The sequence below is a fragment of the Streptomyces sp. CCM_MD2014 genome, from assembly GCF_000772045.1.
Classification (GTDB): Bacteria; Actinomycetota; Actinomycetes; order Streptomycetales; family Streptomycetaceae; genus Streptomyces; species Streptomyces salinarius.
Window position 1 is genome coordinate 5,864,334 of sequence record NZ_CP009754.1, and the last position, 461,373, is coordinate 6,325,706.

At 72.8% G+C, this 461,373-nt stretch carries 376 protein-coding genes, 6 tRNA genes, 1 other RNA gene, 10 pseudogenes and 1 riboswitch (1 of these 394 cut by a window edge); of the genes and pseudogenes, 211 read left to right on the plus strand and 182 right to left on the minus strand.

The window, feature by feature from the left end; all coding sequences use genetic code 11:
• Positions 1–44: 44 nt before the first annotated feature.
• Positions 45–2,234, minus strand: coding sequence for a hypothetical protein (locus NI25_RS26195; RefSeq protein WP_107071851.1), 2,190 nt, complete (start codon positions 2,232–2,234; stop codon positions 45–47).
• Positions 2,235–3,313: 1,079 nt separating this feature from the next.
• Here NI25_RS26195 and proB point away from each other — a divergent pair.
• From proB to NI25_RS26220, 5 genes are all read left to right on the plus strand, one after another.
• Positions 3,314–4,417 carry a glutamate 5-kinase gene (gene proB, locus NI25_RS26200; RefSeq protein ID WP_061444792.1) on the plus strand — a complete coding sequence of 368 codons (1,104 nt, stop codon included), beginning with the start codon at positions 3,314–3,316 and terminating at the stop codon, positions 4,415–4,417.
• A 135-nt stretch (positions 4,418–4,552) separates the two neighbouring features.
• Positions 4,553–5,119 (plus strand): hypothetical protein, encoded by a 567-nt coding sequence (locus NI25_RS26205; protein ID WP_107072108.1) that lies wholly within the window; start codon positions 4,553–4,555, stop codon positions 5,117–5,119.
• A gap of 73 nt (positions 5,120–5,192) precedes the next feature.
• The gene (locus NI25_RS26210) at positions 5,193–6,479 is read left to right on the plus strand and encodes a glutamate-5-semialdehyde dehydrogenase (RefSeq protein ID WP_061447103.1); all 1,287 of its coding nucleotides are present in this window, start codon (positions 5,193–5,195) and stop codon (positions 6,477–6,479) included.
• A 97-nt stretch (positions 6,480–6,576) separates the two neighbouring features.
• Positions 6,577–7,146, plus strand: a complete 570-nt coding sequence (locus NI25_RS26215; RefSeq protein WP_061444794.1) for a hypothetical protein — start codon at positions 6,577–6,579, stop codon at positions 7,144–7,146.
• 86 nt (positions 7,147–7,232) lie between these two features.
• The gene (locus tag NI25_RS26220) at positions 7,233–8,303 is read left to right on the plus strand and encodes a hypothetical protein (RefSeq protein ID WP_061444795.1); all 1,071 of its coding nucleotides are present in this window, start codon (positions 7,233–7,235) and stop codon (positions 8,301–8,303) included.
• A gap of 13 nt (positions 8,304–8,316) precedes the next feature.
• Here the strand turns inward: NI25_RS26220 and NI25_RS26225 are convergent, their stop codons facing one another.
• Positions 8,317–9,474, minus strand: a complete 1,158-nt coding sequence (locus NI25_RS26225; protein ID WP_061444796.1) for a M48 family metallopeptidase — start codon at positions 9,472–9,474, stop codon at positions 8,317–8,319.
• A 139-nt stretch (positions 9,475–9,613) separates the two neighbouring features.
• Between NI25_RS26225 and NI25_RS26230 the strand changes: the two genes are divergently transcribed.
• From NI25_RS26230 to NI25_RS26270, 9 genes are all read left to right on the plus strand, one after another.
• Positions 9,614–9,775, plus strand: a complete 162-nt coding sequence (locus tag NI25_RS26230; protein WP_061447104.1) for a hypothetical protein — start codon at positions 9,614–9,616, stop codon at positions 9,773–9,775.
• A 143-nt stretch (positions 9,776–9,918) separates the two neighbouring features.
• Positions 9,919–10,086 (plus strand): hypothetical protein, encoded by a 168-nt coding sequence (locus NI25_RS38820; protein WP_061444797.1) that lies wholly within the window; start codon positions 9,919–9,921, stop codon positions 10,084–10,086.
• A gap of 59 nt (positions 10,087–10,145) precedes the next feature.
• On the plus strand, positions 10,146–10,850 hold the full coding sequence (nadD, locus tag NI25_RS26240; RefSeq protein WP_061444798.1) for a nicotinate-nucleotide adenylyltransferase: 705 nt from the start codon (positions 10,146–10,148) through the stop codon (positions 10,848–10,850).
• A 16-nt stretch (positions 10,851–10,866) separates the two neighbouring features.
• Complete coding sequence (locus tag NI25_RS26245) at positions 10,867–12,669, plus strand: LCP family protein (RefSeq protein ID WP_061444799.1); 1,803 nt, start codon at positions 10,867–10,869, stop codon at positions 12,667–12,669.
• Positions 12,670–12,761: 92 nt separating this feature from the next.
• Positions 12,762–13,208 (plus strand): ribosome silencing factor, encoded by a 447-nt coding sequence (rsfS, locus tag NI25_RS26250; RefSeq protein ID WP_061444800.1) that lies wholly within the window; start codon positions 12,762–12,764, stop codon positions 13,206–13,208.
• The gene (locus NI25_RS26255) at positions 13,205–13,876 is read left to right on the plus strand and encodes a histidine phosphatase family protein (protein ID WP_061444801.1); all 672 of its coding nucleotides are present in this window, start codon (positions 13,205–13,207) and stop codon (positions 13,874–13,876) included. Before rsfS ends, NI25_RS26255 begins: the two co-directional genes overlap by 4 nt.
• Before the next feature lie 141 nt (positions 13,877–14,017).
• A tRNA-Ala gene (locus NI25_RS26260) sits at positions 14,018–14,090 on the plus strand.
• 378 nt (positions 14,091–14,468) lie between these two features.
• Positions 14,469–14,702, plus strand: a complete 234-nt coding sequence (locus NI25_RS26265; protein WP_003976229.1) for a hypothetical protein — start codon at positions 14,469–14,471, stop codon at positions 14,700–14,702.
• A gap of 134 nt (positions 14,703–14,836) precedes the next feature.
• Positions 14,837–14,909 (plus strand) — tRNA-Ala (locus NI25_RS26270).
• 55 nt (positions 14,910–14,964) lie between these two features.
• On the opposite strand, the gene NI25_RS26275 is transcribed toward NI25_RS26270, so the two are convergent.
• Both NI25_RS26275 and NI25_RS26280 read right to left on the minus strand, forming a co-directional pair.
• Positions 14,965–16,575, minus strand: a complete 1,611-nt coding sequence (locus NI25_RS26275; protein WP_061444802.1) for an NADH-quinone oxidoreductase subunit NuoF family protein — start codon at positions 16,573–16,575, stop codon at positions 14,965–14,967.
• Entirely contained in the window at positions 16,572–17,861 is a 1,290-nt protein-coding gene (locus NI25_RS26280; protein WP_061444803.1) for a ferric reductase-like transmembrane domain-containing protein, read from the minus strand. The genes NI25_RS26275 and NI25_RS26280 overlap by 4 nt, the downstream gene beginning before the upstream one ends.
• A gap of 537 nt (positions 17,862–18,398) precedes the next feature.
• Here NI25_RS26280 and leuS point away from each other — a divergent pair.
• The 5 genes from leuS to NI25_RS26305 all read left to right on the plus strand — a co-directional run bounded on the left by leuS (position 18,399) and on the right by NI25_RS26305 (position 26,961).
• Positions 18,399–21,293 carry a leucine--tRNA ligase gene (gene leuS / locus NI25_RS26285; RefSeq protein ID WP_061444804.1) on the plus strand — a complete coding sequence of 965 codons (2,895 nt, stop codon included), beginning with the start codon at positions 18,399–18,401 and terminating at the stop codon, positions 21,291–21,293.
• Between the two features lie 163 nt (positions 21,294–21,456).
• The gene (locus NI25_RS26290; protein ID WP_061444805.1) at positions 21,457–22,236 is read left to right on the plus strand and encodes a hypothetical protein; all 780 of its coding nucleotides are present in this window, start codon (positions 21,457–21,459) and stop codon (positions 22,234–22,236) included.
• Between the two features lie 79 nt (positions 22,237–22,315).
• Positions 22,316–23,161 (plus strand): DegV family protein, encoded by an 846-nt coding sequence (locus NI25_RS26295; protein WP_061444806.1) that lies wholly within the window; start codon positions 22,316–22,318, stop codon positions 23,159–23,161.
• A gap of 150 nt (positions 23,162–23,311) precedes the next feature.
• Positions 23,312–24,352 carry a ComEA family DNA-binding protein gene (locus NI25_RS26300; protein WP_107071853.1) on the plus strand — a complete coding sequence of 347 codons (1,041 nt, stop codon included), beginning with the start codon at positions 23,312–23,314 and terminating at the stop codon, positions 24,350–24,352.
• A gap of 68 nt (positions 24,353–24,420) precedes the next feature.
• Positions 24,421–26,961: a ComEC/Rec2 family competence protein gene (locus NI25_RS26305; protein ID WP_233520778.1), complete on the plus strand. Its 2,541-nt coding sequence runs from the start codon at positions 24,421–24,423 to the stop codon at positions 26,959–26,961.
• A 10-nt stretch (positions 26,962–26,971) separates the two neighbouring features.
• Here the strand turns inward: NI25_RS26305 and NI25_RS26310 are convergent, their stop codons facing one another.
• The 3 genes from NI25_RS26310 to NI25_RS39800 all read right to left on the minus strand — a co-directional run bounded on the left by NI25_RS26310 (position 26,972) and on the right by NI25_RS39800 (position 28,724).
• Positions 26,972–27,802 (minus strand): hypothetical protein, encoded by an 831-nt coding sequence (locus tag NI25_RS26310; RefSeq protein WP_061444808.1) that lies wholly within the window; start codon positions 27,800–27,802, stop codon positions 26,972–26,974.
• Complete coding sequence (locus NI25_RS26315) at positions 27,799–28,338, minus strand: SigE family RNA polymerase sigma factor (protein ID WP_061444809.1); 540 nt, start codon at positions 28,336–28,338, stop codon at positions 27,799–27,801. Before NI25_RS26315 ends, NI25_RS26310 begins: the two co-directional genes overlap by 4 nt.
• A 248-nt stretch (positions 28,339–28,586) precedes the next feature.
• A complete protein-coding gene (locus tag NI25_RS39800) occupies positions 28,587–28,724 on the minus strand; it encodes a hypothetical protein (RefSeq protein WP_199561145.1) in 138 nt (45 codons plus the stop codon).
• A gap of 442 nt (positions 28,725–29,166) precedes the next feature.
• On the opposite strand from NI25_RS39800, the pseudogene NI25_RS40650 reads away from it, so the two are divergent.
• The 4 genes and pseudogenes from NI25_RS40650 to holA form a co-directional block, all read left to right on the plus strand.
• A pseudogene (locus NI25_RS40650) lies at positions 29,167–29,739 on the plus strand (N-acetylmuramoyl-L-alanine amidase); the annotation flags it as partial.
• Positions 29,740–30,391: 652 nt separating this feature from the next.
• Complete coding sequence (locus tag NI25_RS26325; protein WP_078884742.1) at positions 30,392–31,273, plus strand: YceI family protein; 882 nt, start codon at positions 30,392–30,394, stop codon at positions 31,271–31,273.
• A gap of 49 nt (positions 31,274–31,322) precedes the next feature.
• A complete protein-coding gene (locus tag NI25_RS26330; RefSeq protein ID WP_061447107.1) occupies positions 31,323–31,568 on the plus strand; it encodes a hypothetical protein in 246 nt (81 codons plus the stop codon).
• Positions 31,569–31,637: 69 nt separating this feature from the next.
• Positions 31,638–32,627: a DNA polymerase III subunit delta gene (gene holA, locus NI25_RS26335; RefSeq protein WP_186777361.1), complete on the plus strand. Its 990-nt coding sequence runs from the start codon at positions 31,638–31,640 to the stop codon at positions 32,625–32,627.
• 234 nt (positions 32,628–32,861) lie between these two features.
• Here the strand turns inward: holA and rpsT are convergent, their stop codons facing one another.
• Positions 32,862–33,128: a 30S ribosomal protein S20 gene (rpsT, locus tag NI25_RS26340; RefSeq protein WP_031038253.1), complete on the minus strand. Its 267-nt coding sequence runs from the start codon at positions 33,126–33,128 to the stop codon at positions 32,862–32,864.
• A 237-nt stretch (positions 33,129–33,365) separates the two neighbouring features.
• On the opposite strand from rpsT, the gene lepA reads away from it, so the two are divergent.
• The 4 genes from lepA (at position 33,366) to hemW (ending at position 41,059) form a co-directional block, all read left to right on the plus strand.
• The gene (gene lepA / locus NI25_RS26345; RefSeq protein WP_061444812.1) at positions 33,366–35,234 is read left to right on the plus strand and encodes a translation elongation factor 4; all 1,869 of its coding nucleotides are present in this window, start codon (positions 33,366–33,368) and stop codon (positions 35,232–35,234) included.
• A gap of 310 nt (positions 35,235–35,544) precedes the next feature.
• The gene (locus tag NI25_RS26350; RefSeq protein ID WP_061444813.1) at positions 35,545–37,422 is read left to right on the plus strand and encodes an AMP-dependent synthetase/ligase; all 1,878 of its coding nucleotides are present in this window, start codon (positions 35,545–35,547) and stop codon (positions 37,420–37,422) included.
• Between the two features lie 190 nt (positions 37,423–37,612).
• Positions 37,613–39,781 (plus strand): ATP-binding SpoIIE family protein phosphatase, encoded by a 2,169-nt coding sequence (locus tag NI25_RS26355; RefSeq protein ID WP_061444814.1) that lies wholly within the window; start codon positions 37,613–37,615, stop codon positions 39,779–39,781.
• A gap of 45 nt (positions 39,782–39,826) precedes the next feature.
• Positions 39,827–41,059, plus strand: a complete 1,233-nt coding sequence (gene hemW, locus NI25_RS26360; protein WP_061444815.1) for a radical SAM family heme chaperone HemW — start codon at positions 39,827–39,829, stop codon at positions 41,057–41,059.
• 201 nt (positions 41,060–41,260) lie between these two features.
• Here the strand turns inward: hemW and NI25_RS26365 are convergent, their stop codons facing one another.
• Positions 41,261–42,067 carry a DUF3097 domain-containing protein gene (locus NI25_RS26365; RefSeq protein ID WP_061444816.1) on the minus strand — a complete coding sequence of 269 codons (807 nt, stop codon included), beginning with the start codon at positions 42,065–42,067 and terminating at the stop codon, positions 41,261–41,263.
• Between the two features lie 34 nt (positions 42,068–42,101).
• Positions 42,102–42,845, minus strand: coding sequence for an MBL fold metallo-hydrolase (locus NI25_RS26370; protein WP_061444817.1), 744 nt, complete (start codon positions 42,843–42,845; stop codon positions 42,102–42,104).
• Positions 42,846–43,011: 166 nt separating this feature from the next.
• On the opposite strand from NI25_RS26370, the gene hrcA reads away from it, so the two are divergent.
• From hrcA to NI25_RS26415, 9 genes and pseudogenes are all read left to right on the plus strand, one after another.
• A complete protein-coding gene (gene hrcA, locus NI25_RS26375) occupies positions 43,012–44,028 on the plus strand; it encodes a heat-inducible transcriptional repressor HrcA (protein ID WP_030399874.1) in 1,017 nt (338 codons plus the stop codon).
• Positions 44,029–45,168, plus strand: coding sequence for a molecular chaperone DnaJ (gene dnaJ / locus NI25_RS26380; protein ID WP_061444818.1), 1,140 nt, complete (start codon positions 44,029–44,031; stop codon positions 45,166–45,168).
• Positions 45,169–45,256: 88 nt separating this feature from the next.
• On the plus strand, positions 45,257–46,342 hold the full coding sequence (locus tag NI25_RS26385) for a nitronate monooxygenase (protein ID WP_061444819.1): 1,086 nt from the start codon (positions 45,257–45,259) through the stop codon (positions 46,340–46,342).
• Entirely contained in the window at positions 46,339–47,088 is a 750-nt protein-coding gene (locus NI25_RS26390) for a 16S rRNA (uracil(1498)-N(3))-methyltransferase (RefSeq protein WP_061444820.1), read from the plus strand. Before NI25_RS26385 ends, NI25_RS26390 begins: the two co-directional genes overlap by 4 nt.
• Positions 47,089–47,308: 220 nt before the next feature.
• On the plus strand, positions 47,309–47,797 hold the full coding sequence (locus NI25_RS26395) for a hypothetical protein (RefSeq protein ID WP_061444821.1): 489 nt from the start codon (positions 47,309–47,311) through the stop codon (positions 47,795–47,797).
• A 67-nt stretch (positions 47,798–47,864) separates the two neighbouring features.
• Positions 47,865–51,068 (plus strand): S41 family peptidase, encoded by a 3,204-nt coding sequence (locus NI25_RS26400; protein ID WP_061444822.1) that lies wholly within the window; start codon positions 47,865–47,867, stop codon positions 51,066–51,068.
• Positions 51,069–51,363: 295 nt separating this feature from the next.
• The gene (locus NI25_RS26405) at positions 51,364–51,717 is read left to right on the plus strand and encodes a histidine triad nucleotide-binding protein (RefSeq protein ID WP_061444823.1); all 354 of its coding nucleotides are present in this window, start codon (positions 51,364–51,366) and stop codon (positions 51,715–51,717) included.
• Between the two features lie 18 nt (positions 51,718–51,735).
• Positions 51,736–52,641, plus strand: a complete 906-nt coding sequence (locus tag NI25_RS26410) for a ribonuclease Z (protein WP_061444824.1) — start codon at positions 51,736–51,738, stop codon at positions 52,639–52,641.
• A 20-nt stretch (positions 52,642–52,661) separates the two neighbouring features.
• Positions 52,662–53,662, plus strand: a pseudogene (locus NI25_RS26415) (adenosine deaminase).
• Positions 53,663–53,683: 21 nt separating this feature from the next.
• On the opposite strand, the gene NI25_RS26420 reads toward NI25_RS26415, so the two are convergent.
• Complete coding sequence (locus NI25_RS26420; protein WP_061444825.1) at positions 53,684–55,054, minus strand: MFS transporter; 1,371 nt, start codon at positions 55,052–55,054, stop codon at positions 53,684–53,686.
• 475 nt (positions 55,055–55,529) lie between these two features.
• Between NI25_RS26420 and NI25_RS40535 the strand changes: the two genes are divergently transcribed.
• The 3 genes from NI25_RS40535 to NI25_RS26430 all read left to right on the plus strand — a co-directional run bounded on the left by NI25_RS40535 (position 55,530) and on the right by NI25_RS26430 (position 58,340).
• Positions 55,530–55,655: a hypothetical protein gene (locus tag NI25_RS40535; RefSeq protein WP_267886346.1), complete on the plus strand. Its 126-nt coding sequence runs from the start codon at positions 55,530–55,532 to the stop codon at positions 55,653–55,655.
• Positions 55,652–56,947, plus strand: a complete 1,296-nt coding sequence (locus NI25_RS26425) for a glucarate dehydratase family protein (RefSeq protein ID WP_061444826.1) — start codon at positions 55,652–55,654, stop codon at positions 56,945–56,947. The genes NI25_RS40535 and NI25_RS26425 overlap by 4 nt, the downstream gene beginning before the upstream one ends.
• Positions 56,948–57,203: 256 nt before the next feature.
• Entirely contained in the window at positions 57,204–58,340 is a 1,137-nt protein-coding gene (locus tag NI25_RS26430) for a carbohydrate kinase family protein (protein ID WP_061447108.1), read from the plus strand.
• Between the two features lie 22 nt (positions 58,341–58,362).
• Here the strand turns inward: NI25_RS26430 and era are convergent, their stop codons facing one another.
• From era to NI25_RS26445, 3 genes are all read right to left on the minus strand, one after another.
• A complete protein-coding gene (gene era, locus NI25_RS26435) occupies positions 58,363–59,316 on the minus strand; it encodes a GTPase Era (protein ID WP_061447109.1) in 954 nt (317 codons plus the stop codon).
• 65 nt (positions 59,317–59,381) lie between these two features.
• Positions 59,382–59,738 (minus strand): cytidine deaminase, encoded by a 357-nt coding sequence (locus NI25_RS26440; protein ID WP_061444827.1) that lies wholly within the window; start codon positions 59,736–59,738, stop codon positions 59,382–59,384.
• Positions 59,739–59,820: 82 nt separating this feature from the next.
• Positions 59,821–60,717 carry a helix-turn-helix transcriptional regulator gene (locus NI25_RS26445; protein ID WP_061444828.1) on the minus strand — a complete coding sequence of 299 codons (897 nt, stop codon included), beginning with the start codon at positions 60,715–60,717 and terminating at the stop codon, positions 59,821–59,823.
• A 109-nt stretch (positions 60,718–60,826) separates the two neighbouring features.
• On the opposite strand from NI25_RS26445, the gene NI25_RS26450 reads away from it, so the two are divergent.
• The gene (locus NI25_RS26450) at positions 60,827–62,287 is read left to right on the plus strand and encodes an MFS transporter (protein WP_061447110.1); all 1,461 of its coding nucleotides are present in this window, start codon (positions 60,827–60,829) and stop codon (positions 62,285–62,287) included.
• On the opposite strand, the gene NI25_RS26455 is transcribed toward NI25_RS26450, so the two are convergent.
• From NI25_RS26455 to NI25_RS26485, 7 genes are all read right to left on the minus strand, one after another.
• Positions 62,249–62,620, minus strand: a complete 372-nt coding sequence (locus NI25_RS26455; protein ID WP_061444829.1) for an MmcQ/YjbR family DNA-binding protein — start codon at positions 62,618–62,620, stop codon at positions 62,249–62,251. The genes NI25_RS26450 and NI25_RS26455 overlap by 39 nt on opposite strands.
• Positions 62,617–63,921, minus strand: a complete 1,305-nt coding sequence (locus NI25_RS26460; protein ID WP_061444830.1) for a hemolysin family protein — start codon at positions 63,919–63,921, stop codon at positions 62,617–62,619. The genes NI25_RS26455 and NI25_RS26460 overlap by 4 nt, the downstream gene beginning before the upstream one ends.
• Positions 63,918–64,415, minus strand: coding sequence for an rRNA maturation RNase YbeY (gene ybeY, locus NI25_RS26465; protein ID WP_061444831.1), 498 nt, complete (start codon positions 64,413–64,415; stop codon positions 63,918–63,920). The genes NI25_RS26460 and ybeY overlap by 4 nt, the downstream gene beginning before the upstream one ends.
• A 12-nt stretch (positions 64,416–64,427) precedes the next feature.
• Positions 64,428–65,507 (minus strand): PhoH family protein, encoded by a 1,080-nt coding sequence (locus NI25_RS26470; RefSeq protein ID WP_061444832.1) that lies wholly within the window; start codon positions 65,505–65,507, stop codon positions 64,428–64,430.
• Positions 65,508–65,612: 105 nt separating this feature from the next.
• A complete protein-coding gene (locus NI25_RS26475; protein ID WP_061444833.1) occupies positions 65,613–66,950 on the minus strand; it encodes a GH1 family beta-glucosidase in 1,338 nt (445 codons plus the stop codon).
• A 57-nt stretch (positions 66,951–67,007) separates the two neighbouring features.
• Positions 67,008–67,274 carry a protealysin inhibitor emfourin gene (locus NI25_RS26480; RefSeq protein ID WP_061444834.1) on the minus strand — a complete coding sequence of 89 codons (267 nt, stop codon included), beginning with the start codon at positions 67,272–67,274 and terminating at the stop codon, positions 67,008–67,010.
• Between the two features lie 21 nt (positions 67,275–67,295).
• Positions 67,296–68,366 carry a M4 family metallopeptidase gene (locus NI25_RS26485; RefSeq protein WP_061444835.1) on the minus strand — a complete coding sequence of 357 codons (1,071 nt, stop codon included), beginning with the start codon at positions 68,364–68,366 and terminating at the stop codon, positions 67,296–67,298.
• Positions 68,367–68,718: 352 nt separating this feature from the next.
• Here NI25_RS26485 and leuA point away from each other — a divergent pair, with 352 nt between their 5' ends.
• Both leuA and NI25_RS26495 read left to right on the plus strand, forming a co-directional pair.
• Positions 68,719–70,440, plus strand: a complete 1,722-nt coding sequence (leuA, locus tag NI25_RS26490; RefSeq protein ID WP_061444836.1) for a 2-isopropylmalate synthase — start codon at positions 68,719–68,721, stop codon at positions 70,438–70,440.
• Between the two features lie 184 nt (positions 70,441–70,624).
• Entirely contained in the window at positions 70,625–71,320 is a 696-nt protein-coding gene (locus NI25_RS26495; RefSeq protein WP_061444837.1) for a TerB family tellurite resistance protein, read from the plus strand.
• On the opposite strand, the gene NI25_RS26500 is transcribed toward NI25_RS26495, so the two are convergent.
• Entirely contained in the window at positions 71,317–71,874 is a 558-nt protein-coding gene (locus NI25_RS26500; RefSeq protein WP_061444838.1) for a GNAT family N-acetyltransferase, read from the minus strand. The genes NI25_RS26495 and NI25_RS26500 overlap by 4 nt on opposite strands.
• Positions 71,875–72,122: 248 nt before the next feature.
• Here NI25_RS26500 and NI25_RS26505 point away from each other — a divergent pair, with 248 nt between their 5' ends.
• The 9 genes from NI25_RS26505 (at position 72,123) to NI25_RS26545 (ending at position 83,144) form a co-directional block, all read left to right on the plus strand.
• A complete protein-coding gene (locus NI25_RS26505; protein WP_061444839.1) occupies positions 72,123–72,896 on the plus strand; it encodes an SCO2525 family SAM-dependent methyltransferase in 774 nt (257 codons plus the stop codon).
• 84 nt (positions 72,897–72,980) lie between these two features.
• Positions 72,981–74,825 (plus strand): SCO2524 family protein, encoded by a 1,845-nt coding sequence (locus tag NI25_RS26510; protein WP_061444840.1) that lies wholly within the window; start codon positions 72,981–72,983, stop codon positions 74,823–74,825.
• Positions 74,826–74,827: 2 nt separating this feature from the next.
• The gene (locus NI25_RS26515; RefSeq protein ID WP_061444841.1) at positions 74,828–75,745 is read left to right on the plus strand and encodes an SCO2523 family variant P-loop protein; all 918 of its coding nucleotides are present in this window, start codon (positions 74,828–74,830) and stop codon (positions 75,743–75,745) included.
• Positions 75,742–76,707 carry an SCO2522 family protein gene (locus tag NI25_RS26520; protein WP_061444842.1) on the plus strand — a complete coding sequence of 322 codons (966 nt, stop codon included), beginning with the start codon at positions 75,742–75,744 and terminating at the stop codon, positions 76,705–76,707. Before NI25_RS26515 ends, NI25_RS26520 begins: the two co-directional genes overlap by 4 nt.
• Position 76,708: 1 nt before the next feature.
• A complete protein-coding gene (locus NI25_RS26525) occupies positions 76,709–77,689 on the plus strand; it encodes an SCO2521 family protein (protein ID WP_061444843.1) in 981 nt (326 codons plus the stop codon).
• An 83-nt stretch (positions 77,690–77,772) separates the two neighbouring features.
• The gene (locus NI25_RS26530; protein WP_061444844.1) at positions 77,773–78,906 is read left to right on the plus strand and encodes a hypothetical protein; all 1,134 of its coding nucleotides are present in this window, start codon (positions 77,773–77,775) and stop codon (positions 78,904–78,906) included.
• Positions 78,907–79,061: 155 nt separating this feature from the next.
• Positions 79,062–81,140: an MMPL family transporter gene (locus NI25_RS26535; protein WP_061444845.1), complete on the plus strand. Its 2,079-nt coding sequence runs from the start codon at positions 79,062–79,064 to the stop codon at positions 81,138–81,140.
• Between the two features lie 67 nt (positions 81,141–81,207).
• Positions 81,208–82,470 carry a sensor histidine kinase gene (locus tag NI25_RS26540; protein ID WP_078884905.1) on the plus strand — a complete coding sequence of 421 codons (1,263 nt, stop codon included), beginning with the start codon at positions 81,208–81,210 and terminating at the stop codon, positions 82,468–82,470.
• On the plus strand, positions 82,467–83,144 hold the full coding sequence (locus NI25_RS26545; RefSeq protein ID WP_061444847.1) for a response regulator transcription factor: 678 nt from the start codon (positions 82,467–82,469) through the stop codon (positions 83,142–83,144). Before NI25_RS26540 ends, NI25_RS26545 begins: the two co-directional genes overlap by 4 nt.
• Here the strand turns inward: NI25_RS26545 and NI25_RS26550 are convergent.
• The 5 genes from NI25_RS26550 to NI25_RS26570 all read right to left on the minus strand — a co-directional run bounded on the left by NI25_RS26550 (position 83,132) and on the right by NI25_RS26570 (position 86,926).
• Positions 83,132–84,631 carry an alpha/beta hydrolase gene (locus tag NI25_RS26550; protein ID WP_061444848.1) on the minus strand — a complete coding sequence of 500 codons (1,500 nt, stop codon included), beginning with the start codon at positions 84,629–84,631 and terminating at the stop codon, positions 83,132–83,134. The genes NI25_RS26545 and NI25_RS26550 overlap by 13 nt on opposite strands.
• 92 nt (positions 84,632–84,723) lie before the next feature.
• Complete coding sequence (locus tag NI25_RS26555) at positions 84,724–85,266, minus strand: hypothetical protein (protein WP_061444849.1); 543 nt, start codon at positions 85,264–85,266, stop codon at positions 84,724–84,726.
• A gap of 73 nt (positions 85,267–85,339) precedes the next feature.
• Entirely contained in the window at positions 85,340–85,825 is a 486-nt protein-coding gene (locus tag NI25_RS26560) for a cupin domain-containing protein (RefSeq protein WP_061444850.1), read from the minus strand.
• A 97-nt stretch (positions 85,826–85,922) separates the two neighbouring features.
• Positions 85,923–86,114 carry a DUF397 domain-containing protein gene (locus tag NI25_RS26565; protein WP_061444851.1) on the minus strand — a complete coding sequence of 64 codons (192 nt, stop codon included), beginning with the start codon at positions 86,112–86,114 and terminating at the stop codon, positions 85,923–85,925.
• Positions 86,096–86,926 carry a helix-turn-helix domain-containing protein gene (locus NI25_RS26570; protein ID WP_061447111.1) on the minus strand — a complete coding sequence of 277 codons (831 nt, stop codon included), beginning with the start codon at positions 86,924–86,926 and terminating at the stop codon, positions 86,096–86,098. The genes NI25_RS26565 and NI25_RS26570 overlap by 19 nt, the downstream gene beginning before the upstream one ends.
• A gap of 114 nt (positions 86,927–87,040) precedes the next feature.
• Here NI25_RS26570 and NI25_RS40360 point away from each other — a divergent pair, with 114 nt between their 5' ends.
• The 4 genes from NI25_RS40360 to NI25_RS26590 are packed head-to-tail and all read left to right on the plus strand — an operon-like array spanning position 87,041 to position 89,080.
• Entirely contained in the window at positions 87,041–87,247 is a 207-nt protein-coding gene (locus NI25_RS40360; RefSeq protein WP_061444852.1) for a hypothetical protein, read from the plus strand.
• Positions 87,244–87,465, plus strand: a complete 222-nt coding sequence (locus NI25_RS26580) for a hypothetical protein (RefSeq protein ID WP_061444853.1) — start codon at positions 87,244–87,246, stop codon at positions 87,463–87,465. Before NI25_RS40360 ends, NI25_RS26580 begins: the two co-directional genes overlap by 4 nt.
• Positions 87,466–87,487: 22 nt before the next feature.
• Entirely contained in the window at positions 87,488–88,234 is a 747-nt protein-coding gene (gene recO, locus NI25_RS26585; RefSeq protein WP_061447112.1) for a DNA repair protein RecO, read from the plus strand.
• Between the two features lie 12 nt (positions 88,235–88,246).
• Complete coding sequence (locus NI25_RS26590; protein WP_061444854.1) at positions 88,247–89,080, plus strand: isoprenyl transferase; 834 nt, start codon at positions 88,247–88,249, stop codon at positions 89,078–89,080.
• Between the two features lie 94 nt (positions 89,081–89,174).
• On the opposite strand, the gene NI25_RS26595 is transcribed toward NI25_RS26590, so the two are convergent.
• From NI25_RS26595 to NI25_RS26610, 4 genes are all read right to left on the minus strand, one after another.
• A complete protein-coding gene (locus NI25_RS26595) occupies positions 89,175–89,594 on the minus strand; it encodes a Fur family transcriptional regulator (RefSeq protein WP_007449657.1) in 420 nt (139 codons plus the stop codon).
• 62 nt (positions 89,595–89,656) lie between these two features.
• A complete protein-coding gene (locus NI25_RS26600; RefSeq protein ID WP_061444855.1) occupies positions 89,657–90,559 on the minus strand; it encodes a metal ABC transporter permease in 903 nt (300 codons plus the stop codon).
• Between the two features lie 13 nt (positions 90,560–90,572).
• Positions 90,573–91,343 (minus strand): metal ABC transporter ATP-binding protein, encoded by a 771-nt coding sequence (locus NI25_RS26605; protein WP_061444856.1) that lies wholly within the window; start codon positions 91,341–91,343, stop codon positions 90,573–90,575.
• 38 nt (positions 91,344–91,381) lie between these two features.
• Complete coding sequence (locus NI25_RS26610) at positions 91,382–92,368, minus strand: zinc ABC transporter substrate-binding protein (RefSeq protein WP_061444857.1); 987 nt, start codon at positions 92,366–92,368, stop codon at positions 91,382–91,384.
• A 160-nt stretch (positions 92,369–92,528) separates the two neighbouring features.
• On the opposite strand from NI25_RS26610, the gene NI25_RS26615 reads away from it, so the two are divergent.
• Positions 92,529–93,911 carry a glycine--tRNA ligase gene (locus NI25_RS26615; protein WP_061444858.1) on the plus strand — a complete coding sequence of 461 codons (1,383 nt, stop codon included), beginning with the start codon at positions 92,529–92,531 and terminating at the stop codon, positions 93,909–93,911.
• A 159-nt stretch (positions 93,912–94,070) separates the two neighbouring features.
• Here NI25_RS26615 and NI25_RS37935 read toward each other — a convergent pair.
• The 3 genes and pseudogenes from NI25_RS37935 to NI25_RS26625 all read right to left on the minus strand — a co-directional run.
• Positions 94,071–94,244: pseudogene (locus NI25_RS37935) on the minus strand (chitinase); the annotation flags it as partial.
• A 75-nt stretch (positions 94,245–94,319) separates the two neighbouring features.
• Positions 94,320–95,543 carry an RNA-guided endonuclease InsQ/TnpB family protein gene (locus tag NI25_RS26620; RefSeq protein ID WP_061444859.1) on the minus strand — a complete coding sequence of 408 codons (1,224 nt, stop codon included), beginning with the start codon at positions 95,541–95,543 and terminating at the stop codon, positions 94,320–94,322.
• 122 nt (positions 95,544–95,665) lie between these two features.
• On the minus strand, positions 95,666–97,099 hold the full coding sequence (locus NI25_RS26625) for an MFS transporter (RefSeq protein ID WP_061444860.1): 1,434 nt from the start codon (positions 97,097–97,099) through the stop codon (positions 95,666–95,668).
• 111 nt (positions 97,100–97,210) lie between these two features.
• Between NI25_RS26625 and NI25_RS26630 the strand changes: the two genes are divergently transcribed.
• The 3 genes from NI25_RS26630 to NI25_RS26640 all read left to right on the plus strand — a co-directional run bounded on the left by NI25_RS26630 (position 97,211) and on the right by NI25_RS26640 (position 103,418).
• Positions 97,211–98,107 carry a helix-turn-helix domain-containing protein gene (locus NI25_RS26630; RefSeq protein WP_061447113.1) on the plus strand — a complete coding sequence of 299 codons (897 nt, stop codon included), beginning with the start codon at positions 97,211–97,213 and terminating at the stop codon, positions 98,105–98,107.
• Between the two features lie 112 nt (positions 98,108–98,219).
• Positions 98,220–98,909: a hypothetical protein gene (locus NI25_RS40655; RefSeq protein WP_324610075.1), complete on the plus strand. Its 690-nt coding sequence runs from the start codon at positions 98,220–98,222 to the stop codon at positions 98,907–98,909.
• 9 nt (positions 98,910–98,918) lie between these two features.
• The gene (locus NI25_RS26640; RefSeq protein WP_061444862.1) at positions 98,919–103,418 is read left to right on the plus strand and encodes a cation-translocating P-type ATPase; all 4,500 of its coding nucleotides are present in this window, start codon (positions 98,919–98,921) and stop codon (positions 103,416–103,418) included.
• Between the two features lie 252 nt (positions 103,419–103,670).
• Here NI25_RS26640 and NI25_RS26645 read toward each other — a convergent pair whose 3' ends face one another.
• Positions 103,671–105,116 carry an MFS transporter gene (locus tag NI25_RS26645; RefSeq protein ID WP_061444863.1) on the minus strand — a complete coding sequence of 482 codons (1,446 nt, stop codon included), beginning with the start codon at positions 105,114–105,116 and terminating at the stop codon, positions 103,671–103,673.
• 108 nt (positions 105,117–105,224) lie between these two features.
• On the opposite strand from NI25_RS26645, the gene dusB reads away from it, so the two are divergent.
• Positions 105,225–106,391: a tRNA dihydrouridine synthase DusB gene (gene dusB / locus NI25_RS26650; RefSeq protein ID WP_061444864.1), complete on the plus strand. Its 1,167-nt coding sequence runs from the start codon at positions 105,225–105,227 to the stop codon at positions 106,389–106,391.
• Here the strand turns inward: dusB and NI25_RS26655 are convergent, their stop codons facing one another.
• Positions 106,392–108,179 carry a hypothetical protein gene (locus NI25_RS26655; RefSeq protein ID WP_061444865.1) on the minus strand — a complete coding sequence of 596 codons (1,788 nt, stop codon included), beginning with the start codon at positions 108,177–108,179 and terminating at the stop codon, positions 106,392–106,394.
• A 483-nt stretch (positions 108,180–108,662) separates the two neighbouring features.
• On the opposite strand from NI25_RS26655, the gene ppdK reads away from it, so the two are divergent.
• Positions 108,663–111,392 carry a pyruvate, phosphate dikinase gene (gene ppdK, locus NI25_RS26660; protein WP_061444866.1) on the plus strand — a complete coding sequence of 910 codons (2,730 nt, stop codon included), beginning with the start codon at positions 108,663–108,665 and terminating at the stop codon, positions 111,390–111,392.
• A 249-nt stretch (positions 111,393–111,641) separates the two neighbouring features.
• Positions 111,642–112,871: an acyltransferase family protein gene (locus NI25_RS26665; protein WP_061444867.1), complete on the plus strand. Its 1,230-nt coding sequence runs from the start codon at positions 111,642–111,644 to the stop codon at positions 112,869–112,871.
• A gap of 45 nt (positions 112,872–112,916) precedes the next feature.
• Here NI25_RS26665 and NI25_RS26670 read toward each other — a convergent pair whose 3' ends face one another.
• On the minus strand, positions 112,917–113,369 hold the full coding sequence (locus NI25_RS26670) for an excalibur calcium-binding domain-containing protein (RefSeq protein WP_061444868.1): 453 nt from the start codon (positions 113,367–113,369) through the stop codon (positions 112,917–112,919).
• A gap of 191 nt (positions 113,370–113,560) precedes the next feature.
• On the opposite strand from NI25_RS26670, the gene NI25_RS26675 reads away from it, so the two are divergent.
• Positions 113,561–114,493 carry an oxidoreductase gene (locus tag NI25_RS26675; protein ID WP_061444869.1) on the plus strand — a complete coding sequence of 311 codons (933 nt, stop codon included), beginning with the start codon at positions 113,561–113,563 and terminating at the stop codon, positions 114,491–114,493.
• A 22-nt stretch (positions 114,494–114,515) separates the two neighbouring features.
• Here the strand turns inward: NI25_RS26675 and nirD are convergent, their stop codons facing one another.
• Genes nirD through NI25_RS26690 form a run of 3 tightly spaced genes read right to left on the minus strand, consistent with a single transcriptional unit; the run spans position 114,516 to position 118,758 of the window.
• On the minus strand, positions 114,516–114,920 hold the full coding sequence (gene nirD, locus NI25_RS26680) for a nitrite reductase small subunit NirD (RefSeq protein WP_061444870.1): 405 nt from the start codon (positions 114,918–114,920) through the stop codon (positions 114,516–114,518).
• On the minus strand, positions 114,917–117,532 hold the full coding sequence (nirB, locus tag NI25_RS26685; protein WP_061444871.1) for a nitrite reductase large subunit NirB: 2,616 nt from the start codon (positions 117,530–117,532) through the stop codon (positions 114,917–114,919). Before nirB ends, nirD begins: the two co-directional genes overlap by 4 nt.
• Entirely contained in the window at positions 117,532–118,758 is a 1,227-nt protein-coding gene (locus NI25_RS26690) for an NAD(P)/FAD-dependent oxidoreductase (RefSeq protein ID WP_061444872.1), read from the minus strand. The genes nirB and NI25_RS26690 overlap by 1 nt, the downstream gene beginning before the upstream one ends.
• Positions 118,759–118,923: 165 nt before the next feature.
• Here NI25_RS26690 and NI25_RS26695 point away from each other — a divergent pair, with 165 nt between their 5' ends.
• Both NI25_RS26695 and NI25_RS26700 read left to right on the plus strand, forming a co-directional pair.
• Positions 118,924–119,706, plus strand: coding sequence for a sulfite exporter TauE/SafE family protein (locus NI25_RS26695; RefSeq protein ID WP_061444873.1), 783 nt, complete (start codon positions 118,924–118,926; stop codon positions 119,704–119,706).
• 51 nt (positions 119,707–119,757) lie between these two features.
• Entirely contained in the window at positions 119,758–120,387 is a 630-nt protein-coding gene (locus tag NI25_RS26700) for a hypothetical protein (RefSeq protein WP_061444874.1), read from the plus strand.
• 5 nt (positions 120,388–120,392) lie between these two features.
• On the opposite strand, the gene NI25_RS26705 is transcribed toward NI25_RS26700, so the two are convergent.
• Positions 120,393–121,019 carry a class F sortase gene (locus tag NI25_RS26705; protein ID WP_061444875.1) on the minus strand — a complete coding sequence of 209 codons (627 nt, stop codon included), beginning with the start codon at positions 121,017–121,019 and terminating at the stop codon, positions 120,393–120,395.
• A 118-nt stretch (positions 121,020–121,137) separates the two neighbouring features.
• Entirely contained in the window at positions 121,138–121,671 is a 534-nt protein-coding gene (locus NI25_RS26710) for a hypothetical protein (protein ID WP_061444876.1), read from the minus strand.
• Between the two features lie 358 nt (positions 121,672–122,029).
• Between NI25_RS26710 and NI25_RS26715 the strand changes: the two genes are divergently transcribed.
• The gene (locus tag NI25_RS26715) at positions 122,030–123,265 is read left to right on the plus strand and encodes an RNA-guided endonuclease InsQ/TnpB family protein (RefSeq protein ID WP_199561032.1); all 1,236 of its coding nucleotides are present in this window, start codon (positions 122,030–122,032) and stop codon (positions 123,263–123,265) included.
• A gap of 34 nt (positions 123,266–123,299) precedes the next feature.
• Here the strand turns inward: NI25_RS26715 and NI25_RS26720 are convergent.
• Together NI25_RS26720 and NI25_RS26725 are read right to left on the minus strand one after the other, a co-directional pair.
• Positions 123,300–123,518 (minus strand): annotated as a pseudogene (locus NI25_RS26720) (LysR family transcriptional regulator); the annotation flags it as partial.
• An 87-nt stretch (positions 123,519–123,605) separates the two neighbouring features.
• Entirely contained in the window at positions 123,606–125,249 is a 1,644-nt protein-coding gene (locus tag NI25_RS26725) for a M4 family metallopeptidase (protein ID WP_061444879.1), read from the minus strand.
• Between the two features lie 156 nt (positions 125,250–125,405).
• On the opposite strand from NI25_RS26725, the gene NI25_RS26730 reads away from it, so the two are divergent.
• The gene (locus tag NI25_RS26730) at positions 125,406–125,825 is read left to right on the plus strand and encodes a gamma-glutamylcyclotransferase family protein (protein WP_061444880.1); all 420 of its coding nucleotides are present in this window, start codon (positions 125,406–125,408) and stop codon (positions 125,823–125,825) included.
• Between the two features lie 3 nt (positions 125,826–125,828).
• Here the strand turns inward: NI25_RS26730 and NI25_RS26735 are convergent, their stop codons facing one another.
• Complete coding sequence (locus tag NI25_RS26735; protein ID WP_107071859.1) at positions 125,829–128,012, minus strand: molybdopterin oxidoreductase family protein; 2,184 nt, start codon at positions 128,010–128,012, stop codon at positions 125,829–125,831.
• A gap of 103 nt (positions 128,013–128,115) precedes the next feature.
• Positions 128,116–128,802 (minus strand): SanA/YdcF family protein, encoded by a 687-nt coding sequence (locus NI25_RS26740; RefSeq protein ID WP_061444881.1) that lies wholly within the window; start codon positions 128,800–128,802, stop codon positions 128,116–128,118.
• A 164-nt stretch (positions 128,803–128,966) separates the two neighbouring features.
• Here NI25_RS26740 and NI25_RS26745 point away from each other — a divergent pair, with 164 nt between their 5' ends.
• From NI25_RS26745 to NI25_RS26765, 5 genes and pseudogenes are all read left to right on the plus strand, one after another.
• Positions 128,967–129,806: a sirohydrochlorin chelatase gene (locus NI25_RS26745; RefSeq protein WP_199561033.1), complete on the plus strand. Its 840-nt coding sequence runs from the start codon at positions 128,967–128,969 to the stop codon at positions 129,804–129,806.
• Between the two features lie 59 nt (positions 129,807–129,865).
• Positions 129,866–131,140 (plus strand): deoxyguanosinetriphosphate triphosphohydrolase, encoded by a 1,275-nt coding sequence (locus NI25_RS26750; protein WP_061444882.1) that lies wholly within the window; start codon positions 129,866–129,868, stop codon positions 131,138–131,140.
• 180 nt (positions 131,141–131,320) lie between these two features.
• On the plus strand, positions 131,321–132,586 hold the full coding sequence (locus tag NI25_RS26755; protein ID WP_061444883.1) for an NAD(P)/FAD-dependent oxidoreductase: 1,266 nt from the start codon (positions 131,321–131,323) through the stop codon (positions 132,584–132,586).
• A 111-nt stretch (positions 132,587–132,697) separates the two neighbouring features.
• Positions 132,698–134,623, plus strand: coding sequence for a DNA primase (dnaG, locus tag NI25_RS26760; protein WP_061444884.1), 1,926 nt, complete (start codon positions 132,698–132,700; stop codon positions 134,621–134,623).
• A gap of 124 nt (positions 134,624–134,747) precedes the next feature.
• Positions 134,748–135,949, plus strand: a pseudogene (locus NI25_RS26765) (RNA polymerase sigma factor).
• Between the two features lie 317 nt (positions 135,950–136,266).
• On the opposite strand, the gene NI25_RS26770 reads toward NI25_RS26765, so the two are convergent.
• The 4 genes from NI25_RS26770 to NI25_RS26785 form a co-directional block, all read right to left on the minus strand.
• A complete protein-coding gene (locus tag NI25_RS26770) occupies positions 136,267–138,195 on the minus strand; it encodes an ABC transporter ATP-binding protein (protein WP_061444886.1) in 1,929 nt (642 codons plus the stop codon).
• The gene (locus NI25_RS26775) at positions 138,195–139,928 is read right to left on the minus strand and encodes an ABC transporter ATP-binding protein (RefSeq protein ID WP_061444887.1); all 1,734 of its coding nucleotides are present in this window, start codon (positions 139,926–139,928) and stop codon (positions 138,195–138,197) included. Before NI25_RS26775 ends, NI25_RS26770 begins: the two co-directional genes overlap by 1 nt.
• Before the next feature lie 148 nt (positions 139,929–140,076).
• On the minus strand, positions 140,077–141,525 hold the full coding sequence (locus NI25_RS26780; RefSeq protein WP_061444888.1) for a xylulokinase: 1,449 nt from the start codon (positions 141,523–141,525) through the stop codon (positions 140,077–140,079).
• Positions 141,526–141,573: 48 nt separating this feature from the next.
• Positions 141,574–141,879 (minus strand): YtxH domain-containing protein, encoded by a 306-nt coding sequence (locus tag NI25_RS26785; protein WP_061447115.1) that lies wholly within the window; start codon positions 141,877–141,879, stop codon positions 141,574–141,576.
• Positions 141,880–142,029: 150 nt separating this feature from the next.
• Here NI25_RS26785 and NI25_RS26790 point away from each other — a divergent pair.
• The 3 genes from NI25_RS26790 (at position 142,030) to NI25_RS26800 (ending at position 142,452) form a co-directional block, all read left to right on the plus strand.
• Positions 142,030–142,102: transfer RNA gene (locus NI25_RS26790), tRNA-Asn, on the plus strand.
• A 5-nt stretch (positions 142,103–142,107) separates the two neighbouring features.
• A tRNA-Asn gene (locus NI25_RS26795) sits at positions 142,108–142,180 on the plus strand.
• A 198-nt stretch (positions 142,181–142,378) separates the two neighbouring features.
• Positions 142,379–142,452: transfer RNA gene (locus NI25_RS26800), tRNA-Ile, on the plus strand.
• Between the two features lie 97 nt (positions 142,453–142,549).
• Here the strand turns inward: NI25_RS26800 and NI25_RS26805 are convergent.
• Complete coding sequence (locus NI25_RS26805) at positions 142,550–143,596, minus strand: mannose-binding protein (protein ID WP_061444889.1); 1,047 nt, start codon at positions 143,594–143,596, stop codon at positions 142,550–142,552.
• A 291-nt stretch (positions 143,597–143,887) separates the two neighbouring features.
• Here NI25_RS26805 and NI25_RS26810 point away from each other — a divergent pair, with 291 nt between their 5' ends.
• The 4 genes from NI25_RS26810 to NI25_RS26825 all read left to right on the plus strand — a co-directional run bounded on the left by NI25_RS26810 (position 143,888) and on the right by NI25_RS26825 (position 150,506).
• On the plus strand, positions 143,888–144,556 hold the full coding sequence (locus tag NI25_RS26810; protein WP_078884906.1) for a type VII secretion system-associated protein: 669 nt from the start codon (positions 143,888–143,890) through the stop codon (positions 144,554–144,556).
• A gap of 188 nt (positions 144,557–144,744) precedes the next feature.
• Positions 144,745–145,884, plus strand: coding sequence for an RICIN domain-containing protein (locus NI25_RS26815; RefSeq protein ID WP_233520779.1), 1,140 nt, complete (start codon positions 144,745–144,747; stop codon positions 145,882–145,884).
• A 75-nt stretch (positions 145,885–145,959) separates the two neighbouring features.
• Complete coding sequence (locus tag NI25_RS26820; RefSeq protein WP_061444890.1) at positions 145,960–149,274, plus strand: right-handed parallel beta-helix repeat-containing protein; 3,315 nt, start codon at positions 145,960–145,962, stop codon at positions 149,272–149,274.
• Positions 149,271–150,506: a S8 family serine peptidase gene (locus NI25_RS26825; RefSeq protein ID WP_061444891.1), complete on the plus strand. Its 1,236-nt coding sequence runs from the start codon at positions 149,271–149,273 to the stop codon at positions 150,504–150,506. Before NI25_RS26820 ends, NI25_RS26825 begins: the two co-directional genes overlap by 4 nt.
• A gap of 856 nt (positions 150,507–151,362) precedes the next feature.
• On the opposite strand, the gene eccCa is transcribed toward NI25_RS26825, so the two are convergent.
• On the minus strand, positions 151,363–155,406 hold the full coding sequence (gene eccCa / locus NI25_RS26830; RefSeq protein ID WP_061444892.1) for a type VII secretion protein EccCa: 4,044 nt from the start codon (positions 155,404–155,406) through the stop codon (positions 151,363–151,365).
• 460 nt (positions 155,407–155,866) lie between these two features.
• Between eccCa and eccD the strand changes: the two genes are divergently transcribed.
• The 10 genes from eccD (at position 155,867) to NI25_RS26880 (ending at position 195,928) form a co-directional block, all read left to right on the plus strand.
• A complete protein-coding gene (eccD, locus tag NI25_RS26835) occupies positions 155,867–157,273 on the plus strand; it encodes a type VII secretion integral membrane protein EccD (RefSeq protein WP_061447118.1) in 1,407 nt (468 codons plus the stop codon).
• 66 nt (positions 157,274–157,339) lie between these two features.
• On the plus strand, positions 157,340–158,977 hold the full coding sequence (gene eccB / locus NI25_RS26840) for a type VII secretion protein EccB (RefSeq protein WP_061444893.1): 1,638 nt from the start codon (positions 157,340–157,342) through the stop codon (positions 158,975–158,977).
• 459 nt (positions 158,978–159,436) lie between these two features.
• Positions 159,437–159,772 (plus strand): hypothetical protein, encoded by a 336-nt coding sequence (locus NI25_RS26845; protein WP_007449379.1) that lies wholly within the window; start codon positions 159,437–159,439, stop codon positions 159,770–159,772.
• Between the two features lie 88 nt (positions 159,773–159,860).
• Entirely contained in the window at positions 159,861–160,169 is a 309-nt protein-coding gene (locus tag NI25_RS26850) for a WXG100 family type VII secretion target (protein ID WP_061444894.1), read from the plus strand.
• Between the two features lie 131 nt (positions 160,170–160,300).
• Positions 160,301–160,771, plus strand: a complete 471-nt coding sequence (locus NI25_RS26855; protein WP_007449376.1) for a type VII secretion system-associated protein — start codon at positions 160,301–160,303, stop codon at positions 160,769–160,771.
• Between the two features lie 65 nt (positions 160,772–160,836).
• On the plus strand, positions 160,837–164,655 hold the full coding sequence (locus NI25_RS26860) for an AAWKG family protein (RefSeq protein WP_061444895.1): 3,819 nt from the start codon (positions 160,837–160,839) through the stop codon (positions 164,653–164,655).
• Positions 164,656–164,779: 124 nt separating this feature from the next.
• The gene (locus tag NI25_RS26865) at positions 164,780–165,235 is read left to right on the plus strand and encodes a YbaB/EbfC family nucleoid-associated protein (RefSeq protein WP_061444896.1); all 456 of its coding nucleotides are present in this window, start codon (positions 164,780–164,782) and stop codon (positions 165,233–165,235) included.
• A 1-nt stretch (position 165,236) separates the two neighbouring features.
• On the plus strand, positions 165,237–165,626 hold the full coding sequence (locus NI25_RS26870) for a hypothetical protein (protein ID WP_061444897.1): 390 nt from the start codon (positions 165,237–165,239) through the stop codon (positions 165,624–165,626).
• Between the two features lie 84 nt (positions 165,627–165,710).
• Positions 165,711–195,332 carry a lonely Cys domain-containing protein gene (locus NI25_RS26875; protein WP_061444898.1) on the plus strand — a complete coding sequence of 9,874 codons (29,622 nt, stop codon included), beginning with the start codon at positions 165,711–165,713 and terminating at the stop codon, positions 195,330–195,332.
• Complete coding sequence (locus NI25_RS26880; RefSeq protein ID WP_061444899.1) at positions 195,329–195,928, plus strand: type VII secretion system-associated protein; 600 nt, start codon at positions 195,329–195,331, stop codon at positions 195,926–195,928. The genes NI25_RS26875 and NI25_RS26880 overlap by 4 nt, the downstream gene beginning before the upstream one ends.
• Before the next feature lie 70 nt (positions 195,929–195,998).
• On the opposite strand, the gene NI25_RS39805 is transcribed toward NI25_RS26880, so the two are convergent.
• From NI25_RS39805 to NI25_RS26890, 3 genes are all read right to left on the minus strand, one after another.
• Positions 195,999–196,157 carry a hypothetical protein gene (locus NI25_RS39805; protein ID WP_199561034.1) on the minus strand — a complete coding sequence of 53 codons (159 nt, stop codon included), beginning with the start codon at positions 196,155–196,157 and terminating at the stop codon, positions 195,999–196,001.
• 111 nt (positions 196,158–196,268) lie between these two features.
• Complete coding sequence (locus NI25_RS26885; protein WP_061444900.1) at positions 196,269–197,777, minus strand: GAF domain-containing protein; 1,509 nt, start codon at positions 197,775–197,777, stop codon at positions 196,269–196,271.
• 67 nt (positions 197,778–197,844) lie between these two features.
• Positions 197,845–198,990 carry a rod shape-determining protein gene (locus NI25_RS26890; RefSeq protein WP_061444901.1) on the minus strand — a complete coding sequence of 382 codons (1,146 nt, stop codon included), beginning with the start codon at positions 198,988–198,990 and terminating at the stop codon, positions 197,845–197,847.
• A 306-nt stretch (positions 198,991–199,296) separates the two neighbouring features.
• Between NI25_RS26890 and NI25_RS26895 the strand changes: the two genes are divergently transcribed.
• Positions 199,297–202,941, plus strand: a complete 3,645-nt coding sequence (locus NI25_RS26895) for a S8 family serine peptidase (RefSeq protein WP_061444902.1) — start codon at positions 199,297–199,299, stop codon at positions 202,939–202,941.
• A gap of 266 nt (positions 202,942–203,207) precedes the next feature.
• On the opposite strand, the gene NI25_RS26900 is transcribed toward NI25_RS26895, so the two are convergent.
• The 9 genes from NI25_RS26900 to NI25_RS26940 form a co-directional block, all read right to left on the minus strand.
• Positions 203,208–204,584, minus strand: coding sequence for a carboxyl transferase domain-containing protein (locus NI25_RS26900; RefSeq protein ID WP_061444903.1), 1,377 nt, complete (start codon positions 204,582–204,584; stop codon positions 203,208–203,210).
• The gene (locus NI25_RS26905) at positions 204,577–206,052 is read right to left on the minus strand and encodes an acyl-CoA synthetase (protein ID WP_233520780.1); all 1,476 of its coding nucleotides are present in this window, start codon (positions 206,050–206,052) and stop codon (positions 204,577–204,579) included. The genes NI25_RS26900 and NI25_RS26905 overlap by 8 nt, the downstream gene beginning before the upstream one ends.
• Positions 206,053–206,126: 74 nt before the next feature.
• Positions 206,127–207,212, minus strand: a complete 1,086-nt coding sequence (locus NI25_RS26910; protein WP_061444905.1) for an LLM class flavin-dependent oxidoreductase — start codon at positions 207,210–207,212, stop codon at positions 206,127–206,129.
• A gap of 50 nt (positions 207,213–207,262) precedes the next feature.
• Positions 207,263–208,108, minus strand: a complete 846-nt coding sequence (locus tag NI25_RS26915) for a PhzF family phenazine biosynthesis protein (RefSeq protein WP_061444906.1) — start codon at positions 208,106–208,108, stop codon at positions 207,263–207,265.
• A gap of 7 nt (positions 208,109–208,115) precedes the next feature.
• Positions 208,116–208,991 (minus strand): phytanoyl-CoA dioxygenase family protein, encoded by an 876-nt coding sequence (locus tag NI25_RS26920; protein ID WP_061444907.1) that lies wholly within the window; start codon positions 208,989–208,991, stop codon positions 208,116–208,118.
• 207 nt (positions 208,992–209,198) lie between these two features.
• Positions 209,199–209,951 (minus strand): iron-containing redox enzyme family protein, encoded by a 753-nt coding sequence (locus NI25_RS26925; protein ID WP_061444908.1) that lies wholly within the window; start codon positions 209,949–209,951, stop codon positions 209,199–209,201.
• A gap of 81 nt (positions 209,952–210,032) precedes the next feature.
• Positions 210,033–211,349 (minus strand): ATP-grasp domain-containing protein, encoded by a 1,317-nt coding sequence (locus tag NI25_RS26930; RefSeq protein ID WP_061444909.1) that lies wholly within the window; start codon positions 211,347–211,349, stop codon positions 210,033–210,035.
• A 31-nt stretch (positions 211,350–211,380) separates the two neighbouring features.
• A complete protein-coding gene (locus NI25_RS26935; protein ID WP_199561035.1) occupies positions 211,381–212,487 on the minus strand; it encodes a DUF1611 domain-containing protein in 1,107 nt (368 codons plus the stop codon).
• A 46-nt stretch (positions 212,488–212,533) separates the two neighbouring features.
• On the minus strand, positions 212,534–213,775 hold the full coding sequence (locus NI25_RS26940; RefSeq protein ID WP_061444911.1) for an ATP-grasp domain-containing protein: 1,242 nt from the start codon (positions 213,773–213,775) through the stop codon (positions 212,534–212,536).
• A gap of 521 nt (positions 213,776–214,296) precedes the next feature.
• Between NI25_RS26940 and NI25_RS26945 the strand changes: the two genes are divergently transcribed.
• The 5 genes from NI25_RS26945 to NI25_RS26960 all read left to right on the plus strand — a co-directional run bounded on the left by NI25_RS26945 (position 214,297) and on the right by NI25_RS26960 (position 218,955).
• A complete protein-coding gene (locus tag NI25_RS26945) occupies positions 214,297–214,794 on the plus strand; it encodes a flavin reductase family protein (RefSeq protein ID WP_061444912.1) in 498 nt (165 codons plus the stop codon).
• 229 nt (positions 214,795–215,023) lie between these two features.
• On the plus strand, positions 215,024–216,373 hold the full coding sequence (aroA, locus tag NI25_RS26950) for a 3-phosphoshikimate 1-carboxyvinyltransferase (RefSeq protein ID WP_061444913.1): 1,350 nt from the start codon (positions 215,024–215,026) through the stop codon (positions 216,371–216,373).
• 223 nt (positions 216,374–216,596) lie between these two features.
• Positions 216,597–217,664, plus strand: coding sequence for a histidinol-phosphate transaminase (gene hisC, locus NI25_RS26955; protein ID WP_061444914.1), 1,068 nt, complete (start codon positions 216,597–216,599; stop codon positions 217,662–217,664).
• 55 nt (positions 217,665–217,719) lie between these two features.
• The gene (locus tag NI25_RS39515) at positions 217,720–217,872 is read left to right on the plus strand and encodes a hypothetical protein (RefSeq protein WP_158508468.1); all 153 of its coding nucleotides are present in this window, start codon (positions 217,720–217,722) and stop codon (positions 217,870–217,872) included.
• A gap of 660 nt (positions 217,873–218,532) precedes the next feature.
• Positions 218,533–218,955: a helix-turn-helix domain-containing protein gene (locus NI25_RS26960; RefSeq protein ID WP_061444915.1), complete on the plus strand. Its 423-nt coding sequence runs from the start codon at positions 218,533–218,535 to the stop codon at positions 218,953–218,955.
• 48 nt (positions 218,956–219,003) lie between these two features.
• Here the strand turns inward: NI25_RS26960 and NI25_RS26965 are convergent, their stop codons facing one another.
• Together NI25_RS26965 and NI25_RS26970 are read right to left on the minus strand one after the other, a co-directional pair.
• Positions 219,004–219,810, minus strand: a complete 807-nt coding sequence (locus NI25_RS26965; protein ID WP_061444916.1) for an alpha/beta fold hydrolase — start codon at positions 219,808–219,810, stop codon at positions 219,004–219,006.
• A 14-nt stretch (positions 219,811–219,824) separates the two neighbouring features.
• Positions 219,825–220,184, minus strand: a complete 360-nt coding sequence (locus tag NI25_RS26970) for a winged helix-turn-helix transcriptional regulator (protein WP_061444917.1) — start codon at positions 220,182–220,184, stop codon at positions 219,825–219,827.
• Positions 220,185–220,265: 81 nt separating this feature from the next.
• Here NI25_RS26970 and NI25_RS26975 point away from each other — a divergent pair, with 81 nt between their 5' ends.
• The 3 genes from NI25_RS26975 to NI25_RS26985 all read left to right on the plus strand — a co-directional run bounded on the left by NI25_RS26975 (position 220,266) and on the right by NI25_RS26985 (position 223,593).
• Positions 220,266–220,970, plus strand: a complete 705-nt coding sequence (locus tag NI25_RS26975) for an SDR family oxidoreductase (protein ID WP_061444918.1) — start codon at positions 220,266–220,268, stop codon at positions 220,968–220,970.
• 50 nt (positions 220,971–221,020) lie between these two features.
• Positions 221,021–222,280 carry an ATP-grasp domain-containing protein gene (locus tag NI25_RS26980; RefSeq protein WP_061444919.1) on the plus strand — a complete coding sequence of 420 codons (1,260 nt, stop codon included), beginning with the start codon at positions 221,021–221,023 and terminating at the stop codon, positions 222,278–222,280.
• A 62-nt stretch (positions 222,281–222,342) separates the two neighbouring features.
• On the plus strand, positions 222,343–223,593 hold the full coding sequence (locus NI25_RS26985) for an MFS transporter (protein ID WP_061444920.1): 1,251 nt from the start codon (positions 222,343–222,345) through the stop codon (positions 223,591–223,593).
• A gap of 30 nt (positions 223,594–223,623) precedes the next feature.
• Here NI25_RS26985 and NI25_RS26990 read toward each other — a convergent pair whose 3' ends face one another.
• Positions 223,624–224,226: a hypothetical protein gene (locus NI25_RS26990; protein WP_061444921.1), complete on the minus strand. Its 603-nt coding sequence runs from the start codon at positions 224,224–224,226 to the stop codon at positions 223,624–223,626.
• Between the two features lie 99 nt (positions 224,227–224,325).
• Between NI25_RS26990 and NI25_RS26995 the strand changes: the two genes are divergently transcribed.
• Both NI25_RS26995 and NI25_RS27000 read left to right on the plus strand, forming a co-directional pair.
• Positions 224,326–225,099 carry an IclR family transcriptional regulator gene (locus tag NI25_RS26995; protein ID WP_061444922.1) on the plus strand — a complete coding sequence of 258 codons (774 nt, stop codon included), beginning with the start codon at positions 224,326–224,328 and terminating at the stop codon, positions 225,097–225,099.
• Positions 225,096–225,956 (plus strand): SMP-30/gluconolactonase/LRE family protein, encoded by an 861-nt coding sequence (locus NI25_RS27000; protein ID WP_061444923.1) that lies wholly within the window; start codon positions 225,096–225,098, stop codon positions 225,954–225,956. The genes NI25_RS26995 and NI25_RS27000 overlap by 4 nt, the downstream gene beginning before the upstream one ends.
• A 209-nt stretch (positions 225,957–226,165) precedes the next feature.
• Here the strand turns inward: NI25_RS27000 and NI25_RS27005 are convergent, their stop codons facing one another.
• From NI25_RS27005 to NI25_RS27020, 4 genes are all read right to left on the minus strand, one after another.
• Complete coding sequence (locus NI25_RS27005) at positions 226,166–227,575, minus strand: NAD(P)/FAD-dependent oxidoreductase (protein ID WP_107071860.1); 1,410 nt, start codon at positions 227,573–227,575, stop codon at positions 226,166–226,168.
• Positions 227,565–228,776 carry an MAB_1171c family putative transporter gene (locus NI25_RS27010; RefSeq protein WP_061444925.1) on the minus strand — a complete coding sequence of 404 codons (1,212 nt, stop codon included), beginning with the start codon at positions 228,774–228,776 and terminating at the stop codon, positions 227,565–227,567. The genes NI25_RS27005 and NI25_RS27010 overlap by 11 nt, the downstream gene beginning before the upstream one ends.
• A 163-nt stretch (positions 228,777–228,939) precedes the next feature.
• Positions 228,940–230,124, minus strand: coding sequence for an MAB_1171c family putative transporter (locus NI25_RS27015; protein ID WP_061444926.1), 1,185 nt, complete (start codon positions 230,122–230,124; stop codon positions 228,940–228,942).
• A complete protein-coding gene (locus NI25_RS27020; RefSeq protein WP_061444927.1) occupies positions 230,121–230,684 on the minus strand; it encodes a hypothetical protein in 564 nt (187 codons plus the stop codon). Before NI25_RS27020 ends, NI25_RS27015 begins: the two co-directional genes overlap by 4 nt.
• Before the next feature lie 226 nt (positions 230,685–230,910).
• On the opposite strand from NI25_RS27020, the gene NI25_RS27025 reads away from it, so the two are divergent.
• Genes NI25_RS27025 through NI25_RS27040 form a run of 4 tightly spaced genes read left to right on the plus strand, consistent with a single transcriptional unit; the run spans position 230,911 to position 235,632 of the window.
• Positions 230,911–232,269 carry an extracellular solute-binding protein gene (locus NI25_RS27025; RefSeq protein WP_061444928.1) on the plus strand — a complete coding sequence of 453 codons (1,359 nt, stop codon included), beginning with the start codon at positions 230,911–230,913 and terminating at the stop codon, positions 232,267–232,269.
• A 14-nt stretch (positions 232,270–232,283) separates the two neighbouring features.
• Positions 232,284–233,225, plus strand: a complete 942-nt coding sequence (locus NI25_RS27030) for a carbohydrate ABC transporter permease (RefSeq protein WP_061447119.1) — start codon at positions 232,284–232,286, stop codon at positions 233,223–233,225.
• Positions 233,222–234,085 carry a carbohydrate ABC transporter permease gene (locus tag NI25_RS27035; RefSeq protein WP_061444929.1) on the plus strand — a complete coding sequence of 288 codons (864 nt, stop codon included), beginning with the start codon at positions 233,222–233,224 and terminating at the stop codon, positions 234,083–234,085. Before NI25_RS27030 ends, NI25_RS27035 begins: the two co-directional genes overlap by 4 nt.
• Positions 234,086–234,126: 41 nt before the next feature.
• Entirely contained in the window at positions 234,127–235,632 is a 1,506-nt protein-coding gene (locus NI25_RS27040; protein ID WP_061444930.1) for an alpha-N-arabinofuranosidase, read from the plus strand.
• A gap of 12 nt (positions 235,633–235,644) precedes the next feature.
• On the opposite strand, the gene NI25_RS27045 is transcribed toward NI25_RS27040, so the two are convergent.
• Positions 235,645–238,401: a beta-galactosidase gene (locus NI25_RS27045; RefSeq protein WP_061444931.1), complete on the minus strand. Its 2,757-nt coding sequence runs from the start codon at positions 238,399–238,401 to the stop codon at positions 235,645–235,647.
• A gap of 334 nt (positions 238,402–238,735) precedes the next feature.
• Here NI25_RS27045 and NI25_RS27050 point away from each other — a divergent pair, with 334 nt between their 5' ends.
• Positions 238,736–239,389: a DUF4360 domain-containing protein gene (locus tag NI25_RS27050; protein WP_061444932.1), complete on the plus strand. Its 654-nt coding sequence runs from the start codon at positions 238,736–238,738 to the stop codon at positions 239,387–239,389.
• 19 nt (positions 239,390–239,408) lie between these two features.
• On the opposite strand, the gene NI25_RS27055 is transcribed toward NI25_RS27050, so the two are convergent.
• Positions 239,409–240,977: a substrate-binding domain-containing protein gene (locus NI25_RS27055; protein ID WP_061444933.1), complete on the minus strand. Its 1,569-nt coding sequence runs from the start codon at positions 240,975–240,977 to the stop codon at positions 239,409–239,411.
• Between the two features lie 263 nt (positions 240,978–241,240).
• Here NI25_RS27055 and NI25_RS27060 point away from each other — a divergent pair, with 263 nt between their 5' ends.
• A complete protein-coding gene (locus tag NI25_RS27060; protein ID WP_061444934.1) occupies positions 241,241–242,209 on the plus strand; it encodes an arabinan endo-1,5-alpha-L-arabinosidase in 969 nt (322 codons plus the stop codon).
• A gap of 39 nt (positions 242,210–242,248) precedes the next feature.
• Here NI25_RS27060 and NI25_RS27065 read toward each other — a convergent pair whose 3' ends face one another.
• The 4 genes from NI25_RS27065 to NI25_RS27080 all read right to left on the minus strand — a co-directional run bounded on the left by NI25_RS27065 (position 242,249) and on the right by NI25_RS27080 (position 247,015).
• A complete protein-coding gene (locus NI25_RS27065) occupies positions 242,249–243,460 on the minus strand; it encodes a PucR family transcriptional regulator (RefSeq protein WP_061444935.1) in 1,212 nt (403 codons plus the stop codon).
• A 184-nt stretch (positions 243,461–243,644) separates the two neighbouring features.
• Positions 243,645–244,586, minus strand: a complete 942-nt coding sequence (locus NI25_RS27070; RefSeq protein ID WP_061444936.1) for a hypothetical protein — start codon at positions 244,584–244,586, stop codon at positions 243,645–243,647.
• Between the two features lie 36 nt (positions 244,587–244,622).
• On the minus strand, positions 244,623–246,272 hold the full coding sequence (locus tag NI25_RS27075; protein ID WP_061444937.1) for a DUF6801 domain-containing protein: 1,650 nt from the start codon (positions 246,270–246,272) through the stop codon (positions 244,623–244,625).
• Positions 246,273–246,382: 110 nt separating this feature from the next.
• Positions 246,383–247,015, minus strand: coding sequence for a hypothetical protein (locus NI25_RS27080; protein ID WP_061444938.1), 633 nt, complete (start codon positions 247,013–247,015; stop codon positions 246,383–246,385).
• 653 nt (positions 247,016–247,668) lie between these two features.
• Between NI25_RS27080 and NI25_RS27085 the strand changes: the two genes are divergently transcribed.
• Genes NI25_RS27085 through NI25_RS27130 form a run of 10 tightly spaced genes read left to right on the plus strand, consistent with a single transcriptional unit; the run spans position 247,669 to position 257,607 of the window.
• A complete protein-coding gene (locus NI25_RS27085) occupies positions 247,669–248,679 on the plus strand; it encodes an ABC transporter ATP-binding protein (protein ID WP_061444939.1) in 1,011 nt (336 codons plus the stop codon).
• A complete protein-coding gene (locus NI25_RS27090; protein ID WP_061444940.1) occupies positions 248,676–249,440 on the plus strand; it encodes an MlaE family ABC transporter permease in 765 nt (254 codons plus the stop codon). The genes NI25_RS27085 and NI25_RS27090 overlap by 4 nt, the downstream gene beginning before the upstream one ends.
• A 6-nt stretch (positions 249,441–249,446) precedes the next feature.
• Positions 249,447–250,253 (plus strand): MlaE family ABC transporter permease, encoded by an 807-nt coding sequence (locus NI25_RS27095; protein ID WP_052842390.1) that lies wholly within the window; start codon positions 249,447–249,449, stop codon positions 250,251–250,253.
• A 1-nt stretch (position 250,254) separates the two neighbouring features.
• Positions 250,255–251,511, plus strand: coding sequence for an MCE family protein (locus NI25_RS27100; RefSeq protein WP_061444941.1), 1,257 nt, complete (start codon positions 250,255–250,257; stop codon positions 251,509–251,511).
• On the plus strand, positions 251,508–252,572 hold the full coding sequence (locus NI25_RS27105) for an MCE family protein (RefSeq protein WP_061444942.1): 1,065 nt from the start codon (positions 251,508–251,510) through the stop codon (positions 252,570–252,572). Before NI25_RS27100 ends, NI25_RS27105 begins: the two co-directional genes overlap by 4 nt.
• Positions 252,569–253,618 carry an MCE family protein gene (locus NI25_RS27110; RefSeq protein ID WP_061444943.1) on the plus strand — a complete coding sequence of 350 codons (1,050 nt, stop codon included), beginning with the start codon at positions 252,569–252,571 and terminating at the stop codon, positions 253,616–253,618. The genes NI25_RS27105 and NI25_RS27110 overlap by 4 nt, the downstream gene beginning before the upstream one ends.
• Positions 253,615–254,649: an MCE family protein gene (locus NI25_RS27115; RefSeq protein WP_061444944.1), complete on the plus strand. Its 1,035-nt coding sequence runs from the start codon at positions 253,615–253,617 to the stop codon at positions 254,647–254,649. The genes NI25_RS27110 and NI25_RS27115 overlap by 4 nt, the downstream gene beginning before the upstream one ends.
• Positions 254,646–255,803 (plus strand): MCE family protein, encoded by a 1,158-nt coding sequence (locus NI25_RS27120; protein ID WP_061444945.1) that lies wholly within the window; start codon positions 254,646–254,648, stop codon positions 255,801–255,803. The genes NI25_RS27115 and NI25_RS27120 overlap by 4 nt, the downstream gene beginning before the upstream one ends.
• Positions 255,800–257,086: an MlaD family protein gene (locus tag NI25_RS27125; RefSeq protein ID WP_061444946.1), complete on the plus strand. Its 1,287-nt coding sequence runs from the start codon at positions 255,800–255,802 to the stop codon at positions 257,084–257,086. Before NI25_RS27120 ends, NI25_RS27125 begins: the two co-directional genes overlap by 4 nt.
• On the plus strand, positions 257,083–257,607 hold the full coding sequence (locus tag NI25_RS27130; RefSeq protein ID WP_061444947.1) for a hypothetical protein: 525 nt from the start codon (positions 257,083–257,085) through the stop codon (positions 257,605–257,607). The genes NI25_RS27125 and NI25_RS27130 overlap by 4 nt, the downstream gene beginning before the upstream one ends.
• Before the next feature lie 32 nt (positions 257,608–257,639).
• Here NI25_RS27130 and NI25_RS40810 read toward each other — a convergent pair.
• A pseudogene (locus NI25_RS40810) lies at positions 257,640–257,717 on the minus strand (hypothetical protein); the annotation flags it as partial.
• On the opposite strand from NI25_RS40810, the gene NI25_RS40365 reads away from it, so the two are divergent.
• The 4 genes from NI25_RS40365 to NI25_RS27150 all read left to right on the plus strand — a co-directional run bounded on the left by NI25_RS40365 (position 257,688) and on the right by NI25_RS27150 (position 261,120).
• Complete coding sequence (locus tag NI25_RS40365) at positions 257,688–258,356, plus strand: hypothetical protein (RefSeq protein WP_420710814.1); 669 nt, start codon at positions 257,688–257,690, stop codon at positions 258,354–258,356. The pseudogene NI25_RS40810 and the gene NI25_RS40365 overlap by 30 nt on opposite strands.
• A 26-nt stretch (positions 258,357–258,382) precedes the next feature.
• The gene (locus tag NI25_RS27140; RefSeq protein WP_061444949.1) at positions 258,383–258,931 is read left to right on the plus strand and encodes a nuclear transport factor 2 family protein; all 549 of its coding nucleotides are present in this window, start codon (positions 258,383–258,385) and stop codon (positions 258,929–258,931) included.
• A 47-nt stretch (positions 258,932–258,978) separates the two neighbouring features.
• The gene (locus NI25_RS27145; RefSeq protein WP_061444950.1) at positions 258,979–259,743 is read left to right on the plus strand and encodes a hypothetical protein; all 765 of its coding nucleotides are present in this window, start codon (positions 258,979–258,981) and stop codon (positions 259,741–259,743) included.
• Positions 259,744–259,812: 69 nt separating this feature from the next.
• Positions 259,813–261,120 (plus strand): lytic transglycosylase domain-containing protein, encoded by a 1,308-nt coding sequence (locus tag NI25_RS27150; protein WP_061444951.1) that lies wholly within the window; start codon positions 259,813–259,815, stop codon positions 261,118–261,120.
• Positions 261,121–261,134: 14 nt separating this feature from the next.
• Here the strand turns inward: NI25_RS27150 and NI25_RS27155 are convergent, their stop codons facing one another.
• The 8 genes from NI25_RS27155 to NI25_RS27190 all read right to left on the minus strand — a co-directional run bounded on the left by NI25_RS27155 (position 261,135) and on the right by NI25_RS27190 (position 271,482).
• Positions 261,135–262,790 carry a pyridoxal phosphate-dependent aminotransferase gene (locus NI25_RS27155; protein WP_061444952.1) on the minus strand — a complete coding sequence of 552 codons (1,656 nt, stop codon included), beginning with the start codon at positions 262,788–262,790 and terminating at the stop codon, positions 261,135–261,137.
• A 121-nt stretch (positions 262,791–262,911) separates the two neighbouring features.
• On the minus strand, positions 262,912–264,060 hold the full coding sequence (locus NI25_RS27160; RefSeq protein ID WP_061444953.1) for an aldose epimerase family protein: 1,149 nt from the start codon (positions 264,058–264,060) through the stop codon (positions 262,912–262,914).
• 67 nt (positions 264,061–264,127) lie between these two features.
• Entirely contained in the window at positions 264,128–265,372 is a 1,245-nt protein-coding gene (mmsB, locus tag NI25_RS27165; RefSeq protein ID WP_061444954.1) for a multiple monosaccharide ABC transporter permease, read from the minus strand.
• The gene (mmsA, locus tag NI25_RS27170; RefSeq protein ID WP_061444955.1) at positions 265,369–266,946 is read right to left on the minus strand and encodes a multiple monosaccharide ABC transporter ATP-binding protein; all 1,578 of its coding nucleotides are present in this window, start codon (positions 266,944–266,946) and stop codon (positions 265,369–265,371) included. Before mmsA ends, mmsB begins: the two co-directional genes overlap by 4 nt.
• A 32-nt stretch (positions 266,947–266,978) precedes the next feature.
• On the minus strand, positions 266,979–268,088 hold the full coding sequence (gene chvE / locus NI25_RS27175) for a multiple monosaccharide ABC transporter substrate-binding protein (protein ID WP_061444956.1): 1,110 nt from the start codon (positions 268,086–268,088) through the stop codon (positions 266,979–266,981).
• A gap of 95 nt (positions 268,089–268,183) precedes the next feature.
• Positions 268,184–269,155, minus strand: coding sequence for a hypothetical protein (locus NI25_RS27180; protein ID WP_061444957.1), 972 nt, complete (start codon positions 269,153–269,155; stop codon positions 268,184–268,186).
• 147 nt (positions 269,156–269,302) lie between these two features.
• Positions 269,303–270,319 (minus strand): zinc-dependent alcohol dehydrogenase, encoded by a 1,017-nt coding sequence (locus NI25_RS27185; protein WP_061444958.1) that lies wholly within the window; start codon positions 270,317–270,319, stop codon positions 269,303–269,305.
• Entirely contained in the window at positions 270,316–271,482 is a 1,167-nt protein-coding gene (locus NI25_RS27190) for a mandelate racemase/muconate lactonizing enzyme family protein (protein WP_061444959.1), read from the minus strand. Before NI25_RS27190 ends, NI25_RS27185 begins: the two co-directional genes overlap by 4 nt.
• A 215-nt stretch (positions 271,483–271,697) precedes the next feature.
• Here NI25_RS27190 and NI25_RS39535 point away from each other — a divergent pair, with 215 nt between their 5' ends.
• Entirely contained in the window at positions 271,698–272,453 is a 756-nt protein-coding gene (locus NI25_RS39535; RefSeq protein ID WP_061444960.1) for an SCO2400 family protein, read from the plus strand.
• 45 nt (positions 272,454–272,498) lie between these two features.
• On the opposite strand, the gene NI25_RS27200 is transcribed toward NI25_RS39535, so the two are convergent.
• On the minus strand, positions 272,499–272,942 hold the full coding sequence (locus NI25_RS27200) for a MarR family winged helix-turn-helix transcriptional regulator (protein WP_061444961.1): 444 nt from the start codon (positions 272,940–272,942) through the stop codon (positions 272,499–272,501).
• A gap of 127 nt (positions 272,943–273,069) precedes the next feature.
• Between NI25_RS27200 and NI25_RS27205 the strand changes: the two genes are divergently transcribed.
• The 3 genes from NI25_RS27205 to NI25_RS27215 all read left to right on the plus strand — a co-directional run bounded on the left by NI25_RS27205 (position 273,070) and on the right by NI25_RS27215 (position 275,493).
• Entirely contained in the window at positions 273,070–274,092 is a 1,023-nt protein-coding gene (locus tag NI25_RS27205; protein ID WP_061444962.1) for an NADP-dependent oxidoreductase, read from the plus strand.
• Positions 274,093–274,208: 116 nt separating this feature from the next.
• Positions 274,209–274,628: an organic hydroperoxide resistance protein gene (locus NI25_RS27210; RefSeq protein WP_061444963.1), complete on the plus strand. Its 420-nt coding sequence runs from the start codon at positions 274,209–274,211 to the stop codon at positions 274,626–274,628.
• Between the two features lie 40 nt (positions 274,629–274,668).
• Entirely contained in the window at positions 274,669–275,493 is an 825-nt protein-coding gene (locus tag NI25_RS27215; RefSeq protein ID WP_061444964.1) for an EI24 domain-containing protein, read from the plus strand.
• Here NI25_RS27215 and NI25_RS27220 read toward each other — a convergent pair.
• The 3 genes from NI25_RS27220 to NI25_RS27230 all read right to left on the minus strand — a co-directional run bounded on the left by NI25_RS27220 (position 275,465) and on the right by NI25_RS27230 (position 278,958).
• Entirely contained in the window at positions 275,465–276,769 is a 1,305-nt protein-coding gene (locus NI25_RS27220) for a pyroglutamyl peptidase (RefSeq protein ID WP_199561036.1), read from the minus strand. The two genes, NI25_RS27215 and NI25_RS27220, sit on opposite strands and share 29 nt — an antisense overlap.
• A gap of 268 nt (positions 276,770–277,037) precedes the next feature.
• Positions 277,038–278,009 (minus strand): aldose epimerase family protein, encoded by a 972-nt coding sequence (locus NI25_RS27225; RefSeq protein ID WP_061444965.1) that lies wholly within the window; start codon positions 278,007–278,009, stop codon positions 277,038–277,040.
• 37 nt (positions 278,010–278,046) lie between these two features.
• Positions 278,047–278,958, minus strand: coding sequence for an SGNH/GDSL hydrolase family protein (locus NI25_RS27230; protein ID WP_061444966.1), 912 nt, complete (start codon positions 278,956–278,958; stop codon positions 278,047–278,049).
• Positions 278,959–279,214: 256 nt separating this feature from the next.
• On the opposite strand from NI25_RS27230, the gene NI25_RS27235 reads away from it, so the two are divergent.
• Positions 279,215–279,709, plus strand: coding sequence for a DUF3145 domain-containing protein (locus NI25_RS27235; RefSeq protein WP_061444967.1), 495 nt, complete (start codon positions 279,215–279,217; stop codon positions 279,707–279,709).
• Positions 279,710–279,785: 76 nt separating this feature from the next.
• Here NI25_RS27235 and NI25_RS27240 read toward each other — a convergent pair whose 3' ends face one another.
• The 5 genes from NI25_RS27240 to fasR all read right to left on the minus strand — a co-directional run bounded on the left by NI25_RS27240 (position 279,786) and on the right by fasR (position 284,806).
• Entirely contained in the window at positions 279,786–281,075 is a 1,290-nt protein-coding gene (locus NI25_RS27240; RefSeq protein WP_061444968.1) for a beta-ketoacyl-[acyl-carrier-protein] synthase family protein, read from the minus strand.
• 109 nt (positions 281,076–281,184) lie between these two features.
• Complete coding sequence (locus NI25_RS27245) at positions 281,185–281,433, minus strand: acyl carrier protein (RefSeq protein WP_007449219.1); 249 nt, start codon at positions 281,431–281,433, stop codon at positions 281,185–281,187.
• A 103-nt stretch (positions 281,434–281,536) separates the two neighbouring features.
• A complete protein-coding gene (locus NI25_RS27250) occupies positions 281,537–282,568 on the minus strand; it encodes a ketoacyl-ACP synthase III (RefSeq protein WP_061444969.1) in 1,032 nt (343 codons plus the stop codon).
• Between the two features lie 16 nt (positions 282,569–282,584).
• Entirely contained in the window at positions 282,585–283,511 is a 927-nt protein-coding gene (locus tag NI25_RS27255) for an ACP S-malonyltransferase (protein ID WP_061444970.1), read from the minus strand.
• 89 nt (positions 283,512–283,600) lie between these two features.
• A complete protein-coding gene (gene fasR / locus NI25_RS27260; protein ID WP_052842855.1) occupies positions 283,601–284,806 on the minus strand; it encodes a fatty acid biosynthesis transcriptional regulator FasR in 1,206 nt (401 codons plus the stop codon).
• A 108-nt stretch (positions 284,807–284,914) separates the two neighbouring features.
• On the opposite strand from fasR, the gene NI25_RS27265 reads away from it, so the two are divergent.
• Positions 284,915–285,577: a pirin family protein gene (locus NI25_RS27265; RefSeq protein WP_061444971.1), complete on the plus strand. Its 663-nt coding sequence runs from the start codon at positions 284,915–284,917 to the stop codon at positions 285,575–285,577.
• A gap of 411 nt (positions 285,578–285,988) precedes the next feature.
• Here the strand turns inward: NI25_RS27265 and NI25_RS27270 are convergent, their stop codons facing one another.
• Together NI25_RS27270 and NI25_RS27275 are read right to left on the minus strand one after the other, a co-directional pair.
• Positions 285,989–286,810, minus strand: coding sequence for a serine hydrolase domain-containing protein (locus NI25_RS27270; protein WP_061444972.1), 822 nt, complete (start codon positions 286,808–286,810; stop codon positions 285,989–285,991).
• 19 nt (positions 286,811–286,829) lie between these two features.
• Positions 286,830–287,297 (minus strand): GNAT family N-acetyltransferase, encoded by a 468-nt coding sequence (locus NI25_RS27275; protein WP_061444973.1) that lies wholly within the window; start codon positions 287,295–287,297, stop codon positions 286,830–286,832.
• Positions 287,298–287,406: 109 nt separating this feature from the next.
• On the opposite strand from NI25_RS27275, the gene NI25_RS27280 reads away from it, so the two are divergent.
• Together NI25_RS27280 and NI25_RS27285 are read left to right on the plus strand one after the other, a co-directional pair.
• Positions 287,407–287,904 (plus strand): MerR family transcriptional regulator, encoded by a 498-nt coding sequence (locus NI25_RS27280; protein ID WP_061444974.1) that lies wholly within the window; start codon positions 287,407–287,409, stop codon positions 287,902–287,904.
• Positions 287,901–288,914 (plus strand): aldo/keto reductase, encoded by a 1,014-nt coding sequence (locus NI25_RS27285; protein WP_061444975.1) that lies wholly within the window; start codon positions 287,901–287,903, stop codon positions 288,912–288,914. Before NI25_RS27280 ends, NI25_RS27285 begins: the two co-directional genes overlap by 4 nt.
• 21 nt (positions 288,915–288,935) lie before the next feature.
• Here NI25_RS27285 and NI25_RS27290 read toward each other — a convergent pair whose 3' ends face one another.
• The 3 genes from NI25_RS27290 to NI25_RS27300 all read right to left on the minus strand — a co-directional run bounded on the left by NI25_RS27290 (position 288,936) and on the right by NI25_RS27300 (position 291,827).
• Positions 288,936–289,802 carry a DUF4429 domain-containing protein gene (locus NI25_RS27290; protein WP_061444976.1) on the minus strand — a complete coding sequence of 289 codons (867 nt, stop codon included), beginning with the start codon at positions 289,800–289,802 and terminating at the stop codon, positions 288,936–288,938.
• Positions 289,803–289,868: 66 nt separating this feature from the next.
• Positions 289,869–291,089 carry an alpha/beta hydrolase family protein gene (locus NI25_RS27295; protein WP_061444977.1) on the minus strand — a complete coding sequence of 407 codons (1,221 nt, stop codon included), beginning with the start codon at positions 291,087–291,089 and terminating at the stop codon, positions 289,869–289,871.
• Positions 291,090–291,143: 54 nt separating this feature from the next.
• On the minus strand, positions 291,144–291,827 hold the full coding sequence (locus NI25_RS27300) for a TetR family transcriptional regulator (RefSeq protein ID WP_061444978.1): 684 nt from the start codon (positions 291,825–291,827) through the stop codon (positions 291,144–291,146).
• A 115-nt stretch (positions 291,828–291,942) separates the two neighbouring features.
• Between NI25_RS27300 and NI25_RS27305 the strand changes: the two genes are divergently transcribed.
• Positions 291,943–293,553: an MFS transporter gene (locus NI25_RS27305; protein ID WP_061444979.1), complete on the plus strand. Its 1,611-nt coding sequence runs from the start codon at positions 291,943–291,945 to the stop codon at positions 293,551–293,553.
• A 214-nt stretch (positions 293,554–293,767) separates the two neighbouring features.
• Positions 293,768–293,908 (plus strand): annotated as a pseudogene (locus NI25_RS40370) (small hydrophobic protein); the annotation flags it as partial.
• A gap of 113 nt (positions 293,909–294,021) precedes the next feature.
• Here the strand turns inward: NI25_RS40370 and aceE are convergent.
• Positions 294,022–296,778: a pyruvate dehydrogenase (acetyl-transferring), homodimeric type gene (aceE, locus tag NI25_RS27310; RefSeq protein WP_061444980.1), complete on the minus strand. Its 2,757-nt coding sequence runs from the start codon at positions 296,776–296,778 to the stop codon at positions 294,022–294,024.
• 436 nt (positions 296,779–297,214) lie between these two features.
• On the opposite strand from aceE, the gene NI25_RS27315 reads away from it, so the two are divergent.
• From NI25_RS27315 to NI25_RS27340, 6 genes are all read left to right on the plus strand, one after another.
• Complete coding sequence (locus NI25_RS27315; RefSeq protein ID WP_061444981.1) at positions 297,215–297,652, plus strand: DUF3052 domain-containing protein; 438 nt, start codon at positions 297,215–297,217, stop codon at positions 297,650–297,652.
• A gap of 163 nt (positions 297,653–297,815) precedes the next feature.
• Positions 297,816–298,274 carry a peroxiredoxin gene (locus NI25_RS27320; protein ID WP_061444982.1) on the plus strand — a complete coding sequence of 153 codons (459 nt, stop codon included), beginning with the start codon at positions 297,816–297,818 and terminating at the stop codon, positions 298,272–298,274.
• Between the two features lie 165 nt (positions 298,275–298,439).
• Positions 298,440–299,015: a calcium homeostasis/redox stress adaptation protein gene (locus NI25_RS27325; RefSeq protein ID WP_061444983.1), complete on the plus strand. Its 576-nt coding sequence runs from the start codon at positions 298,440–298,442 to the stop codon at positions 299,013–299,015.
• 153 nt (positions 299,016–299,168) lie between these two features.
• Entirely contained in the window at positions 299,169–299,744 is a 576-nt protein-coding gene (locus tag NI25_RS27330) for a TerD family protein (protein ID WP_003976437.1), read from the plus strand.
• A gap of 49 nt (positions 299,745–299,793) precedes the next feature.
• Entirely contained in the window at positions 299,794–300,936 is a 1,143-nt protein-coding gene (locus tag NI25_RS27335; RefSeq protein WP_061444984.1) for a DUF475 domain-containing protein, read from the plus strand.
• Between the two features lie 151 nt (positions 300,937–301,087).
• Entirely contained in the window at positions 301,088–301,825 is a 738-nt protein-coding gene (locus NI25_RS27340; RefSeq protein WP_061444985.1) for a TerD family protein, read from the plus strand.
• A 53-nt stretch (positions 301,826–301,878) separates the two neighbouring features.
• On the opposite strand, the gene NI25_RS27345 is transcribed toward NI25_RS27340, so the two are convergent.
• Positions 301,879–302,865 carry a TerD family protein gene (locus tag NI25_RS27345; protein WP_061444986.1) on the minus strand — a complete coding sequence of 329 codons (987 nt, stop codon included), beginning with the start codon at positions 302,863–302,865 and terminating at the stop codon, positions 301,879–301,881.
• Between the two features lie 208 nt (positions 302,866–303,073).
• Here NI25_RS27345 and NI25_RS27350 point away from each other — a divergent pair, with 208 nt between their 5' ends.
• The 3 genes from NI25_RS27350 to NI25_RS27360 all read left to right on the plus strand — a co-directional run bounded on the left by NI25_RS27350 (position 303,074) and on the right by NI25_RS27360 (position 307,757).
• The gene (locus tag NI25_RS27350) at positions 303,074–304,240 is read left to right on the plus strand and encodes an HpcH/HpaI aldolase/citrate lyase family protein (RefSeq protein WP_061444987.1); all 1,167 of its coding nucleotides are present in this window, start codon (positions 303,074–303,076) and stop codon (positions 304,238–304,240) included.
• 131 nt (positions 304,241–304,371) lie between these two features.
• Complete coding sequence (locus tag NI25_RS27355; protein WP_061447122.1) at positions 304,372–306,945, plus strand: phosphoribosyltransferase; 2,574 nt, start codon at positions 304,372–304,374, stop codon at positions 306,943–306,945.
• Positions 306,945–307,757, plus strand: a complete 813-nt coding sequence (locus NI25_RS27360) for a hypothetical protein (protein ID WP_061444988.1) — start codon at positions 306,945–306,947, stop codon at positions 307,755–307,757. The genes NI25_RS27355 and NI25_RS27360 overlap by 1 nt, the downstream gene beginning before the upstream one ends.
• Here the strand turns inward: NI25_RS27360 and NI25_RS27365 are convergent.
• The gene (locus NI25_RS27365) at positions 307,675–308,514 is read right to left on the minus strand and encodes a DedA family protein (RefSeq protein WP_199561037.1); all 840 of its coding nucleotides are present in this window, start codon (positions 308,512–308,514) and stop codon (positions 307,675–307,677) included. The genes NI25_RS27360 and NI25_RS27365 overlap by 83 nt on opposite strands.
• Before the next feature lie 132 nt (positions 308,515–308,646).
• On the opposite strand from NI25_RS27365, the gene NI25_RS27370 reads away from it, so the two are divergent.
• Together NI25_RS27370 and NI25_RS27375 are read left to right on the plus strand one after the other, a co-directional pair.
• Positions 308,647–309,789 carry a sensor histidine kinase gene (locus NI25_RS27370; RefSeq protein ID WP_199561038.1) on the plus strand — a complete coding sequence of 381 codons (1,143 nt, stop codon included), beginning with the start codon at positions 308,647–308,649 and terminating at the stop codon, positions 309,787–309,789.
• A complete protein-coding gene (locus NI25_RS27375) occupies positions 309,780–310,424 on the plus strand; it encodes a response regulator transcription factor (RefSeq protein ID WP_061444990.1) in 645 nt (214 codons plus the stop codon). The genes NI25_RS27370 and NI25_RS27375 overlap by 10 nt, the downstream gene beginning before the upstream one ends.
• 134 nt (positions 310,425–310,558) lie before the next feature.
• Here the strand turns inward: NI25_RS27375 and NI25_RS27380 are convergent, their stop codons facing one another.
• From NI25_RS27380 to NI25_RS27390, 3 genes are all read right to left on the minus strand, one after another.
• The gene (locus tag NI25_RS27380) at positions 310,559–310,780 is read right to left on the minus strand and encodes an FmdB family zinc ribbon protein (protein ID WP_061444991.1); all 222 of its coding nucleotides are present in this window, start codon (positions 310,778–310,780) and stop codon (positions 310,559–310,561) included.
• A gap of 53 nt (positions 310,781–310,833) precedes the next feature.
• Complete coding sequence (locus NI25_RS27385; protein WP_061444992.1) at positions 310,834–312,237, minus strand: hypothetical protein; 1,404 nt, start codon at positions 312,235–312,237, stop codon at positions 310,834–310,836.
• Between the two features lie 71 nt (positions 312,238–312,308).
• Positions 312,309–313,079 (minus strand): DUF4097 family beta strand repeat-containing protein, encoded by a 771-nt coding sequence (locus NI25_RS27390; protein ID WP_061444993.1) that lies wholly within the window; start codon positions 313,077–313,079, stop codon positions 312,309–312,311.
• A gap of 227 nt (positions 313,080–313,306) precedes the next feature.
• Here NI25_RS27390 and NI25_RS27395 point away from each other — a divergent pair.
• Positions 313,307–313,381 (plus strand) — tRNA-Val (locus NI25_RS27395).
• 129 nt (positions 313,382–313,510) lie between these two features.
• Here the strand turns inward: NI25_RS27395 and NI25_RS27400 are convergent.
• Complete coding sequence (locus NI25_RS27400) at positions 313,511–313,867, minus strand: hypothetical protein (RefSeq protein ID WP_061444994.1); 357 nt, start codon at positions 313,865–313,867, stop codon at positions 313,511–313,513.
• A gap of 114 nt (positions 313,868–313,981) precedes the next feature.
• Here NI25_RS27400 and NI25_RS27405 point away from each other — a divergent pair, with 114 nt between their 5' ends.
• Both NI25_RS27405 and NI25_RS27410 read left to right on the plus strand, forming a co-directional pair.
• On the plus strand, positions 313,982–314,515 hold the full coding sequence (locus tag NI25_RS27405) for a GNAT family N-acetyltransferase (protein WP_228954824.1): 534 nt from the start codon (positions 313,982–313,984) through the stop codon (positions 314,513–314,515).
• 4 nt (positions 314,516–314,519) lie between these two features.
• Positions 314,520–314,753 carry a DUF2277 domain-containing protein gene (locus NI25_RS27410; protein WP_061444996.1) on the plus strand — a complete coding sequence of 78 codons (234 nt, stop codon included), beginning with the start codon at positions 314,520–314,522 and terminating at the stop codon, positions 314,751–314,753.
• 82 nt (positions 314,754–314,835) lie between these two features.
• On the opposite strand, the gene NI25_RS27415 is transcribed toward NI25_RS27410, so the two are convergent.
• The 4 genes from NI25_RS27415 to NI25_RS27430 form a co-directional block, all read right to left on the minus strand.
• Positions 314,836–315,510: a DedA family protein gene (locus NI25_RS27415; RefSeq protein ID WP_061444997.1), complete on the minus strand. Its 675-nt coding sequence runs from the start codon at positions 315,508–315,510 to the stop codon at positions 314,836–314,838.
• A 247-nt stretch (positions 315,511–315,757) separates the two neighbouring features.
• On the minus strand, positions 315,758–316,219 hold the full coding sequence (locus NI25_RS27420) for a DoxX family protein (RefSeq protein ID WP_061444998.1): 462 nt from the start codon (positions 316,217–316,219) through the stop codon (positions 315,758–315,760).
• 251 nt (positions 316,220–316,470) lie between these two features.
• The gene (locus NI25_RS27425) at positions 316,471–318,216 is read right to left on the minus strand and encodes an alkaline phosphatase D family protein (RefSeq protein WP_061444999.1); all 1,746 of its coding nucleotides are present in this window, start codon (positions 318,214–318,216) and stop codon (positions 316,471–316,473) included.
• A gap of 153 nt (positions 318,217–318,369) precedes the next feature.
• Positions 318,370–319,014 (minus strand): HNH endonuclease family protein, encoded by a 645-nt coding sequence (locus tag NI25_RS27430; protein WP_003976456.1) that lies wholly within the window; start codon positions 319,012–319,014, stop codon positions 318,370–318,372.
• 539 nt (positions 319,015–319,553) lie between these two features.
• Here NI25_RS27430 and NI25_RS27435 point away from each other — a divergent pair.
• Together NI25_RS27435 and NI25_RS27440 are read left to right on the plus strand one after the other, a co-directional pair.
• Positions 319,554–320,135 (plus strand): TMEM165/GDT1 family protein, encoded by a 582-nt coding sequence (locus NI25_RS27435; RefSeq protein WP_061445000.1) that lies wholly within the window; start codon positions 319,554–319,556, stop codon positions 320,133–320,135.
• A gap of 148 nt (positions 320,136–320,283) precedes the next feature.
• Complete coding sequence (locus NI25_RS27440) at positions 320,284–320,949, plus strand: HAD-IA family hydrolase (RefSeq protein ID WP_061445001.1); 666 nt, start codon at positions 320,284–320,286, stop codon at positions 320,947–320,949.
• A 27-nt stretch (positions 320,950–320,976) separates the two neighbouring features.
• On the opposite strand, the gene NI25_RS27445 is transcribed toward NI25_RS27440, so the two are convergent.
• A complete protein-coding gene (locus tag NI25_RS27445) occupies positions 320,977–322,224 on the minus strand; it encodes a peptidoglycan-binding domain-containing protein (RefSeq protein ID WP_061445002.1) in 1,248 nt (415 codons plus the stop codon).
• Positions 322,225–322,437: 213 nt separating this feature from the next.
• On the opposite strand from NI25_RS27445, the gene NI25_RS27450 reads away from it, so the two are divergent.
• Positions 322,438–324,558, plus strand: a complete 2,121-nt coding sequence (locus NI25_RS27450; protein ID WP_061445003.1) for an MDR family MFS transporter — start codon at positions 322,438–322,440, stop codon at positions 324,556–324,558.
• 69 nt (positions 324,559–324,627) lie between these two features.
• On the opposite strand, the gene NI25_RS27455 is transcribed toward NI25_RS27450, so the two are convergent.
• The gene (locus NI25_RS27455) at positions 324,628–325,182 is read right to left on the minus strand and encodes a GNAT family N-acetyltransferase (protein WP_061447123.1); all 555 of its coding nucleotides are present in this window, start codon (positions 325,180–325,182) and stop codon (positions 324,628–324,630) included.
• A 163-nt stretch (positions 325,183–325,345) separates the two neighbouring features.
• Here NI25_RS27455 and NI25_RS27460 point away from each other — a divergent pair, with 163 nt between their 5' ends.
• Together NI25_RS27460 and NI25_RS27465 are read left to right on the plus strand one after the other, a co-directional pair.
• Positions 325,346–326,026 carry a hypothetical protein gene (locus NI25_RS27460; protein ID WP_061445004.1) on the plus strand — a complete coding sequence of 227 codons (681 nt, stop codon included), beginning with the start codon at positions 325,346–325,348 and terminating at the stop codon, positions 326,024–326,026.
• A 4-nt stretch (positions 326,027–326,030) separates the two neighbouring features.
• On the plus strand, positions 326,031–326,582 hold the full coding sequence (locus NI25_RS27465) for a hypothetical protein (protein ID WP_061445005.1): 552 nt from the start codon (positions 326,031–326,033) through the stop codon (positions 326,580–326,582).
• Between the two features lie 15 nt (positions 326,583–326,597).
• On the opposite strand, the gene NI25_RS27470 is transcribed toward NI25_RS27465, so the two are convergent.
• Complete coding sequence (locus tag NI25_RS27470; RefSeq protein WP_061445006.1) at positions 326,598–327,014, minus strand: DUF1992 domain-containing protein; 417 nt, start codon at positions 327,012–327,014, stop codon at positions 326,598–326,600.
• Between the two features lie 81 nt (positions 327,015–327,095).
• On the opposite strand from NI25_RS27470, the gene NI25_RS27475 reads away from it, so the two are divergent.
• Complete coding sequence (locus NI25_RS27475) at positions 327,096–327,488, plus strand: FHA domain-containing protein (RefSeq protein ID WP_061445007.1); 393 nt, start codon at positions 327,096–327,098, stop codon at positions 327,486–327,488.
• Positions 327,489–327,503: 15 nt separating this feature from the next.
• On the opposite strand, the gene NI25_RS27480 is transcribed toward NI25_RS27475, so the two are convergent.
• The 3 genes from NI25_RS27480 to proP form a co-directional block, all read right to left on the minus strand.
• A complete protein-coding gene (locus NI25_RS27480) occupies positions 327,504–328,175 on the minus strand; it encodes an O-methyltransferase (protein ID WP_061445008.1) in 672 nt (223 codons plus the stop codon).
• Positions 328,176–328,270: 95 nt separating this feature from the next.
• Positions 328,271–328,843: a GNAT family N-acetyltransferase gene (locus tag NI25_RS27485; protein ID WP_061445009.1), complete on the minus strand. Its 573-nt coding sequence runs from the start codon at positions 328,841–328,843 to the stop codon at positions 328,271–328,273.
• 20 nt (positions 328,844–328,863) lie between these two features.
• Entirely contained in the window at positions 328,864–330,258 is a 1,395-nt protein-coding gene (proP, locus tag NI25_RS27490) for a glycine betaine/L-proline transporter ProP (protein ID WP_061445010.1), read from the minus strand.
• Between the two features lie 434 nt (positions 330,259–330,692).
• On the opposite strand from proP, the gene NI25_RS27495 reads away from it, so the two are divergent.
• Complete coding sequence (locus NI25_RS27495) at positions 330,693–332,846, plus strand: bifunctional glycosyltransferase 87/phosphatase PAP2 family protein (RefSeq protein ID WP_061445011.1); 2,154 nt, start codon at positions 330,693–330,695, stop codon at positions 332,844–332,846.
• On the opposite strand, the gene NI25_RS27500 is transcribed toward NI25_RS27495, so the two are convergent.
• The 6 genes from NI25_RS27500 to NI25_RS27525 all read right to left on the minus strand — a co-directional run bounded on the left by NI25_RS27500 (position 332,800) and on the right by NI25_RS27525 (position 339,171).
• Entirely contained in the window at positions 332,800–334,455 is a 1,656-nt protein-coding gene (locus NI25_RS27500; protein ID WP_061445012.1) for a hypothetical protein, read from the minus strand. The genes NI25_RS27495 and NI25_RS27500 overlap by 47 nt on opposite strands.
• A 111-nt stretch (positions 334,456–334,566) precedes the next feature.
• Positions 334,567–335,256 carry a hypothetical protein gene (locus NI25_RS27505; protein WP_061445013.1) on the minus strand — a complete coding sequence of 230 codons (690 nt, stop codon included), beginning with the start codon at positions 335,254–335,256 and terminating at the stop codon, positions 334,567–334,569.
• On the minus strand, positions 335,253–335,699 hold the full coding sequence (locus tag NI25_RS27510; protein WP_061445014.1) for a hypothetical protein: 447 nt from the start codon (positions 335,697–335,699) through the stop codon (positions 335,253–335,255). The genes NI25_RS27505 and NI25_RS27510 overlap by 4 nt, the downstream gene beginning before the upstream one ends.
• A 14-nt stretch (positions 335,700–335,713) precedes the next feature.
• Positions 335,714–337,942 (minus strand): glycoside hydrolase domain-containing protein, encoded by a 2,229-nt coding sequence (locus NI25_RS27515; protein ID WP_061445015.1) that lies wholly within the window; start codon positions 337,940–337,942, stop codon positions 335,714–335,716.
• Positions 337,943–338,159: 217 nt separating this feature from the next.
• Positions 338,160–338,363, minus strand: coding sequence for a DUF397 domain-containing protein (locus NI25_RS27520; protein ID WP_061445016.1), 204 nt, complete (start codon positions 338,361–338,363; stop codon positions 338,160–338,162).
• Positions 338,323–339,171 carry a helix-turn-helix domain-containing protein gene (locus tag NI25_RS27525; protein WP_061445017.1) on the minus strand — a complete coding sequence of 283 codons (849 nt, stop codon included), beginning with the start codon at positions 339,169–339,171 and terminating at the stop codon, positions 338,323–338,325. The genes NI25_RS27520 and NI25_RS27525 overlap by 41 nt, the downstream gene beginning before the upstream one ends.
• Before the next feature lie 93 nt (positions 339,172–339,264).
• Between NI25_RS27525 and NI25_RS27530 the strand changes: the two genes are divergently transcribed.
• Positions 339,265–339,699, plus strand: coding sequence for an ATP-binding protein (locus NI25_RS27530; protein ID WP_078884751.1), 435 nt, complete (start codon positions 339,265–339,267; stop codon positions 339,697–339,699).
• On the opposite strand, the gene NI25_RS27535 is transcribed toward NI25_RS27530, so the two are convergent.
• Positions 339,696–340,286 (minus strand): cysteine hydrolase family protein, encoded by a 591-nt coding sequence (locus NI25_RS27535; protein ID WP_061445018.1) that lies wholly within the window; start codon positions 340,284–340,286, stop codon positions 339,696–339,698. The two genes, NI25_RS27530 and NI25_RS27535, sit on opposite strands and share 4 nt — an antisense overlap.
• Positions 340,287–340,411: 125 nt before the next feature.
• Between NI25_RS27535 and NI25_RS27540 the strand changes: the two genes are divergently transcribed.
• Complete coding sequence (locus NI25_RS27540; protein WP_061445019.1) at positions 340,412–341,413, plus strand: GlxA family transcriptional regulator; 1,002 nt, start codon at positions 340,412–340,414, stop codon at positions 341,411–341,413.
• Here NI25_RS27540 and NI25_RS40540 read toward each other — a convergent pair.
• The 10 genes and pseudogenes from NI25_RS40540 to NI25_RS27585 form a co-directional block, all read right to left on the minus strand.
• Positions 341,331–342,182 (minus strand): MFS transporter, encoded by an 852-nt coding sequence (locus NI25_RS40540; protein WP_267886347.1) that lies wholly within the window; start codon positions 342,180–342,182, stop codon positions 341,331–341,333. The two genes, NI25_RS27540 and NI25_RS40540, sit on opposite strands and share 83 nt — an antisense overlap.
• A 109-nt stretch (positions 342,183–342,291) precedes the next feature.
• Positions 342,292–342,642: pseudogene (locus NI25_RS40545) on the minus strand (MFS transporter); the annotation flags it as partial.
• Between the two features lie 2 nt (positions 342,643–342,644).
• Entirely contained in the window at positions 342,645–343,424 is a 780-nt protein-coding gene (locus tag NI25_RS27550; RefSeq protein WP_061445020.1) for a GntR family transcriptional regulator, read from the minus strand.
• Positions 343,425–343,601: 177 nt separating this feature from the next.
• Entirely contained in the window at positions 343,602–344,066 is a 465-nt protein-coding gene (locus tag NI25_RS27555; RefSeq protein ID WP_107071863.1) for a lytic transglycosylase domain-containing protein, read from the minus strand.
• A 193-nt stretch (positions 344,067–344,259) separates the two neighbouring features.
• The gene (locus tag NI25_RS27560; RefSeq protein WP_061445022.1) at positions 344,260–345,111 is read right to left on the minus strand and encodes an ECF transporter S component; all 852 of its coding nucleotides are present in this window, start codon (positions 345,109–345,111) and stop codon (positions 344,260–344,262) included.
• Positions 345,108–346,805 (minus strand): ABC transporter ATP-binding protein, encoded by a 1,698-nt coding sequence (locus NI25_RS27565; protein WP_061445023.1) that lies wholly within the window; start codon positions 346,803–346,805, stop codon positions 345,108–345,110. The genes NI25_RS27560 and NI25_RS27565 overlap by 4 nt, the downstream gene beginning before the upstream one ends.
• On the minus strand, positions 346,802–347,959 hold the full coding sequence (locus tag NI25_RS27570) for an energy-coupling factor transporter transmembrane component T (RefSeq protein WP_061445024.1): 1,158 nt from the start codon (positions 347,957–347,959) through the stop codon (positions 346,802–346,804). Before NI25_RS27570 ends, NI25_RS27565 begins: the two co-directional genes overlap by 4 nt.
• A gap of 67 nt (positions 347,960–348,026) precedes the next feature.
• A complete protein-coding gene (locus NI25_RS27575) occupies positions 348,027–348,689 on the minus strand; it encodes an SCO2322 family protein (RefSeq protein ID WP_061445025.1) in 663 nt (220 codons plus the stop codon).
• Entirely contained in the window at positions 348,686–349,942 is a 1,257-nt protein-coding gene (locus tag NI25_RS27580) for a prenyltransferase/squalene oxidase repeat-containing protein (RefSeq protein WP_061445026.1), read from the minus strand. Before NI25_RS27580 ends, NI25_RS27575 begins: the two co-directional genes overlap by 4 nt.
• Before the next feature lie 127 nt (positions 349,943–350,069).
• A riboswitch (cobalamin riboswitch) is annotated at positions 350,070–350,156 on the minus strand.
• A 70-nt stretch (positions 350,157–350,226) separates the two neighbouring features.
• Positions 350,227–350,922, minus strand: coding sequence for a TetR family transcriptional regulator (locus tag NI25_RS27585; RefSeq protein WP_383514929.1), 696 nt, complete (start codon positions 350,920–350,922; stop codon positions 350,227–350,229).
• Between the two features lie 250 nt (positions 350,923–351,172).
• On the opposite strand from NI25_RS27585, the gene NI25_RS27590 reads away from it, so the two are divergent.
• From NI25_RS27590 to NI25_RS27600, 3 genes are read left to right on the plus strand one after another with little or no spacing between them, the layout of a single operon-like run.
• Positions 351,173–352,570, plus strand: coding sequence for a glycosyltransferase family 4 protein (locus NI25_RS27590; protein ID WP_061445027.1), 1,398 nt, complete (start codon positions 351,173–351,175; stop codon positions 352,568–352,570).
• Complete coding sequence (locus tag NI25_RS27595; protein WP_061445028.1) at positions 352,564–353,298, plus strand: class I SAM-dependent methyltransferase; 735 nt, start codon at positions 352,564–352,566, stop codon at positions 353,296–353,298. Before NI25_RS27590 ends, NI25_RS27595 begins: the two co-directional genes overlap by 7 nt.
• Complete coding sequence (locus NI25_RS27600) at positions 353,295–354,383, plus strand: prenyltransferase/squalene oxidase repeat-containing protein (protein ID WP_061445029.1); 1,089 nt, start codon at positions 353,295–353,297, stop codon at positions 354,381–354,383. The genes NI25_RS27595 and NI25_RS27600 overlap by 4 nt, the downstream gene beginning before the upstream one ends.
• 15 nt (positions 354,384–354,398) lie before the next feature.
• Here the strand turns inward: NI25_RS27600 and NI25_RS27605 are convergent, their stop codons facing one another.
• From NI25_RS27605 to NI25_RS27625, 5 genes are all read right to left on the minus strand, one after another.
• Positions 354,399–354,686, minus strand: coding sequence for a hypothetical protein (locus NI25_RS27605; protein WP_061445030.1), 288 nt, complete (start codon positions 354,684–354,686; stop codon positions 354,399–354,401).
• Between the two features lie 109 nt (positions 354,687–354,795).
• Entirely contained in the window at positions 354,796–355,635 is an 840-nt protein-coding gene (locus tag NI25_RS27610) for a DUF5336 domain-containing protein (RefSeq protein WP_061445031.1), read from the minus strand.
• 158 nt (positions 355,636–355,793) lie between these two features.
• Positions 355,794–356,771: an N-acetylmuramoyl-L-alanine amidase gene (locus tag NI25_RS27615; protein WP_061445032.1), complete on the minus strand. Its 978-nt coding sequence runs from the start codon at positions 356,769–356,771 to the stop codon at positions 355,794–355,796.
• A 22-nt stretch (positions 356,772–356,793) separates the two neighbouring features.
• A complete protein-coding gene (locus NI25_RS27620) occupies positions 356,794–357,474 on the minus strand; it encodes a class I SAM-dependent methyltransferase (RefSeq protein ID WP_061445033.1) in 681 nt (226 codons plus the stop codon).
• Between the two features lie 235 nt (positions 357,475–357,709).
• A complete protein-coding gene (locus NI25_RS27625; RefSeq protein ID WP_061445034.1) occupies positions 357,710–359,470 on the minus strand; it encodes an MFS transporter in 1,761 nt (586 codons plus the stop codon).
• A gap of 290 nt (positions 359,471–359,760) precedes the next feature.
• Between NI25_RS27625 and NI25_RS27630 the strand changes: the two genes are divergently transcribed.
• Positions 359,761–361,197 carry an MFS transporter gene (locus tag NI25_RS27630; RefSeq protein ID WP_061445035.1) on the plus strand — a complete coding sequence of 479 codons (1,437 nt, stop codon included), beginning with the start codon at positions 359,761–359,763 and terminating at the stop codon, positions 361,195–361,197.
• A 179-nt stretch (positions 361,198–361,376) separates the two neighbouring features.
• On the opposite strand, the gene NI25_RS27635 is transcribed toward NI25_RS27630, so the two are convergent.
• The 4 genes from NI25_RS27635 to NI25_RS27650 all read right to left on the minus strand — a co-directional run bounded on the left by NI25_RS27635 (position 361,377) and on the right by NI25_RS27650 (position 365,085).
• On the minus strand, positions 361,377–362,009 hold the full coding sequence (locus NI25_RS27635; RefSeq protein ID WP_078884752.1) for a response regulator transcription factor: 633 nt from the start codon (positions 362,007–362,009) through the stop codon (positions 361,377–361,379).
• Between the two features lie 131 nt (positions 362,010–362,140).
• A complete protein-coding gene (locus NI25_RS27640) occupies positions 362,141–363,358 on the minus strand; it encodes a sensor histidine kinase (RefSeq protein WP_061445036.1) in 1,218 nt (405 codons plus the stop codon).
• Between the two features lie 36 nt (positions 363,359–363,394).
• On the minus strand, positions 363,395–364,111 hold the full coding sequence (locus tag NI25_RS27645; protein WP_061445037.1) for an ABC transporter permease: 717 nt from the start codon (positions 364,109–364,111) through the stop codon (positions 363,395–363,397).
• Positions 364,108–365,085, minus strand: coding sequence for an ABC transporter ATP-binding protein (locus NI25_RS27650; protein ID WP_078884753.1), 978 nt, complete (start codon positions 365,083–365,085; stop codon positions 364,108–364,110). Before NI25_RS27650 ends, NI25_RS27645 begins: the two co-directional genes overlap by 4 nt.
• 140 nt (positions 365,086–365,225) lie before the next feature.
• On the opposite strand from NI25_RS27650, the gene NI25_RS27655 reads away from it, so the two are divergent.
• Entirely contained in the window at positions 365,226–366,140 is a 915-nt protein-coding gene (locus NI25_RS27655) for a MaoC/PaaZ C-terminal domain-containing protein (protein WP_061445038.1), read from the plus strand.
• Between the two features lie 101 nt (positions 366,141–366,241).
• Here the strand turns inward: NI25_RS27655 and NI25_RS38835 are convergent, their stop codons facing one another.
• Positions 366,242–366,409: a hypothetical protein gene (locus NI25_RS38835; RefSeq protein WP_061445039.1), complete on the minus strand. Its 168-nt coding sequence runs from the start codon at positions 366,407–366,409 to the stop codon at positions 366,242–366,244.
• A 97-nt stretch (positions 366,410–366,506) separates the two neighbouring features.
• Positions 366,507–367,811 carry a hypothetical protein gene (locus NI25_RS27665; RefSeq protein ID WP_061445040.1) on the minus strand — a complete coding sequence of 435 codons (1,305 nt, stop codon included), beginning with the start codon at positions 367,809–367,811 and terminating at the stop codon, positions 366,507–366,509.
• A 209-nt stretch (positions 367,812–368,020) separates the two neighbouring features.
• Between NI25_RS27665 and NI25_RS27670 the strand changes: the two genes are divergently transcribed.
• Genes NI25_RS27670 through NI25_RS27680 form a run of 3 tightly spaced genes read left to right on the plus strand, consistent with a single transcriptional unit; the run spans position 368,021 to position 370,850 of the window.
• Entirely contained in the window at positions 368,021–368,890 is an 870-nt protein-coding gene (locus NI25_RS27670) for a Nif3-like dinuclear metal center hexameric protein (RefSeq protein WP_061445041.1), read from the plus strand.
• Positions 368,887–369,630: a zinc ribbon domain-containing protein gene (locus NI25_RS27675; protein ID WP_061445042.1), complete on the plus strand. Its 744-nt coding sequence runs from the start codon at positions 368,887–368,889 to the stop codon at positions 369,628–369,630. The genes NI25_RS27670 and NI25_RS27675 overlap by 4 nt, the downstream gene beginning before the upstream one ends.
• 11 nt (positions 369,631–369,641) lie before the next feature.
• Positions 369,642–370,850: a bifunctional RNase H/acid phosphatase gene (locus NI25_RS27680; protein ID WP_061445043.1), complete on the plus strand. Its 1,209-nt coding sequence runs from the start codon at positions 369,642–369,644 to the stop codon at positions 370,848–370,850.
• On the opposite strand, the gene eda is transcribed toward NI25_RS27680, so the two are convergent.
• From eda to NI25_RS27700, 4 genes are all read right to left on the minus strand, one after another.
• Entirely contained in the window at positions 370,825–371,487 is a 663-nt protein-coding gene (eda, locus tag NI25_RS27685) for a bifunctional 4-hydroxy-2-oxoglutarate aldolase/2-dehydro-3-deoxy-phosphogluconate aldolase (protein ID WP_061445044.1), read from the minus strand. The two genes, NI25_RS27680 and eda, sit on opposite strands and share 26 nt — an antisense overlap.
• Before the next feature lie 78 nt (positions 371,488–371,565).
• On the minus strand, positions 371,566–372,348 hold the full coding sequence (gene yaaA / locus NI25_RS27690) for a peroxide stress protein YaaA (RefSeq protein ID WP_061445045.1): 783 nt from the start codon (positions 372,346–372,348) through the stop codon (positions 371,566–371,568).
• Between the two features lie 34 nt (positions 372,349–372,382).
• Positions 372,383–372,997: a hypothetical protein gene (locus tag NI25_RS27695; RefSeq protein WP_061445046.1), complete on the minus strand. Its 615-nt coding sequence runs from the start codon at positions 372,995–372,997 to the stop codon at positions 372,383–372,385.
• Positions 372,994–373,755 (minus strand): MerR family transcriptional regulator, encoded by a 762-nt coding sequence (locus NI25_RS27700; protein WP_061445047.1) that lies wholly within the window; start codon positions 373,753–373,755, stop codon positions 372,994–372,996. Before NI25_RS27700 ends, NI25_RS27695 begins: the two co-directional genes overlap by 4 nt.
• Before the next feature lie 174 nt (positions 373,756–373,929).
• Between NI25_RS27700 and NI25_RS27705 the strand changes: the two genes are divergently transcribed.
• From NI25_RS27705 to rnpB, 4 genes and pseudogenes are all read left to right on the plus strand, one after another.
• Positions 373,930–374,496, plus strand: a complete 567-nt coding sequence (locus NI25_RS27705; RefSeq protein ID WP_061445048.1) for a Uma2 family endonuclease — start codon at positions 373,930–373,932, stop codon at positions 374,494–374,496.
• Between the two features lie 27 nt (positions 374,497–374,523).
• A complete protein-coding gene (locus tag NI25_RS27710; RefSeq protein WP_061445049.1) occupies positions 374,524–375,357 on the plus strand; it encodes an AraC family transcriptional regulator in 834 nt (277 codons plus the stop codon).
• Positions 375,358–375,439: 82 nt separating this feature from the next.
• Positions 375,440–376,204 (plus strand): annotated as a pseudogene (locus NI25_RS40815) (DMT family transporter); the annotation flags it as partial.
• Positions 376,205–376,274: 70 nt separating this feature from the next.
• Positions 376,275–376,678: RNase P RNA component class A (rnpB, locus tag NI25_RS27720), an RNA gene on the plus strand.
• A gap of 8 nt (positions 376,679–376,686) precedes the next feature.
• Here rnpB and NI25_RS27725 read toward each other — a convergent pair.
• The 5 genes from NI25_RS27725 to NI25_RS27745 all read right to left on the minus strand — a co-directional run bounded on the left by NI25_RS27725 (position 376,687) and on the right by NI25_RS27745 (position 383,469).
• Positions 376,687–377,331 (minus strand): LysE family translocator, encoded by a 645-nt coding sequence (locus tag NI25_RS27725; protein WP_061445051.1) that lies wholly within the window; start codon positions 377,329–377,331, stop codon positions 376,687–376,689.
• 105 nt (positions 377,332–377,436) lie between these two features.
• Positions 377,437–379,440 (minus strand): helix-turn-helix domain-containing protein, encoded by a 2,004-nt coding sequence (locus NI25_RS27730; RefSeq protein WP_061445052.1) that lies wholly within the window; start codon positions 379,438–379,440, stop codon positions 377,437–377,439.
• Between the two features lie 159 nt (positions 379,441–379,599).
• Positions 379,600–381,003, minus strand: coding sequence for an MFS transporter (locus NI25_RS27735; RefSeq protein WP_061445053.1), 1,404 nt, complete (start codon positions 381,001–381,003; stop codon positions 379,600–379,602).
• A 157-nt stretch (positions 381,004–381,160) separates the two neighbouring features.
• Positions 381,161–381,988: a 3-hydroxybutyrate dehydrogenase gene (locus NI25_RS27740; protein ID WP_061445054.1), complete on the minus strand. Its 828-nt coding sequence runs from the start codon at positions 381,986–381,988 to the stop codon at positions 381,161–381,163.
• Positions 381,989–382,131: 143 nt separating this feature from the next.
• Positions 382,132–383,469 (minus strand): hypothetical protein, encoded by a 1,338-nt coding sequence (locus NI25_RS27745; RefSeq protein WP_061445055.1) that lies wholly within the window; start codon positions 383,467–383,469, stop codon positions 382,132–382,134.
• Between the two features lie 315 nt (positions 383,470–383,784).
• Here NI25_RS27745 and NI25_RS27750 point away from each other — a divergent pair, with 315 nt between their 5' ends.
• The 3 genes from NI25_RS27750 to NI25_RS27765 all read left to right on the plus strand — a co-directional run bounded on the left by NI25_RS27750 (position 383,785) and on the right by NI25_RS27765 (position 387,279).
• Positions 383,785–384,705, plus strand: coding sequence for a hypothetical protein (locus NI25_RS27750; protein WP_148315165.1), 921 nt, complete (start codon positions 383,785–383,787; stop codon positions 384,703–384,705).
• 502 nt (positions 384,706–385,207) lie between these two features.
• Positions 385,208–386,221 carry a glycoside hydrolase family 11 protein gene (locus NI25_RS27760; RefSeq protein ID WP_061445058.1) on the plus strand — a complete coding sequence of 338 codons (1,014 nt, stop codon included), beginning with the start codon at positions 385,208–385,210 and terminating at the stop codon, positions 386,219–386,221.
• 38 nt (positions 386,222–386,259) lie between these two features.
• Positions 386,260–387,279 (plus strand): polysaccharide deacetylase family protein, encoded by a 1,020-nt coding sequence (locus tag NI25_RS27765; protein WP_061445059.1) that lies wholly within the window; start codon positions 386,260–386,262, stop codon positions 387,277–387,279.
• Positions 387,280–387,383: 104 nt separating this feature from the next.
• On the opposite strand, the gene NI25_RS27770 is transcribed toward NI25_RS27765, so the two are convergent.
• On the minus strand, positions 387,384–387,722 hold the full coding sequence (locus tag NI25_RS27770; protein ID WP_061445060.1) for a MazG-like family protein: 339 nt from the start codon (positions 387,720–387,722) through the stop codon (positions 387,384–387,386).
• Between the two features lie 34 nt (positions 387,723–387,756).
• Positions 387,757–388,299: a DoxX family protein gene (locus NI25_RS27775; RefSeq protein WP_061445061.1), complete on the minus strand. Its 543-nt coding sequence runs from the start codon at positions 388,297–388,299 to the stop codon at positions 387,757–387,759.
• A gap of 121 nt (positions 388,300–388,420) precedes the next feature.
• On the opposite strand from NI25_RS27775, the gene NI25_RS27780 reads away from it, so the two are divergent.
• Positions 388,421–388,747, plus strand: a complete 327-nt coding sequence (locus NI25_RS27780; RefSeq protein ID WP_061445062.1) for a hypothetical protein — start codon at positions 388,421–388,423, stop codon at positions 388,745–388,747.
• Between the two features lie 271 nt (positions 388,748–389,018).
• On the opposite strand, the gene NI25_RS27785 is transcribed toward NI25_RS27780, so the two are convergent.
• On the minus strand, positions 389,019–389,840 hold the full coding sequence (locus tag NI25_RS27785; RefSeq protein ID WP_061445063.1) for an SDR family oxidoreductase: 822 nt from the start codon (positions 389,838–389,840) through the stop codon (positions 389,019–389,021).
• Between the two features lie 132 nt (positions 389,841–389,972).
• Here NI25_RS27785 and NI25_RS27790 point away from each other — a divergent pair, with 132 nt between their 5' ends.
• Entirely contained in the window at positions 389,973–391,655 is a 1,683-nt protein-coding gene (locus tag NI25_RS27790; protein ID WP_061445064.1) for an alkaline phosphatase D family protein, read from the plus strand.
• Here NI25_RS27790 and NI25_RS27795 read toward each other — a convergent pair.
• On the minus strand, positions 391,642–392,664 hold the full coding sequence (locus NI25_RS27795; protein ID WP_061445065.1) for a Gfo/Idh/MocA family protein: 1,023 nt from the start codon (positions 392,662–392,664) through the stop codon (positions 391,642–391,644). The genes NI25_RS27790 and NI25_RS27795 overlap by 14 nt on opposite strands.
• A 92-nt stretch (positions 392,665–392,756) precedes the next feature.
• Here NI25_RS27795 and NI25_RS27800 point away from each other — a divergent pair, with 92 nt between their 5' ends.
• From NI25_RS27800 to NI25_RS27815, 4 genes are all read left to right on the plus strand, one after another.
• Positions 392,757–394,172: a multidrug effflux MFS transporter gene (locus NI25_RS27800; protein ID WP_061445066.1), complete on the plus strand. Its 1,416-nt coding sequence runs from the start codon at positions 392,757–392,759 to the stop codon at positions 394,170–394,172.
• 77 nt (positions 394,173–394,249) lie between these two features.
• On the plus strand, positions 394,250–395,296 hold the full coding sequence (locus tag NI25_RS27805) for a serine hydrolase domain-containing protein (protein WP_061445067.1): 1,047 nt from the start codon (positions 394,250–394,252) through the stop codon (positions 395,294–395,296).
• Between the two features lie 720 nt (positions 395,297–396,016).
• Complete coding sequence (locus tag NI25_RS27810; RefSeq protein WP_061445068.1) at positions 396,017–396,997, plus strand: small ribosomal subunit Rsm22 family protein; 981 nt, start codon at positions 396,017–396,019, stop codon at positions 396,995–396,997.
• A 91-nt stretch (positions 396,998–397,088) separates the two neighbouring features.
• Entirely contained in the window at positions 397,089–397,751 is a 663-nt protein-coding gene (locus NI25_RS27815) for a response regulator transcription factor (RefSeq protein WP_061447127.1), read from the plus strand.
• An 18-nt stretch (positions 397,752–397,769) separates the two neighbouring features.
• Here NI25_RS27815 and NI25_RS39295 read toward each other — a convergent pair whose 3' ends face one another.
• Complete coding sequence (locus NI25_RS39295; RefSeq protein WP_148315166.1) at positions 397,770–397,949, minus strand: DUF6243 family protein; 180 nt, start codon at positions 397,947–397,949, stop codon at positions 397,770–397,772.
• A gap of 118 nt (positions 397,950–398,067) precedes the next feature.
• Between NI25_RS39295 and NI25_RS27820 the strand changes: the two genes are divergently transcribed.
• A complete protein-coding gene (locus NI25_RS27820; RefSeq protein WP_061445069.1) occupies positions 398,068–398,718 on the plus strand; it encodes a TetR/AcrR family transcriptional regulator in 651 nt (216 codons plus the stop codon).
• Positions 398,719–398,824: 106 nt separating this feature from the next.
• Positions 398,825–399,556, plus strand: a complete 732-nt coding sequence (locus NI25_RS27825; RefSeq protein ID WP_061445070.1) for a bifunctional DNA primase/polymerase — start codon at positions 398,825–398,827, stop codon at positions 399,554–399,556.
• A 12-nt stretch (positions 399,557–399,568) separates the two neighbouring features.
• Here the strand turns inward: NI25_RS27825 and NI25_RS27830 are convergent, their stop codons facing one another.
• From NI25_RS27830 to NI25_RS27860, 7 genes are all read right to left on the minus strand, one after another.
• Entirely contained in the window at positions 399,569–400,558 is a 990-nt protein-coding gene (locus tag NI25_RS27830) for a hypothetical protein (protein ID WP_061445071.1), read from the minus strand.
• The gene (efeU, locus tag NI25_RS27835) at positions 400,518–401,390 is read right to left on the minus strand and encodes an iron uptake transporter permease EfeU (RefSeq protein ID WP_061445072.1); all 873 of its coding nucleotides are present in this window, start codon (positions 401,388–401,390) and stop codon (positions 400,518–400,520) included. Before efeU ends, NI25_RS27830 begins: the two co-directional genes overlap by 41 nt.
• 2 nt (positions 401,391–401,392) lie before the next feature.
• The gene (gene efeB / locus NI25_RS27840) at positions 401,393–402,655 is read right to left on the minus strand and encodes an iron uptake transporter deferrochelatase/peroxidase subunit (RefSeq protein WP_061447128.1); all 1,263 of its coding nucleotides are present in this window, start codon (positions 402,653–402,655) and stop codon (positions 401,393–401,395) included.
• 14 nt (positions 402,656–402,669) lie between these two features.
• Positions 402,670–403,824 (minus strand): iron uptake system protein EfeO, encoded by a 1,155-nt coding sequence (efeO, locus tag NI25_RS27845; RefSeq protein WP_061445073.1) that lies wholly within the window; start codon positions 403,822–403,824, stop codon positions 402,670–402,672.
• Between the two features lie 223 nt (positions 403,825–404,047).
• Positions 404,048–404,893: a heme ABC transporter ATP-binding protein gene (locus NI25_RS27850; protein WP_061445074.1), complete on the minus strand. Its 846-nt coding sequence runs from the start codon at positions 404,891–404,893 to the stop codon at positions 404,048–404,050.
• Positions 404,890–405,987, minus strand: a complete 1,098-nt coding sequence (locus NI25_RS27855; RefSeq protein WP_061445075.1) for a FecCD family ABC transporter permease — start codon at positions 405,985–405,987, stop codon at positions 404,890–404,892. Before NI25_RS27855 ends, NI25_RS27850 begins: the two co-directional genes overlap by 4 nt.
• Positions 405,984–407,024 carry a heme/hemin ABC transporter substrate-binding protein gene (locus NI25_RS27860; protein WP_061445076.1) on the minus strand — a complete coding sequence of 347 codons (1,041 nt, stop codon included), beginning with the start codon at positions 407,022–407,024 and terminating at the stop codon, positions 405,984–405,986. Before NI25_RS27860 ends, NI25_RS27855 begins: the two co-directional genes overlap by 4 nt.
• Before the next feature lie 101 nt (positions 407,025–407,125).
• Here NI25_RS27860 and NI25_RS27865 point away from each other — a divergent pair, with 101 nt between their 5' ends.
• Genes NI25_RS27865 through NI25_RS27880 form a run of 4 tightly spaced genes read left to right on the plus strand, consistent with a single transcriptional unit; the run spans position 407,126 to position 411,742 of the window.
• Positions 407,126–408,559 carry an HtaA domain-containing protein gene (locus NI25_RS27865; protein ID WP_061445077.1) on the plus strand — a complete coding sequence of 478 codons (1,434 nt, stop codon included), beginning with the start codon at positions 407,126–407,128 and terminating at the stop codon, positions 408,557–408,559.
• A 38-nt stretch (positions 408,560–408,597) separates the two neighbouring features.
• Positions 408,598–410,208, plus strand: a complete 1,611-nt coding sequence (locus NI25_RS27870) for an HtaA domain-containing protein (RefSeq protein ID WP_061445078.1) — start codon at positions 408,598–408,600, stop codon at positions 410,206–410,208.
• 41 nt (positions 410,209–410,249) lie between these two features.
• Positions 410,250–411,089 carry a hypothetical protein gene (locus NI25_RS27875; protein WP_061445079.1) on the plus strand — a complete coding sequence of 280 codons (840 nt, stop codon included), beginning with the start codon at positions 410,250–410,252 and terminating at the stop codon, positions 411,087–411,089.
• A gap of 8 nt (positions 411,090–411,097) precedes the next feature.
• Positions 411,098–411,742 carry a PhzF family phenazine biosynthesis protein gene (locus tag NI25_RS27880; RefSeq protein ID WP_061445080.1) on the plus strand — a complete coding sequence of 215 codons (645 nt, stop codon included), beginning with the start codon at positions 411,098–411,100 and terminating at the stop codon, positions 411,740–411,742.
• Position 411,743: 1 nt separating this feature from the next.
• Here NI25_RS27880 and NI25_RS27885 read toward each other — a convergent pair whose 3' ends face one another.
• Positions 411,744–412,391 (minus strand): heme oxygenase (biliverdin-producing), encoded by a 648-nt coding sequence (locus NI25_RS27885; RefSeq protein WP_061445081.1) that lies wholly within the window; start codon positions 412,389–412,391, stop codon positions 411,744–411,746.
• A gap of 146 nt (positions 412,392–412,537) precedes the next feature.
• Entirely contained in the window at positions 412,538–413,395 is an 858-nt protein-coding gene (gene map / locus NI25_RS27890; RefSeq protein WP_030403983.1) for a type I methionyl aminopeptidase, read from the minus strand.
• A 57-nt stretch (positions 413,396–413,452) separates the two neighbouring features.
• Here map and NI25_RS27895 point away from each other — a divergent pair, with 57 nt between their 5' ends.
• A complete protein-coding gene (locus tag NI25_RS27895; RefSeq protein WP_061445082.1) occupies positions 413,453–413,695 on the plus strand; it encodes a hypothetical protein in 243 nt (80 codons plus the stop codon).
• A gap of 33 nt (positions 413,696–413,728) precedes the next feature.
• Here the strand turns inward: NI25_RS27895 and NI25_RS27900 are convergent, their stop codons facing one another.
• A complete protein-coding gene (locus tag NI25_RS27900; protein ID WP_061447129.1) occupies positions 413,729–415,000 on the minus strand; it encodes an MFS transporter in 1,272 nt (423 codons plus the stop codon).
• 427 nt (positions 415,001–415,427) lie between these two features.
• Positions 415,428–416,042 carry a hypothetical protein gene (locus NI25_RS27905; RefSeq protein ID WP_061445083.1) on the minus strand — a complete coding sequence of 205 codons (615 nt, stop codon included), beginning with the start codon at positions 416,040–416,042 and terminating at the stop codon, positions 415,428–415,430.
• Positions 416,043–416,173: 131 nt separating this feature from the next.
• Between NI25_RS27905 and npdG the strand changes: the two genes are divergently transcribed.
• On the plus strand, positions 416,174–416,902 hold the full coding sequence (npdG, locus tag NI25_RS27910; RefSeq protein WP_061445084.1) for an NADPH-dependent F420 reductase: 729 nt from the start codon (positions 416,174–416,176) through the stop codon (positions 416,900–416,902).
• A gap of 53 nt (positions 416,903–416,955) precedes the next feature.
• Positions 416,956–417,144, plus strand: coding sequence for a hypothetical protein (locus tag NI25_RS27915; protein ID WP_061445085.1), 189 nt, complete (start codon positions 416,956–416,958; stop codon positions 417,142–417,144).
• A gap of 6 nt (positions 417,145–417,150) precedes the next feature.
• Here NI25_RS27915 and NI25_RS27920 read toward each other — a convergent pair whose 3' ends face one another.
• Positions 417,151–417,948, minus strand: coding sequence for a site-2 protease family protein (locus NI25_RS27920; protein ID WP_061445086.1), 798 nt, complete (start codon positions 417,946–417,948; stop codon positions 417,151–417,153).
• A 194-nt stretch (positions 417,949–418,142) separates the two neighbouring features.
• Here NI25_RS27920 and NI25_RS27925 point away from each other — a divergent pair, with 194 nt between their 5' ends.
• Complete coding sequence (locus NI25_RS27925; protein ID WP_233520781.1) at positions 418,143–421,760, plus strand: AfsR/SARP family transcriptional regulator; 3,618 nt, start codon at positions 418,143–418,145, stop codon at positions 421,758–421,760.
• A gap of 32 nt (positions 421,761–421,792) precedes the next feature.
• On the opposite strand, the gene NI25_RS27930 is transcribed toward NI25_RS27925, so the two are convergent.
• The 3 genes from NI25_RS27930 to panB form a co-directional block, all read right to left on the minus strand.
• Positions 421,793–422,620: an ABC transporter permease gene (locus tag NI25_RS27930; RefSeq protein ID WP_061445088.1), complete on the minus strand. Its 828-nt coding sequence runs from the start codon at positions 422,618–422,620 to the stop codon at positions 421,793–421,795.
• The gene (locus NI25_RS27935; protein WP_061447130.1) at positions 422,617–423,648 is read right to left on the minus strand and encodes an ATP-binding cassette domain-containing protein; all 1,032 of its coding nucleotides are present in this window, start codon (positions 423,646–423,648) and stop codon (positions 422,617–422,619) included. The genes NI25_RS27930 and NI25_RS27935 overlap by 4 nt, the downstream gene beginning before the upstream one ends.
• A gap of 155 nt (positions 423,649–423,803) precedes the next feature.
• Positions 423,804–424,679, minus strand: coding sequence for a 3-methyl-2-oxobutanoate hydroxymethyltransferase (panB, locus tag NI25_RS27940; RefSeq protein ID WP_061445089.1), 876 nt, complete (start codon positions 424,677–424,679; stop codon positions 423,804–423,806).
• A 330-nt stretch (positions 424,680–425,009) separates the two neighbouring features.
• On the opposite strand from panB, the gene NI25_RS27945 reads away from it, so the two are divergent.
• The 5 genes from NI25_RS27945 (at position 425,010) to NI25_RS27965 (ending at position 429,410) form a co-directional block, all read left to right on the plus strand.
• Positions 425,010–426,062: an endonuclease/exonuclease/phosphatase family protein gene (locus NI25_RS27945; RefSeq protein ID WP_061445090.1), complete on the plus strand. Its 1,053-nt coding sequence runs from the start codon at positions 425,010–425,012 to the stop codon at positions 426,060–426,062.
• Positions 426,063–426,177: 115 nt separating this feature from the next.
• Positions 426,178–427,401, plus strand: coding sequence for an MFS transporter (locus NI25_RS27950; protein ID WP_061445091.1), 1,224 nt, complete (start codon positions 426,178–426,180; stop codon positions 427,399–427,401).
• A 233-nt stretch (positions 427,402–427,634) separates the two neighbouring features.
• The gene (locus tag NI25_RS38845) at positions 427,635–428,297 is read left to right on the plus strand and encodes a hypothetical protein (protein WP_061445092.1); all 663 of its coding nucleotides are present in this window, start codon (positions 427,635–427,637) and stop codon (positions 428,295–428,297) included.
• A gap of 1 nt (position 428,298) precedes the next feature.
• Positions 428,299–428,730 carry a phage holin family protein gene (locus NI25_RS27960; RefSeq protein WP_061445093.1) on the plus strand — a complete coding sequence of 144 codons (432 nt, stop codon included), beginning with the start codon at positions 428,299–428,301 and terminating at the stop codon, positions 428,728–428,730.
• Positions 428,727–429,410 (plus strand): DUF3618 domain-containing protein, encoded by a 684-nt coding sequence (locus tag NI25_RS27965; protein WP_233520782.1) that lies wholly within the window; start codon positions 428,727–428,729, stop codon positions 429,408–429,410. The genes NI25_RS27960 and NI25_RS27965 overlap by 4 nt, the downstream gene beginning before the upstream one ends.
• 241 nt (positions 429,411–429,651) lie before the next feature.
• On the opposite strand, the gene NI25_RS27970 is transcribed toward NI25_RS27965, so the two are convergent.
• Positions 429,652–429,882, minus strand: a complete 231-nt coding sequence (locus tag NI25_RS27970) for a hypothetical protein (protein WP_061445095.1) — start codon at positions 429,880–429,882, stop codon at positions 429,652–429,654.
• A gap of 532 nt (positions 429,883–430,414) precedes the next feature.
• Between NI25_RS27970 and NI25_RS40550 the strand changes: the two genes are divergently transcribed.
• Complete coding sequence (locus NI25_RS40550; RefSeq protein ID WP_267886348.1) at positions 430,415–430,549, plus strand: hypothetical protein; 135 nt, start codon at positions 430,415–430,417, stop codon at positions 430,547–430,549.
• A complete protein-coding gene (locus NI25_RS27975) occupies positions 430,549–432,648 on the plus strand; it encodes a serine/threonine-protein kinase (protein WP_061445096.1) in 2,100 nt (699 codons plus the stop codon). The genes NI25_RS40550 and NI25_RS27975 overlap by 1 nt, the downstream gene beginning before the upstream one ends.
• Here the strand turns inward: NI25_RS27975 and NI25_RS40820 are convergent.
• Both NI25_RS40820 and NI25_RS27980 read right to left on the minus strand, forming a co-directional pair.
• Positions 432,623–432,709: pseudogene (locus NI25_RS40820) on the minus strand (glutamine synthetase); the annotation flags it as partial. The gene NI25_RS27975 and the pseudogene NI25_RS40820 overlap by 26 nt on opposite strands.
• Before the next feature lie 150 nt (positions 432,710–432,859).
• Positions 432,860–434,077, minus strand: coding sequence for an MrcB family domain-containing protein (locus NI25_RS27980; protein ID WP_233520783.1), 1,218 nt, complete (start codon positions 434,075–434,077; stop codon positions 432,860–432,862).
• 175 nt (positions 434,078–434,252) lie between these two features.
• Here NI25_RS27980 and NI25_RS27985 point away from each other — a divergent pair, with 175 nt between their 5' ends.
• The 4 genes from NI25_RS27985 to NI25_RS27995 all read left to right on the plus strand — a co-directional run bounded on the left by NI25_RS27985 (position 434,253) and on the right by NI25_RS27995 (position 440,511).
• The gene (locus NI25_RS27985; RefSeq protein WP_061445097.1) at positions 434,253–437,216 is read left to right on the plus strand and encodes an ATP-dependent helicase; all 2,964 of its coding nucleotides are present in this window, start codon (positions 434,253–434,255) and stop codon (positions 437,214–437,216) included.
• 633 nt (positions 437,217–437,849) lie between these two features.
• Positions 437,850–438,311, plus strand: coding sequence for a hypothetical protein (locus NI25_RS39300; protein WP_148315167.1), 462 nt, complete (start codon positions 437,850–437,852; stop codon positions 438,309–438,311).
• Positions 438,312–438,404: 93 nt separating this feature from the next.
• Entirely contained in the window at positions 438,405–439,565 is a 1,161-nt protein-coding gene (locus NI25_RS39305; RefSeq protein ID WP_148315168.1) for a hypothetical protein, read from the plus strand.
• Between the two features lie 157 nt (positions 439,566–439,722).
• Positions 439,723–440,511, plus strand: a complete 789-nt coding sequence (locus NI25_RS27995) for an NUDIX domain-containing protein (protein WP_078884757.1) — start codon at positions 439,723–439,725, stop codon at positions 440,509–440,511.
• On the opposite strand, the gene NI25_RS28000 is transcribed toward NI25_RS27995, so the two are convergent.
• On the minus strand, positions 440,495–441,502 hold the full coding sequence (locus NI25_RS28000; RefSeq protein WP_061445099.1) for a hypothetical protein: 1,008 nt from the start codon (positions 441,500–441,502) through the stop codon (positions 440,495–440,497). The two genes, NI25_RS27995 and NI25_RS28000, sit on opposite strands and share 17 nt — an antisense overlap.
• Before the next feature lie 803 nt (positions 441,503–442,305).
• On the opposite strand from NI25_RS28000, the gene NI25_RS28005 reads away from it, so the two are divergent.
• The 13 genes from NI25_RS28005 to NI25_RS28065 all read left to right on the plus strand — a co-directional run bounded on the left by NI25_RS28005 (position 442,306) and on the right by NI25_RS28065 (position 454,220).
• On the plus strand, positions 442,306–442,572 hold the full coding sequence (locus NI25_RS28005; protein WP_061445100.1) for a DUF6284 family protein: 267 nt from the start codon (positions 442,306–442,308) through the stop codon (positions 442,570–442,572).
• On the plus strand, positions 442,569–443,102 hold the full coding sequence (locus NI25_RS28010; RefSeq protein WP_061445101.1) for a hypothetical protein: 534 nt from the start codon (positions 442,569–442,571) through the stop codon (positions 443,100–443,102). Before NI25_RS28005 ends, NI25_RS28010 begins: the two co-directional genes overlap by 4 nt.
• On the plus strand, positions 443,099–444,106 hold the full coding sequence (locus tag NI25_RS28015; protein ID WP_061445102.1) for a hypothetical protein: 1,008 nt from the start codon (positions 443,099–443,101) through the stop codon (positions 444,104–444,106). Before NI25_RS28010 ends, NI25_RS28015 begins: the two co-directional genes overlap by 4 nt.
• On the plus strand, positions 444,106–444,444 hold the full coding sequence (locus tag NI25_RS28020; RefSeq protein WP_061445103.1) for an RRQRL motif-containing zinc-binding protein: 339 nt from the start codon (positions 444,106–444,108) through the stop codon (positions 444,442–444,444). The genes NI25_RS28015 and NI25_RS28020 overlap by 1 nt, the downstream gene beginning before the upstream one ends.
• A 62-nt stretch (positions 444,445–444,506) precedes the next feature.
• Positions 444,507–444,686, plus strand: a complete 180-nt coding sequence (locus NI25_RS28025; RefSeq protein ID WP_061445104.1) for a hypothetical protein — start codon at positions 444,507–444,509, stop codon at positions 444,684–444,686.
• 86 nt (positions 444,687–444,772) lie between these two features.
• Positions 444,773–446,389, plus strand: coding sequence for a hypothetical protein (locus NI25_RS28030; RefSeq protein WP_061445105.1), 1,617 nt, complete (start codon positions 444,773–444,775; stop codon positions 446,387–446,389).
• 1 nt (position 446,390) lies between these two features.
• Positions 446,391–448,508, plus strand: coding sequence for a hypothetical protein (locus NI25_RS28035; protein WP_061445106.1), 2,118 nt, complete (start codon positions 446,391–446,393; stop codon positions 448,506–448,508).
• Between the two features lie 234 nt (positions 448,509–448,742).
• Positions 448,743–449,054, plus strand: a complete 312-nt coding sequence (locus NI25_RS28040) for a hypothetical protein (RefSeq protein ID WP_061445107.1) — start codon at positions 448,743–448,745, stop codon at positions 449,052–449,054.
• A 90-nt stretch (positions 449,055–449,144) separates the two neighbouring features.
• On the plus strand, positions 449,145–449,873 hold the full coding sequence (locus NI25_RS28045; protein WP_061445108.1) for a DNA cytosine methyltransferase: 729 nt from the start codon (positions 449,145–449,147) through the stop codon (positions 449,871–449,873).
• Positions 449,870–450,712 carry a bifunctional DNA primase/polymerase gene (locus NI25_RS28050; RefSeq protein ID WP_061445109.1) on the plus strand — a complete coding sequence of 281 codons (843 nt, stop codon included), beginning with the start codon at positions 449,870–449,872 and terminating at the stop codon, positions 450,710–450,712. Before NI25_RS28045 ends, NI25_RS28050 begins: the two co-directional genes overlap by 4 nt.
• A 2-nt stretch (positions 450,713–450,714) precedes the next feature.
• Complete coding sequence (locus NI25_RS28055; RefSeq protein ID WP_061445110.1) at positions 450,715–452,193, plus strand: hypothetical protein; 1,479 nt, start codon at positions 450,715–450,717, stop codon at positions 452,191–452,193.
• Between the two features lie 438 nt (positions 452,194–452,631).
• Positions 452,632–452,871 carry a helix-turn-helix domain-containing protein gene (locus tag NI25_RS28060; RefSeq protein WP_061445111.1) on the plus strand — a complete coding sequence of 80 codons (240 nt, stop codon included), beginning with the start codon at positions 452,632–452,634 and terminating at the stop codon, positions 452,869–452,871.
• Between the two features lie 80 nt (positions 452,872–452,951).
• Positions 452,952–454,220 (plus strand): tyrosine-type recombinase/integrase, encoded by a 1,269-nt coding sequence (locus tag NI25_RS28065; RefSeq protein WP_061445112.1) that lies wholly within the window; start codon positions 452,952–452,954, stop codon positions 454,218–454,220.
• A 75-nt stretch (positions 454,221–454,295) separates the two neighbouring features.
• Here the strand turns inward: NI25_RS28065 and glnA are convergent, their stop codons facing one another.
• Positions 454,296–455,657 carry a type I glutamate--ammonia ligase gene (gene glnA, locus NI25_RS28070; RefSeq protein WP_061445113.1) on the minus strand — a complete coding sequence of 454 codons (1,362 nt, stop codon included), beginning with the start codon at positions 455,655–455,657 and terminating at the stop codon, positions 454,296–454,298.
• 290 nt (positions 455,658–455,947) lie between these two features.
• Between glnA and NI25_RS28075 the strand changes: the two genes are divergently transcribed.
• Both NI25_RS28075 and NI25_RS28080 read left to right on the plus strand, forming a co-directional pair.
• A complete protein-coding gene (locus tag NI25_RS28075; RefSeq protein WP_061445114.1) occupies positions 455,948–456,622 on the plus strand; it encodes a DUF3105 domain-containing protein in 675 nt (224 codons plus the stop codon).
• Positions 456,619–457,245, plus strand: coding sequence for a DUF305 domain-containing protein (locus NI25_RS28080; RefSeq protein ID WP_061445115.1), 627 nt, complete (start codon positions 456,619–456,621; stop codon positions 457,243–457,245). Before NI25_RS28075 ends, NI25_RS28080 begins: the two co-directional genes overlap by 4 nt.
• A gap of 28 nt (positions 457,246–457,273) precedes the next feature.
• On the opposite strand, the gene NI25_RS28085 is transcribed toward NI25_RS28080, so the two are convergent.
• From NI25_RS28085 to NI25_RS28095, 3 genes are read right to left on the minus strand one after another with little or no spacing between them, the layout of a single operon-like run.
• The gene (locus NI25_RS28085) at positions 457,274–457,720 is read right to left on the minus strand and encodes a VOC family protein (protein ID WP_061445116.1); all 447 of its coding nucleotides are present in this window, start codon (positions 457,718–457,720) and stop codon (positions 457,274–457,276) included.
• A 33-nt stretch (positions 457,721–457,753) separates the two neighbouring features.
• Positions 457,754–458,008: a Txe/YoeB family addiction module toxin gene (locus NI25_RS28090; RefSeq protein WP_061445117.1), complete on the minus strand. Its 255-nt coding sequence runs from the start codon at positions 458,006–458,008 to the stop codon at positions 457,754–457,756.
• Positions 458,005–458,268, minus strand: coding sequence for a type II toxin-antitoxin system Phd/YefM family antitoxin (locus NI25_RS28095; protein WP_061445118.1), 264 nt, complete (start codon positions 458,266–458,268; stop codon positions 458,005–458,007). The genes NI25_RS28090 and NI25_RS28095 overlap by 4 nt, the downstream gene beginning before the upstream one ends.
• Positions 458,269–458,442: 174 nt before the next feature.
• Here NI25_RS28095 and NI25_RS28100 point away from each other — a divergent pair, with 174 nt between their 5' ends.
• Positions 458,443–461,373: the 5' portion of a bifunctional [glutamine synthetase] adenylyltransferase/[glutamine synthetase]-adenylyl-L-tyrosine phosphorylase gene (locus tag NI25_RS28100; RefSeq protein WP_061445119.1), read on the plus strand. Its footprint extends 81 nt past the window's final position; only the first 2,931 of its 3,012 coding nucleotides appear in the window; its start codon is at positions 458,443–458,445; its stop codon lies beyond the right edge, outside the window.

Here is a 461,373-nt window from a genome sequence, read left to right on the forward strand (position 1 = left end):
GCGGTGCCCGCCGGAGCCCGGAAGCGGCGGTCAGCGAGGCACCACTACACGCGGCCGCGCGGTTCCGGAGCCGGGCGGGGGGCGGACGGCCCGGCCGGTTCCTGGCGCGGGCCGGGCACGGGGAGGTCCGCGGCGAGCCGCTCCGCCCTCCTGGCCCGGTGCCGCACCGCCGCGGCGGACAGCTCCCGCACCGCGCCCGCGAAACGCTCCCGGGACGGCGGCTCGGCCGGGCCCAGCAGACGCAGCGCCAACGCGGCGCGCTCCCCGGCGAGTTCGTCGAGCTCCGGATGCCGCACCGACGCCAGCAGCGCCGGCACCCCGGACGCGTCCGGCGCCAGCACGGTCGCCGCCGCCACCGTCGGGTACGACTTGCGGAACACGTCCTCGGCCAGCCCGCTGGTGTTGGCGACCGCGTACGGCTTGCCGCTCGCCAGGAAGTCGCTGATCACGCTCGACACGTCGCTGATCAGCAGGTCGGCCCGGTTGAAGCAGGAGTACAGCGGCGGGCGGACGTCCGCGACGACCTGGTGCTCCCACTCGGGCAGCGACGCCCAGTGCGCCTCCTCCCAGGCGGCCGTCGCCCGCCGTACCGCGTCCGCCCGTCCGGGCCGCGGCGCCGGCTGCCGCAGCATCCGCTCCGCCTGGTCCGCCGCCGACCGGAAACCGGCCGCGGTGAGCCGGTCCAGCTCCGCCGCCCGCCGGGCCAGGACGCCGGCCGCGCAGGCGTCCGGACGGGGCCCGCCCCGCTCCCGGTTCGCCGTCCGCACCAGTTCCCGGATGCGCAGATCGGCGGCGCGGGCCCGCGGATCCACGGAGCCCGTCAGCGGATGCGGCTTGTACAGCAGCCGTACGCCCGGGTCCGCGAGCAGCGCCCGCACCAGGTTCTCCCCGGCCTCCATCACCGACGTGTTGCCGGGGTTGCCGTCCCAGCCCTCCCAGGTCGGTGCGTACAGGACGGTCGTGAACGCCCCGGGCGCGGGCGGCCCCGCGTACGGCTGTACGGCGTCCAGTTGCGGGCGGCCGATCTCCACCACGTCCTTGTCCTCGACGCCGACTTCCGCCAGCGCGTACCGCTCGCGCGCCGCGGGGCCCGCCACCCACACCTCGTCGTACGCCTTCGCGTACGGGTTGCACGAGGACAGCTTGTCGCTCTCCCCGTGGTTGACGAAGGCGTGCTTGATGGTCGGGATGCGCAGGACCTGCGAGGTCTTCCCGGAGTTGGACGGGTGGAGCAGGACCCGGAGCGTCGAGTGCTCCAGGCGCATCAGCGTGGACACCTTCGGCAGGCACACCACCGGGATGTCGGTCGCCGCGATCCGCTGCACCATGTGCCGCTCCCGCAGCACGATCACCGGGCGCCCGTCCAGGCCGGCCAGCGGCTCCAGCCACATGTTCGCCTGGTACGCCGAGGACGCACCGCCCGAGAAGTAGAGGCCGACGGTGGGCCGGTACCGTGCCAGCCACGCGTCGAACCACTCGAGCACCTCCTGCTCCCCGGCGGGCCGGCGGCCCGGCAGCAGCCGCAGCAGCAGCGTGCACAGGCCGGTCAGCGCCAGCGCCAGGGACAGCGCGAGCCCGGCCGCCCCGTACACCGGCGCGTCGGTCGCCGCCGTGGCCAGCAGCCCGGCCGTCGCGGGCAGCCCGAAGGCGGCCAGCCGGTGCCCGGGACGGCGCAGCAGCGCCGGGGGCGCCGGAGTCAGCCGCAGCGCCGAGGCGTCGATGTTCCGGGTCACCACGGGCAGCGTGCGGGTGCGCCGGACCAGGACGGACACCGCCTGGATCGCCCAGTGCAGCGCGTAGAAGACGAGCAGCCCGGCGACGAGCGGGGCGTAGGCCCCCTCGCGGTGCTGCTCGCCCAGGCGCAGCAGGCCCACCACGAGCAGCAGGTCCCGCAGGACGTGGCGGACGGTGACGTCGGCGTGCGACTTGGCGAACAGCGACACCATGCCCCGCTGCCACCGGTACAGCGCCCCCTCGGCGGCCAGCGAGGCGGCGCTCGCGGCCAGCAGCAGCGGCACGTGCGGCAGCAGCGCGCCCAGCGCCTGCGCGGCGAAGGCGGCGGCCAGCACACCCAGGACCAGCAGCTTCACGGCGGCCCGCCGCCGCCCGGGCAGGCGGAGGCGGGGACGGGGGCCACGGGGCCGCACGGAGGGCCGGGGCGGGCGGGGGAGACGGCGGCGGGACAGGCGGGGCAGGGATAGGGGCACTGCGGTCGCTCCAGACTCGTCGCGCATCGGACAACCGGGTTAACGCCCGGTGACCGCCCGACGACACGCGCGTGTTGACGCCGGGCCTTGACGGGCGGGGAGGGGGCGGGGTCCGCATGCGTGGGCGAAAGGGGGTGTGGGCGCTGGCGGGGTCGTGGGCGTGGCGCGGCACTTGCGCGGGTGCGGTGGCATGCGGGGCGGGGTCGGGCGGGGTGCGGTGCGGGGTCTGCACGGTGGGCGAGTGGGGTGCGGGCGTGGACGCTGCCGGAAGCGCGGTCGTGGACGTGGCACGGCACCCGCGCTGGCGCGGCGTGATGCGGGGCCGGGGCGAGGGTGTGGCGGGGATGCGGACCGGTGCGGGGCCCGCATGCGCGGGCGAGAGGGGGCGTGTGGGCGTGGACGCTGAGCGAAGCGCGGTCGTGAACGTGGCGCGGCGCGGCGCGCACGCGCTCGGACGCGGGGCGGGGCCGGGGCGAGGGTGTGGTGGGGATGCGGACCGGTGCGGGGCCCGCATGCGCGGGCGAGAGGGGACGTGTGGGCGTGGACGCTAAGCGAAGCGCGGTCGTGAACGTGGCACGGCACCCGCGCTGACGCGGCGTGATGCGGGGCCGGGGCGAGGGTGTGGCGGGGATGCGGACCGGTGCGGGGCCCGCATGCGCGGGCGAGAGGGGGCGTGTGGGCGTGGACGCTGAGCGAAGCGCGGTCGTGAACGTGGCGCGGCGCGGCGCGCGCTCGGACGCGGGGCGGGGCCGGGGTGAGGGTGTGGCGGGGAAGCGGACCGGTGCGGGTGCGGCGGGCCCGGGCAGGGGCGTGACGGGCCGGGAGGTGGCGGGGAGGGGTGGGGTCGGCGTGGACGGGCCGGGAGGCGGCGGGGAGGAGAGGGGTCGGCGTGGACGGGCCGGGAGGTCGCGGGGAGGGGTGGGGGCGGCGTGGACGGGCGAGGCGGCTTCGTCGCCCCCCGTCCGCAGCGTGAACTCCGGTGCGGTGCGTGTTCGCCTTCGCGTAGATTGCCTGGCGAGCGCAGGGATCGGCGCGTGTCGACGGGAGAGGCGGACGGGGCCGTGGCAGGGGCAAGGCCGGGGACAGGGCCGGATGCGAGGCAGGCCGTGGGCGAGGCCCGCAGGATCGTCGTCAAGGTCGGGTCCTCCTCGCTGACCACCGCCGAGGGAGGCCTGGACGCGGACCGGGTCGACGCGCTCGTCGACGTGCTGGCCAAGGTGCGCGGGACGGACAAGGAGATCGTCCTCGTCTCCTCCGGCGCCATCGCCGCCGGCCTCGCCCCGCTGGGCCTGCGCCGCCGCCCGAGGGACCTGGCCCGTCAGCAGGCCGCCGCCAGCGTCGGCCAGGGGCTGCTGGTCGCCCGCTACACCGCCTCCTTCGCCCGCTACGGCGTACGCGTCGGCCAGGTGCTGCTGACCAGCGACGACATGAGCCGCCGCGCCCATCACCGCAACGCCTCCCGCACCCTGGACAAGCTGCTGGCGATGGGCGCCTTCCCGATCGTCAACGAGAACGACACCGTCGCCACCGACGAGATCCGCTTCGGCGACAACGACCGCCTCGCCGCACTCGTCGCCCACCTGGTCCGCGCCGACCTGCTGGTGCTGCTGTCCGACGTGGACGGCGTGTACGACGGCGACCCGAGCCGGCCGGGCACCTCGCGGCTGGCCGAGGTGCGGGACATGGCCGACCTCGCGGGCGTCGACATCGGCAGCGCGGGCAAGGCCGGCGTCGGCACCGGCGGCATGGTCACCAAGGTCGAGGCGGCCCGCATCGCCGCAGCCGCCGGCATCCCCGTGGTGCTGACCAGCGCAGTCCACGCCGCCGACGCCCTGGCCGGCGGCGACACCGGCACGTACTTCCACGCCACCGGCCGCCGCTCCGCCGACCGGCTGCTGTGGCTGCAGCACGCCTCCGCCCCGCAGGGGGCGCTCGTCCTCGACGACGGCGCCGTACGGGCGGTCGTGGAGGGCCGCAAGTCGCTGCTGCCGGCCGGCATCGCGGGCGTCGAGGGGGACTTCGCCGCGGGCGACCCCGTCGAGCTGCGGGACGGCGCCGGCCGGGCGGTGGCCCGGGGACTGGTCAACTTCGACGCCAAGGAGATGCCCCGGCTGGTCGGCCGCTCCACCCGGGAACTGGCGCGCGAACTCGGACCCGCGTACGAACGCGAGGTCGTACACAGGGACGATCTGGTGATCCTGCACCCGTAATGGGTCGAAACGTCCCCGAATCGGCGGTGGACGTTCCGCAAAATCGCCCCGCGATCTCGCGCGGCCTGCTCAACTTTCCTCAGGGACAAGCCCGGCCGACCACCGGGCCGAGCCGTGTGCGTGAAGGAGGCCGTCGTGAGCGGAGTACGCCCTGGGCCGCCGACGCCCCGCGGTGGTACCGCCTCCCGGGGCGGCACGGGCGCACGCGGCGGCACCGGCGCGCGCCCCGGCGGCGCCCGGAGCGCGAACCGTGCGCCTGGCGAGGAGCGGGCGCCGGGCGAGAAGCGTGCGTCCGGGGAGAAGCGTGCGCTCACCAGCGTCGCCGCCGGCGACCGGTTCCACGGCGAGGAGCCCGAGCACACCCCGCGCCTGTGGCACGTCACCCTCAGCGTCTCCGGCGCCCGCGCCCCGCTCACCGAGGTGCGCCGGGCGCTCGAACAGCTCGCGCACGACCACCCCTTCCTGCTGACCAGCCGCTACGCCGACGACCACGCCGAGATCCGGTACTGGGAGGAGGCCCGCGACCTGCACGACGCCGCCGCCGTCGCCCTGCGCCTGTGGGGCGAGCACCGGCAGAGCGCGGGGCTGCCGCCCTGGGAGATCGTCGGCCTGGAGGTCATCGACCGGGCCACCTACCACCAGCGCATCGCCGCCGGGTACGGGCCCGCACCGGCGACCCCCATCGGCGTGCACCCGTTTTGACCCCTCTGGCGGCCTATCTCGCGGGATGGAACGGCAGGCGACCGCCCCCGGCGCGCGCATTACCCTTCCCTCCATGACCACGCTCTCGCCGTACGACTCGATGTCACCCGTCACCCGGGCCGCCTACCGGGCCAAGTCCGCCGCGGCCGACCTCGCGCCGCTGCCGCGGGCCGCCAAGGACGACGCGCTGCTCGCCGTCGCGGACGCGCTCGAGGTCCGCACGAGCGAGATCGTCGAGGCCAACGCCCAGGACGTGGCCAAGGCCCGCGCCGCCGGGACCAGCGAGGCCATCATCGACCGGCTCACCCTCACCCCGGAGCGGATCCGCGCCATCGCCTCCGACGTCCGCGACGTCGTCGCGCTGCCCGACCCGGTCGGCGAGGTCGTGCGCGGCAACACCCTCCCCAACGGCATCGACCTGCGCCAGGTCCGGGTGCCGCTCGGCGTGGTCGGCATCATCTACGAGGGCCGGCCCAACGTCACCGTCGACGCCGCCGCCCTCTGCCTGAAGTCGGGCAACGCGGTGCTGCTGCGCGGCTCCTCCTCCGCCTACCAGTCCAACACCGCCCTGGTCCGGGTGGTCCGCGACGCCGTCGGCGGGGCCGGGCTGCCCGCCGACGCCGTGCAGCTGGTGCCCGGCGAGAGCCGCGACAGCGTGCGCGAGCTGATGCGGGCCCGCGGCCTGGTCGACGTGCTCATCCCGCGCGGCGGCGCCTCGCTGATCAACACGGTCGTCCAGGAGTCCACCGTCCCCGTCATCGAGACCGGCACCGGAAACTGCCACGTCTACGTCGACGCGCAGGCCGACCTCGACATGGCCGTCGACATCCTGATCAACTCCAAGGCCCAGCGGGTCAGCGTCTGCAACGCCGCCGAGACCCTCCTGGTCCACCAGGACATCGCCGCCGACTTCCTGCCCCGCGCCCTGGACGCCCTCGCCGACGCCGGGGTCACCGTGCACGCGGACGAGCGCGTGATGGCGTACGCCAAGGACTCCCGGGCCACCGTCGTCGAGGCGACGCCCGAGGACTGGGAGACCGAGTACCTGTCGTACGACATCGCCGCGGCCGTCGTCGACTCCCTGGACCGGGCCGTCGAGCACATCCGGCTGTGGACCTCCGGGCACACCGAGGCCATCGTCACCACCTCGCAGCAGGCCGCCCGGCGCTTCACCCAGCTGGTCGACTCGACCACCGTCGCGGTGAACGCCTCCACCCGCTTCACCGACGGCGGCCAGTTCGGCTTCGGCGCCGAGATCGGCATCTCCACGCAGAAGCTGCACGCCAGGGGCCCGATGGGGCTGCCCGAGCTGACCAGCACCAAGTACATCGTCACCGGCGACGGGCACGTACGCCGCTGACCGCCGGACGGCGGGCGTACCGATCGGGGCATCTCACCCACCGGGAGAATTTCCCCGCCGTCTGCCCAAAACGACCCCCCAGGTCTAGTCTGGACGCGTGCCGGAGGACGTGGGGGGCACGCCGTTCCCGGACGGCAGGGAGCCCGACGACGACCACGACCGCGGGGTGTCGGACGAAGAGTTCGCCTCCGTGGTCTTCGACGAGGCCTTCGTACGGGCGGCCGCGGTGCACGAGCCGACCGCCGTCGAACGCCTCCTGGCCGCCGCGGAGGCCAGAGCCGAGGCCACCGAGGCCGAGGCGGCTCGCCGCGGCCGCAGCAGAGCCGAGCGCTACGACGACGGGTACGGCGATTTCGGCCATGATCCGGACCTCGACGACCCGGACGACGACCGCGACCCGCTCGACCGCCCCTACGGCGCCCCCGCGGCCTACGGCAAGCAGGTCCGCTGGCACCGTCCCGTCGCCTGGCTGCTCGCCCTCGCGATGGGCATCGGCATGGTCGCGCTGGCCTTCGTGGCCGTCTACCGGGGCGCCTCCTCGGGCGGCGGCCCGCAACCGGTGCCGCCGCCCGCCTCGACCGGCCCCGAACAGGGCGGCACCGTGACGCCCTCGGCCTCCGCCGACTACTCCCGGCCGGCCGTCTCCGTGCTGCCCCGCAGCCCCTGACCCGTCCGTCGGACGGGCGCCGAACCGGCCCAACTTGACCTGCACCGGCGCGTTTACGCGACCTTCCCGAGACCCACTCTGAAGGTATGGCAGGGCTTGGCGGTCCGCCCGGAGGAACGCCCGAGGGCGGCCCCGGAGGCGGAGAGGACGAGTACCGATCCGTCGTCTTCGACGAATCGTTCGTGCGCGCTGCCCGGCTCCAGGAGTTCTCCGCCCAGGAACGCATCACCGACCACGCGCCCGCCGTGCGCCGCCGCCCGCCGCTGCGCCGGGCCGGATTGTCCCGGCAGGCGCTGATCCTCGTCGTCCTGATCGCCGTCGCCTTCGGCACCGCCATCTACATGGGCGTACGGCACCCGTACCAGAGCTCCGGAGGGGAGCGGGCCGCCGAGCCGGTCCGGACCACCGTCGTCCCGCTCGCCCCGCGGGACCGGGTGCCCGGCGCCGACGACGCCGCGGTGCTGTTCGCGCACAGCCCCGCCGCGCACTTCAGGACCGCCGCCGAGGGCGTCCCGCTCCCGGGGGCCCGGCGCACGGCGCACTTCTCCGAGGACCAGGTGATGAACGCGCTCACCACCGCCAAGAACTACATCGTCCGCTCGGCGCTCGACCCGGACGTGCTCGGCGGCGGCCAGGTCCGCTCGGTGCGGGTGCTGCTGGATCCGGACCAGCTCCAGCAGTTCGACGAGAGCTTCGAGCATCCCGCCGCGGACGGCCGGCACGCGCCCACCGGATGGCTGATCCGCTTCGACCCCGCCCGCGCCGAGCTGGCCGACCCCGAGATCCGCGTGGACGGCAGCCTGCGGGTCGTGGAGAGCGACGCGTCCACCCTGGACGTCACCGCCGACCACACCATGGTGTACGCGCTGCGGCCCGCCGGCGACGCCCGGGCCGAGGAGTCGCTGTTCACCGTCCGGCGCGAGCTGCACTTCCGCTTCGACCGCGACGACCTGCGCCTGCACCAGACCCGGCTCGTCGCCTCCTACGTCCAGGCCGGGCCGCTGTCCTGCGCCGAGGACTCGGCCAACCACCTCCGCCCGCTGCTGGCCGGCCAGCAGGCCGGGGCCGGCGTCCCGCGCGGCACCGACCCGTTCACCTCGGACAACGCCCCCGCCCTGTGCGGCACCCTCGCCGAGGGCGCCCAGCCCCAGGTGTGAGCGGGGCGGGGCGTCAGGCGCCGTCCCGCGGCGACCGGGGGCCCTCGCCGTCGGACCCGGCACCGCCCCCGGTCCCCTCGGACCCCTCGGGTCCCTCCGCCGGGCCGCCGCCGTCCTTGGGCGGCCGCGGCTGGGAGCCCCCGAAGCCGCCGAAGCCCCGCCGCATCCGGTCGCCGAGGTCGCCGGCGCCGCCCGCGATGTCGTTGACCAGCTTCATCAGCGGGTCCTTGGAGTTGCGCACGTGCGTGGCGTAGTGGGACGCCGACTCCCGGAAGGAGTCCCGCACCGAGGCGTCCTTGTCCTCGTCGCGCCGCGCGTAGTGGCCGTCCATGGTCCGCTGGTACTCCCGGGAGGCCGCCCACTTCTTCAGCTCGGCGGCCCGGACCGTGGTGAACGGGTGCGACCGCGGCAGCACGTTGAGGATCTTCAGCACGGAGTCGCGCAGGTCGCCGCTGGCCTCGTACTCGTCGGCCTGCTCCAGGAACGCGTCCACGTTCATCTCGTGCAGGTGGTTGCCGCCCGCGATCTTCATCAGACCCCGCATGGAGGCCTGCAGGTCCTGGCCCACCAGCAGCCCCGCGCGGTCGGCGGACAGCTCCGACTTGCGGAACCACTCGCGCAGCGCCGTCACGATCGCCATGATCGCCACGTTGCCCAGCGGGATCCAGGCGACCCGGACGGCCAGCGAGGTCAGGAAGAGCAGTATCGTCCGGTAGACCGCGTGCCCGGACAGGGCGTGCCCGACCTCGTGACCGACGACCGCCCGCATCTCCTCCTCGTCGAGCAGCTCCACCAGGCCCGTGGTGACGACGATGATCGGCTCGTCCAGGCCGATGCACATCGCGTTCGGAGCCGGGTCCTGCTTGACGTACATCGCCGGGACCTTCTCCAGGTCCAGGATGTAGCAGGCGTCGCGCAGCATGACGTTCAGATGGGCGAACTGCCGGTCCGAGACGCGCACCGAGTCGGACAGGAACAGCAGCCTCAGGCTCCGCTCGGGCAGCAGGCCGCTGAGCGCCTTGAAGACCGTGTCGAAACCGCTCAGCTTGCGCAGCGCCACCAGCGCGCTGCGGTCGGCCGGATGCTCGTAGGCGCGCGAGGAGATCCCGGGGAAGCGCCTGCGCTGCCTGCTCGGCACGTTCTCGTGCCCGTTGTCGTGGCCGTCGGACATCTCTTCCCCCATGCACGTATGAGACCTGTACGCAGGTCTGGCCTTTACGAACCCTTGTGCGGGCCTTTGCGCCCCCGGAGCCGGGCCCAGCCTAGGCGGAGATACCGTGGACGGGCAGTACGTCGAAGGAGTCCACACCATGCAGCACATCCCCCACGCCGACTGGCTCGCCGGGGCCGCGACCGCCGCCGAGCAGCAGGGGCCGGGGAATCTGCTCCGGATCGTCCTGATCGTGATGGTGGTGGGCTGTGTGCTGACCGCGTGGTTCCTGCTGCGGGGGTACAGGCAGAAGGACGACTGAGAAGATCCGAAGGTTCCCCCGGACCCGTCACGGCCGGTCGTCGCCCCCTCCCCAACGGCGGAGTCGGCGTGATCGCCCGCGGGGCGCCCGCATACGATGAGCGGACGTCCAGTCCCGCCCACACCGGATAGGTCCTGCCGACAATGAGCCTTCCCCTCAGTGCCGCCCAGTTCGTCACCCTCGCCGCCGAGGGCGGCGAGGAGCACGGCGGCAACCACCAGAGCCTCAGCCCCTACGTCACCGGCTTCGGTGCGCTCATCATCCTGCTGCTCCTGCTGTGGATCACCACCCGGTTCAACCGCGACCGCTGAGCGCGCGGCCGCGTGGGCGCGACCGGGTCGTTCCGGGCGGGCCGGTAGGGTCTGCTCGCATGGGAGAGCACGACACGCCTACCGGCCCGGCGCACGCGCCGGCGCGCGGCACGCAGAACGCGGTGCCCGCCCGCGCCACCGGCCCGGTCAACGGTCCGGGCGACGGACCGCCGCCGGGCAAGCGACGCCTGGGCGTCATGGGCGGCACCTTCGACCCGATCCACCACGGTCACCTGGTGGCCGCCAGTGAGGTCGCGGCGCAGTTCGAGCTCGACGAGGTGGTGTTCGTGCCGACCGGACAGCCGTGGCAGAAGAGCCACCGCGCGGTCTCGGCGGCCGAGGACCGCTATCTGATGACGGTCGTCGCCACCGTCGAGAACCCGCAGTTCTCCGTGAGCCGCATCGACATCGACCGCGGCGGCCCCACCTACACCGTCGACACCCTCCGCGACCTGCGTGCCCTCAACCCGGACGCGGACCTCTTCTTCATCACCGGCGCCGACGCCCTCGCCCAGATCCTCACCTGGCGCGACAGCGAGGAGCTGTTCTCCCTCGCCCACTTCATCGGCGTCACCAGGCCGGGACACACCCTCACGGACGCCGGGCTCCCCAAGGGCGGTGTCTCGCTCGTCGAGGTCCCCGCCCTCGCCATCTCCTCCACGGACTGCCGCGCGCGAGTCGCCCAGGGCGATCCCGTCTGGTACCTGGTGCCGGACGGAGTCGTGCGCTATATCGACAAACGCCACCTGTACCGCGGCGAGTGAGCCGAGAGGGGCCCCGGTGAACGACGGATACGACGCGGGACACGGCGACGACCAGTACGAACTCGTCGGCTACGACGAGTACGGCCGCCCCGTGTACCGCCAGGCCCAGCGCCACCCCCAGGGCCAGGTGCCGGCCCAGCCCGGCGGGCAGCAGCCGTACGACCCGTACGCGCAGCAGCAGGGCCAGTACGGACAGGAGCAGTACGGGCAGCAGCAGGGCTACGGCTACGACCCGTACGCCACGGGCACCCAGCAGCCCGTCCAGCAGCCCTACGACCCCTACGGCTCCCAGGGCGGCTACGACACCGGTCAGCAGCCCCCGCAGCAGCCCGCTCCCGGCTACGACGCCTACGGCGGCCACCCCGGCGCCCCGCACGGCGGCGGCCCGGCCCCGCAGCAGCCGTACGACCCCTACGGCCGGGCCGCGAGCAGCGGCCCGCAGCCGCGGGTCGCCGAGCAGACCGCCCACATCCCGCAGCAGGCGGCCCCGCCCGAGCAGCGGGAGCGGACGGACCCCGACGAGCCCTCCTCCGCCGCCGGCGGTGACTACCGCACCGAGCAGTTCGCCTTCGTCGAGGAGCCGACCGGCGACTCCGAGGACGTCATCGACTGGATGAAGTTCACGGAGAACCGCACCGAACGCCGCGAGGAGGCCCGCCGGCGCGCACGCACGCGTGTCGTCGCCCTGGTCGTCGTCCTGGCACTGGTCGCGGTCGGCGGCGTCGGTTACCTCTGGTACGCCGGGAAGCTGCCCGGGACGTCCTCCTCCGACGACAGGACCGGCGGCACGACGGCGGCCGGCGCCCAGAAGCGCGACGTGATCGCCGTCCACCTGCACGACACCAAGGGCGGCGGCACCTCCACCGCGCTGCTCGTGAACAACACCACCACCAAGCAGGGCACCGCCGTGCTGGTGCCCAACGCGCTCGCCCTGACCGGCGACGACGGCAGCACCACCACGCTCGCCGAGTCCGTCGACGACGAGGGCCCCGACGCGACGAGGACCTCCCTCGACTCGGCCCTCGGCACCGACATCGAGGGCACCTGGCGCCTGGACACGCCCTACCTCCAGATCCTCGTCGACCTGGTCGGCAACATCGAGGTCGACACCGACGCCGACGTCCCCGACCCCGAGTCCAAGGACAAGGGCGCCGCACCCCTCGTGCACAAGGGCGAGGGTCAGACCCTCAGCGGCAAGATGGCCGTCGCCTACGCCACCTACCGGGGCAAGGGCGAGGAGGCCGACGCCCAGCTGCAGCGGTTCGGGCAGGTCATGCAGGGCGTCCTGCGCAAGATGTCCTCCGACCCGCAGGCCGCGACGACCACGGTCCAGACCCTCGGGCTGATCCTCGACCCGCCGCTGACCGAGAAGGACCTCGGCACCTTCCTCGCCGGGCTCTCCGACCGCGCCAAGGGCGGCGACTTCAAGACCGCGCTGCTGCCGGTCCAGGACGACGGCCGGCTCAGCGCCGAGGCCGGTGACAGCGTCGTCAAGGACGTCCTCGGCGGCACCGCCAAGAGCCCGGACAAGGACGCGGCGGTCAGCGTCTCCGTCCGCAACGCCACCGGCGACGACGACCGTACCGGCAAGGCGCGCGTCGTCCTCCTCAACGGCGGCTTCACCTTCGTGTCCGGCGGCACCGCCTCCGGCACCGAGGCCACCTCGAAGGTCGTCTACGCGGACGCCGCCGACAAGGAGAACGCCGTCCAGGTCGCCAAGACCCTGGGCCTGCCCACCGGCTCCGTCTCGAAGGGGAAGGTCTCCGCGAACGCGCGGGTGTCGGTCGTCCTCGGCCAGGACTACGAGCCGGCGTCGTAAGGACGGGAGGGGCGGACGGTTTTTCACGTGGGCCCGTGTCGGCGGTCGTGAGACCCTTGAGGTCAACCGACCGCCGACCCGAAAGCCAGGCAGTGACCGCGACCGACCGCTCCATCGAACTCATCAACGCCGCCGCACAGGCGGCGGCCGACAAGCTCGCGCACGACATCATCGCCTACGACGTCAGCGACGTGCTGTCGATCACGGACGCCTTCCTGCTGGCCTCCGCGCCCAACGACCGCCAGGTCAAGTCGATCGTCGACGAGATCGAGGAGCGGCTGAACAAGGAACTGGGCGCCAAGCCGGTGCGCCGCGAGGGCGACCGCGAGGCCCGCTGGGTCCTGCTCGACTACGTCGACATCGTCGTCCACGTCCAGCACAGCGAGGAGCGCGTCTTCTACGCCCTGGAGCGGCTGTGGAAGGACTGCCCCGAGCTGGACCTGCCCGCCGACGCCAAGGAGACCCGCGGCAAGGCGGAGGAGCACGCCAAGCTCCAGGCCGCCGAGGAGGCGACGCACTCCGACGAGGACTGGCGATGAGCGCCACCGGCGAGGTGACGGCCGGGAAGCCGGGGCGTGGCCGGCGCGTCATCCTCTGGCGCCACGGCCAGACCGCGTGGAACGTGGAACGCCGCTTCCAGGGCAGCACGGACGTCGAGCTGACCGAGACCGGCGTCGCCCAGGCCCGTCGCGCGGCCGGGCTCCTCGTCCACCTGAGGCCCGACGCGATCGTCGCTTCCGACCTCTCGCGCGCGGCCGCCACGGCGGCCGAGCTGTCCGTGCTCACCGGCCTCGAGGTGACCCTGGAGGAGGGCCTGCGGGAGACCTACGCGGGCGTCTGGCAGGGCCTGACCCACGAGGAGATCATCGCCCGGTACGGCGACGAGTACGCGGCCTGGAAGCGCGGCGAGCCCGTGCGCCGCGGCGGCGGCGAGCTGGAGACCGAGGTCGCCGACCGCGCCGCCCCGGTGGTGCTCCGGCACGCCGAGAAGCTGCCCGAGGACGGCACCCTCGTCGTGGTCAGCCACGGCGGCACCATCCGCACCACCATCGGCCGCCTGCTCGGTCTCGAACCGCACAGCTGGGAGAGCCTGGGCGGGCTGACCAACTGCTGCTGGTCGGTCCTCGGCGAGGGCGCCCGCGGCTGGCGGCTGCTGGAGCACAACGCCGGCACGCTGCCGGAACCGGTCCTCGGCGACGACGTCTGAGCCGGTGCCCGAGCCCTGGCCGGTGGGACAGGGACCCGGATTTCACTTTCCGGCAGGTCGCAGGCTAAAGTTCTTCTTGTTCGCCCCGCCGAGCGGAGCGAATGAAGAGAAGGACCATGCGACTCCGGTCGCGTGGAGCCAGGGGCTATAGCTCAGTTGGTAGAGCGCCTGCATGGCATGCAGGAGGTCAGGAGTTCAATTCTCCTTAGCTCCACAGCCCACGGACGAATCCCGTCCCCTTCGGGGGGCGGGATTTTTCGTCTCCGCCCGCTTGAGCAACACGCGTCCCACAGGCGTATACGTCGGTGGGACTCCGTGTCCGGACCGGTACTGAGGCGTCGCTGACCGGGTCGGCCAGGCCGTGGCAGAATCAAACGGCCGGAAGGGGACCGCGGCCCGACGGGAGGGAGTGGCGATGCCTGGGAGCATCCTCGAGGAGGTCGGTCACCTCCTCGGCGGAGCGGTGGCGAGGAACACACTCACCCGTCTCAGCTGCCCTTCCTGCGGTTCCGGACACGTGGCCCAAGTCCTCGGCGACAACGGCGGAGTCTCTTACGTGTGCACGGCCTGCGGCCACAGCTGGAGCTGAGCGATGGGTGCACACAGGCGGAAGTGCGACTGGTGCGGCAGCGGCACGCCCATCGTGCGCGACATGGAGCCGGTCAACCCCGACTACCAGTACTGGTGCGAGGAATGCGCGCGGGCGCTGATCATAAAGGGCGACCCCATCGAGACGTACCGCGAACTCGAGGGCGAGCCGATCTACGGCCGGCTCCTCGAGGAACACTGCACCCTCAAGCGCTTCTACTCGTTCGTGACGGCCTGACGGCCCGGCCGCCCGCCGGGTTCGCCGGGCTTGCAAGAGGGCAAAACGGGCGAACCGGAAACGATTTGGTGTTGTGCCCGGTCGACCGTGTAATGTTGGCGTCGCCGCCGGGGAAACCGGGCGGCAGACCGCAAGGGGCTATAGCTCAGTTGGTAGAGCGCCTGCATGGCATGCAGGAGGTCAGGAGTTCAATTCTCCTTAGCTCCACCCTTCACAGGGAAACCCCCGGATCCTCGATCCGGGGGTTTCCCCGTTCCTTGCCTCAGCGCCCGAGCGCCCGGCGGCCGCGGCCCTGGGTCAGCACCGGCAGGTTGGTGCGGGAGGACGGCGGCTGGGCGCGCGTGTCCTCCTCGATGCGCAGCGCCAGCGCAGGGCAGCGGCGCACCGCGCGCACCGCCTTGGCCTCCGCGAAACGCGGCACCTCGGCCTGCGCCACGGTCGGGAAGCCGTCTGCGCCGAGCTGGAAGACCTCCGGGAGGATGTCCGCGCACAGCCCGTGGCCCCGGCACAGCGTCCAGTCCACGAAGATCTTCTGGCGGCTGGGGCCGTTCTCCTCGCCGCCGCCCGGGATTCCGGTCGGGGCTCTGCCTCCCTCGAAGAGCGGCAGGACACCCTCCACGGGCCGTCCGCAGCCGTTGCCGAGGACATGGGCGGCCAGGTCGTCCGTGAACGCCTTGACGGTCGACTCCAGGAACATCGCCGAGCCGTCCGGGTGCGAGCAGGCGCCGCGCCGCTTCACGTTCTTCGCAACCTGCTTGACCGCCTCGAGGGCGGCCGGGCCGCCGCCGTTCAGGATGTCCTCCAGGCCCCGCGCGGCGGCCGGCAGTCCCAGGTAGCAGGGGCCGCACTGGCCGGCGCTCTCCTCGGCCAGCCACTGCGCCACCCGCAGCGACTCGCCCAGGGGGCAGGTGTCCTGACTGATCGGCAGGATCGCGCCCGCGCCGAGCGAGCCGCCCACCTGCTGCAGCGAGTTGCGCGAGACGATCGCCTCGTCGACGGTCGCCGCGTCGATCCACTTGCCGTGGTAGCCGCCGGTCAGCACGCCCTGCGGGACCGGTGGCGCCCCGGCCAGCTGGAGGACGTAGCGCAGCGGCACACCCGTCGGGACCTCGATCACCATCGGGCGGGCCACCGCGCCGGAGACCGTGAGCATCACGGTGCCCGGCTCGTCGTACAGGCCGGTGTTGCCGTAGCGCTCCGGGCCGATGCGGGCGGCGATCGCGAGCTGGGCGAAGGTCTCGGCGTTGGAGAGCAGGGTCGGCGCACCGCCGACGCCGCTGCGGGACGCGCTCACCTTGCGGCCGGGCGGGATCGCCGGGCCGCCGTCGATGGAGCGGATCAGCGAGGCCGCGGCGCCGGTGACCATGCGCACCGGATTGCGCTGCACGCGCGCGCGGAGGGCGGACCGGCGGCCGTTGCTCAGCCCGCGCTCGGCGAGGGCGGCCTCCATGGAGCGCTGCGTGGACTCCCGGGTGACCCCGATGACCAGCGTGCGGGCGCCCATGGCCTCGGCGCACAGCAGCGCGCCGTCCAGGATCAGGTGCGGGGCACGGTTGATCAGCACCGTGTCCTTGCGGCAGGCCGGCTCGTCCTCGCTGCCGTTGACGACCACGACCGGGCGCACACCGCGCTTGATCGCCGCCTCGGCGACCGAGCGCAGCTTCTTGTGGAAGGGGAAGCCCGCGCCGCCGCGGCCCTTCAGGCTGATGCGTTCGGAGAGCTGTGCGAGCTGCTCCCCGCCCATCGGTTCGAGCGGACCGTGCACCTTGAGGTGCATCGGCAGATCAAGCCGCTCGACAAGGTCGAAGCCCGACGTGAGCTGGGGAAGCCCGACCACGCGGACCTCGGGGACGTCGGGCAGGGCCTCGTTCACTTCGAGCCTCCGGAAGGCGTGTTCCAAGGTTCACCGGAACCCGGTGCGTCGAAGTCGCGGGACGACGACGGCACACCGGGGGTTGGTTCAGGGGTGGGACCGCTGTTGTACGTGTCGTCCGGGTAATACGTGTCGTACACCGCGTTCGTCTCACGGGTGTCGTACACGTCACTCGATCCGTAGCCCGATGCGTACGGCGACGAGTACGCCGCGGAGTAGTCCGCGGAGGAGCCTGCCGCGTCCGTGCCGCCGTAGACCGGGATGGTGTGTCCCGTGTCGTTGAGCGGGTCGTAGTGCGACGCAGGCGCCTCGCCGACCGGGGGCGGCGACGGTATGGGCCAGCTGCCCGAGGTGCTGCCGCCGCCGTCCACGGAGGGCATCGCCTCGGTGGGCCGCAGGTCGGGCGGCAGCGGGGCCGTGTTCGCCGCCGGGTCGGCCGTCAGCGGCGGCCGGCGTCCGCGCGAGGGGGCGGACACGGCGCGGTAGGCCGCCGCGAAGCCGCCCGCGGGCTCCGGGGGAGTGAGGCGCTCCGAGGGTTCGTACAGCGGGGCGGACGGCGCCGCGCCGCGTGACCGGGACGCCCCGGCGCGCCCGTGGCCGGGCAGGGCGGCGTCCCTCGGCCGGCTCTCCGCCGCCTCCTCGCGCTCCTCGCGGGCGGGCCGCCCTCCGGTCCCGAGGAGGCCGGCGATCCGGTCGGCGACCTTGCGCCTGACCGGGCGGGGCGCCGCGCGCAGCGCCAGGGCCGCCATGACGCCGACCACGGACAGGGCGTACAGGACCGTGAAGACCGGTTTCGCCGCTCGACCCGCGTAGAGCCCGTGCAGCAGGGCCAGGCACCAGGCCGGGTAGGCCAGCATGTGCATCGCGCGCCAGCGTGCCGCCACGGGGGCCGGGGACGCGAAGCGGTTGCGCAGGGCCCCGGTGATCCCCACGAAGATCATGAGCATGCTGGCCAGGGTGCCGAAGCCGATGAGGACGGCCCGGCCGCCGAACGCCTCGTCGTCCGTGGCCAGGAGCCCGAAGGGGAGGACCGCGGCGACCCAGGTGGTGTGGTCGAGGACGAGTTTGACCACGATGTGCACCAGGAGGAACACGACCGAGGCGACCGCGGTGGTCCGGTGCACCGCCTGGGCCAGGATCCGCTGCCGGGTGTCGAGGACGATCCGGTCCTGGGCGAGCAGGCCCCAGATCACCGAGCAGCTGAGGAAGACGAGGGAGAGGACGCCGGCGCCGAAGTTGAGGAACTGGGCGAACGTGTCGTCCACCGTGCTGTCGTTCGTCACCACGGCAGGCCTCCCCGCGTCAGGGACGTGAGGGAAGGCCGCGAGCGGGTGTCGCGCGGGTGGATCGGGGGAGGGTTCATGGGGGCGACTCCGGAGCGGTTCGGGAAAGCGGTCCCGCTGCCGCACTCTAAGTGGCGCCATACCCGTGGGTAGGGGGTTTGAGTTATTGCGTTGTTATCAAATGACAGCGCGCTCGTGCCGGTGTCCCGTTAGCGGTCGTTACGCGAAGTAACCTTTGACCTTGGTTCAGATCCGGCTCCGGCTTCCGGATTCCGGGCTCCGGATTCCGGTCGACGGCACGGGGGCCGGAAGCGCGTCGCGGCCCGCTCCGCGACTGCGGTACCCTGACGCCATGCGTGCCGTACGCCTTCTGCTTAGCGAGCCGCGCTGATCAGTCCCGACCCCGGTCGAAGTCCGGTGGCCGGAATCGGCGCGGCGTCCCCTCCTGTGCGAGGGGATTTTTCATTTCCCGGCCTTCGCAGCCGCTGGTCATGAAGGTCGCAGCCGCTGGCAGAGACGATCGATGGAGCTTTGAGGATCATGAGCGAGACGAACCCCGCGGCGACCGCCCCTGTGTCGGCGGACGCCGCGCCGCACCGCTACACGGCCGCCATGGCCGCCGAGATCGAGGCACGCTGGCAGGACTTCTGGGACGCCGAGGGCACGTACGCCGCACCGAACCCCAAGGGCGACCTGGCGGGCGACCCCGAGCTGGTCGCCAAGCCCAAGAAGTTCATCATGGACATGTTCCCGTACCCGTCCGGTGCTGGCCTGCACGTCGGCCACCCCCTGGGCTACATCGCCACCGACGTCTTCGCCCGCTTCCAGCGGATGACCGGCCACAACGTCCTGCACACCCTGGGCTTCGACGCCTTCGGCCTGCCCGCCGAGCAGTACGCGGTGCAGACCGGCACGCACCCGCGCGTGTCGACCGAGGCCAACATGGAGAACATGAAGTCCCAGCTGCGCCGGCTGGGCCTGGGCCACGACAAGCGCAGGTCGTTCGCCACGATCGACCCCGAGTACTACAAGTGGACCCAGTGGATCTTCCTGCAGATCTTCAACTCCTGGTACGACGACGAGGCGAAGAAGGCCCGCCCGATCGCCGACCTGGTCGCCCAGTTCGCCTCCGGTGAGCGGGCGGTGCCCGGCGGGCGCGCCTGGGACGAGCTGACCGAGGCCGAGCGCGCCGACGTCCTGGGCGAGTACCGCCTGGCCTACGCCTCCGACGCACCGGTCAACTGGTGCCCCGGACTGGGCACCGTGCTGGCCAACGAGGAGGTCACCGCCGACGGCCGCTCCGAGCGCGGCAACTTCCCCGTCTTCAAGTCCAAGCTGCGCCAGTGGAACATGCGCATCACCGCCTACGCCGACCGGCTGCTGGACGACCTGGACCAGCTGGACTGGCCCGAGGCGATCAAGCTGCAGCAGCGCAACTGGATCGGCCGCTCCGAGGGCGCCCGCGTCTCGTTCCCGATCGACGGCGAGCGCATCACCGTCTTCACCACCCGCCCCGACACCCTGTTCGGCGCGACCTACATGGTGCTGGCGCCCGAGCACCCGCTGGTCGAGAAGTTCACCCCGGACGCCTGGCCGGAGGGCACCCGCGACGCCTGGACCGGCGGCCACGCCACCCCGACCGAGGCCGTCGCCGCGTACCGCGCGCAGGCCGCCTCGAAGTCGGACGTGGAGCGGCAGGCCGAGGCCAAGGACAAGACCGGCGTCTTCATCGGCGCGTACGCCACCAACCCGGTCAACGGCGAGCAGGTCCCGGTCTTCATCGCCGACTACGTCCTGATGGGCTACGGCACCGGCGCCATCATGGCCGTCCCCGCGGGCGACCAGCGCGACTTCGAGTTCGCGCGCGCCTTCGAGCTGCCGATCCGCTGCATCGTCGAGCCGACCGACGGCCGCGGCACCGACACGTCGACGTGGGAGGACGCCTTCGCCTCCTACGACGCGAAGATCATGAACTCGTCCAACGACGCGATCAGCCTGGACGGCCTGCCCGTCGTCGAGGCCAAGGAGCGCATCACCGAGTGGCTGGAGCGCACCGGCGCCGGTGAGGGCACCGTCAACTTCCGCCTGCGCGACTGGCTGTTCAGCCGCCAGCGCTACTGGGGCGAGCCCTTCCCCATCGTCTACGACGAGGACGGCATCGCCCACCCCCTGCCCGCGTCGATGCTGCCGCTGGAGCTGCCCGAGGTCGAGGACTACTCCCCGCGCACCTTCGACCCGGACGACGCCGACACGCGGCCCGAGACCCCGCTGTCCCGCAACGAGGACTGGGTCAACGTCACCCTGGACCTGGGCGACGGACGCGGCCCGCGCAAGTACCGCCGCGAGACCAACACCATGCCCAACTGGGCCGGCTCCTGCTGGTACGAGCTGCGCTACCTGGACCCGCACAACGACGAGCGGCTGGTCGACCCCGAGATCGAGCAGTACTGGATGGGCCCGCGCGAGGGCCTGCCGCACGGCGGCGTCGACCTGTACGTCGGCGGCGCCGAGCACGCCGTGCTGCACCTGCTGTACGCGCGCTTCTGGTCCAAGGTCCTGTTCGACCTGGGCCACGTCTCCTCCGCGGAGCCCTTCCACAAGCTGTTCAACCAGGGCATGATCCAGGCCTACGTCTACCGGGACAGCCGCGGCATCGCCGTACCGGCCGCCGAGGTGGAGGAGCGCGACGGCGCCTATTACCACCAGGGCGAGAAGGTCTCCCGGCTGCTGGGCAAGATGGGCAAGTCCCTGAAGAACGCGGTCACCCCCGACGAGATCTGCGCCGAGTACGGCGCCGACACGCTGCGCCTGTACGAGATGGCGATGGGCCCCCTGGACGTCTCCCGGCCGTGGGACACGCGCGCGGTGGTGGGCCAGTTCCGGCTGCTGCAGCGGCTGTGGCGCAACGTCGTCGACGAGAACACCGGTGAGCTGTCGGTGGTCGACGTCGCGGAGGCCGACATCGACGCCGACACCCTGCGCGCCCTGCACAAGGCCGTCGACGGCGTGCGGCAGGACCTGGAGGGCATGCGGTTCAACACCGCCATCGCCAAGGTCACCGAGCTGAACAACCACCTGACCAAGGCCGGAGGCCCGGTCCCGCGGTCGGTCGCCGAGCGCCTGGTGCTGATGGTCGCGCCGCTGGCCCCGCACGTCGCCGAGGAGCTGTGGCGCAAGCTGGGGCACGAGTCCTCCGTCGTCCACGAGGACTTCCCGGTCGCCGACCCTGCCTACGTCGTCGACGAGACCGTGACCTGCGTCGTCCAGATCAAGGGCAAGGTCAAGGCGCGGCTGGAGGTCGCCCCCTCCATCTCCGACGAGGACCTGGAGAAGGCCGCGCTGGCCGACGAGAAGGTCGTCGCCGCGCTGGGCGGGGCCGGTATCCGGAAGGTGATCGTGCGGGCGCCGAAGCTGGTGAACATCGTCCCGGCGTAGCCGGTGACCGGGGCGCCCCGGGCGTCCCCTACGGGTCCGGTACGGGCAGGTTCGGGGTTCTTGCGGAACCCTGGGCCTGCCCGCTGCGTTTACCGTGGAAGAGCGGCGCGACCAGCGTCGTGGACCGCCGGTGTGCGGACCGGACGTCCCAAGGAGGAGCCTCGTGGAAGCAGCGCTCACCGTGTTCGCCCTGCTCTTCCTGCTCGCCGTGGTGCTCGGCGTCTACGCCACGGTGAAGGCCGTCGGCGCCGCCAAGCGCAGCGTGGACCGCGGCATCACCCAGGCCCGCCGCACCGTCGAGGACCACACCCTGCGGGCCAAGTCCCTCGTCCAGGTGGGCCCTGCGGCCGAGCTGGCACAGCTGCGGCTGACGCTGCGCACCTCCATGCGGGCCACCCAGGACGCGCTGCACGCGCGCGTGGCCGAGGACGCGTCCCTCAAGGAGTCCCTCGCCCTCTTCGAGCGGCTCAGCGCGCACGGTTTCGAGCTGGACGACGAGCTGCGGCGGCTGGAGTCCGAGCCGGACCGCGCCACCCTGGCCGAGCGCCTCCCCGAGCTGCGGGAGCGCACCGAGCGCGTCACCCGGTCGGCGGACGCGCTGCGCTGGGCGGCCCGTGACCGGGCCCGCCGCTTCGCGGACGACGACCTGGACTCGCTGAGCGCCCAGATCGATGTGGAGGCCGGCGCGCTGCGGCACTGGACGGAGACCAGGACGCAGGCGGAGACGGCGGCCGGAGCCGGCCCGGGGGAGGGCCCGCCCGCCACGCCGCCGTCCTGGCCCGAGGCCCCCTCCGCCGACGCCCCGTCCACCCGGCAGACCTGGCCGGACGCCTCGGCACAGGAGCCGGCGGAGGGTGACCCGGCCCGTCCCGCCATCACCCCGCCCGCCGCGAGCCCCATGTACCCGTGGCAGAAGAAGGCCCGTCCGGAGAGCACGACCTGAACTCGGTCAAGGGCCTGTGAACGCCCGGCGGTCGGGGCCGGACTGCCGTACGGGCACTACGCCAGGTAACCTCCAGCTCATGTCCCGCCATGTCGCTATCGTCACGGATTCAACGGCCTACCTCCCGGCCCGGACGATGGAGCGGCACGGCATCACCGCGGTACCCCTGACCGTGGTCCTGGGCGACCGGGCCCTGGAGGAGGGGACGGAGATCTCCACCCGCTCCCTGGCCCAGGCCCTGCAGAAACGCCGGCCGGTCACCACGTCCCGCCCCGGCCCCGAACTCTTCGCCGAGACCTACCGCCGGATCGCCGAGTCCGGCGCCGACGGCATCGTCTCCCTGCACCTGTCCGCCGAACTCTCCGGCACCCACGACGCGGCCGTCGTCGCGGCGCGTGACGCACCCGTTCCGGTCCGGGTCGTGGACACCGGGATGATCGCGATGGCCCTCGGATTCTGCGCCCTCGCCGCCGCGGAGACGGCGGAGGCGGGCGGCACGGTGGACGAGGCCGTCACGGCCGCCGAGAAGCGCGCCGCGGGCACCTCCGCCTACTTCTACGTCGACACCCTCGATTATCTGCGCCGCGGCGGCCGGATCGGAGCGGCCCAGGCGTTGTTCGGCTCCGCACTCGCCGTGAAACCGCTGCTGCAGCTGGAGGGCGGCCGCATCGAACCCCTGGAGAAGGTCCGGACGGCGTCCAAGGCGATCGCCCGGCTCGAGGAGATCGCCGCCGACCGGGCGGGCAGCGCGCCCGTCGACGTCGCCGTCCACCATCTCGCCGCCCCGGACCGGGCGTCGGCCCTGGCGGACCGCCTGCGGGAGCGGGTGCCCGGACTGGCGGACCTGCATGTGAGCGAGGTCGGTGCGGTGATCGGCGCGCATACGGGGCCGGGACTGCTCGGGGTCGTGGTCTCGTCGCGGTGAGGGCGCGGGCGGCCTGCAGTGGACGGCGGGCGCTGCGGTGAGCCGTTCCTGTCACTCGTGAGGGGGGCGGCGTTTTCCACAACCCGTGGGTAGCCCCCGGGAATCGACCATGATCATCGCGAGGGTGCCGAGGTGCCCCATCCTCCTCGCATGGCTCTTCGATCACGCTCACGTACCGCGTCCGCGACCAGTGGCCCGGGCCGCCCCCCGGCCTCCGACGGCCGCCTCGCCCACCGCCGCGCACCCGGCTCGCGCGCCCACGCCCGCCCCCGTTCCCACACCCGGCACGGCCGCCGGCAGGCGCCGCCGGAGGAGCTGCGGCGGAGGGCGGAGGCCCTGTTCGGGGAGCGCGTCGAGCATGCCGGGCCCGAGAAGGTGCAGGGCGAGTCGGGTAAGGGGCCGCCGTTGCCCGGCCCCGAAGCCCCCGGCGACACGGGCACCGGTGACTTCGGCGGTGCCACGACGACCTGGCGGGAGCGGACCGGGCAGGCGCTGCGGGAGCGGATGCCGCTGTGGCTGCAGACACGGTGCGGGCTGGAGCGGCGCGGTGTGGCGGCACTCTCGGTACTGCTGGCCGTCGCGGCGGTCTTCGCGGTGCAGCACTTCTGGTCCGGCCGCACCCAGCCGGTGGCGGCCCCCGAGGTGGTGCGGGAGGCGGCGGCGTACGGCGAGGCGACAGCGGGGCCGGCGACCGAGGACCGCGCCACAGCCGGCGAGCCCGGGCCGGGTGCCGCCCCCAAGACCGGCCCCGGGGCCGAGATCGTCGTGGACGTCGGCGGCAAGGTCCGCAACCCCGGCGTTCACAGCCTCCCGGCGGGTTCCCGCGTCGAGGACGCGCTGCGAGCGGCCGGAGGCGTGAAGCCCGGCACGAAGACCGACGGACTGAACCGGGCCCGCTTTCTGGTGGACGGCGAGCAGGTGATGGTCGGAGCGTCCGCGCCCGCGCCTCCGCCCGGCCCGGGGACTGCTTCCGGCGGACAGGCGGGAGCGGGGCCCGCCGCACCGGTCTCCCTCAACACGGCGACCACCGACCAACTCGACACCCTCCCGGGCGTCGGCCCGGTCCTCGCCCAGCACATCGTCGACTACCGCACCCGGCACGGCGGCTTCCGCTCGGTGGACGAACTGCGCGAGGTCAACGGCATCGGTGAACGCCGCTTCGCCGACCTGCGGGACCTGGTACGTCCATGAACACGGACGTGGCGCGAGGGGACCGGCCGGAAGCGGCACCCGGGCCGCAGGGGCCACCCACCAGGTCCATGCGCGCCGCCGTGCACGCCGCCTCCGGCCACCGGCTGGGCGCGGCCCATCCCCGGCAGGAGGGCCCGGCGGACCTTCGCCTGGTTCCACCTGCCCTGGCGGCGTGGGCGACGGCGGCACTGGTGCTGGACGTGCCGACCGGCTGGGCGATGGGCGTGGTGACGGGCGCTCTGCTCCTGGCCGGGGCGCTGCTTCTGCGGCCGGCGCGCGGACGGCCGCGCCCCCCGGCAGTCGCCGCCGTGTTCCTCTGCGTCGCCGCGTCCGCCGCCTCGGCCGCGCTGCACGGCGCGGACCTGCGGAGGGGCCCCGTGCCGGAGTCGGCCCGGCGGTACGCCACCGTCACCGCGGAGGTGGAGGTCACGGCCGATCCCCGCCTCACCCGGCCGCGCGTCCGGGGCGACCGCGCCATGCCGCCCACCGTGCTGATCGAGGCAGACGTGCGACGGGTGCGCGAGAGGGGCGGAGCGACGGTGACGACCCGGACGCCGGTCCTCGTCCTGGTGGACGTGGGCGGGGAAGGAAGGGAAGGAAGGGAAGGCGGCGGCCAAGACGGGCAAGGCGAGCGGTCCCGTACACAGCCCGCCGCACCCGCCCGCTGGCTGAGCCTGTTGCCGACCACCCGGCTCCGCGTCACCGCCCGCCTGTCACCCCCGAGGACGCGCGGCGACCGGATCGCCGCGGTGCTGCGCGTGCGGGCCGGCGGACAGGCACCCGAGGTGGCGTCGAAGCCTTCGACGGCGCAACGGCTCGCGGGCCGGCTGCGGTCCGGCCTGCGCGAGGCGACCGAGGACCTGCCGACGGACGCGAGGGCGTTGCTGCCCGGCCTGGTCGTCGGCGACACCTCACGCATCACACCGGAGTTGGAGGAGGCGTTCAAGGAGACCGACCTGACGCACACGCTGGCCGTGTCCGGCGCCAACTTCACGATCGTGCTCGCGCTGCTCCTCGGCCCGCCCGGCCTGGCCCAACGCAGCGAGCGCCGGGGCCTGGCCCCCCGCCTCGGCCTGCACCTGCGCACGACCGCGCTGCTCGGCGGACTGCTCGCGCTCGCCTTCGTCGTCGTGTGCCGGCCCGACCCGAGCGTGCTGCGCGCGGCGGCCTGCGGCTCCGTCGCCCTGCTCGCCCTGGCCACCGGACGCCGCAGATCACTCCTCCCGGCCCTGGCGACGGCGGTACTGCTCCTGGTTCTCTACGACCCCTGGCTGGCCCGCAGTTACGGCTTCCTGCTCTCCGTGCTGGCCACGGGCGCACTGCTCACGATCGCTCCCCGGTGGAGTGCGGCGCTGCGCGGGCGCGGGGTGCCGCCCCGGCTCGCGGAGGCGCTGGCCGCCGCGGGAGCCGCGCAGGCCCTGTGCGCTCCGGTCGTCGCGGTGCTGTCGGCGCGGGTGAGCCTGGTCGGGGTGCCGTGCAACCTGCTGGTGGAGTTCGCGGTCGCCCCGGCCACGGTGCTCGGCTTCGCGGCGTTGGCGACGGCACCGGTGGCGATGCCGCTGGCCAGGAGTCTGGCCTGGTGCGGAGGCTGGCCGGCCGAGTGGATCGCGGGGATCGCGCGCACCGGGGCCGCGCTGCCCGGCGCGGGAGTGGACTGGCCGGGCAGCTGGGCCGGGGCAGCGCTGCTCGCCCTCGTCACGGTGGCCGCGCTGTCGGCGGGCCGACGCCTGCTGCGGCACCCCTGGTGGTGCGGCGTCTGCGCGCTGCTCCTGATCCTCGTGGTGGTGCAACCGCCCCCGCTGGCCCGGGTGATCAAGGGCTGGCCCCCACCCGGCTGGCGGATGGTGATGTGCGACGTGGGCCAGGGCGACGCGTTGGTCCTCGCGGCGGGAGAGGGGACGGCCGTGGTCGTGGACGCGGGACCCGACCCCGCCCTGGTCGACCACTGCCTGCGCTCCCTCGGCGTCACCCGCGTCCCCCTCGTCCTGCTCACCCACTTCCACGCCGACCACGTGGCCGGGCTCCCCGGGGTGCTGCGGGGCCGCTCGGTGGGCGCCATCGAAACCACCGCCCTCGAAGAGCCCGCCGACCAGGCCGGGTTCGTCCGCAGACAGGCAGCGGCAAGGCACATCCCCCTGCGGCACGCGGCAGCCGGAGAACAGCGCCGTTCCGGCCCGCTGTCCTGGCAGGTGATCTGGCCACCGCCGAGCCCACCGACCACCACGGCACCGGACACGGAAAGCGGCCCCAACGACGCCAGCGTCACCCTCCTGGTCCGGACGGCGGGCCTGCGCCTGCTCCTCCTCGGCGACCTGGAGCCCCCGGCCCAGCGGGAGCTGGCCCGCTCGCCGGCGGCAGCGGCGCTGAAGGACATCGACGTGCTGAAGGTGGCCCACCACGGCTCGGCGCACCAGGACTTCGCCTTCCTCCGTCGGATCGCCCCACGCCTGGCCCTCATCAGCTGCGGCGAGGACAACACCTACGGTCACCCGGCCCCCGGCACGGTCGCGGCCCTGCGCGCCCGGGGAGCGACGGTGCTGCGCACGGACCGGGACGGGGCGTTGGCAGTCGCCGGTGAGGGGAGGACGCTGCGGGTGGCGGGGGACTGAGCCCGAGTCGCTACTTGGTCACCTCTGCGGACTGGTAGGCGGCGGAACCCGGGGACGCGCAGACGAACCAGTTCGCCGTGGGGAAGCCGCGGACGGGCCGGATCACGGCGTCCGTGCTGAGCAGGGGGCTGTTTTCAGGGGCCCGGTCGGCCAGGGTGGTACTGCCGTCCTTCCAGTGGCAGGCGACCTGCTTCGCCGTCGTGGGCACCGTCCCGATGACCAGACGGTGCGCGCCGTCCTCCCCTGTGAGGGGCTGGGTCAGGGCCTCGACTTCGGTCTCCTTCGGCCAGGGCAGTCTGCTCGTCGAGACGGAGTCCACCAGGCGATGGGTGAGTTCGTCGTTGCCGGCGCCTTCGGGGCCGTAGAAGCGGATGACGAAGTAGCTGGTGCGGCCGACGAGTTCGGAAGGGTTGCCCGAGGTCGCCGGGGTGAGCCCCCAGTCCGCCATGGCCTCGGTCTGTTTGACGGCCTCGGCCTTGTCGCGCGGTGCCGACCACACCTGCACGTTGACGCCCCACCTCACGTCCCCAGAAGTGCCGAAGGCCACCTGCGAGATCTGCGGCAGGAACACGCGTCGTCCGTCCGCCGGGGCGGGCTGGGCGGGGGCGCTCGAGTCGTTTCCTCCGGGCAGGCTCGTCAGGGCCAGCGTCCCCGTGGTGCCCGCCAGCACCACTGCCGCGACCGCTGCGGCCGTCCGCCGCCGTGCCCGGTGCCGGCGGCCCGCGCGCACGACGGCGTCCACGGGAGCCGCACCGGTCTCCAGCCCGTTCGCCGTGTCCGCGAGGAGAGCGGAGATCCGCTCCTGTGCCGCGTCCTGGCCCTTGCCGTCCACACCGGTCATTTCCGTCCTCCCTGCAGTACGGCGTCGGCCAGCGCCGGTACGGCGCGCAGCTTCGCTATCCCCTTCGCCGTGTTGCTCTTGACCGTGCCGACCGAGCAGCCCATGGCCCGCGCCGTCTGCGTTTCCGTGAGGTCCTCCCAGTAGCGCAGGACCACCGCCTCGCGCTGCCGCGCGGGTAGCTGGGCGAGCGCTTCGAGCAGTGCGCCGCGGTCGTCGGCCCGCGCCATCGGATCGGCTGTGTCGGCTGGTTCACGCACCAGACCGGAGTCGTCCTTGGGCGCCAGGAACTCCTTGAGTCTTCTCCTGTGCTTGCGGGCGTGCGCGTTGATCATGATGCGCCGGACGTAAGCGTCCGGTTCGTCGGCCGCGCTCACCCGGCGCCAGGCCGTGTAGGTCCGCTCCAGCGTCGACTGGGCCAGGTCCTCGGCGGCGTACCTGTCGCCGGTGAGGAGAAAGGCCGTGCGCATCAGCCCCGGCCACCGGCCGATCACGAATCTGCGGAACTCCTCGTCCCGTGTCTGCTTGGCATCCCCCATGGGCACCTCCTGAATACCTGAAGGAGTCCATGAGCCGACGGGACCGTTGCCTCAGTACACGGACTTCACAGGGATCCTCCCGCACTCCCGGCAGGGCCTGCCGGACCCGGCGCCGGTCACAGGTCCACTCGGCCAACGGCCCCGTGTCGGCGGGTGCCGGGGGAGGGAGGCCGACATCCGAACGGCCATGAGGTTCGAGACGGCTCGTCAGGCGGGGGGGGGGGGGGGGGGGATCCTCAGCGATCTCGTCAGCGTGAGCACCACAGCGGCTCCTGTGCGCGCAGGGCGTCGATCAGGCCGCGCGTGGAGTCCAGCTCCCGGCCGAGCTGCTCCAGCTCGGTGCGGTCGCGCAGCGTGGCGACGGCCCCGCCGTCGTCGGTGGGCATCCGGTTGGCGTTTCTTTCCGAACCGGCTTCTTTCCGGACCGGCTTCGAGGAGGCAACCCAGCGGCTCCCGGGACTCCGGCAGCGGTCCCGTGTGCCGTCGGAGGCGTAGGCCGGGTGGGCGCCGGGAATTCCAAGTCCAGGACGGAAGTGGCAGTTTCCGGTCCCGCACGGGAGAAGGAACGGAAGAAGGCACCGTGCCGTACAGCCGACCCGCCCGGTCACGATCGCCCCCACCCCCGCCCCCACCCACGACCACGAAAGCCGTGTGACCGGCGCCCACTTCACCACGAGACGGGCTCGTCGACGGAGGCCCGACCGACCTGCAGAAGGAGAAACCCATGCCCCAAACCCCCACACCGGGGCACCCCGTTGTGCACCGGCCCGGCGAGGACGACCGGCAGGTCGCCCGGCCGTCGTCGGAGCGTGGCTGATGGCGAATCCCATGACCGCGGGCAGCTTCCTCAAGGCACTGAAGGCGGAAGGCCTCACCGTCGTCGAAGTGGGCGACTGGCGGAGCCACAACCGCAACCACAAGGGCCCGTGGGGTCCCGTCAACGGTGTGATGATCCACCACACCGTGACCCGGGGCAGCGCCGCCACCGTGGAGATCTGCCGCAAGGGTTACGCGAGCCTGCCCGGTCCGCTGTGCCACGGCGTCATCACCAAGGACGGCCGCGTGCACCTGGTCGGCTACGGTCGCGCCAACCACGCGGGCCTGGGCGACGACGACGTCCTGCGCGCCGTCGTCGCGGAGCAGCCGCTGCCCCGGGACAACGAGGCCAACACCGACGGCAACCGCCACTTCTACGGCTTCGAGTGCGAGAACCTCGGCGACGGCAAGGACCCGTGGCCCGCCGCGCAACTGGACGCGATCGAGCGCGCCGCCGCGGCCGTGTGCCGCCACCACGGCTGGAACGAACGGTCCGTCATCGGCCACCTGGAGTGGCAGCCCGGGAAGATCGACCCGCGCGGATTCACCATGGCGTCGATGCGCGCCCGGGTCGAGGAACGTCTCAACCACCCCGCCGGCTGGACGCCCGGCGACTCCGAGGAGGACGACATGCCGCGAGCGATCAGCCGGTCCGAGAGCGACGACCAGGAGATCACGCCCCGGAAGTGGACGACGCTCACCGTGGACGGGGCGGACCTGCTGACCGGCGTGACGCACTACCAGGCCACGGCCTACCTCCGGGCGGTCGTGCCCGCCGGCTCCACCCTCCAGGGACGCTTCTACCATCTGCGCCCGGACGGAACCCGGTGGACCGGTCCGATCGTCGAGCGCGTGGGCACCGACGGCGGCAGCTTCCCGGACTTCGGCAACAGCGGCTCGATCGTCCCCAGCGAGCGACTGCGCTTCGAGTTCGTCTACTATCCGCCCGACTCCGGCGACGAGGCCCCGATCACCGTCACGAGCGTGAAGGTCCGCGGCCTGTACTGGGAGAGGTGACACGGACCCGGCTCGGCCGGCCGTCGGCACGACCCGTGTCCCCGCGGTGAGAAATCCCCACCGGTGCGGGGAAACCGGCGCACACGGGGCCACTCCCGTCCACTCCCAGCACATGTGACGGTTTCCCGTGATGTGGTCCCGTGTTGCCTCGAAAGCCACATCGGTGATCGAATGTTTCTCCGTCAACTAGTTATTCGATGTCGTGCAGAGGGTGTCGCCAATGATCGGCCGCTTGCTGGGAAGCCGAACGAAGCGGATGCAACGGACGGGTCCCCTGGCGGCGGTGCGCACCCCGCCGGACGCGGGAGTGCTGAGCTGCCGCGTCCTCGACCCCGTCAACGCCCCGGTGCCGCACGCGGAGTTCACGGTCAGCGACACCATGGGGCGCAAGGTGGTCGGCGGGGGTACGGACCCCTTCGGGTCGTTCGTGGCGACGGTGCCCGCGGGGGAGTACCGGCTGGCCGTGTCCGCCGAGGGCTACACCCCGTACCGCGCCTCCGCGACGGTCGTCGAGGACACGCTGGCCTCGCTGGGCGACGTGACGCTCCAGGTGGCCCAGCCGCCCGAGCTGCCCGCGGCGGGCGACTGGGAGATCGAGCCGGCGCACTCCTCGATCGCGTTCACCGCGCGGCACATCGGGCTGGCCCGGATCCACGGCCGGTTCAACTCCTTCGCGGGCGCGGTGCGGATCGCCGACGACATGGAGCAGTCGGCGATGCACGTCGTGATCGACGCGGCGTCCATCGACACCAACGTGAAGATGCGCGACGACCACCTGCGGTCGGCCGACTTCCTGGACGTCGAGCGGTTTCCGACCCTGGAGTTCTACAGCGACCGGTTCACCCACCGCGGCGGCAACCGCTGGGCCGTCACCGGTGCGCTGTCCCTGCACGGTGTGACGCGCACCGTCACGCTGGACACGGAGTACCTGGGTCTCGGCAACGGCATGGAGGGCGAGACGCGCGCCGCCTGCCGCGCCACCACCGAGCTGCACCGCGACGACTTCACGGTGAGCTGGCAGACGATGCTGGCCCGCGGCATCGCCGTGGTCGGCCCCAGCATCCGCATCGACCTCGACGTGCAGATCGTGCCCAAGGCCTGAGGGCCCCCGAGGGCCGACCGTCCCCGAGGGCTGACCGACAATGGCTCCCGTGAGCGACGTGAGACATGTACTGGTACTGCCCGACCGCGACGCCGCGGAGGAAGCGGCCCAGGCGCTCGGGGAGCGGTTCGGCATCGACGAGGAGCCCCGGATCCTCCGGGACGCCCTGGCCGGTGAGGACGACGCCGAGGACGCCCAGTGGCTCGTCGTCCTGCGGGACGAGCGGGAGGCGCTGGACCCCGGCGAGCTGGACGCGTTCGCGGGGGAGTGGGAGGGCTGGCGCGAGGAGCCGTAGGACCCCTCCGGAGCGCGCGCCGGGCAGCGTCGTACGGCGCTGTCAGTGGTGCGTGCGATGCTTGTCGCGATGGCCAGGAAGACTGCGAACGACGACCCTCTCGCCCCGGTGACCCTTGCCGTGGGCCAGGAGGACCTCCTGCTCGACCGTGCCGTGCAGGAAGTGGTGGCCGCCGCCAAGGCCGCCGACGCCGACACGGACGTACGCGACCTCACCCCCGACCAGCTGCAGCCCGGCACCCTCGCCGAGCTCACCAGCCCCTCGCTCTTCGCCGAGCGCAAAGTCGTGGTCGTACGCAATGCGCAGGACCTGTCCGCCGACACCGTCAAGGACGTCAAGGCGTACCTCGCCGCCCCCGTCGAGGAGATCACCCTCGTCCTGCTGCACGCGGGCGGCGCCAAGGGCAAGGGGGTGCTCGACGCCGGCCGCAAGGCGGGCGCCCGCGAGGTGGCGTGCGCGAAGATGACCAAGCCCGCCGACCGGCTGGCCTTCGTGCGCTCGGAGTTCCGTACGGCCGGGCGGTCGGCCACGCCCGAGGCGTGCCAGGCCCTGGTCGACGCGATCGGCAGCGACCTCAGGGAGCTGGCCTCGGCGGTGTCCCAGCTGACCGCCGACATCGAGGGGACCATCGACGAGGCGGTCGTCGGGCGGTACTACACCGGACGGGCGGAGGCCTCCAGCTTCACGGTCGCCGACCGGGCGGTCGAGGGACGGGCCGCGGAGGCGCTGGAGGCACTGCGCTGGTCGCTGGCGACCGGAGTGGCGCCGGTGCTGATCACCAGTGCCCTGGCCCAGGGCGTGCGGGCGATCGGAAAGCTGTCCTCCGCACGCGGCGGACGCCCCGCCGACCTCGCCCGCGAGCTGGGGATGCCGCCCTGGAAGGTCGACCGCGTCCGGCAGCAGATGCGCGGCTGGACCCCGGACGCCGTCTCCGTGGCCCTGCGCGCGGTGGCCGAGGCGGACGCGGGCGTGAAGGGCGGCAGCGACGATCCCGAGTACGCCCTGGAGAAGGCCGTGGTGACCATCGCGCGGGCGGCGCGTTCACGGGGACGGTCGTAGGCCCCACCGCGCCCGGCGCCGCGCCCGCGACGCCGCACCCGGAACACGCCGAAGGCCCCGGCGTCCGTCCTGGGGAAGGACGGCCACCGGGGCCTTCGGATCAAGCTCGCGGATCCATGCCCGCGTGGCGAACGCAGGCCGCGCATGGATCCTTGGTGCCGGACGGGAGCGGATGAGAGAGGGCCCGCTCTGGGTCCCTCCGGCGATCAGACCAGATGAATCCAGCTAAGGGGTTCAGCCCTTGAGCGCGCCGACCTTCTGCGCCAGCGCCGACTTCTTGTTGGCGGCCTGGTTCTTGTGGATGACGCCCTTGGAGACGGCCTTGTCGAGCTCGCGCGAAGCGACGCGCTGGTACTCGGTGGCCTTCTCCACGTCACCCGCGGCGGCGGCCTCGCGGGCCTTGCGGATCGCGGTCTTCAGAGAGGACTTGACCGACTTGTTGCGCAGCCGGGCCTTCTCGTTGGTCTTGTTCCGCTTGATCTGGGACTTGATGTTCGCCACGAATGAGCCTTTGCAGGTTCAGGCACGAGGCCGCGAGGGTCCCGTGCCGGTGATTTCTTGAAGGAGTGCCTCACGCTGAGAGGGCAAGAGACACAGCCCCCCACACTACCAGCGGGTCGTCGAGGGTCCCAAACCCATCCCGGGTCCCCACCCGTGGGACCATGGAGGCTACGTATCGATCCGACCCGAGACCCGAGACCGCAGACACTGCGGACGCCTCAAGAATCAGGACCCTGCGTGCCCGCGATCCCCAGCCATGTGCCCGAGCCGAGCCGTACCGACCCGGCGCTGATCCGCAACTTCTGCATCATCGCGCACATCGACCACGGCAAGTCCACGCTCGCCGACCGGATGCTCCAGCTCACCGGTGTGGTCGAGCAGCGGCAGATGCGCGCCCAGTACCTCGACCGCATGGACATCGAGCGCGAGCGCGGCATCACGATCAAGTCCCAGGCGGTGCGGTTGCCGTGGGCCCCGTCCCACGACGAGGGCACCACGCACATCCTCAACATGATCGACACCCCGGGGCACGTCGACTTCACCTACGAGGTGTCGCGCTCGCTGGCCGCGTGCGAGGGCACCATCCTCCTCGTCGACGCCGCCCAGGGCATCGAGGCCCAGACCCTCGCCAACCTCTACCTGGCGATGGAGAACGACCTCACGATCATCCCCGTGCTGAACAAGATCGACCTGCCGGCCGCGCAGCCCGAGAAGTTCGCCGAGGAACTGGCCAACCTGGTCGGCTGCGACCCCGACGACGTGCTCAAGGTCTCCGCCAAGACCGGCCTCGGCGTCGACGCGCTGCTGGACAAGGTCGTCGCCGACATCCCGGCGCCGGTCGGCGTCAAGGACGCCCCCGCCCGCGCGATGATCTTCGACTCCGTCTACGACTCCTACCGCGGTGTCGTGACCTACGTCCGTGTCATCGACGGCCAGCTCAACAAGCGTGAGCGCATCCGGATGATGTCCACCGGCGCCACCCACGAGCTGCTGGAGATCGGCACCAACTCGCCCGAGATGCTCTCCGCCGACGGCCTCGGCGTCGGCGAGGTGGGTTACCTGATCACCGGCGTGAAGGACGTCCGCCAGTCCAAGGTCGGCGACACCGTCACCAGCCAGCACAAGGGTGCCGAGGAGGCACTCGGCGGCTACAAGGACCCCAGGCCCATGGTCTTCTCCGGCCTGTACCCCCTGGACGGCTCGGACTACCCGCTGCTGCGCGAGGCCCTGGACAAGCTCCAGCTCAACGACGCCGCCCTGGTCTACGAGCCGGAGACCTCCGCCGCCCTCGGCTTCGGCTTCCGCGTCGGTTTCCTCGGCCTGCTCCACCTCGACGTGATCCGCGAGCGGCTGGAGCGCGAGTTCAACCTCGACCTCATCGCCACCGCGCCCAACGTGATCTACCGCGTGATCATGGAGGACGGCACCGAGCACACCGTCACCAACCCGAGCGAGTTCCCCGAGGGCAAGATCAACGAGGTCTACGAGCCGGTCGTGCGCGCCACGATCCTGGCGCCGACCGAGTTCATCGGCGCGATCATGGAGCTGTGCCAGACCCGGCGCGGCACCCTGCTCGGCATGGACTACCTCTCCGAGGACCGGGTGGAGATCCGCTACACCCTCCCCCTCGCGGAGATCGTCTTCGACTTCTTCGACCAGCTGAAGTCCAAGACCCGCGGGTACGCGTCGCTGGACTACGAGCCCACCGGCGAGCAGACCTCCAGCCTGGTCAAGGTCGACATCCTGCTGCACGGCGACAAGGTGGACGCCTTCTCCGCGATCACCCACAAGGACCAGGCGTACGCGTACGGCGTGCGGCTCGTCGCCAAGCTCAAGGAGCTGATCCCGCGGCAGGCCTTCGAGGTGCCGGTCCAGGCCGCCATCGGCTCCCGGGTGATCGCCCGCGAGACCATCCGCGCCATCCGCAAGGACGTCCTCGCCAAGTGCTACGGCGGTGACATCTCCCGCAAGCGGAAGCTGCTGGAGAAGCAGAAGGAAGGCAAGAAGCGGATGAAGATGGTGGGTTCCGTGGAGGTTCCGCAGGAGGCCTTCATCGCGGTCCTGTCCAGCGACGACAGCGCGGGGTCGGGCAAGGGCAAGAAGTAACCGCCGCACCGCGCGTCGGGTCCGGACAGAACGGACACCGAGGGGCCCGTCGTACGAAAGTGCGGCGGGTCCCTTCGCATGTCACGGGCGCGCATCTGTAGGAAGTGACAGGGCGCGGACTCTTACGCGGGGGCCGGTCGCCCTCTACTCTGATGCCTGCCCCTTAGTTACTCGTGAGTTAAACAAGTGATCGGGCAACAGTCCGACGCGCCGCTTGAACCACGGCCCGAACAACCGCCCGAGAGTGAACCAGCCACACCTGAGCCAGCCGCAACGAGCCAGCCGCACCGTCGCGGGCCCGGAGGATGTCGTGAGCGATACACAGACACTGATCGAGAACCGTCCGCCCTCCGTGGCGGGACTCTTCCTGGAGCGGGTGGCCGCCACGCCGGACGCCGAGGCGTACCGCTACCCGGTGGCGCCGGCCTCGGGCGAGGGCCCCGACGACTGGAAGTCGCTGACCTGGGGGCAGGCCGCCGAGCGGGTGTACGCGATCGCGGCCGGCCTGATCGAACTGGGCGTGCGGCCCGAGCAGCGCGTGGCGCTGGCCTCCTCCACCCGCCTGGAGTGGATCCTCGCCGACCTCGGCATCATGTGCGCGGGCGCGGCGACGACCACCGTCTACCCGCAGACCAACGCCGACGAATCGGCGTACATCCTCTCCGACTCCGAGAGCCGGGTGCTGATCGCGGAGGACGCCGCGCAGCTCGCCAAGGCGCAGGAGAAGAAGGCGGAGCTGCCCGACCTCACCCACGTCGTCGTGGTCGACGCGGCCGGTGCCGACACCTCCGAGGACTGGATCCTCACCCTCGACGAGCTGGAGCGCCGGGGCGCGGCCCGCCTGGAGACGGAGCCGCAGCTGATCAAGGAGCGGGTCGGCGCACTCACCAAGGACCAGCTCGCCACCCTCATCTACACCTCCGGCACCACGGGCCGGCCCAAGGGCGTCCGCCTCCCGCACGACAACTGGTCGTACATGGCGAAGGCGATCGCGGCGACCGGCCTGGTCACCAAGGACGACATCCAGTACCTGTGGCTGCCGCTCGCGCACGTCTTCGGCAAGGTGCTGACCTCCGGCCAGATCGAGGCCGGTCACGTCACCGCCGTCGACGGCCGGGTCGACAAGATCATCGAGAACCTGCCCGTCGTCCAGCCGACCTACATGGCGGCCGTGCCCCGCATCTTCGAGAAGGTCTACAACGGCGTCGCGGCCAAGGCCCGCGCGGGCGGCGGGGCCAAGTACAAGATCTTCCAGTGGGCCGCCGGGGTCGCCCGCGAGTACGCCAAGGTCACCCAGGACAACTTCAAGCGCACCGGCACCGCGAGCGCCCCCGCCGGTCTGCGCGCCAAGCACGCCGTCGCCGACAAACTCGTCTACGCCAAGATCCGCGAGGCCTTCGGCGGTCGCCTGCGCGCCTGCGTCTCGGGCTCGGCCGCCCTCGCGCCCGAGATCGGCTACTTCTTCGCCGGCGCCGGCATCCACATCCTGGAGGGCTACGGCCTCACCGAGTCCTCCGCGGCCTCCTTCGTCAACCCCGGCGAGGCCTACCGCACCGGCACGGTCGGCAAGCCGCTGCCCGGCACCGAGGTGCGCATCGCGGACGACGGCGAGATCCTGCTGCGCGGCCCCGGCATCATGGAGGGCTACCACAAGCTTCCGGAGAAGACCGCCGAGGTCCTGGAGGCGGACGGCTGGTTCCACACCGGCGACATCGGCGAGCTCTCGCCCGACGGCTACCTGCGCATCACCGACCGCAAGAAGGACCTCATCAAGACCTCCGGCGGCAAGTACATCGCGCCCGCCGAGGTCGAGGGCCAGTTCAAGGCGGTCTGCCCCTACGTCTCCAACATCCTGGTGCACGGCGCCGACCGGAACTTCTGCACGGCGCTCATCGCCCTCGACGAGATCGCGATCACGGAGTGGGCCAAGGAGAACGGCCTGGAGGGCAAGCCGTACGCGGAGATCGTCGCGGCGCCCGCGACCGTCGAGATGGTCGACGGCTACGTCAAGCAGCTCAACGAGGGCCTGCAGCGCTGGCAGACCATCAAGAAGTTCCGCCTGCTGCCCCGCGACCTCGACGTCGAGCACGGCGAGATCACACCGAGCCTCAAGCTGAAGCGTCCGGTGGTGGAGCGGGAGTACAAGAACCTGATCGAGGAGATGTACGAGGGCTCGCGCGAGGCGTAGGACCGAAGCCGCGGGTGTTCGAGGACGGCCGGTTTCCGTTCGGATTCCGGCCGGTCTCGAACGTTCGCCTAGCACGGTTCTCACTCATCGAGGCGCACTTCGGTAACTCCGTGCTTATGGGCGGGGCCGGTCTGTCACTCTGTCGGCATCGAGTGTGAGGAATTCGCACGAACTGCCCGGGGAGACGTCCATGTCGGCCATTCCGAGGCAGCGGGAGACCGCCCCCCGCGCCCGCGCGGCGGCCGTGCGCGCCGCTGAGGCATCCGCCGAGGGGGCCGGCGAGGCCTCCTCGGGCGAGGGCGTCGGCGAGCGCTTCGAGGAGTGCGCGCGGGCGCGCGTGACCCTGCTGGGCAGCTCCCTGGCGCCGGGCGCCGCCCGCGCGATGGCGCGCGCCGCGCTCGCCGACTGGTCCGCGCTCGGGCTGCCCGGCACGGAGCACCTGACCGAGCACCTCACCGCCGACGCCCTGGTCGTCGTCAGCGAGCTGGTCACCAACGCCGTCGTGCACGCCGGTACCGACGTCGAGGTGGGCCTCCGGGTGGAGGAGACGGGCACGCTCGTCGTCGAGGTCGCGGACCGGCACCCCTCCCGGGCCCCGGGGGGAGGCGGCGACCACGAGGCACCGCACGACCCCGCCGAGTACGGACGGGGCCTGCGGCTCGTCGCCGCGCTCGCGGAGGCCTGGGGCATCACCTACCGCCCGGACTCCAAGACGGTGTGGGCGCGGCTGCCGGCCGGCGGCGCCCAGCCCGCGGAGGGTGCCGGGACGATGGCCGGCGCCGACCTCGCCGAGGCCGCGGCCGGTGGGTCGGGTGGCGAGGGCGTCGGGCCGTCCGGGGGCGCGGTGCGGGCCGGGGCGTACGCCGGGGGCGCTCACGCAACGCCGTCCACGGTCGCGACGGACCCGAAGGGCCCCGACGGCCCGCACGGCGCGTCCGGTGGGCCCGCGAGGCCCGGCCGGCGCCGCACCCGCGACCGGGAGTGGCTGGGCCGCGGCGCGCTGTCCTTCCTCGCCGAGGCCTCCGACCTCCTGGCCGGACAGCTCGACGAGGACCTCGTCGCCTCCCTCACCGGCCAGCTCATCGTGCCCCGGCTCGCCGACTGGTGCGGGGTGTGGCTGGAGGACGAGACCCTGGGCCGGGGCGCCTGGAGCGACGATTCCGGGACGGCCGTCGGCGCCCGGCTGGCCCGCGTGTGGCACGCGGGCGAGGGCCACCTCGACGAGCTGCGCGCGGCCCTGGAGAAGGAGCCGCCCCGCCCGCGCGACCCGTGGCGCTCCGGTCCCGTCGGCCACCCCTGGCCCGCCGAGGCGCTCGGCACGAACGGCACCGCGCTCGCCTACCGACTGGTCGCAGGCGGCCGCCCCCTGGGCACCCTGGTCATCGGCCGGGCCGACCCTCCGGACCAGGCCCCGGGCGCCCCGGGAGCCCCGGATGCTCAGGACGCCCCCGACACCGGCGGCCACCTGGCCTCTCCCGGCTTCCCCGACGAGATCACCGGCCTGGTCGAGGACCTCAGCCGCCGGGTGGCACTCGCCATCGGTGCCGCCCGCCAGTACGCCCGGCAGGCCACCATCAGCGCCGTGCTCCAGCGCGGCCTGCTGCCCGGCGCCGTCGCCGAGATCCCCGGCGTGCGCAGCGCCCTCGTCTACGAACCGCGCGACAAGGGCGGCCCCAGCGGCGACTTCTACGACCTCTTCCCGGCCGGCGACGGCCGCTGGTGCTTCGCCGTGGGCGACGTCCAGGGCAAGGGCCCCGAGGCCGCCGTCGTCATCGGGCTCGCCCGCCCCTGGCTGCGGCTGCTGGCCCGCGAGCAGTACGGGGTCCCCGACGTCCTCGACCGCCTCAACCAGCTCCTCCTCGACGACGCCACCGAGGCCGCCGACGCCGCCGCCCGCGCACTGGTCGCCGCCGGAGGCCCACCGGTTGCCCCGGGCGACGGACCGCAGACCCGCTTCCTCTCCCTCCTCTACGGCGAGCTGGTCCCCTTCGAGGGCGGCGTCCGCTGCACCCTCGCCTCCGCCGGACACCCGCTGCCGCTGCTCCTCGGACCCGACGGCACGGTGAGGGCGGTCGCGTGCCCGCAGACCCTGCTCGGCGTCGTCGAAGACGCCACGTACGTCAGCGAGAGCTTCGAGCTGCGCTCCGGCGACACCCTGCTGTGCGTCACGGACGGGGTCACGGAGCGGCGCAGCGGCTCCCGCCAGTTCGACGACGGCGACGGGCTGGCCCAGGCGCTGGCCGGCTGCACGGGCCTGGACGCCGAGCTGGTCGCCGAGCGCATCAGGCGGCTGGTGCACGAGTTCGGGCCCCGGCCCCCGGAGGACGACCTGGCCCTGCTGGTGCTCCAGGCCGAGTGAGCGGCCGGGCGGGGGTGTCCGGCCGGGTGCGGGACAATGGAACGCATGCCCTCCGCACTCCCCGACGGCGAACCCGTCCCCGCCGACGGCGCCCTGCCCGCGTCCGCGCTCGCCGGGGCCGCCGACCGCCCCCTCGGCTTCTACCTGCACGTGCCGTACTGCGCCACCCGCTGCGGCTACTGCGACTTCAACACCTACACCGCGACCGAGCTGCGCGGCACCGGCGGCGTCCTGGCCTCCCGCGACAACTACGCCGACACGCTCGTCGACGAGGTCCGCCTGGCCCGCAAGGTGCTCGGCGACGACCCCCGCGAGGTCCGTACGGTCTTCGTCGGCGGCGGTACGCCCACCCTGCTGGCCGCCGGGGACCTGGTGCGGATGCTGGGCGCGATCCGCGACGAGTTCGGCCTGGCGCCGGACGCGGAGATCACCACGGAGGCCAACCCGGAGTCGGTCGGCCCGGCGTACCTCGCCACCCTCCGCGAGGGCGGCTTCAACCGCATCTCCTTCGGCATGCAGAGCGCCAGGCAGCACGTCCTGAAGATCCTGGACCGCACCCACACCCCGGGCCGCCCCGAGGCCTGCGTCGCCGAGGCCCGCGCGGCCGGCTTCGACCACGTCAACCTCGACCTGATCTACGGCACCCCGGGGGAGTCCGACGACGACTGGCGCGCCTCCCTGGACGCCGCGCTCGGCGCCGGACCCGACCACGTCTCGGCGTACGCCCTGATCGTCGAGGAGGGCACCCAGCTGGCCCGGCGCATCCGGCGCGGCGAGGTCCCCATGACCGACGACGACGTGCACGCCGACCGGTACCTGATCGCCGAGGAGACTCTGGCGGCGGCGGGCTTCGACTGGTACGAGGTGTCGAACTGGGCCACCTCCGAGGCCGGGCGCTGCCTGCACAACGAGCTGTACTGGCGGGGCGCCGACTGGTGGGGCGCGGGACCGGGCGCGCACTCCCACGTGGGGGGCGTGCGGTGGTGGAACGTGAAGCATCCGGGGGCGTACGCGGGCGCTCTGGCGGCGGGGAAGTCGCCGGGCGCGGGGCGCGAGGTCCTCTCGGACGAGGACCGGCGCGTGGAGCGCATCCTGCTGGAGCTGCGGCTGCGGGAGGGCGTCCCGCTGGCGCTGCTGCGGGAGGCGGGACTGGCGGCGGCGGGACGGGCGCTGTCGGAGGGGTTGCTGGAGAAGGGGCCGTACGAGGCGGGGAGCGCGGTGCTGACGCTGCGCGGGCGGCTGCTGGCGGACGCGGTGGTGCGGGACCTGGTGGACTGACGGGGGGTCTCCTCGCCCCCACCGCCCCTTCCCGTTCCCGACCTCTGGGGGCTGCGCCCCAGACCCCGCTTCGGCCTGAACGGCCTCGTCCTCAAACGCCGGACGGGCTGGTGATTCAGCCCCTCCGGCGTTTGAGGAGCGGGGGGCCCGGGGGCAGCGCCCCCGGGGTCGGGACGGGAAGGGGCGGCGGGGGCGGAAACGTCACGCCGTCACGAAGTCGATCAGTTCTTCCACTCGTCCCAGCAGCTCCGGCTCCAGGTCCTTGTACGAGTTCACCCGCGCCAGGATCGCCTGCCACACCGCGCCGGTGTTGTCGGACGGCCAGCCCAGTGCCCGGCACACCCCCGTCTTCCAGTCCTGGCCGTGCGGCACCCGGGGCCAGGCGTCGATCCCCACCGACGACGGCTTCACCGCCTCCCAGATGTCGATGTACGGGTGGCCCACGACCAGCGCGTGCTCGCTCGTCACCGCCTCCGCGATGCGCCACTCCTTCGAGCCCGGCACCAGGTGGTCCACCAGGACGCCCAGCCGCGCGTCGGGGCCGGGGGCGAAGTCGGCGACGATCGACGGGAGGTCGTCCACGCCGCCCAGGTACTCCACGACGACGCCCTCGATGCGCAGGTCGTCGCCCCAGACCTTCTCGACCAACTCGGCGTCGTGCCGCCCCTCGACGTAGATGCGCCCGGCGCGCGCCACCCGCGCCCGTGCGCCGGGGACGGCGACCGAACCGGACGCCGTGCGGGAGGGCCGTACCGGGCCGGAGGACGACGACGGCCGCACCAGCGTCACCACCCGGCCCTCCAGGAGGAAGCCGCGCGGCTCCAGCGGGAACACCCGGTGCTTGCCGAAGCGGTCCTCCAGGGTCACCGTGCCCGCCTCGCAGCGGATCACCGCGCCGCAGAACCCTGTGCCGGGCTCCTCGACCACCAGGCCGGGATCGGCCGGTACCTCGGGGACGGGCTGCGGTTTCTTCCACGGAGGGGTCAGGTCGGCGGAGTACTGGCGCATTCTGACGACGATACGAGGAGACAGCGCGCCGTGATCACCGCGACACGCCGAACCGGGCGGCCAGCGCGTCCCGTTGGGCCCGGACGAACGCCGCGTCCACCACCGCTCCGTGACCGGGGACGTACAGCGCGTCGTCGCCGCCCAGGTCCAGCAGCCGGTCCAGGGCGTCCGGCCAGTGCTCCGGCACGGCGTCGGGGCCGGCCTGCGGCTCGCCGGACTCCTCGACCAGGTCGCCGCAGAAGACGACCGCCGGGCTGCCCGGCACCAGTACCGCGAGGTCGTGCCCGGTGTGGCCCGGGCCGACGTCGGCCAGCAGCACCTGGCGGCCGCCGCCCAGGTCGAGCCGCCGCTCGCCGCGGACCTCGTGCCGGACCGGGGCGAGCGCGTCGGCCGCCTCCCGCGCCGCCCGCGCGTCCAGCCCCTCCGCCACCGCGTCCGCGCGCAGCGCCTCCCGCCCCTGTCCGCCCGGCGCGAACAGCGCACCCGAACCCGTCGCGCCGTACGCGCCGTACACCTCCGCGCCCCCGAACGCCGCCGCGCCGAAGACGTGGTCGAAGTGCGGGTGGGTCAGCGCGAGATGTGTCACACGGTGGCCGGCGAGCCGCCGCGCCGCCTCGTGCAGCCGGCCGCCCTCCGCCAGGCTCGACCCCGCGTCCACCATCAGCGCCCCGCCCGCGCCGAGCACCAGCCCCGCCGTGCAGTCCCAGCCCGGCAGCCGGCACCGCCCCACTCCGTGCGCCAGCCGCTCCCAGTCCAGCTCTTCCCAAGTCACCGTCACGGCGACGACGCTAACGGCATCGTCACGGCCTTGCCGGGGGACTACCCCACGGCCGTACACTGGGCCGGGGAAGTCTGGCACTCGCGAGCCGTGAGTGCCAGGACAGACAGGTCAACGCAGGCCGGACAGGCCGAAACGGGCGGACGACAGCTGGAGGTGCGCGCCGATGCTCAGTGAACGCAGGCTTCAGGTGCTGCGCGCCATCGTCCAGGACTACGTCGGCACCGAGGAACCGGTCGGTTCCAAGGCCCTCACCGAGCGGCACAACCTCGGCGTCTCCCCGGCCACCGTGCGCAACGACATGGCGGCCCTGGAGGACGAGGGGTTCATCGCCCAGCCGCACACCAGCGCCGGGCGCATCCCGACCGACAAGGGCTACCGGCTCTTCGTCGACAAGCTGGCCGGCGTCAAACCGATGACCGCGCCCGAGCGGCGTGCCATCCAGAACTTCCTGGAGGGCGCCGTCGACCTCGACGACGTCGTGGCCCGCACGGTGCGGCTGCTCGCGCAGCTCACCCGGCAGGTCGCCGTCGTGCAGTACCCGTCGCTGACCCGTTCGACGGTGCGGCACGTGGAGCTGCTCTCGCTCGCGCCCGCGCGTCTGATGCTCGTGCTGATCACGGACACCGGCCGGGTCGAGCAGCGGATGATCGACTGCCCGGCGCCGTTCGGCGAGGCCTCGCTGGCCGACCTGCGGGCGCGGCTCAACAGCCGGGTCGCGGGACGCCGTTTCACGGATGTGCCGTCTCTGGTGGAAGATCTTGCGGAGCCCTTCGAGGCCGAGGATCGCGGTACGGTCTCCACCGTGCTCTCCACTCTCCTGGAGACGCTGGTCGAGGAGAACGAGGAGCGGCTGATGATCGGCGGCACCGCCAATCTGACCCGCTTCGGGCACGACTTCCCCTTGGTGATCCGGCCGGTGCTGGAGGCGCTGGAGGAGCAGGTCGTGCTCCTCAAGCTGCTCGGCGAGGCGAAGGATCCGGGCGTGACCGTACGGATCGGTCATGAGAACGCCCACGAAGGACTCAACTCAACGTCCGTCGTGTCGGTCGGCTACGGTTCGGGCGGCGAGGCGGTTGCCAAGCTCGGCGTGGTCGGACCGACCCGCATGGACTACCCGGGAACGATGGGAGCGGTACGCGCAGTGGCACGGTACGTCGGACAGATCCTGGCGGAGTCGTAGGTGGCCACGGACTACTACGCCGTACTCGGCGTGCGCCGCGACGCTTCCCAGGACGAGATCAAGAAGGCGTTCCGGAGGCTCGCCCGCGAGCTGCACCCGGACGTCAACCCCGATCCGAAGACCCAGGAGCGGTTCAAGGAGATCAACGCCGCCTACGAGGTGCTGTCGGACCCGCAGAAGAAGCAGGTCTACGACCTCGGCGGCGACCCGCTCTCCCAGGCCGGGGGCGGCGGTGGCGCCGGCGGCTTCGGCGCGGGCGGCTTCGGGAACTTCTCGGACATCATGGACGCGTTCTTCGGTACGGCGTCGCAGCGCGGGCCGCGCTCGCGCACCCGCCGGGGCCAGGACGCGATGATCCGCATCGAGGTCGAGCTGGACGAGGCCGCCTTCGGCACGACCAAGGACATCCAGGTCGACACGGCGGTCGTCTGCAACACCTGCAACGGCGAGGGCGCGGCTCCCGGCACGTCGGCCCAGACGTGCGACATGTGCCGCGGCCGCGGTGAGGTCTCGCAGGTCACCCGGTCCTTCCTGGGCCAGGTCATGACCTCCCGCCCCTGCCCGCAGTGCCAGGGCTTCGGCACCGTGGTCCCCACCCCGTGCCCCGAGTGCGCGGGCGACGGCCGGGTCCGCTCCCGGCGCACCCTGACCGTGAAGATCCCGGCCGGTGTCGACAACGGCACCCGGATCCAGCTCGCGGGCGAGGGCGAGGTCGGCCCCGGCGGCGGCCCGGCCGGCGACCTGTACGTCGAGATCCACGAGCTGTCCCACTCGACGTTCCAGCGGCGCGGCGACGACCTGCACTGCACGGTCACCATTCCGATGACGGCGGCGGCCCTCGGCACCAAGGTGCCGCTGGAGACCCTCGACGGCATGGAGGAGATCGACATCCGACCGGGCACCCAGTCCGGCCAGTCGATCCCGAAGCACGGCCGGGGCGTCACGCATCTGCGCGGCGGCGGCCGCGGCGACCTCATCGTCCACGTCGAGGTCACCACCCCGGGCAAGCTCGACCCCGAACAGGAACGCCTCCTGCGCGAGCTGGCCAAGCTGCGCGGAGAGGAACGCCCGCAGGGGCAGTTCCAGCCCGGGCAGCAGGGGCTGTTCTCGCGGCTGAAGGACGCGTTCAACGGGCGGTGACGCGCCGCGTTCCGATACGGATGCTCCTGGCGTATGCCAACGGAAGCCCGGATTCGGACCTGTGCGGAGGACGTGACACCATGCCGTCATGTCCTCCGCACTGACCGATCTCTTCCCCTACCCGATCGTGCAGGCGCCCATGGCGGGCGGCGTCTCCGTGCCCGCGCTCGCGGCGGCGGTGTCCGAGGCGGGCGGGCTGGGCTTCCTGGCCGCCGGGTACAAGACCGCGGACGGGATGTACCAGGAGATCAAGCACCTGCGGGGACTGACGAGCCGGCCCTTCGGCGTCAATCTCTTCCTCCCGCAGACGGAGGCGGCCGACCCCGCCGCCGTCGACGTCTACGCCCACCAGCTGGCCGGCGAGGCCGCCTGGTACGAGACGGAGCTGGGCGACCCCGACAGCGGCCGGGACGACGGCTACGAGACCAAACTCGCCGTGCTCCTCGACAACCCCGTGCCGGTGGTGTCCTTCCACTTCGGCGTCCCGAGCCGCGAGGTCGTCGACTCCCTGCACCGCGTGGGCACCTTCGCCCTGGTCAGCGCGACCACCGCGGACGAGGCCCGGGCCGTCGAGCAGTCCGGCGCCGACGCGGTGATCGCGCAGGGCGCAGAGGCGGGCGGCCACCAGGGCACCCACCGCGACCACCCGGAGACCGGCGGTGCCGGCACCGGGCTGCTGTCGCTGGTCGCCCAGGTCCGGGAGGCGGTGAGCCTGCCGATCGTCGCCGCCGGCGGCATCATGCGCGGTGCCCAGATCGCCGCGGTCCTCGCGGCCGGCGCGAGCGCGGCCCAGCTCGGCACCGCCTTCCTCGCCACCCCCGAGTCCGGCGCCCCCGACCTGCACAAGCAGGCGCTGACCAACCCGCTGTTCGTGCGCACCGAACTCACCCGCGCCTTCTCCGGCCGCCCGGCCCGCGCGCTGGTCAACCGCTTCCTGCGCGAGCACGGCCCCTACGCCCCCGCCGCCTACCCCGAGGTGCACCACCTCACCTCGCCGGTGCGCAAGGCGGCGGCCAAGGCGGGCGACGCGCAGGGCATGGCGCTGTGGGCGGGACAGGGGCACCGGATGGCCCGGGAGCTGCCCGCCGGACGGCTCGTGGAGGTACTGGCGGCCGAACTCGCCGCCGCCGGGACAGCGTTGTCGGGCTATGCGACGGGAGGCGGCGGCCGATGACCGCACCGGTGTTCGTGGTCGACTCCCTGCGGCCGGAGGACCTGCCCGCCGGCGAGTACGTCCTCGGCGGCCCCGAGGGGCGGCACGCCGTCTCCGTGAAGCGGCTGCGCGCGGGCGAGGACGTGGTCCTCACCGACGGACGCGGCCGCTGGGCCGAGGGCGTGGTCAAGGCCGCCGAGGGCAAGGACCGCCTCGTCGTCGCCGTCCCGGAGGGGGTGCGCGAGGAGCCCGCCGAGCAGCCCCGCGTCACCGTCGTCCAGGCCCTGCCCAAGGGCGACCGCGGTGAGCTGGCCGTCGAGACGATGACCGAGGTCGGGGTCGACGCGATCGTGCCCTGGGCGGCGTCCCGGTGCATCACGCAGTGGAAGGGCGAGCGCGGCCTGAAGGCGCTCGGCAAGTGGCGGGCCACGGCCCGGGAGGCCGGCAAGCAGTCCCGCCGGGTCCGCTTCCCCGACGTCGCGGACGCGGCGACGAGCAAGCAGGTTGCCTCACTTCTGGCCGAGGCCGACTTCGCCGCCGTACTCCACGAGAGCGGCGACGCGCCCCTGTCCGTCGCCGAACTCCCCGCCACCGGCGACATCGTGCTGGTCGTCGGCCCCGAAGGGGGCGTGTCCCCGGAGGAGCTGGCGCTCTTCGCCGAGGCCGGTGCGCGGCCCTACCGCCTGGGCCGCAGCGTCCTGCGCACCTCCACCGCGGGCACCGCCGCGACCGCCGTACTCCTGGCCCGCACCGGCCGCTGGTCCTGACGGCGCCTGACGCCGGACACCGTGCCGGCCTCCGGTCAGCCGCCGGTGCCGGCCACCACGGCGGAGCACAGCTCCCAGCCGTCCAGCTCCACCCGTCGGCCCGGGTCCCGGGCAGCAGCCCGGCTCCACCGGCCGGGAGGAGTGGCCGTAAGCGCCCTACCGTCGGCCCCCGGACGGTGGCAGGCTGCCCTCCATGGGGGCATTGAGGCGGATTTGGCGCATGGCTCCGGTGGTCGTCGGCTCGGCCGTCGCCGTCGGCGGGGTCGTCGCGTGCGAACCGGGCGGACTCGGCACCGCGACGGTCGCCTACACGACCGACCAGACGGTGACCCGCGAACTGGAGCGGCAGAAGGCGGAGGTGCGCTGGCTGACCTGCACCGCCTCCTACGGCGACAAGGGCACCACGGCCTCGGCGGCCGAGGACGCGGTCGCCTCCGTCCACTGCGAGGGCAGGACGGACGCCGGCCAGGACATCACCGTCGACGGCAAGGTCACCAAGGTCGTCAACGGCGCCTGTGTGCGCGGGAACCTGACCGCGAAGGTGGACGGCAAGCAGTGGTTCCGGGTCAAGGGCCTGGGCAACTGCGACGCCACCAGCGCGCCGCCCGCCGACCGGCCCTCCCAGGACCGGCCCGGGCCCACCGTGACCGTCACCCGGACCATCTGGTGCCCCGACGACCCGCACTGCGGCCCGGTCGAGGGCAAGTGACCGGACCGGGGCCGTGGCCGGGAAGTGATCCAAACCTCTGTCGGCGGGGCGCGCCCCTGCATAGGGTATGGGGGTGACTCAGCCCGCAGCGCCTGCCTACCTCCGCTTTCCGCACCCGCACGGCGAGTTGGTCGCCTTCACCGCCGAGGACGACGTGTGGCTCGCCCCGCTCGACGGCGGCCGCGCCTGGCGGGTCAGCGCCGACAACGTACCGGTGAACCACCCGCGCATCTCGCCCGACGGCACCACGGTCGCCTGGACCTCCACCCGCGACGGTGCCCCCGAGGTGCACGTCGCCCCCGTCGAGGGCGGCCCCGCCAAGCGCCTCACCCACTGGGGCAGCATCAGGACCCAGGTACGCGGCTGGACCGCCGACGGCCGCGTCCTCGCCCTGAGCACCTACGGCGAGGCCAGCCTGCGCCGCAGCTGGGCCCGCGCCGTCCCGCTCGACGGCGGACCGGCCACCACCCTGCCGTACGGCCCCGTCGGCGACGTCGCACAGGGCCGGCACACCGTGCTGCTGTCCGCGCCGATGGGCCGCGAGGCCGCCTGGTGGAAGCGCTACCGGGGCGGCACCGCCGGCAAGCTGTGGATCGACCCCGGGGACGACGGCGAGTTCGTGCGCCTGCACGCCGACCTCGACGGCAACATCGAGTACCCCTTCTGGGTCGGCGACCGGATCGCCTTCCTCTCCGACCACGAGGGCACCGGCGCCCTCTACTCCTCCCTCGCCGACGGCTCCGACCTGCGCCGCCACACCCCTCTCGACGGTTTCTACGCCCGCCACGCGGCCACCGACGGCACCCGCGTCGTGTACGCGTCCGCCGGTGAGCTGTGGACCCTCGACGACCTCGACGGCGCCGAACCGCGCCGCCTGGACATCCGGCTCGGCGGCGCCCGCGTCGACCTCCAGCCGTACCCGGTCAACGCCGCCCGCTGGTTCGGCTCCGCGTCCCCCGACCACACCGCGCGCGGCAGCGCCGTCGCCGTACGCGGCGGCGTGCACTGGGTCACCCACCGCTCCGGCCCCGCCCGCGCGCTCGCGGTCACGCCCGGCGTGCGCAACCGGCTGCCACGCACCTTCCGCGCCGAGGGCGAGGAGTGGGTGGTGTGGGTGACGGACGCCGAGGGCGACGACGCGCTGGAGTTCGCCCCCGCGACCGGACTCGCTCCCGGCGCCACCCCACGGCGTCTGGCCGCCGGGCAGCTCGGCCGGGTGCTGCACCTCGCCGTCGCCCCCGACGGCAGCCGCGTCGCCGTCGGCTCGCACGACGGGCGGGTCCTGCTCGTCGAGCGCGAGACCGGCGAGGTCCGCGAGGTCGACCGCAGCGAGGACGGCGACGCCTCCGGTCTCGTCTTCTCGCCCGACTCCGCCTGGCTCGCCTGGTCCCACCCGGGCCCGGAGCCGCTGCGCCAGCTCAAGCTCGCCAACACCACCGACCTGTCGGTCAGCGAGGCGACGCCGCTGCGCTTCAACGACTACTCGCCCGCGTTCACGCTGGACGGCAAGCACCTCGCCTTCCTCTCCACCCGCTCCTTCGACCCGGTCTACGACGAGCACGTCTTCGACCTGGCCTTCGTCGAGGGTGCCCGGCCCTACCTGATCACCCTCGCCGCGACCACCCCCTCGCCCTTCGGTCCGCAGCGCCACGGCCGCGCCTTCGAGACGCCGGACCGCGAGGAGACCCCCGACAGCGAGGGCACCCCGACCACCCGCATCGACATCGAGGGCCTCGCCGACCGCATCGTGCCCTTCCCGGTGGAGGCCGCCCGCTACTCCCGGCTGCGGGCCGCCAAGGACGGCGTCCTGTGGCTGCGGCACCCGCTCACCGGCGTCCTCGGCGCCTCCCGCGCCAACCCGGAGGACCCCGACCCCAACACCGAGCTGGAGCGGTACGACCTCGCCCAGCAGCGCGTCGAGCACCTCGCCGGCGACGCCGACCACTTTGAGGTCAGCGGCGACGGCAAGCGGGTGCTGCTGTGGACCGACGGCCGGCTCAAGGTCGTACCCAGCGACCGGCGGGCCTCCGGCGACGAGGACAGCGACACCAACATCACCGTCGACCTGGCCCGGGTCCGCCAGACCGTCGAGCCGGCCGCCGAATGGCGGCAGATGTTCGACGAGACCGGCCGCATCATGCGCGACCACTTCTGGCGGGCCGACATGAACGGCGTCGACTGGGACGGCGTCCTGGACCGCTACCGCCCCGTCCTCGACCGCGTCGCCACCCACGACGACCTGGTCGACCTGCTGTGGGAGGTGCACGGCGAACTCGGCACCTCGCACGCCTACGTCACCCCGCGCGGCGGCCACGGCTCCGGCGCCCGTCAGGGCCTGCTCGGCGCCGATCTCTCCCGCCACGAGGACGGCACCTGGCGCATCGACCGCGTACTGCCCTCCGAGACCTCCGACCCCAACGCCCGCTCCCCGCTCGCCGCGCCCGGTGTCGCCGTCCGCGCCGGGGACGCGATCGTCGCGGTCGCGGGACAGGCCGTGGACCCGGTCACCGGGCCCGGACCCCTGCTCGTCGGCACGGCCGGCAAGCCGGTCGAGCTGACCGTCTCCCCGTCCGGCGGCGGAGAGGCGCGGCACGCCGTCGTCGTCCCGCTCGCCGACGAGGAGCCGCTGCGCTACCACGCCTGGGTCGCCGACCGCCGCGCCTACGTCCACGAGAAGTCCGGCGGCCGGCTCGGCTACCTGCACGTGCCCGACATGCAGGCGCCCGGCTGGGCCCAGATCCACCGGGACCTGCGCGTCGAGGTCGCCAGGGAGGGCCTGGTCGTCGACGTCCGCGAGAACCGCGGCGGGCACACGTCCCAGCTGGTCGTGGAGAAGCTGGCCCGGCGCATCGTCGGCTGGGACCTGCCGCGCGGGATGCGGCCGTCCAGCTACCCGTTGGACGCGCCCCGGGGGCCGGTGGTCGCGGTCGCCAACGAGTTCTCCGGCTCGGACGGAGACATCGTCAACGCGGCGATCAAGGCGCTCGGCATCGGCCCGGTCGTCGGCGTCCGCACCTGGGGCGGCGTCATCGGCATCGACAGCCGCTACCGGCTGGTGGACGGGACGCTGATCACCCAGCCGAAGTACGCGTTCTGGCTGGAGGGGTACGGCTGGGGCGTGGAGAACCACGGCGTCGACCCGGACGTGGAGGTCCCGCAGCGCCCCCAGGACCACGCGGCGGGCCGCGACCGGCAGTTGGACGAGGCGATCACGCTCGCGCTGGCGGCCCTGGAGGAAACCCCGGCGAAGACACCGCCCGCGCTGCCGTAACCGCGGGCAGTCGTGCCTCCCCCGGTGCCTGAACGGCCTGGGAGATACCCCCAGGGCGGCACGGGTGGGCGCGGGCGGCACCCCGTTCCGCCGGGCTGCGCACCCCGCGCCCGCGCCCGTGCCGGCCTCGCCGCCGCGCCGTGGTGGACGCCGGGTGGGGGCGCGTGCCGGGTGCCGCTGCGCCCACCCGTGCCGCCCCGGCGGCACGACTGCCCGCAGCTATGGCGGCGCGGCCGCGCCGCGGATGCGGCGGATACGATGCCCGTCAGAAGATCACCGGCGTGAGGAGAGCCAAGTGGCTGGCGAAGCACAGGACGACTGTCTGTTCTGCAAGATCGTCGCAGGGCAGATTCCCGCGACGATCGTCCGCGAGACGGACACCACCGTCGCGTTCCGGGACATCAACCCCCAGGCCCCCACCCACGTCCTGGTGATCCCCAAGGCCCATCACAAGGACGCCGCCGCCCTCGCCGCCGAGGCTCCGCAGCTCGCCGCCGACGTCCTGCGCGAGACCCGGGCCGTCGCCGACGAGGAGAAGCTGGACAGCTACCGCACCGTCTTCAACACCGGCAGCGGCGCCGGCCAGACCGTCTGGCACGCGCACGCCCACGTGCTCGGCGGCCGGGGCCTCGAATGGCCCCCCGGATAGTCCGAGGCGGCAGACACCGTGTCCGTACGTGAACTCGTCGTCCTCGGCACCGCCAGCCAGGTCCCGACCCGGCACCGCAACCACAACGGCTACCTGCTCCGCTGGGACGGCGAGGGCATCCTGTTCGACCCCGGCGAGGGCACGCAGCGCCAGATGCTGCGCGCCGGGGTCGCCGCCCACGACCTGAACCGGATCTGCGTCACGCACTTCCACGGCGATCACAGCCTCGGCCTCGCCGGCGTGATCCAGCGCATCAACCTCGACCAGGTCCCGCACGAGGTCACCGCCCACTACCCGCGCTCCGGGCAGCGTTTCTTCGAGCGGCTGCGCTACGCCACCGCCTACCGCGAGACCGTCGCCCTCACCGAGGCCCCGGTCGCCGCCGACGGCCCCCTCGCGGTCACCCCCGCCTACACCCTGGACGCCCGCAGGCTCTCCCACCCCGTCGAGTCGTACGGCTACCGGCTCACCGAGCCCGACGGCCGCCGCATGCTGCCGGACCGCCTCGCCGCGCACGGCATCAAGGGCCCCGACGTCGGCCGCATCCAGCGCGAGGGCTCGCTGAACGGCGTACCCCTCGACGCGGTCAGCGAGGTCCGCCGCGGCCAGCGGTTCGCGTTCGTCATGGACACCCGGCTCTGCGAGGGCGTGCACGCGCTCGCCGAGGGCTGCGACCTGCTCGTCATCGAGTCGACCTTCCTCGACGAGGACGAGACCCTCGCCACCGACCACGGCCACCTCACCGCCGGGCAGGCCGCGCGGGTGGCCCGGAACGCGGGCGTACGGCACCTGGTGCTCACCCACTTCAGCCAGCGCTATTCGGACCCCGAGGAGTTCGAGCGGCAGGCGCGCGCGGCCGGCTACGAGGGGGAGCTGACGGTGGCCCGCGACCTCACCCGCGTCCCGGTTCCGAAACGCCGGTAGAACGGTCGTACGATGCTCTGATGCCCCTGCCCAAAGCTGAACTGCACCTGCACATCGAAGGCACCCTGGAACCGGAGCTGGCCTTCGCGCTGGCCGCCCGCAACGGGGTCGTGCTGCCGTACGCCGACGAGGACGCCCTGCGCGAGGCCTACCGCTTCGAGGACCTCCAGTCCTTCCTGAACCTGTACTACGAGCTGATGGCCGTCCTGCGCACGGAGCGGGACTTCGAGGACCTGGCCAACGCCTACCTCGCCCGCGCCGCCGCGCAGGGCGTCCGGCACGCCGAGATCTTCTTCGACCCGCAGGCCCACCTCGCCCGGGGCGTGGAGATGGGCACGGTCGTGGAGGGGCTGTGGCGGGCGCTGGGCGCCGGCCGGGAGAACCACGGGGTCTCCACCCGGCTGATCATGTGCTTCCTGCGCGACGAGTCCGCCGAGTCGGCGATGGCGACGCTGGACGCCGCCAAGCCGTACCTCGACCGCATCACCGGCATCGGCCTCGACTCCGCCGAGGTCGGCCACCCGCCGGTCAAGTTCCGCGAGGTGTTCGAGGCCGCGCCGCCGCCCTCGGGCTGCGCCGGGTCGCGCACGCGGGCGAGGAGGGGCCGCCCGCGTACGTCGCCGAGGCCCTCGACGTCCTCGGCGTGGAGCGGATCGACCACGGGCTGCGCTCGGTGGAGGACCCGGCGCTGGTCGAGCGGCTGGTGCGCGAGCGCGTCCCGCTCACCCTGTGCCCGCTGTCCAACGTCCGGCTGCGGACGGTCGACACCCTCGCCGACCACCCGCTGCCCGCGATGCTCGACGCGGGCCTCATGTGCACCGTCAACTCCGACGACCCGGCCTACTTCGGCGGTTACGCGGGCGACAACTTCGACGCCGTGCGCGAGGCCCTCGGCCTCACGGAGGAGCGGCTGCGGGAGCTGGCCCGCAACTCGTTCCTCGCCTCCTTCCTGGAGGACGACGAGGAGCTGCGGGCACGCTGCCTCGCGGAGGTCGAGGCGTTCGAGTTCCCCGCCGCGTAGCGGTTCCCGCGCGCGCCGGGCTCAGCCCGTCCCGGACCCCGGTGTGGCCGCGGCCTGCCGGGGTCCCGCCGTGTCGTAGGCGCCCCGCACGGCCACGGCCGGGGCCTCCACGTCGATCTCCACCACCGGCTGCTCCACGGCGCCGACCTCCGGCACGGCACCGCTCGGCGTGCCCGTGGCGGCGGCGACCAGCGCGGCCGGGGTGCCGCCGCGGCGGCGGATCGCGCCGGGCAGCAGCGGGCGCCCGCCGGTGTGCAGGGCTACGGCGGTCATCGGCGCGGCGACCAGCAGCAGCCCGACGCCGAGCACCAGGCCCATGACGGGGTAGCCGGCCTGCGCCGACAGCACACTGCCGGTCAGCGGCCCGGCCGCCGTGCCCAGCGAGGACGCCGAGCCGACGAGCACCGCCCACCGGCCGCGCGGGTCGAGCGAGGCGGCGAGGCCGATCAGGTACGACAGGACGACCGGGTAGACCGTGTTCCAGGCGATCTCGCCGGTCGCGAAGGCCGCGGGGGTGGTCGCGGACGCGCTCACCGCGATGCAGCCCGCGATGAGCACCGTGCCGGCGCCGACGGGCATCGCCCGCCCCAGCCGCGGCCCGAGGGCACCGGCCGCGAGTACGCCCACCAGGCCCGCGCCCAGCGCGACGGCGAAGACGGCCCCGAGGGCGGCGTCGCCCAGACCGGCCTGCGTCAGCCCGATCCGGCCGCTGACGCCCCACAGGGAATTCTGCGCCAGCGACCAGCACAGCACCGTGACGGCGAGGACCAGTCCCGAACGGCGGTGGGGGAGCGGGGCGCCCGCGTCGTCGGCGCCCTCGTGGCCGGCGGCACCGTGCGCGGCCGGGCTGCCGGCCGTACCGCCCGGCAGCCGGCCGGTCAGCGGCCACACCGCCAGCGCGGTCAGGGCGATCGCGGCCAGCGGCAGCCCGTGCGCCCGGCCGAGGTGGGGCACCGTCAGGTACACCGCGCCGGCCAGCGCGGACACGCTCAGCAGGCCTGCCGTGGAGGCCCGGTGAGGATCCCGTTCCGCGGCGATCCGGGCGGCGGCGACCGTCATCACGGTTCCCGAGCCGAAACCGCCCACGACCGCGCCGGCGACGACGGCCGGGACGGCGGTGGTGAGCGCGGCGGCGCCGTAGCCGAAGAAGGCCAGCGCGAGACCGAAGCGGGCCAGCGCCCGCGCACCGAAGCGCTGGACCCGGGAGGCCAGCAGGAAGCCCGCGGTCGCCGAACTCAGCAGCAGCGCGCTGCCGACGGCGCCCGCCTGCGTGGTGGACAGCGGAAGGCTGGTGTCGAGTCTGCCGACGGTGGTGGGCAGCAGATACGGAGGCAGGTACCCGGCCGTGAAAAGGGCGACGAGGGGCCAGGGAGTGGTGCGGGGGGCGAACACGGGCGTTCCCAGGGCATGCGAAAGGGGCGGTGGGAGGGGAGGGGGCGACGACCGTCGACTGACCGGTTCGCGCGGGCAATTTGTATCAAGCGCGAGGAGGCGTGAAACAGGCGGGCTGGTGTGATCTAGGTCACATCTACGTTTGGGGGTATGGAAGCCGGGTAGTAGCAGTGGCCAACGCCGGTGAATTGAGGCGCTCTCGGCCGGAATTGCCGCCTCCGGATCGGCCCCCGTCTCCCCTGTTCCCGCCGCGATCCGCGCGTCGTGATCCGGCGTCATCCGCGTCGTCGGCATCGAGTGGCCGACCGCGTCCGGCGCCGCCGGGGCCCGCCCGGTTCATCTCACGGCCGTACGTCCGACGCCGCCCCGGCGTCGGGCGGCCGCGGGCGGGCGCCGGGGTGCCGCAGGCACCGCCCCGTTGACGTCGTCCATTTCGCTTATCTAATCTCCGTTCTCATACATGAAAGGCGTCCATGTGGGGAGACGAGTCAGGGGAACCCAGGGCGGACCCGGATACGGGCACGACCGTACGGCCGCCGGGCCGGCCGACCTCAAGACGCTGCTCACCGCCGGACTCGACCTCGTAGGAGCCGCCCTGTGACCGCCGACCTCACCGTCACGGCCGTCCACCTCACGCCGATCCTCGTCGCGGACCCGCCGCTGCTCAACACCCAGGGCGTGCACCAGCCGTACACGCCCCGGCTGATCGTCGAGGTCGAGACCGCGGGCGGGATCACCGGCGTCGGCGAGACCTACGGCGACGCCAAGTACCTGGAGCTGGCCCGCCCGTTCGCGGAGCGACTGGTGGGCCGTCGGGTGAGCGACCTCAACGGGCTGTTCACCGTCGCCGACGAGGTGGCCGTGGACGACTCCCGGGTCTCCGGACGGGTCGACGTCGGCGGACTGCGCGGCGTCCAGACCGCCGACAAGCTGCGCCTGTCCGTCGTCTCCGGCTTCGAGGTCGCCTGCCTCGACGCCCTCGGCAAGGCGCTCGGCCTGCCCGTGCACGCCCTGCTCGGCGGCAAGGTCCGCGACGCCGTCGAGTACAGCGCCTACCTCTTCTACAAGTGGGCCGGGCACCCCGAGGGCGTCGCCTGCGAGAAGGACGACTGGGGCGCCGCCGTCGACCCGGCGGGTGTGGTCGAGCAGGCCCGCGCCTTCACCGAGCGGTACGGCTTCACCTCCTTCAAGCTCAAGGGCGGCGTCTTCCCGCCCGACGAGGAGATCGCCGCCGTCAAGGCCCTCGCCGCGGCCTTCCCCGGTCACCCGCTGCGCCTGGACCCCAACGGCGCCTGGTCCGTGGAGACCTCCCTCAGGGTCGCGGCGGAACTCGGGGACGTCCTGGAGTACCTGGAGGACCCCGCGCTCGGCACCCCCGCCATGGCCGAGGTCGCCGCGCGGACCGGCGTGCCGCTCGCGACCAACATGTGCGTGACGACGTTCGCCGAGATCCGGGAGGCGTTCACCAAGGACGCCGTCCAGGTCGTGCTCTGCGACCACCACTACTGGGGCGGGCTGCGCAACACCCAGCACCTCGCCGCCGTCTGCCGCACCTTCGGCGTCGGAGTGTCCATGCACTCCAACACCCACCTCGGCATCAGCCTCGCCGCCATGACCCACGTGGCGGCCACCGTGCCGGACCTCCACCACGCCTGCGACTCCCACTACCCCTGGCAGTCCGAGGACGTGCTCACCGAACGGCTCACCTTCGACGGCGGCAGGGTCGCCGTCTCCGACGCCCCCGGGCTCGGGGTGGAACTCGACCGCGACAGGCTGGCGTTCCTCCACCGCCGCTGGCTCGACGACGACGGCACCCTCCGCGACCGCGACGACGCGGCGGCGATGCGGGTCGCCGACCCGGAGTGGGTCACCCCGTCCGTCCCCCGCTGGTGAGCGGCCCGCCCTCCCCTGCCACGACCGGGTGCGCCCCCGCCCGGCGGAGGCACCCGCCGCACGGCGCCGGAGATCACTCCGGGGGCGGCCCGGCGCGCGGACCCGGAGCCCGCCCGGCCTGACACCACGGCGGCCGGCACCACCGCACCGTCGGTGGCGTGGTGCACACTGGCGGGGTCCGCACCATGCCAGGGAGCGCACCGTGACAGCGTCCACCGTGTCCACCGACGTGCCCGACGCGACCGACGTGCCCGTCATGCCGGCCGACGAGAGAACGCACCGCCACGTCCCGCCCGAGGGATCGCACCGCCACCCCCAGGTCGATCCCCTCGCAGGCCTGCGCACACCGCAGGACCCGCCCTGGGACGTGTATCTGACCGGCACGGTCTTCCTCGACGTGATCTTCACCGGGCTCGACTCCGCCCCGGTGCGCGGGACCGAGTCCTGGGCCCGGGGGATGGGGTCGAGCCCGGGCGGCATCGCCAACATGGCGACCGCGCTGGCCCGCCTCGGCCTGCGCACCTCGCTGGCCGCCGCGTTCGGCGACGACCACTACGGCGACTACTGCTGGGACGCGCTCGCCCGGGGCGAGGGCATCGACCTGTCCCCGTCCCGCACCGTGCCCGGCTGGCACTCGCCGGTGACGGTCTCGATGGCGTACGAGGGGGAGCGCACGATGGTCTCCCACGGCCACGAGCCGCCGCCGGAGGAGCCGTCGCCCGACTGCCCGCCCCGGGCCCGTGCCGCCGTCGCCTCCCTCACGCCCGGCGTCCGCGCCCCCTGGATCGCCCAGGCCGCCGCCCGCGGCACCCGGGTCTTCGCCGACGTCGGCTGGGACGACACCGGTGCCTGGGACCTGGCCGCGCTGCCCGACCTCGCGCACTGCGAGGCCTTCCTGCCCAACGCGGAGGAGGCCATGCGCTACACCGGCGCCGGCTGCCCCCGCGCCGCCGCGCACGCCCTGACCGAGCACGTGCCGCTCGCCGTGGTCACCCTCGGCGCGGACGGCGCCTACGCGGTGGACCGGCGCACGGGGGAGAGCGCCGAGGTCCCGGCCATCGAGGTGGAGGCCCTGGACCCGACCGGCGCCGGGGACGTCTTCGTGGCCGGTTTCGTCACCGGCACCCTGGCCGGCTGGCCGCTGGCCGACCGCCTGGCCTTCGCGGGCCTGACCGCCGCGCTCTCCGTCCAGGAGTTCGGCGGCTCGCTGTCGGCACCCGGCTGGTGCGAGATCGCCACCTGGTGGCGCAAGGTCCAGTCGCTGGAGGACCAGGACCCGGCGGCCCTCAGCCGCTACGCGTTCCTGGCCGGCCTGGTCCCGGACGACCTGGTGGCACCCTGGCCCCTGCGCCGCGCGGTCCCCACCATCGGCTACCGCCCCCCGACGCCCTGACCGCGGGCGAGGCCGGGGTGCCTCAGAACCCGAGCCGTCGCAGCTGCTTCGGGTCGCGCTGCCAGTCCTTGGCGACCTTCACGTGCAGGTCCAGGAAGACCGGCGTACCGAGGAGCGCCTCGATCTGCTTGCGGGACTTGATCCCGACGTCCTTCAGGCGCTTGCCCTTGGGGCCGATGATGATGCCCTTCTGGCTGGGGCGCTCGATGTAGACGTTGGCGTGGATGTCGAGGAGCGGCTTGTCCGCGGGACGGTCCTCGCGCGGGAGCATCTCCTCGACGACCACCGCGATGGAGTGCGGCAGCTCGTCCCGCACGCCCTCCAGCGCGGCCTCCCGGATCAGCTCCGCGACCATGACCTGCTCGGGCTCGTCGGTCAGGTCACCCTCGGGATAGAGCGCGGGGCCCTCGGGCAGCAGCGGGGTGAGCAGGTCGGCCAGGAGGTCCACCTGCTGGTCGGTCGTGGCGGACACCGGCACGATCTCCGCCCAGGTGATGCCCAGCTCCTTGCCCAGCCGGTCGACGGCGATCAGCTGCTCGGCCAGGGCCTTGGAGTCCACCAGGTCGGTCTTGGTGACGATCGCGATCTTCGGGGTCTTCTTGATCCCCGCCAGCTCCTTGGCGATGAAGCGGTCACCGGGGCCCAGCTTCTCGTTGGCCGGCAGGCAGAAGCCGATCACGTCCACCTCGGCCCACGTGGTGCGCACCACGTCGTTGAGGCGCTCGCCCAGCAGCGTGCGCGGCTTGTGCAGCCCCGGCGTGTCCACCAGGATCAGCTGGGCGTCCTCGCGGTGCACGATGCCCCGCACCGTGTGCCGGGTGGTCTGCGGCCGGTTGGACGTGATCGCCACCTTCTGCCCGACCAGAGCGTTCGTGAGGGTGGACTTGCCCGCGTTGGGACGGCCCACGAAGCAGGCGAAGCCGGCCCGGTGAACAGCCTCGGCCGGTTCTTCGGATGACTGGGTACGAACGCTCATGGCGCCCATTGTCCCTGATCCCCGAAGCCCCGCCGTACCACGGTCGCCCGCCGGGCCGGCGAGCGTCAGCCCGCGCTGACCGTCTCCCGCACCGTCCCGTCGGGCGAAGCCACCAGCACCGGCGTCTTCGGGCCGCCCAGGTCCCGTACCGCCGCCCGGTCCTCCGCCGACGCCGACTCCGACTCGGTCACCACGGCCGCCGCCTCCAGGGACTTCGCGCCGGAGGCCACCGCCATCGCCACCGCCGTGCGCAGGGCGCTGAGGTGGAGGGAGTCCAGCGCGACGGTCCCGGCGACGTAGGTGCGGCCGGTCTCGTCGCGTACGGCGGCGCCCTCGGGCACGCCGTTGCGGGCGCGGGCCGAGCGGGCCAGGGTGACGATCTTGCGGTCCTCGGGGTCGAGGCCGGGGGTCTCGGTGGTCATGGGGTGAGCATACGTAGCCCCGCCGGGCACCGGTCCGCTCACCCCGGCACCGGCCGGCTCCCGCCCGGGAACCGGTCCGCTCTCACCCCGCCACCGGGTACATCGCCCCGCGACGCCCCTCCGGCGAGGCCAGCCACTCCAGCTTCGCCGCCGTGTTCGCCTCGTCCAGCGGCGTGTGCAGCACGATGGTCAGATCGGGGCGGGCGGGCACCTGGAGCGCCGTCGACTCCAGGCTCAGCAGGCCGACCAGCGGGTGGTCCAGCTCCTTGCGGATCTGTCCCGCGTCCTCGATGTCCCGCTCCTCCCACAGCGCGGCGAACTCGGCACTGGCCTCCTTCAGATCGGCCAGCACCTGCTGGAAGCCCTCGTCGTCCGGATTGGCCGCGCAGGTCGCGCGGAACTGGGCGACGACCGTGCGCGCGTTGCGCTCCCAGCTGCGGGCGCGGGAGCGGTACAGCGGGTCGGTGAAGTAGTCCACGATGCAGTTCCACGTCGTCTCGGGCCGCATGCCCAGCACCATCGCCGCCGCGTCGTTGTACATCACGCAGTTGTAGTACCGGTCCATGATGTGCGCCGGATACGGCATCCACGTGTCGATCAGCCGCCGCAGCCCCTCGCACATGTCCCGCTTGGCCGGCTCCACCTCGGCGGCGGGCGGGTTCAGCCCGGCCAGCACGTACAGGTGGCGGCGCTCGGCGTTGCTGAGCCGCAGCACCCGGCCGACCGCGTCCAGGACCTGCGGGGAGACGGAGATGTCGCGGCCCTGCTCCAGCCACTGGTACCAGGACGCGCCCACCCCGGCGAGCACGGCCACCTCCTCGCGGCGCAGCCCCGGCGTCCGCCGCCGCGCCCCGCCGTCCGGCAGACCGACCTCGGCCGGGGACACCCGGGCCCGCCGGCTCATCAGGAACTCCCGCAGCTCACTGCGGCGCCGGTCCCGGCCCGACGACGCCTCCGCCCTCGTGATCACGTCCGGCACGTACGTACTCCCCCCGTGGTCATCCCGATCATGCCGGTGCCTGGTGGTGGCACCACCAGGACAATCGGCGTCTCCCCACAACTATTCCGGGGGCCGGAGGCTCATGTCCATGGCGATCGACACCACCCCGACTCCCACCCCGGCCCCCGCGGCCGGACAGCAGGCCGCTCCCCGGCTCTCGGCCCGCGAGCGGCTCGTCCTGTTCGTGCTCTGCGCGGCCCAGTTCATGGTCGCGCTCGACTTCTCCGTCCTGAACGTCGCCCTGCCCGTGCTCGGCGCGGACCTCGGCATGAGCACCTCCGCCCTCCAGTGGGCGGTCACCGCGTTCGCGCTGCCCTCCGGCGGGTTCCTGCTGCTCTTCGGCCGCATGGGCGACCTCTACGGCCGCCGCCGGCTCTTCCTCGCCGGCCTCGCGCTCTTCGGCGCCGCCTCCCTGCTGGCCACCCTCGCCTGGGACCCGGCCTCCTTCCTCGCCGGACGCGCCCTCCAGGGCCTCGGCGCGGCGGCCATCGTCCCGACCGGCATGTCCCTGCTGACCACGACCTTCCCCGAGGGCCCCGCCCGCGACCGGGCCCTCGGCATCTCCGGCACCCTGCTCTCGCTCGGCTTCACCGTCGGCATGGTGGCCGGCGGCGTCCTGACCGACCTGCTGAGCTGGCGCTCCACCATGGGCCTGCTCGCCCTGTTCGCCCTGATCGTGCTGCCCCTCGCGCCCCGTCTGCTGCCCGAGTCGCGGACCCCGGAGCGGCCCCGGCTCGACGTCCCCGGCGCGATCACCGTCACCGGCGGCCTGCTCTCCCTCATCTACGCCCTGACCACGGCCGCCGAACACGGCTTCGGCCGCACCGACGTCCTCGCCACCCTCGCGGCGGGCCTGCTGCTCCTGGCCGCGTTCGCGGCCGTCGAGTCCCGCACCCCGGCGCCGCTCGTCTCGCTGCCGATGCTGCGCCGCCGCACGGTGGCCTGGGGCAACCTGGGCGGACTGGTCACCTTCTCGATGATGTCGACGGTCATCTTCGTGCTCACCCTGTACCTGCAGGAGATCCTGCGCCTGAGCGCCTTCCAGACAGGTCTGGTCTTCGGCGTGCAGGGCGTGCTGTCGGTGGTGGCCGGTTCCCTCGCCCCCCGCGTCATCGGCCGCTTCGGGGCCCGCCGCACCCTCGTCGGCGCGCTCGCCGGGCAGGGAGCCCTCGGACTGTCCCTGCTGGCGCTGGGGGAGGGCGGCTGGTCCGTGCTCCTGGCCACCGCCGCCGTCTCCCTGGCCAGCATGTGCCATCTGGGCGCGATCATCTCCTACGGCCTGACCGTCACCTCCGGCGTCCCCGACGAGGAGCAGGGCCTGGCGACCGGCCTGGTCACCTCCACCCAGCAGGTCGGCATCACCGTCGGCATCCCGCTGCTCGGCGTGCTGGCCACCACCGCGACCGACCTGCGGTCCGGCGTCCACACGGTGCTGGTCCTGGACGCGGCGATCGTGCTGGCGGCGGCCGTACTGGTCGCGGCGGGGCTGCGCACCGACCGGGCGGCCGGCTCAGGGACGGTCGAGGCGGAGCCGCTCGGCACGCGGTAGACCGGCGACGACCAGGTCGTACGAGTCCTCCACCAGCTCCCGGACCACGCGGTCCGGGAGCTCGCCGTGCGGTCCGCCGGCCACCGTCACCGTGTTCCAGTGCCGCTTGTTCATGTGCCACCCCGGGACGATCAGCCCCGGGTGCTCGCGCCGCAGCCGGACGGCGTCGTCCGGGTCGCACTTGAGGTTGACGGTGAGCGGGCGCCCGTCCAGCGAGGTGAGCGCGAACATCTTCCCCGCCACCTTGAAGACCGAGATCTCCGGACTGAAGGGGAAGTCCTCCACCGCGGCGTTGAAGGAGAGACAGAAGCCGCGCAGTTGGGCCGGGGTCATTCCGGCACGGCCTCCTCGGCCGGCTTCGCCGCGGCCACCGGCTCCACCAGCACCGTCACGATCTTGTTCCGGCGGCCCGCGGCGGCCTCCGCCGTCAGCCGCAGCTCGCGGCCGTCGGGCAGCTCCACGATCGACGAGGCCCCGGCGATCGGGACGCGGCCCAGTGCCTTCGCGAGCAGACCGCCGACGGTCTCCACGTCCTCGTCGTCGTACTCGTCCAGGCCGTACAGCTCGCCCAGGTCGCCGATGTCCAGACGCGCGGTGACCCGGAAACGGTCCCCGCCCAGCTCCTCCACCGGCGGCAGCTCCCGGTCGTACTCGTCGGTGATCTCGCCGACGATCTCCTCGAGGATGTCCTCGATGGTGACGATGCCGGCCGTGCCGCCGTACTCGTCGATGACGACGGCGACGTGATTGCGCTCCTTCTGCATCTCGCGCAGCAGGTCACCGGCGTTCTTGGTGTCCGGCACGAAGGACGCCGGGCGCATCGCGGTGGAGACCAGGTCGCCCTCCGCGTCCCGGCTGATGTGCGTCCTGCGGACCAGGTCCTTCAGGTACACGATGCCCACGATGTCGTCCTCGCTGTCGCCGGTCACCGGTATCCGGGAGAAACCGGAGCGCAGGGCGAGGGTGAGGGCCTGCCGGATGGTCTTGTAGCGCTCGATGACGACGAGGTCGGTGCGCGGCACCATGACCTCCCGCACCAGCGTGTCGCCGAGCTCGAACACCGAGTGCACCATGCGGCGCTCCTCGGCCTCGATCAGCGACTCCGCCTCGGCGTAGTCCACCAGCGCCCGCAGCTCGGCCTCCGAGGCGAAGGGGCCCCGGCGGAAGCCCTTGCCGGGGGTGAGCGCGTTGCCGATGAGGATCAGCAGCGAGGGGATCGGGCCCATGATCCGGGCGAGCGGCAGCAGTACGTACGCCGCGACGGTCGCCGTGTTCAGCGGGTGCTGGCGCCCGATGGTGCGCGGGGAGACCCCGACGGCGACGTAGGAGAGCAGCACCATCACCGCGATGGCGATGATCAGCGCCTCGCCGGTGCCGTCGAACTGTCTCAGACAGGCGTACGTGACCAGCGCGGCGGCCGCCATCTCGCAGGCGACGCGGACCAGCAGCGCCACGTTGAGGTAGCGCGTGGGGTCGGCGGCGACCTGGGCGAGCTTCTCGCCGCCCCGGCGCCCGGAGCGCACCGCCTCCTCGGCGCGGAAGCTGGAGACCCTCGCGAGCCCCGCCTCCGCGCACGCGGCCAGCCAGGCGACCACCACCAGGGCGACGGCACCGGCGACGAGCGGGAGACTCATGAGACCGTCGGGGCCGGGGACGGGCCGGTCAGGCCCCGCTCCGCACGCCAGCCGTCCACGATCGCGGCCTGCAGACCGAACATCTCGGCCTTCTCGTCCGGCTCCTCGTGGTCGTACCCGAGCAGGTGCAGCACCCCGTGGACGGTCAGGAGCTGGAGCTCCTCGTCCATGGAGTGCTGCGTCGGCGCCTCCGCGCCCTGCTTGGCGGCTACCTCCGGGCAGAGCACGATGTCGCCGAGCAGCCCCTGCGGCGGCTCCTCCTCGTCCTTGGACGGCGGACGCAGCTCGTCCATCGGGAAGGACATCACGTCGGTGGGACCGGGCAGGTCCATCCACTGGATGTGCAGCTGCTCCATGGCACCGGCGTCCACGACGATCACCGAGAGCTCGGAGAGCGGGTGGATGCGCATCCGCGCGAGCGCGTAGCGGGCGATGTCGAGGATCGCCTGCTCGTCGACCTCGGTTCCGGACTCGTTGTTGACGTCGATCGACATGGTCGTGCTGGTCTACTTCCCCTTGGCCTTGGCACCGTGTCTCGGTGTCCGGCCGCCGTTGTGGCCGCCGTTCTCGGTGCCGTTCCTGCTGTCGTACTGCTCGTAGGCGTCGACGATACGGCCCACCAGCTTGTGCCGGACGACGTCGTGCGACGTCAGCCGGGAGAAGTGGACGTCCTCGACGCCCTCCAGGATGTCCTGCACCTGCCGCAGACCCGACTTCGTGCCGCCGGGCAGGTCCACCTGGGTCACGTCACCCGTGATCACGATCTTCGAGTCGAAGCCGAGCCGGGTCAGGAACATCTTCATCTGCTCGGGGCTGGTGTTCTGCGCCTCGTCCAGGATGATGAAGGCGTCGTTCAGCGTGCGGCCGCGCATGTACGCCAGCGGCGCGACCTCGATCGTCCCGGCCGCCATCAGCCGCGGGATCGAGTCCGGGTCCAGCATGTCGTGCAGCGCGTCGTACAGCGGGCGCAGATACGGGTCGATCTTCTCGTACAGCGTGCCCGGCAGGAAGCCGAGCCGCTCGCCGGCCTCGACCGCCGGACGGGTCAGGATGATGCGGTTGACCTGCTTGGACTGCAGGGCCTGCACCGCCTTGGCCATCGCCAGGTAGGTCTTGCCGGTGCCCGCGGGGCCGATGCCGAAGACGATGGTGTGCTTGTCGATCGCGTCGACGTACCGCTTCTGGTTCAGCGTCTTCGGGCGGATCGTGCGGCCGCGCGAGGACAGGATGTTCTGCGTGAGCACCTCGGCCGGGGTCTCCTGGCCGTCGCTCTCCCCGTTCTCGCTCGCCTTGAGCATGGCGATCGAGCGTTCCACTGCGTCCTCCGTCATCGGCTGCCCGGTGCGCAGCACCAGCATCATCTCGTCGAACACGCGCTGTACGAGGGCGACCTCATGCGTGTCACCGACGGCGCTGATCTCATTGCCCCGGACGTGGATGTCGGCCGCCGGGAAGGCCTTCTCGATCACACGCAGGAGGGAGTCTCCGGAGCCCAGAACGGTCACCATCGGGTGCTGGGCGGGGACGGTGATCTGTGCTCTCGCCTGCCCCTGCGCGGGGGTGTGGGCTGAGGGTGTCTGAGTCATGGGCCGGCGCTCTAGGCCTGCTCGTCCTCCTCTGCGGCGTGCGCCGCGTGACGGGTGTGTCTGCTGACTCCAGCGTACGACTCCCCGCCCACAGCACCGAGTCGTTTATCCGACCGGTACCCGCCGCTGCTCGGCGAGCAGATCCCGGAACCAGCCGTACGACGCCTTGGGCGTGCGCTCCAGCGTCGCGAAGTCCACGTGGACCAGTCCGAAGCGGCGGGCGTACCCCTCGGCCCACTCGAAGTTGTCCAGGAGCGACCACACGAAGTAACCGCGCACGTCCACGCCCGCCTCCACCGCCCGGTGCAGGGCGCGCACGTGCCCGTCGAGGTAGGCGATCCGGTCCCGGTCGTCGAGGCCCTCGTAGGAGCAGCCGTTCTCCGTGATCACGACCGGCGGGAGGCGGTCGCCGTAGCGCTCGCGGAAGCCGGTGAGCAGTTCCGTCAGTCCCTCGGGGACGACCGGCCAGCCGAAGTCCGTCAGCGGCCGCCCCTCGATCTCGCGCACCGAGAAGGGAAGTTCGGCAGGGAGCGTCACCCCGCCGAACTCGATCTCGGCACCCTGCGGGGCGCCCACCCGCGTCGGCGCGTAGTAGTTCACGCCGTACCAGTCCAGGGGCTCGGCGATGATCTCCAGGTCGGCCGCCACGTCACCCGGCATGAGGTCGCCGATGCCCTCCGGGTACCGCCCCGTGAGGAGCGGGTCGGCGAACATCCGGTTCAGCAGGAGGTCGTAGAACTCCGCCGCCTCCCGGTCCGCCGGGTCGTCGGAGGCCGGCCAGGTCGGGCCGTGCGAGTTGGCGATGCCGACGTCCGCCATCCCGGCCGCGCGCAGGGCCCGGACCGCGAGACCGTGCGCGAGGAGCTGGTGGTGGGCGGCCGGGAGCGCGTCGAACAGCAGTTTCCGGCCGGGGGCGTGGGTGCCCAGGGCGTGGCCGAGCAGGGTGTGCTCGGCGGGCTCGTTGAGGGTGATCCACTTGCCGACCCGGTCGCCGAGGCGCCCCGCGACGGCCGACACGTACTCGGCGAACCGGGCCGCCGTGTCCCGCTCCAGCCAGTCGAGGCCGGCCGGCAGGTCCCAGTGGAAGAGGGTCGCGACCGGCCGCACGCCCGCCGCGCACAGCTCGTCCACCAGGCGGTCGTAGAAGTCGAGGCCGCCGGGGGAGTCCGCCCGGGTCCAGGAGACCGAGAAGCGGTACGCGTCCACGCCGAGGTCCGCGAGCAGGGCCACGTCCTCGCGGTAGCGGTGGTAGTGGTCGCAGGCCACGGCCGCCGTCGAGCCGTCCTTCACCCGCCCGGGCTCGGCCGTGAAGGCGTCCCACACGGAGGGCCCCCGCAGAGCGGCCGCACCCTCGATCTGGTGCGCGGACGTGGACACGCCCCACAGGAAGCCGTCCGGGAACCGCGGCATCGGCTTCGCCGGCATCGCGTCGTCAGTCGCCATGCGCGGATCATCCGTACCCGCGGTAAGCGAAGTCAACGCCCGTGCACGCGGGCGGCGTTACGCGCCCTCCTTCAGCACCCGCGAGATCAGCGCGCGCTGTTCTTCGGTGAGCCGTGGATCGGCGGCGTACACCGTCCGCCCGTCCACGGTGAGCTGGTAGCTGAACCCGTCCGGCACCCCGACCGGCGGGGTGGTCCGGCCGCCGGCGACCGCCCGCTCGGCCAGGGCGTGCCACTCGGCCGCGTCGGGGCGTCCCGCCGTGTCGACCTCCGCGTGGCGTTCGATGCCCGCGAAGCCTCCTGTGCGCCTCACCTGAATCCGCATGGACCCGTGTCTAGTACGGAACTACAGCGTCCGCACCCCGACCTGCTCCCAGGCCTTGCCGACCGCCTCCAGCACGTCCCCGTCGCCGTAGCGCTCCCGGGCTGCCTTCAGGGTCAGCGTCGCGAAGTCCGCGAACGGCGCGTCCTGGGCCAGCTCGCCGCCGGTCAGCACGTCGTACCAGACCTGCCCGGCCCGCTCCCAGGCGTGTCCGCCCAGCTCGGTGGCGAAGAGGTAGAAGGCGCGGTTGGGGATGCCGGAGTTGATGTGGACGCCGCCGTTGTCGCGGCCGGTGCGCACGTAGTCGTCCATCGTCGCGGGCTGCGGGTCCTTGCCGAGCACGTCGTCGTCGTAGGCCGTGCCCGGTGCCTTCATCGAGCGCAGCGCCTCGCCCGTCACGCGCGGGGCGAGCAGTCCGGCGCCGATCAGCCAGTCGGCCTCGGCGGCGGTCTGGCCCTGCGCGTACTGCTTGATGAGGGAGCCGAAGACGTCCGACACCGACTCGTTGAGCGCGCCGGGCTGCCCGTAGTAGGTCAGGTTGGCGGTGTGCTGGGTGACGCCGTGGGTCAGCTCGTGGCCGATCACGTCCAGGGCGACGGTGAAGTCGAGGAAGATCTCCCCGTCCCCGTCGCCGAAGACCATCTGCTCGCCGTTCCAGAACGCGTTGTTGTACTCGCGGTCGTAGTGCACGGTCGCGTCCAGCGGCAGCCCGGCGCCGTCGATGGAGTCGCGCCGGTACACCGTGAGGTAGTGCTCGAAGGTGGCGCCCAGGCCCGCGTAGGCCCGGTTCACCGTGGCGTCCTGGCCGGGCTCGTCGCCCTCTCCGCGCACCTTGCGGCCCGGCAGGTCGGTGCCGTGCCGGGCGTCGTAGATCGTGCGCTGCGGCTTCCCGGGCTCGGCGCCGGCGAGCGGGGCCACGGCGGGGGCGCCGATGACCGTGGTCAGACCGCGGCGGGTGCGCTCCAGGGCGTCGCGCTGGAGGGTGCGCCGGGCGGGCCCGGCGAGCACCGGATCGGCGTGCTGGGCGAGCCGGTCGAGCACGTGGGGCGGCACGATGGTGCAGAAGACGGGCTGGAAGCCCCCGTATGTCGTCATGTCCGGCACTTTCGCACTGCGTGACCGGACTGTCACCACCCGCAACCACGATTGGTGCACGACGGCGCCAAGGTGGCTCCGCGATCCGGCCGTGAGTGGTATACGGCACTTTTTGTCCCGGTTCCGGCCTCGGTCCCGCATACTGATACGGACCCGCGTGACCCGCGTGACTCGGCTAAGGTGCTGGGCATCATGCGATTCGGGCTGCTTCTCCTTAGCTGCCGCGGCGAGGGCCTGTAGAGGCCGACTCCCTCCCCGCGGAGCTTGGTGGTGCCGTCGGCCGTCCTTCCGGACACGCGGACGACGCGGACACCGCCGAGATCCGCGGACATCACGAGGAGCCCACGCCATCATGGCCAACCGCCAGCAGCCCAGCCCCATGCCGACCGCCAAGTACCGCGGCTACGACCAGGTCGACATCGCCGACCGCACCTGGCCGAACCAGCGGATCACCACCGCTCCCCGCTGGCTCTCCACCGACCTGCGCGACGGCAACCAGGCCCTGATCGACCCCATGTCGCCGGTCCGCAAGCGCGCCATGTTCGACCTGCTGGTCAAGATGGGCTACAAGGAGATCGAGGTCGGTTTCCCGGCCTCCGGCCAGACCGACTTCGACTTCGTACGGTCCATCATCGAGGACCCGGACGCGATCCCCGACGACGTCACCATCTCCGTACTGACCCAGGCCCGCGAGGACCTGATCGAGCGCACGGTGGAGTCCCTGAAGGGCGCCAGGCGGGCCACCGTCCACCTGTACAACGCGACCGCCCCCGTCTTCCGCCGGGTCGTCTTCCGCGGCTCGCGCGACGACATCAAGCAGATCGCGGTCGACGGCACCCGCCTGGTCATGGAGTACGCCGAGAAGCTGCTGGGCCCCGAGACGGAGTTCGGCTACCAGTACAGCCCCGAGATCTTCACCGACACCGAGCTGGACTTCGCCCTGGAGGTCTGCGAGGCGGTGATGGACACCTACCAGCCCGGCCCCGGCCGCGAGATCATCCTCAACCTGCCGGCCACGGTGGAGCGTTCGACGCCGTCCACGCACGCCGACCGCTTCGAGTGGATGGGCCGCAACCTGTCCCGCCGCGAGTACGTCTGCCTGTCCGTCCACCCGCACAACGACCGCGGCACGGCCGTGGCGGCGGCCGAGCTGGCGCTGATGGCCGGCGCCGACCGCATCGAGGGCTGCCTGTTCGGGCAGGGCGAGCGCACCGGCAACGTCGACCTGGTCACCCTGGGCATGAACCTGTTCTCCCAGGGCGTCGACCCGCAGATCGACTTCTCCGACATCGACGAGATCCGTCGCACGTGGGAGTACTGCAACCAGATGGAGGTCCACCCGCGCCACCCGTACGTGGGCGACCTGGTCTACACGTCCTTCTCCGGCTCCCACCAGGACGCCATCAAGAAGGGCTTCGACGCCATGGAGGCCGAGGCGAAGGCCAAGGGCGTCACCGTCGACGACATCGAGTGGGCGGTCCCCTACCTGCCGATCGACCCCAAGGACGTCGGCCGCTCCTACGAGGCGGTCATCCGCGTCAACTCGCAGTCCGGCAAGGGCGGCATCGCCTACGTCCTGAAGAACGACCACAGCCTGGACCTGCCGCGCCGGATGCAGATCGAGTTCTCGAAGATCATCCAGGCCAAGACGGACGCCGAGGGCGGCGAGATCACCCCGACCGCGATCTGGGACGTCTTCCAGGACGAGTACCTGCCCAACCCCGAGAACCCCTGGGGCCGCATCCAGGTCGCCAACGGGCAGACCACGACCGACCGCGACGGCGTCGACACCCTCACCGTCGACGCCACGGTCGACGGCGAGGAGACCACCCTGGTCGGCACCGGCAACGGCCCGATCTCGGCGTTCTTCCACGCGCTGCAGGGCGTCGGCATCGACGTGCGGCTGCTGGACTACCAGGAGCACACGATGAGCGAGGGCGCCTCCGCGCAGGCCGCCTCCTACATCGAGTGCGCCATCGGCGACAAGGTGCTGTGGGGCATCGGAATCGACGCGAACACCACGCGCGCCTCGCTGAAGGCCATCGTCTCCGCCGTCAACCGCGCGGCGCGCTGACCAGCCGAAACGGTGGTTTGAGGTCCCGCTCGCCGGAAACCGGCGGGCGGGACCCCGTCATATACCGGCCATATATCTGTGATGGTCACGAAAAGGTCTCGTCCGGGGTACTGACTCCACGTCGGTGATGTGGCTAACATCACGCCAGCGCGACGATGCTGTCGCGCCGTTACGGAGGTGCGACGTGCTGCCTGGACGGGGACGAACCAGCCGAGCTGCCCGGCTGCCACGCATTCTGGGCACCCGCACCGCGTGGACACCCGTGGGCGACGGCGAGTTCTTCTGCCCCGGCTGCGGCGGCGACCGCAACTACACCCGGCTCACCGGCCACCGCCGCTTCACCGTGCTCGGCGTGCCCGTGCTGCCCCGCGGCGAGTCCGCGCCGGCCGTCGAGTGCGCGGCCTGCCGCCGCCACTACGGCACCGACGTCCTCGACCACCCGACCACCACCCGCTTCTCCGCGATGCTCCGCGACGCCGTCCACACCGTCGCCCTGGCGGTCCTGACCGCGGGCGGCACCTGCTCCCGCACCTCGCTGGAGACCGCCGCCGTGGCGGTGCGCGCGGCCGGCTTCGAGGACTGCACCGAGGACCGGCTGAACGCGCTCGTCGAGGCGCTGGAGGCGGACACCGGCCGGGTCCGCGGCGAACCCTGCGTGCCGGGCCTGGCGATAGAACTGCACGAGGCCCTGGACCCGCTGGCCCCGCACCTCGCCGCCGTCGGCCGCGAGTCGATCCTCCTCCAGGGCGCCCGCATCGCCCTGGCCGACGGTCCCTACACCCCCGCCGAACGCGACGCCCTGGCCACCGTCGGCGCGGCCCTGACCCTCTGCTCCGACGACGTCACCCGCCTCCTGGAGTCGGCGGGGACGCCGTCCTAGGGCAGGTCCTGCTCCGGCGCGAGGTCCAGCCGCATGATCTGGCGGTGCACGCCCGGTCCGAAGTAGTCCGGACGCAGTCCGCCGTCGGGTTCCTCGGGACGGAAGCCCAGGGACCGGTAGAGGAAGATGGCGGCGAGGTTGGCGGGCTCCACGGTGAGGCGGACCACCTGTATGCCGTCCCGGCGCAGACGGCTCAGGACCTCCCGCATCAACTCCCGGCCCAGCCCGTGGCGGCGCCGGTCCATGGTGACGCACAGCCCGAGTATCCAGCTGTCCGTACCGAGCGTCCGGGTGGCGGCCAGCACGTAGCCGCGCAGCCGGCCCGTACCGTCGTCGAGGACCAGGAAGTGCTCCTCGTACATGTCGAAGAGCTGGCGCAGCAGGAACCCGGGATAGGCGAAGTCCTGGAAGACCTCCTCGTCCAGCCGCCGCAGCTCCGGCAGATCGGACTCCCGTGCCGTGCGCAGGTCCAGTGGCAGGTCGTCCGGTGGCAGGCCGGTTCCGGTGAGCGGGTCGTGGTGGTCGAGGGAACGTTCCAGCGGTTCGGCGGTCATGCAACCCCCTGGTCTGCGTCAACTCTCGGGCATCCGTGCCGCACTCGGTCGAGTGAAGGACTCCTGTGGCGGCCAGTGTCTGCTTCTGGCTAGAGTGAGCGCCCAACTTCCCTCATGCAAGGGCGAGTTCGGGTGTGCGACCATGCGCCCGACGTGCGCCGGGCGGATGAGGATGGCGTATTCACGTACTGGTTCGTAGTGACGGTGTCACTTACCGTGAACAGTGCTGGGGATATGTCCAAAATCGAATGGAACGTGGCAGGGTGACTATGGATCGCAACGCCGACGCGCCTTGGTCGAAGTTCGATCCAGAGGTGTACGTCGACAACAACTACCGGACACCACTCGAAGTGGACCTGCTGATCGTCCGGTTGATGCGCGACTACTTCACCCGCTGCTTCGACGGCGCCCTCCCGCGCACCGCGCGCGGCATCGACGTCGGCGCCGGAGCCAACCTGTACCCCGCCCTGTCCATGCTGCCGTGGTGCGAGAAGCTGCTCCTGCTGGAGTACGCGCACCCGAACGTCGAGTACCTGGAGAAGCAGGTCTCCCCGGCCGGGTACGACATCGCCTGGGACCCCTTCTGGGACGTGCTGCGCGAGGTGCCCGCCTACGCCGCCGTCGAACCGAGACCGCTGGTCGCCGACATCGTCCGGGTCGAGCGCGGCAACCTGTTCGACCTGGAGGGCGGGGACCGGCGCTGGTCCCTGGGGACCATGTTCTTCGTCGCGGACTCCATGTCCGAGGCCCCCGAGGAGTTCCACCGGGGCGTGCGGTGCTTCATGAACGCGCTGGACCGGGGGGCGCCGTTCGCCGCCGCCTTCATGAAGGAGTCCCTCGGCTACCGAGTCGGCGAACACGACTACCCGGCCTACCGGGTGAACGAGGAGACGGTCAGACAGAGCCTGGAGCCGTTCACGGGGGAGCTGGAGATCCACGACCTGCACCACTCGGTGCGGCCGGGACACGAGGGAATGCTCCTCGCCCTGGGACGGCGCGATTCCGAGATTGCCGCCCCGTAGGAACGGGGACATGCTCAACGGGGACCATCACAACGGGGACGCTGCCGAACACAGGGCAACGAGATCTGTACGAGGGGTGCGGGGATGCAGATCAAGCCACGCCAGCACCTGCTGGACATCTGGCAGGCCATGGCCCGTCATTCGTTCGACGACGGCAAGCTCGTCCGGGGGGACACCGACGGACTGAGCAGCGTCGCGGACGCCGAACGCCTGCTCTGCCTGCTGTATCCGGCCACCGAGGTCCCCGCCTTCCGCCTCGACCAGCCGGACACCACCGAACGCGACGTCCTGCGCGCCCTCGACCGGGTCGGCAGCCGGCTGGAGATCCCGCCCAACCTGATCGCCGCGCTGACCCAGTTCATGCGCACCCACACCGGCACGGACGACAGCCCCACCTTCTCCGGCGGACACTACTTCCGCCCCTCCGAGCCCGGCGGCACCGTCAGCCACGAGCAGCGCCAGCTCGGCGTGGTCGACTCCTACTCCATGTCCGTCACGCTCTGCCTCGCCACCCTCGGTTTCCTCAAGGTCTACGAGGGCACCACGACCCGGCCCGAGGTCCTCAAGGCGATCGCCGAGCTGAGGGAGGCGACCAACGACCGGCTGACCGCCGCGATGGTCAGCCTGCTGCGCTCCTTCGCCGTGAACGTCTTCGACTCCGAGTCGGAGCAGGGCAAGCGGCTCATCCAGGTCATCGGCCAGGGCGGACAGTCCGACCGGATCGTCCTCCAGCAGTTCTCCCGCCGGTTACGCCCGCTGCGCGCCACCATCATCGAGAGCCTGTCGCGAGGCATTCAGGTCGACGAGGGCATCCGCGACGAGAGCCAGCTCTTCGAGTGCGGCTGGGCCTGGGGCATCGTCGAGGGCGCCCCGAAGATCACCGACCTGAACGCCGACGTCCCCGGCCAGCCCGACGGCATCGCCGACCGGCTGCCCTACGTGTACTTCACCGTCGTCGCCCTCGACGGCATCCAGGACCTGTTCTCCGACCGCACCCTCACCCTCGGCCTGCTCGACGAGGACCAGCAGAAACTCGCCGAGATGCTGCGCCTGCGCTGGGAGCTGAGCCAGCAGTACTGGTCCGCGATCGCCCGCTTCGGCGGCGAGCGCTGGCCCCTGGAGGACCTGCCCTGGCAGACCACCGGCCTGCGCCTGGAGTCCGAGTACTTCTCCCTGACCGTCGCGGCCATCCTCGTCCACGACCTGGTCCGCCGGAAGGCGACGGACGACGACCTCACCCGCACCGTCGCCATCATGGAGCGCCTCGCCGACCGCGGCCGGGTCACCAGCCGCATGACCAAGAACGACCCGACGATCCTGCTGCACACCCCCGGCGTCACCATGCCGCTCGCCGGGTCCGAGCGTACGGGCGGCCAACTCATGTGGCGGATGACCGACTTCTCCGCCCAGCTCCTCAAACGGATCATCCAGCTCGCCGAACTCTCCCGGAACATCGGCGCCCAGGACCGGCTGCTCCGCCTCGCCGAGCAGTCCTTCGAGCACCTGTGGAAGCGGCGCATCGACGAGGGGGAGGGCTCCGGCCTCTGGGACAACATCCGGGCGGTCTACCCCGACGCCCACGACGCCGGACTGCGCATGTCCTGGAGCATCACCGAGCGCGTCACCGAGTGCCTCGTCGCCGCCCGCATCCTCTACGAGCAGCAACCCATCCGCAGCCCCGAACTCGCCGAATTGGCGCGCGAGTTGCTGAGTGAGGCCACCCACCTGTTCGGCAAGGAGCAACTGGAGGCGTCCGCCGCCCCCGACGGAAGCAGAGCCCGGGCCATGCGGAGCATCGAGAGCCGCCTCGACCACGCCCGCAGCCTGGTCGACGACCGGCCCGCGACCGCCTTCGCCCTGGCCCTGCCCGTGCTCCAGGAACTCGACACCCTGGCCCAGGCCAGGGGCGCCGCCGCCCAGGAGGTGTGAGGGTGCTGGTCTTCGCCGCCTCCGACAAGGGAGGCACGGGACGCTCGGTCACCAGCGCCAACCTGGCCTACCAGCGGGCCCTCACCGGTGACCACGTGGCCTACGTCGACTTCGACTTCGGCTCGCCCACCGCCGCCGCCGTCTTCGACGTGCCCGGCGCCATGCGCGGCACCGAGGAACTGGGCCTGCACTCCTACCTGGAGGGCGAGACCGCCGAACCGGTCCGCATCGACGTCTGGCGGCAGACCGAGCACCCCCTGCTGCGCGCCCGCCCCAACCAGTCCGGCCGCCTGGTCCTGTTCCCCGGCGACGCGGGCGGCGGCGAGTTCGCCACCGGCGAGGAGGCCCTGGAACGCTGCGTCGACCTGCTGCTCAAGCTCAACAACGAGTTCGACGTCACCTTCGTCGACCTCAGCGCCGGCCGCAGCTACGCCGTCGACATGGTCCTCGACGCCACCGCCCACCCCCGGATGCGCAACGTCCCCTTCCGCTGGCTGGTCTTCCACCGCTGGACCCGCCAGCACGTGATCGCCGCCTCCGGACTCGTCCACGCCGAGCACGGGATCATCGGCGGCGGTGTCGAGCGCGGCCACGACGAGGACGACCTGCGCTCCGCGATCCGCTTCGTGCGGGCAGCCGTGCCCGACCCCGAGTCGCCCCTGTGGTCGCAGGGCTCCACCGCCCAGGCCACCTGGATGCAGGCGTGCGACGAGGCGCTGCGCCGGCTCGCCGCCGAGCACCGCATCGGCGACAGCGTCGTCCTCGGCATCGTTCCGCTGGAACCCATCCTCCAGTGGCAGGAGCAGCTGATCACCGAGGAGGACGTCCTCTCCACCCAGATAGCGAACAAGGAGACCCTGGAGGCGCTGGAGGAGATCGCCCGGCGCCTGACGGACGACACCCACTGGGGGCGGCTGTGACGGAGCCCGTGTTCCGCGAGACCGCCGCCGAGCCGCGCACCCAGTCCGTTCCGCTGGCCCACCTCTCCGTGGAGCTCGGCCACCTCTACATGGAGGACTTCGAGGCCGGACCGGAGCGGCTGCGCGCGCACTTCGCCGAAGTACGGCCCTGGGTGGAGGCGGCCCGTACCGCCGCCACCGCCCGGGCCGGCGGCAAGCGGGCCCGGATCAGCACCTGCTTCCTCATCGACGACTACTTCACCCGTTTCTCCACCCCCGCCGACGTCGTCCCCATGCTCCTGGAGGAGGCCGAGCGGGCCGGACTGACCGTCGACTACCTGGCCCGCGAGTCCGGCTGCGCCGTCACCGGCAAGGTGCCCGTCGCCGAGGCGGTGGCCGCCCGTATCGTCGAGTCCCCGCCGCCGGGCAGCTACGGCCTGCGCCCGCCCGCCGCGCAGACCGGCTGGCTCGCCAACGGCGAACGCAGTCCCGTCGCCCGCGCCCCGCAGGCCATGAAGCGGGCCGTGCCCTGGCAGCCCCCGCACGAGACCGCCGCCCGCCGCCACTCCGTCTTCCTCGACGTCGAGCTGTGGAGCGACGACGCCGACGGGCAGCGCCTGTGGTCCTGCCCCTTCCTCGCCGCCGTCTGGCAACTCGCCCGCCTCGGACTCCTGCGCAACGAGGGCGAGGCCGTCCTCGCGCCACGGCCGCACACCGCCGGCGGGTTCCCCGACAAGTGGGACGAGCTGCCCACCCTGCTCCGGCTCAACGAGCGGGCGGACCCCTTCGCCGCCTACCGCACCTGCTCCGTCCTGCCCACCCGCTTCCTCCCCGTGGAGCACGCGGTCCGCGTGATCCTCGACCAGGTCCAGGTCGATCCCGGGGCACTGGCGCAGGTCGCCGACCGCTCCGGGAAGGAACGCATGCCCGTCCCCGACTCGGTCGCCGACCGCATCTCCTACGTGTACTACTCGGGGCCCTGACATGGCGCCGCGGCAGAGCACCCCGCCCGTCGTTCTCGCCTGCGGCGAGATCCGCACCTGCCTGCTGCCCGCCCGGCAGGCCCTCGACATCCGATCCGCCGCCCAGCTCCTCGGTCTGCGCGCCGACGAACGCGTTCTGCTCTCCGAACGCCCCGGCCTCTACGCGCGTTCCCCCGACACCCTCACCGGCGTCGACTGCCCCCTGCCCAGCGCCAACGGCGCCCGCGTCCGCGCCGTCGGCACCGTCACCGCGCACGCCGCACTCACCGAGGGCCGGGTGCTGCAGACCTCCGCGTACTGCCGGATGCCCGGCACCGGACCCGACCAGCGGCGCCCCTGGGGCGAGTACCTGGTGCGGCCCGGAGTCGTCGAACCGCTCGGCAAGCTCCCCCGCGAGGCGGTCGCGCAGGGTGTCCTCGGCGGCCCCCGCCACGGCGACCTCGACGTCGGGCTCATCGCCGACGGCCTGCTCACCCGGGTACTGCGCCACCCCCTGCTCGACCAGCGCCCGCCCTTCCGCTCCCGCCCCACCCGGCTGCGCTGGGCGGCGCTGCCCGCGGCCCCCGGCGAGGGGCCCTCGCTGGAGCGGTTCACCCTCGCCGAGGACGAACTGCGCACCGTGCGCCTGCGTGTGCCCGAGGGCACCCCCGGCACCGAACTGGCCGCGCTCTGCGACGACCTCGCGCTGCACGACTGGCTGCTCACCACCGTCGTCCGCATGCTCGACGGCCTCCGTCTCGGCGCCGGAGCCGCCCAGGACGCCGGCGCCGTCGTACGGACCCTGCGCCCGGCCGTCGACCACCTGCTCCACCTGTGGATGCCCGGCGCCCGGGTCGGCCGCGAACTCGCCGCGCTGTGGGACCCGCTGGAGGAACGGCCCGGCTTCACCCGGCAATGGCAGGCCCTGGTGCAGCGCATCCGCGACCAGCTCACCCTGCACGCCATTCCCGCAGCCCACCGGGAGGTGGAGCCGGCTCCCTGACCGCGCCCCGCCGCCCGGCACGCACATCCCCGCACACCCGTCACCGCACGATCCGACGCGCATCCCAACGGGGGGAGAGCGAGATGAGCACGGCACAGTCATCCCGACCCGACGACACGCCCCGCACCACCCACCCGATCGACCTAAGGGGGGATTCCCCCTGGACCCGCATGCTGCTGGTCGCCCTGGTCGTCGGCGGCCTCTTCTGGAGCGTCGCGGCGCTGCTGGACCCGGACGACGGCACGCTGCGGCAGTTCCTCGCCGCCGTGCTCTGCGCCGGCGCCGCCCTGGCCGTCCAGTACGTCCTCGGCCTGGCCCCGCGCCCGGGGCCGCGCCGGCTGGAGGACGACACCCGGCTGGAAGAGCACACCCGGCGGGTCGAGGACGCCCTGGCCGAGAACACCGCCGCCGTCCGCGACGGTCTGAGCCGGTACGACACCGAGCTGAAGTCGGGCCTGACCCGGCACACCGAGGACGTCAAGCAACTCGTCGAGACCCACGTCACCCAGGTCGACCACCGCCCCGCCGAGGCCGCCCGCACCCTGGACCCGGTCCGCATCGACAGCGTGCCCGACCTGGCCAAGGGCTTCGCCGACGTCCTGCTGCCCAGCCCGTCCATCCTGCACACCTTCGTCCACCTGGAGATGTCCCGGGTGGTCGGCCACATGGCGGACCTCACCAACCTGAGCGCCGAGTGCCCCGGCGAGAACCACGACTGGATGCTGACCCTCACCCGGGCCGCCGAGCACTCCATCCTCGCCACCAGCACCTCCGTCGACCGGCAGTTCTGGAACAGCGAGCCCGCCGGCCGCTACCTCGACGCCCAGCAGGCCGCCATCGAGGAACAGGGCGTGGCCGTACGCCGCCTGTTCCTGCTGGAGGGCGCCCGCGAACTCGACGACCGGCTGCTGCGGCTGTGCGAAGAACAGGAACTGCGCCGCATCGACGTACGCGTGGCGGTCCTGCCCGAGCTGCCCCCGCACCTCCAGCGCGGCACCACCAACGACTTCATCCTCTACGACGAGGAGGTGTCCTTCGAGATCGAGCAGGACCTGCGCGACGTCAACGTCCGCACCCGGCTCACCGCGCGCCAGGAGTACGTACGGGACCGGCTCAAGCGCTTCAGGGAACTCTGGGACGCGGGCATGGGCCTGCGCGAACTCGAGATGCGCGTCGACGACGAGGAAGACGGAAACTGGATGGTGGACCGGGCCTGACCGCCGCCGCCTCCGTTACTCCCCGGGGAGTAACGGACGGCCCCGTGTCTCCCCCGGCAGTATCCCGAGGCTCGCCCTCACGCCCGACGCGTCGGCATCCCGCCGCCGGAAGTCTGGAGACCCACCCAGACATTCACCGGAGGGAGGCCCGCCAGATGGGGGCCACGACGACAGGCGCGGGGCGGCGGCGGGCCGTGCCCTGGCTGGTGCTCGGACTGTGGATCGCCGTGCTGGCGATCGCCTCGCCGTTCGCGGCGAAACTCGGCGACGTGCAGCGCGACCGGGCCGTCGACTACCTGCCCGCGAGCGCCGACTCGACGCAGGTCGCCAAGATCCAGGAGCGGCTGCCGGGCGGCGAGGTCACCGAGATGGTCCTCGTCTACCACCGGGACGGCGGACTGACCGCCGCCGACAAGAAGACCGCCGCCGGGCAGGTCGCCGAGATCGCCGGCGCGCACGAACTCACCGGGCGTCCCGTGGGCATCCCGTCCAAGGACGGCACCACCCTCATGTACCCGGTGGTCTCCACCGAGCCCGGCACGGACGAGAAGGCCCGCGACGCACTCGTCAACGACGTGCGGGACGTCGCGACGGGCGGAGACGGGCTCAGCGTCGAGGTGGGCGGGGCGGGCGCGCTCGCCACCGACGCCACCGAGGTCTACAACTCCCTGGACGGCCCGCTGCTCTACACCACCGCCGCCGTGGTAGCTCTCCTTCTGATCCTCATCTACCGCAGCCCCTTCCTGTGGCTCGTCCCGCTCGCCGTCGCCGGAATGGCCGACTACCTCTCCATGGGCGTCGCCTACGGCCTGAACCAGGTCTTCGGCACCGCCGTCTCCGGCCAGAGCAGCGGCATCATGACCATCCTCGTCTTCGGCGTCGGCACCGACTACGCGCTGCTGCTGGTCTCCCGCTACCGCGAGGAACTGCGCCGCGTCGAGCGGCCGTACGACGCCATGCTCGCCGCCCTGCGCGGCTGCGGCCCCGCCGTGCTCGCCTCCTCCGGCACCGTCGCCGCCGGCCTGCTGTGCCTGCTCGCCGCCGATCTCAACTCCAGCCGGGGCATGGGCCCCCTCGGCACCGTCGGGGTGCTGTGCGCGCTGGCCGCCATGCTGACGCTGCTGCCCGCGCTACTGGTGCTGCTCGGCCGCCGTGTCTTCTGGCCGCTGGTGCCGCGCTACGGCAGCACCCCCAAGGCCCGCCGCTCGCTGTTCGCCGCGATGGGCAGCTCCGCCGAACGCCGGCCCCGCACCGTCCTGGTGGGCGGCGCCGTCCTGCTCGGCGCCCTCGCACTCGGCGCGTTCGCCCTGCCCGGCAGCATCAAGCAGGAGGACTCCTACACCACCCGCCCCGAAGCGATCGCCGCCATGGAGACCCTCGCCGACGCCTTCCCGGAGTCCGGCACCCAGCCGATCACCGTCATCAGCCCCACCGACCGCGCCGGCGCCGCGCTCGCCGAGATCCGCGCCACCGAGGGAGTCGAGAGCGCCGAGGCCGGGCGCAGCGGCGACGGGTGGACCGAGCTGACCGTCCTGGCCTCCACGCCGCCCCAGTCGGCCGCCGAGACCGCCACCATCGAGGAACTGCGCGACAAGCTCGACGGCTCCTACGTCGGCGGTCCCAGCGCCCAGCAGATCGACCTGGAGGACACCAACGCGCGGGACACCGTCATCGTCGTACCGATCGTGCTGCTGTCGGTCCTGCTGATCCTCACGGTGCTGCTGCGCTCCCTGGTCGCGCCGCTGATCCTGGTCGCCGCCGTCGTCGCCGTGTGGGGCGCCGCTCTCGGCATCGGCGGCCTCGTCTTCGACCCCCTCTTCGGCTTCGAGGGCACCGACCCCGGGCTCGGCCTGCTCTCCTTCGTCTTCCTGGTCGCCCTCGGCGTCGACTACGGCATCTTCCTGATGCACCGGATGCGCGAGGAGGCCCTGCACGGCGCCGAACCCACCGAGGCGGCCCTGTCCGCGCTGCGCACCACCGGCGGCGTCATCGCCTCGGCCGGGCTGGTCCTCGCGGCCACCTTCGCCGTGCTCACCAGCATGCCGATGGTGCAGCTCGTCGAGCTGGGCTTCGTCATCGCGGTCGGCGTCCTCCTCGACACCTTCCTGGTCCGCACCTACCTGGTCACCAGCGCCAGCGTCGCCCTGCGGCGCCGGGTGTGGTGGCCGGGGCGGCTGTCCCGGCAGCCCGGACCGTCCTCGCCGGACGGCGTGCGGGAATCCGTCGGTGTCTGAGGTGCCGGACGACCGGATCGCGCCCCTCCCCTCCCGGAGGGGCGCGCGGGTCACGGAGTATGGACGCGTGCACCACACCACCGAGGCCGCGTCCCGCCCCCGCGTCGGCGAGCGGATCATCGCCGCCATCAACCGCGACCCGCGCACCGCCCCGCACGGCACCCGCAACGACGCCGTGCTCGCCGCTGTCCTCCTCACCGGCGCCGTCTGCCTGGCGCTCCTCACCCACGAGGCCCAGCGCCCGGACGCCCTCGGCTGGACGCTGCTGGTCGCCGCCCACGTCCCGATCGTGTGGCGGCGGCGCCGCCCGCTGCTGGTGCTCGCGGTGTTGATGGCCCTGGTCGTGCCCTACCACGCGATGGACAACAACCACACCGCGGTCGGCCCCGCCTCCTACGTGGCCCTCTACACGCTGGCCGTCACCGGCCGCCCCCTGCGCACCGTCGTGACCGGCGTCGCGGTCCTCACCGTGTCGGTCAGCATCATGCTGACCGTCAACACCCACCAGGCCCTCGAACTGCTCCGCATCTCCGGCTGGGTCATCGCCGTCCTCTTCTGCGGCATCGACATCCGCTACTACCGCCAGTACGTCGCCGCCATAGTGGAGCGCGCCGAACGCGCCGAACGCACCCGCGAGGAGGAGGCCCGGCGGCGCGTCGCCGAGGAACGCCTGCGGGTCGCCCGGGACCTGCACGACCTCCTCGCGCACAGCATCACCCTCATCGGGGTGCAGACCTCGGTCGCCGCCCACGTCCTGACCGCCGACCCCGAACGCCTGGACCGCGCGGCCGTCGCCAAGGCCCTCGACGACATCGCCGAGACCTGCCGCTCGGCGCGCGGCGAACTGCGCACCACCCTCGAAGTACTCAGGACGCAGGACGCCGCCGCCGTCCCCGACGCCCGCGGCCCGCTGCCCGGCCTGAGCGGCCTGTCCGACCTGGCGCGGAGCGCCCGGCAGGCCGGAGCACACGTGGACCTGTCGGTGGACGCCGACGACCTCCCGCCGGCGGTCGGTGCCGCCGTCTACCGCATCACGCAGGAGGCGCTGACCAACGCCGTACGGCACGCGGGACCGAAACCGTCCGTCCGCGTCGAGGTGCACGCCGGGCCGGGCGCCCTGCGCCTGTCCGTCACCGACGACGGCACCGGACCCGACCCGTCCGGCACCCCCGGCTTCGGCCTCGTCGGCATGCGGGAGCGGGCCCGCAGCGTGGGCGGCACACTCGACGCCGGACCGCGCCAGGGCACCGACGGCTTCGAGGTGACGGCCGTACTGCCGATGCCCGCCACGCCCCGTACGACCCCCCTGACCCCGGAGAGAACCGCATGACGATACGCGTACTGCTGGCGGACGACCAGAACCTCGTCCGTGCGGCGTTCGCCCTGCTCGTGGCGTCGGCCCCCGACATGGAGGTGGTCGGCGAGGCGGGCACCGGCCGCGAGGCCGTGGAGCTGGCCCGCACCGAACGCGCCGACCTCGTCGTCATGGACGTACGCATGCCCGACCTGGACGGCATCGAGGCGACCCGGCTGATCGCCGCCGACGAGGACCTGGCGGGCGTGAAGGTACTGGTCCTCACCACTTACGACACCGACGAGAACGTCGTCGAGGCGCTCCACGCGGGCGCCTCCGGATTCCTGGTCAAGGACACGAAGCCCGCCGAACTCCTGGACGCCATCCGCACGGTGACGGCGGGCGACGCCCTCCTGTCACCCGGCCCGACGGCCCGCCTGATCGAGCGCTTCCTGCGCGGCCCCTCTTCCCTCCACCCGTCCGGGCCGGGCCCCGACTGCCTTTCGGACCGGGAACGCCAGGTCCTCACCCTGGTGGCCCGGGGCCTCACCAACACGGAGATCGCCGACACCCTGGGCCTGAGCCCGCTCACCGCGAAGACCCACGTCAGCCGCATCATGGGCAAACTGGAGGCGCGCGACCGGGCCCAACTGGTCATCGTGGCGTACGAGTCGGGCCTGGTGACGCCGGGCGCGGGTCAGCCGCAGTAGACGTCCGAGGCGGGCCGCTGCCCGGTCGCCAGGAAGCGGGAGACCGTGGCGTCGCCGCAGGCGTTGCCGTTGGCCAGGTAGGCGTCGTGGCCGGTGGAGTCCACGGTCACCATGACGGCGCGCTGACCGAGGGCCTCGCGCAGCTTTCGCGCCCCGCCGAGCGGGGTGGCGACGTCGCGCTCGTTCTGGACGAGCAGCACGTTGGACGGCCCGCGGTCGGTGATCCGCACGGGGGCCTCACGGGGCGGGTACGGCCACGCGGCGCACAGCATCGCGTTGCGCGGCATGCCCGCCGTGAGCGGGTACTCGGCGCGGCTCACGGCGACGTCCTGCTGGTACGAGGCCGCCGAGCGGGGCCAGGCGACGTCGTTGCACAGCACACCGGCTCCGACGGCGGCGACGTTCTGCAGGACCGCCTCGGGCGGCGCCTGGGGAGCGGGCGGCACGGTGCCCCGCTGGGCCGCCCGCATCAGCTTGGCGAGCGTCGGGAACTTGCCGGGGGAGTAGAGGCTGTCCAGCATCGTCTGCCGCAGTACGTTGCCGTTCAGCTCCGCCGGATTGGCGCCGGGCCAGGGGATCGGCTCCCGGTCCAGGCGGGCGGCGAGCCGCAGGAACAGCGGCCGTACGTCGGCGGCCCGTCCCGCCACCCGGTCGGGATTTCCGGGCCGGGCGGCCCAGGCGGCGAACTCGGGGAAGGTGTCCTCGACCCCCTGCTCGTGCCCCGCGAGCCAGGCACGCGCCACTCGGGAGGGATCGGGATCGTCGTTGCTGTCCAGCACGATCCGGTCGGTGCGGTGCGGGAACAACTGCGCGTACACGGCCCCTACATACGTTCCGTACGACACTCCCCACGCGGAGATCCGCCGCTCGCCCAGCGCGGCCCGGAGGCGGTCGATGTCACGGGCCTCGTTGGCGGTGCTCAGGTGCTTGATCAGCTCACCGCCGTTGTGTGCGCAGGCGTCGGCCATGCGCCGGGCGGTGGTCATGTTCCCGTCCACGGAGCCGTCGGGGGCTGGCCAGGGGCGGAGTTTCGAGGTGGCGAGGTCGCCGTGCTCCAGCCCACAGCTGACCGAGGTGGACGGTGCGAGCCCGCGCGGCGCGAATCCGATGAGGTCGTGGCTGTCGCGGACGTTCTGGGGGAGCTTCTGCCCCTTCCCCGAGGGGTCGTTCAGGCTTGATCCGCCCGGCCCGCCGGGGATCAGGAGCAGGGCCCCGCGCCGGGCGTCCGGCTTCTCGGCGGGGATGCGGGAGACGGCCATCTCGATGCGGGGGCCGTCGGGGTCGGCGTAGTCCATCGGCACGTCGAGGGTGGCGCACTCCTGCCGGGGGTCGAGCCCGGCGCCCTCGCAGGCGGACCAGGTGAGGGCTTCGGGTGTGCTCCCGCCCGTCGCGGAGGCGGTCACCGGCGCGGTGACGCCGAGGAGGGCGGTGGACACGCCGACGATGGCGGCGTTGCGGATGCTTCTGCTTCGCTTGCGCTGCGTCATGCGAGGAGCCTCGCGCAAGCCCGGGGACCGTCACATCCGGGCAACAACCCGATGTTTACGGGGGGTTACCCCCTAGGAGAGCGTCGCGCGGACTAGGGGAGGGTCACGTTGCTCTCGAAGTTGAGCCACGCGAGGGAGGCGATGGTGCTCATGGAGGGGCACAGCTCCCGCAGTTTGGCCGAGTCGGTCTTGGGCGGGGTCGAACCCATGTCGTAGCAGCCGAGCTTGCGGACGGTGTTCACCGCCTTCACCAGGTGGTGTGCGGACTTCTCGACCTCGGTGTACTCGCCGTCGGGGAAGTCGCGCTCGATGCTCTTGGCCATCGCGCCGGCGAGTTCCCCGGCGGCGGTGAGGTCCTTTCCGCACCCGGGGTCGTCCCAGGCGACGTGGCTGCACATCGGAGAGCCGGTCACGCCGTAGGCGATCCGGTAGGCCGGTAGCAGCTCCGCCGGGGTCCCGGGCTTCTCCGAGGAGGCGGACTCCGACGGCTGCTTCGACTCCGACGGGGCGGAGGAAGCGGCCCGGGGCGATTGCCTCTCGTCGGCCGCCTTCCCGTTGTCGCCGCCGCAGGCGGACAGCGTCAGGGCCGTCGTCACGGCTGCGGACAGGGCGAGGGCGAATCGGCGCGTGGTCATGCGGCCACTCAAGCGCCGGACGAGTTGTTCAGACACCCGGTCCGCGGGGCTGAACAACAGCCGTCGCCGACCCTCAGTCCTCGACGAAGAAGCTGTCGTGCCGGACCTGGAAGTCCCGCAGCTCCTCGCCGCCGCGCTGGGCGAAGTCGGCGATGCGCTCGAAGTACTCCTCGCGCGGGGCGCCCGGTGAGAAGAGCATCAGCATGGACAGGGGGTCGTCACTGTCGTTCTTGAAGGCGTGCAGCCCGCCGACGGGGACGTACAGGAAGTCGCCCTGGCGGCCGGTGACCCAGCGTTCGCCGTTGTAGAGCTGCACTTCTCCCGACAGGACGTAGAAGGACTCGGAGATGCTCCGGTGGAAGTGCGTCTTGGCGCCGGGCGCCTTGGGCCCCATGTCCACCTTGTACAGCCCGAACTCGCCTCCGGTGGAGGCGTGGCTCGCGAGGTAGTGGGTGGTCGTGCCGCCGGGCGAGACGATGTCGGGCGCGGTGTCGGCCGGCCTGAACACGGCGTTGATCTCGCCCTTCTCGCCGAGGTACCGCGGCTCCGGGTACGACATGGTGTGCCTCCTCCGTCAGGACTTGATGAGGCAACTCTTGCCGATCGGAGGCGCCTCGGTCATCGTCCGGAGGGCCGACGGAGGAGGGACGCGAGTCCTAGGCCACGGAGCGTACGAACTCCGCCCAGGCCGCCGACCCGACGACGATCACGGGGCCGTCGGCCACCTTGCTGTCCCGGACGGGTATGACGCCGGGGACTCCGTCGGTGACTTCGAGGCAGTTGCCCCCGTCGCCGTTGCTGTACGTGCTCTTGCGCCAGCGGGCGTCGCTCAGGTCGTACTCGCGCATCGTCTGAATTCCTCAGCCGCCGATCGGATCAGGGCGAGGGACGCCTCCGGCGACAGTGCGGCGCCCCTGATCAGATCGTAGGCTCGGCGGGCACGGTGCACCACCGCCGGATCGTCCAGCAGGCTTCCTGAAAACGACGTCTCTGTATAGGCGGTCGGCGGGGCGTCCTCGAACTCCATGAGCCTGAGGGACCCACTGTTGGCAGGGGCGCCTGCCGAGAAGGGCAGGACTTGGAGCAGCACCTTGCGCTCGGCGGCCAGCACGCTCATGTGCTCCAGCGCCACCGCCGTCACCTCGGGGCCACCGACGGGGACGCGCAGCACGGTCTCGTGCACCACCGCCCAATACACGGGACGTGTAGCGTCGTCGAGGACCCGTGACCGTTCCATGCGGGCGGCAACTCTGTCTTCGATGAACTCGTCGGCCGCGAACGGATGAGTTGCCAGGGTGAGCGCTCTGGCATAGCCGGATGTCTGGAGGAGCCCGGGGATCACGGTCGGTTCGAAGTCGCCGACCGTCGATGCCAGCCGCTCCAGCTCGACCACCCCGGCGAAGTAATCCGCATACCGGGGATCATCAATCAGCTTCCGGCACAGGCGCTCGAAAATACCGTCGGTTTGTAGCGCCTCGTCGATGCGCTGGGCCACATCCAACTGTGGTTTACGAATTGCCTGTTCGAACTGGCCGATGTAGCCGCCGGACACGAAAACCCGTGCTCCCAGCTCCACTTGGGTGATTCCGGCGTCCTCTCGCCGCCGTTTAAGCTCCGTTCCGAAGAACTCCCACGCAGCCTGCCGTGAACCGTTGGCCATAACCAACCCCCATGCGCTGACCCGCACTTGTAGTGCGCGTACTCCTGCCGAGTGTAGACACGTCGCGGCATTCTGGGGACACGAAGAGTGAAACCGTAAAGGGAAGGGAAAGCGGTGGAAGCACGGCACTCGGCGCTCTGCGTCGAAGGAGCGGAGGACACGGTGAAAGAATTGCGCGCGGCGCTCGCGGAGGCAGGAATTACTCTCCCCTCACTCGGGCTCGACCCGGTGAGTCTTGCGCGGGAGGCGCCCTGTCCGCTGGTCGAATTGGGCCGGTGTTCCGTGGAGACCGCGCGGCGCCTCGCGGCGGTGCTGCGATGACGACGACGCCGCCCGTGGGGGTCTACGCCGTGGACACCCGCAGTGGCCGGGTCGGGATCGTCATGGGGCACGAGGGGCCGTACGTGCAGATGCGGCCGTTCGGCGGGGGACGGGAGTGGGACGCCGAGCCGGGTGACGTACGCCACGCCACCCCGTCCGAGCGGCTCAGCGCGGCGACGGCGTACACCAACGCCCGGAGCCGTGGCGAGGTGCCTTGAGGGATGCGCGAGAATGGGCGGCATGAGTCTGTTCCGCGACGACGGCATCGTGCTGCGCACCCAGAAGCTGGGTGAGGCGGACCGGATCATCACCATGCTCACGCGCGGTCACGGCCGCGTACGCGCCGTGGCGCGCGGGGTGCGGCGCACGAAGTCGAAGTTCGGCGCGCGGCTGGAGCCGTTCTCGCACGTGGACGTGCAGTTCTTCTCGAAGGGCAGCGAGCTGGTCGGGCGCGGGCTGCCCCTGTGCACGCAGAGCGAGACGATCGCGCCCTACGGCGGCGGGATCGTCACCGACTACGCGCGCTACACCGCGGGGACCGCCATGCTGGAGACGGCCGAGCGGTTCACCGACCACGAGGGCGAGCCGGCGGTGCAGCAGTATCTGCTGCTGGTCGGCGGACTCAGGACCCTCGCCCGGGGCGAGCACACGCCGAACCTGGTGCTGGACGCGTTCCTGCTGCGCTCGCTGGCCGTGAACGGGTACGCCCCGACCTTCGGGGACTGCGCGAAGTGCGGCCTGCCCGGTCCGAACCGGTTCTTCTCGGTCGGCTCGGGCGGCTCCGTCTGCGTCGACTGCCGGGTGCCCGGCAGCGTCGTACCCTCGCCGCAGGCCCTGGAACTGCTCGGGGCGCTGCTCGCGGGGGACTGGGACACTGCGGACGCGGCCGAGCCGCGGTACGTGCGGGAGGGGAGCGGACTGGTCTCCGCCTACCTGCACTGGCACCTTGAGCGGGGACTGCGCTCCCTGCGGTACGTCGAGAAGTAGGAGAGATCTGAGATGGCCGTACGCGGGATTCTGGGGCGGCAGCGCCGGGAGTACAGGACGCCGGAGCCGCACCCGTCCGGCGCGCGTCCGCCGAAGCTCGGTGAGCTGGTGCCGGAGCACGTGGCGATCGTCATGGACGGCAACGGCCGCTGGGCCAAGGAGCGCGGGCTGCCGCGCACCGAGGGGCACAAGGTCGGCGCCGAGCAGGTCATGGACGTGCTCCAGGGCGCGATCGAGATCGGCGTCGGGAACATCTCCCTGTACGCCTTCTCCACCGAGAACTGGAAGCGCTCGCCTGAGGAGGTGCGCTTCCTGATGAACTTCAACCGCGACTTCATCCGCAAGTCCCGCGACACCCTCGACGAGCTGGGGGTGCGGGTGCGCTGGGCGGGACGGATGCCCAAGCTGTGGAAGTCGGTGGCCAAGGAGCTCCAGGTCGCGCAGGAGCAGACCAAGGACAACGACCGGCTCACGCTGTACTTCTGCATGAACTACGGCGGGCGGGCCGAGATCGCCGACGCGGCGCAGGCCCTCGCCGAGGACGTGCGGGCCGGGAAGCTCGATCCGGCCAAGGTCAACGAGAAGACGCTCGCGAAGTACCTGTACTACCCGGACATGCCGGACGTGGACGTGTTCCTGCGGCCGAGCGGGGAGCAGCGGACGTCGAACTACCTGATCTGGCAGAGCGCCTACGCGGAGATGGTCTTCCAGGACGTCCTGTGGCCGGACTTCGACCGGCGCGACCTGTGGCGGGCCTGCCTGGAGTTCGCCTCCCGGGACCGGCGCTTCGGCGGCGCCATCCCCAACGAGGAACTTCTGGCCATGGAAGGCCGCAGTACCCAGTAAGCCCCGGGCGGTGGATCAGCCCGTCCGGCGCTTGAGGACGAGGCCGTTCAGGCCGGAAAAAGGGGCCCGGGGCGCAGCCCCGGCCCCACCTCGCTCAACCGCCGGAGGCACCCGCGCAGTCCGCGCAGGTGCCGAAGATCTCCACGGTGTGCGCCACGTTGACGTAGCCGTGCTCCGCCGCGATGGCCTCGGCCCACTTCTCCACGGCGGGGCCCTCCACCTCGACGGCCTTGCCGCAGGCGCGGCAGACCAGGTGGTGGTGATGGTCGCCGGTGGAGCAGCGCCGGTAGACGGACTCGCCCTCGGCGGTGCGCAGGACGTCGACCTCGCCGGCGTCGGCGAGGGACTGCAGGGTGCGGTAGACCGTGGTGAGCCCGACCGCGTCGCCCTTGTGCTTGAGCATGTCGTGGAGCTCCTGCGCGCTGCGGAACTCCTCGACCTCCTGAAGGGCGGCCGACACGGCAGCCCGCTGCCGGGTGGCGCGGCCCTTCACGGGCGGTCCAGCGGTGGTCACTGGATTCCTCCTCACGTCTTCGCGGCTTGCCGGGCCATTGTGCCAGCCCGGCAGTCCCGCGGTCAGACGCCGACCTCGTCGGCGGCCCCCCTGGTGGCCGGAATCTTGCACTCCGCCGGATCCGCGGCGGGTTGTGCGGCGGCGAGTGCCCGCGCGCGTCGCCTGGCCAGCGGGGCGGCCAGCACGCTCAGCAGGATGAAGGCGCCGATGGTGAGCAGCACGATCGTCGCGCCGGGCGGCACGTCCTGGTAGTACGACGTGACGGTGCCGCCGATCGTCACGCTCACCCCGAGGGCGACGGCGATGGCGAAGGTGGCGGCGAAGCTGCGGGTGAGCTGCTGCGCGGCGGCCACCGGGACCACCATCAGCGCGGAGACCAGGAGCAGGCCGACGACGCGCATCGCGACGGTCACCGTGACCGCCGCCGTGACGGCCGTCAGCAGGTTCAGCGCCCGCACCGGCAGCCCGGTGACCCGGGCGAACTCCTCGTCCTGGCTGACGGCGAACAGCTGGCGGCGCAGACCGACGGTGACGAGGACCACGAAGGCGGCCAGCAGGCAGATCGCGGTGACGTCGGACTCGGAGACCGTCGACAGGGAGCCGAAGAGGTACGAGGTGAGGTTGGCGTTGGAGCCGCCCGGCGCGAGGTTGATGAACATCACGCCGCCCGCCATGCCGCCGTAGAAGAGCATGGCGAGGGCGATGTCGCCGCGGGTCTTGCCGTACCAGCGGATCAGCTCCATGAGGACCGCGCCGAGGACGGAGACCAGGGTCGCCATCCACACCGGGGACCAGGTCAGCAGGAAGCCGAGGCCGACGCCGGTCATCGCCACGTGGCCGATGCCGTCGCCCATGAGGGCCTGACGGCGCTGGACCAGGTAGATGCCGATGGCGGGGGCGGTGATGCCGACCAGGACGGCGGCGAGCAGCGCCCGCTGCATGAAGGCGTAGTTCAGGATTTCCATGGTCGTCGCCTTCTCAGCTCAGCAGTCCGGTGCGGATCGGTTCGGCGCCCGCGGGGGCGTGCGGGTGGACGTGGTCGTGGCCGGGCAGCGCGTGCTGGCCGACGGCCTCCGGCGGCGGACCGTCGTGCAGGACGCAGCCGTCGCGGAGCACCACGGCCCGGTCGATCAGCGGCTCCAGCGGGCCCAGCTCGTGCAGGACGAGGAGGACGGTCGCCCCGGCCGCGACCTGTGCCCGCAGGGTCTCGGCCAGGACCTCCTGGCTGGCCAGGTCGACGCCGGCCATCGGCTCGTCCATGATCAGCAGTTCGGGCTCGGCGGCGAGCGCGCGGGCGATCAGCACGCGCTGGTGCTGGCCGCCGGAGAGGGCGTTCACCGAGTCCTTGGCGCGGTCGGCCATGCCGACCAGGTCGAGGGCGCGGCGTACGGCCTCGTGGTCGGCCTTGCGCAGGATGCCGAAGCGGGCCCGGGAGAGCCGGCCCGAGGAGACCACCTCGTTCACCGTGGCGGGGACGCCGCCCGCGGCCGTGGTGCGCTGCGGGACGTAACCCACGCGCCCCCAGTCGCGGAAGCGGCGCCTGGGGGTGCCGAACAGCTCGATCTCCCCGTCCGTCACCGGCACCTGGCCGATGATCGTGCGCACGGCCGTGGACTTGCCCGAGCCGTTGGCGCCGAGCAGCGCGACCACCTGGCCGCGCCGCACGGTGAGGTCGATGCCGCGCAGGACGGGGCGTGAGCCCAGCTCGGCGCGGACGCCGCGCAGGGATATGACGGACTCGTCGCTCACGATGTCCTCCGTAACGATCGAACTGCGGGTGGTACTGCTTACTTGGCGCCTAGGGCGGTCTCCAGCGCCTTGAGGTTGGACTGCATGACCCCGACGTAGTCCTCGCCCTTGGACTTGTCGGTGATGCCCTCCAGCGGATCGAGCACGTCCGTCTTCAGGCCCGCGTCCTTGGCCAGGGTCTTCGCGGTCTTGTCGGACACCAGTGTCTCGTAGAAGACGGTGGTCACGCCGTCGGCCTCGGCCTCCTGCTGGAGCTCCTTGATCCGGGCGGGGCTGGGCTCGCTCTCCGGGTCGAGGCCGTTGATGGCCTCCTGGGTGAGTCCGTAGCGCTCGGCGAGGTAGCCGAAGGCGGCGTGGTTGGTGAAGAAGACCTTGGTCGAGGTGTTCTTCAGGCCGTCCTTGTAGGCCGTGTCCAGGTCCCCCAGCTTCTTCGCCAGCGCCTCGGCGTTCTTGCGGTAGTCGGCGGCGTGGTCCGGGTCGGCCTTCTCGAAGGCCTTCGCGACGCCCTGGGCGATCTCCGCGTACTTCACCGGGTCCAGCCAGACGTGCGGGTCGAGCGCGTGCTCCCCGCCCTCGGAATGCTCCTCCTCGGCGTGCTCGTCCGCGTGCTCCTCGCCGCCGTGGCCGTGGTCGTGCTCCACGTCGCCGTGGTCCTCGAGCTTCGTCAGCGTGGCCGCGTCGATCTTGGTCTTCACGTCGGACTGGGCGATCGCCTCGTCCACGGCGGGCTGGAGGGACTTGAGGTAGAGGACCGCGTCAGCCTCGCCCATCTGCGCGGTCTGCTTGGCGCTCAGCTCCAGGTCGTGCGGCTCCTGGCCGGGTTCGGTGAGCGTGGTGACGTTCACGTGGTCCCCGCCGATCTGCTCGGCCAGATACTCCATGGGGTAGAAGGACGCGACGACGTCGAACTTGTCCGTGTTGCCCGCCGCCGAGCTGTCGCTGGAGCAGGCGGAGAGGGTGCCGAGACCGAGTGCGGTGGCCGCGGTGACTGCTATGCCGGATATGCGGCGTCGTCGTACGTTCATGACACTCATTTTCAACAAATATGGAAACCGTTGTCAACAAGCGTGCGATTCCGCAGATGGGAGGCCCCGATTTGGCCGTGGGGCGGCCCACGCCGGTAACCTGAAGCATTCTCTGGAAGCATCTCGCTTCGTCGCCCGTCGTCGTAATGAAGAGAGCACCGTGGCCGCCGACAAGATCGACACCATCGTCAGCCTGAGCAAGCGCCGTGGCTTCGTATTCCCCTGCAGTGAGATCTACGGCGGTCAGCGCGCCGCCTGGGACTACGGTCCGCTGGGTGTCGAGCTCAAGGAGAACCTCAAGCGCCAGTGGTGGCGCTACATGGTCACCTCGCGCGAGGACGTCGTCGGTCTCGACTCCTCCGTGATCCTGGCCCCCGAGGTCTGGGTGGCCTCCGGTCACGTCGCCACCTTCACGGACCCGCTGACCGAGTGCACCTCCTGCCACAAGCGGTTCCGCGCGGACCACCTGGAGGAGGAGTACGAGGAGAAGAAGGGCCGCGCGCCGGAGAACGGCCTGGCCGACCTCAACTGCCCCAACTGCGGCAACAAGGGCACCTTCACCGAGCCCAAGCAGTTCTCCGGTCTGCTCTCCACCCACCTCGGCCCGACCCAGGACAGCGGCTCCGTCGCCTACCTGCGGCCCGAGACCGCCCAGGGCATCTTCACCAACTTCGCCCAGGTGCAGACCACTTCGCGCCGCAAGCCGCCGTTCGGCATCGCCCAGATGGGCAAGTCCTTCCGCAACGAGATCACGCCCGGCAACTTCATCTTCCGCACCCGCGAGTTCGAGCAGATGGAGATGGAGTTCTTCGTCAAGCCGGGCGAGGACGAGAAGTGGCAGGAGTACTGGATGGAGCAGCGCTGGAACTGGTACACCGGTCTCGGCCTGCGCGAGGAGAACATGCGGTGGTACGAGCACCCGCAGGAGAAGCTCTCCCACTACTCCAAGCGCACCGCCGACATCGAGTACCGCTTCCGGTTCGGCGGCAGTGAGTGGGGCGAGCTGGAGGGCGTCGCCAACCGGACCGACTACGACCTCTCCTCGCACGCCAAGGCCTCCGGCCAGGACCTCTCCTACTACGACCAGGAGGCCCAGGAGCGCTGGACGCCGTACGTCATCGAGCCGGCGGCCGGTGTCGGGCGCGCGATGCTCGCCTTCCTGCTCGACGCGTACATCGAGGACGAGGCGCCGAACGCCAAGGGCAAGCTGGAGAAGCGCACGGTGCTGCGGCTCGACCCGCGGCTGTCCCCGGTGAAGGTCGCGGTGCTTCCGCTGTCCCGCAACCCGGAGCTGTCGCCGAAGGCGAAGGGGCTGGCGCAGGCGCTGCGGCAGCACTGGAACATCGAGTTCGACGACGCGGGCGCGATCGGGCGCCGGTACCGGCGTCAGGACGAGATCGGAACGCCGTTCTGCGTGACCGTCGACTTCGACACGCTGGACGACAACGCGGTGACCGTGCGGGAGCGGGACACCATGAAGCAGGAGCGCGTGTCGCTGGACCAGATCGAGGGGTACCTCGCTTCGAGGCTCGTCGGCTGCTGAACGTCCGTTCCGGTTGCCGTACCAGGGGGCTCCGCCCCCTGGACCCCCGGGACCTGTGCCCACCCCCACCCGACTCGGTCGGGAGGGGGTGGGCGTTTCGGCGTTTCAGGGGACCCGGATCACAGGTTCAGGGGGCCGGATCACAGGTTCAGCCCCCGGCTAGCGGCCCTGCAGGGACTTCACGTTGTCGCCGAAGGTCCAGTTCTTCGAGCCGTCCCAGTTGAGGGACCAGGTCATCAGGCCCTGGAGGGAGCCGTTGTAGTGGTTCCAGGCCTGGGAGACCAGGGACGGTGACATGTGGCCGCCGCCCGCGCCGGGCTGGGCGGGCAGGCCGCGTTGAGGACGTTTTGACCTGCTCCTCGGGCTGAAGCCCGAGGATTCTGGCCTTCTCGACCGGGTGCTGTGCCGCTACGCAGCGCAGGTATCGGTCGGGAATCCGTGGCTTCCTGTTTCTTCGCGCTGTGCCGGGATTGCTCCTGGTCTTACCGGCGCTCCGCAGGCCGATGCCGCCAGTCCGGCGGCCTGTTTGATGTTGATCGCGGCGTTGTGGTCCCGGTCGTGGACGGTGCCGCAGGCGGTGCAGGTCCATTCCCGCACGTCGAGGGGTTTGGGCCCCTCCACGGTGCCGCAGGTGGAGCAGGTCTGGGAGGTCGGTTCGAACCGGCCGATCATGATCAGGGTGCGCCCGTACCGCTTCGCCTTGTACGTGAGCATGCCGACGAACGAGGACCATCCGGCGTCGTGCACGGACTTGGCCAGCCGGGTGCGGGCCAGTCCCGCCACTGACAGGTCTTCCACGGCGATTCCTTGGTTCTCGGAGATCAGCTTCGTGGAGAGCTGGTGGTGGAACTCGCGGCGCGCGTCGGCGACCTTCGTATGAGCGCGGGCGACCTTCAGGCGGGCCTTGTCACGGTTCTTCGATCCCCTCTGTTTGCGGGACAGTTCCCGCTGGGCCTTCTTCAGCTTCTTCTCCGCGCGCCGCAGGAAACGCGGTGAGTCGATCTCCGTGCCGTCGGACAGGACGGCAAAGTGGGTGAGGCCGAGGTCGATCCCGATGGTGTGGTCGGTTGCGGGCATGCTCGCCTGGTCGGCGGCGGGGTCGGTGACGATGACGAAGGAGGCGAAATACCGCCCGGCCGCATCCTTGATCATGGTGACGGACGACGGCGTGGAGGGCAGGGTCCGGGACCATTTCACCTTCACCGCGCCGATCTTCGGGAGGCTCAACCGGCCGCTGCCGGTGATGCACCAGCGGGCGTTGGCGGTGAATCGGACCGACTGCCGGGCATCCTTGCGTGACTTGAAGCGGGGCGCGCCGACCTTCGGTCCCTTGCGGGTGCCCTTGAGGGAGGCGAAGAAGGTTCGGTACGCGGCCTCGGCGTCCCGCAGGGCCTGCTGGAGCACCACCGCGGACACCTCGCCCAGCCAGGACCGCTCAGCTGTCCGCTTAGCTTCGGTGATCAGCTTCCGGGACAGCGCCGCCGCCGTCGGGAACGGCAGACCGGATCTGCGGGCGTCCTCGCGGGCGCGGACCGCGTCGTTGAACACGACCCGGGCACACCCGAAAGCCCGCGCCAACGCGATGCGTTGACCGGCATCCGGGTACACCCGAAACGCGTACCGAAGCTGCATACGAGGATCGTACGAACAAGCCGTGCCAGTCGTAACCGGGAACGCATGTTCCCCACCTCGCCCGCCGGTGTCAGCACTGTCCTACTCTGCCGGAACAAACGGGGCGCTGATGCAGTCGCTCGTCAGGCGATCGTCCGGGGGAGGCGCAGGCTCAGCAGGCCGGTCAGGGCCACCCCCGCCAACTGGACCAGCAGCGTCGTCAGCAGGGCGTCCCGCATGCCCATCCCCGGGATCAGCGCCAGGAACAGGGTGCCCAGGGTGGCCACGCCCAGGGCCAGGGACGACTGCTGGGTGGTGACCATGACACCGCTGCCCACACCGGCACGTTCGGCGGGCACCTCCGAGAGGACCAGCCGGAGGACGACCGGGAGCTGGAGTGCCTGGCCCGCACCCGCGACCGCCGCGCCCGGCAGGAGTTCGACCAGGCCCAGGTCGGGCCAGGAACGCCATGCGGCCAGCGTCATCAGGGCCAGGCCCACGCCTTGGAGGGCGGCGCCGGCGGGCACGACACGCGTGCCGTAGCGGGCGACCAGGCGGGGGCCGGCGAGGGAGAAGAGGAAGAACACCACGGCGAGCGGGGCCAGCGCCAGACCCGCGGCCACCGGGCCCAGGCCCGCGCCCTGCTGCAGTGCCACCGCGATGACGAACATGAAGCCGCTGAAGCCGATCGAGAACGGCACGATGAGCAGGAGGCCGCGGCGCAGGGACACGATCGCGAACAGGCTCGGCGGGACCAGCGGCGTACGGCCCGCGCGGTCGGCCCGGCGCTCCACCGCGTAGAACGCCGCCGCGACGAAGGGGAACGACGCCAGCGACAGCCACGTCCACAGCGGCCAGCCCGCCGCCCGGCCCTCGGTCAGCGGGACCAGCAGGGTCAGGATCGAGGCGGCCAGCAGGAAGGTGCCGGGCACGTCCACCGGCTCGGGGCGCGCGGAGCGGGTCTCCGGAACCGCGCGGGCGGCGAGGAAGAGGCCCACGAGGACGACCGGGACGTTCACCAGGAAGACGGAACGCCAGCCGGTGCCCGCGATGTCGGCGGCCACCAGGACGCCGCCCAGGATCTGGCCGGCCACCATCGACAGCCCGGCGGTCGCCCCGTACAGGCCCATGGCCTTCGCGCGCCGGGGACCGGTCGTGGTCGCCTGGATGGTCGCCAGCACCTGGGGCAGCATCGCGGCGGCCGAGGCGCCCTGCGCCACCCGTGCCGCCACCAGCGACCAGGCGTCCGGCGCCAGGCCGCAGGCCAGCGAGGTCAGTCCGAAGGCCGCCATGCCGCCCAGGAACAGGCGGCGCCGGCCGAAGAGGTCGCCGAGCCGGCCGCCGAGGACCAGCAGGACGGCGTACGCCACCCCGTAGCCGGCGACGACCAGTTCCAGGACCGCCTCGCTCGCGGAGAGGTCCGTGCCGATGGTGGGCAGGGCGACGTTGACGATGAAGAAGTCGACGAGCGGGAGTGCCGCGGCCAGCAGCACCGTGAAGAGCCCGAGGCCGCCGAGCGCGGCCGGCGCTCCGGGGGCGGCCGTACGGACGGGACGTGAAGTGATGGTTTCGGTCACGTGGTCGAGCCTGCGACCGTCGCCAGGGTGGTACCAGAGTCTCCTTATGCTGGTAGTAGAAGTACCTGGCAACAGGGTCCCGGGCGCGGCACCCTGGGAGGCATGACGACGATGACGGGTCAGGAGACGGCGGTCCAGTCCCCGCCCCGGGACAGCGGCTCGGAGATCCGGCGGCACGAACTCGCCGCCTTCCTGCGCAGCCGCCGCGAACGCATCGCCCCCGAGCAGGTCGGGCTGCCCCGCGGACGCCGCCGCCGGACACCGGGGCTGCGGCGCGAGGAGGTCGCCCAGCTCTCGGCCGTCGGCGTCACCTGGTACACCTGGCTGGAGCAGGCCCGGGACATCCAGGTCTCCGTGCAGGTCCTCGACGCCCTCGCCCGCGCCCTGCTGCTCGACCCGACCGAGCGCGCCCACCTCTTCCGGCTCGCGGGGTCCGTCGACCCGACGCCCGCGACGGTCTGCCCGGCCATCACACCGGCGGTGCGCGCCCTGCTGGAGCAGTTCGAGCCCTACCCGGCGTGTGTGCAGAACAGCCGGTACGACATCCTCGCCCACAACCGGACGTACGGGCTGCTGCTGTGCGACCTGGACGCGGTGCCGCCCGAGGACCGCAACTGCATGGTCCTCTGCTTCACCAACGAGGACTGGCGGTCCGCCATCGTCCATCTGGAGGAGACCCAGCGGCTGATGGCGGCCAGGTTCCGCGCCACCATGGCCGGTCATCTCGCCGAGCCCGCCTGGAAGATGCTGCTCAAGCGGCTGCGCACCCAGTCCCCCGAGTTCCGCGAGGCCTGGGAGCGGTACGAGGTCGTCGCGCACCGCGGCAAGCGCAAGGAGTTCCTCAACCGGCACGTCGGCCGCATCCGCGTCGACCACACCGACCTGTGGCTCGGTCCGGAGCCCGGCCCCCGGATGGTGACGTACGCACCGGCCGACGAGGTCTCCCGGGAGCGGCTGGAGCGGCTGCACGCGATCGCCCTGGAGCGGGAGCCGACTCCGTCGGGATGAGCGCCCGAAGTGCGGGAACCCGCGGAAATGCGGAAGGTGATGTTCCCGGGGTTTCCCAGGGGCTCGACGGTCCTGGGTTCCCACAGCACGGACAGGGCGAGGACGAACAGTCATGGCTGAGCAGAAGTCGGCGCGGACCCTCCCGCGGCCGTTGCACGCGGCCGCTTCGGCGGTGCGGAAGGTGCCGGGTGCCGGCACGGTGGGCAGGGCCGCCGAGGGCGCGCTGGACAGGATCGGAGCGGTGTCGCCGCGCGGGCGGCGTGTGCTCGTCTACACGGGCGCCGGGGTGGCGGGTGTCGCCGGGCTGGTGGAGTGGCCGGTGGCGGTCACCGGGGCGGCGGTGGCCTGGCTGACGCAGTCACGCGGGCGGGACGGGAAGAACGGGAACGGGAGCGCGTCGCGGGGTGCCGACGGCACGAAGACGGCCCGCACGACGCCGGCCGGGAAGACCACCGCCAGGGCGGCCGCGACGAAGACGGCCGCGACGAAGACGGCCGCGACGAAGACGGCCGCGACGAAGACGGCCGCGGCGAAGCGGGCCACCGGCGCGAAGAGGACCGCCGCCACGTCCGCCGGAGCCAAGTCGACGGCCGCCGAATCCACGACCGGCAAGTCCGCCGCCGCGAAGAAGTCCGCCGCGAAGAAGTCCGCCGCCAAGAAGTCCCCCGCGAGGAAGACCGCGTCCCCCACTCGGAGCAAGAGCCAGTCGGGGACCAAGGCGTCCTCCAGCCGGCCCTCCACCACGGGTGGGAGCCGCAGCCGCAAGACGGCCGCCGCGTCGCGCACCCGCAAGTCCGGCTGAGGGAGAGCGATGGCCGGCGGACTGCTGACGCGTTCCCAGGACGCCGTCACGGGATTCGTGCTGGCCGGCCCCCGGCTGCTCGCGCGCGGCACCGCGCCCGCGGTGGGCGCCGCGGCCGGGGCGGCGGCGGGCACCGCACGGGCCGGTGTGCGCGGCGCCGACTTCGCGGCGCGGGCGGCACGGGTGGCCCGCGCGGCGCTGCCCGGCGGATCGCGGGACTGGCGGGCCGGGCCCCGCGTCCACCTCGCGCTCCGGCCGGCCGCCACGGACGAGGTGCGCCGGGCGGGCGGTACGGAACGGGTGGGCCGGCGGGTGGCGGCGGCCCTGGCCGAGCACCCGGACGTCCTGCTCGCCTACTGGGACACCGGCCTCGCCAGACTGGTGGTGACGGCGGCCGAGGACACGCTTACCGACCGCGTCGTGGACCACGCCACCGCACTGGCCGAACGCCATGGACTCACCCGGGCGGACCATCCCGCCGCCACCGGTCCGGACGGCCCGGGCGACCTGGTGGACGAGACGGACCACCCCGGCGACCCGGCACCGGTGCGGGTCGCGGCGGCCGCGCTCGGGGCCGACATGCTGGGCATCGCCGCCGCCGTGACCGGCGCGCGGCTGCGGCTGCCGGCCTCGCCCCGCCTGGTCACCGCCGTGGCGACGCTGCTGCGCGAGAACCCGGCCTTCCGCGCCTGGCTGCGCGCGCGGCTCGGCGACCACGGCATGGACCTGGCCCTCGCCGCCGCCAACGCGGCCGTCCACGGCGCCGGGCAGAGTCCCACCTCGCTGGTGCTCGACGGGGCGCTGCGCGCCTGCCAGTTGACGGAGGCGGTGGCGCGGGGGGCCGCCTTCGAGGTCGTGCACGACCAGTTGTGCGTCCCCGGCCGGGGCAGCCTGCCCGCCGGGGGTGCCCTGCGCCCCCCGCCGCGCACCTCCCCCGCCCAGGACTACGCCGCCCACGCCTCGGCGGGCAGCGTGGCGGGCGCCGCCGCGACCCTGCTCGTCAAGCACGACGTGGCGGAGGCGGCGGAGGCGGTGCTCGCCGGCTCGCCCAAGGCCGCGCGCTACGGGCCCGCCGCCTTCCACGCCGTACTGAGCGCCGCGCTGTCCCGCACCGGCGTGCTCGTGCGCGACCCCGGGCGGCTGCGGCAGCTGGAGATGGCCCGCACGGTCGTACTGCACCCCAGCGCGCTGCGGGTGCCGGACGCGGGCGCCGACCCGTGGACCGAGGACGTGCTGGACGCGGCGCGGCGCGCGGGACTGCGCGTGGTCATGGTCGAGGACCCCGCGCTGGCCGACTTCACCGGCCTCGCCGACCAGGTCGTCGCCGCCGGACGCCCGCTCGCGGACGTCGTGGCCGCACTGCGCGACGAGGGCGGCGTCATCACCGTCGTACGGCCGCTGCCCGGCGCCGACGCGAGCGTGGCGGACGGACTGCTTGCCGGGGACGTGGCCGTCGCGCTGGCCGACGCCGACTGCCCGGTGGCCTGGGGCGCGGACGTGCTCGCGCCGCAGGGCCTGGCCGACGTGTGGCGGGTGCTGCGGGCGGTGCCGGTGGCGCGTGCGGTCGGGCGCCGGTCGCAGACGCTGGCCCGGTCCGGGGCCGCGCTGTCCGGGCTGCTGGTGGCCGTCGGCGAGGCGCGCGGCAGGAGCCGGGGCGGGGTGTCGTCGCTCCTCGGGATGCGGCACGCGCCGGTGGACGCGAGCGCGGCGCTGGCCCTGCTGTCCGGGACGCGGGCCGCGCTCGGCGTGGCGATGGCCCGTGCCCCGCATCCCCGGCCCCGGGTGGCGTGGCACGCGCTGGACCCCGACGCCGTACGGGAGCGGCTGGAGCGGGAACGCGAACCCGAGCCGACCGTCGTGGAACAGGCCGCCGCCCGGCTGCGGGCGGCCGCCGACCGGGCGGGCCGGGTGCCCGTGCTGGCCCCCGTCCGCTGGTCGTGGCAGCTGGCCCGGGCCGTACGCGGGGAGCTGGACGACCCGCTCACCCCGGTACTGGCGGTCGGCTCGGCCGCCTCCGCGATCCTCGGGTCGGTGGTCGACGCGCTGCTCGTGGTCGGCGCCCTCGACCTGAACGCCCTGGTCGGCGGCTTCCAACGGCTGCGCGCGGAGCGGGCGTTGTCCGGTCTGCTGGCGGAGCAGAAGCAGAAGGCCCGCCTGGCGGAGGAACCCGGGCCGGGCAAGGGGCACGCCGGCGGCGGCGCGGCCGGGGAGTACGGCGCCGTCGGGCGGCCCGGTGACGGCTCGCGGGAGACCGGGCGGGCAGCCGCGTCGGAGGGGCGGCTCTCCGACACCGGTGCGGAGTCCGCGTCCGAGGGCGAGCCGTGGATCGTGGACGCCGCCAAGCTGCACCCCGGCCACGTGATCGAGCTGAAGGCCGACGACGTCGTGCCCGCCGACGCGCGGCTGCTGTGGGAGGACGGCCTGGAGGTGGACGAGTCCGCGCTGACCGGTGAGTCGCTGCCGGTGGACAAGTGCGTCGACCCGGCGCCCCGCGCCCCGGTGGCGGAGCGGTACTGCATGGTCTTCGAGGGCACGACCGTGGTGGCCGGGCGGGCCCGGGCCGTCGTCGTCGACACCGGGGACCACACGGAGGCGGCGCGCGCGGTCGCGCTGGCGGCCCGTACGCCGTCGGCGGCCGGAGTGCAGGCGCGGCTCCAGGAGCTGACCCGCAAGGCGCTGCCGCTCACCCTGGCGGGCGGGGCCGCGGTGACCGGTCTCTCGCTGCTGCGCGGGGCGCCGATCCGGCAGGCCGTCGCCGGTGGCGTGTCGGTGGCGGTGGCCGCCGTGCCCGAGGGGCTGCCGCTGGTGGCGACGGTGGCGCAGCTCGCGGCGGCCCGCCGGCTGAGCCGCCGGGGCGTCCTGGTGCGCACCCCGCGCACGCTGGAGGCGCTCGGCCGGATGGACACCGTCTGCTTCGACAAGACGGGCACCCTCACCGAGAACAAGCTGCGCTTGTCGCGCGTCGCGGGTCCCGACGGCACGGTCCGCCGCGCGGGCGACCCGGAGTCCGCCGACGCCGTACGGACCGCCGCGCGCGCCTGCCCCCGGCTGAACGGCGACGGAGCCCGGCCCACCCACGCCACCGACGAGGCGATCCTGGACGCGGCCGGGGACGACCCGGGCTGGACGCAGGAGGAGGGCCTGCCCTTCGAGACCTCCCGGGGCTACGCGGCCGCCGTCGGACGCGAGAGGGGGACCGGCCCCGCGGTGCTGGTGGTCAAGGGCGCCCCGGAGACGGTGCTGCCCGCCTGCGCCGGACTGCCCGCGGGCACCACCGAGGTGGCGCAGCGCCTCGCCCGCGACGGGCTGCGCATCATCGCGGTGGCGCGGCGGACCCTGGCGAAGGGCGAGAAGGCGGCCGACGTCCTCGAACAGCCGCCCGTGCGGCTGGAGTTCACGGGGCTGCTGGCGCTCGCCGACGTGGCCCGCGAGACCTCCCCGGCGCTGGTGCGGGGGCTGCGCGAGGCGGGGGTGCGGCCCGTGGTGCTGACCGGCGACCATCCGCAGACCGCCCGTGCCATCGCCGTCGACCTGGGCTGGCCCGAGGACGCGGTCGTGGTCACCGGCGACGAACTCGCCGCCGCCGACCGCACCGCGCGCTCCCGGATGCTGCGCGACGCGGACGTCGTGGCCCGGGTGGCACCCGAGCAGAAGCTCCAGGTCGTCGAGTCGCTGCGGGACGCCGGGCGGGTCGTCGGCATGGTCGGCGACGGCGCCAACGACGCCGCCGCGATCCGGGCCGCCGACATCGGCGTCGGCATCAGCGCCCGCGGCTCGGCCGCCGCCCGCAACGCCGCCGACCTGGTGGTGACGGGCGACGACCTGCTGGTCCTCGTGGAGGCGGTCCGGGAGGGCCGGGCGCTGTGGCACAGCGTCGCCGACGCCATCGCCATCCTGATCGGCGGCAACGCGGGCGAGGTCGGCTTCGGCATCCTCGGCACGGTGCTGGGCGGGGCCGCCCCGCTGTCCACCCGACAGATGCTGCTGGTCAACCTGTTCACCGACCTGTTCCCGGCGATGGCCGTCGCGGTGACCAAGACGGGCGACGCGGAGCAGGAGGCCGCCGACGCGGGCGCGCCGCTCGGTACGGCGGTGCTGGGCGAGCCCCTCATCCGGCAGATCCGGCACCGGGCCCTGACCACGGCCCTCGGGGCGACGGCGGCCTGGCTGCTGGGCCGCTTCACGCCGGGCACGGAACGGCGTTCGACGACCATGGCGCTGTGCGCGGTCGTCGGCACCCAGCTCGCCCAGACCCTCGCCGACCGCCGCGACAGCCGCCTGGTCCAGGTCACCTCCCTCGGCTCCGCCGCCGCCCTGGTCGTCCTGGTCCAGACCCCGGGCGCCAGCCGCCTCTTCGGCTGCACCCCGCTCGGCCCGGTCGCGTGGACGTGCGTGGCCGCCGCGATCACGCTGGCACTGGCGGGACAGCGGGCGCTGCCGGGGATCGAGGACGCGGTGATGAAGTACTGGCCGAAGGTGGCGGAGCGGCTGCCGCAGACGGTGCGGTGAGGCGCGGCCTCGGCCTGTGGGGACCCCGGCGGCGCGGGGCCGGAAGGCCCGGTACACGGTGTCGCCGCCGGGCTCCGCGCCGTCGGCGCCGGTGACGGAGACCGGCGCCGGCCCGGCCGCCGCGGCGAGCCTCTCGCAGTCCGTCCCGCGGTACCAGTGCAGCGCCCGGGCCCGTTCCACGACGGTGCCGTCCTCGCCCGGGCGGCGTTCGCAGCGCGGCACGGCTGGAATTCCTCCCCGCGCCCCGCGCCTTCACGTCCCCGCCCGGGCCGCCTCCCGCACCTCCGGCGACTCCAGGCGCTCGGCCGTCCGCTCCGCCGTGCGGTGGGCCCAGCGGCCGCTGGTGACGGCGCCGAGGACGAGGACCGCGAGGCCGCAGGCGGCCAGGATCCACCAGCCGGGGCGGGCGGCGGAGACGAAGGTGTCGCGGTACGACGACGCGCCCACGCCCGCCGCCAGCACCGCGCCGACCACCGCGACGCCGAGGGTCTGGCCCAGTTGGCGGCTGGTGGAGGCGACGGCGGCCGCGACCCCGGCCTGGGCGCGCGGCATGCCGGAGACGGCGGTGTTGGTGATGGGCGCGTTGACGAAGCCGAAGCCGATGCCGAACAGGACGTAGCCGAGGAAGAGGGTGAGGTCGGACGTCTCGGCCTCGAAGGCGGCGAAGAGGGTCCCGCTCACGGTCAGCGCCCCGCCCGCGATCAGCAGCGGCAGGCGCGGCCCCCGGCTGCCGACCAGCCGCCCGGACAGCGGGGCGCACAGGAAGGTCGGCACGGCCATCGGCAGCATCCACAGGCCGGCCTCCAGGGCGCTGAGCCCGCGCACGTTCTGCAGGTACAGCGTGGAAAGGAACAGGAAGCCGCCCAGCGCGGCGAAGGCGCTGATCGCGATGACGGTGGCCCCGCTGAACGGCGCCGACCGGAAGAAGCGCAGCTCGATGAGGGGGTCGGTGCGGCGCGGCTCGTGCACCAGCAGGCCGGTCAGCGCGGCGAGCGCCAGGACGGCGAAGGGGAGCACGCTGGTGAACCCGGCGTTCGGCGCCTCGATGATCGCGTACGTCAGGGAGCCGAACAGCACGATCACCATCAGCTGGCCCAGCGGGTCGGGGCGGCGGGCCTTGGGCGCGCGGGACTCGGGGACGAAGCGGAGGGTGAGGAGGAGGGCGGCCAGGCCCACCGGCAGGTTGACCCAGAAGATCGAGCGCCAGCCGACCGACTCCACGAGCAGCCCGCCCACCAGCGGCCCCGCGGCCATGGATATGCCGACCACCGCGCCCCAGACGCCGATCGCCCGGGCCCGTTCGCGCGGGTCGGTGAAGGTGTTGGTGATGATCGACATGGCGACCGGGTTGAGCATCGAACCGCCCACCGCCTGCATCATCCGGAAGACGACCAGCGAGGACAGGCCGGGCGCCAGCGAGCACAGCAGCGAGCCGAGGGTGAAGATCACCAGACCGGTCATGAAGACCCGTTTGCGGCCGATCCGGTCGGCGGTGGAGCCGGACAGCATCAGCAGCGCGGCCAGCACCAGCGTGTACGCGTCGATGGCCCACTGCAGGCCCGACGTGCTCGCGTGCAGGTCGCGCTGCATGGAGGGGAGGGCGACGTTGAGGATCGTGTTGTCGATACTCACGATCAGCAGGCTCATGCAGCAGATGGCGAGCACGAGCATGCGACGGCGATGGGTGAGCTCGGGCATGGACTCCAGCCTACGCCTATTTCGATAGTGCGTCTAACTAATGACCGATGCATGATCTTCGTCCACAGGGCGCGGCGAGCACCGTCCCGCGTGCGTGACAATGGGGGAATGTCCACGCTCACCACGCCCGCCCCCGACACCACCGCCGCGCCGCTGAAGGTCGGCCCGCACACCGTCGCCCCGCCCGTGGTGCTGGCCCCGATGGCCGGGATCACCAACGCGCCCTTCCGCACGCTGTGCAGGGAGTTCAGCGGGGGCAAGGGCCTGTTCGTGAGCGAGATGATCACCACGCGGGCGCTGGTCGAGCGCAACGAGAAGACCATGCAGCTGATCCACTTCGACGCGACCGAGACCCCGCGCTCGATCCAGCTCTACGGCGTCGACCCGGTGACCGTCGGCAAGGCCGTCCGCATGATCGCGGAGGAGGACCTGGCCGACCACATCGACCTGAACTTCGGCTGCCCGGTGCCCAAGGTGACCCGCAAGGGCGGCGGCTCGGCGCTGCCGTACAAGCGGAACCTGCTGCGCGCCATCGTCCGCGAGGCCGTCACCGGCGCCGGCGACCTGCCCGTCACGATGAAGATGCGCAAGGGCCTCGACGACGACCACCTGACCTACCTCGACGCCGGCCGCATCGCCGTCGAGGAGGGTGTCAGCGCCATCGCCCTGCACGGCCGCACCACCGCCCAGCACTACGGCGGCACCGCCGACTGGGACGCCATCGCCCGTCTCAAGGAGCACGTCCCGGAGATCCCCGTCCTCGGCAACGGCGACATCTGGTCCGCCGAGGACGCGCTGCGCATGGTCCGCGAGACCGGCTGCGACGGCGTCGTGGTCGGACGCGGGTGCCTGGGGCGGCCGTGGCTCTTCGCCGACCTGGTCGCCGCCTTCGAGGGCCGCACCGACTCCTTCGTACGGCCCACCCTGCGCGAGGTCGCCGACGTGATGGTCCGGCACGCCACCCTCCTCGGGGAGTGGATCGGCGACGAGGCGCGCGGCGTCATCGACTTCCGCAAGCACGTCGCCTGGTACCTCAAGGGCTTCGCCGTCGGCTCCGAGATGCGCAAGCGGCTCGCGATCACTTCCTCCCTGGAGGCCCTGCGCGCCGGACTGGACGAACTCGACCTCGACCAGCCCTGGCCCGCCGGCGCCGACGGCCCCCGCGGCCGCACCTCCGGCAACAACCGGGTGGTCCTGCCCGACGGCTGGCTCAAGGACCCGTACGACTGCGCGGGCGTCGGCGAGGACGCCGAGCTGGACACCTCCGGAGGCTGATCAGCCGCCCGAGCCGGTGGGGTGCGGCGTCGAGCCGTACGCCGTCAGGAAGCGGTCCCGGAAGGAACTCATCCGCCACACCGGGGCGTCCTTCGCCGGCTCCAGCCCCTCCGTCCAGTGCCAGTCGTCGATCGCGTCGAGCACCTCGGGGTCCTTCGCGACGATCGACACCGGGACGTCACGGCTCGCGTGGTTCCCGCTGACGCGGGCGAGCGGCTGGTGGTCGCCGAGGAAGACGAGGACGGTGTCGTCCGTGCCGTAGCGCTCCAGCCACTGGGTGAGGCTGGTGACCGAGTACTCGATCGACTTGCCGTACTCCTCCTTCGAGCGGGCGGAGTCGGTGATGACGTCGGACGCCTCCACGCCCGCCGCCTCGATGCCGTCGTACACCGAACCGTCGCCGACCTCGTCCCAGCCGACCATCCTCGGGATCGGCGCCCAGGGCTGGTGGCTGGAGGTGAGGATGACCTCCGCCATCAGCGGCCGCTCGCGCTCGCGGCCGTGCTCCAGCCGCTGGAACGCCTCCAGCGCGTACTGGTCCGGCATCGTCGACCAGCTGAACTTCGGCCCCCGGTAGCCCATGCCGAAGGCGTCGTACACCTTGTCCAGGCCGTACCAGTCGGCCTCCGGCCAGGCCTTCTGAACCCCGGGCATGATCCCGACCGTGTCCCAGTCGCCGGTCTTCTCGAACGCCTTGGTGAGGGTGAGGTGGTCGCCCGCGGTGACGGTGCGGTAGCGCTGCTGGTTGTCCACCCACAGGCCGGACAGGAAGGTTGAGTGGCCCAGCCAGCTGCTGCCGCCGTACGTCGCCGAGGTCAGCCAGCCGCTGCGGGCGTGGAAGCCCGCCTTCGCCAGCGCCTCGGTGCGCGCGTCCAGCGTCCGGCCGACACCCGGTGCCATCACCGGGTCCTCGACGGCGCTGCGGCCGTAGCTCTCGATGAACGCGAAGACCATGTCCTTGCCGCGCAGGTCCGGCACCAGCTGAGCACCGGGCGTGGCGCCGAAGCGGTCCGCCTTCGCCTCCTTCGCGAAGGCCGCCTCGTCCCGCAGCGTGTCCACCACCCGGTGCGCCTGCGCCTCGGCGGCCCGGGAGGCGCTCGTGGTGGCGAGCGGCACGCCGAAGGTCTGCACGCCCAGCGCCACGCAGGTCATCCACACGGTGGCCGCCATCAGCGCGCCCCGCGCCGCCCGCTCCCGGTGCGCGGCGAGCAGCTCGCCGAGCCGGACCGCCGCCAGTGCCATGAGCACCACCAGCCCCGCGGTCAGCGCGACGGCGCCCACGGCCGCCCAGGCCGCCGCCGTCCCGCCCATCGAGTCGGCGACGTAGGACTGGGCGTCGTCGAGCAGGCCCCAGTCCAGGACGAGGTTGAAACTGCGGCCCAGGTACTCCGTGAAGCCCATGTCGAGCAGGTTCAGCACGGTCAGCGCGCCGAGGGCGGTCCCGAACAGCGCCGCCGCCACCAGCCGCGGCACCCGGGGCAGGCAGAGCAGCAGCACCGCCGCGACGACCGCCTCCGCGGGGATCCGCGCGAAGCGGTTGGGCTCCAGGGCGACGAAGGTGTTGGGCAGCAGGAGGGCCCCGAGCACGAGAACGGCCGAAAGGGCCGTGGTGACCCGGCGGACGACGACGGCGGTGCGCCGGTGCCGGGTGCGCCAGGTACGCCAGTGGGCGAGCCGGGTCCTGAGGGTCTCCAGCGGGGCGGGACCGGGTGCGCCGGGGGATCCGGGGTCGTCGGGAGCGTCGTCGGGGGGCCGCTGCGACCGGCGGAAAGGCGTGATGACGGGCACCCGAAGGTCCTTCCGTACGAAACCCGGTGGACGGCGGGCCCCGGCGAGGGGGCCGGGGGCCCGCCGCCCTCTCGTACGTCCGGCGCGAGCGGTCCGTTCACCGGTCCGCATGGTGAAATCCGGCGGTCTGTGGCAGCGTGATTCTCGCCACCTCTGATAGGGGTAGCGCTCAGATGAGCGGATCTTGGGCGACTCCACTTCTCCAAGGTGTGGCACTGAGTGCCATACCTTGATCGTTCATCGATCGAACTCAGACGTGGAGAATGGCGCTCAAGTGAGCGCGCAATCAAGTGTTCATGCGTGCTTGCGTTCAAGAAGTGAAAACACAAGCGGCGGGTCGCTTGCCAAGCCTTGACTTTCGATCCGGTGGCGGACGAGTGGTTACAGGCGCACGACGCGCAGGTGGACGTACCGAGATGCCTTTGATCTGGGTACATTCCTCGCCGTCAGGGCAGCCACCGCGTCCTCGAGGAGTCGAGACCCGTGTCGGAAAACAAAGATCCCCAGGTAGCGAACGCGCCGAAGTTCGTTTACGACTTCACCGAGGGCAACAAGGACCTCAAGGACCTCCTCGGCGGCAAGGGCGCCAACCTCGCCGAGATGACCAACCTGGGTCTCCCGGTCCCTCCCGGCTTCACCATCACCACCGAGGCCTGCAAGACCTACCTGGACAGCGGCGAGGAGCCGGCGGCACTGCGTGACGAGGTGAGTGCGCACCTCGACGCCCTCGAGGCGAAGATGGGCAAGAAGCTCGGCCAGGCCGACGACCCGCTCCTCGTGTCGGTGCGCTCCGGGGCCAAGTTCTCCATGCCCGGCATGATGGACACCGTCCTCAACATCGGCCTGTCCGACAAGTCGGTGCAGGGCCTGGCCAAGCAGGCCGGCGACGACCGCTTCGCGTGGGACTCCTACCGCCGTCTGATCCAGATGTTCGGCAAGACCGTCCTCGGCGTCGACGGCGACCTCTTCGAGGAGGCGCTGGAGGCGGCGAAGGCGGCCAAGAAGGTCGCGGTCGACACCGAGCTGGAGGCCGCCGACCTCAAGAAGCTCGTCACCAAGTTCAAGAAGATCGTCAAGGCCGAGGCCGGCCGGGACTTCCCGCAGGACCCGCGCGAGCAGATGGACCTCGCCATCAAGGCGGTCTTCGACTCCTGGAACGGCGAGCGCGCCAAGCTCTACCGCCGCCAGGAGCGCATCCCGCACGACCTCGGCACCGCCGTCAACGTGTGCTCCATGGTCTTCGGCAACCTCGGCCCCGACTCCGGCACGGGTGTCGCGTTCACGAGGGACCCCGCCAGCGGCCACCAGGGCGTCTACGGCGACTACCTCCAGAACGCCCAGGGCGAGGACGTGGTCGCCGGCATCCGCAACACCGTCGCGCTGGCGGAGCTGGAGCAGATCGACAAGAAGTCGTACGACCAGCTGATGCAGATCATGGAGACGCTGGAGAACCACTACCTGGACCTGTGCGACATCGAGTTCACCATCGAGCGCGGCCAGCTGTGGATGCTCCAGACCCGCGTGGGCAAGCGCACCGCGGGCGCCGCCTTCCGCATCGCCACCCAGCTCGTCGACCAGGGCCTGATCGACGAGGCGGAGGCCCTCCAGCGGGTCAACGGCGCCCAGCTCGCCCAGCTGATGTTCCCCCGCTTCGACGAGGAGGCCAAGGTCGAGCAGGTCGGCCGGGGCATCGCCGCCTCGCCCGGCGCGGCCGTCGGCAAGGCCGTCTTCGACTCGTACACCGCCGTCAAGTGGTCCCGCTCCGGCGAGAAGGTCATCCTGATCCGCCGCGAGACCAACCCCGACGACCTGGACGGCATGATCGCCGCCGAGGGCATCCTGACCTCGCGCGGCGGCAAGACCTCCCACGCGGCCGTCGTCGCGCGCGGCATGGGCAAGACCTGTGTCTGCGGCGCCGAGGAGCTGGAGGTCGACACCAAGCGCCGCCGGATGACCGTGCCCGGCGGGCACGTCGTCGAGGAGGGCGACGTCGTCTCCATCGACGGCTCCTCCGGCAAGGTCTACCTCGGCGAGGTGCCGGTCGTGCCCTCCCCGGTCGTCGAGTACTTCGAGGGCCGCATGCACGCGGGCGCCGAGGACGCCGACGAGCTGGTCGAGGCCGTGCACCGCATCATGGCCTTCGCCGACCGCAAGCGCCGGCTGCGGGTGCGCGCCAACGCCGACAACGCGGAGGACGCGCTGCGCGCGCGGCGGTTCGGCGCCCAGGGCATCGGCCTGTGCCGCACCGAGCACATGTTCCTCGGCGACCGGCGCGAGCTGGTGGAGCGGCTGATCCTGGCCGACACGGAGGACGAGCGCGAGGAGTCCCTCAAGGCGCTGCTGCCGCTGCAGAAGCAGGACTTCGTCCAGCTCTTCGAGTCGATGGACGGACTGCCCGTCACCGTCCGCCTCCTCGACCCGCCGCTGCACGAGTTCCTGCCCGACATCACCGAGCTGTCGGTGCGCGTCGCGCTCGCCGAGTCCCGGCAGGAGCCGCACGAGAACGAGCTGCGCCTGCTCCAGGCCGTGCACCGGCTGCACGAGCAGAACCCGATGCTGGGCCTGCGCGGCGTCCGCCTCGGCCTGGCCATCCCCGGCCTGTTCACCATGCAGGTCCGCGCCATCGCCGAGGCCGCCGCCGAGCGCAAGGCGGCCAAGGGCGACCCGCGCGCCGAGATCATGATCCCGCTGGTCGGCACCGTCCAGGAGCTGGAGATCGTCCGCGAGGAGGCCGACCAGGTCATCGCCGAGGTCGAGGCCGCCACCGGCACGAAGCTCAAGCTGTCGATCGGCACGATGATCGAGCTGCCGCGTGCCGCGCTGACCGCCGGGCAGATCGCCGAGGCCGCGGAGTTCTTCTCCTTCGGCACCAACGACCTGACCCAGACCGTGTGGGGCTTCAGCCGCGACGACGTCGAGGCCAGCTTCTTCACGGCCTACCTGGAGAAGGGCATCTTCGGCGTCTCCCCGTTCGAGACCATCGACAAGGACGGCGTCGGCTCGCTGGTCGCCGCCGCCGCGAAGGCCGGCCGCGCAACCCGGCCCGACCTGAAGCTCGGCGTCTGCGGCGAGCACGGCGGCGACCCGGAGTCGGTCCACTTCTTCCACGAGGTGGGTCTGGACTACGTCTCCTGCTCCCCGTTCCGGATTCCGGTGGCCCGCCTGGAGGCCGGCCGGGCGGCGTCCAGGTCGAAGGGCAGCGACCACCGGTAACCCCTGAAAGGGGTCAAAAGGCCCCGGAGTCGCCGTCTGTCACCCGACCACCCTCACCGATCGGCGGCGGCTCCGGATCACGAGAAAAGGCGGCACCCGTGCGGGGGTGCCGCCTTTCGCGTGCCGTGCGGCCGCCTTTTGTGACACGTTCAACGGTGTGAATTCCTGTGGGCCGAGCAGCAGCAAGCTGTCAGCAGAGTTGGAGGGCCCTGGCAGGGGACAGCGGCCGACACCCGGAACGGTGGTTGGATGACGCAGACGGAGCACTGGGAAGCGGCCGGCACGACCCACCGGGACGGGGAGGGGGACAGACCCGCCGACGGGGTGCCCAGCCCCCGCACCGGGGCGCGGGAGCGGGTCCCCCAGGCCGGGCCGCCCGTCCGCAGGAACCGGCTCGCGGCGCTGGACGGCCTGCGGTTCCTGGCGGCCCTGTCGGTGGTCTTCTTCCACTTCGTCGGCCAGGTGCCCTCCACGATGGAGACCATCTGGGGCCGCCCCGTCGACACGGTCTTCCCCGAGGCCCACGGCTACTTCGCCTACGGCCGGCTCGGCGTCGAACTCTTCTTCCTGATCAGCGGCTTCGTCATCTGCATGAGCGCGTGGGGCCGCACCCCGCGCGACTTCTTCATCTCCCGCGTCACCCGGCTCTACCCCATGTACTGGGCGGCCATCGCGATCACGGCCTGCGTGATCTACTTCGCCGACAACCCCTTCGGGCACCCGCACCCGCGCGTGCTGTTCGCCAACCTGACGATGCTTCAGACGCCGCTCGGCGTGGAGCACCTGGACTCCGTCTACTGGACGCTCTGGCCCGAGCTGTGCTTCTACCTGACCTTCGCGGTCGTGGTGTGGAAAGGCCTGACCTACCAGCGCGTGGTGATCTACTGCGGGCTGTGGACCGTCGCCGCAGTCCTCGCGCCCAGCGCCGACATCCACCTGCTGACGCTGCTGGTGAACCCGCCGTCCGCCCCGTACTTCATCGCGGGCATGGCCTTCTACCTGATGTACCGCTACCGGCCCACCCCGCTGCTGTGGGGCATCGTCGCCATGTCGTGGCTGGTGGCGCTGCACTACCTGCTGACGCCCGACGGGGGCCGCCTCAACTGGGACCTCTGGCAGCCCGGCCGCGGCTGGCTGGTGCTGGTCGTCACGGTGTTCTTCCTGCTGATCGCCGCCGTCGCGCTCGGCTGGACCAGCCGCATCCGCTGGCGCGGACTGACCGCCGCGGGCACGCTGACCTTCCCGCTGTACCTGCTGCACGACGCCATCGGCGTCAACGTCCTGCACCGCTTCGGCGACCGGGCCGACCCGTGGACCCTGGTCTGCGTCACCGTCGCCGCGCTGGTCGCGCTGTCGTACGTGGTGCAGCGGTTCGTCGAGCGCCCGGTGGCCCGGGCCGCACGGCGCTGGCTGAGCAGCGCCGCCTTCAGCCTGAAGACACCGGAGCCCCGGCCCGGGACGCGGGAGCCCCGCCGCTGAACGGGCGGGGCTCCGGGGGCCCGTGACGCGGGGCCGGGCCGGTCGTCAGGCGGCGCCGCCGTCCCCGCGGCGCCGGCGCACGGCCAGCAGCAGTCCGCCGCCGGCGAGCACGACGACCGCGCCGCCCGCCGCGATGTACGGCGTGCTGTCGTCGCCGCCGGTCTCGGCCAGGTCGGTGCCCTCCTGCCCCGCGGCCTCGTCCCCGCCGTTCTTGCCGTTCCCGGAACCCGCGGCGTCGTCGGTCTCCTCGGTGCCCTTGTCGCTCGCCGGCACGAAGCCGGCCGGCGGCTTGTCGCAGCCGACGCCGTCCTTGTCGCGGTCCAGGTGCTCGCCGTAGTGCTCGTCACCCTTCTGGATGTTGGAGTACCCGGCGTCGTACGCCTCGGTGCAGTTCTTGAACGGGTGGGTGCCGTCGTGCGCCTGGGCGGCGGCAGCGGGCAGGGCGGCCAGGGCCAGCGCGGCGACGGTCACGGCGGCGGGCTTGCGGAGCAGCTTCATCGAGAGTCCCGGAAGTGGTGTCGTTGGTGCGGATGAACGGGATATGAAGTGACGAAGCTATTGAGGTGCGCGAGGTGTGGTGGAGATATGAAGGACTCGTGACGAGAACGTGACGTGACCGGACGGTAGCTCTCCGCTCAGAGCCGCCGGGCGCGTACCGTGAGACCGGTCCGACAGCGAAGGAGCCGCGGATGACCGGCTGGAACACGGGTGACATCCCCGACCAGGACGGGCGGGTCGCCGTCGTGACCGGTGCCAACGGCGGCCTCGGCTACGTCATCGCCCGGGAGCTGGCGCGCAAGGGCGCGACCGTCGTGCTCGCCTGCCGCAGCGAGGCGCGGGGGAGCATGGCCGTGGCACGCCTCCGCGGCGAGGTGCCCTCCGCCGCCGTGGAAGCGGCGCGGCTGGACCTCGGCGACCTGGGCTCGGTCCGGGAGTTCGCCTACGCGCTGCCGTACGAGCGGGTCGACCTGCTCGTCAACAACGCCGGGGTGATGGCGCTGCCCCACGGCACGACGGCGGACGGCTTCGAGACCCAGTTCGGCGTCAACCACCTGGGGCACTTCGCCCTCACCGGGCTGCTGCTGCCCTCCCTGCTCGCCGCGCCCGGCGCCCGGATCGTGACCGTCGCCAGCTTCCTGCACCTGCTGGCCAAGGTCGATCCGCGCGACCTCAACAGCGTGCGCCGGTACGGGCGCTGGACCGCCTACGCCCGCTCCAAGTCCGCCAACCTGCTCTTCACCCACGAACTGGCGCGCCGGCTCGCGGCCCGCGAGGACGCCTCGGACGTACGCGCGGTCGCCGCCCACCCGGGGTACGCCGAGACGGGGCTGCAGACCGCCGGGCCGCGTGCCGAGGGGCGCCGGCTCGCCGAGCACCTGGCGCGGCTCGGGAACCGGCTCGTCGCCCGGTCCCCGGAGGCCGGAGCGCTGCCCGTCCTGTACGCGGCGACCGCGCCCGGCGTCCCCTCGGACTCCTTCACCGGCCCGTCCTTCGCGATGTGGCGCGGGTCGCCCGCACCGGCCCGGCGGGCGTCCTGGACCACCGACGACACCATGGGGGAGCGGCTGTGGGCCGCCTCCGAGCGGCTGACCGGGGTCGTCTACGAGCCGCTGCTGCCCTGAGCCCGCCCGCGCGAGGGCCGGCTCAGACGGCCCGCACGGCCTCGACTCGGTACGTCTCCACCCGCATCGCCGCGTCGTCCAGGCACTCCCCGGTCGTCAGGTCGAAGCGCTGCTTGAGCAGCGGGGAGGCGACGAACGGGCGGCCCCGGTGGGTGCCGGTCAGGCCCCGGGAGAGCACGGCCGCTCCGGTGAACGGGTCGCGGTTGTCGATGGCGTACAGTCCGCCGTCCCGGTCCCGGAACAGGGCCACCTGGCCGCCGTCCGGCAGCAGGGCCGCCACGCCCCGGCCGGGGAGCAGGGCGCCGAGGTCGCAGGCCGTGAACCAGTCGTCGGCCAGCCGGAGCCGCACCTTCAGGCCGGTTGTCTCGGGTGCCGGGGCCTCGGCTGCCGGGGCCTCGGGTGCCAGGGTCTCGGGTGCCAGGGTCATCGCCGGGTGCTTCCTTCCAGGAGGTCGTCTTCCGAGGGTCGCCGCAGGCCGATGTCCAGCAGCGGCAGGTCGGGCTTCATCTGGTCGCGCTCGGGCACGAAGCCGACGACCGGGTCGGGGGTGCCGGGAGCGTTCACGAAGGACACGAACCGGGCCAGCTTGTCCGGGTCGTTGACGGTCTCGGCCCACTCGTCGCGGTAGTGCGAGACGTGGGCCCGCATCAGGGACTCCAGCTCGTCGCAGATGCCGAGCGAGTCGTGCACCACCACGTCCCGTACGTGGTCCAGGCCGCCGGGGATGCGCTCCAGCCAGGTGGAGGTGCGCTCCAGCTTGTCGGCGGTGCGGATGTAGAACATCAGGAACCGGTCGATCAGGCGGACCAGTTCGGCGTCGGACAGGTCCTGCGCGAGGAGGTCCGCGTGGCGCGGGGTGGCGCCGCCGTTGCCGCCCACGTACAGGTTCCAGCCGTTGGACGTGGCGATCACCCCGAAGTCCTTCGACTGGGCCTCGGCGCACTCGCGGGCGCACCCGGAGACCGCCGACTTCAGCTTGTGCGGGGAACGCAGGCCCCGGTAGCGCAGCTCCAGGTCGATCGCCATGCGGACGGAGTCCTGGACGCCGTAGCGGCACCAGGTCTGCCCCACGCAGGACTTCACCGTGCGCAGCGACTTGCCGTACGCGTGCCCGGACTCGAAGCCGGCGTCCACCAGCCGCGCCCAGATCAGCGGCAGCTGCTCGACGCGGGCGCCGAACATGTCGATCCGCTGGCCGCCGGTGATCTTGGTATAGAGCCCGAAGTCCCGGGCGATCTCGCCGATGACGATCAGCTTCTCCGGCGCGATCTCGCCGCCCGGGATGCGCGGTACGACGGAGTACGAGCCGTTGCGCTGGAGGTTGGCAAGGAAGTGGTCGTTGGTGTCCTGGAGCGCCGCCTGCTCGCCGTCCAGGACGTAGCCGCTCGCGCCGATCGCCGGGGCCAGCGAGGCGATGATCGAGCCCACCGCCGGCTTGCACACCTCGCAGCCCTCACCGCCCCGCGCGCCCTCCCTGCCGTGCCGGTCGAGCAGCTCGCGGTAGGAGGTGACCCGCAGGGCGCGGACGATCTCGTACAGCTCCTCGCGGGTCTGCGCGAAGCAGCCGCACAGCCCCTTGTCGACCTCGACGCCGCTCGCCTCCAGCTCGGCGGTGACCAGCCGGCCGAGCACCTTCACACAGGAGCCGCAGCCGGTGCCGGCCTTCGTGCACTTCTTCACCTCGGGCACGGTCGTGCAGTTGTGCTCCGTCACCGCGCCCCGGACCGTGCCCTTGGTGACGTTGTGGCAGGAGCAGATCACCGCGTCGTCGGGCAGCGCGGCCGGGCCGAGCTGGGCGGGCGCCCCGGCACCGGCGGGCAGTACGAGCGACTCGGGGGAGACCGGCGGGACCGATCCGGTGAACGCCCGCAGGGTGCCGTACGCCTCCGCGTCGCCGACCAGGATGCCGCCGAGCAGCGTGCCGTCGCGGCCGACGACCAGCTTCTTGTACAGGCCCGCGCGGGAGTCGGAGTAGACGACGTCCAGGCAGCCGTCGGCGGTGCCGTGCGCGTCGCCGAAGGAGGCCACGTCCACGCCGAGCAGCTTCAGCTTGGTGGACAGGTCGGCGCCGGTGAAGGCGGCGTCCTCGGCGGCGATGGTCGCGGCGGCCGTCTCGGCCTGCTCGTACCCGGGGGCCACCAGCCCGTAGACGCGGCCGTCGGCGGCCAGCGCGCACTCGCCGATCGCGAAGACGTGCGGGTCGGTGACCGTGCGGCACCGCTCGTCCACCGTGATGCCGCCGCGCTCGCCGACCGCCAGCCCGCAGTCCCGGGCCAGCTGGTCGCGGGGACGCACACCGGCGCTGAACACCACCAGGTCGGTGGCGAGTTCGGACCCGTCGGACAGCTTCATGCCGGTGACGGCACCCGATGCCTCGTCGACCACGATCTCCTGGGTGCCGACGCCCGTGTGGACGGACAGGCCCATCTCCTCGATGGTGCGCAGCAGCGCCGCGCCGCCGCCCTCGTCGACCTGCACCGGCATCAGACGCGGCGCGAACTCCACGATGTGCGAGGTGAGTCCGAGCCCCTTGAGCGCACCGGCCGCCTCCAGACCGAGCAGCCCGCCGCCGACCACGGCACCGGTCGTCGCGTTCTTCGCGTACTCCTCGATGGCGAGGAGGTCCTCGATCGTGCGGTAGACGAAGCAGCCCTCGGCGTCCTTGCCGGGGACCGGAGGGACGAAGGGGTAGGAGCCGGTGGCCAGGACGAGGATGTCGTACCCGACGACCAGCCCCGAGCGGGCGGTCACCTCGCGCGCCTCCCGGTCGATCGTCTCGGCCGGGTCGCCGACGCGCAGCTCGATGCCGTGCTCCTCGATGAAGGCCGGGTCCGTCATCGACAGGTCCTCGGGGGTCCTCCCCGAGAAGTACGAGGTGAGCTGGACGCGGTCGTAGGCGGGGCGCGGCTCCTCGCACAGGACGACCACGCGGTGGGTGCGGGTCAGGCCGCGCTCGGCGAGGGCCTCCAGGAAGCGCTGGCCGACCATGCCGTGGCCGACCAGCACGATCGTCGGGGGGTTCCCCGGGGTGGCGGTCATCAGGAGCCTCCGTCTTGGGTGAGCAGGTGGAGCAGGGGGCCGCCGTCGGAGGGGAGCGGCTCTGCTCCCTCCCAGGCGCGCGCCAGCGCGCCGACGGTGCCGAGTTCGCCGACCAGGACCCCGCCGACCAGCCGGTCGTCACGGACGACGACCTTGCGGTAGGTGCCCCGGGTGGCGTCGGCGAGCTGCACGACGTCGTCGCCGGGGCGGGGGTCGGTCTCGCCGAACGCGGCGAGGTCGAAGGGGGCGAAGGGACTGTCCGCCCCGGTGAGGGTGAGCCGGGTCAGGGCGCGGGTGCCGGTGTAGCGGGCGGTGCCGTCGCCGGCGAGCAGCCCGGCGAGGGCACCCGCCTGTTCGAGGGCGGGCGCGGCCAGCCCGTACACGCGTCCCGCGTGCTCGGCGCAGTCGCCGACGGCGCGGATGTGCGGGTCGGAGGTGCGCAGCTCGTCGTCGACGAGGACGCCCTTGCCGACCTCGAGCCCCGCCTCCCGCGCGAGCCCCGTCCGCGGCCGTACCCCGCACGCGAGGACCACCAGGTCGGCGCCGAGGGCGTACCCGTCGGCCATCTCCACGGACCGCACCGCCCCGCCGACGCCGCGCACGTCCCGTACCCGGCACTCGGTGTGCACCTCGACGCCGAGGCCCTCCAGGTGCCGGCGCACGAGCGCGGAGGCCGCCGGGTCGAGCTGCCGCTCCATCAGCCGCTCGGACTGCTGGGCCAGGACGACCTGGGCGCCGCGCACGGCCAGCGCACGGGCGGCGGACACCCCGAGGAGTCCGCCCCCGATCACGACGGCCCGCGCCCCCGGCCGCACCGCCTTCGACAGTCCCAGGCAGTCGTCCATCGTCCGGAACGCGTGCACGCCCTCGGGCAGCTCGTGGCCGGGGGCGAACAGGCCGCGCAGCGGCGGCAGCACGGCGTTGGAGCCGGTGGCCAGGACCAGCGTGTCGTAGGCGATCACGGACCCGTCGGCGCACCGCACGGTCCGCCCGGCCCGGTCGATGCCGGTGACCCGGCCGCGCAGCAGCCCGGCGGGCTCCGGCAGGGCGATCACCTCGGGGCCGTACCGCCCGGCCAGCACCTCGGCGAGCAGCACCCGGTTGTACGGGCGGTGCTCCTCGTCGCCGACCAGCAGCGCGGGCGTGCCCAGCTCACCGAGCCGCCGGGCGAGCGTCACGCCCGCCAGTCCGGCGCCGATCACCACCACACGCTTCTTCGAGGTCATGGCATCGAGCGTGCGGCGCCGGTGTTACCCGTCCGCATCCCCTCTGTTTCCCCGGGGGAACGCTGCCCTCAGCGGGAGCGGACGGAGCATGTGAGGGGAGGCGGGAACCTCAGAAGTCCCTCATCTCGATGGACGGCACATCCATCCGTCCATAGGGTCGCGATCATGCCCGACATATCGCTGACCACGGTCGTCCTGCTCTGCATCGCCGCGCTGGCGGCCGGCTGGATCGACGCCGTGGTCGGCGGGGGCGGCCTGCTGCTGCTCCCGGCGCTGCTCCTCGGCCTGCCCGCCGGCACCCCGGCCGCGCACGCCCTGGGCACCAACAAGGCGGTCGCCATCGTCGGCACCACGGGCGCTGCGGTGACCTACGCCCGCAAGGCACCGGTGGACGTGCGCACCGCCGTGCGCATCGGCCTGGCGGCGCTCGCCGGGTCCTCGGGCGGCGCCTTCTTCGCGGCCGGGATGAGTACCGAGGTGCTCAAGCCGGTGATCATGGTGGTGCTGCTGGCGGTCGCCGCCTTCGTGATCCTGCGCCCCGCCTTCGGCACCGCGCCCGCCACCGGCCCGGCCACCCGCCGCCAGATCCTCACGGCGATCGGCCTCGCCGGCGTGGGCATCGGTTTCTACGACGGCCTCGTCGGCCCCGGCACGGGCACCTTCCTGGTCCTGGCCCTCACCGCCCTGCTCCACCTGGACCTGGTGACCGCGTCGGCCACCGCGAAGATCGTCAACTGCTGCACCAACGCGGGCGCCCTCGCCACGTTCGCCTGGCAGGGCGCGGTGCTGTGGGAGCTGGCCGCCCTGATGGCCGTCTTCAACCTGGCCGGCGGCATGTTCGGCGCCCACACGGCCCTCAAGAAGGGCAGCGGCTTCGTCCGCGTCGTCCTGCTGACGGTGGTGTTCGCACTGGTCGCGAACCTGGCGTGGGAGCAGTGGGTGGCGTAGCCGGGGCGGTGGGGCGAGGGCCGTGTCACAGGTGGCCGATACCCTGCGGGAATGAGCAACGCGACGTGGGACGCCTTGGCAGCGACACCTCTCCCGGAGGTGCGCCGCCGCGCGGCCGTCCTGGACGAACTCGCCGGTGTCGAACCGGTGACGGTACCCGGCGCCCTCCGTTCGGCCTGGAACGACGGCGGCGGCCAGTCCGCGGTCTGGTACTTCGCCGAGGACGGTCGCGCGCTGCTGCTGACCTTCGACCACGAGTCGGAGCTGAACCTGTACGCCGAAGACGACTACGCCCTTCAGGAGTCCCTCTACGACGGCGTCCCCGAAGCCCTGGTCGCCCTCGTCCGCGACCGTCCCGAGAACTACGAGTCGCTGAACCTCACCGATCCCGCGACCGGCCGGACGATCCACTACGCGGGCGGTGTGTTCTGGTACGACGGCACGCGCTGGCAGGTGTCCGACGGCCTGGCGGAGTACTGCCGCCGCGAGGACGAGGACCCCTTCGGCGAGTCCGGCTTCGACTACTGCCTCACCGGATACCTCTTCGGCCGGGACTTCACCCCGGAGACGCTCGTGGCGACGCGGGAGAAGGACGGTCAGTACCAGGACGAGCGGGAGAGGGAAGCGGACCTGCTCGCGCTGCGCGAGGTCTTCGCCCGGCACGGCGGGGCCCGGGGGTGAACGCCTCACCGGCTCCCGGTCAGGTGGGCGAAGACGACCACGTTCCCCTGGTATCCGGTACTGCGTGAATAGGCGCCGCCGCAGGTGATGACGCGCAGTTCGGGGCGGTCGGCGGCGCCGTAGACCTTCTCGTCGGGGAAGGCGTCGGCGGCGTAGACCTCCACCGCGTCCACGGTGAAGACCGCGACGCCGCCGTCGCGCCGGTCCACCTCGATCGTCGAGCCCTTCTTCAGGGCGCCGAGGCGGTAGAAGACGGCGGGGCCCTCGGCGTTGTCGACGTGTCCGGCGACGATCGCGGTGCCCGTCTCGCCGGGGGTGGTGCCGGCCTCGTACCAGCCGGCCAGGTTCTTCTTCTCGGCGGGCGGCACGTCCAGGCTGCCCGTCGCGGTCAGGCCGAGGCCGGTCAGCGGGGCGTCCACACCGATCGCCGGGATGCGGACGCGGTCCGGCGGGGAGGGCGGCAGCGCCGGTGCGGCGGCGCCCCGGCCGTCCGGGCCGGTGGCCGTACCCGCCTGCGCGGCCGACGGCTGGGGCGGGGCGTCGGTGCGGCCGCCGCCGAGCAGCAGCCACGCACCCGAGCACAGGGCGACCGCGGTGACGGCCGCTATCGCGGTGTCCTTGACCCTGCGCATGACGTCCCCTCTCCCTCGGATCCCTGGGGTCCCCGGCCCCCTCCGGGCCGCGAGGGGCGTCGGACCCGGAGGGGGTGGGGAAGTGCGGTACCGGCGGACGGGCAGCGGAGGGTGCCCGTCAGATCCCGTCGCCTCTCGCCCGGCGATGCAGGAGCCAGGTACCGCCCGCGGCGGCGACGGCGAGAGCCGCCACGCCGGCCGCGGTCTGCACGGGGTCGGGGCCAAGAGCGCCACCGACCCCCGTCTTCACGCTTCCTCTCGGGTAGACCCGCTCGGCGGCCGGCGTCAGCGTGACCACCAGGTCGCCCGTCACCCGGCGGTCGTCGTCCCCACAGGTCGCGACGATCTCGTACGTGCCCGGCTGCGCGCTCGGCGGCACCTCGAAGTGACCGGTCGTCTCCCCGTCGCCCGTGCCCGGCGCCAGCGGGAACGTGCCCGCGCCGACCGCGCCGGCGTCGCCCGCCGCCGAGCCGCCCTGCCCGCACGCCGCCGTCGACACCACGGCCCGTTCGCCCGGCACGACCGAGGACGGATGCACCGTCAGGCCGCCGGTGGCGACGCCGTCCCCGGCGTACACCGGGGCCGCGGTGGTCAGACCGACGGCCGCGGCGGCGAGCGCGGTGCCGGTCAGCAGGCGGGCGGTACGTCGCATCGGTGCTCCCTTGAGCTGTTCGGTGGCCCCTGCCCTACCGAGGAAAGTGGCACCGGCTCCGGCCCGCTCCCCGAGCGGTGTGAACGGGTGACCGGTGCCCCCGAACGGCGGAGACGGAGCGGAACCGGAGGAGAACCGAAGGAACCACCCTGGTTACACGCTCGTTTGACAGACCCGGCGACGCGGAACGTCGCCGAAACCCGTATGACTACCGGCATGATCCAAGGCGAAGCGAACGCGTGTGCGTGTGGCCGCTGGTGAGGGTGGTGGTTGCAGGATCGGCGGGTGTGTGTGCGGCTGTCGTATGTATGGTCCTTCGCGGGGTTCGGGACGGCACGGTGTGTCCTGACCACAGGCCATGAGGGGGTGCGAGGTGGCGCAGGTAGGGATGGGTGAGAAGGGCGGGCATGCCCGGTACACGTACCGGTTGCGGGTGTCATCCACGGCTCGCGCCCTGCTGGCGGCGGAGTGGGGCCGGTGCCGCTGGGTGTGGAACGAGTGCGTCGCGAAGTCGAGGGCGGTGCATCTGCACAACAGGGCGACCGGCGAGAAGGCCACGTGTGGCCCGGCGCAGCTGGACAGGATGCTGACTGAGGCCCGTTCCTGTACGCCGTGGCTGCGGGAGGGCTCCTGCGTTCCCCAGCAACAGGTCATTCGTGATTTCGGTCGCTCCCGCGCCAAGGCGCACAAGGACATCGCCGAGCGTCTGCCTGTGGCGCGCCGGGCCGGGATGCCGACGTGGAAGACCAGACGCGAGGCACTGGCGACCCTCAACTACACGCGGCGCGGTTTCCGGCTGAAGGACGGCCGACTGTACCTGGCGGGCGGCATCGTGCTGAACGTGGTGTGGGCGCGGGAGCTGCCGGCTGAGCCGTCCTCGGTACGCGTGTACCAGGACAGCCTCGGACACTGGTACGCCTCTTTCGTCGTCCCCGCCCAGGTCCAGCCTCTTCCTCAGACCGGCCGTGTCCTCGGTGTCGACTGGGGTGTGCGGGAGACGGCGACGACCACGTCCGACGCGCACGACCTGCCGCACCCCGAGTACGGCGGGAAGGCGAAGGAGAAGCTCACCCGGTACGACCGGATGATGGCCCGTCGCCGGCCGAAGAAGGGGACGGCCGGATCGAGGGGTTACCGGACGGCGAAGAGGCTGCGGGCGAAGGCACACAAGAAGGTTGCCCGGCAGCGTGCGGACACCGGCCGCAAGTGGGCCAAGAAGGTCGTCCGCGACCATGACGCCGTCGCGGTGGAGGACTTCCGGCCCAAGTTCCTGGCCAGGACAAACATGGCCCGCAAGGCCGCGGACGCCGCCATCGGCGCCACCAAGACGGCTCTGATCGAGATGGCCCGCAAACACGGGCGGGACATCCGCCTGGTCCACCCCGCGTACACCACGATGGACTGCGCGCAGTGCGGAGCGAGAGCCAAGCACGCCCTGCCGCTGGGTGAACGCACCCACACCTGCACCGCCTGCGGAACCGTCTCCCCACGGGACAAGAACTCCGCACGCGTCATGCTCGTCCGGGCTGGTCTCAACCCGGCTGGCGCCGACGGCACAAGACCTCCTGGAGCGCCGCTCCAGGAGGCAGCCTGAGCCAGGAATCCCCTCCACCTTCAGGGAGGGGAGGATTCAACGCGATCTCCGCTTCGCGCAGGAAGGCGCGGCCGGCCACGGTGGGCACGAGACCGGTCGGCGTGCGGGAGAACAGCTCCACGCCGAGGTCCCGCTCCAGGCCGCGGATCTGCTGGGACACCGAGGGCTGGGCGACGCGCAGCACCTCGGCCGCGGCCGTCACCGAGCCCTGCTCGGCGACGGCCAGGGCGTACTCGAACTGCCTCAGGCTCATCGGTTCCCCTGCCCCTCGCTCGTGTGTCGCCGCTCGTGCTCTCGCCGCAAGCGTAAGAGAGCGCGGGGCCGGGGCGGGGGCCTGCCGTCAGCCCACGTTCACCGCGCTCCACGCCGCGCCGACCGCGGCGTACTCGGCGCCGTCGGTGCCGTACAGGTCACCGGCCGCGCTCAGGGTGGCGGCGCGGGCGCCCGCGTAGTCGGTGGACGAGGTCATGTACACCGTCAGCGCCCGGTACCAGATGGCGCCGAGCTTGTCCCGGCCGATTCCGGAGACCGTGGAGCCGTCGCAGGTGGGGGAGTCGTAGGCCACCCCGTCCACGGTCCGTGCGCCGCTGCCCTCGGCCAGCAGGTAGGCGAAGTGGTTGGCGACGCCGGAGGAGTAGTGGACGTCCATGTCGCCCACCGAGGTGCTCCAGCAGTCGGCCGAGGCCCCGTCCCTGCTGGGCTTGTCCATGTAGCGCAGCGCCTCGCGGCCGAAGCCGTCCCGGACCACCTTCTCGCCGATCAGGTAGTCCCCGGGGTCGGCCGCGTTGCCCGCGTGCCACTCCACCAGCGTGCCGAAGATGTCGGACGTCGCCTCGTTGAGGCCGCCGGATTCGCCCGAGTACGTCAGCGCGGCCGTCTTCGACGTCACCCCGTGCGACATCTCGTGCCCGGCGACGTCCAGCGAGACCAGCGGCCCGAAGGTCGTCCCGTCACCGTCGCCGTACGTCATGCAGAAGCAGGTGTCGTCCCAGAAGGCGTTGTTGTACCGGGTGCCGTAGTGCACGCGGTTGTACGAGCCCTTGCCGTCGCCCGCGATGCCTTCGCGCCCGTGGACGTCCCGGTAGTAGTCCCAGGTGGCGTCGGTGCCGTACTGCGCGTCCACCGCGGCCGAGGCGCGGTCGTCCGCGTTCCCCGAGCCCCAGTGGTTGTCGGCGTCGGTGAACAGCGTCGCGGGCGCCCGCACCAGGCAGATGCCCAGGAAGCACAGGTCGGTCTGGTTCTCGGCATCACCCGTGTACGTGCCGCCGCGCGTCGGGTCCTTGAGCTGGTACGAGGAGCCCGACTGCGTCGTCTCCAGCGGCACCGTGCCCCCGTACAGCGACCGGCCGTCACCGGAGACCGACTCGATGGCGTCCCAGGCGTCGATGCGGGCGCCCGTGCCCGCGTCGGTCAGCACGGTGCGCGCGACCGGGTTGCCGAGGGAGTCCAGCGCCACCGCGTTGGTCCGCCAGGCCAGCTTCGGGGTGCCGTGCAGGGCGTCGACGACCAGCTCGGGCTTGGCGGTGAGCCGCTTCAGCAGCTCGCCCGGGTTGGCGGCGCGCAGCGCGTCCGCGGCCAGGTCGGCGGCCTTGGGCGCCGACAGCTTCGGCGTGACGGTGGGCAGGGACAGAGGGGCGTCCGTCGCGCGGTCGGCACCGCGGAAGTCGCCGCCGGGTGCGAGGTGGACGACGAAGTCGCCGCCCAGGACGGGGAGTCCGCGGTAGGTGCGGTCGTAGCGGACGTGCTGGGTGCCGTCCTCGTCGACGACGACGTCGCGGGCCTCGGTGTCCTGAGTGTCCGTCAGCTTCAGGGCCGCGGCGTGGTTCAGCAGGGCCGTCGCCGCGTGCTCCAGGGCGGCGGCGCGGGTCGGGCGGTCGGCGGCCGTGGCGCCGGGGGCCAGGGCGGCGACCAGGAGGGTCGCGGTGGTGGCGGCGAGGCCGGCCGTGGCGAGACGGGGGCCTCTGCCGTGCCGTATTCGGCTCATCGGACTCCTTGGGGGGAGGAGCGCTCCGGGGCGCGTGGGGGAGGGGTGGTGGGGGGAGGCGCTGATGCTGACTCAGGTTTAAAGGTCCATGACATGCCGTGTCCATAGGGCCTCCGTGAAGATCGCGAAAGGCATGGGGGGAGAGAATGACCCTCCGTGGACACCGCGCGACTTCCGTTCTTCGTCTACGGCACCCTGCGCCCCGGGGGTCCGAACCACGACGCCCTCCTGCGCGGACGCGTCCGCGCCGAGGAACCCGCCCGGCTGCACGGTGCCGTGCTCTACGAAGGCCCGGGGTATCCGTACGCCGTCGAGGCGGCCGGGGGGACCGTGCGCGGGGAGATCGTCACCCCCGAACCCGGGGAGTACACCGCGCTGCTGGCCGCCCTGGACCGGCTGGAGGAGTACGTGCCGGGCGACCCGCGCAACCTCTACGACCGGGTGGCCGGGACGGCCGTACGGGACGCCGACGGGGCGTCCGTCCGGGTCTGGGTGTACGTGGCCGCACCCGCGGTCGCCGCCCGGCTCAGGGCGTGCGGCCGCCGCGTGGAGAGCGGGAACTGGCCCGCGGGGTGACGGCTAGCGCGCCACCTCGTGGGGTGACGGCTGGCGCGCCACCTCGTGGGGTGACGGCTGGCGCGCCACCTCCACCCGCACCGCGCACACCTTGAACTCCGGCATCCGCGAGTCCGGGTCGAGCGCCGGGTTGGTCAGCGTGTTGGCGCGGCCCTCGCCCGGCCAGTGGAAGGGCATGAACACGGTGTCCGGCCGGATCGCGGTGGTGATGCGGGCCGGCGCCACCGCCCGCCCGCGCCGGGACACGACCGCCAGCGGGTCGCCCTCGGCCGCTCCGAGCCGCGCCGCCAGCCGCGGGTGCAGCTCCACGAAGGGGCCCGGCGCGGCGGCGTTCAGCTCGGCCACCCGCCGGGTCTGCGCCCCCGACTGGTACTGCGCCACGACCCGCCCCGTGGTCAGCAGCACCGGGTACGCGTCGTCCGGCTCCTCGGCGCTCGGACGGTGCGCGACGGGCGCGAAGCGGGCCCGGCCGTCGTCGGTGGCGAAGCGGTCGAGGAAGAGGCGGGGGGTGCCCGGGTGGGGCACGGCATCCGTGCGGTCGTCCGCGTCGTCGTCGGCGAGGGGCGCCGGGCACGGCCAGAACACGCCGTTCTCCCGCGCCAGCCGCCGGTAGTCGATCCCGGAGTAGTCCGCCGGGCCGCCCGCGCTCGCCCGCCGCAGTTCCTCGAAGACCTCCTCGGGATCGACCGGGAAGCCCTTCTCCACGCCGAGCCGGCCGGCCAGCCCGTGCAGCACCTCCAGGTCGCCGCGGACCCCCGCCGGCGGGGTGATCGCGCGCCGCCGCAGCAGCACCCGGCCCTCCAGGTTCGTCGTGGTCCCCGTCTCCTCCGCCCACTGCGTCACCGGCAGCACCACGTCCGCCAGTTCGGCCGTCTCGGAGAGCACCACGTCGCACACGGCCAGGAAGTCCAGCGACCGCAGCCGCCCCTCGACGTGCGCGGCACGCGGCGCGGAGACGACCGGGTTGGACCCCATCACCAGCAGCGACCTGATGTCCGTGCCCAGCGCGTCCAGCAACTCGTACGCGCTGCGCCCCGGCCCCGGCAGCGCGTCCGGGTCCACGCCCCACACCCCGGCCACGTGCCGCCGCGCAGCCGGGTCGGTCAGCTTGCGGTAGCCCGGCAACTGGTCGGCCTTCTGCCCGTGTTCGCGCCCGCCCTGCCCGTTGCCCTGCCCGGTCAGGCAGCCGTACCCGGACAGGGGCCGCCCGGCCCGCCCGGTCGCCAGGCACAGGTTGATCCACGCGCCCACCGTGTCCGTGCCCTTGGCCTGCTGCTCCGGCCCGCGCGCGGTGAGCACCATCGCCGCCTCGGGCGCGCAGAACAGCCGTACCGCCTCCCGCAGTTCGGGAACGGACACCCCCGTGATCCGCTCCACCTGCTCCGGCCAGTGCGCCATCGCCGCCGCCCGCGCCTCCTCCCAGCCGGACGTGCGCTCCTCGACGTACGCCCGGTCGACCCGCCCCTCGGCGACCACGAGGTGCAGCAGGCCCAGCGCGAGGGCGAGATCGGTGCCGGGGCGGGGCGCGAGGTGCAGGTCGGCCTGCTCGGCGGTCCGCGTGCGGCGCGGGTCGACGACGATCAGCGTGCCGCCGTTCTCCCGCAGTTCGGTGAAGTAGCGCAGGGACGGCGGCATCGTCTCCGCCGGGTTCGACCCGACGAGGATCACGCACCCGGTCCTCGGGATGTCCTCCAGCGGGAACGGCAGCCCCCGGTCGAGCCCGAACGCCCGGGTCCCGGCCGCCGCCGCCGACGACATGCAGAACCGCCCGTTGTAGTCGATCTGCGAGGTGCCCAGCACCACCCGGGCGAACTTGCCCAGCGCGTACGCCTTCTCGTTGGTCAGCCCGCCCCCGCCGAACACCCCGAGCGCGTCCGCGCCGTACGCCGCCCGCGTGCGCTCCAGGTTCTGGGCGATCAGGTCCAGCGCCTCGTCCCACCCGGCCGGCACCAGGGTCCCGTCGGCGGCGCGCACCAGCGGCGAGGTCAGCCGCGCCCCGGGCGCGAGAACCCGCGCCGCCGTACGCCCCTTGCCGCACAGCGCGCCCCGGTTCACGGGGAAGTCCGCGCGCTCGGACACCTCGACGGTCCCGCCGTCGACGGGCGTCAGGTTCATCCCGCACTGCAGGGCGCAGTACGGGCAGTGCGTGGGGGTGGTGGCGGGGTTCCGCGTGCCGGTGTTCTGCATACCGGTCAGCCTGCGGCTTCTGTGTTACGCGACCGGGCGGCGCGCTGTTACACCGCGGGGACGGCGACCTCCCCGCCGTCCCCGGTGCACCGTGAGGGGCGGCTCATCCCGCGTCGGCGAGCGCCCGGGCCACCCCCGGCTCCCGCGGCCCGAGGAAGTGCGGGTCCGGCTCGAAGACCGCGTCCAGCGCCGCCTTGCCCGCCGCGAGGATCTCCCGGGCGCCCCCGTAGTACCAGGTCACGTCATGCTCGTCGTCGACCCCCACGCCGTACGACGCCACCCCCGCCTCCTGGCACAGCGCCACCGCCCGCCGGATGTGGAAGCCCTGGCTGATCAGCACTGCCCGGTCGACGCCGAAGATCTTCTTCGCGCGGACGCAGGAGTCCCAGGTGTCGAAGCCCGCGTAGTCGCCGACGATGCGCCCGTCCGGGACGCCGTGCCGGACCAGGTAGGCGCGCATGGCGTCCGGCTCGTCGTACTCCTCGCGGCTGTTGTCCCCGGTGACCAGCACCACCTCGATCCGCCCCGCCCGGTACAGCCGAGCCGCCGCGTCCAGCCGGTGCGCGAGGTACGGCGACGGCTCCCCGTCCCACAGCCCGGCGCCGAAGACGACCGCGACCTCGGTGTGCGGCACGTCGGCGGTGGTGCGCAGCCGGTCGTCGGTGACCAGGCGCAGCCACGCCGAGGGCAGCAGCGCCAGCACGCATCCGGCCGCGACCGCCTGGACCAGCCGCCGCCGCCCGGTGCGGGTGCGCGGCAGCCGTGGTCTGCGAAGTCTCGGGCGGCGCATCGGACGGTTCCCTCCCCGGTCGGTTCCTGCCACCGAGGACGCCCCGACGGGCCGTCCGGTTCGCCGGCCGCTCACGGGGACGGCCCGGCGCCGTGTGAACCGACGGAAAACCCCCGTGACACCCACGCAACGAGGAGGCAACGTCCGCCCGCCACCCTCGACGCATGACGGCGACGACAGTGACGGGCAACAGGGACACAGCGACCCCGGGCGGCACCCCCGCCCTGGTCGTCGTCGCCCACGGCAGCCGCGACCCGCGCGCCCTGAGCACCGTGCGGGCCCTCCTCGACCGGGTTCGCGCCCTGCGCCCCGCCCTGCCGGTCCACCTCGGCCACATCGAGCTGAACGAACCCCTGCTCCCCGGCACGCTCACCGCGCTCGGCGACGGGGAGGCGGTGCTCGTCCCCCTCCTCCTCGGGCGGGGCTACCACGTCAAACGGGACATCCCGGACATGGCCGCCGCCTCCCCGGCCCGCACCCGCGTGGCCGCCCCGCTCGGCCCGCACCCCCTCCTGGTGGACGCCCTGCACGCACGTCTCACGGAGGCCGGCTGGCCCGCACGCCCGGCCCCGGACCACGCCGTCGTCCTCGCCTCCGCGGGCTCCCGGGACCCGGAGTCCCGCGCCGACACGTCCCGCACGGCAGCCCTCCTCGCCGCCCGCCTCGGCGTCCCGGTCGTCCCCGCCTACGCCTCGGCGGCGACCCCGACGGTCCCGGAGGCCATCCGCACGCTGACGGCCCGGGGCCACCGCCGCATCGCCCTCGCCTCCTGCTTCACGGCCCCGGGCCGCTTCGCGACCCAGTGCGCGGCAGCGGCCCCGTGGATCGCATCGGCCCCCTTGGGCACCCACCCGTCGATGGCCCGCCTCCTGCTCCACCGCTACGACCGGGCACGTGGAGCCGGCGGCGAGGCGAACGCACCCGAAGGGGCGCGGGACTGCTTCGATGTGCGGCTCCGCCGAGGGGCGCGACCAGTCACGCCGCACGCCGCACTCGCCCGGTAACCGCACCGGGCAGACGAGCAGGCCCCCGCCTGTCACACCTTCCCCTTACTGTTCATGACATGGAAGGCACCGCACCCCCCACCCCGTACGACCCCACGTCAGCGGCCCGCTACGCCCCCGAACCAGACAAACGCCCCGGCCGCACCGCCTTCCAACGCGACCGCGCCCGCATCCTGCACTCCGCCGCGCTGCGGCGCCTCGCCGGCAAGACGCAGGTCGTCGCGCCGGGGGAGGGCAGCCCCGTCTGGGACGCCAGCCCGCGCACCCGCCTCACGCACTCCCTCGAGTGCGCCCAGGTCGGCCGGGAGCTGGGCGCCGCCCTCGGCTGCGACCCGGACCTCGTCGAGGCGGCCTGCCTCGCGCACGACCTGGGCCACCCGCCCTTCGGGCACAACGGGGAGCAGGCGCTCAACGCGTTCGCCGAGGACTGCGGCGGCTTCGAGGGCAACGCCCAGTCCCTGCGCCTCCTGACCCGCATCGAGCCCAAGCGGTTCACCGAGACCGGCTCCGTCGGCCTCAACCTCACCCGCGCCACGCTCGACGCCGCCACCAAGTACCCCTGGCCGCGTGGCGCCCACCCCACCGACCCGGCCTCGCCCAAGTTCGGCGTGTACGACGACGACCGGCCCGTCTTCGAGTGGCTCCGCCAGGACGCCCCCGGCGCCCGCACCTGCTTCGAGGCCCAGGTCATGGACTGGTCCGACGACGTGGCGTACTCCGTGCACGACGTCGAGGACGGCCTGCACGCCGGTCACATCGACCCGAACTGCCTGCTCGCCGACCCCGAGCGCGAGGCCGTGTTCGACGCGGCCGTCGGACGCTACGTCCCGGCCGGCACCGACCACGCCGAACTCGCCGCCGCCCTCGACCGGCTCCTCGCCCAGGACTGGTGGCCGCACGGCTACGACGGCTCCGCCGTCGCCCAGGCCCGCCTCAAGGACGCCACCAGCCAGCTCATCGGCCGCTTCTGCCTGGCCGCCGAGGCCGCGACCCGGGCCGCGTACGGGGGCGGCCGGCTCACCCGGTACACCGCCGAGCTGGTCGTCCCCCGCGAGACGCGCATGGAGTGCGCCGTCCTCAAGGCGGTCGCCGTCCGGTACGTCATGCAGCGCACCGAGCAGGAGCGGCTCCGCGCCGACCAGAGGATCGTCGTCGCCGAACTCGCCGAGGCGCTGACCGCCCGCGCACCGGACGGGCTCGACCCCCAGTTCCGCGCCCTGTTCGACCGGGCCGGCGACGACCGGGCACGCAAACGGGTGATCGTCGACCAGATCGCCTCCCTCACCGACGCCTCGGCCCGTTCGCTTCACGCCCGTCTGACGGGGCATCCATGAGACTGGCGGCGGGACGGGTGTGACCCGGCGGTGCTCCGTGCGCCCGAAACGCGGTACGACGCGGTGCTCGGGCGGTCGGAACGCGGCAGGTCGTGGCCTGAACGGGTCCTTCCCCCTTCCCGCACCACGCCACGTGCGGGACGCTCGCATGTGGCGGCACCCTGACGAGGAGGCAGACAAGTGGTCGACGCGGATCAGACATTCGTCATCGTCGGAGGCGGCCTGGCGGGCGCGAAGGCGGCCGAGACGCTCCGCACGGAGGGCTTCACCGGCCGGGTGATCCTCATCTGCGACGAACGCGACCACCCCTACGAGCGCCCGCCGCTGTCCAAGGGCTACCTCCTCGGCAAGGAGGAGCGCGACAGCGTCTTCGTGCACGAGCCCGCCTGGTACGCCCAGCACGACATCGAGCTGCACCTCGGCCAGACCGTCGTCGCGATCGACCGCGCCGCCAAGACCGTCCACTACGGCGACGACGGCACCCACGTCAGGTACGACAAGCTGCTCCTGGCGACCGGCGCCGAACCCCGCCGCCTCGACGTCCCCGGCACCGACCTGGCGGGCGTCCACCACCTGCGCCGCCTCGCCCACGCCGAGCGGCTCAAGGGCGTCCTCGCCTCGCTGGGCCGGGACAACGGCCACCTCGTGGTCGCCGGCGCGGGCTGGATCGGCCTGGAGGTCGCGGCGGCGGCCCGCGAGTACGGGGCGGAGGTCACCGTGATCGAGCCGGCCCCCACCCCGCTGCACGGCGTCCTGGGCCCCGAGCTGGGCTCCGTCTTCGCCGAGCTGCACGAGGCGCACGGCGTCCGCTTCCGCTTCGGCGTCAGGCTGACCGAGATCGTCGGCCAGGACGGCATGGTGCTGGCCGCCCGCACCGACGACGGCGAGGAGCACCCCGCCCACGACGTGCTCGCCGCGATCGGCGCCGCCCCGCGCACCGCGCTCGCCCAGGCGGCGGGCCTGGAGATCGCCGACCGCGCGGCCGGCGGCGGCATCGTCGTCGACGCCGACCTGCGCACCTCCGACCCCGACATCCACGCCGCCGGTGACGTCGCCTCCTTCCACCACGCCCTCTTCGACACCCGCCTGCGCGTGGAGCACTGGGCCAACGCCCTGAACGGCGGCCCGGCCGCCGCCCGCGCGATGCTCGGCAAGGGCCTCGCCCACGACCGCGTGCCCTACTTCTTCACCGACCAGTACGACCTGGGCATGGAGTACTCCGGCTGGGCGCCGGCCGGGTCGTACGACCAGGTGGTGATCCGCGGGGACGCCGCGAAGCGCGAGTTCATCGCCTTCTGGGTCAAGGAGGGCCGGGTGCTGGCCGGGATGAACGTCAACGTGTGGGACGTCACGGAGCCGATCCAGCAGCTGATCCGCTCGCAGACGCGGGTGGACACGGAGGCGCTGGCGAACCCGCACGTATCGCTCGAAAGCCTCGTCGCATAGCTGTCGTACCGTCGCCGACCCCCGATTCCCGGGGGCCGACCCCCGGACCCCTGGCCGGGAGGCCGGTCACCGCGGCGGAGGAGTGTCGGCGCCGCCCCGTAGAATTCACGCGTGGCAGGACGGATCAACGACGAGGACGTGAAGGCGGTACGGGACGCGGTCCCGATCGACGCCGTCGTCTCGGAGTACCTCCAGCTGCGCAACGCGGGCGGCGGCAACCTGAAGGGGCTGTGCCCCTTCCACGACGAGAAGTCCCCGTCCTTCCAGGTCAGTCCGAGCAAGGGGTTCTTCCACTGCTTCGGCTGCCAGGAGGGCGGCGACACCATCACGTTCGTGATGAAGATCGACCACCTCACCTTCTCGGAGGCGGTCGAGCGCCTGGCCGCCCAGGCGGGCATCACCCTGCGGTACGAGGAGGGCGGCTACAACCCCTCCCACCAGCGCGGTGAGCGCATCCGCCTGGTCGAGGCCCACAAGATCGCCGCCCAGTGGTACGCGGAACAGCTCGCCACCAGCCCGGAGGCGGACACCGGCCGCTCCTTCCTCGCCGACCGCGGCTTCGACCAGGCCGCCGCCGAACACTTCGGCGTCGGCTACAGCCCCCAGGGCTGGGACCACCTCACCCGCTTCCTGCGCGGCAAGGGCTTCAGCGACAAGGAGCTGCTGCTCTCCGGCCTCTCCCAGGAGGGCCGCCGCGGACCCATCGACCGCTTCCGCGGCCGGCTGATGTGGCCCATCCGCGACATCGGCGGCGACGTCGTCGGCTTCGGCGCCCGCAAGCTCCACGAGGCGGACAACGGCCCGAAGTACCTGAACACCCCCGAGACCGCGATCTACAAGAAGTCCCAGGTCCTCTACGGCATCGACCTCGCCAAGAAGGACATCGCGAAGGCGTCCCGCGCCGTGGTCGTCGAGGGCTACACGGACGTCATGGCCTGCCACCTCGCGGGCGTCACGACGGCCATCGCGACCTGCGGCACCGCCTTCGGCGGCGACCACATCAAGATCCTGCGCCGCCTCCTCATGGACAACGGCTCGGCCCGCGTGATCTTCACCTTCGACGGGGACGCGGCCGGCCAGAAGGCGGCCCTGCGCGCCTTCGAGGACGACCAGAAGTTCGCCGCCGAGACCTACATCGCCATCGCCCCCGACGGCATGGACCCCTGCGACCTGCGCCTGGCCAAGGGCGACGAGGCGGTCGCCGACCTGGTCGAGCCGCGCACCCCGCTCTTCGAGTTCGCGCTGCGCCAGATCGTCTCCCGCTACGACCTGGACACCCCGGCCGGCCGCGCCGCGGCCCTCGACGAGGCCGCCCCCGTCGTCGCCCGGATCAAGAACAGCGGCGCCCAGCACGAGGTCGCCGTGCAGCTCGCCGGCATGCTCGGCATCCTCGACACCCAGTTCGTGGTCCGGCGGATCTCCCAGCTGGCCCGCTGGGCCCGCGACCGCGGCGGCAAGGGCCCCGCCCCCGACCAGCGCCATCGCGGCGGCGCCCCGCACCAGCAGACCGGACCCGCGACGACCGCCCCCCGCGGCCCCGCCCTCAACCTCCGCAACCCGGTCTTCGCCACCGAACGCGAGCTGCTCAAGCTCGCCCTCCAGCGCCCCGAGCTGGTCTCCCCGGCCTTCGACGCGTACGGCGTCGACGAGTTCACCGCCCCGCCCTACGCCGCCGTACGCGAGGCGATCCTGGAGGCCGGCGGCGCCGAGTTCGGCGTCCAGGACCCGCAGGACTACCTGGTCCGGGTCCGCGAGGCCGCCCCCGACGACGCCGTCCGGGCCATGGTCACCGAACTCGCGGTCGAGGCGATCATGCTGCACCGCGGCGTGAAGGGCGTCGACGAGGTCTACGCAGGCGCCCAGCTCGTCACGGTCCGCCGCCGCGCCGTGGAGCGCCGCATCCGCGACATCACCGGCCGTCTCACCCGCCTCTCCAACCACGGCGACCCCGCCGAACTGGCCGCCGTGCAGAACGAGCTGTGGGTCCTCCAGCAGTACGACCAGAACCTGCGCGAACACGGCGCCGCCGCGCTCTAGGACGGGCCCGCGGAACACTCGCGGGTAACCCGTCGGTCACGGCCCGGACGCAAAAAGTCACCGCACGCCCCTCGTGGCGGCGATGTGTCGTACCCCACACTGGGGGCGGTACCTGAGTGCACGCGTGCGAGGCGGACGACGGCCGGTGAGCCGGCTCCGCCCCCGACGTACCGCCGCCGGCCTCCGCCGGCCGCGTCCATCCTGGAGGTCGCCCCCGTGCAGACCCAGACCCTCACCCAGACCGACACCGGTGCCGGCGGTGCGGAGCCGGACGCGGAGCGCGTCACGCTCGTCGCGATGCCGGCGCAGCCCGGCGCCGGAGCGGCCGTGCGCCACCCCGGCGGCCCCGCGGACGCTCCCGCGGACCTCACCGAGCCCGCCGAACCGCCGCCGCCCACCCGAACGGAGTCCGGCGGCCCCTCCGCCGACCTGTTCCGGCAGTACCTGCGCGAGATCGGCCGGATCCCGCTGCTCTCCGCCGCCGAGGAGGTCGACCTGGCACGGCGGGTGGAGGCCGGCCTGTTCGCCGAGGAGAAGCTGCGGCACACGCCCGGCCTGGACGACCGTCTCGCCCTCGACCTCGACCGGCTCGTCGTCATGGGCCGCGTCGCCAAGCGCCGCCTGATCGAGGCCAACCTGCGGCTCGTGGTGTCGGTGGCCAAGAGGTACGTCGGGCGCGGGCTGACCATGCTGGACCTGGTCCAGGAGGGGAACCTGGGCCTGATCCGCGCCGTCGAGAAGTTCGACTACGCCCGCGGCTACAAGTTCTCCACCTACGCCACCTGGTGGATCCGCCAGGCCATGTCCCGCGCCCTGGCCGACCAGGCCCGCACCATCCGGGTCCCCGTCCACGTCGTGGAGCTGATCAACCGGGTCGTGCGCGTCCAGCGCCGGATGCTCCAGGAACGCGGCTACGAGCCGACCCCGCAGGAGGTCGCCGCCCACCTGGACCTGCCCCCGGAGCGGGTCGGCGAGGTGCTGCGCCTGGCCCAGGAGCCGGTGTCGCTGTACGCCCCGGTCGGCGAGGAGGAGGACGTCGCCCTCGGCGACCTCATAGAGGACGGCGACGCCGCCAGCCCCGTCGAGTCGGCCGCGTTCCTGCTGCTGCGCCAGCACCTGGAGGCGGTGCTCTCCACCCTCGGCGAACGCGAACGCAAGGTCGTCCAGCTCCGCTACGGCCTGGTCGACGGCCGCCCCCGCACCCTGGAGGAGATCGGCCGCCTCTTCGGCGTCACCCGCGAACGCATCCGCCAGATCGAGTCCAAGACCCTCAACAAACTCCGCGACCACGCCTACGCGGACCAGCTGAGGGGCTACCTGGACTGACCCGCGGGGTGCGCCGTCGCCCCCGCCGCCGCTGCGGGCAGCCGTGCCTCCCCCCGTGCCTGAACGCCCTGGGAGGTACCCCCAGGGCGGCACGGGTGGGCGCAGCGGCACCCCGACGCCGGGCAACGGCTCAGGGCCTGTCCGGCGGATCATGCCCCGGACGCGGGGCCCGGCACGCGCGTCCGCGGCGTTGTCGTCGGTTGCCGACGCTCCGCGTCGACGCCCTCCTCCGCCTTGCGGCTGCACGCACCAGACCCCGCTCACCGGCGTCGACGAGGTGCCGTGCCTGTCCTGCGACCTGATCCGCCGGACAGGCCTTAACCCACCTCGGCCACAGCCTCCGCGAACTGCGCCTTGTACAGCCGCGCGTAGGCACCATCCGCGGCCAGCAGCTCCGCGTGTGCCCCCTGCTCCACGATCGCCCCGTCCTCCATCACGAGGATCGTGTCCGCGTCCCGGATCGTCGACAGCCGGTGCGCGATCACGAAGGACGTCCGCCCGTGCGCGAGCTTCGCCATCGCCTTCTGGATCAGCACCTCGGTGCGCGTGTCCACGGACGACGTCGCCTCGTCCAGCACGAGGATCACCGGGTCGGACAGGAACGCCCGCGCGATGGTGATCAGCTGCTTCTCACCCGCGCTCACCCCCGTGCCCTCGTCGTCGATCACCGTGTCGTAGCCGTCGGGCAGCGTCCGTACGAACCGGTCGGCGTGCGCGGCCCGCGCGGCCTCCTCGATCTCCCCGCGGGTGACCTCCCGCGAGGCGCCGTACGCGATGTTCTCCGCGATGGTGCCGCCGAACAGCCAGGTGTCCTGGAGCACCATGCCGATGCCGGCCCGCAGCTCGTCCCGGGACATCTTCGCGATGTCGACGCCGTCCAGGGTGATCCGCCCGCCGGTCACCTCGTAGAACCGCATCAGCAGGTTGACCAGGGTCGTCTTGCCCGCGCCCGTCGGCCCGACGATGGCGACCGTGTGGCCCGGCTCCACCTTCAGCGACAGGTCCTCGATCAGGGGCTTGTCGGGGTCGTAGCGGAAGGAGACGTGGTCCAGCTCCACCCGGCCGCGCAGGTCCTCGGGGCGGGTGCCCGGGATCGGGTCCGCCGACTGCTCCTCGGCGTCCAGCAGCTCGAAGATCCGTTCCGCCGACGCCACGCCCGACTGCACCAGGTTCGCCATCGACGCGACCTGCGTCAGCGGCATCGAGAACTGCCGGGAGTACTGGATGAAGGCCTGCACGTCGCCGATGGACAGCTGGCCCGAGGCCACCCGCAGACCGCCGACCACCGCGACCAGCACGTAGTTCAGGTTGGACACGAACATCATCAGCGGCTGCATGATCCCGCTGTTGAACTGCGCCTTGAACCCGGCCTCGTACAGCGCGTCGTTCTGCTCGGCGAACTGCTTCGCCGACTCCTCCTGCCGCCCGAACACCTTCACCAGCGCGTGCCCGGTGTACATCTCCTCGATGTGCGCGTTCAGCGCACCCGTCGAGCGCCACTGCTGCACGAACTGCGGCTGCGACCGCTTGCCCACCCGCGTGGCCACCACGAAGGACAGCGGCACGGTCACCAGGGCGACCAGCGCCAGGATCCAGGAGACGTAGAACATCATCGCCAGCACGCCGATGATGGTGAGCAGCGAGTTGATCAGCTGGCCCATCGACTGCTGGAGCGTCTGCTGGATGTTGTCGATGTCGTTGGTCGCCCGGCTCAGCACCTCGCCGCGCTGGCGCTTGTCGAAGTAGGACAGCGGCAGCCGGGACAGCTTCGTCTGCACCTGCTCGCGCAGCCGGAACATGGTCCGGTTGACCGTGCGGTTGACCAGTCGCGTCGCCACCGCCATCAGCAGACCGGCCACCGCGAACGTCGCCAGCGCCAGGAGCAGCACCTCGCCCACCGCGCCGAAGTCGATGCCCTGCCCCGGGGTGAAGTCCGTGCTGCGGAGCATGTCGGCGACGTTGCCGTCACCATGCTCGCGCATGGACTCCAGGACCTGCTCCTTCGTGGCCCCGGACGGCATGTCCCGCCCGACGATGCCCGCGAAGACCAGGTCGGTGGCCCGGCCGAGGATCTTCGGCCCGACCACGTTGAGACCGACGCTGACGACCACGCACGCCAGCAGCGTGAACAGCGTCGCCCGCTCCGGCCGGAACTGGGCGACGAGCCGTTTGCCCGACCCCTTGAAGTCCATCGAACGCTGGTCGGGGCCGCCCCCGGCCATCATGCGACCCGCAGGCCCGGCCATCAGGCAGCCTCCGCTTCCGTGAGCTGGGAGAGCACGATCTCCCGGTAGGTCTCGTTGTCCGCCATCAGCTCGTGGTGCCGGCCCACGCCGACCACCCGCCCCTCGTCCAGCACGACGATCCGGTCCGCGTCCCGGATGGTCGCCACCCGCTGCGCCACGATGACCACCGTCGCCTCGGCGGTCTCCTCGGCCAGCGCGGCCCGCAGCGCCGCGTCGGTGGCGTAGTCGAGGGCGGAGAAGGAGTCGTCGAAGAGGTAGATCTCCGGGCGCTGGACCAGCGTCCGTGCGATGGCGAGGCGCTGGCGCTGACCGCCCGACACGTTGGTGCCGCCCTGGGAGATCGGCGCGTCGAGCCCGCCCTCCAGCTCGGAGACGAACTCCTTGGCCTGCGCCACCGCCAGCGCGTGCCACAGCTCCTCGTCGGTGGCGTCCGGATTGCCGTACCGCAGGTTGGTCGCGACGGTGCCGGCGAAGAGGTAGGGCTTCTGCGGCACCAGGCTCACCACCTTGGCCAGCGTCTTCGGGTCCACGGTGCGCACGTCCACGCCGTTGACCAGCACCTCGCCCTCGGTGGCGTCGAACAGGCGGGGGACCAGGCCGAGCAGCGTCGACTTGCCGCTGCCGGTCGAGCCGATGACGGCGGTCGTCTCGCCCGGCTTGGCCACCAGGCCGATGTTCCTGAGCACCGGCTCCTCGGCGCCCGGGTAGCGGAAGCCCGCCTCCCGGATCTCCAGGTGTCCGTGCCGGCGCAGCTCGGTGACCGGCGCCACCGGCGGCACCACACTGCTCTCGGTCTCCAGGACCTCCTGGATGCGCTCGGCGCACACCTCGGCGCGCGGCACCATCATGAACATGAAGGTGGCCATCATCACGGACATGACGATCTGCATGAGGTAGGCGAGGAACGCCGTCAGGTCGCCGATCTGCATCCCGCCGCTGTCGATCCGGTGGGCGCCGAACCAGACCACCGCGATCGAGGACAGGTTCACCACCGTCATGACCACCGGGAACATCAGCGCCAGCAGGTTGCCGGTGCCGAGGGACACCTCGGTCAGCTCGGTGTTGGCCTTCCGGAAGCGCTGCTGCTCGTACTCGTCGCGCACGAAGGCGCGGATGACGCGGTTGCCGGTGATCTGCTCGCGCAGCACCCGGTTCACGGTGTCCAGGCGCACCTGCATCTTCCGGAACAGCGGGCGCAGCTTCCGCACGATCAGCGTGACGCAGATCGCCAGCACCGGCACGACCCCGAGCAGCACACCGGACAGCGGCACGTCCAGGCCGAGCGCCATCACGATGCCGCCCACGCACATGATGGGCGCCGACACCATCAGCGTGAACGTCATCAGGGCCAGCATCTGGACCTGCTGCACGTCGTTGGTGGTCCGCGTGATCAGCGAGGGCGCGCCGAACTGGCCCACTTCACGCGCCGAGAAGGACTGCACCCGGTCGAAGACGGCACCGCGCACGTCCCGGCCGAGGGCGGCGGCGGTGCGCGCGCCGTAGAAGACGGCACCGATGTTGCAGACCACCTGGGCCAGCGAGATGCCGATCATCAGGGCGCCGTAGCTCAGGATGTAGCCCGAGTCACCTTCCACGACGCCGTTGTCGATGATGTCCGCGTTCAGGGTCGGCAGGTAGAGGGAGGCGCAGGTCTGCAGGAACTGCAGCGCCACCAGCAGGGCGATGGGTTTCTTGTAGGGCCTGAGATAGGTCCGCAGTAGTCGTATGAGCACACTGAGTCTCTCGGAGTCGGCGACAGGGGCCGCGGTTGGTTGCCCCTGGCCCCTATCGTCGAACACTCCACCCGCGTTACCTCAACCGATTAACCCAAGAGCGCGGCAAATTCCGGCCCACGAGCGGTCATGAGGGATCCGGCCCGCCTCACAGCGCGCCCGGGTGCGTCTGCTCGCGCACCGACACGAACTGCTGGCGCACCGCCTGTCCCACCGCCAGCTCCTCGCCCGGCTCGAGCACCTGCGCCACCGCGCCCTGCCAGGCCGGGGGAGTGCGCGGGTCCAGCGTGCCCTGGGAGACGCCGAGCGCCCAGGCCGCCTGCCGGGCCGAGCCGATCGCCGCGTAGTCCGCCGGCTGCGGTACGACGACCTGCGTGCCGAACAGCGCGGGCGCCGCCGCCTGCACGGCCGGCAGTTCGGCCGCCGCGCCCAGCAGGAACACCCGCCGGACGTCCACGCCCCGGAACCGCAGCACGTCCAGGGCGTCCGCGAGACCGCACAGCATGCCCTCGAACGCGGCCCGCGCCAGGTGCTCGGGCTTCATCGACTCGCGCCTGAGGCCGGCGAGCGTCCCGGCGGTGTGCGGCAGGTTCGGCGTCCGCTCGCCCTCCAGATAGGGGAGCAGCACCAGGCCGTGCGACCCGGGGGTCGACTTCATCGCCAGCTCTGACAGGCTCTCCAGGTCCGGCACGCCGAGCAGTTCGGCGGTGCCGCGCAGGGTCCGTACGGCGTTCAGGGTGGTGACGACCGGCAGGTGCATGCCGGTCGCGTCCGCGAGGGCGGTGATCATCCCGGACTGGTCGACGAGCGGCTCGGTGTGCACGGCCATCACGGAGCCGGAGGCGCCCAGCGACACCACGGCGTCGCCCAGGCCGATCCCGAGCCCGAAGGCGGCGGCCTGGGTCTCGCCGGTCCCGGCGGAGATCAGCAGACCCTCCGGCGTCGTACCGGCCGCGTCGGACGGGCCGATCACCTCCGGCAGCATCGCCTGGTGCCCGAGCGCCAGCTCCACCAGGTCGGGCCGGTAACCGCCGGTCGCCGCCGACCAGTACCCCGTGCCCGAGGCGCCGCCCCGGTCGGTGGTCCGGCGCACGGGCCGCCCGAGCAGCTGCCACACCAGCCAGTCGTGGGCCTGGAGCAGTACGGCGGTCCGCGCGGCGGCCTCCGGCTCGCTCCGCACCAGCCAGCGCAGTTTCGTCACCGGCTGCGCGGTCTGCGGCACCGAGCCCACCGCCTGCGCCCACGCCTCGCGCCCGCCGAGCGCGTCGATCAGGTCGGCCGCCGCGACCTGCGAGCGCTTGTCGCCGCCGACCATGGCCGGGCGCACGGTGTTGCCCTGCGCGTCCAGCGGCACGACCGAGTTGGCCTGCGCCGACACGCCGATGGCCTGCACGCCCTCGAGGAGCCCGCCGCCGGCCGCCTCCCCGAGGGACAGCAGCCAGGCCTGCGGATCGACGTCCGCGGGCCGGCCCCCGCCCTCGGGGCTCTCCAGCGGATGCGGCGCGTAGCCCTGGCGCAGCACGGCACCCGTGTCCGAATCGCAGACGACGATACGAGTGAAATCGGGCGAACTGTCCAACCCGGCGACTATCCCCATACCCGAAATTCTGCCGCACCGGGTGCGGTGGCCGTACCGCCCGGGGGCTCAGGTGTTGCTCGTGCCCCAGTCGTCCGGACCGCTGCCGTTCGTGCCGCGCTCCCGCAGCGAGCGGACCCGGTGGGCCACCGAGTCGGGCATCCGGTCACCGACCTTGTCGCTCACCACGTGGTACGCCTTGTCGGCGAAGTGCCTGCCCTGCTGGGCCGCGGACTCCGCCGTGTTGCGCACGGCCGGGTTCTGCGCGACCTGCTGCGCGGACCTCCGCAACTGCTCGTAACGCTCCCGCCCGGCCTTCGTGCCGAGCACGTAACCCACCGCTAGTCCGACGACGAACGTGAGCCGGTAACGCATGGCGGCCACCCTTCCCTTCACTGGCTCCGGGGGTGCTGGCGAGTACCGATTGGCGGAGCACCCCCCTGCTTGCGCTAATGTATGTGTCGCAGCGAGCGCGCGCCCCCTGGCGAATACCCAGGCCGACACGTTCGATGCGACACGAGACATTCCTCGGTAGCTCAATTGGCAGAGCAGCCGGCTGTTAACCGGCAGGTTACTGGTTCGAGTCCAGTCCGGGGAGCTCGGTCCTCCGTAGCTCAATTGGCAGAGCAGCCGGCTGTTAACCGGCAGGTTACTGGTTCGAGTCCAGTCGGGGGAGCACCGTGAACGAGGACCCTCCGGGGTCCTTTTTCATGTGCCCTCATGTCCGTCCCGCGTCTCGGGAACCATGCGGCACGCTGCGGAGTCCTCAAGGTCATGAAGGCAGCCGTGGAAGCCGACCATCCGAGGCAGGAGATCGTATGAGCGGCTATGCTGCGGCAGACGGCGCGTACACGTGTACGCGACACGCCGCTTTGGGGCGGTAGCTCAGCCGGTTAGAGCAGCGGACTCATAATCCGTCGGCCGTGGGTTCGAGTCCCACCCGCCCCACCCAGAAGAAACGTCCTGAGCAGCGGAGGGTCGCTGTTCGGGGCCGAGCCCGCCGGGGGCCCCGCCCGCGGGTGCGGCGGCGGGGCCCGGCCGTGGGTCAGGTGGACCAGACGACGGTGCCGTGGTGGGAGATGACCACCTTGCCGTCCTTGCGCAGGATCAGCTCGGCGCCCTCCTTCCCCCAGGTCTGGGAGGCCCAGATCGGGCGGTCCGCGCCGTTGTGGATGACGAGGTTGCCGTCGCCCTGGAAGATCGCGCGATGGTTCTCGCCGAACGTCATCGACGCCCAGATCGGCTTGTCCTTCTCGTTGTAGACGACCAGGTTGCCGTCGGGCTGCATCACCATGCGGATGCGGTTGGTGGTCCAGGCCTGGTTGACCTCCAGGACGCTCACGGCGCGGACCGTCGCGGTCGTCCAGTTCGGCGTCGGCGTGGCCTTCGGCTTCGGTTTCGGCTTGGGCTTCGGCGCGGCCTTCTTCTCCGGCGCGCTCGTCGCCGGCGCGGGCTCGGGCGCCGGAGGCGGGGCGACCGCCTTCACCGGTTCGCTCGGCTTCGGCTTCGGCTTCTTCTCCGTCGGGCTCGGGCTCGGCTTCTCCGCCACGTAGTCGTCCAGGGCGGCGCCCGCCGAACCCGGGTCCAGCACGGTGTCCGAGTCCTCGGCGGTCAGCTCCTTGGCGCTGCGCGGCCGCTCGTCGCTCTCCGCACCGCCCGCCAGCAGCAGCGGTACGGCTATCAGGGCGGCCCCGAGGATCCCGGCCACGGCCAGCACGGGCTTGCGGGGGCGTCCGCCGTCGACGCCGGTGGCGGTCGTGACCGGTGGCGCCGCGACGGCGGCGGCGACGGCCGTGCGCCTTGCGGCCGCCTCCGGTCCGCTAGCCCCGGCGGCGGCCGCCGCAGCCGGGGACTCCTCGCGGGTCTCGCCGGTGTCGGCGGCCTTGGCGGTCTCCCGGGCCGATGCGGTCTCACCGGTCTCGGCGGTCTGCGCGGGGGTGTCCGGGGCGGGTGCGGTCGCCGCGGTGGGCTGCTGCTCCTCCGCCCGGGAGGCGGGGGCGGCCGACGGCGGGGCGTCAGGGGAAGGGGAAGAGGAAGAAGGGGGCGAAGCCGGCGTCGAGTTCGTGCCGGAGGCGGGCTTCTGCGAGGACATGGGATGTCTCCTTGGGGGCGGAGCGCGGCGGATCCGACGGCGTACCGGCGTACCGAACATAGCCCGTACCGGAGCGAGATGGTCCCCCGTCCCGGCAATGCCGTCGGTCGCTATGTCCCGGCGCGGGAAACTGCTCCTGCAACGTCCCCGGACCGGGCAGCGAACGGGCACGTGAGAGGCCTGTTCGGGCATGTCTCGGCCCGCCCCCCGCGCAGGTCGTTGTGGCATTCTGTTCGCGCCGACCGATCAACGTCGGTTCACAGGACCGAGAGTTCAAGAGTTCAGGTGGACATGCGGCCCGGAGAACAGAGGGAGGCCCCGCCGGCCCCGTCGCCCCCGTCGTCCGGTGCCGTCGAGGCCGACGGCACCCCCGCGATACCCGAGGCCGTCCGTGCCGCGGCCCGGCAGGCGCCGGGGCACTGGATCGGCGTGGTGGACCCGGAGTGGCCCGAGGACCGGACCCCGCCGGAGTGGGCGGTACTGGGGGAGTGGCGGTCCGGCGACGAGGGCGACGTCGGCACCTACCGCGCCAACCCCGCGTACCGGCCCTCCGCCCGCGCCCTCGGCTGGCCCGAGCCCACCGACCCGGTGGACGCGGCGGCCCAGCGGGCCGCCACCGGATACGGTTCCGTGGACGAGGCGCTCGCCGCACTGGCGGCGGCCGAGGTCACCGTCGTGGCCGGGCCGGACGGCGCCCCGCTGGTCGCCCAAGGCCGGGACGGAGACCCGGTGGTGCTGGTGTTCACCTCGCCGACACACGCGTTCATGTCCGCCACACTTCGTCATGCGACCCTCCCCGCCCGGGAGCTGACCCGTTCCCTGGCCGGTTCCCCCACCCTCTCGCTGCTGGTCAACGCCGGTGCGGTCGCCCCCCTCCTCGTCCCCGCGGCCCGCGTTCCGGTGGACGGTGGCGAAGACCCGGCAGCCCCCTTGACGCCCACCTCGGGGAGGTACCCGTGAAGCGTTCGACGCGGCAGCCCGCCGCCGCTCCCGCTGCGCGCGCGGAGTCCGTCTCCCACGGCGAGCGGAGTTCCACCGCTGCCTCCGATCCCCCTGCCACCGCCAGGGCGGACGGCGCCGCTTGCGGTGCCGGCGCGGAACCGTCGCCCGGAACGGAGAAGCCCGGGGGAACGGAGAAGCCCGGGGCCGTGGCGGCCACGTCGGCGGACGCGGCCGGTTCCTCGGCGCGGGGAGCGGAGCACGAGTGCGCGGCCGCCGCGTCGGCGCCGGAGGCGGAGCACGAGCCGGTGGCCCTGGCCGCAGAGGCGCCCGCGGCGGACTCCGGCGCCCGGCCCGGTACCGGCACGCGAACACACATCGACTCCGACTCCGGAGTCGATGCCGGCGGTGCCTCCGCGGCCAAGAGCCGGCTGCCGCTGCTCGTGCGGACCATGACCGCCACCGCCATCGACAGGCCCGACGACGCGGTCAGGCAGGTGGGACGGCCGGGCCGGGCCGTGCTGGCGGCCGCGGCGATCGGTGGCGCGCTGCTCGTCTCGGTGCCGTTCCTGCTGCTCGGGCCGGACGACGGCGACAAGGAGGACAGGGCGGCGACGACCGCGGCGACGGTCCTCGGCGGGGGCCGGGAGGAGGAGACCGGCGAGTTCACGGTCAGCTCTCCCCGGGCCGGGGCCGAGGACCCGGCGGACGGCGAGGAGTCCGAGACGCCGAAGGCGCCGCCGGGACCGAAGACGGACCCCGGCGGCACGGAGAAGGACGCCCCGGACGAGGACGCCGAGAAGGACAAGAAGGCGGCGGAGGACAAAGCGGCGGAGGACAAAGCGGCGCGGGAGAAGGCGGCGCGGGAGAAGAAGGACGCGGCGAAGACCTCGCAGCAGGACTCCGGGGACTCCGGCAAGGGGGGCGCCGAGAACACGGGCAAGGCCCCCACGGGGCCGGCCCTCGGCTTCCCCGTGTCGTTCCACAGCCACCTCTCCGGCCGCTGCATCGACGTGCCCGACGGCAGCTTCACCGACGGCCAGGCGCTGTGGATGTGGGACTGCAACAACGGCGACGCGCAGAAGTTCCGGTTCGCCTCCGACGGCACGGTCCGCACGCAGGGGCTGTGCCTGGACGTGGCCGGTGCCGTCTTCGCCAACGGCACCACCATCCAGCTCGCCGACTGCACCGGCGTCGACGCGCAGAAGTTCGTGCTCAACGAGGCGCACGACCTCGTGAACACGGCCGTGGGCATGTGCGTCGAGATCGAGGACCACGACCACAACGCCCGGGCCCGTGTGCAACTGTGGACCTGCACGGGGCTGGACAACCAGAAATGGAGCGTCTGAGCAGGCAGGCGGTCGTCCGTCCCCCGGTTCGCCCGGGTCCTGCCCAAGACGCAGACTGAGCAAGGAGGTTCGCGCGTGTCGCGCCAGGTACTGTCGGTCGGCCCCGACGACCGGGACCGTTTCCGGACGATCGGTGAGGCACTCGCTGCGGCTCGTACCGGCGCGCTCATCAGCGTCCGGCCGGGGACGTACGCGGAGAACCTCGTGATCCACACCCGGGTCACCCTCACCGCCGCCGAGGGGCGGGGCACCGTGGAGATCCGGCCCCGGTCGGGCAGCGTCGTCGCGTTGCGCGCCGACGCCGTGATGCTCTCGGAACTGACCCTGCGCGGCACCGACGCCGAGGCGCCCGCCGTGGACGTACGACGCGGCCAGGCCGCGCTCGACGGCTGCGAGATATCCGGTGCCGCCTGGACGGCGCTGCTGGCCGGCGGCACGGGGTCGCTGGCGCTGCGGGACTGCCGGGTGAGCAACTCCCAGGGCGCGGGCATCGTGGTCACCTCGGCCACACCGACCACCGTGGAGAGCTGCACCCTCGAACACCTCGGCACCAGCGGCCTGGTCGTCGCCGAGCAGGGCGAGGCCCGCGTCCGGGGCTGCACGGTGCGCGACGCACGCGGCAACGGCATCCTCGCCAACGGCGACGCCCGCGGCTCGGTCGAGGACTGCGACGTCTCCTCCACCGACAAGCCGTCCCTCGCCCTGGAGGGCGACTCCGCGCTGACGGTCAGCCGCACGGTCGTGCACGACACCAGCAACGGCGTCCACCTGAGCAGCGGCGGCCGTACGACGCTGGAGGACGTCCGGATCACCGGCGCGTCCGGCACCGGCGTCACCCTGGCCGCGGGCACCGACCCGGTGCTGCGCCGCTGCCGCGTCTCCCGTACCCGGGGCCACGGCGTGGTCGTCACCGACCGGGCGCGGGGCACCTTCGAGGACTGCTGGGTGGACGGCGCCCAGGGCGTGGCCCTGCGGGTCGCCGGGGCGGCCTCCCCGGCGCTGACCGGCCTGACCGTCCGCGACTGCGCCGAGACCGGCGTGCTCCTGGAAGAGGACGCGGCGGCCGAGCTGGACCGGCTGGAGGTCATCGGGGGCGCCCCGGCCATCGCGCTGCGCGCCGGGGCCAACCCGCTGCTGCGCCGGGCCCGCCTCGTGGAACCGTCGGGCGACGGCATCACCGCCACCAGGGAGGCCCGCGGCCGCATCGAGGACTGCGAGATCGTGCGGCCGGGCGGCTCGGGCGTGCGCGCGGCGGGCGGCAGCACCCTGTACCTGGCCGGCGGCGGCGTCTCCGACGCCGTGGACAGCGGCCTCGTACTGGAGGACGGGGGCAGCGTCACCGTCCGGGACTTCCGCGTGGAGAACCCCGGTGCCGAAGGCGTCGTCGTCGACTCCGGGGGCGAACTGACCGCCAACCGCACCTCGGTCCTCACCCCCCAGGGCCACGGCGTGCTGCTGCGGGAGGGGGCCATCGCCTCGCTCAGCGGCTGCGAGGTGGCCGGCGGGGCACAGGACGGCTTCCGGGTGGAGACCACCGCGCCGGTCTCCCTCGTCAACTGCCTCGCGCGGGAGAACCAGGGCGGCGGCCTGGTCCAGACCGCCCCCGGCGAGAGGCTCGCCGTCGAGGGACTCACCAGCACCGGCAACGGCAAGCGCGACGCGTGGGGATCGGGCAGCGCCGAGAACACCGACCCGGCGGGCTCGGGCGCCGCCGACGGACCCGCCCGGGACCGGCCCGACGGCCCGCTGGGCGCCCTGAACGCGCTGATCGGCCTGGACAACGTCAAGGAGCAGGTCCGAACGCTGGTCAACCTCACCCAGCTCGCCCAGCGCCGCGAGCAACTCGGCATGTCGGCACCGCCGATGAGCCGCCACCTGGTCTTCACCGGCCCGCCCGGCACCGGCAAGACCACCGTCGCCCGCCTCTACGGCGCGATCCTCGCCGAGCTGGGGTCGCTGCGCGACGGACACCTCGTGGAGGTCTCGCGCGCCGACCTCGTCGCACAGGTCGTCGGCGGTACGGCGATCAAGACCAGCGAGACGTTCGAACGCGCCCTGGGCGGTGTGCTGTTCGTCGACGAGGCGTACACCCTGACCTCGGACAGCGGGCACGGCGGCGCCGACTTCGGCCGGGAGGCCGTGGACACGCTGCTGAAGCTGATGGAGGACCACCGGGACGAGGTGGTCGTCATCGTGGCCGGCTACACCGACGAGATGACCAAGTTCCTCGCCTCCAATCCCGGCCTCGGCTCGCGCTTCTCCCGCACGGTCGAGTTCGAGAACTACACCGTGCCCGAACTGGTCGCGATCATGGAGAGCATGTGCGCCGCGCACCAGTACGAGCTGGGCGAGGGCACCGCGGCCGCCCTGGCCGCGCACTTCGACGCGATGCCCCGGGACGCCGGCTTCGGCAACGGTCGGGCCGCGCGCGGCGTCTTCGAGGAGATGGTGGACCGGCAGGCGGTCCGGCTCGCCACGCTCCAGCAGGTCGGCGAGCGCGACCTCAGGCTGCTGCTGCCGGAGGACGTCTCCGCGGCCGCCGCAGAGCAGAGCGCCGGGACCGCCGTACCGGAGAACGACCCGCTGACCCGCCTCGGCGACATGGTCGGCCTCGCCGAGGTCAAGCGCGACGTCACGGACCTGGTGAACCTCATCACCACGGCCCGCCACCGCGCCGCCGCGGGGCTGCCGGTGCCCTCGCTCAGCCACCACCTGGTCTTCACCGGCCCGCCCGGCACCGGCAAGACCACCGTCGCCCGGCTCTACGGCGAGATCCTCAGCCAGCTGGGCATCCTCCCGCGCGGCCAGCTGGTCGAGGCGGCCCGCGCCGACCTGGTCGGCCGGTACATCGGACACACCGCCCAGCTCACCCGGGAGGTCTTCGAACGGGCCCGGGGCGGCGTGCTCTTCATCGACGAGGCGTACACCCTCACCCCGCGCGGCGGCGGCAACGACTTCGGCCAGGAGGCGGTCGACACGCTGCTGAAGCTGATGGAGGACCACCGCGACGACGTCGTGGTCATCGTCGCCGGCTACACCGACGAGATGGAGCGCTTCCTCGCCTCCAACCCCGGCCTGGCGTCGCGCTTCCCGCGCCGGATCGCCTTCGCCGACTACTCCTCCGAGGAACTGGTCACCATCGTGCGCGCCCAGGCCTCCGCCATGGGCTACGAGTGCGGTCCCGGCACCGGGCCGCTGCTGCGGGAGTACTTCGACTCGCTGCCCCGCGACCAGTCCTTCGGCAACGCCCGGCTGGCCCGGCAGGTGGTGGAGTCGATGGTCACCCGGCAGGCCGGGAGGCTCAGTTCGCTCGCGGCGCCCACCCTCGACGACCTGCGGGTCCTGCTGCCCCAGGACGTCACCGCGGCGACCGCGAAGGCGGCCCGGTGAGGCGCCGCCGGCCGGGCGCGGTCCGTCCGCTGTGCGGCCTCGCGCTGTCCGCCGTCCTGCTGCTTCCGACGGCGGCGCCCGCCCTGGCGGATCCGGCGCCGGCGGTGCCCGCCGCCGACGGCGAGCGGCAGGGGCTGCCGCCGATGCCCTCCGCGCTCGACCCCGACGCGGACGCCGTGGAGTGCACCGCGGCCTCGCGCGAGAAGGCCGGGAAGCAGGACTGGTCGCGCCAGCGCCTGGACCTGGCCCGGGTGCGCCGGCACGGCGACGGGGCGGGGACCACCGTCGCCCTGGTCGACACCGGCGTCCGGGCCGGTGCCGCCGGGCTCGGCGACCGGGTCACCGCCCGGGGATCCGCCGGTGACGACTGCGTCGGACACGGCACCTTCCTCGCCGGGCTGATCGTGGGGGAGGGCTGGGGCAGCACGCGGCTGCCCGGCGTCGCACCGGGTGCGAGGCTGCTCGCCCTGCGCGGCACCGACGAGCGCGGTACGCCCGACGCCGCGCTGGTCGCACGGGCGGTGCGGGACGCGACCGCCGCCGAGGCGGACGTGATCGCGGTCGGGGTGGCCCTGCCCAAGCGTGACAAGGAGCTGACCTCGGCGGTCGCCGACGCCCTCGACGCCGGTGCGGTGGTGGTCGCCGCCGCCACCCCCGACCCGCCGACCGCCAACGCCACACGGGAGACACCGGCCCGCACCTACTACCCCGCGGGTGAGCCCGGCGTCCTCTCCGTCGCCGACATGCTGCCCAGCGGCGCCCGCCCGGGCGACGCCCTGCCCACCGACGGCGTCGACCTGGTCGCGCCCGGCGCCGGGGTGGTCTCCGGCGGCCCGCGCGGCAGCGGCCACTACCTGGGGGCGGGGGCGTCGGTGGCCGCCGCGTACGCCGCCGGGACCGCCGCGCTGCTCCGCGCGGCCCACCCGGACGAGACCCCCGGGCAGATCAACCACCGGCTGACGGCCACCGCCTACCCGGCGGACGTCCCGCAGCTGGACGCCTACGCCGCCGTCACCACCGTCCTCGACGACGCGGACGCCGCCGCCCCGGCGCGCACGGAGGCGGAACCGGTGACCGTACGGGACACCGCCGCCGCCGACCGGGTCGCGGACCGCGCCACCGTCTTCGTGCTCCTCGGCACCGCCGGAGTCCTCGCCGTGCTCTGGGCCGTCGTAGCCCTCCCACGCGCCCGTGCCCGCGGCTGGCGCCCGGCGGACCCGGCCCGGGACTGAGCACCGGCGCCGCTCCCGCCCGGTGGAGGCGTGCGGGACCGTGCGGTGAGCGGTGTCGGCCGGGTGTCGTCCTGGCTCTCCGGCGGTGGTGTCGTGCGGGTGTTTCCGTGCCGGTACGTCCGGCTGTCGCGCGTCCGGGCTCGCGGCTGGCGCCCGGCGGACCCGGCCCGGGACTGAGCACCGGCGCCGCTCCCGCCCGGTGGAGGCGTGCGGGACCGTGCGGTGAGCGGTGTCGGCCGGGTGTCGTCCTGGCTCTCCGGCGGTGGTGTCGTGCGGGTGTTTCCGTGCCGGTACGTCCGGCTGTCGCGCGTCCGGGCTCGCGGCTGGCGCCCGGCGGACCCGGCCCGGGACTGAGCACCGGCGCCGCTCCCGCCCGGTGGACGCCCGGGACCGTGCGGTGAGCGGTGTCGGCCGGGTGTCGTCCTGGCTCTCCGGCAGGGGTGTCGTGCGGGTGTTTCCGTGCCGGTACGTCCGGCTGTCGCGCGTCCGCGCTCGTGGCTGGTGCTTGGCGGACGTGGTCCGGGACTGAGCACCGGCGCCGCTCCCGCCCGGTGGAGGAGCGCGGAACCGTGCGGTGAGCGGTGCCGGGCCGGTGGGGTCCGGGCCTCCCGGACGGGTGTCGCCGTGCCGGTGTCGTGCGGACGTTCCCGCGTCCGGGGCGTGTGGCCGCCCCGCTTCGTGCCGGTCGGCTGCGTCCGCCCGGCGCTGTCCGCGGCGTGTCCGTGGGCCGGGGCCGGGCGGCATCGGGCGGGGAGTGCGCGTCCGGGGTGTGCCGGCGGTGCGTGAGCACGTCGCGGGAGCGCCCGGGGGCGGCCAGCTCGGTCGTCGCCCCCGGGCGTCGCGCGTACGCCGTACCTCAGCTCTCCGGTGCGTCCTCCACCAGCGCCGTCTGGATCAGCCGCGCCCTGCGCCGGGCGACGTGCAGGGCGCGCCCGGGCGGGAGGTTGCGGGGCTTGGTGTTGCCGAAGAGGTTGCCCTCGGTGGGCGGGCAGGACAGCAGCACCGCCGGGTTGTTGGCCTCGTCCAGACGGCGCAGCAGCGCGTCGCTCATGGCGCGCCCCGCGCCCATCGCGCTGCGGGCGACGACCATGTGCAGGCCCATCTCGAAGCCGAGGGTCAGGTGCTCGAAGAGCGGCTCGAAGGGGCTCTGGAAGGAGTTGCCGGAGACCATGTCGTAGTCGTCGACGAGGACGAACAGACGCGGACCCGTCCACCAGTCGCACCGGCGCATCCGCGACGGGGCGATGTCCGCTCCGGGCACCCGGGTCTTCATCGCGCGGGCCGCGCCCTCCACCGTCTCCTTGAGGTTGTCCAGGGAGATGACGTGCCCGATGCGGTACTCCGCGGGGATCGTGTCCACCAGCGTCCGGCGGTAGTCGACCACGATGATCTTCGCCTCGCCAGGCGCGTACCGGGCGGTGATGCCCTCGGTGATCCGGCGCAGCAGGTTGGTCTTGCCGCTCTCGGTGTCGCCGATCACGGTCAGGTGCGGGGTGCGGCTGAAGTCGTGCCAGACCGGCTCCAGGGCGTCCTGGTCGATGCCGAGCGCCAGCCGCAGGCCGCCGCCCTCCGTCGGCTGCGGAGCGGGGAGTTCGGCCACCGGGAGCCGGTGCGGCAGCATCCGGATCTGCGGGGCGGACGGGCCCGTCCAGTGCCGGGAGATCTCGGAGACCAGGTGGGCGACGCCCTCACCGAGGTCCTCCAGGGAGCCGCTGCCGTCGATGCGGGGCAGACCGGCGAGAAAGTGCATCTTGCTGTCGGGGGTGAGGCCGCGCCCGCCGGTGCGGGGCACCGCGCGCGCCTTGCGGGTGTCGACCTCGGAGTCCATCGGGTCGCCCATCCGCAGTTCCAGGCGGGTGGCGGACTGGTCGCGGACCTGCGCGGACAGCTCCACCCAGCGGGTCGTGCTGATCAGCAGGTGGATACCGTAGTTGAGGCCGCGCGCGGCCAGCTCGTTGAACTTCGGCACCAGGTCGTCGTAGTCCTGGCGGACCGTCGACCAGCCGTCGACCACCAGGAACACGTCGCCGAAGCGCTCGTCGGGGAACTCCCCGGCGGCCCGGCGGCGCCGGTAGGACTGCATCGAGTCGACGGCGTGGTCCACGAAGAACTGCTCGCGGTGGGCCAGCAGCGTCATCACCTCGGCGACCGCCCGGTGCACGCGCTCCGGGTTGAGCCGGGCGGCGACCCCGCCGACGTGCGGGAGCGAGGCGAGCTGCGAGAGACCGCCGCCACCGAAGTCGAGGCAGTAGAACTGCACCTCCGCCGGGGTGTGGGTGAGCGCGAGGGCGGCGATCAGCGTACGGGTCAGCGTGGACTTGCCGCTCTGCGAACCGCCCGCGACGGCGATGTGGCCGCCGGCCCCGGACAGGTCCACGACGTGGGGGTCACGGCGCTGCTCGAAGGGCTTGTCGACCAGGGCGACCGGCACGCGCAGCCGGCCGTTGCCCGACCAGCCGGCCGCGGTGAGGCCCCGCTCGGGGTCGGCGACGATGCCGGGCAGCAGCGTGTCCAGCGGCACGGGCGTGTCCAGCGGGGGCAGCCACACCTGGTGCGCGGCGGGGCCGGACCCGCGCAGCCGTTCCAGGGCCACGGCGAGCAGCGTCTCCTCCTCGCCGGGCTCCTCGGCGGCCGGTTCCGGCTCCGGCAGCGACTCCGGGGCCCGCGGTACGACCCAGCCGCTGGTCCACGGCACCACCTGGCTGGCCACGCGCGCCCGGGCCACCGCACCGGTACGGCGGGCGTAGGTGCCCGAGGAGTAGGCGGCGCGGAACCGGGTCAGGGACTCCACGCCGGATTTCAGGTAGCCGTTGCCGGGGGCGGAGGGCAACTGGTAGGCGTCCGGCACCCCCAGCACACCGCGGCTCTCCATGGCGGAGAAGGTGCGCAGGCCGATCCGGTACGACAGGTGGCTCTCCAACTGGTGCATGCGGCCCTCGTCCAGGCGCTGCGAGGCGAGCAGCAGGTGGACGCCGAGCGAACGGCCGAGGCGGCCGATCATCACGAAGAGGTCCATGAACTCACGGTGCGAGGAGAGCAGTTCGCTGAACTCGTCGACCACCACGAACAGGCTGGGCAGCGGCGCGAGATCCGCGCCGCCCGCGCGGGCGCGCTCGTACTCCAGCGCGGACGTGTGGTTGCCGGCCGCTCGCAGCAGCTCCTGCCGGCGCATCAGCTCGCCGTGCAGGGCGTCCTGCATGCGCTCCACGAGAGCGGCCTCGTCGGCGAGGTTGGTGATGACGGCGGAGGTGTGCGGGAGTTCCTCCAGGCCGAGGAAGGTGGCGCCGCCCTTGAAGTCGACGAGGACGAAGTTGAGGGTCTCGGAGGAGTTGCTCAGCGCCAGCCCCAGGACCAGGGTGCGCAGGAGTTCGCTCTTGCCGGAGCCGGTGGCGCCGATGAGCAGGCCGTGCGGGCCCATGCCGCCCTGCGCGGACTCCTTGATGTCGAGTTCCACCGGTCGGCCGTCGACGCCGACGGCCACCGGCACCCGCAGCCGGGCGGACCCGGTCTGCCGGGCGAAGTGGGCCCGTGCGTCGTGCCGGTGGAGGTCGGGGATGCCGAGCAGCGTGGTCAGCTCGATGTCCGTCTCCAGCGGCTGGGCGATGTCGGTGCCCAGGCTGATCCGGCGGGCGGTGAGCAGCCGGGCCAGGGACTCGGCGCCCAGCGGGCCGAGCCGGTCGGGACGGCCCAGCGGCACGGACCGCTCCTTGCGGCTGCGGTCGGTGCGCACCAGGCTGACCGTGTCGGGACCCACCGTCAGGCGCAGCGTGTTGCGGCCCGGACGCCAGCGCAGGGCACCCGACACGTCCAGGACCAGCGCGTTGCGGTAGCCGTGGCCGGCCCAGCGGTGGCCCTCGGGCACGGTGACGCCGTCCAGGACGACGACGGTGAAGGGTTCGTCACGGCCGGGCCTGGCGTCCGGGTCGAAGCCGGGACGCTCGGCGAACTCGCTGCCCAGCAGGTCGTCCAGTTCGGCGAGGTCCGCGGTGATGCGGCGCACCGATCCGGCGCCGTCCTCCTCGTGCGGGTCCAGGACGTGCGGCAGCCACTTCGCCCACTCCCAGTCGGGGCGCCGGTCGTCACTGGCGCAGACGGCGAGCCACAGCTCCTCGGGGGCGTGGAAGACGACGAGTTGTGCGATGACCGCGCGCACCAGGCCCGCCAGCGCCTCGTCGGCGGGACCGGTCGGCCGGGCCGCGCCGTCGCCCGCCGGCTCGCCCGTGCCGTCGAGGGACCGTCCCTGCGCGGGCACCCGGGGGGTGGCGCCGTCCTCTTCGACGGCGTCCTCGGGGCGCAGCAGGATGCGGGCCGAGGAGCGCAGGTAGAGGCCGAGGGGCTGCTCGGGGATGGTCGAGTAGGCGCGGATGAAGCGGCGCAGGGCGTGCGCGCACAGCGGTTCCAGGTCCTCGACCGGCCGGGTCGAGACCGGGTTGAGGGAGAGGGCGAACTGCTGCTCGCCCACCGCGAGGCGCACCTCGCCGAAGTCCTCGTCGGCCGGCCGCCGTTCCCACAGCCGTGAGGTGCGGGCCAGGGACCGCAGTGAGGCGGGGTCGGGGTGACGCCAGGCGAGCGCCCGCTGCTGCTCCACGACGGTCGCCCGGACCCGCTTGCGGATCTGCGCCAAGTAGCGGAGGTAGTCGCGGCGTTCGCCCTTCAGGCGCTGCTTGCGCTCGCCGGAGCGGCGCATCAGCTGGCCCAGCAGCATGGCGGCGGCGGAGAGCGCCATGACACCCAGCGCCAGGTACATGAAGACGCCGTTGCCGCCGCCCGGACGCAGGAACATCAGCATCATCGACATGGACATGAGTGCCATCGGCAGATATGTCCAGATCGTGGAGGTGTCCGGCACGGTCTCGGAGAGGACCGGCGGTTCCTGGAGGGTCAATTGTCCTTCGGGCATCTCCGGCCCGCGCCTACGGGCGGGACGGCGAAACAGCACCACACTCAAGGACCGAACCTCCGCTATCACTGGGCATTGCGACCCGGCCGCCTATCGGCGAGCCGGGGACGGACAGGCTGTACCGCGCCGGTTCCGGACGGCCCGTGGTCCGGTGGAAGGCAGGTGAATATTCCGGGCGGGAATCGGGCGCGGGACTTCCGAACCGGGCAACTCCCTTTCCCTTTGCGGCGTCAGGTCCGCGACACGATCCGACGGGCGCAGGCAGTAGTCTGCATTCACCGAACGCGGCCTGTCCACGAGGGGCGGGCATACCGATCGGTACGCGGCTCGTATTCCCGTGACCGTTCCGGTGCCGGTACCCCTCTGCCCCGCCCCGTCCGCGTTCCGTATTGTGCTCCCGTCCCCTTTACGTGGAAGTCCTTCTGCCGAAGTCCCCCCACGGATGACGAAAGTTGTGCTGATGACCGACAGCACGGCGGCCGAACTGTGCCGCCTGACCGTACGTGCGCCCAACGTCTCCGTCGACCTGGCCGTCCCCGCCGACGTACCGGTCACCGACCTGCTGCCCACCCTGCTGCGGTACGTGGGCGAGGAGGCGGAGGAGGCCGGCCTCGACCACGCCGGCTGGGTGCTTCAGCGGCTGGGCGACGCCCCGCTCGAGGAGGAGACCACCCTGGCCCGCGCGGGCCTCGCCGACGGCGAGGTGCTGTACCTGCGCCCGCACACCGAGGTCCTGCCCGAGGCGCGCCTCGACGACCTGGTGGACGGCATATCCGAGACGGTCGGCCGGCGGATGCACACCTGGAGCCCGAAGGCCGCCCGCGGACTGCTCGGCGGTACGGCGGCGGCGACCGTGGTCGTCGCACTGGTGCTGCTCTTCTGGCCCGGCGTGGACGGCTCCGGCTCGCTGCGGGTGGTCTGCGCCGCGGTGGCCGGACTGCTGGCGCTCGCGGGCGCGGGCTCGGCCAGCCGGGCGGTCGGCGACCGGCTCACGGCGACCGCGCTCGGCCTGCTGGTCGCACCCTGTCTCGCGCTGGCCGGCTGGGTCCTGCCCGGCGGCGACCTCACCGGCCCGGACACGGCACGGGTGGTGGGCGCGCGGCTGCTCGCCGCGGGCGCCGCCGGCGCGGGCGGCGCGGTGCTGGCCCTGGCGGCGACCGCGGTGGGCGCCCCGGCCCTGTTCGCCACGGCCCTGGTGGCGGTCGCCACCGCGATCACCGGGGCACTGGTCGGCTACACCGGGCTGGACGCGCCGGCCGCGGTGGCGCTGGTGATGGCGGTGCTGGCCCTGGGCGCCGGAGCCGTCGCGCCGTTCGCCTTCAAGCTGGCCGGCATGCGGATGCCCGCACTGCCCTCCTCCGCCGGCCAGTTGCAGGAGGGCATCGAGCCCTACGCCGGCGACGAGGTCGCCGCCCGCACCGAACTGGCCGGACGCTGGGTGACCGCGCTCTTCGCGGCCACCGGAGCCGCCGCCGTGGCCGCCCTGGCCGTCCTCACCCACCACCCGGACCTGCCCGAGGTCCTGACCGCGCTCGTCCTCAGTCTGCTGCTGCTCCTGCACTCCCGCGGCCTGGTCGCCGTCGGCCAGCGGCTGACGCTGGCGCTGCCGGGCGTATGGGGCCTGCTGCTGCTCGCCCGCGCCTGGGCGGTGGACGGCGACACCGACACCCGCCTGGTGGTCTTCGCGGTCCTGCTGGCCGCCGCGTCCGGCCTCGTGATCGCCACCTGGACCGTTCCCGGCCGCCGGATGCTGCCGTACTGGGGCCGCGCGGCGGAGCTGGCGCACACCGTCTTCGCGGTCGCGCTGCTGCCGCTCACCCTCTGGGTGGCCGGTCTCTTCGGCTGGCTGCGCGGACTGTTCGGCTAGGCGGAGAGCCGGGCGGAGAACCGGGCACGGAGTCCGGGCCAACGGAAGACGAGACGAGGAGAGGCCGTGCAGTCCAAGCGCGACCAGGTACAGGCCCACAGCTTCATGATGGGCAGGCTCAGTTCGGGTCTGCTGACGGCCTCCCCGGACGCCCCGGAGAGCCCGCTGGGACGCACCACCCGCGGTGTCGTCTTCGGCCTGCTGTTCACCGTCCTGATCGGCGCCGGCACCGTGGTCTACGGGCTGCTGCGGCCCGGCGGGAACGACGGCTGGCGCGACGGCCCGCACCTGGTGGTCAACCGCGAGACCGGTGCCCGCTACCTGTGGACCGACACCGACGGCGTACTGCACCCGGTGCGCAACTACACCTCCGCGCGGCTGATCGGCGGATCCGACCTGCCGACCGAGGACGTCGGCACCGCCTCGCTGCGGGACGTCCCCGTCGGCGGTCCGGTCGGCATCCCCGGTGCGCCGGACGGCCTGCCCGCCGCCGGGCAACTCGACGGCGGGCCCTGGAACATGTGCGTCACCGGACCGGACGGCGCCGGTCCCAGCACCTCCGGCACGCCCACGTCCTCGGCCGTCGAGAAGGCCGGGGCCACGACGCTGGTGGCCGGCGCGCCCGTGGACGCCACGGCGATCGCGGCCGACCGCGGGGTGCTGGTGCGCGGCCCGGACGGGACGCGGTACCTGGTGTGGCGGGGCAGCAGGCTGCCGCTGGACGAGAAGTCCGACGCCCGCACCGCGCTCGGCTACGGCTCCGTGTCGGCGGTGCCGGTGTCGGCGGCCTTCCTGGACGCACTGGCCCCCGGCCCCGCGCTGCGCTCGCCCGACGTGCCCGGACGCGGCGGCGAGGGCCCGGAGCTGGGCGGCGAGGCCACCCGCGTCGGCCAGGTCTTCGAGGTGAGCGTGCCCGGCGGCGAGAGCACGTACCACCTGCTGCGCGAGGAGGGCCTGGTGCCGCTGACCCGGCTCGGCGCCGCCCTGGCGCTGGGCGACCCGGCGACCCAGAAGGACGCCTACCGGGGCGAGTCGCCCGAGGCGCGCACGGTCGGCGCCGACGCGCTGCGCGAGCACCGGGCCGAGGGAGCCGGCCGGGCGGGGACGGCGGGGCTGCCGGACGCGCCCCCGGCCCCCCAGGCCGTGCCGCGGGGCAGCGCGCTGTGCGCCCAGGTGGACGGCGGCGACGGCGGTGCCCGCATCGGCTCGGTGCTGGCGCCGCTGACCGGACTCGCCCCGGTCGCCGTGTCGCAGGGCACCGCCGACCCCGTGCGCGCCGCCTGCGTGCCGACCGACGCCACCGTCGTACGGCCCGGCCACGGCGCCCTGGTGCGGGCGCTGCACGCGAGCGGCGCCGCCCACGCGGGCACCACCTACCTGGTCGCCGAGAACGGGGTGAAGTACCGGGTCCCCGCCGACGACACCCTCCGGGCGCTCGGGTACACCACCGGCGACATCGACTCCGTGCCCGCGCCGCTGCTCGCGGCACTGCCCACCGGCGCGGACCTCGACCCGGACGCCGCCTCCGGCGCCGCGAAGGTACGGGTCACGGCGCCCGACTGCGAGGGGCCCGCGGAGCGGGAGGAGCCGGACCCGGGGCAGAAGGCCGAGGCCGCGAGCTCTGTCACGGGAGGCCCGTCCGCCCCGTCGGGCACAGCGGGCACCGCCTCCCGAGCCCGACAAGAGGGGCAAAGGGATTTCTGAGGACGCAAGAGGGTGAAAACAAGGGTGATTTACGGTCCGGGTGGCCGCCGTGGTGATTCGCCGACGTGCTTTTCGGTCTTTGTGGTCGCGGCCGAAGCCCGGCCCGGAAATCCATGCGGTCGTTCCGTGAATTGACCGTATTCGCCCTCATATCCCGTCCGTGGTCGGTGCGGCGCCCGTTTCCGGTGACCGTTTGCCGCTTGGGAGTGCCCGAATGGCGCCCGCATCGAACTGTGTGTCCCGGCGGATGCCGCATGACGGACAGTCCGCCCGGCTCGGCTGTTCATCTGCTCGAAACCTTTGGTCAACTACCTTGCTCCAGACATATTTCAGGCCACCGGGCGAACTCTGAAATTTATCGCCGCGCGTTGCGCGGAAGAGGCGGTTCTACTTAGCCTCAGCGGGCAACGGTGCGACGTGATCGCTTGAAAGTGATCGCTCGAACGAAGGGAGCGCGACATGGCGGACAGCGCCGCAAGGAAAGCGGACTATGCCAAGGGCTTGGGGGGCGTCTCGTCCCTGGAGTCGGCCCGGAGCCAGGTGGAGAGGATCCAGAACAACGTCGCCGAGATCGCCTCGCGTTCCGGCGTCGGCGGCGACGAGGGCCAGGCCCTGCTGAAGCTCTTCCGCAGCTGGAACACGGAGGCCCAGACGGTCGTCGTCCAGATCAGCAAGATGATCGACGCCCTCCAGGAGAACGTCACCTCCGCCAACCGCCTGGCACAGGAGAACCAGGACCTCACCGAGGTCCTCAACAGCAAGACCAGTCAGGGCGTCTTCCAGGCGCTGCTCTGACGCGTCCGGCGCGGTGCGGCCTCCAGCGCCGCCGCACTGTTCGTGCTTCCCCGGACGCGAGGCGTCCGGCCACCCGAGAGGAGACGTCATGGCCGACGGCATCATCGACGTGCAGTACCCCGTGGTCCGCAAGGCCGTCGAGGAGTTGACGGACCAGACACAGCAGATCATCACCACCCTCAACAACCTGGAGGACGAGCTGCGGCCGCTCGTCGCGTCCTGGGAGGGTGCGGACCAGGAGATGTACCGGCGGGTGCAGATGGAGTGGGACCAGGCCACCAAGAACATGGCCACCCTGCTCAACGACAACGGCACGCTGATCCAGTCCATCCACGACAACCACTCCCGCGACGAGCGCCGCAGCGCCGACAACTGGGGCAACGTGCGGGCGCGTTAGAGCCGCCCGCCTCGTCCCGCTTCCGTCCGGACGGCGGAGCGGCGGGCGGCGTGCCGCGGCGGTCACGCGGTGTGCCCTCGCCGTTTCGCGGTCCGCCCCCCGTCAGGCACCGAGCGGCAGGAGAGCTTCCGATGGCCGACAACCCCACAGACATCAAGCACTTCGACCTGTCCGCGATGGAGAACTTCCGCGACTACGAGGTGGACCGGGCGTACAAGGACGCCAAGAGGCACCGCGAAGGCGGCGGGGAGGGCGACCCCCGCACGCTCGGCGACCTCGTCGACGGCCACACCACCGCGGACAACCTCGACCAGAACCAGCAACTGCTGCGCATCGGCAAGATGGCCACCGACGGGCGGATCTCGGGGCCCAAGCTGCTCGAAGGCGTCCGGGAGGCCGCCACGGCCCTCGACAAGCTCCTCGGCGATCAGATCGACCTGTACAAGGAGTTGCAGGACGCGCTCACCGACACCATCGAGGGGGCGCGCAAGACCCAGGCCAAGAACCTGGACGCGATCGACGCCCAGACGCTGCTCCAGCACTTCGACGAGGTCGACACCCTCACCGCCGGCGGCAGCGGCGAGGGTGACTCCGACTCCTAGACAACCCGTGCCGCGCGACAGGCGTGTCGCGTGCCGCACGACGACCCGACCAGAGAGGGCGCCCGGTGGTCGACCGTTACGACGCGGACTCCATAGACAACGTCAACAAGTACGAGGACGCCACGGACGCGTCGTCCGACGTCTGGGCGGGCCTGGTCACGCACATCACCGGCTACCCGGTGCCGGACCGCAGCACCGTCTTCGACACCCTCCGCTCCGACCACGGCGGCAAGCTGTTCCGGATGGACATCAGGGACCGCGGCCTCGGCTCGTTCGTCGAGGACGCGTCCGGCTTTCTGCGGAACACCGGCGAGGACTACGACATCTGGTTCTTCGACGGCGGCAAGAAGACCCAGATCAAGCAGGCCAGGATCGTCTTCGAGGGCCGGGTGAAGGCGGGCGACGAGCTGATCTTCGCCGACCCCGGGACGGACGACGTCGCCAACGCCTCCGTGCGCGAGGGCAACGAGTTCAAGGACTACAACAAGGACCAGATGAGCACCGTCGCCCTCGCCCGCTACATGAACGGGCCGCGGACGGCGCTCCTCGAACTGCTCGGCGGCAACACGGCGGACGCCCGCTTCAGCAATCTCGGCGTGGCCGAGGACGCCTCGGTCGACCTCAACTCCTTCGACACCACCGGCCGGGCCTTCGACTTCGCGGCCCAGTTCTTCCGGGACCAGGGGCCCAAGATCAAGGAGTGGGAGGACGCGCTCGGCCGGGAGGACGCGACCTGGAAGGGCGAGGCCGCGGAGGTCTTCCGCAGCCTGCTGACGAAGATCCGCGAGAACTACGACGCGTACATCGAGACGTTCGACGAGAAGCCCGGCACGGGCGAGGGCGACGGCACCGGGAAGACGGTGTACTCACGCGCCCTCTCCCAGGCCCGCTCGGCACTGGAGGACGCGGCCGACAAGCTGCTGGACGCGTGGATCACCTGGGCCAACTCGGACTACTACGACCCGCACCGGGTGCTGCGGTACGTACTGGACGACCTGGCCCAGTGGGTGGACACCAACAACGTCGCCAACACGGACATCAAGACGACCTACTCGGCGTACTCCTCGACCACCTACCACGACCCGCGCGACGGCTTCACCCAGAACCACCCCGAGTACGGCGACCTCACCGACATCGCCAACTGGGCGAAGGTCGGCGACAAGGCCGTACAGATCTGGAGCCGCGGCGTCGACGAGTACCTCGTCAAGCCCGCCCGGACCGTGCAGTCCACGCTGAACAACACGTTCCTGGACCTGGGCGGGGACTTCACCGAGAACATCCCGGAGCCGAAGTCGACCAGCACGGCCTCGCAGGAGTACGAGGAGCGCAAGGCCGAGGAGGCCCAGGAGGAGATCGACCGGCAGAACGAGGAGAACCGCCGCTACCAGGACGAACTCCGCGAGGAGCAGGAGCGGCAGCGGGAGGAGGACCGGAAGTACCAGGACGAGCTGCGGGAGGAGCAGAACCGGCAGCGCGAGGAGGACAAGCGGGCCCAGGACGAACTCCGGGACGAGCAGAACCGGCAGCGCGAGGAGGACAAGCGGGCCCAGGACGAACTCCGGGACGAGCAGAACCGGCAGCGTGACGAGGACCGCGACTACCAGGACGAACTCCGCGAGGAGCAGGAGCGGCAGCGCGAGGAGGACCGGAAGTACCAGGACGAACTCCGCGCCGAGCAGGAGAAGCAGGCCGACGAGGCCCAGGAGCAGCTCCGGACGCTGAACGACCCCTCGGCCACGGACCTCGGCGGCCTCGACGACCTGCTGAACCGGGACCTCCCGGTCACCGAGAGCCTCGGCGACATGGGCGGCCTCAACGGCGGTTCCGGTGACGCCGACAGCGCGCTCACCGACGACCTCGGCAACCTCGGAGCGGTGAACGGCGGACCCGGCGGCGGCCCGTCCACCGACGGTCTCGGCAACCTCGGCGACGCCAACAACGCGGTGAACGAAAGCCTCGCGGGCCCCGGCGGCGGCCCGGGGGGCGGCCAACCCGCGGTTGTGCCCCCGCCGGCGAACCTGGGCAGCCTCGGTGGCCTCAACTCCGGCGGCGGCGCGCGGCTGCCGAACGAGCGCACCCCGGGCCTCGTCGACGGCAACCCCGTCGCACGGTTCCCGGACGGCAGCAGCACCAGCTTCGACCCCGACACCGGCCTGCTGACCACCACCGGCCCCGACGGCTCGACCACCACCACGGACCTGGGCAACGGCCTGCAGGTGACCAACCCGGACGGCTCGGTCACCTCCCTCACCCACGACGGCAAGCTCGCCACGACGTTCCCGGACGGCCGTACGGAGACCATCGACCCGTCGACGGGTCGGGCGGTGACGACGGGTCCGGACGGTTCGACGACCACGACGGATCTGGGGAGTCTCGGGGGGTTGAACGGTGGTGGCGGTGGTGGGGTGCTGGACATGCCGACGGGTGGCAGTGCGCAGTTGTCGGGTGGTGATCTGATCAGTCGGTTCCCGGACGGGAGCAGTTCGAGTTTCGATCCGGATTCGGGGTTGTTGACGACGACGGGTCCGGACGGTGGGACGACGACCGTGGATCTGGGCAGTGGTGTGCAGGTGGCGAATCCGGACGGTTCGGTGACGTCGTTGGGTGATGACGGGAGTCTGACGACGAGGTTCCCGGACGGTACGACGCAGAGTGTGGACCCGTCGACGGGTCGGGCGGTGACGACGCGTCCGGACGGTTCGACGACCACGACGGATCTGGGGAGCCTCGGCGGCCTCAACGGCCAGAGCGGTCAGGGCGGCCCCGACTCCCCGGGCGACCTGCGGACCCAGTCGAACGGGGACCTCGACGGCCTCGGCGACCTCGACCCGGGCAGTCTCGACCTGGGCAGCCTCGACGGCCTGAACTCCGGTGGCGGCTCGGGGCTTCAGACACCCACGGGCGGGGACACGTCGCTGGCCGGCGACGACCTGCTCACCCGGTTCCCGGACGGCACCCGGGCGACGTTCGACACCCAGAGCGGGATGCTGACCGCCACCCACCCGGACGGGTCCGTCACCACCACCGACCTCACCCACGGCGCGCGGGTGACCAACCCCGACGGCTCCGTCACCTCCCTCGACAACGGCCAGTTGACCACCGACTTCCCGGACGGCAGCACCCAGGTCGTCGATCCGGAGACCGGCATCGCCACCGTCACCGACGCGCAGGGCCACACCGAGACGGTGAACCTGCACGACCTCAACACGGGCAACGGTCCGACCTCCTCGGACGGCACCGGTCTCCTCGACGAACTCGGCTCGCTGGACGGTCTCGGCTCGCTGGACGGTCTCGACGGGCTCGGGAGCAGCGGCGGCGGGGGCGGGGGCGGCGGCACCAGTACCGAGACCCTCTCCGCCTCCGACCTCGGCCTGGGCAGCGGAGGTTCGCTCGCCTCCGCCACCGGCGGCGGACTCACCGCCGGTGCCTCCGTGGGCTCCGACGGCCTCCTCACCGGCACCGCGGCCCCGCTGTCCGACGGCGCCACCACCGGGGCCGGAGGCACCCCGCTCACCCCGGCCGCCGGGGGCGGAACGGCCGGAGCCCCGGGCATGCCCGGCACCCCCGGCATGCCGATGGGCGGCATGGGCGGCATGGGCGGCGGCGGTGAGAAGGGCAACGGCGAACGGGTGCGGGCCGTCCTGGTCGACGCCGCCGAGGAGAGCGAGCGCCGCAACCGCAGGCGGCGCAGCCCCTGGAACCGCCAGGAGGACAGCGACACCTTCCTGGCCCCGGCGTCCCGCGTCGCCACCACGGGCGGCGACTCCCCCGAGCAGGAGCCGGGCCAGGGCCGCGGAGCCACGACGTCCGCCGACTACCTGGAGGAGGACGCGGACGTGTGGGGCACCGAGGACGGCGGCACCCCGGCCGTCATCGGACGGTGACGGCCGGGCGGGCGGCTGCCGCGGACGGTGCCGGGAGAGCAACGCCACCCGGTCCCCGGCTGCCGCGGCCGGCACCCCACCAGGCAAGATCGACCGTGCAGCCACAGGACTTCAGGGAGCGGACGTGACGGAACCACTGGAACAGCGGCTGGAGAATGCCATGGCCGAGCTCCGGTCCGCCCAGGAGGCGGTCGAGCGCACCGAACGCGAGCTGCGGCAGGCCTCGTTCGCGGTGCTCTCCTCCGACCGTGCCGTCCGCGTCACCGTGGGCGCCCAGGGCGCGCTGACCGGTATCGACTTCCTGGAGCACAAGTACCGCGACATGTCCCCCCAGGAGCTGGCCGCCAGCGTCCTGGAGGCGGCGAACGCGGCACAGCAGAAGATGAACCGGCACGTGATGAAGGCGATGGCGCCCTTCACGGAACCCAGCAGCGAGGTGCCCGAGCTGAAGGGCTTCGAGCTGGACTGGGAGCGGATCTTCGGTCCCGGGGTGCTGGAGAAGGACGACGAGGACACGGCCCGCGCGGACGGCCCCGCGCCGGGCTGGCGCGACGCGCTCGACGAGGACGGGGAGGACTGACATGGGACAGCGCTACTACGTCGACCCGGCCCGCATCGAGGCCCTCAGCGGGCAGTTGGAAGAGATCGCCACGCTGGCCAGGAGCATGACCGAGGAGTTCCTCGACGGCCTCGCCCCCACCGTCTCGTGGCCCGGCACGTCGGGGGACTTCGCGGAGAAGGCCAAGCCGCAGGAGCAGAAGGAACGGCAGGTCACCAAGGACACCATGATGTCCATCCGCGACGCGCTGGTGAGCATCACCGACGCCACGCTCGCCCAGGTCAGGCTCATGGAGGACACCCGGGACCGCAACCTGGAGGACATCGAGCGCACCACCGACCGGATCGAGACCGACGGCTTCGGTCTCGGCGGCTCGGGCGGCGGTGACACGGGCGGGCATGGCCGCCACTGACCCGTCCGCCGCCGTGGTCCGTTCCCGCCCCGTGCCGGGAACGGACCCGCGGTGCTGCCCGCACGGACCCGCGGGTGGTCGCCGATGAGCATCATGCCCTCGCCCGAGGTCAACGCGATGATCTTCATCCTCACGGGAGAGCGGCTCATCGACGCGGACGAGGACCTCGCCTACGAGAGCCGCGGGCCGTACGCCCGGCTGGGCCGCAAGATCGACCAGATGTCCGCGCTGATCCAGAAGTCGGTGCACGACATCGGCCAGGCGATGCCGGACGACCTGTCGAAGGCGTACGCCGCCGCGATGGGCACCCTCACCGACGACGGCGGCCGGAACTACCTGCGGGAGTTCTCCGAGCAGCTCGACAAGATCGCCGAGGGCCGGCGCAAGACCTCCATGGACATCATGGAGTCCAAGTGGCAGGTGATCGCCGAGGTCATCCGGCTGCTCATCGAGATCGCCATCTACCTGGCGCTGTCCTTCTTCACCGGCGGTGCCTCGGCCAGCCAGATCATGCTGGCCAAGATGCGCAGCCGGTTCTTCATCCTCTCCACGCTCAGCCACCTGCTCCAGCGGCTGCACATCGCGCCCTCGCTGACCGAGGCGTTCTCGGAGGCGTTCACCACCTTCGCGGTCCGGCTGGCGATGATGAACTTCGCCCCCGACGGCCGCCGTCCCGACGGCTTCGACTGGGGCCAGATCCTCAAGGACGCCGCGTTCGGTGCCGCGGCCGGCGGTCTCACCAGCATCTTCGCCGACTTCGCCCGCAAGTTCGTCAAGGGCTACGACGACACCTTCCTGAAGAACGGCACCGACCTCGACTACAAGGCGCCGCCGCCGAGGGTGAAGAACGACCCCGACCTCGACATCGACGACCCCACGCCGAACACCAAGCCGGGCCCCGACGCCAAGTTCGACACCACCCCGCACGACCGACCCGACCCGGTCACGGGCGGCCCCGGGCCCGGGTACAACCCGCCGGCCGGCTTCCGGGACCTGTTCTCCTTCCGGAACAACTTCCGCAACAACCCCGACCTGTGGCGGAACAACCAACTCCTGCGCAACAACGCCGACCGGCCGGGCGCGCTCGCCGGGCACTACGGCGTCAAGGGCACGGCCGACTTCCTCGCCACCGGCTCCGGCGAGGCGCTCGCCGAGATCCTCATCAAGGGCGCCTTCGACGGCGACTGGTCCACGAGCTGGTCCACGTTCGTCGGCGCCGGTCTCAGCAGCCAGGTCGAGTCGACGCTCACCGACGGTGCCAAGAACGGCAGCGCCGAACTGCGCAACATCCTCGAAGGGTTCCGGGGCAAGCCGCCCACCGTCTCGGCCGGCGACACCGAGCCCGCCGGCTCCTCCGAGTCCTCCGGACCACGGGACTCCGACGGACCCTCGCCGGCCGGGGGCGGCACCGACCGCACCGACGACCCCGCCCCCGCGGGCACCGGCGGCGGCACCGGCGCGGCCGTCGCGTCCCCGCAGGGTGGTGGCGTGGAGGCGCCCCCGCCGTACTCCGCCCAGGAGCCTGCGCCGTACACGTCCCCGGCCCCGCCGCCGTACACGTCCCCGGCCCCGCCGCCGTACTCCCCGGGCCCGTTGCCCGTGACGGCCGCGGAGAACGGCCTGTGGCAGCAGGTCCACAACGGCTCCCCGGACCTCCGTGAGCAGGCCCTCCGCGACCTCGCCGCCCTGCGGGGCGCGCAGCCTCCCGGCGCCGTGGAGATCGGCGTCCGCGACGCCCTGCACGGAAACCTCTCGCGCACCCCGGAGATCCGCGTGGTCCCCGCGGGGAACGGCCCCGCCACCGAAATCGACACGGACGGCGTCCGCCGTGCGCTGCAGGGCTTCGGTACGCCGGTGGCAGTGACCCCGCCGCCCACCGCCACCGAGGGCCCGGTGCCGGTGGGGGAGACGGGCGGCCCGGGTCCGGGAACGGCTCCGGGTTCCGTCACCGGCCCGGCCACGGACACCGGGGGCGTCCCCGGTACCGGCAGCGACGCGGGCGGCGGCAGCGAGGTCGGTACGGGCACGGGGACCGGCGGTGCCGTCGGTACGGGCACGGGGGCCGGCAGTGGCGCGGGCGTCGGTGCCGACTCCGGTACCGGTAGCGGCACGGGCGCCGGTCCGGGGCCGGTGGCCGGCGCCGGTACGACCACGGGTGCGGGCTCCGCCGCGGGTGCCACCGGTACGGGTGCGGCCGCCGGGCCAGGTACCGGTGCCGGCGGCAGCGCGGGGGCAGGCCCCGGCCGCGGTACGAGTACTGCTCCCGGTACGAGTGCCGGCACCGGCCCGAACACCGGTACACGGGCCGGCGAGGCGGGTGGCGGCGACCGGGGTGTCGTGGACTCCGACGGGGCGGCTCCGGCGGCGGGGGCAGGCCCCGGCCGCGGTACGAGTACTGCTCCCGGTACGAGTGGCGGCACCGGCCCGAACACCGGTACACGGGCCGGCGAGGCGGGTGGCGGCGACCGGGGTGTCGTGGACTCCGACGGGGCGGCTCCGGCGGCGGGGGAGGCTCCGCCTGCCGTTGGCGAGCTGGCGGGCCGGGGCGCGCCCGGTTCCGGGATCGTGACTTCGACGGGCGGTGTGCCGGGGGGCCAGGAGGCGCTGTCCGGTGATGCGGCTCCCGTGCCGCCGAAGCTCGGGGCGGTCGGCTCCGTCGACACCACGGGGGACGCCTCGCCGCTGACCGTCGTCGTGTCCGACGGGCCGCCGCCGGCGGCGGCTTCGCCCGAGGCTGCCGCGCTCCTCGACCGGGCGGGCGCCGACCGCGCCGTGGTGCTCGGTCCGCCGACGGCGTCGGACGGAACCGGACGCCCGGTGCGGACCGCCGCCGAGCTGACCCGGGAGACACCCGACGCCCCGGTCCGGGTACGCCCCCTCGCGGGTCCTCCCGCCACCGACGCCCCCGCGACGGAGACCGGGTTCCCCGGCGCGGACGTACTGCTGCCGCTCGCCGACGCGCTCGGCCCGGCCCCGGAAGCCCGGCCCGTCGTGACCGAGAGCACCGGGCCGGTGGGCACGGAACTGCCGTCGGACACGGGTCCGTCGGGGGAAACGGACCCATCCGCTGACACGAACCCGTCCCCTGACACGAACCCGTCCGCTGGCCCGAACCCGTCCCCTGACACGAACCCGTCCGCTGGCCCGAACCCGTCCGCCGACCCGTCCCCGTCCGCCCCGGCGGACCCGTCCCGCAAGGCGCCGCTGTCGCAGCCCGACACCCTGGCGCTGGACGGCGACGGAGCCGTACCGAACGGTGACACGCGGACCACCGGCGGTCCCGCGGACAAGTTCGGCCTCTTCTCGCGGCCGTGGAGCGAGCCCGCCACCGCACTGCACGTGGAGTCGGGCGCCGAAGGCGGCGCCGCGCCCCTCGCCTCCCCGCCACCGCCCGCCCGGGTCGTCGTACGTCCCGCCGACGGGGTTCCGCGACCGGTCGGTGAGCCGGCCCTCACCACCCTGGACGGTCGTTCCGTCCCGCTCGACCAGGTGCGGCGCCTGGTGCCGGACACGGCGGTACGGCCCGAACCGGGGCGCGCCGTGCGGACGCTGACCATCTCCCAGGACCCGTCCGACGACGGCACGGCCCGTGACACCGGACGCCGGGCGCTGCTCGGACAGGACGGTTTCCGAGGCGTCCGCACGGAGTCGGGCCCGGTCGTCCCGAACCCGACCGGCACGGTGGGCACGGGCACGGGCACGGTGGACACCGTGCCGTCCGTCCCGCGTGCCGTGTTCACCGGTCCGCCGGCCCCGCTCCCCGGCGCCGGTACCGAACAGGGTGCCGACTACTTCGTCGGACACGGCACCCCCCGCGCCGTCACCCTCGGCACGCACGACGCCTCCCGGCCCACCGTGAAGGTCAGCGGCGTACAGCTCGGTGAGGCGCTCCGAGTGTGGGCGGCCGACGGCGACACGGAACGACCCCTGGTGCTGTACTCCTGCGAGACCGGGCGGCAGCCGCGGATCGCGGGTCTGCCGGTGGCCCAGCACGTGGCGAACCGGACCGGGCGTCCCGTGTACGCGCCGACCGGTGAGGTGGGCACGGCCCGCGACAAGGACGGTGAGGTCCGCGCGGTGCTCGTGGAGAACGAGGACGGGCCCGGACGGTGGCGGCTGTTCACCCCGGAACCCGGCGGCGCGGAGCTGGACCGGCTGGCGCGGGACGCCGGTCTGCACACGGGGCCCGGGCCGGCGGACGTGTTCGCCCGCGTCCGCACGCTCCAGCAGGTCCGCACGTTGCGCGACGCGCTCGGCCCGGACGCCGAACAGCGTTCCGAGAGCCGCGAGTTCCTCGCCGGTCTGGCGTACGTGGACGGTCTGCGCTGGCGGGGCGCGGACGGCGCGGCGCGGTACGGCGACGGCCGCATGACCCCCGGCCTGCTCCGCCGTATGGCCACCGACTGGCACGCCGCCGGGGGCGGCCCGGCGAGCGACCGCGGGGACGGCCGTACCGGCGTCGACCCGGTCACCGGGCCGACGCCCGAGCAGTACACCGCCTTCCTGCGGGCGGCGGCGGCCGCGCGGGCCGGCCAGGGCCCCGGCAGCACACTCGACGACCTGATTCCCCCGCCGCCGCCCTCTCCGCCGCCGACCGCGCTGGTCTCCCAGGACGACGTGCGCGGCCTGGACTACGCCGAGTCGGCACGGGTCGCCTGGGGGCTGTCGGACGATCCGCTGCCCCTGTCCCAGCTTGGTCTCGGCCCCGAGGACACCGCCGAACTCGCGCGCCGCAGGCCCGACCTGGCCCCCGTGCCGAGCCGGCCGGAGAGCCCGGCCGAGGATCTGGTGCCGTTCGGCCCGGTGCCCGTCGCCCCCGCCTCCGGCCCGGCGGACGTGGTCCGTTCGGGCGGGCGCGTCTTCCACCGGGTCGACGCCCGGCCCGACGGCAACTGCTTCTTCCGGTCGGTCCTCGACAGCGCACGCGCCGTGGCGGTTCCGCCCGCCTGGGCCGCGGGGAGCATCGCCGGGCTGCGCGCGCGGGTGCGGGACCGCGTCGCCCACGGCGAACTGGGCGACATCGCCGACGCCCTCGTGCCGGACCCGGTCCACTCCGTCGTGAACGACCTGCGGCTGCGCGCCCTGGCCGGGGAGACCGACCCGGGCGCACAGCGGCGGATCGCCGAGGAGTGGGACCGGATCGCCGGGGAGGTCGTCACCGACGGCGACGCGGGCAGGTGGCGGGAGATCGTCGCGGGCAGCGACTATCCCGGGCTCGCCGAGGTGGCGCCCACCCCCGCCGAGGCGCGGCGGCTCGGCGGGCGCGGGCTGCTCGCGGCCACCGCCGGACGCGTGGACCTGTGGCCGTCCCCGTTCGCCGACCTGATCCCGGAGGCGCTGGCGCACACGCTCGACCTCGACCTGCGGATCGTGCAGCCCGACACGCGGACGCCGGGCGCGCTCATCACGGTCGCGCTGCACCCGGGCGGCACGGGCGCCCCCCTGCACGTGTCGTACAACGGCGCCGATCACTTCGACGCCCTGGTACCCGCGCCGGACCCGAGCCCCGTACCCGCGCCGGACCCGAGCCCCGTACCCGTGCGGAGCCCCGCGCCGGACCCGAGCAGGACCCCGGGCCCGAGCACCACGCCCGACCCCGCCCCCAACCCGGACGCGAGCCTCACGCCGGACCCGGGCATCACGCCTGACCCGGACCCCGGCCCGACTCCGGACCCGGACGCCGCTCCGGAGGGTTCCGACCCGTACGGGGAATGGCTGCGCGAGAGGGCCGGGATCACCGACCCCGACGCCGACCCTGCCGACCCGGGCGACCGGGCGCCGCTGGAGACGCAGTTGGACCGGTACCGTCCGGCCCGGCTGCTGACCGGCACGGACGTCCGGCCGCCCGGCCCGGCGCCGCGCTCGGTCACCTTCGAGGACGGCAGCAGGCTGCCCGCCGCCCTGATCAGGCCAGGCGCCGACCCCCGCGACACCGGCGGGGACGGCACACCGGGCGTCGAACCCACCGGACTGTTCGCCGGGACCGGCGTCCTCAGCCTGCGCGGGCCCGAACTCGCGGCGCGGCAGATCCTCGACGGGCTGCCGGAGCGGCTGCGCACACGGTTCGACGAGGCGGAACTGCTGCGGCTGCTGACCGACCAGCCCTCGGCGTTCACCGCCCCGCGCGGCGCCCGCCTCGTGGGCCGGGAGAAGTCCGGCGTCGGCCTGGAGATGACGGTGGAGGCCGTTCCGTACCACCGCTGGGTGCGCCTGCCCGACGTGGGCGGCGGCACGGTGAAGGCCGACACGATGCGGCGCGGGCAGGCCGGCACGGGCGGCGGGCGCAGCGTGGGCTTCGGACGCCGGATCGCCGGTGCGCTCAGCATGGGCCCGCCGCTGGAGTGGCTGCTGAAGATCGGCGCCTCGCTGGGCTGGGCCCGCCGCACCGACTACTCCCAGGGCACCGCGGCCTACCAGCAGACCGAGCACCGCGCCCACGAGGGCTCCCACCTGCACCTGGACGACGTCCACTACCGGGTACGGGTCCACCGCGTCACCGAGGCACCGCGCTCCGCCGCCACCGCGGCCGACACCGACGGCACGACCGGTACCGGCCCGGCCCCCCGCTGGACGCGGCAGTTGGTGCACACCGCCGAGTTCGGCATGCGGGACGGGCTGAGCTGGCGGCTGCCGGACGACCTGACCGTGCCCTACGCGGGGCCGCGCCGGGCACCCGGGACGCTCACGTTCCCGGAGGGGGAGCACCCCCGGCTGCTCGACTCCACGGGCCTGTACCTGACGGACCCGGCGGAGGACGTGGCGCTGGCCCTCGCGGGCGCGCGGCCGGGCAGCTCCGCCCACCGCACGCTCGTGTCGTACACCCGGCCCGGGCGGCTGCTCGGCATCTTCGGACGGCTCACCGGGCCGGTCAGCGGTCCCGAACTCACCCGGGGCCGGGGCCGGCGCCCGCTGGGGCACCTGGTGGTGGAGCGCTCGGTGCCGCACCGGGCGGACCTGGTCACCGAGTCGACCAAGGTCGAGGTGCGCGACCTCACCCAGACCACCTACTCCAACCAGCGCGGGCACGTCCGGGAGACCCGGTTCGGCCTCCAGGTGACCTCCGGTCCGAACCACCAGTTCGCCGGTCCGGTCACCGACGTACGGGTGCAGGGCGGTCCGGCGGTGCGTACGGACTTCGCCGCCGGGCGCGGGCACTACCTGGGCACCGACGCGGCCCGCAAGGTCACCGGCCGGGTCCGCAACCAGCCGATGGCGCTGTACCGGGTCGAGCGCACCCTGATGGTCCGGGGCGCCGGCGAACCCAGGTCCGCGGCACGGCCCGTACGGGTGGTCAGCCTGGACTGGATGTCCACGCGGGACGCCCGCAGACTGGCCGGCTGGGACAGCCGTACGCCCGGCCGTACGGGGCCGAACCCGGACGCCGAGCCGCCCGTGCCGTGGTACCTCAAGAAGGACGACCCGGTCCATCTGGGCGGCCAGGTCCGCGCCGAGGGCTTCCGCCCCGACACCACGCCCGCGACCGTCCCGCAGACGGCACCCGCGCAGGACGAGGGCCCGCGGACGACGCAGACCCGGGCGCAGGACGGCCCTCGGACGGCACGAGCGCAGTCCGGTCCGCAGCCCGACGCAACGCCGCAGCCCGCCCGCGAGCCGTTGCAGCAGTTCGCGGAGACGGTCCTGGACACCCTGCACGCCTCCTACCCGTCGCTCTTCGTCCCGCCGGCGATGCGGAACCACCCACGGCTGGCGCGGCTCTGGTACAGCGACACGCGGCTGCGGACGGCGTGGTTCAACGAGCGGCAGGTGCGCGAGGCGCTGAACCGGCCCACCCTCGCACAGGCGCTGGACGACCTGACCACCACCGGCCTTCCGGTCACGCTGGTCGAGGACGGCAAGGTCCGTCGCGGCCACCACACGCTGACCCTGCGGGCCCGCCTCACCGACCGCCGGTTCGAGACCACCCTGAACGAGCGGACGCTGCGCAACGCGGTGATCGGCAGCGAGGTCGCGGGCCAGGGCCAGCAGCAGTCCAGCACCTACACCGCCGGTGTCGAGGCCGGCATCTCGCCGCGCGGCCACGACAAGGTGGGGAGCACCGGACTGCCGCGCCAGATCGGCAACCTCATGGTCGGCGGGCGCTACGCCCACACCCGTCAGGAGGCCACCCGCAACACGATCACCGTCACCCACGACCACCTGACGTCGCAGAGCGGCATCGACCTCTACAGCTACCGCGTCGAGCTGATGGCCGACTTCGAGGGCCACCGGCGTCCACGCGGCTGGCCCCGCCTGCTGTCGGCCGGGCTGCTCGGCACCGGCGTGTTCGTCAGCACGGTCGCCGAACGCCCGCTGTTCAGCCGCGGCAGCGAGCCCGTGGGACGCGTCGAGCTGGCCGTACCCGCCGCGCACGGCTCCGCACACCACGCCCCCGCGGACCCGCCCGCCCCCACGGCGTCCACGGACGCCGCGCCCGCACCGCAGCGGCTCTCCGCCGCCGAGGCCGACCAACTGCTCGACGGGACCCCGCCGTTGCCCAGGACGACCCCGGCGAGTCAGTCGCTCGCCGGGCGGCTGCTCAGCGCACCCCACGTGGTGCTCGGCGTCGAAGGCGGATCGCGGCGCCGGCAGCTCATGCAGGAGACCGCCGACCGCGCCTCCGGCGACTCCTGGCACACCAGAGCCCCCGGCACGCCGGTCCGCACCGCGCTGCGCCGCGCCGTGGCCGACCTCGGCGTGGCCGGGCAACTCGGCCAGTACCTCGGCCCGTTCGGCACCCGGATCACCGGCCTCAACGGCGCCGGACCCTTCCGTACGCACTACCTCAAGGCCGCGGTCCGCGGCGAGCTGGACAACGTACGGGTCATGAGCGACCCCAAGCCCGCCTCTCTGGAGAACACCCTCGCCAGCGACGACAAGAGCACCGGCAGTTCGAGCACCACCTCGCGCACCACGCTCGGGCTCCAGGGCAGCGACTCACCGCTGCAGCAGGCACCGGGCGCACAGCCGGTGTCCGGCTCGTACGGCGCCGCGCTCCAGTACGCCTGGGGCAAGGGGCGTGCCCTCGCGCAGTCCGTCACCCGCGGCCGCAGCACCACCCTGACCTACGCCGGACGCATGTACCTGGTGGTCGCCGACGCCGCCGAGACCATCGCCGTCCGGGACCGCTGGACGGCCGCGATGGGCACCGTCGGCACCCGGGCCGGGCAGCGGATCGCCGCCGCCGCGGGACGGCTGTCCGACCGTGCCGGGCAGGCCCTGTCCCCGCGGGGGGCCGCCGCCGCGTTCCAGCGCGTCCGCGACGCGGTCATGTTCCACCTGCCGATGCAGGACGCCATCGAGACCGGCCTCGCTCCGGACGGCCTCGGCACCGGCACCCCGCGCAACCTCGGCGGCGGCTACCGCGTGCCGGGCTTCTTGCGCGGCCGGCGCTTCCCGACCCACCCCCTGGGCCGGCTCGACGCGAGCCGGGCGGCGCAGCAGCTCATGCCGCGCCTGGAGAAGATCGGCGTGCCCTCGCACGACCGCGAGCAGGTCCTGCAGCGGCTCTCGCCCGACTTCCTCCGCGCCCACCTGCACGAGCTGACCACCGACGGGATGACCCTGCCCGTCCGCCACCGCGCCTGGTCCAGTCCCCACCACCTGCCGGTCGGCGGCAGCCCCGCACAGGTCCGGTTCAGGCTGACGCCGGTCACCACCACCGTGGAGCGGCTGCGCACCGGCTACGAGGTGGACGACTACCGGACCCTCGTCCGCGACTCGGCGCTCGGCGCCACGCAGGACCGCGGCGGCGACCTCACCCTGAGCGTCGGCCAGCGCACCCCCGGCAGCGACGCCCTCGCGGCCAACCCCTCCCTCCAAGGCACGGCGACCGGGCAGCAGGCCGGCACCCGCACGGACACCGAGGGCAGCACCGCGATGCCCGACATGGCCACCACACAGGCGCACGCGGAGGTCGTCACCGGCTACACGCTGTCCGTCACCATGACCGACGCCGCCGGCGACCGGCTGGCACCGTACGCCGTCGCGCACGTCGGCACGCTGCACGAGATCGTCTCGGCGGGACTGCTCACGCCGTCCGGTCCCGGCGCCGACGGCGCGCTCACCGAGCAGGACGTCGCCGAACCCGAGCGCGCGGTACGGATGCTGACGGCCGACCGGGCACGCCGGGAGGCCGTCGCCGCCTGGCGCACCGACGGCGACGACATCCTGCCCTTCGACGACCGCACCGGGTCCGGCATGCTCGCCGTCGACTTCCGGGGCGCGGCCAACGTGGCGGACGCGCTCACCCTCGCCACCGCCCGCGCCGACGGTCTCGGCGACGGAGACCTCGGCGGGCGGCACACCGGCGACGCCCTGGCCGCGCAGGTGCGCATGGCCCGCCACACCCCGCTCACCGCCCTCGGCACGGCGCCCGCGCAGGCCCAGCAGGAGGCCACCTCCCAGGGCGGACTCGCCGCCGCGTTCCGCGAGGCGCTCGGCGCGGACGGCTCCGTGCTGCCCACCCAGTCCTCCGGACGCCTGATCGGCCAGGCCCACACCGTCGGCGCCCGTCTGCACGCCAGGATGCACCGCCGCGGCGCGCGGCTGCTCGCCGTGGAGAGCGCGCCCCGCATGGAGTCCATGCAGCGGCGCAAGACCGCCCAGGCGGAGGAGACCGGGATCACCGACAACACCGAGGGCGCGGCCGGCACCGCGCCGCTGGTCTCCACCACGGGCGCCGGCCTGAACAACCCCGGAGCCACCGCTCCGGTCGGCGGCGCCAACGACGGCACGGCGCCCAAGGAGTCCGAGGACGTCACCCTCGGCACCCACGTCAAGTACGGCATCGACCGCAGCATGCTCTTCGCGCTGCCGGTGAGCTGGCTGGCGGTCTCCGAGGCGGACCACCGGTTCACCGACAGCCGTCCCGTGCACGCCCTCGGCAAGGCCCGGCGCGGCCCGCGCGCCGCCGAGGCCGAGACCACCGCCCTGGTCTGGCTGCGCGAGAGCCAGGCCCGCGAGTACGGCCTGCTGGACGACACCTCCTTCCCCGAGGAGGCCGCCACCGCCTGGGACGACATGGCCAAGGGCGCCGCCGACCTCGCCGCCGCCGAGAAGGAGTACTACGACGCCCGCGCCCGGGCCCGGGAGGCGTGGCTCTCCCTCACTCCCGCGGAGCGCGGCGCCCTCGGCGACGGCGGCTCCGGCCAGACCTCCGCGTCGGCGACCGTCCTGCCGCGGGAGCTCGCCGAGTCCCCGGCCGTCCGCGCCTGGCAGGGCGCCCGCGACGACGTGCGGCTGTGGCGGGACCGGGTGGACGCCGCCGCCGCGGACCACCACCGGCTGCACCTCGCGGCATCCCGGCTCACCGCCCACCACCAGGGCTCGACCGCCGTGCCGGTGCGGGACGTGCCGCAGGAGTACACCGAGCCCGGCTGGCGTTCCGAGGCCCCCGCCCCGTACACGGTCACCGGTGCCGACGGCACCGGGCCCCGCACCCTCACCTCACCGGACGGCACCGTCGTGCGGACGGTGCACGACGTACCGCACGACGGTGCGTCGTTCTTCCACGCGCTGATCGCCACCGCCCACGCGAGCGGCCGGCTGCCGCGGCTGCTCGGCGCCGACCTCGCCGACCGGTTCGCCGGGGCCCCGGACGACCCCGAGGTCACCGCCGACGCCGTCCACACCGCCCGCGACCGGCTCGCCCGGGAACTGGGCAGGCCGGACAACCGGGACCTGCTCGACGCCCTCGCGGCGGACACCGCCGACACCTTCACGCAGCAGGAGCTGGACGGCGCGGGTGTGACGCTCTCCCGGGAGCAGCAGGCCGAGTTCGACGCCCTCGGCCGGCTCCCGGAGACGTTCTGGCCGACCCCGGCGCAGCGGGCGGCGCTGGCCTCCCTCGCCCTGGCCCGCCCCTTCGCCGCCGAACCGCTGCCCGCGGACGCCGGGCGCCCCGACGACGCCCCGGCTCCGCCCGAGCGCCGGGCCGGGGACCACGGCGGCGCCGACCTGCTGCCCGCCCTCGCCGCGCGGCTCCTCGGCACCTCGCTGACCGTGGTGACCGGCGAGGGCCGCGAACAGCTCTTCCTGCCGTACGGCGACGGCACCGCCCCCGACGGCTCGGTCCCCGTCGTCGACCGCGCGGCAGACCCGGTGCTCCTCGCCGCCGACGGCCACTTCCACGCGGCCCTGCCCGTCCCCGCCCCGGCCCCGGCCGCCACCGCGCTGCCGCGGCCGGCCCGCGAGGAATCCGGCGCGAACGGCGCGCCGAACCCGTCCGGTGCCACCTCGGGCCCGGGCGGGGAACCGTCCGCGCCGCCCGTACACCGCAGTCACAGCACCGCGCCCTGGCTCCCGCCCGCCGACGCCGACGGGCCGCGCTACCGCCTCGCCCGCGACGGCGTACTCACCGCGCCCGACGGCGCCACCTACACGCAGGGGACGCCCACCGGCCGGGGCAACGGCTTCTTCGGCGCCCTCTCCACCGCCCTGCGGCACGCCGCCGCGCAGCCGGGTCTGGACGGCCGGGAGGCCGGCCGGCTGCTTGCGCGGGCGGCGGCGACGCCCGCCCGGCTCATGCGGCTGAACGGCCTGCCGGGCACCCCGGCCGAGCGGGCCTCGCTCTTCTCGCCGCCGCCCCCGGCACAGCGCCGCGGCGCCCCCGCGCCGAGCCCGGAGGCGAAGGAGGGCCACCTGCGCCGCCACCTCGCCGAGGGCCCCTGGACCACCACCGAGGCCGACCGGGCGGTCACCCGCTGGGCCGCCGCCGCGACCGGCGCCACCGTCACCCTGGTCGAGGAGAACGGCACCGCCCACACCTACCCCGGCCCCGCCGGCGCCGACGGCCCGCACCTGCGGCTGCGCCGCCGCGGCGGCGACTTCGTGCCGCTGATCGAACGCACCCCGGCCCTGCGCCCGGGCCGGGAGCGCGGACCGGACCCCGAGGAGGCGTTCGGTCTGGACACGCTGTCCGGCGCGGCGGGCCCCGGCCGCCTCGACGCGCCGGGCAGCCTCCAGGGCGCCTTCCGTGAGCCGGCCCCGGGCGGGCTGTCGCTCCCCGCGCCCACCCCGCGGACCGGCCCGGACGGCGCGGTCCCGCCGCCGCTGCCCGGCCGCCGTCCGATGACCACCGTGCAGGAGGCCTCCGACGAGTCCGAGTACTCCGACGCCGCGTCCTCGTCCGACTCCGACTCCGACTCCGACGACTCCGCCGACGGGAACGAGCAGCCGCTCTGGGCCGACACCGGGTGGCTGAACACCGTCTTCGGCCCCCGGTGGGACACCGTCCCGGGCGACCGGCTCAGGGAGACCTCCGAGGCGCTGTACGAGCTGGTCGCGGCCGAAGCCGGAGTGGACCGGGAACCGCAGTCGCTGTACCGCGCCCTGAACCGGGTCGCCCGGCAGGTCCTGCACCTTCCCGGCGACGCCCGGCCGGGCCCCGCCGACCACCGGCTCCTCGGTTCCCTGGCGCTCGACGCCTCCTCGGACGACCTGGAGACCACCGACGACCTCTCCCGCTACTTCGTCGAGCGGCAGATCGAGACCGGACGCGGCGCCCTCGACGAGGGCACCCTGCTGCGCGACACCGCCCGCGACGCCGCCGGACGCGACTTCGGCAGGACGGGTCGGCCCGCCCCCGCCCCCGGCTCCTACCTCCTGCGCGGCACCGGCCGGGTCGTCGAGCGGCCCGCACCGTGGCACAACCCCTACACGGTCGTCGCCCAAGCGGTCGACGGGGCCGTCGAGGTGTCCCTCATGCCGGGCCGGACCTTCCGGGTGACCCGCCTCGACGAACTCGCGATGCTCATCTCCTACGACGACCGGCGGCCCCGCGGCGCGGACATCGTCCTGGCCCTGCCCCCGCGGATCGCCGAGCCCCTCGCCGTCCTCGTCGCCGGCACCACGGGCCGGCGCGTCTGGCGCCCCGAGGCACCGGTCACCGTGGCCACGCACCCCACGGCGGGGTCCCGCCTCGCCCTGGACCTGCGCGACGGCGACACCGGCGCGGGCTGGGTGCCGGTCGACCCCTCGGAGCGAGACGGCCTCCCGGGGGCCCGCGACCTGAGCAGCGACGGCGAGAGCGACGCCGGACACGACGACGACAGCGAGCGCTCCAGCAGCGACGGAGACGCGGAGTTCGACCGCCTCGCCGACGAACTCGTCCTCGAACGACGGATCGACGCACGCCGCACCCGGCCGCTGATCACCCGCGACTACGGCGTCATCGACAAGCGCGGCACCGGCGTCCTGTTCACCCGGCCGCTCCCGCGCCGCGTCGCCGAGGTACCCGTCGGCGGCGGCACCGGCGACGGCTCCGACGCGCTGCTCCTGCCGAGCCAGGACCACGGCACCGTCCCGATGGCCGACCGGCCGCCGCTGCACGTCTCCGAGGACCGCACCCTGGCCCTGCCCGCCGACGGCGAGCACACGACCGGCCGCGGCCGCCAGGTGTACGCCACCCGCGCGGCGATCGACGCCTCCTCGGCACGGCTGGCCGCCGCGGGGGCGGGCCTGCGGCTGAAGGCCGACGAGTCGACGGGCGTCCTGCTCCCGCGCGAGGACGGCTCGTACGGCGCCCCCCTGTTCCGCGTCGAGCCCGAGTTCCTCACCCCGTCCGGCGCCTCGGAGCACGCCTTCACGCGCGACTTCGCCCAGATGCTGGCCGGCATCGGGTCCGCGCCCCTGTCCCACGTCGCCTTCCGCGGTCCCGCCGACGACGTCGTCGCCACCGCCCCCGTGAACGGACAGCACGGCCGGGAGGTCACCGGCACCCACCACCTGGCCGAGGCCCTGGCGGAGGTCGCCGAGGGCAGCCGCCCCGCCGACGAGGTCACCCCGCGCTGGGCCGCCCGCCAGACCGGCCGCGACCCGCGGTTCACCGGCGGTGTCGTCGGCGCCCCCACCCCCGGCGAGCGCTACGGCGGCGCCCTGAGCCACGTACCGGCGGACAACCCCCGGCGCGGCCGGCTGGCCGCGGCCGCGCGGCGCATCGGCGTCAACGAGCACGCCTGGGCGGGCGTCGGCGAGGGCTACCTGGTCCAGTCGGTCAGCACCACCAACGACAGCGGCGCGCAGCTGTTCACCCACAACCACGCCAAGCCCGGCGACCGGGTCGGCCCGCACGCCCCGTACCACTTCGCGCAGGTCGTCCTCGCCAGCGAGGACGGCACCCACCAGATCACGCTGGAGAACGAGACCCACTCCCGCGGTCCGGTCACGGACGCCGAACTGGACGCGATCGTCGAGGAGAACCTCGACCGGCACGGCGGCGACGGCCTGAGACGGCTGGCCGAGGCCGCCGAGCGGCGCCTGGCCGAGGCGGAGCGCGAGGGCACGGACGCGGAGCGGACGGCCCGTTCGGCCGACCTCGCGCGGGCGGCCAGGGCCCTGGCCGAGGTCCACGACGCCGAGCAGATCCCGTTCTACTTCGACGAGGACCGCCCCGAACACGCCCTGGCGCTGCGCGAGGCGGACCGGGCGCGCGCCCGCGCCAGGGAGGCGGTGCGGGCCGCCGCGCCGCTGCCCGACCCCAAGGACCTGTGGTTCTTCCGGGCGTACAGCAAGCGGCCGGGGGAGTCGGCGCACGAGGTCAACGCCGCGCTGCTGTCGCAGGAGGCGCCCGCGACGGCCAACCCGCTGACGATGGTGGTCCTGCACGGTCACGCCCCGCGCCCCCACCAGCGGACGATCCGCTTCGCCCGCGAGCAGCACGGCCTCCCCGCGGACGCCGACGGCACGATCGACGCTCTGGCCCGGACCCTGGCCCGCACGGGCCTGTGGAACCGCGCCCACGGGCTGCCGGCGCCGGCGGTCACCGTCACCGGGCACGGCAACCGCTCGCAGGCCGTCGCCCGCAAGCGGGCCGAGGCCGTCCGCGGGGCGCTCGGCGCCCGGCTCTCCCGGATCCTCGCCGCGTCCCAGCAGGGGAGCACCGGGACCCCCCTCGCCGTACGGGACTTCGAGCTCACCCTGGAGGCCAAGCGGGTACGCGGAGCCACGGACCCCGACGCCGGGCGCGTGGTGAGCGTCGACATCGACGACCACCGCCGGGCCGAGCCCACAACGCCCGCCGGCGCCGCGGTCCCGCACCCGACGGCCGGTGCCCCGGCGGCCGCGCGGCCCGCGGCGCCCGGCCCCGGGCAGACCGCCGCGCACGAGGAGACCGCTTCGCGCGAGGGGACCGGCCCCGCGCGGACCGCGTCCCCCGCCGGTTCCGCCTCCCGCGCGCGCAGCCGCTCCCCGCAGCCGGGCCCGGAGCAGCGGAACAGCGCCGCGCCGCCGTGGGTCATGGCGCGCATCCGCTACGCCGAGGAGTCCCTCGCCTTCGACAAGCGGCTGGGCGAGTACCTGGCCGAGCGCGAGGCCGTCGTCGCCGAGTACCGGAAGATGGCGAACGCGGCCTGGAAGGCGGCGCGCGAGCGGCACCCCCGCAGCCTCGACGCGTTCGGCGACACCAGCAAGTACAAGGCCGGCGTCGTCGGCACCTCCCGCCAGGCGCTGCAGCAGGTGCTGCGCGGGGGCAACCTGCGCGAGCTGGTGGCGCTGCTCTACGAGGGCATCTCCAGCGACTTCGTGCCCATGATGCTCGGCGGCAGGGAGCAGCAGCCCCCCGAGATCGCCGAGGAGCGGCCGAGCCGGCGGCAGCGCGAGACCCACGCCGAGTTCGAGCGGCGCGCCAAGGAGATCCTCGCCCGGCCGGACCTGGACCCCGAGCAGAAGAGGGCGGCGGTCGAGGAGCTGGAGCGGTCGGTGACGATCGGCACCCGCCCGCAGGACGCGCGCCCGCCGCTCAGCGAGGCCGAGCGGCGCTTCGCGGTCAACGAGCACGGCCTGACCTGGCTGCCGGCGACGTCCCTGTACGACCTCGCGATGAGCGCCGGCTTCCAGCAGCGTTCGGAGGCGTCCGGCGGCCTGGTGGCGACCGGCACCGCCGGATCCACGTACCGCTTCATGCTGCACGCCGCCCGGATGCGGGAGCAGTGGGGCGTCGACCTCGACCTCGGCCTGATCCGGGCCGGCATGCTGGCCGTCTCCCTCACGGTGGACCACCACACCTTCCACGAGGTGATGCGCGGCGCCCAGCTGGCACTGAACGACGTGCCCGGCCACGACCCGGCCCTCGACTACACGGACAACTGGGGCCGCTACTGGAACATCCACCCCTTCGGCGAGCAGGAGCTGCGGGAGAACGTCGCCCGTGACGGGCGTTTCCCCGACGAGCACGCCCGGGCCCTGCTCGACGAACTCGAAGGACGGTCCCTCCCGCCGGCCCGGACCGGTACCGGCCTGCCGCACCGCCCGGCACCGGCGCGCCCCGTCCACACCCGGCCCGCCACCACCGGCCTCAACCGCCCCCGGTCCCAGCCCCAGCCGCAGTCGCAGCAGCAGCAGCCGCCGCAGCAGCAGCCCCGGCCACAGGCGCCGGACCTCACGGTGCCGCAGCGCACCAACCCGCTCGACGCCCCCGCGACCGGCCCCGGCTCCTCCCCGGGCGTCGTCACGCTCCAGGACGTGACGTCCGACGAGGCCGAACGGCATCGCGAAGGGCTCCTGGACGCGCTGTACGGCCTGGGCGCCCTCGGCGACGTCGACCGGGAACGGGCCGCCGACGCCCTGGAGCGGCTGGACCGGCTGCGGGTGGCCGACCCCGCGCTGCGCGGCGGCTTCCTGGACCTGGACGCGATGGTCCGCCGGGCGCTGCTGCTCGACCCCGCGGAGCCGGTGAACGCCGCGGCCCGCGGCGCCCTGATACGGCTGATGACGGTTCCCTCGTCGGCGCGGGTGGCCTCCCCGGCCGCGCTGTCCGCCCACTACCTGGCCCACCGCGGCGCCTTCCACCCCGACTTCCGGATCACCGACGCCCAGGGCCGCCCGCGCGGCCGGAACTGGACCGGCCGCGCCCTGCCGGCCGACTTCGACGCGGACAGCACCGGCCGGGTCCGGCGCACCCCCGACGGCACGACGGCGGACAGCGGCGCCGAGGACGCGCCGTGGCGTCCCGCGCCGGGCGACCCCGGCCCGTACCTCGTCCTGACCGCCGGCCGGGGCGAGGGGACCGTGGTGCGCGGGCTCGGCGGGTTCACGCGGTCCGTGCCGCCCGAGGTGCTGTACGAACTGATGGCCCTCGACCGGGACCTGGCCGGCCGTCCGGGCGCGGTGCTGCTCCACGCCGGACAGTCCGGCGCCGCGCCCCCGGAGCTGCCGCGCGGTCTGGCCGACCGGCTCGGCCGCGAGGTGTGGGCCGCCACCGGCCGGGCGGGCATCGGACACCTCCCGAGCAGCCCGGACCGTTCGAGGCTCCTGCTCCTCGACGACGAGGGACGGGCGCCCCGCGGCCAGTGGATCGTCAGCACGCCCGCCGTCGCGGCCGACGGACCCGCGGGGACGGCGGACGACCGGGTCACCGCCGTCCCCGTCGCCCACGACGGGCACCGGTCCACCGGCTACCTCTCGATGGACCTCGCCCGGGAGCCGGACGGCGGCTGGTCCCGGACGCTGGAACACAGCCGCCTCGGGTCCGTCACCTCCTACACCCACCTGCGCAGCGGCTACGACCACGGCAGCACCCCCGCCCCCCTGCCCTGGGTGCGACTCGGCCTGCCGGCACCGTACTTCCCCAACAACCACGGGGCGCCGGGCAGCGTCGTGTGGCACACCCCGCAGGGGCCGCGGGAGGACGACGGCCCGCGGTTCGCCCGGACCCTCGCCCGCCGCCGCAGCCTCGCCTCGCTCGCCCCCGGACACCCCGTGGTGCCGCTCATCTGCTACGCCGCGGCCCGCCCCGGCATCGGCGGCGTCCTCGGGGGCGACGTCGCCGGACCGCTGCCGTTCGTGCCCGACCCCCTCGCGGTCGTCGCGACCGGCCAGCACATGGCCAACGAGACGGGCCGCACCGTGTTCGCGACCGTCCTGTCGAACTCGGTCGGCCCGGCCCGGCCCAACGACCCCCAGTCGTACGTCAACCTCCTGACCGACGCCCGCGGCCACGCCCACCCGTGGGTCATGTTCCGGCCCGAGCCGGCCGGAGACGCGCTCGACCTGCGGGCCCGCACGGCCGGCCTCCACACGGGCGCGGGCCCCGTCCCGGATCCCGAGCGCGAGCGGACCCTGCGACTCGTGCGGGCGTTGCGCGAGGTCTTCGGCCCCGAGGTCGACGAGAGTGCCGCGTACCCGCGACTGCTGCGCGGCATGGGCGCCCTCGACCTGATGCACCGGGCGGACCCCGCCCTGAACCGCGACGGGGCACGCCGGTTCACCCTGGACCTGTACGAGCAGATCCTCGCCCGGCACCGCTCGGCCGCACACGCCCCGGGGCCGGTACCGCCCGTCACCGCGGACGACCACCGCCGCCTGCTCACCGAGGCCGCCGCACGTCTCGACGCCGGCCGGCCGGGCCCCCTGGGCGACTGGCTCGCCCTGCCGCACCTGGCCCACCTGCTGGCGGGTCTCCCCGCGTCCCCGCAGCGCGAGCACCTGGCCCGGCAGATCCTGGGACTCGACGCCACGGCACCGGTGGGCGAGAGCGAGCTCTCCCGGCTGGTGTGGGCGTCGTTCAAGGTCGCCCTGGTGACGAGCCGGGTGGACCGGGGCGCGTTCACCGCCGCGGTGCTGCACCTGCCCGCCCCCGACCCGACGCGGTTCGGCGAGGCGGTGACCGTGGCGCGGCAGGCGGCGGCCGTCGGCCGCGACCCGCGGCGCATCCACGAACTGGCCGCCCACCACCTGGAGCGGCAGGGCGCGCTGGCGCCGCAGCGGCTCCTGACGAACGCCGACGGCACGGCGTGGGGCCGCGCACTGGACGGCACCCACCGGCCGCCGGGCACCTTCGACCCGAGCGTGGTCACCCTCCTCGGGCACGGACCCGACGGCTCCCTGGTCCCGGTCGGCAGCGAGCCCGCGCCCTGGGCGGCGCAGCCGGGCCGCCCGGCCCCCTTCGTCTACGTCGCCGACGGCGACGCCGACGGGCTGGTGCTGCCGGGACCGCTGCCGGCCGCGGTGCCGGCCCGGCAGTTCGGCGAACTGGTCTTCCGCGACGCGGAGCTGCTCGGCAGGGCCGGCCACACCGAGGTGGTCGCGGTGGTCCCGCACGGCAGCCCGGCCGGGACCCGGCCGTCCGCGGGCAGCCTCCCCGACGAGGGTGCCCGCAACTCGGCGCGCAACTGGTGGGCCACCCGCGGTGCCACCACCCTCCACCACGACCCGGCGACCGGCACGTACACCGTCGCGATGCTGCCCGGCCCCGACGGGCAGCCGGCCCCGACGGGCGCCTGGGACCGGACCGCCCGTCCCAAGGGCGACCCGGAGGGCCCCGCCACGGACCCCGTCGCGAACGCCGCCAACTCCGCCGCGGCGCGGGGGACGGACGGGCCGGCGCGGCCCGTCACCGAGTCCGGCGGCGCACCCGCCGACGCCACCGCCGTCGTCCCTGACGCCGCCGACGCCACCGCCGTCGTCCCTGACGCCGCCGACGCCACCGAGGCCGTCACCGGGGCCTGGGACGCCCACGCGCGGGCCCTGTCCGCGCTGGGCGCCGCGAACGACGCGGCCGCGACGACACAGCGAACCGGTGGCGACGTGGCCGCCGTCGCGGACGCCCGGGCGGAGGCCGACGCGGCGCGCCGCCGGCTGGAGGACGCCGAGGCGCGGCTGCGGGCCCTGGGCGTCGCCCCGGAGGCACTCGGCGCGGCCCGGCGGGCCCGGTGGGAGACCGGGGAGAGCGCCGGGGTCCCGTCCGTCCCGGGGGACGCCGAGGCCCGCCGCCGGATCGCGGACCGGGTGACCGAGGCGGACCTGCCGTCGGCGGCGCCGCCCCCGGCCGAGGACGAGACCGTCGGCCTCGGCGAGCTGGAGGCGGCGGGGATCACGCCCTCCGTCGGGCAGCGCACCGAGATGACGCTGCGCGGCGACGACCGGCTGCCCGCGTCCGCGCTGACCCCGCTCGACCTGGCCCGCGTCCGGATGACCGGCCCCGGCACCTGGACGGCCGCGTCGGAGGAGGCCGCCGCGAACGCCGCGCGGCGGCTGTGGGCGCGGGCGTACGCCGGCTTCGCGGACGCGGTACCCGAGGGCACGGACGAGGCCGAGGCCTCCCGCGCCTGGTCCGCCGCCGTCGTCCTGGTCCTGCCGGCCGAGCCGCACGACGTACTCGCCGACTCCCGCTACGCGGGCGAGGACTTCCGCGACGCGGTGCGCCGGGTCGCGGACCGGGTGCTGGCCGGGGGAGGGGACGCCTGGTCCGCCGCCGGACCGGCCGACACCCTGCGCCGGAAGCTGGGCCTGCTCCCGCGCTGGACGACGCCCGGCCCCGACGCGCGGACCACGGCGGAGGACCCGGCCGGGGCGGCCGGCACCCACCCGCCCGGGGACACGGCACGGGCCGCCGGGACGGACGCCGGGGCGAGGGGCGTCCGTCCGGCGGGGCCGTCCGGGACGCGACGGCAGGCGCCCGCGGCCCAGTCGGGGTCGGGCACCGACCTGCCCGACACGGACATGCCCGACACGGACATGCCCGACGCCGGCACCGCCGTCCCGGACGGCCCCGCCCCGGACTCCACCGGCCTGCCCGGCTTCGACCCGTCCGTGCCGGACGGCGTGGACGGCCCGGACGGGATGGACCTCGACCGGACCGGCGTCACCGATGCCGTGGTCCCCGGCCTCGACCTCGGCGGCCTCGATCTCGGCGGCTTCGACCTCGGTGACTTCGACTTCAACGGCTTCGGCTCCGGCGACTTCGGCCTCACCGACGTGGACCTCGGCGGCTTCGGCCTCACGGGTGCCGACGTCGCCGGTGACGCTCCGGTCCTCGTCGGCACCGACCCCTCCGGCGACCCGCCCGGCACGCAGCCACCCGCCCCGGCCCCCGCCCCGACCGGGCTGGAGACGGCCGGCGGGCAGACGGTGTTCGCCGCGCCGGTCACCGCCGCGCCCGCGAGGCCGCTCGCACCCCTGCCCCGGCTGAGCCTCGTGGCCTTCGACCCGGCCGGGACGACCCCCTCGGCCGACGCCCGCGAGGGCGTCGCACGGCTGGCGAGGCGCGTGGCCCGGGCCGGTCTGCGCAACCGGCGCGCGGGGGTGCCCCTGCCGAAGATCGACATCGCCGGGTACGGCGCCGACGCGCGGGGCGCCGGTACGGCGGGACAGCGGGAGCAGGACGCCCGGCGACGCGGCGACGAGCGCGCACGGGCGGCCCGCGCACTGTTCACCCGGGAACTGGACGCCGCCCTGGACACCCTCCAGAACCGGCTCCCCGCGGGACGGCCGCGGCTCACCGCTCGGGACTTCACGGTCACCTCGCGCGGCCGCGCACGGCTGTCCGGCGGGACGGTCACCACGGCGCCGGCCCTCCGGGTCGGGCGTACGGAGCTGGGCCGGCAGGCCACGATCGCGGTCGGCTCGCCGGGGCACGCGGCGGCCGTGGAGGTCCTGGACGCGGCGCGCCGCGACGACCCGGTGCTGCGCTCGGGCGGGTTCGAGGCGGACGCGGTCGCACGGCGGGTGCTCCGCCTGGCGCCGTACGTCCTCGTCGACCCGGAGATGCGCAGGGACCTGTACGCGATGGCGCGGCGGGCGGCCGAGGCCGGACGGGCGTCCAGCGTGGCGGCGCTCACCGCCTTCCACCTCGCGGAGGAGGGCGTCCTCGCGGCCGACCGCACCCGGCACCTCGCCATCGGCGGGACGCGCGTGCCCGGCCTGAACTGGACCGGCCCCGAGACCGCCGAGCTGAACGGCCTGCTCGTGGAGGAGATCCCGACCGACGGCACGGGCACCGTCGTGCCCCCGCCGGTCCCGGGCACCCCTCTGGGCACGACGGACCTCGCCCCGTGGCCCTGGGACGCGACCCCGTACGCCGTCCTCGCCGACGGGGGCCACGACAGGGTGACCGCGACGCTGCCCGACGGGACGACGCGCGACCTCGACGCCGACGCGTTCGCCGAACTGGTCGCGGCCGACCCGGCGTTGCGGTCCATGCCCGACGCGACGCCGATCGTGCTGGCCGTGCCGTTCGCCGGAGACCGGTACCTTGACCTGCCGCGCACGCTCGCGGACCGCACCGGCCGCACCGTGTGGGTGCACACCGGAGTGGCGCGGCGCCACCCCGACCCGGCCTCCGGCACCACCGTCGCCGTGCTCCGGCGCAACGGCAAACCGCACGGCTCCTGGCTCGCGGTCACCCCGGGCCTCGCCCCCGAGGCCGACGACTCGGCCCCGGCCTGGCACCGCGACGTCCTGAGCCAACCCGTCGTCAGCGACCTGACGGGGCGGCAGATCGGCCGCAGCCTGCACGACGACGGCGAACTCGTGGAGCGCGAGGACCATTTCAGCCGTCTCGACCGGATGACGGTGTACGCCCACTACAACCCGGCCACCCGTACGTACTCCGCGAAGCTCCCGCTGGACGACCCCGGGCCCAAGGACAAGGCGTACCACCTGGCGGGTCACGGTCTGCCCGGCCGGCTGTTGCTCCCGCTGGCCGGCGGCGGATCGAGGCCGGCCGACCGGCACGAGGCGGGGGAGTGGCTGCGGCGGCGCAAGAGCCTGTCGAGCCTGCCCGAGGACCACTGGATCGACCTGGTGGTCTGTCACTCCTCGGCCCCCCGGGACAGCGCCACCCAGGACCGCCCGCCCGCCGGCGGCCTCTTCCGCGCCGCACCGTTCGCCGCCGACCCGCTCGCCGACGACGCGGTCTCGCTGGGGCAGCACCTCGCCAACGTGACGGGACGCACGGTGCGCCTCTCCCACAACGTGCAGGGCGCCGGCACGCACGGCGACGACCCCGCGCGCCTGCTGTGGACCGACGTCCGCGGACGCCGCTGGTGGTGGGAGACCAGCCGCCCGGAGCCGGGCGAGGCCGAGCTGGACCGGCTGGCGGCCCGGGCCGGTCTCCCGGGAGAGCCGTCGCCGGCCGGCCGGGCCGCGACCCTGCGCCTGGTACGGGCCCTGCGCCGCGTCCTCGGACCCGACGCGGAGGACGCCGCCGACCACCCGGACCTGCTCCGCGGCGCGGCCGCGCTGGACGCCATGCGCGCCGCCGACCCGGTCCTCGGCCCGGCCGGGCCCTTCTCGCTCGACCTGCTGCACCGGGTCGTCGCGGCCCACCCGTCGGCCGCCTCCGGAGCGGACCGCGCCGCCGTCCGCCGGGTGCTGAACGCGGCCGCGCAGGCGTGGCAGGCCGCGCCGGGCGCACCGTTGAGCCGCTTCGTGAACCTGCCCGCACCGCACACCGCGGCCCGCTGGCTCCGGGACACCGCGGCGGTGGACGCGACGGCCGTCGCCGCACTGGGGCTCGCCGGCCCCGAGGACGTGGGCGCCGCCGAGCGGGCCCGCGTGTTCTGGGCCCGCGTCAAGGCGGTGGAGACTTCGGCCGCGGCCGGACCGGACACGCTCACCAGGAGGGTGCTCCACCTCGACCCGGCCCTCGACGTGGACGGTGCCGGGCACGAGTCGGCCCTGGCTCTGCTCACTCGGGGCTTCGCGGCCGGCCGCGACATGGCCGACCCCGACGTGGCGGCCGCCTACGCCCTGGAGACCGGCGGTGCCTTCGACTGGACCGCGACGCTCACGACCATGGGCACGGAGTCCGGCGGCGGGCGCGACTGGCGGGACACGACGACGCTGCTGCCCGAGGTGGGCAGGGTCAGGACCCCGGCCGGACTCGCCGACGCGCCGTGGGCCGGCCCGGACGGCCACGGCGGGAACCGTCCCGTCCCGTACCTGGTGGCGGCCCACGTCGACCTCCAGGACGGCACCCGCCTCCAGGTGAGCACCGGCGGCACCCTCCGGGACACCTCCGCCGCCGAGTTCGCCGAACTGCTCGCCGCCGACCCCGACCTCAACCGCAGGGACCTGTCGGTCCCCGTCCTGCTGGTGCTCACCGGCATCGACGGGCCCGCGCCCGGCGTCGCGGACACGATCGCCCAGCGCCTCGGCCGCAGCGTGTGGTGGAGCCGGTACCCGGCGGAGCTCTCCGGCACGGACGACACGGGCTCCTCGGTGCCCACACTCGTCCCGTCGCTCGTCACCGCGGGCACCCCGACCGCCGCCGACTGGCAGGAGGCCCGCCCCACCGACCCCGCCCGCCCCGAGGAGGGCCCGCGCCCCGTCGCCCCGCCCCTGCCCGAGGCGCCGCTCGCCCGGTACCCCGCCGGTCTCACCGGCCCCACCGGCCTCCCCGGCTCCGCGGAGGTCCCGCTCGCCGCCGCCAGGGCGCGCTCGTCAGCCGGGGAGCCCATGGAGGGGGTGGAGCCGACCTCGGCGCCCGCCCTCACGCCCGCGCCGCCCTCCGCGCCCGCGCCCGGCCCCTCCGCCCACCCCGTGTCCACGGGCCCGGCAGCCCCGTCGCCCTCGTCCCTGCCCCGGCGGAGCCTCGTGGCCTACGCACGGGAGTCCACGGTTCCCTCGCCGGCCGGCCGGGAGACCATCGAGCGGCTGGCGCACCAGGTGGCGGCCGCCGGGCTGCACAACCGCGCGAATGGCTGGGCCCCGCCGCGCGTCGAGGTCACCGGCTACGGGGCCGACGGCCCGGGCAACCGGGGCCTGAAACGGGCGACGGCCGCCCGCAACCACTTCCTGCGCCGGCTGACCGAGGCGCTGGAGCGGTCGCAGCGGGACCTCCCCGCCGGCGCCCCCCGGCTGACCGCCCAGGACTTCCGCATCAAGGCGGTGGCCGTGTCCCGCGTACCCGACGACTGGACGGGCACGGGCGAACTCGCCGGAACCGGCCGGGCCGACCTGGGGCGGCAGGCGACGATCCGCGTCGTCCAGGCGCCGGACGCGACCGCGACGCAGACCCTCGACGCCCTGCGCCGCCGCGACCGCGAGCTGCGCCACCGCCCGCTGGACGTGGACGCCCTCGCCGCCCGCGTCCTGCACCTCGACCCGGGCACGGCCGTGGACCCGGAAACCCGCGACGCCCTGTTCGCGCTGGTGAACCGGGCCGCCGCGGCCGGACACGCGACGAGCCTGGCCGCGCTGGCCGCCCACCACCTCGCCGAACTGGGCGTCACCGACCCGGCCCGGAGCCGTCACTTCACCACCGGGGGGCGCCGCGTGCCCGGCCTCAACTGGGACCCGGACGCCGCCGCGGCCGCCGAGCTGGACCCCACCCGCAGCGACGTACTGGAGGACACCGGACCGGGGCCCCGCACCGTCGCGGAGACCCGGCAGACCCCCTGGGCCCGCGGCATCACCCCCTACGTCGTGGCGGCCGGCGGGCGGCACGACGCGGTGCGGGCGCTGCTGCCGGACGGCACGACGCGGGACCTGGACGTCGACGAGTTCACGGAGCTGGTGGCGGCGGACGTGGCACGGGAGCGGCTGCCGAAGGACACCCCGCTCGTGCTGGCCGTGCCCTTCGCCGGCGACCAGTACCTCGCCCTGCCGCGCACGCTCGCGGACCGCACCGGTCTGACGGTGTGGGCGCACAGCGGCGAGGTGACGCTCGGTTCGGACGGCGGCGTGAGCACCGTCGACACGGTCCGGCGCACCGGCTCCCCCGAGGGCGACTGGACCGCGAGCGAGCCCGGCCTGGCACCCGAGCCCGACGACGACGTACCGGAGTGGCACCACCGGGTGGCCACCCGGCCCATCGTCAGCGCGCTGACGGGCAGGCAGATCGGGCGGGCCTCGCACCACGCCGCCGAGTGGGCGGCCGACTTCGAGGACGACGACCGGCACCTGGACCGGATGACGACGTACGTCCACTACTACCCGGCCACCGGACTGGTCTCCGCCGAGCGGGAACTGCCGCGGCCCGGCCCGGAGGACACCGCCTACCGCCTGGACGCGCACGGCTCGCCCGGCCACCTGCACCTGGCGATGCGGGACGGCACCGTCAGGCCGGTCGACGAGCGGGAGGCCGGAGGGTGGCTCAGGCGCCGCAAGAGCCTGTCGAGCCTGCCGAAGGACCACTGGATCGACTTCGTGGTCTGCTGGAGCGGCGCCCCCCGGGACCGCGCCGTGCCGGCGGCGCCGAACACGGCGAGCGACGCCTACGCCGGACCGTTCGTCCCCGACCCGCTGAGCAGCCTCTCCATGGGCCAGCAGCTCGCCAACTCCACGGGCCGCAGCGTGCGGCTGTCGTACAGCGCGCAGGGCACCCGGAGCAGCGACGGCCGCTACACGCGGACTCTGTTCGCCGACGCGCGGGGCCGCCACCGGGCGTGGGCCCTGTTCCGGCCCGACCCCTCGGAGGCCGACCTCGACCGGCTGGCGGCCGTCGCGGGCCTGACCTCCGGTGACGGCGAGGTCTCCGACGAGATGCGCGCCGGGACGCTGCGCCTGGTGCGGGCGTTGCGGCTGACCTTCGGCCACGACGTGGACGACGCCGCCGACTTCGGCGAACTGCTGCGCGGTGTCGCCGCGGTGGACCACATGTGGCGCAGCGACACGGACTTCGACGACGCCGGCCCGTTCACCCTGGACCTGCTGAACCGGGTGGTCGCCGCGCACCCGGAGGCCGCCTCGGGGGTGGACCGGGCGGCCGTGCGCCGCGTGCTGGCCGCCGCGGCGGAGCACTGGGCCGCGTGGCCCGGTGACGAACTGGTCGGTTTCGTGGAGGTGCCGGCGATCGAGGCGGCCGCCCGGTGGATGCGGGACGGCGACCCCGGGGACGAGGCCGTCACCGCCCTGGACCTCACCGGCCCGCACGAGGTGGGCGAGACCGAGCGGTCCCGGATGTTCTGGGCCCGGGTCAAGGCCGAGGAGACCCTGAGCGCCCCCGGCACGGACCTGGACGCGCGTGTGTCCAAGGTGCTCCACCTGCCGCCCGGCACCCGGCCCGCCGGCCACCGCGACACGCTGCTCGACCTGCTCACCCGCGCCTTCGCCGCGGGCCGTGACGCCGCCGACCCGGACGTGGCGGCCGCCTACCACCTGGACGAGTCGGGGGCCTACGCCACGACCGACGTGGAGACGGCGAACGGCGGTGAGAGCGGCGACGGCCGGGACTACACCGCCGAGCAGACGCCGACGACGGTCGACCTGACGCGGTTCGACACGCCCTCCGGCGTCGCGGACGCGCCGTGGGCGGACCGTGAGGGCCCCGCCCCCTACCTCGTACGGGTCACCCCGGACCGCAGGACGCCCGACCTGCTGGAGCTGTCCTTCGAGGGGGAGACGCACCGGGTGGCGGCCGGGGAGTTCCTCGAACTCCTGGCGCACGACGCCTCGTTGACCGGTAAGGAACTGAGCGTACCGGTCGTCCTCGCGTTCTCGTCCGCCGACGGGGACCCCGGCGACCTCGCGGGGCGGGCGGCCCAGCGCCTGGGCCGCACCGTGTGGTGGACGGAGTTCCCGGTGGACCTGACCCCGACCGGCCCCTCGGGGGAGCCGGTCCTGACCCTGCGGGCGACACCCGACGGCGACGTACCGGACGCCGGCGCCTGGGAGCAGGCCCGCCCGGCCCAGGCCACGTCCCCCGGCGACGCGCCGCGCCCGGTCCAGGCACCGCTCGCCAGGGCCGCCGCCCCGCTCCTCGAGTCGTTCCCGGCCCTCACCCTGAGCGAGGACACGGACACGGACACGGACACGGGAGGGGAGGCGTACGACTCGGACTCCGGCTCGGCCCCCGACCCCGACGTCGACGCGGCGACGGCGGACGACGCGGAGGGACGCGCGGACGGCCGTCCCGCGCCCGACTGGGTCCTGGCCCGCATCCGCTACGCGCAGGAAGCCCTCCTCTTCGAGCAGCGGCTCGCCGCACACCTCGGGGAGAACGAGCAGGTCAACGCCGAGATCGGCAAGGTCGTGCGGGCCTTTTGGAGCATCACCCTGCACAACCGGCTCGACTACCGGCTGTTCGGCAGCAGGAGCGAGATGTCCGCCGGCGCCGTCGGGCAGCGGTACGAGGCCCTCGCGCGCGTCGTGGACTCCGGCAACCTGCGGGAACGGGTCACGTTCCTGTTCAACGGCGTCGCCAAGGACCTCGTCCCCCATCTCATGGGCGGCGTCGAACCCCAGCATCCGGTGATCGCGCTGGAACGCAGAGACCGGCACAAGAGCCAGCTCTTCCTGGAGTACGAGCGCAGGGTCGCCGAACTCCGCGCGGCGGAACTGGACCCCGAGGACGAGGCGCAGGAGATGGACGACCTGGAGGCGATGCTGCGTACGCCGCTGCGCCCCGACGAGGTCGCTCCGCCGCTCAGCGCGGCCGAGTGGCGGCGGGCGGTCCGGGACGGCGAGCTGCTCTGGTCACCCGCCGGCATGGAGCACACGCTGCCGATGGCCGCCGACTTCCAGGCGCGTTCCGAGGACTCCGGGGGCCTGGTGCTGACCGGTACCTCGGGCAGCGCCTACCGCATCCTCACGCACGTGGCCCGGCTGACCCGGCTCACCGGTGTCCCGGTGGACCTCGGCCTCATCCGGGCCGGGCTGGCGAGCATCCTGGTCGGCGTGGGGCACCACAGCTTCCACGAGGTGATGACCGGGGCCCAGCTGGCCCTGGACGAGTTCGACCCCCGGGCGGCCTCGGTCTACTCCGACAACTGGGGCCGGTACTGGGACGTCTACCCGCTGACCGAGGAGGAGCTGCGGACCTCCGTGGCCCGTGAGGGCCTCTTCCCGGACGAACACGCCCGCGCCCTGCTCGACCGGCTGAAGGCAGAGCGCACCGCGACTTCACGCCGGGACGACCCCCGCGTGTCCGCGGACGGTGCAGGTGTGCCCGCGCCGGACGACGCCCCCGACCCCGCGCCGGGCGGGGCCGCGACGCCCACCCGGGGCGGTGTTCCCGATGCACACGATGACAAGAGGACGACGAGATGAGTGAGTCCGGCGCCCAGGCGCCCGCCGCCCCCCTGGACCCCGAGCCCCCGCAGGAGTACGTCGAGGCGGCCAGGCTCGCCCCCGATCACTGGCTCTACCTGCCCGACCCCGCCTGGCGGGGCGAGGGGCCGCCGCCCGACTGGGCCGTGGTCGGACAGTGGCGTTCCGATTCCGACGGCACGATCGTCGAGTGGGAGGACAACCCGGAGTACCGGCCCTCCCCGGAGGCGATGGGCTGGCCCGAGCCCGCCGACGAGATCGACCGCGCCATCCAGCTCGCCACCACCGGCTACGGCCCGGCCGAGGACGTCACCGCGGCCCTGTCCGGAGCCGAGGTCGCCGTTCTGGTCACCGCGGACGGCGAACCGGTCCGGGTCTCGGCCCCCGACGGCACCCCGGCGGTCCCCGTCTACACCTCCGCACGCCACCTCCACGCCGCGGGCCGCCTCGCCTTCGAGAACCTGCCGGTCAGCATCCTGCTCACCCGTGTCCCCGCCGGTCACGCCCTGTACCTCAACAGCAGCGCCGCGGTCGGCATGGTGCTCCCGACGGAAGGTCTCGCCGACCTGCTGGCGCGGGGGACCGGGCCGGGCTGACCGGCCGCGAGGCTCCGGGGCGGCCCATGGGCGACGGGGCGGCCGACGCCGGCCCGCGGCGCCGCCCGCCTCAGCGAGGCGGCTTCCGGTCCCCCGGGCTCCCCGGCGCGCCCTCGTCCTCGTCGCGTTCGCCCTCGGCCTGGGAGGGAGTGGTGTGCGGCACCTCCGGTGCGTCGTTCTGGTCGTCGTCGCGTTCGCCCTCGGCCTGGGACGGGGTCGGCTCGCTCATCGGGTCCTCCTCCAGCTCCTGCCCGGCGGGATCGCGGTCCGGGTACCCGTACCGGCCGTCCCCACCACCCGTGAACCGGGCCGGGCGCCAGGGCCCGCCCGGTGCGTGCCTTCACAGCGGCGACCACCACGTCACCGTGGTCCCTCCACCAGGGCGCCCGCCACCGACCCCCGCGCCGGCGTCCGCAGCGGATTCGTCCGTACCGCCGCCCTCCGGGGCGACGCCCCCCGCGCCGTCCCCGTCCGTACCGTCGTCGAAGACGGTCAGCCGCACCCCGGCCCGGCCGTCGGCGAGCGGGGCGGCCGCGTCGACGGCGATCTCGACGCGCGAGACGTTCCCGCGGGCGCACGCCTCCGCCAGCGCGTGGCGCAGGGCGGTGATCAGGCGGTCGGCGACCGGGCCGGGCACGCGGGTGTCGACGGCGCCCAGGAAGCGGGCGGACGGGGCGAAGCCGAGCCGGGCGGCGGCGGCCGCGGTCTCGCGCAGCACCCGGCCCCGCAGCCCCGTCGGCGGTTCGGCCGGGGGCTGCTGGAGGGCGAGGATGGTGGTGCGGACGTCCCGGACCGTTGAGCGCAGTTCGTCCACCGCCTGGCGGAGGATGTCGTCCACCTCCCGCGCGCCGGGCCTGCGCCGCGTGGACTCCAGCATCATGCCGGTGGCGAACAGCCGCTGCACCACCAGGTCGTGCAGGTCGCGGGCGATGCGGTCGCGGTCCTCGTAGACCGCCAGCCGCTCCCGGCCCCGGCGGGCGTCGGCCAGGACCAGGGCGAGCGCCGCCTGCGAGGCGAACTGCGTCGCGAGCAGCCGCTCCACGTCCGTGTAGGGGCGTCCGCCGCGGCGGCGGGGCAGGGCGAGGGTGCCGATGAGCCGGCCGCTCGCCTGCAGGGGCAGCATCATGCTCGGCCCGAACCGGTGCCGTACGCGGGTGGTCATGCGCGGGTCGGTCGCCGAGTCGTCGAGGAACACCGGCTCGCCGCCGAGGAGCTGCTCCAGGACCGGGCTGCCCGGCGCGATGGTGGCGCCGACCATGTCGTCCGGATCGTCGGGCGTCGAGGCGGTCACGATCTCCATGCCGCCCTCGGCGGTCGGGTGCAGGATGACGCCCGCCGAGGCGTCGGCGAGCATCCGGGCCCGTTCGGCCACCGTGGTCAGCGCGTCGTCGGTGCCCTCCTCGGTGAGCAGCGCCGTGGTGACGGCCGCCGCGCCCTCGATCCAGCGCTCACGCTGCCGGGCCGTCTCGTACAGCCGGGCGCTGCCGATCGAGATGCCGGCCTGGGCGGCCAGGACCCGCAGCACCTGCTCGTCCTCGGCGGTGAACGGCCCCGACCCGGGCCGCCCGGTCAGCCGCAGCTCGCCGATCTCCTCGTCCCGGACGTGGACCGGCACCCGCAGCAGGGGAGCCGTCTGCGGTGCGGGCTCCGGGCCCGGGTCCGGGGTACGGATTCCGGCGATGCCGCCCTCGCGAGGGTCGGTGACCACCAGGGCCGCGCCGCCGGCGCCGGTCAGTTCTGCGGCGCCGTCCACGATGCGCCGCAGGACGGTGCGCAGATCGAGGTCGGTGCCGGCGCCCAGGAGCGCTTCGAGGAGACGGGTCAGTCGGGGCGCGGGCTGCGCGGTCATCCGTCGGGCATCCTCGGTTTCCTGCCGCCCCCGGTGTCCTGGCCCCCCTCGGGCGTCCGGCGGCGGATCAGCCGGTGCCGGAGCCGGAGCCGGAGTCGGCGCCGGAGTCCGGGCCGGCATCCGTGGCGGAGCCTGAGCGGGCAGCGCCGACACCGGCGTCCGAGGTCGTCGGGTGGAGGACGAGGGGCTCGACCCGGCCCTCCAGCATGCTGCCGAGGCCCTGGACGGCGCACACGTCGGGCCGCTCCGCGATGTGCACCGGCATGCCGGTGGCCTGACGCAGCATCTGGTCGAAGCCCGGCAGCAGCGCGCTGCCGCCGACCATCATGATCCCGCGGTCGGCCAGGTCCGCGACCAGATCCGGCGGGCAGTCCCGCAGCACCTTGCCGATGCCGTCGAGCACGGCCGTCAGCGGCGTCTGGATGGCGTTGCGCACCGTGGCGGTGTCGACCCGCACACTGCGCGCCAGGCCGGTCGCCACGTCCCGGCCGTGGATCTCGGTGGACGCCGGTCCCTGCGGGGTCAGTCCGTTGCCGGACAGAGCGAGCTGCAAGGGGCGTACCGACTGGCTGGGCAGTACCAGCTCGTGCTGGTGGCGCAGCAGCTGCACGATCGCGTGGTCCACGGCCTCGCCGCCGACCGGGATGCGCTCCGCGGTCACGATCGAGCCGAGGGAGAGGACCGCGACCTGCGTGGCGTGCGCACCGCACACCATGATCATGGTCGCCTCGGGCCGCTCCACGGGCAGTCCGCAGCCGACCGCCGCCGCGATGAGGGTGTCGACGAGTTCCACCCGGCGCGCGCCGAGCCCGACCAGCGTCTCGATCGCCGCCCGCTGGGACAGCGGGTCCGCGTCGTGCGGGGTGCAGACGGCGGCCCGCAGCCGGGGCTTGCGGCGCAGGGCGCGCCGGATCTTGTCGCCGAGCAGGTGGCGCAGCATGCGCTGGGCCATCTCGATGTCGACGACCGTGCCGCCGGAGACCGGACGCACGACACGGATGTACCCGGGGGTGCGGCCCGTCATCTTCTCCGCGAACTCGCCGACCGCGATGAGCGCGCCCGTGCGGGTGTTGACCGCCGCGGCGGACGGCTGGTCGACGACCAGTCCCGCCCCCTTCACGTACACGCGGGTCCGCGCCGCGCCCAGGTCCACGGCGAAGTGGCAGCGGCGCAGCGCCTCCAGACTGGCGGTATTGGCAGTACTGGCGGTCATGGCGAATCCTCCCGAGAGCGCGGACCGTGGCGGGGCCGTCCGGTGGCCGGCCTGTGGCACCGATCGTGCGCGGCGACACGTCCGTGCGCCTGCTGGAGGGGGCCGGGCGGGGGGCCGCTGAACGGGGGGTGTCCGGCCGGGGTGCCCGTCCCGTCGAGGCTGTGCGTCCCGCCCCTTGGCCGGCCTCTCGCGCCACTGGCGGGAACCCGCCAGGGCAGCTTTCCGCCGCGTCCGGCCAACTCCCCTGCCCCGCAAGCCCCCTGAGACTGCTCAGAGCACTCTACGACGACACGAAGAGAGACGTGGATGAGCACAGGACCAGTCAGACGTGGGGCGACCCTCCTGTCGGCGGGGCTCGTGATCGCGCTGCTGCCGGCCGGGACGGCGGCGGCGCAGGAGCCGCCGCCCGACCCGGCCGGCACCCCTCGCACGGCCTCCGCGGCCGGCACGGCCCGCACCGTCACCCTCGTCACCGGCGACCGGGTGACGGTCACCGAGCTCGACGGCGGCAAGAAGACCGTCACGGTCGACCGGCCCGAGGGCGCCACCGGAGCCGTGCGCACCAGCAGCTCCGGCGGCCGGACCGTCGTCGTACCGGACGAGGCACTGCCGTACCTGCGCGACGGCAGCCTCGACGAACGGCTCTTCGACGTCGGCGAACTGCTGGAGCAGGGCCTCGCCGACACCGAGACCGGAGAGCTTCCGCTGATCGTGACCTACGACAAGAGCGCGCGGGTCGCCACCCCGAGGGGCGCCGAGCGGACCCGGGCGCTGCCCAGCGTGCGCGGGGCCGCCGTCGAGGCCGACAAGGGACGGACCTTCTGGCGGGAGTTCACCCGGCGCGGCGCCGGCATCGACGGCGTGTGGCTCGACGGGCGGGTCACCGCCTCCATGGCCGAGTCCAACGCGCAGATCGGCTCGCCCGAGGCCTGGGAGGCCGGGCTGACCGGCAAGGGCGTCACCGTGGCCGTGCTGGACAGCGGCGTGGACGCCGGGCATCCGGACCTCGCGGGGCGGATCGCGCAGAGCAAGAGCTTCATCCCCGGCGAGGAGGTCGCCGACCGCAACGGCCACGGCACGCACGTCACCTCCACCGTGGGCGGCAGCGGTGCCGCCTCAGACGGCAAGGAGAAGGGCGTAGCGCCCGGCGCCACCCTGGCGGTCGGCAAGGTCCTCTCCGACGAGGGCTTCGGCAGCGAGTCCGAGATCATCGCCGGCATGGAGTGGGCCGCCCGGGACGTGGACGCCGACATCGTCTCGATGAGCCTCGGCTCGACCGAGCCGAGCGACGGCACCGACCCCATGGCCGAGGCCGTCAACACCCTCTCCCGCGAGACCGGCGCCCTCTTCGTCATCGCGGCCGGGAACACCGGCACCCCCTCCTCCATAGGCTCGCCCGGAGCGGCCGACGCCGCCCTCACCGTGGGCGCCGTGGACTCCGCCGACCAGGCGGCCTGGTTCACCAGCGCCGGGCCCCGCTACGGCGACAACGCGCTCAAGCCCGACCTGTCGGCCCCGGGCGTCGGCATCCTCGCCGCCCGGTCCCGGCTCACCGAGGGCAGCGGCGACTACACCGGCATGGACGGTACGTCGATGGCGACGCCGCACATCGCCGGTGTGGCCGCCCTGCTCGCCGAGCAGCACCCGGACTGGACCGGCGCGCGGCTCAAGGACGCGCTGATGTCCACGTCGAAGGAGCTGGACGCCTCCGCCTACCAACTGGGCGCGGGCCGGGTCAGCGTGCCGGGCGCCGTCCACGCCGACGTCACCGCCACCGGCAGCGCCGACCTGGGCTTCTACTCCTGGCCCTACGACGCCGAGGAGCCGGTCACCAGGACCGTCACCTACACCAACTCCTCCGATGCGGACGTCGAGCTGAAGCTGTCCGTGCGGGGCGCCCCCGAGGGCGTCGCCACCCTCGCCGACACCACCCTCACCGTGCCCGCGCACGGCACCGCCGCCACCACCGTCACCGGCGACGGGGCGAAGGCGCCGGTCGGCACCACGAGCGGGCGGATCGTGGCGGCCGACGCGAGCGGCACCACTCTCGCGCACACCGCGTTCGGGCTGGTCAAGGAGGAGGAGCGGTACACGCTCACGGTGCACGTCAAGGACCGCTCCGGTGCCGCGACGCCGGCCGACCTGACCGTCCAGCAGCTCGCCGAGGGCATCGACCCCGTCCCGGCCCACGTCGGGGAGTCCGGCACCCTGGAGCTCCGGCTCAAGCCCGGCACGTACAGCCTGACGTCCTTCCTCGACGTGCGCGGCAGCCACGGCGCCGACTCGCTCGGCCTGGGCTTCCTCGCCGCACCGGAGGTCGTCGTCGACCGGGACCGCGAGATCACCCTGGACGGACGTGAGCTGCGCGAGCTGAGCGCCGACGTCCGCAAGCCCACCGAGACGCGGCAGCTGCTCATGGAGTACGACCGCAGCGCGAACGGCTCCGACCTCTTCGGCGCCGTCCAGGTGCCGCTGACGTACGACAGCGTCTTCGCCGCGCCCACGGAGAAGGTCACCGAGGGCGGCTTCGAGTACCGGACCGTGTGGCGGCTCGGCAAGCCGCTCCTCGAGGTGAAGGGGATCGGCGAGGCCACCGTCCAGTCCGGGGGCACCCTGATCGAGGGCCGCACCCGGCTGCCGCTGGTCGACGTCGGTGACGGGCCCTTCCCGGACGGCGTGCGCGGCAAGGCGGTCCTCGCCGAGCTGACCGAGGGGACCGAACCGGCGGCGCTCGCCCGGGCCGCGCAGGACGCCGGCGTCAAGGCGCTGTTCGTGACCGACGACGCCCCCGGCCGGCTGATGGCGTGGTGGGGCACGGACGACAACGCGGACCGGCCGCTGCAGATCGCCACGGTCGACGCGGCCGACGCCCGCCGGCTGCACCGGGCCGGCCGGGTCGACATGACCGGCACCCGCGACACGCCCTATGTGTACGACCTGTCCGAGGGACACGAGGGCGCCGTGCCCGACCGGGACCTCACCTACGCGCCGGGCCACCGCGACCTGGCCGTGCTGCACACCAAGTACCACGGCGACGAACCGTCGAGCGGCGGAGAGTTCCGGTACTCGCTCACCGACACCTTCCCGGTCGGGCTCGGCTTCCGGGAGCGGATCGACTACCCCGTCGAGCGCACCGAGTACGTGTCCACCGGACCCGGCCAGCTCTGGCACGAGACCGTGACCAGCGCCGACGGAGCGCTGGAGGAACGCGGCGGACTGTCCGCGTACCGGGGCGGCTCGCGGGCGGAGCTGAACTGGTTCAAGCCGGTGTGGCACCCCTACCTCGGCACCGGGCTCGGCTGGGGGCAGCAGCGCTCCGGGAACCAGCTCCGGTTCAACGCGCCCGGCTGGGGCGACTCGGGGCCCGACCACACCGGCTTCGGCGACGTCTGGAGCGAGGGCAGCGGCATGTCGCAGACCACGTCGGTGTACCTCGACGGCGAACTGGTCGACCAGGGGCCGGGTTCCGCCGTTTACGCGTGGGACATGCCCGCCGACGAGCACACGTACCGGCTCGTCACCGACACCGCGCTCGACGCGAAGCGCTGGCCGCTCGCGAGCGAGGGCCACGCGGAGTGGACCTTCCGGTCGGCGGCCGCACCGGACGACCGCTGGACCTACCTGCCGCTGATCAACCTCTCCTTCGACGTGGACACCGACCTCGCGGGCACGGTGCGCGGCGGGAAGAAGCTGCGGATCGGGCTCGGCGCGGAGTACGTGGCGGGCGCCCCGGACACCGGGACGATCGGCGGCGGGAAGCTGGAGGTGTCGTACGACGACGGGGGGAGCTGGCACCAGGTCCGGCTGCGCGAGGGTGAGGGGGAGGCGTCCTGGCACGGGACGCTGAGCGTGCCGCGCGACGCGGAGCACGTCTCGCTGCGGGCCTCCGCGCGCGACGACCGGGGCGGCTCGGTCACCCAGGAGATCGCGCGGGCGGTGGCCGTGCGGTAGGCCCTCCGCGCGCCCATACGCGGACGGCGCCGCCTCCCTGGGACGGGGAGGCGGCGCCGCCTGGGTTCTCGGACCGTCAGACCAGCCAGCCGACGAAGTGGACGAGGCCGGCGAGGATGTCGGTGAGAAGGTTCATGATCGTGCAGCTCCTTGCGCTGTTCATGTGCGGGACCCGCCGGGCCCCGCTGGGACTTACTGGGGACTGTGCGTCAACTACGGTCTGCAGCCCGTTGCTTGCACACCGTAAGTATCGTTGGTCCCTGCAGTCACATGTGCTCTCCAGAGCGACGATCACCTGTTCCAGGGAACAACTGCTCGCTTGTTCGGATCACGCCAAGCTCGGCCAGGTCCTGGGGACGCAGGCGCAGTCGACCGGCCGTTTCCTCCACCTCCTCCGGCGGGCGCTTCAGGATCGCCGCCGCGTGCTCCGGCGCGATGACCGAGAAGTAGCTGTCCGGGGTGGCCCAGGTGGCGCCGGGCGCGGCCAGGGCCAGCGCACCGCCCGAGCCGCCCTCGCCGATCACCAGCGTGGTGACCGGCGTGCGCACCGAGGCGACGGCGCCGAACAGGTCCGCGATCGCCGGACCCGCCCCCTGCCGCTCCGCCTCCGCGTCGTTGGCCGCACCCGGCGTGTCCACCAGGGTCAGCACCGGGATGCCGAGCCGGTCCGCGAGGTGGACGAGCCGGGTCGCGGTGCGGTACCCGGCGGGCCGGGTCGCCGCGCCCGTCTGGGCGGCGTACGCGACCGTGCGCCCCGCGTGCGTGCCGAAGCCGCACAGCATGCCCTCCGGGTCCCGGCCGCCGCAGCGGTCGCCGGACAGGGCGACCCGTTCGGTGAAGTAGGCGTCCAGGTACGCCCCCGCGCGCGGGCGTCCGGGGGCACGGGCCCGGCGCACCGCCTCCCAGCCGCCGGCCGGCAGGTCCCGCGCGCCCAGCGGCTGAGGCACCGGCGCCGGAGTACCGGACGGCGTCGTCAGCAGCCGCAGCCACCGCCCCAGCGTCGCGCGCAGCTCCCCGGGCGGCACGACGGCGTCCGCGCTGCCCGCCGCCACCTGCGCCTCGGCCGTGTACGCCGCCGGGTCGGCGTCCGGCGGCCGGACCCGCGACCCGGCGAAGCCGACCTGGGCGCCGGGCAGGGCGAGGACCACGTCGGCGCCCGCGCCCAGCGTCGCCCAGCCGCCCCCGGTCGCCGGGTCCCGCACCACCGCGACCTGCGCGAGACCGGCCGCGCGGGTCAGCGCCGACTGCCGGGCCACCCGCTGCAGCTGGGTCAGCGCGAGCATCCCCTCCTGCATCCGGCTGCCGCCGGTCGCGACCAACGGCACCACGGGCAGCCGGTGTTCACGAGCGAACGCGTACGCGGCCTCAAGACGGTCGCCGGTGCGGTGGCCCAGCGAGCCGCCGAGGAAGCCGAACTCGAAGGAGACGAGCACGACCCGGGTGCCCTCGATCTCGCCGGTGCCGCAGACGACGGACTCCGTCTCGCCGGTGCGCTCGGCGGCGCGGGCCCGCGAGGCGTCGTAACCGGGCCAGCCGAGCGGGCCGTCGGGCCGCCACGGGCCGTCCGCGTGCGGGAGTTCGGCGAAGGTGGCGTCGTCGGTGACCAGGGCGAGGAACTCCCGCGCGGTCAGGCGCTCAGTCATGGCCCAGCGCCCGCTTCATGACCTTCCCCATGTCGTTGCGGGGCAGCGCGTCGAGGTGGCGGACGACGCGGGGCCGCTTGTGCGGGGCGAGCCGGCCCGCCACATGGTCGGCCAGCGTGCCGAGGGCGGGCGGCGCGGCGGGGTCGGCCGGCACGATCCAGGCCACGATCCGCTCCCCGAGGTCCGGGTCGGGTTCGCCGGTGACGGCGGCCTCGCGCACCGCCGGGTGTTCGAGCAGCGCGTTCTCGATCTCCCCGGCGCCGATCTTGTAGCCGCCGCTCTTGATCAGGTCGGTGGCCTTGCGGCCGACGATGCGGACGTAGCCGTCGGGGTCGCGCACCGCCATGTCGCCGGTGCGGAAGAAGCCGTCCGCGGTGAAGGCGGCGGCGGTGGCGTCGGGGCGGTTGAGGTACTCCGTGAACAGGTTCGGGCCGCGCACCTGGATCTCGCCGACGCTCTCCCCGTCCAGGTCCGCGATCGGCGTGCCGTCCTCCTCCACCAGCCGCAGCTCCACGCCCGGCAGCGGCACGCCCACCGTCCCGGCGCGCGGCTCGCCGTCGGCCCGCACACTGGTGTTCATCAGCGTCTCGGTCATGCCGTACCGCTCGATCACCCGGCGGCCGGTGACGGCGGCGATGCGCTCGTGGTCGTGCACCGGCAGCGCGGCCGACCCCGACACCAGCAGCCGGGCCCCGGCGAGCGCCTTCGCCAGCTCCGGGTCGCCGGGGAGCGTCTCGGCGATCCGGTGGTACATCGTGGGTACGCCGAACAGCATGGTCGCGCCGTCGTTCAGCTCCCGCGCGGCGCCCTCGGTCGAGAACCTGCCCAGGTGGCGCACCGAGCCGCCCCGGCGCAGCGGGCCGAGGACGCCGAGGACCAGCCCGTGCACGTGGAACAGCGGCAGCCCCTGCACCAGGACGTCGTCGCCGGTCCACCGCCAGGCGTCGGCGAGCGCGTCCAGGGTCGCCGCCAGGGCGCGCCGGGGGATGACGGCGCCCTTGGGCGGGCCGGTGGTGCCGGAGGTGTAGACGACGAGCGCGGGGTCGCCCTCGTCGGCGTGCTCCTCGGGGACGGCCCCGCGGGCCCGGGCGTCGACGTCGACGCGTTCCAGGGCGGCGAGCGCGGGCGGGAGTTCGGCGTCCGGGGGCGCCAGGACCAGGGAGGGCGCGCTGTCGGCGAGGATGTGCGCGAGTTCCCTGTCGCCCGACTTCGGGTTGAGCGGCACGGCCGCGACCCCGGCCAGCAGCGCCGCGACCACGGCGACGGCGGTCTCCATCGCCGGGGAGGCCCAGACGGCGACCCGGCCGGCGCCGCCGATCCGCCCGGCCGTGGCGCCCGCCGCGGCGGCGAGTTCCGCGTAGGTCAGGGAACGCTCGCCGAACCGCAGCGCCGGCCGGTCCGCGGCGGCCCCGGTGTCCGCGAGAGCGGGGAAGAGCGGTGACGCGTGACCCTTCTGCATCTCTGTCATGGCTCATTGTTGAGCACGGGCGGACGGGGTGTCGACGCGGTCCGGCACCGCCTGCGCCCCGACACCCCGCACCCTCAGCCGTTCCGTCCGGCGCGTTCGTGCCGGCGCAGCAGCGGCAGCACCCGCGTGTAGAAGATCCGCATCTCGTCCCGGGTCGGCCAGCCGGAGAAGATGAACTCGCTGATGCCGGCCGCCTTGTACTCGTACAGGTACGCGGCGACCTCCTCGTAGCTGCCCACCACGCACAGGGCCGGTCCGCCGCGGTAGGCCACGGCACCGGAGTACAGCATGGGGGAGAGCCAGTCGGACTCCGCGGACTCGGCCAGTTGGAAGGACGTGTTCACGGCCACCGAATCGGAGGCCGCCACGGCGCTCGCGATCATCTTGCGGTGCTCTTCGTCGGGGTTCCGCATCAGCTCGGCGAGATCAGCCAGCGCCTCCTCGCGGGTCTCCCGCGCCAGCACGTGCATGCGGGTTCCCACCCGGCCGCCCTGCGTCAGCACGGGCTTCGCCGCCGCGGCCAGCCCCTCGGGGGTGTCGCCGTACCGCAGCCAGCAGTCGCCGTGGTCCAGGGCGGTCTGCTGGGCCACCTCGGACGCCCCGCTGATGTAGATCTCGGGACGGCCTCCGTCCTTGTAGCCCAGGCCCAGCCGCGCGCCCTCGACGCGGTAGTGGTCGCCCTGGTAGGACACCGGGGCCTCCTCGCGCCAGAGCCGGTGGAGGATCTCCAGGAACTCGTTGGACCGCGCGTAACGATCGTCGTGCGCCAGGAAGTCCCCGTAGCCCGCCTGCTCGGCCGGGGAGGTGCCGGCGACCAGGTTGAGGGAGATCCGCCCGTCCGACATCCACGAGACCGTGTTGACCACCTGGGCGAAGAGCGTCGGAGAGAGCAGTCCCGGACGGTAGGCGAGGAGGAACTTGACCCGGCGCGTCTCGCGGACCAGGGCGCCCAGTACGGGAAGCGGGTCGGGCATGTGGGAGCCGATCCCCATGAGGAGCGAGTCGACCCCCAGGTCGTCCGCCTCCTTCGCGAAGTCGACGATCCCCTCGAAGTCGAGCCGGCCGGTCCCGTATTTCCCCGACGCCTTCTGCTGGCCGCTGAGCGGCGAGTTCCAGTGCACGCGCAGCTCGTTCGAGTCCGGCTGCGGTTGGCTTGACAAGCTACTGGCGACCACGTTCTCACCTTCCGATGGCTCAGGATCTGTTGCTGCTACTGCGTCGGGACCCGTGCGACGCCGCCGACGTCGACGCGCAGGTCCCCTCCCGCCGTGGCGGTGACGGTGGCCGGGCTGCCGAGGGCGTCGCCCATGTCGGCCGCGATCCGGTGGATGCCCCGGCCGGCCAGGTGCGCGGCGAGACACGCGGTGCCGTTGGCGTTGGCGACGTCCTCCGGGACGCCGATCGACGGGGCGAACATCCGGGCCGCGAGCGTGCCCCCGGGCGACGGTGCCGAGTACACGTAGGCGCCGAGCAGACCGAACCGGTCGCAGGCCGCCCCGAGACGGTCGAGGTCCGGGCGCAGCGCGGTGAGCCGGGCCCGGGTGGCGACCGGCACCAGCACGCGTGCGCGGCCCACGCCGGCGATCCGTACGTCCGGCCCGCACTCGTCCGGCGTGAGCCCGAGGGCCGGAAGGACGAGGGCGTGTTCCTGCGCGGTGGGTTCGCGCAGGTCGACGGGCCCGGGATCGAAGGCGGCGGTGATCAGCTCGCCGTGCCGCTCGGCCCGCCCCGCGAAGACGCGCCCCCCGGCACGGAGCGTGATCCGGAAGGGCCCGGCACCGTCGTGCCGGGCCGCGAGGAGGGCGAGGGCGGCGACCGTCCCGTGTCCGCAGGCGGGCAGTTCGCCCACCGCGGTGAAGAACCGCAGCTCGGCGGCGTCGCCGGCGCGGCGCACGTACACGGCGTGCGACGTGCCCAGGGCGACGGCGGTCCGGCACCGCTCCTCGACGCCCGGCGACGGGGCGGCCGCGTCGTCCTCCAGCACGACTGCCGTGGGACTGCCGCCCGCGCCGTCCCGCAGGCACGCGCGGACGACCGTCGCGTCCGGCGCGCTCACGGGGCTGTCACTTGGCTTCCTCCAGCGTGGCGTACCCCGTGGCCGCCGAGGCGGTCTCCGCGCCTTCCTGGAGCTGGAAGAGCGAGCCGAAGGGGCGCTCCGCGAGGGGGAGGCGCCACGCCCCGGCCTCCACGCGTGCCGTGTCCGACGCGCTGCCGCGCAGCACCCGCACCCCGGCCTCGTTGTGGCCCGCGTGCGCGCCGAAGTGGATCGGGTAGGCGTCGGCCGCCCGGTAGGCCGGCAGGAAGGCGCGGCGGTACCGGTCGGAGCGGTTCGGGGAGGAGTAGTGCAGGAGCAGGGGGTGGATGAAGATCACGCTGCCGGCCGGCGCCTCGATGGCCACGGCGAGCGACGGGTCGGGGGCGTCGGCGCCCGCCACCTTGCCGCGGAAGAAGCCGTCCACGTAGTGGTCGGCGAGGCCGCGCAGGTGGGAGCCGGGAACGGCCTGGAGGGCGGAGTTCTCGGTGGTGGTGTCGTCCAGGTAGACGAGGGCCGTCACCAGGTCGGTGTTGGTGTGGGGGTAGTAGGCGAAGTCCTGGTGCCAGTCCACGACGCTGCCCACCTGCGGGGCCTTGAGGTGGAGCTTGCTGTAGTGGAACAGGATGTCGGGGCCGATGAGGGCCTCGACCTGGTCGAGCAGTCTGGGATTCGCGGCGGCCCGCTCGAACGCGCGGTGCTGCTTGGTGGGCGACCAGATCCGGCGGGCCATGCCGTTGTCGCCCGGCTCCACCTCGGCGACGGAGCCGATGTCCGCGACGTCCAGGATCTCGGTGATGGCGGCGTTGAGCTCGGCGACCTCGTTCGGGTCGAAAAGCCGCTCGGCGACCGCGAAGCCGTTCTCGCGGTACTCCTTGACGAGCGCGGCAGTCTCGGGTGCGGACATGCGCGGTTTCCTCTCTGCTGGGCATCGGGGGTGCGGTCGGGTGGCGTCGCGCGGGTCCGGCGGGCGAAGACCGCCCGCCGGACCCGCGCCGGCTGCGGGGCGGGACCGCGGAGCGTCCCCGTGGAGCCCGCGCCGGGTTCACCCCTCAGGCGCGCGAGCATCCCCGCGTGCCGGTCCTGCCGTCGGCGAGGGCCGTGGACGGGCGGGTCACACCGCGGCGGCCTGCGGGTGCTTGGCGACGGTGTCCTCGTAGATCTCCCGGAAGAACATCGCGAGGATCTCCTGGACGTCGTCGATGTACTTGAACACCTGCTGGAAGTCCTCCTCCGTGAAGATGAGCTGCCGGAGGATGTCCCACATCTCCTGGGAGTGGTCCTCGGTGGTGTCGACGTGGAGGTGGGCGGCCTGCCCCTTGACGTTCTCCTTGCCGAGCCGCTGCTGGAGGTTGTCGACGATGGCCGGCTGGAGCTTCACCTGGGTGTACTCGACCAGGTAGTTGGAGACCACCGGGGCGAGCGCCGACTCGTGCTCCAGGGCGTAGTAGAAGAAGCCCTCGAAGAGCCGGGTGGACAGGTAGGGCTCGGTGGCGAGGATCTCCTCCTCGGTGACACCGGCCGCCTCGGCGTCGCTGATGTACAGCTTGTCGTGCAGCATCTCCTCGGCCTGGTACTGCGCGTAGTCGCGGGCGGCCCTGGGCGAGACCTGGGCGATCTTGTAGATGGCCTTGGACTGGCTGACCCGGGAGAGGCGGATCCGCCACACGTGCTCGATGAGGGTGCGGCGGTAGTACGCCTGGTGCAGCTCGGGCTCGGTCAGGTGGGACGCGAAGGGGACGGTGGCCTTCCACTCCGCCATCTTCTTGTCCATGTAGCGGTCGAGTTCGGCCTTCTTCAGACGGCTCTGTTCCTCGTTGTAGAGCGGCTTCGGGTGGTCGATCCCGGTGTTCTTCACGCGGTTCATCGCGTTCTCCTTCGCAAGAGGGTTCGCAGAGGGACGTTCACGGAAGGGTCAGGGTGGGCGCCGCCCGGCACGGTGGCGGGGTCAGCGGTAGCGGACGTGGAAGTGCTCCGTCGCATGCCGGTCGAGGAAGGCGATCTCGGCTTCGAGGTCGTCCGCCGCCACGTCCCACAGGGCGTCCATCAGACAGATCCCCCGGTCGGACGCGTCGAGTTCGGTTCCCTCCGCCACGTGGAGGCGCAGGATCCGGGGCGGGCGGCTGGGCGGCTCGAAGCGGATCTCGTCGATGGTGCGCCCCTTCTCCCCGTACTTGCTGAGGAACACCGCCGCCCGGGTGGGCGCGCCGGTACGCAGGGCCTCCACCTGGGACGCGCGGGTGAGCCGGTCGCAGAAGGCGTCCTGCTCGCCGTCGGGCAGCAGCAGGGACTCGGTCCACAGGTCGAGCAGGGAGCACCCGGTGACGGTCTGGGTGCTGGGATTGATGAGACTGCCGCCCATGCGGGGGTTGATCTCGATGATCTCCCAGCGCTTCCTCGACTCCCAGTACTTGACCTCGATGTGGAAGGTGCCGGCGGTCAGCCCGCGCTCCTCCAGTGCGGCCAGGCAGCGGGTGACGTGGTCGGCCCCCTCCAGGACGAGGCCACGGTCGATGCTCGCGGGCGGGCTGACCGACATCCCCTCCAGGGTGGTCCGCTGCAGGCGTTCCACGCGGGCCTTCTCGTGGACGCACAGGTGGTGGACCCGTCCGTCCAGGACGACGGTCTCGAAGCTGAACTCCGGGCCCTCGACGTACTCCTCGACGAGGAAGTCGTACCGGTCCATGAAGATCGCCTTCATGCGCCGGTCGGCGCGCATCTGCTCCTGGAGCGCGGGCAGGTCGGCCAGGTCGCCGACGTCGTCCAGGACGAAGGTCGCGAAGGACGAGGCGCCGCGCACCGGCTTGACGAACCAGCGGGCGGAGGAGTCGAGTTCGGGGAGCGCGCCGGGCGCGAGCCGGCTGACCCGGACCTCGCTCAGCCCCTCGGCGAAGAGGAAGCGGCGCAGCTCGTACTTGTCGAGGCAGAGGCGCAACGCGGCCGCGGTGGAGTCGCGTGCGCCGATCCTCTCGTTGCACTCGGCCATCAGGAGCCGGTAGCCCTCGAAGGTGGCGAGGGCGGCGTCGACCCGGTAGCCGCGTTCGGAGAGTTCGCGGACGGCCTTCTCGACGTCGCCGGAGTGCAGTTCGGCCTCTTCGGTGACCACGCAGTCCGCCAGGTGGCGGCGGGTCTCGTCGAGGACCTCCGGCAGTTCCGGCCGGGAGCTGAGGCCGACCAGGGCCACGTCGAGCGCGGCGGCGGCCGCGGCGATCTCCTCGGTGTACGACTTTCCCAGGTGCAGGAGGAGCAGGATCGCTCTCTTCATCGGTGCATCTCCTCGAAGTCCGGGACCGCCCTCAGCGCAGTCGGGCTGCCTGCTGCTGCGCCGTCTCGAGCTGGTGGGCCCGCAGGATCTCCACGAGGCGGGCGCCACCGCCGTCCCGGAGCGGGTCGACGACCGGTACTCCGGTGTCGGCCTCCAGCTTCTCGGCCTCGCGCCGGTAGTCCTCGTCGCTGTAGCCGAAGCTGTTGACGCTGACGGCGGCGACCTTGGCGGGCCGTTCGAAGCGGGTCAGCTCCTCGTTCATGCGGATGAGCTCGGGGATGGGGATGATGGGCGTCTCCCAGACCTTGGTGCGCTCGGCGCCCAGGCGGTGGCAGAAGACCAGGGCGTGCGGCAGGGAGCCGTGCAGGATGGCGAGGGCCACGCCGCTGAACCCGATGTGGTTGAGGGAACCCTGGCCCTCGACGACGACCCACTCGTTGCCGGCCGCGGCCTCGAGGACGGCCTGCTCGACGGCGCCGCCCATGAAGTCGCCGGGCACGCCGTCGACCGCGACGCCGTGGCCCGAGATCAGCATGCCGCTCTGGCCGGTGGCGGCGAAGCCGGTGCGGATGCCGCTGCGGTTGGCCTCGTTCCAGATCTCCAGGGCGGCGGTCTTCTTGCCGATGTTGGAGTCGCTGCCGCAGGTGTGGACGACCCAGGTGTCCAGGTCCAGGACGCGGGCCCGGTTGAGCGGAACGGGCGGGGAGTCCTTGGTCTCCCAGACGGTGACGCCCTTCTCCCGGACGGCACGGGCGATGTCCGGATCGTCGTTGAGGCGGTAGTGGATCGAGTTGATCAGGTGGAGGCCGTTCTGGACGGCCGCGAGGAGGTGCGGCTTCCAGCCGGAGGGCAGGTCGGCCGAGTGCAGGCCCTTGCCGATGATCATGACCTCGGGGCGCAGGTGCAGAGCGTGCTCGACGCGGCCGACGATCGGGATCGCGCCACCGTAGCCGAGGACGTCCTGAACGGTCTGGCCGGCCTTCCGGCTGTCGATCACGGCGACGCAGCGGTCCCCGTTGTAGCGGATCAGCGACGCCGCGATCTTGCTAGTGAAGAGTCCGAAGCAGCCCTCGGCGAACAGCACGAAGTTCTTGTCGACCAGCTCCGCATGGCTCAACTGACCCACGTCTTCCTCCACGGACTCGATGGTTCGATTGCCGATGGCACGAGATGTTCGGGGCGCCCTACGCGACGGGCTCGGTGGTCAGGCGGTACTGCGCGCGTGCCTGGCGCACGGCCGCCTCGATCTGCGCCTGGGTGCCGCCCCGGAAGAGGAAACGGCCGCCCTGGAGCGTGGCGTACGAGCCGGGACGGGAGACCAGGACCTCGCCCGCCCTCGGCACCAACTCGCGGTACACGTGGGGCACCTCGCCCAGGAGCGGGGTGGAGCTGACGACCTTCTGGGGCAGCGGCCGGGGGCCCGGGACGATCAGCCACCCGCCGCTCAGTTCCGGGTCGGGGACCGGCAGGTCCACCGGGCGTCCGAGCAGCACGTCGGTCCACAGCCGGAACAGGTTCACGCCGTGCACGTCGTGGACGACGTACGACACGTCGGCGCCCGGCACCCGGGCTCCGACCTCCAGGAACACCAACTCATCGCCCGTGTCGAAGAGTTCGAGGTGGAAAGCGGAGCTTCGCAGACCGAGCGCGGTCAGACAGCGCAGGGCGAAGTCCTCACAGCGGCCCCGCACCCCGGGATCCGTCTGGAAGACCGAGCCGAGCGGTTCACCCAGGCGCTCGAAGTCCAGACAGGTGGAGACGTAGCGCGACGTGCACAGGAACAGCGGTTTGCCGTCGGCGTCCACCACCCCGTCGACGTGCAGGATCTCGCCCTGGACGAACTCCTCGACCTCGAAGTCCCGCAGCGTCCGTTCGGCGCACAGGGCCCGCAGCTCCTCGGCCGAGGCGATCTCGCGCACACCCTGGCTGGACGCCCCCCGCACCGGCTTGACGATCACGGGGTAGCCGAACTCCCCGGCGGCCGCGAGGATCTGCTCCTCGGTGCGGCAGGACGCCCAGCGCGGCACCCGGAGGCCGGCCCGGGACAGCGTCTCCTTCATGACGGTCTTGTCGCGGAACCTGGCGGTCTCCTCGGGGCCGGGGCCCTGGATGCCGTACCGCTCGCGCAGGGTCGCCGCGAGGTCGAGGAGCATCTCGGAGAAGCCGATGACGTGGTCGAAGGGTCCTTCGTCGCGGACGACGGCGTCCACCAGGGCCAGCACGCCGTCCAGATCGGTGAAGTCCGGTACGACGTGGACCCGTTCGGCATCGGCGGGCACCCCGCTGCGACCGCCCTCGTCGCACACGTACGTGACCCGGTCGGTCTCCGGGTCGAAGACGACCCCGGGAGCGGCGAGGCGGTTCTCCCAGCGCCGCTCGTCCTCGTACAAGGGCCAGCGGGTCAGGAACAGGATTGCGCCGGACATGAATGTCGTCCTCACGGTTCACAGGCTTTGTGGTCGTGCCCGGCCGGGGCGGCCGGTTGATGGCGGCAGTGGGCCTTGAAAAACCGAAGAATGAGCCGGAAATGGAATTCCGGGAACGGCCCCCGACGCCTTTCGCGCTGCCACAGCCTCGCATGGGACCGGCGTCGTCAGAATAGGACCTAGGTCCCGGCGCCCCGGTCCCGCGGGTTCGCGTGCGCCCGGTTCCCTTCAAAGGCGGAGCGGGGTCCGTGGCGAGGTCGGCGGGGTGACGCTTCCCGCGCCGGCCGGGCCGCCGGGCCGCGCCGGCGGTGGACGGCGGGCCGGAATCGCCATGGGCACATGGACCTATTGCCCGCACGTCACACGGGGCACAGAATTCCATTCGCGTCCCACCGCCCCGGCGGTGGGGTGACCTGTTCCCGCTCTGCGGATGTCGACGGTGCCGCACACGGCGGGGACACGGCCCGGCCGTTGGCTTCCCCAACCGGACTGAATCTCACGGGACAGGATGTGGTGCTGCCGTGACGGCGGAGACGGTACGGCGAGCGAGTTCCGAGGACTTCCGGGCGGCCATGGCCCGGTTCGCGACCGGGGTCGTGGTGGTGACGACCCTGGGCGACGGCGGGCTGCCGCGCGGCTTCACGGCGAGTTCGTTCTGTTCGGTGTCGCTGCACCCGCCGCTGATCCTGGTCTGCCTGGCCAACTCGGCCGACTCCTTCGACGCGTTCGACTCCTGCGGGCATTTCGCGGTGAGTGTGCTGGGCCCCGAACACCGGTCGCTGGCACAGCGGTTCGCGACCAAGGGCACCGACAAGTTCGCGTCGGAGGGCCTGTCCCGCACGCCCGGCGGACTGCCCACCGTGGCGGGTGCGCTCGTCGAACTCGACTGCGACGTGTACGCCCGGCACCCGGCCGGGGACCACACGATCCTGATCGGCCGGGTGTCGGACACCCGTCTGGGAGAACGCGCGGCGTCTCCCATGGTCTATTACGAAAGGAACTTCCGTTTCCTGGCCTGAGCGGGCCGGCGGCGGTCTGGCCGCGGAACACGGTAAATGCCATGGGCAGATTGGCCTATTGCCCGCACGTCATCCGGGAAACAGAATTCACATTACGCCCCCCACTGCCGATGGAGGGCCGTTGTTGTGCGCCAGGACGAGCTTTTCCGACCTGCCGCCCCGACGTCGGAGCGACCTCGCTCGCAAAGGTTGTGGGGCGGCGCATGATGGGAAACGGGAGATTACGAGGATGCTACTGAAGGTTGATCCGGTCGATTCCTTCTCCGGAACTTTCCGCGTCCCGTCTTCGAAACCGGAGACGCAACGGGCGATTCTGGTCGGCACACTGGCCGACGGCACGTCACGGGTCTTCAACGATCTCCGCTGCGACGAGACGGAGACCATGAAGAACGCGTGCCGTGCCATCGGCGCCAAGATCACCGAGCACGACGACTACCTGGAGATCCAGGGCATCGGGCAGTCGTCCCCGCGCATCGGGCGCGTCATCCAGTCCCGCGGCTCGGGCCTGGTGTTCCGCGTGGTGACGGCGCTGGCCTCGGTGCAGCCCTCGCCGGTCGTCGTCACCGGCGACGCGACCCTGCGCAACCGCGTGATGGAGCCCCTGCTGCAGGCGCTGCGCGAACTCGGCGCGGACATCGAGTCGATCGTCGGCAAGGACCAGGCCCCGGTCGTCAACTGGGGGCACGGCCTGAAGGGCGGCACCTGCCGGCTGCCGGGCGACATCAGCTCCCAGTTCATCACCGCCATCCTGTTCGCCGCCCCGCTGGCCGACGGGCCGGTGGAGATCGAGGTGACGGGCGAGGTCTACTCCCAGTCGTACATCCGGCAGACGCTGGCGAGCCTGACCAACGCCGGCATCAAGGTCTCCGCGTCGGAGGACATGCGCCACTACCAGGTGGAGCCCTCCGCCTACCAGGCCCAGGACGTCACCACGCACGAGGACTACACCTCGGCCTCGTACCTGCTCGCCGCCGCCGCGCTCTTCCCCGGCCGGACCGTACTGACCAACGTCTACGGCGACAGCATGCAGGGCGAGTTCGCGATCGTCCCGATCCTGGAGCAGCTCGGGGTGAGCGTCACCTTCGACCGGGCCAGCTCGTCGCTGACCGTCGACAACCCGGAGGGGAGCATGCGCGGCGACTTCGAGGTCGACGTGCGGGACTGCCCCAACATCGTGCCCACGCTCGCCGCCCTCGGGGCGTACGTGCAGGGCAGTCTGCGGGTGACCGGCGGGCGCCTCACCCGCTTCCACAAGGCGTCGCGCATCGAGGCCATGGCCGCCGAACTGACCCGGGCGGGTGTGGACATCGAGGTCCTGTACGACGACGGGATCTGCGACGGCTTCCTGGTCCGCGGCGCCCAGACCTACCCCGGCGGCGTGACGCTGTCCAGCTGGGGCGACCACCGCATCTTCATGTCGCTGTTCGTGGCCGGCCTGCGGATGCAGTCCGCCAACCGGTTCTCCGGTTTCGAGGACGTCAAGCTGTCCTTCCCCACCTTCCTGGAGGAGTTCGCCAAGGCGGGCGTCCGGACCACCTCCGTCGAGGAGGAGAAGGAGCCCGCCGCGGCCCTCGGCTGACCAGGACCCCGGCACCTCCCGGCGGTACGCCGTCCGCGTACCGCCGCGCCGGGGACGCACGGGACACGCAACGGACGCGACGGGCGGCCGGCCTCGACCGGGCCGTCGGCGTGCGGGCCCGACCGACGCCCGCACGCCCCGTCGTGTCGCGCGGCCCGCGCGGCCCGGTGAACCGCACCCCACCGCAGGACCGTCCGCTCCCCCCGGTCAGGAAGTTCCCCCGATGCCCGCCACACCTGCCCCCCGGCTGCGCGCCGACGTCTCCGGGCTGCCTCGCTACGTCCCCGGCCGAGCCGCACCGAGCGACCGGGTGGACAAGCTGTCGTCGAACGAGAACCCCTACCCTCCGCTGCCGTCGGTCGTCGCCGCGATGCGCGAGGAACTGGAGCGCGTCAACCGCTATCCCGACCCGGGCAGCCGGGCACTGGTCACGGACCTGTCCGACGCGCTCGCGGTCCCCCCGGAGCATCTCGTGCCCGGCACCGGCTCCCTCGGCGTCACCCGGGACCTGCTGCGCGCCGCCGCCGGCGAAGGCGACGAAGTGCTGTTCGCCTGGCGCTCCTTCGAGGCGTATCCCCAGCTCACCTGGGCCAACGGGGCAACCGCGGTGCAGGTTCCGCTGCGTGCCGAGCGGCACGATTTGGAGGCAATGGCCCACGCGGTGACGGACCGCACCCGTATGATTATCGTGTGCAACCCCAACAACCCGACCGGCACGGCCGTGCGCCGTGGTGAGCTGGAGCGCTTCCTCGACCGGGTGCCCGGCCACGTGCTGGTGGTGCTCGACGAGGCGTACCGCGAGTTCGTCGACGACCCCGAGGTGCCCGACGGCGTCCAGGTGTACCGCGAGCGGCCCAACGTCGCCGTTCTGCGCACCTTCTCCAAGGCGTACGGGCTGGCGCGCCTGCGTGTGGGCTACGCGGTGGCGCATCCGCCGGTCGCGGCCGCGCTGCGGGCCTGCGCCGTGCCGTTCGGCGTCAGCGGCATCGCCCAGGCCGCCGCGCGGGCCTCGCTCGCAGCCGGCCCCGAACTGCTGGAGCGGGTGCGGACCCTGGTGGCCGAGCGCGCCCGGGTCACCCGTGGACTGCGGACCGCGGGCTGGATCGTTCCCGACAGCCAGGCCAACTTCGTCTGGCTGCGCCTCGGCGCGCGTGCGCGGGCGTTCACCGACGCGTGCGAGGCGGCGGGGATCATGGTGCGCCCCTTCGGCGACGAGGGGGTGCGGATCACCATCGGCGCTCCCGGGGCGAACGACCGCCTGCTGAAGATCGCGGGGGACTGGCTGGTGTGAAGCCGGCCGTGTGACGGCCCCACGTGCTCCGGCGTTCCCGAATACGGCTGCGGGTGTGGCCGCACTCCAGGGGAGCGCCGTCAAAGGTGCGTTTGGTGAATTGCTGATCCGGCATCCGAATTTTACTTATCCTTTGCCTTGGCCGGTGCGGGGCGATATTTTCCTGGGAATCACTGGCCAATTAGTCGCGCTGGCATGTAAATTTTGAATCCACGCTTGATCAGTTTCGCCCTGTGCCTTGTCGTAAGGCATCAGGACAGGACGCTGTTGCTCACCAGGCCCAGCGGTGTCCGGCGAACAGGTCGCGGATGACGGGGGGAGAGGCCGTGCTTGCGTGCGGTGGGCAGGTGAGCGTGCACGGCCGGACGGCGGTCCGCGCCGTCCGGGAGGCGCTCCGCCGCGGGGTCCGGCCGGGCGGTCCGGTCCGGTGTGCGGTCCCTCGTCCCCTTCCGGCCGACCGGCTTCGGCCCACCCCGCCTGCGCTGCGAGCGTGGCGGCGGCTCGCGCAGCAACGGCGCGTCCTGCGCCGGGGCCCCTGAGGGGGCCGGCGAGTCCTGCGCCGGACGCCGTATGAACCCCGCGTTCGCGGCGCCCGGGCCGCCGGTCCGCGACGTGTGTCGACCGTCGCGCCGCAGGTGCTTCACGGCCTTGGCTTTATGTCTTGCGGTGTTTTGAATTGTTCAAAACGGGGGGATTTCAATGCCGTCATGCCCATGCGCGTTTTATGCCGATCCGCGGGCGCCGAAACGCTTAGCGGCGCTTCCCGTTGCCTGAAACCCGGCCCGGTCGAGCAGGGCGCAGGGCCGCCTCCCATGACCGTGGACGTTTTTTCTCATGCCCGTCGGGAGACCCAAGGAGGAGACAGGACGTGGAACAGGCAACTGTCGTAGAACTCACCGGCCGGGAGCTGGACGTACTCCGTCTGCTGGCCGAAGGGCTGAGCAACCGGCTCATCGCTCGAAGACTCGAGATATCCGAGAAGACCGCGAAGAACCACCTCAGCAGCATCTACCTCAAGATCGGCGCCACCGACCGGATCCAGGCGGCCCTCTACGCCCGGCACAGCGGCCTGACCGACCCCGGCGAAGCGGCTCCCGCCGCCCCCGCCCTCACCGCACGCGAGCAAGGCGTACTCAGCTTACTGGCCCAGGGGTTGAGCAACCGGCTCATCGCTCGGAACCTGGAGATTTCCGAGAAGACCGTGAAGAACCACCTCAGCAGCATCTACGCGAAGATCGGCGCCACCCATCGCACTCAGGCCGCCCTCTACGCCCTGTACTCGGGCCTCTGAACGGCCCGCGGCCGGGCCGCTCCCGCCGCGGGGCACCGTCGCCGGGCGTCATCCCTCCTCGACGAGGAACCTCCGCACCAGTTCCCCCGCCTCGTCCCGGCACTCCTCGAAGTAGGCGTGCCGGGCACCCGGGAAGAGATGGGTGCGGGCGCCGGGGATCCGGGAGGCGAGCAGCCGGAGGTTGTCCGCGGGGGTCAGCCGGTCCTGGTCGCCGTGGAGGACCAGGGTGGGTGCCGTGATGCGCGGCAGCTCGCTCCAGGCGTCGTGCCCGTTGCTGGCGACGAGGTGGCCGCGGCGCGCGTGGGCGGGCATCCTCGGGTCCCCGAGGGTTCGGTAGGGGCCGGGGTGCGCCGCCTGCCAGGCGGGCGAGTACATCAGGTCCGTCAGCGCCCGGCGCACGGCCTCGGGGTCCGGCTGTGCGAGGGACCGCCGTACCGATGCGTCGCGTTCCACGGCGTGCGGCCCGCCCGGTGAGGTGCAGCCCAGGACCAGCCTGCGGACCCGCTCCGGGTGGTGGACGGCGAGCAGTTGCGCGACCCGGCCGCCCATCGACGTGCCGTACACGTCGGCGCGCGCGACACCGAGCGCGTCCAGGACCGCGACGACGTCGTCCGCGAACTGCCGGATGGAATACGGCCCCTCGGGCTTGCCGCTGTCGCCCGTGCCGCGCAGGTCCAGGGTGAGCGTGGAGCGCACGCCGTGGAAGTCGTCGCGCACGCCGTCCCACCAGTGGTGGTCGTTCGCCTGCCCGGCGAGGAGCACCAGCGGTGGCCCCTCCCCGCGGTGCTGGTACGCCAGAGCGGTGCCGTCCTGGGCGCGGGCGAAGCCCGCGGACGGCCGGTCGTGTCCGGTCATCGCTGTCCTTCGGGTCAGGGCGCCGGCCGGCGGGCCCGCGCCGTCTCGATGTCCGGGACGTGCTCCTCGGCCCAGAGCCGTACGGCACGCAGCGGGACGAGCAGGGAGCGGCCCAGCGGCGTCAGGGCGTACTCGACGCGTGGCGGGTTCTCGTCGTACTCGTGGCGGCTGATCAGACCGTCGGCCTCCAGCGAGCGCAGGGTCTCGGTCAGCGCCTTCGAGGTGATGCCCCGGATGTGCGTCTTCAGTTCGCCGAAGCGGCGGGGTCCGCCGTCGAGGGCGTTGACGACGAACACGGTCCACCGGGCGCCGATGCGCTGCAGCACCGTGCGGCTCGGGCAGGTCGCTGCCATCACGTTGTACGCCCTGCCCATGGCTGCCCCCAGTTTCGTTGAAGATACCGGTATCAAATCCATACCGTTGTACCCCGATCCTAACGAGAGGGCGTGTGACGCATGGAGCGGATCCTGGTCATCGGTGGTGCACGGGCGCTCGGCGCGGCCGTCGCGAGGCGCGCGGCCAAGGACGGGTACGACGTCGTCGTCGGAGCCCGCGACCTGTCCGCCGCCGAGGGGCTGGCGGGCGAGATCGGCGCCACCGCGGTGCGCGTCGACCTGCAGGACGAGTCGACGCTCGAGGCCGCGGCACAACGGCTGGGTGAGGGGCTCGACCACATCGTCACGACCGGTTCGGCACCGCACGACGTGCGCGCGACCGAGCTGGACCGCGACCGGTTGCTGGCGGCGTTCACGGCGAAGGTGATCGGTCCGATGCTGGTGGCCAAGCACTTCGCGCCGGTGCTGCGGCCGAACGGGTCGATGGTGCTGTTCTCCGGTGTCGTCGGCTGGCGGCCCGGGCCGGGGTCCCTGGTCAAGGGGGTCACCAACGGCGCGGTCGAGTACGCGGCGCGCCACCTGGCGGCGGACCTGGCGCCGGTCCGGGTCAACGCCGTCTCGCCCGGTGTCGTGGACTCGGGCCTGTGGGACCGCCTCGGCGACGGCAAGGCCGCCCTGCTGAGCAAGAGCGCGGCCAAGACCTTCGTCGGGCGCCACGGCGAGAGCGACGACGTCGTCGACGCGGTGATGTGGCTGCTGCGGGCCGGGTTCGTCTCCGGCGAGACGATCCACGTCGAGGGCGGCGCCCGCCACACCTCCGCCTGACACCCGTCCGCGGACCGCACGAACCCGAACCCGTCACCAGGAGGCAGCACATGTCCGAGCACGTTCTGATCGTGGGCCCGGGACGCGACTTCCCCCCTCGCATCCGCCGCACCAGGCCCGGAACCCGGACCACGGTCGTCTGCGACGTCACCTACATCGGCCGGGTCCGCGCGCCGGGTGACAACGCCCGCGTCGTCTGCCTGCGCAGGGACGCCCCCGTGCAGGAATGGATCGACCTGGCCATGGCCGTGCACAAGATCGATCCGTTCACGCGCGTCGCCTCCTTCGGCGAGTCCGACCAGTACCCCTACGCGGCGATCGCCGAGGCGCTGGGCCTGCCCGGGCACAGCCCGGAAACCGTGAACCTGGCCCACGACAAGGCCGCCATGCGCGCCTGGCTGCGTGACAAGGGGATCGACGGCGCGGCCTCGGCACGGGTGGGGGACCTCGACGAGCTGCGCGCCTTCGTACGGCGGCACGGTCTGCCGTGCATCGTGAAACCGGTGACCAACGCGGGCAGCGCGGGAGTCAGCAAGGTCACCTCCGAGAGCGCGCTGGAGGCCGCCCTGGAGCGGGCCGGCGGGAGCGGGCCGGGCCCGGCCGACACGGGCGTCCTGGTCGAGGAGTTCTTCGACGGTCCGCAGTTCAGCGTCGAGGCGTTCTCCGAGCACGGCGAGCACGAGGTGGTGGGCATCACCCGCAAGTACTCCGACCCGGTGAGCTTCGTCGAGCTCGGCCACGTGACGCCCGCCGACCTCCCCGGCGAACAGCGCCGGGACGTCGAGACGTACGTCAAGCGGATACTCGAGGCCATCGGGGTGCGCAACGGACCCACGCACACCGAGGTCGTCCTCACCGGCCGGGGCCCGCGGCTGATCGAGACGCACGTCCGCATGGGCGGCGACAAGATCCCGGACCTGACCCTGGACGCCACCGGCGTCGACATCGACGACTGCGCGGTCCGCCAGGCGCTCGGCGAGGAGGTGCTGCCGGGCATCCGGGCCGCCCTCACCGCCGCGGACCGGCCGAAGCGCGCCTCGTCCATCTGGTACGCCTCGGTCGACACGGCCGGCGTCCTCGAGGAGGTCGTCGGCACGGACCAGGCGTCGGCCGTGCCGGGGGTGACCGAGGTGGCGGTGCTCGCCGAGCCGGGCACCAGGGTCGGCGCGCTCGTCGACTCCGAGTCCCGGCTGGCGTCCGCCCGGGCGCTGGCCGACACCGCCGACGGCGCGCTGACGGCCGCGCAGGAGGCCGTCTCCCTGCTGGAGTTCCGGCTCAAGGCGCGTGCGCAGGGCGGTGGGGCGGTCTGAACACCGCGCCCGGGGATTCGCACGAGCCGTCAGGTCCGCACAAGAGAGGGGAGGGTCCCGCCATGACAACCGGCCCCCAGACCGTCACGCCGAAGAGGGGTTCCTCGTCGGTCTCGGGATTCTGGTACTTCTGGGCCGCCTCGGGCGTCAGCAGCCTGGGAGCCGGCATCACCGCCGTCGCCCTGCCGCTGACCGCCCTCGTCGCGCTGGACGCGTCCGCCTTCCAGGTCGGTCTCATCACCGCCGCCAGTTACGCGGGCGCGGTGCTCATCGGGCTGCCGGCCGGCGTGATTGTGCAGCGCTTCCCCATGCGGCGGCTTCAAGTCGTCATGGACCTGGTCCGGGCCGTCCTGATCGCCTCGGTGCCGGTCGCGGCGTGGCTGGACGTGCTGACGCTCACTCAGCTCGTCCTGGTCGGACTCTTCATCAGCCTGGCCAACATCCTCTTCGACGTCGCCAACACCTCCTTCCTCCCCTACCTGGTGAGCAAGGAGGAACTGACGGCCCGCAACAGTCTGCTGTCCGGAACGCTGGCGACGACCCAGCTCGCCGGCCCGTCACTGGGCGGTGTCCTGGTCCAGTTGCTGGGGGCGGCCACCAGCCTCCTCACCGACGCGGTCAGCTACCTGCTGTCCGCCGCCTTCCTCTGGCGCATCCCGAAGGAGACGTCCCGACCCCCCGAGCGCGGTCACGAATCCTTCACGCAGCAGGTCAAGGCGGGTCTGGGGTTCGTGCTGCGGCACCCGGTCATACGCCCGTGCGTGCTGGCCTCCATGGCCCTCAACCTGTCCTCCGGCGCGCTGCTCGCCATGGCGCCGGTCTTCCTCGTGCGGACGGCCGGTCTGCCGGCGGGAACGGTCGGGCTCGTACTCGCCTGCGACGGCGTGGGCGCCCTGCTGGGTGCCGCGCTCACCACGCGCCTGGCGGCCGCACTCGGAACAGCGCGCGCCGCGGTGGCGGCGACCGTGGTGGGGGCCGTCGTCGCGCTGGGCATGCCGCTCGCCCACTCCGGCTGGACGGCGGTCAGCTTCGGTCTGGGCGAGGCCGGTTTCGCGGCCGGCATCACCGCCTTCAGCGTCCTCACCCGCACCCACCGCCAGAGTGTCACCCCGCCGGACCTGCTGCCGCGTGTCGTCGCCTCCGTCCGCTTCTTCACCTGGGGAGCGATTCCGATCGGCGCGCTGCTGGGCGGTACCGCAGCGGACGTCCTGGGAGCGCGCAACGCCCTGTTCGCCGGCTGCGCCGTCGCCTTCCTGGCACCACTGGCCCTCTGCTTCAGCAGGGTGCGCCGCATCCGGGAACTCGCCGATTGACACGTCCCCGGGCACGGTCCCGGGGACGGCTCAGCCCACGGCGGCCAGGCGCTGCAACAACCCCCAGGTGAACTCCGCGACCACCTCGTGCCGTACGCCGTCGCGGTCCGGGGCGGTGAAGGCCAGACCCCACCGGGTCGGGGCCGAGCCCTGGAGCGGCCGGGCGGGGGCGAAGGCGCGGGCCGCCTCGTCCACGGTGCACGACCAGGGGGTGAGGTCGTCGAGGACGCGCAGCTCGGGTCCCCGCGCGCCCGGCGCGCGGACCAGCCACTCGTTCCAGACCACACCCTTCTCGGCGACCAGCACCTCGAAGCGCAGGTCCGGCCACAGGGGCAGCGCCCACTGCCGGGCCTCGCACTCCAGGTCGCCGATCCGGCGGGGCGCCACCGACTCCGGCTCGCCGAGCACGGAGCGGTACCGCGAGGCGGCCGAGCGGGACCGGGGCGAGCGGAGCATCGCCTGCCAGCGCCTGTTGGCCTCGCGCATCTCCGCCACCGAGGCGCCCAGCTCGCGGCGGGCGTCCTCGACCGGGCCGGGGTTGTGGTCGGCCATGCGGCGCAGCAGGACGAGCTGGAAGTCGCGCGGGGTGAACGGACCTGCGGACTGCTTTCCGGTCGGCATGGCACCCATCATCACCCGCCCATTGCCCAGGCAAACGCGATATGAGTAGCCTGTGTTCGTTATTCCGACCGTCTGTTGAAATCTCGAACACACTCAGGGAGGGGGCTGGACATGGGACGCCTCGTGCCGGCCGTGACCCGGGCTCTCGACATACTGGAGCTCTTCCTCGACGGGGACGGCACGCTCTCCGCCCCCGACATCGTGCGCCGGCTCCAGTTGCCGCGGACCACCGTGCACGAGCTGGTCACCACGCTCGCCGCCCGCAAGTACATCGTCCCGGTCCCCGGGCAGTCCGGACGGTACCGGCTCGGCGTGCGGCCGTACCAGCTCGGCGCCCGCTACGCCGAGCACCTCGACCTCGCCGCGGAAGGCCAGCAGGTCGCCCGCAGCGTCGCCGAGACCTGCGACGAGACGGTGCACGTGGCGATCCTGGAGGACACCGACGTCATCTACATCGCCAAGGTCGACTCCACGCACGCGGTGCGCATGGTCTCCGCGGCCGGCCGCCGGCTGCCCGCGCACTGCACGTCCGTCGGCAAGATGCTGCTGGCGTCCCTGCCCGAACCGGAGGTCGCCGCGCGCTTCCCCGACGGCGCCGAACTGACCGCGATGACCCCGAACAGCATCACCGACCCGGCCGCCCTGCGCGAGGCCCTCGCCGCGATCCGCGAGCACGGCACCGCCGTGGAGAGCCGCGAGTCCAACCCGGACGTCTCCTGCGTGGCCGCCCCGGTCCGCGACCGCACCGGCCGCGTCGTCGCCGCGCTGTCGATCTCGGTGCCCATGATCCGGTGGAGCGAGGAACGCCGCGCCGAACTGGAGCAGCTGGCCGTCAAGGGCGCCGCCGACCTCTCCGAGCGGCTCGGCCACAGGAGCGCGGCATGACGACGACCGGCACGGCCTTCGAAGTGGCCGTCCACGCGGAAGCCACCCTCGGCGAGGGCCCCACCTGGGACCCGGCGACCGGCCGCCTCCTGTGGCTCGACATCCTGAACTCCCGCGTCCACACCTACGACCCGGCCACCGGCCGGCGCACGCTGCGCCGCACCGACCAGCACGTGGGCGCCGTCAAGCCCCGCGCGGGCGGCGGCCTCGTCCTCAACCTGCGGGACGGCATCGGCCTGCTCGACCCCGACGGCACCTTCCGCTGGCTGCACCGGGAGCCCGTCCCCGGCCGCCGCGCCAACGACGCCGCCGTCGCCCCCGACGGCAGTCTGTGGGCGGGCACCATGCGGTACGACGAGGCGCCGGGCGGCGGCACGCTGTCCCGGTTCACCGGGGACGGCACCGCCGAGACCGTCCTCGACGACGTGACGGTGAGCAACGGCACCGGCTGGAGCCCCGACGGCCGGCTCATGTACTACATCGACACCCCGACCCGCCGTATCGACGTCTTCGACGTCACCGCGGACGGCGGAGTCGCGAACCGCCGTCCCCTGGCCACCGTCGAGGAGGGCGCGGGCTTCCCCGACGGCCTGTGCGTCGACGCCGAGGGCTGTGTGTGGGTCGCCCTGTGGGACGGCGGCGCGGTACGCCGCTACACCCCGTCCGGCGACCTGGACCGGGTGATCACCCTCCCCGTCCCGCGCGTCACGGCCTGCGCCTTCGGCGGCCCGGACCTCGCCGACCTGTACCTCACCACCGCCCGGGTCGGCCTGTCTGCCCCGCACCCGCTGGCGGGCTCGCTGCTGGTGGTGCCGGGGGCCGGACGGGGGGTGGCACAGCCCGCGTTCGCGGGGTGAGTGCCGCGACCGCACCCCGGTGCCGCGCCGACGCCGACCCGGTACCGGTCCGGCCGTCCGCTCACTTCCCCGCGCGGTCGAGCCCGGCGAGCACTTCCTGCTCGCCGGGGTCGGCGGCGGTCCGGTGCGGCGGAGGCGGGGGCCCGGGTGGGGCGGCCGGGTGAGGAGGCGGGGGCGGTCGTGCTCGCGAGCGTGGACCGGCTGCTCGCTCACACCCCCGCGCGGTCGAGCCCGGCGAGCACCTCGCGTTCGCCGGGCGTCAGCGGCGGTCCCGACAGCGGGGGGAGCGGAGGGCCGGCCAGGGCGGCCAGGACCGCCGACGGGTGGAACAAGCGGGTCGGCGGGGTGCGCATGCTGGTGACGTCCCAGAGTGCCGAGGCCGCCGCGAAGCTGCCGGTGGCCGCCCTCGTCATCCGCCGCGTGTACGCCGTCACCGCCCGGTCGGCGAGCCCCGGCCGCCGCCCGCCGCGCGTCTCGGGGTAGAGGACGTCCTGCCCGACGGCCGTCGCCCAGGCCGCGTCCACCGGGCGCGCCGCGCCCCGCAGCACCCGCCGGGCGAGACCCGGAGCGTCGAGACGGCCGGCCCGTGCCAGCTCCCGGCCGAGGACCCGGGCGCCGAACGCGGCCACCGACATGCCCTGCCCGTAGGCGGGGTTGAAGGTGCCGAGCGCGTCGCCGAGGACCACGAGGCCCTCCGGCCAGTGCGGCACCTTGTCCACGTAGTGCCGCACATTGCTGGTGGACCGGCTCAGACGCACGTCGGTGAGCGGTTCGGCGCCGGAGATCAGCCGGCCGACGATCGGGTCCGGCAGGCCGAGCGTGTAACGCAGGAAGCCCTCGGGGTCGGCCGGCGGCTCACCGCCGCGGGTGCCGCCGCAGCTGACCAGCCAGCGGCCCCCCTCGACCGGCATGACCATCGCGCTGCGGCCCGGCCGGGACGCGTACGGATCGGCGTGCACGACCGTCAGCGGGAACCGCTCCGCCCCGGCCGGCACCCGGTACAGGCGCGAGGCGTTGACCAGCCCCGAGTCCACGGTCCGGGTCCGCACGCCGGACAGCCCGAGCCCCTCCAGCCAGGGAACGATCCGCGTACCGCGTCCGCTCGCGTCGACGACCAGGTCTGCGTCGAGCACCGCCTCCTCCCCGCCGGGCCCCGACACCCGCACGCCCCGCACCCGGCCCGCGGACCCCGTCAGACCGACCGCGGCCGCCTCGCGCACCTCGACCGGCGTGTGCGCGAGCACCGCGTCCCGTACCGTCCAGTCCACCAGCGCCCGGGTGCAGGTGAGCATGACGGGCCCCTCGCGCCGCCAGCGGCGCAGCCAGCCCTCGGGGGTGCGGGCCAGCGTGCCCGAGCTGAGGGATATCTCGTGGGCCCCGGCGGCGAGCAGCCGCCCGCGCAGGCTCGCGCCGGGCACGATCTCCTCCATCGCGGCCAGCCCGCCGGCCATCAGCAGGTGCGCGTGCCGGCCCTGGGGCAGCCCCCGGCGCCGGCGCGGCCCGTCGGGCAGCTCGTCGCGGTCCACGACCACGACCTCCGCCACGCCCGCGTCGGCCAGTACGGCCGCGGCCAGCATCCCGGCCAGTCCGGCACCGACGACGACAGCTCTACGCGACATGGGGCTCCTCGGGTTCGCTCAGGGTTCCGGTCAGGGAGGACGGGCTCGTGCCGCCGGGCGCGCCCGCCCGGCCGGGCGGGTGGTGCAGGGCCTGCGACAGTTCCACCAGCCCGCTCGGGCCGGGCACCTCGGTGGCGTGCAGCCGGTAGGAAGCGGCGGCGTCGGGCGGTTCCTCGTGGGCGGCGGCCCGGCGTACCGCGTCGGCGAGCATCACCGCCTCCGCCGCCAGCCGGGCCTCGTGCGGGGAGCGGCCCGCGCGCAGGGCGGCGTCCCGCTCCCGCTCCCGGACCCGGTGGTCGAAGTACGGCGCCAGGGTGAGCAGGGCGTCGTGGATGGAGACCTCCCGCCACTGCAGCCGGGCCCGGGGAAGCTGCCACCGGGCGGCAGGCTGCCGGGGGGCCGTGGACACCGGCTTCACCAGCGACCACAGCGGACCCAGCCGCCGGTAGTCGTCCAGACCCCGCCAGTGGGCCAGCACGGACGGCAGCAGCCGGGGCAGGGCGAATCCCACGGAACACACCAGCGCCGCCAGCGACGCCATCGGCGGGGCCACCGTGGTGGAGAGGAAGTCGAGGTCGTGCCCCGCCCACCGCGCCACCACGGCCGTGTACTTGGCGAGCTGGAACCCCACCAGGTCCAGCAGCCCGCCCAGCACGATGAGCCGCAGCCCGGCGCGCAGCAGGCCGTCCACCGCACGGCTCCACCGGACGCAGACGGCGCACATCACCAGCATCGCCGCGCTGTGCCCGAGCAGGTACAGCAGGATCATCTCCCGCATGAACGGGGTGTCCGCGTAGTACGTGTCGAGGTCGGTCAGCCGCTCGGTGTCCGCGTCGGCGAGCAGGAACAGCACGACGATGGCGGCCACCAGCAGCCCGTAGGCGGCCATGCTGCGCAGCACCGCGCGCCGCACCACCGACCGGGGGCCGCCGCGCCAGTTGATCAGCAATACCAGCACCGCACAGCTGTACGCGGAGAGCATGCCGTAGGTCAGCGGGGCGCCGAAGTTGGGGACGCCGGTGAGCCGGTTGACGGTGCCGAGGGTGGCCGGGGCGGCGCACACGAAGACCAGGGCGCCGAGGACGATCGCCGCGCAGGTGGACAGGGTCAGCGGGTTGCGGACGGCGGTGCGCGGACGGCGGAACAGCAGCACCGAGGTCATGCCGAACACCAGTGCCGCCAGGTAGACGACGAGACTCACGCCCGACCACTCCTCTCCTGCGGGACTTCCCCGGCCGCGCCACGCCGACCGCCCGCACGACCGGGCGCGGGACGGCCCCTGCGGCCGCCCGTACGTCTGTCCGTGGAGCCGGAGCCGCCCGGGCGACGACCGCCCGTGGTTCCGCCTGCGGACCCGCCGCCCGTCACGCGGTGCCCGCCGTGGTCCTGCCGCTCGGCAGGGCGGGGGCGGCCGGCACCCGCACGGTGCCGGCGAGCACGTCGGCGATCCTGGCGAGGGTCGCCGGATCCGGTGACGGTACCGGGGACCGGCCGGTGCCGGGGGACGGTGGCGATGCCCGCCCCGGATCGGCCTCGCGCCGCAGCGCGTCGGTGATCACCGCTGCCCAGGCCCGCGCACCGGCCAGCCCGGGATCCCCCGTCGCGGCCAGCGCGTCGGCGCGGGTCCGGTCGTACAGGTCCCCGTCGCAGTACGCGGCCAGCTGGCCGAGCGCGTTGTGGATGCTCGTGCGGCGCCACATCAGGAGGGTGGCCGGCGAGGCGAACCGCGGGCGCGGCAGCCGCAGCGCCCGCCGGACGAGCAGGTCGTCCAGGGCCCGCTCCAACGGCTCGAGCCGGACGTACGCGCGGGACGCGCGCCGCCGCTCGGCCACCCACGGCGCCGCCAGCGGTACGAGCACCCCGACGACCACCAGGAGGGCGCCGAGGCCGGCCGCTGCCGGGGAGACGGTGGTGCCGAGCGCCGACCAGTCGCGCCCGGACCAGCGGGCGCTCACCGCGACGAGCTTGACGGCGCTGTAACCGGCGCCGCACAGCGAACCGGCCCCGAGCAGCAGCAGGCCGGCCCGCAGTCCGCCGCGCACCTGCCGGGCCCAGCGCAGCGCGCAGACCGTCGTGACGGTCACCGCGGTCAGGTGCGCGACCAGGTACAGCACGATCATCTGGGCCATGAACGGGGTCGTCGCGTAGTAGGTGTCGAGGTCGGTGCGGCGCTCCACGGGCGCGTCGCCGAGGGCGAAGGTCACCCCGATGCCGAGGACCACGACGGCGTACGCGAGCGTCCACCGGCGGGCGGTGCGGCGCACCCGGGGCCCGCCGCGCCAGTGGACGACGAGGACCTGGGAGGCGGCGCAGTACCCGGTGATCGCCGCGTAGGTGAGCGGCGCCGCGAGGTTGGGCACACCGCTCAGCCGGTTGACGGCACCGACCGTGGGCGGCGCCCCGAGCAGGAAGCAGAGTCCGGCCAGCCCCAGCACCGCGCAGATGGCCCGCAGATACGGATCGTGCCGGTGCCGCAGCAGGTCGGGTGCCTTCACCGCGAGACCGAGCCAGAGCGCCCCGCAACTCGTGTAGTTGATCAGGCTGTTCATCTGGTCGTCCCGCGGTAGTTGAGCGCGGCCCCGATACGGCCGGCGAGACTGCGCGGGCTGTCCGGGTCGGCGCCCTCCGCGGCGAACACCGAGTCGGTGGAGGCGTCCAGCCAGACGCGCAGCCGGCTGCCCATCAGCATGCCGAAGCGGTCCGCCTCCTGTTCCTCGGCCAGGGAGAAGTCGGTGCGCGCGGCCACCGGCCGGTTCCGGGCGACCGGCCGGTTCCGGACGCCCGCACGGGCGTTCGCCGCCGCCTCCCGTTCCGCCTCGGCCCGGCGGCGGCTCATGTGCCAGACCTCGTGGCACAGGATCACGATCTGGTGCCAGACGGCCGCGCGTTCGTCCACCACCACGTCGTCGTGGCTCTCGCGCTCCAGCCACAGTCCGCTCGCGGTGTGCGGCGGGAACGCCGCCCGGTGCACGACCACCTCCCGGCCCCGCCACGCGCTGACGGAGGCGACGAGTGCGTCGAACAGCACCTCGGGGTCGGCCGGCACGGCCACCCGGATGGGGTCGATGAGGGCGTCGGCGAGACGCCGCATCTCCTTCCTGGTACGCACCGTTGTCTCCTCGTTCCCCCGGGCTGTCCTCCGGCCACCCCTGCAATATGCCAAGAGGCGTGCCCTGTGGGCCAGTTCCGCGGCAGGTCCGAGGCCGGCTCCGCGCTCCCGGGAAAAGTCCTGCCCGGGATCCTGCCCGAACCATTGACGCGCAAGCGCTTCCCACCTACGTTTCCCGTTCGAAGTTACGAGCGACATTCGATATCTCGAACAGATAGGGCAGGGCATGGGACGACCTGGCCTGAATCGCAGGCACTTTCTGGCCGCGGCCGGCGGCCTGACGGTCGCGGGCAGCTTCGGCTTCGCCGCGCTCGGCACCGGCGCCGACGCGCTCGCCTCCGGAGCGGACACCCGGGTGCGCTACTGGAACCTCTTCAGCGGCGGCGACGGCTACAACATGATCGCGATGCTGGACGCCTTCCGCAGGGACAACCCCGGCATCGACGTGGAGGACTCCACCCTCCAGTGGGGCAGCCCCTTCTACACCAAGCTGGCCATGGCCGCCGCCGGCAACCGCGCGCCCGACCTCGGCGTCATGCACCTCGGCCGCGTCACCGGCTTCTCGCCCGGCCGCCTCCTCGACCCCTGGGACCCCGCCCTGCTCGCCAAGTACGGAGTGAAGGAAGAGGACTTCAACCCCGAACTGTGGAAGCGCGCCGTCATCGGCGGCGAGCTCTACGCCCTCCCGCTCGACATCCACGTCCAGCTCTGCTTCTACCGCAAGGACGTGCTGAAGAAGGCGGGCCTGCTCGGCGCGGACGGCCGGATCGTGCCGGTCACCTCCACCGAGGAGTGGTTCGACGTGCTCAAGGAGGCCAGGAAGGCCACCGCGAAGGGGCTGCAGACCATCGGCCTGTGGCACAACGACCAGAACTTCCAGTGGTGGTTCTTCGTCGCCTTCTACACCCAGCTCGGCGGCACCTGGTTCGACGACGCGAAGACCGAGGTCACCTTCGACACCGACAAGGCCGTCCAGGTCCTGGAGTTCCTGCGCAAGCACGTCGTCGACGGGTACGCCAACCCCTCCTTCGGCGGCGGGGCCGGTGCCGAACAGTTCGTCAACGGCTCGCCCTTCTGCTGGGAGGGCAACTGGTCCGTGCCGGTCTTCGACGCCGCGAAGCTCGACTACGGCGCCACCCCGCTGCCGCCCGTCTTCGGCAGGCGGGCCACCCACGCCGAGTCGCACTCCTTCGTCCTGCCGCACCAGGCCGGCCGCGGCGGCGCCACCAACGAGGGCGCGCACCGGCTCGCCTCCTACGTCGTCAAGCACGCCCGGCAGTGGGCGGCAGGCGGCCACATCCCCGCCTACACACCGACCCTGTCCACGGCCGCGTACAAGAAGCTGCGACCGCAGAACGAGTACGTCTCGGCCATGGACCACCAGGCCACCGAGCCCAAGGTGTGGTTCGCCGGGTCCACCGGCATCCTCGCCCAGCGCGTCGGCCCGGTCGTCGTCTCCTCCACGACGGGCTCCGCGAAGCCCGAGTCCGCAGCCCGCCGGATGAAGAGCACGCTCGCCGAACTGCTCGCCATGAAGAACCCCATGGACGGCCGCACCGCCGCACAGGGAGGTGCCGCCGCATGACCGCCGCCAGCGCCATGACCGCCACCGGCGCCGAGACGATCGTCCGCCCGACGCGTGCGAGGACCGCCGCCGCCGGCGCCGGCGTCCGCCGCGGGCAGGGTTTCCAGCACGGCGGCTGGTTCGTCGCCCCGTTCCTCGCCCTCTTCGCCCTGTTCGTGGTCTGGCCGCTGCTGCGCGGCCTCTACCTGAGCTTCACCGACGCCAACATCTCCGGCGACAGCGCGAGCTTCATCGGCCTCGACAACTACCGCGAGGCCCTGAAGGACCCCCTGATGTGGGACGCGCTCGGCCACAGCGCCTACTTCACGCTGCTCGTCGTGCCCTGCATCACCGTCCTCGCCTTCCTCCTCGCGATGCTGGCCCACCACATCGAGCGCGGCAAGTGGCTGTGGCGGCTCTGCTTCTTCCTGCCGTTCCTGCTGCCGTCCACCGTCGCCGCCAACCTGTGGCAGTGGCTGTTCAACCCCGGCACCGGGATGGTCAACCACGTCTTCGGCCTCGACACCCCGTGGCTGACCGACAAGTCGTACGCCATGCTCGCCGTCGTCGTCACCACGCTGTGGTGGACCGTCGGCTTCAGCTTCCTGCTCTACCTCGCCGCGCTCCAGGGCATCCCCGCCCACCTCTACGAGGCCGCCAAGCTCGACGGCGCGAACGCCTGGCACCGCACCGTCCACATCACGCTGCCGATGCTGCGCAACATCACCGGCCTCGTCGTCGCGCTGCAGATCCTCGCCTCGCTCCAGGTCTTCGACCAGGCCGTCGTCATGCAGGACTTCGGGCCCGGCCCGGAGAACTCGACCCGCACCTTCGTGCAGTACACCCTCGAACAGGGCTTCACCAGCTACCGCGTGGGCTACGCCTCCGCGATCTCCATCATCTTCTTCCTGCTCATCGCGGCCGTCGCCCTCGCCCGGATGTGGCTGCTGCGCAACCGTGAGGAGGGCGGCCGATGACCACCGCCGCACCGCCGGTCCGCACCCGCCCTCGCCGGGGGTGGACGCCCGGCCAGATCGTGCTCACCCTGCTCGGCACCGCCGTCTCCGCGGTGTTCCTCGCCCCGCTCGCCTGGGCCCTGTTCACCTCGCTCAAGTCGGAGACCGAGGCGGTCGAGGTGCCCACGCACTGGCTGCCGCACGACTGGACCGGCCAGGCCTGGACGGCCCTCTTCGAGACCGGCAACATCACCAACTGGTTCGTCAACTCGCTGGTCGTGTCCGTGTGCGTGACGACGATCGTGCTGCTGGTCGCCGCGCTCGCCGGATACGGCTTCGCCCGCACCGAGTTCCGCGGCAAGGGCGTCCTGATGGGCGTGGTGATGGCCGGCCTCATGGTCTCCCCGGCCGTGCTCGGCGTCCCGCTGTTCACCACCGTCCAGCAGATGGGGATGGTCGACACCTACTGGGGCATGATCCTGCCGCAGTGCGCGCCCGCCGCGATGGTCTACATCCTCTACAAGTTCTTCCAGGGCATCCCGCGCGAGCTGGAGGAGGCCGCCTTCATCGACGGCGCCGGCCGCTGGCGGGTCTTCTTCACGATCGTCGTGCCGCTCTCCCGCCCCTCGCTCGCGGCGGTCGGCATCTTCACCTTCATCAGCTCCTGGAACAACTTCCTGTGGCCCTACATGGTCACCAACAACCCCGACCTGATGACCATGCCGAACGGCATCGCGACCGTCATGAACTCCTACGGCATCCAGTGGGCCCAGCTCATGGCCGGCGGCCTGATGGCGGGCCTGCCGCTGATCGTCGTCTTCGTCTTCTTCCAGCGCCAGATCGTGGCGGGCGTCGCCCACACGGGCCTGGCCGGTCAGTAGAGAGCCCCGTACGAGGACAAGTCACCCCCCGAAAGGACAAGATGCGCCCCGCCCGCTTCACCCTCGACCCCGCCTTCACCGTCGGCGCCGTCAACCCCCGCCTCTTCGGCTCCTTCGTCGAACACCTCGGACGCTGCGTGTACACCGGCGTCTTCGAACCGGGCCACCCCACCGCGGACGCCGAGGGCCTGCGCCAGGACGTGCTGGACCTGGTCCGCGAGCTCGGTGTGACCGCCGTGCGCTACCCCGGCGGCAACTTCGTCTCCGGCTACAAGTGGGAGGACTCGGTCGGCCCGGTGGAGGACCGCCCGCGCCGCCTCGACCTCGCCTGGCGCTCCACCGAGACCAACCGCTTCGGCCTCTCCGAGTACATCGCCTTCCTCAAGAAGATCGGCCCCCAGGCCGAGCCCATGATGGCCGTCAACCTCGGCACCCGCGGCGTGGCCGAGGCCCTGGAACTCCAGGAGTACGCCAACCACCCCTCCGGCACGGCCCTGTCCGACCTGCGCGCCGAGCACGGCGACAAGGACCCCTTCGGCATCCGCCTGTGGTGCCTCGGCAACGAGATGGACGGCCCCTGGCAGACCGGCCACAAGACCGCCGAGGAGTACGGCCGCCTCGCCGCCGAGACCGCCCGTGCCATGCGCCAGATCGACCCGGACGTCGAACTCGTCGCCTGCGGTTCGTCGAGCCAGGCGATGGACACCTTCGCCGCCTGGGAGGCGACCGTCCTGAAGGAGACCTACGACCTGGTCGACCACATCTCCCTGCACGCCTACTACGAGCCGCACGACGGGGACGTCGACTCCTTCCTCGCCTCCGCCGTGGACATGGAGTCGTTCATCGAGAACGTCGTGGCCACCTGCGACCACGTCGGCGCCCGCCTCAAGTCGAAGAAGAAGATCAACCTCTCCTTCGACGAGTGGAACGTCTGGTACATGACCAAGACGCAGGCCGAGGTCAGCCCCCTGGACTGGCCCGAGGCGCCCCGCCTGCTCGAGGACAACTACAGCGTCATGGACGCGGTCGTCTTCGGCTCGCTGCTGATCGCCCTGCTGCGGCACGCCGACCGCGTCACCGTGGCCTGCCTCGCCCAGCTCGTCAACGTCATCGCCCCGATCATGACCGAGCCGGGCGGCCCGGCCTGGCGCCAGACGACCTTCTTCCCCTTCTCCCAGGCCTCGAAGTACGGCCGCGGCGAGGTCCTCGACGTCCGCGTGGACTCCCCGACGTACGACACCGCGAAGTACGGCGAGGCCGACCTCCTGCACGCCACCGCCGTGCGCGCCGAGGACGGCTCGGTCACCGTCTTCGCCGTCAACCGCTCCCGCACCGAGGCCCTCCCGCTGGAGGTCGCCCTCAGCGGCCTGCACCTGACGGAGGTCGTCGAGCACAGCGCCCTCGCGGACGCCGACCCCGACGCCCGCAACACCCTCGCCGACCCCGAGCGCGTCGCCCCGCACCCGGTGGACGGCACGACCCTGGCCGAGGGCACGCTCACCGCCGCCCTCGAACCGCTCTCCTGGAACGTGATCCGGCTGCGCTGACCCCGGCGCCGGTCAGCGGCGCCGGCCGGGGGAGGGAACGGGCTTCACCGGGACTCCTCCGGCCGCGCTGCCCAGCAGCTCCAGGCGCACCGGGCCGAGGGCCGGCGCCGCGGTGCCGGGGGACAGGACCGCGAGGGCCAGGGTGTTGGCGGCGGCGCGGGTGCGCAGGATGCCGTTCGGGAGGACGAAGGTGTGGGGGCTTCCCTCGGCGCCGCCCGCGTACTCGCCCATGTTCCAGCCGTTCAGGAAGACCTGGACGCGCACGTCCCGGTCCGGGGAGCCGTCCAGGACGAGGCCCACGGAGGCGTCGATCTCCGGTGGGACGTCCAGCCGGAACGTGGTCCGGTACCAGGTCACGCCCTGGCGCCGCTCCTCGTCCGGGGCGGCCGACGGGGACCCCGGCTCCCAGGCGCCGTCGTCGTACCCGGGCAGGTGCCAGCCGTGACGCTCCCCGTACAGGCCGCCGTGGTTGAGCGGGCCGCGCACCGGGTCGGGGGCGGCCGCGCCCATGATCCGCCAGTGGACGTCGGGTGCGGCGCCCTCGAAGCGGGCCGAGGTCAGGCCGCGGGCCGCCCGGTAGGCGTCCTGGGCGTGCTGCGTGCGCCGGACCAGGACGGAGAGAAGGGCGGGTTCGCCGTCCTCTCCGTCCCGCGCGCGCAGGGCCTGCGGCAGCCGGAAGTCCGCCGTTGCCGTCCACGTGCCCCTGCCGTCGCCGGGCCCGTCCGGCCGGTGGCTGCCCAGCGGCTCGCCGTCCAGCCAGGCCATCAGCAGGCCGTGCGCGCCGGTGCTGTACGACAGGGACACCGACTCCAGACCGGAGGCGCCGGTGAGGCGGGCCCGGTACCAGACGTCGCCGTAGTGGAAGCCGTAGTCGTCGGCGAAGAGCACGGGCTGCCCGTCGGGGACCGGGGTCGTGCTGTGCGAGGTGCGGCGGTCGGCGACCGGCCAGCCCTCGTCGCCGTAGTCGGGCTCGCGCTCGAAGTTCTCCGCGCGCCGCCGCCAGCCGTCGAGCGCGGGCAGGACCAGGCCGGGCACGCCCGGCAGCGGCCACACGGTCATCAGGCTCAGGGCGCGGCCGAGGCCCGACTGCACCCGCTCGCCGTTCCAGGTGACGTCGGTGATCCCGGGCGGCGCCCACACCTCCAACTCGCGCTCGTCGACCGTGTCGCCGGTGAGCCGGACCACGGGACCGTCCAGGGCGGCCTCGCGCAGCAGCTCGGGGCCGCGCACCAGGATGCGGCCCGACGGGGTCTCGTACGGCCACAGCCGCAGGGAGGCGGCGTCGTCGGCGAAGAGGAGGAGCAGGGTGCGGTCGGTCTCGCCGCTGCGCACCCGCACCCGGGTCAGCCGGTCCTCCTTCAGCGGCACCATCACGTGCAGCCTGCCGTGGTCGAAGGTCCAGGCGGCCTCCTCGTCCAGCCGGGTCGGCCACGGCTCGTCCGGGCAGTCGAGGACCAGGTGGGCCATCTCGCCGGCCCGCCCCACGAACGCGGCGATGTCCAGCTTCCCGACGCTCAGGGCCAGCATGGGCTGCACGGTGGCGTACGCGAGTGTGCGCCCGGCGCCCAGGCGGAGCCCGGTGGCGAGCAGCTTGGCGTCCCGGGCGGGGACGGTGACCTCCACCTCGGTCCCGCCCATCGGCACCGTCGAGGTGACGTCGGCCGCGGAGTCGTTGCGCAGGACGTACGCCTGGGCGCCGGTGTCCGGGTTGGCCAGGCGTCGGACCCGGATACGGGGGTCCGCGGCCCGGATCGCCGGTGCCTGGGTCATCCGGGTGAAGTCCGGGACGTGGCGCAGGAGGTGGCCGAGCTGGTGGAGCGGCGCGAGCTTGGCCGTCGGGCGGCGCGCCTCGTCGATCGCGGCGGTGGGGTCGTACGTCGGTGAGGGCGCCGACGGCGCGGGCAGCCACCCCCACGAGGTGCCGCCGAACGCCGTGTGGACGTTGTGCAGTGTGCTCCCGTGGCCGAGGCGGGCGAAGTGGAGCCGCCGCGCCTCGGCGGCGTCCCGGGTCCGCTCGGGCTCCTCCCAGGCGAGCGGGGAGTCGGCGTGCAGCAGGGGCACCTCGATGCCGTCGGCGCGCAGCCGCTCGCGCAGATGGTCCAGGTCGGCGCGCTCGGGGGTGTCGGCCCGGTAGAGCAGCACGGTGCCGCTGCCCCGGGTGAACTGGTGGCGGGCGGCGATGGCGTTCACCCGGCTCAGCCACTCGTCGGCGTGGCGCAGATACGCGGGGTCGGTGGACCTGGCCCGGGCCCCGACCGTCGTCAGCCAGCCGGGAAGCCCCCCGGCGTCCACGTCCGCGCCGATGTACGGGCCGGGGTGCAGGACGACGTACAGAGCGCACTCGGCGGCCGTGCGCAGGAACAGGTCGAGGTCGCGGACGCCGGTGAAGTCGTACCTGCCGGGGGCGGGGGAGTGCTGGTTCCAGGCGAGGCGGACGGTGACCGCGTTGTGGCCGTACGCCCGCAGCTTCTGCAGCACGTCCCGCCACAGGGACGGGCTCGGCAGCCGGAACGGATGCATCTCGCCGGACCACAGCGCCAGCCGCCTGCCGTCCACCAGCAGGGAGTACCGGTCCAGGGCGACCCGGTGGCGCCGGCCGTCGGCGCCGGGCGGGCCGGGTGGCGGCCCGGTGGGCACGGGGCCGGGACCGGCGGAGTAGGGCAGTGCCGCGCTGCTCACGCTGCCGCCGAGCGCGAGACCGAGGACGGTGGTGCCCGCGAGGGCGCTGAACGCTCGTCTGCCGAGCCTGTGGGGCCTGCTGAGCTCCAAGGGAGCCTCTCCTGTTGCGCGCGGTACCTCTGGTCCCGTCGGCTGCCCGGGACCGCCTGTGCCGGGCCATTGTCCCAGCGGACGCCCCATGGTCCGGTACGAGGACCGCGGCGCGTGCGGACCGCACACACTTTCTGGGGGTGGGCGCCGGCCCGCCGGGACGGGAACGCCCCGATGTGAATGGCCGGGAGTGCGTCTGTGCGGGCCCGGCGGGGCTCCCTACGATGCGACCGGTCCGTGAATGTCATGTGCACACCATGTGTAGATGGCGGACGCATTCAACGACATCTCGTTCCACCGCATCCACCCCCCCACCGACCGGGATGGGAGACCCATGGCCACCGGCCTGCTCCTGAGCGGCACGATCGCCGCGCTCCTCACCTCCGTGCTGCCCGCGCAGCACCAGCCCTCCGGCGGGTTCGAGGACCCGCCGCCGGACAAGATCGTCATCAAGATCGCCACCGTCAACGGCTCCGGCTGCCCGCAGGGCACGGCGGCGGTCGCCGTCTCCGAGGACAACACGGCGTTCACCGTCACCTACAGCGACTACCTCGCCCAGGCGGGCGGCGACTCCGCGCCCACCGACTTCCGCAAGAACTGCCAGCTCAACCTGCTCGTGCACGTCCCGCAGGGCTTCACCTACGCCGTCGCCGGCGCCGACTACCGCGGCTTCGCCGCGCTCCAGCCCGGCGCGAGGGGCACCCAGCGGGCCTCGTACTACTTCCAGGGCTCCCCGAACACGGAGTACCGCACCCATCCCTTCGGCGGCCCGTACAACGACAACTGGCAGGCCACCGACAGCACCGACTGGGCGCAGCTGGTCTGGGCGCCCTGCGGGGTCCAGCGCAACTTCAACATCAACACCGAGCTGCGGGTGAGCACCGGGACCTCCGACCCCGGCCGGGTGAGCTTCATGACCATGGACTCGACCGACGGCGACATCAGCACCGTCTACCACCTGGCGTGGAAGGAGTGCCCGGAGTCCTGACCCGGGGCGCCCGCCGCGCTCACCTCGCGGCGGGCGAGCCGTCCGGCCGGCACAGCAGCGGCTTGTCCAGCTCGGCGCAGGGGCGGTGGCCCTTGGAGCGGACGATGTCCTTGCCGACCTCGTTGGCCAGGTAGCGCAGGAAGCCCGCCGCGATCGAGTCGGCCGGCGGTTCGCCGTAGGTGTAGGCGATCTCCGTCTGCCAGTACGGGTACGCCCCCTGGTCGGCGCCCTCCAGGGTGGCCGGGTAGCCGTCGATGCGGATCTGCCGGACGCCGTCGTGCGTGGCGGCGGCGCCCACCTCGCTGTGCCCCAGGGCGCCCGGGGTGGAGGCCACCGTGTCCAGCAGCGTCCCGGTGCCGCCCACCTCGCAGCGGCCCGGCCGGTCCCGGTCGAGCCCGGCGCAGTCGGGGGCGGTGACCGCGGGGAGGGCGCGGCCGTCGAGGACCTGCTGTTCGAGCGTGGTCCGGGTGCCCGAGCCGGGGTTGCGGCTGATCAGGTGCACGGGCACGTCGTTGCCCCTGACCTGGCTCCAGTTGGTGATCCTCCCGGCGTAGATGTCCCGCACCTGCCGCAGGGACAGGTCCTCGACTCCCGCGTCCTTGTGCACGACCAGGGTGAACAGGGACAGCGCGACGGGCCTCGGCAGCAGGCGCGGGCGGCCCTCCGACTTCGGTCCGTCGCTGAACGCCAGCCGGTCGCCCAGGCCCCGGCCGCCGGTGAGCCGGGCGTCGGCCCCGGCACGGGCGAGGGTGTCGAGCCCGTCGACGCTGCCCTTGAAGGAGGTGGCGGTGAGCGGGATGTGCGCGTCCGGGCAGGTCCGCTCGTACTGCCGCGCGGCCTCCCGCAGCACCGGCGCGAAGGCCGTGGAGCCCGACAGGTGCAGGGTTCCGGCGGCACAGTCCAGCGGTGCGGCGGCCTCGTCGCCGCCGGTCAGGGCGAACGCGGACTGGGTGGCGCTCACCAGGATCAGCGAGGCGAGCAGCCAGCGGACCTGGCGCGAGGCGAAGGGGTAGTACGCGGTCTTCCTGATGTTCCCGCCGCGCACCCCGCCGACGATCCCCGCCGTGACCTCCGGTTCCGGGAACTCCGGTTCGGTGAAACCCTCTTCGCGGTCCAGGACCGCCAGGACCTTGTAGTGAGCCCGGCGGTTGAGGATCACCTTGGGCAGCTTGATCTCCCGGCCCGTGGTCTCGAAGCCCTCGGCCCCCGGCACGAAGAAGGTGGGCGGCACCTGCGGGCTGCGCTCGGTGACGGTCATGCCGACCACACGGCGGCCGGGGAAGGCGATGCGTATGCCCACGGGGTCGTTGGCCGGGGCGACGTAGTCGGCGGCGACCACGGGGGTCCAGCCGGCGTTCTCGATCCGCAGCAGGACGACCGAGGGGTCGCGCAGGTTCGTGCCGTCCCACTGCATGCGCTGCAACACCGTCGTGGCGGGCCCCGAGGCGGCCGAGTCCCGGATGGTGGTGTCAAGCTGGACCCGGTAGCCGAGCCGTTTGCGGCCCGCCAGCACGAACTCCCACAGCGCGGCCGCGACGGGCACGGCCAGGCCCAGGACGGCGGCCACGGAACCCCAGGACACACTCACGTCCGGCTCCCCCTCAGGACGGTGACACGGGAGGCCATGGTGACGGTGGAGGGGAGGGACGGGGCGCGGAAGCGGCGACTCCCCGGTTCGAATTCACGCGCGGGTCACCTTCGACACCCGGCGTTTTCCGGACATCAACCGCCGCTGCCGCCCGGGGCGTTGACGCGCAAGCGCTTCGATTCTAGGTTCCGTGACTGCGCAGCGTCCGACAACACGACCAATGTTCGAGCAACCGAACATGAGAAGTGGAACAGGAGCCCCACATGCGTCGCAGACGAGCCGCCCTCCTCGCGCTTCCCGCCGCCGCCCTGCTCGCCCTCGTCCCCTCCACGGCGTCGGCCTACCCCGGCCCCGGCCGGGTCACCGGCTCCGTCGTCACCCACGACCCGACGATGATCCGCACCGCGTCCGGGCAGTACCGGCTCTACGCCACCGGCGGCGGCATCAGCAGCAAGTCGTCCTCGGACCGCACCGCCTTCGCCGCGGGCGCCGACGCCTTCGGCACCCGGCCCGGCTGGTGGTCGCGGTACTCCGACGTCCCCGAGGCCTGGGCGCCCGACATCTCGTACCACGGCGGCAAGTACCTGATGTACTACTCCGTCTCGTCCTTCGGCGAGAACACCTCCGCCATCGGACTCGCGGGCTCCACCACCGGGGCGCCGGGCAGCTGGAGCGACTACGGCATCGTCTACACCTCGACCTCCGCCAGCGACTACAACGCCATCGACCCGAACCTCTTCGTCGACGACGACGGGACGTGGTGGCTCTCCTTCGGCAGCTGGTGGACCGGCATCAAGATGATCCGCATCGACCCGGCCACCGGCAAGCAGCACGCCTCGGACACCGCCCGCCGCTCCCTCGCCTCCCGCCCGACCGGCACCAAGGCCGTCGAGGCGCCGTACGTCGTCAAGAGGAACGGGTACTACTACCTCTTCGCCTCGTACGACGTCTGCTGCGACGGCACCAGCTCCACCTACAAGGTCAAGGTCGGCCGGGCGACCAGCGTCACCGGGCCCTACCTGGACCGCAACGGCGTCTCGATGATGGACAACGGCGGGACGCCGGTCCTGGAGTCGCACGGCAGCGTCATCGGCCCCGGCGGTCAGTCGATCATGAACGACGTGGACGGCGACCTGATCGTCTACCACTACTACGACGGCAACGACAACGGCACGCCCAAGCTCGGCATCAACCTGCTGGACTGGAGCAGCGGCTGGCCCGTGGCCTACTGACCCGCCCGCCCCGAGGGGCCCGCACGCCGGCCCCGGTCATCACTCCGCGTCGTCGTGGCCGCGCAGGTGGAGGGAGCGCAGCGCCACCTCGATGGCGAAGCGGTGGTCCGGGTCGGCGAGGCGGTCGCCCAGGTGGGTGTCCAGCGTCCGCAGGCGGTAGCGGACGGTCTGCGCGTGGACGCCCAGCATCTCGCCGACCTGCTCCGCGGGCGCCCGGGTGGACACGTGGACGCGGAGGGTCTCGACGAGCCGGTCGCGCCGCCGGGCCGGCAACGCGTCGAGCGGGGCCAGTTCACGGGCCGCGATCCGGTCGACGAGGGCGGGGTCGGACAGCAGCCACAGGGTCGTCAGGTGGTCCTCGCAGAGGATCAGCGGAGCGTCGGGTATGACATCGTCGTCGACGAGCTGCAGCACCCGGCGGGCCCAGCGGACGGAGTCGGCGGCCTGCGTGATCGGCACGGTCAGACCCACCGCGGCGCGGGTGCCGGCCAGGGCGGTGGCGATCATGTCGAGACGGGCGGGGGTGACGTCCCCGGGCACGAGCAGGTGCGGCTGGGGGATGTCCAGGTCGGTGAGGACGTCCCGGTCGAGTCCCGCCTGGATGTGTTCCGGCGCCGGGGACTGCAGGGCGACCAGGAAGCAGGACCGGGGGAGTTCCCAGGCGGCGGCCTTGCACAGTTCGGAGACGGCCGTGCGGGGCAGTGGTGCGGAGGCCAGCAGGAAGTGCAGTAACTGTCTTCGTAACGCGGACTCCTCGGAGGCGGCCCGTTCCCGCACCTCCGCGTATCCCTCGCGGGTGATCGCCTCCAGCTCCTCGACGTAGGCGAAGAGGGCGTCGGCGAAGGCGAGGATCAGCGAGGGGGAGAGGCTGTACTGCCGGCCCAGGGTCTTGGCCCGGCGCAGGGCGATGCGGGCGCCGAGCCGGTAGGCGCCCTGCAGCACCTCCAGGTCGCGGCCCTCGTAGGCCTCCACCCGGCCGAACCTGCGCAGCAGTTCGTCGCGCAGCTCCGAGCTGCTGGAGGGGTCGGCCACCCGGTCCACGAAGGCGGTCAGCGCCTGCTCGACGCCCTGACGGATCGCGTCCCCGTCCGGGCCGTTGAGCAGCCTGCCGTAGACCGGATAGCTGCGGGTGACCTCGGTGCGTATCTCGTTGAGCAGCCCCGGGAGCAGCGGCCGCATGAAGGCCGCGAACTTCTTGGGGAGGGGGTCGAGCGGTTCACCGGGCACCGAGGGACGCGCGATTGCGGGCATGAGTGATCCCTTGCCGTCGACATGTCCGGTGGGGCGGACCGGCCGGGCCCCGCCCCGGGCGGGCGGTGCCTGGACCGGTCCGCTGGGCGTTCACCGGTCTGGCAAAGCTGAAGGTAAATCAACTTTGTTGTGTTGTACATCTCTTGGGGAGGAATCGTGTCACGGTTGTGTGTGCCTTTGGCTGTTACTCGACGGCGGAGTGCCAGTTCTCGGCCAGGACCTTGCCGGCGTCGGGGACGACGGTCCCGGGCGCGTTGAGCCCGGTGAGGTGGGTCCGGGTGTCGTTGAGGGTGACGCTGTTGTTCCCGGCGGCGGAGGGCAGCCCGGTCTTCGCGTTCACCGCGGCGTTGATCAGGCCCACGTTCAGGCCGCAGCCGGTGGCGCCGGGCACCGCGAAGGCGCTGTCGTTCTGGGTGGCGCCGGTGAGGTTGATCCGGCTCATCTCGCCGGCCGGGTCCTCGGTGCCGTCGCCCTGGAAGAAGGTCATGCCGAACTCGGGGAAGTTCCGGTTCTCCGGGCGCAGCACGATCGGGTTCGCGGCCGTTCCGATGTAGCAGTTGTCGCCGAGGAGCGGGTTCTCCAGGTGGATGCGGACCGGCAGGGCGACGATGGGCATGTCGGTGAGCACGCCCGCGGTCTGGTCGAAGGCGTAGGGCGTGCCGACCGACTCCATGGTGGCGGTGATCTTGTTGAGGCTGGAGTTCTCCAGCGACTCGCAGATGCCCGTGATGACGAAGATGTCGCTCGGACACATCAGGCCGAGCAGTCCGCCGGGGACGGTGGCGGGCTCGGCGACCAGCGCGCCGGAGGCCGGGGCGACCACGCTGCTGGTGCCGTCGGCGTTCTGGACGACGCCCATCTGGAGGTTGGTCCGGCCGGTCGTCACGGTGGTCTTGCCCAGCTTGATGGTGCCGCTCGCCGAGGTGGACACCACGCACTGCGGGGTCTTCTCGAAGCCGTCGGCGTTCAGCATCGCGGGAGCGTCCACGGGGCAGCGGGTGAAGGGGGCCCACTCGCCGTTCAGCGCGGGGTCGGCGGCACTGGCCGTGCCCAGGGAGGCGAGGGCGCCGAGCGCGGTCAGCGCGGACACGGTGGCGAGCCGGGTGCGGGTGGGGATCGAGGGCATGGTGGTGGCCTTCCGGGGAGTCGGGGGCGGGGCGGGTCAGTGCTCGGCGACGGGGATCTCGTAGGGCTGGAGATCCTCGGTGCACTGGCCTTCGTTGGTCGGGCTCGGGAACACGGGGGCGGCGATCGCGCACGTCTGGCCCTGGACCTGCTTGACGAGGTTGCCGGGACCGGAGACGGAGGCGGTGAGCAGGCGGTCGAGGTCCTCGCCGTCGGTGCCGCAGCCGGTGAAGGCGGGGATGGTCGCCTCGCCGGACAGCACGCCGCCGCTGAGCAGCAGATAGCCGGTGGCCGGCTGGCCGATGAGCAGCTCGCCCCGGCCGTACAGCACCAGGTGGTCACCGGGGAAGTTCGCGGGGTCCGGGTCCTCGGACATGAGGGACGTCTCGGTCCGGCACTCGGAACCGACGTCCAGGGGTGTCCCGTTGACCTCCAGATCCAGCACGTGCAGGACCAGCGGGGCCCGGACGTATGTGTCCGTGGTCGTGGAGAAGTCGGTCATGCTCATCTTCATGCGGGAGTCGATCCGCATCGTGTCCGTCTGCTCCAGCACCATGGTGGCCTTCACCGGGGTGAAGTCGAAGGACAGGAAGGTCGCTTCGAAGGGCGGCGTCTGCCTGCGCTCCTGGTAGTGGAAGTTCGCGTACGACACGGTGTCGAAGATCAGGTAGTCCGGGTCGGGGGGACCCGGCACGGGAACGCCCTGCTCGATCAGCACGCAGGAGGGCGGGAGGTAGGCGGCGCCCTTCATCTTCTTCACGTTGGCGTAGCCGGTGACGTACGCGTTGAGCGACACGTCCGTGGGCGGGTGCTGCTCGTCGTAGCGGCAGGGCGGGACGTCGTCGCGGTCCGGGGCCGTGCCGGGGGTGTTCTCCAGCACTTCGGGCGACCGCTCGGACTGCCGCTCCCGCTGCCGGTCCCCCCGTCCGTCCGGCTGTCCCTCGTCCGGCGCCCCGGAGGTCCCGGCCGGTCCCGGCGAGGACGGCGAGCCGCTCGGTGCGCCGGTGCCCGTGCCGACGGGCACGGTGGCCAGCAGCCCCTGGCCGGGAGCGTCCTCGGCGAGGGTGCAGTCGACGGCCGGCGAGCCGGGGCGGGTGCCGGAGTCGGGCGTGGCCGTGGCCGTGGCCGCGTCGGTCGCGGTCCCGTCCGCCGCCTCGAGCACCAGGTCGATCGCGAGGGAGCCCGCGGAGAACGTCAGGTCGCCGTCGCCCCGGCCGGCCACCGAGGGCACGTCTCCCCGCGCCACGAGTGTCAGCGGACCCGACTCGGGCAGCTCCACCGGCTCCGCGTCTCCCCGCCAGGTCGCCCGCGCCGTGGCCGCGTTCTGGGCCACGCCGACCTCGAGCCGGGTGGCCGCCCGTACCCCGGCCGCGCCGTGGCCGGCGAGGTCCGCGACCGCCTCCTCGGGGAGCTCCACGGTGGTGGTGACGCCGGACGGCGTGAACGCCTCGCCCGCCTCGGCCCGCGCCGGGAACTCGGCCGCGACCCGCACCGTCGCGGGCAGCTGACCCGAGGGCAGGGCACAGACGTAGGGGAGTTCGGCCTCGACCTCCTGGGTGCCCGAGGCCGAGGCGGTGGTCGGGACCAGGGCGGCGAGCACCACGAACGCGGCGATCGACGCGCTCCGGGCGCGGGCGCGGGCACGGGTCCGGGGCGGCCGCGGGGCGGCGGCTGGCTTGGCTGTCATGCGACTCCGCTCGGATGGCTCGGACGGGGGCCGGTCTTCTCGGGGCGCGGCACACGGCCCGCGAACGCCCGGCCGGGGTGCCGACCGGGCGGACATGGCTGGTCGGCGGCCTACGGGTTGGAGCCGACGATGGTCGGGATGACGCTGCTGCCGGCGACCTTGACGGCGTAGTTGCCCTTGAAGGTGGGCTTGGTCGCGGTCGTGACGATCGCACCGCAGTTGACGGGGTTGCTGACCGCCAGTTCACCGGCGGTGCTGTTGATCGCCAGCACACCGGTGGAGTTGGTGTACGTGCCCGACGCCTTGCCCGTCACCGTGAACTTGCAGGCGCCGGCGGTCACGTTGGCCTTGACGTTGCCGACGTAGCCCTTGGTGACACCGGTGGCGGCGTCGTAGTCCACCGCGACGACGTCCCACGGGGTGACGGACGTGGTGGTGACGTTGCCCAGCACGCTGGTGCACGGCGAGCCGGACGCACCGAAGTTCATGGTGGTGATGTCGGCGACGTCACCGGGGTTGCCGGTGGTGCTCGCCATCGTTCCGGCCGCGTTCGAGGTGGTGCACGTCATGGGGATGGTGGCGGTCAGCACGATGTTGCCGACGTTCGTCGCCTGGAAGGCGGCCGGAGAGGGGCTGACGGTCCACACCGTGGAGGGCGCCGCCGAGGACGGGGCGGCGGCGAGACCCAGTGCCGACGCGGCCGCACACACCACGAGGGCTGACCTTCTGATGCTCTTCTTCATGGCTCGGGAGTCTCCTTGAGGGTCGACCTGCATTGAGCCGTGACGTTACTCGCGGGAAACATAGCCGAACAATGCGGCCGTCCATGATTCTTTGAAAAGTGGAACAACCTGTTTCCCGGGTGAGCGAATCGCGATTCCCCTTAGTCATCCGCTGCCAAGGAGGGGACGCTCGAACGATGATGCGCCACTTTCCCGGCGGGCGCCCGGGGTGGGCTCGGAATCATCACCGGATGACAAGTTGCCGAGGGGTTTCTGTGTCCTCCGTGACAGGTTCCGGATGGCCGGAGCCGGCATCCCGGAAAACTCCGATTCCGGTGTTGCCCGCCGAGGTTACCCGGCCGTAACGTGCCGGTGCGGTGCTCGGTTCCAGGTCGGTGGCCCCCGTCGGCCGGAGCCATGGCGGACGCGTTCCGGCCCACCTCCCGTGCGGCAGCGTGTCCGCCGGCGGGGTCCCGCGGGATCCACACCCCCCGGAACCGCGAGACCCTGCCCTGTCTCCCCGGAGACAAGTGCGGGGCGGGCAGGTTGTCTGCGCGGTGACAAGTTCCACCGGGGTGCCGGAGATCGGTGCCGCACCCGTTGTCAGTGCGCTCCGGGCCGACTTAACGTGCGGGCCCGCGGCGCGAATCCGATGGACGTCCGCTGGAGGTGATATGGGAATCGAAGTAGTGGTCGAGGGCCTGACCAAGTCCTTCGGTAAGCAGAGCATCTGGCGGGACGTGTCACTCACTCTTCCGGCCGGAGAGGTCAGCGTGATGCTGGGCCCGTCCGGAACCGGTAAGACCGTTTTCCTGAAGTCGCTCATAGGGCTGCTCAAACCCGAGCAGGGCCGTGTCCTCATCAATGGGGTGGACATGGTGAACAGTCCGGAAAGAGACATCTACGAGACCCGGAAACTGTTCGGTCTCATGTTCCAGGACGGTGCCCTCTTCGGGTCCATGTCCCTTTTCGACAACATCGCCTTCCCGCTGCGCGAACACACCCGCAAGAAGGAGTCCGAGATCCGCCGCATCGTCATGGAGCGGATCGAGGTGGTCGGGCTGCTGGGCGCGGAGGGGAAGCTGCCGGGAGAGATCAGCGGCGGCATGCGCAAGCGGGCCGGACTGGCCCGCGCGCTCGTCCTCGACCCGCAGATCATCCTGTGCGACGAACCGGACTCCGGGCTCGACCCGGTCCGCACCGCCTACATCTCCCAGCTTCTGATCGACCTCAACGCGCAGCTCGACGCGACGATGCTGATCGTCACCCACAACCTCGACATCGCCGCCACCGTGCCCGACAACATGGGGATGCTCTTCCTGCGCGAACTCGTCACCTTCGGCCCGCGCGAGGTCCTGCTCACCAGTGACGAGCCGGTCGTGGCCCAGTTCCTGGGAGGCCGGCGCGAGGGACCCATCGGGATGTCCGAGGAGAAGGACGCGGCCACCCTCGCCGCCGAGGCGGACACCGCCCCCGCGGCCCCCGCCGCGCCCCGGGCGATCGTGCCGCAGCTCGAGCCCTCGCCCGGCCTGCCGCCGCGCCAGGCAGTCGCCCGGCGACGCAAGCGTGTCATGGGCATGATCGACACGCTGCCGCCCGCCGCACGGTCCGCCATCCGGGAGACCTACGCGAAGAGCTCCGAGGCGGCCACCCTGCCGATGCCCGCCGCCGGGAGCGGCGCGTGATCACCGGCGCGCTGCGGCAGACCGGGCGGCTCTTCGCGCTCGCCGCGGAGGTCACCCGGGCCGTCTTCCGAAGACCCTTCCAGTTCCGCGAGTTCGTCGAGCAGTTCTGGTTCGTCGCGAGCGTGACCATCCTGCCCGCCGCCCTGGTCTCCATCCCCTTCGGCGCCGTCATCGCCCTCCAGGTCGGTTCGCTCACCGAGCAGCTCGGCGCCCAGTCCTTCACCGGCGGCGCCAGCGTCCTCGCCGTGGTGCAGCAGGCCAGCCCGCTCATCGTCGCGCTGCTCATCGCCGGCGCCGGCGGCTCCGCCATCTGCGCCGACCTCGGCTCCCGCAAGATCCGCGAGGAGCTGGACGCGATGGAGGTCATGGGCGTGTCGCCCGTACAGCGGCTGGTCGTGCCCCGGGTGCTGGCCGCCATGGGCGTCGCCGTCCTGCTCAACGGCCTGGTCTCCGTCGTCGGCATCCTCGGCGGCTACTTCTTCAACGTCATCATGCAGGGCGGCACCCCCGGCGCCTACCTCTCCAGCTTCTCCGCCCTCGCCCAGCTGCCCGACCTCTACGTCAGTGAACTCAAGGCGCTCGTCTTCGGGTTCATCGCGGGCATCGTCGCCGCCTACCGGGGCCTCAACCCGCGCGGTGGCCCCAAGGGCGTCGGCGACGCCGTCAACCAGTCCGTCGTCATCACCTTCCTCCTGCTCTTCTTCGTCAACATGGTGATGACGGCCGTCTACCTCCAGATCGTCCCGCCGAAGGGAGGCTGAGGACCGATGGCCTCCCCGCTCGTCTGGCTCGACCGCTCCGGCGACCAACTCCTGTTCTACGTCCGGGCCCTGCTGTGGATCCCGCGGACCCTGCGCCGCTACCTCAAGGAGGTGCAGCGCCTGCTCGCCGAGGTGGCCTTCGGCTCCGGCGGCCTCGGCGTCATCGGCGGAACCATCGGCGTGATGATCGCGATGACCCTCTTCACCGGGACCGTCGTCGGACTCCAGGGCTACGCGGCCCTGGACCAGATCGGCACCGCCGCGTTCACCGGATTCGTCTCCGCCTACTTCAACACCCGCGAGATCGCCCCCCTCGTCGCCGGACTCGCCCTCTCCGCGACCGTCGGGGCCGGCTTCACCGCCCAGCTCGGCGCCATGCGCATCAACGAGGAGGTCGACGCCCTGGAGGGCATGGGCATCCGCTCGATGCCCTACCTGGTCACCACCCGCATCATCGCCGGCGTCGTCGCCATCATCCCGCTCTACGCGATCGGCCTGCTCTCCTCCTACCTCGCCTCCCGGTACGTGACCGTCCTGTTCAACGGGCAGTCCCGGGGGACCTACGACCACTACTTCAACCTCTTCCTCTCCCCGACGGACGTCCTGCTCTCCGTCCTGAAGGTGCTGATCTTCAGCGTGATGGTGATCGTCGCCCACTGCTACTACGGCTACCGCGCCTCCGGCGGCCCGGCCGGCGTCGGCGTGGCCGTCGGCCGGTCGGTGCGCAACGCCATCGTGCTGATCAGCGTCACCGACTTCTTCCTGTCGCTGGCCCTGTGGGGCGCGACCACGACCGTGAAGGTGGCGGGGTGACATGAGCCGACCGAGAGGACACACCCTGCGCCGCCGGCTCGCCGGAGTGGTGTTCGTGCTGGTGCCCGTCCTGCTGATCTGGCTGGCCGTCGCCGTCTACGACAAGAAGTTCACCGACTCCGACCCGGTGGTCGTCGAGACCGGCAGCGCCGGCAACCAGATGCACCCCGGCGCCGAGGTGAAACTGCGCGGCGTCGTCGTCGGCGAGGTCCGCGCGATCGACGCCACCGGCGACGGCGCCCGGCTCACCCTCGCCATGAAGCCCGGCGCGCTGGACGACGTACCGTCCGACGTCCGCGCGCAGATGCTGCCCACCACGTTGTTCGGCGAGCGGTTCGTCGCCCTCGTGCCCCCCGCGAACCCCTCGCCCGAGCCGCTCGCCGCCGGTGCCGTCGTCCCCCAGGACCGGTCCGCGAACGCCATCGAACTCCAGCAGGTCCTCGACGACGTCCTGCCGATGCTCACCGCCGTCCAGCCGCAGAAGCTCTCCGCGACCCTGTCCGCCGTCTCGCAGGCCCTCGAAGGACGCGGAGAGCGGCTCGGCGAGACGCTGAGCCTGCTGGACGAGCACCTGGCCGAGTTCAACCCCAACCTGCCCGCCCTCAACCGCGACCTCAGGGAACTCGTGAAGGTCAGCCACGTCTACGCGGACGCCGCGCCCGACATCCTCACGGCGCTCACCGACTTCACCACCACCAGCGGCACCCTCGCCGAGCGGGAGACGGAACTCGCCGCCACCCTCGGCGCCACGACCCGCACGGCCGAGGACGTGACCGACTTCCTGCGCAAGAACAAGGACAACATCATCCGGCTCGGCGACACCGGCCGCCCCACCCTCGAACTGCTCGCCGAGTACTCCTCCGCCTTCCCCTGCACCCTGCGCACCCTCGCCGACTTCGTGCCGGCCATGGACAAGGCGCTCGGCAAGGGCACCGACCGGCCCGGCATCCACGTCGACGTCACCAGCGTCGCCTCCCGCGGCGCCTACCGGCCCGGCCGCGACACCCCGGCCTACGACGCCGGCGGCGGACCCCGCTGCCCCGCCGTGCCCTACCTCGGCACCCTGCCCCGGCCCGCCGCCCGGGCCGCCACCCCGGCGGCCGCGCAGGACCTCGGACCCGCCAACTCCCCGCAGGAGAACGACCTCGTCAACGAACTGATCGCCCCGGCCGCCGGCGAGAGCCCCGGCGACCTGCCCGACTGGAGCAGCCTGCTCGTCGGCCCCGTCTACCGCGGTACGGAGGTGACCCTGCGATGACCGGAGCCGACCACGCGCACACCCGGCGCCGCCCGCTGACCGGACCACTGGTCAAGTCCCTCGTCTTCGTGGTGGTCACCGCCCTCGCCACCACCGTCCTCGGCCTGAGCGTGGCCGGCACCGGTGTGGACTCCGGCACCGGCACCCGCACCTACAAGGCCCTGTTCACCGACGTCACCGGGCTCGTGGACGGCGACAGCGTGCGGATCTCCGGGGTGAGCGTCGGCGAGGTCACCGACGTACGCGTCGTCGACCGGCGCACCGCCCAGGTCACCTTCACCGTCCGCGACGACCGCACGCTGCCCCGCTCCACCACCGCCGCCGTGAAGTACCTCAACATGGTCGGTCAGCGCTACGTCTCCCTCGGACGCGGCAGCGGCGACCTCACCGGCACCCTCCCCGAGGGCGGCACCGTCCCGCTGGACCGCACCACGCCCGCGCTGGACCTGACCCTGCTCTTCAACGGCTTCAAGCCGCTGTTCGAGGGGCTGTCCCCGAAGGACGTCAACGAACTCGCCGGATCGATCGTGCAGGTGCTCCAGGGCGAGGGCGCCACCGTCGACAGCCTGATCCGCCACATCGGCTCGCTCGGCACGACCGTCGCCGCCAAGGACAAGGTGATCGGCCAGGTCGTCGAGAACCTCACCACCGTCCTGGACACCCTCAACGACCGCGAGGACGGCTTCGACGACCTCGTCGACACCCTCCAGAAGCTCGTCACCGGCTTCAACCAGGACCGCAAACCCCTCGGCGAGGCCGTCGCCGCCATGGGCGACCTGACCACCGTCACGGCCGGCCTCCTGGAGGACGGACGCGCCCCCCTCAAGAAGGACATCCGCGAACTGGGCCGGCTCTCCACCACCCTCGGCGAGCACACCCCGCAGATCGAGGACTTCCTCGAGAACAGCCCCGCCAAGATGACCGCCCTGACCCGACTGTCCTCCTACGGCTCGTGGTTCAACCTCTACCTCTGCGAGGCGCGCGTGAGCGGAGTGACCACCTCCGACGGTTCGAAGCCGCCGACCGGCATCGCGATCACCGAATCGAGGTGCCGCGGATGAAGCGCCCCCGCCCCCGTGTCAAGCCGGTCAAGGAACGCAACCCCGTCGCCGTCGGCATCGCCGGACTGCTCGCCCTCACCCTGCTGGCCCTCCTCGCCTACAACGTGGACCGGCTCCCGTTCGGCGGCGGCACCACCTACAGCGCCGACTTCTCCGAGGCCGCCGGCCTGGACGAGGGCGACGAGGTGCGCATCGCCGGGGTCAAGGTCGGCCAGGTCACCGGCGTCGCGCTGGACGGCGCCAAGGTCAAGGTCAGCTTCGAGGTCGAGGACGCCTGGGTCGGCGACCGCACGACCGCCGCCATCGCCATCAAGACGGTCCTGGGCGACAAGTACCTGGCACTCGACCCGCTCGGCTCCGGCCGCCAGGACCCCGGCACCCGCATCCCGCTCGCCCGCACCACCTCCCCCTACGACGTGACCCAGGCCTTCCAGGACCTGAGCGGCACCGTCGACGCCATCGACACCGGGAAGCTCGCGGAGAGCTTCGAGACCATCTCCGACACCTTCAAGGACTCACCGCCGCACGTGCGCAAGGCCGCCACCGGACTGTCCGACCTGTCGAAGTCGATCTCGAAGCGCGACGCGAAGCTGTCCGAACTCCTCAAGGGCAGCGCCAGGTTCACCAAGACGCTGGAGAACAGGAAGTCCAGCTTCGAGACCCTCATCGAGGACGGCGGCCCCCTGCTCGGCGAACTCCGCGACCGCCGCACCGCCATCAGCGCCCTGCTCAAGGGCAGCCAGGACCTCGGCACCGAACTCGGCGGCCTCGTCAAGGACAACGAGAAGCAGCTCGGCCCCACCCTCAAGGCGCTCGGCCGCGTCACCACCGTCCTGGAGAAGAACAACACCCAACTCGGCGAGACCCTCGCCCTGGTCGGCCCGTACTACCGGCTGGTCGGCAACACCCTCGGCAACGGCCGCTGGTTCGACAGCTACCTGTGCGGCGTCGTGCCCCGCTCCTACCTGCTCGAGACCTCCCAGCCCGAGACCGGATGCCTGCCGCCGAAACAGCCGGCGGCCGCCCAGGGGAGCGGTGCGCGATGACCCGACGCCGGAAGATCCTCACCGGGGTGCTCGCCCTCGTCGTGCTCGCCGCCGGCGGCCTGGCCGCCGCCCGCGCCCTCGAACCCGACGGCACCCGCGTCACCGCCTACTTCGACCGCGCCATCGGCGTCTACGCCGGCTCCGACCTGCGCATCCTCGGCGTGCGGGTCGGCGAGGTGGAGTCGGTCGACCCCGAGGGCACCAGGGTCCGCGTCGGCCTCCGCCTGGACGACGGGATCAAGGTCCCCGAGGACGCGCGGGCGGTCGTCGTCGCGCCGAGCGTCGTCGCCGACCGCTACGTGCAGCTCACCCCCGCCTACCGCGAGGGCCCCGCCCTCGCCGACGGCGCCGTACTGCCCGCCTCCCGCAACCACGTCCCCGTCGAGATCGACCAGATCTACGACTCCATCACCGAACTCGGCGACGCCCTCGGCCCGGACGGCGCCAACGCCGACGGCGCCCTGTCCGACCTGCTGAAGACCGGCGCGGACAACCTCGACGGCAACGGCGAGGCCATCGGTGACGGCGTGGAGGAGTTCGGCAAGGCCGCCAGGACCCTCGACGGCAGCAGCGGCGACCTGTTCAAGACGCTCGGCAGCCTCCAGACCTTCACCACCATGCTCAAGAACAAGGACACCGACGTCCGCACCGCGCAGGAACGCCTGGACGAGGTCGTCGGCTTCTTCGCCGACAACAAGGACGACCTCACCGGCGCCCTGGAGGAACTCGGCAAGGCCCTCGGCCAGGTCAAGACCTTCATCGAGGACAACCGCGGCGAGCTGAAGAAGAACGTCGACCGGCTCGTCCCCATCACCCGCACCCTGGTCGAGCAACGCGCCTCCCTGGCCGAGGCGCTGGACGTGGCACCGCTGGCCGCCGGCAACGTCGTGAACGCCTACAACCCCGACACCCGCACCCTCGACGGCCGCGCCAACCTCAACGAGATCAGCAGCGGCGGACCGCTGCTGCCGCTGCCCGTCGCCGGCGCGACCGGCGATGCGGCCGACGAGGAGAAGGGGGACGGCCGATGAGACGCGCCACGCTGCCCGGGGGCCGGGTCGCCGGTGTCGCCGCGGGCGGACTGATCGCCCTCGGCCTCGCCCTCGCCCTCGCCCTCGGCGGGATCCCGGCCGGGATGCCGGGCTTCGACGGCATCGAGGACCTGCCGCTGCCCGGCGGCGCCGACCTCGGCGACCACCCCTACACCGTCACCGCGGAACTCCAGGACGTACTGAGCCTGGTCCCGCACGCCGCCGTACGGGTCAACGACGTCGCCGTCGGCAGGATCACCGCCATCGAACTCGGCGAGGACGACTGGTCGGCCCGCGTCACCATGGAGATCAACGGCGACGTGCGGCTCCCCGCCGACGCCGCCGCCCGGCTCGAACAGTCCAGCCTGCTCGGCGAGAAGTACGTCCAGCTCGTCGCCCCCGCCAAGGAGACCGGAACCGGCCGGCTGACCGACGGCAGTGTCATCCCGCTGGCCCGCACCAGCCGCAGCACCGAGGTCGAGGAGGTGTTCGGCGCCCTGTCCCTGCTCCTCAACGGCGGCGGCGTGGGCCAGCTCAAGACCATCACCCGGGAACTCAACGCCGCGCTCGGCGGCCGCGAACCCGAGGTCCGCTCCATGCTGAAGCGGGTCGACACCCTGGTGGGGGACCTCGACGACCACCGCGACGACATCACCGACGCCCTCGACGCGGTCAACCGGCTCTCCTCGACCCTCGCCCACCGCAAGGAGGACGTCGGCACCGTCCTCACCGGCCTCTCGCCCGGACTGAAGACGCTGGAGAAACAGCGCGGCTCCCTGCTGACCATGCTGCGCTCCCTCGACACGCTCTCCGGCGTCGCCGTCTCCACCATCAACGCGAGCAAGGACGACATGATCGCCGACCTCAAGGCCGTCGCCCCGACGCTGAAGGCGCTCGCCGACGCGGGCACGGACCTGCCCGACTCGCTCCAGGTGCTGCTGACGTACCCGTTCACCGACGAGGTGCTGCGCGGGGTGAAGGGCGACTACCTGAACACCTACCTGAGCATGGTCGCCGCACCGGGGACCGAGGTGATCCCGCCGCTCGTGTCCGAGGACATGCCGTCCCCCGTCCCGTCGAGCGACCCGGCCTCGCCCCTGTCGCTGCCCTCCGTGTCCGGAACCGGAACCGACTCCGGAGGTGAGCACCGGTGATCACCCCGGCCGTACGGCTGAAGAACCTCGCCTTCCTCCTCATCGCCGTCCTCGCCCTCGCCTTCCTCGGCATCCGCTACGCCGACCTCGGCCGGTACGTGGGCGTCGCCGACTACTACACCGTGGACGTACAACTGCCGCGCACCGGAGGTCTGTTCACTCACTCGGACGTCACCTACCGGGGGGTCTCGGTGGGGCGTGTCGGCCCGATCGACCTCACCGGCGAAGGCGTCGTCGCCGAACTCCGCATCAAGAAGTCCGCGCCCCGCATCCCCGCCGACACCAAGGCCGTGGTCGCCGGGCTCTCCGCCGTCGGCGAGCAGTACATCGACCTGCGGCCCGAGAGCGACGGCTCCCCCTACCTCGCCGACGGCACCCGCATCGAACAGGCCGACACCGAGGTGCCCGCGCCCGTCACCGATGTCCTCACCAGCGTCGACGACCTGGTCGGCTCCGTCCCGCTGGAGAATCTGCGCACGGTCGTCGACGAGTTCGGCAAGGCCTTCGAGGGGCACGGCGACGACCTCCAGGTGCTGCTCGACAACGGCAGCGGCTTCGTCGAGGCCGCCGACCGCGCCCTGCCCTCCACCACCCGGCTCATCAACGACGGCGAGACCGTCCTGCGCACCCAGGCCCAGGAGGCGCGGGCCATCCGCGACTTCGCCGTCGGCGCGAAGGACCTGGCCGCAGCCCTCAAGGGCTCCGACGCCGACCTGCGCCGCCTCCTCGCCGTCACCCCCGAGGCCGCCACCCAGGTCAGCGGCCTGCTGCGGGACCTCGACCCGAGCCTCGGCGTGGTCCTCGCCAACCTGCTCACCACCTCCGAGGTCGCCGTCACCCGGCAGCGCGGCATCGAGGAACTCCTGGTGAAGTACCCGGCGGCCGTCTCCGCCGGCGCCACCGCCGTCGACGGGGGCACACTCAACCTCGGCCTGGCCGTCACCTTCTTCAGCCCCCTGCCCTGCACCGAGGGATACGGCGCCACGCGCTACCGCAACGGCCTGGACCTCGGCACGGCTCCCGCCCTCAACACCGACGCCGCCTGCACCGCACCGGCCTCCAGCGGCAAGAACGTGCGCGGATCGGCCAACGCCCCGAAGGGCGGCGCGGTGCCCGACCCCGCCGAACCCGGCTCCCTGCCCTCGGGCAGCGCCGGTACGCCCGCGAAGGGTGACGCCTCCCCGGCACTCCCCGGCGCACTGGCCCTGCCCGGACAGAGCGGCGAGGCGCCGGCCGGCCTCACCGGTCTCCTCGCCCCGGCCGGCACCGGGAGCACCCGGTGAGGCGGGCGCGGATCCTCACCGGGACGGGGCTCGCGCTGGCCCTCGCCTTCTGCGGCACCGGCGCGTGGACGTACACGCAGGCCCGCACCGACGACGCGCTCGCCTACGGCCGGGAGCGGGACGAGGCGCTCGCCGACGGGCGCGAGGGCATCGCCGTACTCACCACCCTCGACGCCGCCACCCGGCAGAGCGCGGAGCGCAGCATCCGGGACTGGCGCGCCGTCTCCACCGGTCCGCTGCGCAAGGAACTCGGCGACACCGAGGCCAAGGCGGGGAGTTCGGCGCGGGGCACGGTCACCGAGGCCGCCCTCACCGCGCTCGACACGCGCTCCGGCACGGCCAAGCTCATCGCCACCGTGCGCGTCGACATCACCCCCGCGGGGACCGCCGCGGCGGAGAGGCCGTCCACCGACCGCAAGCGCCTGGAGGCGGTCCTGGCCCGCACGGACGAGGGGGAGTGGAAGGTGAGGGCGCTGAGCGCGGTGCCGGTCGCGGAGGAGAAGGGCGGCGAGGAACGATGACACCGACGTGGCTGCGGCGCGGGAGCGCCGCCTCACCGAATTCCGCCGAGCCGGAGCCCGCTGAGTCGGGCACCGCTGAGCTGGATTCCGCCGAGCCGGAGCCCGCTGAGCCGGGCACCCCTGAGCCGGGCACCCCTGAGCCGGATTCCGCCGAGCCGACGCCCGTCGAGTCGGGCACCGCCGAGCCGACGCCCGCCGAGTCCGGGGCCTCCGACCCCGAAGCCGCCGCCCCCCGTCCGCCGAACGGGCGTCTGCGGAAGGCGGCCCTGGCCGGGACCGCCGCCGTCCTCGTCTTCGGCGGCTGCGGATTCTTCTACGCGGCCCACCAGTTGAGGTCCGAGGCGCCCGCCCGGAACCAGGCGCTCACCGACACCGAGGCCACCACCCGCGTCGTGGGCGACGTCGGCAACGCCCTCGCCCGGGTGTTCTCCTACACCCCGGACGGCACCGCGGCCGCCGAACGCTCCGCGAGCACCGTCCTCGACGGCCGCGCCGCCCGCCAGTACGAGACCCTCTTCGCCCGGGTCCGCGAGGACCTCACCGACCAGCGCGTCACCCTCAGCACCCGCGCCGTCCGCACCGGAGTGATCGAACTCGACGGCGGCAGGGCCCGCCTGCTGGTCTTCCTCGACCAGACCTCCCGCAAAGGCGAAGGCGACGCCGAGGCCACCACCGCCGCCGCCCAACTCACCGTCACGGCACGGCTCGACGGCGACCAGTGGCGGATCGTCGACATCAAGGCCCGCTGACCATGCGCGGGAGACTGGAGCACCCCATGAAACGCGCGGTCCGCCTCCTCGGCACCGGCCGGCCCCGGCCCCTCCCGGCCCTGGCCCTCGCCCTCACCCTCGCGGCGGGCGGCTCCGCGGCCTGGGCCGGTCAGGACTGGTACCGGGCGGCCCACGACGAGCGGGCCGCCTACGCCGCCCAGCGCGACGCGGCACTCTCCGCCGGGGAACAGGCCGTACAGAACCTGAACACCCTCGACCACCGTGAGCTCGAGCAGGGTCTCGACCTGTGGGAGTCGTCGACGACCGGCGAGCTGCACGAACAACTGGCCGATGGGCGCGACGAGTTCGCGGCACAGGTGAAGGAGGCGAAGACGGTGAGCACGGCCCGGGTGCTGTCCGGCGCCGTCACCGAACTCGACGACCGCGCAGGGCGGGCCCGGGTGCTGGTCGCCCTGCGCGTCACCGTCGAGGCGGCCGACGGGGCGAAGACCGACAAGGACAGCCGCATGCTCGGCGAACTCACCCGGACCGGCGGCCGGTGGAAGCTGAGCGCCCTGGGCCAGGCACCCGTGGGCGGCACATCGACCGGCTGACCCGGTCCCGTACCGAGCGAGCCGGCCGCAGCGAGGAGGACAGCACCATGTCGACGACCCGTCACCACATCAACCGCCAGCGGCGCCGCCAGGCCCGCGAGACCCGGCCCGCCGCCTCCGCCACGGTCCCGGAACGCGCCGAGGACGCAGAGCGCGCGGCGGCGCGGGGCCGCACGCGCGGCGCCACGGCCGTCCTGGAGCCCACGGAGGCCGCCACCGCCGGCCCGCCCACGACCGGGGACGAGCCGAAGGCCCCCAGCCGGGTCCGGCGCCGTCCCCCGCTCCTCGTGGTGCTCTGCGCGCTGACGGTGCTCCTCGGCGGCTTCGCGGGCTGGGCGCACGCCAAGGCGGAGGGGCTCAGGTCCGAGCCGGCGCGGAGCAACACCGCACTGACCGACCTCGCCCGCACCAGCGAGATCAAGGGACAGGTGGCCAAGGCCGTCAACCGCCTCTTCTCCTACGACCACACAGACCCCGAGGCCCTGGACAAGGCGGCGGAGGACCTCCTGACCGGCAAGGCCGTCGACCGGCACCGGGAACTCCTGGCCGACGTCCGCGAACGGGCCGACGCGCAGAAGGCCGTGATCACGACGACGGTCACCGACAGCGCGGTCGAGCGGATCGACGGCGACCGGGCCCGGGTCCTCGTCTACGCGGACCAGAGCAGCGTCGCCACCAGCGGCAAGAAGACCAAGGCAAGCGAGAAGACCGCACAGGACGAGGGGGTGTACGCGGCGGCCATGCTCGCCGTCGACGTCGTGCACCGCGACGGACGCTGGCTGGTCTCCGCCCTCGACACCTTCGGCCGCTGACGGCCGTCCGTGTCCCCCGACCTCCTCCCGCCCCCCGGACCTCCGACGGATCCGACAGGAGTGACGACCATGCCCGTACGCCGCGCCCGACGCCTGTACCGCGGGCGGACCCGCAAGGGACTGCGCACGACCGCCCTGGCGGTGGCGGCCATGGCGGCCCTCACCGCCTCCCAGGCCCCCGGCCTCACCAGGGGCGCGGAGGACGCCCACGCCGGACCGGCGGCCGACGATCCGGTCGTGCCGACGGCGGGCGGTCCGTTCGCCGAACTCGCCCCACCCGGCGACGGCTCCTACCACACCGAACTCCCGCCCCTGACGACGCGCGACGGCGGCCCGGCCGCCCCGGGGCCCGTGCGGGACCAGGTCCGCGTCCAGTCGGGCATCCCGGCCACCGTGCTGCGCGCCTACCGCGCCGCCGAGAAGGCCGTCGGCCGGACGGACCCCGGCTGCCGGCTGCCCTGGGAACTGCTCGCGGCGATCGGCAAGGTCGAGTCCGGCCAGGCACGCGGCGGCGCGGTCGACCGGAACGGCACGACCCTGAGCCGTATCACCGGGCCGCCCCTCAACGGCAAGGGCTTCGCCCTCATCCGGGACACGGACGGCGGAGCCCACGACGGCGACACGGTCTACGACCGGGCGGTGGGCCCGATGCAGTTCCTGCCGTCCACCTGGGCCCGCTGGGGCGCGGACGGCAACGGCGACGGCCGCGCCGACCCGAACAACGTCTTCGACGCGGCCCTCGCGGCCGGGCACTACCTCTGTGCCGGCGACCGGGACCTGGGCCGGGCCGCGGACCTGGACCGGGCGGTCCTCAGCTACAACAACTCCCGCAGCTACCTGGAGACGGTCAGACACTGGCTGGAGTTCTACCGGCGGGGAGTCCACCCCGTCCCCGACGGCGAGGGCGTCGTGCCGAAGAGCCCCGGCGCGGGCGGCGACACCCCGGCGACCGAGCCCGTCGACGGCGAGGGCGGCGGCAGCGGCGGCACGGGAGGCACCACGGGCGGACACGGGGGCGGGGGCGCCGGCGGAGACGCGGACGACGGCATCGTCATCGGCCCGGACCCGACCCCCACCGCGCCGGACGGCAGCCCGGGACCGTCCCCGTCCCGCCCCCTGCCGTCCACGGCACCGGTCCCGTCCTCCCCGTCGCTGCCCCCGGCGAGCGAGGGCCCCTCCCGGCCGCCGACCGGGACCCCCACCGAGAGCCCCACGGCCACCCCGGAACCCTCACCCGACCCGACCGCCACGGACGACTGCTCCACGGCACCGGAGTCCCCGTCCCCCGGCCCCACGGCCTCCCCGGCAAACCCGCCCTGCCCGACCCCGTCGGGCACGCCCACCGGCTCGACCGGCTCGACCGGCTCGGCCGAGTAGACCGGCCTGCCGGCTCACCCCGCCTGTCCCATGCCCGCCGCGTTCGGCCAGCCCGTCGCCGGGACCGACGACAGGCCGTCGGTGCCCCGGACCTGGGCGGCGGTGAGACCACCGCGGGCCGGGACGCCGGGCGGGGTCGGACCGACGGGCGCCGGATACGAAGCGGCCGGGGCGGCGGCGGGCGCGGGCATGGGCGCGGGCATGGGCATGGGCTGCGGAACCGGGGCGGGCGCGGGCTGCTGCGGGACCGGTGCCGGGTGGGGGACCGGCACCGGTCCGGGATACGGCGCCGGCTGGGGGACCGGCGCCGGAGGCGGCACGGTGGCCGCCGCCGGGGCGACGGGCACCGCGGCGGGGAGCGGCATGCCGGTGCCGGTGCCCGCCGGGGGAGCCGGAGCGGCGGCGACCCCCGGGGCATCGGCACCGGCGGTCCGGGCGGTGATCGCGCGCATGCCGGAACCGTTGGTCTCGCTCACCAGGCGGTCCACCGCCGCCGTGCCCGAGCTGTAGCCGGTCCCTGTGGCCGGCCCGGGCACGGCGGCTCCCCTCCCGGCCCCGTAGAGCACCTGTTCCAGGCCGGACACCAGACGACGAACATCGACCTGGGGGCGCACCACGAGACGCAGGAAGCGGCTGGACGAACCGATCTTGTTGCCGCACTCACGGACCAGGATCCGGTGCTCGGTGAGCATGCGGTCCCGGACCGCCGTGCCCTCCGCGCCCACCGGGAGGCGGACGAAGAGGAAGTTGCCCTGGGAGGGATAGACGGTCAGGCCGGGCAGCGCGGACAGCTGGGCGGCCATCTCCAGGCGGTCGCGCCGCACCTGGTGCAGGCTCCGCGCGTACTCGGGGCCGTGGTCGCGCAGCATGAACACCACGTGCTCCGCGAAGGAGTTGAGGTTCCACTTGGGCAGCATGGAACGCACCCGGCCCGCGAGCGCCGGGTTGGCGACGAGATAGCCGAAGCGGATGCCGTGCAGGCCGAAGTTCTTGCCGAGGCTGCGCAGCACGACGACGTTGGGGCGCAGCATCGCCTCCTGGACCACGCTGGGTTCGGCCTCCGCGTCGGCGAACTCCAGGAACGACTCGTCGACCACGACGAGGTCCCGGTCGGCCATCGCGTCCATGAACTGCACCAGCGCCTGCTTGTGCAGGTAGCCGCCGTCGGGGTTGTTGGGGTTGCAGACCACCACGGCCCGGGTGCCCCTGGCGCGGACGAACTCGGCGTACCGGGCGAGGTCGAGGGCGAAGCCGCCGGCCTCCTGGAGCGGGAACATGTCGACCCGCTTGTCGGTCTCCATGGGCTGGTCGGTCCAGCGGCCGAAGGTGGGGACGGGGACGGCGAGGGACTCCCGGACCAGCAGGTGGTCGATCCAGGTGATCAGCTCGGTCGAGCCGTTGCCCATCGCCACGCACTGCGGCGGGAGTTGGAGCAGGCCGCACAGTTCGGCGGTGATGGTGTCGGCGCTGCTCGGGTAGTACGTGATGATGTCGCGCAGCCGCCCGGCCAGCTCCTCGAACATCGCCGGGGTGGGGAAGTACGGGTTGCAGGGGATGCAGAAGTCCACCGGTCCGGCGCCCGCCGCCTCGCCGCTCTCCCGCGTCAGCGCCGCCATCGAGGGGCTGTGCGCCGCGGTGCCGCGGAAGAGCGAGGTGACGTTGCCGGACAAGTGGACCTCCGTGTGTGGGCGGCCCGTGCGGGGGACACGGGCCGCCCCTGAATACGGAGGCGGGCGGGGCACCGTTCAACGCGTGTGAAGAAAGTGTGCCCTCGCCCTTCGCGCCCGCGTCTCAGGCGTCGAAGGAGTGCACCGTCGACGTCCGGTACGTCTGGCCGGGCCGCAGCACGGTCGACGGGAACGACGGGTGGTTCGGCGAGTCCGGGAAGTGCTGGGTCTCCAGGCACAGGGCGTCGCCCTGGCGGTAGAGGGAGCCCCCGGTGCCGGTGAGGGTGCCGTCGAGGAAGTTGCCCGAGTAGAACTGCAGCCCGGGCTGGTCGGTGGCGATGCGCAGGGTGCGGCCCGAGGCGTGGTCGCGCAGGGTGGCGATGTGCTCGGGGCGGTCGGTGATGCCCTTGTCGAGCACCCAGTTGTGGTCGAAGCCCTTGGCGGTGACCAGTTGCGGGTGGGCGTCCCGGATGTCCCGGCCGATCGGCTTGGCCCTGCGGAAGTCGAAGGGCGTGCCGGACACCCGGGCCAGCTCGCCCGTCGGGATCAGGCCCGCGTCGGTGGGCGTGAAGCGGGAGGCGGCGATCGACAGCTCGTGGTCCTCGATCGTGCCGCTGCCCTCGCCGGCCAGGTTCCAGTAGACGTGGCTGGTGAGGTTGACGACGGTGGCCTTGTCGGTGGTGGCCTCGTAGTCGATGCGCCAGTCGCCGCGCCGGGTGAGGGTGTAGGTCACCTTCGCCTTGAGCGTGCCCGGGTAACCCATCTCGCCGTCGACGCTGGTGTAGTGGAGCACCAGGCCGGTGTCGGAGCCGCGGGTGAACGGCTCGACGTCCCAGACCCGGTAGTCGAAGCCGAGGGCGCCGCCGTGCAGGGAGTTCTCGCCGTCGTTGACGGAGAGCTGGTACTCCTTGCCGTCCAGGGTGAAGCGGCCCTTGGCGATGCGGTTGCCGTACCGCCCGATCAGGGCGCCGAAGTGCGGGCTGCGGGCCACGTAGTCGTCGAGGTTGTCGAAGCCCAGCGAGACGTTGGCGTAGCGGCCCCGGCGGTCCGGGATCTCCAGGGACTGCACGACGCCGCCGTACGACAGCACCTTCATCCGCGTGCCGCCGTTCTCCAGCGACCAGCGGTACACCTTCGTCCCGTCGGCGAGCCTGCCGAAGAGTTCCTTCACCGGTTTCCTGCCTCCCGACGCGTGCGCCGTGCCGCCGACCGCGGTGGCGGCCACGCCGGCCGCTGCCGCCGACGCGATGACCGTTCGTCTGCTCAGTTCCATACGTGCGGCTCCTGTACTTCCGTGAGAAGAAGCGGGCCCCGCCGTGAGTGGCGGGGCCCGAGATCCGTTACGAACCGACCCTGCGCTTGTTCCAGACGTCGAACCCGACCGCCGCCAGCAGCACCAGGCCCTTGATGACCTGCTGCCAGTCGGTGCCGATGCCGACGAGGTTCATGCCGTTGTTCAGCACGCCGAGGACCAGGCCTCCGATGATCGCGCCGAGGACCGTGCCGACGCCGCCGCTCATCGACGCGCCGCCGATGAACGAGGCCGCGATGGCCTCGAGTTCGAAGTTGAGGCCCGCCTTGGGCGAGGCCGCGTTGAAGCGGGCGGCGAAGACCAGACCCGCCAGGGCCGCGAGCATGCCCATGTTCAGGAAGACCAGGAAGGTGACCTTCTTGTCCTTCACGCCCGACAGCTTGGCCGCGGGCAGGTTGCCGCCGATGGCGTAGATGTGACGGCCGATGATCGCGTTGCGCATCAGGTAGCCGAAGCCGACGACCAGGACGCCCAGGATGAGCAGCACGATCGGGGCGCCCTTGTAGCTGGCCAGCAGCAGCGTGACCACGAGGACGGCGGCGACCAGCGCGACCAGCTTGAGCAGGAAGAGGTTGAGCGGCGGTACCTCGAGGGCGAACTCCTGCTGCCGCTTGCGGTCGCGGATCTCCTGGTACACCACGAAGGCGATCAGGGCGATGCCCAGCAACAGGGTCAGGTTGTGGTAGTTGGTGTTCGGGCCGACCTCGGGCAGGAAGCCGTTGGCGATCTTCTGCAGGTCCTTCGGGAACGGGCCGAGGGTCTGGCCCTTGAGGAAGATCTCCGTCAGACCGCGGAAGAGCAGCATGCCCGCGAGGGTCACGATGAACGACGGTATGCCGAGATAGGCGATGAAGAAGCCCTGCACCGAGCCGGCGGCGGCGCCGATGGCCAGGCAGAGGATCACCGCCACCGGCCAGGGCATGTCGTTCCTGACCATCAGGACGGCGGCCGTAGCGCCCACGAACGCGGTCAGCGACCCCACCGACAGGTCGATGTGACCCGCGATGATGACGAGCATCATGCCGATCGCGAGGATCAGGATGTAGCTGTTCTGCAGCACCAGGTTGGAGACGTTGCGCGGCAGCAGCAGGTCGCCGTCGGACCACACCGCGAACAGCACCACGATCAGGCCGAGGGCCATCAGCATGCCGTACTGGCGCATGTTGCGGCGCATGCCGTCGAGCATCAGCTGCAGCAGTCCGCCGCCGGAGGCCGGGCCCTCCCTGCCGGGCGGCGCCGGTGCCGGGGTCTTGGCGGTCACGTCCGTGCTCATCGGCCTACCTCTTCGTCCTTCAGGGACTTCTGGTCCTGCTTGTCCTTCGTCATCTGCCGCATCAGCGCCTCCTGCGAGGCCTCGGCCCGCGAGAACTCGCCCGTCAGCCGCCCGGCGGCCATCGTGTAGATGCGGTCGCACATGCCGAGCAGCTCCGGCAGCTCGGAGGAGATGAACACGACCGCCTTGCCCTCGGCCGCCAGGCGGTCGATGACGGTGTAGATCTCGTACTTGGCGCCCACGTCGATGCCGCGCGTGGGCTCGTCCAGGATCAGCACCTCGGGACCGGCGAAGATCCACTTGCTGAGGACGACCTTCTGCTGATTGCCGCCCGACAGCTTGCCGACCGGCTCGAAGACGGTCGGCGCCTTGATGTTCATGGACTTGCGGTAGTCCTCGGCGACCTGCCGCTCGCCGTGCTCGTCGACGACACCCCGCTTGGAGACCTTGCCCAGCGCGGTCAGCGAGATGTTCCGGTTGATGGTGTCGATGAGGTTGAGGCCGTAGTGCTTGCGGTCCTCGGTGACGTAGGCGATCCCGTGCCCGACCGCCTCCGGGACGGTCTTCGTACGGATCTCCTTGCCGTCCCTGAGGACCGTGCCGCCCGCGTGCCGGCCGTAGGTGCGGCCGAAGACGCTCATCGCCAGTTCGGTGCGGCCGGCGCCCATGAGTCCGGCGATGCCGACGATCTCGCCGCGCCGCACCTCGATGGAGACGTCGTCGACGACCTTGCGCTGCTGGTCGATGGGGTGGTGCACGGTCCAGTTGCGGATCTCCAGGGCCGGGGCCGCGCCCTTCTCGGGCTGGTGCGGGGTCCGGTCCGGGAAGCGGTTCTCCAGGTCGCGGCCGACCATGCCGCTGATGATCCGGTCCTCGGTCGTCTCCGCCGCCTTCACGTCGAGCGTCTCGATGGAGCGGCCGTCGCGGATGATGGTGACCGAGTCGGCGACCTTGCGGATCTCGTTGAGCTTGTGCGAGATGATGATCGAGGTCATGCCCTGCTCCTTCAACTGAAGGATCAGGTCGAGGAGTTTGCCGCTGTCCTCGTCGTTGAGCGCCGCCGTCGGCTCGTCGAGGATGAGCAGCTTCACCTTCTTGGAGAGCGCCTTGGCGATCTCCACCAGTTGCTGCTTGCCCACGCCGATGTCGGCGACGCGGGTCTCGGGGTGCTCGTCGAGACCGACCCGGCGCAGCAGTTCGGTGGCGTGCTTGAGGGTGTCGTTCCAGTTGATCAGTCCGCGCTTGGCGTGCTCGTTGCCGAGGAAGATGTTCTCCGCGATGGACAGATACGGCACCAGCGCCAGCTCCTGGTGGATGATCACGATGCCGTGCTGTTCGCTCGCCCGGATGTCCTTGAACCGGCAGGTCTCGCCCTCGAAGAGGACGTCACCCTCGTAACTGCCGTGCGGGTGGACGCCGGAGAGAACCTTCATCAGGGTGGACTTGCCGGCGCCGTTCTCCCCGCAGATGGCGTGGACCTCGCCCTGGCGAACGGTCAGCGTGACGTCCGACAGTGCTTTGACACCGGGAAAGGTCTTGACGATCGAGCGCATTTCCAGGACGGGTCCCGCCATGGTCGTGCCTTCCAATCCTTGAGGGGGCCCGGTTAGTTGAGCTGGTCCTCGGTGTAGTAGCCGCCGTCGACCAGGACCTTCTTGTAGTTGGACTTGTCGACGCTGACCGGCTGCAGCAGGTAGGCGGGGACGACCTTGGAGCCGTTGTCGTACGACTTGGTGTCGTTGACCTCGGGCTTCTTGTCGTTCAGGACCGCGTCGACCATGTTCGCCGCGACCTTGGCGAGCTGGCGCAGGTCCTTGAAGACGGTCTGGGTCTGCTGGCCCGCGATGATCGACTTCACCGAGGCGATCTCGGCGTCCTGGCCGGTGACGACGGGCATCGGCTTGCTGCCGGAGCCGTAGCCGTCGGACTTCAGGGCGGACAGGATGCCGATCGAGATGCCGTCGTACGGCGAGAGCACCGCGTCCACCTTGGCGTTGCGGTAGCTCGAGGTGAGCAGGTCGTCCATGCGCTTCTGGGCGGTGCCGCCGTCCCAGCGCAGGGTGGTGACCTGGTTGAGGTCGGTCTGCTTGGACCGCACGACCAGCTGGCCCTTGTCCATGTACGGCTTCAGGACCTTCATCGCGCCGTTGAAGAAGTACCTGGTGTTGTTGTCGTCGTTGGAGCCGGCGAACAGCTCGATGTTGAAGGGGCCCTTCTTGCCCGCCTTCAGACCGAGCTTGTCGACGATGTAGCCGCCCTGCAGCTCGCCGACCTTCTCGTTGTCGAAGGAGGCGTAGTAGTCGACGTTCTCCGTGCCGAGGATCAGACGGTCGTAGGAGATGACCGGGATGTCGGCGTCCGCGGCCTGCTGCATGACGTTGCCGAGGGACTTGTTGTCGATCGCGGCCACGATCAGGGCGTCCACGCCCTGCGTGATCATGTTCTCGATCTGGGAGACCTGCTGGTCCGGGTCGTCCTCGCCGAACACCAGCTTGGTCTTGAGGCCCTTGGCCTTCAGTTCCTTCTCGACGTTGGCGCCGTCGGTGATCCAGCGCTCGGAGGACTTGGTCGGCATCGCGATGCCGACGGTGGCGCCGTCGCTGCCTCCCTTGTCCTCCTCGCTGCCGCCCTCGCTGTTCTGGCCGCAGGCGGTCAGCGTGAGGGCGAGCGAGGCGGCGGAGGCTATCGCGGCGAGTGCGGCTCTGCGGTTGCGCATGGTCATCATCCTTGAGGTGAGGGCTGGATCGGCGACGCAGGTGTGTGGGATTGTGCGCGGTCGTGTCGCCTTTTGTGAAGGGATTTTCCGGAACGTTATGACGAGATCTCGAACCGGTTGAGCGCCCCCGGCAGCCGGGTGCCGAGCGGCGCCATGTCCCCGTCCGCCCCGTGCCGGGCGAGCAGATCGAGGGCGAGCCGGCCGCGCCGCACCCGCTCCTTGGCGGTGGCCAGCGTCAGTTCCCGCAGGTGGTGGCCGTACGGATAGATCCCGGGCGCCTTGGACAGGCCGAACTTCAGATACAGCGGCGCGCCGCGCCGGATCAGCTCGGCGACCTCGTACATCCGCACGTAGCCGCCGAGGTCGTCGGGAGCCTCGATGTACATGTCCATCGGCGCGGCCGAAACCCGTCGTATTTCGGTCAGGTGATCCGGCGTCAGGTCGCTGGGCACGTTGATGGAGTCGGCGCCGAGCCGCTCGTACACCGCGTACGAGGCCGGGTTGACCGGTCCGACGAGGGCCGACAGCTTGAGCGTGGTGTCGGCGGGGAGGAGGCCCGCGGCGCGGGCCCGGTGCAGCGTCCACAGCACGCCCTCGTCCGCGACCAGCAGACACTTGACGCCCAACCCGCTGGCCCGTACGGCGTCTTCGACGCACCCGGCGACCGCGGCGTGACCGCGTGCCCTGAGGCCCGCGCCGCCCGAGTCGGTCCGGGTGGAGCCGCCGATGTCCCAGGTGCCGCGCGGACCGGTGAACAGGCAGAGCTCGATGTCGCGTTCGGCGGTGGCCTCGACCATCTCGGTGATCTCGGCGTCGGTCAGCATCCACACGCCGCTGCCCTGGCTGATCCGGTGGATCGGCACGTCCAGCCGCGAGGACTCCTTGAGCACCACCGCCAGCGCCTCCGGCCCCTCGCAGGAGGGGATCTCGGTGCGCCAGCGGCCCCCGCCCGGGAAGGAGTGCGGCGAGGCGTCGGCGGGATCGGGGTCGGGCGCGGCCAGGCCGAGGGCGGTGAGGGCCTGCTCACCGGGCCTGCGTGCGGCTGCCGTGGCGGAAGGGTCGGTCACAAGCTGTCCTTAGTGTTCGATATGTCGGACGAAGTTCGCGGCGGCGGGTGTGAGGGGCTGCCGTGCCGGGGCCGGGGAGAGCCGCCCGGTGCGGTGGGTGTACGCCGGTGCGGAGGCCGTCAGGTCGCCCCCGCACCGGCGTACGGCTCAGGGGCCGGTGTCCGGGTGCAGCAGTACCTTTCCGACCTTCGGGTCGCCGGAGCCCACCAGCTCGATGGCCTCGGAGAACTCCGCGAGCGGCAGTTCGTGCGTCACCAGCGGCCGCGGATCGAGCAGACCGGCCGCGAAGACCCGCACCGTGTGCGCCCAGGCGTCCGGCGGTGCCCCGAAGACGGTGTGCACCTCCAGCTGCCGTACGACCAGGTCGGTCGGGTCGAGACCGTCGGCGCCCGGCGCCGGGATGCCGGTCAGCACCAGCCGTCCGCCCCGGCGCAGCAGCGCGGCGGCGGTGCGGGCGGCGTCCGCGGAGCCGGCGGTCTCGATCACGACGTCGAAGTCGTCCGGGAGCGGCCGGTCCTTGGTCAGGAAGCCGGTCGCGCCGAACTGCCGCGCCAGCGCCTCGCGGTCCCCGCGCGTCCCGACGACCAGCAGTTCGGCCGGGGAGGCGGCGCGCAGGAACTGCACGGCGAACATGCCGAGCGTGCCCGTGCCGACGACGGCGACCCGCTCACCGGGCCGGGCGTTCGCCTTCAGCGCGGCGGCGGCGATGCAGGCGGCGGGCTCCAGCAGGGCCGCGCCGGTGAGGTCGGCGTCGTCGGGCAGCACGTGCAGGAGCCGGGCGGGCAGGGTCAGCGTCGGGGCCATGGCGCCCGGCCGGGTGAACCCGGTCTCCTCGTACCCGGCCGTGCACAGCGTCGTCTCACCCGCGTGACAGCGGTCGCAGACCTGGCAGTTGCGGAAGCCCTCGCCCACGACCTTCCGGCCGGCCAGCGTCTCCGGCACCCCGGCGCCGACCCGCTCCACGGTCCCGGACCACTCGTGTCCGGGGGTGAGCGGGTAACGCACGTACCCCTCGGGCCGGTTGCCCTGGTAGACCTCGCGGTCGCTGCCGCAGATCCCGGCGGCGTGCACCCGCACCAGCGCCTCGCCGGGGCCGGGTTCGCGCGGCTCGTGCGGCACGAGCCGGTGCACCCCCGGCGCCTCGACGACGACCGCGCCGCTCATGCCCCGGTCCCCTTGGGGGCGCGCTTCTCCCAGCCCTCGGCCCACAGGTCGAACCGCGCCTGCTGCTGCGGGAACTCGGCCGCCGCGTCGGTGTCCAGCTCGACGCCGAGACCGGGTGCGTCGGAGAGGTGGAAGCACCCGTCCTCCGGGTCCACCTGCGGCGCGCCCTTCACGACCTTCTTGATCTCCGCGTCCGCGAAGTCGTTGAAGTGCTCCAGGATCTTGAAGTTCGGGGAGGTGAACCCGACCTGGAGGCTGGCGGCGGTGAGCACGGAGCCGCCGACGTTGTGCGGTGCGACCAGCGTGTAGTGGGTCTCGGCGGTCGCGGCCAGCTTCCGGGTCTCCCAGATGCCGCCGATGTGACCGACGTCGGGCTGGATGACGTCCACGGACTGGTCCTCGAACAGCTCGCGGAACTCGATCCGGTCGTGGATGCGCTCCCCGGTGGCGACCGGCATGTCGACCTTCTCGGCGACCTTCTTCAGCGCCTTGAGGTTCTCCGGCGGGACCGGCTCCTCCAGCCAGGCCGGCTTGAACGGCGCGAGTTCGCGCGCGAGCCGGACGGCGGTGGAGGGCGAGAACCGGCCGTGCATCTCCAGCATCAGCTCGGCGTCCGGCCCGATGGCGTCCCGCACGGCCTCGATCAGCGACACGGCGTAGTTCGTCTGCTGCTGGTCCAGCTCGAAGTGCCCGGTGCCGAACGGGTCGATCTTCAGCGCCCGGTACCCGCGCTCCATGACCCCCCGCGCGGCCTTGTGATAGGCCTCGGGCGTCCGCTCGGTGGTGTACCACCCGTTGGCGTACGCCTTGACCTTGTCGGTGACCTTCCCGCCCAGCAGCTGCCACACGGGGACGCCGAGGGCCTTGCCCTTGATGTCCCAGCACGCCATCTCCACGACGGCGATGCCGGACATCACGATCTCGCCCGCGCGGCCGTAGTCGCCGTACTTCATGCGGCGCACCAGGTCCTCGACAGCGAACGGGTCGGAACCGAGAATGTGGTTGGCCTCGGCCTCCTTCAGGTAGCCGAGGAGCGCGTCGGTGTGGCCCAGCATCCGGGTCTCGCCGACTCCGGTGATGCCCTCGTCGGTGTGCACCTGGACGTAGGTCAGGTTGCGCCACGGCGTCCCGACCACGTGTGTGCTGATTCCGGTGATGCGCACGGCGGCTGCCCTTCGCTCTGTTCGATATTTCGTCACTCGTTCGAAATGCTGGCGTGACAGTAAGGACGGTGTGCTCGGAGTGTCAATGGGTCGGACACATAACGGTTTCGGCAGTTTCAGAAGCGAGGGGGAAACCGCCCCCGGAGCCTTCCCCACACAACATTCACAGTGACCTCTAGGAACGCGCCCGCCCCGGAACTTAACCTTCCCGCGTCATGGACTACTGCCACCCGTGCCGACGGCACCTCAACGGCGCCCTCGCCTGCCCGGGGTGCGGCACGCCCGCCCGCGAACTCCACGCGTCGGACGCCTGCCTGACGGTGGGTGAGGAGACCGCGCCGGCTCCGGTGGGCGAGGGCGGCGCGGTGGCGGCGGCCGCCGAGGCGCCGGCCCGGGGCGGCCTGCGGGACGACTCCGGCGAGGACCCCGACGACGCCGCACCGGGCGCCCGCTCCAGTCGCCGCGACCGCAAGGCCGCCGCCCACCGCAGGCGCCGCCGCCGGACCCTGCTCCTCGTCGGGGGCTTCGTCCTGGCCGCCGGGGGGCTGAGCCTCGCCGAACTCGGCATGGACGCCCCCCACTCCCCGGACAGGCCGGCCGCGGCGGGCGGCGAGTCGACGGACGGCGGCGCGACCCGCGAGGTGGGGGAGACGTCGGCGATCCCGGCCGACGCCCCCTCGGGGACGACTGCGGCCTCGGCCCCGCCGGCCACGAGCGCGTCCGCGTCGACAACGGTGTCGGCGTCCGCGTCGGAGTCCCCGGAGGCGGAGGAGTCGCACACGCCGACCGCGTCCGGCGGTCCCGGTGCGTCCCGAGCGCCGGTCCCGAGCACCACCCCGCCCGCGAACCCGGACCCGTCGTCCCCGGAGTCGCACGACGACCCACCCCCGTCGGCGACCCCCACCCCGCCGGAATCCCCGGACCCGACCCCGACGGAAACCTGCGACCGCTTCCTGTGGTGGTGCACATAGCCGCCGTAGCCGCGGGCACCGCCCCTGGCCGACCGCGACGCCGGTTCAGTCACCCCGCAGCATCGTCACCAGCGCGTCCCGCAAAGCCACCCGCTCCGCCTCGGACAGCCCCGCCAGCGGCTCCCGCGCGAACCGGAGCGACTCCCGCAGCCCCCGGGCCACCCGGCGTCCCTCCTCCGTCGCCGCCGCGACCTTGACTCGCCGGTCGCCGGGGTCGGGCCGTCGCTCGACCAGGCCCCGTGCCTCCAGCCGGTCCACGATCCCCGTGACGTTCGACGGCTCGCACCTCAGCTTCTGGGCCAGCTTCCGCATCGGCAGCGGCTCCAGCGACAGCAGGCTGAGCAGCTTGGCCTGCGCCCCGGTCAGGGCGCGCTCCGCCGCTGCCTCCTCGTAGTCCGCGTGGAAGCGGGCCACGACCTCGCCGATCAGCTCGACGACTTCGAGGGTGAGAGCGTCGGGTCGGCGCGTGGTGTCGCGTGGTGTGGCCATGGAATCCAGGGTACCCATTTGTTTGACAACGTGAAATGTTCAGCCGCATGGTTGTTTCAGAGCATGAAACATTCTCGGCGAGCAGATCCCGAGGAAGTCCCGAGCAAGCCCCCTGGAAAGGTGCCCCATGACCGACTCCCCCGCCCTCCCCGCCGTCAACCGTGAATGGCACCTGGTCACCCGCCCGGTCGGCTGGCCCAAGCCCGAGGACTTCGCGCTCGTCGAGGCGGAGGTTCCCGCCCCGCGTGACGGGCAGGTGCTCGTGCGCAACCTGTACGTCTCCGTCGACCCGTACATGCGCGGCCGCATGAGCGCCGCCAAGTCCTACGCCGCCCCCTACGAGCTCGGCAAGGTCATGCAGGGCGGCGCGGTCGGCGAGGTCGTCGCCTCCAACGCGGAGGGCTTCGCCGTCGGCGACCACGTCCTGCACTTCTTCGGCTGGCGCGAGTACGCGGCCGTGGACGCGAAGAACGCCGTCAAGGTGGACCCGGACGCGGCGCCCCTGTCGACGTACCTCGGCGTGCTCGGCATGACGGGGCTCACCGCCTACGCCGGTCTGCTGCGCACCGCCTCCTTCAAGGAGGGCGACTCCGTCTTCGTCTCCGGCGCCGCGGGTGCCGTCGGCAGCCAGGTCGGGCAGATCGCGAAGCTCAAGGGCGCCTCGCGCGTCATCGGCTCGGCCGGCTCGGACGAGAAGGTCGGGCTGCTCCTCGACGAGTACGGCTTCGACGCCGCCTTCAACTACAAGAACGGCCCGGTGAGCGAGCAGCTGCGCGCCGCCGCCCCGGACGGCGTCGACGTCTACTTCGACAACGTCGGCGGCGACCACCTGGAGGCGGCCATCGGCTCCCTCAACCTCAACGGACGCATCGCCGTCTGCGGCGCGATCTCCGTCTACAACAACACCGAGCCCGCGCCCGGCCCGAAGAACCTCGCCCGGCTCATCCAGACCCGCGGCCGCATCGAGGGCTTCCTGGTCGGCGACCACTACGACCTCCAGCCGCAGTTCGTCGAGGAGGTCGGCCCCTGGGTCCGCTCCGGCGAGCTGAAGTACCGCGAGACGGTCGTCGAGGGCATCGAGAACAACCTGGAGGCGTTCCTCGGCGTCCTGCGCGGCGACAACACCGGGAAGATGATCGTGAAGCTCTGAACCCCGGCAGCGGAGGAGCGGGCTTCCCGGGATTTCCGGCATGCGGTAGCGTCTTTCCGAAATCCGTCGTGATCGTGGGCGCGAGTCACGGCGGACCGAGGAGGAAGACACCCGTTATGCCCATCCAGCAGTCCGAAGTCCTCTACACCGCCGTCGCCACCGCCGAGAACGGCCGCGACGGCCGGGTCGCCACCGACGACGGCAAGCTCGACGTGGTCGTGAACCCGCCCAAGGAAATGGGCGGCAGCGGCGCCGGCACCAACCCGGAGCAGCTGTTCGCCGCCGGGTACAGCGCCTGCTTCCAGGGCGCGCTCGCCGTCGTGGCCCGCCAGGAGGGCGCCGACGTATCCGGTTCGACCGTCACCGCCAAGGTCGGCATCGGCAAGAACGACGACGGGTTCGGGATCATCGTCGAGATCTCCGCCGAGATCCCGTCCGTCGACGCCGCCACCGCGCGGTCCCTGGTGGAGAAGGCCCACCAGGTCTGCCCGTACTCGAAGGCGACCCGCGGCAACATCACCGTGACGCTCGCCTGACCGGAAACGGGCCTGCGCGCCGACCGGTAGAGTTCCGCCCATGCGTGATCTCGGGGCGGGGTTCGGTCATCTGCTGAAGGGCCAGCGCTGGGTGGCCCGGCACGGGCGGAGCTACGGCTTCGGCCTCGTCCCGGGCCTGATCACCCTGGTCCTCTACCTGGGCGTGCTGGTCGCGCTCGCGCTGTGGGGCGACGACTTCGTCGGCTGGGCCACGCCCTTCGCCGACGACTGGTCTAGCCCCTGGCTCGGGCTCTTCCGCGGCTTCCTCACCGCCGTGCTGTTCGCCCTCGCCCTGCTGCTGGCCGTGCTCACCTTCACCGCGGTCACCCTGCTGGTCGGCCAGCCCTTCTACGAGGCCCTCTCCGAGCGGGTCGACCGCGACGTCTCCCCGGACGGCACCGCCCCCGAGTCCGACCTGCCGCTCTGGCGCGAGCTGTGGATCTCCGGCCGCGACAGTCTGCGGATCGTCGTCCGCGCCGCGCTCTGGGGCGTGCTGCTCTTCGCGCTCGGCTTCATCCCGGTCGTCGGCCAGACCGTGGTCCCGGTGATCGGCTTCTTCGTCACCGGCTTCTTCCTCACCGAGGAACTGGCCGCCGTCGCCCTCCAGCGCCGCGGCGTCGAACTGCGCGAGCGCCTCGCCCTGCTGCGCTCCCGCAAGATGCTGGTCTGGGGCTTCGGCACCCCGCTGGGCGTCTCCTTCCTGGTGCCCTTCGTCGCGGTGTTCCTGATGCCCGGCGCGGTCGCCGGCGCCACGCTCCTCGCCCGCGAGCTGCTGGGCGAGGAGACCCGCGACGGCGCCGGCGACCCGTCCGAAGGCGGTACGGCCGACACAGCGGTCAGCCCCGGTCCGGCCCCGCGGCACTGACCGCCACGGCCACGATCGCCCGCGTCTGCGCCACGATGTCCAGCCGGTTGCGCACGAACCCCGGGTCGGTGACCGCCCCCGTCGCCGGATCGGTGTTCCGGTCCCCGAACTGCAGCACCGGGGTGTGCACGTGCCCGCCCGGCAGCGTGCCGTGCAGCCCGAGCCGGTCCCGCAGCAGCGTCGCGCGGTAGGCGATCTCGTTGGACAGGTAGTTCCCGCCGCCGCCCTCCCGCGCCGTCGAACCGGGCGTGGGCCCGTCCGGCCGTACGACCGGCTCGGTGCCTCCCCCAGCCGGGATCTCGGTCACCGTCGTGTTGTCGTACACGGGGAAGCGGCCGGTGTCCGCCGCGGTGATCGCCGCGTACGGCAGCGTGGTCGTCGTCCACTGCGGCTGCGAGGCCGGATCGGTCACCGGGACCGTCTCCGTGCGCGAGACGTTCTCGTTGTCGGGGAAGCCGCCCCGCCAGGCCCCGTTGGTCCGCTCCACGTCGAACCGCCCCACCCGGCCCTGGCTCACGGTGGTGAACAGGTCCACCCGCGGCAGATACGGCCGCAGCGCCCGCTCCACCGCCCCTTCGGCGAAGTCCCGCCAGCGCACCGGGAACACCGCCGTCTCCACCCGCGCGGGACCGTCCGGAGTGTCGATCACCGTGCCGTCCAGGGCGAGCGCGACGGCACCGGACGGGTTGGAGATCCGGATGTCCCGGTCCAGGGTGAACGGGTCGAAGCCGGTGAGCAGCACCCGCTTCATGCCCTTGCCCGTGCCCTCGTCGTGTCCGCCCGGCGGCAGCCGCAGGTCCGCCTGTCCGCGCGAGGTGCGCTCCAGTTCCGTCAGCAGCGCGGCCCGCTGCCGCTCGCCCAGCCCGAACCCGGGCTCCCAGGTGCGCAGTTCCCGCGTCATCCCGAGCCGCGCCCAGTACAGCGGCCGGTCGTCGTCGCGGCTGAGGTCCCCGCGGGCCGGCCCGCGCCCCTGCACCCGGTCCACCGCCCGCCGCCACAGCGCCGATCCCTCGCGCGCCACCACGGCACGCGCCTCGCGGTAGGAGCCGGCCCGCCCGAGCCTGTGGGCGAACGCCGGTGCCACCGCGGCGAATCCGGAGCGCCGCAGGATCTCCCGGGGCACCTCCCCGTCGAGCCGCCGCTCCTCCACCGTCGGTGCGGGGGCGGTGCCGCCCGCCGGGGGTGCCGCCGTCGCCGCCGTGGGGGCGAGTGGGGCGGCGAGCCCCGCCACCAGGGCCAGTCCGAGTACGCCGATCCGAACACGTATGGGTGCCAAGGGAGTCCAGGTCCTTCCGTCGCCGTGGGGTGCGCTGCCGGACGGCGGAAGTATCGCGTGACGGAGGGGGCGTGCGCCATGGCGCGTGGCGACCGACTCGTGGGTGTTTGTGAAGGGTTCGTACGAACTTTTGACCGGATGCCCGATCGTGGACCACCGGATCACCGCGACGGTTAACGTCGGACCCGGGCCGCCCGCGTGCGCGCCCCCGGGAGCAGCCCCGGCCCGGAACCTGACGGCCGGGCCGGGGCTCGGCCCTCGGCGCTCCCTAGCGCACCGAGAAGCCGTACACCGTCTCCGAGCGGAACACCTCGCCGGGCCGCAGCACCGTGCTCGGGAAGCCGGGCCGGTTCGGGGAGTCCGGGAAGTGCTGGGTCTCCAGCGCGACGCCGTCCCCGGGGGCGAAGGGCTCGCCCAGGTGGTCGGCGGTGTAGAGCTGGAGGCCCGGCTCGGTCGTCGCCACCGTGAGCACCCGTCCCGACGCCGGGTCGTACAGCTCGGCGACCTCCTCGGCGGCGTCGGTCACGCCCTTGTCGAGGACGAAGTTGTGGTCGTAGCCCGAGCCGATCTTGCGCGCCCGCCGGAAGTCGAAGCGCGTGTCCGTCACGTCGTCGAGGCCGCCCGTCGGGATCAGATCCGCGTCGACCGGCGTGATCCGGGAGGCGGCCAGCCGCAGTTCGTGCCCGCCCGCGTGCCCGGAGCCGCTCAGGTTGAAGTAGCTGTGGTTGGTCGGGTTGAGCACGGTCGGCGCGTCGGTGACCGCCTCGTACACGATCCGCAGCGCCCCCGACCCGTCCAGCGTGTACGTCGCCGACATCTCCAGGCGCCCCGGGAAGCCCTCCTCGCCGTGCGGGGAGACGCGGCTGAGCCGCACCCCGTCCGTGACCGCCGCCACGTCCCACACGCGCTTGTCGAAGCCGCGCTCGCCGCCGTGCAGCACGTTCGGCCCCTCGTTGGGCGCCAGCGCGTACGTCCGCCCGTCCAGCGGGAAACGGCCGCCCGCGATCCGGTTGGCGTACCGCCCGACCAGCGCGCCCAAGTAGGGCTCCGGGTGCCGGACGTAACCGTCCAGGTCGGCGAATCCCAGCACCACGTCGGCCATGTTCCCGTCCCGGTCCGGGACCTCGGCCGACTGCACGATCCCGCCGTACGACAAAACCCGTACCCGTACGCCGGCCCGCTCCAGGGTCCAGCGGTGTACCGGGGTGCCGTCGGAAAGTGTGCCGAAGAGTTCGCTCATGTGCGGAACTCTAGGACATGCCCAGGTCAGACCCCGCTCACGGCGTCTTCGCGGTGACCGCGCGGTACGCGATCTCCGCCAGCCGTGCCTGGCCGTCCACACTCGGGTGGAACCAGTCCCAGTGGCTCAACTGGTCGGTGCCGAACCGGTAGGCGTGGACCGCGCCGTCGTCGGTGCGGCAGCGCCGGTCCTTCGCACAGACCTCCCGCAGCACCTCGTTGTAGTCCTCCACCCGGTCGCGCACCGTGTTGCGCCGCAGCGTCGCCGCCGCGTCCGTGGAGTCCGCGTCGCCCAGCATCGACGGGCACAGGCCCAGCTTCCACACCTGCTTGCCCAGCGCGTTGGTGCGCCCCTGGGACCACAGCCGCTTCAGGTCCGGGATGCTCGACACGTACACCTGCGCCTTGGGGAGCTTCTCGCGCAGGGTGGCCATCGCCTCCTCGAACTGCGTCCGGAAGTCCGCCACCGGCGTCATCGCCGAGGTCGTGGACCGGCACGCGTCGTTCGCCCCCGCCATCACCGCCACCAGCTCCGGCTTCCGCTCCGCCGCCCGCGTCACCTGCGCGGTCAGGTCTTCCATCCGGGCCCCGGTCACCGCGTAGTTCCAGCTGTGCTCGGCCGCGTCCGCCTTCCCCAGCAGCCGTACGGCGAGCGAGTCCACCTTCGCGCTGCTGCCGGTCGCCCACGACACCTCCGGGCAGTCCGACAGGACGGCACAGGCGTCGAAGCCGCGCGTGATGGAATCGCCGACGGCGGCGACCGACCCCGGGCTCGTGTCCCACGCCGGGGCCGTCGTCGCCCGCTTCGAGGCGCTGGGGGACGGGGCGGGGGAGTCGCCGCCCGCGGCGTCGCAGCCCGCCACGCCCACAACGGCGGCCGCCAGCACGTCGAGCGCGGCGCGCGCCCGGCGGCGGCCGTACCGCGTCCCCCGGTCCGTCCCTCGGCCCATACGGTCCCACCCCTCGGTTCGTGCCTCCACCGTGCTCAACCCATGACACCGCGCGAGGGTTCCCGAGGGCGGCGATGCAACGCCTCACACCCGTACAAGCGTCCTGCCGGGTGAATGGCGGCGTTTTGTCGGCGGCGGGACCGACGGTACGTCACACTCCTTGCCCCGTCGCACGGTAGCCTCGCCATGAACGTGACCCGCCCGGTCACGGCCGTTCCACCCGTTCCGAGATGTCCCGCTCAGCCCGGAGGTTCCGGTGACGACACGTGGAGTCCTGTACGTGCACTCCGCGCCGCGCGCGCTCTGCCCGCACGTCGAGTGGGCCATCGCCGGGGTGCTCGGCACCCGCGTCGGCCTGGACTGGATCCGGCAGCCCGCCGCGCCCGGCACCTGGCGCTCGGAGTTCTCCTGGCAGGGACAGGCCGGCATCGCCTCCAAGCTCGCCTCCGCCCTGCGCGGCTGGCAGCTGCTGCGTTTCGAGGTCACGGCGGAACCCTCCGCGGGCGTCGAGGGCGAGCGCTACAGCTGCACTCCCGACCTCGGCATCTTCCACGCGGTCACCGGCATCCACGGCGACATCATGATCCCCGAGGACCGGCTGCGCGCCGCCCTGGTCCGCTCCCAGCGCGGCGAGACCGACCTCGAGTCGGACGTCGCCAAGCTCCTCGGCAAGCCCTGGGACGACGAACTGGAGCCCTTCCGCCACGCCGGCGAGGGCGCCCCGGTCCGCTGGCTGCACCAGGTGGTGTGAGTCCGCCCGCCGTTCACGCACGAGGAAGGCCCCCACCGCTCGGTGGGGGCCTTCCTCGTGCGCGCGGGTACGTCGCTCAGACCGTCCGGAACGCGAGTACCACGTTGTGGCCGCCGAAGCCGAACGAGTCGTTCAGCGCGGCGATCCGGCCCTCGACCGGCAGCTTGCGGGCCTCGCCGCGGACGATGTCCGCGTGGGCCTCGGCCTCCGGGTCGATGTTCTCGACGTTGATGGTCGGCGGCGCCACCCGGTGGTACAGGGCGAGCACGGTCGCCACGGACTCCACGCCGCCCGCGCCACCGAGGAGGTGACCGGTCATCGACTTGGTGCCGGAGACCGCCATGTGGTCGACGTCGTCGCCGAGGACCTTGCGCAGCGCCTTCAGCTCGGCGATGTCACCGGCCGGCGTCGAGGTGGCGTGCGCGTTGACGTGCACGATCTCGGCCGGGTCCAGGTCCGTGCCGTCCAGCAGGTTCTGCAGGGCGGCGGAGATGCCGCGGCCCTCCGGCTCCGGCTGCACGATGTCGTGGCTGTCGGCCGAGATGCCCTGACCGACCGCCTCCGCGTAGACCCGGGCACCGCGCGCGGCGGCGTGCTCGGCGGACTCCAGGACCAGGACGCCGGCGCCCTCGCCGAGGACGAAGCCGTCGCGCGCCGTGTCGAAGGGGCGCGAGGCGCCCTGCGGGTCGTCGTTGTTCTTGGACATCGCCATCATGTTGCCGAACGCGGCGATGGGCAGCGGGTGGATCGCCGCCTCCGTGCCACCCGCGACGACGACGTCGGCCCGGCCGGTGCGGATCATCTCGATGGCGTAGCCGATGGCCTCGGCGCCCGACGCGCAGGCGGAGACCGGCGTGTGCACGCCCGCGCGGGCGCCCACGGCCAGGCCCACGTTGGCCGACGGGCCGTTCGGCATGAGCATGGGGACGGTGTGCGGGGAGACGCGGCGGACGCCCTTCTCCTTCAGCACGTCGTACTGGTCGAGCAGCGTGGTCACACCGCCGATGCCGGAGGCGATGACCGCGCCCAGCCGGTCGGGGTCGACGTGGGCCGCCCCGTCCTCGGCGGCGGCCTCGCCCGCCTTGCCGGAGTACCCGGCGTCCTTCCAGGCCTCCTGCGCCGCGATCAGCGCGAACTGCGCCGAGCGGTCCAGGCGGCGGGCCTGCGGCCGCGGGATGACCTCGGAGGGGTCCACGGCGACGGGCGCGGCGATGCGGACCGCCTGGTCGGCGGCCCACTCCTGCTCCAGGGGCTTGACGCCGGACTTGCCGGCGACCAGGCCCTCCCAGGTCGAGGCTGCGTCGCCACCCAGCGGTGTGGTTGCGCCGATACCGGTGACGACCACGGTGCGATTGGTCGAGCTCACGGGAATTCTTTCTCCAACGGGATACGGATTCGTACGGCGCCACCGCCGGGTGGCGGGGCAGTCGGCCCGGATCCGCCCTGTACCCGGGGTATGCCCGAGTATCGGCGGATCAGGCCTGGTGGTCGAGGATGTACTTCGTCGCGTCGCCGACCGTCTTGAGGTTCTTGACGTCCTCGTCCGGGATCTTGACGTCGAAGCGCTCTTCGGCGGCGACGACGACCTCGACCATGGACAGGGAGTCGACGTCCAGGTCGTCGGTGAAGGACTTGTCCAGCTGGACGTCCTCAACCGGGATGCCGGCGATCTCGTTCACGATGTCCGCGAGACCGGCGACGATCTCTTCCTGAGTGGCGGCCATGATGGCGCTCCTTCGTTGTTGTCTCAGAGGGTGTGGCGTCCCGCCGCGTCGCGACGGGTGTTGCTGCTCTCCGTCCCGGACCGCATGATCCGGCACGGAGTGCCTAGGGGAGGGTAACGACCGTCGCGGCGTAGACGAGACCCGCCCCGAAGCCGATGACGAGCGCCGTGTCGCCGCTCTTCGCGTCACCGGTCGCCAGGAGCCGCTCCATCGCGAGCGGAATCGAGGCGGCCGAGGTGTTGCCGGTGGTGCGGATGTCACGGGCGACCGTGACGTGTTCCGGCAGCTTCAGCGTCTTCACCATCGAGTCGATGATCCGCACGTTGGCCTGGTGCGGAATGAAGACGTCCAGGTCGTCCGGGCTGATCCCGGCCGCGTCCAGCGCCTGCTGCGCGACCTTCGCCATCTCGAACACGGCCCAGCGGAACACCGCCTGGCCCTCCTGCGTGATCGCGGGGAACTTGACGTTGCCCTCGCGGTCCAGCGGCAGCTCGGAGACGTCGCCGATCCGGAAACGGTCCCAGGAGACCGTCTGCTTGATCGTTTCGGCCTTGTCGCCCTCCGAACCCCAGACGGTCGGGCCGATCGCCGGTTCCTGCGACGGGCCGACCACGACCGCGCCCGCGCCGTCGCCGAACAGGAAGGCCGTCGCCCGGTCCTCCAGGTCGGTCAGGTCGGACAGCCGCTCCACGCCGATGACCAGCACGTACTCGGCCGAGCCCTCGACCACCATGCCCTTGGCCAGCGTCAGCCCGTAGCCGAAGCCCGCGCAGCCCGCCGAGATGTCGAAGGCCGCGGCCTTGTCGGTGCCGAGCCGGTCGGCGATCTCGGTGGCGATGGCCGGGGTCTGGGCGAAGTGCGACACGGTCGAGACGACCACGGCGCCGATCCGGGAGGCGTCGATCCCGGCGTCCGCGAGCGCCTTGCCGGACGCCTCCACGGACATCGCGGCGACGGTCTCCTCGGGGCCGGCCCAGTGCCGGGTCTCGATACCGGAGCGCGAGCGGATCCACTCGTCGGACGAGTCGATCTTCTCGAGGATCACCTCGTTCGGCACCACGCGGGTCGGGCGGTATCCGCCGACGCCGAGGATGCGCGCGTACGGGGCGCCCTTGCTGGGCTTGATCTTCGACATGCTCTCGCGCTCCTTGTCAGGCCTGGGTGTGCTCGGCGACGAGCTCGCGGGCCGCGTCGAGGTCGGCGGGGGACTTCAGGGCCAGCGTCTTCACGCCGGGCAGCGCCCGCTTGGCCAGCCCGGTCAGCGTGCCGCCCGGGCACACCTCGATCAGCGCGGTGACGCCCAGTTCCCTGAACGTCTCCATGCACCGGTCCCAGCGGACCGGGTTGGCGACCTGGCCGACCAGCCGCTCCAGGACCTCGGCGCCGGAGGCGACGGCCTGCCCGTCCTTGTTGGAGACGTACGTCACCTTCGGGTCGGCCGGCGTCAGCGCCTTCGCGGCCTCGGCGAGCTTGTCCACCGCGGGCGCCATGTGGTGCGTGTGGAACGCGCCGGCCACCTTCAGCGGAACGACCTTGCGGACGCCCTCGGGCTTGTCCTCGTTCAGCGCGGCCAGCTGCTCCATGGTGCCGGCGGCCACGATCTGACCGGCGCCGTTCACGTTCGCCGGGGTGAGGCCGAGCTTCTCCAGGTGCGCGACGCTCACCTCGGGGTCGCCCCCGAGCAGCGCCGACATGCCCGTCTCGGTGACCGCGGCGGCCTCGGCCATGGCCAGGCCCCGACGGCGTACGAGGGTCAGCGCGGCGGTGTCGTCGAGGACACCCGCGAAGGCGGCGGCGGTGATCTCGCCGACGCTGTGGCCCGCGACCACGCCGGGCCCGATCTCGGTGATGTCACCGAGTGCCGCGGCGGAGAGGATTCCGGCGGCGACCAGCAGCGGCTGGGCGACGGACGTGTCACGGATCTCGTCCGCGTCGGCCTTGGTGCCGAAGTGGGCGAGATCGAGTCCGATGGCGTCGGACCACGCGGCGACGCGGTCAGCGGCGCCGGGAAGGGCGAGCCAGTCAGTCAGGAAGCCGGGCGTCTGGGCGCCCTGGCCGGGAGCGACGAGTACGAGCACTCTCACACTCTCTCTTGAGGACGGCCACGACCGCCCGTGGGGACAGGGACGAAGAACAGGAGCGGGTTTTGTGGACCCTGCACAAAATCTTAGAGCTGCGGATCTCCGTCGGCCAGACGCCCCAGGATGAGCGCGATCCGCAGTGTGAACGCAGACCGTACATCAGAGGGCGACCATCCGGTGACGTCAGTCACACGTCGGAGCCGGTAGCGCACGGTGTTCGGGTGAACGAAGAGCATCCGGGCGGCGCCCTCCAGACTGCTCGCCTGTTCGAGATAGACGCTGAGCGTCTCCAGGAGCGCGGCCCCGGCCTCCTCCAGTGGTCTGTAGATCTCCTCCACCAACTGCTCACGGGCCGAGGGGTCGGAGGCGATCGCGCGCTCCGGCAGCAGATCGTCGGCGAGCACCGGGCGCGGGGCGTCCTGCCAGGCGGTGCACGCCTTCAGCCCGGCCGCGGCGGCCTGCGCGGACCGGGTCGCGGCCAGCAGGTCGGGCACCACGGGCCCGGCGACGACCGGCCCCTGCGCGAACGGCCCGATCAGCGACTTCGCCACCGCGAGCGGGTCGTTGCGGCCCCCGGCGATGACGACCAGCCGGTCCCCGAGCACGCCGGTCAGCACCTGGAGCTTGGCGTGCCGGGCCGCCCGCCGGATGGCCTCCACGGTCAGTTCGGAGTCCCCGTCCGGCGCGGTGCCGAGGACGACGCACACGTGCTCGGGCGAGTTCCACCCCAGCGCGGCCGCACGCGACACGGCGCCCTCGTCGGCCTCGCCGCTGAGCACGGCGTTCACCACCAGCGACTCCAGGCGCGCGTCCCAGGCACCCCGTGCCTCGGCGGCCTGCGCGTACACCTGGGCGGTCGCGAAGGCGATCTCCCGGGCGTACACGAGCAGCGCCTCGCGCAGCACGGACTCGTCGCCGGGGGCCGCCACCTCGTCGATGGCGGACTCCATCACCTCGATGGTGGTCCGCACCATCTCCACGGTCTGCCGCAGCGTGATCGCGCGGGTCAGCTCGCGCGGCGCGGTGCCGAAGACGTCGGTCGAGATGGCCTGGGGCGCGTCCGGCCGCCGGAACCACTCGGTGAACGCGGCGATGCCGGCCTGGGCGACGAGCCCGATCCAGGAACGGTTCTCCGGTGGCATGGCCCGGTACCACGGCAGCGTCTCGTCCATGCGCGCGATGGCCTGTGCGGCGAGCGATCCTGAGGACTGCTCCAGCCGCTTCAGGGTCGCGGTGTGCGGGTGGGCGGGCTGCGCGGGGGCGTCGGGCTTGCCGGTTTCGGGTTCGGGCACGGGGACAAGACTGCCTTATCGGGCCGGGCGGGTGTGCCGCAGGGGCCGTGCTCGACCGTTCGGCCGCCCTCCGGACGGCACCGCGCCGGGTCTACCGTGAACGGCGTGATGGACGTACGCCGCGCCGACGAGCGCTATCCGGGCGGTGACCCGGCAGCCGGGATCACCTCCCGCCACGCCTTCTCCTTCGGTCCCCACTACGACCCCGACAACCTGCGCTTCGGGGCCCTGCTGGCCTGCAACGAGGAGCGTCTCGCCCCCGGCGCCGGCTTCGACGAGCATCCCCACAGCCACACGGAGATCGTCACCTGGGTGGTGGAGGGGGAGCTGACCCACCGCGACAGCACCGGCCACGAGACGGTGGTCCGCGCCGGGGACGTGCAACGCCTCAGCTCGGCGGGCGGCGTGCGGCACGTGGAGCGCAACGACGGGGCCACCCCGCTGACCTTCGTCCAGATGTGGCTGGCCCCCCGCGACCCCGGCGGCGACCCGGCCTACGAGATCGTCCGGGGCATCGCCGACTCCACCCCGTACGCCGTCCCGGAGGCCGGCGCGATGCTCCACGTACGCCGCCTGGCGGCGGGGGAGCGGACGGCGGTGCCGGACGGGGCGTACGTGTACGTGCACGTGGTGCGGGGCGAGGTGACGCTGGGCGGGGAGGCGCTGGGCGCCGGGGACGCGGCCCGCGTCACGGACGCCGAGGGCGTGGAGGCGGTGGCGGGGGCGGCGTCCGGCGCGGAACTGCTGGTGTGGGAGATGGCGGCGCGCTGACGCGTCGGGCCGGCGGGTGCGTGAACGGACCCGCCGCCCTCTCGAAGACCGGGAGGGTGATCTCCGGGACGAGAACGGCATCTTCCTCCGTGCCCCCGGGGAGGTGTCCGCGCGTCTCCTCCCGGCACAGGAGCGTGCCGTCGGGGAGGAGGACCGCCGCGCGGAGCCGGTCGGCCGGCTCGATGACGATCCGCCACACGTCGCCGGCCTGCGGGCGTGTCACACAGATCAGGCCGCCGCAGACGCTCACCTCTGCCTCGCTGCCGTCGGCGGCGCGAATCCTCCGCCGCCCCGTCGGTCACCTCCTCGGGCACGGCGGCGACGGGCGAGAGGACCGCCCGGACCGCGTCCATGTCGAACGCGGACGACTCGCCGTCGGAGAACGAGTACAGGCCCAGGGAGCAGGCCACCTCAGCCGCGCGCCTCCGCCAGCACCGCGTCCGTGAAGGGCGGCCACGCCTCGACCGCCCACGGGCCGAAGGCGCGGTCGGTGAGCGCCACGCAGGCCAGGCCCGCGTCCGGGTCGAACCACAGGAAGGTGCCGGACTGGCCGAAGTGGCCGAAGGCGCGCGGGGAGGAGGCGGAGCCCGTCCAGTGCGGGGACTTGCCGTTCCGGATCTCGAAGCCGAGGCCCCAGTCGTTGGGGTTCTGGTGGCCGTAGCCCGGCAGGACGCCCTTCGTGCCGGGGTACTGGACGGTCATCGCCTCGGCGACCGTCCGGGGGTCCAGCAGCCGCGGTGCCTGCACCTCGGCGGCGAAGCGGAGCAGGTCCTCGACCGTGGACACGCCGTCCTTCGCCGGGGAACCCTCGAGAGAGGTGGACGTCATGCCCAGCGGCTCCAGCACCGCCTGCCGCGCGTACTCGGCGAACGGCATGTCCGCCGCCTTCGCGATGTGGTCGCCCAGCTGCTCGAAACCGGCGTTGGAGTACAGCCGGCGCTCCCCGGGCGGGGCGGTCACCCGGTGCTCGTCGAAGGCCAGGCCCGAGGTGTGCGCGAGCAGGTGACGGACCGTCGCCCCGGGCGGCCCGGCGGGCTCCTCCAGCTCGATCGCGCCCTCCTCGTACGCCACGAGGGCCGCGTAGGCCGCGAGCGGCTTGGTGACCGAGGCGAGCGGGAAGCGGTGCGCGGCCGGGCCGTGGGTGCCGAGGATCGTGCCGTCGGCCCGTACGACGCCCGCCGCGGCGGTGGGGACCGGCCAGTTCTCGATCGACGCGAGGCTGTTCAAGGACATGGCGTCGAGCCTAAGCGGCTCAGAGGTACAGCCGCATCGAGGGGGTCGAGTCGCGCGTGAAGCCCAGCGACGCGTACAGGGGCTCGGCGTCGGGGGAGGCCGTCAGCATGACGTGCCCGGCGCCCCGCTCGCGGAACCACTCCAGCAACTCGTCCATGCACGCCCGCGCGTATCCGCGGCGCCGGGCGTCCGGGTCGGTGGCGACGCTGAAGACGTACCCGAGCAGCCCGCCCGGCCTGCCGGGCCCGCCGATCCGGTACTCCAGCGTCCCCACCACCAGCGCCGCCAGCGCGTCCGGCCGCTCCGGGTGGTCGACCACGAACGCCGCGAAGCCCCCGTCCGGATCGGCCAGTCTCTCCCGCAGGCCGGGCAGCGAGCCCGCCTGCCAGTCGGTGGGGGCGTCGGGGGTCACTGAGGCGATCATCACCTGCCGGAGGCGGAGCACTTCCTCCGCGTCCTCGGGCACCGCACGGCGTACGAGACTCATGCCCGCACGCTAATGACCCGCGAGGTCGCGTGTCCTGCGATTTCCGGGCGGTGATTTCCCGCCGGCGGCGCTTGCCTGGAGTGCACTCCAAGGTCATAGCGTGTGGCACATGACGGTGATGCAGACCACGGCAGGGACCCTCGGTCCGAACGCCACCGGCAACGCCACGAGAACCGACATCTGCTCCGCCCCGCCCCGGCGCCACCCGCGCCCCGACGGGCAGGACCGCTACACGATCAGCGAGGTCGTCGCCTTCACCGGCCTGACGGCCCACACGCTGCGCTGGTACGAGCGGATCGGCCTGATGTCCCACATCGACCGCTCGCACACCGGGCAGCGCCGCTACAGCAACCGCGACCTGGACTGGCTCGACTTCGTCGGCAAACTGCGCCTGACCGGCATGCCGGTCGCCGACATGGTCCGGTACGCGGAGCTGGTGCGCGAGGGCGAGAGCACCTACCTCGACCGGCGGGAACTGCTGGAGTCCACCCGCCGCGACGTGCTCACGAGGATCGCCGAGCTGACGGACACCCTCGCCGTGCTCGACCGGAAGATCAGCTTCTACGCGGACGCCGGACGCACCCGTGAAGAGGAGAGGAACGGATGACCGACAGCGGGATCCCGACGGCACGACTCGGCGCGGGCGGTCCGGAGGTGGGCGTCCAGGGCCTCGGCTGCATGGGCATGAGCTTCGCCTACGGGCCGACGGACGCCGACGCCTCGCGGGCGACCCTGGAGCGGGCGCTGGAGCTGGGCGTCACGCTGTACGACACGGCGGACGTCTACGGGCTCGGCGAGAACGAACGGTTCCTCGCGCCGTTCCTGCGGGCGCACCGCGACGAGGTCGTTCTCGCGACCAAGTTCGCCCTCTCCCTGGACCACGTCGACCCGACGAAGCGGACGGTCCGCAACGATCCGCCGTACGTACGCCAGTGCGTCGAGGCGAGCCTCGAACGCCTCGGTGTCGACGTGATCGACCTCTACTACATGCACCGGCGCGACGTGAACGTGCCGATCGAGGAGACCGTCGGTGCCATGGCCGAGTTGGTGCGGGAGGGCAAGGTCAAGCACCTCGGCCTGAGCGAGGTCACCGCCGGAGAACTGCGGGCGGCGCACGCCGTCCACCCGATCGCGGCCGTTCAGTCGGAGTGGTCGCTGTTCAGCCGGGACATCGAAGCGGGCGTGGTGCCCGCGGCCGCCGAGCTGGGCGTCGCCCTGGTGCCGTACTCACCGCTGGGCCGGGGCTTCCTCACCGGCGCGGTCACCAGTACCGACGGGCTGGCCGAGGACGACTTCCGACGCCGGCAGCCCCGCTTCACCGGCGACAACGCGGCGGCCAACGCGGCCCTCCTCGCCCCGGTCCGCGCCCTCGCCGAGGCCCACGGCGCCACCCTGGGCCAGATCGCCCTGGCCTGGGTACACCAGCGCGCCCGGGTCCACGGCCTGCCGGTGATCCCGATCCCGGGCACCCGGAAGCCGACGCGGGTGGAGGAGAACACGGGGGCGACGCGGATCGTCCTGACGGAGGACGAGCTGTCCCTCCTGGAGCCGATCGCGGAGAAGGTCGCGGGCGACCGGTACGCGGACATGACGTTCACGTCGGCCGGACGTGAGTAGGCAAACGCCCCGAGGCAGACGCTAAAGCTCCGCCAGCAACTCCGCCTTCTTCGAGGAGAACTCCTCGTCCGTCACCAGCCCCTGCTGATGCAGTTCCCCCAGGTGCCGTATCCGCTCGGCGATGTCGGCCGGGTCACGCCGGGGCGCCGGCACCGGAACGGGCACCGGGGTGCTCGCGCCCCGTTCCCGTACCGCCGCCAGCACCGCCGCCGCGAACGGCAGCGACTCGTGCACCGGCCCGTACCCGAGCCCGAACACGACCGCCGCCGGGTCCTGGTCGGCCTGGGGGACGGCGGGGGCGGCCGACGGGTCGGCGTCGCGCGGGAGCAGCCGCAGGTACCCCTCGAACATCTCGGGGGAGCGCCACTCCACCCCGCCCAGGTCGGCGACGGGGAAGCTCTGGTCGCCGGCCTTCCACTTCGCCGAGGACGCGCCCGTCCAGGACCAGCGGAAGGACACCGCGTCGCCGTCGAAGGACGCCTTCCCGTCGTACGCCTTGAAGTGCAGGGGCGGCTCGGGCGGGGCCACCAGGTAGCGCTCGGTCTTGCCGGACTCGGTCAGCAGCGCCCGCAGTTCGTCGGCGTAGTACTCCGCGAGCGTCTCCCGTTCGGCGGGCAGCACCAGCCGGTAGGGGTCGCCGCTCTCCTTCAGCTGTCCGGCCGCCGCCTCGATCAGCGGATCGGCGCCCGCACGCGGTTCGACGCGCAGCACGACGGTGCCGCGCCTGCCGGGCGTGAGCGTCACGCCCTCGATCGCCTCCAGGGGCACGCGGCGTTCCCCCAGGGCCTGGAAGAGCTTGGGTGTTCGAATCCCCCGTTCGTAACGGATGAGCACGGAGTCGGACTCGAACTCCCAGGCGGCATGAAATCCGGCCAGTACGTCACCCATGCGGCTCATCGTATGCGGCACGAGCCTCTCCGTCCCCTCCCCGTGCAAACCGGAGTTTCTACGCCTCTACGCGCGTCCGGCCGACGTCGCCACGGACAAATCCGCCCGGCATGTGTCGTCCTCGTCGGCGCAGGCGACCGTGCGGTATGCGCCAACGCCGATCCCCGCGAAGTTCCGCAGGCTGTCCGTACCGGGCACGAAGTAACCGCTGTGTCCCCGGGCGTCCCGCGCGGACAGCACCCGCGCCCCGAAGGCCGCGGAGACCGGGTCGGCGCCGTGTCCGAGGCCGCCGACCTCCAGGTACGGCACGTCCTGGATCCAGTCGTCGGCGTCCCGCATCGCCCACACGCGGGCGGAGGTGCCGAGACGGGAGGCGGTCTCGGCACGCATGCCGGGGCTGCCGGCCACCGCTATGTCGGTCACCCGGCCGGGCAGCGTGTCGGCGGCCAGGCCGCACACCACCGAGCCGTAGCTGTGGCAGAAGAGGGAGACGGGGGCCTTGCCGGGCAGCGCCCGCAGCAGCGCGTTCAGCCGTACGGCCCCGTGTTCGGCCCGGTTCGCCGTGGCCGCCTCCATGCCGAGGCCGCTGGGGGAGGTGTAGTCGGCCCAGGCGATGACGGCCGTGCCGGTGCCGGGGCCGGCCGCGCGCTCGGCCGCGTACAGCGACTTGGCCATGCCGACGGGCGCCGAGTACTTCTTGCGGTCGGTGCGCTGGAAGGTGAGCAGTTCGGTGTCCACGCCGGGTACGACGACGGACACGCGGTCGGCGCGGTTCAGGTCGCCGAAGACCTCGGCGACCCTGCCCGAGCCCGCCGGGTCGAAGGCGAGGATGCGCCGGCCGGGGTCGAGCAGCGACTCGTAGTTGCGCATCCGCCGGGCCGCCTCGCGCTGCCCGGCCGGGGACAGGCGTTTGTCGTGCATGCGCGCGCGCTCCACCGACCGGGCCTCCCGCAGCGCGGAGCGGTTGGCGACGTAGCGCAACTGGACGGGGGCACCGTTCATGTTGCCGACGGCCAGGGGATACCGGTGGGCCAGGACCGTGCGCTGCCATGCGGTGAGCGAGGCGAAGAAGCGGGCCAGCCGGGCGGGCTTCGCCTGTGCGTCGGGCAGTCGCCGTCCGTCGATCCGGCCGTGCTCCCAGGCCGAGACCGACGCCTCGAGGGCGGTGGGGCCCCGCTGGTCGCGCAGGGCGGTCCAGCCGGTGGTCGCCAGCATCACGAACACCACGGCCAGGGCGAGCAGGACGCGCCAGACGTTGAGCTGCGGGGAGGTGTCGAAGGAAGTCACTGGGAGGACACACTAGGAGAACGGGCCGGTCTCGCGTGAATCCAGTGACACGGATCACGTTTCGGCGCGGCGCCAGTTCCCGGCGAGTGCGGGTGTCACCTGGTCGAGGTAAGCGGCCGTCAGGTCCCGCAGGGCCGCGAGGCCGGCGTCGTCGCGCGCCGACCAGATCCGCTCGGTGACCCGCATCACGGCGCCGAAGACGGCCACGACCACGCGGGGGCGCGGGTCCCGGTCGATGTCCAGACCCTCGCGGCCGGCGATGACGCGGGCGATCTCCTCCTCGAGCTCCGTCGCACGGCGCAGATGGGCGGCGAGCAACGCGGGCGTCGACTCGATCACCCGGTAGAAGCGCATGTGCAGATCGAGCGGGACGAGCTGCTCGACGGCCTCGCCGATGGTGTTCCAGCTCTCCGCGAGGGCCAGTCGCAGCGCGTCCAGGGGTGCCTCCTCGGGCGGGCGCGCGTGCACGGCGTCGACGAAGCGGGACTCCGCGAGCCGTGACACGAAGAACGCCGCGTCCTCCTTGGAGGCGAAGTAGCGGAAGAAGGTGCGCTGGGAGACGTCGGCGGCCTCGGCGATGTCGTCGACGGTCGTCTCCTCGTAACCGTGCTCGGTGAACAGTTCGAGCGCGGAGCGCAGCAGCAGGTCACGGGTGCGCTGTTTCTTGAGTTCGCGCAGGCCAGGGCGGGAGGCCGCGAGTGCGGTCTCCGGCGGCGCCGACGTGCCGGCCACCTTCAAAAGTCGTCTCCTTCGTACGGTTTCCCCAGTTCAGGCTATATGGGGGATGTCTTGTCAGTTACTGACTCGTGAATTGGTTTGTCAACTGTCAGCGGCTGTCATTAGCCTCATCCGTATGACTAGTCAGACCACCATCGACAAGCCGGGACCGGGTGACGGCACCCCGGCGGGTTCGGCGCCCGCCAAGGGATGGCGCGGCCATCCCTGGGTCACTCTCGTCACCGTCGCGGTCGGGGTCATGATGGTGGCCCTGGACGGCACCATCGTGGCGATCGCCAACCCGGCCATCCAGGACGACCTGGACGCCAGCCTCGCGGACGTCCAGTGGATCACCAACGCCTACTTCCTGGCCCTCGCGGTCGCCCTGATCACCGCGGGCAAGCTCGGTGACCGCTTCGGCCACCGGCAGACCTTCCTCATCGGCGTGGCGGGCTTCGCGCTCTCCTCCGGCGCCATCGGGCTGTCCGGCAGCATCGCCGCGGTCATCGTCTTCCGCGTCTTCCAGGGCCTGTTCGGCGCGCTGTTGATGCCGGCCGCGCTCGGTCTGCTGCGGGCCACCTTCCCGGCCGAGAAGCTCAACATGGCCATCGGCATCTGGGGCATGGTCATCGGCGCCTCCACCGCGGGCGGCCCGATCCTCGGCGGCGTGCTGGTCGAGCACGTCAACTGGCAGTCCGTGTTCTTCATCAACGTGCCGGTGGGCGTCGTCGCCGTCGTGCTCGGCGTCATGATCCTGCTGGACCACCGGGCCGAGAACGCGCCGCGCTCCTTCGACGTCGTCGGCATCGTGCTGCTGTCGGCCTCGATGTTCGCCCTCGTCTGGGCGCTGATCAAGGCTCCCGAGTGGGGCTGGGGCTCAGGCGAGACCTGGCTGTACATCGGCGGGTCGGTGGTGGGCTTCGCCCTGTTCTCCGTCTGGGAGACCAAGGTGAAGGAGCCGCTGATCCCGCTGGCGATGTTCCGCTCGGTGCCGTTGTCGGCCGGTGTGGTCCTGATGGTCCTGATGGCCATCGCCTTCATGGGCGGCCTGTTCTTCGTCACCTTCTACCTGCAGAACGTCCACGGCATGAGCCCGGTCGACGCCGGCCTGCACCTGCTGCCGCTCACCGGCATGATGATCGTCGCCTCGCCGCTGGCCGGCGCGATGATCACCAAGGTCGGCCCGCGCATCCCGCTGGCCGGCGGCATGGTGTGCACCGCGGTCGCCATGTTCGGCATCTCGACGCTGGAGACGGACACCGGCAGCGGCCTCATGTCCCTCTGGTTCGCCCTCCTCGGCCTCGGCCTCGCGCCCGTCATGGTCGGCGCCACGGAGGTCATCGTCGGCAACGCGCCGATGGAGCTCTCGGGCGTGGCCGGAGGTCTCCAGCAGGCGGCGATGCAGATCGGCGGCAGCCTCGGGACGGCCGTGCTGGGCGCCGTGATGGCCTCCAAGGTCGACAACGACCTGGCCGGCAACTGGGCGGACGCGGGGCTCCCCGAGCTGACGCCGGAACAGGCGCACCAGGCCTCCGAGGCGGTCCGGGTCGGTGTCCCGCCGGTGCCGCCGGGCACCCCCGCCGAGGTCGCCGGGAAGATCACCGACGTCGCCCACGACACCTTCATCTCCGGCATGAGCCTGGCCTCGCTGGTCGCCGCCGGGGTCGCGGTCGTGGCCGTGTTCGTCGCCTTCCTCACCAAGCGCGGTGAGAACGCGGAGGCGGGCGCGGGCGTCGGCCACATCTGACCCCCGCCCTCCGGCTGCCCACTGCGGCCCTGTCACCCGGTTCGTCCATCAGGGTGACAGGGCCCGCGAACCCTCCCCCGGGCCGGGCGCCGCAGGTCACAGTGGGTCACGTCCTCCGCAGGGCACGGAGGGCGCGAGGCTGCGGCGCGCTGCCGGAGGGGGGCGGCGCGCAGGCAGCACGTTCGAAGGCGGCCCGAATCGCAGTGAAGCACGCATGACAGGCCGCACGGGGGTACCCGAACCTCACGAGAAGTTCAGGGAATTGTCGGTGGCGAGCTTCGGACGGGGATCGCGCAGGCACCCCCGCTCACGTGGCCGGACGTGGTCACGGACCGGGCCGGAGCGCGCGACGCTCACCGGGCCCGACCCGCCACCGGTCCCAGCCGCGACGCGGCATCACCCGTCGCCCGGGTGTTCCCACCCCCGCCCGTGACGGGCGGGGGTGAGCCGCGTCGGCCGCCGGCCGCCCTACGCGTCCCCGCCGGCCGCCCCCGGGTCCGCCGCCGTCACGTCGAGGAGCCGGTACCGGTCGATCGCCTGCTTCAGCACCGACCGGTCGACCTTGCCCTCCCGCGCCAGCTCGCTCAGCACGCCCACCACGACCGACTCGGCGTCGATGTGGAAGAACCGCCGCGCCGCCCCGCGCGTGTCCGCGAAGCCGAACCCGTCCGCGCCCAGCGACTGGTACGTCCCCGGCACCCACCGCGCGATCTGGTCCGGCACCGACCGCATCCAGTCGGACACCGCCACGAACGGACCCTGAGCGCCCGCCAGCTTCCGCGTCACGTACGGCACCTGCTGCTCCTCCTCGGGGTGCAGCAGGTTGTGCTCCTCGCAGGCCACCGCTTCGCGCCGCAGCTCGTTCCAGGACGTCGCCGACCAGACGTCGGCCCGCACGTTCCACTCCTCGGCGAGGATGCGCTGCGCCTCCACGGCCCACGGCACCGCGACGCCGGACGCCATGATCTGCGCCGGGATCGAGCCGCCCGTGCCCTCGCTGAAGCGGTAGAGGCCCTTGAGGATGCCCTCGACGTCCACGTTCTCGGGCTCGGCCGGGTGCCGGATGGGCTCGTTGTAGACGGTGAGGTAGTAGAAGACGTCCTCGCCGTGCGGATGCCGCTCGTCCCCGCCGTACATCCGGCGCAGCCCGTCCTTGACGATGTGCGCGATCTCGAAGCCGAAGGCGGGGTCGTACGCGACGCACGCCGGGTTCGTCGAGGCGAGCAGCTGCGAGTGCCCGTCCGCGTGCTGGAGGCCCTCGCCGGTCAGCGTCGTACGGCCCGCGGTCGCGCCCAGGACGAAACCGCGCGCCAACTGGTCGCCCATCTGCCAGAACTGGTCGCCGGTGCGCTGGAAGCCGAACATCGAGTAGAAGACGTACACCGGGATCAGCGGTTCGCCGTGCGTGGCGTACGCCGACCCGGCCGCGATCAGCGAGGCCGTGCAGCCGGCCTCGGAGATGCCGTCGTGGAGCATCTGCCCGTTCGGCGCCTCCTTGTAGGCGAGCAGCAGATCGCGGTCCACGGACTCGTACTGCTGGCCGAGCGGGTTGTAGATCTTCGCGCTCGGGAAGAACGAGTCCATGCCGAACGTGCGGTACTCGTCCGGCGCGATCAGCACGAACCGCTTGCCGATCTCCTTGTCCCGCATGAGATCCTTCAGCAGGCGCACAAAGGCCATCGTCGTCGCGATGGACTGCTGGCCCGACCCCTTCTTCACGGTCGCGTACGCCTTGTCGTCCGGCAGTGCGAGCGGCTTCGACCGCACGACCCGGGTCGGCACGTATCCGCCGCAGCCCAGGCGCCGGTCGTGCATGTACTGCATCTCCTCGGTGTCCCGGCCAGGGTGGTAGTACGGCGGCGGGCCGGACTCCAGCTCCTTGTCGGAGATCGGCAGGTGCAGCCGGTCGCGGAAGCGCTTGAGGTCGTCGACCGTCAGCTTCTTCATCTGGTGCGTGGCGTTGCGGCCCTCGAAGTTGGGGCCCAGCGTCCAGCCCTTGATCGTCTTGGCCAGGATGACCGTCGGCTGGCCCTTGTGCTCCAGCGCCGCCTTGTACGCCGCGTAGATCTTGCGGTGGTCGTGGCCGCCGCGGCCCAGGTGCAGGATCTGCTGGTCGGTCATGTTCTCGACCATCGCGCGCAGCCGGTGGTCGTCGCCGAAGAAGTGCTCGCGGATGTAGGCGCCGGACTCGGTGGCGTACGTCTGGAACTGGCCGTCCGGGGTGGTGTTCATGCGGTTGACCAGCACGCCGTCGCGGTCCTGGGCCAGCAGCGGGTCCCAGGTGCGGTCCCAGATCAGCTTGATCACGTTCCAGCCGGCGCCCCGGAAGATCGACTCCAGCTCCTGGATGATCTTGCCGTTGCCGCGCACCGGGCCGTCCAGGCGCTGGAGGTTGCAGTTGACCACGAAGGTCAGGTTGTCCAGGCCCTCACGGGCGGCGATGGACAACTGGCCCAGCGACTCCGGCTCGTCCATCTCGCCGTCGCCGAGGAAGGCCCACACGTGCGACTTCGAGGTGTCCGCGATTCCGCGCGCGTGCATGTAGCGGTTCATCCGTGCCTGGAAGATCGCGCCGATCGGACCGAGACCCATGGAGACCGTCGGGAACTCCCAGAAGTCCGGCATCGACCGCGGGTGCGGGTACGAGGACAGCATGTACGGCGCCTTGGACTTCTCCTGCCGGAAGCCGTCCAGGTGCTGTTCGGTCAGCCGGTCCAGCAGGTACGCGCGCGCGTAGATGCCCGGAGAGGCGTGCCCCTGGAAGAAGACCTGGTCGCCGCCGTCGCCCTCGTCCTTGCCCCGGAAGAAGTGGTTGAAGCCCACGTCGTACAGGGAGGCGGAGGAGGCGAAGGTCGCGATGTGGCCGCCGACGCCGATGCCGGGCCGCTGCGCGCGCGAGACCATCACCGCCGCGTTCCAGCGGGTGGCGTTGAGGATCTTGCGCTCGATCTCCTCGTTGCCGGGGAAGAACGGCTCGCTCTTGGTCGGGATGGTGTTGACGTAGTCCGTGCTGCGCATCTCGGGCACGGCCACGCGCTTCTCGCGGGCCCGCTCGATCAGCCGCAGCATCAGGTAACGGGCCCGCTCCCGGCCGCGTTCGTCGACTGCGGCGTCGAGGGAGTCGAGCCACTCCTGGGTTTCCTCGGGGTCGAAGTCAGGAACCTGACTCGGGAGGCCGCCAATGATGATCGGACTGCGATCACTGCGATCGGATGCGGAAGCCACGCTGTTCCTTCGCTGTCAGAGGGCCGTTTTTCCGGGTGACTTCCCGGGTGTCCTTCCCGGGCGCCGTTTCGCGTGCCATTTCGGGTGTCTGCGCCTGTTCCCCCGCTGGTTCCCCATCGTGTACCTCGCGGGAGCGATCGTCATCTGTACCGTGGGGTAACCGGTTCTCCCGTGAGGATCGGGGGCACGTTCATTCGAGTCTCGTACCCACACATGGTTCCCAAATACGCAAACGGGGCAGATAGGTGTGGTGTACGTCACCTTCGGGCTGGACGGCATGGCTGGGGTTGCGGCGACACGGCCGGGATCGTCACCGTTTCGGCGGTCCCAGACGCCGGGTACTTGCGCGATCCGCCCCGCCCGTGTGGACTACGGCCAAGCTTCGCGCACGCGCGAGGCCCAAGACATCTACCGAAACATGATCAGGAGGCAACCCGTGAGCGCGACCGCGGACCACGCGGAGGAGCGGACGAACCCTGCCGCCAGGCTGGGTTTCCAGCCCGGGCAGGTGGTCCAGGAGATCGGCTACGACGACGACGTCGACCAGGAGCTCCGCGAGGCCATTGAGAGCGCCGTCGAGGGCGAGCTGGTGGACGAGGACTACGAGGACGTGGCCGATGCCGTCGTGCTGTGGTTCCGTGACGACGACGGCGACCTGACGGATGCGCTGGTGGATGCCACCACGTACATCGAAGAGGGCGGGTCGATCCTCCTTCTCACGCCGAAGACCGGCCGTGACGGATACGTCGAGGCCAGTGACATCTCGGAGGCCTCCACGACCGCCGGACTGACGGCGTCCAAGAGCGTCAGCGTCGGCAAGGACTGGAGCGGCAGCCGGCTGGCGACGCCCAAGGCCGCCAAGTCCAAGCGGTAGCCGCGAGGCTCCGCGACGAGACGAACCGGACCGCGGACGGGCCGGCAGCGACCGCTGTCGGCCCGTCCGCGGGACCGCGACCGTCCCTGCGTAGGGTGTTCCCAGCGAATCACCCACGGAGATCTTCCTGCGGGGGTCTCTCGACGGAAGGGACGAACGGGACATGGCGATCCAGGTCGGCGACAAGGCCCCCGACTTCGAACTCAAGGACAACCACGGCGCGACCGTCCGGCTGTCCGAGTTCCGCGGCCGCAAGAACGTGGTGCTGCTCTTCTACCCCTTCGCCTTCACCGGTGTGTGCACGGGCGAGCTGTGCGAGGTCCGCGACAACCTGCCGCAGTTCTCCGACCGGGACACCCAGGTGCTCGCCGTCTCCAACGACTCCATCCACACCCTGCGGGTCTTCGCCGAGCAGGAGGGACTGGAGTACCCGCTGCTCTCCGACTTCTGGCCGCACGGCAACGTCTCGCGCGCCTACGGCGTCTTCGACGAGGACAAGGGCTGCGCCGTCCGCGGCACCTTCATCATCGACCAGGAGGGCGTCGTGCGCTGGACCGTGGTCAACGGCCTGCCGGACGCCCGGGACCTGAGCGAGTACGTGAAGGCGCTCGACAACCTGTGAGCGGCGCCCGGTGCCGACGCCGGGTGCCGGGCCCGCGTGCCGACACCACGTGATTTGTCGGCTCCGGGGACTGCGGGGGGCGGGAACCCGTCACTAGGATCGACTCGTTGATCCGATATCCACGCACTACGGGGCACCCCGCCCCTGGACACCAATGGAGGACTCGTGGGAGTCAGCCTCAGCAAGGGCGGCAACGTATCGCTGACCAAGGAGGCCCCCGGCCTGACCGCGGTCATCGTCGGTCTGGGGTGGGACATCCGCACCACGACCGGCACCGACTTCGACCTCGACGCCAGCGCGCTGCTGCTGAACAGCGCCGGCAAGGTCGCCAGCGACGCGCACTTCATCTTCTTCAACAACCTGAAGAGCCCGGACGGCTCGGTCGAGCACACCGGTGACAACCTCACCGGTGAGGGCGAGGGCGACGACGAGCAGATCAAGATCAACCTGGCCGGCGTTCCCGCCGACGTCGAGAAGATCGTCTTCCCGGTCTCGATCTACGACGCCGAGAACCGCCAGCAGTCCTTCGGCCAGGTCCGCAACGCGTTCATCCGCGTCGTCAACCAGGCGGGCGAGACCGAGATCGCCCGCTACGACCTGAGCGAGGACGCCTCCACGGAGACCGCCATGGTCTTCGGCGAGCTGTACCGGCACGGTGCGGAGTGGAAGTTCCGCGCCATCGGCCAGGGCTACGCCTCCGGGCTGCGCGGCATCGCGCAGGACTTCGGCGTGAACGTCTGAGTGACTGAGCGTCCGAGCGACTGAACGGCCGGGACGACGGCCTCGATCGTCCGGCGAGGCCACGGTCTCGACACGTCCGGCGCCGCACGGTTTACGTGCGGCGCCGGACGCGCAGGAAACCCAAGAATCATCACCCGGGGAGGGACCATCACCATGGGCGTCACGCTTGCCAAGGGCGGCAACGTCTCCCTGTCCAAGGCCGCACCGAACCTCACACAGGTACTGGTCGGGCTCGGCTGGGACGCGCGTTCCACCACCGGAGCACCCTTCGACCTCGACGCGAGCGCACTCGTGTGCAGCAGCGGCCGGGTGCTCGGCGACGAGTGGTTCGTCTTCTACAACCAGCTCAAGAGCCCCGACGGCTCGATCGAGCACACCGGGGACAACCTCACCGGCGAGGGCGACGGCGACGACGAGTCGCTGCTGGTCGACCTCTCCAAGGTCCCGGCCCACTGCGACAAGATCGTCTTCCCGGTCTCGATCCACATGGCCGACGAGCGCGGCCAGACCTTCGGCCAGGTCAGCAACGCCTTCATCCGGGTCGTCAACCAGGCCGACGGTCAGGAGCTGGCCCGCTACGACCTCAGCGAGGACGCCTCCACGGAGACCGCGATGATCTTCGGCGAGCTCTACCGCTACCAGGGCGAGTGGAAGTTCCGTGCAGTGGGGCAGGGGTACGCGTCGGGACTTCGCGGCATCGCTCTAGACTTCGGAGTCAACGTTTCGTAAAGCCGAGTACGGCGCGGGGGAGCCCCGTACACACACGATTGGGTAGCCAGTGCTTCTGAAAACCTTCGGCTGGTCGTTCGCGGTCACCGCGCTCGGCCTGGTCGCGGCGGTGTTCTACGGGGGGTGGACCGCCTTCGGCATCGTCGCGATCCTCTCCATCCTGGAGATCTCGCTGTCCTTCGACAACGCGGTGGTCAACGCCGGGATCCTGAAGAAGATGAATGCCTTCTGGCAGAAGATCTTCCTCACCATCGGCATCCTCATCGCCGTGTTCGGCATGCGCCTGGTGTTCCCGGTCGTGATCGTGGCGATCAGCGCCCAGCTCGGACCGATCGAGGCCGTCGACCTCGCGCTCACCGACAAGGACCGCTATCAGGAGCTGGTGACGGACGCCCATCCGTCGATCGCCGCCTTCGGTGGCATGTTCCTTCTGATGATCTTCCTCGACTTCATCTTCGAGGACCGGGACATCAAGTGGCTGGCCTGGCTGGAGCGTCCGCTGGCCAAGCTCGGCAAGGTCGACATGCTGTCGGTCTGCATCGCCCTGATCGTGCTGCTCGTCTCCGCGATCACCTTCGGCGCCCACGCCCACCAGCACGGCGGCGCCCATGCCGACAAGGCGGAGACGGTGCTGCTGGCGGGCATCGCGGGCCTGATCACTTACATGATCGTCGGTGGGCTCTCCGGCTACTTCGAGGACAAACTCGAAGAGGAGGAGGAACGCGAGCACGAGGCCGAGGAAGAGGCCGAGCGCACGGGCAAGCCCAAGTCGGCCGTCAAGCTGGCCGGCAAGGCCGCGTTCTTCATGTTCCTCTACCTCGAGGTCCTGGACGCGTCCTTCTCCTTCGACGGCGTGATCGGCGCCTTCGCCATCACCAACGACATCGTCCTGATGGCCCTCGGCCTCGGCATCGGCGCCATGTACGTCCGGTCGCTCACGGTCTACCTGGTCCGCCAGGGCACCCTCGACGACTACGTCTACCTGGAGCACGGCGCCCACTACGCCATCGGCGCCCTCTCGATCATCCTGCTGGTCACCATCCAGTACGAGATCCACGAGGTCATCACCGGCCTCGTCGGCGTCGCCCTCATCGCCTGGTCCTTCTGGTCCTCGGTGCGCCGCAACCGCGCACTGGCGGCGGCCGGAGGAGACGGCGACCAGGAGAAGGCGGAGGTCTCCTCCGGGGTGTGAAACCCCTGATTCCCGGGCCGGGGCGCGCCCCCGGTGCGCCCGTACCCCTGGTGTGAACCCGGCCCGGACGAGGAACGCTCTGAGCGGGGCGGCCGACGAGGACGACTCCTCGGGGCCGCCCCGTCGGCGGTGACGCGAAGGTGGGGCGGGAATGGGCTTCTTGGACGGGCTGTGGCGCGGTCGCGAGTCCGAGTTCGACTCGGGCAGCGCGGCGACCAACTCCATACAGCTGACCAAACGGCACAGCCAGGTCTCCCTGACCAAGCAGGGCGCGGCGACCGGCAACCTCCGCGTCAACCTCTCCTGGCGGATGCGGACCTCCGACATCTCGGGCGCCCAGCGGGAGAGCCTGCTGCGGCACCCCTTCAAGGCGCTCAAGCCCCCCGAGGTCGTCGGTCACAGCCAGAGCATGGTCAACGTCGACCTCGACCTCGGCTGCCTCTACGAACTCCAGGACGGAACCCGCGGGGTGGTGCAGCCGCTCGGCGGCTTCCTGGGCGACGTCAATGCCCCGCCCTACGTCAAACTCAGCGGCGACGACCGTTTCGGCTCCGCCTCCGGCGAGACGATCTACATCAACCTCGACCACAGGGACGCCATCAAGCGCCTGCTGCTCTTCGCCTACATCTACGACCAGACCCCGGCCTTCGACCGGACCCACGCCGTCGTCACGCTCTACCCGAGCAACGGGCCCCGCATCGAAATCGGCCTCGACGAACGCCACCCGCAGGCCCGGTCCTGCGCCGTGGTGATGATCGAGAACATCAAGGACGAGATCCTCGTCCGCCGTGAGGTGAAGTTCGTCTACGGCTTCCAGGGCGAACTGGACCGGCTCTACGGGTGGGGACTGCAATGGGGCCGGGGGCACAAGAGCAAGGCGGAGCACTGAGCCCGCGACCGGACCGCTGACGCCTCCCGGCCCGTGCCTCCCGGCCGGAACGTCTACCGGCCGATGAACTGCGGTCCCTGCGGGGGCAGCCGGAAGTCCGGGTCGGGCGCCCCGGTGACCGGCTGCGGATAGCCGTATCCGGACTGCGCTCCGGTGACTCCGGCCGTGGCGGGCGCCTGCGGATACCCGTACCCCGGGCGGCCGGCCGCCGCCGGGGGATATCCGTAGGAGGGCTGGGCCGCCGCGGGCTGCTGCGGATAGCCGTACGCCGGCTGTGCCGGTACAGCGGTGGGCTGCTCCGGCGGCAGGGGGCGAGAGGCTCCCGGGAGGGGCTGTACGGCCGTCGGCTGCTCCGGACCGACCACCGGCGGAGCGGACGCGGAGTGGGCGGGGGCGGGCTGGGGCGGCGTGGGCTGCTCGGGCGCGGACCGGGACGGGGCGGGGGCCGGCTGAACCGCTTCGGGCCGGGGGGCCGAGACGGGGTCGTCCGCCCCCTCCGACTCGTCCACCGAGATGCCGAAGTCGGTCGCCAGGCCCTTGAGCCCGTTGGAGTACCCCTCGCCCAGCGCCCGGAACTTCCAGACGTCCCCGCGCCGGTACAGCTCACCGCAGATCAGCGCCGTCTCCTGGCCCGTCTCCGGCTTGACGTCGAAGTGGGCCAGCGGCTCCGCGTCGGCGGCCGCCGCGTCGTACAGCAGGATGCGCAGCGAGGTGACCCGGTCGAAGGCCACGCCGTCCGCGGAGGCGACCAGCAGAATCCGGCCCACGGAGGGCTCGACACCGGAGAGGTCTGTCTGGATCGTGTCGGTCAGACCCTCGGCGACCCGCTTCTTGCCCAGCCGCCAGACCTGGCCGGAGGGATGCCGGGGCTGGTTGTAGAAGACGAAGTCCTCATCGGAACGCACACGGTCGTCCGGCCCCAGCAGCAGCGCGGAGGCGTCGACGTCGGGAACCCCCTGCCCGGGGGTCCAGCGCAGCACGGCGCGTACCGTGGTGGCTTGCAGCGGGACGTTCGACCCCTTCAGCATCGCGTGCGTCATGCCGTCATCCTGCCCTCTCGGTCCTGGTCACGACAACGCGGGGGCGGGTACTCGGCCCGTGTCCACGCGCCCCGGGTCGCCGTCGCCGACATGGCCGGGTTACCTGGAATTCATGCCCGGTGGGAACCTCCGACACGGATACGTACGTACTATTACCGGCCACCTTTCGTCGATTCACAGGTTGCCCAGACACCACGGGGGAGTTTAAATGCGTCATTTCGGACAGATAGCCCCTGATGTGCGGAAGCGTCTCTTTCATCAGGAGCCCTGCTCCTTCACCGCGGACTCTCCGGCCCGGGTGCTCTCCGCCGCGCTGGGCGCCACGCTCTACAGCCCGGCCACCCGGCCGAACCTCGCCGACGACATCCTGAAGCAGGGTGCGCGCGGACTGGTGTCGATGGTGCTGTGCCTGGAGGACTCGATCGACGACGCCGACGTACCCGTAGGGGAGTCGAACCTCGTCCGTCAGCTCACGGACCTGGCGGAACGGCCGGACACCGACGTCCCCCTGCTCTTCATCCGGGTCCGCACCCCCGAGCAGATACCGGACCTCGTGCGGCGCCTGGGCCCCGCCGTGCGGCTGCTGTCCGGATTCGTGCTGCCGAAGTTCACCGAGGAACGCGGCATGCCCTTCCTGGAAGCACTCTCCGCCGCCGAGGCCGCCAGTGGCCGCAGGCTCTTCGCCATGCCCGTGCTCGAGTCCCCCGACCTGCTGTACCGGGAGTCCCGGGTGCAGACACTGGAGGGGATCTTCCGCGCGGTCGACAAGTTCCGGGACCGCGTGCTGGCGCTGCGGCTCGGCGTGACCGATTTCTGCTCCTCCTACGGGCTGCGCAGAGGCCCCGACATGACGGCCTACGACGTCCAGATCGTCGCGTCCGTGATCGCCGACGTGGTCAACATGCTCGCCCGCGCCGACGGCACCGGATTCACGGTGACCGGGCCCGTGTGGGAGTACTTCCGGGTCCAGGAGCGCATGTTCAAACCGCAGCTGCGGCAGAGCCCCTTCCTCGAGGGGCAGGCCGTCGAACTGCGCCAGAAGCTCATCGAGCACTCCATGGACGGCCTGCTGCGCGAGATCTCCCTGGACCGGGCCAACGGCCTGCTGGGCAAGACCTGCATCCACCCCTCGCACGTACTCCCCGTGCACGCGCTGTCCGTGGTCAGCCACGAGGAGTTCAGTGACGCCCAGGACATCCTGCGGCCCGAACGATGCGGCGGAGGCGTGATGAGGTCGGCCTACACCAACAAGATGAACGAGGTGAAGCCCCACCGCGCCTGGGCGGAGCGGACCCTGCTGCGCGCCGAGGTCTTCGGGGTGGCGAACGAGGACATCGGCTTCGTGGAGCTGCTCGCCGCCGGCCTGTCCGACTGAACGCGAGGCGTCTGAACGCCGGGCGCCCGAAGGGCGAGTGAGCAGACGCGGTGCGACCGGACGCCGGACGCAAGGAATCCAAGACCGACGCCAGAGCCCATGGCGCGGCGGACAACGGGAGGCACGAGTACATGACCGACAGGGCGCACGCCGCGCACGCCGAGGAGGAGACCGGAGTCTGGTCCGGCAGCTGGGTCGCCGAGCGGCTCGGCGTCGAACTCGCCGGCGACGAGGCGCTGACCGGCCTGCTGGGGCTCGCCCTGCGCCGCAACCCCAAGCGGGCGCACCTGCTCGTCTCCAACGTGCTCGGCAAACACGTGCCGCAGTCGCCCTCCGTCGTGTACGGCCACGGCGTTGCCCTCGGCCGGCGCGTCCGCGAGCTGCTCGGCGCCGAGGCGGCCGAACGCGCGGTCGTCCTCGGCTACGCGGAGACCGCCACCGGACTCGGCCACTCCGTCGCCGACGGTCTGGGCCCCGCCCCGTACCTGCACTCCACCCGCCGTGCGGTCGCCGGAGTCGCCCGGGCGGGCGGCTTCGAGGAGTCCCACTCGCACGCGACCTCCCACCTCCTGCTGCCGCAGGACCCGGCGCTGCTGGCCGGGGACGGGCCGATGGTCCTCGTCGACGACGAGTTCTCCACCGGCAACACGGTGCTCAACACGATCCGCGCCCTGCACGAGCGCTATCCGCGCAAGCGGTACGTCGTGGTGGCCCTCGTCGACATGCGCTCGCCAGCCGACGCGGGTCGGCTGGACGACTTCGCCCGGGAGATCGGTGCCCGCGTCGACCTGGTGACCACCGCTTCCGGAACCGTCCGGCTGCCGCCGGGAGTACTGGAGAAGGGCCAGGAACTGGTCGCCCGGTACGAGTCGCCGGCCGCCGATCTGGCCGCGGCACCCACGACGGAAGCCACGACGAAAGCCGCGACGGAAGCCACGACGGAACCGGCCACGGAGACGGCCGGTGGAAGCACCGGCGCCGCCTCGCCCGGCTCCGTCGAGCGTGTCGATCTGCGCTGGCCCCACGACGTGCCCGACGGCGGGCGGCACGGGTTCACCGCCGCGGACCGGGACCGGCTGGAGAGTGCGCTGCCCGGCATGGCGGCACGGATCGCCGAGGCGCTGCCCGCCCGGGCCCGGCGCGTGCTCGTCCTCGGCTTCGAGGAACTCATGTACGCCCCCCTCCGCCTGGCCCAAGCGCTGGAGCAGGCCGTCGGCGGCGACGTCGACGTGCGCTACTCCACCACCACCCGCTCTCCCGTCCTCGCCGTCGACGACCCCGGCTACGCCATACGCACCCGCCTGGTCTTCCCCGCGCACGACGACCCGGCCGACGGCCCCGGCGAGCGCTACGCCTACAACGTCGCGGGCGCCGGCTTCGACGCCGTGATCGCCGTCGTCGACTCGGCCGCCGACACTCCCGCGCTGCACGCCCCGGACGGACTCGCCGCCCGGCTCGCCGCCCACGTCCCCCACGTCCTGCTCGCGGTCGTCCCGTCGTACGTCCCGCACACCTCGCACGCCCCGCAAGCGCCAGAAAGGCCCCCCATGCTGCCCGAGCCGCTGCGCGGCCCCGCATTCTCCTCGTACGCGCCCGACGAGGTCGGCTGGCTGCTCCAGGACCTCTCCGACGTGACCCTGGAGGCGCCGACCGAGGAGCGAGAGGAGGCGATCCAGAGCGGCGGCGCGCACTACGCCGAGTCGCTGCCCGTGGAGTACCAGCCCAGCGAGCAGTATCAGGAGCTGTTCCACGCGGCGCTGGAGTCGTCCGCCGCCCGGCTGGCCCGCGCCGTCGGCGCCGTCACCGAGGTCGTGCTCGCGGAGCGGTCGCCCCGCCCCGTCCTGGTCTCGCTCGCCCGGGCGGGCACACCCGTCGGTGTCCTGATGCGCCGTTGGGCGCAGTTCCGTCATGGTCTCGACCTCCCTCACTACGCGGTGTCCATCGTCCGGGGCCGGGGAATCGACGCCAACGCCCTGCGCTGGCTGGCCGGCCACCACGACCCCGCCGACGTCGTCTTCGTCGACGGCTGGACCGGCAAGGGCGCCATCACCCGCGAACTCGCCACCGCCCTGCGCGACTTCGAGGCCTCGGACGGTGTCACCGGCTTCAGCCCGGAGATCGCCGTACTGGCCGACCCCGGCTCCTGCGTACGCACCTACGGCACGCGTGACGACTTCCTCATCCCCTCCGCCTGCCTCAACTCCACCGTCTCCGGCCTGATATCCCGCACCGTGCTCCGCGCCGACCTGGTCGGCCCGCACGACTTCCACGGCGCGAAGTTCTACCGCGAACTCGCCGGCGCCGACCTGTCGCCGGCCTTCCTCGACGCCGTCTCCGCCCGCTTCCCCGACGTCACGGAATCGGTCGACGCCCACGCCAAGGACCTCCTCTCCGCCGATCGCACCCCCACCTGGGAGGGCTGGGCCGCCGTCGAGCGCATCAGCGAGGAGTACGGCATCCACGACGTGAACCTCGTCAAGCCCGGCGTCGGCGAGACCACGCGTGTCATGCTGCGCCGTGTCCCGTGGAAGGTGCTGGCCCGCGCCGGGGCCGGCGCCGACCTGGACCACGTCCGCCTGCTGGCCGAGCAGCGGGGCGTACCCGTGGAGGAGGTCGCCGACCTCCCCTACACCTGCGTCGGGCTGATCCACCCCCAGTACACGCGGGGCGCCACCGGCGCCGACGGCAAGGCGGTGACGCTCTGATGCCGGTGCTCGTCGCCAGCGACCTCGATCGCACGCTCATCTACTCCGCCGCCGCACTGGGACTGACCATGCCCGACCTGAGGGCGCCGCGCCTGCTGTGCGTGGAGGTCTACGAGAGCAGACCCCTCTCCTACATGACCGAGACGGCCGCTCAACTGCTGACCGACCTCGGCGACACGGCGGTCTTCGTGCCGACCACCACCCGGACCCGCAAGCAGTACCAGCGGATCAACCTTCCCGGCCCCGCCCCGAAGTACGCGATCTGTGCGAACGGCGGCCACCTGCTGGTGGACGGGGTCTCCGACCCCGGCTGGCACGCACAAGTGACCGCACGGCTGGCCGACGAATGCGCCTCGCTGGCCGAAGTCCGCGACCACCTCGCGAGCACGGCCGACCCGCTGTGGGTGCGCAAGCACCGGGTTGCCGAGGACCTCTTCGCCTACCTGGTGGTCGAACGCGATCTGCTGCCCCAGGACTGGGTGAAGGAACTCGCCGTGTGGGCCGAGAACCGCGGCTGGACCGTGTCCCTCCAAGGCCGCAAGATCTACGCCGTACCCAAGCCGCTCACCAAGAGCGCCGCCGTGCACGAGGTCGCCCGCCGCACCGGTGCCGACCTCACCCTCGCCGCCGGTGACTCGCTTCTCGACGCCGACCTCCTCCTCGCCGCCGACCGCGGCTGGCGCCCGGGCCACGGCGAACTGGCCGACTCCGGGTGGACGGCTCCGACGATCAGCGCCTTGCCCGAGCGCGGTGTCCTGGCCGGTGAGCGGATCCTCCGGGAGTTCCTGCGCGCGTCGAGCCGGGCTCGCTGAACCCGCCTTCCGGGCCCCCGGCTCCCTCGGCACCGTCCCCGGTGCCGGGGCGGCCGTCGTCGTCGGCCGGCGGCCGTATGTCCTGCCGCCCGTCGCCACCGCGGCCCCGCCTGCGGTGGCCGGCACCCGGCCGCAGCACACGCATGCCGACGAAGACCAGCAGCGCCAGGGCGGCCACGGCGAGGATCACCTTCGAGTAGGTGGAGGCTATCCCCGAGACCTCCGACCAGTTGTCCCCCAGCGCGTATCCGGCGAGGACGAACACGGTGTTCCAGATCGCGCTGCCCAGAGTCGTCAGGGCGAGGAAGACGGGCAGCCGCATCCGCTCGACACCCGCGGGGACGGAGATCAGGCTGCGGAAGATGGGGATCATCCGGCCGAAGAACACGGCCTTCGTCCCGTGCTTGAGGAACCAAGCCTCCGTCTTCTCTATGTCGGACACCTTCACCAGCGGCAGCTTCCCCGCTATCGCCACCGTGCGGTCCCGGCCGAGCAGGGCACCGATCCCGTACAGGGCGAGCGCGCCGATCACCGAACCCGCCGTCGTCCACAGCAGGACGGCGATCAGGTTCATCCGGCCGGAGCTCGCGGCGAACCCGGCGAGCGGCAGGATCACCTCGCTCGGCAGCGGAGGAAAGAGATTCTCCAGAGCGATGGCGAGGCCGGCACCCGGCGCGCCGAGGGCGTCCATGAGGTCGTTGATCCACTGCGGGGCCGCGCCGCTGTCCACGGCCGGCTGCGCTGCGATGGCTGTCATGACGTCCACGCTAGAAAATCGCGGCTGAAGGGACCCTGAGGAAGACCGCAGGATCGAATGCGGTGTACCGCAGGCGGGAATTGCGGTTTTCCGCAGTGTGCGCCACTGCCGCGCCCGACTAGCCTCGCGATCATGCGAGACATGGCGCGACGTGTAGTGCGGTGCGGGGCGGGCCTCATCTTGGGGACCGCCACGGCCGCCGTCGAGCTGCTCTTCACCTTGCTGGCCGGTGTGGCCCTGCTGCCGGTGGCGGCCTGGCCGGACGGGCGCCGTGCGGCACTGCGGCCGATCCTCGCGGGCGCGCGGCTCCTGGCGGAGATGGAGCGCGGCCGGCTGCGGATGTGGCTCGACCTCCGCGTCACGCCCGCGTACGACGACGTGCGGGCGCTGCGGTACGTCGCCTGCCACTGGGCCCTGGGCGTGCTGGGCGGGGTCGTGATGCTGACGGCCGCCATCGGTCTGGCGTACGGCACCTTCGGGGTGTACGGCTGGTTTCTGCTGGACGGCATACGCGATCCCGGTTCGCTGGTCCTGGGCAGTCTGGGCGGCTGCTTCCTCGTGTTCCTCACCGTGCAGGGAATATTCGGTGTCGTGGGACTGGAGGGGCAGCTGGCGCGGCACTTCCTCGGCCCTCGCCATCAGGAGGAGCTGGAGCGGCGGATCGCCGAGCTGTCCGCCAGCCGCGCCGCGGTGGTGGACGCGGTGAACGACGAACGGCGCCGTATCGAGCGCGACCTGCACGACGGCGTGCAGCAGCGCCTCGTCGCCCTCGGCATGCTCCTCGGCCGGGCCCGCCGCAGTCCGGACGCCGACCACCGGGACCGGCTCCTGGGCCAGGCCCACGACGAGAGCCGCCGTGCCCTGGACGAACTGCGCGAGGTGGCGTGGCGGATCTACCCGACCACGCTGGACGAGGCGGGGCTGCGGGCGGCCCTGGAAACGGTCGCCGAGCGGGCTTCCGTGCCGGTGGGAGTGGCATACGAGCTCACCGAGGAGCCCGAGCAGGCCGTCGCGACCGTCGCGTACTTCGTGGTCTGCGAGGCGGTCACGAACGCGGTCAAGCACGCGGCGCCGACCCGCATAAGCGTCGCCGTCAGAGCGGAGGAGAAACGGATGTACGTGACTGTGCGGGACGACGGCTGCGGCGGGGCGAACGCCGCGGGCAGCGGCCTGTTCGGCCTCGCCCGGCGCGTCGCCGCCCTCGACGGCAGCCTCAGCGTGGTCAGCCCGCCGGGAGGGCCGACCCTCGTGGCCGCGGAGCTGCCATGCGTCTGATGCTCGCCGAGGACTCGACCTTGCTGAGGGAGGGGCTGGTGCGGCTGCTGGCGGAGGAGGGCCACGAGGTCCTCGCGGCCGTGGGCAACGCCGAACTGCTGCTCAAGGCGGTCGCCGAGGACCCGCCGGACGTGGTCGTCGCCGATGTCCGCATGCCGCCCACGCACACGGACGAGGGCCTGCGCGCGGCCCTGGAGATACGCGAGCGGTGGCCGCAGGTCGGAGTGCTGGTGCTCTCGCAGTACGTCGAGAAGCGGTACGCGACCGAATTGCTCACCGGGGACACGGAGGGAGTCGGTTACCTGCTCAAGGACCGTGTGGTCCAGGTCGACGAGTTCCTCGACGCGCTGGAGCGGGTCGCAGCCGGGCGGGCCGCGTTCGACCCGGAGGTCGTCCGTCAGCTGCTCGGCCGCACGACGCACACCGACCTGCTCGCCCGGCTCACCGTACGGGAGCGGGACGTGCTCGCCGAGATGGCGCAGGGCCACACCAACGCGGCGATCGCACGGCGGCTGCACATCTCGCAGAGCGCCGTGGAGAAGCACACCAACGCGATCTTCGACAAGCTGGAGCTGACGGGAGGTGAGGGCTATTCACGCAGGGTGCTGGCGGTGCTGCGCTACCTGGGAAGCTGAGCCGGCGGACCCTGACGAGCCCGGAAGGCACTGACGGGCCGAGCGAGGCCGACGAGAGCCGACGAGAGCCGACGAGAGCCGGAGGGAGCCGAGGGAGGCCGGCGGCAGCCGGAAGGAGTCGAGGAGAGCTGGCCTCAGCCGCAGCATCCCCCACCGCAGCAGCCTCCGCCGCCGCCACCCGACGAGGTCGCCGGCGCGGACGCGGAAGCCGAGCCGCCGACCGCGACCGTGGACAGCAGCTTCACCGTGTCGTCGTGACCCGCCGGGCAGGCGGCGGGGGCGGAGGACTCGGCCATGGGGCGGCTCAGTTCGAAGGTGTCGCCGCAGCTCCGGCAGCGGTACTCGTAGCGAGGCATGCGCACAGGTTAACCGGCAGGGTCGGCCCGTGGCCCCCAGTGGTCCGAGGCGGTCAGTGACCGGCCCCGCGCTCCTCGCGGATCTGGGCGACCACCCGGGCCACCGTCTGCCGGACCGCTTCCGTCTCCGTCAGGAAGTGCCAGTAGTCGGGGTGCCGGCCCTCCAGCGTGGTGGTCGCCCGCTCCAGCCGGGCCACGGCGTCGTCCAGGGGGCGCGCGTGACGGGGCTCGGGGGTGTTGCGACCGGCCATGGCCAGGCGCTGGGCGTCGCGGATGGCGAAGCGGGTGCGCTCGATCTCCTGCTGCGGGTCCTTCTGCACGGCGTTCAACTGCCGCAGCCGGTCGCCCGCCGCCGAGACGGCCTCGTCGGTCGAGTTCAGCAGCGCTCGTACCGTCGACAGCAGGGCGGTGGCGTCGGGCCAGCGCTGTTCGTCGCGGGCGGTCCGGGCCTCGGACAGTTTCCGCTCGGCCTGCCGGACCGATTCGGTGGCCTGCTCCGGCACGTGCTGGAGGTCCTGCCAGCAGGCGGCGGTGAAGCGGCGCCGCAGCTCGCTGAGCACCGGTTCGACCTGCTCGGTCCGGGTGGTCAGGGCCTGGGCGCGGGTGCGCAGGGAGACCAGGCGGTGGTCGATCTCGGCGGCGCGCTCGGGCAGGCGTTCCGCCTCGGCGCGGACCGCCTCGGCCTCCCGGGTGACGCGTTCGGCCCGCTCGAGCGTCTGGGGCACTCCGTGCTGTCCCGCGCCCTGGTTCAGACGGGTCAGCTCCGGGCCGAGGGTGGCGAGACGGGTGGCGAGGTCGTCCGCCTTCAGGCCGGATCCGCGCGCGGCGTCCAGGGCGTCGGAGGCGGCGAGCAGGGCCTGCCGGGCGCGCTCCACGGCGGGTGCCAGCCGGGCCAACTGCGTCTCCGCCTTGCCGAGGAGGGGGCCGAGGCCCTCGGCGAAGCGGTCCAGTTCCTGCTTGACCCGGCCCAGCTCGGTCTTGGCGGCGGTCAGTTCGGTGCGGGCGCGGGAGGCGGCCGACGCCTCCAGGTCGTCCCGGTCCAGGTCGTGGGCGTCGACGGCGCTGATGTACTGGTGGCTGACCTCGTCGATGCGCCGGCCGAGGGCCTCGAAGTCGGTGACCGCCCGGCGGGCGGCGGGGGAGGAGTCGACGGCCGCGATCGTCTCTATCGAGATCCGCAGGTCCCGCTGGGCGGTGTCCAGCTCGTAGAAGGCGGCGGCCGCGTCGTCCTTCGCGGTCTGGGCCTCCGCCCGCTGGTTCTCGGCCCGCCCGCCGAACCACCGCCGGGTGCCGCCCCCGGCGAACGCGGCGGGCAGCACGAGGACGGCGAGCAGGGGCAGGCCCATCAGGGTGACCGCGTCACGGACCACGCCGGGTGCTCGGCGGCGGGAGCGGCGCGGCAGGCGCTGGGCGCGCACCACCATCGGCGAGTACGGCTGCGATGGCGTCGCCGTCACATCACTCTCCCGTGTCGTCCGTCCTGCCCGGGTTCATTCTCCCACCCGTTGAGGACGAACACACGGGCCGGTCAGTTCGCGGTTCGGACGGTGATTTTGCCGTCACCGGACCGGGCGTCGACCACGTGCGCGCTGGCGTCGTCGGTGGGCACGGACACGTCGACCGCGCCGTCTCCGGTGTCGGTGGACACCTTGTACGTGGCCCGGGGCAGCGAGATCGTCACGGAGCCGTCGCTCGTGCGGGACTCCACCTGGTCCGGGACGGTGCCGAGCTCCAGCCGGACCGAACCGTCGCCGGTGTGCGCCTTCACCTGCCGGGAGGTGACGGCGGCACGTACGGAACCGTCGTCGGTACGCAGCTCCAGCGGCCCGGAGGAGTCGGTGACGTGCACGGAGCCGTCGCCGGTACGGATGTTCAGCGCGTCCTCGAACCCGCTCGCCCGCACGCTGCCGTCCCCGTCCTTCACCTTCACGGCGACGCCGCGCGGCACCTCGATGCGGTGCTTGGCCGCACAGTCGGCGACCACGCCGGAGCAGTGCATGCGCAGCACCAGCCGGTCGCCGTCCATTTTCCAGGTCACCTCGGGGTCCGAACCGACGGCGACCGACCCGGAGAACCACCGGGTGACCTCGACCTCGCCGGACGCTTGGTCGTCCGAGGCGACGAGCTCCAGGGCGGAGTCGTCGGAGTCGACGGTGAGCGTACGGCCCGGGAGGGAGAACGACCGGTGCTCCGGGTCCTTGTCGTCCGAGGCGGACGCGCAGGCACTCAGGCCCGCGACGAGAACGGCGACGGCACCGGCGGCGGCGAACGCGCGGACGGGAACGGTACGGGCAGGCATGACGGTCTCCCCCTGGAACGGACGACGAGGCGCCGCGCCCGGGCCCCCGCGGCGGCGGACGCCCCCGCTCGGCGAGGCTCTTCGACCGTACGGAGCACGGGCCCCCGCCGGGATCCGGGCCGCTACCGGATCGGGGGTGGGGTTAACCCCCGGCCCCTCGGCAGGAGCGGCGTCCCAACGCGTTTGCCGGGCAGCGCCCCGGGCCATGTAGGCTGTCGACTCGTCCTGGGTGCGTAGCTCAGGGGTAGAGCGCCTGCCTTACAAGCAGGATGTCGGCGGTTCGAAACCGTCCGCGCCCACCAGGACCGGCGCCGTCGTCGGCGCGAAGGCCCCCGGATTTCTTCCGGGGGCCTTACGCGTGCGGTCGTCCCGTCTCGCTGGGGCGAGGCCGTGAGACGTGCCGGTCCGTGGCAAGTGCCGGGTGACGCCGCTCAGGCGGACCCGGGCGGGGTGGGCGGGAGCGGGGCCTCATGGGCGCGTTTCAGTTCCGACCGGGCGCGCACCTGGTCGGGGCCGGTTATCTCCGACCAGTAGCGATGGGTGCTGACGAACACGGCCAGCTCGCGCTCGCGCTGCCGGAGCTTCTCGACCTCCGCCTGTTCGTCCGCCGACCAGCCGGGCGAGGCCGGGCGCTCGACCTTGCGCCAGCCGGTGTCGTCGCTGAAACCCTCCAGCGGTTCGACGGACCAGGGAAGTCTCTTCAGCAGGGCCGACAACTCGGCCCGGACCTGATGCAGTTCCTCCTGACCGGCGAGGAGGTCACTGGGAAAATCATAGGTCGTAGCCACGTTCCAATGATACGCCTGTTCGATTTTGAGGCGCGCGTTCCCCTCGGTGGTTCACGCGAACGAGTGGCGCCACGGCCCGGGCCGACTGTCAGACCCCTGCCCTACCGTGAAGACATGGACAGCCTGGACCAGCGGACCGAAGCGGGCGGGGAGCGGGTGAGCCTGGTCCCCTGGGCGGAGGGGGACCTGTGGCTGCTGCGCAGGCTCAACAGCCCGGAGATGACCGAGCACCTGGGCGGCCCGGAGAGCGAGGAACGGCTCCTGGTCCGGCACGGGCGGTACGTGGAGCCGGCGTCGGGGCGGATGTACCGGGTGACCCTGGCGGACGGCGGCGAGACCGTCGGCTCCGTCGGGTACTGGCAGCGGACCTGGCGGGACACCGGGATCTGGGAGACCGGATGGGGCGTGCTGCCGGAGTTCCAGGGCCGGGGGCTGGCCGTGCTGGCGGCCCGTGCCGTACGGGAGGCGGCTCGCGCGGCCGGGTCCCACCGGTATCTGCACGCGTTCCCGAGCGTCGGCCACGCCGCCTCCAACGCGGTCTGCCGAGCGGCCGGGTTCACGCTGCTCGGGCAGGTCGACTTCGAGTATCCGAAGGGCCACTGGATCAGGTCGAACGACTGGCGCGTGGACCTGGAGAGGGAGGACTGACGTCATGTGCCGCAGCATCAAGACCCTGCGCCCGCCCGCGCTGGCCGAGGAGGCCACCGAGGACGAGATCAGGGCCGCAGCCCTTCAGTATGTCCGCAAAGTCTCCGGGTTCCGCGCGCCGGCCGCGCACAACCAGGAGGTCTTCGACCGCGCCGTCGAGGCCGTCGCCGAGGCCACGGCCGAGCTGCTGGACGGCCTGGAGATACGGGGAGGCGGCGGCGCGCGACGGGCCTCCTGACGCCGCTCGGCGCTGGCGCGCGCGGGGCCGTGCCGTTGCCGGAGACTCTGCCCGTGCCGGCGGCCTCTGCCGCGGTGTGTCCCTAGGAGGCCTGGGTCGCGCGGGGCTGGCGGCGCATCAGGTACGCCGCGCCCGCCCCCGCCCCGAAGAGCGCCACCAGCGACACTCCCGTCGCCAGCCAGGTCGCGCCCAGCCACTGGCCGCCGAAGTAGCCGAGGGCGACGCTGTAGGCGGCCCAGGCCAGCCCGGCGAGGGCCGACCAGGGGAGGAACTCGCGGATCCGGCGATGGGCCGCGCCGGCGACGAGTGAGACGACGGAGCGGCCGGCCGGGGCGAAGCGAGCCAGGACGACGAGGGCACCGCCGCCGCGGGCGAGCGCGCCGCCGAGACGTTCCTGCGCGGTGGTCAGCCGCCGGGAACGGGCGATCGCGCGGTCCAGCCGTGCCCCGCCGCGCCAGGCGAGGCGGTAAACGGCCAGGTCGCCGACGACGGAGGCGGTCGCCGCGCAGAGCGTCAGGACGAGGATGTCGGGTACGTCCTGCGGAACCCGTCCGGCGGCCGCCGCGCCCGAACCGGCGGCCGCAGCCGTCGCCGCAGTGATCACCAGGACCCCGCTCGGCAGCACCGGCAGGAAGATGTCGAGGAGCACCGAGACTGCCACCAGCGCGTAGATCCATGGGCTGCTGACCAGCGACCCGATGCTTCCCAGACTGTCGACCACCACTACTCCCCGATACTCCCCCGTGGGCCGGGCCATGCCGCGAGACGCGGGGACGGCAGGAGCGGCCAATGACAGCCATACAGCGTACGCCCGGGGTGTGACAGAGGGTTCACAGGGGGCTTGTGTGTTCAGCGCGGGACATTCACACCGACGTCACCCGCGCCCCCTCCGCCGGCCGCACGCGCCGCAGCGGTGCCTCCGCGTCCGGGAGGCACCGCTGCCGTGCGTGCGGGGTGGCACCGCTGCTGTGCGTGTGGAGAAGGGGAGCGCCGTGGCGGTCCGGTCAGGCCGCGACCGGCGTCTGCCGCTCCGGGGTGGCCTCGTCCCGCTCGGAGGAGCGCCGGGCGAGGAGACGGTCCAGACCGAGGGCGCCGGAGCCGGTGAAGGCGAGCAGCAGGAAGGCCCAGCAGAACATGGCGGGGGCCTCGCCGCCGTTCTCCAGCGGCCACAGGGCGCCGGGCTGGTGCACCTTGAAGTACGCGTAGGCCATCGAGCCGGAGCAGATGACCGCCGCCGGGCGGGTGCCGAGGCCCAGCAGGACGAGGCCACCGCCGACGAGCTGGATCACGGCCGCGTACCAGCCGGGCCAGGTGCCCGCGTCGATGGTGCCGCCCGATCCCGCGGCGCCGCCGAGGACGCCGAACAGGGACGCGGCGCCGTGGCAGGCGAAGAGCAGGCTGACGACTATGCGGAACAAGCCGAGCACGTAGGGCTGGGCGCTGGCGCTTTCGAGGCGTCGGGGCATGGGGGGTTTGCTCCTCCGGACGGCCGGCCGGGGGGTGTGGCCGGTGGGGGACGGAACCGAATGGGCTGCCCACGTTAGGTGTGCCTAATGAGTACTTGCAAGTTCAACATTTAGCCATAACTTAACGCGCGGTCACCGGCGTCTCACTGCGGCCGGACCAGGTGGGAGCGCTCCCACGATCGAACCGCGGCCCCCCGGATGTGACTCATTTCATACCCACCCGGCGCCCCGTCCACGCCGGCGTACCTCGACTACGCGAGCTCCCGGTCCGTGATCATCCGCAGTACGTTCGTGCCGTCGCGGTTCGCCCGGGCCTGTTCCAGGCGCAGCCGCGCCGACCGTCCGCGCAGGGTCAGCGTCATGATCTGGTTGCCGAACCAGGGGCCGCCGGTCCTGCGCCAGCTCACCGCCGGCGGGGCGCAGCGTCCGTGCCGGGCGATGCGCCGCCCGAGGGCGCGCGCCGGTGCGCTCCAGCCGAAGCGGAAACCGAGGCGGATCGAGAGAGGCACGGAGTTGTGGACGGGGGAGCAGGTCAGCTGTGCCACCCGCGCGTCGGGCGCACGCCCGGGCCAGGACGGCTCGGCCACATAGGCGTGGTGGACGTCGCCGGACAGCACGCTCACCGTCGCGGGCGCCCCCGGCCCCGTGGCGGCCTCGGCGATCAGGTCGCCGAGCGCGTCGAAGGACGACGGGAACGCGGACCAGTGCTCCAGGTCGGCCCCGCGCCGGATCCGCTCCCCGAGCCGCGCCCAGCGTGCGCCCCGCTCGCCGCCGCACATCGCGGAGTTCCACGCCTCCACGTCGTGCACCAGGTGGGGCAGCAGCCAGGGCAGGGAGGTGCCGATCAGCAGGTGGTCGTACGCACCACGCCCCGCACCCGTGTCCCCGTCCGCGGGACCGTCCCCGGGGCTGTCCCCGTTCCTGGGACCGTCCCCGTTCCCGGGACCGTCCCCGGTCCGGGGGCCTTCCCCGTCGCCCCGCCCGTCCATGATCTGCTCGCGCAGCCAGGCGGCCTCGTCCGGGTCGAGCATCGCGCGGCGGTCCTCCTCCAGGACGCGGGCGGCGCGGGAGTCCACCATGAGCACCCGGGTGCGGCCGAAGTCGCGCCGGTAGCTCCAGCGCACGGAGGCCGGATCGGCGTCGGCCCGGGCCGCGAACGCCCGCAGTGCGGCGGTGCCGTCGGGGGTCTCGCGGACGGCCGCGTACAGCGGGTCGGCGGCCAGCTCGTCCGGGGAGAGGTTGCCCAGCTGCTGGTACACCCAGTACGACATCAGTCCGCTCAGCAGCCGCTCCTGCCACCAGTCGGTGGCCCTCATGTCGGCGAGCCAGGCGGCGGAGGTGTTCCAGTCGTCGACGACGTCGTGGTCGTCGAAGATCATGCAGCTGGGCACGGTGGAGAGCAGCCAGCGCACCTCGGGGTCGAGCCAGGATTCGTCATAGAGGCGGGTGTACTCCTCGTAGTCGGCGACCTGGTCGCCGGGAGGCCGGTCCAGGCCGCGGCGGTCGGCGATCCAGCGGCGCGTGGCGTCGGAGACCTCGTCGGCGTACACCTGGTCGCCGAGCAGCAGCAGTACGTCGGGGCGGGCGCCCCCGGGGTCGGCCGCGACACGGGCGGAGAGGGTGTCCAGCGCGTCCGGGCCGACCGGGTCCTTCCCGCCGGCCGGTGGCGCGGCCCAGCGGCAGGACCCGAAGGCGACGCGCATGCCGTCGTCGTCCGTGGGCGTGGCGATCACCGAGGGCGGGAAGCGGGAGTCCGGCGGCGGCCACACGCTCGCGCCGTCGAGGAGCACCTCGTACTCCGTCGCCGTGCCCGGCGTCAGACCGTCGACCGGGACCAGGGCGTAGTGGTGACCGGCGACGCTGAAGGTGTCGGCCGTCCCCCGGGCGCCGTCGGCGCAGCGCACCTCGGCGGTGCAGGGGCCGCCCGTCTCGACCCAGACGGTCGCGCACGAACCGTCGGCGTACCTCAGCAGTGGGCCCAGGCGCAGTCCCGCCATGATGATCCTCTCCTCCGTCGCCCCGTACGGTACGGAACGACGGAGGCCGACGGGGAGGTTCCGTGCCGAACGGATACCGGCGGATGGCCGAAGAATGCCGACGGATACCGGCGGATGGCCGAACGGACGGCGGAAGGGGCGGCGGGCGGGGCGTCAGCAGTTCGCGAGGTAGCCCTGCAGGGCGGACTTCTCCGCAGAGTCGACCGAGAGGTCGTAGTAGTACTTCACCTGCACCCATGCGCGTACGTACGTGCAGCGGTAGGCGCTGCGCGAGGGCATCCAGGTGGCCGGGTCCTGGTCGCCCTTGGACTGGTTGACGTTGTCGGTGACCGCGAGGAGCTGGGGCCGGGTCAGGTCGTTGGCGAAGGACTGCCGGCGCGAGGTGGTCCAGGAGTCGGCACCGGAGTCCCAGGCCTCGGCGAGCGGCACGAGGTGGTCGATGTCGACGTCGGAGGAGGCGGACCAGGTGGCGCCGTCGTAGGGGGAGTACCAACTGCCGCTGGTGGCGGCGCAGGAGGAGTCGGTGACGACGTTCGTGCCGTCGCGCTTGAGGATCGTCTCGCGGGTGTTGCAGGTGCCCGACTGCGTGATCCAGTGCGGGAAGAGGTCGCGGTCGTAGCCGGTGCGGTCCTCGGTGGCCACCGTGAGGCTGGCGAGGTAGGTGCGGGCGGTGGCGGCGCTGACCGGGGTGGGGAGGGCGGCGGAGGCGGCCGGGCCGTTGAGGAGCCCGGCGGAGGCTATGAGCCCGGTGAACGCGGCGAGGAAACCGAGCCGTCGACGCGCGTAGAACTTCGGCATGCGAACTCCCTTTGGGTGTGGGGGTGTTGGGACGCGGGCAGGGGAATGCTCGCGACGCCGCATGGCGCACAGGTGTGCGGTCGGTAAGAAGTTAGTGACGTGTGCATGGCACGTCTAGGAGTGCGACGAGACTCGTGACGGAGCCCGTGGCCGAACCTGTGACGGAGCCCGTGGCCGAACCCGTGACTGACCCCGTGGCGGGAACTCGTGACGGGCGGCGCGGGAGCGGTCCCGGCGTCCCGGCGGGGGACTTCCGGCCCTCGGGGTCGTGTGCGGGTTCGCGTACTATGGACGGCGCAGAAGGGGAGTAGCTCTTCGCCGGACCGTCGACATACTGCTCAGCCCGCCTGAGCCGGCGCCCGGAGGCAGGCCTCGTACGCGAGGCGGGCCAGCGAGACCTTCGGCAAGCAGTGCACGCCCGTGCCGTACCGCACGGGTGAATCCGTGTGCTGCCGTGCCGAGGTGTCGCGCGTCGCGGAGACGGTGAAATCCGCGCAACCAGCACTCTCGGTGGGGTGGCCCCGACCGATTGAGGAACCTTGATCAGCCTGACCGTGACGGCGCTCGTCTTCGGTGTCGTCTTCCTCGCCGAACTGCCGGACAAGACCGCGCTCGCCGGCCTCGTCCTCGGCACCCGCTACCGCGCCTCGTACGTCTTCGCGGGCGTGGCCGCCGCCTTCCTCCTGCACGTCGTGCTCGCGGTCGCGGCCGGCAGTGTGCTGACGCTGCTGCCGCAGCAGATCGTGCACGCGATCACCGGTGTGCTGTTCCTGGGCGGCGCCGCCGTGCTGCTGATGAAGAAGGACGACGAGGACGAGGAGATCCGCAAGCCGGAGGACCAGTCCTTCTGGAAGGTCGCCGGGGCGGGCTTCATGCTCATCCTGGTCGCCGAGTTCGGTGACCTGACGCAGATCATGACGGCCAACCTCGCGGCCCGCTACGACGACCCGCTCTCCGTCGGCCTCGGTGCGGTGCTCGCGCTGTGGGCGGTCGCCGGGCTCGGCATCGTCGGTGGAAAGGCCCTGATGAAGCGGGTGCCACTGGCGCTGATCACGAAGGTCGCGGCCGTGCTCATGCTGGGCCTCGGCGTGTGGAGCCTGTGGGAGGCGGTCGCCGGCTGAGCGGCGGGCGCGGGGTTCCGTCGGCCTGTGCCGGTGGCGCGAACCCCGGTCTGTTTTGTACCGTGGATGAACAAAGTGGCTCCCGCCCGTTCTCCCTGACCGGCGGGCGGGGCCGCCTTGTTCCCTCCCCGCGCCTTGGAGTCTGCCGATGACGGCCACCGCCACCACCGTTCTGCCCGCCCGCGCCCTGCTGCTCGACATGGACGGCACCCTCGTCAACTCGGACGCCGCCGTCGAGCGCGTCTGGCGGCGCTGGGCCGACCGGCACGGCCTGGACGGCGACGAGGTCATGAAGGTCGTCCACGGACGGCAGGGCTACGCCTCGATGGCGCTGCTGCTGCCGGACCGGCCCATGGAGCAGAACCACGCCGACAACGCGCGCATGCTCGCCGAGGAGACCGCCGACACCGAGGGCGTCGTCGCGATCCCCGGCGCGGCGGAGTTCCTCGCCTCGCTGCGCGGTCTGCCGCACGCCCTGGTGACCTCGGCCGACGTCGCCCTGTCCACCGCGCGGATGGCCGCCGCGGGGCTCGCTCAGCCGGACGTCCGGGTCACCGCCGAGTCGGTCGGCGCCAGCAAGCCCGACCCCGAGGGCTTCCTCAAGGGCGCCGCCGAACTGGGCATCGCCCCCGCCGACTGCATCGCCTTCGAGGACTCCGGCGCCGGCATCGCGGCCGCGCGCGCCGCCGGCATGCGGGTCGTCGGAGTCGGTCCCCGCGCCGGGCTCCACGGGCCGGACGTGGTCGTGGAGGACCTGACGCGGGTGCGTGTCGAGGCCGCCCCGGACGGCAGCCTGCGCCTGCACGTCGGCTGACGCCGTCTGCCCGGGGGGCCGCCCCCGCTACGGTTCCCGGGTCTCCGACTCCAGCCTGCGTCGGGTGTCGGGGCCGTAGACGCCGACTCCGTCGGTGTGTATGCCGCGCTCCCACTGGTACTGGCGGACGGCGTCCTCGACCTGGCGGTTGTAGTTGCCGTTGAGGTCGCCCCAGTACATCCACTTCTCCTTCAGGCGCTGCTGAAGTTCGACGACCTCCGGACCCTGGTCGCCGCGCTGCAGCGTGGGGCCGCCGTCCGGGGCGCGGTCGTCGTCCTCGGACTCCTGCGAGGCGCCGGCGCCCGGCGCGGTCGTGCTCTGCGTCGGCTCCGCCGAGCGGGACGGTGTGGGCGAGGCGCTCGATGCCGACGGGGACGGGGAGGCCGAGGCGCTGGCACTGGCCGACGGGGAAGCGGACTCGGAGGGCGAGGCGGACGCGGAAGGCGTCGGCGAGGCCGGGGACGCGCTCGGTTCCGCGCTCGGCGAGGTCTCGCTCGGCGAGGCGTCCGGCACGCTGGCCCGCACCTCGTCCGGCATCGCCCCGTCCCGTGACGGGGTGTCGTAGGAGAACAGCCCGCTGGCGTATCCCGCGGCGCCGACCACGGCCACGACCGCCCCGGCGGTGCTCAGCAGTACGCCCCTGCGCCGCCTGCGCGGAGGCCGCCCGGCGCCGCCCGCGCCCTGTGCGGCCTCCGTCCCCGGCGCCACCCGGGGGAGGGGCGCGGTGGCGGACGTGTCGAACAGGCGCAGGTCGTGCGCGCTGGGCGAGCCGGACGAGGGGGCGAGGGGCGTCGGCAGTGCGGCCGTCGCTTTCGCGTCCCCGCCGGGCGAACCGGCGCCGCCACCACCACCGCCACCGCGACCACCACCATCAGCGGCGGTACCCGCACCGGCCCCGGCGTCGGCACCCCCACCGGCGTCGACCGCGCGCAGCGTCATGGTCGCGTCCGGGTCGGACGGAGGCGCGGGCCGCTCACCGGACGTGCCAGGCGTACCGGATGCGCCAGGCGTACCGGATGCGCCAGGCGTACCGGACGCACCGGGCGCCGCGCCCGAGGGTTCCCCGGCCCCGTCCAGCTCGACGTACGGCCGTATGCGCAGCGGGTCGAAGTCCTCCGCCGCTGCCGCCTGGGCCGTGCGCGCGTCGCGCAGGGCGTCGGACGCCCTGCTGCCGCAGGCGCAGGACGGCGTGTTGTCCGCCGTTCTGGGCGTGCCGCACTCCGGGCACGCGGCCCTCGCGGGCCGCTCCTGCGACGGCTCCTTCTCCTGCTTCACGCGTTCGTCCCTCCCCTCGCGACTCCCCTCGCGAACTTCAGAGATTATGCAGATCTTCTCCACACTTCCGCGCGCACGCCCCCGGAATCCGGGCTTCCCGGAGGACTGAAACGGCCAAAACTGGTCACACCGACCTGGATGGGCGGTCGCCCGGACGGCTGGACGGGCAGTGCGCATCGACACCGTGAGCGGCATGACACCGTGGAGGTCCACATGGCCGGAGACGTGCGCGGGGCGACGGAGGCGGCCCCGGAGCGGCAGCCCGGGGCGCCGGAGGAGCGGGAGCAGGTCGCCGGCGGCGTGCTCGTCTCCATCGGAGCCCTGCTGCTCGGCATGCTGCTGGCCGCGCTCGACCAGACCATCGTCTCGACGGCGCTGCCCACCATCGTGAGCGACCTGGGCGGCCTCGAGCACCTGTCCTGGGTGGTCACCGCGTACCTCCTGGCGGCGACCGCCGCGACGCCGCTGTGGGGCAAGCTCGGTGACCAGTACGGGCGCAAGAGGCTGTTCCAGATGGCGATCGGGATCTTCCTGGTGGGTTCCGCGCTGTGCGGCATCGCGCAGGGCATGGGCCAGCTGATCGCCTTCCGCGCCCTGCAAGGGCTGGGCGGCGGCGGGCTGATGGTGCTGTCGATGGCGATCGTCGGCGACCTGGTCCCGCCCCGCGAACGCGGCCGCTACCAGGGGCTGTTCGGCGCGGTCTTCGGGGCGACCAGCGTGCTCGGGCCGCTGCTCGGCGGGGTCTTCACCGAGCACCTCAGCTGGCGCTGGGTCTTCTACATCAACCTGCCCATCGGCATCGTCGCCCTCGCCGTCATCGCGGCGGTCCTGCACATCCCGCGCCGCACCACCCGGCACGTCATCGACTACCTCGGCACCCTCCTCATCGCCTCCGTCGCCACCTGCCTGGTCCTGGTGGCCTCGCTCGGCGGTACGACCTGGGCCTGGGGCTCCCCGCAGATCATCGGTCTCGCGGTGCTGGCGGTGGTGCTGGCCGTGCTCTTCGTGGCCGTGGAGCGCAGGGCGGCCGAGCCCGTCCTGCCCCTCAAGCTCTTCCGCGTCCGCACCTTCACGCTCTCCGCCGTCATCAGCTTCGTCATCGGCTTCGCGATGTTCGGCGCGATGACGTACCTGCCGACGTTCCTGCAGGTCGTGCGCGGTGTCACCCCCACCATGTCCGGTGTGTACATGCTGCCGATGGTGTTCGGCCTGCTGCTGTCGTCGACCGTCTCCGGGCAGATCGTCAGCCGTACCGGCCGCTGGAAGGTGTTCCCCGTCGCGGGCACCGCCGTCACCACCCTCGGCCTGCTCCTGCTGCACCAGCTCGACGAGAACAGCGCCACCGCCGAGGTGAGCGCCTACTTCTTCGTCTTCGGCCTGGGCCTCGGCCTGGTCATGCAGGTCCTCGTCCTCATCGTGCAGAACGCCGTCGCCTACGAGGACCTGGGCGTCGCCACCTCCGGCGCGACCTTCTTCCGGTCCATCGGCGCGTCGTTCGGCGTGGCCATCTTCGGCACGGTCTTCGCGAGCCGCCTCGGCGACCAGCTCACCGACGCCTTCCGGGGCGCCGCCCTGCCGCCCGGCGTCTCCGTGGACACCCTCGAGGCCGACCCGCGCGGCATCGGCGCCCTGCCGCCCGCACTGCGCCCCGAGGCCGTCCACGCCTACGCCTCCTCCATCACCGACGTCTTCCTGTACGCCGCCCCCGTGGCCCTGGTCGCCTTCCTCCTGGCCTGGTTCCTCAAGGAGGACCGGCTGCGCGGCTCGGTCACGGCGCCGGACGCCACCCAGACCCTCGCGAGCAACCCGGTGGAGCGCTCCTCGCACGACGAGGTGTGCCGCGCCCTGTCGGTCCTGGGCACCCGGGAGGGCCGCCGGGAGATCTACCGCAGGATCACCGCGCGGGCGGGTTACGACCTGCTGCCCGCGTCGAGCTGGATCCTGCTGCGGGTCAGGAAGTACGGCCGGGTCGAGCCGGCCCAGCTCGCGGAGCGCAGCCCGGTCCCGTTGGCCACGGTGATGGCCGCCGCCCGGCAGGTGGAGGAACGGCACCTGGCCGTCCGGGAGGGCCCCGACCTGATCCTCACCGGCCGGGGACGCGAGGTCGCCGAACGGCTGGCGCTGGCCCGCGAGGACTCCCTCGCCGAACTGCTCGGCGACTGGTGGGGCCCGGACCGCCCGACCGACCTGGTGCGGCTCGTGCACGAGCTGACCGGCGAGCTGTGCGGCTCGGAGCGGGAGCGCCCGCACGACCGGCACGCCGGGCGCGAGGGACGGGAAGGACGGGAAGGACGGGAAGGACAGGAGGGGCGTACGGCCGCGAGGGCCGGCTGAGCACCGTCAGCCGTCAGCCGTCAGCCGTCAGCCGTCAGCCGTCAGCCGTCAGCCGTCAGCCGTCAGCCGTCAGCCGTCAGCCGTCAGGAGCCGTCGGCCGTCGGGAGCCGTCGGCCGTCGGGAGCCGCCGTCGCCGTGCAGCCGCTTGGCGAACCAGTGCTCGGCGTACGGGCTCTCGTTGTACGCGTCGGTCTCCGCGTAGCCCAGGCGCGCGTACAGGGCGCGGGCCTCGACGAGGTCGCCGCGCGTGTCCAGGACCATGCGCTCGGCCCCGAGCGTGCGTGCCACGTCCTCGGCGGCCCGCACGAGCAGCGCGGCGCCGCCCCGGCCGCGCATCCCGGCGTACAGGAACACCCGGGTCAGCTCGGCGGTCGCGTCGTCCAGCAGCCGCACGCCCGAGGTGCCGGCCGGTTCACCGCCGTAACGCGCGACCAGCAGCCCTCCCCGGGGCGGTGCGAGGTCGGATCCGGAGTACGCGGCGATCTCCCGCTCCAGCTCGTCGGGGTCGGTGGAGTGCCCCTCGTGCAACTGGTACCAGCGGTCGCTCACCTCCGTGTAGTACGCGCGCCACAGGGCGGCGGCGACGGGGGAGTCGTACGGTTCCGGGGCGACGGTCCAGGTCATGACGGGCATGGTCGGCAGGGACCGGCGGACGGAGCAACCGTATTTTCCCAGCGGTACGCCGTCGGCGCACGCCGGGCACCGTTTGAGCGCGGCCTCGGGGGCAACACGAACGGCGAACCGGCCCGCTCGGAGAGCCGGCAGGCCGAAAACCCGGAAGGCACTCATGTCCACAGGCGTGATCATCGCTTTGATCGTGGTCGTGGCGGTCGTGCTCGTCGTCGCGGCCGTCCTTGCCCTGCGCGCACGGGGACCCCAGCACGGCGGAGGCCTGAAGCGGCGCTTCGGGCCCGAGTACGACCTGGCCGTCGCCCGGCACGACGGCGACACCAAGGCCGCCGAACGCGAACTGACCGAACGGGTGCGGCGGCACGGGTCGTTGCGCACGCGGTCCCTGGAGCCCGCCGAGCGCGAGCACTTCGAGGCGCGCTGGGCCGCGGCCCAGGAGCGCTTCGTCGACTCCCCGCGTGAGGCGGTCGCGGAGGCGGACCGGTTGCTCGCGGAACTCGCCGGTGCCCGGGGCTTCCCGGACGGCGGTCAGTACGAGGAGCAGCTCACGGCACTGTCCGTGCACCACCCCCACCATGTCGAGGGCTACCGCCGCGTGCACCGTGTGACGCACGCACGCGTGGACGACGCGCGGGACGGCGGCGGTCCTGGGACGGAGGAGATGCGTGAGTCCATGGTCGAGGCCCGCGCGCTCTTCGAGGCCCTGACGCGCCCGGCCCGCCACGACGGCCGCGACGGGCGGGGTCGGGGCACGGAAGCCCGCGCCGGCGAACCGGCCCCGGCGGCCCCGGCGTCCCACGCGTGGTCGCTCGGCAAGCGTCGACCGAAGGAGAGCTGAGGTCATGTCCGACATGACAGGCGAACCCGGCACCGCCGCCGGTCACGACACCGCCCCCGGCCGCGACGTCAGCGCCGGGCGCGGCTCCGGCCCCGGCACGGGTTCCGACACCACGGCTGATCCCCGCACTACGGCCGGTAGCGGTACTACGGCCGGTCCCCGCACCACGGCCGCCCCTGGCACCACGGCCCCCGCCGCCCCCGCCGCCCCCGCCGCGGCCGCGCCCGCTCCCTCCGCGACGACGGCTTCGAAGGCCCCTCCTTCGGCGGCCCGGCCCCTCCTCCCGCCCACCGACTCCGACCGGCTCGGGGAGCGGCTGCACCACGCGCTGGCCGGGTTCGTCGACGCGCCGCGTGCCTCCGTCGAGGAGGCCGACCGGGTGCTGGAGGAGATCACCGCCCGCTTCACGGAGGCCGTGACGCACCGCCGTCAGTCCCTGCGCGCCTCCTGGCAGGAGCCCGGCGAGGGCGGCGGCGCGCCCAGTTCGGACACCGAGCAACTCCGCCTGGCCCTGCGGGACTACCGCGAACTGGCGGACCGTCTGATGCGCCTGTGACCACCAGGCGTCACGTCACCGCTCCGCCCCGTCCGCCCGGCCCTCCCGCCACTGCCGTACGACCTCTTCGACGTCGTAGGGCTTCAGACCCAGCGGGGGGCCGGGCGGCGGCTTGAACATGACCTCGCGGATCTTGGCGTTGATCTCCTCGACGATGCGCCGGACCACCCGCTCCGACGGGGCCTTCGCCGCCGCCTCCAGGGCGTCCTCCGCCTCCTTGCGCAGGGCCAGCGTGGGCGGCAGCACGGAGAAGCCCTCGCGGGCCATCTTCCGCTTGACCCACCACAGTTCGTCGTAGGTGCTGTCCATCTCGCTCGGCAGGGGCTTGCCCGCGCCGGGCAGCTCGGCGAACTCGCCGCGCGACTCCGCGTCTCGAATCTGTTTGTCGACCCAGGACTCGAAGTCGACGCCGGGTGGCTTTCGCTCGGTCATGAACCCAGTGTGCCGGACACCACTCCCCGGGTCGATCTATCATGCGGCGGCGACAAGCCGACGGACCTCGAAGGAGCGCACGTGCTCGAACTCACCATGGCCGCCGTCACCGCGGCGGACACGGGCGCCACGGCCGGTATGCAGATGGCCGACGCGCCCAGCGAGCCGGACTCGGTGCTGCGGGTGGGCCGGGACAGGTCCGTGTGCCGGCTGTCGACGCCGGACGACTGGCTGTTCGTCTCCCGGGTCCACCTGGAGTTCCGCTGCGGAGCCGACGGCACCTGGCGGCTGAGCTGGCTGCGCGGCTCGCAGCCGGAGCCCTCCAGCGAGGTCCGGCTGACCGTCGGCGAACACGTGCAGTCCCTGCCGTACGGCGGCACGGTGCCGCTGCCCAGGGGCGGCAGCGGCGAGGTCGTGGTCCAGGACCGCGCGGAGCCGCGCAGCGTCAACGTGGGCTTCTACCACGAGGTCTGAGGGGGCCCGGCGGGGTCAGGCCAGCACGCGGGCCAGCGCGAACCCGTCGTACCCCTTGACGCCGACTGTCTGGACGGCGGTGCCGCTGAGCCGCGGATGGCTGCCGATCAGCTCGATGGCGGCGCGGGTGCCGCGCACGTCGTCGGCGGTGTCTGCGGCGTCGGCCACCCGGCCGCCGCGGACCACGTTGTCGATGACGATCAGGCTGCCGGTGCTGGTGAGCTTGAGGGCCCACTCGAGGTAGTGCGGGTTGTTGCCCTTGTCCGCGTCGATGAAGACCAGGTCGAAGGGCGGCGGGTTCTCGTCGGCGAGCTTCGGCAGGGATTCCAGGGCGGGGCCCACGCGCACGTCGACGAGGGCGTCGAGGCCGGCGCGGGCGATGTTGCGGACGGCGACCTCGGCGTGCCGGGCGCTGTACTCCAGGGTGACCAGACGGCCGTCGGCGGGCAGGGCGCGGGCCAGCCAGATGGTGCTGTAGCCGCCGAGGGTGCCGATCTCCAGCACGGTGCGGGCGCCCTGGATCTGGGCGAGAAGATGCAGGAGCTTGCCCTGGTTGGCGGCGACGTTCACCGGGGGCAGCCCGGCGGCGTCGCTCTCCCTGCGGGCGGCCGCCAGGGCGTCGTCGTCCGGTGCCAGGTGGGTGATGAAGTAGGTGTCGACGTCGTCCCAGAGCTGCGACTCGCTCATCCGGGCCCTCCCGTGTGCGTCGTTGACTTCTCCAGGTGGAACTGCCGAGCAGAACTGCCGAGCGGAACTGTGAGTGGAGCCGCCGAGCAGGCGCGCTAGGCAGACGCGCCGACGATACCCGGGTGATCGCCGGTGCGCGGGTGCTCGGCGCCCACCGTGAGCCGGAAGAGCTGGCGGGAGCCGCCCTCGGGGCCCGGGGCGACCGTTTCGGCGGGAGTGAAGCCGAGGCGCTCGTAGAAGACGCGCGCACCGCTGGCGGAGGCACCGGGGTGGTCGGCCCCGAAGGTGACCACCTCGACGTCGGCCGGGCCCCGTACCCACCTGCGCATCGCGTCCCGCATGAGCGCTCGGCCCACGCCGCCGGTACGGGCCTGCTGCGACACGACCAGCCAGTGGACATGGTGGACCGGAGCCGTGGGGCCGGTGTCCGGCCCGAACAGGAGCCCGCCGAGCAGGGGCGTGCCAGCCTCCGGGTCCGGGTCCGGGGCCGGGCCCTCCGGGCCGGGGTCCGAGGGGACGGCGACGAGGGCCGCCCTGCGGCGGATGTGCTCGTGCACCGCCTCGTGGAACCCGGCGTCCTCGACCATCGGCCCGAACCAGTCCTCGACCTGGGCCGCCAGGCGGAGGAAACCGGGAAAGTCGCGCTCCTGCGCGAGTCTGACCAACATCCCGGCATTCTGACAGAGCCTCAGCGGTCCTCCACCGCAGGTGCCGAGCCCGGCAGCGGGCGCCCCGCCGACTCCGTCATGAACCACACCGCCACGCCGCCGACCACGGCCGCGGCCATCATGTAGTACGCGGGCATCATCATGTTGCCCGTCGCCCCGATCAGCGCCGTCACCACCAGCGGCGTCGTCCCGCCGAACAGGGACACCGAGACGTTGAAGCCGATCGACAGCGAGCCGTAGCGCACCCGTGTCGGGAACAGCGCGGGCAGCGCCGACGGCATCGATGCCGTGAAGCAGACCAGCAGCAGGCCCAGCGCGCCCATGCCCAGGGCCACCGCGAGCAGGCTGCCCTCGCGGATCAGCAGCAGCGCCGGGACGGACAGCAGCAGGAAGCCCGCGCAGCCCGCCGCGATCACCGGCCGCCGCCCGACCCGGTCGGTCAGCGCGCCCGCGAACGGCTGGACGACCATCATCAGCGCCATCACGCCCAGCACCACGAGCAGCCCGTGCGTCTCGTCGTACTTCAGCTCGCTGGTCAGGTAGCTCGGCATGTACGACAGCAGCATGTAGTCGGTGACGTTGAAGACCAGCACCAGGCCGACGCAGAGCAGCAGCGCCCGCCACTGACCGGTGACCATCTCGCGCAGCGGCACCTTCACCCGCGCCGTCTCCGCCTTCTCCACCTCGGCCGCGAACGCGGGGGTCTCCTCCAGGCGCATCCGCAGGTACAGGCCGACGATGCCCATCGGGCCCGCGATCAGGAACGGGATGCGCCAGCCCCAGGACGTCAGGTCGCCGTCCGACAGCAGTGCCGTCATCAGCGTCACCAGACCGGCGCCGCCGATGTACCCGGCGAGCGTGCCGAACTCCAGCCAGCTCCCCAGGAAGCCGCGCCGCTTGTCCGGCGCGTACTCGGCGATGAAGGTGGACGCGCCCGCGTACTCACCGCCGGTGGAGAAGCCCTGCACCAGCCGCGCGGCCAGCAGCAGCACCGGCGCCCAGACGCCGATCGTCGCGTACGACGGGATCAGCCCGATGGCGAACGTGCCCGCCGCCATCATGATCATCGTCACGGCGAGCACCTTCTGCCGCCCGACCCGGTCCCCGAGCGGACCGAAGACCATGCCGCCCAGCGGCCGCACCAGGAACGCCGCCGCGAAGGCGCCGAAGGTGGAGAGCAACTGCGCGGTCGGGTTGCCCGACGGGAAGAAGACCTTGCCCAGCGTCACGGCGATGTAGCTGTAGACGCCGAAGTCGAACCACTCCATCGCGTTGCCCAGCGCCGCCGCCTTGACGGCACGCCGGACGAGCGCGGGATCGGTGGCGGTGGGCGCGCCCGCGGTGCGCGGGACGGGTGCGGGGGCCGTGCGGGACGGGGTACGGGACGACGGAGCGGCAACGGGGGCGGCCGACAAAACTACGCTCGCCTGCTTTCGACGGGGACAGGGACAAAGGCGCGGGGAACGCCGGGACCCGTACGGCGGCGCTGTCGCCGGGCCGGAAAGAGCCCGAGGCACTCGGCCACGGGCAGAAAAGCGACCATAGGCGCTGAAGCGCCGCTTACGCCCGGTATGCTTTTCGTTGCACTGTGCACCGAAATGGCGTACGCGCAGGAGACATGCGCGCGCCGCGCGCCGTTCCCTCGTACGCGAGCTGTGATCCTTCTCGCTCCCGGGAATCGCCCCGAGTCGAAAAGCGGGCGGCTGTCAGGTTGAGTGGGGGGTGCCCGCGTCTTCCACCGGGGGTGGTGCGAGCCTCATAGGGTTCGCAGGGACGACACACGGCGTGCACGAGGGCGGCACGTACGGTACGTACGGACGGTACGAACGGGGCGGGAGGCCGACGAGGCGTGGCGAATGCGGAGCACAGTGGGCGACCGGCGGAGTCCTTCGGAGCCACGGCCGTCGACGCGACCAGAGCACGGCTGCGCCTCGCACGCCTGGCCCTGTGGCTGATCGCCGCCGTCCTGGCCGTACGCCAGGTGGCCGCGGTCCTCGGCACCCCGCGCGGGGAACGGCTGACGGACCTGGAGACCTGGGTCGGCGAGCACGGCGTCCTGCACGTGGAGGGGTCGCTGTACGACTCCACGCAGTTCACCGGGACGCCGTTCGTCGGCCTCGTCCTCAAACCCTTCACCCGCGCCGCCGAGCAGGCCCTCGGCTGGGGCTGGACCTTCGGCTCCCTGCTGCTGGTCGTCGCCCTCGGCCTGGTCGCCGCCCGTGCCCTGCCCCAGCCCGTCGGACGCCGTACGGCGCTGCTGGGGGCGCCGGTCGCCATCAGCCTGCTGATGCTGTCCCTGCCGGTGCGCAACGCCTTCTGGCTCGGCCAGACCAGCATCATCCCGGTCCTCCTCGTCCTGCTCGGCTGCTTCGCCGTGCGGGGGGCCCAGGGCGACCGGCTGGGCGGCGTGCTCATCGGTGTCGCCGCCGCCTTCCAGCCGACCGTCCTCCTCTTCGTCCCCCTGCTGTGGTTCACCGACCGCAGACGCGCCGCCGTGTCCACCGGGATCACGTTCGTCGTCTGCACCGCCGTCGCCTGGGCGGCCATGGCGCAGGACTCCTACACGTACTGGGTGCACCACATGGCCGGCGTCGGCCTGGGCGGCGAGGCCGACGACCTCGCCAACCAGTCGCTGCACGGCGTCCTGCTCCGCCTCGGCCTGAACGGCCCCCTGGAGATCGCCCTCTTCCTCCTGCTCGGCGCCGCCGTCGCCGTCCTCGCCCTGCGCCGCGCCGTGCGCTACGCCCGTGACGGCCAACTGCTGCTCGCGGTCGCCGTCACCGGCTGCGCGGCCGTCGTCGTCTCGCCGGCCACCTGGCAGCACCAGCTGCTGTGGGTGCTGCCCGCGGTCGTCGGCCGGGTCGGCAAACGGGCCTCCGACCGGTACGTGTGGCCGGTCGCCGTCGTCCTGGTGATGACGCTGCCCGCGAAGATGATGCTGCCGAACATGGAGGCGCTGTACCCGCTGCGCGACAACGTCGTGCTGCTCGCCGCGCTGGCCGCCGCCGTCGCCGTGCCCTTCCTGCCGCGCACGTCGCCCTACTTCGAGAACCCGGTCCCGACCGCCTACGCGCCGCCGGTCCCGACCCGCTTCAAGCACGTCCCGCTGCTGCCCTTCCTGCGCCGGGTCCTCACCCGGCCCAACCTCCTCCTCGAACTGCTCCTCATCCGGGTCACCTACGCCGCCTACTCCCAGGTCCGCCTCGCGGCGACCGGCGGCAGCAACTCGGCGGGCCGGGCGCGCGCCGAGGAGCACGGCACGCAGATCCTCGACCTCGAGCGCTTCCTGCACATCGACATCGAGCACACGATCAACCACGCGGTCGTCGGTGTCGGCTGGCTGCGGGACTTCTTCGACTTCTACTACACGTCGTTCCACTTCGTCGTCCCGCTGACCGTCCTCGGCGTCCTGTACTGGCGCCGCCCGGTCGACTACCGCTGGGCGCGAGCCTCCCTCGGCTTCGCCACGCTGCTGGCCCTGGTCGGCTTCTGGCTCTACCCGCTGGCCCCGCCGCGGCTGATGCCGGGCCTCGGCATCATCGACACGGTGCACGGCGTCCAGGACTTCTCCAAGCCGGACTACGGCACGCTGACCCACCTCACCAACCAGTACGCGGCGATGCCCTCGCTGCACTTCGGCTGGTCGCTGTGGTGCGGGGTGGTGATCGCGGTCATCGCGCCGAGGATGTGGATGAAGGCCCTGGGCCTGCTCCACCCGCTGTTCACCGTCTCCGCGATCGTGGCGACCGGCAACCACTGGGTCCTGGACGCGGTGGGCGGCGCGGCCGTGGTGGCGGCGGGCTTCGGACTGACGTACTGGTTCCAGGGCCCGCGGGCCAGAACGGCGGTGCCGGCGGCGGCCGCCTCCCGGCCGCAGCCCGCGCAGGCGCACGCGCCGGAGCCAGAGCCCGAGCCCGCCCCGGAGTCCGGGCCCGGGCCCGGGCCCGAGTCCGGGGTCAGCAGTGATCCCCCGACCCCGGTGAAGAACCGTACCGAGAGCTGATCCGGTACTCGCCGGGCGCCTCGACCGTCAGCCGGGTGAACTCGCCGTCCTGCGTGAGACACCCGCCGTCGCTGCGCAGCCACGGCGACCAGGCGACCCGCACGGTCACCGCGCCGGGCCGCGCCACCCGCAGCACCAGGTCGGCGGGGCCGGTGGACACGACGGTGCCGGGCGCGGAGACGAGCGGTACGGCGTCCCGCACCCGGTAGACCTGCCAGTGCGCGTCGCGCCACACGGGCTCCAGCCACTCGGGCCGCAGCTCCGGGTCGCGGACCAGCTTCGCCTCGGCCCGCGCCGGGCCGTCCGGTCTGCCGAGCGGGGCGACGACGAAGCCGACCGCCCAGCGGTCCAGCCACTCCCGGTAGGTGGCGGCGGAGAAGGTGCCGTCGTAGAAGAGACGTCCGCGTTCCACGTCGAGCTGCCGGTTCCAGCCGCGGGCGAGGTTCACGTGCGGGGCGAGCAGGGTGGCCTCGCGGTGATTGCGGGCGGGCACCACCTCCACCCGCGTCCGGTCGGCACCGAGCCCCTCCAGCGCGGCCACGACACCCTCCGTCTCCGCGGCCCAGGCCGGCACCACGGTGGACACCTTCAGGTCGTCGACGGTCTTCTTCCCCACCCACCCGGACGAGTAGACGACCGCGACGGCCAACAGGCCCGACACCAGCCGCCGCCCCCGGGCCGCGGTCGCCGCGGAGGGGGCGGAGAGCAGCGCCGCCAGCAGCACGGCGGGCGCGAACAGCTCCGCGAACCGCTCGACGTTCGTGCCGACCGGCGAGGCGATCAGATACGTCAGCACGGTCCCGAGCGCGTAGACGGCCCCGCTCCACCGGGCCACCCGCCAGGTACGCGGGGCCAGCACGGTGACGGCGAGGCCGAGCACGACCGGCGGCCAGATGCGGCCGGCCGGCATGGGCTGCTCCCCGGTGAAGGGGAAGAACAGGGTCGTCAGCCCGACGACGGCGGCCGGGGGTATGAGCAGCACGAGGGCGCGTCCCCAGTCCCGTACGAGCAGGAACGCGGCCCCGACCACGGCCAGGAACAGCCCGGCGACCGGCGAGGCCGTCGTCGCCAGCGCCGCGTACCCGGTGGCGAGCCACAGCCGCCGCTCCCGCACCAGCGGCACGCAGGCCGCCAGCGCGAGGGCGACACCGAGCGCGAAGGTGGCCCGGCCCGAGGCCACGTCGCACCACAGCGCGAGCGAGGCGAGCAGCGCGGGCCACACGGGGCGGCGCACGCCGCTTCGCACCAGCAGCACCGCCGCGAGCCAGGAGGCGGCGAGCCCGGACACCACCGCGACGGTGCGCACGCCGACCAGCGCCATCAAGTACGGCGACACGACGCTGTAGTTGACGGTGTGCATCCCGCCGTACCAGAACAGCCCGTACGCCGAACCCCCGTGGTGGGAGGCGAAGTCGGCCCACGCCTCCTGCGCGGCGAGGTCTCCGCCGCCCGTGGCGAGAAACGCCCACCACACCGCGTACAGCGGAATGGTGGGCAGGGTCGCGAGCAGCGGCACGCGATGCCGGCGCCCGAAGGCGCGCAGTGCGTTACCCGGACGTCTGTCCTGGCGCTGTTCGGCCCGGGGGACGGTGAGTTCGGCAGGGGCCACGGTCGGGGTTTCCGTTCGAGGTCATCGGGCGTGCCCGGTGTGGACACACGTGCGAAGACGATAAATCGAACAGAAACGTTGGCCCGGACCGGGTCCGGCTCCCGTTCCGGCTCAGACGGTGCCGGAGCCGGCCCCCTTGCCGGGGGTCCAGTCCCATTCCACGATCTTCTCGGCCAGCTTCGGCAGCCTGTCGTCACCCGGCTTGACGTCGATGTAGAACAGCGCCTCGTCCGGGTGCTTGTCGTCGCCGCCCCAGCGGACCACACTGCCGCACTCCGCGAGGATGTCCCGGATCGCCGTCAACTGCTGCGGGAAGAAGCCGCCCCGCACTCCCGACGGGTAGGAACCGGGCCGGATCTGGACCGCCGTACCGGACGCCTGGTTCGACTCGGCCATGCCCTTGCGGACCGTGGAGGGTTGGCGCCAGCCCGTCACGTCGCCGCGGCGCAGTTCCTCGACCTCGTAGTGGAAGCGGCGGATCACATGGACCAGCACGGTCTCGACGTCGCCCATGCGCACCTGGACGCCGTCGACCGGAAGGCCCGGTACGGGTCTGGTGTAGACGTGCCCGTGGTGGTCCGCGGTCTTCTCCATCTCCCATCCGTTGAGGGACGGGACGCCGCTCAGGACGCGCTTGTTGCGTTCCTGCGCCTTGCGCACCGACTCGCGGAGCTTGTCGGGCTCCGGGCCGGCCGGCTGCGCGAGGGCGGGGGAGGACAGCATCTGGGAGCCGACGACGGTCCCGGCGGCCAGGAAGGCGGCACGGCGCAGGACGTGGCGGCGGGACAGGGGGGTGGTCACGTGTGGGTGCCCTTCTTGTGGTGTGCGATGACGAGCCAGGTCAGGACGAGCGCGCAGATGCCGAGCAGCAGGGTCGCCGGGTTGAGGTAGGACGGGACGACCGCCTCGGTCACCCGGCCGTCACCGGTGCGGCAGCCGAAGTGCAGCGGCACGAAGGTCGGTTCGTAGCCGGTGACCCTGCCGTCGACGGCCTTCGCACAGGCCTCGGCCTGGGCGTGGTCGTCGAAGAAGAACAGGTGGAGCAGCCCCCAGGTGTACATCCCGACCGCCGCGTCCCAGGCCAGTACGGCCGCCGGACCGAGGAGGGTCGTGCCGTTCCGGCGGGCCCGCACCAGGCCGGTGACCGCGCGGACCGTGAGCCACACCACGGCGACGAGACCGGCCAGCAGCAACAGCAGCAGGACGGCACCCTCGTGCTCGGCGTAGGGCTGGTCGCCTGACATGTGCCGTACTCCTGTCAGAGGTTGCGGGAGATGGAGTTGTACTTCTCCATCACGTAGTAGAGCCCCATTCTCTTCTTGGCCTCCTCGTAGGCGACGTCGCCGGGACCCTGGTAGCGGCGCAGGACCTCGTAGATCTCCTGGTCCGTGTAGCCCAGGGTGGGCTGGCGCAGGGCCGGTGAGTCGTCGTCGCCGCCGGGCTTGCCGTCGATGTCCCAGCGGTGGATCAGCGCGACGCTGGTCAGGGCGTACGTCTCGCTGTCGTACGCCTGCTTCCACGCGTTGTACTTGTCCTCGTCCACCGACACGTCCCGGCGCGGCTGACCCGACCCGTACCCCTTGTCCAGCGCGTGGTTCCAGGCGCCGATGAGGGTGACCGCGCGCTGCTTGGCGATGCCGGTGGAGGTGTCCCGGATGTACTGCCGGGTCGTGTTGAAGGCCAGGATGACCGCGGCCCAGGCCGCCTCGTCGTCCGGGGAGATGTGCCGCATCTCCCAGTAGGCGGTGGTCTGGATCAGCGCCTTGCGCATGTTGTGCCGGTTCGACAGCTCCGTGATCAGGTCGTCGTGCGCGGTGACGGTGCGCTCGAAGCACTTCCAGTGCTGGTACGACCGCAGTCCCCCGTCCAGGGGGAAGCCGAGCGACTCCATGTACTTGCCGACGTCGGTCTCCATGGCCGTCGTGACGTCCGGGCTGAGACGGGTGTCGGGCTTGACGCCGCGGGGCGGGTCGAAGGACCCCTGACCGCTGTCCCGTCCGGAGGCGATGTTGACGTCGATGTTGATGGAGCCGCTGCCGGAGCCGACGGTCTTGGTGACGATCTGGTCGTACGCCCAGTTCGTGGGCAGCGGGTAACCGAAGTTCCCGGAGAACCCGGAGGACATGTCGGACACGAACGACGCCGACGCGTGCCCGGCGTCGGACACGCGCGTGCACACGTTGCGCGGGCCGTAGACGCCGACCGTGTACCGGTTGCCGTCGTCGCGCATCGCGTCCTCGATGCCCTTGAAGTGCGGCAGGACGTTGTCGGTGACCTCGTAGTCGTACGCGTCGAAGTCGACGGCGAAGAAGATCCTGGTCCCGGACTTGAACCCGTGGTCGAGCGCGGCGTTGATCGCGGCCTGCCCCGCGGCGCGCCCCAGCGGGTAGCTGAAGTCGCTCGCGCCCCGGCCGAAGGTCTGGTAGATGGGGAAGCAGCGCATGCCCTCGTCGGCGATGGTCTGCAGCTCCCCGGACTGGATCTCCTTCTCGGGCACCGTGCCGCCGCCCGGGACCGGGTTGGTGAGGTAGCGCCCCACGATCGTGATCCCCTCCGCCTTGAGGGCCTTGGCCCGGTCGGGGGTGATCCGGGTGACGCCGTCGCAGGCGGCGCCCTTGCGGTCCTGGTCGCCGTACGACACCAGCAGCGACGCCCAGGTGGAGAAGTCGCCCTGCCCCGTCACCGGGAGCTTGGCGAACGACTGGAACGAGCGGACGGCGTCGGCGAGCGCCGAGGTGAAGGTGCCGCTGAACGACACCGGCCGCGCGTTGAGCAGCATGCCCGCGGTGAAGAGCTGCACCCAGGTGCCGGACGACCCCACCGACAGCGTGTGCGCCTTGATCCCGGACTTGGTGCCCGGCCCGAAGTTTCCGTTGGCCACGCCGTCGGCCATGCCGATCGTGTACTGCACCGCGTAGAGCATGGCTGTGGCGACGGTCCGGGAGTGGTGTCCGTCGCAGGGCACGATGTAGAAGTCCCGGCGGTTGACGAACTCGCCGTTCATCCACTGCTGGACGGCCCTGATCTGCTCGGAGCCGCCGTTGACGGTGACGTACGGGTCCATGTTCAGCAGGCCCTTGAAGACCTTCGGAACCACGTCGCTGCCGGGGTAGGCGAAGTCGACACCCATGTCCGACTTCAGCGACAGCACCGAGTCCTGGACCCGCTCGCTGTACGTCCCGTCGATGCCGCCGCCGTCGTACCCCTTGCAGTACAGGCCGGCCTGCACGATCCGGACGATGTTCTCGGGGGCGCCCGAGGCGTGGATGCTCGGGTACTTCGACTGGAGCGTGGAGAGCGTCGTGGGGCCGAAGTTGTTCGACAGGCCGGAGATGCCCAGCTCGTACTGGAGCGCCCGGGTCAGGGCGTACATCACGGTCCAGCTCGTCTGGCCGTTCTCGTCGAGCTTCGATATGCCCAGTTTGGCGCCGTCGTCATACGTGGTGTTGATGAACTGCTGCGCTGCGCGCACCATCTCGTCAGCCATGGGCCGGCTTCCTCTCGGACGGAGGGCGCCGCCACCCGAGCCCGAGTAAGGCCGTGCTCGACCGGCGCGGGTCGGGCAGAGGTGGTGCGTGCCCGCCGCGGTCGTGTGTCAGGGGGTGACCTGTTGCGAGTGCCTAAGGCGCACACACTTTAGGCACACGAAGATCACAAGGCCCAGGGTCCGGCTCATGGTTGGCGTAATTGCGCACGCCGACGCGTCACTTGTGGGTGGCGCGGGCCCAGCCGACGAAGGTGGTGAAGGCGGCGGGGGTGAGGGTGAGGGTCGGTCCCGCCGGGGTTTTGGAGTCGCGTACGGCGACGGTGGCGGGCAGTTCGCCCACTTCGACGCAATTGCCGCCCTGGTCGCTGCTGTAGCTGGACTTACGCCACTGGATCCCCGTCAGAGTCGCGTTGCTCTCCATAGCGTTCCTCCATCAAGCGCCGGATCAGCTCCGCCGAGTCTCTGAGGGAGAGCGCGGATGCCTGGAGATGATCGTATCGGAGCGAGCAGTTCTTGACGGTGCTCGGGTTTGCGGTCGGATGCGCGCTGCCGTACCCCTCGGTGTAGATGATGGGCGGGTCGCCCGCGAAGCGATAGACGTCGAATGAGCCGGTGAGTCCCGCGTGTGCGCCCGCGGAGTAGGGCAGGATCTGGATGTTGATGCGCGGGTTGGTTTCGAAGGCCAACAGGTGGGCCAGTTGCTCCCGCATGGTCTCCCGGCCACCCATTTCCTGGCGCAGCGCGCACTCGCTGAGCACGGCCCAGAAGACCGGCGGTTCGTCCTTCTCGAAGATCTTCTGGCGTGCGATGCGCACCGATGTCCGGTCGTCGAGGTTGCTCTGGTCCAGCGCTCCGAGGACCGCACGCGCGTAGGCCTCGGTCTGGAGGAGGCCGTGGACCATGTGCGTGTCGAACGAGTAGATCTCAGTGGCCCGGGCCTGCAACTCCGCCACCTGTTGGAACCAGGCCGGTACCTGACTGCGCATCACCAGGTCGACGAGTCGGGACAGTAACCCTCCCGTCCCCAGCGCCGCGTCGACCCGTTCGCTGAACTCCGGCGTCGGCAGTTTCCGGGCCGTCTCGATCTGGCCGACCAGCGAGCCGGTGTAGTTGACGATGTCACCGAGCTGCCGTTGGGTCAGCCCGGCGGCCTCCCGGTGGCGGCGCAGCTCGAAGCCGTAGTAGTCGAGCGGCGAGGCGCCCGGGTCAAGGACGTTGATGTGGGTCACGCACAGCCCCCTTTGCGCACAACTCGATCCACTGGGGCACCGGTTGTATCCGTTCCGTAGCCCACGGTAGTCGTCCGACGTCAGGCTCGTGCCGTGAACGAATACTTTCCCTCGGTCCTCGTGGGCCACCCCGTGGCGGACCGGTACCGGATGAGCTTCACCGCCGGCGCGCACTCGGCGGGGCACGTCCGCCGCATCGTCCGCTCGTACCTGCGCGAGTGGGATCTCGCCGAGCTGGCCGACGCGGTGGAACTCGGCGTCACCGAGCTGCTGGCGAACGTCGTACGCCATGTCCCCAACCGGCGCTGCACGGTGCTGTTGCTGCGGCAGGCGGACGCGGTCCGCGTGGAGGTGGCCGACGGGAGCCCCCGGCAGCCCGTACCGTCCGCGTGGGTGAGCGACGACGCGGAGGGCGGCCGGGGGCTGGTGCTGCTGGAGGCGGTGGCCGACAAGTGGGGTGTGGGGCCGGGGCCCGGGGGTGGCAAGACCGTGTGGTTCGAGTGCGGGGCCGGGCCCGTATCGGCCTAGGTCAGGGACTCCTGCGTCGGTACGACGACCCCGTACATGTCGGCGACGGTGGCGAGGGCGCCGTAGTGCACCTGGCGGGCGTCGAGTTCGGTGTCCGCCACCGGCAGGGCGCGGGTGGCGCAGGCGTCGGCGACGACCGTGGGGCGGTTGCCGCGCAGGAAGGCGCCCTGGGCGGTGAAGGCGACGCACATGTGCGTCATGAAGCCGATGACGACGACGTCGTTGTTGCCGGCCGCGTCGACGTGCTCCCCCAGATCGGTGCCGTAGAAGGAGTCCGGCGCCTTCTTGGTGACGACGGGTTCGCCGTCGACCGGCGCGACGCTGGGGTGGATCTGCCCGATCTCGGCCCCGAGGTCGTACGGGGAGCCCTCGCCGCCGTCGTGGACGACGTGGACGACCTTGGCGCCCTCCCGGCGGGCGCGGGCGAGCAGCCGGGCGCCCGCGTCGAGCGCGGCCTGCCAGCCGTCGAGTTCCATCACACCGGTCGTGTAGGTGTTCTGGTAGTCGACGAGGACGAGGGTGGAGCCGGCGAGCTTGGCGGGGGTGTCGTCGAGTCCGCTGAGGCGGCGCAAAGTGGTCCTGGGCACGGTGGCTCCTTGCATCGGGAAGGTCGATGGCCTGTTCCTACGACGCTAGGTCCCGCCCGGTGATGTCGGCAATGTCGTCTAACCTGCAGATACCGACATGGCCGTGCGACCCCCCGGGAGGGACCGTGAACCCCGCCGGACGACTGATCGTCGTCGTGCTCTTCGAGGGCGTCGACCTGCTCGACGTCACCGGGCCGCCGGAGGTGTTCTCCCTCGCGCGGCGCGAGACGGAGGACGCGGCGGGTTACGAGGTGCTGCTCGCCGCCGCGACCACCGGCCCGGTCACCACCTCGGCCGGTGTCCGGGTCCTGCCCGACGTCACCTTCGACGGCCTGTCCGGGCGGCGCATCGACACCCTGATCGTGCCCGGCGCGGTCGAGGTCGACGGCCGGCGGCGGGTCCGGGCGCTCACCGACCCCGTCGTGGTGGAGTGGGTGGGACGGCTCGCGGAACGGACCCGGCGGGTCACCTCCGTCTGCGTCGGAGCGCATGTCCTCGCCGCCGCCGGGTTGCTCGACGGCAAGCGCGCCACCACGCACTGGTCGACCGCGCGGCAGCTCGCCGACGAGCATCCGGCGGTCGAGGTCGACGCCGACCCGATCTTCATCCGCGACGGCGACGTGTGGACCGGCGCGGGCATCAGCTCGTGCCTCGACCTCTCGCTCGCCCTGGTCGCCGACGATCTCGGCGAGGCGGTGGCGCTGCGGGTGGCCCGGCAGCTCGTGATGTACCTGAAACGGCCCAGCGGGCAGAGCCAGTTCAGCGTACCGCTGGAGCAGGTCGCCACGACCCGGCGCGTCGAGGACCTCCGTCACCACATCATGCGCCACATCGCCGAACCGCTCACCGTCGCCGACCTCGCGGCCCACGCCCACGTCAGTGACCGGCAGCTCACCCGCATCTTCAAGACCGAACTCGGCACGACCCCGTACGCGTACGTCGAGTCGGCGCGCGTGGAAGTGGCCCGCCAGCAGCTGGAATCCACCGATGCCACCCTGGAACGCGTCGCCTCCGCCTGCGGTTTCGGCACCGTCGACACCCTGGTCAGGGCCTTCCGGCGCAGGCTGGACACGACACCGACCGAGTACCGTCGCCGCTTCCGGACGGTCGTGAGCACCCACAGCTAGGCCTGCCTCGCGCGGCACGCCACCACAGGAGGGTGGGGACGGCGCTCAGCGTCATGCCGGACGCGCCGATCCACAGGGTCCCGGTCGCGCCGAACGCGGAACCCGAGGCTCCGCCCAGGAGGCCGCCGAGCGGAACGCCGCCCGAGGAGACGAACCGGGCCGTCGCCGCCATGCGGCCCAGGAGCCGGTCCGGGGTGAGGGACTGCTGGAGGCTGGACTGGGCCACCATGCGGACCACGCCGCCCAGGGAGAGCGCGGCGAGTCCGACGGCACCGGCGTACAGGGTCCAGCCGGGGCGGGCCAGCGGCATGAGCACGGTCAGGGGGCACGTGGCCAGCGTGGCCAGCCAGATGACCGGGCGCTGTCCGACCCGCCGCGCCAGCGTGGTGGCCGTCAACGCGCCCAGCAGGGCGCCGCACCCCATGCCCGACAGGACGAGTCCGATGCCGAAGGGCCCCAGGCCCAGGGTGCGCTCCAGGAAGACCAGCAGCATCGTCTGGTACATGACCAGGGAGAGGTTGAACAGCGCGTCCGAGAACATGATCGCGCGCAGGGCGGGATGGTGGAGGACGAAGCGCAGCCCCTCCGCGATCTCCGACCTGAGGCGAGGCCTCTCCGGCACATGATCCGGCTTCTCCTCCCGCCTGCGGATCGTGGCCGCGAAGAGACCGGACAGGGTCATACCGACCGAACCGGCCAGGAGCGTGGCCGGGGCCCCCGCCAGGCCGACCAGCGGGCCCGCCACCGCCGGGCCGCCGATGCTGGTCACCGAGCGGACCGCCGAGAGCTTCGCGTTCCCCCCCCACCAGGTTCCCTCGTCCCACCAGGTGCGGCAGGTAGCTGACGTACGCGACGTCGAAGAACACGGTCAGCACCCCGTGCAGCAGGGCGACGGCGTACAGCAGCCGGATGCCGAGCAGGCCGGCCCACCAGGCGAGCGGAATCGTCAGGAGGGCCGCCGCGCGCAGGAGGTCGGTGCCGATCAGTACGGACCTCTTCCGCATCCGGTCGACCCACGCCCCGGCGGGCAGCCCGACCAGCAGCGAGCCCGCCGTGGTCGTCGCGGTCAGCAGCCCGACCTGGAACTCGTCGGCGTGCAGGGTCGCGATCGCCACCAGCGGCAACGTCAGGAAGATGATCCGGTCGCCGAGCTGCCCGAGTGCGGTGGCGGCGAAGAGGCGCCCGAAGTCCGGGTCGCCGAGGAGTCCGAACCGGGGGGACCTGGGCATCCCTAGCGACCCGGGACGGTGGGGACGGGGCGGTCCACGCCGAACTCGTAGACCACCTCCCGGTACCGGTCCGGAACGACCATGTCGGCGGTCTCGACCGGGCGCCGACCGGTGTCGTACATGGTCCGCTCGATCAGGAGGACGAGGTCCCCCGGGCCGATGCCGAGCAGGTTCGCCTGCTCCCGGGTGGCGCGGGCCGGGCGCGGCACCTCGACGACCGTCTCGACGACGATGCCGAGGGAGCCCATGCGCTCGACCACCCCTCGGCCCGCGAGGTGCCCCGCCTCCGGCAGCACGACCGCCGTCCCCTCCGTGCGGGCCAGGGGCTCCCAGGACTCGGAGAGCTGGACCGGTTGCCCACCGGCCAGGAACTCGTACCGCGTGGTGACACAGGGGTCGCCGGGCGCGATGCCCAGCCGCTCGGCGATGGCCTCCGGCGCGGGGACGCCCACCCGGCTGTCCGCGTCCCAGGAGTCGGCCCTGCCCCGCTCCCGCGCCTCGGCGCCGCGAGGGCGCCCGCCCGTCCGCTCCCGGTGCCGCGAGCGGACCAGACGCAGGCGCTCGCGGGGGCTGCGGACGTACGTGCCCGAACCCGCACGCCCTTCGAGGAGCCCGTCGACGACCAGCAGGTCCACGGCCCGCTGCACGACGTTGCGCCCGACGCCGTACTCCTCGGCGAGCCGCGCCCGCGACGGCAGCCGCGCCCCGACCTCCCACTCTCCGGCGAGAACCCGCGTCCGCAGCACGTCGGCCAGCGCGAGGTAGGGCGCCTGACGGGGCATGGGTGGACCTCCGGTCGCTTCCGGTCGTTTCGGGGATGCCGGAAAGCTACTGCACCGGCCGAAAGCTGATGCAGCAGCAATCCGCTCGAACCGCCGACACCGGACACACGAAGGCGGCGGCCCCCGGGGATCAGGGGGCCGCCGCCTTCGGTACGGGGGAGCGGGGTGAGGGCCGGGTCAGTACCAGCCGTTGGCCTGCCAGAAGCTCCAGGCGCCGCAGGCGCTGCCGTAGCGGTCCTTCATGTAGTCAAGGCCCCACTCGATCTGGGTGGCCGCGTTGGTCTTCCAGTCGTCGCCCGCCGAGGCCATCTTCGAGCCCGGCAGGGCCTGGACCAGGCCGTACGCGCCGCTGGAGGCGTTGGTGGCGTGGATGTCCCAGTCGCTCTCGTGGTCGACGATCTTCGAGAAGCACCGGAACTCGGCCGAGTCACCGATCATCTTCTTCGCGGTCGCCTGCGCCGAGGAGGCCGGCGTCGCGGCCTGGGCGGGCCCGGCGGCGATCAGCGAGCCGCAGGTGGCCGCGGCCAGGGCGGCACCCGCGAGGGCCTTCTTCGGGGTGGCGACGGAACGGAGGAGGGAAGCGGCGGTCAACGGAGGGCCTTTCTTCGGGGACAGGGGCGTCGGCGCACACCGGCCCGGCATGCGTCGGCGCCGCTGCCCGGGAGGGCGTCGGCGCCTGACGACCGGTTCAGAGAAGCAGGCGGGCCGGTCGTCCGCAATCGTCCCTTTTGCTAAGCGGGGTCGTAGGTGGAGCGTGCGTGTGCCGACCCGGCAGCGGCGTGGCCCGTACGCCGACCGGCCGTCGCCTACGACCCCGCTTCGTAGGTGAAGCGGCTCACGTGGGGCGGCTCACCCCGTCGCCCTTCTCGAACGTGACCGGCGTCTCGAAGGCCGCCCTGCGGGTCGCGCGGCGCAGCGCCTTCAGGAGCGGGGTGCCGAGCGTGAGCGTCAGGACGACCGTCATGGCGGCGCGGCCCCCGTCCCAGCCGAGCGACGTGGCCAGGCAGTAGGCGAGGAAGTGGGCGAGGTTGGCGGGGAGCGACGCGTCCGGGTCGAAGGCGATGTTCGAGGCGAGGGTGTTCATGAAGGTCCAGCCCGCGAGGTTCATCACCGTGCCGTAGGCGAAGGCCGCCAGGAAGCCGTACGCCGCCAGCATCAGCAGTTCCGCCCGGCCGCGCAGGCGGTCGGGGCCCGGCAGCAGGCCCGCGCCCATCGTGAACCAGCCCATCGCCAGCATCTGGAACGGCATCCACGGGCCCACCCCGCCCGTGAGCAGCGCGGAGGCGAACATGGTGATCGAGCCGAGCACGAAGCCGAAGCCCGGGCCGAGGACGCGGCCGCTGAGGACCATGAGGAAGAACATCGGCTCCAGACCCGCCGTCCCCGCGCCGATGGGGCGCAGGGCCGCACCCGCCGCCGCCAGTACGCCGAGCATCGCCACGGCCTTCGGGCCGAGGCCCGACTCCGAGATCGTCGCCGCCACCACCGCCACCAGCAGCACCAGCACGCCCGCGAACAGCCACGGGGCGTCCTGCGCGTGCGCGTTCAGCGAGGCGTCCGGCGGGGCCAGGAAGGGCCAGCCGAAGCCCGCCACACCCACCGCGCTGACCAGCACGAGGGCGGCGACCGAGCGGGGGCCCAGGCGGACCGCCCGGGCCTGACGCTGGGGAGGGGGACCGCCGGTCATGACAGGGCCTCCCGTACCTGGGCCACGGTGAGCCACTGCCGCGGTGCCAGCACCTTGGCGACCTGCGGGGCGTAGGACGGGGAGGCCACCACCACGTCCGCCGCCGGGCCGTCGGCGATCACCTCGCCCTCGGCGAGCAGCACGACCCGGTGGGCCAGCTCGGCGGCCAGTTCCACGTCGTGCGTGGCGAGCACGATCGCGTGGCCCTCGGCGGCCAGGTCGCGCAGGATGCCGGCCAGGCGGGCCTTCGCCGCGTAGTCCAGGCCGCGCGTCGGCTCGTCCAGGAGGAGGAGGGGCGGGCGGGCGGTCAGGACGACGGACAGGGCGAGGGTGAGGCGCTGGCCCTCGGAGAGGTCCCGGGGGTGGGTGTCGTCCGTGACGCCGGGGAGCAGCTCGGTGAGCAGGGCCCGGCAGGTGCCGGGTGCCGCGTCCGCGTCCCGGTCGGCGGCCGCGCACTCGGCGGCGACCGTGTCGGCGTACAGCAGGTCGCGCGGCTCCTGCGGGACCAGCCCGACCCGGCGTACGAGGTCACGGGGGGCCGTGCGGTGCGGTACGGCGTCGCCGGTGCGGACCGAACCGGCGGACGGTGCGACGAGGCCCACGAGCGCCGAGAGCAGGGTGGACTTCCCGGCGCCGTTGCGGCCCATCAGGGCGACGGTCTCGCCGGGGGAGACGGTCAGGTCGACGTGGCGCAGGGCCTCGACGCGGTCGCGGCGCACGGCGAGGGAACGGACCTCGGCGGCGTACGGGGTGGGGGCGGCGGGGACCTGCGGGGTCGTCCTGCTCCGGCGCCAGCGGCGGGCGGGGGCGGGCCGGAGGGCGGGGGGCTCCGGCAGCGCGGCCGTCGTCGGCGGCGGAGTGCGGTCCGGGATCTCGCGGTCGGCCAGGCGCTCGCGCAGGGGAGCGGCCCGGCGGCGGGCGTCCCGGATCGTCAGCGGCAGCGGGGACCAGCCCGCCAGCCTGCCCAGGTCCACCACCGGCGGGTACACCGGGGAGAGGGCCATCACGTCCGCCGGGGCGCCGACGATTGGTGCCTCGCCGGGGGCCGGGAGCAGGACGACCTGGTCGGCGTACTGGATGACCCGCTCCAGGCGGTGCTCGGCCATCAGGACCGTCGTACCGAGGTCGTGGACCAGGCGCTGGAGGACCGCCAGGACCTCTTCGGCGGCGGCGGGATCCAGGGCGGAGGTCGGCTCGTCCAGGACCAGGACGTCGGGGTGCGGGGTGAGGACCGAGCCGATGGCGACCCGCTGCTGCTGGCCGCCGGAGAGCGTGGCGATGGGGCGGGAGCGGAGGTCGGACAGGCCCAGCAGGTCCAAGGTCTCCTCCACGCGGCGGCGCATCACGTCCGGGGCGAGGCCCAACGACTCCATGCCGTAGGCCAGTTCGTCCTCGACGGTGTCCGTCACGAAGTGGGAGAGCGGGTCCTGGCCGACCGTGCCGACCACGTCGGCGAGCTCGCGCGGCTTGTGGGTGCGGGTGTCGCGGCCGGCCACGGTGACCCGGCCGCGCAGGGTGCCGCCGGTGAAGTGCGGGACGAGGCCGCCGACCGCGCCGAGGACGGTGGACTTGCCGACGCCGGAAGGCCCGGCGAGCAGGACGAGTTCGCCCTCCGGGGCCTCGAAGTCCACGCCCCGGACGGTGGGTTCGCTCGCGCCGTCGTAGGTGACCGACACGTCCTCGAAGCGGATCACGACGGCTCCTTCACGGCGGTCTTCGGGGCGGGATCGGGGGAGGGGGCGACGAACGCCGGGAGCAGGCCGAGGAGTACGGCCGCCGCCGGCCAGAGGGGGAGGGTGGGCGCGGTCAGCGGGACCACGCCCGGGTGCAGTGCCGCCGGGTCGCGGGTGGCGGCGAGGAACAGGAGCGCGGCGACCGCCACGCCGGAGGCGGTGACCAGCCAGGCGCGGGCGTCCCAGCGGTCCGGGCGGTAGCGGGTGCGGACCGTCCGCCGTCCGCCGAGCCACAGGCCCGCGAACGCGGCGGCGACACCGGCCAGGAGCACGGGGACGCCGTACGTGCCGCCCGCGGCGGTCAGCAGCCCGTACGTCCCGGCGCAGACGCCGAGCAGGCCGCCGAGGGTGAGGGCGGCGGTGGTACGGCGTACGGGGGCCGGAACCCGGGCGGTCCGGCCGTAGCCGCGGGCGTCCATCGCGGCGGCGAGGGCGACGGAGCGTTCCAGGGCGCCCTCCAGGACGGGGAGTCCCACCTGGAGCAGGCCGCGTACGCCCTTGTCGTGCCGGCCGCGCAGGCGGCGGGCGGCGCGCAGCCGCTGTACGTCGGCGATGAGGTTCGGCGCGAAGGTGAGGGCCACGACGACGGCCACGCCCATCTCGTACAGGGCGCCGGGGAGGGACTTGAGGAGGCGGGAGGGGTTGGCGAGGGCGTTCGCGGCGCCGACGCAGACGAGGAGGGTGGCCAGCTTCATCGCGTCGTACAGCGCGAAGGTGAGGCCCTCCGCGGTGACCCGGCCGCCGAGGCGGACGCCCTGCGCCCAGTCGGGGAGGGGGACTTCGGGGAGGGTGACGAGGGTGTGGGTGCCGGGGATGGGGGAGCCGAGGAGGGTGGTGAAGAGGAGGCGGATGAGGAGGACGGCGAGGGCGAGTTTGACGAAGGCGCCGTAGGAAAGGGACCAGGGGGCGTGGGGGCGGCGGGTGATGACGACGTAGGCGGAGACCGTGACGAGGAGGGCGAGGAGGAGGGGGTTGGTGGTGCGGGTGGCGGCGGTGCCGAGGGCTAGCGCCCAGAGCCACCAGGCGCCGGGGTGCAGGGCGGTTGCCCGGTGCCGGTGGGTGGCGGCGGGGGTGGGGGCGCTTGCCGGCGCGTGCAGGGTGCCGCCTGCGCCCACCCGTGCCGCCCCAGCGGCACGACTGCCCGCAGGGGGTGCGGTCTCAGCGGCACGACTGCCCGCAGCATTAACGGCCTGCATTCCTGCGCCGCCTTGCCTGCCAGGTTGCCGCGGCGGCCAGGGCTGCCACGACGGCGATGCCCGCGTAGAGGCCGACCGACGGGCCGTCGTCGTCGCCCTCGCCGTCCTCCGTGGCCCTCGGGGTGGCCGAGACGCTGGAGTCCTCCTTCTGCGACACCTCCTCCCCGCACCCCGACTTCGGGTAGCCCGCGATCGCGCACAGCAGGGCGTTGGTGTTGTAGCGGAGGGGGCCGGCGACGGCGGCCAGGGCGTCGGCCGTCGTCGCGTCGGGGGAGACCTGGGCGCAGGCCGTGCGCGGGGCGGGCGGCGTCTCGCCGGACGGGGCGTCGGGGGCCGTGCCGAAGTCGAGGACCAGGGCCACCCGCTTGCGGCCCTCCTCGGCCGGCGTCTTGGCGCAGATCGACGCGAAGTCCGCCGTGCCGCGCGGCTGGGCCGCGTCGCCGGAGTTCTCGCTGACCGCGAAGCGGAAGCCCTGGACGTCGCCGTCGGAGGGGCGGGCCATGGACGGACCCTGGGTGGCGTAGACCCACGTGCCGCCGTCGCGGTCCCAGAAGGACCAGTAGCGGTATCCGGCGGCCTGCGCCTGGCCCGCGGTCCCGATCAGGAGGAAGGCGGCCAGGAAGAGCAGGACGAGGCGGCGGGGGGTCACGGCTGCTGCTTCTTGTTGCGGTTGCTCAGCAGGAAGCCGATGCCGATGCCGAAGACCAGGCAGACGCCGACGAACCACCAGACGCCGAAGGGGGAGTCGTCGTCCTTCTCCGCCTTGTCCTCGTCGCTCGCGGTGGCCGTGTCCTTTGCCGCCGTGCCCTGCGGCGCCGGTCCGGTGGCGTTCAGCTTGGCCACCAGGTCCGTGCCGCCGAAGTCGCGGGGGTCGGTGCCCGTGGCGTGGGCGGCGAAGATCAGCTGGGCGTAGGCGGCCGGGCCGCTCTCCGCGGCCCACGTGGCGGCGTTCTTCTTCAGCCAGGCCAGCGGCTCGGCGGCCCGGTCGGCACCGCCCTGCGCGGCGAGCGCGACGACGGCGTCGGCGGTGTTGCCGTAGTCGGGCTGGTCGGCGGAGCCGCCGAGGGCGGAGACGAGGTGGCCGTCCTCGGCGAGCGCGTCGGCAAGGTATGCGGCGCCGTTGGCGGCGGCCTGCTCGCGGGTCGGCGCGTCCGCGTCGGAGCAGGTGGCCGTCTTGGACTTCGCACCGGACCCGGCCTTGGTGACCAGGCCCTTGCCGAGCGAGCCGAGGACACCGGCGGCGGTCGCGTCCGCGTTGGGGAGCAGCTTGCCGTCCTTGTCGGGCTGGAAGGCGAAGGCGCCGGCGCCCTTGTCCTTCGCGCAGGGCAGGGCGAACGTCAGCAGGGCGTCGTAAGGGGACTTGCCGCCCTTCACGACGTCCTCCGGGTCGGTCTCCGTGGCCGTCAGGGCGCCGATGACGACGGAGGTGGAGTTTGCGTCGCTGGGGGTCCCGGGGCTGTAGCCCCAGCCGCCGTCCTCGTTCTGCACCGACTTCAGCCAGCCGAGGGCGTCCTCGACGACGTCACCGTGTCCGCCGACGGCCCACAGGGCCTGCACGGCGGCGGCGGTGTTGTTGGTGTCGACCATGGTCTTGGCGTCGCAGGCCCCCGCCGGGTCGGCGCGGAAGGGGGCGAAGGCGCCGTTGGCGCACTGCTGATCCGTGAGCCACTTCACGGCCTTCGGCGACGGGACGACGCCCGCCGTGTCCTGCGCGAGCAGCGCGAGGGACTGGCGCCAGACGCCGTCGTACTGGGGGTCGGCGGTCCCGTACAGCCCGGACGGCTTGGACGGGGACGCGGAGGGGGACGGCGACGGATCGGCGGCGACCGCGGGCGCGGTGGCGGCGCCGAGCACGGCTATGGCGGCCAGAGCCGCGGCGCTGCTGCGACGGCGGACGTTCATGATCGGCGGGTGCCTTTCCCTGTGCGGGCCCGGCAGCACGGGGCACCCCCGGCGGCTCGGCCCGTATGCCTCGACGGTGCCCGTGCACCGGCGGGCGCCGGGCACGTGAGCCGGTCACATCCGCCCGGGGCAGTCCGGCTCACCGCCCGCGGGCCTCAGGGGCCTCGGACGGTTCACGGTTGCGGGTCAGCGCCGGAATTGCACCGGCTTCCCCCCGTACGGGTGATGACGACGCCGCCACTTTACCCGGCCGCGGGGGCCGGGCCGAGGGGCGGCCGACCCGGTCACGGGCCGGGAGGAGCCGGACGCTCGGCTTCTTCGCCCCTCCCGGTCGCGGTCGTCCCGGTGTTCGTCAGGTCGATCAGGCGGCAGACCGTGTCGATGTCGACGCGTACCTGGGCGAGGGAGGTGCGGCCGGCGAGCCAGGTGATCAGGGTGGAGAGCCAGGTGTGTTCGACGACGCGGACCGCCGACAACTGCTCCGGGGTCGGGTTGTCCAGGCCGCCCATCGCGTCCAGGATGATCGCGGTGGTCTGCCGGGAGACCTGGTCGACCTCGGGGGAGACGCTGCGGTCGGCGAAGGTCAGAGCGCGGGCCATCGCCTCGGCCAGCCGGGGTTCGCGTTGCAGGGCGCCGAAGGCGCGCATCAGGGTCTGGGCCACCCGGTCCGCCGCCGTCTCGCCGGTGGGCGGGCTCTTGCGCAGGGTGGCGTGCAGCCGTTCCAGTTGGTCGTGCATCGTGGCGACGAGCAGGTGGACCTTGGAGGGGAAGTAGCGGTACAGGGTGCCGAGGGCGACCTGCGAGGTCTCCGCGACCTCGCGCATCTGGACCGCCTCGAAGCCGCCCCGGCAGGCCAGTTGCGCCGTCGCGTGCAGGATGCGGCCGCGGCGCTCCCGCTGCCGCTCGGTGAGGGGCGGGGCGGCGGCGCGGTGGGCCGGGCCGTCCGGCAGCTCCGTCTCCGTCGCCGGGCCGTCCGGCAGTTCCGTCTCCGTCGCCGGGGCGTCCGCCTCGGTCACCTTCTCCCCCCTCTCGCCCGCTTCCGGCGCGGTCGGCCGCGATCCGTCCGTGATCCGCCGGGATCCCGCCGTGGCGCGAATCACCTGATCCACTCGTCACAGCCCGGCTACCTGCCGGTAGATTCAGAGCCTCTGACGATCAAGTCTGAAACTTGTTCTAGATTAACCTCCCGACGTAGTGTCGCGGGACAGCGCAGTGAGAAGGGGGCCCAGAGTGACCGCCGAGGCCAGTCGGACGGGTCCCCGTCCGGAGTCCGCAGCCGACGGCTTGCCACCGCTGCGCATCGCACTCCTCACCTACAAGGGGAACCCGTTCTGCGGCGGCCAGGGCGTCTACGTCCGTCACCTCTCCCGCGAACTGGCCCGCCTCGGCCACCGCGTCGAGGTCATCGGCGCCCAGCCCTACCCCGTGCTCGACGTCCTCGACGGGCGGGAAGACCGGCTGTCCCTCACCGAGCTGCCCAGCCTCGACCTCTACCGCCAGCCCGACCCCTTCCGCACGCCGAAGCGCGACGAGTACCGCGACTGGATCGACGCGCTCGAGGTCGGCACCATGTGGACCGGCGGTTTCCCGGAGCCCCTGACGTTCTCCCTGCGCGCCCGGAGGCATCTGCGGGCCCGCCGCGGGGACTTCGACGTCGTGCACGACAACCAGACACTCGGGTACGGGCTGCTGGGGGACGTGGGCGCGCCCCTCGTCACCACCATCCATCATCCGATCACCGTCGACCGGCAGCTGGAGCTGGACGCGGCCGACAGTCGCAAGCGCCGCTACTCGGTGCGCCGTTGGTACGCCTTCACCCGGATGCAGAAGCGGGTCGCGCGCCGCCTGCCCTCCGTGCTCACCGTCTCCGGCACCTCCCGCCAGGAGATCGTCGACCACCTCGGCGTGCGGGACGACCGCATCCACGTCGTCCACATCGGCGCCGACACCGACCTGTTCTCGCCCGACCCGTCGGTGCCCAGGGTGCCGGGCCGGATCGTGACCACGTCCAGCGCGGACGTGCCGCTCAAGGGCCTGGTCTTCCTCGTCGAGGCGCTCGCGAAGGCGCGGACCGAGCACCCCCGGGCCCACCTCGTCGTCGTCGGCAAGCGGCCCGCCGAGGGGCCCGTCGCGCAGGCGATCGAGCGGTACGGCCTCGAAGGCGCCGTCGAGTTCGTCAAGGGCATCTCCGACGCCGAACTGGTCGACCTCGTACGGTCGGCGGAGGTCGCGTGCGTGCCCTCGCTGTACGAGGGGTTCTCGCTGCCCGCCGCCGAGGCCATGGCCACCGGCACCGCCCTGCTCGCCACCACCGGCGGGGCCGTCCCGGAGGTCGCCGGACCCGACGGGGAGACCTGCCTCGCGGTGCCGCCCGGCGACGCGGACGCGCTGGCCGCCGGGCTGAACCGGCTCCTCGGCGAGCGCGAACTGCGGGCCCGGCTCGGCGCGGCCGGACGGGAGCGGGTGCTGAAGCACTTCACCTGGGCCCGCGCCGCCGAGGGCACCGTCGCCCGCTACCGCGAGGCCATCGGCCACCGTCCCGCCGCCACGGCCGCCCAGGAGGCCGTACCCGCGGCCCCGACCCCCAGTGACACCGGCGTCTATCCCGAAAGCAGGGCCACGTGCTGACCGTCGACTTCTCCCGGTTCCCGCTCGCCCCGGGCGACCGCGTCCTGGACCTCGGCTGCGGCGCCGGCCGGCACGCGTTCGAGTGCTACCGGCGCGGGGCCCAGGTCGTCGCACTGGACCAGAACGCCGAGGAAATCCGCGAGGTCGCCAAGTGGTTCGCGGCGATGAAGGAGGCCGGCGAGGCCCCGGCCGGCGCCACCGCCACCGCCATGGAGGGCGACGCGCTGGCCCTGCCCTTCCCCGACGAGTCCTTCGACGTCGTCATCATCTCCGAGGTGATGGAACACATCCACGACGACAAGGGCGTCCTCGCCGAGATGGTCCGCGTCCTCAGGCCCGGCGGGCGCATCGCCGTCACCGTGCCGCGCTACGGCCCGGAGAAGGTCTGCTGGACCCTCTCCGACGCGTACCACGAGGTCGAGGGCGGCCACATCCGCATCTACAAGGCCGACCAGCTCCTCGCCCGCATCCGCGAGGCCGGCCTCAAGCCCTACGGCACCCACCACGCGCACGCCCTGCACTCGCCCTACTGGTGGCTGAAGTGCGCGTTCGGCGTCGACAACGACAAGGCGCTGCCGGTGCGGGCGTACCACAAGCTGCTGGTGTGGGACATCATGAAGAAGCCGCTGGCGACCCGGGTCGCCGAGCAGGCGCTCAACCCGCTGATCGGCAAGAGCTTCGTCGCCTACGCCACCAAGCCGCACCTGCCGCCGGTGGACGCCGCGTGACGACCTCGCGCTCGCCCCGCACCCCCCGTACCGAACACCTCGTCCTGCCCGGCGTCCTCACCGACGCCGAGGCCGCCGCGACCGTCCGCAGCATCCTCGCCGTGCAGCGCGAGGACGGGGCGATCCCGTGGTTCCGCGGGCACCACCTCGACCCGTGGGACCACGTCGAGGCGGCGATGGCCCTGGACACGGCCGACGAGCACGAGGCGGCCGAGCGGGCGTACACGTGGCTGGCCCGGCACCAGAACCCGGACGGCTCCTGGTACGCCGCCTACGCCGACGGAGACTTCGCCGACGTCACCGACCGCGGCCGCGAGACCAACTTCGTCGCCTACGTCGCCGTCGGCGTCTGGCACCACTACCTCGCCACCGGCGACGACACCTTCCTCGACCGGATGTGGCCCGTCGTCGTCGCGGCCGTCGAGTTCGTGCTGCGCCTCCAGCAGCCCGGCGGACAGATCGGCTGGCGCCGCGACGACGACGGAACGGACACCGAGGACGCGCTGCTGACCGGAAGTTCCTCCGTCCACCACGCCCTGCGCTGCGCGCTCGCCATCGCCGAGCAGCGCGAAGAGCCGCAGCCCGACTGGGAGCTGGCGGCCGGCGCGCTGCGGCACGCCATCCGCCGGCACCCGGAGCGGTTCCTGGACAAGGGGCGCTACTCGATGGACTGGTACTACCCGGTCCTCGGCGGCGCGCTGACCGGCGCGGAGGCCAGGAGCCGCCTCACGGAGAGCTGGGAGCGGTTCGTCGTCCCGGGCCTCGGGGTGCGCTGCGTCGTCCCCAACCCGTGGGTGACCGGCGGCGAGTCGGCCGAACTCGCGCTCGCCCTGTGGGCGGTGGGCGAGTCCGACCACGCCCTGGAGATCCTCCAGTCCATCCAGCACCTGCGGGACGCGGACAGCGGCCTGTACTGGACGGGCTACGTCTTCGAGGACGACGCGATCTGGCCCCGCGAACTGACCACCTGGACGGCCGGATCGCTGCTCCTCGCCGTCGCCGCGCTCGGCGGCCACGAGGCCACCTGCCAGGTCTTCGCGGGCGACCGGCTGCCCAGGGGACTGGACCCGGACTGCTGCGTCTGAGCGGCGGACCGGCGGTCAGTGACGGCCGAGGCGGTTGGCGACGGCGTGGCCGACGAAGAGGTAGACGACCGCGGCCAGTCCGTAGCCGGCGACGACCCGCGCCCACGCCTCGTCGAACGTGAAGAGGTCGTGCGACCAGCCGGCCAGCCAGCCGGCCGCGTCATGGACGAATCGCACCAGGTCGTTGGCCCGGTTGGCGTCCAACAGGTACATCAGGATCCACAGGCCGAGGATGAAGGCCATGAGGTCCGCGACGATCGCGACGGCCCTGCCCGCGGAGTTCGAACCGCTGTATCTGGACATGCCTTCCGTATGGCCGCGCAGGACCGGAGGAAACCTGTGCCGACGGCCCTCCGTCCGGAACTGCTTCCGGACGGAGGGCCGTTGAGGTGTCGCCGGCGCGTCGGCGTCGTCAGCCGCGCTGGATGCCCGAGGTGTCCTGGAGGACGCCGCGGCGGCCGTCCTGGGTCTGGGCGACCAGGTTGGCGCCGCGCTGCTCGACGGCCAGGTACCAGGTACCCGGGGCCAGCTCGGCGATCGGGGTCGGCGAGCCGTCCTCCGCGAACAGCGGACGCGGCACCGGCACGGCGAACCAGAACGGGGAGAAGTCCCCGGCCGGCTGCGCCTGCGCCTGCTGCGGCGCCTGCGGCTGTCCCGGCTGCGGCTGGCCGCCGAAGGACGGACCGGGCTGACCCGGCTGTCCGGGCTGGCCCCCGTACGGCTGCTGCTGGGCGCCCGGGTAGCCGTAACCACCCTGGGGCTGGCCGCCGTAGGGCTGCGGCGCGGCCGGACGGGCGGCCGGGACCAGGCTGCCCTTGAGGGCGGGGACCAGCGGGGTGGCCACGGCCGCGGCGGCCATGACCAGCGTGGCGATGAGGGCCAGGATCAGGCCCATGCCGGCGCTGACATTGTCCAGGCCCCCGTCGTTGTCGAAGGCTCCCGCCGGGTCGAAGATGTTGCCGAGCGCGCACCAGGCGGCGAACACCGTGAACGCGATGCCGAACTGGCCGAGGTCGAGACCGGCCACCTTCCTGGGCTGCGGCATGGCGTGGCTCACGACGACGAGCGCGGCGCCGATGACGCCCGCGAGGACGACACCGAGCACGACCGGGCCACTGCCCCACAGGGTGGGGATGTCGGCGCTGTCCGGCGCACCTTCGATCGAGTAGATGTCGAGGAACGACGCGATCAACAGCAACACCGCTGCTCCGATCACCACGCCGTCGCCTCGAGTGAGGGAGCGGATATTCACTTCAGGTCCTTCGTAGGTCGTCTCGTCGTCGGTAGAGGCGTCGCTGTCACGATGGCGCCGAAAGGTTCCGGTGTGAAGCGCGGGGGTGGCCCCTCATCGTACGGACGACACTATCGTCCACGGGTCGGGGCTGTCCGCAGGGATCGGGACGCCGGGCGCTACCCGCGCAGGAAACTCACAATCCCCTCAGACATCCCCTCCGCCGCCTTCTGCCGCCAACTGCCGCTGGTCAGCAGTGCCACGTCCTTGGCGTCCCGCATGTTGCCGCACTCGATGAACACCTTGGGAACCGTTGACAGATTGAGACCACCCAGGTCCGTGCGCGTGACCAGGCCGGTGCCGTCGCCGAGGTAGTTGGACGGCGCGGAGCCCGTGACGCGCACGAAGGCGCCCGCGACGTTCTTGCCCAGTTCGGCGGAGGGCGCCACGATGGCGCGGGTGTCGGCGGCGCCCTCGTGCACCGACCCCGGCATGATCACGTGGAAGCCGCGGTTGCCCGCCCCCGACCCGTCGGCGTGGATCGAGATCGCGGCGTCGGCCTTCGCCTCGTTGCCGATCCGGGCCCGCTCGTCCACGCAGGGACCGTACGAACGGTCGCCGTCCTGCGTCAGTTTCACGGTCGCGCCCTGCTCCTCCAGCAGGGCGCGCAGCCGGTGGGCCACGTCGAGGGTGAACTTCGCCTCCGGCCAGCCCGCGTTGGTGGCGGTGCCGGTCGTGTCGCACTCCTTCCAGTGCGTGCCGACGTTCACCTTGCGGTTGATCTCGGACGCGTGCCGGAAGTTGGCGGGGTTGTGGCCGGGGTCGATGACGACGACCTTGCCCTTGAGGGGGCCCGACGCGGCGGGTCGGGAGGCGGACGGCTTCCCGGACGTGGGGGCGGGGGAGGAGCCCGCGGGCTTCTTGCCGTCGTCGCCCGGGGTCGCGGAAGCACCGGCGGACGGCGCCGCCGTCGTCCGTACGGCGCCCGCGCGGTCGGCGCCGCCCCCGTCGCCGTCGCCCGGGCCGCCGACCGCCGCGTACACCCCCCACCCGAGCAGCGCCCCGGGGACGAGCGCGGCGACCGCCACGGTCAGGGGGCGGCGCAGCGGGGAGCGGCGGGGCTGGGGAGGTTCGAAGTCCGGGCCTGTGTACGACACGTCAGCGACTCTAACCGCGCCCTCAGATCCCCGTGCCCGTTCGCCGCAGGACGCGCAGCGAGTCGGTCGCCGAGACCTCGGTGAACGCGCCCGACGCCAGCGCCCTGAGGTAGACGCGGTACGGGGCCTGGCCGGTGAACTCGTCGGCCGGGTCCGGGAAGACGTCGTGGATGACCAGCAGGCCGCCGTCGGCGACGTGCGGGGCCCAGCCCTCGTAGTCGGCGGTCGCGTGCTCGTCGGTGTGGCCGCCGTCGACGAAGACGAGGCCCAGCGGGGAGTTCCAGACCGCGGCGACCTGCGGCGAGCGGCCGACCAGGGCGACCACGTGCTCCTCCAGGCCCGCCCGGTGCAGGGTGCGGCGGAAGGTGGGCAGGGTGTCCATCACGCCCAGCTCGGGGTCGACCGTCTCCGGGTCGTGGTAGTCCCAGCCCGGCTGCTGCTCCTCGCTGCCCCGGTGGTGGTCGACGGTGAGTGCCGTGACCCCGGCCCGGCGGGCCGCGTCCGCGAGCAGGACGGTGGAACGCCCGCAGTACGTGCCCACCTCCAGCAGCGGCAGCCCGAGCCCGCCCGCCTCCACGGCTGCGGCGTACAGCGCGCGGCCCTCGTGCGCGGGCATGAACCCCTTCGCGGCCTCGAAGGCGGCCAGGACGCCGGGGGACGGCGACGGGGACGGGGATGAGGCGGAGGCGGGGGCCGCGGTCATGGGGGCCTTTCGGTGGTCGTGCTTCGCGCTTGGTGCTACGTGCTTCGCGCTTCGTGCGTCGTTCAGAGGTCGTCGTGCTACGTGCTTCGAACGTGGTGCTTCGAACGTGGTGCGTCGAACGCGGTGCGTCGAACGTCGTGCGTTCTGCGTGGTGCCGGTGCGGGGGTGTGCCGGCGCCCCATGCTGCCGTACCCCCCGCCGCGTGCCGCGACAGGGGGTACGGGGTGGGCGCGGGTCAGGCCGGGACCGTCTCGCCCGGCAGGGAGAGGTCCAGGTCGACCGGGCGGTCGCCGCCGTGGGTCGCCGCGTGGGCGAGCGGGGCGTGGCCCGCGGCACGGGCGGCCAGGACGTACGGGCCCCGGGCGGGCACGGCGAGGGCGTAGCTGCCGTCCCCCGCGGAGAGGGTCGCGCCCGCCTGCCGTCCGTGCCGGTCGATCAGCGTCACCTTGGCACGGGCGACGGGCGCGCCGTCGGCGGCCAGCACCCGGCCCCGGAAGCCTTGCGCGGGCTCCTCCCCGGCGCCGGCGAGGGCCTGCTCGGCGCGGGCCAGGTTGGCGTCCTCCTCGCTGCTCGCGCGCAGCTGGGAGACGCCCGCGGGACTGCGGCGCGGGAGGAAGAAGGCCAGCACCAGGCCGACGGCGACGGCGGCGGCCGCGATCAGGAAGGAGACGCGGAAGCCGTGCATGGTCGGGACGGCGACGCCGCCCGCGTCGGTCGACGTGTTGGCGAGCACCATGCCGATGACGGCGCTCGACACCGACGTACCGATGGACCGCATCAGGGTGTTGAGACCGTTGGCCGCGCCGGTCTCCGAGGCCGGGACCGCGCCGATGATCAGCGCGGGCAGGGAGGAGTAGGCGAGGCCGATGCCCGCGCCGATCAGCACCGAGGTGACGACGGTCTGCCAGGCGGCGCTCATCAGGCCGAGGCCGCCGGCGTAACCGATCCCGATGATCACCAGGCCGATGATCAGGGTGGTGCGCGGGCCGTAGCGGGCGGACAGACGGGCGTAGACCGGCGCCGTGAACATCATCGTCAGGCCCAGCGGGGCCACGCACAGGCCCGCGACGACCATCGACTGACCGAGGCCGTAACCGGTCTCGGCGGGCAGCTGGAGGAGCTGCGGCAGGACGAGGGAGATGACGAAGAAGGAGACGCCGACCATGATCGAGGCGAGGTTGGTGAGCAGGACCTCGCGGCGGGCCGTGGTGCGCAGGTCGACCAGCGGGGCGGCGACGCGCAGCTCCATCAGGCCCCACAGGAGCAGCACCACGACGGCGGCGGCGAACAGGCCGAGCGTGGTGGGCGACGACCAGCCCCAGTCGCTGCCCTTGCTGATCGGCAGCAGGAAGAGGATCAGACCGGCGGACAGGCCCAGCGCGCCCGGCAGGTCGAAGGACCCCTTGGCGCGCAGCGGGGACTCCGGTACGACCAGCAGCGTCAGGGCGATGGAGAGGGCACCGAGGCCGGCGGCGCCGAAGTACAGGGCGTGCCAGTCGGTGTGCTGCGCGACCAGGGCCGCCGCGGGCAGCGCCAGGCCGCCGCCGACGCCGATCGAGGAGCTCATCAGCGCCATCGCCGAGCCGAGCCGCTCACGGGGCAGCATGTCGCGCATCAGGCCGATGCCGAGGGGTATCGCGCCCATCGCGAAGCCCTGCAGCGTACGGCCGACGATCATCGGGATCAGCGCATCGGTGAGCGCGCTGAGCAGCGCGCCGACGACCATCACCGACAGGCTGGCGATCAGCATGCGGCGCTTGCCGAACAGGTCGCCGAGCCGGCCCATGATCGGCGTGGCCACGGCTCCGGACAGGAGCGTGGAGGTCAGGACCCAGGTGGCGTTGCTGGGTGAGGTGTCCAGAAGTCGGGGCAGGTCCTTGATGACCGGGACCAGCAGGGTCTGCATCACCGCGACGACGATGCCCGCGAACGCGAGCACCGGGACGGTGGCCCCGCTCGCTTGCCGCGCGGGCTCGTCGGTCGTCGTGTGGGACATGGGGTGGGGCCTCCAGGCCGGGAGTCGGTGAACGCGTGGATCGTGGGTGTGTGCAGGCTGAACCTCGTGCGCCCGGGCAACTATTCCGTTGCTTCGGGTCCCTAACTAATTCTTGACCTTCTCTTGGGAACACCTCTGCACACGGTTCACCGGCCGGTCGCCCGTGACCGGATTCCCCCGCCCGTGCCGGCTTCCCCTGGCCTACGACTCAGGTCCTAGGACGGTCCCGGGACGGACAAGGGACCAAAAACCGATGCAAGGGGCAGACCCGGCTTGAGACCATGACACCCATGCTCGAAGCCACCGGCACCACCTCCACCCCGGCCCGCCGCATATCCGCACGCCGTACGCCTCCGACCTGGCTGGTCGTGGCGCTCGCCTGCGCCGGACAGTTCCTGGTCGTGCTCGACGTGTCCGTCGTCAACGTCGCCCTGCCCTCGATGCGCACCGATCTCGGACTCAGCGCCCAGGGCCTCCAGTGGGTGGTCAACGCCTACGCCATCGCCTTCGCCGGGTTCATGCTGCTCGGCGGACGGGCCGGCGACCTGTACGGGCGCAAGCGGATGTTCCTGGTCGGGCTCGGGCTGTTCACCCTGGCCTCGCTGGGCGGCGGGTTCGCCCAGGAGAGCTGGCAGCTGCTGGCCGCGCGGGCCGTGCAGGGCCTCGGCGCGGCCGTACTCGCCCCCTCGACGCTGACGCTGCTGACCGCCGCGGTGCCGGAGGGCGCGGCCCGGGCCCGCGCCATCGCGACCTGGACCGCCGTGGGCGCGGGCGGCGGTGCCGCGGGCGGTCTGGTGGGCGGTGTCCTGGTGGACGGGCTGTCCTGGCGCTGGGTGCTGTTGATCAACGTGCCGGTGGGCGCGGTCGTGCTGGCCGGCGCCGTGCGGTGGCTGACCGAGAGCCGGGGCGGCGAGCGCCGCCGCCTGGACCTGCCGGGCGCCCTGCTGGTGACCACCGGACTCGCCACACTGGCCTACGGCATCTCGCAGACCGAGTCCGAGGGGTGGACGGCGGGCGCCGCGCTGCTGCCGCTGCTCGCCGGCCTCGTACTGCTCGGGCTCTTCCTCCTGGTCGAGGCGCGGACGGCGGCCCCGCTGATCCCGCTCGCACTGCTGCGGCTGCGGTCGGTGGCGTCGGCGAACGTGGCGATGCTGGTGTCCGGCTCGTCGATGTTCTCGATGTGGTTCTTCATGACCCTGTACGCGCAGAACGTCCTGGGCTACTCCCCGCTGGAGGCCGGCCTCGCCCTGGTGCCCAGCTCCCTCGCCGTGATCCTCGGCTCGAAGGCGGCCCCGCGGTTCCTGCCCGTGCTCGGGGCCCGGAACGTGGCCGTGCTCGGCACGCTCGTCGCCGCGGTCGGCTTCGGCTGGCAGTCGACGATGACCGCGGACGGCGGCTATCTCACCGCGATCATGCTTCCCGGCGTGCTGATGATGCTGGGCGCGGGCCTGGCGGCCACCCCGCTGGCCTCGCTGGCCATCTCCGGCGCGGCTCCGGGGGACGCCGGACTGGTCTCCGGGCTGATCAACACCTCCCGGACGATGGGCGGTTCGCTGGGACTCGCGGTGATGTCGACGATCGCGGCGGCCCGCTCCGGGGGCGAGCACGCGGACCCGGCGGCCCTGACGGACGGCTACGCCCTGGTCTTCCGCACGGCGGCGGCGGTGCTGCTCGCAGCGGCCGTACTGATGTGGGCGTGGCTGCCGAAGGCACGCGCGAAGGACTGAGCGAGCCCAGAAGGAAGCGCCCCCGAAAAACGCGCCCCGAAGGGGGCGCGTCACAAGGGGCGCGGGGAAGGCGCGGGGAACTGCGCGAGCAACCCCCACCGGCCCGCGGCCGACGAACCATTGCAACCCGCCCCCCCCCCCCCCGCGCGGCCGACGAACCATCGCAACCCACCCCCCGCTCAGACCCACCCCCGCTGCCGAGCCGCGCGCAGCGCCTCCGCCCGGTTGCGGGTACCGGTCTTGCCGATCGCGGCGGACAGATAGTTGCGGACCGTGGACTCGGACAGATGCAGCACCGCGGCGATGTCCGCGACCGTCGCACCGTCCGCCGAGGCCCGCAGCACGTCGCACTCCCGGCCGGTGAGCGGACTGGGCCCCGCACTGAGCGCGGCCGCGGCCAGCGCCGGGTCGACGACCGTCTCACCGGCCAGCACCCGGCGGATCGCACCGGCCAGCTCCTCCACCGGGCCGTCCTTCACCAGGAAACCGGCGGCACCCGCCTCCATGGCCCGCCTGAGGTACCCGGGGCGGCCGAACGTGGTCAGGATCAGCACCCGGCAGCCGGGCACCCGCTCCCGCAGCTCGGCGGCGGCGTCCAGGCCGCTCAGGCCCGGCAGTTCGATGTCGAGCAGGGCGACGTCGGGGCGGTGCGCGAGCGCGGCGGCGACGATCTCGTTCCCGGCCGCCACCTGCGCGACCACCTCGATGTCCGCCTCCATCCCGAGCAGCAGCGCGAGCGCGCCGCGCATCATGCCCTGGTCCTCGGCGAGGAGGACACGGACGGGGTGGTCGCGGGGGGTCTCGTCGGTCACGGGGCAAGGGTAGGGGGCACCCGGTCATGCGGACGCACGAAGGCTCGGGCGGTGGCCGTGGCGAGGGTCCGGGCGCCGCGCCGAGGGTTCGGGCGCCGCGCCGAGGGTTCGGGCGTCCGCCCGCCCGGGAGCTACGCCGGTGCGCCCACCGGCCGTTCCTCCTCCCGCACCGGAAGCTCCGCCGTCACCGAGAAGCCGCCCCGCGGCCCCACCCCCGCCGTGAGCGAGCCACCCGCCGTGGCGAGGCGCTCCGTGAGGCCGGTCAGGCCCGTGCCCGGACCCTGCGTGGGGCCCGCCACGCCCGTGCCGTCGTCCGTGACCGTCAGCCGGACCCGGTCCGCACCGCCCGAGACCGCGATCTCGCAGCGGCTCGCCCCGCTGTGCCGTACGACGTTGGTGACCGCCTCCCGCACCACCCAGCCCAGCAGCGCCTCCGTCTGCGGGGGCAGCGGCGGGCCGGAGCGGTGGACCACCGCCTCCACGTCCGCCGCGTCCAGCGCCGACCGGGCCCGGTCCAGCTCGGTGCCGAGGCTGCCCTCCCGGTAGCCCGTGACCGCCTCGCGGACCTCGGTCAGCGCCTGGCGGCCGACCGACTCGATGTCCGTGATCTGGGTCAGCGCCGCGTTCAGGTCCCGGGGCGCCAGCCGGCGGGCGGCCTCCGACTTGACCACGATCACCGACAGCGTGTGCCCCAGCAGGTCGTGCAGATCGCGCGAGAACCGCAGCCGCTCCTCCGCCACCGCACGGGTGGCCAGCTCCTCCCGGGCGGCGCGCAGTTGACGCACGGCGTCGGACAGGCTCAGGATCGCGGCCGTCACCATCGTCGAAAGGAACGTCGCGTAGGCGATGTTCAGGCCGTCCCAGCCGTCCCGGACGCCGCCCACGACACCCGCCACCACCGCCAGCGACCAGCCCCACCGGCCCAGCCACCGGCCGCGCAGCGCCGCCCCCGCGGCGAGGCCCAGCAGCGGGAAGAACAGCAGCCAGCTGCCGCCGTACGCGAGTGCCAGACCGCACGTCACCAGCGCCATGGCGCCCAGCGCCAGCCGCGTGGACGGCGACTCGCGCGTCTCCTTGTCGAAGGAGCGGAACGCCACGTAGATGTACAGCGAGTTGAAGACGAGCAGTCCCGCGCCGCCGACCCAGGGGTTGGACGTCCGCCCCTGGAAGATGTTGGCCAGGCTGCCCAGGCCCATCAGCAGCCACGGCAGCAGTGTGAAGCCGGAGGGCGGCGGGCCGGCCCGCTCCGTCCGCTCGCCCTCCCGGTCCGCCGCCTCGGACTGCCGCGCGAGCTGCCACGCGTCGAGTCGGCACGACACCTTGCGCAACCGCCCCCGGATCCCGGTCATGGCTGTCGGCTCCCTTCCGCTCCGCGCCCGCGGCGCTCAGTCGTTCGCCGCGCCGCGGCGGTAGGACAGGACGGCGTACACGCCGAAGGCCAGCAGCCATCCCGCCAGGACGAGGATTCCACCCACGGGCGGTGCCTGCCCCGTGGCCACCGACGTGCCGAGCTGGGCGAAGCGGTTGCTCGGAGTGAACCCCGACACCGTGCGCAGCCACTCGGGGAACAGCGCCAGCGGGAACCACAGGCCCCCGACCACCGCGAGGCCCAGGTTGGCCACCATGTTCGCGACGCCCGTGGTCTGCCCGGTCAGCCGGTACCCGTTGCCGAGCCCCAGCAGCGTGAACGGCACCGATCCGAGCCAGAGCAGCAGCGCCAGCGCCGCCCACTGCCAGGCGTCCAGCCGCACGCCGTTGATCAGGCCGCCCGCGCCGAGCACCGCCGCGATCGCGGGCAGCACGGTGACGGAGGAGGTCAGGGCGCGGCCCACGACCACCTGGTGCGGCGGCATCGGCGTCACCCTCAGCTGCCGCAGCCAGCCGATCGCCCGGTCCTCGGCGACCCCGCCGCCGGTGTTCAGGGCCGAGCCGACCGCGCCGTAGGCGGCCATGCCGACCATCGCACCCGTCTTCCAGTCGCCCGCGTCGTCCCCGAGGTTGGTGAAGAGCAGGTACATCAGGACCGGCATGGCGATGCCGCCGATCACGAAGCCGGGATCGCGCAGCGTACGGCGCGTCTCCAGGACCAGGTAGTCCCTCATCGCATGCTCTCCTTCTCCGGTGCGGGTGCGGGTGCGGGTGCGGGTGCGGGTGCGGGTGTTGTGGGTGCGGGTGTCGGTGCCGGGGCCGTCAGGGCCAGGAACGCGTCGTCCAGGGACGCGGGGGCGACCTCCAGGCCGCGAATCGCGCCGAGTTCCGCGAGGGCGACCACGGTCGCGTCGGAGTCGTCGGTGCGCAGCAGCGCACGGTCCCCCCGCACCTCCAGCGAGCGGACCCCGGGCAGCAGGGTCAGGCCGTCGGCGGGCCGGCCGGCCAGGTCGAAGGAGACGCGGCTGCCGCCCGCCGCCCGGCGCAGCTCGTCGCCGGTGCCGTCCGCGACGATCCGCCCCCGGTCGACGACCAGGATCCGGTCGGCGTGCGCGTCGGCCTCCTCCAGGTAGTGCGTGGAGAAGAGGACCGTGCTGCCCCCGAGGGTGTAGGCCCGCATCGACTCCCAGAAGGCGTGCCGGGCCTCCACGTCGAGGGCCGCCGTCGGCTCGTCCAGGACCAGCAGGTCGGGGCGGCCGGCCAGCGCGAGGGCGAAGCGCACCCGCTGGACCTGGCCGCCGGACAGCCGGTCCACGCGCCGCCCGGCCAGCGCGGCGATCCCCGCCAGCTCCAGGGCCTGCCCGACGGGCATCGGCGCCGGATAGCGGCCGGCCACGAAGGCGACCAGCTCGCCCACGGTGACCCGGGGGACCGCCCGTGCCTCCTGGAGCATGGCCCCCACCCGCCCCGCGCGCACGGCACCCTCCGGAGGACCGCCGAACAGCTCCACCGTGCCGGCGTCGGGCGGGCGCAGGCCGAGCAGCAGCGCGATCGCCGTCGACTTGCCCGCGCCGTTGCGGCCGAGCAGCGCGACCGTCTCGCCGCGCTCGATCCGCAGGTCCATGCCGTCGACGGCGCGGACGTCGCCGTACGCCTTGGCCGCTCCCGCGAAGGAGACGGCGGGGGTGGTGCCCTCTGTCGGTGTCATGCCGACGACGCTACGGAGCCGGCGGGGGCCGACGGCAGATGCGGTTGTCCGGTGTTCGGCAGGACAAATGTCATGGGCGGCGGGCGTCCCGTACGGTGACCGGGACAGCAGGGACGCGCGGGAGACGAGCCGGGAGAGCCATGCCCATCGACGCAGCCGGGGCGCTCGCCGCCGCACCCCGGGTCCGCGAGATCGCCTGGGACCACAAGGACGTCCAGCTCTACCACCTCGGCATCGGCGCGGGCCGGCCCGCCACCGACCCCGGCGAGCTGCGCTACACCCTGGAGTCCCGGCTGCACGTCCTGCCGAGCTTCGCGACGGTGGCCGGCGGCGGTGCCCCGGGAGTGATCGGCACGCTGTCCGTGCCCGGCGTCGACGTCGACCTCGCCCGCGTCCTGCACGGCGGGCAGCGGCTGCGGCTGCACCGGCCCGCCGTCCCGGTGCGGGGCAGGGCGAGGGCGTCCTCGCGCGTCGTCGCCGCGTACGACAAGGGCGGCGCGGCCGTCCTCGTCCTGCGCACCGAGGTCACCGACGGCGACGGGCCGCTGTGGACCGACGAGGCCGAGGTCTTCGTACGCGGGGAAGGCGGCTGGGGCGGTGAGCGGGGCCCGTCCGGACGCCCCTCGCCACCGCCCGCCGAGCCCGCGGACCACGTCGTCGAACGGACCGTGCGCGAGGACCAGGCCCTGCTCTACCGGCTCTCCGGCGACTTCAACCCCCTGCACGCCGACCCGGAGTTCGCCGCGCGCGCCGGCTTCGAGCGGCCCGTCCTGCACGGGCTGTGCACGTACGGCACCACGCTCAAGGCGGTCGTCGACACGCTGCTGGACGGTGACGTGACCCGGGTGCGCGCGTACGACGCGCGGTTCGCCGGGGTGGTGTACCCGGGGGAGACGCTGCGGGTGCGGATGTGGCGGACCACCGGTACGGACGGCGGCGGGGCCGACGGCGGCCGGGCGGACGGCGGCGGGGCGGGCGAGGCGCGGGTGGCCGTGAGTGCCGTGGAGCGCGGCGACGCGCCCGTCCTCTCCGACACGGTCGTCCGGTACGGCTGACGACGGGGCACAGGGCGCGGGGCACGACAGCGGCCCCGCCCGTCGGATGCGACGAACGGGGCCGGAGCCGCGTGCTGTTCGTGTGTGCCTTGTCCGTGCCGTCAGGCGGCCGTCTCGGACTCCTCCGCAGGCTTGCGGTGGCGGCCCTGTGGGGTCGCCTCGCCTTCCTGGCTGGAGACCGGTCCACGGTGCTTGCCGTGACCGGCGTCGATCTCGGAAACGTCGGCACCGGCGGCCTGCATCGGCTGGGTCGTGCTGGCGTCGTTCATCGGAAGGAATTCACCCCGTCAACATGATCTTTCCTACAGCCGGGCGAGTCTAACCGGCACACCTCGGGACGGATCCAGGCGGCCACGCCAACCGGCACTACTTCGTTACAAGCCGTGCCAGCGGGGCCTGTTGCAGCGGTACGGGGCGCGGCTGGGCGGCGGCGGGGGTGTCCGCCGTACCGGGGGCGTCGCCGGACTCGCCCCGAGCCGTTGCCTCCGGATTCCCGGGCTGCTCGCCGCCCGCACCGCCGGCGCCGTCCGCACCGCCTGTGCCACCCGCACCGCCGGCGCCGTCCGAGCGGTCCGCGCCCCTCGCACCGCCGGTACCGTCCGCACCCTTCGTGCCACCCGCGTCGGCGGTGTCCGGTGCGATCAGCCGGGCCACCCCGCACGGCGACCGTGGTGTGGAGCAGGGCAGTCGCAGCTCCCCGTCCGCCGTCCACAGCCCGGCACCCGTCAACCACCCCTCCGGCGCCGGAAGATGACGCACCTGTCGTTCGGCGGGCCGCCACACCCCGACCCAGCTGCCGAACGCGCCGTCCACACGCAGGGCCACCGCGCAGCGTTCCGGGGTCAGCACCTGACCCGGCTGGACGGCGAACGGCGTCACGACGCAGTCCGGCATCCGCAGGCACTCCGGGAAGCGCACCGGCAGCGTGCTGCCCAGCACACCCCAGCCGAGCCGCTCCCGCCCCGGCGAAGGGGCGTCCGAGCCGATGAGCACCAGCCCGCTGTCGGGGTCGGCCAGCAGCAGCCGGTCGTCGCTGTCCGGGGCGATCTGCAGCAGCGGCGACACCTCGCCGTCCCGCTCCAGGTCCACCACGACCGCCTTGGTGCGCCCGCCGGTCTCCCGGTCCACCGCCAGCATCCGCCCCGTGCGGTCCAGCCAGGCCCCGCCCGAGCAGCGGCCGGGGATCTCGGCCACCCGCTCGGGCCCGAAGGCGCCGCCCGCGACCTGCCACAGCACCGTCGAACGCGGACCGGCCGCGAGGGCGTACGCCCGCTCGCCGCCCGGCACCGGCGGCAGCAGCCGCAGCCCCGTGCCGTCGGCCGGGCTCTCGACCGCGCCGAGCGGCAGCTCGCCGGTGCCGGGCCCGGTCGGGTACAGCAGCGCGAAATGGTGCCGGCCGGCCGCCACCCGGTGGACCAGGACCCGTCCGTCGCCCATCGGCTGCACCTCGGTGCCGGGCTCCTCGGGCTGGTTGCCCGGCAGCGGCACCGCGTACGGCTCGGGACCGTCCAGGGTCCAGCGCTCGGGGTACCAGGCCTCTTCGCCACCGCTGTTTCCGCCGCGGCGGGCGAGACGTGCGGCGTAGGCACCCTCCGCGGTGATGCTGCAGCCCGCCCGCGGGGCCCCGCTGTCACCGGGGTCCGCCGAGGGCTCGATCGCACAGGCCGTCATCGTTCGGTCACCTCCGGCGACGAAGCTAGTTTTCGCACGCACGGGCGTGGGACCGGCGCCGGTCCCCATCACACATACGTGTGTCACAGGAACGATTCGCCTGAGGGAAGGGCGCGGTGTGTGCTGTGCCGGACCGGACGGCCAGGGGCGCGGCGGACGGTTGCGGCCGCGGGTACAACGGCGCAGAACCTCCAGGTAGCCTTGCATGCGTGCCCCGTCTGTCAGAAGTCATCGCCGCGCTGGACAACCTGTGGCCCGCCGAGCGGGCCGAGTCCTGGGACGCGGTCGGCACCGTCGTGGGCGACCCCGACCAGGAGGTCACGCGGGTCCTCTTCGCGGTGGACCCCGTCCAGGAGATCGCCGACGAGGCCGTGAAGCTCGGCGCCGACCTGCTCGTCACCCACCACCCGCTGTATCTGCGCGGGACGACGACGGTCGCGGCGTCCACCTTCAAGGGCCGTGTGGTGCACACCCTGATCAAGAACGACATCGCCCTGCACGTCGCCCACACCAACGCCGACACCGCCGACCCGGGCGTCTCGGACGCGCTGGCCGGCGCGCTCGACCTGAACGTCGTACGGCCCCTGGTACCGGACCCGAGCGATCCCGAGGGGCGCCGCGGTCTGGGGCGGGTGTGCGAGCCGCAGCTTCCGCTGACGGTGCGCGAGCTGGCCGCACGCGCCGCCGAGCGGCTGCCCGCCACGGTGCAGGGCATCCGCGTGGCCGGCGACCCGGACGCGACCGTGCGCACGGTCGCCGTCAGCGGCGGCTCCGGCGACAGCCTCTTCGACCACGTACGGGCGGCGGGCGTCGACGCCTTCCTCACCGCGGACCTCCGCCACCACCCCGTGTCCGAGTTCTCCGCGGACCGCGCGGCCCGTCGTCCCCTCGCGCTGCTCGACGCGGCGCACTGGGCCACCGAGTGGCCCTGGTGCGAGCTGGGCGCCGCCCAGCTCGACGAGATCTCCGACCGCAACGGCTGGGACCTCAGGGTCCACGTCTCGAAGACGGTCACCGACCCCTGGACCGCCCACGCGGCGTCCGCCCCGACCTCTAGCGCAATGGGAGCCCCCAACTGAAAGCCGCGCCCGCCGACCAGATCCGCCTCCTCGACGTCCAGGGCCTCGACACGCGCCTCCAGCAGCTCGCGCACAAGCGCCGGTCCCTGCCCGAGCACGCCGAGATCGAGTCGCTGACCAAGGACCACACCCAGCTGCGCGACCTGCTCGTGGCCGCGCAGACCGAGGAGAGCGACTGCGCCCGCGAGCAGACCAAGGCCGAGCAGGACGTGGACCAGGTGCGCCAGCGCGCCGGCCGCGACCAGCAGCGCCTGGACTCCGGCGCCGTCACCTCCCCGAAGGACCTGGAGAACCTCCAGCGCGAGATCGCCTCCCTCGCCAAGCGCCAGGGCGACCTCGAGGACGTCGTCCTGGAGGTGATGGAGCGCCGCGAGTCCGCGCAGGAACGGGTCGCCGAGCTGACCGAACGGGTCGGCGCGGTCCAGGGAAAGATCGACGACGCCACCGCGCGCCGTGACGCGGCCGTCGAGGAACTGGACGGCGAGGCGGCCTCGGTGACCAAGGAGCGCGAGGTCGTCGCGGGCTCCGTCCCCGAGGACCTGCTCAAGCTGTACGACAAGCTGCGCGAGCAGCAGGGCGGCGTCGGTGCGGCCAAGCTGTACCAGCGCAGTTGCCAGGGGTGCCGCCAGGAACTGGCCATCACCGAGCTGAGCGAGATCCGCGCGGCTGCGCCCGACACGGTCGTCCGCTGCGAGAACTGCCGCCGCATCCTGGTGCGCACGGCCGACTCCGGGCTGTAGGGGCCGGTCCGGTGAACGACCAGGCGGCGCGTCCGGCGGCTCGTCCCGCGCGGGAGTTCGTCGTCGAGGCCGACGGCGGGTCGCGGGGCAACCCCGGGCCCGCCGGCTACGGCGCGGTGGTGCTGGACGCGGCGACGGGGGAGACCCTGGTGGAGACCGCCGAGTACCTCGGGGTCGTCACCAACAACGTCGCCGAGTACCGGGGTCTGCTGGCCGGCCTGCGCGCGGCGAAGGAGCTGGACCCGGACGCCGGCGTGCGCGTCCGCATGGACTCCAAGCTCGTCGTCGAGCAGATGTCGGGCCGCTGGAAGATCAAGCACCCCGACATGAAGCCGCTGGCGGCCGAGGCGGCCCGGGTCTTCCCGCCCGGTCGCGTGACGTACGAGTGGATCCCCCGGGCGGACAACAAGCACGCCGACCGCCTGGCCAACGAGGCGATGGACGCGGGCGCACGCGGCGAACAGTGGTCGCCGTCCGAGTCGACGGCGGAGCTCGACGCCGCGGCCACCGGCGGCGTGGGTTCACGGGCGGCCGCCGACACCGACGTACGCGCCGCGAAGGCCGTGGCCTCGCCCGGCTGGGGACCCCCCGACATGGGCGCCCCCGCCACGTTCGTCCTCCTGCGGCACGGGGAGACGCCGCTCACCCCGCAGAAGCGGTTCTCTGGGAGCGGCGGCAGCGATCCGTCCCTGTCGGCCGTCGGCCGGGAGCAGGCCGAGAAGGTCGCCGCGAGCCTCGCCCGGCGCGGCACGATCGAGGCGATCGTCGCCTCACCCCTGGCCCGCACCCGCGAGACCGCAGGCATCGTCGCCGCCCGCCTCGGCCTGGAGGTGGCGATCGAGGAGGGGCTGCGGGAGACCGACTTCGGCGCGTGGGAGGGGCTCACCTTCGGCGAGGTGCGCGAGCGTTATCCCGACGACCTGGACGCCTGGCTGGGCTCCCCGGACGCGGAACCCACCGGCGGCGGAGAGAGCTTCGCGGCCACCGGCGCCCGGATCGCCGCCACCCGCGACAAGCTGGTCGCGGCGTACGCGGGCCGCACGGTGCTGCTGGTCTCCCACGTGACGCCGATCAAGACCTTCCTGCAGCTCGCCCTGGGCGCCCCGCCCGAGTCACTGTTCCGGATGGAACTGTCGGCGGCGTCCCTGTCGGCGGTGGCGTACTACGCGGATGGCGGCGCCAGCGTCCGCCTGTTCAACGAGACGTCCCACCTGCGCTGAGCAGTCCGGCCGCCTCGCGGGCGAGCCGCTCCACGCGCGCCCAGTCCCGGCCGGCCACCGCGTCCTTGGGCAGCATCCAACTGCCTCCCACACACCCGACGTTGGGCAGCGCCAGGTACTCCGGAGCGGAGGCCGGCGTAATGCCGCCGGTCGGGCAGAAGCGCGCCTGCGGCAAGGGCGCGGCGAGCGCCTTGAGATACGCGGTGCCGCCCGCCGCCTCGGCCGGGAAGAACTTCATCTCCCGCACCCCGCGCTCCAGCAGCGCCACCACCTCCGAAGTCGTCGACACGCCCGGCAGGAACGGCACCCCGGACCCCCGCATCGCCTCCAGCAGCGCGTCCGTCCATCCCGGGCTGACCAGGAACCGTGCCCCGGCCGTCACGACCTGCCCGACCTGCTCCGCCGTGACGACGGTGCCCGCGCCGACCACGGCGCCCGGCACCTCGGCGGCGATCGCCCGGATCGCGTCGAGGGCGACCGGTGTCCGCAGGGTCACCTCGATCGCGGGCAGCCCGCCGGCGACGAGCGCCCTGGCGAGCGGCACCGCGTCGGCGAGGTCGTCGACGACCACGACGGGGACGACGGGCGCGAGATCCAGCACCGAGGCGGCGGGGGAGGAGGGCAGCGGAGAACTCATGCCCTCATCGTGCCGCCGAAACGCATGCTCTGCAATCCCCGTTGCAAGCAGCGCAACGGGGATCGACGGCTGACGGGGTCAGTGCACCTCGTCCACGAGCACGTCCAGCGACCACGGCTTCCCGGCCTTCGCGGGAGCGTCCGCCTCCACCTCGTACCCGAGGGCACGCAGCGCGTCCACCAGCTCGGCCGGCCCCTCGGGCGAGGTGCCGGACGCCAGCAGACTCCGTACGATCCGCCCCTTGGTCGCCTTGTTGAAGTGGCTGACCACCTTCCGGGTCGGCGCGTGCAGCACCCGCACGGTCGCCGTCCGCGAGGCGACCTCGCCCTTCGGCTTCCAGGCCGCCGCGTACGCAGCCGACCGCAGGTCGAGGACGAGCCCGTTCCCGGCCGCCTCCGGCAGCACCTCGGCCATCGGTGCCCGCCAGTGCGTGCCCAGCGCTCCGATGCCGGGCAGCTTCACGCCCATCGAGCACCGGTAGGAGGGGATCCGGTCGGTCACCCGCACGGCACCCCACAGCCCGGAGAACACCAGCAGCGACCTGGCCGCCCGCCGCTTGGCGGCGGCGTCCAGCGAGGCCAGGTCCAGGGCGTCGTACAGCACCCCCGTGTAGATCTCCCCCGCCGGACGGGCGCCCGCGGTCAGCAGCTCCGCGTTCTTGGCGACCTCGCCGCGCAGCCCCTCGCTCAGCCCGAGCACCTCGCGGGCCTTCTCCTCGTCGCCGGCACACAGCTCGACCAGCTCGCCGAGGACGGCCTCCCGGGCCGCGGTGAGCCCCGGCAGGGACAGCGACCCGGTCTTCAGCGGGGCACCCCGGCCGGACGCGGCCTTCCCCTCGGACGGCGGCAGCAGGACAAGCACACGTACTCCTTCACGACAAGCTCTCGGCCCCCGGTCAGGGTACGGCGTCCCCGGCCCGCGCCCGCTCGACGGCCCGCACCAGCGCCCCCGGGTCGTCGGCATGGAACCGCACCACCCGCACCTCCCGCCGCCGCCCGAAGAAGGAGACGTGGGTGACCGGCTCGGCGAGTTCGACGGTGACGGAGGTCTGGGACCCCACGGCGAGGTCCAGCTCCCCGTACCTCGGCTCGTGCGTCGTACGCAGCTCACGCCGGACGGAGGCGATCCGCTCCAGCGGTATCCGCACGTCGACGTGGATCGCGCGCCGGATCCGCAGCGTCCCGGCGTCCGGATCCAGCACGTGCGGCCGGACCACGGACGCGGCGTGCAGCCCGACCACGATCACCACGGTGTACACGTCCAGCACCAGCACCACGTGGTGCACGGCGGGCCAGTCCCGCAGCAGCACGGACATCATCACGGACTCGACGACACACACGAAGGCGAACCCGCCCATCATCGCGCCCTGCCCCCGCGCGTACCCGAAGACGGTCCCGCCGCGCGCCGCCCCATCGGTACGCCTGGCCGCCCACAGCCACAAACTGGCCAGCAACCGCAGCTCGTGCCGCACGAGCAGGTACGGAACCGCGACGAGACCGGTGCCCCTCACGACCGCCCTCCCCGGGAGGCGATCTCCATGGCCTGCCTGATGGCCTCCGCCTGGGCCGGCGCGAAGTCCTCGTACAGGGCGCGCAGGAGACCGTGGCCGGGGTCGAGGTCGAAGCCCTCCTCGGGCAGCAGCTCGGCGGGCATGCAGTCGGCGAGCACGCGGGCGGCCTCCGCCACGCGGGGATCGTCGGCGCCGGCGTCGGCCAGCTCGTCGAGCAGCGCGTAGATACGGCGGGCCCGAGCCGCCGCATCCGGGGAGCCCAGGGCACCGCGCAACGCGGCCAGCAGCCCGGCCCGCTCCTCCGGCGCGACGGTGCTCTCCAGCAGCACCAGCATCTCCCGGTCCCGCAGGGCCATCGGCGAGCCGGACACGTCCCCGATCCCGGCGAACAGCTCGGCCAGCTCCGGCGACACCGGCCCCTCGGCCGGCACCCCGCCCTCCGCCTCCAGCAGTTCCCGCAACCGCGCCCGGCGGTCCCGGATCGCCGCCTCCTGCCGCGCGAGATCCGCGTCCAGTTCCGCCAGCACCTCGGCGAGATCCTTCCCGGCGTCGTCCGCGAGCACGTCCCGCACCTCCGCGAGCCCGAGCCCCAGCTCGGTCAGCCGCCTGATCCTGGCCAGCACGACGACATGCCGCAACGTGTACGTCCGATACCCGTTGGCCAGCCGCTCCGGTTCGGGCAGCAGGCCCTGATGGTGGTAGTGCCGCACGGTCCGCGTGGTGACGCCGACGGCGGCCGCGAGTTCTCCGATCCGCATGGCCCCAGTAGAAACGTTGACGTTGCGACAGGGTCAAGCGCGGCGGTTCGCCTTCCGGACACCGACGCCGATCCTGTGCCACGATCGAGGGAACGGTTCCCGATCTCTCGGACAGGTGATCAGCCGATGCCCCAGCCTGGCGAGCGACCGAAGGAGGGGCGTGACATGACTGCCATGGCACACGAACCGATCACGCAGGACCTCTTGCTGGAGTGGTTTCTCGCCCTGGACACCCCGGAGGGGTTCCGGGCGGAACTGATCGACGGGGAGATCGTCGTGACACCGCCGCCGGACGGGGACCACGAAGACTGCATCGGGCTGATCGTGAGCCAGGTGCACCGGCGGTCCGTCACCGACATGCAGTTCTCCGGCAACAAGGGACTCAAACTGAAGAACGCCGATGGCCTCTTGGCGGACCATGTGATCCCTGACGGCACCTTCGCGCCCGCGGCTTCCAGGCTCTATCGCGGAGCCGAGCCCTGGATGCCTTGCGACGGTGTCTCACTGGTGCTGGAGGTGACTTCCAGCAAGCCCAAGGCCGACCGCGAGACCAAACGCCGTGCCTATGCACGCGGCGATATCCCGTTGTACCTGCTCGTCGACCGCCAGGAGTCGTCGATCACGCTGTTCAGCGACCCGGGCCACGACGACTACCGACAGCACTGCACCGTCGCCCTCGGAAAGCCGCTGACCCTCCCCGCCCCCTTCTCTTTCGACCTGGACACCACCGACTTCCTCTGATCCCGTAGACGCAGGGGGTGGTCGGCGATGGACGCGCGCGGCGAGCAGGCACGCTGGACGAGGGCACGGCTGGGGACGGCCGGCCCGACCCTCGACCTCCTCACCGCCCGCTTCGACCGGCACGTCTACGCTCCGCACGCCCACGACGAGTTCACGGTCGGCGTCACCGTAGGCGGACTCGAGGTCATCGCCTACCGGGGCGGGCACATCCACTCAGGGCCGGGCTCCATCGTCGTCCTGGAGCCGGGCGAGGTGCACACCGGCGGCCCGGCCGCCCCCGATGGCTACTCGTACCGCGCCCTGTACGCGACCCCGTCCCTCCTCACCGACGGCACCCGCGCCACCGCCCTCCCGTACTTCCGCGAGCCGGTCATCGACGACCCGGAACTCGCCGCCGCCCTGCGCGCCGCACACACCGACCTGGCCCGCCACCCCGACCCGCTGGAGGCCGAGTCCCGCCTTCCCTGGCTGCTCACGGCGCTCGCCCGCCGCCACTCCACGGCCCGCGCCGCCGACGACGCCGTCCCCGGCTCCGACCGCGTCGCCCGCGTCGTACGCGACCGGCTCGCCGACGAACTCCTCGCCCCGCCGCCGCTGGCCGCCCTCGCCACCGACCTCGGCCTGTCCCGCTACCAACTCCTGCGGGCCTTCCGTACGGCGACGGGGATGCCGCCGTACGCCTGGCTCGCCCAGCACCGGGTGGCCAGGGCGCGCGGGCTCCTGGACGCGGGCCTGCGCCCGGCCGAGGTGGCGGCCCTGGTGGGCTTCGCCGACCAGGCGCACCTGACCCGCTGGTTCCGCCGGGTCCTCGGGGTGACCCCGGCGGCGTACCGCAACAGCGTTCAAGACCGCGCGGGGTGAGGCGGCCGAGACTCGCCGCATGACTGCACGCGGCTGGTTCCTGTTCTCCCTGATGGGAGTGGTCTGGGGCATCCCCTACCTGATGATCAAGGTGGCGGTGGACGAGGTGTCCCCGTCCGGAGTGGTGTTCACGCGCTGCGCGCTCGGCGCGGCCCTCCTGCTCCCCTTCGCCCTGCGCAAGGGAGACCTCTTCGGCACCGTACGGCGCCACTGGAAGCCCATGCTGGCCTTCGCGGTGATCGAGATCATCGGCCCCTGGTGGACCCTGACCGACGCCGAGCGGCACCTGTCCAGCTCCACCGCCGGGCTGCTGATCGCGGGCGTGCCGATCGTCGGCGTGTTCCTGGCGCGCTTCTTCGGGGCCGCGGAACGGGTCGGCGTTCGCCGGATCACCGGACTCGGCCTCGGCCTCGGGGGCGTCGCCGTCCTCACCGTGCCGCACCTCACCGGCGGCGACGCCCGCTCGCTGGCCGAGGTGCTGGCGACCGTCGTCGGGTACGCCACCGCCCCCCTGATCGCCGCCCGCCACCTCAAGGACGTCCCCACCCTCCAGCTCATCACCCCCTGCCTCACCCTGGCCGCCGTCGTCTACGCCCCCGCGGCCTTCCTGACCCGGCCCACCACGCTCCCCTCCGGCGAGGCCCTGGCGGCCCTGGCCGGCCTCGGCGTCGTCTGCACCGCGATCGCCTTCGTGGCCTTCCTGGAGCTGATCAAGGAGGTCGGCCCGGTCCGCGCCGGCGTCATCACCTACGTCAACCCGGCGGTCGCCGTCGCCGCGGGCGCTCTCCTCCTGGACGAGGACCTGACCCTCGGCATCGGCGTCGCCTTCACGCTGATCCTGGCCGGCTCGGTCCTCGCGACGGCCGCCGCCGGTCCGGGGCGGGAGGTCCGCCGGGTACCATGGTCCACACGGCAGACGAGCCGGGCGGGCGGCCGCGTGGAGTCCCTCACGGGACTTCCCGAGGAACGTCCGGGCTCCACAGGGCAGGGTGATGGCTAACGGCCACCCGGGGTGACCCGCGGGACAGTGCCACAGAAAGCAGACCGCCGGAGGCTTCGGCCCCCGGTAAGGGTGAAACGGTGGTGTAAGAGACCACCAGTGCCCAGGGCGACCTGGGCAGCTAGGTAAACCCCACCCGGAGCAAGGTCAAGAGGAGCGCCGTAAAACGCGCTCTGCGCGGACGATCGAGGGCTGCCCGCCCGAGTCCGCGGGTAGACCGCTGGAGGCCGGTGGCAACGCCGGCCCTAGATGGATGGCCGTCGCCGACGGGACCGCGAGGCCCCGTCGGAACAGAACCCGGCGTACAGCCCGACTCGTCTGCCGCCTCGTCAGTCCTTGCGTCCCGTCACCGCGACCGTGACGCCGAGGCCGATCATCGTGAGGCCGCCGATTCCGCCGACCAGGGAGAGGCGTCGGGGCGAGCGGGCGAACCAGTCGCGGCCGGTCGCGGCGGCCAGGCCCCACACGCTGTCGCAGGCCACCGCGATGATGTTGAAGATCAGGCCCAGCAGCAGCATCTGCGTCATCACGTGACCCTGGGCGCGGTCCACGAACTGGGGGAGTACGGCGGCGAAGAAGACCATGGTCTTCGGGTTGGCCACACCGACCGCGAACCCCTCCCACAGCGTGCGCAGGCCGCCGCCGTTCCGCGCGGATTCCCGTTCCGTGACCGCGGCGTGCAACGAGCCGCGTTGCCGCCACGCCCTGACACCCAGGTGGACCAGGTAGGCGGCGCCGGCGAGCTTCAGCGTCGTGAAGACGAGCACCGAGCGTTCGACGACCGACCCGACCCCGAGCGCCACGGCCACGACGAGCGCGTAGGCGCCCAGCGTGTTCCCCACGACCGTGGTCAACGCGGCCCTGCGCCCTTGCGCAAGCGCCCGGCCGATCACGAAGAGCACGCTGGGGCCAGGGATCACGATCAGCAGGAACGACATCGCCGCGAAGGCGAGCAACCGTTCGGAGGACACCATGAGGCCATCGAAGCAGGCGCGGGCCAGTCCCTTCAGCCCAATTTCGCGTGAGGGTGCCGGGAAGCAGCGGAGCGCCCGCCGGCCGCGGCGGGCGTCGGCCGAGCGTCAGCCCAGGGACAGCAGCCGCAGGCGCAGGGCGAGTTGCAGCTCCAGGGCGTTCTCCGGGCTGTTCCAGTCCGGGCCGAGGATGGCCTGGACGCGGTCCAGGCGCTGCACCACCGTGTTGATGTGCACGTGCAGTTCCTCCTTGGCCCGGGTCAGGCTCCCGCCGCAGCCGAAGTAGGCGGCCAGGGTGCGCACCAGCTGGGTGCCGCGCCGGTCGTCGTACTCCAGCAGCGGTCCGAGGGTGGCCTTGACGAAACCGTCCACGTCGTGGCCCTCGCCCAGCAGCACCCCGAGGAAGCCGAGTTCGCCGGCGCTCCCGCCGGCTCCCCGGCGGCCCAGCACCTTGAGCGCCTGCAGACAGCGCGCCGCCTCGGCGTGGGCGTCGGCGAGGGCGCGCGGTCCGGCGGCGGGCCCGGCACCGGCCACCGTGACCGGGGCGCCCACCAGGTGGGTGAGCTGCTCGGCGGCGGCGCCGGCCGCCTCGCCCGGCGTGGCACCGCTGGCCGGGACCAGCATGACCGTACCGGCGTGTTCCGCGCTGACACCGTCGCCGCCGAACAGGTACTGCACGGCGGCGCCCGCCAGCCGCTCGCGTACGTCCGCGTCCGTCGAGGCGACCAGCACCAGGTGCGGACGGTTCAGGTCGATGCCGAGGTTCCGGCCACGCGCCACCAGACCGGCGGGGTCGCGGCCGGGCGCCGTGAGCAGGTCGGTGATCAGATCGCCGCGCACCCGGTTCTCCGCCTCGGCGACCGAGCGGCGCAGCAGCAGGAGCAGCGAGGTGACGACGCTGCTCCGCTCGAACAGGCGCCGGTCGGGGCCGTCCAGGTCGGGGCGGCCCGACAGCACCAGGCTGCCCAGCATCTCCTGCCCGGCCAGCACCGCGCACACCCAGCGCCCGTCGTGGACCACGGCGTGGGCGGTGGCGCGCGACTCCTCGGCGGCTCGCACCAGGGCCGCGGCGTCGTCGGTGCCACCGGCGCCACCAGTGCCGTCGGTGCCGACGAAGCCCTTCGGGGCGTCCGTACCGCTCGTGCCGGCCGGGGCGCTCCCGCCGGCGCCCCCGGCGCCGTGCGCGGTCGGGGTGAGCGGCCACCCTCCCGCGTCGAACACCGTGACGTCGCCCTCCAGGAGATCCGCGACGGCGGCGGCCACGTCGGCCACGTCACCGCCCCGCAGCACCAGGTCGCTGAGCCGGTCGTGGGACTCCTCGGCCCGCTGCATGGCGGCCGAGCGTTCCCGGATCACGGCGTTGGCCTCGGCCAGTTCGGCCAGCGCGACCCGCGCGTCGGTCATGGCCTTCGCCGTGTCGATCGCGATGGCGGCGTGGTTGGCCAGCGAACACAGCAGGGCCACCTCGTCCGGGGAGAAGGTGCGCGGCGTGCGGTCGGCGGCGAACAGGGCGCCGATCACCTTGCCGCCGCTCCCGGAACCCAGCAGCAGGGGAACGCCGAGGATCGCGACCAGGCCCTCGTCCAGGACACCGGCGTCGATGCTGCGCGTGTGGTGGAAGCGCTGGTCCGTCCGGTAGTCGGGCGTGGCGTAGGGACGCGCGGTCTGCGCGACCAGGCCGCCGAGGCCCTCGCCGAGCTGCAGCCGCAGGTTCTGGAACAGCTCGGACACCGAGCCGTCGGTGACCCGCATGAAGGTGTCGCCCGCCTCCTCGTCCGGAAGCGTCAGGTACGCCGTGTCGGTGCCGAGCAGCATGCGGGCGCGGCGGACGATGGACCGCAGTACCGCGTCCAGGTCGCGCAGGGCCGCGAGGTCCCCGGCGGTGTCGAACAGGGCGGTGAGTTCCGCCTCCCGGCGCTGGTGCTGCCGCAGCGCGCTGTGCACGCGCAACGCGGCCTGGGTGGCCTGCTCGATCTCCGCGAGGTCGTCGCCGCCGACGCCGCCGCGCCGCGCCTCCGTGGCGACGGTGCCGAAGTCCTCGGCGGGGGCACCGGAGGCCAGGAGTTCGAGGAGCCGGCGCAGGTGGGCGGCGACGGACGTGTTCTTGGGCATGGGCGGACCATTGTGAGGAAGGCGGGCAGCTCCCGCAAGGGCGACGGGGTGAGAGGCATGACGGGGACCTGAGGGGCGTGACGGGAGGGAGCGAGCACCCCCCCCGCCTCGCGCCTCCCTCCCGCTCCCGCCTTCTTGCCCACGGCGCTCGGCGGCGGCTCACATGGAGGCGGTCTCCTTCGGGTCGGCGGCCGGACGGGCCGTCGTTCCGGGACCGGCCGGCCCGACCGCGGCCAGGTCCGTGCCGCGGGTCTCCCGGGCGGCGACGACGGCGATCACGGTGACGACCGCCGACAGCGCGACGTACACCGAGATGGGGACGGAGGAGCCGTAGGAGCCCAGCAGCGCCGTCGCGATCAGCGGGGCGGGGGCGCCGGCCGCGACCGAGGAGAGCTGGGCGCCGATGGAGGCGCCGGTGTAGCGCATCCGGGTGGCGAACAGCTCGGAGAAGAACGCGGCCTGCGGGGCGTACATCGCGCTGTGGAAGACCAGTCCGACGGTGACCGCGAGGACGAGCGCCGGGAAGGACCGGGTGTCCAGCAGACCGAAGAACGCCCAGGACCACGCGCCCACACCGATCGCGCCCACCAGGTACACCGGCTTGCGGCCGACCCGGTCGGAGAGCGCGCCGAACAGCGGGATCAGGCAGAACTGCACCGCCGAGCCGATCAGCACCGCGTTCAGCGCGGGCTGCTTGGCGATGTCGAGGTGCTCCACGCAGTACGTCAGGACGAAGGCGGTGATCACGTAGTACGAGATGTTCTCCGCCATACGGGCTCCCATCGCGACCAGGATGTCCCGCCAGTGGTCGCGGACGACCGCGACGAACGGCAACCGCTCGGCCTTCTGCTTCGCCTCGCGCTCCTTCGACCTCGCCAGCGCCTCCTTGAACAGCGGGGACTCGTCGACGGACAGCCGGATCCACATGCCGACGATGACCAGCACGCCGGAGAGCAGGAACGGAACGCGCCAGCCCCAGGAGTTGAACGCGTCGTCGCTGAGCACGGTGGTCATCAGGGAGAGGACTCCGACGGCCAGCAGATTGCCCGCCGGCGCGCCGCCCTGGGGCCACGACGCCCAGAAGCCGCGGCGCCGGGCGTCGCCGTGCTCGGACACCAGGAGCACCGCCCCGCCCCATTCACCGCCCAGCGCGAAGCCCTGGATCAGGCGCAGCGTGGTGAGCAGCAGGGGAGCGGCGACGCCCAGCGTGTCGTAGCCGGGGACGCAGCCGATCAGGGTGGTCGAGCCGCCCATCATCAGCAGGCTGATCACCAGAAGCTTCTTGCGCCCCAGGCGGTCGCCGAAGTGGCCGAAGACGACGGCGCCGACGGGGCGGGCGGCGAAGCCGATGGCGTAGGTGAGGAAGGAGAGCAGGGTGCCGGTGAGCGGGTCGGACTCCGGGAAGAAGACCCGGCCGAAGACGAGGGCCGCGGCGGAGCCGTAGAGGAAGTAGTCGTACCACTCGATGGTGGTGCCGATGAGACTGGCCGCGACGACCTTGCGGAGGCCGGCCGGTTTCTTGGGGCTGCCTGGTTCGTTCACGGCGGTGTGAGCGCTGGCCATGTGTGTCACCGTCTCGGGGCGATAAGGGTCGGATCCGCCGGGCTCGGGGGACGTCGGGGACGGTCGAGCGGGTCCGGGGGAGTGGGCGGTGGGGGGTGAGTCGAAGGGTTCCTGCGGGGGGGGCAGACGGGCTCTCGGCGGTGGCGTCGGCGGGATCTCAGTGGGCCGTCCAGCCGCCGTCCAGCGGCAGCGAGGAGCCCGTGATGTATCCGGTGTTCTCGGCGCACAGCCACAGGGCGGCCCCGGCGACCTCGGCAGGCTCGATCAGCCGCTTGATGGCGGTGCGTTCGAGGAAGACCCGCTCGACCACTTCACCCGCCGGGATGTCGTGGGCGAGCGCCTGGTCCGCGATCTGGTCCTCGACGAGCGGGGTGCGGACGTAGCCGGGATTCAGACAGTTGCTGGTGACGCCGTGGGCGGCACCCTCCAGGGCGACCACCTTGCTGAGCCCTTCGAGGGCGTGCTTGGCCATGACGTACGCCGACTTGTAGGGGCTGGCGCGCAGGCCGTGCACGGAGGAGATGTTGACGACCCGGCCCCACCCCCGCGCGTACATGTGCGGCAGGGCGCGGCGCACGATCCGGAACGGCGCCTCCACCATCACCCGCTGGATCAGGGCGAAGCGGTCCATCGGGAACGCGTGGACGGGGGCGACGTGCTGGAGGCCGGCGTTGTTGACCACGATGTCGGCGTCGTCCGGCAGGGCCTCCACCGCGTCCGGGTCGGCGAGGTCGGCCACGATCGCCGTGCCGCCGGTCGCGGCGGCCACGTCCTTGGCGGCGCCGGCGACCAGGTCCACGACGTACACCTCGGCACCCACCGCGGCGAAGGCCTCGGCACAGGCCCGGCCGATTCCGCCGGCGGCCCCCGTGACCAGGGCCTTGCGTCCGGCCAGGAACCGGTGGGTGGGGCGGGCGGGCGGGGCGGTGCCGCCCGGGCCGGGGCGCCGGTCCGGGCCGTCGGCGGGGTTCTCGGTGCTCTCCATGGCGGAACACCGTAGGAAGGAAGCGAGACGTCGGACACGTGGGCCCGTCACACAATCGAGGGCCGCGGGATGGTGCCGGCCGCCATTTCCTCCGGTCCGGCCGCTCGGTGAAGCCGGCGTGGCCGCCGTGTGGCGCGGCCCGCTCAGCTCGCGGGCTGCTGGAAGTTCGTCAGGTCGGTGAAGCCCGGGCCCTCACCGAGTCGCCGGGCCAGTGCCGTGAGGAAGGCGTGGTTCTTCGGGTACGCGCCCTTCAGGCAGGCGCCGAGGAGAGTGGCGTGATCCAGATTCTGCACGGCGGTGTCCGGCGGCACGGTGATCGTCAGTTGGCCCTCGTCTCCGCGCACGCAGGTGACGGCGCTCGCGGTGCTGTCCGCCCTGACGCGGACGGCCGTGGCCAGGGACCCTGTCAGCGGGAGGAGGAACCCGGCTATCTTGCCGAGCTTGTCGATGGCGTCCTTCTCGTCCTTCGGCGCCGGGATGCCGTGCTCGGACCGGACCGCGGCGACCTGGTACAGGACGGGCCTCGTGAGTCCGGCGAAGCGCTCAGGGTCCGCACCCGCGGCCTTGGCCTGGTCCAGCAGCCGGTGGGCCTCGTTGATCACCTGCACGGCGATACCGAGCCCGCGGCGGACCGCCTTGCGCTGGTCCTCCCGCAGGTGCGGACCCTCGCCGAAGTCGTCCTGAACCTGACGGCCCGCACCTCCCTGTGTCCGGCCCTCCAGCACCCCCACGGCGTACCACACGTAGCTGTCCGGGTTCTGCAAGGCCCCCTTCGTGGACAACTGGTCGATGAGCCGGGAGGAGTTGTAGGCGATGTCCGGGGTGCCGAGCGCGGCATGCACCGCCTCGTGGACCAAGGTGTCGCGGCGGTGCCGATCGTCCACTTCGTGGAAGCGCGTGGTCGCCGTGATCCTGCCCTTCTGGGTAAAGGCGAAGACGGAGGTCTTCTCCCCCTCCCGGTACCCGTCCACCACCTCCATGGGGGCGCCCGGTGTGGCTTCCCACGCCAGCGCGAGCCGGTCGAGAACCTTCTTGTAGTTTCCCTTCACCGTTGCGGCAACGGCCTGCGGGCCGAAGACGGTCCGCAGGAAATCGTCGTCCTCCACCTTGGTCATGGTCTCTGCCACCAGGGCGTGGGCGCTGTTGACCGCACTCTGGATGGCCTCGCGGCGGGCTTGCGGAGCGGAGGCGGGCTCATGGGAGGCCTTGGGCCGCTTCCGGCTGTCTTCGGATTCGGGACTGTGCGCCCGTTTCGGTGCCCGCTGGACGGCGACTGCGCCGTCGGGCCCGGACCGGTGGCCGGCCCGGGAACGGTCGTCGCCCTGCTCGAGCATGTGAACGACGGCGGTGTTGCCCGCGGCCTGCTGCAGCCCGAGCAGTGGGTGCGACGGGGCGTGCCCGCGCTGGGGAGAGGCCGGCCGCGACACCGGCCTGCGGTCCTCACCGGCGCCGGACCGTCCGACCATGTCCCGGGCACGCATCGGGCTTCCTCCTCCGGTTCGCACACACCTCCTCGCTGTCTAGCGAACCCACGGCGGCTTGACCAGGTACGCGAGGGCAGTGCCGGACACCCTCCGAGGCAACATCTCCGGCCCGTGCCGGTCACCGCGCGGACACGTCCGGATGCGGTGCCCCGCGGAGTGCGTGTCTCCGGCCGTTCCCGAGGGGGCCGGCCCGCGCGTACGGCACCAACTCCCGGAGTAAAGTGCCCGGATGCCCTGCCCCACGGGAGGTAACAGATGACGCACGCCCATGACGAACGCCAGCGCGCGCCACAGCCCGGGAACGTTCGTACGGTGCCCCGGAGGACGGGCGGCACCGTGGCCGCCGCCGCGCGGATGCCCAGGGCTCCCCACGCGGCGGCGGTGCTGCAACGCGCCATCGGCAACCAGGCCTACAGTCAGGTGGCCGGTGCAGGGGCACGGAGCGGGCACGGCGGGCAGGTGGTGCAGCGAGCTCCGGCGGGCGCCCCCGCCGCCGCCCCGGAGGGGGCCAAGATCGGTCTCACGTTGGCAGCCGTCGAGAAGCGCTTCCAGCAGATGCGGGAGGAGAACCCGCAGCTGGCCCAGCAGCAAGAGGGGACGTGGCGGCAGCTCTACCAAGTCATGGCCGAGTTCGACAAGTGGATGCGCCAGATCCAGGTGGGGTATCGGTTCGGCGGCAGTCTCATCGCCTACCTCCACGGGGCGTCCCGGGAGCCGGGGGACATCGACATCGACGTCTCCAACGCGGACAACATGCATGTGCTGCTCAACCACATGAAGCAGGCGAACAGCGGCTGGTCCGGGCAACCCGGTTTCCGGGGCAATGAACTGCTCTCCATCGTGGCCGAGTTCAAGAGCCTGCCGGGATGGCGGTTCGACATCTCGAGCGAGACGACGGGATTCAACAACCCCTTCGTGCTGAACGAGTCGATGCAGCTGGACGGGGACGCGGTGGAGACGGGCGACCACATCTCGCGCGACGAACTGATCCTCAACTACCTGGACCGCATGCTGATGAAGCCCGAGGTGGCGCGGCTCAAGGGAGACGAGGAGCAGGTGGCCGGCCTTCTGCGCGCGGCGGGCTGCCACACCGCCGCCGACGTCTCCGCGTACTGGAGCAACCAACTCGAACCGGCCATCAAGCCCGGAGACACCCGCACCTCCGCCCTGCGCGACGCTCTGGGGAAGATCGTCAGCGAGAAGTTCGCATCGGAGCCGATGGACCTCGACTGAGCCCGTCCCCCCGCCCCGCCCCGTGGACGCTCGTTCCGGGGCGCGGTCGGTGATCGCGCAGATCATGCGGTCGACGCCGCTGGGGGCGGCGACGTCCCGTTCGATCTTCTTCCGGCCCCTCCTCGACGCGTGCCCGCGACGGAGGGGCCTCGTTCAGCCCCTGCGCATCAGGTGCAGGGGCTTCTCTCTCTCCGAGGTCACTCCAGTGGCAGACGCCGTGAGGTAACGCGACGACTGTGCAGAGAGGCGCCGGCTCCGAAATCTTCCGACGTCGAAATTTTCGGATGGATGACTCTCGCTTTCCGGGGTCTCTGTAGGAGCATTTCTGACCGCGGCGTGCCGGCTTGGGTGTTGGCCGGGTTGAACTGCGAGTTCTGTCCGCGTCACGTGACGTGCGAGCTGGCGAAGGTTTCGAAACTTCTACCGAAACTGTTGACGCTTGACGAGTGCAGGCCAACACTGGCGCCGTTGTCCGCACCTCCGCAGGAGAGGAACACCCCCCATGAACCCGCTCGTTCAACCGAGGCGCCGCAGACGAGGCCCCGTCACGTTGCTGGTCAGGTGTGCGTGGGCCGTCGCGCTGGCCGCGCTCGCCGCGTTGATGCTGCCGGGCACCGCCCAGGCCGACACGGTCGTCACGACCAACCAGGAGGGCACCAACAACGGCTACTACTACTCGTTCTGGACCGACAGCCAGGGCACCGTCTCCATGAACATGGGGTCCGGCGGTCAGTACAGCACCTCGTGGCGCAACACCGGCAACTTCGTCGCCGGCAAGGGCTGGGCCAACGGCGGTCGCCGGACCGTGCAGTACTCGGGCACCTTCAACCCGTCGGGCAACGCGTACCTGGCGCTCTACGGATGGACGTCCAACCCGCTCGTCGAGTACTACATCGTCGACAACTGGGGCACCTACCGGCCCACGGGCGAGTACAAGGGCACCGTCACCAGTGACGGCGGCACCTACGACATCTACAAGACGACCCGCGTCAACAAGCCCTCCGTCGAGGGCACCCGCACCTTCGACCAGTACTGGAGCGTCCGGCAGTCGAAGCGGACCGGCGGCACCATCACCACCGGCAACCACTTCGACGCGTGGGCGCGGGCCGGGATGCCGCTCGGCAACTTCAGCTACTACATGATCATGGCCACCGAGGGCTACCAGAGCAGCGGCAGCTCCAGCATCAACGTCGGCGGCACGAGCGGCGGTGGCGGCGACAACGGCGGTGGCGGGGGCGGTGGCGGGGGCGGCGGATGCACCGCCACGCTGTCCGCCGGGCAGAAGTGGGGCGACCGCTACAACCTCAACGTGTCCGTCAGCGGGGCCAGTGACTGGACGGTGACGATGAACGTGCCGTCCCCCGCGAAGGTCATGTCGACGTGGAACATCAACGCGACCTATCCCAACGCGCAGACCCTGACCGCCAAGTCGAACGGCAGCGGCAACAACTGGGGCGCCACCATCCAGGCCAACGGCAACTGGACCTGGCCCTCGGTCTCCTGCACCGCGGGATGACCCCACCACCGCACGCCCAGAGAGGAGGAATCACTCGTATGCGTACCGGATCACGTGTCTCGTCGCGCCCCCTGCGCACCCTGGCCACCGGTGTCGCCGTCACCGCGCTCGCCGCCGCGGGCACCGTCGCGGCCGGGAGCGCCGCCCCGGCCCAGGCTGCGGCCTGCAACGGCTACGTCGGGCTCACCTTCGACGACGGGCCCTCCGGCAGCACCCAGTCCCTGCTCAACGCGCTCCGGCAGAACGGGCTGCGGGCCACCATGTTCAACCAGGGCCAGTACGCCGCCCAGAACCCGTCCCTGGTCCGGGCCCAGGTCGACGCCGGCATGTGGGTCGCCAACCACAGCTACACCCACCCGCACATGACCCAGCTCAGCCAGGCCCAGATGGACTCGGAGATCTCCCGTACCCAGCAGGCGATCGCGGGCGCGGGCGGCGGGACGCCCAAGCTGTTCCGGCCGCCGTACGGCGAGACCAACGCGACGCTCCGGTCGGTCGAGGCCAAGTACGGGCTCACCGAGGTGATCTGGGACGTCGACTCGCAGGACTGGAACAACGCCAGTACCGACGCGATCGTGCAGGCCGTCTCACGCCTCGGCAACGGCCAGGTCATCCTCATGCACGACTGGCCGGCCAACACCCTCGCCGCCATCCCGCGCATCGCGCAGACCCTGGCGGGCAAGGGGCTGTGCTCCGGCATGATCTCGCCGCAGACCGGCCGCGCGGTGGCACCCGACGGCAGCGGTGGCGGCGGGGACGGTGGGGGAGGTGGCAACGGTGGTGGTGGCGGTGGTGCCTGCACCGCGACGCTGTCCGCCGGGCAGCGGTGGGGCGACCGCTACAACCTCAACGTGTCCGTCAGCGGGGCCGACGACTGGACGGTGACGATGAACGTGCCGTCCCCGGCGAAGGTCATGTCGACCTGGAACGTCAACGCCAGTTATCCCAACGCCCAGACCCTGACCGCCAAGTCGAACGGCAGCGGCAACAACTGGGGCGCCACCATCCAGGCCAACGGCAACTGGACCTGGCCGACCGTGTCCTGCAGCGCGGGCTGACCCGGCCGTGACCGGGCCCTGACCGGTCCGCACCCGTGACCGACTCCCACGGGTGCGGACCTCCGAGGCCCACCAGCCCGGGCTCGTCGGGCCTGCGTGCGTCTTCACCCGCCCTGCGAGCGTCCCGCCACCCGGGCCAGGTGCCGGCCGAAGACCTCCCGGGCCTCGGGCGTCAGGGTGCGCAGCGCCACCAGCGCCGTGATCGCGACGTCGCACAGCTCCGCCTGCACGTCGTCCCAGGTGTGCGTGACGCCCTTGCGCGGGTTCTGGCCGGTCGCGCCGATCACCGCCTCGGCGACCTCGCCGACCTCCTCCGACAGTTTCAGCATGCGCAGCAGCAGGCCCTCCCGGCCGCGGACGGGCTGGTCCGCCTCCAGCCACTTCCACAGGTCGTCGATGGTGTTCCAGAGGTCGGCTCGCGCGGCGTCCGGGTTGTCGCTCATGTGGAGCAGCGTGCCACGGCGGCGGCCGGTGCGGTCAGTCGAACAGCGGTTCCTGCTGTCCCTCGGCGGCCTTCCGCAGCCGCCGGGTCCGCGCCCCCACGACCACCGTCGTGGCCGCCGCCGTCGCCGCGAGGGCGGCGGGGACCATCCAGTTGCGGTTGACCGCGTGGCCGAGGGCGTGGTCGAGGGAGAGGCGGCCGGGGCCCGAGACCGCGAGGCCCGCCGCCGTCAGGCCGAGGGAGGCCGCGTACTCGTAGCCGCCGGCCTGGGCGAAGAAGCCGTTCGGGGCGTGCACCGCCGCGGCGCCCGCCATCGCGCCGGCCGCGGCCGCACCCGCGGCCGGTGTCGCCAGGCCCAGGGCGAGCAGCATGCCGCCGCCCGCCTCCGCGAGGCCCGCCGCGGTGGCGCTCGCCCTGCCCGGCGCATAGCCCATCGCTTCCATGGCCCGGCCGGTGCTCTCGAGTCCCCCGCCGCCGAACCAGCCGAGCAGCTTCTGCGACCCGTGCGCGGCCAGGACGCCGCCGGTGCCCAGCCGGAGCAGCAGCAGGCCCAGGTCACGCCGGTCGAAACAGTTCACGTCGGCTCCTTCGTACGCTGCGGGTTGCTCACCCGTCCACCGTGGCCCCTCCGCGCCGCGCGGGCCCGCCACGGGCGGCGTTCGGGTGGCGGGGGTGCGGGGCCGGTGTGACGCTGCCGCCATGACGATTCAGACCACGCGACTCAGCGACCCGGCCGTCCGCGCCTTCGTCACCGCCGTCAACGCCCACGACCGGGAGGCCTTCCTCTCGCTGCTCGCCCCGGGCGCCACCATGGCCGACGACGGGGACGACCGGGACCTCGACCAGTGGATCGACCAGGAGATCTTCTCCTCCAACGGTCACATGGAGGTCGACAACGAGTCGAACGGCGGTCGCGCCCTCATCGCCCGCTACCGCAACGACACCTGGGGCGAGATGCGCACCCGGTGGGACTTCACCGTGGACGAGGAGGGCCGGATCGCCCGCTTCGAGACCGGGCAGGCGTAACTGCCGGACGGAAACGGAAACGGAAACGGAGACGGAGACGCAAACGGAAAAACAGAGACGGATACGGTGCGGCAGCCGTTCCGTCCACCGGTTCACCGGTGCGCCGGAACGGCTGCCGCCTCCCCCCTCGGTATGGCCCGTGGAGCGTTGACGAAGAGTCTTGTGAGAGACCAACGCTTCAAGTGTGAAGCTCTGGTGAAGGAGATTTGAGCATACGTCCTCCACCGGCCGCAATACCGCGGATTCTGAAATTCCGATCGTGTGAACGGGCTCAGCCGCGCCCCACGTACGGCATCGCAGTCGCCAGGACCGTCGCGAACTGCACGTTCGCCTCCAGGGGCAGCTCCGCCATGTGCCGCACCGTGCGCGCCACGTCGGCGACGTCCATCACCGGCTCGGGTGCCGTCTCCCCGTTGGCCTGGAGCGCGCCGGTCTGCATCCCGGCCGTCATGTCGGTCGCCGCGTTGCCGATGTCGATCTGGCCGACCGCGATGCCGTAGGGACGGCCGTCCAGCGACAGTGACTTGGTAAGCCCCGTCAGCGCGTGCTTGGTCGCGGTGTACGCCACCGAGTGCGGGCGCGGTGTGTGTGCCGAGATCGAGCCGTTGTTGATGATCCGGCCGCCCCGGGGATCCTGTTCCTTCATCTGCCGGTACGCCGCCTGCGCGCACAGGAACGCCCCGTTGAGGTTGGTGTCCACCACGTGCCGCCAGGCCTCGTAGGGCAGTTCCTCGACCGGCACGCCGCCGGGGCCGAACGTCCCCGCGTTGTTGAACAGCAGGTCCAGACGCCCGAACCGGTCGCGCACCGCGCCGAACAGGGCCGCCACGTCCTCCGGGCGTGACACGTCGGCGCGGACGGTGAGCGTCGTGCCGCCGCCCGCCGGTGCCGCCGCGGCCGTCTCCGCCAGGGGCTCGGGACGGCGGCCGGCCAGGGCCACCGACCAGCCGGCGGCGAGCAGTTCGACGGCGACCGCCCGGCCGATGCCCGATCCGGCTCCCGTGACGACGGCCACCTTCCGCGTGCCGGTGCGCCCTTCGCCGACGCGTCGCTCGTCGGTGCGTTCCTCGTCGCTGGTTCTCACGGTGTTCATGACTCGGCAGCGTACGGGTCGCGGAACATGCGGAACTCATCCGTCCGACATGCGGCCGCCATGTCCGCGCCAAGCCCGGGTCGTTCCCGGCCCTTCGAATTCCCCTTGCAACCACCGCAAGGGGAGGAACGGATGACACCCGCGAACCACCAGGTCCCGACCCCGGTACCGAGCCCGGTCCCGGCCCGGTCGCAGTCCTCGCACGCGCCCGAACTCCGTGCCGCCGCCCGCAGCCTGGGCCGCCGCCGCTTTCTGACCGTCACCGGCGCCGCCGCCGCGCTCGCCTTCTCCGTGAACCTGCCGGCCGCCGGCACCGCGAGCGCCGCCGAGCTGGACGCCGCGCAGCTGACCGCCGACCCCTTCACCCTCGGCGTCGCCTCGGGCGACCCGCAGCCCGACTCCGTACTGCTGTGGACGCGCCTGGCCCCGGTCCCGTACCAGGCCGACAGCGGATTGCCCGCCAAACGCGTCGAGGTGAGCTGGGAGCTGGCCCTCGACGAACGGTTCCGCCGCGTGGTCAGAAGGGGCCGGGCCACCGCCCACCCCGAGTTCCACCACACCGTGCACGTCGAGGTCGGCCACCTCGCGCCCGGCCACGTCTACCACTACCGCTTCCGCGCCGGCCGCTACGTCAGCCCGGTCGGCCGCACCCGCACCGCCCCCGCGCGGCACAGCCGGGTCGCCGACCTCACCTTCGGCCTCGTCTCCTGCCAGAAGTACGACCAGGGGTACTACACCGCGTACAAGCACCTGGCCCAGGAGGACGTGGACGTCGTCTTCCACCTCGGCGACTACCTCTACGAGTACGCCGTGAACGCCACCGGCGGCTCCCGCGCCTACCCCGCGGGCACCCTGCCCGCCCACTTCAACCACGAGACGGTGACGCTGGAGGACTACCGGCTGCGGTACGCCCTCTACAAGTCGGACCCCGACCTGCGGGCCGCGCACGCCGCGCACCCGTTCGTCGTCACCTGGGACGACCACGAGACCGAGAACAACTACGCCGACGAGACGCCGGAGAACAGCGTCCCGCCGGAGGAGTTCCTCATCCGCCGGGCCGCCGCGTACCGCGCCTACTGGGAGAACATGCCGCTGCGCACGCCCCAGCTGCCCGACGGCCCCGACCTGCGGCTCTACCGCCGCCTGCACTGGGGACGCCTCGCCCAGTTCGACGTGCTCGACACCCGCCAGTACCGCTCCAACCAGGCTTACGGCGACGGCTGGCAGTTCCCCGGGCCCGAGTCCGAGGACCCCGGCCGCACCCTCACCGGCGACGCCCAGGAGCGCTGGCTGATCAACGGCTGGCACCGGTCCGACGCCCTGTGGAACGTGGTGCCCCAGCAGGTCACCTTCTCCCAGCGGTACAACTCCACGAGTACACCGTCCAAGGTCTCCATGGACTCCTGGGACGGCTACCCCGCCTCCCGCGAGCGGGTGCTGGCCGGCGCGCAGGCCGCCGGGATCGAGAACCTCATGGTCCTCACCGGCGACGTGCACGTCTCCTACGGCTTCGACATCAAGCGCGACTTCGACGACCCGGACTCCCGCACCCTGGGCACGGAGATCGTCACCACCTCGATCACCAGCGGCGGCGACGGCTCCGAGAAGCCGTCCAACTGGGACACCCTCATGGCCGCCAACCCGCACCTGAAGTTCTTCAACGGGCGGCGCGGCTACGCCACGGTGTCCCTGGGCCGCCGGTCGGCGCGCGCCGACTTCAAGACGGTGTCCCACGTCAGCACCGAGGGCGCGCCGCTCACGACCGCCGGGTCCTTCGTGACGGAGGTGGGGGAGCCGGGGCTCAAGCCGGTGTGACGGCCGGCTCCGCCGCCTCTCCCGGGTAGCGGACGCCGACGCGGTCCCGGATCGCGTCGAGCGTCCGCATCACGGCGAGCGTGCCGTCCAGGGGGACCAGCGGCGACTCGCTCTCCCCGGCGCGCAGGGCCCGCATCACCTCCTCGGCCTCGTGCCGCAGGCTCTCGCGGGGGCCGTCGGCCGGGTCGGCCCGGAACTCCTGCGGGTCCCGGCCGGTCCGGTGCAGCACAAAGTGGTCCGGGAAGAAGAAGCCGTTCGGTACGTCGATGCGGCCCTCGGAGCCGGTGACCGACGCGGAGTTGGGCGTACCGCCGGTGATGGAGCAGTGGAGGGACGCGAGGGCGCCGCCGTCGTAGGACAGCAGCGCACCCGTCTGGAGATCGACGCCCTCCTCGGAGAGCACCGCCCGTGCGGCGACGTCCGACGGCTCACCGAGCAGCAACTGCGCGAACGACACCGGGTACACCCCCAGGTCGAGCAGCGCGCCGCCGCCCTGCGCCGGGTCGCGGAGCCGGTGCGCGGGCGGGAAGGGGCCCGCGAGGCCGAAGTCCGCCTGGAGGCTGCGGACCTCGCCGATCGCGCCGTCGTCGACCAGTGTCTTCAGGCGCCGCACCAGCGGGTTGCAGAACATCCACATCGCTTCCATGAGGAAGACGTTCTTCTCACGGGCGAGCGCGACCAGTTCCCCCGCCTCGCGCGCGTTCAGCGTGAACGGCTTCTCGCACAGCACGTTCCGGCCCGCCTCCAGGCACAGGCCGGCCGCCGTCCGGTGCGCCGAGTGCGGGGTCGCGACGTACACCACGTCGACGTCCTCGTCCCGCGCCAGCGTCTCCCAGCCGCCGTACGCCCGGGGTATCCCGAACCGCTCCGCAAACACTTTCGCCGACGCCTCGGTCCGCGACGCCACCGCCACGACCTCCGCGTCCGGCAGATCGACCAGATCCGCCGTGAATCGCGCCGCCATCCCGCCGGTCGCGAGAATCCCCCAGCGCACCTTCTGCCCGGTCACCGCTGACACCCTGCCCCACCCTCGCTCAGGTTCGTTCAAACGCGTACGAGCTGAGAGCATAGGCGGCGGATCCGTAGGAGAGGGAGGGGCACATGCCCGAGCGCGGGCCGTCCATACCGCATCGGTCACCGGACATGACCACGCCGCCAACGCCGTCGCCGTCATCGTCGCCGACACCGTCGTCGTCACACGTGAACACCGGGGAGCCCGTACGGGCGGCCGGACCCGGAACGGGGCCGGCCGCCCACCCGTCGGCCGCCACCCGCCGCATCGGTCTGCTCGTCACGTTCATCCTCGGCAGCCTCACCGCCACGCCTCCGCTGGCGATGGACATGTACCTCCCGGCACTTCCGGAGGTCACCCGGTCCCTGAGCGCGCCCGCCGCCACCGTCCAGCTCACGCTCACCGCCTGCCTGGCCGGCATGGCCCTCGGGCAGATCGTGGTCGGCCCCATGAGCGACAAGTGGGGGCGCCGGCGTCCGCTGCTGGCCGGGCTCGCCGTGTACGTCGTCGCCACCGCGCTGTGCGCGGTCGCGCCCACCGTCGAGGTCCTCGTCGCCTTCCGGCTGGTCCAGGGACTCGCGGGCGCCGCCGGGATCGTCATCGCCCGCGCCGTCGTACGCGACCTGTACGACGGCGTGGCCATGGCCCGCTTCTTCTCCACCCTCATGCTGATCTCCGGCGTCGCGCCGGTCGTCGCCCCGCTCATCGGCGGGCAGATCCTGCGCTTCACCGACTGGCGGGGCGTGTTCGTCGTCCTCGTCGTGGTCGGCGTGGCGCTCGGGCTGGTCGTGTGGGCCAGGCTGCCGGAGACGCTGCCCGTCGCGGAGCGGCACGCGGGCGGCGTCGGGGACACCCTGCGCGCGATGCGGGGGCTGCTCGCCGACCGCGCCTTCACCGGGTACATGCTCGCGGGCGGATTCGCCTTCGCCTCGCTGTTCGCCTACGTCGCGGCGTCGCCGTTCGTCATGCAGGAGATCTACGGGGCCTCCGCGCAGACGTTCAGCCTGCTGTTCGGCCTCAACTCGATCGGGCTCGTGGTGGTCGGGCAGATCAACGGCAAGATCCTGGTCGGACGGGTCCGGCTGGACCGGGTGCTCGGCCTCGGCCTCCTCGTCGTGATCGCCGCCGCGACCGTGCTGCTGCTGATGTCCCTGGGCGTCTTCGGCGAGGTCGGGCTCGGTCCGGTCGCCGCCGCGCTGTTCGTGCTGATGTCCGCGATGGGCATCAGCCTGCCCAACACCCAGGCGCTCGCCCTGATGCGGGTCAAGCAGTCCGCCGGCTCCGCCTCCGCGCTGCTCGGCACGTCCTCCTTCCTCATCGGCGCCGTCGCCTCCCCGCTGGTCGGGATCGCCGGGGAGGACACCGCCGTACCGATGGCCGTGGTCCAGCTGGCGGCGGCGGTGGTGGCGCTCGGCTTCCTCGTGACCATGTGCCGTGGGCAGGGGGCGGGCACGGGGGCAGGCAAGGAAGTCGGCAGGGGAGCAGGCAAGGGAGCGGACAACTGAGTGCTCCGAGACTGCGCGGTGACACCCCGGAGCGGGCCGGGCTCGACCCCGAAGGGCTCCGCGGTGTCGTCGCCCAGGTGCACGACCTCACGGCCGGTGAACGCCCCTGGGCCGCGGGCGCCGTCGTGGCCGTCGGGCGCGGACCCGTGCTCGCCGTCGAGGAGGCGGCGGGATGGGCCGTGCGCTACGCCGCCTACGAGCCGTACAGCGACACGGGCGTGGAGCTGCCGGCCGACTCCCGGGTGCCGATGACGGTCGACACGCCCTTCGACCTGGCCTCCCTGACGAAGCTGTTCACCGCGGTCGCCGCCGTGCAGCAGATCGAGCGGGGCACGCTCGGCATCGACGCGGAGGTCGCCGCCTACCTGCCGGACTTCCGGGCCGCGGCCCGGCACCGGCTCACCGTACGGCAGCTGCTCACCCACACCTCCGGGCTGCGGCCCGAGCTGCCGCTGTACGACTGTGCCGACGACGAGGAACGGATGCGGCGGCTGCGTGCGGAGCCGCCCGTGGGGGTGCCCGGCACGTACTGCTACTCCGACCTGAACATGCTGCTCCTGCAACAGGTCCTGGAGCGCATCACCGGCCGCACCCTCGACGTGCTCGTCCGCGACGGGATCACCCGGCCGCTGGGCATGACGGCGACGCGCTTCGGGCCGTGCCCCGGCGCGGCGGCCACGGAGGACCAGCGGCGGCCCTGGGCCAAGGTGGACCGGGGGATGCTGCGCGGGGTCGTCCACGACGAGAACGCGTGGGCGCTGGGCGGGGTGGCCGGTCACGCGGGGCTGTTCTCGACGGGGCGGGACCTCGCGGTCTTCAGCCGGACGCTGCTCGCGGGGGGCTCCCACGGGCCGGCACGCATCCTGGGCCCCGACTTCGTGGAGCTGCTCTTCACCGAACCGGGGCTCGGCTTCGTCCTCGACCAGCCGTGGTTCATGGGCGAACTGGCGGGGCGCGGGACGGCCGGCCACACCGGCTTCACCGGCACGATGCTGGTCCTCGACCGCGCGACGGAGACCTTCGCCATCCTCCTCGCCAACACCGTCCACCCCCGCCGCCGCCCCGCCTCCAACGGCCCTCGGGCCGCACTGTGCACGAGGGTGGCGCGAGCGGTACGCGCCTGACCGTCCCGGGGCGCCTTCGGCGGTGGGGGTGCGGATGCCTGCGGCGCGGGTGCCTCCGGCGGTGGGGGTGCGGGGTGCCTGCGGCGCCGGTGCGGGTTTGGTGGGGGTGCGGGGTGCCTGCGGCGTCTGTGCGGGTTCGGTGGGGGTGCGCGTAGCGCCTTGGGGTGCGTTGTGGGTCGGGGTCGGGCCGGGGGGTGTCCGTCCTCGGAACGGCGCGGAATCGGTGGGCCACAGATCTGTACGGCGTTGACGCGCCAACCGCTGCGGGCGGACACCCCCCGACCCGCCCCCTCCTCGCCGTACGCGGCCGCCCGCCGCTCACGCCGGTGCCCGGTCCCCGCCGTACGCGGCTGCCGGCCGCCGTCGCCGCCCCAGCTGCGGGCCGTCGCCGTGACGCCGCCCCCGCTGCGGGCAGTCGTGCCGCTGGGGCGGCACGGGTGGGCGCAGCGGCACCCCGCAACGCCGGGCCGCGTCACCCACCCCCCGCCCGCACCCACGCCGGGTGACCGGGCAACGCCGGGCCGGTGGGCCCACCCCGCCCACACCCCTGCCGGGTGACCGGGCAACCCCGGGCCGGTGGGCCCACCCCGTCCACACCCGCGCCGGTTGACCGGGCAACCCCGGGCCGGTGGACCCGCCCACGCCCGCGCCGGTTGACCGGGCAACCCCGGGCCGGTGGACCCACCCCGCACCCCACGGAGTGCCTCGTACAATCGCCAGGTGAACCACCCCGCCGACACCCTCCGCGCCACCCTCGCCGACCTCGTCGACGGGCTCCCGCCCCGCCAGGCCGCGCAGGCCGTGGAGCGGCTGATCGCCAACTACCGCGGGGACACCCCGACCGACGCCCCCATCCTCCGGGACCGCGCCGACGTCGTCGCCTACGCCGCGTACCGCATGCCCGCCACCTTCGCCGCCGTACGCTCCGCACTGGCCGAGTTCGCCGCGGCCGTGCCGGACTGGGCACCCGGCAGCCACCTGGACGTGGGCGGCGGCACCGGCGCCGCGACCTGGGCCGTCAGCGACACCTGGGACGGCCCGCGCCCGGTGACCGTGCTGGACTGGGCCGAGCCCGCGCTCGCCCTCGGCCGGGAGATCGCCGCCGCGCTCCCCGCGCTGCGCGACGCCCGCTGGCAGCGCGCCCGGATCGGAGCCGGGCTCGGCGTCGAGAGCGCCGATCTCGTCACGGTGTCCTACGTACTCAACGAGCTGACCGAGTCCGACCGCGCCGCCCTCGTCGACGCCGCCGCCGGCGCCGCGCAGGCCGTCGTCATCGTCGAGGCCGGCACCCCCGCCGGGTACGCCCGCGTCATCGAGGCCCGCGACCGGCTGATCGCCGCCGGGTTCCGGGTCGCCGCTCCCTGTCCGCACAGCGCCGCCTGCCCCATCGTGCCCGGCACGGACTGGTGCCACTTCTCGGCGCGCGTCAGCCGGTCCAGCCTGCACCGGCAGGTCAAGAGCGGTTCCCTCGCCTACGAGGACGAGAAGTTCAGCTACGTCGCCGCCACCCGGCTCCCCGCCGACCCCGCCCCCTCCCGCGTGGTCCGGCGCCCGCAGATCCGCAAGGGCCAGGTCCTGCTCGACCTGTGCGAACCCGACGAGCGGATCGGCCGCCGGACGGTCACCAAGCGCCACGGCGACCTGTACAAGGCGGCCCGGGACGCGGCCTGGGGCGACCCCTGGCCGGCCGGGGAGCAGTGACGGGCGCCGTCAACCGCGCCTTTGGGTAAGGTCGTTGCGGCCCGACGACCTGGAAGTGGACCTCCCCGTGGAACGTGACGTGCACCGCGCCCTGCGGATCGTGATCGCCGAGGACGACCCGCTGCTGCGCGAGGGGCTCGCCCTGCTGCTGCGGGCCGAGGGGATGGACGTGGTGGCCACCGCGGACACCGCCGAGTCGGTGCTGGACGCCATCGACGCGCACGAGCCGGACGTGGCCATCCTGGACGTGCGCATGCCGCCCACCCACACCGACGAAGGCGTCCGCGCGGCCGTCGAGGCGCGGCGGCGGCGCCCCGGACTGGCCGTTCTGGTGCTGTCCGCGTACGTGGAGCAGTCCTTCGCCACCGACCTGCTGACCGGCGGGGTCGGCGGCCTCGGGTATCTGCTCAAGGAGCGGGTCGGCCGGGTCGAGGAGTTCATGGACGCGCTCGGGCGGGTGGCGGGCGGCGGCACCGCCATCGATCCGGAGGTCGTCGCCCAGCTGTTCACCCGGACGCGGCAGGACACCCGGCTGGAGCGGCTCAGCCCGCGGGAGCGGGAAGTGCTCGCCCTGATGGCGGAAGGGCTGGGGAACAGTGCCATCGCCGGGCGGCTCGTGGTCACCGACGGCGCGGTCCACAAGCACATCCGCAGCATCTTCGCCAAGCTCGACCTGTCCCCGGCCGACCAGGTCGACCGGCGGGTGGCGGCCGTTCTGCACTACCTGGAGAACGCGCGGGCGCCACGCCGCTGAGCGGCCGGGGCGGCGGGGTCAGTTCCCGGGATTCCGCTGCCGTTCCCGCAGCCTGCGCAACAGCTCCCGCTTCTGGGCCTGCGGGGACGGGCCGCCGCCGACGCGCCCGGCCCGGTCTCCGCCGCGCAGGGCGTCCCGGCCGAGGTTCCGGCGCGTGCCTCCGACGCCCAGCATGTTTCCGCTTCCGCCTCGGGGCATGGGTTTCTCCTTCGGACCGGTGCGAGCTCCGTAGCTAAACGAGACGGTTCGTCTCGCTTGTTCGCGGCTCCCACTGTCGGCGAGACGCGGCGTCTTGTCAACCTGGTAGCTTCGGAGCATGGCCACACAGAAGCCCACCCGCACCCCCGCCACCGCCGCCGAGCGGCCGCACCCCGACGCCACCCGGCGCAGCCAGCGGTCCCGCCAGGCCATCTACGACGCCGCCCTGGAGCTGGTCGGTGAGGTCGGCTACCCCAAGACCACCATCGAGGGCATCGCGGCCCGCGCCGGCGTCGGCAAGCAGACGATCTACCGCTGGTGGTCCTCGAAGGCGGACGTCCTGCTGGAGGCCTTCCTCGATCTCGGCGACCGGCTCGTGGAGGCCGCCGGCGAGGAGGCGTACACCATTCCGGACACCGGTGACGTGGCCGCCGACCTCAAGACCGTCCTGCGCGCCACCGTCGACGAACTGCGCGACCCCCGGTTCGAGGCCCCCTACCGCGCCCTGGCCGCGGAGGGCGTCGTCAACGAGGAGCTGGGCCGGACCTTCGTGGCGCGGCTCCTGGAGCCGTCGCTGCAGCTCCACGCCGACCGGCTGCGCGCCGCGCAGAAGGCCGGCCAGGTGCGGCAGGACATCGACCCGCGGATCGCCCTGGAACTCTTCGTCTCCCCGCTCGCCCAGCGCTGGCTCCAGCACACGGGGCCGTTCTCCCACGCCTACACCGACACCCTCGTCGACTACGCGCTGCACGGGCTCGCTCCCCGCTGACCGGACAAGCCTGACCAGGGAAGTTTGTCCCTTCGCGACCCCGAAGCGATAAATGGTGGGACGATAGGGCATGCTGGTGCGCACGACGGCGAGGGCAAGGGGATAGATGAGCGCGGAGTTCGGCGGTCGGAGCGGTCTGCAGGGCAAACTCTCCTCGTGGCTGCGCGGACGCCGCCCCAAGGAGGCCGCCGGAGACGGTGGCCGGGAGGGCCTGCTGCTCGCCGCCGCCGGTGCGGGACTGCCTCTGGCGCCCGCCGCGCACCCCGCCGGATACCGTTGCTCGTGCGACCGCGTGGGCTGTCCCACCCCGGCCCGGCACCCGGTGTCGTTCGCCTGGCAGACGCAGTCCACCACCGACCGCGCCCAGATCGAGCGCTGGGCCCGGCACCAGCCCGAGGCCAACTTCATCACCGCGACCGGCATGGTGCACGACGTCCTCGACGTGCCGCTCCAGGCCGGTCGCGAGGCGCTGCGGCGGCTGCTCGACGCCGGCGTCGACGTCGGGCCGGTCGCCGAGAGCGACGACGGGCGCATGATGTTCTTCACCCTCACCCGCGGTACGCCCGAGGACGAGGACGAGTGGTGGCCCTGCGAGCTGGACTGCCACCCCGAGACCATGGACGAGCATCCCGGGCTGCGCTGGCACTGCCGCGGGTCCTACGTACTGGTGCCGCCGGCCCGGCTGCCCGGCGAAGGCCGGACCGTGCACTGGGTGCGCGGCCCCGAGCACCCGCTGCCCGACCCGCTGACCCTTCTGGAGACCCTCACCGACGCCTGCGCCCGGCACGCCGGCGAGGAGAGCGACCAGGCGGGCGCCGCCTGGCCCCTGCGTCGCTGAGGCCCGCGGCGGCTACTCGCCCTTGGCCGACGTCAGGCCCTGCACGCGGCCCAGTACCGACACCGGCCCGTCCACCGGGTCGAGCGCCACCTCGTTGGAGACGAACTCCATCGTCAGCGACTGTTTGATCTCGCCGTCCGTCAGCGCCAGCACGTCCTTGTTCGGCGTCGGCACCGACGCGCCCTGCGCGGCGGTCTGCTTCTCGAAGTGCCGGGTCGTGAAGAACACCAGCGCCCCGCCGTCCTTCGTCCGCAGCGCCAGCGGCGCGTAGTCGCCGTTCGTCAGCGGCTCGTCGATGTACTGCGTGGCCAGTCCGGGGCGGGTGGACCGCTTCTCGCGCAGCGCGCGCCAGGAACTGGTGTGCGTCCCGTCCGCGAAGGTCTTCCCGCCGTCCTGCAGATACGTCGTGTAGCCCTTGCTCAGCTCGGCCGGCGGCATGCTCACGTCGGTCGCGTTCGCGGGCACGGCCTCCGCCCAGCCGTCCGCGTCGGTCTTGAACTCGGGCACCTTGCCCGGGGCGACCAGCGTCAGGTACGCCGCCTCCCAGGTGTCCTCCAGGCCGTCGCGGGTGAACACCAGCAACCAGCGGGCGTCGCCGCCCTTGTTGGCCTTGGTGTCCGCGAGGAACCAGCGCGGCCAGCCCGCCTTCTTCGGGATGGTGAACCTGGCGTCGCTCAACTCCAGCGGCGTGTGCGTCGGGTTGCCGTCCGGGTGGTTGGCCGCCCCCGCCTCCAGCCGCGCCGAGTCGATGGCGGCGAGGGCGCCCGTCGTGCGGTCGGCGTCCAGGTCGGCGTCGAACGCCTTGTCGGCCTCGTTGTACGCGGTGGTGAACCGCTCCAGCGCCTTCGCGGCCTCGGCCCGGGTGGCCGAGGGGAGCACCTCGCGCTCACCGTGCACCACCACGCATCCGCTCGCCGCCAACGACAGAGCGGTCGCCGAGGCGGATATGAGCGCGCACTTCTCAAGCCTGCGGGGCCTTCGAGGGCCGCGTTCCTGGCTCATCAGGTTCCTTCACCTTCCCCTTCCCGGAGGCGAACCCTACCGGGGCGAGGAAGAGCGCGAGCGTCGGGATCAGGTACAGCAGCCACACCGTGACCTGGAGGACGGTCGGATCGGGCTGGAAGTTGAACACGCCCTTGAGTAGGGTGCCGTACCAGCTGGACGGGTCGACCGTGTTGCTGATGTCGAAGGCCAGGTTCGTCAGACCCGGCACCAGGTCGGCCTCCTGCAAGTCGTGCACGCCGTACGCGAGGACGCCCGCCGCCACGACGACCAGCATGCCGCCGGTCCAGGTGAAGAACCGGGCCAGGTTGACGCGCAGCGCGCCCCGGTAGAACAGCCAGCCGAGCAGCACCGCCGTCGCCAGTCCCAGGGCCACGCCGATCAGCGGGCGCGGGGTGCCGTCGCTCGCCGCGTGCACCGACGCCCACACGAACAGCGCCGTCTCCAGGCCCTCCCGGCCGACCGCCAGGAACGCGGTGGCCACCAGGGCGCCGGTGCCCATCGCCAGGGCCGCGTCCAGCCGACCGTGCAGCTCCGCCTTCAGATGCCGGGCGGTGCGCCGCATCCAGAAGACCATCCACGTCACCAGGACCACGGCCAGGATGGAGAGCGAACCGCCCAGCGCCTCCTGCGCCTTGAACGTCAGCTCCTGCGAGCCGAACTCCAGCGCGCAGCCGAAGCCGAGCGCGATGGCGATCGCGACGCCGATGCCCGCCCAGATCGGTTTCAGGGCGTCCCGGCGGTCCGTCTTGACCAGATAGGCGATGAGGATGCAGACGACGAGCGAGGCCTCCAGGCCCTCGCGCAGTCCGATCAGGTAGTTGGAGAACACGGTTACGCCTCCTTGCCGAACAGCGTGCTGCCCCACCAGTCGTCCGCGTCGCGGACCCCGGGCGGCACGGCGAAGACCGCCGAACCCACGTGCTGGATGTACTCGTTGAGCGCGTCCGTCGCCAGATTGCGCTGGACGCGGATGAAGCCCGTGCGCACGTCGCGCTGGTAGGCGAGGAAGAACAGGCCGGCGTCCAGGCGGCCCAGGCCGTCCGTGCCGTCGGTGAAGGAGTAGCCGCGGCGCAGCAGCGTCGCCCCGCCGTTGGAGTCGGGGTGGGCGAGCCGGACGTGCGCGTCGGGCTTCATCGCCTTCAGGAAGGGTTCGTCGCGCTCCTTGGCCTTGCCGACCGGCGCGCCCTCGCCCTTGTCGCGGCCGAACACGTCCTCCTGCTCTTGCAGGGAAGCCCGGTCCCAGGTCTCGATGTGCATGCGGATGCGGCGGGCGACGAGGTACGAACCGCCCGCCATCCAGGCCGGTCCGTCCTTCGCGGCGGCCCAGACGAACTTCTCCAGGCGGTCCTTGTCCGTGCCCGCGATGTTGCGGGTGCCGTCCTTGAAGCCGAGCAGGTTGCGGGGCGTCTGCTGGTCGGGCGTCGTGGACGAGGTCTTGCCGAAGCCGAGCTGCGACCAGCGCACGACGACCTTGCCGAAGCCGATCCGGGCGAGGTTGCGGATCGCGTGCACGGCGACCTGCGGGTCGTCGGCGCAGGCCTGGACGCACAAGTCGCCGCCGCTGCGCGCCTTGTCGAGGTTGTCCCCGGGGAACTTCGGCAGGTCGGCCAGGGCCTCGGGGCGCAGGCCGGCGAGGCCGAACTTCGCGAAGAGGGACGGGCCGAAGCCGATGGTGAGGGTCAGCCGGGACGGCTTGAGGCCCAGCGCCTCGCCCGTGTCGTCCGGCGGGGCCTCGGGCAGACCGCCGTAGGCGCCCTCACCCACCGCGTGACCGGCGGTCATCGCGCGGGCCGCCGCCGTCCACTCCTTGAGCAGCGCGACGAACGCGGCCCGGTCCTCGGTCGTCACGTCGAACGCCGCGAAGTGCAGCCGGTCCTGCACCGGCGTGGCGATGCCCGCCTGGTGCGCGCCGTGGAAGGGGACGGCGGAGCCCGCGTCGGCACCGGCCGGGTCCGCGTCGCCGCCGGTGCGGTCCATCGCCACCGCGCCGCCGGCCGCCGCGGCGGCGCCGAGCGCCAGGCCCGCTCCGCCCCAGCCGATCAGCGCCCGCCGGGAGGGCGAAGGGGCCGGTGCGGGGGAGTCGGTGTCCGTCATCTCGCCTCCCACGCCTACTCGGCGACCACGGCCGCGGCGAGCTTGGACAGCGGCTCCGCCAGCGCGTTGACCGCGTCCGACAGCTCCTTGCGGTCCGCCTTGCCGACCTTGTCGTAGGAGGTGAACTCGTAGGAGGAGGTGCTCGGGCGGTACTGGTCGAGCAGCTTGTTCAGCGCCCCGAACTGGCGGTCCAGTTCGGTCGTCAGCGCCGCGTCGTTCTCCTTCGCGACCGGCTTCAGCAGCTCGTACGACTTCTGCGCGCCCTCGACGTTGGCCTTGAAGTCGACCAGGTCGGTGTGCGAGTAGCGCTCCTCCTCGCCGGTGACCTTGCCGGTGGCGACCTCGTCGAGGAGTTCCTTGGCGCCGTTGGCCATGGAGGTGGGGGTGATCTCCGCCTTGCCGACCCGGTTCTGCCAGTCCTTCAGGTCGGTGACCAGGGTGGCGGCCAGTTCCTTCTCCCGGTCGCCGATCTTCCCGTCCTGCCACAGCGCCTTCTCCAGGCGGTGCCAGCCGGTCCAGTCGGTCGCCGGGTCCTGGCCCTCCTCCAGGCCGTCCTCGCGGACGTCCACCTTCGGGTCGATGTCGCCGAAGGACTCCGCGACCGGCTCCGTGCGCTCCCAGCCGATGCGGGAGGTGGCGTACGCCTTCTTCGCGGCCTCCAGGTCGCCGGCCTCGACGGCCTTCGCGAACGCCTCGGCCTTCGGCAGGGTCTCGTCGGCCTGCGCCTGCACGTACTGGCGGTAGGCGGCCACGGCCTCGTCGAGCCGCGGGTCGCGCTCGGCCGCCTTGCCGCCGGTGGCCTTCACCTCCTGGCGGATGCCCTTGCCCTTCATGCCGGGCTTGCAGGCGATGCGGTACTCGCCGGCCTTCACCTCGGCGGTGACCCGCTGCTCGGTGCCGGGGCCGATGTTCTCCCGCTCGGTGACCACCCGGTCGTCGGGGAAGAGGAGATAGACCTCGGTGACCTTGGAGCCCTTGTTCTCGACGGCCAGTTCGACGTGCCCGGCCGGGAACTCCGTCTTCGAGACCTCGCACTTGTCGTCCGTCGCCGTCACCGTGATGACGTGCTCGCCGTCCTCCGCGCCGCTCTTCTCCGTGCAGCCCGTGACGGCGGCCAGGGCCGCGACGGTGGCGACGGCGGTGACGGCGGAGAGTCTGGCGGCTCGCATGCGGGGCTCCAAGGGGTGGCCGAAAAGTGCGCGTGACGGGCCTCTGAGGGAAGGTGAGGCTGGCCTAACATACCTAAGGATTTCCTAAGTAAAACCCGTCCATGCGGTGATCCGAATCTCATGGACGGTGTATGAGCACGGGCCGGTCACGGTGGCTCAATGAGGTGCTCATAGGAGGGTCAAAGGTGCGTCAAGGATGGCCTGCCGGGGCGGCGGCGGGACGTCACGGCGTTCGGTGCGGGACGACGAGCAGCGCCCCCGTGCGCGGGTGCGGGAACACCTCCACCGGGTGGTCGTAGACCTCCGACAGCAGACCTTCGGCGAACACCCGCGCCGGGGGACCGTCCGCCGCGATCCGGCCCGAGCGCAGGACCGCCACCCGGTCCGCGTACGCCGCCGCCAGCGCGAGGTCGTGCAGGACGACCACCACCGCGTCCCCGGCCCGCGCCCGCTCCCGGCACAGCCGCAGCACGAGTTCCTGGTGCCTGAGGTCCAGGGCCGCCGTCGGCTCGTCGAGCAGGAGGAGGGGAGCGCGCTGGGCCAGGACCCGGGCGAGTGCGACCCGGGCCCGCTCGCCGCCGCTGAGCGCGGAGAACGGGCGCCCGGCGAAGCCGGTCACCTCCGTGCGCGCCATCGCCTCGGCCACGGCCGCGTCGTCCTCGCCCTCCCGGTCGCCGCCCGCCCAGGGCGCCCGGCCCATCCGGACCACCTCCTCCACCGCGAACGGGAAGGACAGCGACGCCGACTGGGGCAGCACGGCCCGGCGCAGCGCGAGTTCGGGCGCCGACCATGCCGTCGCCGGGCGGCCGTGGACGCGTACGACGCCCTCGGCGGCCGGGACGTCGGCGGCCAGCGCGCCCAACAGGGTGGACTTGCCCGCTCCGTTGGGGCCGACCAGGGCGAGCACCTCGCCCGCGCGGACGCGTACGTCCACGCCGTCGAGGACGGGCCGCCCGCCGAGGCGCACGCGCACCTGCTCGGCCTCGGCGAGGACGTCGCCCGGCGCGGGCGGGGGCGGCGGCGCCGGACGTGGCGACGGTACGAGCCGCGCCAGTCTCGGACCTCTCATGCCCAGCCTCCCTGCCTGCGCCGGGTGCGGCGCAGCAGCCAGAAGAAGAACGGACTGCCCAGCAGCGCCGTCAGCACCCCGAGCGGCAGCTCGGCCGGCTCCGCGACCGTGCGGGCGGCCAGGTCGGCGGCGAGCAGCACCAGCGCGCCGAGCAGGGCGCTGCCCGGGATCAGGAACCGGTGCCGGGGGCCCGCCGCCATCCGCAGCAGGTGCGGGACGACGAGCCCCACGAAGCCGATGACCCCGGCCACGCTCACCGCCGCCGCGGTCAGCAACGCGATCACCAGGACCAGGACGACGCGCAGCCGCTCCACGTCCACACCCAGGTGCCGGGCCGGGCGTTCACCGAGGGCGAGCAGGTCGAGCCGGCGGGCGTACAGCGGGGCAAGCCCGAGTCCCAGGGCGGCGCACGGCAGCACCGCCAGCACCTTCGGCCAGGTCGCCTGGGCGAGCGAGCCCAGCTGCCAGAAGGTGATCTGGTTGACCGCCGCCGTGTCGGCGAAGAACAGGAACAGCCCGATCAGCGCGCCCGCGAAGGCGTTCACCGCGATGCCCGTCAGGATCAGCGTGACGACCTCCGTACGGCCGCCCGAGCGGGCCATCGCGTACACCACCAGGACGGTGACGAGCCCGGAGCCGAACGCGAAGGCGGGCACGGTCCAGTTGCCCAGGAAGTTCGAACCGAACGCGATGGCGCCGACCGCGCCGACCGCCGCGCCCGAGGAGACGCCGATGACGCCCGGCTCGGCCAGCGGGTTGCCGAACACGCCCTGCATCAGCGCCCCCGCGCAGCCCAGCGAGGCGCCGACGAGCAGCGCGAGCACGATCCTGGGGAAACGCACGTTCCACAGCACCGACTCGGCCACCCGGTCCAGCTCCGTGCCGCCGAGCCCGGTCCGGTGCAGCAGCGAGCCGAGCACGTCGCCGACCGGGACCGGGTAGGCGCCGGTGCCGGCCGCGACCGGGACGAGGACCAGCAGGCCGGCGGCGAGTGCGGCGGTCAGCAGCCAGGCGGTGGAACGCCGGGCGCGGGGCGGGGCCGGGGCGGCGGGTGCCTGCGGGCGCTGCCCCGGCTTGTCGTCCAGTACGGTCACCGGGCGCCGTCCTCGCCGTAGAGCTGGGTGACGACCGACTCGAGCACCTGGTCGGTGCGCGGGCCGTAGTTGAGGAGAACGCCGTCCTCGACGGAGACGACGCGGCGGTCCATCCCGGCCGGGGTCTGTGCGACGCCGGGAATCCTCACCAGCCCGTCGACGCCGCCGACGGACTCGAGTCCCTTGCTCATCACGAGGATCGCGTCCGGCGCGGCCTTCACCAGGGCCTCGCTGGTGATGGCGGTGAAGTCCTTCCCGAGGCCGGAGGCGGCACCCGCGTCCACCGCCCCGGCCGCCTCGATCAGCGAACCGGCGCCGGAGTCCTCGCCGCCGATGAGGTAGACGGAGGCCGAGCCGCGCAGGTACAGGAAGGCCACCCGCGGCTTCTCCCCGTGCGGAACCTCCGCGCGTACGGCCTCGATCCGCTGCTCCGAGCGCCGGGTCAGTTCCTTCCCGGCCGCCGGTACGCCGAGGGCGCCGGCGACCGCCCGGATGCGCGGTCCCACGTCGTCCAGGCCCTTCGCCGCCTCGACGAAGACCACCGGGACCCCGGCGGCGCGGATCTGGTCCACCGCCTCCCGGGGCCCCGTGGTGGTCTCGGCGAGCACCAGGTCGGGCTTCAGGGACAGCACGCTCTCGGCGGAGACGTCGTGACCCCGGGTCACCACGGGGAGCCGCGCCGCCTGTTCGAAGGTGGCGGTGACGTCCCGGGCGACGACCCGGCCGCCGAGCCCGAGCGTGAAGACGATCTCGCTGAGGCTGCCGGAGAGGGGGACGACCCGCTCGGCGCCCTTCACCGTCACCCGCTCCCCGTCGGCGGACCGCACGGTCACCGGGAGCCGGGGCTCGGGTCGCCGCGCGAGCGGTTCGACCCGGTTCGCGACGGACCCCTCGGCCCGGACGGCCGCCGAGTCGGCCCCGGCGCCGGACGCGGCCCCGGAGGCCGCCGGGGAGGAGCCTCCGCATCCGGTCGCGGTCAGGGTGAGGGCGAGCACGGACAGCAGTGCTCCCGCCAGTCGGTTGCGCAAGCGTCGCACGGTTCCGTCCCGTCCTTTCGTCGACTGCCGTATCAGTCCAGCAGAGCTTAGGTTAGCCTTGCCTTACTTCGCTACCGGCCCCCCGATCCGGAGGAACTCGCATGCCCGCCCGCCTTCGCGCCCTGGTCACCGTGGTGTGCGCGGCCGTTCTCGGCGCCCTGCTGCCCGTGACCGCCGCCCACGCCGAGAACCGGACCGTGCGGGGCGGACGGCTCGACTGGGGCGTCAAGTCCTCCTTCCAGAGCTATGTCACCGGGCCCGTCGCGAAGGGGAGTTACTCCCTGACCGGGGGAGTGGCGACCGTCGGCGGCAGCGCCTTCCGCTTCCACTCGGCGACCGGCACCTACGACCCCGCCACCGGCGCGTTCCGCGCCGCCTTCTCGGGCGGCGTGCACTTCCTCGGCCACCGCACGAGCGGCGGCGCCCACCAGCTCGACCTCACCCTCAGCCGTCCCACCGTGAGCGTCTCCGGCGCCACCGGCACGCTCCACGTGGACGTCACCAGCAGGGCGAAGGACACCGGGACGGTCACGACGTCCCGTCAGGTGCCCTTCGCCTCCCTCTCCCTCGGCGGCATCGACATGCGGGGCGGCGGCGGCACCGTCACCCTGAACAACCTCCCCGCCACCCTCACCGCCGAGGGCGCCCGCTCCTTCGCCGGGTACTACACCGCCGGCACCGCGCTCGACCCGGTGAGCCTGTCCGCCGACGTCGAGGCGCCCGCGTCGCGGCGGGAGAAGCAGCCGACGGCGACGTCCTCGCCGTCCGCCGACTCACCGGTGCCCACGAGGACGGCGGGCGGCGCGATCCGGGACGGCGCCGTCGACTGGGGTGTGCGCCGCACCTTCCGCGAATACGTCACCGGTGACATCGCCGACGGCGCGTGGGCCCTGTCCGCGGGCGCCCAGGACGGCGGCGCGCTCTTCCGCTTCCCCGGCGGCGAGGGCACGTACCGGGACGGCGAACTCACCGCCGACTTCGAGGGTGCGGTGCGCTTCACCGGCGCCCACGGCCTCGACCTGACCCTCAGCGGCGTACGGGCCGCCGTGAAGGACGGCAAGGGCACGCTGTACGCCGACGTGACGAGCCCGGACGCCGCGGAGAAGAAGGTGCCCCTGGTCACCTTCACCGCCGGCGAACCGAAACCCGCCGACGGCCTGGTGAAGTTCACCGAGGCCCCCGCGAAGCTCACCGCACGCGGCGCCGAGGCCTTCGGCGGCCTGTACCGGGCGGGCACCGAAATGGACCCGGTGTCCCTGGCCGTCGCCCTCACCGCCGACGCGGAACTGCCCGCCCTGCCCGACCTCGGCAGCGATCCCGCCCCGAGCGTGAGTCCGCAGCCGACACAGACCACCGCCCCGGACACCTCCGCCGCGCCCGTCGCGAGCACCGCCGACGACGACGGCTTCCCCGCACTTCCCGTCTCCCTCGCGGCCGGCGCCCTGCTGCTCGCGGCCGCGGCCCTCGTGGCCGTCGCCCTCCGCAGGCGCCGCGCCCGGCCCGCCGCGTCCCCCTCGGACCCGGACCAGGGCTGACCACTCCCGACACCACCGACAGCCAGGAGAACCGAGCCATGCCCGTCAGACGACGCCGCTCCACCGCACTCGCCGCCGCCGTCGCCACGGCCACCGCCCTCGGCGCGACCGCGCTCGCCGCACTGGGCGGCGCCACCACCGCCTCGGCGGCCGAAGCCCCGCTCGCCGACTACGAGTTGACCTGGGGGATCAAGCAGTCCTACCGGACGTACGTCGGCATGTTCGGCAGCTTCACCGCCTCCGAGGGCGCCGGCCAGGCCGCGGGCAACGGCGCCTTCACCTTCACCGGGGGCACCGGCACCTACGACACCACGGCGCACACCGTCGACCTCGCCTTCCAGGGCAAGCTGGTGAGCGCCTCCGCCGCGCACCACTTCGAGGTCACGCTCACCGACGTGCGCTTCGACAGCGGCGCCGGTGAGATCACCGCCGACGTGACCACGGTCGACACCTCCGGCGCGACGCCCACCAAGAAGGGCGACGACGTGCCGCTCGCCAAGGTCGCCGTGACCCGCGCGATGACCGGCATGGCGACCACCCTCACCGCCGAGGCGGGCGAGTACCTCGGCAGCGCGGGCTACGCGGGCGCGGCGGGAGACCCGCTGACGGTGGTCAGGAAGACGCCGCCGACCACGGAGCCCACCACCGGGCCCACCACCGGGCCCACGACCGGGCCCACCACCGGTCCCACGACCGGTCCCACCGGAGAACCCACCACCCCGGAAGCCTCCGAGGAGCCGACCACCGACCCGGAACCGACCGGCCCGCAGACCACGCCGGCCACCCGGGAGCCGAGCCCCGCGACGAGCACCAGCGCCTCGCCCTCCGCGCCCGCGAGCACGGCCCCCGCCAAGGGCGAGATCGCCGACGGCACCCTCGGCTGGGGCGTGAAGGAGTCCTTCCGCGCCTACGTCGTCGGCAACGTCGCCAAGGGCCGGGTCACCGTCTCCGGCGGTGCCGCCCAGGCCGCCGGGAACGGCGCGTTCACCTTCAAGGACGCCACCGGCACCTACGACACCGACGCCGGCAAGCTGACCGCCGCCTACAAGGGCGCCGTCAACTTCAGGGGCCACGAGTCGGGCGGCACCTACGGCCTCGACCTGACGCTGAGCAACCTCAAGGCCACTCTCGACGGCGGCACCGGCACGCTCAGCGCCGATGTGAACAGCCTCGGCACGCAGACCAAGGGCGTGGTGCTGGCCGACCTCGAGGCGAAGTCCGGCGACCTGGAGGCCGCACGGGACGTCATCACCGTGGACGACGTCGCCGCCACGCTCACCGCGGCCGGCGCCAAGGCCTTCGGCGACTTCTACCAGGCGGGCACCGCGCTCGACACCGTCGACCTGTCGGTGGCCCTCAGCGACGACGCCCGGCTGCCGGACGGCGACGGCTCGGACACGTCCGGCGGCTCCGGCACGGCGGGCGGCTCCACCGGCGGGGGCACGGACACCGCCGCAGGCACCGGATCGACCGTCGGCGGCACCGGCACGACCACCGGCGGTTCCCTCGGCGGCGGCAGCCTCGCCTCCACCGGCTCGGACATACCCGGCCCGGCGCTGGGCGCGGCGGCCGGCGCCGCGGTCGTGGCCGGCGCGGGCACGGTGTACGCGACGCGCAGGCGGCGGACCCAGGGGCGGTCCGCCGAGTAATCCCTTGCGGGCCGGGGCGGCTGGGACCCGATACTGGCCGCATGGAGCGGGCGGTGCGGGAAGCGACCGGGGGACCCCTGGTCCTGGACGTCCGGGGCCGCCCCGGCCCGCCACCGCTGCGCTTCGTCCGGGCCCGGGACGGCGGTCCGCCCACGCTCCACCAGGACGACCGCCCCCTCACCCGGGCCCGGTGGCACGGCGACGGCTGCTGTCGCGAGCTGCGCCTGCGCCGCCTGCCCGGCCACCGCTCCCCGCTTCCGCCCCTGCGCGCCGCGTGGATGCGTACCGCGGACACCGACTGGCGCCACCGCTGCGCCCGGTGGCTGGAGGACACCCCCCACGGGCCGCTGCACGACGGACGCTGGTCGCTCACGGCACGCGCGTCGTTCGCTCCGGGAATCTGGAGCGCGGACTTCGTACGGGACTGGCCCGACACCGTCCTCGAACTGCTCTGCGGAGGCGGCTGGCACGGCGTCCTGCCCCTGCGCCCGCTCTCCCCGCCCGACGCGCCGCGCGTGAAGGCGTACCGCAAGCACGCCCGGGACGGCACGCTCGCCCCGGTCCTCCTGTGGTGGGTGTCCTTCCTCGACGGCTGGCTGATCCTGGACGGGCACGACCGGGCCGTGGCGGCGCTGGCGGAGGGCACCGAACCGGCCTGCACGGTGCTGGCCCGGCTGCCGGACGAGACGGAGTGGCGCCGGACCGCCGACGCGGTCGCCGAGGGGCACGCGGAGCGGATGTCCCGGCTGTCGGAGCACCCCGCCGGACCGGGAACCGAACGCCAACGCGCCGCCCTGGAGCGCGGGTACGCGGACGCGCTCGCCGCCCTCCCGTACGACGAGAGCCCCACCCCGCTCTGGCCGCCCGCGGACGATGCTTGAATGCCCCGGTGACCGACTACGACGTGCTGCGCGTCTTCTGCGCGCCCAACGGCGGATACGGCAACGAACTGGGCGTCGTCCGGGACGGATCCGTACTGCCGGAGCCCGAGCGGCGGCAGGAGCTGGCCGCCAAACTCGGCTTCAGCGAGACCGTGTTCGTCGACGACCCCGAGCGCGGCGTCGTCGACATCTACACGCCCACCCTGCGGCTGCCCTTCGCCGGCCACCCCTGCGTCGGCACCGCGTGGCTGCTCGACGTGCCCGAACTCGTCACGCGGGCCGGGGTGGTGGGCGCCCGGCTCGACGGCGAGTTCAGCTGGATCGAGGCCCGGCCCGAGTGGGCCACGCCGCGCACCCTGCGCCAGTACGCCACCGTCGCCGAGGTCGACGACCTCCCCGTGCCCCCGAAAGGGGAGTGGGTCTACGCCTGGGCGTGGGAGGACGAGGCGGCGGGCCGGGTGCGCGCCCGCGCCTTCCCGGGGCGCGACGACGGCATCGACGAGGACGAGGCGACCGGGGCGGCGGCGCTGCTGCTGACCGCACGGCTGGGCCGCGCCCTCAACATCACCCAGGGCGTCGGCTCCCAGATCCTCACCGCTCCGCAGCCCGAGGGCTGGGTCGAGATCGGCGGGCGGGTGCGCCTGGAGCGGTGACTCAGGCGGACAGCGGGAACTCCTCGCCGAGCGCCCGGAAGACCGCCGTGTTCAGGGCGAAGGCGCGCTTGCACTCGGCGACGACCCGCTGCTTCTCCAGGTCGTCCGCGCGGATGCCGTCCAGCAGGTCGCGGTACTCCCGCTTGAAGGCGGCCGGGTTGGAGATCTCCTCGAAGACGTAGAAGCGGACCCCGTCGCCCTTCCTGGCGAAGCCCCAGGTCCGTTCGGCCTTGTCGCGGATGATCTGCCCGCCCGACAGGTCGCCGAGATAGCGCGTGTAGTGGTGGGCGACGTACCCCGCCGGCCACTCCTCGGCGCACTCGCGCACCCGGGCCGCGTACGCCTCGGTCGCGGGCAGGGCGGTCAGCCCCGCGCGCCAGTCCGCGCCGCGCAGGTGCGCCAGGTCCCGCTCCAGTGAGGCCAGCCGCAGCAGCTCCGGCCGGACGAACGGTCCGGCCACCGGGTCGGTCGCCAGCCGGCCTGCGGCGGTCTCCAGGGCTTCGTAGACGAACCACAGCTGCTCGGTGTAGCGCGCGTACGCGTCGACGCCGAGCCGGCCGCCGAGCAGGTCGCTCATGAACGTCGAGGTCTCCGCCTCCACGTGCTGCTCGTGGGAAGCGGTGCGGATGAGCGTCGAGAAGGAGTCCATGAGCGTGATTTTCTATGGTTAGGCTTACCTAAGTCAATAGGCTTGCCGACGGACTGTCGGTAAAAGCGTACCCACCCGGACGCGAAACGGCCCGCCCTCCGGGGAGAGCGGGCCGTCGAACGAGGTGCGACGTGTATCGGTGTCTGTCAGGGCAGCGTCAGGATGTCCGCGCCCGAGTCCGTCACCACCAGCGTGTGCTCGAACTGCGCCGTGCGCCTGCGGTCCTTCGTCACGACCGTCCAGCCGTCGTCCCACATGTCGTACTCGTGGGTCCCCAGCGTCAGCATCGGCTCGATCGTGAAGGTCATCCCGGGCTGCATGACGGTCGTCGCGTGCGGGCTGTCGTAGTGCGGGACGATGAGCCCGGAGTGGAACGACGTGTTGATGCCGTGGCCGGTGAAGTCCCGCACCACCCCGTACCCGAACCGCTTCGCGTACGACTCGATGACCCGGCCGATGATGTTGATCTGCCGGCCCGGCTTGACCGCCTTGATCGCGCGGGCCAGCGACTCCCGGGTCCGCTCGACCAGCAGCCGGCTCTCCTCGTCCACGTCGCCGACCAGGTAGGTCGCGTTGTTGTCGCCGTGCACGCCGCCGATGTACGCCGTCACGTCCAGGTTCACGATGTCGCCGTCGCGCAGCACCGTGGAGTCGGGGATGCCGTGGCAGATGACCTCGTTGACCGAGCTGCACAGGGACTTGGGGTAGCCCCGGTAGCCGAGCGTGGACGGGTAGGCGCCGTGGTCGCACATGTACTCGTGTGCCACCCGGTCCAGTTCGTCCGTCGTCACGCCGGGCGCGATGTGCTTCGCGGCCTCCTCCATCGCCCGCGCCGCGATCCGCCCGGCCACGCGCATCGCCTCGACGGTCTCGGGTGTCTGCACCTCCGGACCGGTGTACGGCGTCGGCGCGGGTTTGCCGACGTACTCGGGCCTGCGGATGTTTCCGGGCACGGAACGGGTGGGGGACAGCTCCCCTGGGACGAGCAGCGACTGGCCAGACATGCAGCGAGTCTAACCAGCACGCATGGGGGAACATGTCGGTGGCGAGAGGAGCTGTCCATGGCCCTGTTCAAGAAGCGCACGGTCGGCAAACCGGGCGAGTGGTACTACTGCCTGGAGCACCGGAAGGTCGAGGAGGGCCCGGACTGCCCGGGCCGGGACCGCTTCGGGCCGTACGCCTCCCGCACGGAGGCCGAGCACGCGATGCAGACGGCCCGCGAGCGCAACCTCGAGTGGGAGAACGACCCCAAGTGGCACGACGCCTCCCCGACGGGAAGCGCCGACGGCGACCGGGACGACTGAGCAGGCGCGGAGCCGGCCGCGCGCGCGGGCCGCTCACCCGCTCGCGGCGTCGGCTGCGCGCCTCTCGCGCAGCCGCACCGCGTGCTCGTTCGTCCGCGCGTCGTACGTCATCATCGTCGGCAGGCACAGCGCCAGCAGCCCCACCGCGCCCGCGCACAGCAGCCCGCCCGACCACACCGAGGCCCGCACCCCGGCGAGCGCGGCCGTGCCGCCCGCCCGGACCTGGCCGAGCTGCGGGCCCACCGAGTACGACAGCAGCTCGATCCCGGCGAGCCGGCCGCGCAGCTCGTCCGGGACGGTCTGGTTCCACATCGCGCTGCGGAAGACGCCGCTGACCATGTCGCAGGCCCCGGCGAGGACGAAGCACAGCAGCACCAGCCACACGTTCCCGGCGAAGCCCGCGGCGGCGATCGCCAGACCCCACCCGGCCGCCGCCAGCACCACCATCCGCCCGTGCCGGTGCACCCGCGAGGTCCAGCCGCTGCTCACGCTCACCAGCAACGAGCCCGCCGGGATCGCCGCGTACATCATGCCGAGCGACCACTCGGCGTCCAACTCGTCGGCCAGGAACGGCAGTACCGCGAGCGGCATCGCCAGCAGCATCGCCGCGACGTCGACCGCGTACGTGCCCAGCAGTTCCTTGCGGCTCCACGCGTACCGGGCGCCCTCGGCGATCGCCGCCCACGACGGCCTGCCCGCCTCGTGCGAGGCCGGGGAGGAGGCGAGGCCCGCCACCAGGGCCACGGAGGCGGCGAAGGTGGCCAGGTCCACCGCGTACGCCCAGCCGAGACCCGCGTACGCCACCACCACGCCGGCCAGCGCCGGTCCGGCGATGCCGCCGACCTGCCAGCGCAGCGCGTTCAGCGAGGCGGCGGCGGGCAGGTGCTCGTGGGCCACGATCCGCGGGATCAGCGAGTCCAGGGCCGGGCGCTGGACCGCGCCCAGCGCCGAGGTGAACGCGGCGATCACGTACAGCGGCCACACGGCCGGGCTCGGCAGCAGCGCGTTGACCAGCAGCGCCGCGCACAGCACGCCCTGACCGGCCTCCGTCCACACGATCAGCTTCCGCTTGTCCCAGGCGTCGGCCAGCGCGCCGCCGTACAGCCCGAAGACCACCAGCGGCACCAGCTCCACGGCACCGATCGCGCCGACCGCCGCCGCCGACCCCGTCAGCTCCTTGATCTGCACCGGAAGCGCGACGAACGTCAGGAAGCTCCCGAAGTTCGTGATCAGACCGGAGACCCACAGCCGCCGGAAGTCCCGGGAGGCCCGCCAGGGGGAGAGGTCGGGCAGCAGGGCGCGCAGGCCGGCGGGCGGATCGGCGGGCGTGCCCGTGGGGCTGCCGGCGGGGGCGTCGGCGGGTGTGTCGGTGGGGGAGGTCTCGGTCACGAGGGGTCATCGTCCGGCGGCGCCCGAGCACGGGCAACCGGTTTTCGCGGCGTGGTCACCGGGCGTCGGCCACCGGCCGGACGGCGCCGGTCTCCGGCCGGACGGCGCCGGTCGCCGGTCGGACCGCGGCGGCGCGGCCGGCTGCTCGGCCGGGCGGGACGAGCGGTCCCGGAACCGGCGGCGGGGCGGTTCCGGGCGGCGCGGGGAGCGGAGGGTGACCGGCGATGTGCGGCGGCGGGTTGGTGATCAGCCGGGCGGCGGCGGTGCCGCCCGGAGCCGGCCGGGCCGGACAGGGGCGCGTGGTCCGGGGCCGGCGGCGGGGCAGCCCGTTCTCCGACGGGGGTCACCACCCCGACGGCGGCGGCGCCGTCAGGTGGTCGGCCAGGCGGGACAGGCGGTCCCGGAAGCGGCGGCGGCCCCGGGGCGGCGGCACCGCGTTCTCCCCGGCCGACGCGCTGACCAGGTGCTGCACCGTGTCCAGGTCCAGCTCGGCGCCGTCCGGCACGGTCAGCGTCTCGTGCGCCATCGCCGTCAGCTCCCGCTCGCCCGGCTCCCGGTCGGTGCCCAGCGCCAGCACCGTCGCACCCGCCCGGCGGGCGTCGTGCACCCGCTCCAGAAGTCCGGCGCCGGGGTCGTCGGGCGTCACCACCAGCAGCGTCTCCCCGCGCCGGGCCGCCGCCAGCCGCCCGAGACCGACCGCGAGATGCGCCGGGTCCGAGGGGCGCGCTCCGTGCCGCACCAGCGTGGGCGCCAGCTCCGGCGTCCCCGACCAGGCGGCCTCGTCCACCAGGTGCGCCGCCAGGTGCCAGGGCTCGTACCCGGGGGTGCCCACCAGCAGCAGACCGCCCCCGTGCGGCACCACCGATCCGCGCAACGCCCCCGCGAAGGACCGGGTGGCCCCCAGCCACTCGGTCCCGGCGAGCACTTCCCGCAGCAGCGCGACCCGTACGGCGTCCATGCGGCCGCATCCTGCCGCAGCCGCGTCCGCGCGGTCCGGCGTTCGCCCCGGATTCACCCGGCCGGGGACCGTCTTCCACCGGGCGGGACCCGTACTCCCGGGCGGGCCGTCGCGGACGTAGGGTCGCCCCCATGACCTCTACCGACAGTGCGGACAGCGCCGCACAGAAGGCCCCCGCCAAGGCTCCGGCCAAGGATCCCTGGGACCTGCCCGACGTCTCCGGGCTGGTCGTCGGCGTACTCGGCGGCACGGGGCCCCAGGGCAAGGGCCTCGCCTACCGCCTCGCCAAGGCCGGCCAGAAGGTGATCGTCGGCTCCCGCGCCGCCGAGCGCGCCGAGGCCGCCGCCGAGGAGATCGGGTACGGCGTCGAGGGCGCCGACAACGCCGAGACCGCCCGCCGCAGCGACGTCGTCATCGTCGCCGTGCCGTGGGACGGCCACGCCAAGACCCTCGAATCCCTGCGCGCGGAGCTGGCGGGCAAGCTCGTCGTCGACTGCGTCAACCCGCTCGGCTTCGACAAGAAGGGCGCCTACGCGCTCAAGCCCGACGAGGGCAGCGCCGCCGAGCAGGCCGCCGCCCTGCTGCCGGACAGCCGGGTCGCCGCCGCCTTCCACCACCTCTCGGCGGTCCTCCTCCAGGACCCGGAGATCGACGAGATCGACACCGACGTGATGGTGCTCGGCGAGGCGCGCGCCGACGTGGAGATCGTGCAGGCCCTCGCGGGCCGCGTCGCCGGCATGCGCGGCGTCTTCGCCGGGCGGCTGCGCAACGCCCACCAGGTCGAGTCGCTGGTCGCCAACCTGATCTCCGTCAACCGCCGCTACAAGGCACACGCCGGGCTCCGCGTCACGGACGTATGAGGCGATGGGGGACACTGGTGGGCATCAGTGTCCCCCCGACAGGAGCCGTTCCCATGCCCCGCCTCGCCCTCTACGCCCTGGCCTTCTGCGTCCTCGCCGTGGCCGCCGCCGTCGTCTCCTTCGTGCGGGGCGGCATCGTGATCGGCGTCGTGTGGGTGCTGCTGTCGGGGCTCTCGTCCAACATGTGCTGGTACTACGTCAAGCGCGGCCGGGACGCCCGGCGCGCGTCCGCCGCCTCCTGAGCGGCGTCAGCCGCCCGGCGTGCACAGCGGGTCGGTCTGCCAGAAGCGGTACAGCTCGAAGCCGCAGTACGTGTCGATCTCGCCGATCCCGAGGCCCCGCAGCAGCGCGTCCACCGCGTCGAAGAAGACGCCGTTGAGCGCCGGGATCCACAGCAGCGCGAACACCAGCAGCAGCCCGAACGGCGCGAGCGGCTCCACCTGCCGCCGCACGTTGTACGACAGCCACGGCTCGATCACGCCGTAGCCGTCCAGGCCCGGCACCGGCAGGAAGTTCAGGATCGCGGCCGTGACCTGGAGCAGCGCCAGGAAGGCCAGCGCGAGGCGGAAGTCGAGCGGCACGCCGTCCAGCGCGTCCAGCCAGAACGGCGCCGTGCACACGACGGCGAACAGCACGTTCGTCAGCGGCCCCGCCGCCGAGATGAGGCTGTGCCGCCACCGTCCCCTGATCCGCCCGCGCTCGATGAAGACGGCACCGCCGGGCAGCCCGATCCCGCCCATGATCACGAAGAGGACGGGGAGGACGATGCTGAGCAGCGCGTGCGTGTACTTCACCGGGTTGAGCGTGAGGTAGCCCTTCGCGCCGACCGAGATGTCGCCGCTGTGCAGCGCGGTGCGGGCGTGCGCGTACTCGTGCAGGCACAGCGAGACGACCCACGCGGCCGTCACGAACAGGAACACGGCGAGCCCCGGCTGCTCGGCGAACCCGGTCCAGGTGGCCCAGCCCGTGACCGCGGCGACGGCGACGATCCCGAGGAAGACGGGACTGATCCTCCGGTCACTGGGGCGGGCGGTGGCGGTCGACATGGAACTCCCTGACTGTCGGGCCCGCGTGACGGGCACCCGCGGGGTGCGGGACTGCCCGACCGTACCGGGCGCACGGGGGAAACGTCTCGCGGGCGGCGGTCGTTCCGGAGCGGAACGGCGAGGGGCGGAGGCCGGCCACGCCGCGCGGCCAAAACCCCGTGACCGGCTCCGACGGCAGCAGGGACAATGGGCCCGTGCGCTATCGCATCCTCGGCACCACACGAGCACTCCGCCCCGACGGCACCGCCGTTCCGCTCGGCGGGGCGCGGCTGCGTGCCCTGCTGACCGTGCTCGCCCTCCGGGCCGGCCGCGCCGTCCCGGCCGGGCTGCTGGTCGAGGAGGTGTGGAACGGGGAGCCGCCCGCCGACGCACCGGGCGCCCTGCAGGCACTGGTCGGACGGCTGCGCCGCGCGCTGGGCGCGGAAGCGGTCGCCTCGGCCGACGGCGGCTACCGGCTCACCGCCCCACCGGACGACGTCGACCTGCACCGCTTCGACCGGCTCGCCGGTGAGGGCACCCGCGCCCTCGCCGACGGCGACCCCGCGAAGGCGGCCGAGGTACTCGACGACGCCCTCGCGCTGTGGCACGGCCCCGTCCTCGCCGACCTGCCCGACCGCACCGCGGAGGCGGCCCGCTGGGAGATGCGGCACGTCGACGTCCTGCGCGCCCGCCACACCGCCGCCCTGGACCTCGGACAGGCCGAGCACTCCCTGCCCGAGCTGACCGCCCTGTGCGACGGCCACCCCCTGGACGAGCCCCTCCAGGCGCTGCGGCTGCGCGCCCTGCGCGACACCGGCCGCGCCGCCGAGGCCCTGGCCGCCTACGAGGTCGTACGCCACCTCCTCGCCGACCGCCTCGGCACGGACCCGGGCCCGGAGCTGCGGGCCCTCCACGCCGAACTGCTCAGCCCGACGGCCCCGGCACCCACGACCACGCCACCGGCTCCGGTTCCAGCGCCGGGGTCGGGACCGGCATCCGGCGGCGGCCCGGGTACGGCGTCCGGGGCCGACTCCGGCCCGGCCCCGGGAGGCGCCGCGGCGCCCGCCCCGGGAAGCGGCCCCGCCACCGAGACGGCACACGGGCCCCACGGCGCGGCGCCTGCCTCCGGCAGGGCAGCCGTCTCCGGCACCGGACCGGTCTCCGGCACGGCAGCCGCCGCCCGCACGGCGCCCGCGTCCGCCACCGGCCCCGCGTCCGCGCCCGCCACCGGCCCCGCGTCCGCGACGCCGCCGGAAGCAGCCGCCGGGGTCCCCGCGCCCGCCCCGGAGGGAATCCGCCCCCGGGGCAACCTCCGGGCCCGGCTCACCTCCTTCGTCGGCCGGGACGGTGACCTGGAGACCCTGCGCGCCGACCTGGCGACCACCCGGCTCGTCACCCTCCTCGGGCCCGGCGGGGCCGGCAAGACCCGGCTGTCGCAGGAGGCCGCCGAGGGGGCCGGGGACACCGCGCCCGACGGCGTGTGGCTGGCCGAGCTGGCGCCCGTCGACGACCCCGCCGACGTACCGGAGGCCGTCCTGACCGCCGTCGGCGCCCGCGAGACCGTGCTCTACCGCGCCGGCGCCGAGGAGATGCGGGCCGTCACCGCCTCCGAGGGACAGGACACCGCCGTCGAGCGGCTCGTCGAGCACTGCGGCCGGCGCCGCATGCTGATCGTCCTCGACAACTGCGAGCACGTCGTCGAAGCCGCCGCCCGCCTCACCGAGGAACTCCTCGCCCGCTGCCCCCACCTCACCGTCCTCGCCACCAGCCGCGAACCCCTCGGCGTACCGGGGGAGTCGCTGCGCCCCGTCGAGCCGCTGCCCGAACCCGCCGCGCTGCGGCTGCTCGCGGACCGGGGCGCCGCCGCCCGCCCCGGCTTCCGCGTCGACGCCGACGAGGAGACCGCCGCCGCCTGCGCCGAGATCTGCCGCCGCCTCGACGGACTGCCGCTCGCCATCGAACTGGCCGCAGCCCGGCTCCGGATGCTCACCCCGCGCCAGATCGCCGACCGGCTCGACGACCGCTTCCGCCTGCTCACCTCCGGCAGCCGCACCGTCCTGCCCCGCCAGCAGACCCTGCGCGCGGTCGTCGACTGGTCCTGGGACCTGCTCGACGAGGACGAACGCGACGTCCTGGGACGGCTGTCGGTCTTCGCGGGCGGCTGCGACCTCGCCGCCGCCGAGGCCGTGTGCGGGCCCGCCGCGCTGGACGCCCTCGGCTCCCTCGTCGACAAGTCCCTCGTCGTGGCCACCCCCGTGACCGACCGGAGCGATGGCGACGGCATGCGCTACCGGCTCCTGGAGACCGTCGCCGAGTACGCGGGCGAGCGCCTCGACGAGGCCGGCACCCGCCCGGCGGCCGCCCGCGCCCACCTCACGTACTACCGCGAACTCGCCCGCACCACCGACCCGTTGCTTCGCGGACCGCAGCAGCTCGCCGCCATCGAGCGGCTGGAGCGCGAGTACGAGAACCTGCGCACCGCCCTGCGCCACGCCGTCGCCGAGCGCGACGAGCAGGAGGCACTGTGCCTGGCGCTGTCGTTGGTCTGGTACTGGCAGATGCGCGACCTGCGGGTCGAGGCCCGGAACTGGTTCGCCGAGGTCATGGCGCTCGGCCCGGACCCCTTCGCCGAACCGGTCCGCCCCGCCCGGCCGCTGTGGGAGCGCTGCACCTCCGCCCCGCCCCCGATGACCGGCGAGGTCCTCGCCGAGGCCCGCCGCGGGGTCCACCTGGCCCACCTGGCCTGCATGGACACCGAACTGGACGCGTGGCAGAACCCGGCGTCCCAGCGCAAGCTGCGCGTCATCGCGGACACGTACGAGCCGGGAATGCCGCAGACCTGCTCCAGCCCCGGCCTGCTCTGGTTCTTCGCCGTCATGCTCACCGGCGACATGACCCGGCTGCGCGAGATCATGGACGCCACCCTGCGCACCTGCCGCGACACCCCGGGCTACGAGTGGGAGCTGGCCGGCGGCCTGCAGATGCGCGCCCAGATGCTCGCCAACCGCACCGACTGGGCGGGCGACGCGCTCCGCGACGCCGACGAGTCGCTGGAGATCTACCGCCGCCTCGGCGACGCCTGGGGCATGGCCGAGGCCCTCTCCGGACGTGCCGAGGCCCGCGAGCGCGTCGGCGAGTACGAGCTCGCCGCCGAGGACTACCGGGCCGCCGCGCGGCACGCCGAGCGGCTCGGCGCCCACGCCCAGGTGGACATCCTCGACGCCCGCCTCGGCAGTGTGCTGCTGGAGGCGGGCGCGTACGAGGAGGGCGAGCGCATCCTGCGCGACGTCATCGAACGCACCCGGGGGACGGGTCACAACGGCGCGATGCCCGCCGCCCGGCTGTTCCTCGCCGGGCGGCTCGGCACGACCGGGCGGACCGCCGAGGCCGGCGAACAGCTGCGGCTGCTGCGCGAGGAGTTCTCCATCGCCCACTTCGTGGTCTTCGACGCCTTCATCCTCGCCGCTGAGGCGTGGATCGCCACGCTGGAGGGCCGGCACGAGGAGTGCCTGGCCAAGGTCCGCCGGTCGCTCGAACGGGCCGAGGACCCGCTGGCGACGGCCATCGCCCCGCACATGCGCTCCGCCTACCTGACCGTCGCCGCGATGGCGATGGCCCGCCTGGGCGACCGGCGCCTGGCCGAGGACGGGGCGCGCTGCCTGGGCGCCGCCGACGCCCTGCTGCCGCCGGGCCACGTGTCGACGGGCATGGAGCGCGACGCGCGCGAACGGGCCGTCGAGCGGGTCCGCGAGGCGCTCGGCCCCGAGGCGTACGACGCCGCGTACGCCGAGGGCGGCAGGCTCTCCGCCGGGGAGGCCGCCGCCCTCGTCTGACCCGCACGAGCCGTACGGAGCCCGCGCCACGCTCAGGTCTTCGTACGGAACTTGTGGATGGCGACCGGCGCCATCACCGCCGTGATCGCCACCGCCCAGCCGAGCGTGATCCACAGGTCGTGGGCCACGGGGCCGCCCACCATCAGCCCGCGTGCCGCGTCGGCGAGCGTGGACAGCGGGTTGTAGTCGGTGAAGGACTGCAGCCAGCCCGGCATCGACTGCGTCGGCGCGAAGATCGACGAGCCGAACTGCAGCGGGAAGAGCACCATGAAGCCCATCGCCTGCACGGACTGCGCGTTCTTCAGGACCACGCCCAGGGTGAGGAACACCCACATGATCGACGAGGCGAACACCGCGGACAGACCCACCGCCGCGAACAGCCCGGCCCAGTGGTCGATGTCGAAGCCGACCAGGACGGCGACGATCATCAGCACCGTGGTGGCGAACAGCATCCGCGCCATCTCGACCGCGATCTTGGCGAAGAGCACCGAGCCGCGCCCGATCGGCAGCGACCGGAAACGGTCCATGACACCGGAGTTGAAGTCCTGGCTGAAGCCGGTGCCGACCCCCTGGGACAGCGTCATGCTCATCATCGCGATCATGCCGGGGATCACGTACTGCACATAGCCGTCCTGCCCGCCGCCCAGGGCCTGGCCGATCGACCCGCCGAAGACGTACACGAACAGCAGGGTGAAGACGATCGGCATCAGCAGCGCGTCGAACATCGACTCGGGGTCCTGCCGGATCCACAGCAGGTTGCGGCGGACCAGGGCCCCGGTGTGCCGGACGTGCGCGCGCAGCGAGATCCGCGCGTCGGGGGTGAGGGCGGGAGCGGGCGGGGTGGTGGTGGCGGCGCTCATGCGGCGACCTCCTCGCGGGCGTCGTCGGTGGCGGGCGCGGGGTCCTGCGGGGCACTGGCGCGGTGGCCGGTGAGGGACAGGAAGACCTCGTCCAGGCTGGGCAGTTCGGTGGTGACGGCGGAGACGGTGATGCCGCGCGCGGTGACCGCGCCGACCACGGCCGTCAGCTGCTCGTCGCTGAGGATCGGCACCAGGACGGCACCGCGCTCGGTGTCCACCGTGGTGTTGGCGAGCCCGGTGATGCCGAGCTCGTCCAGGTAGGCGGCGAGCGGGCGCAGCTGGAGCGGGTCGGCCGGGCGGACCCGCAGGGTGCGGCCGCCCACCTTGGCCTTCAGCTCCTCGATGCCGCCGTTCGCGATGACCTTGCCGCGGTCCACGACGGTCAGCTCGGAGGCGAGCTGCTCGGCCTCCTCCATGTACTGGGTGGTCAGCAGCACGGTCACGCCGTCGCCGACCATGCGCTTGACCTCGTCCCACACCTCGTTGCGGGTGCGCGGGTCAAGGCCGGTGGTGGGCTCGTCCAGGAACAGCACGGCCGGGTGCCCGATCATGGAGGCGGCCAGGTCGAGCCGGCGCCGCATGCCGCCGGAGTAGGTGGACGCGGGCCGCTTGCCGGCCTCGGTGAGCGAGAACCGCTCCAGCAGCTCGTCGGCGCGGGCGCGGGCGTCCCGGCGGGACAGGTCGAGCAGCCGGCCGATCATGTAGAGGTTCTCCCAGCCGGGGAGCTTCTCGTCCACGGAGGCGTACTGCCCGGTCAGCCCGATGACCCGGCGCAGCTGCCGCGGCTGCCGCACGACGTCGTACCCGGCGACGTGCGCCTGGCCGGAGTCGGGGGTGATGAGGGTGGACAGGATGCGTACGAGGGTGGTCTTGCCGGCGCCGTTCGGTCCGAGCACGCCCATCACGGTGCCCTCGCGCACGTCCAGGTCGACGCCGTCCAGCGCCTTGGTCTCGCCGTAGTGCTTGACCAGCCCCCGCACGGTGACCGCGCTGTCCGCGGCCCGGGGGATGTCGTCGATTCGCTTCATGCCCCAGACGATGGCAGCGGCCACCGACAAAGCACCGACATCCCGCCGACAGGCGTCGCGCGCCACCGACATCCCGCCGACAGCCGGCCCGGGAGCCACTCGGCCCCGCCGACGGGGGATGATCGGCGGGGCCGGTGTCGTACCGCGGTGGTCTGCTAGTGGACGGAGTGCTCCTCCTGCGGGAACGTCCCGCCGACGACGTCCTCGGCGTACGCCTTCGCCGCGTCGCCCATGACCTTGCGCAGGTCGGCGTACTGCTTGACGAACTTCGGCACCCGGCCGCCGGTCAGCCCGAGCATGTCGGTCCACACCAGCACCTGGGCGTCGGTGTCCGGGCCCGCGCCGATCCCGACCGTCGGGATGTGCAGCGTCCGCGTCACCTCGGCGGCCAGCTCGGCCGGCACCAGCTCCAGGACGACTGCGAAGGCGCCCGCGTCCTGCACCGCCTTGGCGTCGCGCAGCAGCTGCTGGGCCGCCTCCTCGCCGCGGCCCTGCACCCGGTACCCCATGGAGTTGACGGACTGCGGGGTGAGGCCGATGTGCGCCATCACGGGGATGCCGGACTCGACGAGCAGCCGGATCTGCTCGTGCGACCGCTCACCGCCCTCCAGCTTGACCGCCCCGACCCCGGCCTCCTTGACCAGCCGGGTCGCCGAGCGCAGCGCCTGCACCGGGCCCTCCTGGTAGGAGCCGAAGGGCAGGTCGCCCACGATCAGGGCGCGGCTGGTGCCCCGGATGACCGCGGCCGAGAGCATCGTCATCTCGTCCAGGGTGACGGGCACGGTGGTCTCGTAGCCGAGGTGGCAGTTGCCCGCGGAGTCCCCGACGAGCATCACGGGGATGCCGGACTCGTCGAAGACGGAGGCGGTCATGGCGTCGTACGCGGTGAGCATGGGCCACTTCTCGCCGCGCTCCTTGGCGGCGGTGATGTCCCGGACGGTGATACGGCGGTTGATCCTGCCCCCGTACAGCGCCCTGCTCCCGTCGGCGGGGGTGCGCTGCGGCGTCTGGGCAGCCGAAAGCTGCGTCATGGCAACGGCTCCTTCATGTCATCTCGAGGCGCCCTGACGGCGTCCCCGGATCCCTTCCATGGTGGCACCTGTGGCGTCCCGGCGGCTAGGGGACCCCCGCCGGGACCTCCGTCACGTGTCATCCCGTGTCATGGGGTGGCCCATGGGGTGAAATGTGCCCGTTCTGTCACAGAGCCGCCCGTTCCGGCGCCGGGCGGAACTTCCCGTACGGGCCCGTACGTCCTCGTGCCCGTACGGCCGTCGAGGGACGGCGGGATCGGAACCGATCATCCCCTATGGTGCTGAGTCACAGGGGGCGACGGTGTGCACGGCAGGCAGTGAGGCGACGGTATGGCGCAGCAGGCGTACATGACGGAGACGGACGGCGGCGGCTCGGACCCCGAACGCCGGGAGCCCCGGATTCGGCGCCTGTTCGACCGGGCCGTCAGCGGCTGGCGCGGCGACCGCCGCGTCTGGCGCCGGGGCCTGGTCACCGCCGCCGTGGCGCTCCTCCTGGCGGGCGTCATGGCGGCCCACTCGCACATCCCGAACACCATCGGCAACCTCGGCAGCCTCTCGGAGACCTTCCTGCCGTGGTTCGGCCTGCTGATCCCCGTCCTGCTGGTGATCGCCCTGGTCCGCAAGTCGGCGACGGCGCTGATCGCGCTGGTGCTGCCGGTGAGCGTGTGGCTCAACCTCTTCGGCGGCCTGCTCTTCGACAAGACCGGCTCCGGCGGCGATCTCACGGTGGCCACGCACAACGTCAACGCCGACAACGCCGACCCGGCGGGCACCGCCCGTGCCGTCGCCGCCGCCGGGGCGGACGTACTGGCCCTTGAGGAACTCAAGGCGTCCGCCGTGCCGACGTACGAGAAGGCGCTGGAGGCCAAGTACCCCCACCACGAGGTCGTGGGCACCGTCGGGCTGTGGAGCAAGTACCCGCTCAGCGGCGTGAAGCCGGTCGACATCGAGCTGGGCTGGAAGCGCGCGATGCGCGCCACCGTCACCACCCCGTCCGGGCCGATCGCCGTCTACGTCGCCCACCTGCCCTCCGTACGGGTGAAGCTGGAGGCCGGCTTCACCGCCCGGCAGCGGGACAAGAGCGCCGAGGCCCTCGGCGAGGCCATCGCCGACGAGAAGCTGCCCCGCAAGATCCTCCTCGGCGACCTCAACGGCACCATGAACGACCGCTCGCTCACCGCGATCACCTCGCAACTGCGCTCCCCGCAGGGCGCCGTGGGCAACGGCTTCGGCTTCAGCTGGCCGGCGTCCTTCCCGATGGCCCGCATCGACCAGATCCTGGTCACCGGCGTGGAACCGATGACCAGCTGGACCCTCCCGGCGACCGGCAGCGACCACCTCCCGATCGCCGCGCGTGTGAAGGTCGACACAACGGCCTCCTGAAATTCGCCTGCGGAATACCTGCCCTGAGAGCCTTTGTTCCGTACGGGAACATACAGTCGTCCCCCTGTGTCCCGTCCCCCGTACGGAACCCCGCTCTCGAAAGGCGAGACCCTTCATGCCCCTGGCCCTGCTCGCCCTTGCCGTGGGCGCCTTCGGCATCGGCACCACCGAGTTCGTGATGATGGGCCTGCTGCCCGACGTCGCGGACGACCTGGGCATCTCCATCCCCACCGCCGGCCACCTCGTCTCCGCCTACGCGCTCGGCGTCGTCATCGGCGCCCCGCTGCTCGCGGCGGCGACCACCCGGATGTCCCGCCGCGCCGTCCTGATCGCCCTCATGGCGCTGTTCGTGGTGGGCAACGCCCTGTCGGCCGTGGCCCCCGGCGAGATCTCCCTCCTGGCCGCCCGCTTCGTCAGCGGCCTGCCGCACGGCGCCTTCTTCGGCGTCGGCGCGGTCGTCGCGACCGGCATGGTCGCGCCGGAACGCAAGGCCCGCTCCGTCTCCCTGATGTTCCTGGGCCTCACCGTCGCCAACATCGTCGGCGTCCCCGCCGCCACCGCCATGGGCCAGCAGCTCGGCTGGCGGGCCACCTTCCTCGGCGTGAGCGCCATCGGCGTCGCGGCCATCGCGGCGCTGGCCCTCCTCGTCCCGCGCGACAGCGCCCCCGCCCCCACGACCGGCCTGCGCGGCGAACTGGCCGCCCTGCGCTCCCTGCCCGTCTGGCTGGCGCTCGGCACGACGGTCGCCGGCTTCGGCGCGCTCTTCGCCGCGTACAGCTACATCACGCCGATGCTCACCGATGCCGCCGGGTTCGCCGAGACCAGCGTGACGCTGCTCCTCGCCCTGTTCGGCGTCGGCGCCACCGCGGGCAACCTGCTGGGCGGCCGCCTGGCCGACCACTCCCTGCGGGGCACCCTCTTCGGCGGCCTGGCCTCCCTGGTCGTCGTCCTCGCCCTGTTCCCCCTCCTGATGCGCACGCCGGTCACGGCGGCCGTGTCGGTGGCCCTGCTCGGCATGGCCGCCTTCGTCACCGGCTCCCCGCTCCAGCTGATGGTGATGGAGAAGGCCGCGGCCGCCCCGTCCCTCGCCTCCTCCGCCAACCAGGCCGCCTTCAACCTCGCCAACGCCGGCGGCGCCTGGATCGGCGGCCTCGCGCTGGCCGCCGGGTTCGGGGTCACGTCCCCGGCGACGGCGGGCGCGGCCCTGGCCGTGCTCGGCCTCGCGGTCGCGGGTGCGGCGCGGGCGGTGGACCGACGCCGGGGCGCCGCCCCGGTCGCCGGACGGGAGCGCGTGGTCGCGGGTCACGTGCCGGAGGCGGCGGAGTCGGTACGGCACTGAGGGCGCCGGGAGCCGCGGCCGCGGTCCGCGCGGCTGCGGCTGCGTACCGATCCCGCGAACCCGCGACGAAGCGCCGGGAATCCGTGCGAAGAAATAACGGTCAAAACGTGTCATAACTCACTCAGCGGCCACCCGAAGTGTGATGGGCGGTCACGTACGGGCCTCGAACGCGGGGCCCGCCGGGCCACCGGGCCACGGGACCGCACGCAGGACGTCCGACGAGGAGACTGCCGATGAGTGAGTCCGTACAGCCCGGAACCGGGGCCACCAAGCAGAAGGTCAGGACAGAGACGTCCGCCACGGCCGACCAGGCCAAACAGGCCGCGAGTCAGGTGGCGGGAACCGCCGCGGACCAGGCTCGCTCCGTGGCGGGCGAGGCACGGCAGCAGGCCGGTACGGCCCTGGAGGACCTGCGCAGCCGTGCGATGGAGGAGGCCGACGGCCAGACCCGTCGTGCCGCCGGTCAGCTTCGCCAGTGGGCGAGCGACCTCTCGGGTCTCGCCGCGCACGCACAGAGCGACTCTCCGGCCCGCGGCCTCGTGACGCACGCGGCCGACACGGGCAGCCGGGCCGCCGACTACCTGGAGGAACAGGGCGTCGAAGGACTCGTCGGCGACCTCCAGCACTTCGCCCGGCGGCGGCCCGGAGCCTTCCTGGGCGGCGCCCTGCTGGCCGGACTGGCCGTCGGGCGGCTGGCGAAGGCGGCGGGATCCGCGTCCGGGTCCGACGGCCGTGGTCCGGGCGGACCGACGGCCGACCGTGGTCCGGCCGGGCAGTCCGTACCGGCCGGCCCTCCTGCCATCCCCGCCGAGGGGACCGCCATGCCGCCGTCCGTTCCGTCGACCGTGGGGCACCTCACGGACGGTGCGCACGGCCGTGGGCGTCCGGAGGTATGAGATGGCCACCATCTCCCCCCTCCGAGGCACGGGAGCGCACTACGAACCCCGGGAGCAGGACCGGTCCGTGAGCCATCTGCTGTCCGCGGTGACCACGGACCTGCAGACCCTCTTCCGGCAGGAGGTCGAACTGGCCAAGGCCGAAGTCAGGGACGAGGCGAGCCGTGCGGGCAAGGCCGCCGGAATGTTCGGCGGCGCCGGCTTCGCCGGCTACATGGTCCTCCTGTTCCTGTCGCTGGCCGCGATGCTCGGCCTGGCCAACGTCATCGACGGCGGCTGGGCGGCCCTCGTCGTCGCCGCGCTCTGGGGCGCCGCCGGGGCCGTGCTCTACCTCAGGGGCCGGGCACGCATGAGGACTGTGTCGCCGAAGCCGGAGCTAACCGTCGAGACCATGAAGGAGAACGCGGAATGGGCACGTCACCCGACCAAATGAGGTCCGAGATAGAGGCCACCCGCGGCAGGCTGGCCACGGACGTGGGCAGGCTCACCGAGCGGACCAGCCCACGGCGCATGGCGCGGCGCCGCACCGCGCGGATGCGGGGCGCGGTCTCCGGCATGCGCAACCGTGTCATGGGCACGGCATACGACACTGCTTACGGCGTACGCGACACCGCCCAGTCGGCGGCCGGCTCCCTCCAGGAGGGCACCGGGCAGGCCGTCGGCTCGGCCCGCGACGCGGCAGAACACGCGGCCGGCGCCGCCCGTGACATGGCCGAGCAGACCGGACACGCCGTGCAGCAGACGCCCGACATGGCCCGCAGCCAGACCCAGGGCAACCCCCTGGCGGCCGGCCTGGTCGCCTTCGGGGTCGGCCTGCTCGCGTCGTCGCTGGTGCCCGCCTCCCGCGCCGAGCGGCAGAAGGCCTCCGAACTGATGCACAGCGAGGCCCTGGAACCGGTGAAACAGGCCGCGACCGAGTCCGCGCAGCATCTGAAGGAAGGCGCGAAGGAAGTGACCCAGGGGGCGGCCGGCGACATGAAGGAGACCGCCACCCAGGCCGCCCGCACCACACAGGAGAAGGCCCGCGGCCACGTCGGCAAGGTCACCGAACAGGCCCGCGAATCCGGCCGCAACGTCGCGGACGAGGCCCGCAACCGCTCCGGACCCGGCTGACCCGCACCGCCCGACGACAGGGGGCCGGGCGCCCCGGCCCGCACAGGGCCGGGGCGCACGTCCGGGTGACAGGGCGTCCGGTCCCAGGACTCCGCGGATCCGCTTCGTCCGCTCCGGACGGCGAGTGGGGTGTCGCTGTCATCACCACGGTGGGGAATCCGAGCGCCCCCACGGCGCCCGCCTCGCCGTCACCGAGACGGCGTGGGCGGGGTTCGTGGGGGCTTCGGCGCTCCGACGGGGCTCAGAGCATCGTCGTGTGGGCCTCGCCCTGGGCCGAGGCGCCGCCGAAGGGCGCCGAGACGCCGAGGCCGCCGGTGAGGGCGAACGGGCCGGACTCCGCGTGGAGGCCGGCCGCGAAGGCGCCGTCGCCCGCGACGAGGGCCGTGCTCGCGGTGAGGCCGACGCCGCCGGACACCTGGTCCAGGTCGGTGTCGGAGAGCTCGGCCGTTGCGACCTGGGGGACAGTGTTCATGGCAGGTCTGTTCCTTTCATGGGGAGGGGAGCGGTGCGGCGCGCACGCCCGGCATCCGGAGTTTGGGGCCTCCGGAGGGGCCACCGGCGGGCCGCGCACCGATCAAAGCACGGGGGCGAACCGCCCACCATCGACGTGCCGTTGACCGACGCCGCCCGGCGTCGCGGCGTTCACCAGTGTGTGAATGCGGTCAGGGAAAGCGTCCGGATCTTCACGCCATCCCCCAGGGCGCCGGGCTCTTTGGCGCCGCGACGCGTGCGGGCCGCCCAGCGGGCCGCCGTCGCGCCCCCGACCGTGCGACCGACCGATGAACGCTGTGGAGATTCACGGGTTTTCCAGGACCGGGTCCCGGCCCGCGGGGGTGTGACACATCGCCGCCCGCGGCACGGGCGCGGCTCGTCGGCCGGCCGCCGCCCCCTGAGTCGTTCCCCGGAGGATCTCGTCTCCTTGGAACGCGTTGTGGCAGTATCCGGGCCGAGGCGCCGCCGGCCAGGGAGCCGGTGGCCCTCGTCCGACAACTGCCGGGGGAGACATGAGCCGTAGGGACACATCCGGACACCTCGCCGACCTGGCCCAGTTCATGAGCAGCCACGGCGACACCGGCGAGTCCGGCGACTGCGTCGATGCGGTGACGTGGACGATGTTCCCGGCCGGGGCGCTCGCGTAATGGCGGACCGCGTGTCACGCCCCGCCGGTGGCATACCGGCCGAGATCGGTCCCTACCGGCTGGAGAGGCTGCTGGGCGAGGGCGGGATGGGCCGCGTCTACCTCGGACGCACACCCGCCGGAAGTGCCGTCGCCGTCAAGGTCGTCCACCGTGCGTACGCAGCCGACCCGGAGTTCCGCAGGCGGTTCGCGCAGGAGGTCGCCGCGGCCCGGCGCGTGCAGGGTCTCTACACCGTGCCCGTCGTCGCGGCGGACCTGGACGCCGACGAGCCCTGGCTGGCCACGGCCTACGCCCCCGGGCCCTCACTCCAGCAGGCCGTCGGTGAACGGGGGTCGCTGTCCGCCGCCGAGGTGCTCGCGCTGACGGCCGGGGTCGCCGAGGCGCTGGAGACGATCCATGCCGCCGGAGTGATCCACCGCGACCTGAAACCCTCCAACATCGTCCTCACGGCCGACGGGCCCAAGGTCATCGACTTCGGCATCGCCCGCGCCGCGGAGGTCACCGCCCTGACCGCCACCGGCATGCGCGCCGGGACCCCGGCCTACATGGCGCCCGAGTACATCCGGGGGCAGGAGGTCACCGAGGCCGGTGACGTCTTCGCGCTCGGCCTCGTCGCCCACTTCGCCGCCACCGGACGGCTCGCCTTCGGCGGCGGCGGCGACCACGGAGTGGCGTACCGGATCCTGGAGGCGGCGCCCGACCTCGACGGCTGCCCCGCGTCCGTGCGCGCCGTCGTGGCCCGCTGCCTGGAGAAGGACCCGGCGCGGCGGCCGGCGCCCGCCGAGGTCGTCCGGCTCTGCGGCCGGGCGGCGAACGGGGACTTCGACGACGGCCGCACCCCCACCGTCGTCTCCGCACCCCCGGCGACCGGCCCGGACGCGCCCACCGCCACCGCCCCGGCGCGCCCCCCGGCGCCGGACGCCGCCCCCCGGACCCCGTCCGCACCGCCGTACGCCGCCCTGCTCGGCGTGGTCGGGGCGATCGCCCTGGTCGTCGTCCTGGTCGTGGTGTTGCTGCCCTCGTCGGAGGAGACCCCGGAGAACAAGCAGCCGTACCCGGTGGTCGCGGCCACCGACATCTTCGCCGAGGGGACCAGCGGCGTCGCGTTCAGCCCGGACGGTGAGACGCTCGCCACCGGCGGCGAGGACGGGAAGGTGCGGCTGTGGAACGCCGCCACCCGCGAGCTGCGTGCCACGCTCACCGAGAAGAACTGGTCCGGGGACCCGAGCCGAGTAGTCGGCGTCACGTTCGGCGCCGACGGGAAGACCCTGGCCACGAGGACCGGCACCCACCTGGTCGGCGTCTGGGACGTGGCCCGCCGCCGGGAGGTCCGCCGCATCGAGGAGACGGCCTACTCCCTCGCCCTCAGCCCCGACGGCAAGCGGATCGCCCTGGGCGACAGCGCGGGTGCCAACCTGTGGGACCTCGGCGGCCGCAGTGAGGATCCGCGCGCCCACCTGTCGCAGAACCTGCGCGCGACGGACATGGCGTTCAGCCCCGACGGCAGGACGCTCGCCTCCGTCGGAGACTTCTCCGACCAGCGCCACCAAGCGGACAACGAGCCGGCCAAACTGTGGGACCTGACCCGGCTCGACCCGCGGCCCTACGGCCAGGGCGACCCGCGCCACGACCTCGCCCTGGAGGACGTCACCTACGCCGTCGCCTTCAGCCCCGACGGCAAGACCCTCGCCACCGGCGGCCAGGACGGCGGCGTACGGCTGTGGGACGTGGCCACCGGCCGCCTGAAGGCCACCCTCACCCACCGCTTCGTCACCGAGGCCCGGGACCTGGCGTTCAGCCCGGACGGCAGGACGCTCGCCGTCACCGCCGACGGCCGGGTGCTCCTGTGGAACCTGGCGGACCGCAAGCCCGGCGCCATCCTGGCCGACGACGAGACCGGCTTCGGCGCCGACGTCCGCGAGCTGGCCTTCAGCCCGGACGGCCGGTTCCTCGCGGGCAGCACCGCGGGAGGGGGCGCCCCGGAGGAGACCCCCGCCCCGGGCACCGGCACCGATTCCGACGCGGTCGAGGACAGCGGCGTACGCCTGTGGAAGGTCCCGAAGGCCACCGGCACTACAGCACCGGCAGCGACTTCCTGAGCTCGAACGCGGTGACCTGGGAGCGGTACTCCTCCCACTCCTGGCGCTTGTTGCGGAGGAAGTGTCGTCGACCCCGAGCGACCTCACGCGATCGACGCCGGCGCAGCGCTGACCTGCGGTCGAGCGGTCGTCATTGGTCGATGTGGGTCGCTGTGGGCCGCCCTTCGACGGCCCACAGACGGCCCAGGCACGGTGGTTCACCCCGGCCCAGTTAACCTGCTTCGGCCTGCGGTTTCTCTCGGAGGTCTCGCTGTCGGGGGACGGCTACGGGAAACAGCGTCCGCTTCCCAGCCACATCACCGGACGTGAGCCTGTCCACAGGCGTGCGGTAGGCGTATGAGATCACCGTGAGATCTTCGTCTTCCACGGCCCACGGGGAGGTGCAGTGGAGGATGCCACCGGAGGCGGTCGGCTCCACCCCAGTGCGGTCCAGTTTGATCGAGTGCACGACAACCAACGCGTTGTCCGGGTAGTACTTCCGCTGCTTCTCGACCTCGGCTCGGGTCAAGATCACTTCCAACCCCGCAGAGGTCGTCCCCTTGACCTCCACGTGCAGTCGCTTCTCCCCCCTCGTGAGCAGGAGGTCAAAGGACTCCTTGGCGCCGACGTCCTTGACCGACCAACCCTGAGCCTCGAAGTGCTCAGTGGCCATCCGGACGCTGTGGTGCTCTATCGCGCGGCGTTCGCTGGCGGTGAGCAGAAATCCCTGCCCCGGTCTACGCGGTCGGGTGCCGCTACGGGTCCGACGGCCGGCGGTCTTCTCCGCACTCTGCTCAGCCTCCAGCACCTCCGGAGTCGGGTCCCCAGGGATGTAAGGGGCGAGGCGCTCGGCTTCATAGAGGGTGCCGAGTAGGCCTGTCATGAAGGCCAGGTCCTTCAGCAGAACCTCCCGCGAGGGCAGCTGCTCGCGCTCGTATGCGATGGCCACCACGTTCCCGGGGCCGTAGCCACTGCCAAGAGGGGTCCTGGCGTCCAGCTGAAGCGTTTCGTGCAGGTCCGGGCGCGCGGTCGTCGCCTTCGCCAGTAGTGGCCGCGCCCAGTCGACACGGGCACGAAGATCTTCGGCTCTGCGCGCCTTGAAGACGCCTCCCGTCCAGATGGTGGTCCCCTGATTCAACGACAGGTAGACCCTCCGACCGGAGGCGCTGAACAGGTAGACCACGTACCACCCGGTGGTCGAGCTGGGTGACTGCTCCCGCCCGAAAACCCGAACCCAGGGAATCTCCGACTTGAGCCCCGTACCATCGCGGCCCTCGACTCCTAAGTTGTCGAGTGAAGTACCGAGCGCCGCTGACAGATCCCGTCCGTGCGCCCGAAGCAGATCTGGCAGCTGCTGCCGGACGACGACGCCTCGTTCCTGCATCTTTTCCGTGTTCGCTGCCGTCCAAGACGGCTGAAGATCAAGGACCTTGCCCAGGAGATCATTCACGGCCGCAGCGTAGCCCCGAGTACTGACAGCGCTCGGGGCGCCTATAGCGGAGTAGGGCCACCGACGGCGGGGTTTCGCGTCATTACACACGGAATCTCCCCATAACTGGGTCGATTGTCAGACCCTCCTGGCAGGGTGTTCACCTGTAACAACCCGTTCGAACAATGGAGTTCCTGTGGACGTGAAGCAGGCGCTGAGCGCTTGGCCACTGACCGCCGATCAGCTCCCGGCGGCCATCGCAACCGACGCCGAGATCCTCGCGCTCGCCGGCGCGGGGTCCGGCAAGTCGCGAACCCTCGCTGCCCGAGTAGCCTTCCTCGTGGCCTCGGGGGCGCTCCCGGAGTCGCTGGTCGCCTTCACGTTCTCCGACAAGGCTGCCGAGACGATCAAGGAGCGGGTGGCTCAGGCTCTTACGGTGTGTGGGCTGGACCCACTCCTGGTGGGTGGGATGTACATCGGCACCATCCACGCCTGGTGCCGTCGCGTCCTCGGCGAAATGGATGCCAAGTACCGGCAGTTCGATGTGCTCGACGCCATGCAGCTCCAGATGTACCTGATGTCTCGGTATCCCAAGCTCAACCTGCATCCACTGCGTGCCCAACACAGCACGAAGGCAGGCAAGCCGCGCGGGTACTTCGAGACGCTCAACCAGGTCAGTCGTGCCTGGACGATGATGAACGACGAACTACTCGATCCTGCACAGATCGCTGCCGAAGATCCAGTGCTGGGCGACGCTCTGGAGCGTCTTCGCGCGCAGATGGAGCAGGACAACTTCATCGACTTCTCACTGATGCAGCGCCTCGTGGTCGAGGCGCTTGAGGGCAAGGAACCCGGGGCAGTGCAGGCACTTGCTCCTCTCCAGCACGTGCTGGTGGATGAGTACCAGGACGTGAACGTCGTACAGGAGCGTCTGATCGAGCTGATGCACCGCGAGTCCGACACCCTCTTCGTGGTGGGCGACGACGATCAGGCGATCTACGGATGGCGCGGCGCGGACATCACGAACATTTTGGAATTCGACCAGCGTTATCCGAACGCGGCCGTGCACAAGCTGCTCACCAACTTCCGGTCCACTTCGGCCATCGTCGAGGCCGCCAGCACGTTCGCCGGGCAGGAGTTGGGCGCCACGCGGCTGCAGAAACAACTGACCGCCGCTGTGGACCGTGACCCCCGTGAGTTCGGCGTCCTGCGGTTCCCCACGCGGATGGACGAGGCTGCTTTCGTCGGCGACCGGATCAAGGAACTGCTCGGCACCCGCTACGAGGAAGCGGACGGGACCGTGCGCGGTCTGACTCCCGCCGACTTCGCCATCCTGATGCGGTCGACGAACATGTCCGAAGGCGATGAAACCAAGCGCCACACCGCGTTCATCCGAGCCCTGGAAACGCGGGGCATCGAGTACGCCCTCAATGCCGGCGGCCAGCTCTTCGAACGAGCCCAGCCCGCAGCCGTGCTCAGCGCTTTTCAGCTGCTGCGCGGCGAAAACCCGAACCGTACGCAAGTGGACGGACTGTTCAACTCCGAGCTGAGCGTAGCCTTCCCCTGTGCCGACCTGGGCCGTGTCAGGCACGTCTTCGCCGATTGGGGTCGCCGCATCCACGCTCCCGTCGCACCAGGCGTTCCACGTCAGCGCCTCTTCCCGCAGCAGCTGCTCCATGACCTGTTGGAAGCCCTCGGCGTCGCCGCCAGCGGGTTCGGCGACGGCGTCATGGCCGACCTGGGTACCTTCAGCAAGATCCTTACGGACTTCGAGTCGGTGTACGTCTCGGTCGACGGCAAGGCACGGTACGGGGAGCTTCTGAACTTCCTGCAGAACGTGGCAGGCGAGGGATATGAGACCGACAACCAGATGATGGCCCGCCCTGATGCAGTGACGGTCTCCACGATCCACAAGGCAAAGGGGCTGGAGTTCCCGGTCGTCTTCGTGGTGGACGTCGAAGCCGGCCGTTTCCCAGGCAGGAAGCGCTCGTACGACGGGTGGATCCCTGCCCCGTTGGTGCAGCGGGCCCTGAACAACGGCAGTTACCAGACGGATCGGCCGGACCAGGCCCGGCTGTTCTACACGGCCATCACCCGCGCCGAGCGCTTTCTGTACGTCACCGGATCCGAATGGCTACCCGGAGGTGCAAAGCCGACCAAGGTGTCCCCCTACGCAGCCATGCTGACGCATCCCGAAGTCCGTCGCGACCTTCTCGACCCGTCCGCCCCGCCCAAGGTGATGCCCCCGCCCGCCGTTCCGTCCAGGCGTGGCGACGAGTCCGTGCTGCCCACCACGTACTCCCAGATCCACACCTACATGCGTTGCCCCCACGCCTACAAGCTCAGCGTGGTGCACGGGTTCGCCCCGCCGATCCCGGAGCTCTTCGGGTTCGGACGCGCGGTCCACGCGGCAGTGGGCAAGGTGCACCAGCTCTATAAAGACCAAGCACCCAGCCCGGTCGAGGCGCGGAACGTGGCCGAGGACCTCTTTCACCTCAAGCACGTCGCCCCGAGCCAGGACCCGGTCAACCGGCCAGGCGCGTACGAGCGTGCGAAGCAGAGCTCCGCGAACATCGTGGCCAGCTACGTCGATAAGTACGCGAAGGACTTCGAGAGCAAGCGGCAGGTCGAGCTTCCTTTCGAGGTCCCGGTGAACCGCGCGGTCATTTCCGGAGCCATCGATCTGCTGCTCAGCTACGACGACTCGGACCAGATCCGCGACGCATCGGTGATCGACTTCAAGACCATGGAAGGGGGCCCCGAACCGATCAACAATCCCGATCTCCACTGGGAGAACCTCTCCCTGCAGGTCCAGCTCTACGCACGTGGCGCCGTACAGGTGTACGGGATGAACGCGCGGACTGGTGCCGTACACCTCCTCAAGGATGGCCAGCGGGTGTCGGTTCCGGTCGACACCGACGCCGTCGACGCCGCGGTCGCCAATGTGGACTGGGCGGTCGACCGAATCATGGAAGGCGACTTCCCGCAGCGCGCCTCGGGAAAGAAGTGCGGTGGCTGCGACTTCGCCCAGATCTGCCCGAAGAAGGTGCAGCAGTTCGCGACGTCACAGGAGCCTCCGAAGCTTCACCTTCCGGCTAGTAACGGCGGCAAGGAGTTCCTGATGGTGTCCGCCTTCTCTCAGCTCGGGCCCGACCAGTAGGCGTGACGCAAGCCGGTGCCGTGGGCTGTGGATCCTGCGCTAAGGGTCTCAGCCCACTGTGCTGAAGCTGATCGATGGCCTACGCGCCGACCGTCTCTTCTGGCGCCTGGACCCGGCACCGCGGTGGCAAGCGGCCCTGGCCGCCATGGATGCGTCTCGCTACCTCTAGCTGGGCAGTGGGACCAGTGAGCCGGTCGGCGACCTGCCCCTTGTCATCATGGTCAGCAGCCGCTTGCTGCCAGCCGCTCGGACAGCTCAGCTCTCGCGGCGAATTTACAGTTCCCCAGCTAACAGGTCGCAGATGCGCCGCTGACCTGCCCGTGTGCAGACGCGGTCGGCGCATGCGCGTGTCACCGTCCACACCCCGTCCCAAGAGCGGGTCTCACCGCAGACGCGCGGAACAGCGGCGAGGGCGTGCGAACACCGCTACTCCCACGAGAACGCGGCCAGATCGGTGCAAAATCTGCGCAACAGGGGGACCTGCGCGCCCGTGGTAAGGGAAGATCGGCTCTTGTGGACCCCGCCATAGCAGCCGCTCTGATCTCCAGCCCCGTCGCACTACTAGCGGCCGGGGCTGCGTATGGCGCTGGCCTCGTGCAAGGCCGAGGTGCCTACCGCGGCCCCGTTGACGCCGTGCGCCGCCAGCACCAGCGAGACGCCTACGCCGCTTTCCTTACGGAAGCCAACGCATTTTTCAGTAAGACTTTGTGGGGAAATTGCGCACAACAAGCTAGCAGCCAATTAGGCATTTCATTGCGAGACGAAGCCAGGCGCCAGGAAATCAACCGACGCGCCTTGCGTATCCAGTCGGAAGTGCCAACAGAGCCACTGAAACTCGCTGCGGCCGTCGTCCAACTTGAAGGCCCCGAAAATATCGCAGCCATCGCACGGGAGATCGAAAATCACGCCCACAACGTGCACGTCGACGCACTCTACGGCGAGGCCCCCTACACATTATTCGACGCGCTGGACGGGCGGCCCGCCCCTACCGGTGAGGGTCGCAACACACACCTAGACCTACTGACCGCAATTAACAATTTCACCGACGCCACCCGTTCTCACCTCAACGGCAGCAAGACGGCAAGGCGGCCCTGAAATCTATCAGGCGCGCGCGAGGTAATTACGCGGCCAGATCTTCGATCTGTTGACCACTGAGCAGCCCAACACTATACCTTTCAGGGGGAACATGTGGATCTTTTCGCTGATGAAAAACTCAAGAAACACATGTCGATCATCATGCGCGCAATTAAGCCCGCTAACCCCGGTGATCCAGGATTCGCCATGACGATCGGCCGCCCCCGTCATCGACTCAGAGTGGACCCGCAACGTCTTCCCATCCCGGGGATCGTTCGAATAGTTCTTGAACTGATCGGGCTGCAAGATCTAGGACAGGCAGAAAAGCTCGCATGGGAGTACGCATTTGAAGTCGACGGCACCTCCTGTTCGCTTGCTCATCAAAAATTCGGACTGCGTCTTTATGTAGACTCTACCGTTATAACGTCCGAAGATGACGCACAGGCCCTACTCGTTCGAATCACGAAAGCACTGGAGAGCGCACAGCGCAGTCTGGAAAGACGCCAATTGCGGGATTTTGCAGACGAGCAGATCCGTCAAGGTCGCTTGACGATTCGCAATCAGTACCATCGTTTGCGCCACATTTATGAGTACTTCCAAGAAGGCGCAAGCCTCGCCTTTGCCGGCCAGGGGAGACTCAGCCCAGAGTTGCCTGACGGGGGACGACGTTTCAATCCTCGTGCAACCGAGGGATTTTACAATACGGTAGCCATGGTGTCGGCATATTTCAGCCTCTTGGAACATACTTTGGTGCTGCTGCTCCCCTTCACGGGTTTCGATCCCTCCGAATCCGCTCTGAAAGATTTCATCGGCGAGCGGTGGGGGGAAAAGTTCAGGAAGATATTCACAGTCGACAGGGACCCCTCTGCCAAGAATAACTTCGACACTCTCTATCGAATCGCCGAGGAGTACCGCAATACTTACGGGCACGGGGGGTTCGATAAGAATGGTTCAACTTTCCTGTTTCACATGGAAGGAGTTGGCGCACTTCCAGCCGTACTCAGCAACATCCGCGGAAACTCCTACTTTAGCTTCGTCCCCGTCGACGCAGACGACTTCAGCCGCGTGAAGCTCTCATTCGACTCAATAGACGAATGGCTCAGAAAAGACGTCGCACCACTTGCAATGAAATGGGTCGAGAGTGGTTTGGATGTTTACTACGACGAGAATTTCCGAGACCAAGCATCATTGGCAATGGAATCACCGGAACATTTCGACAGATTCATAGAGTACTGCTCCTACCTAACAGACCAGGCCGCCAACATGGATTGGTGACCGATTCCACCAAACCCATTACCGTCATCACCGTGAGTGAGGGCGTGAGAGCCACATGCGCCGTCGTTCCGAGGACGGGACATCCCCGGCCCCCACCAATCGCATCGCAAGACGTTACGCTGGTTCGCGCCACTTCAGGATGGAGAGTGCTCCGCGGATGGGACCGAAGACGACCAAGGTCTACGAGACGCTTCGCGCGCGGCTCACCGCCGGCGAGTACGCCGCTGGCGACAAGTTCCCCTCAGAGCGCACGCTGGTCGAAGAACTGGGCATCGGCCGGACGGCTCTTCGGCAAGTGCTCGCCCGTCTCGTCGCTGAGGGCGCCCTGGAGGTACGCGGACGGAGCTCGTACCGAGTGCCAGGCGCCGTGAGCGTCGAGCGGCCGGAAGGGCTGGAGCCGTGGCGCATCCACGGCGAGCGCGACCTATACGACAACCGATGGGTCAAGCTGCAACTCTGGGACGTGCAGCCGCCTGGCATGGAGCCGTTCGAGCATCACGTGGTAAGGCTGCACCACGTGGCGGTAACCGCTGTCCTGGACGATCAGGACCGCGTGCTCATGATTTGGCGGTACCGATTTGTCCCCCAGCAGTTCGGCTGGGAGCTCCCTGGCGGCATCGTTGACGAGGGTGAGGACCCGGCGGAGACGGCGATGCGCGAAGTCGTCGAGGAAACCGGCTGGCGGCCGAGGTCTCTAGAGCACGTTGTGACCTACCAGCCCATGGTGGGCATGGTCGACTCGCCACACGAGATTTTCGTGGGCAACGGGGCCGAGAAGGTCGGTTCACCGACGGACCTAGAAGAGGCGGGGCACATCGAGTGGGTACCCCTCGCAGACATTCCGGGGCTCATGGCCCGCGGTGAGCTGATGGGGTCGGGCACGCTCGTCGCACTGCTGCACATCCTGGCCAACCGGCGTGCGCAGGGAGTCACAGCCGCGCACTGAGCATGTCGACACGACGGCGCTGCCGAACCGATCCGGTGCGGCTCGCCAACAGTCGGGCCTGCCTCAGATGGGTGTGCGCGTCGTCGTACTCGGCTCGGGCGAGATGCGCATGCGCCAGGTCGGTGTGCAGTCCGGCCCTGGCCCGTACGAATGTCGCGTCCATGCCGTCCATCGCCTCATACAGACTGGTGACTGCGTCACCGTCACCAAGGAGCGCAAGCACGTTGCCGTGCCACCGGGCAAGGTGGGCACCGTTCAGGAAGATGCTCAGCATGTCGGGGTCCCGGTCCTCCGGGCCCGGCGGAATGCTGGCCAGTGCGGCATCGAGCGCACGGCGGCTGTCGTCCGGCATGTCGGCGTGCGCGCACATCTCCGCTTCCGCGGCGTACAGCCATGCATGGAGCCGAGCGGAGCCGGCTTGGCCGACGGTGCGCCGCGCTTCGCGGACCAGGTCGACGCCGAGCGCCGGCCGCCCAGCCTCGCAGAGGACGTACGCCTGTTCTGCCATGGCGTGGGCGAGGTACATCGGAGCCTCAGCATCGCGCGCCGCCTGCTTGGCCTGTTCGTAGTGACGCCACGCCCGTTCGACCGCCCCCGAGTCGATTGCCTGCCAGGCTGCGAGCGTCGACGCACCCGCGAGCGCGAGCGCCACCGGTCGACGCGCGGTCGGCAGCACGGTGAAGTTGAGCGCCTCTTCGAGGGCTGCCAGATGACCTGTCATCTGGTCGATGAGATGAGCGGCGCCCCTCTGCCGGTCCATGGTGCGGAGCAACTCAGTTTGGTCGTTGAACGCCTTCACCATGGACTCACTGACGCTGTCGGCGGCATCGATCCGGCTGAGTAGCTCGTCGTAGCCGTCTGCCGTCGGCGCCACGGGCGTCGGCGCGGCGTCCCGCAGCTCCCCATCGGTCACGCCGAGGAGTTGCCGCAGGATGGCCGCGTACCGGTCCGAGATGGTGCGCTTGCCGTTCTCCCATTCGGACACGTACACCCGCAAACTCGCTGTCGACGCGACGTCCGTGACGCTCCGTCGGGCGTACTGCTCAATTTCACGAACCAGTCGCTCCTGAGACCAGCCGCGCGCCGTCCGCGCACTTCGAAGTCCTGCGCTCACAGGCCACCGTCCGGCGATAGATGCCCTCAACTGACCATCCCAGCATGCCGCACGTCGCCGCAGGTCAACAGGGGTTAACAGGCCGGAAGTTAAGTCCTGTTGGCTACCGGTGACCCTGCCTCAGACAGTCTCCTGAAGGGGCACCGCGGCGAGGTGAACGCCCTCAAATCGGCAAACCACCTTGACTCTGGTGCGCACCAGATGCAACCTACTGGTGCGCACCAGATACCGGCTCGCGTCGGGTCTGTGGTGTGCACGCAACGGGCGCCCGAAAGGGCTTTACCGGCCGTGTCAGTGCCCGGATGCAAGGCCCGGATTTCGCACTGCGAAGAACTCAACAGAGTGCCGACCCAGCCACCTGAACACGGGTGGTCGATGGGTGCGGGTCACCACCCCGACCGCCCATGTTGGGCCGGGTGACCTGCCCGGATCTGTCCCGCGGGGCGGACCCGGCCTCGCTTGATCCGACTTCCGCAGAACCTTTGCGGGGCAATCGTCGTCCCGCCTGAGCACCAGTGCTCACGGTCCTCGGCACCTGCGCCGTACGCGGCGTGCTGTGCCGGGGAGCCGTGGCCGCTCGTGCAGATCGAGAGGCTTTGTCCTAGACGGCGGGCGGCCCCGGGTCTAGCCACCCGGGGCCGCTGTTGGGGCCGTACCTACTGCTAGGGAGACACGACCCAATGAGCCACATCGTCACTGTTCAGGAAGCTGTTACCGCGTTCGCCGACTGGAAGGAGCCGACGGACGCGGAGCTGGACGCGATCGAGCTGGAGATGCCCGCGATCCTCGCGGACGTCGACCTGGTCGACGCGGAGATTGCCGCGCTGGAGCGCGTCCCGGGCGCGCTGGACGCCCGCCGGATCCGCCGGATCCGCCGGGCCCGCCGCAAGGCGCTGGCCACGCGCGTGGTGCTGGCCAACCGCGCCCGCCGCGGGGAGGCGGCGTGATCCGCATCATCACCGCCAGCCGTATCGCCCGGCTGGAGCAGGACGCCGACCAGGCCCGCGACCGTGCGCGGGATGTACAGGCCCAGGCGGATGCAGCGTGGGGCCGCCACGTGCGGGAGCTGTACGCCGTCACCGACCGCGCCGAGCGGTCGGAGGCGGCCACGTCCGAGGTGGGCACGATCCTCGCCCGTGCGATGGGGGAGCTGTCGGCCGCGCAGCAGGAGCTGCTGCTGAAGGACATCGAAATCCGCCGGCTGCGCGAGGAACTGCAGCGCGGGCCGGTGGAGGGCGACACGCTGACGGTGCTGATGCACTACGGCGCGCCGCACACGGTCTACGCCTCCCGCGAGGACGCCTACGCCGACACCGCCACCCACGGCGTGCCCGCCGGGACCCCGTGGGTGGCCGCCGGTGAACGCCCGGCGTCGGCGTCCATGTGGTGCATTGCGGCGTTCATCTACGACGCCTCCTGCAACGGGTTCCGCCGGGCGTTCACGCCCGCTCCGGAGCCGGTTGGGGGTGCGGCGTGAACAGTGTTCAGACGCGTTCAGCGGAGCGCGCCCTGTCGGGTGGCACGTGGCTGATCGTCTGTGGGGCGATGCTCTATTCGATCCTCACCGTGACGCCGTTGATGGCGAAGCACACGGCCGAGGAGTGGGACTGGACGGCGCCGATCCTGCCGCTCGTGGTGGACGCCGCGGTGGTCATCGTGGTCAAGCTCGATGACGTGCTGGCCCGCCTAGGCGGGCACGGCGGGCGCTGGCCCGTGGCGCTGCGGTGGATGACCGGGCTGATGACGCTCGCCCTCAACACCGCCGACTCCGCACTGAAGAAAGACCTGGTCGGGGTGGCGGTCCACGCGGTGGCGCCGCTGCTGCTGATCGTCACCGCGGAGACCAGCCTCGCCTACCGCCGTGCCATCGCCGCCGCTGTGACGGCGCTGGAGGAGCAGCAGCGGGCCGAGCGGGAGCGGCGCGAGCAGGCGGTGCGGGAGCGGGAGGAAGCCGCCCGTCGGCAGGCCCGCGAGGAGCGCGAGCACGCCGCGCAGTTGGAGCGTGAACAGCGTGAACACGAGGCCGCGCTCGCCCGCGAGCAGGCTGAGCGGGAGGAGCGGCGCTGGCGCGAGGAGCGCGAGGCCCGGGAGCGGGCGGAGGCTGCCGAGCGGGCCGAGCGTGAACGCCGTGAACGCAAGCGTGAACAGCGCGAGCAGGAGCGTGAACAGGCCGAGCGGGAAGCCGCCGAACGCCGCGAGCGGGAACGCCGTGAGCGGGAGGCGCGTGAACGCCGTGAACGGCAGGAGCGTGAGGAGCGGGCCGAGCGTGAACGGGCCGCGCTGCTGGCTCGCGGGCCGGCCGACGGCAAGCTCCCCGAGGAGGAAGCCCGGCAGATCGTGGCTGCTGCGTTCGGCGCCGGGGTGTCGGTGCGGTCGGCTGCGGAGCTGTGTGGCTGGTCGGTGGGGTGGGTGTCCGCCCGCTACGCCGAGCACCGCGACCCCAGCACGCACGGCGCTGAGCTGGCTATCGCGAGCAACTGATGGCCAGCCTTCCCACCTACCGGTGGCGGCTCGCCCCGGACGGTTTAGCCACCCGCCGCCAGCTGCGCGCCCTCGGGCTGCGGCCCGGCGGGCAGGACGTGGCCGCGCAGATCGAGCGTCCGCGGCGCCGCCGCGGCTCGCTGATCGCCTACCTCTACTCCATCGAGCAGGCCAAACCGGTCCGGCCGATGACCCCGGCCAAGCGGGCGGCGCTGGCCAAGGCCAATGCCGCCCGCCGCACCTGCCCGCAGTGCCGGCGTGATGCCGGTTACGTCATCCCGCCGACGCTCGGCATGTGCGCCACCTGCGCCTTTCCCGAGGAACAGCGCGCCGCCTGACCACCCATCGCCTTCGGAGTACCAGTGAGCGAGTCGCAGCAACCGCAGGGAACGCACTCTTCGTGCTGACCCTGGACAAGCCGGGCCAGTGCACGATCACGCAGGAAGGCACCTGCACCCCGCCGTCGGGCGCTACGCGGCAGGACATGTACCGGCTGATCTACGACACAGTGACCGCGCAGGACCCGGACCTGTCCGGCGCCGCGGTCGGCTTCTTCTTCCTGGAGCCCAACCAGCTCTGACCTTGACCGGTACCCGGCGGGCCTGGCCGCCCACCTTCCACAGCAACGCGGCCAGGCCCTTACTCCCGTGAAGGAGTGCTCACAGCATGACGGAACTCAGCACAGAGCCGGTAGCCGTTGAGGCTGCCCCGGCCGCAGCCTCCCCGCCCCCGCCGGCCTCCGCACCGGTCGAGCAGGCCCAAGCCGGGGCGGAGGTGGACCACACGCCCGGCGGATGGCCGGTCGTCCCGCTCGCCCTGTCCGGCGCGAACAGCACCGTGGGCATGGTCGCCGCCGCCGCTCTGGCCGGAGGCCCCATCGCCGCCATGGTGGCCGCCACCGGCGCCGTCGTCCTCGGCACCGTCGCCGCCACCCGCAGCCGCACGCCCAACCCCCGCAGGGAATCCCGACGGGCCGCCGCCCGCGCGGCCGGTCGATCCGCTGCCCGCACCACGGGCACACGCCAGACCGGAGCCGGCGGGGGCCGGACCGGGAGCCGCAGCAGTGCCTCGGGGGCCAGCCGCTCGCCGGGCCGCTCCGGTCGGGAGCCGGGCCAGCACCGCCGCGGCTCCGGTCCGGCGACCCGCACCACCGGCACCGCCAACTCCGGCGCGGGCCCGAGCAGCCGCAAGAGCACCGGCCGCCATGCGCCGAAGCGGGCATCCACTGCCGTGGGCAAGGCTGCGGGGCGTCTGGGGCAGGTTCGGGCGGTGCGAGCGTCGCAGCAGGCTGGCGCCGGATCGCGGGCCGGGCAGCGGGCCCAGACCACTGCCGCGCGCCGTGCGGTGGCCGACGCCCGGCGCAACGCCCGCACGCAGGCCGGGACCTCCCGCAATGCCGCCTGGCACCGCACACCGGCCCGTCACGGTGGTCCGGTCGGCCGGATGCTCGCCGCGGCGACCCGCCGGGCTGGTACTGCGCGGGATGCGGCGGTTGCCCGTGGTCGCACGACCCGCGACCAGCGGGCGCGCGCCGCGGTCGACACCCACCGCAGGGCGGTCCGCCGGGCTCCGGCGCGTAGGGCGGCCCGGCAGGCGTTGCGCCGGTCCGCGGCCCGTTTCCATGGCCGGCGCCTGCTGGCCGCGCTGCTCGCCCTGCCCCTCGGGCTGCTCGGGCTGATCACCAGCCCGATCGGTCGCAGGTTCAACCTGCCGTGGCTCATCCACCCCGGCCGCCGCCTCTACCGCCGCATCGTCCGTACGGCCGCTGAGCAGCGCGCCGAGCGGGACGCGGCGGCCCGCGAGCGGCAGGCCGAGCAGGAAGCCGCCGCTGAGGCCGAGGCCGCGCAGGACGGTGCCGAGGGCATCGCCGATGGCGTGGAGCGGCCCGCCGCACAGGTTCCCACCAGCACGAACGACCCGTCGATCGAGGGAGAGCACGTGTCCGGTTTCCGGTTCGAAGAGGCCGCTTCCGAGATGGAGCAGGCCGCCACCCAGTACGACCCCGAGAACGCCATGGAGATCCTGGCCATGGTCGAGGGCCTGCCCGCCGCGCTCACGTCGGTGGCGAACGTGATGAAGATCCTCGCGGAGCGCTCCGACTCGGAGTTCCCGCTGGAGAAGGAAGTCGCGGACGGCTTCAACGACATCTTCGGCGCCCTGATGAGCGCCGTCGCGGTCGCCGAGGACATGGGCCCGCTGTTCCGTCAGGCCCACGAGCAGGACATCGCCCGGCACGAGGACCCCCGCAACGGCCACGAGGCCGAGAAGGGCTGGAACGTCTGACATGAGCAGCACCGCCACCGCCAAGCAGAACGCGAGCAGTGGCCCGGTGCTGGACTGGGCGGCCGGTCACGGACCCGTGACCGGCGCCCTGTCCGCCACCACCGGAGCCTTCGCCGTCGCCACCACCGGCGCCGCCACCCACATGCCGCCCGGCTGGGCCCTCGCCGTCGGCGCAGCCGGCGCCCTTGGCCACACCATCGTCGGCCTGCGCGTCCGCAACGCCGGCCGCACCCTGGCCACCCGCGCCGCCTCCTGGCTCGTCGGCGCCGGATGGACCACCTGGGCCATGACCCACGGCCCCCTGACCTGGGCCGCCCTCGGCTCGCTCGCCACGATGGGGGTCGGAATCGGCGCCGCCGCCCGCTCGGCTGCATTGTTCGAGGAGGCCCGCGAGGAGGAGGCCATCGCCGCGGAGCAGCGGCAGATCGCCGCCGAGCTGTCCGCCGACCGGCGCGCGATCGCCGCGGAGTGGGTCGACCGCATTCAGCGGGTCTGCTCGATTACCGTGCGCGTGGTCGGTGTCGAGCAGTGGGCCACCGGCGCCGGATACTCCATCGACGCCGAACTCCCGCCCGGCGGCGCCACCTGGAACAAGATCGCCGCCGAGTCGCCGCGACTGTCCGCGGACGCCCGGCTGCCGCACGGCTGCACCGCCACCGCCTCCCCCGGCATCCACCAGGGCCGCGTCATCATCGACGTCACCACGGTCAACGTGCTGGAGCAGGAGCGCACCTACCCCGCCGACTACGGGCCCCTGTCGGTCCACACCGGCATCCCGTGGGGGTATCGGACCAACGCCGAACAGATCCTCGCCTACCTGCGCGAGCAGTGCGCCCTGATCGTCGGCCCCACCGGTTCGGGCAAGACCAACATGGTCCACTCGATCCTCGCCGGGTTCGCCCGCGCCGACGACATGCTGACCTGGGTCATCGACCTCAACGCCGGCAGCGCAGGGCTGCCCTGGGTGCTGCCCGCCCTCAACGGCGAGATCAGCAGCCCGGACGGCAAGCCGGTCCGGCCCGGCATCGACTGGCTCGCCGGCACCTATGACGAAGCCATGACCATGCTGGACGTGGCCGTGCGCGTGGCCAAGCAGCGCAAGATGGGCTATCAGGACGTTCTCGCCCGCGCGAACACCGATCTGCTGCCGATCAGCCCGCGGATTCCGCAGATCATGCTGGTCATCGATGAGGGCGCGGAGATCCTGGCCAGCCCGGACCGGCACGTGCGCAAGCTCGGGGAGAAGATCCTGGAAGTGATCCGGATCGCCCGAGCCATGGGCATCCGCACCGTGCTCACCGCCCTCGGAGCGACCGGCAGTGTGCTCAGCAACCTCATGATCCGCCGGGAAGCCAAGGTCCGCGTCGCCCTCACCGGCGGCGAAAAGGAGGGCATGGACCTCTCCAAGATGTTCCCCGGCTCCCGCGGACTGCGCGTCGATCAGGCCCCGCACAAGGGCGCCGGGTTCATGGGCACCCCCGAGTCCCCGGCCGCCCTGTTCAAGGCATGGCGGATCCTCCCGAACCAGATCCGGGAGATCATCGCCGCCACCTCCGAGCGACACCCCACCCTGGACGCCGTGTCCGCCCGGGCGGCCGGGCCCGCCTACGCCCGCCGCTGGGATGCGGACCGCACCGCTTGGATGCGCGACCAAGCGTCCAGCGACGGCGCTGGCACCACCGGCACGACGGGGGAGGGGCTGAAGCTGTCCGCCCTCAGCAGTCAGGAGCAGGCTCAGGTCTCGCCGGAAGACGAGATGCTGCGCAAGTTCCGAGCGCAGATCGACGCCCAGTTCGGCACCGCACCCGAGCCGCAAGCCCCCGCGGGAAGTGACGGGCCGCCGGCCACGGGCGGGTTGAACCTGTCCGCTCTGCGGGGCGAGCAGGACAGCCCCGCACAGCAGGCCGCGCTGGCGCTGCTGCTCGCCGCCGGCGGGGACGGCACCGGAGCGTCCGCAATCGCCCGCGCGCTCTCCGCCGAGCACGGCACGTCCCGTCAGACGGTCGTGGGCTGGCTGCGGGACTGGGTCAAGGACGGCACCGCCGTCCGCGTCGGAGAGGGCACCAAAGCCCGCTACGTCCACCGCCAGCACGCCCCCGAACAGCCACCCGAGAGCTGATCGCTTGTCGCTTGTCGCCTCCGTCCGAAGACACACGCCGTCCGGTTGCGTCTGAGGGCCGGAAACGGCTTGTGACCTGCAAGGCGACAAGCGACAAGACAAGACAAGCGACAAGCGACACGACAAGCACGCGACAAGGAAGACGACAAGCCAGGCGACAAGCACAGCCACCCATCCGAGCGGGCCCGCATCAGTGACTGGTGCGGGCCCGCGGCTCACCCGAGGAGCCCCGTCATGGACCACCGCACCCCGCCGGGGAACATCGCCCCGCACATACCCGCCGACGCCTACCGCCGCGCGCAGGCCACCGGCCAGCCCGTCGTCATCGTCGTCCACGACACCCACCCGACCGGCATCCCCTGGCGCCGGGCCCTGGTCCCGTTCGCGATCGCCGGTGCCGCTGTCGCTGGCGGCTGGGGACTGGTCGCCTGCCTGTGCCTCCTGCTCGACGCCGCGGCCCACACCGCCACCGTCATCGCCGGAGCAGCCGGACCCATCGGCATCGGCGGCATCACCCTCAAGCTCGCCCGCACCAAGCACGCCTAGCTACGCCAAGGGCGGCCCCCGATTCCGCCAAGAACACCGGGGCCGCCCTTGTCCACCTGCCAACCAACTGACCTGTGGAGGTCTCCCAGCATGACGCAACCCGCCACCATCCGGCGAGTGCGCGACCCCCGGCCGCGCCTGCTGGATCTCTTCTGCTGCGCCGGCGGCGCCGCCGTGGGCTACGCCCGAGCCGGTTTCGCCGTGGACGGCTGCGACATCGCCTACCGACCCAGCTACCCCTTCCCCCACCACCAGGGCGACGCCCTCGCCTACCTCACCCACCTGATCACCACCGGTGAGATCCGCCGGTACGCGTTCGTCCACGCCTCCCCGCCCTGCCAGCACGGGTGCGCGCTCACGGTCGGCACGAACGCCTCGCAGGGCTGGGGACGCGCGCACGTCGACCTCGTGGCCCCCACGCGTGAGCTGCTGGACGCCACCGGCCTGCCCTACGTGATCGAGCAGCCCAACGGCCGCGCGAAAATCCGCAAAGACCTCACCCTGTGCGGCGAGATGTTCGGTCTCGGAGTCATCCGACACCGCAACTTCGAGGCCGGCGGCTGGACCATCGAGCAGCCCGCGCACCGCCCGCACCGGGGCCGCGTACGCGGGTACCGGCACGGCCGCTTCTACGACGGCCCGTACGTGGCCGCCTACGGCAACGGCGGCGGCAAGCCCAGCATCCCCGAGCTGCAAGCCGCGATGGGCATCGACTGGACCGACGTCCGCGAGGAACTGACCGAAGCCATCCCCCCGGCTTACACCGAGTGGATCGGCGCCGCGTTCCTCGCCACGGCCACGCTGGAGGTGGCGACATGAGCAAGGCGCCCTACCCCCAGCACACCGCGCTGAGCCTCGCCGCGTCCGGCGTGCCCGTGCTGCCCCTGCGCCGAGGCAAGGTCCCCTTCGGCAACTGCCGTACCTGCGCGGACAACGCGTGCGGTGGCCGGCCGAACATGAAGACCCCGGGCCCGTGCCGCTGCCCCGGCGTCTGCCACGCCTGGGCCGCCGCCACCACCGACCCGGCCGTCATCGCCTCGCCCCCGTGGGCCGGGGCGTGGCGACAGGCGGTGTGCGTCGGCTACCACCCCGGCGGCGCCGGCCTGACCGTCGTCGACCTGGACGACGCGAACGCCATCGCCTGGGCCCGCACCGCCCTGCCCCGCACGCGGACCGTGCCGACGACACGCGGGGAGCACTGGATCTACCGGGGCGCCATGCGGTCCGTGAACGCCGTGCGCCCTGGCGTGGACATCAAGTCGACCATGGCCTACGCCCGCTACCTCGGCCCCGGCACCGGCACCATGGCCGACCTGCCGGAAACCGTGCAAGCGCTGGCCGTCAAGGAGCCCTCCCCGGTCCGGCCGGCGACCGTCGCCGTGCCCACCGGCGCCAGGGGTGGAGAGTGCCCGCACCGCACGCCCGCCTACCTGGAACGCGGCATCGCCATGGCAGAGCAGCGCATCACCGAAGCGTCCAGCGCGGTCCACGCGACCGTGTACCGCACGTTCCTCGCCGTGCTGTCCACGCACGGCCGGTGCGGCTGCCTCACCGACACCCACGTCGCCCGCCTGTTCACCGCCGCGCAGGCCAAGGGCGAAACCGCTCGGCACTGCGTGGACGCGTGGACCAACGCCCGCACCACGTTGGGACTGTGACCATGTCCGACGACGAGAAGACCCCCGCCCGCGAGATCATCACCGACTACGCGCAAGCGCACTTCCGGTACTTCCGCACCGCCGACGGCACCGTGTACGCGCAGCGCAACGGCCACCCCGTGGCCCGCCCGATCCGCTCCCAGGGCACCACGGGAAGCCACCGGCAGGAACTCATGGTCGGACTGTTCAAGGACGGCATCGGCGTGTTCAACGGCACCGCAATGAAAGAGGCACTCGACCTGATCGAAGCGTTGGCACTGACCGAAGACGTCCAACCCGTCCACATCCGCGTCGCCCCCGGATTCGATGGGGCCACATGGCTGGACTTGGGACGCAGCGACGGGCAGTCCGTGCGCATACACCCCACCGGATGGGACATCCGCACCCCTGACCCGCAGGAAGTCTGCTGGCGGCGCACCCAGCTCACGGGGGAGCTGCCCCTGCCGGTCAAGGACACCGACGGCAAGGGCATCGACCTGCTGATGCGGCTGTGCAACTTCGCCACCGCGGAGACCGAGTGCCTGGCCATCGCGTGGCTCATCGGCTGCCTGGGCCCGAACGTGCCCGTCCCGGCACCGTTCCTCACCGGCCCGCAGGGCGCCGGCAAGTCCACCGGCGGGCGCATGCTCGTGCGGATCATCGAAGGCATGAGCGGCGACCTGCGCCGCGCCCCGAAGGACGAGGAAAACCTGACCACGGCCGTGGCGGCCGGTTGGGTCACCGCCCTGGACAACCTCTCCCACATGACCCCGGACCTCTCCGACGCCATGTGCCGCATCGTCACCGGCGCCGAGGACGTCAAGCGCGCCCTGTTCACCGACGGGGACGTCGTCCGCATCGGCTACCGCCGCCCCCTGCTCCTGACCGGCATCGACGTCGGCGTCATCCGCCCCGACCTCGCCGAGCGGCTCCTGCCGCTCCGCCTGGAACGTCCCCGGGTCCGGCGCACCGAGGCGGAACTGTGGTCCGACTTCGCGGAAGTGCTGCCCGTCATCCTCGGCTCGCTCCTGGACCTCACCGTGCAGGTGCGTGCGGCTGAGGCGGACATCCCGACTGACCTGCGCATGGCCGACTTCGCGCACCTGTGCGCGCAGCTCGACGCGGCCACCGGCCTGGGAGCGCTCGCCGCCTACCGGGCCAGCCTGGACGACCTCAACGACGACGTCATCGAGGGCGACCTGTTGGCGCAGACGGTGCTCAAGCACGCCGCCGGCATCGACCCGGGCACCGAGCAGCGGATGACGTCCGCCGAATGGCTGCACTGCCTCACCGGTCTCTACACGGGCGAGGACTTCCGTCCCCTGCCCAAAGGGTGGCCGACCACCGGCAAGGTGCTCTCAGACCGCCTCAAACGCCTTCAGCCCACCCTCGCGGCCCGGGGCGTCCTCATCGACTGGGGGCGCACCAAGACATCCCGCTACATCGAGATCGCACGGCCGGACGCCGCAGCGCCTCCGTCCGAGCAGGAAGCGGCCTTCTGACCGCGCGGCACCACGACCGCTCGCACAAGCAAGAGGAGCACCCGGCGACGCGTGCTCCTCTTGTTGTTCGGCGGCGGCGCCGCCCTGCGAGGGTCGCGCCGCGAAGCGGCTCCTTCTTCACTCTCTGAGCCGCACCACAACAGACACCACCCCCTCTTTGTCCGAAGTAGAGAGACGCTGCGTCACCTGCGTCACCCGCACCCCGAAAACGGCCGGTGACCTGCCGAAAGACGGGTGACGCAGACGGCCGACGCTGCGTCATCCTGCGTCACCTGCGTCACCCGATGACGGACACCTACGTCACCGGTGACACACCCCCACCGTTCTGCGTCACCCCGAAACCGCAGGTCAGAGCGGTGAATGACGCAGATGACGCAGGTGACGCAGAAATCCGCACCTCGGACAGACTCGGACAGGCCCTCTCCGCTTGGAGTCCCTATGGCAAAACCGACAGACCCCGACCCCCGCGCCACTCTCCGAGGCGGACTGCCCGACCGGTACCTCACCCCCGACGACATCGCCGAGATCTTCGGCGTCCCCGTCGAAACCGTCTACCAGTGGCGCAAGAAGCGGACCGGCCCGCCCGGCTTCCGCATCGGCAAGCACCTGCGCTATGACCCCGCCGACGTCCACGCGTACGTCACCCAGCGCAAGAGCGCCGACCAGAACGCCGCCTAGCCGAACACCACGAGAACCAGCAGGGAGAGCCGCTGCCCAGCGGCTCTCCCTGCTATATGTCGAGAGAGGATCGCCGCCGCATGGCAGGCCACATCCAAGACCGCTGGTACAAGACGGAAACCGACTCCACCGGAAAGCCCCGCCGCGTACGGACTGAGCGCTACGGCGCCGGCCTGCGCTACCGAGCTCGCTACATCGGCCCGGACGGCACCGAGAAGAGCAAGTCGTTCCCCGACGGACAGAAGCGACTGGCAGACCAGTGGCTTGCCCACATCGAGGCAGACATGTCCCGGGGGCAGTACGTGGACCCTGCTGCCAGCCGAGTGACGTTCCGGCAGTACGCCGAGAAGTGGCTGAGCACGCAGACCACCGACATGACCACCCGGGAGTCGGTGGAGTCCGCGATCCGCGGCCACGCGATTCCCTACCTGGGGCCGCGACCGCTCGGCTCGTTCAAGCCGGAACACATCCGGGATTGGCTCAGCGAATTGGAACGGGCCGTCCCGGCGTCGTCGTATCGGCGAGTGATCTACAACAACGTATCGACGGTCCTCAACGCGGCCGTCGACGATGGCCACCTGTCGAAGAACCCCTGCCACGCGCAATCGGTGCGCCCGCCTGCTGCGGCAAGCGGTCGCGTTGTGCCGTGGAGCGCAGAGCGCGTCTTCGCCGTGCGGGCGGCACTGCCGGAACGCTACCGCGCGACAGTCGACCTCGGAGGCGGATGCGGGCTCCGACAAGGGGAGATCTTCGGGTTACCAGTCGATGAGGTCGGCTTCGACTCCGGATGGCTGCACATCGTGAATCAGGTGAAGGTGACGAAAGAGGGTCTTGTGTTCGCCCCGCCGAAGCGGAACAAGATCCGCGATGTTCCCTTGCCGGATCGCGTGGCCCACATCCTCAAACAGCATATGGAGGCGTTTCCCCCGGTAGAGATCACCCTACCCTGGCTTCGGGTGGATGGTCCGTCAGTCACGAAGCGGCTGCTGTTCACCCGTCTCGACGGCGCGGGTGCGGTTCGGCGTACCGACTTCAACGACCGGGTATGGAAGCCTGCTCTCGTCGCCGCTGGGGTGATCCCGCAGCCAAGGCCCGGCGAGCGCCACCAGGCCGCCCGCGAACACGGCATGCACGCGCTCAGGCACTTCTACGCCTCGGTCCTGCTGGACGCCGGCGAGAACATCAAGGCACTGAGTCACTACCTCGGACACAACGATCCGGGGTTCACGCTCCGGGTCTATACGCACCTCATGCCGAGCAGCGACGCACGGGCCCGGAAGGCGGTGGACGGCCTGTACGAGGGCGCCGATCCGGCGCCGGACGGCCCAGAGACGGCCCAGGGCCGGTGAGACGCGATGGGGCCGACGATCCGCGACCGTCGGCCCCATCCGTCGAATCGGTGGGAAACCTACCCTGACCTGCGCTTAGAGCACCGGCAGGTTCTTCCGCAGCTCGAACGCGGTGACCTCCGAGCGGTACTCCTCCCACTCCTGCTTCTTGTTGCGGAGGAAGAAGTCGAAGACGTGCTCGCCCAGGGTCTCGGCGACCAGGTCGCTGCGTTCCATCAGGGCGAGGGCCTCGCCCAGGTTCTGGGGGAGGGGTTCGATGCCCAGGGCGCGGCGCTCCGCGTCCGAGAGGGCCCAGACGTCGTCCTCGGCGCCCGGCGGGAGTTCGTAGCCCTCCTCGATGCCCTTGAGGCCGGCGGCGAGCAGGACGGCGTAGGTGAGATACGGGTTGGCGCCGGAGTCGATGGAGCGGACCTCGACGCGGGCCGAGCCGGTCTTGCCGGGCTTGTACATCGGGACGCGGACCAGGGCCGAGCGGTTGTTGTGGCCCCAGCAGATGTACGACGGGGCCTCGCCGCCCGCGCCCGCCGTGCGCTCGGTGCCGCCCCAGATGCGCTTGTAGGAGTTCACCCACTGGTTGGTGACCGCCGACGTCTCCGCCGCGTGCCGCAGCAGGCCCGCGATGAAGGAGCGGCCCACCTTGGAGAGCTGGTACTCGGCGCCGGACTCGTAGAACGCGTTGCGGTCGCCCTCGAAGAGGGAGAGGTGCGAGTGCATGCCCGAGCCGGGGTACTCCGAGAACGGCTTCGGCATGAAGGTGGCCTGGAGGCCCTGTTCGAGGGCCACCTGCTTCATGACCAGGCGGAACGTCATGATGTTGTCGGCCGTGGAGAGCGCGTCGGCGTAGCGCAGGTCGATCTCCTGCTGGCCGGGGGCGCCCTCGTGGTGGGAGAACTCCACCGAGATGCCCATCGACTCCAGCATCGTGATGGCCTGGCGGCGGAAGTCCATGCCGATGTTCTGCGGGGTGTGGTCGAAGTAGCCGGAGTTGTCGGCGGGGGTCGGCACCGAGCCGTCGACCGGCTTGTCCTTCAGCAGGAAGAACTCGATCTCCGGGTGGGTGTAGAAGGTGAAGCCCAGGTCGGAGGTGCGGGCCAGGGCGCGCTTGAGGACGTAGCGCGGGTCCGCGAAGGACGGCGAGCCGTCCGGCATGAGGATGTCGCAGAACATACGCGCCGTGCCGGGGGCCTCCGCGCGCCAGGGCAGGACCTGGAAGGTGGAAGGGTCCGGCTTGGCGATCATGTCGGACTCGTAGACCCGGGCGAAACCCTCGATCGCGGAGCCGTCGAAGCCGATGCCCTCGTCGAAGGCCTGCTCCAGCTCGGCCGGGGCCACGGCGACGGACTTGAGGAAGCCCAGCACGTCCGTGAACCACAGGCGTACGAACCGGATGTCGCGCTCCTCCAGCGTCCGGATCACGAACTCCTGCTGCTTGTCCATCTTCCGCTTCCCCATCCTTGCTGGTCAGGCCGCCTGTCTCCGGTGCGGCGGGAGGTGGCCCTGCACCTGAGCATCACACCACAGCGCCGTTACGTACGCGTTGCCGACCTCGCTGGGCCGGCCCACCCCGTGACCGCAGCGTAGAGGCCACCTGTTCGATCGGGCCATTCCTGCGATCCGGCCGGGACAGATCCTGTGCCCGCCCTACGAAGGACCGGCCTCGCGCCATTACGATCAGCGGACCTCACGCTCCTCCGTCCAGAGTTTTCTTCCCAGAAGGGCAACACCCCATGGGTTCCGCCAAGAAGAGCAGCAACACGGCGCGACAGGCCCGCATAGCCGAGATGCGGCGTGCCGAGGAGGCCCGCAACCGCCGCAACCGGATCCTCACGATCACGCTGAGCACCGTGGTCGTCGCCGGTCTGGTCGTCGGCGGCGTCTTCGTGGTCCGGTCGCAGACCGGCGACTCGGACGGCATGGAGTCGAAGGGCGACGGGACGAAGACCTCCGGCAAGTTCGTCACCGGCGCCGACGGGCTGCGCACCTGGGAGGGCGACCTCGGCCGCAACCACGTCACCGAGAAGGTGACCTACCCCGTGGAACCCCCCGTCGGCGGTGACCACAACCAGGTCTGGATGAACTGCAACGGCGACGTCTACACCAAGCCGCTGAACAACGAGAACGCCGTGCACTCGCTGGAGCACGGCGCCGTCTGGGTCACGTACACCGACGAGGCTCCCAAGGCCGACGTGGAGAAGCTGGCCGACAAGGTCAAGAAGACGCCGTACTCGCTGATGAGCCCGGACGACAAGCAGAAGGACCCGATCGTGCTGTCCGCCTGGGGCCACCAGCGCACGGTGACCGGTGCCGACGACCCGAACGTGGACAAGTTCTTCGAGAAGTTCGTCCAGGGCGAGCAGACCCCCGAGCCGGGGGCCGCGTGCACCAACGGGCTGTCCCAGTGACCCCGAAACGGACCGGCTGGATCGCCGGGGCCGCGGCGGCGGTGCTCGTCGCGGCCGGCGGCATCACCTACGCGGTCGCCGGGGACGACGGCGGTACCCGGGTCCCGTCCGCCGACTCCGCGGACGCCGGGTTCGCGCGGGACATGTCGGTCCACCACCAGCAGGCCGTGGAGATGTCGTACATCGTGCGCGACCGCACCGACGACGAGGAGGTGCGGCGGCTCGCGTACGACATCGCGCAGACCCAGGCCAACCAGCGCGGCATGATGATCGGCTGGCTCGACCTGTGGGCGCTGCCCAAGGTGTCGTCCGACCCGCCGATGACCTGGATGGGGATGGGCGACGCGCCCTCCGCCGGCGAGGGCTCGCTGATGCCGGGGATGGCCACCGACGCCGAGATGAAGAAGCTCGGCACGCTGAACGGCGAGCAGGCCGAGATCTTCTACCTCCAGCTGATGACCGAGCACCACAAGGGCGGCGTCCACATGGCGAAGGGGTGCGTCGAGCGGTGCACGGTCGGCGTGGAGAAGCGGCTGGCCCGGGGCATGGTGGAGTCCCAGGAGTCGGAGATCCGGCTGATGGCCGACCTGCTGGCCGAGCGGGGCGCGAAGCCGCGGAGGTGAGGCCGCGGAGAGCCGCGCGCCCCCCGGGTCAGCCCTCGCGCTTGAGGTCGGCCAGCACCTTGTGCAGCGGTTCCGCCACGCGGCGCCGGTACTCCTGGATCGCCCAGCCGTTGCCGTCCGGGTCCTTGAAGTACATGAAGGTCGCACCGTCGTCCGGGGCGTACTGCACCGGCTCCGACACGTCCAGGCCCCGCGCGGTCAGCTCCGCGTGGGCCGCCTTGATGTCGGCGACGCAGAGCTGGAGGCCCTGGTACGAGCCCGGTTCCGGCCGGGTCTGCCCCTGCGCCATGTCCCAGATGGCGTCGCCGAGGGCGACCGAGCAGCCGGAGCCCGGGGGCGTCAGCTGGACGATGCGCATGCCGGGCATGACCTCCTGGTCGATGTCGACGTGGAAGCCGACCTTGTCCCGGTAGAAGTCCCGGGCGCGGTCGATGTCGCTCACGGGCAGCGGGATGACTTCGAGCGTGAAGTCCATGGCATGACTCCTCGGGTTTCGTCGGTCGCGGTGTCAGTAGTGGTAGCGCGCCTGGACGATGATCAGGACGTCGTCGGCGGGTTTGTACACAAGACGGTGCGTGTCGTCGATGCGCCGTGACCAGTAGCCCGACAGGTCGCCCTTGAGCGGCTCCGGCTTGCCGATGCCCTTGAACGGGTCACGGGTGATGTCGCTGATCAGTCTGTTGATCCGCTTGGTCACCTTCCGGTCGCTCTCGGCCCAGTGGACGTAGTCCTCCCAGCCGTGGGACGTGAAAGTGATCCTCACGCCCGCTCCGCGTCCGGGTCGATCAACTCGCGCTCCCGGGCCTCGCCCGCCTCGGCCTCCGCGATGGAGTCGAGCAGGCGCCGGGCGTTCCGCGGCGAGCGCAGGAGATGCACCGTTTCCGTCCACGCCGTGAAGTCCTCCTCGGACATGAGCACGGCGTTCCCCTTGCGGGAGGTGATGTGCACCGGCGCATGGTCCTCGTTGACCTGCTCTATCAGCGGGAACAGGTTCTGACGGGCTTCGCTGGCGGTGATGGACATACCAGTGTCTCCCTTCCTCGACTTGTACAAGATATCGTACGAGTGCGGAGCGGGCCACTGGAAGGGGCGAAAGCGTACGCCCCGGCGCCCGCGCGGCGTTCCCCGGTTACGCTCAGCCCGTACGACCTTGATCCCGCGGAGCCCTTGGCCCGCACGGTGCGACAGGAGGCCGAGATGACGGCGCCGGGGCGCAGGAGCAGTACCTTCACGCGGCTGCTGCGGCACGGCTTCACCGACCCCTCCGCCGCCGAACGGCTCCTCGAGGGCGCCGAGCTGGCCGAACTGCGCGCCGACCCGGTCCTCCTCGAGGCGCTGGGCGCCACCGCCGACCCGGACCTCGCCCTGCACGGGCTGGTACGGCTCCTGGAGGCGCAGCCCGGCCCCACCGCCCGCCGGGAGCTGCTGGACACCCTGATAGCCGCCAAGCCGCTGCGCGACCGGCTCCTCGGTGTGCTCGGCGCCAGCGAGGCGCTCGGCGACCACCTCGCCCGGCATGCCGGGGACTGGCAGGCCCTGGTGACGTACGAGCCGCGGGACCTGCACCGCGGGGTCGAGGAGTTCGAGCGGGGGCTCGCCGAGGCCACCGACCCGGTCTCCCTGCGCGTCGCCTACCGGCGCTGCCTGCTGTCCATCGCCGCCCGCGACGTGTGCGGCACCATCGACGTCGCCGAGACCGCCGCCGAGCTGGCCGACCTCGCCACCGCCACCCTGCGCGCCGCCCTGGCCCTCGCCGAGGCCGCCGCGCCCGAGGACGCGGCGCGCTGCCGGCTCGCGGTGATCGCGATGGGCAAGTGCGGCGGACACGAGCTGAACTACGTCTCCGACGTCGACGTGATCTTCGTGGGCGAGGCGGCGGAGACCCCGGCCGGTGGCGCGGACGTCGACGAGACCAAGGCGCTGCGGGCCGCCACCTCGCTCGCCTCGCACATGATGCGGATCTGCTCCGAGACCACCGTCGAGGGTTCCATCTGGCCCGTCGACGCCAACCTCCGCCCCGAGGGCCGCAACGGCCCGCTGGTGCGCACCCTCAGCAGCCACGTCGCCTACTACCAGCGCTGGGCCAAGACCTGGGAGTTCCAGGCGCTGCTCAAGGCCCGCCCGGTGGCCGGCGACCCCGGCCTCGGCGCCGAGTACGTCGCCGCCCTCCAGCCCCTGGTGTGGCAGGCCGCCGACCGCGAGAACTTCGTCCCCGACGTGCAGAAGATGCGCCGCCGGGTGGTGGAGACCATCCCCGTCGCCGAGGTCGACCGGCAGTTGAAGCTGGGCCCCGGCGGCCTCAGGGACGTCGAGTTCGCCGTGCAGCTCCTCCAGCTCGTGCACGGGCGGGCGGACACCTCCCTGCACAGCGGCACGACGCTGGACGCGCTGGAGGCCCTGGCCGCGGGCGGCTACGTCGGCCGCACCGACGCCGCACAGCTCGAGGAGGCGTACCGCTTCCTGCGCTCCATGGAGCACCGCATCCAGCTGCACCGGCTGCGCCGCACCCACCTGGTGCCCGAGGACGAGGCCGACCTGCGCCGCCTCGGCCGCTCGCTCGGCCTGCGCACCGACCCCGTCGCCGGGCTGCTGCGCGCGTGGAAGCGACACGCCTCCGTCGTACGCCGGCTGCACGAGAAGCTCTTCTACCGTCCGTTGCTCGACGCCGTCGCCCAGCTCGCGCCCGGCGAGGCCCGGCTCAGCCCCGAGGCCGCCCGGGAGCGCCTGGTCGCGCTCGGGTACGCCGACCCGGCCGCCGCGCTCAGGCACCTGGAGGCGCTGGCGTCCGGCGTCACCCGCAAGGCCGCCATCCAGCGCACCCTGCTGCCCGTGCTGCTCGGCTGGTTCGCCGACTCCGCCGACCCGGACACCGGACTGCTCAACTTCCGCAAGGTCTCCGACGCGCTCGGCACCACCCCCTGGTACCTCAGGCTGCTGCGGGACGAGGGCGCCGCCGCCGAGAACCTCGCCCGGGTGCTCTCCGCCGGGCGGCTCGCCCCCGACCTGCTGATGCGGGCCCCGGAGGCCGTCGCGCTGCTCGGCGACGGCGTCGCCGGGGGACTGCGGCCGCGCGGCCGGGCCCAGCTGGAGCAGGAGACCCTGGCCGCGGTCCGCCGCGCCGACGACGCCGTACAGGCCGTCACCGCGGTGCGCGGCGTACGGCGCCGGGAGCTGTTCCGCACCGCCGCCGCCGACATCGTCGGCTCCTACGGCACCGAGGCCCAGCCGGTCGAGGCCGACCAGGGCGCCCTGGTGGACCTGGTCGGCGGCGCGGTGTCCGACCTGACGGCGGCGACGTTGGCGGGGACGCTGCGGGCGGTCGTGCGGGAGAAGTGGGGCGACGTCCTGCCGACCCGGTTCGCGATCATCGGCATGGGCCGCTTCGGCGGACACGAGCTGGGCTACGGCTCGGACGCGGACGTGCTCTTCGTGCACGAGCCCCGGGACGGGGTGGACGAGCGGGAGGCCGGGGACGCCGCCAACAAGGTCGTCGCCGAGATGCGCCGCCTGCTCCAGGTGCCGAGCGCCGACCCGCCCCTGCTGATCGACGCCGACCTGCGGCCCGAGGGCAGGTCGGGGCCGCTGGTGCGGACCCTCAAGTCGTACGAGGCCTACTACCGGCGCTGGTCCCTCGGGTGGGAGTCGCACGCGCTGCTGCGGGCCGAGTTCGTCGCCGGCGACGAGGAGCTGGGGCGGCGCTTCGTCGAGCTGATCGACCCCCTGCGCTATCCGGCGGGCGGGCTCACCGAGGACGCCGTACGGGAGATCCGGCGGCTCAAGGCCCGTATGGAGTCCGAGCGGCTGCCGCGCGGGGCCGACCCCAAGCTGCACGCCAAACTCGGCCCCGGCGGTCTCTCCGACGTGGAGTGGACCGTGCAGCTGCTCCAGCTGCGGCACGGGCACGAGGTCGCCGGGCTGCGGACCACCAGGACCCGCACGGCGCTGGCCGCCGCGCGCGACGCGGGGTTCGTGTCGGCGGAGCACGCCGAGACCCTCGACGAGGCGTGGGTGCTGGCCACGCGGGTGCGCAACGCGGTGATGCTGGTCCGGGGGCGGGCCGGCGACACCTTCCCGACCGACCCGCGCGAGCTGGCGGCCGTGGGCCGCTATCTGGGCCACGGACCGGGC

Coding starts and splice junctions, on each gene's coding strand:
- NI25_RS26195 (WP_107071851.1), bottom strand. CDS start 2,234: ATGCGCGACGAGTCTGGAGCGACCGCAGTGCCCCTATCCCTGCCCCGC.
- NI25_RS26210 (WP_061447103.1), top strand. CDS start 5,193: ATGACCACGCTCTCGCCGTACGACTCGATGTCACCCGTCACCCGGGCC.
- NI25_RS26220 (WP_061444795.1), top strand. CDS start 7,233: ATGGCAGGGCTTGGCGGTCCGCCCGGAGGAACGCCCGAGGGCGGCCCC.
- NI25_RS26225 (WP_061444796.1), bottom strand. CDS start 9,474: ATGTCCGACGGCCACGACAACGGGCACGAGAACGTGCCGAGCAGGCAG.
- NI25_RS26230 (WP_061447104.1), top strand. CDS start 9,614: ATGCAGCACATCCCCCACGCCGACTGGCTCGCCGGGGCCGCGACCGCC.
- NI25_RS38820 (WP_061444797.1), top strand. CDS start 9,919: ATGAGCCTTCCCCTCAGTGCCGCCCAGTTCGTCACCCTCGCCGCCGAG.
- nadD (WP_061444798.1), top strand. CDS start 10,146: ATGGGAGAGCACGACACGCCTACCGGCCCGGCGCACGCGCCGGCGCGC.
- NI25_RS26255 (WP_061444801.1), top strand. CDS start 13,205: ATGAGCGCCACCGGCGAGGTGACGGCCGGGAAGCCGGGGCGTGGCCGG.
- NI25_RS26265 (WP_003976229.1), top strand. CDS start 14,469: ATGGGTGCACACAGGCGGAAGTGCGACTGGTGCGGCAGCGGCACGCCC.
- leuS (WP_061444804.1), top strand. CDS start 18,399: ATGAGCGAGACGAACCCCGCGGCGACCGCCCCTGTGTCGGCGGACGCC.
- NI25_RS26295 (WP_061444806.1), top strand. CDS start 22,316: ATGTCCCGCCATGTCGCTATCGTCACGGATTCAACGGCCTACCTCCCG.
- NI25_RS26300 (WP_107071853.1), top strand. CDS start 23,312: ATGGCTCTTCGATCACGCTCACGTACCGCGTCCGCGACCAGTGGCCCG.
- NI25_RS26305 (WP_233520778.1), top strand. CDS start 24,421: ATGCGCGCCGCCGTGCACGCCGCCTCCGGCCACCGGCTGGGCGCGGCC.
- NI25_RS26310 (WP_061444808.1), bottom strand. CDS start 27,802: ATGACCGGTGTGGACGGCAAGGGCCAGGACGCGGCACAGGAGCGGATC.
- NI25_RS26315 (WP_061444809.1), bottom strand. CDS start 28,338: ATGGGGGATGCCAAGCAGACACGGGACGAGGAGTTCCGCAGATTCGTG.
- NI25_RS39800 (WP_199561145.1), bottom strand. CDS start 28,724: ATGCCCACCGACGACGGCGGGGCCGTCGCCACGCTGCGCGACCGCACC.
- NI25_RS26325 (WP_078884742.1), top strand. CDS start 30,392: ATGATCGGCCGCTTGCTGGGAAGCCGAACGAAGCGGATGCAACGGACG.
- holA (WP_186777361.1), top strand. CDS start 31,638: ATGGCCAGGAAGACTGCGAACGACGACCCTCTCGCCCCGGTGACCCTT.
- NI25_RS26355 (WP_061444814.1), top strand. CDS start 37,613: ATGTCGGCCATTCCGAGGCAGCGGGAGACCGCCCCCCGCGCCCGCGCG.
- hemW (WP_061444815.1), top strand. CDS start 39,827: ATGCCCTCCGCACTCCCCGACGGCGAACCCGTCCCCGCCGACGGCGCC.
- NI25_RS26365 (WP_061444816.1), bottom strand. CDS start 42,067: ATGCGCCAGTACTCCGCCGACCTGACCCCTCCGTGGAAGAAACCGCAG.
- hrcA (WP_030399874.1), top strand. CDS start 43,012: ATGCTCAGTGAACGCAGGCTTCAGGTGCTGCGCGCCATCGTCCAGGAC.
- NI25_RS26385 (WP_061444819.1), top strand. CDS start 45,257: ATGTCCTCCGCACTGACCGATCTCTTCCCCTACCCGATCGTGCAGGCG.
- NI25_RS26390 (WP_061444820.1), top strand. CDS start 46,339: ATGACCGCACCGGTGTTCGTGGTCGACTCCCTGCGGCCGGAGGACCTG.
- NI25_RS26395 (WP_061444821.1), top strand. CDS start 47,309: ATGGCTCCGGTGGTCGTCGGCTCGGCCGTCGCCGTCGGCGGGGTCGTC.
- NI25_RS26400 (WP_061444822.1), top strand. CDS start 47,865: ATGGGGGTGACTCAGCCCGCAGCGCCTGCCTACCTCCGCTTTCCGCAC.
- NI25_RS26430 (WP_061447108.1), top strand. CDS start 57,204: ATGCCGGCCGACGAGAGAACGCACCGCCACGTCCCGCCCGAGGGATCG.
- era (WP_061447109.1), bottom strand. CDS start 59,316: ATGAGCGTTCGTACCCAGTCATCCGAAGAACCGGCCGAGGCTGTTCAC.
- NI25_RS26440 (WP_061444827.1), bottom strand. CDS start 59,738: ATGACCACCGAGACCCCCGGCCTCGACCCCGAGGACCGCAAGATCGTC.
- NI25_RS26450 (WP_061447110.1), top strand. CDS start 60,827: ATGGCGATCGACACCACCCCGACTCCCACCCCGGCCCCCGCGGCCGGA.
- NI25_RS26455 (WP_061444829.1), bottom strand. CDS start 62,620: ATGACCCCGGCCCAACTGCGCGGCTTCTGTCTCTCCTTCAACGCCGCG.
- NI25_RS26460 (WP_061444830.1), bottom strand. CDS start 63,921: ATGAGTCTCCCGCTCGTCGCCGGTGCCGTCGCCCTGGTGGTGGTCGCC.
- ybeY (WP_061444831.1), bottom strand. CDS start 64,415: ATGTCGATCGACGTCAACAACGAGTCCGGAACCGAGGTCGACGAGCAG.
- NI25_RS26470 (WP_061444832.1), bottom strand. CDS start 65,507: ATGACTCAGACACCCTCAGCCCACACCCCCGCGCAGGGGCAGGCGAGA.
- NI25_RS26475 (WP_061444833.1), bottom strand. CDS start 66,950: ATGGCGACTGACGACGCGATGCCGGCGAAGCCGATGCCGCGGTTCCCG.
- NI25_RS26480 (WP_061444834.1), bottom strand. CDS start 67,274: ATGCGGATTCAGGTGAGGCGCACAGGAGGCTTCGCGGGCATCGAACGC.
- NI25_RS26485 (WP_061444835.1), bottom strand. CDS start 68,366: ATGACGACATACGGGGGCTTCCAGCCCGTCTTCTGCACCATCGTGCCG.
- leuA (WP_061444836.1), top strand. CDS start 68,719: ATGGCCAACCGCCAGCAGCCCAGCCCCATGCCGACCGCCAAGTACCGC.
- NI25_RS26500 (WP_061444838.1), bottom strand. CDS start 71,874: ATGACCGCCGAACCGCTGGAACGTTCCCTCGACCACCACGACCCGCTC.
- NI25_RS26505 (WP_061444839.1), top strand. CDS start 72,123: ATGGAACGTGGCAGGGTGACTATGGATCGCAACGCCGACGCGCCTTGG.
- NI25_RS26510 (WP_061444840.1), top strand. CDS start 72,981: ATGCAGATCAAGCCACGCCAGCACCTGCTGGACATCTGGCAGGCCATG.
- NI25_RS26525 (WP_061444843.1), top strand. CDS start 76,709: ATGGCGCCGCGGCAGAGCACCCCGCCCGTCGTTCTCGCCTGCGGCGAG.
- NI25_RS26530 (WP_061444844.1), top strand. CDS start 77,773: ATGAGCACGGCACAGTCATCCCGACCCGACGACACGCCCCGCACCACC.
- NI25_RS26535 (WP_061444845.1), top strand. CDS start 79,062: ATGGGGGCCACGACGACAGGCGCGGGGCGGCGGCGGGCCGTGCCCTGG.
- NI25_RS26545 (WP_061444847.1), top strand. CDS start 82,467: ATGACGATACGCGTACTGCTGGCGGACGACCAGAACCTCGTCCGTGCG.
- NI25_RS26550 (WP_061444848.1), bottom strand. CDS start 84,631: ATGACGCAGCGCAAGCGAAGCAGAAGCATCCGCAACGCCGCCATCGTC.
- NI25_RS26555 (WP_061444849.1), bottom strand. CDS start 85,266: ATGACCACGCGCCGATTCGCCCTCGCCCTGTCCGCAGCCGTGACGACG.
- NI25_RS26560 (WP_061444850.1), bottom strand. CDS start 85,825: ATGTCGTACCCGGAGCCGCGGTACCTCGGCGAGAAGGGCGAGATCAAC.
- NI25_RS26565 (WP_061444851.1), bottom strand. CDS start 86,114: ATGCGCGAGTACGACCTGAGCGACGCCCGCTGGCGCAAGAGCACGTAC.
- NI25_RS26570 (WP_061447111.1), bottom strand. CDS start 86,926: ATGGCCAACGGTTCACGGCAGGCTGCGTGGGAGTTCTTCGGAACGGAG.
- NI25_RS26580 (WP_061444853.1), top strand. CDS start 87,244: ATGACGACGACGCCGCCCGTGGGGGTCTACGCCGTGGACACCCGCAGT.
- recO (WP_061447112.1), top strand. CDS start 87,488: ATGAGTCTGTTCCGCGACGACGGCATCGTGCTGCGCACCCAGAAGCTG.
- NI25_RS26590 (WP_061444854.1), top strand. CDS start 88,247: ATGGCCGTACGCGGGATTCTGGGGCGGCAGCGCCGGGAGTACAGGACG.
- NI25_RS26600 (WP_061444855.1), bottom strand. CDS start 90,559: ATGGAAATCCTGAACTACGCCTTCATGCAGCGGGCGCTGCTCGCCGCC.
- NI25_RS26610 (WP_061444857.1), bottom strand. CDS start 92,368: ATGAACGTACGACGACGCCGCATATCCGGCATAGCAGTCACCGCGGCC.
- NI25_RS26620 (WP_061444859.1), bottom strand. CDS start 95,543: ATGCAGCTTCGGTACGCGTTTCGGGTGTACCCGGATGCCGGTCAACGC.
- NI25_RS26630 (WP_061447113.1), top strand. CDS start 97,211: ATGACGGGTCAGGAGACGGCGGTCCAGTCCCCGCCCCGGGACAGCGGC.
- NI25_RS40655 (WP_324610075.1), top strand. CDS start 98,220: ATGGCTGAGCAGAAGTCGGCGCGGACCCTCCCGCGGCCGTTGCACGCG.
- NI25_RS26640 (WP_061444862.1), top strand. CDS start 98,919: ATGGCCGGCGGACTGCTGACGCGTTCCCAGGACGCCGTCACGGGATTC.
- NI25_RS26645 (WP_061444863.1), bottom strand. CDS start 105,116: ATGCCCGAGCTCACCCATCGCCGTCGCATGCTCGTGCTCGCCATCTGC.
- dusB (WP_061444864.1), top strand. CDS start 105,225: ATGTCCACGCTCACCACGCCCGCCCCCGACACCACCGCCGCGCCGCTG.
- NI25_RS26665 (WP_061444867.1), top strand. CDS start 111,642: ATGACGCAGACGGAGCACTGGGAAGCGGCCGGCACGACCCACCGGGAC.
- NI25_RS26670 (WP_061444868.1), bottom strand. CDS start 113,369: ATGAAGCTGCTCCGCAAGCCCGCCGCCGTGACCGTCGCCGCGCTGGCC.
- NI25_RS26675 (WP_061444869.1), top strand. CDS start 113,561: ATGACCGGCTGGAACACGGGTGACATCCCCGACCAGGACGGGCGGGTC.
- nirD (WP_061444870.1), bottom strand. CDS start 114,920: ATGACCCTGGCACCCGAGACCCTGGCACCCGAGGCCCCGGCAGCCGAG.
- nirB (WP_061444871.1), bottom strand. CDS start 117,532: ATGACCGCCACCCCGGGGAACCCCCCGACGATCGTGCTGGTCGGCCAC.
- NI25_RS26690 (WP_061444872.1), bottom strand. CDS start 118,758: ATGACCTCGAAGAAGCGTGTGGTGGTGATCGGCGCCGGACTGGCGGGC.
- NI25_RS26695 (WP_061444873.1), top strand. CDS start 118,924: ATGCCCGACATATCGCTGACCACGGTCGTCCTGCTCTGCATCGCCGCG.
- NI25_RS26700 (WP_061444874.1), top strand. CDS start 119,758: ATGAGCAACGCGACGTGGGACGCCTTGGCAGCGACACCTCTCCCGGAG.
- NI25_RS26705 (WP_061444875.1), bottom strand. CDS start 121,019: ATGCGCAGGGTCAAGGACACCGCGATAGCGGCCGTCACCGCGGTCGCC.
- NI25_RS26710 (WP_061444876.1), bottom strand. CDS start 121,671: ATGCGACGTACCGCCCGCCTGCTGACCGGCACCGCGCTCGCCGCCGCG.
- NI25_RS26715 (WP_199561032.1), top strand. CDS start 122,030: ATGAGGGGGTGCGAGGTGGCGCAGGTAGGGATGGGTGAGAAGGGCGGG.
- NI25_RS26725 (WP_061444879.1), bottom strand. CDS start 125,249: ATGAGCCGAATACGGCACGGCAGAGGCCCCCGTCTCGCCACGGCCGGC.
- NI25_RS26735 (WP_107071859.1), bottom strand. CDS start 128,012: ATGCAGAACACCGGCACGCGGAACCCCGCCACCACCCCCACGCACTGC.
- NI25_RS26740 (WP_061444881.1), bottom strand. CDS start 128,802: ATGCGCCGCCCGAGACTTCGCAGACCACGGCTGCCGCGCACCCGCACC.
- NI25_RS26745 (WP_199561033.1), top strand. CDS start 128,967: ATGACGGCGACGACAGTGACGGGCAACAGGGACACAGCGACCCCGGGC.
- NI25_RS26750 (WP_061444882.1), top strand. CDS start 129,866: ATGGAAGGCACCGCACCCCCCACCCCGTACGACCCCACGTCAGCGGCC.
- NI25_RS26770 (WP_061444886.1), bottom strand. CDS start 138,195: ATGGCCGGGCCTGCGGGTCGCATGATGGCCGGGGGCGGCCCCGACCAG.
- NI25_RS26780 (WP_061444888.1), bottom strand. CDS start 141,525: ATGGGGATAGTCGCCGGGTTGGACAGTTCGCCCGATTTCACTCGTATC.
- NI25_RS26785 (WP_061447115.1), bottom strand. CDS start 141,879: ATGCGTTACCGGCTCACGTTCGTCGTCGGACTAGCGGTGGGTTACGTG.
- NI25_RS26805 (WP_061444889.1), bottom strand. CDS start 143,596: ATGTCCTCGCAGAAGCCCGCCTCCGGCACGAACTCGACGCCGGCTTCG.
- NI25_RS26810 (WP_078884906.1), top strand. CDS start 143,888: ATGCGGCCCGGAGAACAGAGGGAGGCCCCGCCGGCCCCGTCGCCCCCG.
- eccCa (WP_061444892.1), bottom strand. CDS start 155,406: ATGCCCGAAGGACAATTGACCCTCCAGGAACCGCCGGTCCTCTCCGAG.
- eccD (WP_061447118.1), top strand. CDS start 155,867: ATGACCGACAGCACGGCGGCCGAACTGTGCCGCCTGACCGTACGTGCG.
- NI25_RS26845 (WP_007449379.1), top strand. CDS start 159,437: ATGGCGGACAGCGCCGCAAGGAAAGCGGACTATGCCAAGGGCTTGGGG.
- NI25_RS26850 (WP_061444894.1), top strand. CDS start 159,861: ATGGCCGACGGCATCATCGACGTGCAGTACCCCGTGGTCCGCAAGGCC.
- NI25_RS26855 (WP_007449376.1), top strand. CDS start 160,301: ATGGCCGACAACCCCACAGACATCAAGCACTTCGACCTGTCCGCGATG.
- NI25_RS26870 (WP_061444897.1), top strand. CDS start 165,237: ATGGGACAGCGCTACTACGTCGACCCGGCCCGCATCGAGGCCCTCAGC.
- NI25_RS26875 (WP_061444898.1), top strand. CDS start 165,711: ATGAGCATCATGCCCTCGCCCGAGGTCAACGCGATGATCTTCATCCTC.
- NI25_RS26880 (WP_061444899.1), top strand. CDS start 195,329: ATGAGTGAGTCCGGCGCCCAGGCGCCCGCCGCCCCCCTGGACCCCGAG.
- NI25_RS39805 (WP_199561034.1), bottom strand. CDS start 196,157: ATGAGCGAGCCGACCCCGTCCCAGGCCGAGGGCGAACGCGACGACGAC.
- NI25_RS26885 (WP_061444900.1), bottom strand. CDS start 197,777: ATGACCGCGCAGCCCGCGCCCCGACTGACCCGTCTCCTCGAAGCGCTC.
- NI25_RS26890 (WP_061444901.1), bottom strand. CDS start 198,990: ATGACCGCCAGTACTGCCAATACCGCCAGTCTGGAGGCGCTGCGCCGC.
- NI25_RS26895 (WP_061444902.1), top strand. CDS start 199,297: ATGAGCACAGGACCAGTCAGACGTGGGGCGACCCTCCTGTCGGCGGGG.
- NI25_RS26900 (WP_061444903.1), bottom strand. CDS start 204,584: ATGACTGAGCGCCTGACCGCGCGGGAGTTCCTCGCCCTGGTCACCGAC.
- NI25_RS26905 (WP_233520780.1), bottom strand. CDS start 206,052: ATGACAGAGATGCAGAAGGGTCACGCGTCACCGCTCTTCCCCGCTCTC.
- NI25_RS26920 (WP_061444907.1), bottom strand. CDS start 208,991: ATGTCCGCACCCGAGACTGCCGCGCTCGTCAAGGAGTACCGCGAGAAC.
- NI25_RS26925 (WP_061444908.1), bottom strand. CDS start 209,951: ATGAACCGCGTGAAGAACACCGGGATCGACCACCCGAAGCCGCTCTAC.
- NI25_RS26930 (WP_061444909.1), bottom strand. CDS start 211,349: ATGAAGAGAGCGATCCTGCTCCTCCTGCACCTGGGAAAGTCGTACACC.
- NI25_RS26940 (WP_061444911.1), bottom strand. CDS start 213,775: ATGTCCGGCGCAATCCTGTTCCTGACCCGCTGGCCCTTGTACGAGGAC.
- aroA (WP_061444913.1), top strand. CDS start 215,024: ATGCTACTGAAGGTTGATCCGGTCGATTCCTTCTCCGGAACTTTCCGC.
- hisC (WP_061444914.1), top strand. CDS start 216,597: ATGCCCGCCACACCTGCCCCCCGGCTGCGCGCCGACGTCTCCGGGCTG.
- NI25_RS26965 (WP_061444916.1), bottom strand. CDS start 219,810: ATGACCGGACACGACCGGCCGTCCGCGGGCTTCGCCCGCGCCCAGGAC.
- NI25_RS26970 (WP_061444917.1), bottom strand. CDS start 220,184: ATGGGCAGGGCGTACAACGTGATGGCAGCGACCTGCCCGAGCCGCACG.
- NI25_RS26975 (WP_061444918.1), top strand. CDS start 220,266: ATGGAGCGGATCCTGGTCATCGGTGGTGCACGGGCGCTCGGCGCGGCC.
- NI25_RS26980 (WP_061444919.1), top strand. CDS start 221,021: ATGTCCGAGCACGTTCTGATCGTGGGCCCGGGACGCGACTTCCCCCCT.
- NI25_RS26985 (WP_061444920.1), top strand. CDS start 222,343: ATGACAACCGGCCCCCAGACCGTCACGCCGAAGAGGGGTTCCTCGTCG.
- NI25_RS26990 (WP_061444921.1), bottom strand. CDS start 224,226: ATGATGGGTGCCATGCCGACCGGAAAGCAGTCCGCAGGTCCGTTCACC.
- NI25_RS26995 (WP_061444922.1), top strand. CDS start 224,326: ATGGGACGCCTCGTGCCGGCCGTGACCCGGGCTCTCGACATACTGGAG.
- NI25_RS27000 (WP_061444923.1), top strand. CDS start 225,096: ATGACGACGACCGGCACGGCCTTCGAAGTGGCCGTCCACGCGGAAGCC.
- NI25_RS27005 (WP_107071860.1), bottom strand. CDS start 227,575: ATGTCGCGTAGAGCTGTCGTCGTCGGTGCCGGACTGGCCGGGATGCTG.
- NI25_RS27015 (WP_061444926.1), bottom strand. CDS start 230,124: ATGAACAGCCTGATCAACTACACGAGTTGCGGGGCGCTCTGGCTCGGT.
- NI25_RS27025 (WP_061444928.1), top strand. CDS start 230,911: ATGGGACGACCTGGCCTGAATCGCAGGCACTTTCTGGCCGCGGCCGGC.
- NI25_RS27030 (WP_061447119.1), top strand. CDS start 232,284: ATGACCGCCACCGGCGCCGAGACGATCGTCCGCCCGACGCGTGCGAGG.
- NI25_RS27035 (WP_061444929.1), top strand. CDS start 233,222: ATGACCACCGCCGCACCGCCGGTCCGCACCCGCCCTCGCCGGGGGTGG.
- NI25_RS27040 (WP_061444930.1), top strand. CDS start 234,127: ATGCGCCCCGCCCGCTTCACCCTCGACCCCGCCTTCACCGTCGGCGCC.
- NI25_RS27050 (WP_061444932.1), top strand. CDS start 238,736: ATGGCCACCGGCCTGCTCCTGAGCGGCACGATCGCCGCGCTCCTCACC.
- NI25_RS27060 (WP_061444934.1), top strand. CDS start 241,241: ATGCGTCGCAGACGAGCCGCCCTCCTCGCGCTTCCCGCCGCCGCCCTG.
- NI25_RS27065 (WP_061444935.1), bottom strand. CDS start 243,460: ATGCCCGCAATCGCGCGTCCCTCGGTGCCCGGTGAACCGCTCGACCCC.
- NI25_RS27070 (WP_061444936.1), bottom strand. CDS start 244,586: ATGCCCTCGATCCCCACCCGCACCCGGCTCGCCACCGTGTCCGCGCTG.
- NI25_RS27075 (WP_061444937.1), bottom strand. CDS start 246,272: ATGACAGCCAAGCCAGCCGCCGCCCCGCGGCCGCCCCGGACCCGTGCC.
- NI25_RS27080 (WP_061444938.1), bottom strand. CDS start 247,015: ATGAAGAAGAGCATCAGAAGGTCAGCCCTCGTGGTGTGTGCGGCCGCG.
- NI25_RS27085 (WP_061444939.1), top strand. CDS start 247,669: ATGGGAATCGAAGTAGTGGTCGAGGGCCTGACCAAGTCCTTCGGTAAG.
- NI25_RS27095 (WP_052842390.1), top strand. CDS start 249,447: ATGGCCTCCCCGCTCGTCTGGCTCGACCGCTCCGGCGACCAACTCCTG.
- NI25_RS27100 (WP_061444941.1), top strand. CDS start 250,255: ATGAGCCGACCGAGAGGACACACCCTGCGCCGCCGGCTCGCCGGAGTG.
- NI25_RS27105 (WP_061444942.1), top strand. CDS start 251,508: ATGACCGGAGCCGACCACGCGCACACCCGGCGCCGCCCGCTGACCGGA.
- NI25_RS27110 (WP_061444943.1), top strand. CDS start 252,569: ATGAAGCGCCCCCGCCCCCGTGTCAAGCCGGTCAAGGAACGCAACCCC.
- NI25_RS27115 (WP_061444944.1), top strand. CDS start 253,615: ATGACCCGACGCCGGAAGATCCTCACCGGGGTGCTCGCCCTCGTCGTG.
- NI25_RS27120 (WP_061444945.1), top strand. CDS start 254,646: ATGAGACGCGCCACGCTGCCCGGGGGCCGGGTCGCCGGTGTCGCCGCG.
- NI25_RS27140 (WP_061444949.1), top strand. CDS start 258,383: ATGAAACGCGCGGTCCGCCTCCTCGGCACCGGCCGGCCCCGGCCCCTC.
- NI25_RS27145 (WP_061444950.1), top strand. CDS start 258,979: ATGTCGACGACCCGTCACCACATCAACCGCCAGCGGCGCCGCCAGGCC.
- NI25_RS27150 (WP_061444951.1), top strand. CDS start 259,813: ATGCCCGTACGCCGCGCCCGACGCCTGTACCGCGGGCGGACCCGCAAG.
- NI25_RS27160 (WP_061444953.1), bottom strand. CDS start 264,060: ATGGAACTGAGCAGACGAACGGTCATCGCGTCGGCGGCAGCGGCCGGC.
- mmsB (WP_061444954.1), bottom strand. CDS start 265,372: ATGAGCACGGACGTGACCGCCAAGACCCCGGCACCGGCGCCGCCCGGC.
- mmsA (WP_061444955.1), bottom strand. CDS start 266,946: ATGGCGGGACCCGTCCTGGAAATGCGCTCGATCGTCAAGACCTTTCCC.
- chvE (WP_061444956.1), bottom strand. CDS start 268,088: ATGCGCAACCGCAGAGCCGCACTCGCCGCGATAGCCTCCGCCGCCTCG.
- NI25_RS27185 (WP_061444958.1), bottom strand. CDS start 270,319: ATGAGCGGCGCGGTCGTCGTCGAGGCGCCGGGGGTGCACCGGCTCGTG.
- NI25_RS39535 (WP_061444960.1), top strand. CDS start 271,698: ATGGACTACTGCCACCCGTGCCGACGGCACCTCAACGGCGCCCTCGCC.
- NI25_RS27200 (WP_061444961.1), bottom strand. CDS start 272,942: ATGGCCACACCACGCGACACCACGCGCCGACCCGACGCTCTCACCCTC.
- NI25_RS27205 (WP_061444962.1), top strand. CDS start 273,070: ATGACCGACTCCCCCGCCCTCCCCGCCGTCAACCGTGAATGGCACCTG.
- NI25_RS27210 (WP_061444963.1), top strand. CDS start 274,209: ATGCCCATCCAGCAGTCCGAAGTCCTCTACACCGCCGTCGCCACCGCC.
- NI25_RS27215 (WP_061444964.1), top strand. CDS start 274,669: ATGCGTGATCTCGGGGCGGGGTTCGGTCATCTGCTGAAGGGCCAGCGC.
- NI25_RS27225 (WP_061444965.1), bottom strand. CDS start 278,009: ATGAGCGAACTCTTCGGCACACTTTCCGACGGCACCCCGGTACACCGC.
- NI25_RS27230 (WP_061444966.1), bottom strand. CDS start 278,958: ATGGGCCGAGGGACGGACCGGGGGACGCGGTACGGCCGCCGCCGGGCG.
- NI25_RS27245 (WP_007449219.1), bottom strand. CDS start 281,433: ATGGCCGCCACTCAGGAAGAGATCGTCGCCGGTCTCGCGGACATCGTG.
- NI25_RS27250 (WP_061444969.1), bottom strand. CDS start 282,568: ATGTCGAAGATCAAGCCCAGCAAGGGCGCCCCGTACGCGCGCATCCTC.
- NI25_RS27265 (WP_061444971.1), top strand. CDS start 284,915: ATGGACGTACGCCGCGCCGACGAGCGCTATCCGGGCGGTGACCCGGCA.
- NI25_RS27270 (WP_061444972.1), bottom strand. CDS start 286,810: ATGTCCTTGAACAGCCTCGCGTCGATCGAGAACTGGCCGGTCCCCACC.
- NI25_RS27275 (WP_061444973.1), bottom strand. CDS start 287,297: ATGAGTCTCGTACGCCGTGCGGTGCCCGAGGACGCGGAGGAAGTGCTC.
- NI25_RS27280 (WP_061444974.1), top strand. CDS start 287,407: ATGACGGTGATGCAGACCACGGCAGGGACCCTCGGTCCGAACGCCACC.
- NI25_RS27285 (WP_061444975.1), top strand. CDS start 287,901: ATGACCGACAGCGGGATCCCGACGGCACGACTCGGCGCGGGCGGTCCG.
- NI25_RS27290 (WP_061444976.1), bottom strand. CDS start 289,802: ATGGGTGACGTACTGGCCGGATTTCATGCCGCCTGGGAGTTCGAGTCC.
- NI25_RS27305 (WP_061444979.1), top strand. CDS start 291,943: ATGACTAGTCAGACCACCATCGACAAGCCGGGACCGGGTGACGGCACC.
- NI25_RS27320 (WP_061444982.1), top strand. CDS start 297,816: ATGGCGATCCAGGTCGGCGACAAGGCCCCCGACTTCGAACTCAAGGAC.
- NI25_RS27330 (WP_003976437.1), top strand. CDS start 299,169: ATGGGCGTCACGCTTGCCAAGGGCGGCAACGTCTCCCTGTCCAAGGCC.
- NI25_RS27340 (WP_061444985.1), top strand. CDS start 301,088: ATGGGCTTCTTGGACGGGCTGTGGCGCGGTCGCGAGTCCGAGTTCGAC.
- NI25_RS27345 (WP_061444986.1), bottom strand. CDS start 302,865: ATGACGCACGCGATGCTGAAGGGGTCGAACGTCCCGCTGCAAGCCACC.
- NI25_RS27350 (WP_061444987.1), top strand. CDS start 303,074: ATGCGTCATTTCGGACAGATAGCCCCTGATGTGCGGAAGCGTCTCTTT.
- NI25_RS27355 (WP_061447122.1), top strand. CDS start 304,372: ATGACCGACAGGGCGCACGCCGCGCACGCCGAGGAGGAGACCGGAGTC.
- NI25_RS27360 (WP_061444988.1), top strand. CDS start 306,945: ATGCCGGTGCTCGTCGCCAGCGACCTCGATCGCACGCTCATCTACTCC.
- NI25_RS27365 (WP_199561037.1), bottom strand. CDS start 308,514: ATGACAGCCATCGCAGCGCAGCCGGCCGTGGACAGCGGCGCGGCCCCG.
- NI25_RS27370 (WP_199561038.1), top strand. CDS start 308,647: ATGCGAGACATGGCGCGACGTGTAGTGCGGTGCGGGGCGGGCCTCATC.
- NI25_RS27375 (WP_061444990.1), top strand. CDS start 309,780: ATGCGTCTGATGCTCGCCGAGGACTCGACCTTGCTGAGGGAGGGGCTG.
- NI25_RS27380 (WP_061444991.1), bottom strand. CDS start 310,780: ATGCCTCGCTACGAGTACCGCTGCCGGAGCTGCGGCGACACCTTCGAA.
- NI25_RS27390 (WP_061444993.1), bottom strand. CDS start 313,079: ATGCCTGCCCGTACCGTTCCCGTCCGCGCGTTCGCCGCCGCCGGTGCC.
- NI25_RS27405 (WP_228954824.1), top strand. CDS start 313,982: ATGGACAGCCTGGACCAGCGGACCGAAGCGGGCGGGGAGCGGGTGAGC.
- NI25_RS27410 (WP_061444996.1), top strand. CDS start 314,520: ATGTGCCGCAGCATCAAGACCCTGCGCCCGCCCGCGCTGGCCGAGGAG.
- NI25_RS27415 (WP_061444997.1), bottom strand. CDS start 315,510: ATGGCCCGGCCCACGGGGGAGTATCGGGGAGTAGTGGTGGTCGACAGT.
- NI25_RS27420 (WP_061444998.1), bottom strand. CDS start 316,219: ATGCCCCGACGCCTCGAAAGCGCCAGCGCCCAGCCCTACGTGCTCGGC.
- NI25_RS27425 (WP_061444999.1), bottom strand. CDS start 318,216: ATGGCGGGACTGCGCCTGGGCCCACTGCTGAGGTACGCCGACGGTTCG.
- NI25_RS27430 (WP_003976456.1), bottom strand. CDS start 319,014: ATGCCGAAGTTCTACGCGCGTCGACGGCTCGGTTTCCTCGCCGCGTTC.
- NI25_RS27440 (WP_061445001.1), top strand. CDS start 320,284: ATGACGGCCACCGCCACCACCGTTCTGCCCGCCCGCGCCCTGCTGCTC.
- NI25_RS27450 (WP_061445003.1), top strand. CDS start 322,438: ATGGCCGGAGACGTGCGCGGGGCGACGGAGGCGGCCCCGGAGCGGCAG.
- NI25_RS27455 (WP_061447123.1), bottom strand. CDS start 325,182: ATGACCTGGACCGTCGCCCCGGAACCGTACGACTCCCCCGTCGCCGCC.
- NI25_RS27460 (WP_061445004.1), top strand. CDS start 325,346: ATGTCCACAGGCGTGATCATCGCTTTGATCGTGGTCGTGGCGGTCGTG.
- NI25_RS27465 (WP_061445005.1), top strand. CDS start 326,031: ATGTCCGACATGACAGGCGAACCCGGCACCGCCGCCGGTCACGACACC.
- NI25_RS27470 (WP_061445006.1), bottom strand. CDS start 327,014: ATGACCGAGCGAAAGCCACCCGGCGTCGACTTCGAGTCCTGGGTCGAC.
- NI25_RS27480 (WP_061445008.1), bottom strand. CDS start 328,175: ATGAGCGAGTCGCAGCTCTGGGACGACGTCGACACCTACTTCATCACC.
- NI25_RS27485 (WP_061445009.1), bottom strand. CDS start 328,843: ATGTTGGTCAGACTCGCGCAGGAGCGCGACTTTCCCGGTTTCCTCCGC.
- NI25_RS27510 (WP_061445014.1), bottom strand. CDS start 335,699: ATGTCAGGCGACCAGCCCTACGCCGAGCACGAGGGTGCCGTCCTGCTG.
- NI25_RS27515 (WP_061445015.1), bottom strand. CDS start 337,942: ATGGCTGACGAGATGGTGCGCGCAGCGCAGCAGTTCATCAACACCACG.
- NI25_RS27520 (WP_061445016.1), bottom strand. CDS start 338,363: ATGGAGAGCAACGCGACTCTGACGGGGATCCAGTGGCGTAAGTCCAGC.
- NI25_RS27550 (WP_061445020.1), bottom strand. CDS start 343,424: ATGCCCCGTCAGGCGCCCTACCTCGCGCTGGCCGACGTGCTGCGGACG.
- NI25_RS27555 (WP_107071863.1), bottom strand. CDS start 344,066: ATGCCGGGCCGGTGTGCGCCGACGCCCCTGTCCCCGAAGAAAGGCCCT.
- NI25_RS27560 (WP_061445022.1), bottom strand. CDS start 345,111: ATGACCGGCGGTCCCCCTCCCCAGCGTCAGGCCCGGGCGGTCCGCCTG.
- NI25_RS27580 (WP_061445026.1), bottom strand. CDS start 349,942: ATGAACGTCCGCCGTCGCAGCAGCGCCGCGGCTCTGGCCGCCATAGCC.
- NI25_RS27605 (WP_061445030.1), bottom strand. CDS start 354,686: ATGTCCAGATACAGCGGTTCGAACTCCGCGGGCAGGGCCGTCGCGATC.
- NI25_RS27620 (WP_061445033.1), bottom strand. CDS start 357,474: ATGACCGCGGCCCCCGCCTCCGCCTCATCCCCGTCCCCGTCGCCGTCC.
- NI25_RS27625 (WP_061445034.1), bottom strand. CDS start 359,470: ATGTCCCACACGACGACCGACGAGCCCGCGCGGCAAGCGAGCGGGGCC.
- NI25_RS27630 (WP_061445035.1), top strand. CDS start 359,761: ATGCTCGAAGCCACCGGCACCACCTCCACCCCGGCCCGCCGCATATCC.
- NI25_RS27640 (WP_061445036.1), bottom strand. CDS start 363,358: ATGACCGGGATCCGGGGGCGGTTGCGCAAGGTGTCGTGCCGACTCGAC.
- NI25_RS27645 (WP_061445037.1), bottom strand. CDS start 364,111: ATGAGGGACTACCTGGTCCTGGAGACGCGCCGTACGCTGCGCGATCCC.
- NI25_RS27650 (WP_078884753.1), bottom strand. CDS start 365,085: ATGACACCGACAGAGGGCACCACCCCCGCCGTCTCCTTCGCGGGAGCG.
- NI25_RS27655 (WP_061445038.1), top strand. CDS start 365,226: ATGCCCATCGACGCAGCCGGGGCGCTCGCCGCCGCACCCCGGGTCCGC.
- NI25_RS38835 (WP_061445039.1), bottom strand. CDS start 366,409: ATGAACGACGCCAGCACGACCCAGCCGATGCAGGCCGCCGGTGCCGAC.
- NI25_RS27665 (WP_061445040.1), bottom strand. CDS start 367,811: ATGACGGCCTGTGCGATCGAGCCCTCGGCGGACCCCGGTGACAGCGGG.
- eda (WP_061445044.1), bottom strand. CDS start 371,487: ATGAGTTCTCCGCTGCCCTCCTCCCCCGCCGCCTCGGTGCTGGATCTC.
- NI25_RS27700 (WP_061445047.1), bottom strand. CDS start 373,755: ATGCGGATCGGAGAACTCGCGGCCGCCGTCGGCGTCACCACGCGGACC.
- NI25_RS27705 (WP_061445048.1), top strand. CDS start 373,930: ATGGCACACGAACCGATCACGCAGGACCTCTTGCTGGAGTGGTTTCTC.
- NI25_RS27710 (WP_061445049.1), top strand. CDS start 374,524: ATGGACGCGCGCGGCGAGCAGGCACGCTGGACGAGGGCACGGCTGGGG.
- NI25_RS27725 (WP_061445051.1), bottom strand. CDS start 377,331: ATGGTGTCCTCCGAACGGTTGCTCGCCTTCGCGGCGATGTCGTTCCTG.
- NI25_RS27730 (WP_061445052.1), bottom strand. CDS start 379,440: ATGCCCAAGAACACGTCCGTCGCCGCCCACCTGCGCCGGCTCCTCGAA.
- NI25_RS27735 (WP_061445053.1), bottom strand. CDS start 381,003: ATGGCCAGCGCTCACACCGCCGTGAACGAACCAGGCAGCCCCAAGAAA.
- NI25_RS27740 (WP_061445054.1), bottom strand. CDS start 381,988: ATGGAGAGCACCGAGAACCCCGCCGACGGCCCGGACCGGCGCCCCGGC.
- NI25_RS27745 (WP_061445055.1), bottom strand. CDS start 383,469: ATGCGTGCCCGGGACATGGTCGGACGGTCCGGCGCCGGTGAGGACCGC.
- NI25_RS27760 (WP_061445058.1), top strand. CDS start 385,208: ATGAACCCGCTCGTTCAACCGAGGCGCCGCAGACGAGGCCCCGTCACG.
- NI25_RS27765 (WP_061445059.1), top strand. CDS start 386,260: ATGCGTACCGGATCACGTGTCTCGTCGCGCCCCCTGCGCACCCTGGCC.
- NI25_RS27770 (WP_061445060.1), bottom strand. CDS start 387,722: ATGAGCGACAACCCGGACGCCGCGCGAGCCGACCTCTGGAACACCATC.
- NI25_RS27780 (WP_061445062.1), top strand. CDS start 388,421: ATGACGATTCAGACCACGCGACTCAGCGACCCGGCCGTCCGCGCCTTC.
- NI25_RS27785 (WP_061445063.1), bottom strand. CDS start 389,840: ATGAACACCGTGAGAACCAGCGACGAGGAACGCACCGACGAGCGACGC.
- NI25_RS27790 (WP_061445064.1), top strand. CDS start 389,973: ATGACACCCGCGAACCACCAGGTCCCGACCCCGGTACCGAGCCCGGTC.
- NI25_RS27800 (WP_061445066.1), top strand. CDS start 392,757: ATGCCCGAGCGCGGGCCGTCCATACCGCATCGGTCACCGGACATGACC.
- NI25_RS39295 (WP_148315166.1), bottom strand. CDS start 397,949: ATGCCCCGAGGCGGAAGCGGAAACATGCTGGGCGTCGGAGGCACGCGC.
- NI25_RS27820 (WP_061445069.1), top strand. CDS start 398,068: ATGGCCACACAGAAGCCCACCCGCACCCCCGCCACCGCCGCCGAGCGG.
- NI25_RS27825 (WP_061445070.1), top strand. CDS start 398,825: ATGAGCGCGGAGTTCGGCGGTCGGAGCGGTCTGCAGGGCAAACTCTCC.
- NI25_RS27830 (WP_061445071.1), bottom strand. CDS start 400,558: ATGAGCCAGGAACGCGGCCCTCGAAGGCCCCGCAGGCTTGAGAAGTGC.
- efeB (WP_061447128.1), bottom strand. CDS start 402,655: ATGACGGACACCGACTCCCCCGCACCGGCCCCTTCGCCCTCCCGGCGG.
- efeO (WP_061445073.1), bottom strand. CDS start 403,824: ATGCGAGCCGCCAGACTCTCCGCCGTCACCGCCGTCGCCACCGTCGCG.
- NI25_RS27850 (WP_061445074.1), bottom strand. CDS start 404,893: ATGAGAGGTCCGAGACTGGCGCGGCTCGTACCGTCGCCACGTCCGGCG.
- NI25_RS27865 (WP_061445077.1), top strand. CDS start 407,126: ATGCCCGCCCGCCTTCGCGCCCTGGTCACCGTGGTGTGCGCGGCCGTT.
- NI25_RS27870 (WP_061445078.1), top strand. CDS start 408,598: ATGCCCGTCAGACGACGCCGCTCCACCGCACTCGCCGCCGCCGTCGCC.
- NI25_RS27875 (WP_061445079.1), top strand. CDS start 410,250: ATGGAGCGGGCGGTGCGGGAAGCGACCGGGGGACCCCTGGTCCTGGAC.
- NI25_RS27885 (WP_061445081.1), bottom strand. CDS start 412,391: ATGGACTCCTTCTCGACGCTCATCCGCACCGCTTCCCACGAGCAGCAC.
- map (WP_030403983.1), bottom strand. CDS start 413,395: ATGTCTGGCCAGTCGCTGCTCGTCCCAGGGGAGCTGTCCCCCACCCGT.
- NI25_RS27895 (WP_061445082.1), top strand. CDS start 413,453: ATGGCCCTGTTCAAGAAGCGCACGGTCGGCAAACCGGGCGAGTGGTAC.
- NI25_RS27905 (WP_061445083.1), bottom strand. CDS start 416,042: ATGGACGCCGTACGGGTCGCGCTGCTGCGGGAAGTGCTCGCCGGGACC.
- npdG (WP_061445084.1), top strand. CDS start 416,174: ATGACCTCTACCGACAGTGCGGACAGCGCCGCACAGAAGGCCCCCGCC.
- NI25_RS27915 (WP_061445085.1), top strand. CDS start 416,956: ATGCCCCGCCTCGCCCTCTACGCCCTGGCCTTCTGCGTCCTCGCCGTG.
- NI25_RS27920 (WP_061445086.1), bottom strand. CDS start 417,948: ATGTCGACCGCCACCGCCCGCCCCAGTGACCGGAGGATCAGTCCCGTC.
- NI25_RS27930 (WP_061445088.1), bottom strand. CDS start 422,620: ATGAGCGCCGCCACCACCACCCCGCCCGCTCCCGCCCTCACCCCCGAC.
- NI25_RS27935 (WP_061447130.1), bottom strand. CDS start 423,648: ATGAAGCGAATCGACGACATCCCCCGGGCCGCGGACAGCGCGGTCACC.
- panB (WP_061445089.1), bottom strand. CDS start 424,679: ATGACGCAGCTTTCGGCTGCCCAGACGCCGCAGCGCACCCCCGCCGAC.
- NI25_RS27945 (WP_061445090.1), top strand. CDS start 425,010: ATGGCGCAGCAGGCGTACATGACGGAGACGGACGGCGGCGGCTCGGAC.
- NI25_RS27950 (WP_061445091.1), top strand. CDS start 426,178: ATGCCCCTGGCCCTGCTCGCCCTTGCCGTGGGCGCCTTCGGCATCGGC.
- NI25_RS38845 (WP_061445092.1), top strand. CDS start 427,635: ATGAGTGAGTCCGTACAGCCCGGAACCGGGGCCACCAAGCAGAAGGTC.
- NI25_RS27960 (WP_061445093.1), top strand. CDS start 428,299: ATGGCCACCATCTCCCCCCTCCGAGGCACGGGAGCGCACTACGAACCC.
- NI25_RS27965 (WP_233520782.1), top strand. CDS start 428,727: ATGAGGTCCGAGATAGAGGCCACCCGCGGCAGGCTGGCCACGGACGTG.
- NI25_RS27970 (WP_061445095.1), bottom strand. CDS start 429,882: ATGAACACTGTCCCCCAGGTCGCAACGGCCGAGCTCTCCGACACCGAC.
- NI25_RS40550 (WP_267886348.1), top strand. CDS start 430,415: ATGAGCCGTAGGGACACATCCGGACACCTCGCCGACCTGGCCCAGTTC.
- NI25_RS27975 (WP_061445096.1), top strand. CDS start 430,549: ATGGCGGACCGCGTGTCACGCCCCGCCGGTGGCATACCGGCCGAGATC.
- NI25_RS27995 (WP_078884757.1), top strand. CDS start 439,723: ATGGGACCGAAGACGACCAAGGTCTACGAGACGCTTCGCGCGCGGCTC.
- NI25_RS28005 (WP_061445100.1), top strand. CDS start 442,306: ATGAGCCACATCGTCACTGTTCAGGAAGCTGTTACCGCGTTCGCCGAC.
- NI25_RS28020 (WP_061445103.1), top strand. CDS start 444,106: ATGGCCAGCCTTCCCACCTACCGGTGGCGGCTCGCCCCGGACGGTTTA.
- NI25_RS28030 (WP_061445105.1), top strand. CDS start 444,773: ATGACGGAACTCAGCACAGAGCCGGTAGCCGTTGAGGCTGCCCCGGCC.
- NI25_RS28035 (WP_061445106.1), top strand. CDS start 446,391: ATGAGCAGCACCGCCACCGCCAAGCAGAACGCGAGCAGTGGCCCGGTG.
- NI25_RS28040 (WP_061445107.1), top strand. CDS start 448,743: ATGGACCACCGCACCCCGCCGGGGAACATCGCCCCGCACATACCCGCC.
- NI25_RS28045 (WP_061445108.1), top strand. CDS start 449,145: ATGACGCAACCCGCCACCATCCGGCGAGTGCGCGACCCCCGGCCGCGC.
- NI25_RS28050 (WP_061445109.1), top strand. CDS start 449,870: ATGAGCAAGGCGCCCTACCCCCAGCACACCGCGCTGAGCCTCGCCGCG.
- NI25_RS28055 (WP_061445110.1), top strand. CDS start 450,715: ATGTCCGACGACGAGAAGACCCCCGCCCGCGAGATCATCACCGACTAC.
- NI25_RS28060 (WP_061445111.1), top strand. CDS start 452,632: ATGGCAAAACCGACAGACCCCGACCCCCGCGCCACTCTCCGAGGCGGA.
- NI25_RS28065 (WP_061445112.1), top strand. CDS start 452,952: ATGGCAGGCCACATCCAAGACCGCTGGTACAAGACGGAAACCGACTCC.
- glnA (WP_061445113.1), bottom strand. CDS start 455,657: ATGGACAAGCAGCAGGAGTTCGTGATCCGGACGCTGGAGGAGCGCGAC.
- NI25_RS28075 (WP_061445114.1), top strand. CDS start 455,948: ATGGGTTCCGCCAAGAAGAGCAGCAACACGGCGCGACAGGCCCGCATA.
- NI25_RS28085 (WP_061445116.1), bottom strand. CDS start 457,720: ATGGACTTCACGCTCGAAGTCATCCCGCTGCCCGTGAGCGACATCGAC.
- NI25_RS28095 (WP_061445118.1), bottom strand. CDS start 458,268: ATGTCCATCACCGCCAGCGAAGCCCGTCAGAACCTGTTCCCGCTGATA.